Here is a 461373-nt window from a genome sequence, read left to right on the forward strand (position 1 = left end):
GTCAGGCTTAATTATAATTAATCATAAACGTCGCATCGGCATCCGCCCGGCCAGGCTGCGGATTATCGGCTGTGGCAATATAATTAGCATAAAACGACAATTCGGCATTCCCCTCCGCGTCAACCGCCACCTCCTGACTGGCCTGCTGCAACGCCAGGCGCGTTTTATCCCGATCGCGGATCTCCACCGCTACGTTGCTGGCCGCACTGGCATCATTCAGCGCCAGGAGGCTGCTATCACTCCCGTCGGCTTTACCGGAGAATGTAATAGAGGCCGCCCCCGGCGGACACCCCGTCAGCTTCAGCGTAAAAGGAACCGCCTGAGTGCGGCTGCCCGTGGTGTTGAGCTGCTTCGTCGGCCAGGTGCCCAGCGAGACGGTCTTATCACTGTCGCTGCCCTCCGCCACGCAGGTAAAATCCACGATGTTGCCGTAAAGCTGAATGTTAATTTCCCCCAATGCCGTCGTCGCCTGGACCTGAGTATGAAGCGCCAGGAGAGCTACCGCGACCAGCCTGATCCCGTAGTGCATCACTCCTCCTTAATCGTAATCCACGCGCAGATAGCCGCGGGAGGTGAATCGCCCTTCAGCAGGCTTGTTGCCTGTCACGCTGACAGGCCACGCGCGTATTCCCACTTGCGCCTGCGCACTGTCGTCCAGGCGGAACGGGATCTTGCTGGTCAGGTTGTTAGGCGTCAGCGGCGTACCACTTTCATTGGCAATGACAAAACCCACGTCCGGGTTATCCGACACCAGCGCACTGCCGGAAACTTTTTCCGCTTCCACACGCATCGTCAGGTAGGCATTCGCCTCCACGTTGGTGCATTTAATGGCGATGGTTTTGCTTTGCGCTGACACGCCCTCCGGCTTGTTGCCCGCGCCGGCTTTGCTGAACAAAGAGGCACCGATGTCACCGAAATCAAATTCCACGATATTACCGGCGTTAATGACGCAGCTTTGCGGCACCTGGATTGTTCCGCTGTAGCTGATGGTGTAGACCGGCGTGCTAAGCGGGTCGGATGATGTCGTGGTAACGTAAACCCGGAACATCGTCTCCCGCGGGATCTCGACCATATTGATAAACCGTCGTGTCACCTTCAGACGAAAGACCAGATTAGAGTCTTTTACCGGGAAGGGTTGATTTTTTGCCACGTTAGGGTGGCTACCCATCTGGATATAATTTTGCGGAGGATAAAACACCCCTGCGGCGCTATCGGTTATCTTCATCGCGCCGTCAAGGTAGTCATTCAGCCTGAGATACTTGTAGTTATCGATCGTGGTTGTGATCGGAAAATCAGTCACATAGCTACGTTTGGTGGTCGTGCCGGATGTCCCTTTTGGGCAGACCGCGTTGACCCCCACCCACTGCGATTTTTGGCTCAGCGTAACAATCTGTCCCACCTGGTTATTTGAACTGTTAAAGGTGTCGGTCAGATCGTAAAAAATATCGGTCGCCACCCCATTTTCATTGACGCAAACGGTCGCCAGGGCCTGTGTTGCCGGGAGGCTGACCAGCAATAACGCCAGCAGAATCCGGCGATTAAGTCGTTTATCGATCACAGTGGATCTCCTGTTGCGTGATCGCCTGTTGCAGGCTCTCTTCCGGGAGGCGGTAAGACGCGCGGCATTGCATGCTCGCACCATTGCCCCATTGAATTAACAGCTGGCCTGAAAGTGGCAACCCGCTTAAATAGATCTGCCCGTCATCCCCCACCATGCTGGTGACACCGCTTTGGGTTTCACGCACCACCGCCCCAAACGGCACCGGCTGGTTATTGCGCTTAACGGTCAGCAGGGCACGCACGCCAATGCGGGTATCGAAGCTGGCACGCACCAGCGCACCTTTGGTTGGCACCACACTTGAGACATTATTTTCAATGTCGGTGTTGTTGCTCATGGTGTTGGTGTCCAGCGCCACGCGGTTATAGCGGTAGACCGTGGCATACGGCATCACCGCATAGCCCCGCCAGTCGGTTTTCACCCCGGTCTGGTTTTCGACGCTGACGCCCGTTGCGCCAGGCGCTTTGATCAGCACGTTGGTGTCCCCCAGCGGCTGGCTGAAAGTCACACCGTCAGCATGGCCGACCACACCGCCGGAGAGCTGCCAGTTGAGATCGTGCTGGTCACGCGTGTAGTTGTAACCTACGCCCAGCGTGCCGTAAGTTGCCTGCCAGTTAGCACTGGCGCTTCCGCTTGAGCCGTTATTGCTGGTGTGCCCCTGGGTCACGCTGTAACTCAGGTTGCGATCCTGCAGTAACGTGCCGCTGACGCCAGTCTGCCAGCTGCTTTCACCGTCGCTATTACGGCTGGCTGACGCCGTGGCATAGGCCCTGTCTATCGCACTATCGCGGCGATAACCGTGGCGGGTAAACAGGCTAAACGGCACGGAGACGTTAAACGACGCGATGCGATCCGTCCCGTCGATTCCGACAGACTTGTTCCACGACCAGGAGACGGAGTAGCTGATCCCCTGCACACCGCCGGCATAACCCAACTGATACCAGACGTTTGATTCACTGGTTCCCCAGTAACTTTGCTGGCTACCCGATACATATACAGAGCCGTAATCCCCCAGCGACTGGGAGATATTGAGCTGGAAACGCCCTTTTTTATTCCACGTCAGGTTGTGATAGCTCTGCACATCCGGCACACCGTCATCATCCTGATCATCGCCATACTGATAGCCTTCCATCGAACGCCAGGCCACATCGTCGAGGGTATAAAACCCTTTGGTGGAGTAGCGATAGCCCAGCAGCTGGAAGTTAGTGCCAAAGCCGTTCAGTGATTTTGCGTAGAGGAAACGCAGCGATTGCCCTTCATGGCGGCTGTCATCCGCAAGCTGGCTGCGGGCATGGGTGAGATCGAGCGACACCGCGCCCCAGTCTCCGAGGTTTTTCCCGGCACCGATGGCAATCGCGGTATAGCGCGATGCCAGTTGCGTACCCCCATACAACGTATACCCCTCCGCAAGACCGGCAATCAGCGTGCCCTGCGTAAAGAACGGCGTATCCTGCTCGCTGTTGCCGCTTCGGTAGTCCCCCGCCACCAGATCGTATTTCCAGCGCCCTTCACGTTGCAGTAACGGCACGGTGGAATACGGTACGGTGTAGCGTTGCTGGCTACCGTCCTTCTCTTCGACCGTCACCTCCAGGTCACCGCTTGAGGAGGTCGGGTTCAGATCGGTAATCGCAAACGCACCCGGCTGCACATAGCTCTGGTAAATGACATAGCCGTTCTGGCGGATCACCACTTTGGCAGGCGTGCGGGCGATACCGCGCACGGTGGGCGCGTAGCCCTGCATGCTGTCCGGGTACATACTGTCGGAGGAGTAGAGCCGCCCGCCGCGAAAACCAACGCTGTCGAACACATCGTTACCGGTATTACTGTCACCAAGAACCAGCTCGCTTTTAAGCGGGATAACGGTGCGCTGTGCCCAGGTGCCAATGTTCTGCCACTCGCTGTGCCGCTGACCGTTATTTTGCGAGTAACGCCACGCGCCGTTATTACGCAGACGCCAGGCACCGTAGTTCAGCCCACTTTGCAGGTTCAGGTAATAACTGTCGTCGTCGCTCCCCCGGTTGCCGGTAAAGCTGTAATTCAGCAGCGCGGCGGGGATGCCTTCATCCCACTGCTCAGGGGGAATATAGCCGCGGGCACTGTTCTGCATCGCCACCTGCGGCAGACTGACGTTGAGGCGCAGCGAGGCAAAGTTGAATACCGTTTCGCTTCCGGGAATGGCCGTTTTCAGCGGGACACAGGTGTCCCCCTGCACGTTAGCCAGCTCAGGAAACGCCGCAATATTGACGCCAAAGCGATCGAGCAGCGCGCGTGTGATGCACGGCGACAATCCGCCCGCGACTGGCGGCGTGTCGTCGGCTTGTTCAAAGCGCACATCCTGCGTGCCGATAAATTCATCGTTACGCCAGATATCCACGCGATAGATACCGGGTGCCTGCTGGTGCCCTTGTTCGAAACGTGACAAATCCGCCACGTTAGCGGTGTCATCAGATAAGAAGGCGGGGTTGAAGTAACTTTCGCTCCAGCCGGTTTGCGGCCAGAGCGTTGCCATCAGTGCCAGTGCAACCGGGCAGTAACGCCATTGCTGAGTGTTCATCGCCCTGACTCTGCTCACAGGTTGACACTACGCGCCGGTGTGATGGCACCGTAATCGTTCACGCTCTGCCAGGAGAGCGTGCCCCCTGCTGCGGCAGGCAATACCTGCTGCGCCGAGTTTTTCGGGGCGACCATCAGGTTGTTTAGCGTCTTGCCACCGAGCGTCAGGTTGACCAGGGTGACGTAATACGGCGAGGCATTGCTCACCTTGAGATGATTCCCGACCCGCTCAAAGCGCAGCTGAGAAAGCGCCTCTTCCGGCGGCATAGCAAGGTTCGTCGGGCGAACAAACAGTTTGATGCGCGATAAGATTGCCAGTTGCAGGACATTGTTGCCGTCCTGGTGTGATTTACTTACCGACGGGATTGCCTTCACGTTCATGTAGAAAAGCGATTCGCGGTCGGCTGGCAGCGGCGGGCCTGCGTAAATAATGCGCAACGTGTTTTCGCTGTCCGGCTCGCTGACAAACAGCGGCGGCGTCACGGCAAAGGTTTTTTCTTTCTGGCCGCTGGCATTTTCAATCCACGCGTTGATTAAATAGCGCTCTTGTTTATTGCTGTTGGTGATCGCCAGCGACGTCTGTTTGGCATCCGCCGGATAAATAACGCGCGTCGCGCCCAGGGCAATCCCCCCGGAGGCGTTCGCGGAAACAGACACCATCATCAAAATAAGTGAAAAGATCAGTCCAGGTTTAATTAGGGTGTTCATCACAACCGTACCTTTAATAATGTGTTCGCAGGCGTCAGGGATAAATCAACGTAAACCAGACATCTGACTGAATATTGCCTGGCACGAGCTGTTCGGAAATAGCCCGATAACGGGCGCTGAAATGAAACGCCAGCTCGCTGGAATTAATGGGCAACCAGCTGACCGCCGTCGCATTTGGAATAATCTGGCGTTGTTGTTCGTCAAAAAGAGCCAGCCCAACGCCGCTGCTGACAGGCGTTTCGCCTGGCCGCGATGTCGCCAGAAAGACCTGCGGATCTTCGGCAGGCGTTACCCCCTGGAACTGAATCCCCACGGTGCGCGAGACGTCCACGCTGCAGTCAAGCAGCCGAACGGTGAAAGGCACATTCACCGTTGAAAAGCTCCCCACACCGGAAAATGCATTTGTGCGGTACTGCCCCATATCAATACGCATATTCTGGCTGTCAGGTGCCACGGCGCAGCCACCGTTGACCAGCTCACCTCTGAGGTGAACTTTCCCGCCATCAATTACCACGGTATGCGCGAGGGTCTGGTGAGCAATCGCAAGGGCTAACAGCGCTATCCCAATCCTTGTCATCCTTCGTTCCCGGCGTTTTCGTTTAAAAGACCTCTTCCCTGAGGCCATAAACGTCCCTGTGCAGAAAAATTATTCGTATTTCATTACGAAGGTAGCGTCCGCGTTCGCCTGGCCTGGCTCGGTGGTAGCCGCCGTGGCTTTGTAGCGCGCGGTGAAGTTCAGGGTGTTGGTCCCTTCAATCAGGTTCTGCGCCGCAGAGAAGGTCGCACCATCTGGGGTCAGAGTGGTGGATTTGCTGTCGAGGATCTCGATACCCACGCCTTTCGCGGTGTTATCGTTGCTACCGGAGGTAACGGCCAGCAGGGTTTTATCGGTCGCGTCGATCTGACCGGTAAAGGCAACTGCGGCAGTTTTCGCCACCAGCGGATCGCAATCGTTCAGTTCGATGGTGAATGGAATATTTGAAGTCGTGTCACCCACTTTGGTGAATTTCGCAGTACGGTATTGACCGAGTTTAACCGTCTGTTCAGAAGAATCAGTATTGACTGAACATGCGGCATTCACTAATTCACCTTTAAAATGCACAGTACCGCCATTTACGGAAACCGGAGTGGTGGTATCTTCTGCGTGAGCGGCACCCGCGACCAGGGCCAGTGTAGCAATAACAGTAGAAGCAATGTTGCTGAGTTTCATGTCTATTCCTTTAAAATATAAATAACCCTTCCCGCGACGTTCGGGAATAAGAAATATGTTCAATTAAGTAATTGAAGGCTTATTTCGGAGGAGACAAAGTAGCGCAGGATGTGTTTTTTAAATATGTCAAAACACTGCCATTTCACCAGGCGACATCCTAATTCCGGCTAGGAAATTGACCATGCCTTAAGAAAGGTTTTTGCGGCCTGCTGTGGAATTCTCGCAAAGGGTGACTGACAGCGGCGCTCGCTTCTGACAAAATACAGGGCATCCCCCCTTTTAAACGTTACAGACGGAATCCTCTCTCTGATGGCAGCAAAGATTATTGACGGTAAAACGATTGCGCAGCAGGTGCGCTCTGAGATCGCGGAAAAAGTGAAAGCGCGTACTGCGGCTGGATTTCGCGCTCCAGGGTTAGCTGTTGTGCTGGTTGGCAGCAACCCGGCATCACAGATTTATGTCGGCAGCAAACGCAAAGCGTGTGAAGAGGTAGGATTCGTCTCCCGCTCTTACGATTTGCCAGAAACCACCAGTGAAGCGGAACTGCTGGAACTTATTGACACTCTGAATGCCGATAACGAGATCGACGGTATTCTGGTTCAGTTGCCGCTGCCAGCGGGCATCGACAACGTGAAGGTGCTGGAGCGTATCGCACCAGATAAAGACGTCGACGGTTTCCACCCGTACAACGTGGGCCGCCTGTGCCAGCGCGCGCCGCGTCTGCGCCCGTGCACACCACGCGGCATCGTGACGCTGCTGGAGCGCTATAACATCGACACCTACGGCCTGAATGCGGTGGTGATTGGAGCCTCCAACATCGTCGGCCGCCCGATGAGCATGGAGCTGCTGCTGGCGGGCTGCACCACCACCGTGACCCACCGCTTTACGAAAAACCTGCGTCATCATGTTGAGAACGCCGACCTGCTGATCGTGGCAGTCGGTAAGCCTGGCTTTATTCCGGGCGAGTGGATTAAAGAGGGCGCGATTGTCGTGGATGTCGGTATTAACCGACTGGAAAACGGCAAGGTTGTTGGCGATGTCGTGTTTGACGATGCCGCCGCGCGAGCGTCGTATATCACTCCGGTACCGGGCGGCGTAGGCCCGATGACCGTCGCTACATTGATTCAGAACACCTATCAGGCGTGCGTTGAGTACCACGACCCGGAGGAAGCATAAGATGTCCACATTTTCATTAGGTAAACACCCGCACGTTGAGCTGTGCGATCTGCTGAAGCTGGAAGGCTGGAGCGAAAGCGGTGCGCAGGCGAAAATTGTTATCGCCGACGGACTGGTGACGGTCGACGGCGTGGTGGAAACCCGCAAGCGCTGCAAGATTGTCGCGGGCCAGACCGTGAGCTTTGAAGGGCAGAGCGTTACGGTTACGGCCTGAGTCGTTTGTTGCCCGGTTGCGCTTACCGGGCCTACGGGTTTTGTAGGTCGGGTAAGCGCAGCGCCACCCGGCAATTCTTCTCAAATCCCCCCACCCCCATCACGGTTAATTATCGATCAACTTCAAAGAATCACTATTCCCTCTGGTGAAATGTGAAAATTAAGTTGCGCGAATTTCATGCTTTCCCCACGATAAGTAGAACGTTCTACTAAAACGTTCTACTTACAATAACAGCGCCAAAAAAGCGCTTCTCGCTCGGGGGAAATCAGCATGAGTCTGATATCAGGGTTTGTTAAATCGCTGTCTAAGTTATCGATGATTGGTCGCGCCTTGATGCTGCCAATTTCACTGCTTCCCGCTGCGGGCCTGCTGCTGGCCTTCGGCGATAAGTTCCACCTGCCGTTAATGATGAACGCAGGCGGCGTTATCTTTGATAACCTGCCAATGCTGTTCGCCATCGGCTCTGCTGTCGGCCTGGCGTCAGAATCGGGCATTGCGGCGCTTTCTGCGGCAGTCTCGGTGTTTGTCACTAACATCACCATCAGCACCGTGCTGAGCATCACGCCGGAAATGGCCTCTCAGGGCGGGAAATACGCCATGGTGGTCGGCATCCCGACACTGCAGATGGGCGTTTTTGGCGGCCTGATCTGCGGTATTCTCGCGGCCTGGTGCTACAACCGCTTCCACACTATGCAGTTGCCGGAGTTCCTCGGCTTCTTCTCCGGCAAGCGTTTTGTGGCGATTGCGACCGCGTTTCTGTCGTTCCTGCTCGGCCTGCTGCTGCCGTATGTCTGGCAGCATATCCAGTCCGGCATTGATGCTCTTTCCGTGGTGGTGAACGGCGATAACCAGGCAGCCTCGACCTTTATTTTCGGTCTGGTGGAACGCGCGCTGATCCCACTCGGCCTGCACCATATCTGGTATCCGTCTTTCTGGTATTCGTTCGGGGATTACACCACCCAGGCAGGCCAGGTGATCCACGGCGACCAGACCATCTGGTTCAAGATGCTGGAAGAAGGGGTGAAATCCTTCAGCAGCGACACCTACCAGAACGCCGGTAAGTTCATGCAGGGTGAATTCCCGCTGATGCTGTTCGCGCTGCCTGCGGCGTGTCTGGCGATGTATCACGAAGCGCACACGAAGAATAAGAAAATCGCAGCCGGTATTTTGTTCTCTGCCGCCCTCACCTGCTTCCTGACGGGGATCACCGAGCCGGTAGAGTTCACCTTCATCTTCGTGGCACCGATTCTGTATATCTTTAACGCCATCATGGCGGGCCTGGCGTATATGACCATGTATCTCATGCATGCACATATTGCCAAGTCCTTCTCGGCAGGCTTTATCGACTATCTGTCTTTCGGGATTTTGCCATCGTTTAACGGCTACCAGACCAATTTCCTGAACGCCATTATCATCGGCATTCCGATGGGCCTGATTTACTACTTCACCTTCCGCTTTGTGATCCGTCGCTTCGACGTGAAAACGCCGGGCCGTACCGAAGTGACCGCCAGTGCGAACGATAAATCAGACTCCGAACTCGCCACCGAAATCATCAGCCTGCTGGGCGGCGCGCAGAATATCGATTCTGTGGGCTCCTGCATCACTCGTCTGCGCCTGGAAGTGGCGAAGAGCGATGCGGTGGATAAAGACGGCCTGAACGGACTCGGCGCGCGCGGCGTGGTGTTCGTCGGCGACACCGGTATTCAGGTGATTTTCGGTGCCAGAGCACAGTTTATCGCCCAGACCATGTCCACCATGATCGGCAAATAATAAGATGCCTGAACGACACGTCTCCTGTACGCTGGGAGACGCTGTCATATCTGGCTGATAATCGGTAAATTTCAGGGAGCGGTTTTGAAGAAAGTCAGCATTATTGATGTCGCAAAGCACGCGGGCGTTTCGGTCTCTACCGTCTCGCTGGTGCTACGCCAGAAAGGGAAAATCTCAGAGGCGACGATCGGGAAGGTCAACGCTGCCATCACGACGCTTGGCTATGTTCATAACGTCGCCGCTGCCAACCTTCGCGCCAACACCTCTAACCTGATCGGTCTGATCCTGCGTGACTTCAGCGACAGCTTTTCCATCAAGGTGATGGCGAGCATCGTTCAGGAGCTGGAGAAGCAGGGCTATATGGTTTTCCTCGGCCAGCCGCTGAACGATCGTGAGCATCTGGAACGTTGTCTACTGTCGTTCAAACAGCAGGGTGTTGCAGGCGTGATTTATCTCGCCTCCGATACCTGCACGTCTGCCCTGCCGGAGCAAATCCGCCAGTGTCCGCTGCCGCTGGTGGTGGTCTCGCAGTCTCTGCTGGATGAAAAATGCAATCTGGTGATGCGCGATAACCGCCAGGCGGCAAACCTTGCCGCGCGCTATCTTATCGAGCGTGGACACCGCACTATCGCCTACATTGGCGGGCGCGAGGACTGCCTTATCCGCGAGCAGCGCCTGCTCGGTTTTCGCAGCGCGATGACGCAAAACGGGCTGGTCTGGCGTGAAGAATACTCTCCTGCCTGTAGCGATGACACGCAGGCAGCGGCGATGGTCACTCGCCAGCTACTAGAGAAGAACAACACCATCACCGCCCTGCTGTGTCATTCACCGGATGCGATGATCGGCTCGATATCCGGCATTCACCAGGTGGGGCGTACCGTGGGGAAAGATGTGTTCTTAACCCAGCAGGTCGCACTCGTCGGCTTTGAAGATATGCTGCACGTCAACCTCACTTCACCGTCGTTCACCTACGTCTCCTCTGCCAGCGAAGAGACGGGGCGTCAGGCCGCAGGCCTGATGATCCGCAAACTGAAAGAACCGGACCTGCAAACGCAGCGTATCACGCTTTCCGGGCAGCTTATCGCGCGAGAGTCGGCGTAAATCAGAATTTAGCCCAGGTCTGTAAGCGCGTTTTCGCTGCTATATTTCCATGATTTGCCATGGATAATTACAATGCCTACCGTTATCACTCACGCTGCTGTTCCGCTGTGCCTGGGCTTAGGTCTGGGACGTAAAACGATCCCTCCCCGCCTGTTGTTTGCCGGTATTGTCCTCGCCATGCTGCCCGACGCCGACGTGCTGGCGTTTAAGTTCGGCGTCGCCTACGGCAATATTTTCGGCCACCGCGGTTTTACCCATTCGCTGCTGTTTGCCTTTGTGGTGCCGGTGCTCTGCGTGCTGATTGGCCGACGATGGTTCAGGGCAAGCCTGACGCGCTGCTGGCTGTTTTTAACCGTGTCGTTGCTGTCGCACAGTTTGCTGGATTCCATTACCACCGGCGGAAAAGGCGTCGGCTGGCTGTGGCCGTGGTCAGACGAACGGTTCTTTGCGCCGTGGCAGGTCATCAAGGTCGCGCCGTTTGCGCTGTCGCGCTATACCACGCCGTACGGGCATCAGGTCATTATCTCGGAACTGCTGTGGGTGTGGCTGCCGGGGGCGGTATTGATGGGAGTATTATGGTGGAAGAGAAGGTAAAAAAAGCCGAGTGGCGGCTGCGCCTTACCCGGCCTACTTTCACCTGTAGGCCCGGTAAGCGTAAGCGCCACCGGGCATTACGGACTTACTTACGACGCCAGGTCGTTCCCTGCGGGCCATCTTCCAGAATGATACCCATCTCGGTCAGACGATTACGTGCAGCATCCGCTGCCGCCCAGTCTTTCGCCTGACGCGCTTCCAGACGCGCCTTGATCAACGCTTCAATCTCCGCCACTTCACCGTCGTCCGCCTGCGCACCACTCTGCAGGAATACGTCTGGCTCCTGCTCCAGCAGGCCGAGCACGGAAGAGAGCTTACGCAGGTGAGAGGCCAGCGCGTTCGCCGCTGCCATGTCCTCTGATTTCAGGCGGTTCACTTCACGCGCCATATCGAACAGCACGGAGTACGCTTCCGGCGTGTTGAAGTCGTCGTTCATCACCTCTACAAAGCGTGCTTCAAACGCCTCGCCACCCGCCGCAGGAACAGACTTGTCGGTGCCGCGCAGGGCGGTGTACAGACGCTCCAATGCCGAACGCGCCTGCTTCAGGTTCTCTTCGCTGTAGTTCAGCTGGCTGCGATAGTGGCCAGACATCAGGAAGTAACGCACGGTTTCCGCATCGTAATACTTCAGCACGTCACGCACGGTGAAGAAGTTGCCAAGAGATTTGGACATCTTCTCGCGGTCAACCATCACCATGCCGGAGTGCATCCAGTAGTTCACGTATTCGCCGCCGTGCGCACAGGTTGACTGAGCGATTTCGTTTTCGTGGTGCGGGAACATCAGATCCGAACCGCCGCCGTGAATGTCGAAGTGTTTGCCCAGTTGCTTGCAGTTCATCGCTGAGCACTCAATGTGCCAGCCAGGACGGCCTTCACCCCACGGGGATGGCCAGCTTGGTTCGCCCTCTTTGGACATCTTCCACAGCACGAAGTCCATCGGGTTACGCTTCACGTCAACCACGTCCACGCGCGCGCCAGCCTGTAGCTGATCCAGATCCTGGCGGGAAAGCTGGCCGTAAGTTGGATCGGTTGGCACAGAGAACATCACATCGCCATTATCGGCGACATAAGCGTGGCCGCGTGCGATCAGCTTTTCCGTGATCTCAATAATTTCGTGGATATGGTGGGTCGCGCGCGGCTCGCTGTCCGGGCGCAAAATATTTAAGGCGTCAAAATCCTTGTGCATTTCCGCGATCATACGATCCACCAGCGCGACAAAACTTTCGCCATTTTCATTAGCGCGTTTAATGATTTTGTCGTCGATATCGGTGATGTTGCGGACGTATTTCAGGCTATACCCCAGGAAACGCAGGTAGCGTGAAACGACGTCGAAGGCAACGAAGGTACGACCATGGCCGATATGACAGAGATCGTAAACCGTAATACCACACACGTACATGCCGACTTCCCCGGCATGGATAGGTTTAAATTCCTCTTTCTGGCGCGTCATTGTATTAAAGATTTTTAACATCGAAGATTCCATGTAAACACGTGTGTGGACGAAAACCGGCTATTCTACCCGTAATTCAAACCCGAAGCAGCACACAATGCAAGGTGATCGCATCCTGCGGTTATGCTATAACAAGCCCCTATATGTGACCCGAACAGGGGTCGACGCACCACAATAACGGAACAGGATGCAAAAATGGTTACTTTCCACACTAATCATGGCGATATCGTAATCAAAACCTTTGATGACAAAGCGCCTGAAACAGTTAAAAACTTCCTGGACTACTGCCGCGAAGGTTTCTACAACAACACAATTTTCCACCGTGTGATCAACGGCTTTATGATCCAGGGCGGCGGTTTCGAACCTGGTATGCACCAGAAAGAGACCAAAGAAGCGATCAAAAACGAAGCGAACAACGGTCTGAAAAACACCCGTGGTACGCTGGCGATGGCACGTACTCAGGCCCCACACTCCGCAACCGCGCAGTTCTTCATCAACGTGGCGGACAACGACTTCCTGAACTTCTCCGGCGAAAGCCTGCAGGGTTGGGGCTACTGCGTATTCGCAGAAGTGGTTGAAGGTATGGACGTGGTTGACAAGATCAAAGCCGTTTCTACTGGCCGCAGCGGTATGCACCAGGACGTTCCTAAAGAAGACGTTGTGATTACAAGCGTGACCGTCAGCGAGTAATTCGTGGCGACACTCTTTATTGCAGACTTGCATCTGCAGACAGAAGAACCGGCGATCACCGCCGGTTTTCTGCGTTTTTTACGCGGTGAAGCGAAAAGCGCCGATGCCCTTTATATTCTGGGCGACCTGTTCGAAGCCTGGATTGGCGACGACGATCCCAACCCGCTGCACCGCGAAATCGCTACTGCGATTAAGGCGCTGGTCGATTCCGGTGTCCCCTGCTATTTCATCCACGGTAACCGCGATTTCCTGCTCGGTAAGCGCTACGCCCGCGAAAGCGGCATGACGCTGCTGCCAGAAGAGCAAATGCTCGACCTGTATGGCCGCAAAGTGCTGATCATGCATGGTGACACGCTATGCACTGACGATACGGGCTACCTGGCGTTTCGCGCCAAAGTCCACACGCCGTGGATACAAAAATTGTTCCTCGCCCTGCCGCTGTTTATCCGTAACCGTATCGCCGCCAGAATGCGTGCAGGCAGTAAAGCCGCTAACAGCAGCAAATCGATGACCATCATGGACGTAAACCCGCAGGCGGTGGTGAACGTGATGGAAAAGCATCGCGTCCAGTGGCTTATTCACGGCCATACCCATCGCCCTGATGTACATTCTCTTATCGCCAACGGCGAACCGGCCCATCGCGTGGTTTTAGGGGCCTGGCACAGCGAAGGATCAATGGTAAAAGTGACGCAGGAAGGTGTAGAACTGATCGCCTTCCCGTTTTAACGGATTCTCATTTTTTCGCCCGTTTCTCAGCCACGCAACCGTTTTCCTTGCCGTTATTACATGCTATTCTCTGTGCCCTCGAAAGCAGTGTGTTTCGCACCACAGGAGTTTTAAGACGCATGTCTTCCCGCAATAATCCGGCGCGTGTCGCCATCGTGATGGGGTCCAAAAGCGACTGGGCTACCATGCAGTTCGCCGCCGAAATCTTCGAAATCCTGAATGTTCCGCACCACGTCGAAGTTGTCTCCGCACACCGTACCCCGGACAAACTGTTCAGCTTCGCCGAAAGCGCCGAAGAGAACGGCTACGAGGTGATCATTGCCGGTGCGGGCGGTGCAGCACATCTGCCAGGCATGATTGCCGCCAAAACGCTGGTGCCGGTACTCGGCGTACCGGTGCAGAGCGCCGCGTTAAGCGGTGTCGATAGCCTCTACTCCATCGTTCAGATGCCGCGCGGCATTCCGGTCGGTACGCTGGCAATAGGTAAAGCGGGTGCCGCAAACGCCGCCCTGCTCGCCGCGCAGATCCTCGCGACGCATGATAAAGACTTACGTCAGCGTCTGGCGGACTGGCGTAAAGCCCAGACCGACGAGGTGCTGGATAACCCGGACCCGCGGGGTGCAGCATGAAGCAGGTTTGCGTCCTCGGTAACGGTCAGTTAGGCCGCATGCTGCGTCAGGCCGGTGAGCCGCTGGGTATTGCCGTCTGGCCCGTCGGGCTGGATGCCGAACCGGAAGCCGTGCCCTTTCACCAGAGCGTGATTACCGCCGAGATTGAACGTTGGCCGGAAACCGCACTCACCCGCGAACTGGCGCGCCATAACGCCTTTGTTAACCGCGATGTGTTTCCGATCATTGCCGACCGCCTGACGCAAAAACAGCTGTTCGACAAGCTCGGCCTCGCAACCGCCCCCTGGCAGTTATTGTCTGATAAAAGCGAGTGGAACGATGTGTTCGCCATGCTGGGCGAACTGGCGATCGTGAAGCGTCGCGTGGGTGGTTACGACGGCCGTGGACAGTGGCGTCTGCGCGCAGCAGAAACCGCCGAGCTGCCGGACGAGTGCTACGGCGAGTGCATCGTTGAACAGGGCATTAACTTTAGCGGCGAAGTGTCGCTGGTTGGCGCACGTGCGCACGATGGCAGCACGGTCTTTTATCCGCTGACCCACAACCTGCATCAGGACGGCATTCTGCGTACCAGCGTGGCGTTTCCGCACGCGAATGCCGACCAACAGGCGCAGGCGGAAGAGATGCTCTCAGCCATTATGCACGAGCTGGGCTACGTGGGCGTGATGGCGATGGAGTGCTTCGTCACTCCATCCGGTCTGCTGATCAACGAGCTGGCACCGCGCGTCCACAACAGCGGCCACTGGACGCAAAACGGCGCGTCCATCAGTCAGTTTGAGCTGCACCTGCGCGCCATTACCAACCTGCCGCTGCCGCAGCCGGTGGTGAACAGCCCGTCGGTGATGATCAACCTGATCGGGACCGATCTGAATTACGACTGGCTGAAGCTGCCGCTGGTACATTTGCACTGGTACGACAAAGAGGTGCGTCCGGGTCGTAAAGTCGGTCACCTGAACCTGAATGACAGTGACACGGACCGCCTGAGCGCGACGCTTGAAGCCATCACTACTCTGCTGCCGCCAGAATATGCGAGCGGCATTGTCTGGGCGCAATCTAAGCTCAAATAAGCGATAAGTGCCGGGGAGTTGATCTTCCCCTTCCCCGGCCACTCCTCACGCGCGTAAAATCCCCTTCCATTGCTGTTTTGATTTCTGGAATAACCATGAACGATGGAACGGACTATCGCGCGCTCCTCGCGTCCGATACCCCTTTAATCGACGTTCGCGCGCCGATCGAATTTGCCCAGGGCGCGATGCCTGCGGCACTCAACCTGCCCTTGATGAACGATGACGAGCGCGCCGCCGTTGGCACCTGTTATAAGCGTCAGGGGCCTGAGGCGGCTCTGGCACTCGGCCACAGCCTGGTGAAGGGCATAACCCGTGACGATCGCATCAACGCCTGGCGTGAAGCCTGCCTTACGCACCCCGGCGGCTATCTCTGCTGCGCGCGCGGCGGTCAGCGCTCGCACATCACTCAGTCCTGGCTGAAAGAGGCAGGAGTCGATTACCCGCTGATTGCCGGTGGCTATAAAGCCCTGCGCCAGACCGCGATTCAGGTCACCATCGAACAGGTGCAAAAACCGATGGTGCTGATCGGCGGCTGTACCGGGAGCGGTAAAACGCTGCTGGTCAAACAACACGCGCAGGGTGTCGATCTGGAAGGTCTGGCGCACCATCGCGGCTCGTCATTTGGCCGGACGCTCACGCCCCAGCTTTCCCAGGCGAGTTTTGAAAACCACCTTGCGGTTGAGCTGTTGAAAAAAGAGGCCACGCGCTGGGTGCTGGAAGATGAAGGCCGGATGATTGGCTCCAACCACCTGCCGGAGTGTTTGCGTGACCGCATGGGGGAAGCACCAATCGTGGTGGTGGACGATCCGTTTGACATTCGTCTTGAGCGCCTGCGCGAGGAGTATTTCGACCATATGTGGGCGGATTTTTCTGCCGCATACGGCGAAGAGGCGGGCTGGAAGGAGTACAGCGAGTACCTGCATCACGGGCTTTACGCCATTCGCCGCCGACTGGGGCTGCAGCGCTTTGCGGAATTCACCGCGCTGTTAGATGCCGCGCTGTTGGAACAGCAACGCTCCGGCAATACCGAAGCACACTTTAGCTGGCTTGCGCCGCTGCTGAACGATTACTACGACCCGATGTACAGCTATCAGCTGGAAAAGAAAGCGGAGAAGATTGTCTGTCGCGGGACGTTTGAAGAGATAGCTGAGTGGCTTAATCGCTGAAAAAAGCCGGGTGGCGGCTACGCCTTACCCGGCCTACGCGAACTTTTGTAGCCCCGGTAAGCGCAGCGCCACCGGGGAACAGACGACTCAGAAGTCGTAACGCAGACGCACCAGGTTCATGTCGCCCAGGTCGTCGGTGCTGGAGGTGAACACGTGTTCGTAATCTACACGGAAACCGTAATCCAGCTGGAAGCTGATACCCACGCCGTTGTCGATGCGCTGGTAGTTACGGCCATTCACGTACTCAATACGGTCACCCATGAAGTAAGGCTGGATGGATTTCACCGCATACTGATTGATTGGGAATTTATACCCTGCAAAGTATTCAATACCCCACGCATCACCAGCAAAGTAGTTGTCGGTAGACACTTTTTTGGTGGTCATGAAGTTCTGATACCAGCCGCCGCCAGCAGAGAAGGTCCAGTTATCCGGCGTCCAGCTCAGCGCCGTACCGAGGATATTCTGGTCGTAGGTTTTGCTGTCGCCGTTGTCCGGGTTACGCATCTCCGCACGGGTGTAGTTCCATGCTGCGCCCCAGGTCAGATCGGTGGTCAGGTGGTAATCCAGACCCAGTGAACCGCCGCCTTTACGTTTGTAACGCAGGCCGTTACCTGGCAGGTATTCACCATCTTCAAACAGGTAAGAAGCATAGATATCCGCATCGCCCACGGTTTTCTTATATTTCAGCATTTTGCGTGAACGATAAGATCCGTCATAGTCGCCGTTGATCCCGTTTCCTGGAGCCTGACCAATCATGTCGTAGTCCCAGATATCGGTTTTCGCCCCCACCACATCGTAGTAAACGCTGTTCTGTTGACCGAAGGTCAGCGTACCCCAGGTATCGCTTTTCAGGCCGGTGTACAGCATACGGCGAGAGGTGTCGTTTGCGCCTTCTGCGTAGTGGTTGTCCCAGTCGAACAGCGCCGGAATGTTCACACCCAGCTCGTAGTAGCTGACCCAGCTGATGTCATCAAACAGATAGTAATCAGCCGCGAAACGGAAACGGGTGCCGCCATCGAAGCCATTACGTTTGTAGGAGCCTTTATCACCATCACCGGTCATCATGTTGAACTGCGGACGAATACTGCCGCCCACGGTGAAGTTCAGACGGCTCAGCGGGTCACCCGCCTGAGGATCTTGCTTAAGAACAGTGATTTCCGCCTGGGATGCAAAGGACGCCAGTGCCACTGCTGCGCCGATGGTTGCCGCCAGCGCTGTTTTTTTTATAGTCATTATTTTTCCTTAATAGACACGCTGCTAAATATTTAGCAGGTGAATATTAACTGGAAATATTCTGGCTGTGTGGGCGGGTTTTTAATGTTTTGTGCTGCTAAAACATGAGGTATTACCTATTTGTGCTACTAAGTGATTACGCACCAGCATATAAACCGGTGCGCAATCATCACGGAAATGAATTAACTGACAAACTGCCGGAACAGCGCTTTGCCTTTTAACAGCCGTGTGCCCAGCCAGCCGCCGCACAGCGACAACAGCACCGCACCACAGACAGGTAGCGTGAACCACAGCCGCCAGTCAGGCTCCCACGGGAAATCGAAGACTCTGGTCTGCAGTACCGCCAGCGCCGTCTCTGCACCGATGGCCGCCACCAGACCAGCCACCAGCCCAAGCAGCGCGAACTCGCTCCAGAGCGTGGCGCGTAACAGACGCTTGCTGGCACCGAGCGTGCGATAGACCACCAGCTCCTGATGACGCTGCCGCATGCCCACCTGTACCTGTGCCAGCAGCAACAGCAGACCGCAGATTGTCACCAGCACCACCATCACCTCCAGCGCGCGGCTCACCTGTTCCAGTACCTGCCCGACCTGCTTCAGGATCGCGCCGATATCCAGCAGACTCACCGTCGGAAATTCCCGGTTAAGCTGAGTCAGCATGCCGTTACCGTTCTCCCAGCGGAAGCTGGTCAGCCAGCTTTGTGGCTGCCCGTCCAGCGCACCCGCCGGGAAGATAAAGAAGAAGTTGGGCCGCAGGCTTTCCCAGTCCACCTTGCGCAGGCTGGTCACTCTGGCGCTGAAGTCCTGTGTATCACCGGTAAAGGTCACGCTGTCCCCCAGCCTGACGTTCAGGCGCTTCGCCAGCCCCTCTTCCATCGACACTTCACCCGCTTTCGGCGGCCAGGTGCCAGCGGTAATCGGGTTGTGATCGGGACGCTGCTCCTGCCAGGTCAGATTCAGCTCGCGGTTAAGTGCTTCGTCTGTATTGCCCTCCGTCGGCTGGCCGTTGATTTGCGTCAGACGCGCGCGAACAATCGGGTAGAACGACTCCGGCACAATGTGGTGCTCTGAGAGAAACGCTTTCAGCGGTGTCACCTGTTCAGGTGCAATGTTGATCAGGAAATAGTTCGGGCTTTCTGGTGGAAGCTGCTGTTGCCAGCGATCCAGCAGATCGCCACGCAGTACCAGCAGAAGCGCCAGCAGCATAAACGACAGCGAAAACGCCGAAAGCTGGCTGAGGGTAGACCACGGCTGGTGCAGCAGGCGGTTGATCGCCAGCCTCACCGCAAGCGATTTGACGGTCAGCTTCCTGAGCACATTGAGCAACATCCAGCCGAGTGCGCCGCACAGCAGCGCCAGTACCACCGCGCCCGCCAGTACCGCCCATAACAACATGCTACCGCCCATCAGCCAGGCCAGCAGACCAACCGCCACGGCGATAATAACGGGAAGGTAAAATTTCAGCGGCCAGACGTTAGCCACCACATCACGGCGCAACACGCGCAGCGGTTGTGTCGCGAGCAGTAGCCGGTACGGGCGTAATCCAACCAGTAGCGAGATCACCGTCATTGCGCCAATAGCCCACAGCCACGGCCAGAGACTGGCTGGCGGAAGCGCGGCAGGCAGCACCGGTTTAAGCAGCACCATCAGCAGCTTTTCAAACACCAGTCCTATTGCCCCGCCGGTAACTGCCGACAACGCCAGTACCATCAGCCACTGGCCGACGATCAGCTTGCGCAGTTGCGCCCTGCCCGCGCCGAGGGTTTTCAGGATCGCCACCAGATCGTAGCGGCTGCGGCAGTAGTGCCCCATCGCCACGGCGACGGCCGCCACCGCCAGCAGCAGAGTCAACAGCGCCGAGAGCAGCAGGAACTGCTGAGAGCGCTCAAGGGATTTACCGAGCGCCCCCTCGTCCTGCTCCAGCCCGTACCAGCGGTGCTCCGGTTTTAGCTGTGGCAACAACCATTTTTCATACGCATCCAGCTGTGCAGGCGTACCGCCAAATTTGTAGCGCCAGGTGACGCGGCTTCCCGGCTGCACCGCATTGGTTTTCGCCACGTCAGCGGTGTTCATCAGCAGACGCGGCGCGAGCTGGAATGGATTAAAGCCGGAATCAGGCTCCTGCACCACTTCCCCGGCAATTTTTAGCGTGGCATCACCGACGTCGATACTGTCACCGGTTTTCAGGTTCAGGAGCGCCATCAGGCGCGGAGCCAGCAGCACCGTACCGGCTTTCGGTTTTAACTCTGGCGGGCTGGTTTGCAGTTCGCCGTACATTGGATAGATATCATCGACCGCTTTAACGCTGGCCAGCTGTGGCGTGTCGCCTGCGAAGGTCATGGTCTGGAAAGTAATCTGCTCACCAACCTTCAGCCCCTGCTTGCGCGCCTCGTCAATCCACGCGGGCGAGATCGGGCGCGAGCTTTGCAGCGCCCGATCGCCCGCCATAAATTCGCGGCTTTGCTGGCTTAAGCCTTTCTCCATTCGATCGCTGACGCTGCCGAGCGCCAGCACACACGCCACCGCCAGGCTTAACGCCAGCCAGACAATCAGCAGAGAGGGCGAGCGCCACTCGCGCCAGAACCAGCGGGTAATCATGCTTCCTCCTCAAGCACACCGTTCACCAGGCGCAGGCGGCGATCGCAGCGGGCAGCCAGTTGGGGATCGTGGGTGACCAGGATCAGCGTGGTGCCGTGTTCACGGTTGAGCGAAAACAGCAGATCGGCAATCTTATCGCCGGTTTTACGGTCAAGATTCCCGGTAGGTTCATCAGCAAACAGCACCTCCGGGCGGCCATTAAAGGCGCGCGCCAGCGCCACGCGTTGCTGCTCACCGCCGGAAAGCTGTGCCGGAAGATGGTCAAGGCGTTTTCCCAGCCCCAGCTGTTCCAGCAAGGCTTTGGCATGATCGCGGCTCTCGCGGGTATTTTCCCCGCGCAGCAGGCCCGGCAGTTCCACGTTTTCCAGCGCATTCAGGGTTGGAATAAGCATGAAGGACTGAAAGACAAACCCGATGTGCCGCGCACGCAGGGCCGCACGCGCCTCTTCATCAAGCTGGTGCAGCGGCTGGCCCACCAGGTTGACCTCGCCACTGCTGCCATCGTCCAGCCCGGCTAAAATGGCCAGCAGCGTAGACTTACCGGAGCCGGATTCGCCAATCAGCGCGATGGTTTCGGCGCGTTTGACAACGAGTTCAACTCCGGTAAGGATGGAAAGCTCGTGTTCCCCCTGACCGACGGACTTCTTAAGACGATGAACTTCAACAATGTTTTCCGCTGGCATTTGCCCTTCCTGTTTTTGATTCTGTTGACCTTCCGCGCGGCGGCTGCGGACACGTTACTCGTTCTGGGCGATAGCCTGAGCGCAGGCTATCGTATGGCGGCCAGTGCAGCGTGGCCCGCCCTGCTCAACGACAAATGGCAATCTCAAACCACCGTCGTTAACGGCAGTATCAGCGGCGATACCTCCCAGCAGGGGCTGTCGCGACTCCCCGCCCTGCTCAAGCAACACCAGCCGCGCTGGGTGCTGGTGGAGCTGGGCGGCAATGACGGCTTGCGCGGCTTCCAGCCTCAGCAAACGGAGCAAACGCTGCGCACCATTTTGCAGGATATTAAAGCGGCCAACGCACAGCCGCTGCTCATGCAAATTCGCCTGCCCGCCAACTACGGTCGTCGGTATAATGAAGCCTTTAGCGCGATCTATCCTGCGCTTGCCAAAGAGTTTGATATTCCGCTGCTGCCATTTTTCATGGAAGAGGTCTATCTGAAACCCCAGTGGATGCAGGACGATGGTATTCACCCCAACCGCGATGCCCAGCCGTTTATTGCCGACTGGATGGCAACGCAGCTGGCCCCTTTAGTAAAACATGACTCGTCAAACAGCTGAGATCCTGACAGGTAAAGTTATGCAAAAATCGGTCTTAATAACAGGATGTTCCAGCGGAATTGGCCTTGAAAGTGCCCTTGAACTGAAGCGTCAGGGATTTTGGGTGCTGGCAGCCTGCCGCAAATCCGAAGATGTCGAACGCATGAATGGCAAGGGTTTAACCGGCATTTTGCTGGATCTGGATTCACCAGAGAGTATTGAACGTGCCGCCGACGAGGTTATCGCGCTGACCGAAAACCGATTATTCGGCTTGTTTAATAATGCCGGTTTTGGCGTGTACGGCCCGTTGCAGACCCTTTCACGAGAACAGCTTGAGCAACAGTTTTCTGCCAATTTTTTTGGTGTGCATCAGCTGACGATGCGTCTGCTTCCCGCCATGCTGCCGCACGGTGAAGGGCGTATCGTCATGACATCATCCGTGATGGGACTGATCTCTACCCCAGGCCGCGGGGCCTACGCCGCCAGTAAATACGCGCTGGAAGCCTGGTCGGATGCCCTGCGTATGGAGCTGCGCCACAGCGGGATCAAGGTCAGCCTGATTGAACCCGGCCCTATCCGAACCCGTTTTACCGAGAACGTAAACCAGACGCAAGCGGACAATCCCGTCGAAAATCCGGGTATCGCCGCACGTTTTACGCTTGGCCCGGAGGCCGTTGTCGCCAAAGTGCGCCATGCTTTTGAGAGTGATAAACCCAAAATACGCTATCCGGTCACGCTGGTGACCCATGCCGTCGGCTGGCTAAAACGCCTGCTGCCGGGCCGGATGATGGACAAAATTTTACATGGCTGAGTTGAAGCATCGCCGCTTCCCCCCCATGTAAAGAACAAACCGATAAAAGAGAATGCCGTATGTCCGTACAGAATATCGTCAATATCACTGAAGCAAACCTACAACAGATCCTCGAACAGTCGATGACGCAACCGGTGCTGTTCTACTTCTGGTCTGAACGCAGCCAACACTGTCTGCAGCTGACGCCGGTACTGGAGAGCCTTGCTGCGCAGTACAATGGTCAGTTCATTCTGGCGAAACTGGATTGTGACGCAGAGCCGATGGTGGCGTCACAGTTCGGCCTGCGTGCGATCCCAACGGTCTATCTGTTCCAGAACGGCCAGCCTGTCGATGGCTTCCAGGGGCCGCAGCCAGAAGAGGCGATCCGCGCCCTGCTGGATAAAGTGCTGCCACGCGAAGAAGAGCTGAAAGCGCAGGAAGCCGCGGCGTTGATGCAGGAAGGTAAATATGACGAAGCGCTGCCGCTGCTGAAAGACGCCTGGCAGTTGTCGAATCAGGATAGCCAGATTGGCCTGCTGCTCGCGGAAACGCAGATAGCCCTGCACCGTTCAGACGATGCAGAAGCCGTGCTGAAAACCGTTCCGCTACAGGATCAGGATACCCGTTATCAGGGTCTGGTCGCGCAAATTGAACTGCTGAAACAGGCGGCAGATACTCCTGAAATTCAGCAGCTTCAACAGCAGGTCGCCGATAATCCGGCCGATGCCGCGCTGGCGAGCCAGCTCGCATTGCAACTGCATCAGGTAGGCCGTAATGAAGAGGCGCTGGAACTGCTGTTCAGCCATCTGCAGAAAGACCTTGCTGCCGCAGAGGGTCAGGCGCGGAAGATGTTCCAGGAGATCCTGGCTGCACTGGGCACGGGTGATGCGCTGGCGTCTAAGTATCGTCGTCAGCTGTACGCGCTGCTCTACTGATGCAAAAGCCCGGTGGCGCTAACGCTTACCGGGCCTACAATGAACGGTTACACCGTAGGCCGGGCAAACGTGCCGCCCGGCGCAATTACCACGCGTTATAGGACGCCCGATATCAGGCAATGATTTTAGTTTCCGGTTGTCCGTTTCCCACCTCTTTACAGGGGCGAATTTCCCCCCGTTAACCGATATACTTAGAACAACAAACACGCAATTTTCTCATTACAGCATTCAAAACAGGAGGTTTTATGCTCATCGTTATTCCTGTCCTTATTTTCGTTGCGCTGGTCATTGTAGGCGCAGGCGTCAAAATTGTTCCGCAGGGCTATCAGTGGACGGTAGAACGCTTCGGTCGTTATACCAACACATTGCAGCCCGGTTTAAGCCTGATTGTTCCTTTCATGGACCGCATTGGTCGCAAGATCAATATGATGGAACAGGTACTGGATATTCCTTCTCAGGAAGTGATCTCTAAAGACAACGCCAACGTCACCATTGATGCGGTCTGCTTTATTCAGGTGATCGATGCCCCGAAAGCCGCGTATGAAGTGAGCAACCTGGAGCTGGCGATCGTGAACCTGACGATGACCAACATCCGTACCGTACTTGGCTCCATGGAGCTGGACGAGATGCTTTCCCAGCGCGACAGCATCAACACCCGCCTGCTGCACATTGTTGATGAAGCCACCAATCCCTGGGGGATCAAAGTCACCCGTATTGAGATCCGTGACGTGCGTCCACCGGCAGAGCTTATCGCCTCCATGAACGCCCAGATGAAAGCCGAACGAACCAAGCGCGCCTATATTCTGGAAGCCGAAGGGGTGCGTCAGGCGGAGATCCTGAAAGCCGAAGGGGAAAAGCAGTCGCAGATCCTGAAAGCCGAGGGCGATCGTCAGTCGGCATTCTTACAGGCGGAAGCGCGTGAACGTTCAGCAGAAGCGGAAGCCCGTGCGACGCAGATGGTATCCGAGGCCATTGCCGCCGGTGATATCCAGGCCGTGAACTACTTCGTCGCGCAGAAATATACTGATGCCCTGAAAGAGATCGGCTCCGCGAACAACAGCAAAGTGGTGATGATGCCGCTGGATGCCAGCAGCCTGATGGGTTCCATTGCCGGGATTGCTGAACTGATCAAAGACAGCGGAAACGAGCGTAAAAAATGATTGAGCTGATTGTTGCACATCCTCATGCGTTCTGGCTAAGCCTCGGTGGTTTGTTGCTGGCCGCGGAGATGCTTGGCGGCAACGGCTACCTGCTCTGGAGCGGCGTAGCTGCCGTGATTACTGGTCTGGTCGTCTGGATTCTGCCTTTCGGCTGGGAATGGCAGGGCGCGACATTCGCCATTTTGACGCTGATCGCCGCGTGGCTGTGGTGGCGCTGGCTGAACCGCCAGGTCAGGGAGCAGAAACCAGCGGATGCGCATCTTAATCAGCGCGGGCAGCAGATCGTCGGCAAGCGTTTTACCCTCGACGCCGCGCTGGTGAACGGACGCGGACATATGCGCGTGGGTGATAGTTCCTGGCCGGTAGTGGCTGATGATGACCTCAGCGCCGGAACGCAGGTTGAGGTCATCGCGGTAGAAGGGATAACTCTGCGGGTCAGAGCCTGTTAAGCGTGGGTCTTGCGATGACAGCAGCCGGAAAGGTTGTCGATAATCGGGCAGTCGGCGCTGTCATCACCCGGACAGGATTCCGCCAGTTGCAGGAGCTGTTCACGCATCGACTGCAGCTCAACAATATGACGCTCAATCTCTGCCACTTTTTCCAGCGTCCGTTTTTTCACGTCCGCGCTGTGACGCTTCGGATCGTTAAACAGGTTGACCAGCTCGCCGCACTCCTCCAGGTTAAAACCCACCTGTCTGGCCTGGCGCAGTAACGTCAGTTCATCAAGATGCCGTTGCGTGTAACTGCGGTAGCCGTTTTCACTGCGCAGCGGCGGCGTTACCAGCCCTTTCTCTTCATAAAAACGAATCGCTTTGCTGGTCAATCCGGTTTTTTTCGCAACATCACTGATATTCACATTTCCCCCTTGACCTTCCCCTTGATGGAAGGTTTAACCTTCATAACAGTTAGCGAAAAGTGTTACTTAGGTCAACAACTGACCAGTTCATTATACGGGAGTTTTGTTATGTCTCACACTATTGACCTGACACTGGACGGCCTCTCCTGCGGCCACTGTGTCAAACGCGTTAAAGAAAGCCTGGAACAGCGTCCTGATGTTGAGAGCGCCGAGGTCACTATCGATCACGCCGCCGTCACCGGCAGCGCCAGTGCAGATGCGCTGATCGACACCATCAAACAGGCCGGTTACGGGGCGGAGCTAAGCCACCCAAAGGCTAAACCGCTGGCAGAGTCACCATCCCCGTCGGAAGCACTGACAGCGGCCACTCCTGAGCTTCCGGTAGCGGATGACATTGATGACAGCCAACAGCTGCTGATCAACGGCATGAGCTGCGCCAGCTGCGTCTCCAGAGTACAGAATGCATTGCAGGCTGTGCCCGGCGTCGCGCAGGCACGGGTTAATCTTGCGGAACGTACTGCGCTGGTGATGGGCAGTGCTTCCGCCGCTGATTTAGTGCAGGCCGTTGAGAAAGCGGGCTATGGCGCAGAAGCCATCGAAGACGATGCCAAACGCCGCGAACGCCAGCAGGAAACGGCCATCGCCACCATGAAACGCTTCCGCTGGCAGGCAATTGTCGCCCTGCTGGTCGGTATTCCGGTAATGGTGTGGGGCATGCTCGGCGACAACATGATGGTCACCGCGGATAACCGCACGCTGTGGCTGGTGATTGGGTTCATTACGCTTGCCGTAATGGTCTTTGCTGGCGGGCATTTCTACACCAGCGCATGGAAGAGCCTGAAAAATCGCGCGGCGACAATGGATACGCTGGTTGCCCTCGGCACCGGCGCAGCATGGCTCTACTCGATGAGCGTTAACGTCTGGCCGCAGTGGTTCCCAATGGAAGCACGTCATCTCTATTATGAAGCGAGCGCGATGATTATCGGCCTGATTAACTTAGGCCATATGCTCGAAGCCCGCGCCCGTCAGCGCTCCTCGAAGGCGCTGGAACGGCTCCTTGATTTAACCCCCCCGACGGCACGCGTGGTAACGGAGGATGGCGAAAAAAACGTTCCGCTGGCGGACGTTCAGCCCGGTATGACGCTGCGCCTGACTACCGGTGACCGTGTCCCCGTCGACGGTGAAATTACCCAGGGCGAAGCCTGGTTTGATGAAGCGATGCTCACCGGCGAACCCATCCCACAGCAGAAATCGCAGGGCGACGCGGTGCACGCGGGTACGGTCGTACAGGACGGCAGCGTGCTATTCAGCGCCCGCGCCGTCGGCAGCCATACCACGCTGTCGCGTATTATTCGCATGGTTCGCCAGGCGCAGAGCAGCAAGCCGGAAATTGGTCAGCTTGCGGATAAAATTTCCGCCATTTTCGTTCCGGTTGTTGTGGGGATTGCCCTGCTGAGTGCGGCAATCTGGTATATCTTTGGCCCCGCACCGCAGATTGTTTATACGCTGGTGATTGCCACCACGGTGCTGATCATCGCCTGCCCGTGTGCGCTCGGCCTGGCAACACCGATGTCAATTATCTCAGGCGTCGGCCGCGCCGCCGAGTTTGGCGTGCTGGTGCGTGATGCCGATGCCCTGCAGCGCGCAAGTACGCTGGATACACTGGTCTTTGATAAAACCGGGACGCTGACGGAAGGGAAACCGCAGGTCGTGGCGGTGCATACCATCGGCTTCGCGAAAGCAGACGCACTTCGTCTCGCCGCGGCCCTGGAACAAGGTTCCAGCCACCCGCTGGCTCGCGCCATTCTCGATAAAGCGAATGATTCCGCTCTGCCACAGGTCAGCAACTTCCGTACTCTCCGCGGGCTGGGTGTTAGCGGTGAAGCAGAGGGCCACGCGCTGCTGCTGGGCAATCAGGCGCTACTGAATGAAAACGGCATTGATACCTCAGCGCTGGAGAGTGAACTGAAAACGCAGGCTTCTCAGGGAGCAACGCCGGTGCTGCTGGCGGTCGACGGTCAGGCGATAGCGCTACTGGCTGTGCGCGATCCGTTACGCCAGGACAGTATGGACGCGTTACAACGCCTGCACCGCGCGGGTTATCGCCTGGTAATGCTGACCGGGGATAACCCAACGACGGCTAACGCTATTGCCAAAGAAGCCGGTATTGATGAGGTGATTGCAGGCGTGCTGCCGGATGGCAAAGCGGATGCGATTAAGAACCTGCAACGTCAGGGGCGTCAGGTGGCGATGGTCGGCGACGGTATCAACGACGCGCCGGCGCTGGCCCAGGCGGATGTAGGTATTGCGATGGGTGGCGGGAGCGATGTTGCCATTGAAACGGCAGCGATTACATTGATGCGCCACAGTCTGATGGGGGTTGCGGATGCGCTGGCCATTTCGAAAGCAACGTTGCGCAACATGAAGCAGAACCTGCTGGGAGCGTTCATCTACAACGCCTTCGGGATACCGATTGCCGCCGGAATTTTGTGGCCGCTGACCGGAACGCTGCTAAACCCGGTGGTGGCTGGGGCTGCCATGGCGCTCTCCTCCATTACGGTAGTGAGCAACGCCAACCGGCTGCTGCGGTTTAAACCGAAGGATTGAACCTTCTTCTCCTACGCGCTAGCATGAACCTTTCCGGTCATGGAGCGCGTATGAGTCTGTTTAATCGTATAAAAGCATCGTTTCGCGCCCTCTTCCCCCGACGTTATGCCTGGCCTGGTATGGATATCTCACTCCCCGGCGGGCAACACCTGCACCTTGTGGGCAGCATCCATATGGGCACGCAGGATATGTCCCCGCTGCCTGCCGGCCTGATAAAACTGCTAAAGCATGCTGACGCGCTGGTCGTTGAGGCCGATATTTCGGGTCATGAGTCACCGTTTGCAGGACTGGAGAGCGCTCGTCCTCTTGCAGAACGTCTCAACGAAGCCCAACTGACCGAATTGACGCGGCTCGCGGATGAAACCGGCGTATCGCTCGCCATGCTGGACACCCTGCCGCTGTGGCAAATTGCGATGGTATTGCAGGCAACGCAGGCGCAGCGCCTGGGGCTGCGCGGTGATTACGGCATTGACTATCAGCTGTTAAATACGGCGCGGGCACGCAGTATGCCCATCATTGAGCTGGAAGGAACGGACAGCCAGATTGCCCTGCTTCGCCAGCTTCCCGATGATGGCCTGATGCTGCTGGATGACACCCTCACCCACTGGCACACCAACGCGCGTCTGTTGCAAACGATGATCGGCTGGTGGCTGGATGCGCCGCCCACGGGCAGTAAGCTGACATTACCGTCAACGTTCAGCGAATCGTTGTATGATGTGCTGATGAACGCGCGCAATCAGGCGTGGCGAGAAACGCTGTATGCTCTGCCTGCCGGGAGGTATGTCGTGGCCGTTGGCGCGCTGCATTTGTATGGGGAAGGGAATTTACCCTCACTGCTGAAATAAAAAAATGGCCAATATTTCTATTGGCCCGTCAAAGAGGAATTTCATCGTTTTTATTATGCCGAAGGAGACCTTCGGTTGAGCCGATTGTCGCTCAAAGTGACCATCACTGCCAATACTATTGCGCAAGATGGTGCTATTTTTTAGACAAACGTCAGGCGTATGCTGTTGGCATGAATTGTCTGTCGTAAGAAGGATAGCTATGACTCCCGCCGTTAAATTACTCGAAAAAAACAAAATTTCTTTCCGGATACACACTTACGATCACGATCCGCACGAGACAAATTTTGGTGATGAAGTGGTGCGTAAACTGGGTCTGAATGCCGACCAGGTCTATAAAACGCTGCTGGTTGCCGTGAATGGTGATATGAAACATCTCGCCGTCGCGGTGACACCTGTTGCGGGACAACTGGATCTGAAAAAAGTCGCCAAAGCGCTGGGGGCAAAAAAGGTCGATATGGCAGACCCGATGGCTGCGCAACGCAGCACCGGCTATCTGGTTGGCGGGATCAGCCCACTGGGGCAGAAAAAGCGTCTGCCAACGCTGATCGATGCGCCTTCGCAGGAATTTGAAACCATCTATATTTCTGGCGGCAAACGCGGGCTGGATATCGAACTGGCGGCGGGCGATCTGGCGAAAATGCTGGACGCGAAATTTGCGGATATTGCGCGCCGGGAGTAGACGAAAAAGCCGGGTGGCGGCTACGCCTTACCCGGCCTACATGTTGCTCCCGTAGGCCCGGTAAGCGCAGCGCCATCGGGCAACCAAACCCCGCACTACTGCCAGCTCACCTCACCCTTCGGCTCGTACGCATTCACGTCAATCGGTGAATTCTGCTGGATAAACTGCTTCAGCACTTCCGCATCGATAAAGCCGGTATTCACATAGCCCGGTTTATTATCAATATGCGGATAGCCGTCACCGCCGGTGGCATTGAAACTTAACGTTGCCAGACGGTAGGTTTTGGCGGGATCAACCGGCTCGCCTTTGATTTTGAGGTCATTCAGCTTGCCATCTTTCGCCACAAAGCTGACGTTTGCAAACTGCGGATAGGCCCCGGAGTCCGGCTTCATCTGCGCCACGGCGGTCAGGTAGTCAATCACCTCTTTACCGCTCATATCCGCATACACCACCACGTTACCAAACGGCTGTACCTTCAGCACATCTTTATAGGTGATATTTCCGCCTTCAATGGAGTCACGAATGCCGCCGCCGCTCATCACGCCAAAATCAGCGTTTGTACGCGCCATTTGTGCCGCCAGCACCAGATGCCCCATGTTAGTCTGCACAAAACGAACTTTGCTGCGATCCCCTTCCAGGCGACCATTCAGCGTGCCGATCTTCACGTCCAGCTGCGCTTTGCCTTTACTCTGGAACGGCGTCAGCAGCGAGAGCATCTGCTGGTTTTCCGCAATTTCTGGCGTATAAAGTACGCGCTCACTTTTCCCGTTCGGGTAAGTGACCTTCTTCTTCAGGTTGACCGGAATAAGCTGGTAATGCACCAGTTTCATCTCGCCGTTACGGAATTCAAAATCCGCGCGGCCCACGTATTTGCCCCACTCGTGGGCCTGCACAATCCAGATGCCGTTCTGACGATCCGGCGCACACGGCGTGCCGGGCACATAATCCACCTGTTTTTTATTCTCTGACGCCATGCACACCGGGTCCTGTGAGTGACCACCCACAATCATCGCCAGCGAGCCCGCTGGCAGGCTGCGTGCCATCTCCACGTCGCCAGGAGCATTAGAGCCATGCTCACCGTTGTCGTAGTGGCCCATATGAGTGGCGGCGATAATGACGTCCGGTTTCTCGTTCTGCTGTAACTCCTGAATCACCAGCTTCGCTTCATCTGCCGGTTTGCGGAATTCTATATCGGTGAAGAACTCAGGGTTGCCAATTTTTGCCGTGTCGTCAGTCGTTAACCCAATCACCGCGATTTTCAGATCCTGGCGCTTAAACAGCGCCCACGGCTTAAATAAACGCTCGCCGGTGCTTTTCTGGTAAATATTGGCGGAGAGGAACGGGAATTTGGACCATTTCTCCTGCTGGCGCAGCACGCTCAGCGGATTATCAAACTCATGGTTACCAACGGCCATCGCGTCGTAGCCGATTAAATTCATGCCGCGAAAGTCTGGCTCCGCATCCTGCAGGTCGGATTCTGGTACGCCAGTATTGATATCGCCACCGGATAACAGCAGCACACTGCCACCTTCTGCCGCCACCTCTTTACGAATGCCATCCACCAGCGTTTTTTGAGCAGACAGGCCATATTCGCCGTATTCGCTGCGCCAGAAGTGACCGTGGTGATCGTTGGTATGCAGAATGGTGATTTTATAGGTTTTGTCTTTCTCATACGCCTGCGCGGGCAGGCTTGCCAGCCCCCATGCAGCGATCAACGCCAGCGCAATGCCACGCTTCATTAACTTCATCTTCTCTCTCCCTGACCATAGACAAACGCAAAAATTACAATGAGTAATCAGAATAGACAAATATGTTTTCAGAATTGCGACTTTCTTCAAATGTCACAGACGGGTATGTTAGTCGGATAATAATTACACCCTGCATTTCTAATAACTAAAGACGTGGTAATTCTCTCTATGGCAATCAGTGAATCAACCCAGCCCGTTTCGGGCGCTCCGGCGTCGCCGCCAAAATCGCGCACCTCATTTAAGGTATTAGGCGCAATCAGTCTCTCGCATCTGCTCAACGACATGATCCAGTCGCTGATTCTGGCGATCTATCCGCTGCTGCAGTCCGAGTTTTCATTAACCTTCGTACAGATCGGGATGATCACCCTGACCTTCCAGCTGGCCTCCTCGCTACTGCAGCCCGTTGTCGGTTACTGGACGGATAAATATCCGATGCCGTGGTCGCTGCCGATTGGCATGTGCTTTACCCTGAGCGGGCTGGTACTGCTGGCCATAGCGGGCAGCTTTGAAGCGGTACTGGTCGCCGCCGCGCTGGTCGGCACCGGATCGTCAGTGTTCCACCCGGAATCCTCCCGCGTGGCGCGTATGGCCTCCGGTGGCCGTCACGGGCTGGCGCAATCCCTGTTCCAGGTGGGCGGGAATTTTGGCAGTTCCCTCGGCCCACTGCTGGCCGCAGTGATCATCGCCCCATACGGCAAAGGTAATGTGGCGTGGTTTGTGCTCGCGGCCCTGCTGGCGATTATCGTTCTGGCACAAATTAGCCGCTGGTATGCCGCTCAGCACCGCGTGAATAAAGGTAAACCTGCCGCGAAGGTTATCAATCCTCTTCCCCGTAACAAGATTATCCTCGCGGTCAGCGTGCTTCTGGTGCTGATTTTCTCGAAATACTTCTACATGGCGAGTATCAGCAGCTATTACACCTTTTATCTGATGCAAAAATTCGGATTATCGGTACAAAACGCCCAGTTCCACCTGTTTGCCTTCCTGTTTGCAGTGGCCGCAGGCACGGTGATTGGCGGGCCTGTTGGCGATAAAATCGGACGTAAATATGTGATTTGGGGCTCTATTCTGGGTGTCGCGCCGTTTACGCTGGTTTTACCCTACGCAAGCCTTGAATGGACAGGGATTTTAACCGTCATCATTGGGTTTATTCTTGCCTCGGCGTTCTCGGCCATTCTGGTCTATGCCCAGGAACTCTTACCGGGCCGTATCGGTATGGTTTCCGGTCTCTTTTTCGGCTTTGCCTTCGGCATGGGCGGCCTGGGCGCGGCGGTATTGGGGATGGTTGCAGACCACACCAGCATCTTCCTGGTCTATAAAATCTGCGCTTTCCTGCCACTTCTGGGGATGTTGACCATATTCCTGCCTGACAACCGCCACAAAGCGTAATTTCCGGGTCGCTAAAGTTTTACTTTGGCGACCTGATCCCCTGATGCTATAAGGCTTTCTTCTCTCTACGCCCCCGAATTTATCAAAATCTGCTTTTTTGACCGCATATTGCTGTTTTATTCAAACTTCAACAATTATTCATAAACATAACAATGAAAATTGTCATAAACTATTAATCGGCTTTTTGGTGTTTACGCCAAAAGAGGAACACCCATCACGAAAGGAGACGGAATGCATCACGCCACACCGCTTATCACCACCATTGTTGGTGGACTTGTGCTCGCTTTTATCCTTGGCATGATTGCCAACAAACTGCGTATTTCACCTCTTGTAGGCTATTTATTAGCGGGTGTGCTGGCGGGACCGTTTACGCCAGGTTTTGTGGCGGATACTAAACTGGCTCCCGAACTGGCGGAATTAGGCGTGATTCTGCTGATGTTTGGCGTCGGTCTGCATTTCTCACTGAAGGATCTGATGGCGGTAAAGTCTATCGCCATACCGGGAGCGATCGCCCAGATAGGGGTGGCGACGCTACTGGGAATGGCGCTCTCAGCAGTGCTGGGCTGGTCACTGATGACCGGTATCGTGTTCGGGCTGTGTCTTTCAACCGCCAGTACCGTGGTGCTGCTGCGCGCGCTTGAAGAGAGGCAGTTGATAGACAGCCAGCGCGGGCAGATCGCGATTGGCTGGCTGATTGTAGAAGACCTGGTGATGGTACTGACGCTGGTTCTGCTGCCCGCTGTCGCCGGAATGATGGAAAAAGACAACGTTGGCTTCGCCTCGCTGGCGCTGGATATGAGCATCACTATCGGTAAGGTTGTGGCATTTATTGCCATCATGATGCTGGTCGGCCGCCGTCTGGTACCGTGGATCATGTCCCGCAGTGCCGCGACCGGTTCCCGCGAACTGTTTACCCTTTCCGTGCTGGCGCTGGCGCTGGGTATCGCCTTTGGTGCCGTAGAGCTGTTCGATGTCTCCTTTGCGCTGGGTGCGTTCTTCGCCGGAATGGTGCTGAACGAATCCGAGCTGAGCCACCGCGCCGCACACGATACCCTGCCGCTGCGTGACGCGTTTGCGGTGCTGTTCTTTGTCTCCGTCGGGATGCTGTTCGACCCGCTGATCCTGATCCAACAACCGCTGGCCGTGTTGGGCACGCTGGCGATTATCATCTTTGGTAAGTCGGTTGCCGCCTTCTTCCTGGTGCGTCTGTTTGGTCACTCGCCGCGCACGGCGCTGACCATTGCCGCCAGTCTGGCGCAGATCGGTGAATTCGCCTTTATTCTGGCCGGACTGGGCATGGCGCTGAACCTGTTGCCGCAGGCCGGGCAAAATCTGGTTCTCGCGGGGGCGATCCTCTCCATTATGCTGAATCCGGTACTGTTTGCGCTGCTGGAAAAATACCTCGAGAAAACCGAGACGCTGGAAGAGCAAACGCTGGAAGAAGCGACGGAAGAAGAGAAGCAGATCCCGGTGGATATCTGTAACCATGCGCTGCTGGTCGGCTTCGGCCGCGTCGGCAGCCTGCTCGGAGAGAAGCTGATGGCGCAGGGCATTCCGCTGGTGGTGATTGAAACGTCACGCACTCGCGTCGATGAGCTGCGCGAGCGTGGTATTCGTGCCGTGCTGGGCAATGCAGCGAATGAAGAGATCATGAATCTGGCGCACCTGGACTGCGCGCGCTGGCTGCTGCTGACCATTCCAAACGGCTATGAAGCGGGTGAGATTGTGGCGTCGGCGCGCGAAAAGTGCCCGAATATTGAGATTATCGCGCGGGCCCACTATGACGACGAAGTCGAGTACATCACCGAACGCGGTGCAAATCAGGTGGTGATGGGTGAGCGTGAAATTGCGAATACAATGCTGACGCTGCTGGAGAAACCGCCGGTTGAAGTGACGGTGTCGGGTTAAAGAAAGCCTGCTGGCGCTACGCTTAGCAGGCCTACAAGTAGCCCCGGTAAGCGCAGCGCCACCGGGGTTTTCTTTTAGCAATCAACGATCCCAATAAGCCTCTTCGAGGCTATCTTCCCTTTCCGGCAGCCCACGCGTTAAGCGCGGCGAATGCTGGTTCAGAACCTGATAACTCACCCGGTTCGCATACTTACACACCTGCGCCAGCGACGAATAAGTCAACCAGTTGAATTTGTGCTTGCTGGAGTTCGGCACGTTGGTTTTGTGATACGCGTTCGCCGTGATGTCATGCAGCAATGCCGCCAGCGCGCCGTCGCCTGCGCCGTTGGTATTCATGATCTTCTCCGGGCCGCCCATGTACGGTGCAATGTGGGAGAAAATACGCAGCGGGTTCACACAGTCTTTATGGCGCATAGCGCGGCTGAATTCGTACTGGTTGAACTCAGCAATCGCCCCTGGCAGCAGCGGGTGCTGGGTTTTGCGTTTGCTCTCTTCTTCCGTAAAGCCCGCCATGTACAGCCCAACCGGTCCGGCGGTACAGAGCACCAAATCCACCCAGTCCAGCGCTTTATTGGAGGCCAGCAGCGGATCGCTCTCGCCCGTCAACGCCTCAGCCTCTTCCTCGTTCATCGCCAGAATCGAGACGTGCTCTTTCAGGAAGGCCTGCCACCACTCAGGGTTATCGGCAATCACGAATTTAGTGCCGAGCGTCAGGACGACCGGGACGTTGTATTTCTTCGCGTACTCTACCGCCTTCATGGTCGCTTCCGGCATCGGTTCGCCCGGTTTGCAGCGCACCAGGTAGGAGGTGAGCACCAGCGCAGATGCGCCCGCGATCACCGCTTCCGGGATGCTCTCCGCACGCAGTTTGTTCATGTGGCCTGGGCTGATGGCAAAGGTACGCTCACCGGAATCGCTGATCAGCGTGAAGCAGCGGCCAATCGGCCCGTCGACGCCCTGCAGATAGTTCAGATCGGTACGGCTTGAGGTATTGCACAGGTAGCGGTAGGCGTAGCCACCGATTTCAATATTGCTGCACATCACGCCCAGCAGAACCGAGCGGTCATCGGCCAGGACGGAGTAGTTGTGCATAGTATTGCCGATGGTGCCACCGGCAAACTGGTGGGTGATCAGATTTTCGCGCACCAGCTCCTGGTACAACGCTTCGGCAACGTCGTCCTCAATCACCAGTGAGTGTCCGGCGCTCAGACCGTAACGTGCGACAAACGCATCATCCACTTTGGCTTCAATGTCCACCAGCGTCTGATCGATACCTACCACCCATGCGGCACTGGTTTCGTTTACCGGCTGGATTTGCTGCAGCAGCGGATCGCGGGCGTTAACGGGAAAGTAGTGTTTGGATTTACGTTTACCGGGAAATTTCATGGTCTGAACTGTGCAAGGATTATGGGCCGGGAATGGTAGCACAAACCCGGCCTAAAGCGCGATCAGCGGCTGTTCGTTACCAGCGAGACCATCATGTCGATATGTTCAGGAGCGTCGTTAAGTGCCGGAATGTATTCGTACTTTGTCCCACCCGCTTCAAGGAAAAACTCCCGGTTCTGAACCGCAATTTCCTCCAGCGTTTCAAGGCAGTCCGCCGAAAAGCCCGGCGACATGACCTGAACATGTTTCACGCCTTTTTCACCCAGCATTTTGAGCGTTTCATCGGTGTACGGCGTGAGCCACGGCTCGCGCCCAAAGCGCGACTGGAAGGTCATCATCACCTTCTCTGGCGGCAAACCGAGCGCAGAAACCAGCTCACGGGTGGTGTCGCGGCAGCGTTGCGGGTAATCATCGCCTTCATTAGCGTAACGCTGCGGGATGCCGTGATAGGAGAGCAGGAGCAGATCCGGTTCGCCATGTTTTTCAAACGAGGCGCGCGCGCTGCTGGCAAGCGCCTTAATGTAGAGATCGTTATCGGCATAATCGCGAATAAAGGTCACACCCGGAATACGACGACGGGTGGCAAGAATACGCGCCAGCTCATCCCAGACGGCTGCCACCGTAGAGCAGGAATACTGCGGATAAAGCGCCAGCACGATAATGTGCTCAACGCCTTGCGCCAGAAGCGCGTCGACAGCGCTTTCCAGTGATGGCTTACCGTAGCTCATGCCGAGCGCCACCGGCATATCCGGCAGGCGAGCAGCCAGCGCTTTTTCCTGACGACGGCTGTAAACCATCAGCGGTGAGCCCTCTTCCATCCACACGGACTGGTAGAGCTTTGCCACGCGTGGAGAGCGAATCGGCAGAATGACGCCACGCAGCAGCGGCCACCACAGCAATCTCGGGGTATCCACAACACGCGTGTCGCTTAAAAATTGTCGCAGATAGCGTTTTACCGCGTCTGGAGTGGGTGCTTCTGGAGTGCCCAGATTGGCAAGCAGGATGCCGGTTTTCGCCTGACTCATTCACGCCTCTTAACCTTTTGATTAGTTATCAATTGTAGCGGAAATGCGTTTAAACGGAACCCATTGCTGTGATAGGTAAGATGAGAATTTTTCTCACCCGGAGGAACCGGGTGAGAGACATGCCATTAGCCGAGGATTTTTTCCAGCTCTGCACGAACGTCAGCGACAGCTTTGGTACCGTCAACTTTCGCGTATTTGGTGTTACCCGCCTGCGCTTCTTTGCTGTAGTAGCCGATCAGCGGGGCCGTCATCTGATGGTATTCCACCAGGCGCTTACGCACGGTCTCTTCCTGATCGTCTTTACGGGTGGTCAGCTCTTCGCCGGTCACGTCGTCTTTGCCTTCAACCTTAGGCGGGTTGAATTTGATGTGGTACACGCGGCCAGAGGCAGCGTGTACGCGACGGCCCACGATACGGTCAACGATCAGCTCGTCCGGTACGTCGAACTCCAGCACGTAGTCCACGTTGATGCCCGCTTCTTTCATGGCGTCAGCCTGAGGAATGGTGCGTGGGAAGCCGTCCAGCAGGAAACCGTTACGGCAGTCTTCCTGAGCAATGCGCTCTTTGACCAGCGCGATAACCAGCTCGTCGGTCACCAGCTTGCCTGCGTCCATGATGTCTTTCGCTTGTTTACCCAGCTCGGAGCCAGATTTAACAGCGGCGCGCAGCATGTCACCGGTGGAGATTTGCGGAATACCGTATTTCTCCATGATGAACTGAGCCTGAGTTCCTTTACCCGCGCCCGGAGCGCCAAGCAGAATAATACGCATTGCGAAAATCCCCTCAAAAGTCGATTCAATTTTTCAAAAAGCGCTAAACAATACCACCAGAACGGGTATGGCTCAAGGAAGGCGGGAAGGCTGAAACGGTTAATGGGGGGAGAATATTTGGGAGGGTGCGGTTTGATGCCCTCACCCCGGCCCTCTCCCACGGGAGAGGGAGAAGACCAGGGGAGGCGTGGTCAATTACGCCAGCAGCAGCGCATTCACACGTTTAATGAACAGGTTAGGATCTTCCAGCGTGCCGCGCTCGGCCAGCAGGGACTGATCCAGCAGCAGCTCAACCCACTCAGCGAAGCGTGCTTCGTCCTGAGTATCCGCTGCGCGTTTTACCAGGGGGTGATCCGGATTAAGCTCAAAGATATATTTCACTTCCGGCATCGCCTGGCCCGCCGCGGCGAACAGTTTCGCCATCTGGGTGCTCATTTCATCGGCATCGGTGGTGACAATGGCCGGGGTGTCGGTCAGACGGTGCGTGAAGCGCACCTCTTTCACGCGGTCGCCCAGCAGGGTTTTCACGCGCTCAACGAACGGCTCCAGCGCTTTCTCAGCTTCTTTCGCGCTTTCATCCACTTCATCCGCCAGCTTGTCGATGGACTCGTCAGCTTTGGCAACGGACTGGAAGGATTTACCGTCGAACTCGGTCAGGTAGTTCATCATCCATTCGTCGATGCGGTCAGAAAGCAGCAGCACTTCGATGCCTTTCTTACGCAGCAGCTCCAGGTGCGGGCTGCTCTTCGCCGCCGCATAGCTGTCGGCGGTGATGTAGTAGATCTTCTCCTGCCCTTCTTTCATGCGGGAAACGTACTCTTCCAGCGACACAGTCTGCGCGGAGGAGTCGGTATGCGTGGAGGTGAAACGCAGCAGTTTGGCGATCGTTTCAACGTTCGCGGTGTCTTCCGCCGGGCCTTCTTTCAGCACCAGGCCGAACTGTTTCCAGAAGGTCTGGTATTTTTCCGCATCGTCTTTCGCCAGTTTTTCCAGCATCTGCAGCGCACGTTTGGTCAGGGCGTTACGCAGGTTACGGGTGACGGTGCTGTCCTGCAGGATTTCACGGGAGACGTTCAGCGGCAGATCGTTGGAGTCGATCAGGCCACGCACAAAGCGCAGGTAGTTCGGCATGAACTGCTCGGCGTCGTCCATGATGAACACGCGCTGCACGTACAGCTTCAGGCCGTGCTTGTGATCGCGGTTCCACATGTCCCACGGTGCCTGCGCCGGGATGTACAGCAGGCTGGTGTACTCCTGCTTGCCTTCCACGCGGTTGTGGCTCCAGGTCAGCGGGTCGGTAAAGTCGTGGGCGATGTGCTTGTAGAATTCGTTGTATTCGTCGTCTTTGATTTCAGACTTATTGCGCGTCCACAGCGCCTGCGCCTTGTTGATCTTCTCCCAGGAGACCACGGTTTCGCCGTCTTTCTCTTCCTGTTTTTCAATCTCAACCGGCAGCGCGATGTGGTCGGAATATTTGCTGATGATGGAGCGCACGCGCCAGTCGTTCAGGAAATCGTCTTCGCCTTCACGCAGGTGCAGGGTGATTTCGGTGCCGCGATCCGCTTTGGTGATGTCATCGACGGTGTATTCGCCTTCCCCTTTGGATTCCCACAGCACGCCGTTTTCAGCGCTGTCGCCCGCCGCGCGGGTGCGCACGGTGACTTTGTCCGCCACGATGAACGCCGAGTAGAAGCCGACGCCGAACTGACCGATCAGCTGGCTGTCTTTCGCCTGGTCAGAGCCCATGGACTCAAGGAACGCTTTGGTGCCGGATTTGGCGATGGTCCCGAGGTGGTCGATCACCTCGTCACGGTTCATCCCGATGCCATTATCGGCGATGGTCAGGGTACGGTTCTCTTTGTTGAAAGAGACGCGCACGCGCAGCTCGCCGTCACCTTCATACAGATCCGGGTTAGACAGCGCGCGGAAGCGCAGCTTGTCCGCCGCATCCGAGGCGTTGGAAATCAGCTCGCGCAGGAAGATTTCTTTGTTGGAATACAGGGAATGGATCATCAGGTGCAGAAGCTGTTTTACTTCTGACTGGAAACCACGGGTTTCTTGTCCTTTCATCTAAGTCGACCTCAACAATGCCATTTAATGGGGTTTTGAAACGTTGAGGGAGAGATGGGGATAAGAGAGGAAATTTTCAAGCGGAGGCCGCGCATGCAGCCTCCGTTTGGTCAGAAAATAATCTTGTGACGCCCGGCCAGAGAGTGCGACAGCGTGGTACCGTCCACCATCTCCAGCTCGCCGCCCACCGGTACGCCGTGAGCAATGCGGCTGGCATCAACGCCATACTGCGCGCACAGTTCAGCGATATAGTTGGCGGTTGCTTCCCCTTCCACCGTCGGGTTGGTGGCGAGGATCACCTCTTTGATCGTTTCCGATTCGAGACGCTGCTCAAGACGGTCAAGACCAATATCGTCCGGGCCAATGCCGTCCAGCGGGGAAAGATGCCCCATCAGCACGAAGTAGCGGCCGGAAAACTGCCCGGTCTGCTCGATGGCGTAGATGTCCGCCGGACTCTCCACCACGCAAATCTGGCCGTTTTCCTGACGACGCGGATTCGAGCAGATGTTGCAGACATCCTGCTCGGTAAAGGTACGGCAATCCGCACAGTGACCAATTTCTGACATGGCGCGGGTCAATGCCTGCGCCAGGCGCATCCCGCCGCTGCGGTCGCGCTGCAAAAGCGTGAACGCCATGCGCTGCGCCGACTTCGGGCCAACGCCCGGCAGGCAGCGCAGTGCTTCCATTAACTGCGTGAGCAGCGGACTGGTTTGCATCAGAACGGCATCTTGAAGCCCGGCGGCAGTTGCATACCGCTGGAAACAGAGGCCATTTTCTCTTTCTGCGTTTCGTCGATACGGCGAGCGGCATCGTTAAACGCGGCTGCAACCAGATCTTCCAGCATCTCTTTATCGTCTTCGAGCAGGCTCGGGTCGATTTCCACGCGACGGCAGTTATGCGCACCGTTGATGGTCACCTTGACCAGACCGGCACCGGATTCACCTGTGACTTCCAGCTGAGCGATCTCTTCCTGCATCTTCTGCATTTTTTCCTGCATCTGCTGAGCCTGCTTCATCAGGCCACCCAGACCGCCTTTTCCACCAAACATAGGCTTCTCTCTCTTTCACGTTTAATGATGACAACCGTAAGTCAGACTCACGATCAAATGGGGCGAATACTCTCTTCATCCAGATCCGCGTCGAAGAACCGGCGCAGCGTCTGGATGTTGTTATCCGCAATAATCGCCTCGCGCGCCTGCGCGAGCTTCTCTTCATAAATGGCCTGCCGCCACTCCAGCGGCGTTTTAACTGCCGGATTATCATCTTCAATGATAGTCAATTCAACCGGCGCACCCTGTAATGTGGCGAGCGCCTCCGCCAGCGCTTTTTGGGCACCAGGGGAGTTCAGGTGCCGTTGACCAGGGCGCAAATGTAAACGCACCTGATTGCCGTCCTGCTCTTTCCAGGCGTTCAGCGCGACCTGCTCCACCAGCTTCGGCAGTTGCAGTTTGCTGACCTCAGCGGCCCAGGCGTCACGCTCAATCGATTCTTCGGCGAGCTTCGCGGAAAGCTCCGGCGTTTTTTCATGCTCCAGCGCCTTTTTCAGCGCTTTCGGCGTGGCGACCTCTTCTTTCACCGTTTCGATGAGGGTGGTCGCTTTCCAGCGGTATGCCTCTTCTTTCGCCGGGGCTTTTTGCTCGAGCGCGGACGGTGCAGGGCGCGATTGTACGCGCTCCGTTACCGAAGCCAGTCGTTCAAGCGCGGCGTTGTTCACCGGCCGCGCTCTTCCTGGCGCTGCCGGTTCACTCTTTTTTGGTTTGGTTGCTCCCTGCGCACGTTGCAACTGGCTTCGTGCGGCAAGCACCGAACTGGTGGCATCCGACAGCGGCACGTTTTGCTGTGGCGGCGGCGTCGGCTGCGGTGGCACCTGCTGCGGCGACATCACCGCCGTAGGGGCGACGGGCGCAAAAGACTGCTGCGGCACTTCCGGCTCAGGCAGCGGCATACGCGGGTGGAACGCCAGCGCGCGCAGCAGCGTCATTTCGACACCCATGCGGCGGTCCGGTGCAAACGGCAGCTCTTTGCGGCCAATCAGCAGCGTCTGATAATAAAGCTGTACGTCGGCAGGCGGTACGGTGCGGGCAAGTTCACGCATCCGCTGTTCGATGGTCGCCATATCTGCGCCAATCGCCGACGGAGAAAGCTGCAGCATCGCCACGCGGTGCAGCAGACTGAGCATTTCCACCAGCAGCGCTTCCCACTCGACGCCACGGGCAGAGGCCGCGTTAACCAGCGACATCACACGCTCGCCGTTGGCGGCGATCATCGCTTCGATCAGCGACAGCGCCTGATCGTCATCCAGCGTGCCGAGCATGGTGCTGACCGCATCGGTGGAGAGTTTACCGTCACCGCTGGCAATCGCCTGGTCGGTCAGGCTTAACGCATCGCGCAGGCTGCCGTCGGCGGCACGTGCCAGCAGTTGCAGGGCGCGCGGCTCGTGAACAATCTTCTCTTCATCAAGAATGTGTTCCAGCTGAGCGCGGATCTGCTCAACGTCCAGCGCCTTCAGATGGAACTGCAGGCAGCGCGACAGGATCGTGACCGGCAGCTTTTGCGGATCGGTGGTCGCCAGCAGGAACTTCACATGTGCAGGCGGCTCTTCCAGCGTTTTCAGCAGGGCATTGAAGCTGTGGCGCGACAGCATGTGCACTTCATCGATCAGGTAGACCTTGAAGCGGCCACGCGCCGGGGCGTACTGCACGTTGTCGAGCAGATCGCGGGTATCTTCCACTTTGGTGCGCGAGGCGGCGTCGATCTCGATCAGGTCGACAAAACGCCCCTGCTCGATCTCCCGGCAGTTATCACACACGCCGCACGGCGTGGCGGTGATCCCGGTTTCACAGTTCAGACCTTTTGCCAGCAAACGGGCAATAGAAGTCTTACCGACGCCGCGGGTGCCGGAGAAAAGATAGGCGTGATGGATGCGACCTAGCGACAAGCCGTTCGCCAGGGCCGTCAGCACATGTTCCTGACCGACAACGTCAGCAAAGGTTTGTGGTCGCCATTTACGGGCTAACACCTGATAACTCATGGGCAGGCTCTGCAACGCTGGAAGGTGAATTTATGGAGGGGAATGCTATCACAACCTCACCCATTGAGCGAGGTTGTGAAAACCGGGATTAATGACCGGGGAAAGGCACCAGGCTGTAGCTGGTAATACCCTGTTTTTCCAGGCGCTGTTCACCGCCGAGATCGAACAGGTTGATGATGAAGGCCGCGTCGGTCACTTCACCACCCAGACGACGGATCAGCTTCACGGTCGCTTCGATGGTGCCACCGGTCGCCAGCAGATCGTCCACCACCAGCACTTTGTCGCCCGGTTTGATGGCATCAACGTGGATTTCCAGTTGATCGGTGCCGTATTCCAGTTCGTAGCTTTCTGCGATGGTTTCACGTGGCAGTTTGCGCGGTTTACGCACCGGCACAAAACCCACGCCCATTGCCAGCGCAACCGGTGCGCCGAACAGGAAGCCACGGGCTTCTGTACCTACTACTTTAGTGATCCCGGCGTTTTTATAACGCTCGACCAGCAGTTCGATGCTGAGCGCGTACGCTTTCGGGTCTTCCAGCAAGCTGGTGACATCACGGAAAAGAATGCCAGGCTTCGGATAGTCCTGGATGCTTTTGATGCTGTTTTTCAGATATTCAAGCTGCTGTGCAGTTGCGGTCATCGGTTTGTGCCTAAATGAAACAGTGTTACTCACAGCGCGCAACGAGTCGGCCAAGGCAACAATTGTTTAACCTTTGACCAGGCGCACCTGTGCTCGAAAACGGTCGAATTTACTGGCTGCGCGTGATAATTGCAACAGCCATGATAAGGCTTCAGTGCTTTTGTTGCTTTTCATCAACCACGGGGATGCGCCACATAAAGATAAGCAGGCAGGTCAGGATCGCCAGTAGCAAAATACGCACCCACATCATTTTCACCAGCCATAATGAGATGGCGAAGGTAATCAGGATCACCGCAATGGCGCGCGGCTTTGCGCCAGGCGGCATTGCCCGGTGTTTTTGCCAGTGACGCAGGTAACCGCCAAACCATGAACGGTACAGCAGCCAGTGGTGAAAACGCGGCGACGAGCGGGCAAAGCACCACGCCGCCAGCAGAATGAAGGGCGTGGTCGGCAGTAATGGCAAAACGACACCCAGCGTGCCAAGCACTACCGCGAGCCAGCCAATGATGATTAAAATAGTACGCTGCATAATGCGAATCGTTATCAAACTGAACGGCTACTTTACCACTGGAGAGCGCATTGAAAACAGCCTTGCTTCTGGAGACGCTGCAAAATCAGCTGACCGCCCTGCGCGCGCAGGCCACACCGCTGATGGGGCACGCCACGCTGAAGCCGCGCTTTGACCGACAGCTTTTTCGTACCCGCAGCACCTTAATCCAGGATTATCTTGCCGAAGCGCAGACGAATCTTGATGAGTTACGTCATGCGGTACAGAACGAGCAACGGGAACAGGTGGCGTGGCTTGCGGAACATCTTACCGAGCAGATCACCGCCCTGCATCGCGAAATTACCGCCTGGCCGTTGCGCGCATGGGACAGCGCATCGCCGGGCCTCGGCAAATGGCAGCGCAAACGGCTGGAGAACCAGGAATTTGAGCGTCGCCTGTTTGAGATGAAGCGCGAGCGTGAAGCGCGTCTGAACAACAGCGAGACGCTGGAAGAACAGCAGTTATTGATGCGCGAGATTAGCGCTCTGGAAGGTCGCCTGGTCCGCTGTAAACAGGCACTGGAAGAGATTGAGCGCGTTATTGAACGCCTGACCCGATAACAGGAGCCACTGATGTCACTGGAAAATGCCCCCGATGAGGTCAAGCTGGCCGTCGATTTGATTATGCTGCTGGAGAATCACGAGATCCCGGCGGAGACGGTGCTAAAGGCGCTGGAGATTGTGCGAAAAGATTTTGAGGGGAAATTGCCCTCACCCCAGCCCTCTCCCTGAGGGAGAGGGAGGAAAAGATCCGCAGACGTTAAGCCGGAGTGGGGTCATCCCCCTTAATCTCGCGCTTCACTTCCGTATGCTCGTCACCTTTCTCGTTACGCAGGTGAACTTCAAGCTGGTTGAAGGCAATATTAATGTCGTTTTCGCGGCACAGGCGATCGATGGCGCGGTTCAGCTCATCGACGGTAAAGCTGCGATCGCGCAATTCACGCACGTATAAACGCAGCTCATGATCCAGCGTACTCGGGCCAAACGTGGTAAAGAACACCGCCGGGGCCGGATCGTGCATGACTTTCGGATGCTCGGCAGCCGCTTTCAGCAAGACCTCTTTCACCTTGTCCAGATCCGATCCATAGGCCACACCCAGGCGGATCACCACGCGGGTCACGGTGTCGGAGAGCGACCAGTTGATCAGACGTTCAGTTACGAACGCTTTGTTCGGGATGATCACCTCTTTACGATCGAAGTCGGTAATGGTGGTCGCACGAATGCGGATCTTGCTGACCGTCCCTGAGAAAGTGCCGATGGTAACGGTATCACCGATACGCACCGGGCGTTCGAACAGGATGATCAGGCCGGAAACGAAGTTACCAAAGATCTCCTGCAAGCCAAAACCAAGACCCACGGAGAGGGCCGCCGCCAGCCATTGCAGTTTATCCCACGAAACGCCGAGCGACCCGAAGACGGTCATCGCCCCGACGATAATGATCACATAGTTCAGGATCGTCGTGATGGCATACGACGCCCCCTGGCGAAGGTTCAGACGCGACAGCACCAACACTTCCAGCAGACCGGGCAGGTTACGAATCAATGCCCAGGCGACCACCAGGGAGACCAGCGCAAAGAGCAGGCTGCCCATTGTCACGCTTTTCATCACCGTTGTGCCCGCTTCTGTCCCGCTGTATTGCCAGAGCGTTACGCTGTCGAGATAAGCAAACACGGTGATTAAATCAGACCAGATCGCCCAGAACATCACCCCAAACAGTGCCACCATCACCAGCATGGTGATACGTAGCGTCTGCTGGTTGACCTGCTCCAGCGCGATGGTCGGCTCTTCCACCGGTTCAGCGCCTTCAGCCCCCTCTTTTACCTGATTCTGACGACGCGCAATCGCACGACGGTAGGCAATACGACGTGCTGCCACGCTCAGCCCACGCAGTACGGTCTGGTAAAGCAGGTTCCAGATAATGACCAGATAAACCGTTTCAATCCAGCGGCCAGACAGACGCAGCGTGGTGTAGAAGTAGCCCGTTGCCGTCAGCACCATCAGCGCCAGCGGGATGACCGCCAGCACTGTAACGGTGATCAGGCGGATATTGTGCGACTCTTTATCGCGCCAGCTGTCGCGGCACATCGGCCACATCAGGATAGCGATCAACAGCAGGTTCAGCATAATAACCAGCTGTCCCAGCACGTCGTCCATTAGATGCAGCGGGGAAAGCTCAGCAACAACAGACCAGAAATGAAGCGGTAACAGCGCCAGGCTGACACGCACAATCTGACGACGCCAGTGGCTGGTCAGCTGTTCCGGCATATTGAAGTGGCGGACGGCGACGCCATCTTTTTCCAGCACTTTCCAGCACACGCCAAACACCAGCCAGAACAGCGCCAGCTTTTTACTGAATGCCCACAGCAAGTCACTGATATTCAACTGCATGGTAAGCAGAATCAGCCCGGCCGCCAGGATCAGCAGACAGATCGGCAGCGCGCGGATGAGGTCAATCAGAATTGCTTTCGGGGTGTGCAGTTGGCTGTCGTTTCGCAATTGCCCGACTTCATGCGCGAGCTTCGCCTGATACGTCTTTAACCAGCTCAACCGCCAGCGAATCAGGCCAGCGATCAGCAACAGCGGCAAGCCCGCCAGGAAAGCAATCATCACCGCAGGCCAGGCTTTCTCCCAGTTAACGGTGATTTTCATGCTTTTGATTTGTGTTTTCAGCGCCTCAGGGAAGGATTTAATCCAGTCCCAGTCCATCGGCTTGTTGCTGTTCACCCAGAAAATCTGCTGGGTCAAAATCTCCTGCAGACTTTTCGAGACGCTGACTAACTGCTGCTGATTAATCTGCAGGTTAATCGCCATCATCAGTTGCGTGCCGAGCTGTTTGTTGAGCTGGTCAAGCAGCTCGCGGCGCATATCAACCACCTGAAGCAGTGCGTCGTGAACTTCCGGGTTCACGTCACTGGAGTGGCCCTCTTCCAGCCTGGCGACAAAGGTATCGCTCTGGAAAAGCGCGTCGCGCTGCTGGTTGACGTCAAACTGCTCCAGACGCAAATCCGCGATGCGATTGGTCATGTCCTCCAGTTCATCGGCGGACGGCAGCGTCTGCTGTTGCTGATACAGAATACGCGACAGCAGAAGACTGCCTTTCAGAACCGCAATCTGCTCTTTGATGTTACGTTCCGCCTGCAGCGCACGATCCAGCCAGTTTTTGACTTTGATATTTTGCTGCACCAGCGAGTTACCGCTTTCCGTGGCCTGAATCAGACGCTCACTCAACTGATGGTTAACGTCGAGCTCCTGCTTCACCAGCGGGTTGGCCTGAATACGGGCGGTTTCGTCTGGCGATACCGCTTCATGCGCGGTTTTTTCCGTTAAAGTCAGGCGCTTACTGTTTAACGCCTCCTGCAACAGCTGAAGCTGATGTTCCAGACGGTTTATATTAGCCGTCACGTAATCACGTTGCTTTTGCAGGGTGTCCTGCAGCACCGTATTGCCTTCAAGGCTCTTACGCTGTTGTTCAATTTCCGCATTAAGTAGCGTCTGCTGAATCATCAGCAACGTCTGCTGAGTAGAACGTAACGCGCCATCTCCCACCGCCGTGCCATTCAGGCGATTGCGGATCTGCTGAAGCTGCTGTGAGGCGGTGTACATCGCGTTTTGCACGCGCTCAGGCTGAGTCTGCAGCGAAACAAGCTGGCTATTATAAGTTGCCAGATCCGACTGGGCCGTCTGCAAATCGTCCATCAATTGTACAGCGCGTGACTCAAGCTGACGTAGCGAGAGCGTGGCGAGCGTTTTGCGGGTTTCATCATCGTTATCGACGTCGCTCAGCGCACTCAGCGCATCCATTGCCTTACGCATGTTCTCCGGTGCCTGGGCGACCTTCTGGCGAAGCTGAGCGGTTTCAGCTTTAACCCGTTCAATTTTATCGAGAGTTTCCAGCGTTTCCGTCAAATCCTGCTGGACGAGCTTCTCCTGAGGCGACAGCTCTTTTTGCTTACTCAGGGTATCCAGCTGCGCCTGAACGTCGGCACGCGTAGGGATATCATTGGCGTTATCTGCGCGAGCATACGAAAGCGGCGCGGCTGCAAAGAAAAACAGCATAGCGAAAAATAATGCAAGAACAGGATGTTGCGAGCGATTGGTGTGCAGCATAGTCGTGAATGTGATGTCTGAGAATGACCGAAAATAGTCCGGCGTGAAGAATATCACGCCCGCTGAAAGCAGAATAGCGCGAACGTTAACCTCCGGGATAAATCCTGGACAGTTCAGGCAGGGAGTGGCGAGGCGTCATCGCGAAGCGTCGGGCAAAACTGGCACATCTCCAGCAATATCGCGACATAGTTACGCGCTTCCTTTTTCAGATCAAAAGACTGTGGCGCGAACAGCCAGTTTTCCATCAGGCCCGAAATGTAGCTGCGCATCAGGATGGCCGCCCGGCGGGTCAGCAAGTTTGCTGGCAGCATATTGGCCTGAATGCACTGGTTCAGTGTCTGTTCAATACGATCGTAGCTTTCCAGGCAGAGGCTGCGTTGCGCCTGCTGGACGACCGCCATTTCCCCCACAAACTCGCATTTATGGAAGATGATTTCCATCATTAAGCGACGACGTTCTTCAACTACCGTTGCTTCAAGGATATATACTAATATTTCTCTTAATACTGAGAGTGGATCGTCGGGGAATTTTGCCCGATACTCAGTCTCAAGATCGCTAATGCTGGATTCTGAAAGCTCCCAGATTTCACCAAACAGATCTGACTTGTCTTTAAAATGCCAGTAAATCGCTCCCCGCGTGACGCCCGCGGCCTGAGCAATCTGTGCCAGCGAGGTTGACGAAACACCCTGCTGTGAGAACAAACGCATTGCCACATCCAGAATGTGTTGCCTGGTTTCCAGCGCTTGTTGTTTGGTTTTTCGTGCCATACGTTAGTGAATTTACAGGAGTCAGATTTACATACATTTATGAATGTATGTACCATAGCATGACGATAATATAAACGCAGCAATGGGTTTTTGGACTCAGGACCATTGATCAATTTGAAATCGGACACTCGAGGTTTACATATGAACAAAAACAGAGGGTTAACGCCTCTGGCGGTCGTTCTGATGCTCTCAGGCAGCTTAGCGCTTACAGGATGTGACGACAAACAGGCTCAACAAGGGGCTCAGCAGGTGCCAGAAGTTGGCGTCGTGACGCTCAAATCCGAACCTCTGCAGATGACAACCGAATTACCGGGTCGCACCAGCGCATACCGTATTGCGGAAGTTCGTCCTCAGGTGAATGGCATCATCCTGAAACGTAACTTCACCGAGGGCGGTGATGTGAAAGCCGGTGAGTCTCTGTATCAGATTGATCCAGCAACCTATCAGGCGTCTTATGAAAGCGCAAAAGGTGACCTGGCGAAAGCTGACGCCGCAGCCAAAATTGCCCAGTTAACGCTGAACCGCTACAAAAAACTGCTCGGTACGAAGTACATCAGTCAACAGGATTACGATACTGCCCTGGCCGATGCGCAACAAGCCAATGCAGCCGTTGTTGCGGCGAAAGCGGCGGTTGAAACGGCACGTATCAACCTGGCCTATACCAAAGTGACCTCCCCTATCAGCGGTCGCATTGGTAAGTCTTCCGTCACCGAAGGGGCGCTGGTGCAGAACGGCCAAACTACCGCGCTGGCGACCGTGCAGCAGCTTGATCCGATCTACGTTGACGTTACTCAGTCCAGCAACGATTTCCTGCGTCTGAAACAAGAGCTGGCAAACGGCACGCTGAAACAGGAAAACGGCAAAGCCAAAGTGGAGCTTGTTACTAATGACGGTATCAAGTTCCCGCAGACCGGCACACTGGAATTTTCTGATGTAACGGTCGATCAGACTACCGGTTCCATCACCTTACGTGCGATTTTCCCGAACCCGGACAATACCCTGTTGCCGGGTATGTTCGTACGCGCACGTCTGGAAGAAGGGACTAACCCAACCGCACTTCTGGTTCCTCAGCAGGGTGTGACCCGCACGCCACGTGGCGATGCGAGCGCGCTGGTTGTAGGTGCAGATGACAAAGTCGAAACGCGCAATATCACTGCAACGCAGGCGATTGGCGATAAATGGCTGGTGACGGAAGGTCTGAAAGATGGCGATCGCGTGATTGTTACTGGTTTGCAAAAAGTACGTCCTGGCGCGCAGGTGAAGGCACAGGAAGTCAAATCTGACGATAAACAACAAGCCTCAGCCGCAGGTCAGTCAGAACAAACCAAGTCTTAACTTAAACAGGAGCCGTTAAGACATGCCTAATTTCTTTATCGATCGCCCCATATTTGCGTGGGTGATCGCCATTATCATCATGCTGGCTGGGGGACTTGCGATCCTGAAGCTGCCTGTCGCGCAATATCCAACGATTGCGCCACCGGCGGTGACGATCTCCGCAACCTACCCAGGGGCTGATGCGAAAACGGTGCAGGATACCGTGACGCAGGTTATCGAACAGAACATGAACGGTATCGATAACCTGATGTACATGTCCTCCAACAGTGACTCAACCGGTACGGTCCAGATCACCCTGACCTTCGAATCAGGTACGGATGCAGATATCGCGCAGGTTCAGGTACAGAACAAGCTGCAGCTGGCGATGCCGTTGCTGCCACAAGAAGTACAGCAGCAGGGTGTGAGCGTCGAGAAATCGTCCAGTAGCTTCCTGATGGTTGTTGGCGTTATCAATACCAATGGCACCATGACGCAGGAGGATATTTCCGACTACGTGGGTGCCAACATGAAAGACGCCATCAGCCGTACATCTGGTGTGGGTGATGTTCAGCTGTTTGGTTCTCAGTACGCGATGCGTATCTGGATGGACCCGAACAAACTGAACAACTTCCAGCTGACGCCGGTCGACGTGATTAACGCCATCAAAGCGCAGAACGCCCAGGTTGCCGCGGGTCAGTTAGGCGGTACACCGCCGGTCAAAGGCCAGCAGCTTAACGCCTCGATCATCGCGCAGACGCGTCTGACCTCCGCCGATGAATTCAGCAAAATTCTGCTGAAAGTGAATCAGGACGGTTCTCAGGTGCGCCTGCGTGACGTGGCGAAAGTGGAGCTGGGTGGCGAGAACTACGACATCATCGCGAAGTTCAACGGCAAACCGGCTTCCGGTCTGGGTATCAAACTGGCAACAGGGGCAAACGCCCTGGACACCGCCACGGCTATCCGTGCAGAGCTGAAGAAGATGGAACCGTTCTTCCCGTCAGGTCTGAAAATCGTTTATCCGTATGACACCACGCCGTTCGTCAAAATCTCGATTCACGAAGTGGTTAAAACGCTGGTGGAAGCGATTATCCTCGTATTCCTGGTTATGTACCTGTTCCTGCAAAACTTCCGCGCGACGTTGATCCCAACCATCGCCGTACCGGTCGTATTGCTCGGGACCTTCGCGATACTGGCGATATTTGGCTACTCGATAAACACCCTGACGATGTTCGGGATGGTGCTTGCCATCGGCTTGCTGGTGGATGACGCCATCGTGGTAGTCGAAAACGTCGAGCGTGTGATGGCGGAAGAAGGTCTGCCACCGAAGGAAGCGACCCGTAAATCCATGGGTCAGATCCAGGGCGCGTTGGTCGGTATCGCCATGGTGCTCTCTGCGGTATTTATCCCGATGGCCTTCTTCGGTGGATCGACCGGTGCGATTTACCGTCAGTTCTCCATCACCATCGTTTCCGCGATGGCGCTGTCGGTGCTGGTCGCGTTGATTCTGACGCCTGCCCTGTGTGCCACCATGCTGAAGCCGATTCAGAAAGGCGGCCACGGCGAGCATAAAGGGTTCTTCGGCTGGTTTAACCGCATGTTTGATAAGAGCACGCACCACTACACCGACAGCGTGGGGAACATCCTGCGCAGCACCGGTCGTTATTTGCTGCTCTATATCATCATCGTGGTCGGCATGGCTTACCTGTTCGTTCGTCTGCCAAGCTCGTTCCTGCCAGATGAAGACCAGGGCGTGTTCCTGACCATGGCCCAGTTGCCAGCGGGTGCCTCGCAGGAGCGTACCCAGAAAGTGCTGGATGAAGTGACGGACTACTACCTGAATAAAGAAAAAGACAACGTTGAATCCGTGTTTGCGGTTAACGGCTTTGGCTTTGCAGGTCGTGGTCAGAACACCGGTATCGCCTTCGTTTCTCTGAAAGACTGGTCAGACCGTCCAGGCGACGAGAACAAAGTTGAAGCGATTACAGGCCGTGCGATGGGCACCTTCTCGCAGATTAAAGATGCGATGGTCTTCGCCTTTAACCTGCCAGCGATTGTTGAACTGGGTACAGCGACCGGTTTCGACTTCCAACTGATTGACCAGGGCGGCCTCGGTCACGAAAAACTGACTCAGGCACGTAACCAGCTCTTCGGTGAAGTTGCGAAGCATCCTGAACTGCTGGTCGGTGTACGTCCTAACGGCCTGGAAGATACGCCGCAGTACAAGATCGATATCGATCAGGAAAAAGCGCAGGCGCTGGGTGTTTCTATCAGCGACATCAATACCACGCTGGGCGCAGCCTGGGGCGGTAGTTACGTCAACGACTTCATCGACCGTGGTCGCGTGAAGAAGGTGTACGTGATGTCAGAAGCGGAATACCGCATGTTGCCGAACGATATCAACAACTGGTACGTGCGCGGCAGCAATGGTCAGATGGTGCCGTTCTCCGCCTTCTCAACGTCACGCTGGGAATACGGATCGCCGCGTCTGGAACGTTATAACGGGCTGCCATCCATGGAGATCCTCGGCCAGGCCGCGCCAGGTCGAAGCACCGGTGAAGCCATGAACCTGATGGAAGAGTTAGCCAGCAAGCTGCCTGCAGGTATTGGCTACGACTGGACCGGTATGTCCTATCAGGAACGTCTGTCTGGTAACCAGGCCCCTGCCCTGTACGCCATTTCACTGATCGTCGTGTTCCTGTGTCTGGCGGCACTGTATGAGAGCTGGTCTATTCCGTTCTCCGTCATGCTGGTTGTACCGCTGGGGGTTATTGGTGCACTGTTGGCTGCCACGTTCCGCGGGCTGACTAACGACGTGTACTTCCAGGTGGGCCTGCTGACAACCATTGGCTTGTCGGCGAAGAACGCGATACTTATCGTGGAATTCGCCAAAGATCTAATGGAAAAAGAAGGTAAGGGTCTGATTGAGGCGACGCTTGAAGCGGTCCGTATGCGTCTGCGTCCAATCCTGATGACTTCCCTGGCGTTCATCCTCGGTGTACTGCCGCTGGTTATCAGCACGGGTGCGGGCTCAGGCGCGCAGAATGCGGTAGGTACGGGCGTAATGGGTGGTATGGTCACCGCGACCGTTCTTGCTATCTTCTTTGTACCGGTGTTCTTCGTGGTGGTTCGTCGCCGCTTCAGCCGTAAGAATGAAGATGTTGAGCACACTCATTCAGTAGAACATCACTGATACCGGTTTCACATGATAAAAAGGCCGCATTTGCGGCCTTTTTCATTTGCGTGATAAATCATAAAATACGCTTATTGTCGTTCTATTTATTCTTTGCCATCTTAATCAGGCGTATCATATTTAATGCTTAACGAAATTATGATTTTTTTAATTTCATATCACCGCCTGCGTTATTAGGAAAAGTCCTAATTATCAGCGAATAAAAGTCAAGACTGAATCTGGACTCCTTGCGAAAGTAAATGCTAACTCAATGAAACGTAAGGAAGCGGTAAAAGACAAGCAATAATTTTGCTAAAAGTGCCCTGTGCAGAACGCACATTTGCGTAAAGGCTCGCAACCTGACGCTTTAATTGTAATTTTTCGTAATAGCGCGGTGAAATCTTGATCAGAGTAGCTTATAGTTAGAGTTATCAGGAACACAGCACCCGTGTGGCTAAGTAAGTTGTATCCATCCCGACATTGATGTTCGGTGAGTAAGAAATCACTCAAAAGGGGATGCGCTATGGACGAGTACTCGCCAAAAAGGCATGATATCGCGCAGTTGAAATTTCTCTGCGAATCCTTGTACCATGACTGCCTTGCCAATCTTGATGAAAGCAACCATGGCTGGGTGAATGACCCAACGTCTGCAATCAATTTACAGCTAAATGAGTTGATAGAGCATATCGCGACCTTCGCACTTAATTATAAAATTAAGTACAATGAAGATAATAAGCTGATTGAGCAAATTGACGAATACCTGGATGACACCTTTATGTTGTTCAGTAGCTACGGCATTAACGCACAGGATTTGCAAAAATGGCGTAAATCAGGAAACCGTCTATTTCGCTGCTTCATCAACGTGAGCAGAGCTAACCCTGTTAGCCTTTCCTGTTAAAATTATTACAATTACTAAGGTGAATTTATGACTGAAAAACCATTAACCAAGATTGATTATTTGATGCGCTTGCGACGTTGTCAGTCAATAGACACGCTTGAGCGTGTAATTGAAAAAAATAAATACGAGCTTTCTGATAATGAATTGGCTGTATTTTATTCAGCCGCTGACCATCGTCTTGCTGAGCTAACAATGAATAAACTGTATGATAAGATTCCTTCATCTGTCTGGAAGTTTGTTCGTTAATTCCTGAATGTGGCTGTTGAGGTTCTTCGTCACTCTTTTAACTCACTCTACCTTTCGCGCTATGATCCCTGTGTGACTGACGGGTCCCCGATTCAAATGCGTTATCGGCAACAATGTTGTGATTATAATCACACAGACTTTTCGGGAACGTTCCCTTTCCGGTTAATACCCTTTACCCTACGGTCATCGACGTTTTCGGAGAGATTCCCATGAGTAAAGAAAAACAGAAGATGATTGCAGGCGAGCTTTACCGCCCTGGCGATGAGACTCTACGGGCCGACCGCTTGCGTGCCCGTCATCTGCTCCACCGCTATAACCATACGGCTCCGGACGAGAAAACAGAACGCCAGGCAATACTGGCTGAACTGCTGGGGCAAAGTGAAGGCGCATATATTGAGCCGAGCTTCCGCTGCGATTACGGCTATAACATCTTTCTGGGTAAAGAATTCTACGCCAATTTTGACTGTGTAATACTGGATGTCTGCCCTGTTCACATTGGTGATAACTGCATGCTCGCACCAGGCGTTCATATCTATACAGCGACCCATCCCCTGGACGCCGTCGCGCGCAATAGCGGCGCGGAGTATGGCAAACCGGTAACCATTGGCAATAATGTCTGGATTGGCGGACGCGCGGTCATTAACCCAGGCGTCACGCTCGGTGATAATGTGGTTGTCGCCTCTGGTGCCGTGGTGACGAAAGACGTTCCGGCAAACGCCGTGGTCGGTGGAAATCCGGCGAAAATTATCAAAATGCTCTAAGCCTGCAGAGAGTAACTGTTATGGTTTTTCCCCCTGTAACTGTTACTTTTTTCGCTGAAACGGCTCCCCTAAAATAGACAGATCCCCTGTATTTTCATAATTCATGAAGGCAAAAAATGACAGAGATACAGCGCCTGCTCACTGCCACCATCGACGATCTCAACAGACGTGAAAAGCGTGACAATCGCCCGCGCTTTAGCATTAGCTTTATCCGTAAACATCCCGGCCTGTTCATTGCTATGTACGCCGCCTGGCTGGCAACGCTGGTGGTGATGCTCACATCCGAAACGCTGGTAGATTCCGTCTGGCTTCTCGTGGTGCTGTTTGTGGTGTTTAACGCATTCTTCTTTTTCGACGTCAATCCACGCTATCGGTATGAAGATATCGACGTTCTCGATTTCCGGGTCTGCTATAACGGAGAGTGGTATAACACGCGCTTTGTGCCGCCTGAGCTTATCGACAGTATCCTGCACTCACCTGCGGTAGAAACGGCGCAAAAAGAGAAGCTGCAGAAAATGGTGTCGACGAAGGGCGACCTTTCGTTCTATGACATTTTTACCCTTTCCCGCCCTGCTGCTGCGTAATAAGGTGCTGTAAACGCCGGATAGCCGATGTGAACTGCGAAGCAGAGGTATTACCGTAGCCTAACACCAGACCGGTTTGCCCCTGCGTCGTACCAAGGTAGTAACCACTCAACGCTGCGGGGGCAAGCTGGAAAGCTCTGGCCTGCCGGACGAGAGCTTTATCATCGATCCCGTCGATCGCCACCGTCAGATGCATTCCCCCTTCCCCTGCCAGAACGCGGTGCGCAACATGCAGCTCAGCACTCAGCACCTCGCGCAGCTGGCGATAGCGTTTTCGATAGAGCCGACGCATGGCGGCAAGATGCCGCGCATAATGGCCTTCTTCAATAAACAGCGCAAGCTGGCGCTGCTCGGCACGATGGCCACCACGCAGTAGCGAGCCGATTGCCGGGAGAGCGGCTTTTGCCAGCGCCGGAGGGAACACCATAAATCCCATCCGCAGAGAGGGAAACAGCGTTTTGCTGAATGTCCCCAGATAGACCACTGGCGCATTTTTTTTCATCCCCAGCATGGCCGGGACGGGTTCACCGGTATAACGAAACTCACTGTCGTAGTCGTCCTCGATAATCCAGGCCTGGTGTCGCTGGGCCAGTTCCAGCAGTGCCAGCCGCCGACGTGCAGTGAGCACACTTCCATAAGGAAACTGATGCGACGGTGACGTAAAAATAAGCGAAGGGGACGGTGCATGTTGCCCCTCCCAACACATTCCTTCGTCATCCACCGGCATACCGATCATCTGCAGGCCAGATTTCGCAAACGCACTTTTTGCCCCCGCATAGCCGGGATCTTCAATCCACGCCACATCACCAGGTTCACTTAGCAGCAGAGTGCAAAGATTAACCCCCTCCAGCGCCCCTTCGGTGATGACAATCTGGCTGGCGTCGCAATTGATCCCGCGCGACAGCGCCAGATGGCGGGCGATGGCCTCCCGCAGCGACGGTTCCCCTGCCGGATCGCCATAACCTAACAGTGCGCTCCCCTCTTCACGCAGCACCCGGTCGTACAAGCGCCGCCACAGAGGCAAAGGAAAATAGTTAATGGCTGGCGTCCCTGGCGTAAAGGCCGGAACCGGCGTTTCCCTGGGGACAGGTGCAGGCAGTTGCGCCACCCGTCTGGCGAGCGTCACGGCAGGCTCAGGTAAATCCTGCGCAAGGGAGCGCTGCGCCAGTTGCGCCACCCGTGTTCCCTGCCGGCTACGACGTAAATACCCTTCAAGCGTAAGCTGTTCCAGCGCTGCATTTACGGTATTCCGGGAGAGGGAAAGTTGCTGCGCAATAACGCGGGAGCCGGGCAAGCGGCACTCCGCCTGCAATCTGCCCTGCAGGATCACCTCCCGTAAGGCAAGATAGAGCGTCCGCTGGAGCGTCTCTTCTCCGCGACCAGCAAGCGCCGCACTTAGCACGTTGTGAAACTCATCACCCGGTATGTTCATCTTCCCCCTCCTCGTGGTACCACCAGAACATAGCCCAGTGGTTCTTTTTAAGGAACCAGATTTTAATTAGTCTGGGCGTCTTTACACCACAACGGAGAGTAACATGAACACATTCAATCAGTTCGGACAGCCGGTTGGCGATGCACTTATCGACTGGCAGCCGCGCCAGCATCCTTCTCGGGTCGTTCTGCAGGGTCGTTATTGTCGGCTTGAACCGCTGCGCACAGAGCATGCCGCCGCGCTGTTCTCCGCTTACAGCCAGGCTGAAGACACCCGCAGCTGGACATGGTTGCTCCGTGAACCCGACACCTCCGTGGACGCGTTTACTCAATGGGTTGCGGGTGTGTGTGAATTATCTGATCCCGTGCATTTCACCGTTATTGATAACCAGACGCACTCGCCGGTGGGCACGCTGGCTCTGATGCGCATTGATCCCCAAAATGGCGTGGTCGAGGTGGGTCATGTCCATTTTTCGCCGCTGCTCAGCCGCACGCCGATGTCCACCGAAGCGCAATACCTGCTGATGCGGTATGTGTTTGATACTCTGGGTTATCGACGCTATGAATGGAAGTGCAATAGCCTGAATGAGCCTTCCCGCAAAGCAGCCCTGCGACTTGGCTTTCAGTATGAAGGCCGTTTTCGCCAGGCGCTGGTCACGAAAGGACATAACCGGGATACGGACTGGTTTTCCATCATAGACAAAGAGTGGCCGGTACTGGCGAGCGCGTTTGAACGCTGGCTTGCCACCGACAATTTTACTGCCGATGGCAAGCAGAGAAGATCCCTGGAAAGCTGGCGTGAATCGCGCGTTTAGCGTCTTTTTTTACGCCCCTGCACCGCTTTAAAGCGCGGGTTGGATTTACAGATGACGTACAGACGGCCTTTGCGTTTGACGATCTGGCAATCCGGATGGCGCTGTTTCGCACTGCGCAGTGAGTTAAGTACCTGCATGGTTAACCTCGCTTCGCATTAAGAAAACCACCAAAACGCTGGCGGAAGCGTGCTGCGCTTCCTTCCGTTGAGAAGGTTTTCTGTTTACCGGTGTAAAACGGATGCGATTTTGAAGAAACTTCTATAGAAACATAGGGATATGTTTTACCGTCAAGTTCAATCTCGCGGTCAGTCTTAATCGTCGACCCGACTTTGAAGTATTCATTGGCACTGGTGTCATGAAACACAACGGTGCGATAGGCTGGATGGATATTGGGTTTCATCATACGCTCTCATGTTTTGTTATAACATAACAAAATGATATCTGAGCAATGCTACAAAAACAACCCCTCGATGCTGCGTCGCGCTTCCGCACTGCTGCTGATTTTCCGTTTCGGGTATGAAATCAATGCCTGTCACGTGCTATAACTGTATCATTTCGTGGTAAAAAATTTCTCCTCTGGCGAGCGAACGCAATGCCCCAGGAGTGGGCGATGAGGAAGGAAACAGCAGCATGAGAACCCGACATCTGGTCAGCCTGGTAACAGGGATATTGATCTTCTCTGTGCTGATCCCCATTTGCCTCAGCATCTGGCTGGCACATCGTCAGGCGGAAGACAAATTTATCGATGCGCTGGATAGCTACGCGTCACGCGTGCTGATCCGTACAGAAAGAGTTATCGGGCAAGCGAAGGAGGCCCTCACTCAGCTGCAATCCTTTGACGGTATTCCCTGCAGCCCTCCACACTTGCGCGAAATGCGTCGTGTGGCTTTCTCCTGGCGTTACATTCAGGAAGTGGTGTATATCAATAACCTGAAACCCATTTGCTCTTCCCTGGAGCAAACCAGCAATGCCGCCGCTTTTCCACCACCGATGCGCATGACGCCAGACGGTTACAACGCATGGCTGACGACGCAAAACGATCTCGGGCTTAACCACTACATGGCCGTTCTGGGCAGCGCAAATTACCTGGTGATGCTCGACCCTGCATCACTGGTGGATGTTATTCCTTTTGGCGCAATCACCATTGATGCCGCCCTGATTGGTGATGCAAACCATATCGTTTTTGCCAGCAGTAATAAGCTCGATCCGCATGTCCGCTCGTTGCTGGAAGACAAAAATCTGATGCGCCTGCAGTACAAAGGGGCAATGTATATCCGAAAACCGATCCCTGAACTGGGCTTTGCGATCGTCGCATGGGCAACGTTAAAACCGCTGGATGAAAGCTGGCATCGTCAGCTCCTCTTCTGGCTCCCGTTTGGCATACTGGTCAGCCTGCTTGCTGCACTCTTTTTATTGCGAATATTGCGCCGCATTCAGTCTCCGCGTAATCGCCTGCAGGATGCCATCAGCAGCCGTGATTTTGTCGTTCACTACCAGCCCATTGTGGCGTTAAGCACAGGAAAAATTGTGGGTGCGGAAGCGCTGACGCGCTGGCCTCAGCCAGACGGAACTTACCTGTCGCCGGATATTTTTGTCCCACTGGCAGAGCAAACGGGCCTCATCTCACCACTCACCCGGTTAATCATCGAAAAGGTGTTCGAGGATATGGGCAACTGGTTACACCTTCATCCTGACCAGCATATATCCATCAACCTCGCGCCTGCGGATCTGACGTCAGGCAAGCTGCCGCCTCTGCTGAGCCAGTTATTGAATAAGTGGGAAGTCCATCCCCGGCAGATCGCCCTTGAGTTAACCGAACGTGGTTTTGCCGATCCCAGCGTTAGCGCGCCGGCCATTGCTGCGTTCCGCCGCTCGGGTCACCCTGTCTATATTGATGATTTTGGTACAGGTTATTCCAGCCTGAGCTACCTGCAGGATCTGGACGTCGACACGCTGAAAATTGATAAGTCTTTTGTGGATGCGCTGGAGTACAAAAACGTGACGCCGCATATTATCGAAATGGCAAAATCACTGGATCTTGCCATGGTCGCCGAAGGCATAGAAACGGAGGGACAGCTTATATGGCTGCATCGCCACGGCGTACAGTACGGGCAAGGCTGGTACTACAGTAAGGCGCTGCCAAAAGTCGAGTTCATTCTCTGGGCCGAGTACAACCTCGAAAAGTATTCTACTTAAGATAGGATTTGATCACCTGCAACACGACGCCAAGATCGGCTTCGCGCTGATCTTCTTCGGGCTCTTTCACCACATGATCGGTTAAATGGCCCTCGATCACCTGCAACATCATACCATTCACCGCCCCACGGATCGCCGCCAGCTGCTGTAACACATCAGCACACTCATGATCGCTATTAAGCATTTTTTCCAGTGCGGTGCTCTGCCCCTGAATTTTCTTCAGACGCGTCAATAACATTTTCTTGTGACGAACCGTATGTGACATCTCAGCATCTCCTTCTTTTGGCGCATGAGCATAACATGCTCTACTCCCCCTGAGTATTTTTCTACTGGGGGGTAGTATTTGACTACTGGGGGGGAGTAGTATTCGAAGCACATTTTCCTTTACGGAATCCTTCATGAACGATTTCACGTCACTCCTGCAACAGGGTAATGCCTGGCTGTTTGTGCCCAGCGCCATTCTGCTCGGTGCGCTGCATGGCCTTGAGCCGGGTCATTCAAAAACGATGATGGCCGCGTTTATCGTGGCGATCCGGGGCACGTTAAAGCAGGCGATCCTTCTGGGCCTGGCCGCGACGCTTTCTCACACGGTGGTGGTCTGGATCATCGCGATGGCGGGCCTGTGGTTTGGTCAGGGATGGGATGCACACACGTCTGAACCCTGGTTTCAGCTGATTTCAGGGTTATTGATCATTCTCATCGCATTATGGATGGCATGGCGAACCTGGAAAGAGAGCCAACCGCACGATCATCACCACCATCATCACGATCATCAACAGGTTGACGAGGAGTGGCAGGACGCCCACCAGCGCGCGCATGCGCAGGACATTAGCCGCCGTTTTAACGGGCAAAACGTCACCACCGGACAGATCGCTCTGTTTGGCCTGACCGGTGGGCTTATCCCCTGTCCGGCCTCCATTACGGTGCTGCTAATCTGCCTGCAGCTGAAACACTTCGCGCTCGGTGCGACGCTGGTGTTGAGCTTCAGTATCGGTCTGGCACTGACGCTGGTGGCGTCTGGCGCAATTGCAGCGTTGAGCCTTAAACACGCCGTGACGCGCTGGCCGGGGTTCAGTGAGTTTTCTCGAAAAGCACCGTGGATTTCAGCCGCACTGATCGTCCTGGTCGGGCTGTATATGAGTATTCACGGGATGCGCGGCATTTTTGCCTGAGCGGAGCAGCCACGTTTGTGGCCGCTCCGGGTCACTCAAAAGGCGCTTTGCTGCCAACTGAAGGTGTAGCGCAGCTGGCGGTTTTGCAGGATAAACTCCGGTGAGACGCTCGGGCTCCATGAATCATCGCCCCCGACGCCCATATGAAATGCATCAAGGCAGAGCCAGCAGCCCGGCTCGTCCTGCAACAAATGCTGGTGCGTCGTCTCACGCAACTGTTGCTGGCTGTAGCGGCTGAGGGAGAAATGGAAATTCCCCCGGAACTGGTGCGCGCCCGCGAAAAGCGCCCGCGTGTCGCAACGCAGACCATTTTCCGTCGGGAAGATGTACGGCGTCTGCATCGCCTCCAGCGGCAATTCCCAGCGCCCCTGCTGCGCTGCGAGCTTCCTGTCAGGATAGTTTTCAAACGGCCCCAGCCCCAGCCAGCGGGCCGTTTCTGGCGTCTGCGCGAGCTGAACGCTCAGACCAATACGCGCAGGCTCGGGGAGATCAGACGCCACCTGCACCCGCACATCCCCCTGCAACGCACCGTGTTCATCTATCCGCCAGATTTTATGGCTCAGGAACAGCGCCTTACCGCGATATTCCCAGACATGCAGCGTGGTCACCACCACCTCACGCGCCGTTTGCTCTGCTTCACACCGCAACACACGCGAAGACATCTCATACATCCCCGCCGCTTTCCAGCGTTCCACCCACGCATTCGGGTCAATTCGTGTGGCTTCGCTGATGCCAATATCATTGTCCAGCGGTGCACGGGTAAAGTTATCCGTCAGCGGTGAGAGCAGCGTTTCTGTGCCATTGTTCCACCACTGCGTCAGGTTTCCTGACGCCCGGTCAAACTGCCAGCGCTGCTGCTGATGGGTAATTTCAAGTACATCGCCCTGAGTGGCTAACACCGGAGGGTTCCCTGCAGGCTGCTGCGGCGCGATAAACAGCGGAACCGGAAGCGGCCACTGATCCCATGCGCAGCGGTGGTTCGCCAACGACCACGGTGTCGCCAGTGGCTGAACAACATCCACATTAAGCCAGAGTTCACCTGGCTCCGCTTCCGGTTGCGGCAGGGTAATTTCCACGCTTTGTGTTCCCTGCGGAGCAATGGCAAGCACCACCTCGCCTGCAGCCAGCACATTTCCATCACGTGCGATCGACCACCTGAGATGTTCGTTGTCGGTATTGCGGAACAGGTAGTCGCTTTTCACCTCAACCACCAGCGGAGAGGTACTCCGCAGCGTAAAGGTAAAAAACTGCTGCGCACGCTGGGCTTCATACAGCGCCGGATGCGGCGTGCGATCCGGGAACACCAGCCCGTTAAGACAGAACTGCCGATCGTTGGGTTTATCGCCAAAATCACCGCCGTAGGCCCAGAAGGCGTTGCCATTTTCATCCTTCTTTGTCAGCGCCTGATCGACCCAGTCCCAGACAAACCCGCCCTGCAGACGCGGATGGCGAAGAAACGCTTCCCAGTATCTGGCGAACCCGCCAAAGCTGTTCCCCATCGCATGAGCGTATTCACACAGGATCAGCGGCCGCGTTTCATCCGGCATGCCAATCCATTTTTTAATCGACCATTTCGGCACCGCCGGGAAAGGTTGGTCCTGATCGACGCGGGCATACATCGGGCAGATAATATCAGTCGCCGCCGTATTCGCCCCGCCCCCCTCATACTGTACTGGTCGCGTTGGATCGGTGGTTTTCAGCCAGCGATAAAGGGCATCATGGTTCGCGCCGTGTCCGGATTCATTCCCCAGCGACCAGATGATGATCGACGGATGATTACGATCGCGCAGCACCATACGCGTGACGCGTTCACTCATGGCCGGAAGCCAGCGGGGATCGTCAGCAAGGCGGCTCATTGGCACCATGCCGTGGGTTTCGATATTCGCTTCGTCAACAACGTACAGACCATAGCGATCGCAAAGCGTGTACCAGAGTGGATGATTCGGGTAGTGCGAACAGCGCACGGCGTTAAAGTTATGCTGCTTCATCAGTTCAATGTCGCGACGCATCGTTGCTTCATCCATCACCTGACCATTTTCCGGATGATGCTCATGACGGTTCACTCCGCGGATCAGCAGCGGTTTACCGTTCAGCTTCAGCAGGCCATTGCTGATCTCAACGCGGCGGAAACCAATATCGCAGGCTTCAATTTCCAGTACGTTGCCCTGCGCGTCCATAAGCGTAATTGTCAGGCGGTAGAGTGCAGGCGTTTCGGCACTCCATAACGCAGGTTCCACAACGGGTAACGCAACTGTCAGGCGCTCGGCCCAGCCTCCACGCTCATCCACAATGGCAGAGCCAGGGCGCTGGGCGGCACTCGCGCATTTTTCGCCGTTACGCCACAGGGTAAATGCCACTTCACATGACTCATAGCGCGTGCCAGCCAGCGCGACGTCGACGTGTAGCACCGCCCGATCACACTCCGCGTTCAGATCGGTCGCAACGTGATAATCCGCAATCTGCGTCTCAGGCTTATGCAGCAACGACACATCGCGGAAAATACCGCTCATCCGCCACATATCCTGATCTTCAAGGTAGCTCCCGTCGCACCAGCGCAGCACCATCACCGCCAGACGGTTTTCGCCCGGACGAAGGATCGATGTAAGATCGAACTCAGCAGGCAGACGGCTGTCCTGCGAATAGCCAATCCATTGGCCGTTGCACCACAAATGAAAAGCGGAATTCACGCCATCGAATATAATGCGGGTCTGGCCGCTCTCTGCCCATGTGTCATTCATCTCAAATGTGAGCGAGTAACAACCCGTGGGATTTTCAGCCGGAACGAACGGCGGGTTAACGGCTATCGGATACGTGACGTTGGTATAGACGGGAATATCAAAACCCTGCATTTGCCAGTTTGAGGGAACAGGCATCGCAACGGCATCAGCCAGATCCTCTGTCACCCACGTTTCGGGGACCCGCTCAGGTGCAGAAAAGAAATTAAATCGCCATTCGCCATTGAGTGAACGCTTGCTTAATGATTCTGCGTCATCCCTGGCAGCTTGCTCTTCACGCCAGCTATGAAACGGTGCATGTGCGGCCAGACGGTTCCACTGCGTTACACCAGGATTTTCCCAGTCCCGACGAGCCAGAAGTGCGCTGAGAGTCAGCGGCGGTGTATTGGGCATATTAACCTCTTTGCGAAGCGCTCACAATTTTAGCCAACATGCCCTGGCGAATCTGTACGGTAAAGCTCCGGATCGTCACGAAGCGAGTGAGATCACAAAAGCATTATCCGCGAGCGAGTTTCTCTGCCATCAGCGCCAGGCTTCTGAGCTTTTGCGCCAGTTCTTCACGATCGGCCTGATCGGTTGTGCGGGGGGCAGTCGAACGACGTGCGATCAGCGTGACGGGGAGCTGCACTTGCCAGCACGTTTTGGTACGCTCTGGCCTCAATAACCACTCCACACTTCGTTCACCGGCATCGCGGAAAGCCTGGCGGATCGTGGTTAGCGGGGGAGAAAACCACGCGCTGTCAGCCGTATCATCAAACCCGACAACGGCGATCTGGCCCGGTATCGCAATGCCTTTTTCTACACAGGCGCGCATCACGCCGAGCGCCATTTGATCGTTCGCGACCAGGATAGCTTCGGGCTGTTCGGTACCGGACAAAAGCTGGTGACCTTTCTCATAGCCTGAGGCCGCGCTCCAGTCGCCCTGTGCCACTGCGATCGCCTCAAGGCCAGCCTGCGCCAGTGCGGCTTTCCATCCTGCCAGGCGCATCCGGGCGGAGACTGAGCTTTCCGGCCCGCTGAGTAACGCAATGCGCGTGTGCCCCAGCGAGATCAGGTGTTCAGCGCCCAGGCTCGCCCCCTGCACGGCATTGAAAACGAGGCTGTTGACCTGTGCAGAAGGAGATACATCAAGAAAAAGAACCGGAACGGGCGTGGCCATGACCTGAAGCTGTTCTGCCTGCGCATCTTCCAGCGGAACGTTCACCAGCAGCCCTTCCACCCGTTGTGCCAGCAGTTCCTGCAGAGCTGCCTGACATTGTTCCGGTTGTTGCACCATGGAAATTAACACGCTCGCCCCCTGCTCCACCGCGCGGGATTTTACCGCCGACGCAATCTGCGAAGGGGCGTGCAGGGCAAGATCGGTCGTGATCAGCCCCAGCGTGCGGGTGCGCTTTCCGGCCAGTTGCTGTGCGCCACGATTAGGAACGTAGTGCAGTTCCTCCATGGCCTGCCGAACCTTTTCCCGTGTACGGGCGGAAACATGCTCCGCATCGTTAATCACACGGGAAACGGTCTGGTAAGAAACCCCCGCAAGGAGGGCAACGTCATAAAGAGTGATAGCTTTCATGCATTCTGGCATCGCGAGAAGAGTTGCCCTCATTCTGGCACAGCTATGCCATTAAAGCATGTGAGCGCTTCGCAGAATTAAACCACGCGCTCAGGCTGTTGCGCCTTCTGTACGCGCGGCTTTTGACGAAACCACGGTAAGCAGATCTGAATCAGCGGGCCGATGGTCAGGGCATACAGCACCGTTCCTACGCCAAATGTGCCCCCCAGAATACAGCCAATGATTAACACACTCACTTCTATCGCGGTGCGCACGCTGCGAATCGACCACCCCAGCCGGGCATGAATGCCGGTCATCAGGCCATCCCGAGGCCCTGCGCCAAACCCAGCGCCGATATACATACCGGTGGCTATCGCGTTAATCACAATGCCTGAAACCAGCAGAGCGATGCGGATCGGCAGTGAGGACAGTTCGGGTATCAGCGCCATGGCGGCATCCGCCGCCAGCCCGATACAAATCACGTTGCTGATGGTGCCAACACCGGGAAGTTGACGCAGAGGTATCCACAGCAGCAGAACCACAGCGCCAGTGACAATAATCACTGTACCGATGCTCAACCCCAGCTGTAGCGCCACGCCAAGATGAAACACATCCCACGGATCGACGCCTAAATCCGAACGAATAAACATCGCGGTTGAAAGGCCGTACAGACCTAAGCCGACATAAAGTTGAACCAGACGACGTACCATTTTTAGCTTCTCCGATGAACCAGACTTCCATCCTCGTCTAAAATGGCTCTATGATTAATGTCCAGTTTTCAAATAGTGGACTGCACATGTCATCACGTCGCTTCGGTAGTCAGTCTCTGGTCCGGCTGTTAGGCCACTGGCAGCAATCATCATCCCGAACCCCGCTCTGGCGGCAGCTGGCGGATGCATTACGTCTGCTGATACTCGACGGCAGGCTGGCCCTCAGCACGCGCTTGCCAGGAGAGCGAGAACTGGCCTCTGCGCTGGAGGTAAGCCGAACCACCATCAGCAGCGCGCTGGCCCATCTGCGGGAAGAAGGATATCTGGAAAGTCGTCACGGCAGCGGGTCACGCGTGATCCTGCCGGACACACGTGCCATACCGACTCTCTCAGCGGCCAGCGCGGCGCTGGATCTTTCCACTGCCGCGCTTAGCGCCGGCCCGGAAATCCACCAGGCGTATACGCATGCACTCACGGCGATCACGCAACACCTTTCACAGACAGGCTACGACCAGCTCGGATTACCAGCACTGCGGGAAGCCATTGCCGCACGCTACACGGCGCGAGGGCTTCCGACACGGGCTGATGAAGTGATGGTGGTTAATGGTGCCGTGAGCGGCTTTTCGCTGGTGTTACGCATGATGACGGGTCCCGGCGATCGCGTGGTGGTCGACCATCCCACCTATCCGCTGGCGATTGCCGCTATTCAGGGCGCACTTTGTCGGCCGGTAGGCGTATCCCTGCCCGAAACCGGCTGGGATACCGATGGTTTCGCCGCGACGCTTGCCCAGACAGCGCCGCGCCTGGCGTACCTGATGCCAGACTTTCATAACCCGACGGGACGCTGCATGGACACCGCAACGCGCCAGACGATAGCCGACATTGCCGCACAGACCCGCACCACGCTGGTCGTGGATGAAACGATGGTCGATCTCTGGTTTGATGCCCCCCCTCCGCCCCCGCTGGCCGCGTTTAACCCGGAAGCTGCCGTCATCACGCTGGGCTCTGCCGGAAAAAGTTTCTGGGGAGGGCTGCGCCTCGGCTGGCTCCGCGCCTCGTCGCGGACGATCGCGACGCTCGCCCAGACGCGCGACACTCTGGATTTGGGCACACCGCTGCTGGAACAGCTTGCAACGCTCTGGCTTATCGAAAACAGTGATGCTTTTTTGCCCGCACGGCGGAAAATGCTGGCGGAACGTCGGGACCGGTGCGGCGCGTTGCTGCGCGAACATTTTCCGGCATGGTCGTTTCACGAGGCAGAAGGAGGCCTTTCTTACTGGATTGAGTTGCCCGGTATGCTGGCAACACAGCTCGCGGCACGGGCAGAGACGACGGGGATTAATCTGGGGACCGGCACACGGTTTGGTCTGTCAGGTGCCTTTGACCGCTATCTGCGTATGCCCTTCTCGCTCGACCCGGCGGCGCTTGAAGAGGCGTTGCTGCGAATTAAACCGCTGTGGCTCACTCTGAATAAAACCACGCCGCCCGTAAAACGGAGCCTGATTTAGTTTCCTCAGCGAAAATAATAAAAACTGCTGACTGGCGTTCTGCAGTCAGCAGTTTTCACGGGGCAGAGTTTAGTGCTGGGGAGGAATAGGGAAACCTTTCAGTGAAATAACGAAACTTTCACCGTCTTTCTTTATTTTCGCGCCGGTATCACACCAGTCTGACGCAATCCGAAAGAACTCATCACTTCCTACATTCCAGCCAAGACGTACGTGTTTGACATAGCCTGAACGCAACAAATCGCAGGCCTCTTTGTAGTCACTGGCAGTCGACAGTTGTTGTTTCATTTTCTCTTCTTCAGAATTTTACGTAGTGCCTTGATTTCTTTAGGAGTAAATGGAGATACACTCTCTTCTTCCGTATGCTGATTATCGATATCCTCTTCCGATACTCCCGCCTCTTCTACTGCTTCAAACGCCAGCAGCAGCAGTTTCTCTGTGGTCACGCTTAAATTCTCATTATTCACTTCTGCATAGTGGCGAAGTTTTTCTTTTAGCGTTTCATCAATTTTAACGTTTAAAACCGCAGTAGCCATGTTCGTCACTTCCCTTCGGAATACGTGCCTTATTTAATACACGAAGTTAACTTGCTTATCCAGATATATATTTTTTGCTTATGACAGAAAAAAGATGCCCAGTAATAAAATGACAGGCTATTATTACAGGTTTATGACAGTTATATTTCAAATTAATGAAAGATAAATTACATAATATATAAAATACTTTTTATTTGTGGGGAATAACAAACTCAGGCACGAATCGGTAACGACGAAGGAGGATACAAGTACTGGCGAGGAGCAGAAATGGGTGGGGGCCCTGCCAGCTACATCCCGGCACACACGTCGTCTGCCCTGGCTGCTTCCTTCCGGACCTGACCTGGTGAACAGAGTAGCGTTGCGGGAGAACCAACAGAGCCCCCATTGAGAGCGTTGATAACCAACGCGCTGGCGCATTATCCCTGTGCTGGCCTGCAATTGCAAGCCGCCGGCAACCGGATGATGGTTTATTGCGCAAACAGGCGCAGCAATCAGGTTTATCTTCGTTTACCATGACACATCAAAGGTTCCCCACAGGAGTAAGTATGGACGAACACGACGCTTTCCCGCAGCGCGTCTGGCAAATCATCGCCTCCATACCGGAAGGGTATGTAACAACTTACGGAGAGGTTGCCCGGCTGGCCGGTTCACCGCGCGCTGCGCGTCAGGTCGGCGGGGTGTTGAAACGACTGCCGGAAGGCAGCACGCTGCCCTGGCACCGGGTGGTGAATCGCCATGGTGCTATTTCGCTCACCGGGCCGGATCTCCAGCGACAACGCCAGGCATTGCTTTCAGAAGGGATACAGGTATCAGGTTCAGGGCAGGTTGATTTACAGAAGTATCGCTGGGTGTACTGACACCCTCTTCCGAAGGAGAGGGTGTCAGAGTCTTTAAAGCTGCGTTGGCGGCGTCGGCAGCGACGGCTGGTTAGTCTGTGGTGCTACGGGCACTTCAGTTTGCTGCACCGGCACCAGGTTCAGATCGACTTTTGTCCCGCCGTTATTAATCGCTTCCTGCACCGTATCGGTGATAAAGACCAGTTTATCGTTGATTGTTACTGCTGCGCTCAGGAGGATACGGGCATTCGGCTGAACGTCTGAAGGATTGTACGGCAGCACAAAGCTAAACGGTGCCTGTTTCCCCTCAGTACGCACGGCGCGCTGCGCCAGCACTTTCGATGGCGCGTCAGCCAGCGAGGCGTCGGAAAGCGTAACCGTCAATACCGCATCCGGCGGTAGCGCGACTTTCTGTTTGATCCAGATTGTCCCGGAAACATTTGGTTGCTGAATGGACTGCTGCGAAAGAGTGTTAATCCCGTTCGGGTCTGCTGCTGGCACCGGCACCTGGGCGCTCTTACCTGCACAGGCGGACAACGCCACCGCAATAGCTACACCACTTAGCATGGGCACGAGTTTCATTGAAGTCTCCTTATCATCAATGCACCAGCGGGATCGATCCCACCCGATGTCGTTTACATTCATATAACGCATACAAGTCTGGCACAAATCACTGATTAATGCCTAATTTCGCCTCGATATTCAGACTAATCTACCCATCGGACCACTTTCATTTCTGCGTTATACTCAGCGTATCTTTCGCCACGGCGTTTATTGAGGACGATTATGAGTCAGGCACTGAACAATCTGCTGACATTACTGAATCTGGAAAAAATTGAGGAGGGACTCTTCCGCGGACAGAGCGAAGATTTGGGCTTACGCCAGGTCTTCGGAGGGCAAGTCGTGGGACAGGCGCTGTATGCCGCAAAAGAAACCGTCCCGGCAGACCGTCTGGTGCACTCCTTTCACAGCTACTTTTTACGCCCTGGTGATAGTGCAAAACCCATTGTGTATGACGTGGAAGTCTTACGTGATGGCAACAGTTTCAGCGCCCGCCGCGTGGCTGCCGTGCAAAACGGAAAGCCCATCTTTTACATGACCGCCTCGTTCCAGGCACCTGAGCCGGGTTACGAGCATCAAAAAGAGATGCCGCCCGCGCCGTCACCGGACGACCTTAAATCTGAGACTGAAATCGCCCGCGCGCTGGCGCATTTGCTGCCGCCGCAAGTGAAAGAGAAGTTTCTCTGCGATAAGCCGCTGGAGATCCGCCCCGTCGAGTTCCATAACCCGATGAAAGGCCACACTGCCGAGCCAAAACGTCAGGTCTGGATGCGTGCCAACGGGAGTGTTCCGGCCGATATCCGCGTTCATCAGTATCTGCTCGGCTACGCGTCTGACTTCAACTTTTTGCCCGTTGCGCTGCAGCCGCACGGCGTAGGATTCCTGGAGAAAGGGATGCAGGTGGCGACCATCGATCACTCTATGTGGTTCCACCGTCCGTTCGATATGAACGACTGGCTGCTCTACAGCGTGGAAAGTACCTCGGCGTCCAGCGCGCGCGGATTCGTGCGGGGTGAGTTTTATACTCAGGATGGCGTACTGGTGGCATCAACGGTGCAGGAAGGGGTGATGCGTAACCGAGGGTGATTTTGTGCGGGCTGAGGCCCTGGAGGGAATACACACTCAAAACGGCAACCGAAGTTGCCGTTTTGCTATGTGTTATGCGTTATACGCATTCTCGCCGTGGCTATTGACGTCCAGACCTTCGCGCTCCTGCTCTTCCGGTACACGCAGGCCAACGGTCATGTCCGCCAGCTTGTAGCCAACGAAGGCCACCACACCCGACCAGACGACGGTGATAGCGATACTTTCCAGCTGCACCAGAACCTGGTGAACCATCGTAACGCCTTCTGCGTAGCCCACGCCGCCCAAAGATGCCGCGGCAAAGATACCCGTCATAATACAGCCGATGATGCCGCACACGCCGTGCACGCCGAACACATCACATGGATCATCAACGCGGAGAATACGTTTCAGTGCGGTGACTCCCCACAGACCCGCCAGTCCCGCCACGATACCAATGAGCAGCGCACCGCCGACACCCACATAACCACACGCTGGCGTAATGCCGACCAGACCGGCAATCGCACCTGAGCAGGCACCCAGCAGTGACGGCTTACCGCGAACAGCCCACTCGCCAAACACCCACGACAGAATAGCGCCAGCGGTTGCGACCACGGTATTCACGAAAGCCAGCGCCGCGATTTCGCTAGCTGCGCTTGCTGAACCGGCGTTGAAGCCGAACCAGCCAAAGTAAAGGATAGCCGTACCCGTAAATACCATCGGCAGGTTGTGCGGTTTGAACGCTTCTTTACCGAAGCCCACGCGTTTGCCAATCAGGTATGCACCCACCAGGCCTGCTACGGCTGCGTTGATGTGTACAACCGTACCGCCTGCGAAGTCCAGCGCACCATGGGATGCCAGCAGACCGCCGCCCCAGACCATATGGGCAATCGGCACATAGGAGAGGGTCAGCCAGACCACCACGAAGATCAGTACCGCAGAGAAGCGGATACGCTCAGCCAGCGACCCGACAATCAGACCGACGGTAATACAGGCGAATGAACCCTGGAAAGCGACATGAATGTACTGATAGAAGCTGCCCATCAGCGCGGTCAGTTCGATATTTTTCAGCATCGCCCAGTTGAAGTTACCGAAGAAGGCATTACCTTCGCCGAACGCCAGCGAGTAACCGTAGACCACCCACAACACGCATACCAGCGCGAACGTCACGGCTACCTGCGTCAGCATAGAGAGGACGTTTTTGCCGCGGATCAGGCCGCCGTAAAACAGCGCAATGCCCGGAATGGTCATGAACAGCACCAGCGCGGTGCAGATCATCATAAAAGCATTATCGGCTTTGTCTGCCACAGCAGGGGCAGCCATTGCCAGGCCCGGCAGCAGTGCCAGCGACCCCAGACCCGTTTTGATTGTTGCTATCTTCATTTTCTCGATCCCTATCACTGTGTGCCAGGAGTTACTTACAATGCCGCTTCGTCGGATTCGCCGGTACGAATGCGAATAACGCGCTGCAGTTCGGCAACGAAAATTTTGCCGTCGCCAATCTTGCCGGTGTAGGCCGCCTTGCTGACGACATCAATCACTTCGTCGAGCTGATCGTCCGCAATGGCCACATCGATCTTCACTTTAGGCAGGAAGTTAACGCTGTATTCCGCCCCGCGATAAAGCTCGGCATGACCTTTCTGACGACCAAAGCCTTTCACTTCGGTCACTGTCAGTCCCTGAATACCCATGGAAGACAGTGCTTCACGCACGTCTTCGAGTTTGAATGGTTTGATTACCACCGTAACCAGCTTCATAAATCCCCTCCAGTCAGAATTCGGTAATGGCCGCAGCTAACACGCAGGAGTTATTGCAAGCGGTGTGCCAGAATTGAAAAGTGAGAGAAAAAGCGGCGCGGTGTGCAAAAGAAGGCATGGAGGGTTGTACTGGTGAAAAAAAACGCACCATGACAGTGCACGGTGCGTTTCAGTTTTGCACCAACAGTTGTGACTGTTAGCGCACTGCCTGATTTTGGTGCATCAGGCGCTAAGCGACTCTTCCTCACGGGCGCTGGCCGCCAGCTCCTCCCCCGCCAGCTGCAGCTGGTACATCTGCCAGTAGCGCCCTTTCGCCTCCAGCAGTTGCCTGTGCGTTCCGCGCTCAACGGCCTGCCCGCGATGCAGCACCAGAATGGTATCGGCTTCAACGATAGTAGACAGACGGTGCGCGATAACCACCAGCGTCGTGTGATCACGAACGGCAGCCAGCGCCTGCTGAATAGCCTGCTCAGTACCCGAATCGATACTGGCCGTCGCTTCATCAAGGATCAGGACCTGCGGCGTTTCAATCAACACCCGCGCCAGCGCAAGAAGCTGTTTTTGTCCGACGGAGAGGTTGTTCCCCTGCTCGCCGAGTTTGGTATTGATCCCCTCGCTAAACCCGCGCGCCAGCTCCGCCAGCTGCACTTTTTCCAGGACATCCCAGACCTGCTCAGGCGTATACGGTCGCCCCAGGGTGACATTGGCATAGAAGGTATCGGCCAGCACCACCGGATCTTGCTGCACCATCGCGACGCTCTTGCGCAACACGTTGTGGCTTAGCGAGGCAAGAGGACGGCCATCCAGACGAATTTCACCTTTCGTTAACGGGTAATAGCCCATCAACAGACTGGCGAGCGTACTCTTGCCGCTCCCGGTGTGCCCCACCAGCGCCACAAAGCCCCGCGACGGAATATCGAGGCTGATCTCCTGCAGCACAAGCTGGTCGTCACGGTAGGCGAACGAGACATGATCAAACGTAATCGCGCCGCTTTGCAGAGGCCGCTCGTCGTTGCCGTAGGTCTGACGCGGTCTGTCCATCAGCTCAAAGACGCGCTCCCCGGCGACCACCGCCTGCTGCAGCATCGACTGCTGGGTGGTGAGTTCAATCAACGGTTCGTTAAGGCGGCCAAGATAGCTGATGAAGGCATACAGCACCCCGACCTCAATCGTCCCGCGGGTTGTCAGTCCAAACAGCATCAGCAAACCGCACAGCACCAGCGCCGAGAAAAGGCTCAACAACGGGCGCAGCAGGAAACCGTCCAGGCGCAAGGTCTGCATACGCGCCATGTAGTGTGAACGGCTGGCTTCGCCCATCCGCTCACCGAATCGCGCCTGCTGGCGGAACTGCTGGATGACGCTCATGCCATTAATGACTTCGTTGAAGCCATCATTGATATCAGCCAGATAAGCGCGTACACGGCGAACAATGGGCGTGCTGTAGCGTTGATAAATAACCATTACCGTCAGCACGGCCGGGAAGATCGTGATCGCCACCAGCGCCATGCGCCAGTCGAGGCTGAACATGGCCACCAGCATGGCACCGATCAGCGCTGCACTTCGCAGAACGGTCGCCACGACGGTGACGTACAGATCGCGGATCACCTCGGTATCGTTGGTTACGCGTGAAATCACCTGGCCGACGGGCTGAGTATCGAACTCGCTCAGCGGCTGGCGCAGCGCCGCGTCCATTACATCGGTGCGCAGTTGCTGCACAACGCCCACGGCCGCCCGGTTAAACAGCAGCGATTGCGCGTAGTGAAGCCCGGCTGCCGTCAGCTGTAATCCCACATAAGCCACGCCTAAACCGGCAACCAGCCCCAGCGGTAGATAGCTTTTCGCCACCATATTGTCGATAAAATAGCTGATCAGCAGCGGGCCGCTGACTTCAGCCACCGCGGCAATCCACAGCAGAAGCACGGCAACAGACAGCGGTTTTCGCCACGGTGAACCGTAGGCCAGCAGGCGCTTAAGCGTCGGCCATAGCGCGCCAAATTTACGCATTGGTGACCTCCTCATCCAGTGCCGCTTCCAGCTGCTGATAGCGATACATATCGCGATACCAGCCCGGTTGCTCCGTAAGCTGGTCGTGCTGACCGCGCTGGGCAATGTGTCCGTGTTGCAACACCAGGATTTCACTGGCTTCCGTCAGCGCGGAAAGTCGGTGGGCACTGATAATCACAGTACGTCCCTCGCCCCACTGGCGCAGATTGTGCAGAATCTGGTGCTCGGTACGGCCATCGACGGCAGAGAGAGCATCGTCCAGAATCAGGATTTCCGCATTTAACAACAGGGCACGCGCAATCGAGATACGCTGTTTTTGCCCGCCGGAGAGCATCACGCCCCGCTCACCCACTTCCGTTTCATACCCTTGTGGCAGACGCAGAATATCGTCATGGACGCTGGCTAAGCGCGCCACATGTTCAATCTCCTCCTGCGTCGCCGCAGGATGGCCAAGCGCGATATTGTTCGCCACGGTATCAGAGAATAAAAACGGCGTCTGGCTAACCACGGCCAGGCGGCTACGCCACGCGTCCAGTTGCAGCGTCGTCAGTGGAAGATCGTGAAAACGAATATCGCCTTTGCTCACATCAAAGTGACGCTGGAGGAGCGACAGCACGGTACTTTTGCCGGAGCCCGTCGGACCACAAATGCCCAGCATCTGCCCAGGCTGGAGCGTAAAGTTCACGTTGTCCAGCACCGGATGTTCCGTTTGCGGGTAACTAAACGACTGGATATCCGCTTTCACCACTCCGCGCCCTTGCGGAACGGGTTCGCTGCCGTCATTCACCACTGGCGCTTCGGCCAGCATGGCGCGAATACGGCTGTAGGCAGCACTGCCTCGCTCAACGATGTTAAACATCCATGCCAGCGCCAGCATCGGCCAAATCATCAGCCCCAGATACATCGCAAAGCTGGTCAACTGGCCGAGGGTCATGGTGCCCTGCACGACCATCCAGCTTCCCCCGCCAATTGCCAGCAGGTTAGCCATGCCAATCGCAATATATATTGTCGGGTCAAAACGGGCGTCAATACGCGCGACGCGCATGTTTTTTGCGCCCGTATCCGCCGCATCAGCGGCAAACAGTGCGGACTGCCTGTCTTCCAGACCAAAGGCTTTGATCATGCGAATGCTGGTCATGCTCTCCTGGGTGCGATCGTTTAGCGATGAAAACGCCGCCTGCGCCAGCTTGAAGCGTTCATGCAATTTTTCACCATAGCGGTTGATTGCCAGCGCCATCAGCGGCATAGGTAACAGGGCCAGCAGAGTCAGTTGCCAGCTAATCTGAGTCGACATGACGATCAACACCGCACAGCCCATCACCAGCGAATCCACCAGCGTTAACACCCCTTCCCCGGCGGCAAACACCACGCGATCGACGTCGTTTGTCGCACGAGCAATAAGATCCCCGGTGCGATGACGCAGGTAAAACTCAGGATGCTGTCGGCTCAGCTGGCGGTAAAAATCTTCACGCAGCTCAACGGCCAGCTGATAGGACGCACCGAACAGGAGCACTCGCCAGACGTAGCGCAGCAGATAGACAATCACCGCTGTCAGCACCAGCGTGCCCACCCACATCAACACCCGTGCGGTGGTGTAATGCTGTTCTGTAACGCCATCCACGACGTAGCCCACCACTTTCGGCGGGATCAGCTGAAGAATAGCAATGATAATAAGCAGAGCCACTGCGCCGAGGTAGCGTTGCCACTCCCGACGAAAGTACCAGCTTAACTGGGCAAATAATCGCACGCGGTTTTTTCCTGAAGGTATTTTTCGAAGTTATTCAATGGGTAATGCTGTGGTGTATTTTATCTGCTCCATGGCAAAGCTGGAGGTGACATCTGACAAGCCCGGAACGCTGTTGACCAGCCGCTTGTAAAAATCATCGTAACGCTTCATATCCGCGACCTGGACGCGCATCAGATAGTCATACTCCCCTGCCATACGCCAGAAGCCGAGCACCTCCGGCATGTCCGAAACCTGAGTCACAAAGCGGCAATACCATTCACTGCTGTGGTGCTGCGTTTTGATCAGAACGAAGGCGGTCAGCCCAAGCCCCAGTTTTTCGGGATCTAATAGCGCGACACGCCCCAGCAGAATGCCGTCATCTTCCAGCTTTTTGAGGCGCTTCCAGCACGGTGTGGTGGTCAGATTAACGGCATCTGCCAGTGCCTGCAAAGAGAGGGTGCAGTCACTTTGCAGCAATGAAAGCAGCTTGCGGTCAATTTTATCTAGCATACCCACCTCACAGAGAAAATTTTTCTCCCTTCATTCTATTTTAAAGGCCAGATAGCAACAATTTTTTCTGTGCTTTTCGCTATGCTGGGCACAAAATGACAAACGGATAACTACGATGAATAGCACCTGGGTTAAACATGCCATCAGCGAAATAAATGCCGACTATCAACGCTCGGCAGACACCCATTTAATCCGCCTCGCCCTGCCGGGATTTGCGGGTATTCAGCTTTACCTGAAAGATGAAAGCACTCACCCGACCGGTAGCCTGAAGCACCGACTGGCGCGTTCGCTATTCTTGTACGGTTTATGTAACGGCTGGATTAAAGAAGGCACGACGATTATTGAATCCTCATCCGGTTCAACCGCCGTATCTGAAGCCTACTTCGCCCGGCTACTGGGCCTGCCGTTTATTGCCGTGATGCCCTCCTGCACAGCAAAACGCAAAATCGAACAGATCGAATTTTACGGTGGACGCTGCCACTTTGTAGAGAGCGCCTGCGAAATCTACGCCGCCTCGGAAATGCTGGCCCGCGAGCTGAACGGCCACTATATGGACCAGTTCACCTTCGCTGAGCGCGCGACGGACTGGCGCGGCAATAACAACATCGCTGACAGTATTTTCCGCCAGATGACCCACGAGCCACATCCGGTTCCGTCATACATTGTGATGAGCGCCGGTACTGGAGGAACATCTGCCACCATCGGGCGCTACATTCGCTGTCAGGGTTATGATACCCAATTGATGGTGGTCGACCCGCAAAACTCTGTGTTCCTCGATTACTGGCAAAGCCGCGATGCCGGGCTGCGCAGCCCGGTTGGCAGCAAAATTGAAGGAATTGGCCGCCCGCGCGTGGAGCCGTCGTTTATTCCGGACGTGGTAGATGAGATGCTGCGGGTGCCGGACGCCGCCAGCGTGGCGACGGCGCACTGGCTGGAGACGCAGCTTGGCCGCAAGGTGGGGGCGTCTACGGGCACCAATATGTGGGGTGCGCTGCACCTTGCCGCGCGGATGCGCAAAGAGGGCCGCACCGGATCTCTCGTCACTCTGCTGTGCGACAGCGGTGAGCGCTACCTCGACACCTATTATAACGCGGAGTGGGTGCAGGCAAATATTGGCGACATTGCGCCGTGGAAAGCACAGATTGCAGCACTGGTGAAATAAAAAAAAGCCAGACCGAAGTCTGGCTTGCTGGAAGGGTCTCACTATTCGGGGGAATACGGGAGGTTGTTTTTGTCCAGCCAATGCGTCAAAAAATGGGACACCGCTTCGTTACGGCAGTGTCCAATAACCGGCAGATGAGGAAGCTCCGCGATAAGCTGCGGCATCGCATTCCCCATAATCAGGCCGCGCCCGACGCTGCCCAGCATCTCGCGGTCGTTCATGGCATCGCCAAACGCCATACAGTCCTGAAGGGTAAAACCCAGGTGGTTGCTCAGCACGGCCAGAGCGGAACCTTTGTTACAGCCTACCGGCAGCACTTCCAGACAATCCACCGCCGAGAAGGTCAGATGCGCGCGGTCGCCCAGCACCTCGTTAAGCTGGACGCGTAAGCGGCAGAGATCGTCGTGATCGCCACAAAAACAGATCTTCGTCACCGCGTAAGCAGGGAGCCGACGCAGATCGATAAGCTGATATTTAAACCCGCTGTAGACATGCGCATGCAGCATTTCGGGAATGTCACGTCCGGTAAACCAGCCGTCGTCATTAAAGACATGCACACTGGCCTGCGTATCCCAGGTGCTGTGCAGCACAATATCCGCCACTTCCGGGTTGAGATCCTGACGGTGCAGCACATCCCCTTCCACAGAGTGAATGCGCGTCCCGTTACCGGTAATGAGAAATGCATTGAGGGAAAACGCCCCCAGCAGATGGCGCATCTCCAGCACATGGCGGCCGGTGGCAAACGTCAGAGTGACATCGCGCTCGTGCAGACGCTTCAGGGTGTTCAGGGTTTTATCCCCTAAACGGTGATCTGGCATTAACAGAGTGCCGTCCATATCGAATGCAGCAAGCCGGGCCATGATTACTCCTGAAATGTGATGCGTTTGACTTGTGCATCAGTATTACGTGAGATATACGGAAGTAATAGTGAATAGATGACAATTATTGTTCCGGGTTTATCATGCGCCAGCTTAACCGCCTCAATCAGTATCAACGTCTGTGGCAACCTTCTGCAGGGGCACCGCAGCAGGTCACCGTCACCGAATTGGCCAGCCGCTGCTTTTGTAGCGAGCGACATGTGCGCACGTTGCTGCGGCAGGCGCAGGACGCAGGCTGGCTCAGCTGGCATGCGCAGTCTGGTCGCGGTAAACGTGGGGAACTGACGTTCCACGTCAGCCCGGAATCGCTGCGCAATACGATGATGGAAGAGGCACTGAAGAGTGGGCAACAACATAATGCCCTTGAGCTGGCCCAGCTTGCGCCAGAGGATTTACGAGCGCTGTTGCACCCCTTTCTCGGCGGGCAGTGGCAAAATGACGCGCCGACACTGCGTATTCCCTATTACCGCTCACTGGACCCGCTTCATCCGGGCTTTCTGCCTGGGCGGGCGGAGCAGCATCTGGCGGGACAAGTCTTCTCTGGTTTAACACGCTTCAACGGTAATGTCAGCGAACCCACTGGCGATCTGGCGCATCACTGGGATGTTTCGCCTGACGGCCTGCGCTGGCATTTTTACATCCGTTCTACGCTGCACTGGCATAACGGCGATAAAATTGAGACGGTACAGCTTCAGCGAAGCCTGACGGCACTGCTGACGCTGCCCGCCCTGCGCAAACTGTTCCAGAGCGTATTGCGTATTGAAGTGACGCATCCGCAGTGTCTGACGTTTATCCTGCATCAGCCAGATTACTGGCTGGCACACCGGCTCGCGGCCTACTGTAGCCGTCTTGCCCATCCCGACCAGCCCATGACGGGCAGCGGCCCTTTCCGGCTGACAGTATACGACCCCGAACTGGTGCGCCTGGAAAGCCATGAACAGTACCATCTGAGCCATCCTCTGCTTAAGGCCATTGAATTCTGGATCACGCCGCAGCTATTTGACGCTGAACTGGGCACAAGCTGCCGTCATCCTGTACAAATTGCTGTGGGTGAACCTGACGAACTGTCCAGCCTTCGGCTGGTCAGTAATAGCACCAGCCTGGGATTCTGTTATCTCACGCTGAAGCAAAGCGCGCGCCTGAGTGAAATGCAGGCGCGTCGACTGATCAATATCATCCACCTTTCGACGCTTCTGCATACATTACCGCTTAACGAAGGGCTGATTACGCCTACAGAGGAACTGCTTCCCGGCTGGTCTATTCCCCGGTGGCCGGATTTAACGGATGTTCCCCTGCCGGAAAAATTGACGCTGTTTTATCATCTCCCCGTCGAGTTACATACGATGGCAAGCCAGCTACAGCGCTATCTTGCGCAGCAGGGTTGTGAACTGGAGGTGGTTTTCCACGATGCCAAAACGTGGGACGGGTGCCAGCGGCTTGCGGATGCAGACATCATGATGGGAGACAGGCTGATTGGGGAAGCGCCGGAATATACCCTTGAGCAGTGGTTACGCTGTGATGCGCTCTGGCCGCATCTGCTAAGCGCACCGCAGTATGCTCATCTGCAGGCCACGCTGGATGCTGTACAAATCCAGGCCGACGAACAGGCCCGACATGCAGGCTTAAAAGTTATTTTCAGCCGACTGATGGAAAATGCGGTGCTGACTCCACTCTTTAACTATCAGTATCAAATCAGCGCTCCGCCGGGCGTCAATGGGATTCGGCTCAACACGCGCGGCTGGTTTGATTTCACCGAAGCCTGGCTTCCGGCCCCCAAATCGTGAAGAAGCTGGTCGCCGCCGTAGCCAGGCGTTAACATAATGTTTTTACCGTAACTGTCGAGAAGATTTATGAAACGTGCCGTCGTCGTGTTCAGCGGAGGACAAGATTCCACTACCTGCCTGGTACAGGCGCTTCATCAGTACGATGAAGTTCACTGCGTTACTTTCGATTATGGTCAGCGTCACCGCGCTGAAATCGATGTTGCCCGTGAACTGGCTCTGAAACTGGGTGCCCGTGCGCACAAGGTACTGGACGTCACGCTGTTAAATGAACTGGCCGTCAGTAGCCTCACCCGCGACAGTATTCCTGTTCCCGATTACGAACCTGACGCCAGCGGTATTCCCAATACCTTTGTGCCTGGCCGCAATATCCTCTTCCTGACCCTGACAGCAATTTATGCCTACCAGGTCAAAGCCGAAGCCGTTATCACCGGCGTGTGCGAAACGGATTTTTCAGGCTATCCGGACTGTCGCGATGAGTTTGTAAAAGCGCTGAATCATGCGGTAAACCTGGGCATGGCGAAAGAGACACGCTTTGAAACGCCGCTGATGTGGCTCGATAAAGCGGAAACCTGGGCGCTGGCAGACTACTGGGGCAGGCTTGATTTAGTTCGCAGCGAAACCCTGACCTGCTACAACGGCATCAAAGGCGACGGTTGCGGCCAGTGTGCAGCCTGTAATCTGCGTGCCAACGGTCTGAATCACTACCTTGCCGATAAAGTCGGCGTGATGGCCGCGATGCAGAAAAAAACCGGGCTGAAATAACGCGCGTTCTCCGTGCTGTCGTCCAGAGAATATCGACAGCACGGATGACCTAAAACATCCTACACAATCATTAACTCCAGCTTTTCACGTAACTCGCCTTCCAGCGGCAGTGCTTTCTGGGTTTTAAGATCGATACAGACAAAGGTGATCAGCGCGTCAGCCACCACCTGTCCCTCAGGCTCCAGGGTGACCACCTGGCTGAGTACGCCACTTTTTCCGTTCAGTTGCTGCACCTGGCTGGTGACGGTAAGCAAATCCCCCAGGACGGCAGGACGACGGTAGTTGATATTGATATTGGCAACCACAAACGCGATGTTATGTGCAGTCAGCCACTGAAAACTTTCACTGTTTTCCAGCCCGTCCCAGCGCGCCTCTTCAAGAAATTCGAGATAGCGAGCGTTATTCACATGCTGGTAAACATCGAGGTGGTAGCCCCGGACTTTGATTTTTGTCTGCATAGCGCAATAGCCTTTACTGTTGTTATAGGGTGAGAGGTCACAACTGGTATGACCTCTTTATCCTGGCAAATTTTTGCCGCAGTGCAAGTTAATGTGCGATTACAGCGTCAGGTGTGAGAGGTTGCGCTCAACCAGTGCGCTCCCCATACCCGGAACCTGTTTCAGGTCATCAAGGGTTTTGAATGGACCGTACTCCTCGCGATAGCTGACGATGGCCTGTGCTTTCTTCAGTCCTACGCCATTCATGACGCGGGCCAGATCGTCAGCGGAGGCTGAATTGATGCTTACCCGCGAGCCATCATCGTCGGTAGTTGTGCTGCTGGCGGTTGCTTTGGTTTGCGTCGTTGCATCCGTCTGGCTTTGTACGGACGGTGCTTTAGCGGCAGGCGTCGCCGCCTGTGCGCCAGCACTCATCCCGGTGGTGGCAAGAGCCAGTGTAATAAGCAGTGCTTTGATTCCACGTTTCATGCTGTTTTCTCCTTGTTTGTTGACAGCCACGCCACGATAGCCGCACGGGAAAACAGGCACAAACGCCAGATTGCAGAAATGGAAAAGGCCGCGAAAGCGGCCTTTAGATTTTGCAGAGCGTTACGAAAATCTGCGAGCAGATACGTAATTATTGCTGCTGAGTTATCACATCACCCAGCTTAATTTTGGCTTCTTTACGCAGGTTGCTCATCATTGCCTCGAAAGCAATCTGCGCATTGTTCTGGGTAATGCCCTGGATCATCGCTTTCTTCTGCTCTTCCGGCAGAGTGCCTGCTTTCACCTCGTCCAGCGCCAGCAGAACAACGTTACCCTGCATATCGGTTGCCGTACCGAAGCTCGGCTTGTCTTTCGCTGGCAGGCTCAGACCAAACGCCGCCTGGCTGATCGGGTCCTGGCCGGTACGGCTCAGCGTTTTCGCTTCACCGAAGCTCAAACCAGCCGCTTTCAGCGCGTCATTCTTGCCAGCTTTCAGTTCGACCAGAATCTTCTCAGCATCCAGTTTCGCCTGCTGTTCCGCTTTGTTGTGCTTAACCAACGCCACAACCTGATCCTTCACTTCAGACAGCGGTTTTACCGCCTCAGCTTTATGCTCGCTGATGCGCAGGACGAATGCACGGTCACCGTCGACAGTGATGATGTCTGAGTTGCTGCCCGGCGTACCGTTCTCACCCACCAGGCCACCATTGAAGATAGCATCAGAAACCGGCTTGAAGTTCAGCTCTTCCGGCAGGTTATCGTGACCAAACCAGCCAGTCTCCACCGCTTTCACGCCAGCAGCCTGTTCTGCGCCCGCCAGCGATTCATTATCGTTGCTCGCCGCATCGCTCACTTTCTGCTGCAGAGCATAGAAAGCGTCCAGCGCTTTCTCTTGCTTCACTTTCGCCGCGATATCATCACGAACGTCGGCCAGTGGTTTGGTTTTGGCTGCCTGGATATCATCCAGACGCGCCACCAGGAAACCGACGGAGGATTTGATCACACCAGAGAGCTGGCCTTTGTCTTTCAGACCCGCGTTTTTCAGTTCGTCAGGCGTTGTGGCATCTTCCAGCCAGCCCATATCACCGCCATTTTTGGCTGAGATAATGTCGGTGGATTTTGCTTTCGCAACGGTTGCGAAATCTGCGCCTTTGTTCAGCTCATCCAGTACCGCTTTGGCATCGGCTTCCGTTTTGGTCTGAATAACGCTGTAACGGTTGCGCTGAGGCTGAGTAAACTGATCCTGATGCTGATCGTAGTAAGACTGAATTTCCGCGTCAGACGCGGTTTCCTGCAGCGCCGCCGCATCCAGTTTGATATAGCTTACGCGGAACTGCTCCGGGGTCACAAAGTTGTTCTTGTTCTGCTCGTAGTAAGCGTTAACGTCTGCGTCGCTGACCTGCTGTTTTGCCGCCAGCGCGTTTACGTCGATCGTCGCTTCGCGCACAACACGTTGCTGAGCCACCAGCGCTGCCAGCTCGTCAGTTTCACCTTTGAGCATGAAATCTGTGCCGACAACGGCATTGATAAGCTGCTGCGTAGTCAACTGGTTACGCAGCGCCTGCGCATATTGATCGGCCGTCATGCCCATCTGATTCACGATGCTGTTATAACGCGCATTGTCGAATTTGCCATTAGACTGGAACGCCTGAGTCGAGAAGATGGCTTTTTTCACCTGCTCATCGCTAATGCCCAGCCCCAGACTTTTTGCATACTGGTCAAGCAGTGCTTCGTCGATAAGACGGTTCAGCGTCTGCTGGCGCAGGGTTTTCATATAACCTTCGTTTGCCGCCAGCTCTGAGAACTGATCACCCAGCTGTTGCTGCATACGGTTACGTTCACCAGCAAAAGCGTTCTCGAACTGCCCACGGCTGATTTCCTGGCCATTCACTTTTGCGGCATAGTTGGCGCTACCGCCGATGAGGTAACTACTCACGCCGGTCAATATGAACGACACGATAATGATACCGAAAATAATCTTGAGCACGAGACTGTTAGCAGCCGTGCGTAAGCTGTCCATCATGGTGTAACAACACTCCGCTGTATGTGACTGGTTACCTGACGCTGACGGAAATCCTGACCGTCGCGCGTAAAGGCGTATTGTGACAAGAAACCAGTACGATTGTCAGCCCACAACTCGCATAAACTCGCACAAATCAGGCCTGGACAAACAAAAAAGGCACATCAAATGATGCGCCCTTGTACTTTTCGGCTTCCCTGAAGCGGGCAAGCAATCAGTTTACTGCGTCTTTCAGCGCTTTACCTGCACGGAAACCTGGCACTTTAGCGGCAGCAATGGTGATCTCTTTACCTGTCTGAGGGTTGCGGCCAGTACGGGCAGCACGCTCTTTGACAGCAAAAGTACCGAAACCTACCAGTGCAACGTCGTCCCCAGCCTGCAGAGATTCAGTAACAGAAGCAATTAAAGCATCTAATGCACGTCCAGCTGCAGCTTTAGAAATATCAGCACCCGCAGCAATTTTGTCAATCAGTTGAGATTTATTCACTGTTCTCTTCCTCTCTTTATAATTTATATCGCGCCTGAGTCCTTCACAACGCGACCGCGCAGCAGTTATATCAGGCCTGCCATGACCTTACAACACCCGTTGTTGATGGCTAACCCAATCAGCAATCTAAATTAGCTATACAAAAAAAGGCTGGCAAGTCCGAATTGACTTACCAGCCTTGTTTTTATTGACGCTCTTTGCGCGAGGTCACTATTTTGCGGTTACAACCTGCATTCCCGAGGGTTCATTCTGCAGTGCGAGAGTCAGAACTTCCTCAATGCGTTTCACCGGGTGGATCTGCAGATCGGCAATCACATTGTCCGGAATCTCTTCCAGATCGCGTTTGTTTTCGTAAGGGATCAATACGGTTTTGATCCCACCGCGATGTGCCGCCAGCAGTTTTTCTTTTAACCCACCGATGGGCAGAACCTGACCACGCAGGGTGATTTCACCGGTCATCGCCACATCAGCACGCACCGGGTTCCCTGTCAGACAGGAGACCAGAGCGGTACACATGGCAATACCTGCGCTTGGACCGTCTTTCGGCGTTGCCCCTTCCGGTACGTGAACGTGGATATCGCGTTTTTCATAGAAATCCGCATTGATACCCAGTTTTTCCGCACGCGCACGCACCACGGTCAGCGCCGCCTGGATGGACTCCTGCATCACTTCACCCAGCGAGCCGGTGTAGGTCAGTTTGCCTTTGCCCGGCACACAGGCGGTTTCGATGGTCAGCAGATCGCCACCCACTTCCGTCCATGCCAGACCGGTCACCTGACCAACGCGGTTTTCGTTATCCGCACGACCGTAGTCGAAGCGCTGAACGCCCAGGTACGCATGCAGATTATCGCCGTTAATCACAATGTGTTTCAGGCTCTTATCCAGCAGCAGCTGTTTCACCGCCTTACGGCACAGTTTAGAGATTTCACGCTCAAGGCTACGCACGCCCGCTTCACGGGTGTAGTAACGAATGATGCCGACAATGGCGCTGTCTTCAACAGTCAGCTCATTGGCTTTCAGTGCGTTACGCTCAATCTGCTTCGGCAGCAGGTGCTGCTTCGCAATATTCAGCTTCTCGTCTTCGGTATAACCGGACAGACGGATCACTTCCATACGGTCCAGCAGCGGAGCCGGAATGTTCATGGAGTTAGAGGTCGCCACGAACATCACGTCGCTCAGGTCGTAGTCCACTTCCAGATAGTGATCGCTGAACGCCACGTTCTGTTCTGGATCAAGCACTTCCAGCAGAGCGGACGCCGGGTCGCCACGCATGTCCGACGACATTTTGTCGATTTCGTCGAGCAGGAACAGCGGGTTTTTAACGCCCACTTTCGCCATTTTCTGGATCAATTTACCCGGCATAGAGCCGATGTAAGTACGGCGGTGACCGCGGATTTCCGCTTCATCGCGTACGCCACCCAGCGCCATACGGATATATTTACGTCCGGTCGCTTTGGCGATGGACTGACCCAGAGAGGTTTTACCTACCCCCGGCGGCCCCACCAGGCACAGAATTGGGCCTTTAATTTTGTTCACGCGGCTCTGTACCGCGAGGTACTCAAGAATGCGGTCTTTGACGCGCTCCAGGCCGTAGTGGTCGGTATCCAGGATCTCCTGCGCCTGACGCAGATCTTTTTTGACCTTGCTGCGGGCGTTCCACGGAACCTGCACCATCCACTCAATGTAGCCGCGCACGACGGTCGCTTCAGCCGACATCGGAGACATCATTTTCAGCTTCTGCAGCTCTGCTTCGGCTTTCTCTTTCGCCTCTTTCGGCATCTTCGCCGCGTCAATCTTACGCTTCAGCGCCTCGTTTTCGTCCGGCGCGTCGTCCATTTCGCCCAGCTCTTTCTGAATGGCTTTCATTTGCTCATTCAGATAGTACTCACGCTGAGATTTCTCCATCTGCTTTTTCACGCGGTTGCGAATGCGCTTCTCAACCTGCAGCAGATCGATTTCAGACTCCATCATCGCCATCAGGTATTCCAGACGTTCGTTAACGTCGGACATTTCCAGTACGGACTGTTTATCAGCCAGCTTCAGCGGCATATGGGCAGCGATGGTGTCCGCCAGACGTGCAGGATCGTCGATACTGTTCAGCGACGTCAGCACTTCTGGTGGGATTTTCTTGTTCAGCTTGATATAGCCTTCAAACTGGCTAATGGCGGTGCGTACCAGCACTTCCTGCTCGCGCTCATCAAGCTGCGGCGAATCAAGGTACTCTGCCTTCGCAGAGAAGTGCTCGCCATTGTCAGACAAGGTGGTAATACGCGCACGCTGTAAGCCCTCTACCAGCACCTTCACGGTGCCATCAGGCAGCTTCAGCATCTGCAAAATAGAGGCCACGGTCCCGACGGTGAAAAGATCGTTTACACCCGGCTCATCTGTCGATGCTTCCTTCTGCGCCACCAGCATGATTTTTTTATCATGATCCATGGCGGCTTCGAGGCAACGGATAGATTTTTCCCGCCCTACAAATAAGGGTATGACCATGTGCGGATAAACCACCACATCGCGCAACGGCAACACGGGGATTTCAATGCGTTCAGAACGCTCAGGATTCATAGAGCTCTCTCTTAGTTTAGTGTCCGCCAGGTAAACTGGTCATGTAACTGTGCTTCACACAACCATTAACATGTATCCAGTATATGGGGATGTTTCCCACACATTCAACGCCATGAATACGGAAAAAGTAAAGGGGAGATAAAATCCCCCCTTTTTGATTAACTGCTTGTATGATTTGGTGAATTATTCGCCAGATGCCTGCTGTGCTTCAGGCTTACCATAAATCAGCAAAGGCTTGCTCTGACCACCGATTACGGACTCGTCGATAACCACTTTCTCAACATCTTCCATAGACGGCAGATCGTACATGGTGTCAAGCAGCGCGGCTTCAACGATAGAGCGCAGGCCACGCGCACCGGTTTTACGAATCATCGCTTTTTTGGCAATCGCATCCAGCGCTTCGTCACGGAATTCCAGATCGACACCTTCGAGGTTAAACAGCGCCTGATACTGCTTGGTCAGCGCGTTTTTCGGCTCTTTCAGAATCTGAATCAGCGCCTCTTCGCTTAGTTCGTTAAGCGTCGCCACAACCGGCAGACGGCCGATAAACTCAGGGATCAGACCAAATTTGATCAGATCTTCCGGTTCAACCTGCGACAGCAGTTCACCTTCGTTCGGTTTTTCAGAAGTCGATTTCACCGTTGCGCCAAAACCAATGCCGGAGCCGGTTTCAACACGGTGAGAGATCACTTTATCCAGCCCTGCAAACGCCCCACCACAAATGAACAGGATTTTGGAGGTATCAACCTGCAGGAACTCCTGCTGCGGATGTTTACGACCACCCTGTGGCGGAACGGCAGCAACCGTGCCTTCGATCAGTTTCAACAGCGCCTGCTGCACACCTTCGCCCGAGACGTCACGGGTGATGGACGGATTGTCAGACTTACGGGAGATCTTGTCGATCTCATCGATGTAGACGATCCCGCGCTGTGCTTTCTGCACGTCGTAATCGCACTTCTGCAGCAGTTTCTGGATGATGTTTTCAACGTCTTCACCCACATAACCGGCTTCGGTCAGGGTGGTGGCATCCGCCATAGTAAACGGAACGTCCAGCAGGCGCGCCAGCGTTTCAGCCAGCAGCGTTTTACCGGAACCGGTTGGCCCGATCAGCAGGATGTTACTTTTACCCAGTTCCACGCCATTGCTGGTATCGCCGTTACGCAGACGTTTGTAGTGGTTGTAAACCGCCACCGCCAGCACTTTCTTCGCCTGCTCCTGACCGATGACATAGTCGTCAAGATGATGACGAATTTCATGCGGGGTAGGCAACGCACTGCGCTCACGGTGCGGGGCAACTTCTTTAATCTCTTCGCGAATGATGTCGTTACATAAGTCGACACATTCATCGCAGATATACACGGACGGCCCGGCAATCAGTTTACGCACTTCATGCTGGCTTTTGCCGCAAAAAGAGCAGTACAGCAGTTTGCCCGAACCATCTTTGCGTTTATCTGTCATGAGTCCAAACCTCTTTTTAAGTTCTTTGTGCCGCACATGACGACGCAAATGCCATTCTCAGACGCAAGCTGCGGTAAGCAGAGTGCCGCCCTACCTTAGTATAGCGGCACAGTTGCGTCGCGGGCATCAATTACGATGGGTCAAAACGGAGTCGACTAAGCCGTACTCAACTGCCTCTGGTGCAGAGAGGAAGCGATCTCGCTCAGTATCACGCTCGATCTGCTCAAGAGATTGACCCGTATGCTGCGCCATAAGTTCATTCATGCGCGCTTTTACTTTCAGAATTTCGCGGGCGTGGATTTCGATATCCGTCGCCTGGCCCTGATATCCGCCCAGCGGCTGGTGGATCATCACGCGGGAATTCGGCAGGCAGAAACGCTTGCCTTTCGCCCCTGCCGTTAACAGGAAGGCACCCATTGAGGCCGCCTGTCCCATACAGATGGTGCTGACATCCGGCTTGATGAATTGCATGGTGTCATAAATAGACATACCCGCCGTAATCACGCCGCCTGGCGAGTTAATGTACAGGTAGATGTCTTTTTCCGGGTTTTCCGCTTCCAGAAACAGCATCTGCGCCACAATCAGGTTTGCCATGTGGTCTTCCACCTGGCCGGTCAGAAAGATAACGCGTTCCTTGAGCAGACGGGAATAGATATCAAAAGACCGCTCACCACGTGAGGTCTGTTCAATAACCATTGGCACCAGAGCCATATGGGGTGCAAAGTTGTCTCGTTCGCCACTGTATGACATTTCCGTCTCCTGGATCAAAATTGAAAACACCTGCTGTACTGATTGTAACCTTATGGACGGATTATCAGCCAGTCTCATTCATCGTGATTACATACTTATGGGGTTTACACTGCCCTATTTCAAGCATAACAACCTTTTGGTGTTACGCTAACACTGAAAGGGCGTTTTAGCACTCTTCCTGGGCCTATTGGTGTGATAAAAAAAACCCGTCGCCTGAAGGCAACGGGTTTTTGTTCAAACTTTAAACCGTTGGGGCGAAATTACGCCTGCTGGTTCATCAGTTCGTTGAAAGAGGTCGCTTTTTCGGAGACTTTCGCTTTCGCCAGTACCGCTTCAACAGCCTGCTCTTCCAGCGCAACGTTGCGCATGTTGTCCATCAGCTCTTTGTTCTTACCGTAGAACTCGATCACTTCTGATGGATCTTCGTATGCAGAAGCCATCTCTTCGATCAGGCCTTTCACACGCTCTTCGTCAGCTTTCAGCTCGTGGGTACGAATCACTTCGCCCAGCAGCAGGCCAACAACGACGCGGCGTTTCGCTTGCTCTTCGAACAGCTCACGTGGCAGCTCCATCGCTTGCTGCTGGTTGCCACCGAAACGCTGTGCAGCCTGACGGCGCAGAACGTCGATTTCGCTGTCGATCAGTGCTGCAGGAACGTCGATCTCGTTCGCTTTCACCAGACCTTCGATCGCCTGAGATTTCACACGGTTACGCACAGCACCGTTCAGCTCGCGTTCCATGTTTTTACGTACTTCAGCACGCAGACCGGCTACAGAACCATCTTCCACGCCGAAACGTTTGATGAACTCTTCAGTCAATTCTGGCAGTTCGCGCTCTTCAACTTTCTTCAGGTTGATGACGAACTTCGCTGCTTTACCTTTCAGGTTTTCAGCGTGGTACTCTTCCGGGAAGGTCACGTCGATGGTGAACTCTTCGCCCGCTTTGTGGCCTTTGAGACCGTCTTCGAAGCCTGGGATCATACGACCCTGGCCCATCGCCAGTACGAAGTCAGTCGCTTTGCCGCCTTCGAACTCTTCGCCGTCTACAGAACCGGTGAAGTCGATGGTGACACGGTCTTCAGCGTCAACTGCGCCGTCTTTGTCTTTCCAGTTCGCCTGCTGCTTACGCAGGGTATCCAGCATGCCGTCAACGTCTTCGTCGGTCACAGACACAACCGGTTTTTCAACTTCGATGGTTTCCAGACCTTTCAGCTCAACTTCCGGGTACACTTCAAACTCTACGGAGTAGGTGAAGTCTTCGCCCTGTTTGTATTCGCCTGGAACGTAGTTCGGTGCGCCAGCCGGATTGATTTTTTCTTTGATGATCGCATCAATAAAGTTGCGGCTCATCAGTTCACCCAGCACATCCTGACGCACGGAAGCGCCATAACGCTGAGCAACAACATTCATTGGTACTTTGCCCTTACGGAAGCCGTCAATACGTACTTTTTTTGCTACGTTGACCAGCTCGCTTTTCACAGCAGTTTCGATGCTGTCAGCAGCGATAGTAATCGTTACACGGCGGCCAAGGCCTTGAGTGGTTTCAACTGAAACTTGCATCTTGTTACCTCAAAAAAATCACAGTGCTCGGTCAACTCTGAATCTGTCTCGCAATACCGGGATGCTCTCTTATGTGCAGATTCACATTCCCTGTCGCCAGAATCATCCCGAAGACATTCATTAAGACGCGGCATTATAGCGGCATCACTTAGGTGAGTCGAGAACGGTTGGAGCATGTTGCTGCGGCTTTTTTCACACTTTAAGGCTATTTTTAGCCTCAAAAACGCACCATCCGCTCAAAACTCAGGCAAAACAAAACGGCCCTGAGGCCGTTTTGACGAAATCTGTATGCAACATACTGGAAAAACTCTGGCTGTTGCAAATCCGATTTATCAGGCTATGGTGCCCGCACCGCGACAAGGCGGTGAAGCGAAAACCGTATCCTGCAGTCCTTCCCATTCCTTAATGGTGTAGGTATGCAGCGCCAGCGCATGTACGGTTGTGGAGAGTTCATCCGTCAAAGTACTGTAGATCAAGCGATGTCGGTTCAGGAAACGTTCTCCTGTGAAGCGATCGCTGACCAAAACCACTTTGAAGTGGCTTTCAGAACCTGCCGGCACGTTATGACGATAGCTTTCGTCGACAACTTCGAGGAACACAGGGTTGAACGCTGCCCTTAGTTTTTCTTCTATCTGCTCACGTATCATCATGAAATTACTCCTCCGACAACGCTAAGATGTCACCCATCCCTTTAAATGTTAGCCGCTTTTACCGTTTCCATTACACCTTGACAACAAATATTTAGCTTTCGTCTGATTTTCTCATTCAAACGAATGAAGTTCACTATGACGCTCATACGTTTTGTCATTTACGGGTGGAGAAAAGCGGTAAGCTGGTCAGTTTTCAGACAAGGCGATGAATTTACATGCGTTGACCACTTCCCCTCGCCGTTGGCGATGTTATGATGGCGGCAATTTTTCTCTCTAACTGCTTACGATTCGTTGAGAACCTGAAAATGTTAAAAAAACTCTTCTTTCCGTTGGTAGCACTTTTTATGCTGGCAGGTTGTGCAACCCCGCCAACAACAATTGATGTTTCACCAAAAATTACCCTGCCACAGCAGGACCCAAGCCTGATGGGCGTGACTGTCAGCATCAATGGTGCCGATCAGCGTCAGGATCAGGCGCTGGCGAAAGTAACCCGCGACAATCAGCAGGTAACGCTGACCGCCTCCCGCGACCTGCGTTTCCTGCTGCAGGAAGTGCTGGAAAAACAGATGACCGCTCGCGGTTATATGATTGGACCAAGCGGTGCGGTTGATCTGCAAATCATCGTCAACAACCTGTATGCTGACGTCTCCCAGGGTAACGTTCGCTACAACATCGCGACCAAAGCGGATATTGCCATCATCGCGACCGCGAAGAACGGCAATAAGATGACCAAAAACTACCGTGCCAGCTATTCCGTTGAAGGTGCTTTCCAGGCATCCAACAAAAACATCGCTGACGCGGTTAATAGCGTGCTGACTGATACCATCTCTGATATGGCACAGGACACCAGCATCCACGATTTTATCAAGCAGAACGCGCGTTAATTCCGCTTCCTGACCCGGCGTTTCGTCGGGTCAGTCTTATAAGAACATGTCCAGTCACTACTTGCGCATTTTCCAGCAACCGAAATCAGCGATTCTGCTGATCCTCGGCTTCGCCTCCGGTTTACCCCTCGCGCTCACCTCCGGCACGCTGCAGGCGTGGATGACCGTTGAGAATATCGATCTTAAAACCATCGGCTTCTTCTCTCTTGTCGGCCAGGCCTACGTCTTTAAATTCCTGTGGTCGCCGGTGATGGATCGCTACACGCCGCCGTTCCTCGGAAGGCGTCGTGGCTGGCTGGTGATGACGCAGGTCCTGCTCTTACTGGCGATTGCAGCGATGGGCTTCCTTGAACCGTCAACGCAGCTACGCTGGATGGCGGCGCTTGCGGTGGTGATTGCCTTCTGTTCCGCCTCGCAGGACATCGTGTTTGATGCCTGGAAAACGGACGTATTACCCGCAGAAGAACGGGGGGCGGGTGCCGCTATCAGCGTGCTGGGTTATCGCCTGGGGATGCTGGTTTCCGGCGGGCTGGCACTGTGGCTGGCTGACCGCTATCTCGGCTGGCAGGGCATGTACTGGCTGATGGCTGCCCTGCTGATCCCCTGTATTATCGCCACGCTGTTCGCGCCAGAGCCGAGCGATGTGATCCCGGTGCCACGTTCGCTGGAACAGGCCGTTGCTGAGCCGCTGCGTGATTTTTTTGGCCGTAATAACGCCTGGCTAATTCTGCTGCTGATCGTTCTTTATAAGCTGGGCGATGCGTTTGCAATGAGCCTGACCACCACCTTCCTGATCCGCGGCGTTGGCTTCGATGCCGGTGAAGTGGGCGTGGTCAACAAAACGCTGGGGCTGTTTGCGACCATTATCGGCGCACTGTATGGCGGTGTACTGATGCAACGTCTGACGCTTTTCCGGGCACTGCTGATCTTCGGTATCCTGCAGGGAGCGTCAAATGCAGGGTACTGGCTGCTGTCGATCACCGACAAACACACGATCAGCATGGCGTCGGCGGTGTTTTTTGAGAACCTCTGCGGCGGCATGGGTACGGCAGCGTTTGTGGCGCTGCTGATGACCCTCTGTAACAAGTCGTTTTCCGCCACGCAATTTGCTCTGCTCTCCGCCCTTTCTGCTGTGGGTCGCGTTTACGTCGGTCCGATTGCGGGCTGGTTTGTAGAAGCCCACGGCTGGCCGACGTTCTATCTCTTCTCGGTGGTTGCGGCAGTGCCGGGGATTTTATTGCTGCTGGTCTGCCGTCAGACGCTGGAATATACCCAGCGAACAGAACATTTTATGCCACGAACAGAATATCAACGCGCCTACCGTTTTGCCTTACGTCTGTTAATGGCAGGATGCCTTGCACTGGCGCTGTGGCTTATTGTGCTCATTCTTAATGCCGCGACCGCGTTGTCGCTGCCCTTTGAAGCCCTGCTGCTGGATGCGGGAGCTCTTCTGGCCATCGCTGGCATCCTGATCGGCGGACTGCTTGATTTTCTGGCTTTACGTAAAACTCAGTTAACCTGAAGAAAAAAGCGAAAGGTTATTTCCCGTTGTAATCACGACCCGAAATTATAACGGCGAAATAACCGTCAGCCGCTAAAAAAATATTTGTTGTTTTGTGCGGGATAGCTTTTGGAAATTATTGGAGCGTTCTCCAGTTCACTATTTTCCATTAAACGATTCAGCTTTTAGAAGATTGAATTTTCGTTTTTTATTTGTCTTTTTATTGATAATCAATTGTTAATTATTTGTATATTTTTGACAATGGTTATACCAATTGCCCCTTTTAGGGTATGCTTGGGGGTGCTTTCGTTATAATGCCCGTCGCATGCGGCTTCCGTCATAAAAACCGACATAATTTGCAACACATGTGACATGTGCGGCAGAACCCGGTAACACCTTCCTGACACAGCCCTAATGATGTTTACAGTAATGTAACCTTCCCGTAAAATGCCCCCACACTTTAAACGCCACCAGACTCCCGTGGAATTGAGGTCGTTAAATGAGACTCAGGAAATACAATAAAAGTTTGGGATGGTTGTCATTATTCGCAGGCACTGTATTACTCAGTGGCTGCGATTCTGCACTACTTGACCCCAAAGGACAGATTGGACTGGAACAACGTTCACTGATACTGACGGCTTTTGGCCTGATGTTGATTGTGGTTATTCCCGCCATTTTGATGGCTGTTGGTTTCGCCTGGAAGTACCGTGCGAGCAATAAAGATGCGAAGTATAGCCCTAACTGGTCACACTCCAATAAAGTGGAAGCTGTGGTCTGGACAGTGCCAATTCTGATCATCCTTTTCCTTGCCGTACTGACCTGGAAAACCACTCACGCACTTGAGCCAAGCAAACCGCTGGTTCACGATGAAAAACCAATTACCATTGAAGTGGTCTCCATGGACTGGAAATGGTTCTTCATCTATCCGGAACAAGGCATTGCTACCGTGAATGAAATCGCCTTCCCGGCGAACACTCCGGTTCAGTTCAAAGTGACCTCCAACTCCGTAATGAACTCCTTCTTTATTCCGCGTCTGGGTAGCCAGATTTACGCGATGGCCGGTATGCAGACTAACCTGCACCTGATCGCGAATGAAGCAGGCACCTACGACGGTATCTCCGCCAGCTATAGTGGTCCGGGCTTCTCAGGTATGAAGTTCAAAGCTATCGCTACGCCAGACCGCGCCGCCTTCGACCAGTGGGTTGAGAAAGCGAAGCAGTCTACTAACACCATGTCTGACATGGCGGCGTTCGAAAAAGTGGCTACGCCAAGCGAATACAACAAGGTGGAGTACTTCTCTAACGTGAAACCTGATTTGTTCAAAGACATTATTGGCAAATTTATGGACCACGGTAAGAGCATGGACATGACCCAGCCTGAAGGTGAGCACAGCGCACACCAGGGTATGGAAGGCATGGACATGAGCCACGCGGAAACCGCTCACTAAGGGGCCGAGGAAGAAAATGTTCGGAAAATTGACACTGGATGCGGTGCCGTACCATGAACCTATTATCATGGTCACGATTGCCGCAATTATCATCGGTGGCGCAGCCGTTCTGGGCTTAATCACTTACTTCGGTAAGTGGAGCTACCTGTGGAATGAGTGGCTGACTTCGGTTGACCACAAAAAACTCGGTATCATGTACTGCATCGTCGGTATCGTCATGTTAATTCGTGGCTTTGCGGATGCGATCATGATGCGTAGCCAGCAGGCGCTTGCTTCTGCGGGTGAAGCTGGCTTCCTGCCGCCGCACCACTACGATCAGATCTTTACCGCTCACGGCGTTATCATGATCTTCTTCGTGGCGATGCCGCTGGTTATCGGTCTGATGAACGTGGTTGTGCCGCTGCAAATCGGCGCGCGCGACGTGGCGTTCCCGTTCCTGAACAACCTGAGCTTCTGGTTCACCGTTGTCGGCGTGATCCTGGTTAACCTGTCACTGGGTGTGGGCGAATTCGCGCAGACCGGCTGGCTGGCTTATCCACCGCTTTCGGGAATTGAGTACAGCCCAGGCGTAGGTGTTGACTACTGGATTTGGGCGCTTCAGCTCTCCGGCGTTGGTACTACCCTGACCGGTATTAACTTCTTCGTGACCATTCTCAAGATGCGTGCCCCTGGCATGACGATGTTCAAGATGCCGGTATTTACCTGGGCATCTCTGTGCGCTAACGTCCTGATTATTGCGTCATTCCCAATTCTGACTGTCACCATCGCGCTGCTGACCCTGGACCGCTATCTGGGTACCCATTTCTTTACCAACGATATGGGTGGCAACATGATGATGTACATCAACCTGATTTGGGCATGGGGTCACCCGGAAGTGTACATCCTGGTTCTGCCAGTGTTCGGTGTATTCTCCGAAATCGCGGCAACCTTCTCGCGTAAGCGTCTGTTTGGTTACACCTCTCTGGTGTGGGCAACCGTGTGTATTACCGTTCTGTCGTTCATCGTTTGGCTGCACCACTTCTTCACCATGGGTGCAGGCGCGAACGTAAACGCCTTCTTCGGTATTACCACCATGATTATCGCCATCCCGACCGGGGTGAAGATCTTCAACTGGCTGTTCACCATGTATCAGGGCCGTATCGTGTTCCACTCCGCGATGCTGTGGACCATCGGCTTCATCGTCACCTTCTCCGTCGGTGGGATGACCGGCGTGCTGCTGGCAGTACCGGGTGCGGACTTCGTACTGCACAACAGTCTGTTCCTGATTGCGCACTTCCATAACGTTATCATCGGTGGCGTGGTCTTCGGCTGCTTCGCTGGCGTAACCTACTGGTGGCCAAAAGCGTTCGGCTTCACGCTGAATGAAACATGGGGTAAACGCGCGTTCTGGTTCTGGATCATTGGCTTCTTCGTGGCGTTTATGCCGCTGTATGTGCTGGGCTTCATGGGGATGACCCGTCGTCTGAGCCAGCAGATTGATCCACAGTTCCACCCAATGCTGATGATTGCAGCGGGCGGTGCAGCACTGATTGCCTGCGGTATCGCATGTCAGCTGATTCAGTACTACGTCTCTATTCGCGACCGCGAGCAGAACCGTGACCTGACCGGTGACCCATGGGGTGGCCGTACGCTGGAGTGGGCGACCTCTTCTCCACCTCCATTCTATAACTTCGCCATTGTGCCGCAGATCCATGAGCGTGACGCATTCTGGGAAATGAAAGAAAAAGGTGAAGCGTACAAGCAACCTGCTCATTACGAAGAGATCCACATGCCGAAAAACAGCGGCGCGGGCATTGTGATTGCCGCCTTCGCAACGGTATTTGGTTTCGCAATGATCTGGCACATCTGGTGGCTGGCGATTGTTGGCTTCGCTGGCATCGTAATCAGCTGGATTGTGAAGAGCTTTGACGAGGACGTGGACTACTACGTACCAGTCCGTGAAGTTGAGAAGCTGGAAAACCAGCATTTCGACGAGATTTCTAAAGCGGGGCTGAAAAATGGCAACTGATACTCTGGCGCACTCAACTGCCCACGCGCATGAACATGCGCACCATGATACGGGGCCGACGAAAGTCTTCGGTTTCTGGATCTACCTGATGAGCGACTGCATTCTGTTCTGCTGTCTGTTCGCTACCTATGCCGTTCTGGTGAACGGCACTGCGGGCGGCCCGACCGGCAAGGACATTTTTGAGCTGCCGTTCGTGCTGGTAGAAACCGCACTGCTGTTATTCAGCTCCATCACCTACGGCATGGCGGCTATCGCCATGTACAAAGACAACAAGAGCCAGGTTGTCTCCTGGCTGGCGTTGACCTGGCTGTTTGGTGCCGGATTTATCGGGATGGAAATCTATGAATTCCATCACCTGATCATGGAAGGCTTCGGCCCGGATCGCAGTGGCTTCCTGTCTGCGTTCTTCGCGCTGGTCGGGACCCACGGTCTGCACGTCACTTCGGGTCTGATCTGGATGGCCGTTCTGATGTTCCAGATCTCCCGTCGCGGCCTGACCAGCACTAACCGCACACGTATCCTGTGCCTGAGCCTGTTCTGGCACTTCCTGGACGTTGTGTGGATCTGTGTGTTCTCTGTTGTTTATCTGATGGGGGCGATGTAATGAGTCATTCAACCGATCATGGCGCTTCCCACGGTAGCGTAAAAACCTACATGACAGGTTTCATCCTGTCGATCATCCTGACGGTGATCCCGTTCTGGATGGTGATGAGCGGTTCTGCGTCTAAGCCGGTTATTCTGGGTGCAATCCTGGTAACCGCAGTGATTCAGATTCTGGTGCATCTGGTTTGCTTCCTGCACATGAACACCAAGTCCGATGAAGGCTGGAACATGACGGCCTTTATCTTTACCGTGATTATCATCGCTATCCTGGTAGTCGGTTCCATCTGGATTATGTGGAACCTCAACTACAACATGATGGTTCACTAAGAGCGGCGAGTATGTTTAAGCAATACCTGCAAGTAACGAAACCAGGCATCATCTTTGGCAACCTGATCTCCGTGATCGGAGGGTTCCTGCTGGCCTCTAAGGGCAGCATTGATTACACCCTCTTTGTTTACACGCTGATCGGTGTGTCACTGGTTGTTGCGTCCGGTTGTGTATTTAACAACTACATCGACATGGATATCGACAAGAAGATGGAAAGGACCAAAAATCGGGTGCTGGTTAGAGGCCTGATCGCCCCTTCCGTCTCGCTGGTGTACGCCACCTTGCTGGGTATTGCTGGCTTTATGCTGCTGTGGTTTGGTGCTAACCCACTGGCCTGCTGGCTGGGGGTGATGGGGTTCGTGGTGTATGTGGGCGTCTACAGCCTGTATATGAAACGCCACTCCGTCTACGGCACGCTGATTGGTTCTCTCTCCGGCGCTGCGCCGCCGGTGATTGGCTACTGCGCCGTCACGAACGAGTTCGACAGCGGTGCGGCTATCCTGCTGGCTATCTTTAGCCTGTGGCAGATGCCGCACTCCTACGCCATCGCGATTTTCCGCTTTAAGGATTATCAGGCAGCGAACATCCCGGTTCTGCCGGTCGTGAAAGGCATTTCGGTTGCCAAGAACCACATCACGCTGTACATCATCGCCTTTGCCGTGGCAACGCTGATGCTCTCACTGGGCGGCTACGCCGGGTACAAATACCTGGCCGTTGCGGCGGCAGTGAGCGTCTGGTGGCTCGGTATGGCCCTGCGAGGCTATAAAGTGGAAGATGACAAAGTCTGGGCGCGCAAACTGTTTGTGTTCTCGATTGTCGCTATTACGTCTTTGTCGGTGATGATGTCCGTAGACTTCATGGTGCCAGATTCACACAGCCTGCTGACATACGTCTGGTAAGTGTGCTGAATTGAAAAAGCCGGGTTTAACCCGGCTTTTTTATTGGGCTGGCGTAACGCCTTTCTTTAACAAAATATTGCCGTATTTCGCTGTCTCTCCCGTCACCACAATGGCAAACGCCTTCTGCGCCCGCCCATAAAATGCATACCGGTCGATACGCGTAATCTCCTCCCCTCCTCCCTCACCGAACAGCGCTTTGCGATAACGCGCTTCCACCTGCGCATCAAGCGTATCCCCAGCAACAGGAGCCATCATCACCAGCGGCGGCGCATAGCTGTCGAGTTCAAAGAGCGGGATCACCGCGGCCAGTAAATCACTTACGCGCAGGCCATCCGCGTGAATAACTTTTGGCCCCAGGCTGTGCGCGGGAAAGTGGGCATCAGAAAAAATGATCTCATCTCCGTGCCCCATTTCAGCCAGTGTTTTTAAAAGTTCCGGCGAAATCAGCGGCGATATCGTTTTAAGCATAGGTTTGTTCCTTCGGATAAAAATAGCGGTAGCGGTACTGGACCCGGCCGCGCGCGTCTTCGGCACTCGCCGCCTCTCCGGCCCCCCACCAGCCGTATAACGATGCTCCCAGCACGGTGGTTTCACCGTCATCAAGAACCTTCACCGGGATACCGAGCGCATCGGCTTTTAGCTGATTCCACAGCGCATTGCGGCTTCCACCGCCCACCAGCAGCAGCTCGCGCGCCTTAAACTGCGCGATGGCCTCCAGGGCGATAAGATTTTCTTTTAGCCGCGCCGTCAGCCCTTCGAGCGCCGCACGGTAAAAGTGAGCAGGCGTGGTATTGAGCGTCACGCCCTGCCATCCGGCGAGCGGAGAATCAAGCAGCCGGGTATTCATCTGCACCCCGTCTGCCCCCTCCGGTATTGCCACTGCCTCAGCCAGAATAGTGTCCCAGCCCGTCTCTGCGGGCCAGAACAGCGAGCGGACCCACTCCAGCACGCCGGATGCCATATATTGCGTCCCCGGATTATAAAGCCCCGTCTGGCTGTCCAGTTCACAGGTTGCGCCAGGGTACTGCACCAGTAAAGGCGTATTCACCTGTGACGTCCGTGCCATCAGGATTTCCCAGGTCCCTGAAGAGAGAATGGGTTCATTAATGCCTGCGCCCGCACCAAAAAGCGCAAACTGCGTATCATGCCCGGCGGAGATAACCGGCACGCCACAGGGTAGCCCAAGCCTGTGCGCTGCGTCCGGCTGCAGCTCACCAATCACCTCACCAGGAGAAACCAGAGCAGGGAAAAGCGAGCGAGATACTCCCACCTTCGCCAGAATCGTTTCGCTGAACTGGCGCTGATGAAGATCGAACATCTGGCTGGTGCCTGCCATAGTGAGATCGGTCGTCATCCTTCCGGTCAGGCGATGGTTGATAAGCGAGGAGATAAAAAGCCAGGCGTGGGCACGGGACAACAGATCGGGATGGTTTTCCTTCAGCCATAATAACTTGTACAACGTATTGAAACTAAACTGCCCCACTCCTGTGATCCGCTGTAATTCAGCGGAGAAGCCTGTACGGGCAACATCGTCCATCACCGGAACAGTACGCGGGCATTTCCAGCTAATGACCGGGTAAAGCAGCTCTCCCCTTTCATCCACCAGCGCACCATCCACACCAAAGGTGGTTACGCTGATCCCACACAGCCGGTACTCACTCAGCACCTCGCCAATCGTCTGACAACACATAGCAAAACGCTGCATGATGGCGTCAAGCGACCACTGGTGCCACGCCGGGTTTTCAGCAGCGCGTTCGCTGGCATTGGCAACAGCCGCGCGCGCCACAATCTTCCCTTCGGGATCGAGCGCGATCGCACGCACGTTGGTTGCGCCGCAGTCGAGAACCAGAAAACATTTTTTCATCACGGCCCCCACAGGTTGCCAGCCCGCCTGAGCAGGCTGGCAGACAGGCTTAACGTTTGTACAGCGGCCCGTAGTTTTCACAGGCGCGGTAATCCTGCCCTTCTACGTCCATCCCGTGAGCGCCCCACGCCGTCGGGCGATAAATCTGCTCGTCCGGCACGTTATGCATGCACACAGGAATGCGCAGCATCGAGGCCAGGGTGATGAAATCAGCACCGACGTGCCCTACGGTTAACACCCCGTGGTTAGCCCCCCAGTTTGCCATTACTGAATAGACGTCGGAGAACGGTCCTTTGCCAGTCAGACGTGGGGCAAACCAGGTGGTAGGCCAGGTGGAATCCGTGCGTTTGTTCAGAATGTCATGCACCTCTTCTGGCAAATCGACGCTCCAGCCCTCGGCAATCTGTAATACCGGGCCAATTCCCTTAATAATATTCACGCGGGTCATGGTAAACGGCACGCCGCCTCGGGTCAGGAAGTTTGAGGAGAAGCCACCGCCACGAAAATACTCATGCACCGCCGGACACCAGTGGGTGGCGGCCAGGCAGGCATTGGCTTCCTCTTCGGTGATCTCCCAGTGGGGTTTCAGCGTCGGTTTCCCTTCAGCATTTTTCTGCTCCGCCGTGCCGTCCAGCGCAGCCGAGCCGGAGTTGATCAGGTGAATAATGCCGTGCTCCGCAAGCCCGGTCAGTTTCTGGCCGGTAACGCGTTCAACCGACTCCGGCGACCAGTAGGTACGCACATCGGCGAAGATCTGCGCGGTGCCGGTCATCAGGTGCCCAAAGAGCATTGCCACGCCGTTCAGACTGTCATTTTCGGTCGCCACCACGTAAGGCTGGCGAATGCCATTCCAGTCGAAAGAGCTGTTAAGCAGCGCCTCTGCGGTATCGCCGTTGGGATAATGATCGGTCCAGTGACGCTGCCCCTGGAAACCGGAAGCTATCGCGTTATAGCCCAGCGACTCCTCCACGCGGCCCATCTCAGCAAGTTTAGGGTTGCCCTGCATCATGTCGCGTATACACATCGCCATCAGCAGGCTTTCCCGCAGGATCGCTGCATTTTGCTGCTCGTTGCGGCGATACTGCTGCGCATTTTTATCTTCGCCGAAGCGGAAGTGCTCTTTGGCCCAGCCCAGTGCCAGTTCAAGCTCCTGTTCATCGTAGATCTTATGATCGATACGACGGCGCAGCTCGGTCATATCTACCGCCTGCACCTTCATACCAAGCCATGACTCAAAGAAGTTATGATCGACAATCGAGCCTGCGATCCCCATCGAAACACCGCCCACCGACAGATAACTTTTCCCCTTCATGCTCGCCACGGCCAGGCCAGCACGGGCAAAACGCAGTAGCTTTTCCTCGACATCCGCCGGAATCACCTCGTCGCCCGCATCCTGCACATCATGACCATAGATCGAAAATGCCGGAATCCCTTTCTGGTTGTGCGCAGCCAGCGCAGCCGCCAGATAGACCGCGCCAGGGCGCTCGGTGCCGTTAAAGCCCCAGATAGCTTTAGGGCGCAGCGGGTCCATATCAATGGTTTCGCTGCCGTAGCACCAGCACGGGGTCACGGTAATCGTCAGGCCAACGTGAGAGGTGCTGAACTTCTCTTCGCAGGCGGCGGATTCCGCCATACCGGCGATGCAACTGTCGGCAATCACGCATTCAACGGGCGTTCCACAGGGGTGACGCAATTTTTCACTCAGCAGCGCAGCCGTGGCTTTCGCCATGTTCATGGTCTGCTCTTCCAGAGATTCGCGCACTCCCATCCGGCGGCCATCAATTACAGGTCGAATGCCAATACGGGGTAACGCTTTTTTCGTTTTCATAGCCCTTCCTCACGTTGGTTAACCTATCCGCTTCGTGGGCGTAGCCGTGCCAAAAGCGCATCGACAGCACCGGAAACAGAGAATAATGAAATTTGCTAACTCGAATTAGCTTAGGTTTCATAACAAAAATGAGACAAGATAATTGTGCGGGATCTGTGAGCAGATTCACGATGAGAGGTCAAAATTCGATCAGCGTCAGGTATTACGATTCAGCACAAAATTAATAAATCATTTAAATTCAATTAATTAACAAAATACCTTTGCACGTCGTCACAATTTGAATACAAATGATTTGGCTAAATTATGACCCTAAAATAGCTTTTAAGGACGTAAGCTAAGTCGAGTTAGCTTAATAACAGAATCTATGTGGCTATTGATTCATTGCCTTTCCAACACAGGAATTTTGCAATGTCAGAGACTCTTATTCAGATGAAGCGCATCACCAAACGCTTTCCCGGCGTGCTGGCGCTGAATCAGGTGGATTTCGATTTACGTCGTGGCGAGGTACATGCCCTGCTGGGTGAAAACGGTGCCGGAAAATCGACGCTAATGAAAATATTGTCCGGTGTCTATCAGCCCGATGCGGGTGATATTCAGTTTGAAGGACAACCTGTTTCATTCAGCGATCCGCTGAGCGCGCAGCATGCGGGTATTACCATTATTCACCAGGAATTTAATCTCTTTCCCGATTTAACCGTGGAGGAGAATATCTTTATTGGCCGCGAATTTTGCAAAAATAGCCGCTGGCAGCTGGATAAACGCGCCCAGCGCCAGGCCGTTGAGAAAATACTGCAAACGCTGAATTTAAAAATTGCCCCGGATGCTCGCGTCAGTGATTTAACCGTAGCCCAGCAGCAAATGGTGGAAATAGCCAAAGCCATCTCGGTTAATGCCAAAGTGCTGATTATGGATGAGCCTACCGCCGCGCTCACGGAGAGTGAAATCGAGAGCCTGTTTGACGTCACACGCATGCTCAAGGCGCAGGGTACGGGGATTGTCTATATCTCGCACCGCCTGGAGGAACTGGCGCTGATTGCCGATCGCGCCACCGTCATGCGCGACGGGCACTATATCGCCACCGTGGATTACGAAATGGTGCAGATCGGCGAGCTCATCGCCATGATGGTGGGCCGCAATCTCGACAATATCTACCCTAAACGTCCGCCGCATCAACGCACGGAAAAAGTGCTGGAAGTTAATGGCCTGACGCGCAACGGCGTGCTGAACGATATTGACTTCACTCTCTGGCGCGGCGAGATCCTCGGTCTGGCCGGGCTCATGGGGGCAGGACGTACAGAACTTGCCAGAGCCCTCTTCGGAGCCGATCCCATTGACGCCGGCACGCTGACGCTAAACGGTACGCCAACCCGCATTAAAGACGTGGCAGATGCCATTGATAAAGGCATTAGCTATTTAACCGAAGATCGCAAAAAAGAGGGGCTCGCCCTCGGCCTTTCCGTTGAGATGAACATCATGCTCGGCAATTACCCGGACTATTCCGGTCTTATGGGCAATGTCGATGAAAAGCGCTGTCGGGAATCCAGCCAGAAACTGGTGGATGCACTACGCATAAAAACGCCGCATCTGGAGCAGGCGGCACTGAATTTAAGCGGCGGTAATCAGCAAAAAATCATTATTGCCCGCTGGGTCTGCAAAGACACCGATATTTTAATTTTTGATGAGCCAACACGGGGAATTGATGTCGGCGCAAAACTGGAAATTTACGAATTAATGAACCGCCTTGTCGCTAAAGGTAAATCGATCATCATGATTTCATCCGAACTGCCGGAAGTTTTAGGAATGTGTGACCGCATATTAGTGATGCGCGGCGGCCGCATTACCGGCGAAATAGAGGCTGAGCACGCCACCCAGGAAAAAATCATGCAATACGCCACGCTGGAGGATTAATCATGTCTGTCACCGTCCCTTCGCCGCAAAGCGGGAATCATTCGATGAAAATTAATAAAGCGCTGCTGATGCGCCTGGCTCCCCTGTTTAGCCTGGTGTTGCTGGTTCTTTTTTTCAGCTTCAGCTCACCGTTCTTCTTTAATACCGAAAATATCATGACCATCGCCCTGCAAACGGCGGTGATTGGCATCATGGCCATTGGCGTCACCTTTGTCATCATCACCGCCGGGATCGACCTGTCGCTCGGTTCGGTGGTGGCGTTCTCTGGCGTTGCGGTAGGCATTGCCGCCGGGTTTGGTATGCCACTGCCAGTTTGCATTCTGGCCGGTGTGCTGGCGGGTGGCGTCTGCGGCTATGTAAACGCATTTCTGGTCACGAAGATGACTATCCCACCGTTTATTGCCACGCTCGGCCTGATGATGTCCGTTCGTGGTATCAACATGGTGATGACCGACGGACGCGCGATTTACTTTTCTGACTACCCGGAATTCAAAACTCTGGCGCAGGGCCGCCTGTTCGACGTGCTGCCTTATCCGGTGTTTTACCTGGTCATTGTGGCACTGGTTGCGATGTGGATACTGAAAAAAACGGTGATGGGCCGCTATATCTACGCCGTCGGCAGCAATGAAACCGCAGCGCATCTTTCCGGGATCAAAGTGCAGCGGGTGAAAATTTTCGTCTACGCCTTCTGCGGCCTGTTGACCGGTATTGCCGGGGTGATCCTCGCCTCGCGTCTCAACTCCGGCCAGCCGACCGTGGGCGTCGGCTACGAGCTGGAAGCGATCGCCGCGGTCGTCATCGGCGGGACGAGCCTGATGGGTGGCGTGGGCACTATCGGCGGCACCATCATTGGCGCGTTCATCATGAGCGTGCTGAAAAACGGCCTCAATTTAATGGGAGTATCTCAGTTCTGGCAAATGGTGGCGATGGGCGTGGTCGTCGTGGCCGCCGTCTACCTGGACACGTTACGTAAAAGAATGCGTTAGGTTCTCGACACAAAAAACCCTACAACGGAGCAAAATAATGAAAACCAGCCATATCCTGAGCGCCCTGTCGCTCGTCGCCATCATGACCAGCAGCGCGCTGGCGAAAGATTTAAACCTGCCGGTGGTCAGTAAAGGCTATCAGCATGAATTCTGGCAAACGGTCAAAATGGGAACCGAAGCCGCCGCAAAGGAGTTAGGTGACAAAACCAGCTATGTAGGCCCGGCGGATGAAACGCAAATCGCCGAGCAAATCCAGCTGGTGGAAAACACCATGGCGCAGAAACCGAACGGCCTGCTGCTGGCCGCGCTGGACGCTAATGCCCTTGCCCCGCTGGTCGAAACCGCCAACAGCCGTGGAATTAAGGTCGTAACGTTCGACTCCGGCGTGAATTCCGATATCCCGGCCAGCTTTGTCGCCACCAACAACCGTAAGGCGGGCGCACAGGCGGCGGACGCGCTGGCTGAACAGATCGGTCAGAAAGGGAAAGTGGGGATCATTGCCCACGTAGCCGGGACGACCTCCGCCATCGAACGCTCCGAAGGGTTCAGCGAGGAGATGAAAGCGAAGTATCCGAACATTCAGGTGCTGCCTGTCCAGTACAGCGATGGCGACCCGCAAAAAGCGATGGATAAAACCATTGATATGGTTCAGGCCAACCCGGATATCGCGGGCATTTATGCCACGAATGAAGGCTCAACCCTGGGCGTGGCGAACGCCATCGACAGCCAGAACCTGAAGGGAAAAGTTAAGGTCATCGGCTTCGACAGTACCGAAGCAATCATTAATTTCCTTAAGAACGGTGTGATTCAGGGCTTTGTGGTTCAGGATGCATATCAGATTGGCTACCAGGGCATTAAAGCGCTGAATGCGGTGATTTCCGGGCAGACCGTGGCGAAAGAAATTGATATTCCAGTGAAATATGTCAATGCACAGAATATCAACACCCCTGAAATTGATAAACTGCTGCATCCGTTTGGTAAAAAATAAGGGAGTTCAGGATGAGTGACGGCTATTTCCTCGGCGTTGATGTCGGTTCAGCCAGCGTGCGGGCGGGGCTTTACTCTGCCCAGGGCGATCGACTGAGCTTTGCGACCCGCCCGATATCGCAGTTTCATGCCAGTAACGCGCGCGTGGAACAATCTTCCGCGGAGATCTGGCAGCAGGTTTGCGCGGTGGTGCGGGAAGCCGTCGACTCATCGGGTATCGCCAGTGAAGCCATTCGCTCCGTGGGATTCGACGCCACCTGTTCGCTGGTGGCGCTGGATGCCAACGGAAATGGCCTGAGCGTCTCGCCGGACGGCCCGCCGACGCAGGACATTATCATGTGGATGGATCACCGTGCGCAGGCTGAAACCGCCCAAATTAATGCCACCCGCGACCCGGCGCTGCGCTATGTGGGCGGCGAAGTGAGCATTGAGATGGAGCTGCCCAAGCTGCTGTGGCTACAGCATCACCATCCTGAAACCTGGAATAAGACCTGGCGTTTTTTCGACCTGGCCGATTTTCTGGTCTGGAAAGCGACCGGTCAGGACGTCGCCAGCCTTTGCACTCTCACCTGCAAATGGAACTACCTGGCGCATGAGGCACGTTTCAGCGACACCCTGCTCAGGGCCGTTGGTCTGGAAAACCTACTGACTAAAATTCCCGAACATATTCTGGACGTAGCCGACTGTGCGGGAACTTTAAGCCCGCAGGCGGCACACGCGCTGGGTTTATCCGAAGGCGTAATCGTGGCAAGCGGCATGATCGACGCCCACGCGGGCGGCGTGGCGCTAACCGGATCGCAGCCGGAAGGTACGCTGGCACTCATCAGCGGAACCTCAAACTGCCATATGCTTGCCAGCCAGAAAGAGATCCACACGCCCGGCGTCTGGGGGCCTTACTGGAGCGCCATGCTGCCGGGCTACTGGCTGACAGAAGGCGGGCAGAGTGCTGCTGGCGCGCTGGTCGACTGGACGCTGCGCGAACACGGAGCCAGCGCGGAGTTACTGGCGAAAGCGAAGGCGGCACAACGCCATCCGGTGGCGCTAATTAATGACTGGGTCACTGCCCTTGAACAGGAGGAGAAATACCCCACCCGCAACCTGCATATTCTGGCGGATCACCACGGCAATCGTTCGCCACGTTCGCGCCCGGACGCACGAGGCAGCGTCGTTGGCCTGACGCTGGAAACGGGAGAACGCGCGCTGGCAAGGCTGTATCTCGCCACGCTGCAGGCTATCGCCTACGGCACGCGACATATCATCGACACCCTGACGCACCAGGGTCACACGCTGTCACGTATTGTGATTTGCGGCGGGGCGACCCATAACCCGCTCTGGCTGAGGGAATACGCCGATGCAACCGGCTGCGACATCCATCTGTTAGCTGAAGAGGATGCGGTCACGCTGGGGGCGGCGATTTGCGGCGCAGTGGCAAGTGGTGCCTGGCCCACGTTAACCGATGCCACGCGTGTGATGGTCAAAACCGGAGAAGTCATTCCCCGTCGTCCGGAAACGGCGGCCTTCCACCAGCAAAAATACGCGGCTTACCTTGCGCTGTGGACACAGCAGCAGGCGCTTAATCAACTGATGCAACAGGAAATGTAATGGCAGGATGCGTATGCTTTATCTGCAGTTTTTCACGTACGTTAAGGATTGAGGCATAGCAATGGCCAAAACAGTTGAACAGATAGCTAAGGATCTGAATTTATCCGTCACCACCGTTAGGCTGGTGCTGGGCGGCAAAGCTGAGCAGTACAGGATCAGCGTGAAAACGCAGGCCAGAATTAATGAACATGTCGAGCGCTACGGCTACACACTGAACCATTCAGCGCGCAGCCTGAAGCTGAACAAAACCGAGACGCTGGGGCTTATCGTGCCCAATATCTCCAACGTCTTCTTTGCCACGCTCGCAGAAAAACTCGAACTGCGCTGCCGCCGTTCGGGCTATCAACTGATGATCAGCTGTACGTATAACGATGTGGATTATGAAAACAAGCTGGTAAAAGCCTTAATGGCACGCAACGTGGACGGCCTGTTTATCGTCCCCTCCACGCTGGAAAACCAGCAGCACCATTTGCGGCAGATCCAAAAGCCGCTGGTGCTCCTCGACCGTGATTTTGGCTTTACCGACAACGCACTGGTGGAGAGTCATAACGAAGCCGGGGGCGATGAACTGACCCGCAGCATGCTGGAGAGTAGCGAAACTCCGCTCTGGTTTCTGGTTGGCGATACCGCGCTTCCCAGCATCACCGACCGTCTCAACGGTTATCTGCATGCGTTGAAAGCCGCAGGAATTAACCACCGCGAGTGGGTCATCGAAGGGCCAGACAACACGCCGCAGGGGGGATACGCCCTGATGGACTCACTTATCGCCAGCAACGGTGTCCCGCAGGCTTTTATCGCCTCGTCGTTACCGGTGCTGGAAGGAGCAATCGAGGCCCTGCGCGCACGTACTGGCTCAGTCCCGAGGAATATCAATATCGGCACATTCGATGAACACCCCATGCTGGGATTCCTGCCTAACAGCGTCTGGTCGATGCAGCAGGATGAAGATACCTGGGCGGAAAAAGCGTTTGAACTTATGCAACGAGCCATCGACGGCGACGCAGTCAACGAGACGGCGAAAGTCGATATGAAGCTGGTCAAACGTTCCCGCCAGTAAGAATAAAACTGTACCCGGAGAATAAAAATGGAACGAGCCCGATTAGCCAGAGACATTATCGACACCTGCCTTGAGATGACCCGTTTAGGGTTAAATCAGGGCACCGCCGGCAACATTAGCGTGCGCTACCGCGACGGGATGCTGATTACACCGACCGGCATTCCCTACGAGTACCTCACCGAAGAGAGCATCGTCTATGTGGATGCAGAAGGTCACCACGAGGAGGGGAAACTGCCGTCGAGCGAATGGCGTTTTCATCAGGTGGTGTATCAAACTCGCCCGGAAGCCAATGCCGTCGTTCATAACCACGCAGTCAACTGCACAGCCGTCTCGATACTGAATCGCCCTATTCCGGCCATTCACTACATGATTGCCGCCGCGGGCGGTAACTCCATCCCTTGCGCCCCTTACGCGACCTTCGGTACACGCGCCCTGTCAGAGCATGTCGCGGTGGCGTTACGCGATCGCAAAGCCACGCTGTTGCAGCATCATGGGTTGATAACCTGCGAAGAGAGCCTTGAGAAAGCGCTGTGGCTGGCGCAGGAAGTGGAGGTACTGGCAAAACTCTATCTGAAAACGCTGGCGATTGTTGATCCCGTCCCGGTGCTCAGCAACGAGGAAATTGCCGTCGTGCTTGAAAAATTCAAAAGCTACGGGTTGCGCGTCGAGGCGTAATTTTTTTTATCCGAGGGTGCTTTTATCACACCCTCGTAATATCTCTTAAACAAACACCTATTTACCGCACTTATCACCCCGCCTAAACTATGGCCTGCATTTTGGTAGAGGTGGTAATGAACGATTATAAAATGACGCCGGGCGAGTTGCGCGCGACCTGGGGTTTAGGGACTGTTTTCTCGCTACGTATGCTTGGCATGTTTATGGTCCTGCCTGTTCTGACCACATACGGAATGGCGCTACAGGGTGCCAGCGAAGCGTTGATTGGCCTGGCGATTGGCATTTATGGTTTAGCCCAGGCGATCTTCCAGATCCCCTTTGGTTTACTCTCTGACCGCGTTGGTCGCAAGCCGCTTATCGTCGGCGGGCTACTGGTCTTTGTACTGGGCAGCGTGATTGCCGCCCTCTCCCACTCTATCTGGGGCATTATTCTTGGCCGCGCCCTGCAGGGCTCTGGCGCGATTGCCGCCGCCGTCATGGCGCTATTGTCGGACTTAACCCGCGAGCAGAACCGCACTAAAGCGATGGCCTTTATTGGCGTCAGCTTTGGCGTCACCTTTGCGATTGCGATGGTGCTTGGCCCCATCATCACGCATAAACTTGGCCTGCACGCCCTGTTCTGGATGATTGCCGCGCTGGCAACGCTCGGCATTGCATTAACGCTATGGGTTGTGCCGGACAGTAAAAACCACGTTCTGAACCGTGAATCCGGCATGGTAAAAGGCAGCTTTAATAAGGTGATTGCCGAGCCACGCCTGCTGAAGCTGAATTTCGGCATTATGTGCCTGCACATCCTGCTGATGTCCACGTTTGTGGCGCTTCCAGGCCAACTGGCGGCTGCGGGCTTCCCGGCTGCGGAACACTGGAAAATCTATCTGGTGACCATGCTTATCTCTTTTGTCTCCGTCGTGCCGTTTATCATCTACGCCGAAGTGAAACGTAAGATGAAACGCGTCTTCCTCGGTTGCGTGGCACTGCTGCTGATTGCGGAAATTGTGCTGTGGGGTTCGGGCCCCCACTTCTGGGAACTGGTTATCGGCGTGCAGCTATTCTTCCTGGCCTTTAATCTGATGGAAGCGCTGTTACCTTCACTTATCAGCAAAGAATCCCCGGCTGGCTACAAAGGCACCGCAATGGGGATTTACTCCACCAGCCAGTTTATCGGCGTCGCGATTGGTGGCTCCCTCGGCGGCTGGGTGGACGGCCTGTTTGACTCTCAAACGGTATTTTTAGCAGGCGCATTGCTGGCGATGCTCTGGCTGCTTATCGCCAGCACCATGAAAGAGCCGCGCTATGTCAGCAGTTTACGAGTGGAAATCCCGGACGATATCGACATTAACGATGCGCTAAAACAACGCATTGAAGCGAAAGAAGGCGTTACTGAGGTGTTGGTTGTGCCGGAAGAGCGTAGCGCCTACGTCAAAATTGACAGCAAAATCACTAATCGCTTTGAAGTGGAGCAGGCGCTGAAAGCCTGAAAAAAAGCCCGGAAAACCGGGCTTTTTTGACTTAATCGCGGAAGTTTTTAAACTGGAACGGTTGTCCCAGATCGCCACCGCGCACCAGCGCCATGACGGACTGCAGATCGTCACGGGATTTACCGGTTACACGGATTTCTTCCCCCTGGATCTGCGCCTGAACTTTCAGCTTGCTGTCTTTAATGAGCTTAACGATTTTTTTCTGCACCGCGCTCTCAATACCCTGCTTCAGTTTGGCTTCAACAAACCAGGTTTTGCCGCTGTGCACAAACTCTTCCGGCACATCCAGCGATGTGCCTTCAATGCCACGCTTTAACAGCTTGGCGCGCAGAATATCGAGCAGCTGATTTACCTGGAAATCAGATTCGCTCAGCACCTTAATCGTCTTATTTGCATCGTTCAGCTCAAACGTCGCCTCAACGCCGCGAAAATCGAAACGTGACTCAACTTCACGGCTTGCGTTTTCCACGCCGTTGCGGACTTCCTGGATATCAACTTCGGAAACAATATCGAAAGATGGCATCTTTTCTTCTCCCTTCATTTTTGTTGCGTTGCATAATACCCGCTACAAGGCATAACGAGAAGCGTAGCTGACGGCGCTATACTTAGGCCGTAACACCTGGCGCAGTTGCAGGTGAGGAGGAACAATGAAAATTACAGTGCTCGGATGCGGAGCCCTTGGCCAGCTATGGCTAACCGCGCTGTGCAAGCACGGACACGAGGTACAGGGCTGGCTGCGTGTGCCCCAGCCCTACTGCAGTGTAAACCTGATTGATGAAGACGGAAGCATCTTTAACGAATCGCTCACCGCGAACGATCCTGATTTTCTTGCGCAAAGCGACCTGCTACTGGTCACTCTCAAAGCGTGGCAGGTTTCGGATGCGGTGAAAACACTGGCGGACCAGCTCCCCTCCACGTCGCCCATTTTACTGTTGCATAACGGTATGGGCACCCTTGATGAGCTGAAAAGCATCGCCCAGCCCCTGCTGATGGCCACCACCACGCATGCCGCACGACGTGATGGCAATATCATTGTGCATGTTGCCAGCGGCGTAACGCACATAGGCCCGGCCCGTGAACAGGATGGCGACTACAGTTATCTGGCGGACACACTGCAAAACGTGCTGCCGGACGTGGCCTGGCATAACAATATTCGCCCACAGCTCTGGCGCAAGCTGGCGGCCAACTGCGTGATTAATCCGCTGACGGCACTGTGGGACTGTCCGAACGGTGAGCTGAAAAACCATCCGCAGGAGGTTGCAGCCTTGTGTGCCGAGGTCGCGTCGGTGATTGAACGTGAAGGCTTACACACATCGGCGGATGATTTACGCTATTATGTTGAGCAGGTTATTGATAGTACGGCAGAAAATATCTCTTCGATGTTGCAGGATGTTCGGGCGTTACGCCACACCGAAATCGACTACATCACCGGCTATCTGTTAAAACGCGCCCGCGCACACGGCATCGCTGTGCCGGAAAACGCCCGCCTGTATGATCGAATTAAACGTAAGGAGAGTGAGTATGAGCGCGTCGGCACTGGTATGCCTCGCCCCTGGTAGCGAAGAGACTGAAGCGGTAACCACCATTGACTTAATGGTGCGCGGTGGGATTGCGGTGACAACCGCCAGCGTCGCCAGCGATGGCGATCGGGTCATCACCTGCTCTCGCGGCGTGAAGCTCCTTGCGGATGCTCCACTGGTCGAAGTGGCTGACGGCGATTACGACGTCATCGTCTTGCCTGGCGGAGTGAAAGGCGCGGAGTGTTTCCGCGACAGCCCGCTGCTAGTCGAGACCGTCAGGCAGTTTCACTTGTCTGGTCGCATTGTCGCCGCGATTTGCGCTGCCGCCGGAACCGTTCTGGTTCCTCATAACCTGTTCCCGATTGGCAACATGACCGGTTTCCCTGGGCTGAAGGCGACGATTCCAGAGGACCAGTGGGTGGATAAACGCGTCGTCTGGGACCCGCGCGTCAATCTGCTGACCAGCCAGGGGCCGGGTACCGCGATTGATTTTGGCTTAAAGATTATTGACCTGCTGGTGGGACGCGAGAAAGCCTACGAAGTGGCGTCGTCGCTGGTGATGGCGGCAGGGATTTATAACTACTACGAATAAAAAAAGCCGGGTGGCGGCTACGCCTTACCCGGCCTACACGTGCTCATCTTTTCTCCCTCTCCCACAGGGAGAGGGTCGGGGTGAGGGCATCAGGCCGCACTCCCGGCAACAAACTACGGGCGATACACCTTCACATTCGCAAAGCCCTGCTCGCGCAGGTAGAGCGCCTGCAGACGGCTCATCACGCCGCGCTCACACCACAGCAGATACGTTTTGCTCTGGTCGAGGTCGCCAAATTTGGTGCTCAGCTTGTAGAACGGCAGAGACACCACGTCCACACCTTCAACCTTCAGTGGCTTGTCATCCTGCTCATCAATAGAGCGGATATCCAGAATCGCATCGTTGGCACCGAAACCGCTGACGGTCTCAACTTCGACCACGTCCTGCTCGGTCTGCTGGGCAATCTCGCGAATATCAATGTTGGACGCTTCCGCCACCACTTTCTCAAGAATGGCAAAATCGAAGTGCTCTTCTTCCGCTTCAATCTTCGCCTTCACCGCTTTGACGGTCGGGCTTTTTGAGATAACACCGCAGTATTCCGGCATGGTGCGGGCAAAATCTTCGGTGCCAATTTCACGCGCTAAATCGATGATGTGCTCTTTATCATGGGAGATCAGCGGACGCAGGATCAGCGTATCCGAGACGTTGTCGATCAAACGCAGGTTGGTCAGCGTCTGGCTGGAAACCTGGCCCAGCGCTTCACCGGTGACCAGCGCCTGTACGCCGTAACGCTCAGCAACTTTGGACGCTGCACGCACCATCATGCGTTTCAGTACCACGCCCATCTGGCCATCGTCCACTTTCTCCAGGATTTCGCCAACCACCGGCTCAAAGTTGATTGCCACGAAACGCACGCGGTGGGAGCTGCCAAAGCGGTTCCACAGATAATGCGCCACCTGACGCACGCCGATTTCATGCGCCGCGCCGCCCAGGTTGAAGAAGCAGTAGTGTACGCGGCAGCCGCGACGCATCAGCATGTAGCTGGAGACGCCGGAGTCGAAGCCGCCGGAGATCAGCGACAGCACATCTTCCTGAGTGCCGATCGGGAAGCCACCGATACCTTCGTAACGGCCTTTTACCAGCAGCAGGCGATCGTTTTCGATCTCCAGATTGACGGTGACATCCGGGTTGGTGAGACGCACGCGCGCGCTCTCAACATGCTGGTTCAGACCACCGCCGACATAGCGTTCTACTTCGATAGAGCTAAACTCATGCTTGCCACGGCGCTTCACGCGCACACAGAAGGTTTTGCCTTCGATCTGGTCGCGGTACTGCACCAGCGCTTTTTCAAAGATGTCATGCATATCGCTGAACGGGACGTCTTCCACTTCCAGAATATGGTGGATACCCGGAATGCGGGTCAGCGCGTCGCGGATATCAAGACGTTTGTTTTCGTCTTTGGCACGCACTTCTACGTGGTCCCAGTGGCGCACCACGGCGAGGGTTTCGTCGTAGTGCTTTAATACGTTACGAATGTTCCCGGTGAGAATTTTAATAAAGCGCAAACGCACAGATTGGCTTTTGATGGTGATTTCAGGGAACAATTTAATGATAAACTTCATGGCGGCAATGTTTCTTAGGCAAGCGATAAGGCTTGTAATGGAAAAGTACAGCAGCCCCTATAACCGAAGACTGCTTCCAGGCGCGCAAGTATACCACCATCGCGCCGCTCCTGTGCACATTGCGCGTTATTTGATAATTGCCCTGAGTCCGTTACCATATCGGGGCTGAGAATATAAGAGTCAATTCACTATGCCGAAGAAGAACGACGCACCGGCCAGTTTCGAAACTGCGCTGAATGAACTGGAGCAAATCGTTACCCGTCTGGAGAGCGGCGATCTCCCGCTGGAAGAGGCGCTCAACGAATTCGAACGTGGCGTGCAGTTGGCGCGCCAGGGGCAGGTCAAACTGCAGCAGGCTGAGCAGCGTGTGCAGATCCTGCTCTCAGATGCCGAAGACGCAAAAACCACGCCTTTCACACCGGACGCCGAGTAAATGGATTTTGCCAACGCGCTTCAGGCGCGCGTAATCCGCGCTAACGACGCCCTGCGCCGTTTTATTGCGCCACAGCCTTTTCAGAACACTCCTCTGGTTGAGGCCATGCATTATGGCGCACTCTTAGGCGGAAAGCGCCTGCGCCCGTTCCTGGTGTATGCCACAGGCAACATGTTCGGGATCAGCGATAACACGCTGGACGCCCCGGCGGCTGCCGTTGAGTGCATCCACGCCTATTCGCTGATCCACGATGATTTACCCGCCATGGACGATGACGATCTGCGTCGCGGCCAGCCGACCTGCCATATCAAGTTTGGCGAAGCAAATGCCATTCTGGCGGGAGATGCTCTGCAAACGCTGGCATTTTCGATTTTAAGCGATGCCCCGATGGCCGAAGTGAACGACCGCGATCGCCTGGCGATGGTGTCCGAACTGGCGATGGCCAGCGGCGTCGCCGGAATGTGCGGCGGTCAGGCGCTGGATTTAGAGGCGGAAGGCCGCCAGGTTGACCTGGAACAGCTGGAACGCATTCACCGCCATAAAACGGGGGCATTAATCCGTGCCGCCGTTCGTCTGGGCGCACTGAGTGCAGGTGAACGCGGGCGTAACGCCCTGCCGATTCTGGACAGATACGCAGAGAGTATCGGTCTGGCGTTCCAGGTTCAGGATGACATTCTGGATGTGGTGGGCGATACTGCAACATTGGGAAAACGTCAGGGTGCGGACCAGCAGCTTGGCAAAAGTACCTATCCCGCCCTGCTGGGCCTTGAGCAAGCCCAACGTAAAGCCTGGGACCTGATAGAGGATGCCCGCCAGTCACTGAATGAACTGGCCGCGCAATCACTGGATACCTCGGCACTGGAAGCGCTAGCGGACTACATAATCCAGCGTGATAAATAAACTATATATCTCGATGAGCCTTTGATGAGTTTTGATATTGCCAAATACCCGACACTGGCGTTAGTTGACTCCACCCAGGAGCTACGCCTGTTGCCGAAAGAGAGTCTGCCGAAGCTGTGCGACGAACTACGTCGCTACCTGCTCGACAGCGTCAGCCGCTCCAGCGGCCATTTCGCCTCCGGGCTTGGCACGGTTGAGCTGACCGTGGCGCTGCACTATGTCTATAACACGCCATTCGATCAGCTGATTTGGGACGTGGGCCACCAGGCCTACCCCCACAAAATTCTGACTGGCCGTCGCGATAAAATTGGCACTATTCGCCAGAAAGGTGGCCTGCATCCGTTCCCGTGGCGCGGCGAGAGCGAGTATGACGTGTTAAGCGTCGGTCACTCCTCCACCTCCATTTCTGCAGGCATTGGTATTGCCGTCGCCGCTGAAAAAGAGAACAAACAGCGTCGCACCGTCTGCGTGATTGGCGACGGGGCGATCACCGCCGGTATGGCGTTTGAGGCCATGAACCACGCGGGTGATATCAAGCCGGACATGCTGGTTATCCTCAATGATAACGAAATGTCGATTTCTGAAAACGTCGGCGCGCTGAACAACCACCTGGCGCAACTGCTCTCCGGTAAGCTCTATTCAACCCTGCGCGAAGGCGGTAAAAAGGTCTTTTCCGGCGTACCGCCAATTAAAGAGCTGCTCAAACGTACCGAAGAACATATCAAAGGCATGGTGGTGCCGGGCACGCTGTTTGAAGAGCTGGGCTTTAACTACATCGGCCCGGTTGATGGCCACGACGTGCTGGGTCTGGTCACCACGCTTAAAAACATGCGCGACCTGAAAGGCCCGCAGTTCCTGCATATCATGACCAAAAAAGGGCGTGGTTACGAACCGGCAGAAAAAGATCCGATCACCTTCCACGCCGTACCGAAATTCGACCATACCAGCGGTTGCTTGCCAAAAAGCAGCGGCGGCATGCCGAGCTATTCGAAAATCTTCGGCGACTGGCTGTGCGAAACTGCAGCCAAAGACAATAAGCTGATGGCGGTCACGCCCGCCATGCGTGAAGGCTCCGGGATGGTGGAGTTTTCTAAAAAATACCCCGACCAGTATTTTGACGTGGCTATCGCCGAGCAGCACGCCGTAACGTTTGCTGCTGGCCTGGCGATTGGCGGTTATAAACCGATTGTCGCCATTTATTCGACCTTCCTGCAGCGCGCCTACGATCAGGTGATCCATGACGTGGCTATCCAGAAACTGCCGGTGCTGTTTGCTATCGACCGCGCAGGCATCGTGGGTGCTGACGGCCAGACGCACCAGGGCGCATTTGATCTCTCCTTCCTGCGCTGCATTCCTGACATGGTGATCATGACGCCAAGCGACGAAAACGAATGTCGTCAGATGCTGTTTACCGGCTACCACTATCAGGATGGTCCAAGCGCGGTTCGCTACCCGCGCGGCAATGCCGTAGGCGTTGAACTGCAGCCGCTGGAAAAACTGGAGATCGGTAAAGGTCTGGTCAAACGTCGCGGAGAGAAAGTGGCGATTTTGAACTTCGGTACGCTGATGCCGGAAGCGGCAAAAGTTGCCGAAACGCTGAACGCCACCCTGGTGGATATGCGCTTTGTGAAGCCGCTTGATGAAGCCCTGATCCTGAATATGGCCGAAAGCCATGACGTGCTGGTCACGCTGGAAGAGAACGCCATTATGGGCGGCGCAGGTAGCGGTGTGAACGAAGTGCTGATGGCGAACCGTAAAATTGTTCCGGTTCTGAACCTCGGCCTGCCGGATCACTTTATCCCACAAGGCACGCAGGACGAGGCCCGCGCGGCCATTGGCCTGGATGCCGCCGGTATCGAAGCTAAAATCCGTACCTGGCTTGCCTGAATTCCCCCCTTTTCCGCTCCTGCTATGCTTAAACGTAATGTTTAACACAGCAGGAGTGGAACCATGCAATACACTACATTAGGAAAAACAGACCTTAAGGTTTCCCGGCTTTGTCTGGGCTGCATGACGTTTGGCGAGCCTGACCGGGGAAAACATGCCTGGACGCTACCGGAAGAGAGCAGCCGCCCCATCATCAAACGCGCCCTCGACGGCGGCATTAACTTTTTTGATACCGCCAACAGCTACTCCGACGGCAGCAGCGAAGAGATCGTTGGTCGCGCCCTGCGTGACTTTGCTCGCCGGGATGACGTCGTTGTCGCCACCAAGGTTTATCATCAGGTTGGCGATCTCGCAGAAGGGCTGTCACGCGCGCAAATCCTGCGCTCTATTGACGACAGCCTCCGCCGCCTGAACATGGATTATGTCGACCTGCTGCAGATCCACCGTTGGGATTACAACACGCCGATTGAAGAGACGCTGGAAGCCCTTAACGATGTAGTGAAAGCGGGTAAAGCGCGGTACATCGGCGCGTCATCCATGCATGCTTCGCAGTTTGCGCAGGCGCTGGATCTCCAGGCGCAGCACGGCTGGGCGCGTTTTGTCACCATGCAGGATCACTACAACCTGATCTATCGCGAAGAAGAGCGCGAGATGCTGCCGCTTTGCTACCAGGAAGGGGTGGCGGTGATCCCATGGAGCCCGCTGGCGCGCGGACGCTTAACCCGCCCGTGGGGGGAAACCACCGCCCGCTCAGTATCGGATGAGTTTGGAAAAACGCTGTACGAAGGGACAGAAGCCAGCGATGCGCAGATAGCTGAACGCCTTGCGGGTATTGCTGACGAAACCGGAGCCACGCGTGCGCAGGTAGCGCTGGCATGGGTGCTGAGCAAACGCGGTGTAGCAGCACCGATTATCGGCACATCGCGGGAAGAACAGCTGGATGAGTTGCTGAGCGCGGTGGATTTAACGCTGACGCCGGAGCAGATTGCGGAGCTTGAAACGCCGTATCAGCAACATCCGGTGGTGGGGTTTAAATAGGAATTGTGCGGCCTGACGCCCTCACCCTAACCCTCTCCCACAGGGAGAGGGAACAAAACCTGTAGGCCGGGTAAGGCGAAGCCGCCACCCGGCAAAAAAACTCACGCGAAGTGATCATACCCTTTCCAGTCAAACGCGACCGGCTCACCTTCACGGACAAACTGCAGTCCTTCACTTTCCGGCATAATCTGCCCGATGCAGGTAAATTTCGCGCCCAGATTCGCTAACGCCACATCCAGCGTCCCGCGATTAAGCTCAGGAACGGTAAAGCACAGCTCGTAATCTTCACCGCCGGAGAGCGCCCAGCGCAGCGCCTGCTCAGGCTCGACGTGACGAAGCAGTTGCTCTGACAGCGGGAACAGATCCAGATCAACGCGAGCCCCCACGCCGCTGGCCTTCAGAATATGCCCCAGATCGGAGATCAGTCCATCAGACAGATCGATAGCCGAACTGGCACGATCGCGCAGCGCCTGGCCGTGCAGAATGCGTGGTGTTGGCCGCAGATGGCGTTTCACCAGATACGCCGCGTCGTCTTTATCGTCGACCGTTAAACGTTCCTGAAGGATCGCCAGCCCAGCCGCGCTGTCACCCGGCGTGCCGGTGACGTAGATCCAGTCGCCCGGTTTTGCGCCCGAACGTTTCAGCGCGCGTCCGACAGGCACATAGCCGTGGATCGCCAGCGTCATCGACAGTGGCCCGGCGGTGGTATCGCCGCCGATCAGCTGCATATCGTAGTAGTTGAGCTGGTCAAACAGCGCGTCGCTAAAGGCTTCAAGCCAGGCTTCATCGACATTCGGCAGGGTTAAGGCGAGCGTCAGCCATGCGGGATCGGCCCCCATCGCCGCCAGATCGCTTACGTTGACCGCCAGCGCTTTGTACGCCAGATCGGCAGGATCGATATCCGGTAAGAAATGACGTCCGCAGACTAAGGTGTCGGTACTGATTGCCAGCGTCTGTTTTTCAGGAATATTGAGAAGTGCGCAGTCATCACCAATGCCGGTTTCAACATCAAGACGAGAGGTTCTGACACGGTCGAAATAACGGGCAATCAGGGAGAATTCGCCGCATGCCATACGTTATGCCTCAGCAAATTAAATAAAAAAACCGGAGCCGCACCGCCCGTCAGGCAATGCGAGACTCCGGTTTGCGGATCACTTTTTGTGGGGACGGATCGCAGGTGCGGCTTTATCCAGCACGCCGTTAACAAACTTATGGCTGTCTTCAGCGCCGAAGGTTTTCGCCAGTTCGATCGCTTCGTTGATGGCCACTTTGTACGGCACATCATCACGTTTAGACAGCTCAAACAGCGCGATACGCAACACTGCTTTTTCTACCTGGCCCAGCTCTTCGAGCAGACGGGAGAGGTAGGGTTTCATCAGACCATCGAGATACGCGCTATTAGTCGCCACTCCCGACAGCAGTTCACGGAAGTACAGAACGTCAACATCTTTCACGTCCTGTTCTGACAGGAACTGGTATTCAACATCAGCGATGTCGTTCTGGGACAACTGCCAGGAGTAAAGTGCCTGGACGGCACATTCACGGGCGCGGCGACGAGCAGCAGGTTTCACGGAATTCCCCTTACAAAAAAATCAGGCCTTAATGGCTTTCAATACATTGATCATTTCAAGCGCGGTCAGTGCAGCTTCTGCACCTTTGTTACCGGCTTTGGTGCCAGCACGTTCGATGGCTTGTTCAATACTTTCGGTGGTCAGTACGCCAAACGCGACAGGAATTTCAGCATCCTGTGCAACGTGCGCCAGACCATTGCTTGCACCGCCCGCAACGTATTCGAAGTGCGCAGTGCCGCCACGAATAACGGTACCCAGCGCAATCACCGCGTCGTATTTACCGGTTTTCGCCAGCGCGCCTGCTGCCAGAGGCAGTTCGTAAGCACCTGGAACCCAAACAACGGTAATGTTGTCATCTTTAACCTGGCCGATACGTTTCAGGGCGTCAATCGCACCTTCCAGCAGGCTGTCGTTGATGAAGTTGTTGAAACGCGCAATGGTGATGGCGACGCGAGCGTCCGGGGTAGCTACAGCAGCTTCAATAATGTTCATACTCTTCCTTTACGGGTTCATTTGGCCCCGCAGGGGGGCGGATTTTATCATAATACTTTGCACACTGCTTCCCTATTTCAGGAGCAATTACGCTGTCGTTAAATGGAGGCAGACATCCGGGCCGACCGGACGTATCTCGCTAAATTTCAGTTGTGGTGCATCAGTAAGCGTCTCAAGGCCCGGTAGCACAAACAGGCCACGCGCATCGTTGCCTAGCAGTTTAGGCGCAACGTAAACAAGTAGCTCATCCACCAGCCCTGCCTGCAACAGCGCACCAGCCAGCGTCGGCCCTGCTTCCACCCAAATACTGTTTACCTGCTGCTTGCCGAGCAGCATCATCAGCACCACCAAATCGAGATGCCCGTTGTGCTCCGGCACCATGATACTGCGCACGCCTTCTGGCCATTCACGCGTGTCTTCTTTCGTGCGGGCAAACCAGGTTTCACCCGGTTGCTGCACGATGCGGTGCTCCGGCGTCACGCGGTTCTGGCTATCAATGACAATACGCAGCGGCTGGCGCAAATTGTCCTGCGGATACAGAGCCTGCGTTTCAGCATTCAGCTCATCCCAACGCACGGTCATCGCCGGATCGTCCGCCAGAACGGTTTCACTGCTGGTGAGAATAGCATGGCTTTGCGCGCGCAGACGTTGCACATCGCGCCTTGACTGAGGCGAGGTGATCCACTGGCTCTCACCGTTCGCCATCGCCGTGCGACCATCCAGCGAGGCTCCGAGCTTAAGCTGAATATACGGAAACCCTGTGCGCATGCGCTTCAGGAAGCCCTTATTGATAGCTTCAGCGTCTTGCATCATCAGGCCGTGGCTAACGTCGATCCCTTCCTGCTGCAGACGATACAGGCCGCGTCCGGCGACCTGCGGATTAGGGTCCTGCATCGCGGCAACCACGCGTGCGACACCCGCCGCAATCAGTGCTTCACAGCATGGCGGCGTGCGCCCGTGATGGCTGCAGGGTTCCAGCGTCACATATGCCGTGGCACCACGCGCCTTCTCGCCCGCCATGCGTAGGGCATGAACTTCGGCATGCGGCTCGCCCGCGCGATAGTGAAAACCTTCGCCCACAATCTCGCCATCTTTTACGATGACGCATCCCACGTTGGGATTCGGATGGGTGGTGAAACGACCGCGCTGCGCCAGCTTCATGGCGCGTGCCATGTAAATCTCATCCTGCATCGGCTTAATCCTGTAAGCGGGCGATCTCTTCGCCGAACTCTTTGATATCTTCGAAACTGCGATACACAGAGGCGAAGCGGATATAGGCGACCTTATCGAGCTTTTTCAACTGCTCCATCACCAGGTTGCCGATCATTTTGCTCGGCACTTCACGCTCACCTAAACCACGAAGATGAGATTTGATATGGTTTAACGCCATTTCAACGTCGTCGGCACTGACCGGACGTTTTTCCAGCGCCTTCAGCATCCCGCTACGCAGCTTTTCTTCATTGAACGGCTCGCGCACATCGTTACTTTTCACGACACGCGGCATCACCAGCTCTGCAACCTCAAAGGTTGTGAAACGCTCGTTACATACCAGACATTGCCGACGGCGGCGTACGGATGATCCCTCGCCCACAAGACGAGAGTCGATGACTTTGGTATCCACAGCGGAGCAAAATGGGCAATGCATATGATGTCCCTGTTATCTGGTTAACTGATTTCTATTTTACCCTGAACTGGCCTGACAACAAAGGAAGAGCTTTTTGAGACAAAGGATCTATACCTGACGATACTATGCTGTCTACCATTACGAAGATCCGTTATTTCAAGGAAATAAACGCAATGACAAGACGTTACCTGAGAATTCTGCTGGTGGGGAGCCTCTTCACCCTTAGCGCCTGTGCACAGCAAACTGACGTTCGCGAGATGAAACAAAGCGTGAATACACTGAATGCGGCAATGGACAAACTGAACAAGGAAACCGTGAAGATCACGCAGCAAAATGCGCTGAACGCCAAATCCAGCAGCGGCGTTTACCTGCTACCGGGTGCCAACACCCCCGCCCGGCTGAACAGCCAGATTGGCACACTGAAGATGTCGCTGGTGAATGTCGCAGCGAATGCGGATGGTACCCGTGCAACATTACGCATCCAGGGTGAATCTAACGATCCGCTGCCTGCCTTCAGCGGCACGGTGGAGTGGGGCCAAATTCAGGGCACCACAGAGAGCTACCAGGAAGTCAACGTGAAGAACCAGCTTTTCACCGCACCAGCCAGTACGCTGGCCCCAAGCGATGTTGATATCCCGCTGCAACTGAGCGGACTCACGCCAGAACAATTAGGCTTTATCCGTATTCACGATATCCAGCCCGCCGCGCAATAACCCGCCGTTTTAGCGGAGTGTTATGTCACTCCGCTAACATTTACATCCCGCAAAGATTGGCAACATAAATGATTGCCGCTACAATCCCCGCCGTTTAAAGTACGCAAACGTGAACGCAATCGATTACGCTTATGAGAGATATGTGAAACAACACATATTTTTGTGAGCAAGGATTCCTATAATAGGCTCCGCAGAAACACGAAATATTTAGAAACGCAATTCGCGCATTTTTCACTCCCGGAAGGGAATTTCAATCAGTGGCATGATTATGAAAAAAACATTACTCGCAGCTGGCGCAGCGCTGGCACTTTCCACCTCTTTCACTGTTAACGCAGCGGAAAACAGCAAACCAGAATATGTTTCCGACTGGTGGCATCAGAGCGTTAACGTGGTTGGCAGCTACCACACCCGTTTCGGACCTCAGATCCGTAACGATACCTACCTGGAATACGAAGCGTTCGCCAAAAAAGACTGGTTTGATTTCTACGGCTATATGGATGCGCCAGTCTTCTTCGGTGGTAACACCGATGCGAAAGGTATCTGGAACCACGGTTCTCCGCTGTTCATGGAAATCGAACCACGCTTCTCCATCGATAAGCTGACCGGCACCAGCCTGGCGTTTGGTCCGTTTAAAGAGTGGTACTTCGCAAACAACTACATCTACGACATGGGCCGCAACAAGTCTGGCCGTCAGAGCACCTGGTACATGGGTCTGGGCACGGACATCGACACCGGCCTGCCAATGAGCCTGTCTCTGAACGTCTACGCGAAATACCAGTGGCAGAACTACGGTGCCGCGAACGAAAACGAGTGGGATGGCTACCGTTTCAAAGTGAAATACTTTGTGCCAATCACCCAGCTGTGGGGCGGTAACCTGAGCTATATCGGCTTCACCAACTTTGACTGGGGTTCAGACCTGGGCGATAACGACTTCCGCGACCTGAACGGCCGTAAAGCACGTACCAACGACTCTATCGCCTCCAGCCACATCCTGGCGCTGAACTACGATCACTGGCACTACTCTGTTGTTGCGCGTTACTGGCACAACGGCGGTCAGTGGAACGACGACGCCAGCCTGAACTTCGGCAACGGCGACTTCAGCGTGCGTTCTACCGGTTGGGGTGGTTACCTGGTGGTGGGTTACAACTTCTAATCAGTGCGGATTTCGCCCGGTGGCGCTGCGCTTACCGGGCCTACGATCCGAATGTAGGCCGGGTAAGGCGTAGCCGCCACCCGGCTTTTTTACTGCCTCACCTTGCGTAAAAAATCCGCCAGTGACCTGTCCGCCCCCTCGCTGAACCGCCTCTCTGTCATCACAATATTGAGACACCTGTCGAGCCGGAAACAGCGATAGTCATCGCGTCGTTCACACCATGCGGCCAGCAGCCAGTGCTCACCCCAGAAGAACAGCCCCAGAGGTTGCACTTCACGCCATGATAACTGGCCTGCTTCATCACGATAATGCAGCGCCAGCACACGCTGGGCAGAAATTGCCTGGTGGATCACGTCGAAACCACTACGGGAGTGTGGCTGAAGGGCAATATCCGGCGCATAAATCCGCGTCTGTTCTGCCTTGCGCCTGCGCTCTTCCGGCAGGATCGCCAGCACCTTCTCCTGCGCGGACTCCAGCTCACGTGAGAGTGACTCGCCGCCCCAGGTTTTGAGCAGGCGAATCGCCACCATCAGCGCCTCAGATTCCTTATTGGTCAGCATCAGCGGCGGCAGGTCAAAACCCGACATCAGCCGGTATCCGCTTCCCGCCTCGCCTTCGACCGGCACGCCAGACAGCGACAGGTCGCGAATATCGCGGTAAATCGTGCGTTCAGATACCTCCAGTCTGTCCGCAAGATGCGCTGCCGTTGTCAGCCGCCTGCCCCGCAGGATCTGCACAATCTGAAACAAACGGTCAGCGCGTCGGGTCATAGAGTCATCCGCTCTCAGGCTGGTTGATGGAGGCCGACGCGGTTACCCTCGCTGTCGGTGAACAGGGCAATAGTGCCGATATCCTTTGGCAGTTCCAGCGGGCCAAATACGCACTAACCGCCTGCGGAGGCGATGCGATCGAGCGTGGCCGCCAGGTTGTCAGTATGCAGGTAAATAATAGCGCCCTGTTGAGAGGGTGTAATGCCGTCAAATTTTGCCAGCGCGCCGCCGGTCGCCGGGTCCTCATGCGGGAAAATAGCCAGCTCCGCAACGTCCATTTGCTCGCGCTTCAGCGTAATCTGCATTACTGGCTCATAAAATTTGATGGCGCGATCCATATCGGCGACCGGAATTTCAAACCAGTTAATCACACTTTTCATACTTCCTCCTGCCTGTTGTTTGGGTTCAGAAGGAGTCTACGACAGGGCTCCTGACAGCATACTGTCAGGAGTGTTTGTCAGGCGCAGGCAAAAAAAATCCCGGTCAGTGACCGGGATTTCGATAACGCGCTAAACGTCGCCTTACGGCAGAATGGACGGTTGATCCGCCCCTTCTTTCTCGACTTTCTGCTGGAGCAGGTGCTCGCGCTTCATGCCGAGTTTCAGTGCCAGTGCGGACGCGACGTAGATAGACGACGCCGTACCGATAGACACACCGATCAGCATGGTCAGCGAGAAGCCTTCCAGCACCGGGCCACCGAAGAGGAACAGCATCAGGATCACCATCAGGGTTGTACCGGATGTGATCAACGTACGGTGCAGCGTCTGAGTCAACGACACGTTAAAGATTTCGTACGGCGTACCGCGACGGATCTTACGGAAGTTTTCACGAATACGGTCAGAAACCACGATACTGTCGTTCAGTGAGTAACCGATAACGGACATCAGGGATGCCACAATCGTCAGGTCAATCTCAATGTGGAACAGAGACAGTATCCCCATGGTGATCACCACGTCGTGCGCCAGCGCGATAACCACACCGGCTGCCAGTCGCCACTCGAAGCGGAAACCGACATACACCAGAATCGAGATCAGCGCCACCAGCAGCGCCATCGCACCAGTCTGCGCAAGGTCTGCCCCTACGCTTGGCCCGACGAACTCAATACGCTTCACCGTCGCATTCTGGCTGGTGGTCTCGTTAATGACGTTAACAACCTTGCTGCCCAGCTCCTGGCTGCCGTTAACATCGTGTACCGGCGGCATACGTACCATGATGTCGCGGCTGCTGCCAAAGTTCTGCAGCAGCGGCTCTTCGAAGCCTGCTTTCTGCAGGGATTCGCGCATCTGGTCCATATCGACCGGTTTTTCCAGGGAGATTTCAATTACCGTACCACCGGTAAAATCAAGTCCCCAGTTAAAGCCTTTCACGCCCATAATGACGATGGACAGAATCAGCAGAAAACCTGAAATGCCGAAGGCCCAGTAGTCCCAGCGCATAAAGTCCCAGACTTTACGGCCGTGGTTCAATTGTTCAACAGTATATTCCTGTGCCACAACGCACTCCTCAGATAGACAGCTTTTTGACGCGCTTGCCGCCGTACAGCAGGTTCACGATGGCACGGGTGCCGACAATAGCGGTAAACATCGACGTTGCGACACCGATACCGGTGGTAATCGCAAAGCCTTTGATCGCGCCAGTACCCACTGCATACAGGATAAGAACCTTAATCAGTGTTGTTACGTTCGCATCGAAGATGGAGCTGAACGCCCCTCTGTAGCCTTCGTCAATCGCCTGCTGGACAGACCGACCGTTGCTCAACTCTTCTTTGATACGTTCGTTTATCAGTACGTTGGCGTCGACCGCCACCGCAAGGGTAAGAACGATACCCGCAATCCCCGGCATGGTCAGCGTCGCCCCTGGCAGCAGGGACATAATGCCGATGATCAGCACCAGGTTTGCAATCAGCGCACTGGTCGCAATCAGACCAAACTTCTTATAGAAGAAGATCATGAAGAGGATAGAGACCACGAGACCGGCCAGACACGCTTCCAGACCCTGCTGGATGTTCTGCATACCCAGAGTTGGACCAATGGTACGTTCTTCAACAATCTGAATCGGCGCAATCAGCGCACCGGCACGCAGCAGCAGGGAGAGCTGACGCGCTTCGTTCGGGTTGTTGATACCGGTGATACGGAAGCTGTTACCCAGACGAGACTGGATGTTGGCGATGTTAATCACCTCTTCCTCTTTCACCAGCACCGCACGGCCGTTAGCATCTTTCTTACCGCTGTCTTTGTACTCCACGAACAGGGTCGCCATCGGTTTGCCGATGTTGTCCTTGGTGAAGTTAGACATGATGTTACCGCCCGCGCTATCCAGCGAGATGTTAACCTGCGGCTGGTTGTACTCATCCTGGCTGGACGTGGAGTCGGTGATATGGTCACCGGTCAGGATCACGCGTTTGTACAGCACTACCGGCTGACCTTCGCGGGTCTGTTTCACTTCCGAATCACCCGGAATACGGCCAGCAGCGGCGGCAGACTGGTCGACGTTAGAGTTCACCAGACGGAATTCCAGGGTTGCGGTCGCACCCAGAATCTCTTTCGCACGCGCAGTGTCCTGGATACCCGGCAGTTCAACCACGATACGGTCAGCACCCTGACGCTGTACCAGCGGTTCAGCCACGCCCAGTTGGTTTACACGGTTACGCAGAATGTTGATGTTCTGCTGAACGGCATATTCACGCGCTTCTTTCAGACGCGCATCGGTCATCACCGCACGCAGCTGGTTGCTGCCCTGAGAGGTGATCACCAGGTCACGGTGACGTTGGGTCAGGTAATCTACAGCCTGATCGCGCGCCGCGCTGTCGCGGAACGTGATGCTCATGCCGTAGTTATCTTCTTTACGCACGGTCGTGTACGCGATGCCTTTTTCGCGCAGATCGCTGCGCAGGCTGTCGATATTCTGTTCCTGCAGTTTGCCAAGCGCGGTATCCATATCCACTTCCATCAGGAAGTGAACGCCGCCACGCAGGTCAAGGCCGAGTTTCATTGGCTCTGCGCTCAGCGCAGCCAGCCAACGCGGGGTTGCAGGAGCAAGGTTCAGCGCCACGACATATTTATCACCCAGCACGCCCATCAGCGCTTCACGGGCGCGGAGCTGCGTGTCGGTGGTGTCGAAGCGAGCAAGAATTGCGCCCTCTTCCAGTGCCACAGACTTAGCGGTAATTTTTTCTTCTTGTAACGTTTTCTGGACCTGGATCAGCGTTTGCTCACTGGCGGCGACACCGCGCGCGCCAGTGATTTGAACGGCCGGATCCTCACCATACAGGTTGGGAAGCGCGTACAGCAGGCCGACGATAATCACGACGACCAGCATGATGTACTTCCACAAAGGATAACGGTTTAACACGGCAGTTCCCTTTGGGAAAAGTTGGGATTACAGCGCCTTCATAGTGCCTTTTGGCAGAACGGCAGCTACGAAGTCACGTTTGATAACCACTTCAGTGGTGTCGTTCAGGGCGATAGCAATGTAGCCGTTTTCAGCTACTTTGGTTACACGACCCACCAGGCCACCGTTGGTCAGCACTTCATCGCCTTTTGCGATGGAGTTCATCAGGTTCTTGTGCTCTTTGGTACGCTTCTGCTGTGGACGCAGGATCATGAAGTAGAAGATCAGACCGAACACAACCAGCATCAGAATCAGAGACATCGGGCTGCCCTGCGCCGGCGCACCCGTTGCTGCTACCGCATCAGAAATAAAAAAGCTCATTCAAATTCCCTCATTATTAATATTAATCAACGTTCAAAGGTGGAACATCCCGGCCCTGACGTTGGTAGAAATCGGTCACGAAGCTCTCTAATTTACCCTCTTCGATAGCCTTACGTAAACCAGCCATTAAGCGCTGATAATAACGAAGATTATGAATGGTATTGAGACGCGCGCCCAAAATCTCGTTGCAACGATCGAGATGATGCAGGTACGCGCGAGAATAATTGCGACAGGTATAGCAATCACACTCGGAATCGAGCGGGCTGGTGTCACTCTTATGCTTCGCGTTACGGATTTTCACCACGCCATCGGTAACGAACAGATGACCGTTACGCGCGTTACGGGTTGGCATGACGCAGTCGAACATATCAATGCCGCGACGAACGCCTTCCACCAGATCTTCTGGTTTACCCACACCCATCAGGTATCGTGGTTTATCCGCCGGGATTTGCGGGCAGACATGCTCCAGAATGCGGTGCATATCTTCCTTCGGCTCACCGACAGCCAAACCGCCGACAGCGTAGCCATCAAAACCTATCTCTACCAGACCTTTAACGGAGATATCGCGTAAATCTTCGTAAACGCTGCCCTGGATAATGCCGAACAGCGCATTTTTGTTCTGCAGAGAATCAAAACGGTCGCGGCTACGCTTCGCCCAACGCAGGGACATTTCCATAGAGCGTTTCGCATAGTCCCAGTCCGCCGGGTACGGCGTACATTCGTCGAAGATCATCACGATGTCGGAGCCGAGATCGTACTGAATCTCCATCGATTTTTCTGGATCGAGGAAAATCGGATCGCCGTTGATCGGGTTACGGAAGTGCACGCCTTTTTCGGTGATCTTGCGGATATCACCCAGGCTGAAGACCTGGAAGCCGCCGGAGTCGGTCAGAATGGGGCCTTTCCACTGCATGAAGTCATGCAGGTCGCCATGCAGCTTCATGATCTCCTGACCCGGACGCAGCCACAGGTGGAAGGTATTGCCGAGGATAATCTGTGCGCCAGTGGCTTCCACTTCTTCCGGCGTCATCCCTTTTACGGTGCCGTAGGTGCCCACAGGCATAAACGCGGGGGTTTCGACCACGCCGCGATCAAACACCAGGCGACCGCGACGCGCGCGGCCATCGGTGGTATCGAGTTCAAATTTCATTTTTTCTCCTGTGTCAGAAAAACAGTCCAACACATTATTCCGGTGCCGCGGACTTATTCCCCGACACGCTCATTCAAAGCCTGCGGATTGTACGTGATAAACATCGCGTCCCCGTAGCTAAAAAAGCGATATTTTTGTTCTACCGCAGACTTGTAAGCAGCCATCGTGTGCTGATAACCCGCAAAAGCGGAAACCAGCATAATCAGCGTCGATTCAGGCAGATGGAAGTTGGTCACCAGCGCATCAATCACTTTGTACTGGTAGCCTGGGTAGATAAAGATTTGCGTATCACCAAAAAACGGCTCGATGAGATCGCTCTTCGCAGCCTGGGCGGCACTCTCAAGCGAGCGTACAGAGGTCGTGCCAACTGCGACGACGCGGCTCCCGCGCGCTTTCGCCGCCAGCACCGCATCCACCACCTCCTGCGGCACTTCGGCGTATTCGGAGTGCATAATGTGATCTTCAATGCTGTCCACGCGCACCGGCTGGAAGGTTCCCGCGCCGACGTGTAGCGTCACGAATGCCATCTCAACGCCTTTTGCGCGCAGTTTTTCAAGCAAAGGTTCATCAAAGTGCAGACCCGCAGTAGGCGCAGCCACCGCGCCAGGCTTCTGGCTGTAGACGGTCTGATAAAGCTCGCGATCGGCTTCTTCATCCGGGCGCTCAATGTATGGCGGCAGCGGCATGTGGCCGATAGTGTTCAGAATATCAAGCACCGTGCGCTCGTCATCGAATTCCACTTCAAACAGCGCATCGTGGCGCGCGGTCATGGTCGCTTTAATGCTCTCGTCATCGCCGAGCAACAGTTCAGCGCCCGGCTTAGGCGCTTTAGATGCGCGAATATGTGCCAGAATACGTTTATCATCGAGCATACGTTCGACCAGCACTTCAATCTTGCCGCCGCTGGCTTTACGGCCAAACAGACGCGCCGGGATCACGCGGGTATTGTTAAAGACCAGCAGATCGCCAGGGTTGAGCTTGTCGAGCAAATCGGTGAAAGTACCGTGCGTCAGCGCCCCCGTCGGCCCGTCCAGTGACAGCAAGCGACAGCTACTGCGCTCAGGCATTGGATAGTGAGCAATCAGGGATTCAGGTAGTTCAAAGGAGAAATCGGCGACGCGCATGACGTATACTCGTGACTTAAAAACAGGCGGCATAGTCTAGTGCTCACACCCTTTTGCTGCAACAACTAGCCGACTCCGGACACAAAAACGCATGAATTTTCTCGCTCACCTGCACCTCGCTCACCTCGCTGACAGCTCCCTTTCCGGCAATTTGCTGGCCGATTTTGTGCGCGGCAACCCTGCCGATTCGTACTCTGCCGAGGTTGTCGACGGGATTTTTATGCATCGCCGCATCGATGTGCTGACCGATAACCTGCCGGAAGTGACGGAAGCTAAAGCGTGGTTTCGCCCTGAAACCCGCCGCGTTGCGCCGATCACGCTCGATGTGATGTGGGATCATTTTCTGTCGCGCCACTGGTCACAACTCTCACCCGAAATGCCGCTGCCGGAATTTGTGCGCTACGCCCATGCGCAGATAGCGACCATTCTGCCCGACTCACCGCCGCGCTTTGTGAACCTGAATAACTATCTGTGGTCGGAACGCTGGCTGGAGCGCTATCGCGAGATGGACTTTATTCAGAACGTGCTCAACGGCATGGCGAGCCGCCGCCCGCGTCTGGATGCGCTGCGTGACTCCTGGTACGACCTGGATGCACATTACGACGCGCTGGAAACGCGTTTCTGGCAGTTTTACCCGCGCATGATGGCGCAGGCGAAAAACAAACAGCTCTGACAGAATTCGCATTGATAGGTAAAAGCTGGCTGAACGATTGTCACCGCCTCTTTGTCTTATTACCAAACGCTCTCTATACTGGCCCGCGTTGCGTTCCAAATAACCTTAGTATCTACAGGAGAATCATATGGTTCTGGTAACTCGTCCTGCTCCGGATTTCACAGCTGCTGCCGTTCTGGGCAACGGTGAAATCGTTGAGAACTTCAACTTCAAACAGCACACCAACGGTAAAGCGACCGTTCTGTTCTTCTGGCCAATGGACTTCACTTTCGTTTGCCCGTCTGAGCTGATCGCGTTCGACAAACGTTACGAAGAATTCCAGAAGCGTGGCGTGGAAGTGGTTGGCGTCTCCTTCGACTCTGAATTTGTACACAACGCATGGCGTAACACCCCTGTCGACAACGGCGGCATCGGTGCGGTGAAATACGCGATGGTTGCGGACATCAAACGCGAAATCCAGCAGGCTTACGGTATCGAACATCCGGACGCTGGCGTTGCGCTGCGTGGTTCTTTCCTGATCGACGCAAACGGCATCGTTCGTCACCAGGTTGTGAACGATCTGCCGCTGGGTCGTAACATCGATGAAATGCTGCGCATGGTTGACGCGCTGCAGTTCCACGAGCAGCACGGCGAAGTGTGCCCGGCTCAGTGGGAAAAAGGTAAAGAAGGTATGGCTGCATCTCCGGAAGGCGTTGCTAAATACCTGACCGAGAACGTATCCAGCCTGTAATCGGCACGGTTTACGAAGAAGGCCCGCTTATGCGGGCCTTCTTATTTAGAACGCGAGAGTAGGCATAATCGACGCCCATGCCGTAAGCACCGCAGGCATCAACAAGGTGAGCGGGATTAATTACCGAACCAGACGGACGCGGAAATCGCAGGCAGCGAGAGAATACCGTCCTGGATAACGCCCTTACCCTCTTTCAGTTTCCATGATTTCACGTTAATCAGCGGGGACTCATCCAGCACCACTTCACAGGCTTCGCCCCGGTTAATCGCCACCAGCACGCGCTGCTGGTTACAGACACGTACAAACACCACCACGTTATCGTGGGCGTAAACCACCTGGCAGCCGCCGTAGCGCAACGCCTGGCTTTGTTTACGCAGCTTCGCCATGCGCTGATACAGGCTGAACAGCGCCTTGTCCTGCTTTGCTGGCTCCCACGGGAAGGTTTTGCGGCAGAATGGATCGTTGTTACCGTCCAGCCCCACTTCATCCCCGTAGTAAATACACGGCACACCCGGCCAGGTGAAGAGCCAGATCACCGCCAGCGGCAGGCGCGCCACATCCTTGCCAAGCAGAGATATAAAGCGTGCGGTATCGTGGCTATCAAGCTGGTTAAACATTCTTAACTGCTGCTGATGCGACAGGCTGGCGCGGTAGTTATCCATCCACATCATGCAGGTTTCCGCATCGATCTGCTGCGGATCGTAGGAGATATCCGTGTTGGCGAGAAATCCCCACAGCGGGAAGGTAAAGCCGCGGTAGTTCATCGCCGCATCTTCCGCATCGGCCTGCAGCCACTGACGCGCGTCGCCAAAATGTTCACCAAAAACAAACACTTCAGGTTGCGCGGCTTTTGCGGAGCGAGTGATCCCGGCGACATGCTGAAGATTGTTACGCGCCCCACCCGCCTCGCCGAGCATGTGCACCACGTCCAGACGCCAGCCGTCCATGTTCCACGGTGCCTTCAGCCAGTGCCGGACGATACTCTCTTCCCCGCCGTAGATCTCATTCACCAGCGAGGCCGACTGGAAATCCAGCTTCGGCAGGCTCGGATAGCCCAGCCAGTCCAGCGCGCGGCCTTCGTCGTTAAAGCTGTACCAGTCACGTTGCGGTGAATCCGGGTTATGGCATGCACCGCCCATCGACTGATTATGGCGGTCAAACCAGGCATGAGAATCCCCACTGTGATTGAATACGCCGTCCAGAATCAGGCGCATACCTTCGTTTCGGGTATTCTCCCGCAGGCGCAACAGCGCCTCGTCACCACCAAACTGTTCGTCGACGTGGCGATAATCTTGCGTATCGTATTTATGTACGCTTGGGGCTTTAAATACCGGGTTCAGGTACAGGGCCGTCACGCCGAGTTTTTTCAGATACGGCAGTTTTTCGCTGATACCGTCGAGATCGCCGCCATAAAACGTTGAGCCACCCGCCTGCGCCGTCAGGGGTTCATCCCATTGTTTGAGAATAATGTCGTGGCCTGCAGCATGGTGATAGTAGACCTTATCCTGCTGCGCGGTGCGTTTTTCGCTGCGTGCAAAGCGGTCCGGGAAAATCTGGTAAAAAACCTGATCGTTAACCCATTGCGGGCCATTATCCGGGAAATCGACGGCAAACTGCTCCAGCCTTGCGGGAGGAAAGCGGCTGAATCCCTGCGGGGTAAACCACAGCTGACGATTATTCCACAGCAGTTTAAAGCTGTAGCGGCGGCGCGGCTGCCCGCTGCGTAAGTCGATATTTGCCCGCCACGCCGTGATCCCCGGCTGCGGCTGGCTGCGCTGTTTGTGCATTTTCAGCGACGTTTCTTCGTTATCCACTTCGGCGCGTAACGTCACGCGTTCAGGCTGATTCTCCCCCGCCAGCCAGAGCGTAATCACAAGGTTGTCTTTGTTTTGCTTAACAAATGGGGCAACCGGAAGGTGCCAGGCGTTTAACATCACGAATCCCCTTTGATGAAATTGACGTCACCTTGCCACAGGGTGGTTAAGGATAGCTCACCATGGTGAGATTTATTGGGGGAGGAGGATGGGGGATGAGGCATCAGTGCAGCCTGATGCCTCACCCCAACCCTCTCCCACAGGGAGAGGGAGAAAGAAGATTACTGCGCTTCCGCCAGCTGACGGTCGCGGCGGCATTTAAACACCCAGCCAACCAGCAGCAGGACGATCCACGCACAGCCCACGTACAGGGAAATGCGGGTATCCGGGTGATAACCAATCAGGCCAATGATAAACACCAGGAAGATCAGCCCGACCACGGTCGTTGCCACACCGCCCGGCACTTTAAACTTCAGCGCTTTTGCTTCATCTGATGACAGACGACGGCGGAAGGCAATCTGCGACAGCAGGATCATAATCCACACCCACACGGTCGCGAAGGTCGCCAGCGATGCAATCACCAGGAAAACGTTCTCCGGCATGATGTAGTTCAGATAGACCGAGAACAGCAGCGCAATAGTCATGACCAGCACTGTTACCCACGGCGTGCCGCGGCGAGAGGTTTTGGCAAATACCTTCGGCGCACTGCCCTGCTCTGCCATGCCGTGCAGCATACGGCCTACACCGAAAACGTCACTGTTGATTGCTGACAGCGACGCGGTCAGCACCACAAAGTTCAGGATGCTGGCAGCAAACGCAATGCCCATATGCTGGAAGGTCAGCACAAACGGGCTACCGTTGGTGCCCACCTGGTTCCACGGGTAGATGGACATAATCACGAACAAAGTGCCCACATAGAACACCAGAATACGCAACGGCACGGAGTTGATGGCGCGCGGAATAGATTTCTCCGGGTCTTTCGCCTCACCGGCGGTGATCCCGATAATCTCGATACCGCCGTAGGCAAACATGACCATCTGAAGCGACATCACCATCCCGAGCCAGCCGTTGCTGAAGAAGCCGCCGTTACTCCACAGGTTATGGATACCCGTCGGCTGACCGCCGTTACCAATACCCCAGATGATGATGCCGAAACCGGCGACAATCATGATGATAATGGTGGCGACTTTGAAGAAGGAGAACCAGAACTCCAGTTCACCAAACACCTTCACGCTCATCAGGTTAACGGCGCAGATGATTAACACCACGCTGAGCACCCAAATCCAGTGCGGCACCGCCGGGAACCAGACGCCCATATAGATACCAAACGCGGTCACGTCGGCAATGGCGACAATCAGAATTTCGAAGCAGTAGGTCCAGCCGGTGATAAACCCGGCCAGCGGGCCTAAGTTTTCCTGCGCGTAGCGAGAGAAAGAGCTGGCGGAAGGGTTGTGAACGGACATCTCACCCAACGCACGCATGATGATATAGGCCGCCACGCCGCCAATGATGTAGGCCAGCAGAACGCTTGGACCGGCCATTTTGATGGCATCTGCCGAGCCATAAAAAAGACCGGTGCCGATAGCAGAGCCCAGCGCCATAAAGCGGATGTGGCGGGTGCTCAGTCCACGTTTAAGTTTGTTAGTGCTTTCCATTTAAATCTTGCCATTCAACACGAAAAAACAAAAAACCACGGGGCCTTAAGCCCCGTGGTTAAACAGTTTGTTGCCGTTGATTAATGGGCGCTGGATGCGACCTGACGCCCTGCAGCACGGTCCCAGATAATCGCCAGAACCAGCGCAACAACGGTAGGCATCAGCCAGGCCAGACCTTGCTCGGACAGCGGCAGACGCTGTGTCCAGGCGGGCAGCACTTCACTGAATGCCGATGCTTTAATCCCGTCAAGGATACCAAAAATCAGGCTGATAAACATGGCTGGCGCAATAATTCGGGAGGAATTATTCCACCACGGACGGGTGAAGCTCAGCACCACCAGCACGATGCACGGTGGATAGATGGCCGTCAGCACCGGAATAGAGACCTGAATCAGGTGGCTCAGACCGAGGTTTGACACCGCCATCGAGAAGATGCCGAGGATAAACACCAGCGTGCGATAAGAGAGCGGCAGATACTGGGCAAAGAACTCGGCACAGGCGCAGGTCAGCCCCACCGCCGTCACCAGACACGCCAGGAAAATCAGCACCGCCAGCAGCATACTGCCCGCACCGCCAAAGGTATGCTGAACGTAGGCATGCAGGATCGCCGCACCGTTTACATTCTGGTCAACCAGCGTCGCGCTGTCAGAGCCCAGGCGGAACAGCGCCAGATACAGCAGCGTCAGGCCCACACCGGCCATCAGGCCCGCCCAGATAGTGTAGCGGGTCAACAGACGCGCTTCGGTCACGCCACGGGAACGTGCGGCATTCACGATAACAATACCAAACACCATCGCGCCCAGCGTATCCATCGTCAGATAGCCATTCACAAAACCGTTAGAAAACGCGGCGTTTTGATATGCATCCATCGCATTGCTGATAGGACCCGCAGGCCAGATGATGGCCGCAACCGCCAGCACAATCAGCGCCACAATTTTCATTGGAGCCAGGAAGTTACCCACGGTATCCAGCAGTTTACCCGGATAGAGGGACACGAGGATCACAATCGCGAAGTAGACCAGGCTGTAGATAAACAGCGGCATCGCGCCGTCACCGGTCAGCGGAGCAATCCCCACTTCGAAGGATACGGTGGCGGTACGTGGCGTCGCAAACAGCGGGCCCACGGCCAGGTAGCAGACCGTCGCCAGCAGAACGCCAGCCACTTTGCCAATCGGGGTGCTCAGGCTATCGACACCGCCGCCGACTTTCGCCAGCGCGACAACCGTCAGTACCGGCAGACCTACAGCAGTAATCAGGAAACCAAACGCAGCTGTCCAGACGTGTTCACCCGCCTGTAAGCCAACCATGGGTGGGAAAATGATGTTGCCTGCGCCAACGAACAGCGCGAATGTCATAAAGCCCAGCGCGATGATGTCACGCGATTTTAAGTGATGGGTCATAGAACCTTACTGCCTGTGGATGTGGTGTTGAAAACGTTGAGATTTTCGCCATCCCTGACGGGACAATACAGCGGAAAATTTGCTCAATTTCAGCGGGATATTCTCCCGTCCTGGCGTGGAGAAGAATAGTTTTTCGATTTACCACGCAAATACAGTCGGTATGACAGTATCTGGGGGGCAATTTAAACGCTTATAACGTTTAAAGGCAAGGTGGGATCGTAAAACCAGAACAATATGCCAGCATGAAAACAGCAACCAGCACAATACGCCAGTTATAAGAAAAACGCATGGCTAATCATGCGAACAAAAAAACATCAACCGTATAAAATTCACTCGCGTTTCGCTTGACTGCAAAGTAAACGGGCCAGCAATCGCTGGCCCGTGGAAAGGAAGGGTGACATACCTGCTTTCAGGCGATCTTTTTGGCAATTAATCGTTCCGGAATAACGAAACTGAAACGCGTTCCTTTGCCCGGCGTGCTCTGAATATCCAGACGGCTCTCGTGGTGATTAACCGCATGCTTCACAATCGCCAGACCTAGACCGCTTCCCCCGGTCTGCCGCGAGCGCGCCTTGTCTACACGGTAGAAACGCTCGGTCAGGCGTGGAATGTGCTCCGGCGCAATACCCGGACCGTTATCCTCAACGCTAAACTCCGCACCTGCTGGCACATGGTGCCAGCGCACCATAATACGCGTCCCCGCTGGCGTATGATTCACCGCATTGTAAACCAGGTTGGAAATGGCACTGCGTAACTCGTCTTCACTGCCGAGCACTTTCAGCGTGTTATCAACGTCGAAAATAAGTTCATGCTTTTTATGGCTTAACGTCTGCGCTTCACGTTCAACCACCCGTAACATCATCGGTACGTCGATGGTGTCATTCAGCGCCAGCGTAGGGGCCGCTTCTATTTTTGACAGCGTGAGAAGTTGTTTCACCAGCCCTTCCATCCGGTACGTTTGTTCGCGCATGGTGTGCAGCGCTTTCTCGCGCGGAGCGCCTTCCAGCGTTTGCTCCTGCATCATCTCCAGGTAACCCTGCAGCACCGTCAGCGGCGTGCGTAGCTCGTGGCTGACGTTGGCGAAGAAGTTGCGGCGCGCCCCTTCCAGCTGGTGCATCTGGGTCACATCGCGCGCAACCATCAGCCACTGCTGATCGCTGTACGGCATCACGCGGATCTCAAGATGCCGACCGTTATTGAGCTTCAGATTGTGCGGACGGGTAAAATCACGCTTTTTCAGATACAGCGTGAACTCCGGGTAACGCAGAAGGTTAAGGATGTTCTGGCCGTTATCGTCCGGCCAGCGCAAGCCCAGCAGCTGCTGCGCCAGACCATTACACCAGAAGATCGTCCCCTCTTCGGTGGTCAGAATAACGGCATCCGGCAGCGATTCCGCGCCACTGCGAAAACGCTTAATCAAACTTCCCAGCTCGCGGCGACGCTTTTTGTTGCGCATCTGCATCTGGTGAAGGCCGTAAAGCAGCGGCTCCCAGCTTCCGCTTCCTGGCGGTGGCGTCATACTTCTGTCCACCCACAGCCACCAGGAGAGGCGCAGTAAGTTCCAGAAATGCCAGATCAGTAATCCGGTCACTGCCGCCAGCAGGAACCACGGTAAATGTCCAAAAAAGGCCCCCAGAATGAAGGCCGGAATACAACATAAGATCAGTTCAAAGACGAGCCTTTTCCATGACAGACGTTCCAGCACGCGTCACACTCCTGTCATTGTTCAGAAACGGGTCGAAAAACGATAACCCGTGCCGCGGACCGTCTGTACCATGCGATCGTGGCCGCTCAGTTCAAGCGCTTTACGCAGGCGGCGGATATGTACGTCAACCGTCCGGTCTTCGACATACACGTTAGTTCCCCAGACGTTATTCAGCAACTGCTCGCGGCTGTAGACGCGTTCCGGGTGAGTCATAAAGAAGTGCAGGAGTTTGAATTCGGTTGGCCCCATGTCGAGAGGGTTTTCACCGGTCATCACGCGGTGTGAGGTGGGGTCAAGGCTCAGGCCCTGCATTTCAATCACCTCCTCCACCGCCATTGGCGAAATGCGGCGCATCACCGCTTTGATACGGGCAACCAGCTCCTTCGGAGAGAATGGCTTGGTGATGTAATCGTCAGCGCCGGTTTCAAGACCGCGCACGCGATCCTCTTCTTCACCGCGCGCCGTCAGCATCACAACCGGAATGTCGCGGGTCATCGCTTCACGTTTAATGTGTTTGATGAACTGCAGGCCAGAGCCACCAGGTAACATCCAGTCAAGCAGAATCAAATCGGGCCAGGGTTCATTCAGCTGGTTCACCGCGCTGTCATAATCTTCCGCTTCAACCGGCTGGAAGCCATTTTGTTCGAGCACGAAGCACACCATTTCGCGAATTGGAGCTTCATCTTCTACGACCAGAATACGTCTCGCCATACTTTGCCCTGTCTTATTTAAGTTACAAGTTTGTAATGCGGCGTCATTATGCGTCAGATTTATGACAGATTTATGAAAAACATTACCACCATCAATGGCAAACTGTTGTTTTATTACAGCGGTTATTTTCCCTTCCCTGACAGTTTATAATCGCCCTCATCTTTTTTCGCCACGGATCTGTTATGCGCATACTTCACACCTCGGACTGGCATCTGGGTCAAAATTTTTACAGCAAAAGCCGTGCTGCCGAACACGAAGCATTCCTGAACTGGTTGCTGGACACGGCCCGGTCGCATGAGGTGGATGCGATCATTGTGGCGGGTGATATCTTTGACACCGGATCGCCGCCGAGCTATGCGCGAGAGCTCTACAACCGTTTCGTGGTGAACCTGCAGCAGACTGGCTGCCATCTGGTGATTGTCGCCGGAAACCACGACTCGGTGGCAACGCTAAATGAATCCCGCGATATCCTGGCGTTCCTTAACACCACGGTGGTCGCCAGCGCCGGGCATGCGCCGCAAATCCTGAAAAAACGCGACGGCACGCCGGGTGCGGTACTGTGCCCGATACCGTTTTTACGCCCGCGCGATATTGTACAAAGCCAGGCCGGACTGTCTGGCAGTGAAAAACAGCAGCATCTATTACAGGCCATTACCGACTATTATCACCAGCAGCATACCGATGCCTGTGCCCTGCGCGGCGATCGGGCGATTCCGGTGATTGCCACCGGGCATCTCACGACTGTTGGAGCCAGTAAAAGTGACGCGGTACGTGACATTTATATTGGCACGCTGGATGCTTTCCCGGCACAGAACTTCCCGCCAGCCGACTATATCGCCCTCGGACACATTCACCGGGCACAAATCATCGGCGGCTGCGAGCACATTCGCTACTGTGGCTCGCCCATTTCGCTCAGTTTTGATGAGACCGGCAAAGCCAAATGTGTTCACCTGGTGAGTTTTACTGACGGTAAACTCAGCGCAGTTGAAACGCTGGAGGTGCCTGTCACCCAGCCGCTGGCGGTGCTGAAAGGCGATCTCGCCGCCATCACCGCCCAGCTTGAGCAGTGGCGCGGCGCGGCGCTTAACCCGCCCGTCTGGCTGGATATCGAAATCACCACCGACGACTACCTGCACGATATGCAGCGTAAAATTCAGGCGCTGACAGAAGATCTCCCCGTTGAAGTGCTGCTGGTGCGCCGCAGCCGCGAGCAACGCGAGAAAATTCTGTTAAGCGCACGGCGTGAAACGCTCAGTGAACTCAATGTCGAAGAGGTATTTGCACGGCGGTTGTCTCATGAAGAGATTGACGACGCGAAGCGCGCCAGGCTCAACGAGTTGTTCACCCACACGGTGCATGCACTTAATAACGAGGAAGAAAACGCATGAAGATCCTGAGCCTGCGGCTGAAAAACCTCAACTCACTCAAGGGCGAGTGGAAGATCGACTTTACCGCTGAGCCATTTGCCAGCAACGGTCTTTTTGCCATTACCGGTGCCACGGGCGCAGGTAAAACCACCCTGCTTGATGCCATCTGCCTGGCGCTCTACCACGAAACACCGCGCCTGCAAAAAGTGTCTCAGGCACAAAACGATCTCATGACGCGTGATACCGCTGAGTGCCTGGCGGAAGTGGAATTTGAAGTGAAAGGCACCGCCTACCGTGCTTTCTGGAGCCAGAACCGCGCACGCAATCAGCCAGACGGGAACCTGCAGGCACCTCGCGTGGAACTGGCGCGCTGCGAGGACGGTAAAATCCTGGCGGATAAAGTGACGGATAAACTGGAGCAAACGGCGACACTCACCGGGCTGGACTATGGCCGCTTTACCCGCTCGATGCTGCTCTCTCAGGGACAATTTGCCGCCTTCCTTAATGCCAAACCGAGCGATCGCGCCGAGTTACTGGAGGAGCTGACCGGAACCGAGATCTACGGCCAGATCTCAGCAATGGTGTTTGAGAAACACAAAGCCGCGCGTAATGCGCTGGAGATGTGCGAAGCGCAGGCCGCAGGCGTCGTGCTGCTGAGCGAAGAACAGCAGCAGCAATTGCAGCAAAGTTTGCAGGCACTTACTGACGAAGAGAAAATCCTGCTGGCTCAGCAGCTAAACAACCAGAAAGATTTTCAGTGGCTTACGCGAAACGATGAACTCATCCGGGAGCAACAGCGCACAACGGCCTCTCAGCAGCAGGCGCAACAGGCGCTTACTGACGCCGCACCGGAACTGGCGAAGCTCCATCTGGCCCAGCCTGCTGCACAACTACAACCGCTGTGGGATCGACAGCAGGAGCAGACTGCACGTCTTGCTCAGACAAAACAGCGAATCAGTGAAGTAAATACTCGCTTACAGGCAAAAACCGCACTACGTGCGCGCATTCGCACTGCAGCACAACGCAGTCGCGAACAGTTACAGACTGAACTTACGGCAGTTACCCGCTGGCTTGCTGAGCATGAGCGGTTCCGCCTGTGGGGACAAGAGATTGCTGGCTGGCGCGCGCATTTTTCGCAGCTTAATCGTGATAAAAGTCAGCTTACAACGCTTTCAGCACGTATCGCTGAACTGCGGCAGAAGCTGGCAGTTCTGCCGGAAAGCACACTGTCGCTGACGGCAGATGACGTCGCGGTGGCGATGGAGCAACAGGCCCGGTCGCGAACTTTTCGCCAGCAACTGACTGCGCTTCATGCCCGCTACCAGCCGCTGCAAAAGCGCCTGCGGCAGACCAGCGAAAGCATGCAGAAAGCGCAGGCGGAGCAGGTCAAACTTAACGAAACGCTGACGCTGCGCCGACAGCAGTTTAAAGAGAAAAATCAGCATTATTTGGATCTGAAAACGCTATGCGAACGTGAAGCGACGATTAAAGATCTTGAGCACTTTCGTGCGCAGTTAGAGGCCGGTAAACCTTGCCCACTCTGCGGTTCCTGCGAACATCCGGCAGTGGCGCAATATCAGTCACTGGAACTTACCGACAATCAGCGCCGCCGCGATGCCTTAGAAAAAGAGGTTGCCGCGCTGAAAGAGGACGGTCTGTTGGTTCTGGGCCAGGTCAACGCCCTGACTCAGCAGATACAGCGTGAGACAGACGAAGCCCGGTCGCTCTCTCAGGAGGAGCAAGCGCTCACTAAAGAGTGGCAGGCAATCTGCGTCTCTCTGAATATCGCACTGAATATTCAGGAAGATATCGCTCCGTGGCTGAACGAGCAGGAACAGTATGAGCGTCAGCTTTATCAGCTCAGCCAGCGTCTGACGCTGCAAAACCAGCTCAATCAACAGGAAGAACAGGAACGTCAGTATCAGCAACAGCTGGCGGCTACGCGTCAGGCACTGGAAACAGCCCTGCATCCGCTGTCGCTGACCCTTCCGGATGAAGGGGACGAATCTATCTGGCTCGCCTCACGTGAAAGCGAATCCACACAGTGGCAGGAGAAGCAAACTCAGCAGGGTGTTGTTCAGGAACGTATTAACGCCCTGACGCCGTTACTCGATACCCTGCCGGATGCTGATACGGCAGAAGCGGAACCCACCGTTCCCGGTAACTGGCGCGAGATCCACGACGAATGTGTGTCGCTGCAGAGCCAGCTTACTACCCTGCAACAGCAGGAGATGCTGGAAGGTGAACGGCTGAAGCAGTCACAGACGCAATTTAGCGCCGCGCTCGCTGCGAGTGTTTTCGCCGATCAGGAGGCATTTCTGGCCGCCCTGCTGGACGATAACACCGTTCGCCACCTCGGGCAGCTTAAGCAGACGCTCGAAAATCAGATACAGCAGTCCACCGCGCTGGCAGCCCAGGCGAACCAGTTGCTGCAGGAACATCAGGCGCTGCGTCCGGAAGGGCTGGACAGCGATGTACAAACGCTGCAGGTGCAGTTGCAACAGCTGGCGCAAACGCTCCGGGATAACACCACGCACCAGGGTGAGATCCGCCAGCAGCTTAAGCAGGACAGCGACAACCGACGTCACCAGTTGGCGTTGATGCAGCAAATTGAAGAGGCAGCCCGCCTTGCCGACGACTGGGGATACCTGAATTCGCTGATAGGCTCCAGCACGGGCGACAAATTCCGCAAGTTCGCTCAGGGGCTGACGCTGGATAATCTGGTGTGGCTTGCTAACCAGCAGCTTAACCGTCTTCACGGGCGTTACCTGCTTCAGCGTAAAGCCAGCGACGCGCTGGAGCTGGAAGTGGTCGACACCTGGCAGGCCGATGCGGTACGAGATACCCGCACCCTGTCCGGCGGAGAAAGTTTCCTGGTCAGCCTGGCGCTGGCGTTAGCACTTTCTGACCTGGTGAGCCATAAAACGCGGATTGACTCACTGTTCCTTGATGAGGGCTTCGGCACACTCGACAGCGAAACGCTGGATACCGCGCTGGATGCGCTCGACGCGCTGAATGCCACCGGGAAAACCATTGGCGTCATCAGCCACGTCGAGGCGATGAAGGAGCGAATTCCGGTGCAGATCAAGGTGAAAAAGATCAACGGGCTGGGATACAGCAAGCTGGACAAGGTATTTGCGGTGGAGTGATCCCACGCAGGGCGGCACACGGCCGCCCTGTCAGGACGGTGGCGACAGCCACTCGATAAACTCTTCAACCGCTTCTGCCCGCAGACCGTTATGCAGATAGCGATCGTCCGGGGACGTTAAATCATCATTCAGGATCGGACCATTTGCCTCGATAGTGATCCGCAATAAACGCGCAGCGTACTCAATCGCAAAATACCGATCCTGTTTCATCCCGTTAATAAACGTTTGCGGATCGGCGCTGCCAAAATGCAGCTCAACCCGCTTTTCCAGATCGCCAAATTTCATTGAATTCGCTGATACCTGAAAAATACCTGTTTCCGTTGTCAGAGGCGAATGTTCAGGATTATTCACATCTCTTCCTTCCAGCCAGTTCCAGCTACTTTCGAAACCGGCCAAAACGCGCAATACCTCCAGCATTACGGCTTTGCGATGCAGCAGTGAATTCCACGGCCCCAGAACAGAATGATATTTCGAATAAATATCAACATTCTCATTAGGTTCAAAAATAGCGTCCTCTGCCGTTTTCCCCCATAAAATTAGTTCATCAAGGAAGATATCGGTAGGTTGCCCGCGGTTATAAACCGCAGATTTTATCGCGTGATAAGCCATATTTTCCCCCTCTGAACGCTCTCCGCAGTGTAGTTCAGAAAGAGGAAAGTGACGTCATACTTGAGGAGTATGCGGGCGCATGTATTCCGTCAACCTGGCCACAACCATGCTGCACCCCGCACGCCGCTGGAATCACCATGCACCGCTTTGCGGATCGGTGTTTCACACTCGCCACCGAACACCCACTGCTTCACCAGGTTCGGCACCGTAGTGTACAGCCGATCGACGTTACTCATCCCACCGCCCAGCACAATCACATCGGGATCGAGAATATTCACCACGTGCGCCAGCGATTTTGCCAGGCGCATTTCGTAACGGCTGAGCGCCAGTTCCGCCACCGGATCTTGCGCCTCGACCAGACGCATAATCTCATTGCCCTTCAACGGCTGACCGCTCAGGCGATGGTAGTCGGTGGCAAAACCGGTGCCGGAGATAAACGTCTCAATACAGCCCTGTTTACCGCAATAACAGGGGACTTCAGCGCGGTATTTAAGTTCATCCTCATCCATCCACGGCAGGGGATTATGGCCCCACTCACCCGCAGTACCATTACCACCGATATGGGAACGTCCGCTAAAGGCCACGCCTGCGCCGCAGCCTGTGCCGATGATCACCGCGAAAACGGTCTGCGCACCGGCCGCAGCACCGTCGATGGCTTCAGACACCGCCAGACAGTTAGCATCGTTCGCCAGACGCACTTCACGGTTCAGACGTGCGCTTAAATCTTTATCAAAAGGCTGGCCGTTAAGCCAGGTGGAGTTGGCATTTTTAACCACGCCGGTATAGGGCGAAATCGATCCCGGAATGCCCATCCCGACGGTGCCGGTTTGCCCCGTCGCCTGCTCTGCCATGTCGACCAGACGGACAATCGTCTCGATAGTCTGCTGATAATCATCACGCGGCGTGGGGAGACGGTGGCGAAACAGCTGCTCCCCTTGTTCGCTCAGTGCAATGACTTCTGTTTTGGTGCCGCCCAAATCGATCCCAATACGCACAAGACACTCCTCATTATTTTGATTATCAACAGAGTAGAAGCCCGCTACCCGATTAGCAATGCAAGCGATGCGACAATTCGTTATCATGCCCGCTGATTTAACGACAAGGCCGTGGAAATTATCATGCTGTGGTTCAAAAATTTGATGGTTTACCGTCTCAGCCGCGACGTTTCGCTGCGTGCAGAAGAGATGGAAAAACAGTTAGCCGCTTACACCTTTTCCCCTTGCGGTAGCCAGGATATGGCAAAAACCGGATGGGTTCCTCCAATGGGTTCACAAAGCGATGCACTGACCCACGCCAGCAGCACCGGTCAAATCATCGTCTGCGCCCGTAAAGAAGAGAAAATTCTGCCGACGCCGGTGGTAAAGCAGGCGCTCGAAGCGAAGATCTTCAAGCTGGAAGCCGAGCAGGGTCGCAAGCTGAAAAAGACCGAAAAAGATTCCCTGAAGGATGAAGTGCTGCACTCTCTGCTGCCGCGCGCCTTTAGCCGCTTTAGCCAGACCATGATGTGGATCGATACCGTGAACGGGTTGATTATGGTGGACTGCGCCAGTGCCAAAAAAGCGGAAGATACGCTGGCTCTGTTGCGTAAGAGCCTGGGATCGCTGCCGGTGGTTCCGCTGGCGCTGGAAACGCCAATTGAGTTGACGCTGACCGAGTGGGTGCGCAGCGGTACGGCCGCGCAAGGCTTCCAGATCCTCGATGAAGCGGAGCTGAAAGCGCTGCTTGAAGACGGTGGCGTGATCCGCGCGAAAAAACAGGATCTGGTGAGCGACGAAATCGCCGTACACATTGAAGCAGGCAAAGTGGTGACCAAGCTGGCGCTCGACTGGCAGCAACGCATTCAGTTTGTGATGTGCGACGACGGCTCGGTGAAGCGTCTGAAGTTCTGCGATGAACTACGCGATCAGAACGAAGATATCGACAGGGAAGATTACGCCCAGCGCTTTGATGCGGACTTTATCCTGATGACAGGGGAACTGGCCGCGTTGATTCAAAGCCTGGTGGAAGGCCTCGGCGGAGAAGCGCAGAGGTAATCCCTTCGCCCTCTCCCCTGCGGGGAGAGGGATCAGACCATTACTTCAGGTAACGGCACAGATAAGAGGTCGGTTCAGCCACCTGCAGATGGAACTCGCTGTGACCAGGGACATTGAAAACCTGCCCGGCGCTATAGACTTTCCATTCCGTTTCACCCGGCAGCAACACGTTCAGTGCGCCGCTGACAACCGTCATCTCTTCAGCTTCTGCGGTGCCAAAGGTATATTCCCCTTCAGCCATCACGCCGACACTGGCGCGGCCAGTGCTGCTGCTGGTAAAACCGATGGATTTCACTTTACCGGAAAAGTATTCGTTACTTTGAAGCATGAACTGGCCCTTATATTTATAGATAAAAATCCACTATAGGGGCCATGCTCATGACCTGTCACGCAAAATCATCAGGCCAGCAGTTCCGAAGCCAGGCGGGCCACCAGCACGTTGGATAAGAGCACCGGTACATCGAGCGCTTTTTGCAGTAAATCGCGATGCCGCTGGTGGAATCCGAGGCAATCCAGCATCAAGACATCGGCTCCCTGCTCAATTAACTCACGGCCTGCGGCAATCAGTTTTGTCTCGCTGTCCCAGAAAGGATTTGCCAGCGCATAGTGTGGCGTTTTCTCCAGCACTTTCCACTTACTCGCCTGGTTATTAAGGAGTTCTTCAATGGGAACAATCACCCCCACCTGATGACCATCGACGATGGAGGCCACCAGCGGCGGGATGATCCGCATCGGCTCCAGCAATATGGCATTTCGCGCGATAAGGCCGGTGATCGGCGCGGTACTCATCAACAGGATGACGTCATAGCCTTGATTATCCAGCACTTCGATAACACTCTGCAGAGCGCGCTCAATTTTCTGACGCGAGACATGCGCTATTTCACCGTCGCTTAACAATGTCGGCAGGGGCTCCTCTCCTGGTTCAACGGCGTAGTCTTCCATGACCTCTTCCCGATCAAGCCGGCCTAACAGGCTGAGATGCGTGATCTGTTGTTCAGAGACATGCTCAGTTAAGAGCGGTAACACTTCGCTTACAGGAACCACCCCAATGGTGAGGATCGCCAATGTCGCCTTCATTTTTTTCGCCTTCATTCACTACCACTGCGTTAACACAGGCACAGGCTCACTACGCTGCGCGGCTTTTGTTTAGATTTAACAGCACAAAAGCGTAGCAGCAGATCTCTGCACCGAAGTGTAAAGATCCGCTGGCCTTTACGAATCTGCCTGTAATAACTAAATATTAACTCCTGCTTAACAACAACGATGAGTTAAAAATGTGATTTCGGCACGATTGTAGCGAGTTTAGGATTTCTATCAGGACTTATCAGGATCTTCGTAGCGCCGTTTGGCATCCAGCGCTTCCTGTTCGGTTTCATGTTCGCTGATCAGCGAATCCGGCTTAGGGTGATCGGCCCGCAGCTGATACCAGGTAACGGTTTGATCACCATTCCCTTTTTCGATGGTCACAATGCGTGCTTCACGCGGATAGGGAGGTCTGGTTGGCATAGCTCATCCTTTTTTTATGTCTGAGCTATGAGTATAGACGGCGGTTAGCTGGCGCAAGCCAAACGCAGGGAGGTAATAATCTGAATCACCACGTCTTCCGGTGCTGCCGACGCATCAACAACATGGTGTGCCGCTTCGCGGTATAACGTATCTCGCTCCGCCAGCACCTCGCGGACCTCTTCACTCAATGGTTTCGCCGTGAGTGCCGGGCGCTGCCCCTCCTCGGGAAACGCTTCAAGCCTTCCCACCAGGGTTGAAACCGGCGCGCAGAGGTAAATTACAATCCCTTTTTCACGCATAAACTGACGGTTACACTCCGCCAGAATAATCCCGCCGCCCGTTGCAATAATGGTTGCGGGTGCCGTTACCGCTTCAAGCGTGGCGGTTTCGCGCGCACGAAAGCTCTCCCAGCCTTCCTTTTCAACGATCCCGGCGATAGTTTGCCCGGCGTGCTCCTGCAGCCAGTGGTCGGTATCAACGAACTGACTATGGCACACGCGTGCCAGTTCAAGACCAACGGTGGTTTTCCCACAGCCGCGGGGGCCAACTAAAAAGATGGGTGGGTTCATAACCAGGTGTTCCCCTCGATGCCGGATGGCTGAAGACTGTAAAGAAATGATTGCAGAAGATGTTGCGCTAACTTTACTGCAAAGCGGTACGGGATGACAACCCTGTGGAGGCCACACTGTACCACAAATTGACAATAATTATCATTAAGCGCTGCGGCGCTTGACCTCCAGCAGCCACTTATCCAGCTCAGCAGCAAATTGCTGGCGGTCGCGCTGGGACAAACTGTCCGGCCCGCCGGTCTGCACACCGCTGGCGCGCAGGGTATCCATAAAATCACGCATGGTGAGCTTTTCCCGAATGGTCGCCGGGGAGTAACGTTCACCCCGCGGGTTCAGCGCCGCTGCGCCTTTCTCCAGCACTTCGGCTGCCAGCGGGATATCCGCGGTAATCACTAAATCCTCAGCGTTGCACAGGCGTACAATCTCATTATCCGCCACATCGAACCCGGCCGGCACACGCAGAGCGCGAATAAACCGTGAAGGTGGCACGCGAATATTCTGGTTTGCCACCAGCGTAAGCGGCATCTGAACGCGCTCGGCAGCACGAAATAAGATCTCTTTAATCACATTCGGACAGGCATCCGCATCAACCCAAATCGCCATCTTGTCTCTCCATAATGACACTGACGACTATTGTCGCCTGCATTTCGTTGTTAAGCTATCAATCAGAGATAACAACGCATAATAACGGAGAGACGTGATGGATAAAAAAATCGGGTTTATCGGCTGCGGCAACATGGGTAAAGCGATCCTCGGCGGCCTGATTGCCAGCGGGCAGGTCCTGCCTGGGCAGATTTGGGTCTATACCCCCTCACCGGATAAAGTCGCGGCGTTACGTGATGAGTATGGGATCAACGCAGCCGAAAGCGCGCAGGAAGTCGCCCAGGTAGCGGATATCGTCTTCGGTGCCGTCAAACCAAACATCATGATCAAAGTTCTGAGCGAAATTACCTCCAGCCTGAATAAAGAGACGCTGGTGGTATCGATCGCCGCAGGCGTCACGCTGGATCAACTGGCCCGTGCGCTGGGACACGATCGTAAAATCGTCCGTGCTATGCCGAACACCCCGTCGCTGGTAAATGCCGGTATGACCTCCGTGACCCCGAACGCGCTGGTTACCTCCGAAGATGTGGCGGATGTCCTGAATATTTTCCGCTGCTTCGGTGAAGCGGAAGTGATTGCCGAGTCGATGATCCATCCGGTCGTTGGCGTGAGCGGCTCTGCGCCTGCTTACGTCTTCATGTTTATCGAAGCAATGGCGGATGCCGCCGTGCTTGGCGGTATGCCACGAGCGCAGGCCTATAAATTTGCTGCACAGGCGGTAATGGGCTCCGCCAAAATGGTGCTGGAGACAGGTAAACATCCCGGTGAACTGAAAGATATGGTCTGCTCGCCAGGGGGAACGACCATTGAAGCCGTGCGCGTACTGGAAGAGCGCGGATTCCGTGCTGCCGTTATCGAGGCGATGGCAAAATGCATGGAAAAATCAGAGAAACTGAGTAAATCCTGAAAATAATAACCGGACGTCAGGCCGCCACTTCAGTGCGGCCGCGGCCGGCATTTTTCGCCTTATAAAGCGCCATATCAGCCGCTTTCAGCCATTCACGATAATGCCCAAACTGTGTTCCCCAGGGCGCAACGCCCACGCTGATCCGTAGCTGCCCACCCGGCGCGCCAGGCAACGACATTTTTTTCAGGCGCTCATGAACCCTGGACATGGCGGCAATCGCGCTTTCTGCTGGCGTTCCGGACATAATCACCGCGAATTCATCCCCGCCAAAACGGCCAATAAAATCGCATGAGCGCAGCGTCATCTGCAGCTGACGCGTAATGGCGACAATCGCCTCATCGCCCACATCATGCCCCCAGGTGTCGTTAATGCTCTTGAAGTGATCGATATCGATGAGCAAAATTGTCGCCTGCTGATGGCTGCGACGGCATTTCTCATATTCGTTGCGCAGCAGCGTCTCCCAGTGGCGGCGGTTGAAAACGCCGGTCATCCCGTCGCGGGTGCTCATAAGTTCCAGCCGCCGCTTATGCTCTGCAAGCCGGATCGCCGTCTGGTGGCTAAGCCAGGCAAACAGCATCGGGTACAGAACCAAAACCGGCAGCGTCAGCCACCACTCCAGCGGCTCAGGGGAAAAGGTCATTACACTGCCGGTCAGTTGCAAGGTGACCAGTGATGACAGCAAGACGATCAACAACCCGATGATGAATAACCGCAAACCACCCGATCCCATCATATTCATCCCGATCATCATGATCAGCGCAGCCGTTGGCAGGGCATTGACCCCGATAAGGCCAATCCAGACACCAGCAATGATGGCATCGATTTTCAGGTTAAAAATTTCGCTGCTGTGAGGTTCGGGAGATCGGCACGAAAGCTGCCAGGCAAGATGGGGCCAGACAAATGCCCAGCCGACCAGCAATAACCACCAGCCGCCTGGATGGAATTGAGTAACCAGTACACCGGCAACAGGGAAAAACATCGCTCCCAGCCCAACGATACGTGCCAGCCGAAGTCGCCGGGCAAAGCGTATGCCGGAACGGTGTGAGTCATCCTGAGAAAGATCCTGATGCCACTCTTCCTGAATGCTCTCTTTGTAATAGATGTCATCATTCATCATTTTTGGGAATATTCTGTAACATTTTCCCAAATTATAGAGAGGGGCTTTTTAGGGGCAGTATGAAATTTCGGGTGAGTCGCAACAGAGACTCACCCGTTAGAACTACGCTTTTTTCTTCAGGCAGGCGCTCATGAACTTACTGCGATCGTCACCTTTAAGTGATTGTTCAGTGGCCTGAACGTTACACTCACGCATTTTTTGCTGCTGAGGTGTCAGGCTTTTTTCACCCGGTTTGGATGCACTATTTTTGAGGCAATCGCTCATGTACGTCTTGCGCGCATCGCCTTTCAGCGTCTGCGCAGTGGCCTGTTGGTTACAGGTCGTCATGCGTTGCTGTTGAGGCGTTAAGGTTTTTTCTGCCGCGTTCGCTGAGGCCAGCAGGAACACACCTGAGAGTAGAGTAACCAGTAATGTTGTTTTCATTGCACCATCCTTTTGTGAAGTTCCACTTTAAGTCTGGTTCGTGACGGAAAAAAAACCACCCGGCGGTCGCGATTCCCGCCGGGTGTTTAGCTTATTTCAGACCCAGCGCAGATTTCATGGTGTAGAAAAGATCCGTCTGGTCAGTCAGGCCAACGACATTCGCAGCGTGTGGGCCGTATGCCGCAATGCGCAACTGCGTGCCGGTATGTTCCATGGACTCTTCTTCAGAGTTGCCATAGCTCATCACCATTACGGCACCGTCTTTGGTGTTCAGCGCCTGCGTCAGGCCTGGTGCTTTAGTCTCTTGCGGGATGATCTGGCTGGCATGCGCATGGTCAGCGGTGACGATCACCAGGGTATTACCGTCCTTTTTCGCAAATTCCAGCGCCTTCTGCACCGCTTCGTCCAGGTCTACCGTTTCGCCAATCTGCCCGCACGGGTTGGCCGCATGGTCCTGTTTATCAATTGACGCGCCTTCCACCTGCAGGAAGAAGCCTTTTTCATTTTTGCTCAACAGTGAGATCGCTTTATCCGTCATTGCGGCCAGCGTTGGCACGGTGTCGTCACGTTTTGGGTTCGGTGTACAGGTCACGGCAGGCTTATCGATATTGCCGTGATAAGAGGCTTTTGGCCCCTCCCAGCGCACGGGCATATTCCCGTCAGAGAACAGCCCCAGAAGCGGCTTATCCTGGTTAGCCTCAGTAATGGCTGCCAGAGAGGCGGCATCGTTCACCATCTGGTAACCACGCGCCTGAGCCTGCTCGCGCAGCGTTTTACCCTGCCACTCCCCTGCCGTTGCGGTTTCAGCGAAGGTTTTCGCTCCACCGCCCAGCGTCACGTCAGCACGGGTATTCAGCAGTTGTTCAGTGATCGAGCCTTTCCCGCCCTTTTCCAGCGCATTCGTCGGGCATTTTTCACGGGTGACGGACGGACCGTAACATTTGCGTGACGTCACATGAGACACCAGCGCGGCAGGCGTTGCGTCCTGAAGTTCCGCAGTAGAGACGTTGCCGGTAGCCAGCCCCGCGGCTTTTGCCATTTCAAGGAGGGTTGGGTGCTCTTTTTCATGGATATCCACACCCAGCGCGCCATTGTAGGTTTTCACGCCGGTAGACCACGCCGTTGCAGACGCGGCGGAATCCGTTACGTAATCCGGTTTACCGGTTTTTTTATCCAGCGCGTAATGGGTATATTGTCCGGTCAGCGGTAACGCATCAATGCCTTTAAAGAAGCCACCAGCCCCTTCAGCATAATTTCGGGCGGCCGTAATTTCGGAATCCCCCATACCATCGCCAATCAGCAGAATGATATTTTTAGCCGGTTTGTCATTCAGGGACGCGCGAATAGCCGCGGTTTGATCGTCCGACAGTCGACGTGCACCGCCAGGCTGGGTGATATCGCCCTGCGCAGCACGATTATCCAGAACATGGGTATTCGTGGTATCAGCATGAATAACAGGGACAAATAACAGGGGAAGTAATGCGATGAAAAGTGCGCTCTGTTTCAATTTATTTTCTCCATGTATAAATACAGAAAAATAAAAACAGAGCGACTATAGGCAACCTGCATGACATTTCTATGACATGCTGTTATGTCCGGTGACCGCTTAACTGCGAGGGTGCCTTAACAGCTTTTTTACGTATTGATTCAGCATTTCAGCATCCTGGACGGGCACCTGGGAGTCAGGGCGGGCGCTATCCAGCGCACCTTCGATACTGGTGATTAACGCCTGTTGATCCTGTTGGGTCATATGCCTTAATAACGCGGTGACCACAATTTCCAGCGCTTCAACCTGGGCCACCAGTTCTTTTGACTCTTCTTCCTTTTGTGCAAGTTTGACCAGCAATTCCGCAATGAGATTTTTCATCGTGCTATTTCCTTATGTGATTTCACCTGAAATTAGCACTCCAGATGAATTATGCAAAGAGGAGAAAAGTATTATCTTATGCAAAAGTGACGTTACGCCGAAAATAGGTGAATTGATTTTTCAGCGAAACGTTTTTCTATAAAAATAGCCACCTTTCTTTATGTAAAAATGTGGCTACCATAAGAATATATAATACATCGTTAGCGATTAGCGTGTTGATTTGGCCTCTGCTAGCTGTCTGCGGTGACGTAACGCCATCGCCAGCTGTATGATATTCAGTAATACCACAACGGCCGTAGCGGCAAATACCCAGCGGAAGCCCGCCATCGCAGAAACCGAGGCACCAATCAGCGGACCGGCAACGTTACCCAAATACATAAAGGACTGGTTGTAGCCAAAAATACGGCCAGTAACCTGGTCGCTGGAATACTTCACCAGCAATGTTTGTACCGCTGGCAGCATCGCGCCATCGGCAAAGCCCAGCAGGAAGCGCAGCACGCCAAGCTGAAGCGGCGAAGTGACAAACGACATCGCGAAAAAGAGCACCACGGCAAAAATCAGCGTCGCCATCAGGATACGCGCCGTGCCGATCCTGTCACCCAGCTTTCCCAGTCGCGGCGCGGATATGAGCGCCGATACCCCAGGCACGGCGGCAATCATCCCGCTGAGAAAAGCAATGTTGTTGCTGTCTGGTGCCATCGACTTGATAAACAACGCCAGAATCGGCCCGACTGAGCCGTTACACAGCTGGATCACCATGGTGGTGATAAAGAGGCTTATCATCAGGCCTGGATATGGCAGCGAAGCGAATACCGCCTTGCCGCTCAGACGCTCAGACTTACTAACGGCAGGACGCCCCCCTTCTTTGATCAGAAAGAGCGTGACCAGAAAACTGACCACCAGCAGCACGGCAGTAATGAAAAATACCGCGCGCAGGCCCACGTGGTCTGCCAGGAAGCCCCCCATCAGCGGGCCGCCAATCACTCCACTGATCTGCGCCGTAGAAAGCGTACTGAGTGCCCAGCCACTGCGCTCACGCGGCACCTGTGACGCCACCAGCGCCATCGCGTTGGGAATATAACCGGATGTCAGCCCCATGATTGCCCGCAGAATAAACAGCTGCCAGACATTGGTGGCAAAGGCCTGCAGCAGTATCGCTATCGCCATCCCCAACGATGCGCGTAGCAGCATCAGCTTGCGCCCTTTGCGATCCGCCAGGCTGCCCCACATCGGTGACACAATGGCGGACACCAGAAACGTCACGCTAAACGTCAGACCTGACCACATAGAGAGCGCTTCATGCGATGAGACGCCAAGCTGGGCAACGTACAGCGGCAGGAACGGTAAAATCTGGCTAATGGCGAGTCCGGTAAAGAAACAGCCGAACCAGACCGAGATGAGGTTAACTTTCCAGGATTCCATAACAGAGGCAGTCTTCATTTTCAGGCGAATTCGCCGACAGATTAGCAAGTTACGTTCTTTCACGTAGCGCCAGAGATGCGGCTTTGACGACTTTAGTGTTTTATCTTCCCAGTCATCATATCTGTGAAATATGTCACAAAGCATCCATTTCCTGGCGGAATATTATGCTTCAGCGGCATAGCCCGAAACCACGCATTCCCAGATGAAAATGGTTAGCATGTGCCGCGTTATAGTCCGGCCCCAGGCCGTTGCCGTAATATCCGCAACTTGCTGCCAGCATCGCCTTAAGCCACGGCTGTGTTTTCACCGCCGTCCAGCCCTTTAATACGGTAACCCGCTGGCCGTTAGCCAGCCTAAAAGCGCTGATATCCAGCGCCTCTGCCGTTGCATGTTCACTGCGTCGCGCATCCGGGCGGTGGTAGATGTTACGACAGGCGAAACTTCCCAGGTGTTCAATACGCACCAGTTCGCTCCCTGTGTAGGTTTTCGTGAGTGGCCGGGCTTGCTGGCTGACAAACAGCGCAGAACTGAGCGCGAGCGGGCAGCTCGCCAGGAAACTGCTGTTCAGGCTGACCGGGCCGAAATCGCGCACGCGCACCACGTTGCGGAGTGGACACTCCCCGGTCGTATCAGCGACCGCTTGCGTGCGAATAAGCTGTCTTTGATTGGCCTCCGAGAGCAGGCTTTCGCACGCCTGAGGCGTTAAGCGCCGAAGTTTAAACTGGGTGATTTTCCCCGGAGGGTCGTCAAGCGTTAGCGGCATGAAAGGGTTGTAGTGAGACGGCAACCAGCGGTAACCCACCGTTGCTACTGCCACAATGATGACAATTGTCAGCAGACCTTTTCCTCTCACGCGCCCCCCTCTGCATCCCCCAAAACATTATGGCAGAAGGCCGCGAAACCCGCAGGGCATCGTGGTATGTTATTGGCTTTTCGTCAGACTGGAAGAGAGTGAAATGGCAAAGCAGCGGGTTGGGATTGTCTTTGGGGGAAAATCAGCAGAGCACGAGGTGTCATTGCAATCGGCAAAGAATATTGTCGATGCAATTGATAAAACCCGATTTGAGGTGCTGCTGCTGGGCATTGATAAACAAGGCCAGTGGCATGTCAATGATGCCAGCCAGTATCTGCTAAATGCTGACGATCCGGCACATATCGCACTTAATCCATCGGAAATCAGCGTTGCTACCGTACCCGGCGTCGCGCAGGGGCAGTTTATCGACACCGGTAACGCCCAGGCTCTGGCACAAATTGATGTGGTGTTCCCGATCGTCCACGGCACGCTGGGCGAAGACGGTTCGTTGCAGGGCATGCTGCGCATGGCTAATCTGCCGTTTGTCGGTTCCGATGTGTTGGGCTCCGCCGCCTGCATGGATAAAGACGTCACCAAACGCCTGCTGCGCGATGCCGGGCTGAATATTGCACCCTTTGTCACGCTCACCCGCGCCAACCGCGACAAGTACAGCTTCTCACAGCTTCAGGCACAGCTGGGGCTGCCGCTGTTCGTCAAACCCGCGAACCAGGGCTCTTCAGTCGGTGTCAGCAAAGTGACAAGCGAAACGCAGTTCACCGAAGCCGTTCGTCTGGCGTTCGAGTTTGACCATAAAGTAGTGGTCGAGCAGGGTATTAAAGGCCGTGAAATCGAGTGCGCCGTACTGGGAAATGATTTCCCACAGGCGAGCACCTGCGGGGAAGTGGTGTTGAACAGTGACTTCTACTCTTACGACACCAAATACATTGATGATAAAGGAGCGCAGGTGGTGGTGCCTGCGGATCTGGACCCGGCCGTTAACGATAAGATCCGCGCGATCGCCATTGAAGCCTATCAGGCACTAGGCTGCTGCGGTATGGCGCGTGTCGACGTGTTCCTGACGGCGGAAAACGACGTGGTGATTAACGAAATCAACACGCTACCAGGTTTCACCAACATCAGCATGTACCCGAAACTGTGGCAGGCCAGCGGAATTAGCTACCCTGAGCTGATCACCCGCCTGATCGAACTGGCGCTGGAGCGTCATGCTGCGGACAGCGCCCTCAAAAGTTCCGTCAACGGTTAATCGACTTTCTTCACCGTTTCCGTCTCATCCGCTGTCGCCTCTTCAGGGCGGCGGCGGATAATAAACCCGGCGAGCCAGAAACTGATCACCCACGTCACCAGCCCAACCGCGTAGGTTTGCCAGCCTTTCGCTTCAAACCCCAGCAGCCCCACAACACCGTTAAGAATAAAAATCAGCCCAATAGCAAAGGCATAGTAGTGCCAGTCACGGCGTAGTTTGGAAGTGAGCTTCATGACAACTCCGGCAGAAAAAAAACTATCCTCTCACAGTTTAACCACCCGGTCTGTGGCAAATGCGGAAATTCTGAAATGCAATAATGTTTCACTTAAGTTAAATAATTGTGATGCGATGCAGAATTCAACAATCCAGGAGTAATCCCTGGGATAAATTACCACGATTCTGATATTGACAAATGCTATGACCTGTCAAACTCACCCTGTACGACGCGTATTAAACAGAGTGATATTTCGGGAGGTCTTTATGGCTGATTTTACATTGTCGAAACCAATTTTTGGTGGCAAACAACCCAAAACCTCCACGGCAGGTAATCTCGCCTATGCCCTGTTTGTTCTTTTCTGCTTCTGGGCTGGGTCACAGTTTCTGAATATGCTGGTTCATGCGCCTGGCGTTTATGAACATTTGATGCAGGTTCAGGATACCGGCCGACCACGCGTTGAGATCGGTTTTGGCGTAAGCACGATATTCGGGCTGATTCCTTTCCTTGCGGGCTGCATGATTCTGGGTGCGATAGCGCTTGTACTGCGCTGGCGTCGTCATCACTGATTAGCGCCCCATACAGCGAGCCCGACGATCATCCACACGTTTCGCAAACCAGGCAGTGGTAAGATTACGTGTGATCTTCGGGCTCTCAAGCTGAATCCCTGGCAACATGGCTTTGGGTAACGCTTTCCCGCTTTTCTGCTCCGCAAGTTTAAAGACCTGCTGATACAAATCCGTTTTCTCGAACGCCAGACTGTCCCCCTTCTCAAGCTGACGGCGAATATCGTTGTTGCTCATTCCTAACGTCGCGGACAGTTTCCGCACCGCCAGTTCTGTCTTGCCCGCCGCGCGGCTACCGTAGGCAATCAGATCGCCATCCAGCGCCAGCTTCACGCCACTTGCACGGCTTACCGCATTCTGGAATGCCGCATTTCGACTGGCATACCAGCCCGCGTTAAAGTCCGCAAAGCGGTACAGCGGCTCATCGTAATTCGCCGGGTAGTTCAGAAGGTGATATGTGCCGAACCATAATCCGCCACGCAGAGAGAAGACTTCCTGGCGAACGGTTCCGTCGATGTTCCACGGGTACCCGTCGGTATGTTTTTCCGCAAACGCAATGCTGACCTGCATCGGGCCACCGGTATGTACAGGGTTAAGCGAGCCAAACAGCGTCTGCCCCATCGGTACCATGTTAATAAAATCATCAAAAATGGCGCTCAGCTGTTTCTCCGTCTTTACCGTATCCAGCCGTTCGCTGTAGCTTTTGCCATTCGGCGAGGTGATTTTGAGGGCGGTATGCACCAGGAAAACCGGAATATGCATCGATTCGGCACGGCGGTCGATCTCTTTCCAGGCGATTTTGTTCAGCCCAGGCACTACCGGGTCTGACTGGTACATAGATTCCTGCTGCGCGACGGCCAGCACCGAGCAGATATTCTGCTCGGTAGGGGCAATCTTCTGGCTTTCAAACGTCTTTGCCAGCGCATCGGCCCACGCATTGCGATCCTTCACGCTGGCAGGCATTTTTTGCCGCACGACGCTCGCCACATCAACGGGCTTCTCACCCTTTTTAAGCGGTGCAGCCCCTTTTTCGGCACAGCCCGCCAGCACAAAAGCGGCGAACAAAGACAGCGGTAACGCGCGCGGCACGGCAAATGGCATAGCAACTCCCTGTATTAGCTAAAGGTATTGGTCACTTCCTGCAGATCTTTATCGTCCAGTTCGCGCTCAAAACTGCGCAAACGTTTATAGATGGACATCAGTTCCACCAGCGTGGTCCAGGAGCTGATCAAATACTGGAACGAGCCACGCACCTGACCAAAGACGTTAGTGATCTGCGTCATCAGACCGAGCGTAATCGTACCCGCAACAATCGACGGGAACAGCAGGAACAAGCCGAAAACGTTATCAACCTGCAGATACAGAATGCGCGCAATATTGAAATACATGTAATGGAAATAGAGGCGGAAATAGTTACGACGCACAGCACCAAACAGCTCGCGCACGGTTGGCGGCGATGCACGGCTGGCATCATCTTCGCCGTAAACCAGTTCTTTACGATACGCCGCTTCTACACGCTGGTTTTTGAACTCCAGGCCCGGCAGCTTGATACCCACCACGGCCAGCAGCCCTGTCCCCATCAGTGACCAGACTATCGCCGCGATCACCAGCCCATAAGGGAGGTGACCGACAATCGGCAGGTCTGGCACATGCGCCGAAAGCGTCACCAGCACCGGCAGGAAGGCGATCAAGGTCATAATGGCGTTGATAAAGCTCACCCCCATATCTTCGAGCGTGGAGGCAAATCGCATGGTATCTTCCTGCACACGCTGTGCAGCACCTTCGATATGGCGCAGGTGCTGCCAGTGCGCCATATAGTGTTCGTTCATCGCGGTGCGCCAGCGGAACACGTAGTGGCTGACGAAGAAATTGTTCATCACGCCGATTATCACCGCGATAAGAGCGATACCGAGGAAGATCCCAACTTCGTGATAAAACTGATTGATGGTCACCTTGTGCGGTGAACTCAGTGCGGTCTGGATCAGATCGTAGAACGGCGCATACCAGGCGTTAACTGCCACACCCACTTCCACGAGGAACCAGGTGACAAAGATAATCAGCGACGTGCCCAGAATCGACCAGTATTGCCAGCGGTGCGGAGAATAGACAAACCAGAACAAGGCAAACAGCCCCACGCACACCACGTAATAGGCATAAAACAGCAGATAGCTCATCGACCAGAAACGCGCCGCGCTGATCGGTACATCGCCCGTTGCGCCCGTGATATGCGCCAGCCATGCACCGCCGCCCGCCTGCCAGAAAATGACAGCAATCAGTGCCCAAATAAACGCCGACAGGAAAAAGGGCCCCGGCTTTGGGAAAAAAGACTTAAACATAATGCTTCCTTCTTGTTGTTATGGCTGTTGCTGTGCTCAACACATCACCACACGAAAATCTCACCTGAACCCACCCGTGACGCAGGCAAAAAGGTCAGACCCGTGGGTTTATTATTAGTTCGCTTTCCATTTTTCGAGAATTGTTTCGGTGCGTTTCACCGAAGGCGGGTTAGCCGGGGCAATGAAGTTACGCCAGACATCGTTGTAGTGCGCAATCAGCACCTGAGCCTCCGCTGCCGGGCGATTAGCGGTCGTGTGGGCATCTTCCGCAACCGTGATGTGATAGCCCCGGCTGACACCGTTTTTAAAGGTGGCATCGACGCAGTAATCCGTCGCGCAGCCACACATCACAAACTCACGGATACCCTGTTCGCACAATAACGCCTCAAGCGTCGTGTTGTAAAAGGCATCGCAGGCGGTCTTCGTAACGTAAAACGCACCTGCTGGCTGGTTTAGCTCAGGAAGTAATGCAAACCCGTTGCTGCCCTCCTCCAGCCCGCCAGCCTCAGTATGTTGAATGAAAATCACCAGCTCAGCAGCCTGGGTAAGCTGATTGATCAGAGAGACACATTTCTCGCGCTGATGACGTGGCGTCTCAAACACCCCGTTCTGCATATCAACCACCATAACCACACGCTTTTCAGACATACCGTTCTCCGCAAGAATGAGTAATACAAGTGCGTATCATAAGCCCGATGTCACAAAATGGGAGCCAGGCCGCAAGGAAATTGTTCTTATTTACCCATGGTTACGTTTTTCCCGCTATCGTTATGCTATTCGGGCCATTGCGCCGTGCGGTTTAGTAGTATAAATACCTCTTACTTTCCTTATTTATTTGATGGATGCTTTTCGTTGAAACGTTGTCTGCTCTCTTTTGCCGCGCTGTGTGCGGTGAACCTGACCACTGCCCAGGCTGCCCAGCCGCTGACGGCCCCCGTCCTGGCCTCTGACATTGCCGATCGCTATGCGAATCTTATCTACTACGGTAGCGGTGCGACGGGAATGGCGCTGGTGGTCATCGATGGAAACCAGCGTGTATTTCGGAGCTTTGGCGAAACGCGTCCTGGAAATAACGTCCATCCGCAGCTGGATTCGGTGATCCGTATTGCTTCCATCACCAAGCTCATGACCAGCGAAATGCTGGTGAAACTGCTCGACCAGGGTGTGGTAAAACTGGACGATCCGCTCAGCAAATACGCCCCGCCAGGCGCACGCGTTCCGACCTATCAGGGTACACCAATAACGCTGGTCAATCTTGCAACCCATACCAGCGCGCTGCCGCGTGAGCAACCCGGTGGTGCAGCGCATCGGCCGGTTTTTGTCTGGCCAACCCGCGAACAGCGATGGAGTTACCTGAGTACCGCCACGCTGAAAGCCGCACCGGGATCGCAGGCATCCTATTCCAACCTGGCGTTTGATCTGCTGGCTGATGCGCTCTCAACCGCATCCGGGAAGCCGTATACTCAGCTGTTTGAGGAAAAGATTACCCGTCCGCTGGGTATGAAAGACACCACCTTTACCCCCTCTCCCGATCAGTGCAAGCGCCTGATGGTGGCAGAAAAAGGGGCCAGCCCGTGTAATAACACGCTGGCGGCTATCGGGAGCGGCGGCGTTTACTCCACGCCAGGCGACATGATGCGCTGGATGCAGCAATTCCTCTCCTCGGATTTTTACGCGCGCAGCAACCAGGCCGACCGTATGCAGACGCTGATCTACCAGCGTGCCCAGTTGCGCCGCGTAGTGGGAATGGACGTGCCGGGTAAAGCCGATGCCCTCGGCATGGGTTGGGTGTATATGGCACCGAAAGAGGGTCGTCCGGGGATTATCCAGAAGACCGGCGGCGGCGGCGGGTTCATCACGTATATGGCAATGATCCCGCAGTCCAACGTCGGGGCTTTTGTCGTCGTGACTCGCTCCCCGAACACGCGCTTCGTCAATATGAGCGACGGAATCAATAACCTGGTCGCTGAACTGAGCGCCAATAAAGCACAGGTGCTTACGGCGTCAGTACAGCCTTAATATTCCGCGGGCAAACGGTTAATACTGATCAGTTTGCCCCGGCTCATATTAATATAATTCCCCTGGCGCAGCGCAGCCAGAACTTCTGCCACCACAGAACGTGAAATACGCGTGCTTCGCTGAATATGATTCATGACGCCAATTTTTGAGCGAAGCGTATCATCCCATTCGGCCATATTTATCAGCATGGCACGGATCTGGCTGTAAGAGTTATTTCCAACCAGCTGCATATCGCGTTTCCCCAGGATGTGATTAATCCACGACAGCCAACAAAAGGCATCCTGCCAAAGATATTCTTGCTGAATAAGTTGTCGTGCGGTAGAGGCCGATAAATAAAATCCCGTGCAGGGGGTTTGTGCGACCATGACATATTCATGATGAATTTCATTCATTCCCGCCGTCAGGCCATAAATATAAGGTGCTTTTGCAATACCAACAAGGAGCTCATCTGATTTTCGAAGAATTGCAACAATCCCTGTTTGTATAAAGAATGTGTGGGGCCCATCACCAAAAGTGCTGTTTGAAATTAATTGCTGCGGTGCGGTCTTAAATGGAGTACTGGCGGCTTTCAGACACTGTTCGAGCCGGCTTAATTCAGAAAGCGGTTTCGCATCAACGTTCATGCAGACCTCAAGTCATCTGTATCTGTCGGTTCTATATTATTTTCTTACGCTATATATAAAAAAGCAGGGGATAAATCCCCTGCTTTTATGCATTACCAGGTATATTTCACACCCAGATTGGCACCCCAGTTCTGGTCAACGTCACCGCCGCCCAGATAAGTGGCATCCGTATATGCACTGAAGTTTTTGGTGAAGCTAAACTGCGTTCCCAGCCCCACGCGCACCGCAGACCCTTCCACACCATTATCAATGCTGTCGCCGTTCACATCAGCATTGTTGTCGGCATCGTCATAGACATACGCCAGCTTGAAGTAAGGTGTCAGCGCCTGATCGCCACCGTAGTTGAAGGTGTAACCCGCATCGACACCAAGCTCATAACGCATGCTGTCGTATGACTGGCCATCGATACGCATGTCGTTGCTCAGTTGATAATCATCGCCAGACTGGAACAGACCAGACACCGCCGCGTAAGGCGTTACGTAGCCAGACAGGTTTGGTTTCCAGTCATAGCCCAGCTTCATGCCAAAGCCTACAGCGTCAGTTGTCGTGTTACCGTCAACATACTGGCCGTTGCTCATAGTGGCGGAGAGATCGTTGTTGAAGCGGCTGTAGCTCAGGGAGCTGTCGAGGAAAACGTCATTAGCGAATTTCGCCGATGCGTAGATCATCGCAGTCTGGCTATCCTGATCGACCTGACCCGTACGGTCGCTGATATCGCCTTTCGCAAAGCCTGCCGCACCACCGACAATCCATTTGGCATTATTGCCGTCAATCTGGGTATCCAGGCCAACCATAATGCCGCTAACATCCTGATCGTAGCTCACCACGCCATTATCTGCGTCGAAGTTACCACCGAAGTAGCTCACCCACGCGCCGCCATTATCTGCCAGGCCATGACGGCTGTTGGTCAGACGCGCACCGACGGAATCCTGCTGCAGATCCCAGATATTGGTGTTTGCAGAAGGAATACTCAGCGCCATGTTGGCATAATCAGTCAGGGATTTCTGCTGCAGAACAACGGTGTCGCCTTTCTGCTGCGCCTGGTAGGTATAGGCCCCTAAATCAGCTTTGTTTGCAGCGGTGAAGCTGGCTGCGGTATCCGCGTTATTATCATAAACGCGAATGATCTCTTTATTTTTGTAATCAGCAACGGAGCCTGCACCGGTCGCATCGTCGATGCGCACTTTGTAGTTACCCGCCACGTCACCATTTACCGCCAGATGACCGTCAGAGTTGAGCGCAACAACGCCATAGTCGTAGTCTGCTTTGCTCTTGTCGTTGGTGATATAGCGCGCGTTGTTCAGATCGCTGTTCAGCACGTAATCACGGCTGGCTACGTTCAACACGCCACCATCGGTCAGCACCATATTGTGCGTATCGACCTGACCCAAGCCCAGCGCCAGTTCTGCGCCGTTATCCACGGTGATGGTGTTGGCATACAGTTCTGCCGTCTCTTCCGTCAGTGCCGCACGGCTACCGCTGTCCAGGTACAGGCTGTCTGTCGCCACTGCGCCAGAGTCACCGATATTCAGCGACGATGCATTGGTCAGCGTGATGCTGTCCGCCAGCAGACCGGAGTTTTCTACGTTCACCTGCGACTGGTTGTTAACCGCCAGCGTGTCGATGTTGGACAGCTTGCGGGTATCCCATTCAGAACCGTTATCCAGCGTTACGTTGAACAGACCGCTCTGATAGACCTCTTCGCCCGCAACGTGGCCGTTGCTGTCGTAGGTGGAGTCAGGCCAGATACTGTTCGGAGAGAGTGTGTGCCAGTCTGTTTCGCTGTAACCTTCGCCGTACATCTGTGCAGAGCCGATGGCATCAACGCTGGACTGCGCTGCCCCCACCCACTTGCTGCCGTTGGTTAAGGTAACATCCAGCTTATCGGTGTCGTCCCAGCCGTTGGTGGTTGGGTTATACACGCCATCATCGGTGGTATCGGTTGCCGGGTCGCCATTCACGTAGAAGTTGTTATCGAAGGTGCTGGAGAAAAGAATGTCGCCGGTCACCGTGGAGTGGTCGAAGGTCGCGGTGGTCTGCATCGCGTTATCCGCGTCACTGGCTACAACGATCAGCGCTGCGTCATCTGCTCCGGTCGCGTTGGTTTCGCCGTAGTCGCTCGGTTTCGCCGTTTGACCATAGAATCCGCTGGTGCCCAGATCGCTGTACGCGCCGGAGGTCAGAACAGAGTCTTTCACCACCAGCGTGTCGGTAAAGACATTGCTGCTGTTGGCAATACCTTCAACGCTGTCGTACGGCGTGTTATCCAGTTCCTGATAACCCTGCAGCAGAGTAATACCGGCGACGTGGGAATTATTCTGGATAAGAATATCGGATTCCACATCAAGGGTAATCGCATTGCCCAGGGCATACGTATCCAGATAATGTGCTTCGGTATTATCCCCGTTCACCACGTCATAAGCATAGTGCTCATACGTGTCGTTGATGGTGGAGTTGTCTACTGTCAGGCTAAAACGATCGTACTGTGTATGCGCAGTGCCATCAGTATCCATGCCGTCTGCACAGGTTGTGGTCATGCACTCAGAGGTGATCATGCCATTAATGGTGCTGTTAGAAATGCTCAGCGCATTCGCCCGGCCATTGACACCATCATCCAGATAATACGTTGAAATAACACCATTCACCGTGGACTTATTAATCACCGGATAAATATCACCGTCATGGGTCGCATCCGAGTAATCCCAGTCGGCGTATCCATAATACCAGGGACTGGATGCAGTATTATCATATCCAAAGGTATTATATGTCGTACCAGAAATATCTTTCGCATTTGCCTGAGAAGCGATAGCCAGGGTGCAGGCTAATGCAAGTTGAGATACAACCAGTTTCTTTTTCCATGTTTGCATTGGGTCATCCCTCCTCAGGGACGTAAGCAAGTTTGTCCGTAAATCATTTGGCAATAATCTATTGCGAAGGGAATTATGCAGTTTCATTTGGAAAAGGTTCAATGAATGATTCCATTAAGTCCGAATCCATACAATTAACATGAAAAAATCATACAGGCATTATGCATCCAATATAAATATTATAAAAACAGAAAGTTAAAATTAGCCCGACGAATATTATAAACATAACAAAAATAAATAGATCATTATTATTTATATATCCACACCAATACAGTAATAATACAAATAGTTCATTCCCCCTTTAATCATCAAACCAGTGTGCAGTGTACAGGGAGTAAATGAAACGTAACCGTGCGTCATTTGGCAAAAACAAAAAGCCCACTTTCGTAAAACACCTCACCACACTTTCAGGTACACTAGTCCTCTTTGTTCCACAAATGTCAGGCATACCATGACCGATTTAATTGCTCGTCCCCGTCGCCTGCGCAAGTCACCAGCACTGCGCGCTATGTTTGAAGAGACAACACTGACCTTAAACGATCTGGTGTTGCCGATTTTTGTTGAAGAAGAGATCGATGACTACAAAGCCATTGATGCGATGCCGGGCGTGATGCGCATCCCGGAAAAACATCTGGCGCGTGAGATCGAACGTATTGCCAGTGCAGGCATCCGCTCGGTGATGACCTTCGGGATCTCTCACCACACTGATGCCACCGGCAGCGACGCCTGGAAAGAAGACGGTCTCGTCGCACGTATGTCACGCATTTGCAAAGAGACCGTGCCGGAAATGATTGTCATGTCCGACACCTGTTTCTGCGAGTACACCTCTCACGGCCACTGTGGTGTGCTGTGCGACCACGGCGTGGATAACGATGCTACCCTGTTGAATCTCGGCAAGCAGGCCGTTGTCGCCGCTGCTGCCGGTGCGGATTTCATCGCCCCATCTGCGGCGATGGACGGGCAGGTTCAGGCTATTCGCCAGGCGCTGGATGCCGCCGGTTTCACCGACACCGCCATCATGTCCTACTCCACCAAATTCGCCTCCTCTTTCTATGGTCCGTTCCGTGAAGCGGCTGGTACGGCGCTGAAGGGCGATCGCAAAACCTACCAGATGAACCCACTCAACCGCCGCGAAGCGATCCGTGAATCCCTGCTCGATGAAGCCCAGGGCGCGGATTGCCTGATGGTCAAACCGGCGGGCGCTTATCTGGACATCCTGCGTGATATCCGTGAACGCACCGAGCTGCCGCTGGGCGCATACCAGGTGAGCGGTGAGTACGCGATGATCAAATTCGCCGCACAGGCGGGCGCGATCGATGAAGAGAAAGTGATTCTGGAAAGCCTGGGCGCAATCAAACGCGCGGGCGCAGATCTGATCTTCAGCTACTTCGCGCTGGATCTGGCTGAGAAAAAAATTCTGCGTTGATCCTTCTGACCTCTCTCCCGCCGGGAGAGAGGTCGTCAGAGCAATAACTTCACCAAACTGCAATACAACCGACATCTCCCCCTTCTACTGTCTGGGCAAGACGGCAGGAGGAGTGACCATGTTTAGTCTCGACAGCGTTATCGATGACCTTTGGCCTCAGGCGAGGCCCGCGCCCTGGCAAAAAAGTCTGTTAAAAAGACTGCTCTACGAAGAAGAATTTCAACAATTTGCCGCAGCCCACCGCCACCTCAAAGGGCTGGATATGGTGGAGCAAGTTCTGGAACACCTTGATATTCTCTGCACCGTTTCCACCCGCGATCTCGAACAAATCCCTGAACATGGCCCCCTGGTCATCATTGCTAACCATCCGACAGGCACACTCGACGGGCTGGCACTGCTGTACGCGGTCTCCCGCGTGCGCCGTGATGTGAAAGTCGTGACCAACCGGATGCTGACTCACCTTGAACCGCTCAGCTCGCTGTTTATTCCGGTAGATAATATGGGCGGCAGGACTGCAAAAACCTCGCTGATGCAGATGGAGCAGCATCTGCAAAACGCGGGCGTGCTGATTTTCTTCCCGGCGGGAGAAGTGTCACGCCCGACGCGCAAAGGTATTCGCGATAAAAAATGGCATTCGGGCTTTATCAAACTGGCCAGTAAACTGCGCGCCCCGCTACTGCCGGTACATATTCAGGCGCACAATAGCCTGCTCTTCTATGCCAGCACGCTGGTGTCACCGACGTTATCGATGCTGCTGCTGATGCAACAGATGTTCCGCCGCCGCCATAGCCAGTTGCCGATCAAAATCGGCCAGCAGATCGCCTGGAATACCTGGTTTAATATCACCCTTTCGTCACGAGAGATGGCCGAACAGTGCCGTCAGCACGTGATGCGTCTTGGCAAGGGATTGCCTGGCGTCTTCAAAACCCAGTGCGCTATCGCCCGGCCGGAAGACCGAGCCGTACTGAAACGCGAGCTGGCGCAGGCTGAGTGTCTTGGCAAAACCAGCGACGGCAAAACTATCTACCTATGGCAACGCAACGGACAAGAAGACGCACCGGTGTTGCGCGAACTGGGGCGTCTGCGCGAGATTGCGTTTCGCGCCGTGGAAGAAGGAAGCGGTAAACGCCGGGATACCGACCGCTACGATGATGACTATCTGCACCTGATCCTGTGGGATGATGAGGATCTGGAGATCGTCGGCGCATATCGCTTTATGCCCACCGCCAGACAGGTGGAGCGTCGGGGTCTGGACGGGTTGTACAGCTATAGCCTCTTCCACTACGACGACAAAATGCAGGACGTGCTCGAACACGGCATTGAGCTGGGACGCAGCTTTATTCAGCCGCGATACTGGGGACGCCGTGGTCTGGACTATCTGTGGTCAGGCATTGGTGCGTATCTGGCGCGCTATCCCCACTACCGCTATCTGTTTGGCCCGGTCTCGATTTCCGGTGGCTTACCGCCTGCGGCGCGGGATCTGCTGGTGGCCTTTTACCGCCTGTGGTTCCCACCGGCTCATCCGCTGGCCGCCTCACGTCAGCCCTATCCGGCGTCGCTGCCGGACGCGCTGGCGCAATTTGGCGGCGCAGATTACGTCGATGACCTGACGAAGCTGAAATCCCTGCTCGGCAATCTGGGCTGCGGCATTCCACCGCTCTACAAGCAGTATTCCGAGCTGTGCGAGCCCGGCGGCGTGCAGTTTATTGATTTTGGCAGCGACCCGGCGTTCAACAACTGCGTCGACGGGCTGGTGCTGGTGGATCTGAGTTACCTGAAGGCGAACCGGTATCAGCGGTATATAGAAGCACACCTATAACCCCGTTGCCCGGTGGCGCTACGCTTACCGGGCCTACAATAAAACGCAGGACGGGTAAGGCAACGCCGCCACCCGGCAATCAAGGCGCACGATAAAACGGTTTATCCCCTAAAATCGTCGCCCGCTGCATAATACGTCGCTGCGGCAGATAGTCCGCATTCGCATAGTGTTGCGTCACGCGGTTATCCCAGATCGCCAGATCGTTCTCCTGCCAGCGCCAGCGCACCTGAAACTCCGGTTTGGTGATATGCGCGAACAGGAAACTTAACAGCGCATCGCTCTCTTTTTCCGTCACGTCCACAATGCGTGTGGTGAACCCTTCGTTCACGAACAGTGCCTGCTTGCCCGTCACCGGATGGGTACGCACCACCGGGTGCAGCAGCGGCGGATGCTTCGCGACCGCCTCCTGCCAGCGCAGGTGCTCTTCGTCGGTTTTACGGTACTTATACTCCTGGAACGATTTTTTAAAATCGTGCTCTGCCTGCAATCCACTCAGCAGGGTCCTGAACGGTGCTGACAACGCTTCATATGCCGCAATCCCGCTGGCCCACAGCGTATCGCCGCCGGTCTCCGGCAGCAGCTTCGCCGCCAGGATCGCCCCGGCGGGTGGCGTCTCAATAAAGGTCACATCGGTGTGCCAGTTGTCGTTGTCAGGCGGGTTATCGTTGTGGGTATCCAGCACGATAATCTCTTCCACCCCTTCCGCATGGGGATAGACAGGATGGATATGCAAATCACCAAAACGCAATGCCAGCGCACGCTGCTGCTGTGGGGTGATCGCCTGCTCACGCAGGAACACCACCTGATGACGCAGTACCGCATGGTACAACTGCTCAAACTGGTTATCACTCAGCGGACGGGTGACATCCAGGCCGGACACCTGCGCGCCAATATACGGCCCCAGCGGGGTAATGGTCAGACGTTCACTCATTGTATCTCTCCATGCCAGGGCGTCAGACGGCGCTGTAACGCACGCAACCCCAGTTCTAATCCAAAGGCGATCACGGCAATTACCGCGATCCCTGCCAGCACTACGTCAGTCGCCAGAAACTCCCCGGCCGACTGCACCATAAACCCTAATCCACGCGTAGCCGCGATAAGCTCCGCCGCCACCAGCGTTGACCAGCCCACGCCAAGACCGATGCGCAGTCCGGTTAAAATTTCAGGCAGCGCGCCCGGTAAAATCACGAACAGCAGCACCTGCGTGCGGCTGGCTCCGAGCGACTGAGCCGCCCGTATCCGCACCTGCTGAGCACTCTTCACGCCAGCCAGGGCAGACATAGCCACTGGCGCGAAAATCGCCAGATAAATCAGCAAGATTTTGGACGTTTCGCCAATGCCAAACCAGATAACCATCAACGGCAGATACGCCAGTGGCGGCACCGGGCGGTAAAGCTCAATCAGCGGGTCGAGAATGCCGCGCACCGTCGGGCTTAAGCCCATGGCGATCCCGACCGGAATGCCGATAGCCACCGCCGCCAGCAGCGCCACCAGAATGCGCGCCAGGCTTGCGCCTAAATGCTGCCAGAGGGTGGCATCCATAAAGCCCTGCGGCCCGGCAATGGCGATCAGTTTTGCCAGTACCTGTCCCGGCGGCGGCAGGAACAGCGGGCTAATCCACTGCTGGGCGGCAACCGCCCACCACACCGCGAGTAACACCAGTAGCGTACCGAGGCTCAGGGTGATCTGCCGTGAGAACGGCCAGCGTAAGGCGAAACGCGTGCGGCGCGTTTTTTCGCTGAAAACGATGCTCATGAGAAGGCCTCCCGTTGCTCAAACACGCGGCTTAACACGTATTCACGCTGTTCAATAAACAGCGGATCGGATTTGATGCTGCGCACCGGCTCACCCGCGACATATCGGCGGGCAAAGTCAAGCGGCAAGCGCTCCAGCACGCGGCCTGGCCCTGGTGATAACAGCACCAGTTCGGTCGCCATAAACACCGCTTCTTCGATATCGTGGGTGATCAAGAGCACCTGCTTGCCGGTTTCATGCCACAGACGCAGAAGCAGGGTTTGCATCTGCTCGCGGGTAAAGGCATCAAGTGCACCGAACGGTTCATCCAACAGCAACAGTTGCGGGTTTGCCGCCAGCGCACGGGCAATGCCGACGCGCTGGCGCTGGCCGCCGGACAGTTGCCAGATAAAGCGTTTTTCAGCGCCCTCCAGCCCTACCTTTTTGAGCATTTCCCGTGCGGTAGCCAGACGCTGTTCACGGCTCACACCGGCCAGTTGCAGGCCAAACGCCACATTTTCCTGCACATTACGCCACGGCAGCAGCCCTTCGTTCTGAAAGACCACGCCGCGCTCTGCGCCGGGGCCTGCCACTTTTTTACCTTCCAGTTGGATGGTGCCGTGCTGATAAGGTACAAACCCGGCGATCAGATTCAGCAGCGTGGTTTTTCCGCAGCCGGAAGGCCCCAGCACGACCAGCAGCTCGCCGCTGTCCAGCGTCAGGTTGATATCCTCCAGCGCCGGTTTGCCGCCGTAATCTGCGGACAGATTTGTAATATTCAGCATCGCAGGCTCCTTATTTCACAAAGCGATCGGTCACGTACTGGCTGTAATCTGCCGCCACCGCCGGTACTTTGCCCTGCTCTTTCAGGAACGTGGCGGTATCGACAATCGCTTTGTTTACCGGCCCGCTCAGCTGCTGAACCTGCTGCGCTGGCGTCAGGTAGGTGTTGCCTTTCACCAGCCCCGGCACATCCGCTTGTGGGACACCGCTCAGGCGGGATAATTTTTCCAGATTCGCGGGCTGTTTCAGCCACTCATCCGGGTTGCTGATATACGGCTGCTGGGCGTCGATGGCGCTTTTAGCGAAGGCTTTCACTATCTCAGGATGCTTCCCGGCGAAGTCTTTGCGCACCACCCACACATCAAGGGTCGGCGCACCCCACTGTCCCACTTTTTCGGAGTCGGTCAGCACAGTGCCATCTTTTTCCAGTTCGTTCACGGCAGGTGCCCAGACGTAGGCCCCGTCAATGTCGCCGCGCTGCCAGGCAGCGATAATCGCCGGAGGCTGCAGGTTAATAATCTGCACCTGTCCAGGATTAATGCCCCAGTGTTTGAGCGCCGCCAGCAGGCTGTAATGGGTGGTGGAGATGAACGGTACGGCGATGCGCTTGCCGATCAAATCCTCCGGTTTAGTGATGTTTTTCTTCACCACCAGCGCTTCGGAATTACCAAGCTGAGAAGCCAGCAGGAAGACTTCAATCGGCACCTGCTGGCTGGCGGCTACGGCCAGCGGGCTGGAGCCGAGGTTGCCTATCTGCACGTCGCCAGACGCTAACGCCCGCACAATGGCGGCCCCGCTGTCGAATTTACGCCAGTCGACGTTCGCACCGCTCTCTTTAGCAAAGGTATTATCCGCCTGCGCCACTTTCGCTGGCTCCGCAGAGGTTTGATACGCGACGGTGACATCCACCGCCTGTGCCTGAAATGCCCACAGCGCCAGTGCGCCGAGTAGTGTAAAACGCGATGAAACGGCCATAGTGTCTGCTCCCCTTGTTGTTATGGGGGCAGTATTTCCGGCGCAGGGATTTTGATAAAGGAATAAAAAAGAATCGCTAATTCCGAATCGTTTTTAGATAAAAAACGGGAAAAGATAGTTAAAAATGACATGTGAGGGATAGCCGGATACCACAAACGAGGGCTTTTCAAGGAGACTCGATAACCAGGCGCAACCGGGCGCGGCGGGCGCTGAGTCTGGGATGGGATGTGTGGATCACATAGAGAATCGGACGCCAGGCCATATACACCTCCACAAGCAGATACTTACAGCATGGCGCGAACGGCAGACACTTTCGGTCAGTCGAAAGTGGTAATCGTCACTGATGGGCAATCCTGCCCCCTGCCGTTGGTAATTTTCGTAAACAGTTCTATAGTCGACACTGTTTCTACGTTACCAGGACTCACTAATGCGATTTAACGGACTGACTAAAGGTTTCTTCATTTTCATTCTCGCCCTTGTTACCTGGGCTTTCTTTGATGTGCTGTCACCCTACTTCTCTGCGATCCTGTGGGCTGCCATCCTGACCGTTATCTTCAACCCGGTAAAAAATAAACTGCGTGCGGCACTGGGAGATCGCAACGGGCTGGCGTCGATCCTGACGATCGGCATTATCTGCCTGATCGTATTTATCCCGTTGATGGTCATCCTTTCGTCACTCGCGATTGAACTGAACGTGGTGTACACCAAGCTACAGCAGAACAACACGCAGTTCCCGGAGGTTGTGGCGAGCATTTTTAACCGACTGCCGGACTGGGCGAGCGGATTCCTGGCCGATCACAACCTCACCAACGCCGCGCAAATCCAGAAGAAACTGTCTGACGTGGCGCTGCAGGGTGGACAATATCTGGCGGGCAGCGCGTTCCTGATCGGCAAAGGGACGTTTGGCTTTGCTATTAGCTTCGGCATTATGCTCTATCTGCTGTTCTTCCTGCTCAAAGACGGGCCTTATCTGGTGCGCCAGATCCTGGATTCGCTCCCGCTGACGGATTTCATGAAACAGCACCTGTTCGCCAAATTTGTCGGTGTGTCACGCGCAACGGTTAAAGGCACGGCTGTAGTGGCAGTGGTTCAGGGGACACTCGGCGGCATCGCCTTTGCGATTGTGGGCATTGACGGCAGCGTGCTGTGGGGCGCGCTGATGGCGTTCCTTTCTCTGGTGCCTGCCGTGGGTTCGGCCATTGTCTGGGTCCCTGCCGCGATCTTCCTGTTCGCCACTCACCAGCTGTGGCAGGGTCTGTTTATTGTGGGCTTCTTCGTGATTATCGTCGGGCTGGTGGACAACATTCTGCGTCCGCTGCTGGTGGGCAAAGACACCAAAATGCCGGACTACCTGATCCTGATCACCACCCTTGGCGGCATGGAGCTATACGGCATTAATGGCTTTGTAATAGGTCCGTTGATTGCGGCGCTGTTTATTGCCTGCTGGAACTTGTTCTCCGGCCGCGATCACGAAGGTAACGCCGAAGAGCTGGACGCAGACTTTATCGAAGAGGGGAAAAACCCGCCGGAGTTATAGCGATAATTCTCACACCAGGCGGCCCCGTGCCGCCTTTTTTTTCGCCATAAATCAAACGTTTTCTATAATCTGAAAGAACGCCATTCCACGCTTGTCGTAAAAGGAACCCACTGGTGCGAATCGCCACAATAACAAACTGGGCCTACGGTGCCACGGTGTGCCTGACTATCGCCTCCGGCATCGTTATGCTGATGGCGTCCAATGCCGACAATGTGGAGCGTCAGGCCGTTAAACAGCGGCAGCAGTTTGATCAGCTCACAGAAGATATTGAGACTGATGCCTGGATGCTCTCAGATTTAGCGCGCCTGTTCGTTATCAACAAAACGCCCGATGTGCTGGCAGAATATCGACAAAAAGAGGGTACGCTGAAGAACATTGAACACCGGCTGGAGCAGCTTAAAGACAATGGCGCATCCGGCGAGGAACTGGCACTGCTCCACGACGGATTAAAGATCATTGATGAACTGCAGGACGAGCAGCAGGCGGCGCTCTCCGGCATGGCGCGAGGTGAAGAACAACAGGCCGTTGCCCTGCTTTATGGCCCAGGCTATGAACAGGAACTGGAGCGCGCGCAGAAACAGATCGACCATTTTCGCCAGCTCCTCGACAAGCGCACCATAGCCGACGTACATGCTGCGACCAAAACATCGAAAGCACTGCGATCCGCGTCTGAAGTGATGGTCTGCCTGACGGCGCTGCTGTTCTTGTTTGTGATGGGCTTTATTCTCAAACGCCGTGTGTTGCATCCGGTTGTCCGGCTGAGTGATGTTGTGCATCGGCTGGCCTCGCAGGATTACGCCGTCGAACCGCCGAATTTCAACCAGATTGATGAGATTGGCGACATGGCGCAGGCCATACGCATCTTTCGGGAGAACGGACTGGCGCGGCAGCGGCTGGAAAAAGAGCGCGATACCGACTGGGCTATCCGCGAACTGCTGGCGCGCATGACTCAGCGTCTGCAGGGATGCGAAAACGTCGCCGACGTGATTAACGTCGCGGAACTGTTTGCCCCCAATATTGCGCCGGGTGTTTCCGGGCGCTTATATATTCTCGATCGCGATGCGTGGGAGATGCGCTGTGCGGCCGAATGGCTGTCGCCTGAGGGTGAAAAAACGGTCTTCCACCCGGATGAATGCTGGGCCATTCGCCGTGGACAAAGCCATCCGCCAGTGAATGGCAAACCAGACATCGGTTGTTATCATCTGCCTGAATCGCAAACGCATCGGTCATTGTGCGTCCCCTTGATCGCTCAGGGCGAAGCAATCGGCCTGCTCTCGTTCCTGAACATCACACCGGAAACCGCGCCATCCCGCGCCTATCTGGAACTGCTGGCTGAAGCACTCGGCCTGGCGCTGGCCAACCAGCGGCTACGCGATGCGCTGCTGGAAAAAGCGTTGTTCGACCCACTGACCGGCTTACGTAATCGTCATCATCTGGAAGACACGCTGCGCACGCAAATGGCCCAGGCGATGCGCAACGACGAGCCGGTGAGCTGTCTGATGATCGACATCGATCACTTCAAGAGCATTAACGATCGCTTTGGTCACGAGGCGGGCGATCGGGTAATCAAAAGTGTGGCGGCGATTATTCAACGCGCCGTACATGATAATGGCCTTGCCTTTCGCTATGGCGGAGAAGAGTTTCTGGCACTGCTGACCGGTGCGGATGAAGTGGCGGCGCATGCCTGCGCAACGGAGATTTACAACGGCGTGCATGAACTTTCACTGCGCTATGGCATTTCTGAAATTGGCCCGGTGGATGTGTCGATTGGTATCGCCAGCTATCCGCAACACTCACAGAGCGACAACCTGTTACGGGCGGCAGACGTTGCGCTCTACCGGGCGAAAGAGCTGGGCCGTTCAAGGATTGTGAGTTTTGGAATGCTGGAAGCGGGTTAACGGTTATTTTGCTCGCGCGGTTGACAAGGTGGTGTCAGAGGCAAATAACTCTGGCTGGACTCAACGCAGGTTGCCAATGTCATTACTCACAATAAAGAGCATCTCGCACAACTGAAAAGATACTCAATCCAGGCCACTGAGTACGGCCGCGGATTAATGGTGAAATCTCGCAGTTACAATGCATGTTGAATAACGTAGAGTTAAAAGGTATGCGTTTGAACTTAGCGCTGAAATCTCTTTTTCATCAGGACATAAGAGTTGTGTGATAAGCATTGCATGCTCTGTGAAGATGGCTTAATTCACTTTACGAGCCCCTTTTGAATTGACTTATATTAATGAATACCATTCATAGTCCCTATCCTCCCGCCTGTAATTATCAGAGAGCACAAACCCGTTAACATACCCCTATCAATTCATGTCCAACGGATCACCATGCTTAATCAACAGGCACATACGCAGACAGTTACAGCTAAAAAAACCGGCTTATCGATTCTACTCATTCTCAGCGCCCTGATGGCTGTAACCTCTTTATCAACCGATATCTATCTGCCCGCCATGCCCGTGATGGCCAACGATTTGCAGGGTGATGCAGAGCTGACAATCACAGGTTTTCTTATCGGTTTTTGCATTGCACAACTGATTTGGGGACCGATTAGCGATCGTTATGGGCGTCGTCTGCCGCTGTTTATCGGTTTAGGTCTGTTCATCATCGGCTCGGTGGGCTGCGCGTTATCAACTGATATCGTACACATTGTCTTCTGGCGTGTTTTTCAGGCCTTAGGTGCCTGTACCGGCCCGATGCTGGCAAGGGCAATGATCCGCGACCTCTTTAGCCGCACTCGTGCAGCACAAATGCTTTCGACACTGATGATCATCATGGCCATCGCGCCGATTGCCGGGCCCCTGATTGGTGGGCAGATGATTAAAGTCACCTCGTGGCATGCCATTTTCTGGCTGCTGGCGATTATCGGAACTTTAATGCTGATGTCTTTATTCAGGTTACCGGAGACATTACCTGCGGAAAAACGCTCACAATCCTCCGTAACCAGAGCCTTTCACAACTACTGTGCCTTGCTAACCAACGCCAGATACATGCGTTTTACGCTATGCCTGACGTTTTATTATGTCGCAGCCTACGCCTTTATCACGGGCTCTCCGTTTGTGTACATCACCTACTTCGGCGTTGATCCGCAGCACTATGGTTGGCTGTTTGCAGTAAATATTGTGGGATTAATGGCTGTAAGTATGGTCAACAGACGCCTGGTTCACTGCTATCCACTGGAAGCGTTGCTCAGGAATGCCGTATTCATCGCCGCTATTGCAGCAATAGTGCTGGCGGTCACCACCGGCCTGGGTGTAGGTGGAATTACCGTGATTGTCGGCGCTGTGTTCGTGTTCTTCTCCATGAATGGCATCATCGCGGCGATATCCACAGCTTGCGCACTTGACGCAGTTCCTGATGTTGCAGGCTCTGCGTCGGCGCTAATGGGCGCGTTACAATACGGCAGTGGCATCATCTCTTCACTTCTTCTCGCTCTGTTCAGTGACGGTACACCATGGACAATGAGCTGGATAATCGCGCTATTCACGCTCGCCAGCGCAGTAATTGCGCTCACAACTAAAGCATAAACTAGCTCCCATCATCACTAACATCCCGGCGAATATGAATTTATTAGCCGGGCTCATAGCTGCATTCGCGTTTTAAGAATAATCCTCCTGCTCTCGCCAACTATGCTTAACATTTAAAAAAGCAACAGCACTCTCGCAATGCACTCTTATTTTCCCCTTTCGAATACCGGAGGCCTGGCATGAGCAACCAAGGCGAATACCCCGAGGATAATCGGGCTGGCAATCACGAACCGCACGATTTGAGCCTGACGCGTCGCGATCTGATTAAAGTGAGCGCTGCAACAGCGGCGACAGCCGTCGTTTATCCGCATTCTACATTTGCGGCAGGCCCCCCTGCTGCCACCCCCGCCCCTGAAATCATGCCCCTGACACTCAAGGTGAACGGTAAAAGCGAACAACTTGAGGTGGATACCCGAACCACGCTGCTGGACGCGCTGCGGGAGAACCTGCATCTGACCGGTACTAAAAAAGGCTGCGATCACGGGCAATGTGGTGCCTGTACCGTGCTGGTTAACGGTCGCAGGCTTAACGCCTGTCTTACGCTTGCCGTCATGCATCAGGGGGCGGAGATCACCACCATTGAAGGTCTGGGTTCGCCTGATAATCTTCACCCCATGCAGGCAGCCTTTATCAAGCATGATGGCTTCCAGTGCGGCTACTGTACCTCCGGGCAAATCTGCTCCTCACTTGCGGTATTGAAAGAGATTGAGGAGGGTATTCCCAGTCACGTCACGGTCGATTTGGTTTCACCTCCTAAAAGAACCGCCGATGAGATCCGTGAACGCATGAGCGGCAACATCTGTCGCTGTGGCGCATATGCCAACATCCTTGCCGCCATCGAAGACGCTGCGGGGGAGATAAAATCATGAAGGCGTTTACCTATGAACGAGTGAATACTCCGGCCGAGGCAGCGCTCAGCGCTCAGCAGGTTCCAGGCGCAAAGTTTATCGCCGGTGGCACCAACCTGCTGGACCTGATGAAGTTAGAAATTGAAACCCCTACACACCTTATTGACGTGAACGGGCTCGGACTGGACAAGATTGAAGCGACCGACGCGGGTGGCCTGCGCATTGGCGCGCTGGTGCGAAACACCGATCTGGCCGCCCACGAACGCGTGCGCCGCGATTATGCTGTACTCTCCCGCGCCCTGCTCGCTGGCGCGTCTGGCCAGTTACGTAATCAGGCAACCACTGCCGGTAATCTGCTTCAGCGTACGCGCTGCCCCTACTTTTACGATACCAATCAGCCGTGCAATAAACGCCTGCCCGGCAGCGGCTGCGCGGCGCTTGAAGGCTTTAGCCGGCAGCATGCGGTAGTAGGTACAAGCGAAGCCTGCATTGCCACTCATCCAAGTGATATGGCGGTTGCGATGCGGTTGCTGGATGCGATGGTGGAAACCATCACGCCGGAGGGAAAGTCGCGCAGTATTACGCTTGCTGATTTTTATCGGCCGCCGGAGAAAACGCCACACATTGAAACCGCCCTTCTGCCCGGTGAGCTTATCGTTGCGGTGACGTTACCTCCGCCGCTCGGCGGGAAACATATCTACCGCAAGGTGCGCGATCGCGCCTCTTATGCCTTTGCTCTGGTTTCGGTCGCGGCGATCATCCAGCCAGACGGCAGCGGGCGCATAGCGCTGGGCGGAGTAGCGCATAAGCCCTGGCGCGTTGAGGCTGCGGACGCTCAAATGCACCAGGGAACGCAGGCCGTGTATGACACGCTTTTCGCCAGCGCCCATCCCACCGCTGAAAACACCTTCAAACTCCTGCTGGCGAAGCGAACGCTTGCCTCCGTACTGACAGAAGCGAGGGCTCAGGCATGAAATTTGATAAACCTGCAGGGGAAAACCCGATCGATCAGTTGAAGGTCATCGGGCGTCCCCATGACCGCATCGATGGTGCGTTGAAAACGACCGGTACGGCACGCTACGCCTACGAATGGCATGAGGAAGCGCCCAACGCAGCCTATGGCTATACCGTCGGCTCTGCCATTGCCAAAGGACGGCTCACCGCCCTTGATACGGAAGCCGCGCAGAAAGCACCGGGCGTGCTGGCAGTGATCACCGCGAATAACGCCGGGGCACTTGGAAAAGGCGACAAAAACACCGCCAGCCTGTTAGGCGGCCCCACGATTGAGCACTACCATCAGGCCATTGCGCTGGTGGTGGCAGAGACCTTCGAACAGGCGCGGGCGGCGGCCTCGCTGGTACAGACGCACTATCGCCGCGAGAGAGGGTCTTACTCACTTGCGGATGAGAAACCGTCTGTCAGTCAGCCGCCGGAAGATACGCCCGACAAAAACGTCGGTGATTTCGACGGCGCGTTTTCCTCTGCAGCGGTGAAAATTGATGCCACCTACACCACCCCCGATCAGAGTCATATGGCGATGGAGCCGCACGCCTCGATGGCCATCTGGGAGGGCAATAAGGTCACGGTGTGGACCTCAAACCAGATGATTGACTGGTGCCGCACCGATCTGGCGAAAACGCTAAAAGTGCCCGTGGAGAATGTGCGTGTTATCTCCCCGTACATCGGCGGAGGGTTTGGCGGCAAGCTGTTCCTGAGAAGCGATGCACTGCTGGCGGCCCTCGCCGCCCGTGCGGTAAAACGCCCGGTGAAAGTGATGCTCCCCCGCCCCACTATTCCCAATAACACCACGCACCGCCCCGCCACCCTTCAGCACCTGCGTATCGGTGCCGACCAGAGCGGGAAAATCACCGCTATCTCACATGAAAGCTGGTCCGGAAACCTCCCCGGCGGCACGCCGGAAACGGCGGTGCAGCAAAGCGAATTCCTTTACGCCGGGGCAAATCGTCATACCGGCCTGCGGCTCGCCACGCTCGATTTGCCGGAAGGGAACGCCATGCGTGCGCCCGGCGAAGCCCCCGGACTGATGGCGCTTGAAATCGCGATAGATGAGCTGGCGGAAAAAGCAGGCATTGATCCCGTCGAGTTTCGCATCCTGAATGACACTCAGGTTGATCCCGCTAATCCGACACGCCGCTTCTCGCGCCGTCAGCTCATCGAGTGCTTACGTACCGGAGCGGATAAATTTGGCTGGAAGCAGCGCAATGCCACACCCGGACAGGTGCGCGATGGTGAGTGGTTGGTCGGCGTCGGCGTCGCGGCGGGCTTTCGTAATAATCTGCTCGAAAAATCCGGCGCGCGAGTTCACCTTGAGCAAAACGGTACCGTTACCGTGGAAACAGACATGACCGACATTGGTACCGGCAGCTACACCATTCTCGCCCAGACAGCGGCGGAAATGCTTGGCATACCGCTGGAGCAGGTTGCGGTTCACCTCGGCGATTCCCGTTTCCCGGTTTCTGCGGGTTCTGGCGGACAATGGGGCGCGAATACCTCCACCTCCGGCGTTTACGCCGCCTGTGTGAAACTTCGCGAGATGATTGCCTCGGCAGTCGGGTTTGATCCTGAGCAGTCGCAGTTTGCCGACGGCAAGATTACCAGCGGTACCCGCAGCGCTACGCTACGTGAGGCCACCTCTGGCGGCAGGTTGACGGCGGAAGAGAGCATTGAGTTCGACACACTCAGCAAGGAGTACCAGCAGTCGACCTTTGCCGGGCATTTTGTGGAGGTCGGCGTGCATAGCGCGACGGGAGAAGTTCGGGTCCGGCGTATGCTCGCCGTGTGTGCTGCAGGACGCATCCTGAATCCGAAAACCGCCCGCAGTCAGGTCATTGGCGCAATGACTATGGGAATAGGCGCAGCACTGATGGAGGAGCTGGCCGTGGATACCCGTTTGGGTTACTTCGTTAATCATGATATGGCGGGGTATGAGGTGCCGGTCCATGCGGATATTCCACAACAGGAGGTGATTTTCCTGGATGATACCGACCCCATCTCCTCCCCGATGAAGGCCAAAGGTGTCGGTGAGCTGGGCCTGTGCGGCGTGGGCGCGGCTATCGCCAATGCGGTTTACAACGCCACCGGTGTCCGGGTACGGGATTACCCCATCACCCTGGATAAGCTGCTCGATAAGCTGCCGGATGTGGTTTAAGGAGGGACAATGTCCTGTTCGCTTTTTGACACCGATGACAAGCGCTGGCATAAGCCGGAGCAGGCGTTTCTTACCGATGACCGCCGGGCCATTCTGCGTTTCGCGTTGGAGGCGCTGATGTCCGGTAAAGCGGCGGTGCTGGTGACGCTGGTTGAGATACGCGGCGGCGCGGCGCGACCGCTCGGGGCGCAAATGGTGGTGCGGGAAGATGGCCGCTACTGCGGTTTCGTCTCCGGGGGTTGCGTGGAGGCCGCCACCGCTTTTGAAGCCCTCGAGGTGATGGAATCCGGTCGCGATCGCGAAATTCGCTATGGCGAGGGTTCACCGTGGTTCGACATTGTTCTGCCCTGTGGTGGCGGGATCACGCTGGCGCTCCATAAGCTGCGATCACCACGGCCCCTTCTTGCCGTGCTGAACCGCCTGGAACAAAGAAAACCGGCGGGCCTGCGCTACGATCCCCAGGCACAATCGCTTGAGTGCCTGCCCGCGCAAACCCGAACGGGTTGGCATCTCAATGGCTTTGAGGTTGGGTTCAGACCTTGCGTAAGGCTGATAATTTACGGGCGCTCTCTTGAAGCACAGGCGACCGCCAGCCTTGCGGCGGCAACAGGCTATGATAGCCATATCTTCGACCTTTTTCCGGCCTCAGCCAGCGCGCAGATAGATGCCGACACGGCGGTCATTTTGCTGTGCCATGATCTCACCCGAGAGCTGCCAGTGCTGCAGGCTGCGCGCGAGGCGAAACCCTTTTATCTCGGCGCGCTGGGCAGCTATCGAACCCACACTTTACGTCTGCAAAAGCTCCACGAGCTGGGGTGGTGCAAGGAGGAAACAGAGCGGATCAGCGCGCCTATCGGGATATTCCCCAAAGCCCGTGATGCCCATACTCTGGCACTCTCCGTACTGGCTGAGGTCGCCTCTGTACGTCTCCATCAGGAGGAGGCGTCATGCCTGCCCCCGTCGTCCTGATCCTCGCTGCCGGGCGTGGGGAGCGCTTTCTCAGCTCCGGAGGCTGTACACATAAACTCGCCGCGCTGCTCAACGGCAAGTCGGTTCTGGAGCATGTGATACAGGCTGTCGAAACCGCGAATTTAAGATGGTATCTGGTTTGCCCTGAAGGCGGAACTTGCGGCATGGGCAAGTCTATTTCTCTTGGCGTTCACGCCACACTTCAGGCCCCAGGATGGCTAATTCTGCCAGCCGACCTTCCCTTAATTCAGCCCTCATCATTGCAACGCGTCGCCGCAGAGCTCGAAGAATCTTCAATAGTCGTGCCTCACTACCAGAATTATTCGGGCCATCCGGTAGGATTCCGGCAGGAACACCGTGCTGAATTACTCGCCCTTTCTGGTGATACGGGAGCAAAAGAAATCGTGAGACGCGCGCGACAACGGGAAGAGGCTAAAGATATTTTCCTGTCGGATTACGGTATTACTCACGATATCGATACCCTGGCAGATCTACAGGCAGCGCAAAGGTTAATAGACCTGTCGCGAGATTAATGTCCGACCCATCCCTCCTTTAGTCGGATTGGAAGATCCTGAGCGGGCCTATGAATTTCATTCATAAAGCCTATCCATTCAGACCGGGTTATCTTCTCCTCACCATCCGTTATTCTCAACATGTTGGCCAGCGTTCAGCGCTGGCCAACATGGCTGCGGAAGTTTAAATATTCTTATCGAAGAAGACGTCTAACTTTTGCAAAGCCTTATCAACGTATTCAGGCACCCAATACGTCTCGATATGAGTAGCGCCATCGATCAGGAAGAGTTCTTTGTCCTTCGTACCGGTGGCTTTCGCAAACGCATCTTCAGTCATATAGAGCGTATCCGCTTTTGTACCGGCAATCATCAGCAGCGGTTTATTGATGAGATTGATATGGTTCGTTACGTCAAAGCTCATCAAATCCAGAAGACTGCTGGTGGTGTATTTAAACGTGGAGTTCGGGTGGGCGTGGGTTTTCCAGTAGTACTCGTAGCCCTGGCGATACAAGGCAAAAGGTAATTTAGCAATCTGTTCATCAGTCAGATGAATAAGCTGAATGCAGCCCTGAATCAGGGTCTTGACGCAGGACTCACGATAAACGAAACCAAAGAGATTCTCGTCCAGCTTTATGCCTACACAGGCTTCCCTCGTAGCCTGAATGCACTTAGCGAACTGATGAAGGTCGTCGAAGCACGTAAACAACGTGGCATCGAAGACGTTGAGGGTAAAGAACCGGTCGCCACCATCCCCGTCGGGGATGAACTTCGCCGTGTCGGTACCGCAAACCAGACAAAAATCTCAGGCGCTCCCGTCCTGGGCCCGCTGTTTGATTTTGCCCCGGTCATTAACCAATTCCTGCAAACGCATCTGTTCGGCGACATTTTCGCCCGCGATAACCTTGACTGGCAAAGCCGCGAGCTGGCAACGGTTGGTGCATTAGCTGCCACGCCGGGTGTTGAACCACAACTGCTATCACATACGCGAGCCAGCATGCGAGTCGGCCTGACGGCAGCGCAGCTACGCCAACTGGCACAGGTTCTGCGTGAACATGGCGAAAGTGATGCAGCAACGCGAGCTGAAAAGGCGCTGCAGCAGGCGCTCGCAAACAATTAGGAGTGGATTATGGAGCATGATCCCAATCGCAGAATGTTAATTACCGCACTTGCCGGGCTCACCCTGGCGAACGTTTCTTTGACATCAGCTGCGACCGGAACCGCAAACGTACAGGGTAAAAGCCGTGTTCTGGTTGCGTACTTTTCCCGCAGCGGAAATACACGAGTCATTGCGGGCGTCATTCACCGCAGCCTGAATACCGATCTGTTTGAAATCGAACCGGCTACGCCTTATCCGGAAGACTATTTTCAGACCGTTGAACAGGCGAAAAATGAGCGTGAGCGAGGCGTAAAACCGGCATTAAAAAATAGCGTTGCAGATATCTCACGCTACGAGACCGTGTATTTAGGCTTTCCGATCTGGGGGACCAGCGTGCCGCCTGTAGTGCGAGCATTTCTCAGCAGCCACAACCTTGCGGGCAAATTACTGATCCCCTTCATGACTCACGGTGGCTACGGTAAAGGAGACAGCGACGACATCCTTACCCGTCTCGCCCCAACTGCGCGTCGGGAAAAACCGCTCGTCATTGAATGCGACCAGGAGCGAAGAACCACTGAAACGGTCACCAGTTGGTTAGAGACAATGCGCAGTTAATCGTCCGCATTCATGAGTCTGCCAAATAAAGGCAATCAGGGGTGTTAAATAATTAACACTAACAACTCAGATATGATTGAACGGCAAACATAACAGAGAATGTAATCTTGAAGACAATCTTAAAAACGCTGGTTATCTGCGTAATGGCGGGTGGCCTGGTGGCTCAGTCGGTCTATGCCGAGCCGCTGATCATTCAGGAACAGGGAAGTTTTTCTGCTGGTGGCACCATCATCACCGCACCAGGAACATTTGACGCGAAAAAGCCGCTGGATTCTGCTGGCCAAACTTATCATGGCGATCATGCCTCTGTGTTCTACCAAACCCCGGAGAATCCGATAAATACCCTATCGTGATGCTGCACGGCGCGGGTTCTCAACTTATCTTGTCGATCTGCCACGCCGGGGCAGCGCCGGGCGCACGACGGTAGAAGGTACTGTTACGCCTGAACCGGATGAACAAATGTGGTTCAACCAGTTCCGCGTTGGCGTATGGCCAGAGTATTTTAAGGGCGTTCAGTTTTCTCACGACAAAGAAGCGTTGAACCAGTTTTTCCGTCAAATGACCCCAAATACCGGGCCGTTTGATATCAATGTCATCTCTGATGCGATGTCCGCCGTCATGGATAAATCCGGCCCGGCTATCCTCGTCACCCACTCTCAGGGTGGTGGACCAGGCTGGTACACGGCGATGAAAAATGACAAGGTCAAAGCCATTGTCGCCTTCGAGCCAGGAAGCAGCTTTGTCTTCCCGGAAAAAGAACTCCCTGCTCCTATGCCAGGCGCATTTGACACGCTGAAGGGTGAGCCTGTGCCAATGGCGCAGTTTATGGCTCTGACCAAAATCCCGATTCTGATTATTTACGGCGATAACATACCGGATAAGCACGTCGCCATGCCCGCGCAGGACAGCTGGCGCGCACGTCTGGCGATGGCTCGCGAGTGGCGTGATGTGGTGAACAAGCATGGCGGGGATATGACGGTGACGCATCTGCCAGAAGTGGGAATCAAAGGGAATACCCACTTCCCGTTCTCTGATTTAAATAATGTGCAGATTGCTGATTTGGTGAGTAAATTCCTGAAGGAGAAAAATCTACTATAGATGCCGTGGCCTGAGTGGATACCAGCAATATGGAAAGAACCAGGCAAGCAGGTTTCATCATTCACTCCTGTAAGGAAAAAGCACAGGGTGAGCCGGGAAAAGTGGAAAAGTGGAAAAGCAGCAAACAAACAGAAATGAGGATTTGAAAGTTAGGTTAAAAAATGTAACGTAATGATTGTTATAAATCTAGCCTATCGGAGAGTAACCACAATGACGCTCTTAAGCACCGATCCACTCACCCAGCTCGCTTTCTCCGTTCACGAAAATAAAGGGGTTTTTGCTGTTCTTTTAGGTTCTGGGTTATCCCGAACGGCACAAATACCCACGGGCTGGGAAATCACTCTCGATCTCATCAAACGCATTGCCGCCGCGCAGGACGTTGAAGAACAAACGGACTGGGCGCAATGGTACCGTGACAAAACAGGTAACGAACCCGACTACTCAAAACTATTAGAAGACCTGACGATTTCGCCTGCTGAACGCCGCTCTATTTTGCACAACTACATTGAGCCGAATGAAGAAGAAAAAGAAGAGGGTAAAAAATTACCCACGCCAGCACATCAGGCCATTGCCAGGCTTGTTCGCTCAGGCCATATTCGGGTCATCCTCACAACCAACTTTGACCGATTAATGGAAAATGCGCTGCGGGAACAGGGGGTTGAACCAACCGTGATTTCCTCCGTGGATTCTCTTTCAGGCGCAGAACCCTTGACACATTCTCAATGTTATTTGTTCAAGCTGCATGGCGACTACAAAGATGCAAGGATTCTCAACACCGATAATGAACTGGCAAGCTATCCCGTTGAATACAACCAGTTGCTTGACCGAATCATTGATGAACACGGCCTAATCATTTGCGGCTGGTCTGGTGAGTGGGATCATGCTTTGCGTGCAGCAATACTGCGGGCGCCCAACAAAAGATATCCCATGTTCTGGGCAGCAAAAAATCCGCCGAGCACAAACGCCCAGGATCTTATCTCCCATCGGCAGGCAAAAATTATGGAAATCACCGGTGCCGATGATTTCTTCAACACACTTCAGCAACGAGTAACCATTCTTGAACAAAGCCGAAAACAAAACCCATTAAGCGTCGAACTGTTAACCAACAGTACAAAAAAATATCTGGCTAAAGCAGAATTTCGCATTCAACTTGATGAGCTCTTTTCAGGTGAGTTTGAGCGTTTATTAGAAGCAATGAATTCAGACACACTCTCCCCTAACGGCCGATGGAGTCCTGAAGAGTTCAGTCAACGGGTATCAACTTATGAATCGATAACAGAGCCATTAGGTCGTATGGCCGGAATACTGGGTCGTTGGGGAGAGGATAAACATAAAGAATTAATATTTGATATCATTAATAACATCATCAGCCATTCCAAAAACCACAACGGTGGGCTGAGTGCATGGATAAATCTGCGCACTTACCCGGCAGTGATGATTATGACAGCGTATGCGCTTGGCTTAATCCGTTCTCGCCGATGGGGCACATTACACGAGCTGTTTTTGAAAAAAATAGTGATCCCCCATCACGAACCGTGCAGCATCATTACGCTTTTATTTTTATGGTCGTGGGAAGGCGGTGGTGATATCTGGAAGCAATTGGATGGGCTAGACAGAAGAAAAACAGCGTTAAGCGATCATCTTTTGACGATTATGGATGAATGGAAATCCAGCTTCATCGGAACAACCGCCAACTTCGAACTCTCTTACGACCGATATGAAACGTTAGCATCACTGGCATACTTTGAGGAACAACTGTCAACATATCCGGATAAAACCCAAATTGACATACAATACTTCCGTATGCCTGTTGGCCGGGTTGGCTGGAATAGTTCTTCCTACCGCATACTCACCCAGGAATTGAAAGATACAAACATCCTTGATGATTTGTTAACGCATGGTTTTGCCAACAATAGCGAAGAAGACCTGGCTCTGTTTTTACGATGTTTCGAAAGCATCGCAGGACGCATGAGCTGGTAAAGTGAGCAGAGGAAGAGATGCGGATTGCATCTCTTCTTGAGACTGTAATTAAAATTTTGTAATTGCCTGATTTTGATATGTTCAATCCAGTAACGGAGACAGGAAATTATGGACGAAAAGAAACTCAAAGCCCTTGCGGCTGAACTGGCTAAAGGCCTTAAAACCGAAGCCGATCTCAATGCTTTTTCCCGCATGTTGACGAAGCTTACCGTCGAAACGGCGCTTAATACGGAGCTGACTGACCACCTCGGGCATGAGAAAAATGCGCCCAAAACAGGCTCAAACACTCGCAATGGCTACTCGTCAAAAACGGTGTTATGCGACATTACTAACAACAACGGGGAGCAGTAACCGCTTCCCAACCCGTTATTTCAGCGTGCCGTACTGTTTGTTCTTCAGTGCATATAGTCGGTCGAACTCAGCATAGGGCTCTCCCGTTTCAGCGGCGTGCCTGGTTTTAGCATCCAGAAGGTCGGGCAAAGGGATTCCATGACTCAGTGAGTGGTAAAGATCATAACCACTGACACAGATAACGCGCTTCCCTTTACCAAAAGCCGTCAGGCCTTCAGGCGTAAACCCCATCCAACTGATAAAAACGCCGCGTGTCCAGGTTGCCTTGGTACTGAGCTTTCCTTCAAATACATGGAGATCGGCAGCCGACGTTCTTTTCTGATGCCACTTTGCCTCCATCAGGTAAAATTCATCATTCAGTCGGAAACTTCCGTCAATCTGTTCGCCTGTATTTCGGAAAGACGAACGGGGAGCAAGCTTAAAGATACTGAACAGTTCAGCAAGCCAGGCTTCAAACCGAAAACCACGTGGATGTGGCGGCAGAGATTTCATCTCGTTCATTTCAGCGATAAGTGAAGGCCAGTCAACACCATGCCATGCCTGGACAGGCTTTACGCCTTTGGCTTCATCGGTGTCAGCGTTTTCTAAGCGGGAAATCAGTGCGTAATAGTCATTACGGCTTTGTTCAGCCTGTTCAGGCATGGATTCTGTTTTATACTGCCAGAGAGCGCCAAGAACCCGCAGAGCGGTCTCACGATCAGCCTGTTTCAGCAAGCATCTAACTCGTTTGGCTTTTGACGTCCCCTCTTCCTGATAACGTTCATCATCAATATCAATGTTCAGTTCTTCATCAAAAAAAGCAGACAAGGTGCGGTTAGAGAAATCCAGTATCCAACCAGGATCGCTCTCAAACACGAGATTAAACAGCCTCAAATCCTGCATTTTCAGTTTCACGCCTACCTCCTTTTTTTCACAGTATAACGGGATGAAAGTGGAGGAGGAAATGAGTCAGCCCCTGTACACCAGCATTAATGTGTTCCGCTATTGGCACATAGCCGACCTTCTCCCCCTCTAAATTAATGAACAGTTCTAATAAACCCTAGTTAATTCCCCTATCTAATCGAATAAATCAGTTTGCGTTATGCTTTTCCTACACAACAGCTGAAGGATAACGTCATGCAAACTGTAAAACTGAACAACGGTGTTGAAATGCCCCTGCTGGGTTTTGGTGTGTTTCAAATGTCTGATGCCGCTGAATGCGAAAGAGCCGTTATTGATGCCATCGATACGGGATACCGCCTGATCGATACCGCCGCGTCTTACCAGAATGAAACCCAGGTCGGGAATGCACTGAAACAGACCGGCATCGCCCGTGACGAGCTCTTTGTAACGACCAAGCTATGGCTACAGGATACCCATTACGAAGGCGCTAAAGCACAGTTCGAACGCTCCCTGAATCGGCTGCAACTTGATTACGTTGACCTGTATCTGATTCACCAGCCTTACGGTGATGTCCATGGGGCATGGCGTGCTATGGAAGAACTGCAACAGGCAGGCAAAATTCGCGCCATTGGCGTCAGCAACTTCCATCCTGACCGACTGGCCGACCTTATCGCCTTCAACAAAGCTGCCCCTGCGGTGAACCAAATTGAAGTTAACCCCTTCAACCAGCAGTTGCATGCCGTTCCATGGAATCAAAGCCGTGGCATTCAGCCGGAAGCCTGGGCACCGTTCGCTGAGGGTAAAAATGGTCTCTTCCAGCATCCCGTGCTAACGGCAATTGGTCAGAAATACGGCAAAACCGTGGGCCAGGTTGTGCTGCGGTGGATCTTCCAGCGAGGCATCGTTTCGCTGGCAAAAACAGTTCGAAAAGAACGTATGGAAGAGAACATCAACGTTCTCGATTTCGAACTGAGTTATGAAGATATGTTGCAGATTACTGCTATCGACACCGCAACAAGTGCTTTCTTCTCACACCGCGATCCTGCCAGAGTTGAATGGTTGGCCGGTCGCAAGCTGGACGTTTAAGACGCGATAAAAGAGGCAATTAATCAATGCAAAAACGTTATCTGGGTAAATCCCGACTCGAAGTCTCCGCTCTTGGGCTCGGCTGCATGGGCTTAAGCCACGGCTACGGCCCGGCGACCGATACTCGTCAGGCTATCGGGCTCATTCGCGCTGCGGTTGAACGTGGCGTCACATTCTTCGATACCGCTGAAGTGTATGGCCCCTTCCTTAATGAAGAGGTTGTCGGCGAAGCCTTAAAACCGTTTCGTGACCGTGTGGTCATCGCCACCAAGTTTGGTTTTACTTTTGGTGAAGACAACAAGCAGCAGATTTTAAACAGCCGTCCGGAGCATATCCGTGAAGCTGTGGATGGATCATTACGCCGTCTTAAGACTGATGTCATTGACCTGCTCTATCAACACCGTGTCGATCCGGATGTCCCGATTGAAGATGTTGCGGGTACCGTGAAAGACCTGATCGCTGAAGGCAAAGTTAAACATTTCGGTCTGTCCGAAGCGGGTGCGCAAACCATTCGTCGTGCGAATGCCATACAACCAGTTACTGCGCTGCAAAGCGAATACTCCATGTGGTGGCGCGAGCCTGAACAGGAGATCCTGCCGTTGCTGGAGGAACTGGGCATTGGTTTTGTGCCCTTCAGCCCATTAGGTAAAGGCTTCCTGACGGGCTCGATTAAGCCAGGAACTACTTTTGGGAAAGATGATTATCGCAGCACCGTACCGCGTTTCGCCGAGCAGGCGATTGAAGCCAATGAAAAGCTGGTCTCATTGCTGGGTGAACTGGCGGCAGAGAAAGGCGTGACGTCTGCACAAATCGCGCTGGCGTGGTTGCTGGCACAAAAGCCGTGGATTGTGCCTATCCCAGGTACCACCAAACTACATCGGCTGGAGGAAAACTTGGGGGCTGCCGACATCATTCTTTCGCAGGATGACTCATGGCAGATAACCCAGGCGCTTGAAACGATTAAAATCGTCGGCGAGCGTTACTCTCCTGAGCATCAGGCTCGCGTGGGCCGTTAACACTCGAACGGGCCCTCTGCGAATGGGGGACCCGTTATTCCTGGTAGCGAAGTGCATCGATCATCAGCGCAAAAGCGGGTGGATGCTGCTTACGGCTCGGGTAGTAAAGATAATATCCGGGGAAATACGGACACCAGTCCTGCATCGTGCAAGGGACACTGCCGGATAGACACCAAAAACCATACGCTTCTCTTTTCCATTGAAGCGATATTTCATCCGCCGGTATCGGGAGCCAGAGGGAACGACCTCAAGATACAAACCAGCACCCTCTGCCAGCTTATAGGCTTTCTCTCTGGGTTTAGCAGCGTCTACCTGACGCGCATTTAGCTTCATTGGGGCATCTCCCTGGACCGAACACAGAATGCCCCCACTTATGCCCCCAACTGTTACTTGATTCCGGTTGAGTCCAGTTGATAACAGGAGATAAGATACGGGCTAGAAAGCGCAGTATACGGGCTTTTAGTTGATTTCGGTAGACTTGGGAAGAGTTTGAAATGGTGCCGATAATAGGAGTCGAACCTACGACCTTCGCATTACGAATGCGCTGCTCTACCAACTGAGCTATATCGGCCCTGAGAGACCGGTTACGAGCGTAACCACGGGGCAAAAGAGTAGATCTAACAGGGTGATGCGTCAATGCCCTTTTGAATCAAACGGCTAATTTTACATCACCCTTATTCATTTACGCACGAATTGTATCATCGCCGAAGCCAACCCACTTATAAGTGGTCAGTGCTTCGAGTCCCATCGGGCCACGCGCGTGCAGTTTCTGAGTGCTGACAGCCACTTCCGCGCCCAGGCCAAACTGGCCACCATCGGTGAAACGGGTTGAGGCATTTACGTAGACGGCTGAGGAATCTACCTCGTTCACAAAGCGATCGGCGTTGCGCAGGGTACGCGTCAGGATCGCGTCTGAGTGCTGGGTGCCATGTTCACGAATGTGCGCAATCGCGTCGTCCAGATCCGTCACAACTTTCACGTTCAGATCCAGTGACAGGAACTCATCATCGTACTGCTCCGCTTTAACCGGAACCACAGTAGCCGGGCCATCTTTCAATAACCCCAGCGCGTTAGCATCCGCATGCAGCGTCACGCCGCTTGTCGCCATCTGTTTGCTCAACGCGGGCAGGAAGGTGCTCGCAATCCCCTGGTGCACCAGCAGCGTTTCCACCGTATTACAGGTGCTAGGGCGCTGGGTTTTGGCATTAACGATAATCTTCAGCGCCGGTTCAATCTCGGCACTTTCATCCACCACAATATGGCAAACGCCGATACCACCGGTGATCACCGGAATGGTCGATTGCTCACGACACAGCTTGTGCAAACCTGCGCCCCCGCGTGGGATCAGCATGTCGATGTATTTGTCCATGCGCAGCATTTCATTCACCAGCGCGCGGTCCGGGCTTTCGATCGCCTGTACAGCACCTGCCGGTAAGCCGCACTCTTCCAGCGCCTGCTGGATGACTTTTACCGTCGCGGCATTGGTGCGCCAGGTCTCTTTACCACCGCGCAAAATAGCGGCATTACCGGTTTTCAGGCACAGAGAAGCGACATCAACCGTCACGTTTGGGCGAGCTTCGTAAATCACACCGATGACACCGAGCGGTACGCGGCGACGCTCAAGGCGTAAACCGCTGTCGAGCAATCCACCGTCAATCACCTGCCCTACCGGGTCAGCCAGATTGCAGACCTGACGAACATCGTCTGCGATCCCTTTCAGGCGCGCCGGAGTCAGTGCCAGACGGTCAAGCATCGCCTCACTCAGGCCGTTGCGACGCGCTTCCAGCAAATCCTGCTCGTTCGCGAGCAATATTTCCTGCGACTGTGATTCCAGATAATCAGCGATTTTTTCCAGCACGCGGTTTTTCTCGCGGCTGGAAAGGAGCGCAAGTTTATAAGAGGCGGCCTTCGCGGCTGCGCCCATTTGTTCCAGCATATTCAGGCTCCTTAACGAATAATCATGTCATCGCGGTGCACAGCAACCGGGCCATATTCATAGCCCAGGATGGCGTCGATCTGTTGCGAATGGTGTCCCGCAATGCGGCGTAATGCATCGCTGTTATAGCGGCTTACGCCGTGGGCGATGTCGCGACCTTCGAGGTTACGGATGCGGATCACTTCACCACGGGAGAAGTTACCTGTCACGCTTTTAATTCCTTTTGGAAGTAATGAACTCCCTCGTTCCAGAATTGCCGCGGTCGCGCCTTCGTCAACGGTAAGTTCACCAGCCGGAGGTGCACCAAAAATCCAGCGCTTACGGTTTTCCAGCGGGGATTCCTGCGCGTGGAAGCGCGTTCCCACGGAGATACCTTCCATTACGTCGCCAATTACGCCAGGGCGGCTGCCCGCAGCAATAATGGTGTCGATACCGGCACGGCAGGCTACATCGGCGGCCTGCAGTTTGGTGCCCATCCCGCCGGTTCCGAGGCCAGAGACACTGTCCCCCGCAATGGCGCGCAACGCGTCGTCAATGCCGTGAACGTCTTTAATCAGTTCGGCTTGCGGGTTAGAGCGTGGATCGGCGGTGAAAAGACCTTGCTGGTCAGTGAGCAGCAATAATTTGTCGGCACCGGCCAGAATCGCGGCCAGCGCAGAAAGATTATCGTTATCGCCCACTTTGATTTCAGCGGTGGCAACGGCGTCGTTCTCGTTAATCACCGGAACGATATTGTTGTCCAGCAGCGCGCGCAGCGTATCGCGGGCGTTCAGGAAGCGCTCTCTGTCTTCCATATCCGCGCGCGTCAGCAGCATCTGCCCGACGTGGATGCCATAGATAGAGAACAGTTGCTCCCAGAGTTGAATGAGTCGGCTTTGCCCCACGGCGGCCAGCAGCTGTTTAGACGCGATCGTTGCGGGGAGTTCAGGATAGCCAAGGTGTTCACGCCCGGCGGCAATCGCCCCGGAGGTGACAATCACAATACGATGCCCTGCGGCATGCAGTTGAGCACACTGACGTACAAGCTCAACGATGTGGGCGCGATTCAGGCGGCGCGATCCGCCGGTTAATACACTGGTACCGAGTTTTACCACCAGCGTCTGGCTGTCACTCATGATTCTCTGCCGTTCAACAATAAGGGAAAATGATGTCAAACGAACGTTTTAACAGGACTCAGCCCCGTTGCCAACTGCCTTAACACAAAGCAGAACACTTTATTGCGCGGGATCAGGAAGCGTAGCGGCAAATTTTGACAGCTTTATTACCGAAAAATTAAAACATACTTTTTTAAACATATTCTTATTTTGTCATAAAAGTTTCACCCGTAAACGATAAAACCCTTCCTGTTTTTTCACGGGACATAAGCATGAGCTTATCGTTCAGCGAATATTAGCGCGTTTATAAAACTCAGGATTGAAAATGAAAAAGAGTACTCTGGCATTAGTGGTAATGGGCGTTATTGCTTCAGCATCAGTTCATGCAGCCGAAGTTTATAATAAAAACGGCAATAAACTGGACGTGTACGGCAAAGTTAAAGCAATGCACTACATCAGTGATGATGACGCTAAAGACGGTGACCAGACTTATGTCCGTTTTGGCTTTAAAGGCGAAACACAGATTAACGATCAACTGACCGGTTATGGCCGCTGGGAAGCAGAATTTGCTGGCAACAAAGCAGAGAGCGATTCTTCTCAGAAAACGCGTCTGGCTTTTGCCGGGATTAAGCTGAAAGACGTTGGCTCTTTCGACTACGGTCGTAACCTGGGGGCGCTGTATGACGTTGCAGCATATACTGATATGTTCCCTGAATTCGGCGGTGACGGCCTGGCTCAGACAGATAACTTCATGACCAAACGTGCCAGCGGCCTGGCAACGTACCGTAATACCGATTTCTTCGGTATGATTGATGGGCTTGATATGACCCTGCAATATCAGGGTAAAAATGAAAACCGCGATGTGAAAAAACAGAACGGTGACGGTTTCGGTACCTCCCTGAGCTATGACTTCGGTGGCAGCGATTTCTCTGTCATTGGTGCCTACGCCAACTCTGATCGTACTAACGAACAGAACCTGCAGGCACGTGGCGAAGGTAAAAAAGCGGAAGGCTGGGCGACCGGTCTGAAATATGACGGTAACGATATTTACCTGGCGACTATTTATTCTGAAACACGTAATATGGCACCTATTTCCGGTGGTTTCGCAAATAAAGCGCAAAACTTTGAAGCGGTCGCGCAATACCAGTTTGATTTCGGCCTGCGTCCTTCCATTGGCTATGTCCAGTCTAAAGGCAAAGATATCGAAGGGATTGGTGACGAAGATATCGTGAAATACATTGATGTGGGCGCTACCTACTATTTCAACAAAAATATGTCAGCGTTTGTTGATTATAAAATCAACCAGATTGACGATGATAACAAACTGGGTGTAAGCAGCGATGACATCGTTGCGCTGGGTATGACCTACCAGTTCTAAGATTATCCGAATAAGAAAATCCCGGCAGATAAGCCGGGATTTTTTTGCCCGGTGGCGCTGCGCTTACCAGGTCTACGGAATAGTGCATTTTGTAGGCCGGGTAAGGCGAGGCCGCCACCCGGCGCTGTGGCGTCAGGCAGTAAGTTTCACCGCTTCGCTGGAAAAATCGTCAGCAGGTTCCAGTTTCAGATCCAACGTGGCCAGCAAATTGCGCGCCTTATCGTGAAACTCTTTGAGCGTATACTCCAGGCGGTCAATCACTTCCTGGTCCTTAATGGTTGTTGCCTGCCAGTTACCGTCTTTATTGAACAGGCCAAACTGGTAACTGTAGGTAAAGCGTTTTTCCTGTGCTTCCATTTCCATCCACCAGCCCCAAAACTCACGTTTTTCGGGAGCAGGCTTCACGTTGACGCAAACAGCCAGGCAGTCGAAAAAAAAGCGATTCTCTTCACACTGCTCTTCTCGAATATACGGGCCAAGAGCCATGAACTTCTTAATCAGTCTACTTTTCGGGTGTCCACTCGGTAACGTCATTGCGATCTCCTTTTGTGAAGCCACTGTTTTACCAAACCATCAAAATTTAGCAATCTCTTAACACAATCTCTGCGTGATCCAGCGGGTAATCTCTTTGAGTGCCTTGTCAAAATTCTGATACACCGGGCTGAACGGCACCTCAAGCAGTTTGCCATCCGCAGATGACGACGTGATTAAGCGCGACTCCTCTTCCGGACTGAAAGGATCGTTTTTCCAGAAACCGGACAACATCGGCGTGGGGCAACGTCTCCCCAGTAAACCCTGCGTTTTTAATGAGTAACGATTGAGCTCAACGCGCAGCGCTTCGTCTGACGCATCATGCATGCCAAGACGACTGGCGAGCACGTCGAGATACATCTCTGGCACGTTACCCTGTCGGGCAGGGTCGCTGAGCAGCGCGTGAACCACCGGGCCAAGGCAGGCAACTGCTTTCAGGCGGGATGACTCCAGATAAGCCAGACGTACCGCGACGTTCGCCCCAAAGCGGAAACCGAATGCTGCGACCCGTGTATGGTCGACCCAGGGAATATTCTCCAGTGCTTTCAGTGCATGCTGGTGCAACAGGCTTGAATCCTGAGTCAGCTTCCACTTCGAGGAGAAACCAATTGAGGGCATATCGAGCGTCAGCATCGCGATCCCTTTTGGTGCGAAGTAGCGTTCATACAGGCTGTAATAGTCGATCTGCAGCGAGTCCAGACCGCCGCACATTAATACGGTCGGGAACGGACCTTCGCCTTCAGGCATATGCAGAAACCCGGTGACCGGGCTGCCACCTGGAATGGTGAATTCAAGTTCTCGCATCAGGACAGGCAGGCGCTGAGCAGCTTCTTCATAAGCGCGATTTGCCAGTGCCTGTGCCTGCTCTGCCAGCTCATCGCCCTTCAGATGCGGGTATGCTGCGATGGCATAAAGGTTCGCGGCATGTAACCAGTGCTTGCCGCTTAGCGTGGCATCCTCTTCCTGGCTGGCTTTTTGCTGCCAGAGCATTGCCTGTTTAGACCATTCGTAGATCCAGTTACCGCCGCGATAACCCACCACCGTGTCGTAAAGTTCACTGTCGGTGCGCTCGGCCTCGCTCATGACGATACGCGCCTGCACGTCAAGGATTTCGCGCGGATCAATACCGCGCCAGATCCACATCAGGCGGTTTATCATGCGATACCAGTGAGGGATATTTTTGCCGTCTAACGCAGACTGCACTGAAGGCATGGTGCCAGGGTTAAAACGACGCACCAGCGTCGACGTTTCAGGATGTTTGAAACGGGGTTTGAAGAGAGTCTCGGTGAGATTCGCCTGCGTCATTGCGTTGCCTCCATGGATACATCATCTGGAGACCATTGTAACGCGGTGCAGGCTAAAAAGAACAACGCCCGGCATAGCCGGGCGTGTAAAGTTTCGTTCTGAAATTAACGGCCTGAAATAGGCGGTACAAAGACCACACCCATATCCCATGGCTGCTCAATCCAGGTATCCTGCGGGATATCAATCACGTAATCGTCAACCAGTGGGCGGCCAGCCGGTTTAGCGAAGATAGTGACGAAGTGCGCTTTTGGATACATTTCGCGGATCGCAACCGCAGTACCACCGGTATCCACCAGATCGTCAATAACGATGAAGCCTTCACCGTCGCCTTCAGCGCGTTTCAGCACTTTCAGCTCACGCTGGTTGTCGTGGTCATAGCTGGAGATACATACGGTATCGACATGACGAATACCCAGCTCACGTGCCAGCAGCGCCCCCGGTACAAGACCGCCACGGCTGACGGCAATAATGCCTTTCCACTGCTCGGAAGGCATCAGACGCGCCGCCAGTTTGCGTGCGTGAATCTGCAACATGTCCCAGGTGACGACGTATTTTTCGCTCATGTGAAGTGTCCCAGCCTGTTTTTATACGGCTTAAAAAAGTAAGGGTGAACCAGGTTGCGCGAGATTATAGAGATCTGACGCACCAAAAACCAGTGTTTAGCGCCCTGAGCCTGAGTTTTTACATGCTTTATGCTACCAGCGACCAGAGAAAGTGGTATTCTCAGTTGCATCTCGCAAGCCTGTCTTGTGGTAACTATTAACCTGCTAACCCTGTGTCCTGCAACGTTGTTTGCAGCGCATCGACAAGGAGACTTATCGTGTCTGAACTGTCTCAATTATCTCCACAGCCGCTGTGGGATATTTTTGCCAAAATCTGTTCCATTCCGCACCCGTCCTATCATGAAGAACAACTGGCCGAACATATTATGGGCTGGGCGAAGGAAAAAGGTCTGCACGCTGAACGCGACCAGGTTGGCAACATTCTGATCCGCAAACCGGCAACGGCAGGCATGGAAAACCGTAAACCCGTTGTGCTGCAGGCGCACCTGGACATGGTTCCACAGAAAAACAACGACACCGTGCACGACTTCACTAAAGACCCTATCCAGCCGTACATCGACGGCGACTGGGTAAAAGCGCGCGGCACCACGCTGGGTGCGGATAACGGTATCGGTATGGCCTCTGCACTGGCCGTGCTGGCGGACGACAGCGTTGAGCATGGTCCGCTGGAAGTGCTGCTGACCATGACCGAAGAAGCGGGCATGGACGGTGCGTTCGGTCTGCAGGCCAACTGGCTGCAGGCGGACATTCTGATCAACACCGACTCCGAAGAAGAAGGTGAGATTTACATGGGCTGCGCGGGCGGGATTGATTTCATCTCTACCCTGCCGCTGTCCCGCGAAGCGGTTCCTGCTGGCTTCCAGACCTTCAGGCTGACGCTGAAAGGGCTGAAAGGCGGCCACTCCGGTGGTGATATTCATCTGGGCCTCGGTAACGCCAACAAACTGCTGGCACGTTTCCTGGCAGGCCACGCGGCTGAACTGGATCTGCGTCTGGTCGATTTCAACGGCGGTACGCTGCGCAACGCGATCCCACGTGAAGCGTTCGCCACCGTAGCGGTGCCTGCGGCAAAAGCGGACGAGCTGAAAAAACTCTCCAGCGTTTATCTGGATATCCTGAAAAACGAACTCTCTGAGAAAGAGAAAAACCTGACCGTGGTGCTGGAATCCGTTTCAACAGATAAAGCGGCGCTGACCACGCAGTCCCGCGATACCTTTGTTCAGTTGCTGAACGCGACGCCAAACGGTGTGATCCGCAACTCTGACGTAGCGAAAGGCGTGGTGGAAACCTCGCTGAACGTGGGCGTGGTGACCATGGGTGACGACAGCGCAGAGATCATCTGCCTGATCCGCTCGCTTATCGACAGCGGTAAAGAGTACGTCGTGAGCATGCTGGAATCTCTCGGCACACTGGCAGGCGCGAAAACCTCAGCGAAAGGCAGCTACCCAGGCTGGCAGCCGGATGCAAGCTCTCCGGTGATGGCACTGGTACGTGAAACTTACCAGCGTCTGTTCAACAGCACCCCGAACATTCAGGTGATCCACGCGGGTCTGGAATGCGGTCTGTTCAAAAAACCGTATCCGGAGATGGACATGGTTTCCATCGGGCCAACCATCACCGGGCCACACTCCCCGGATGAGCAGGTTCATATCGAAAGCGTGGGTCACTACTGGACGCTGCTGACCGAGCTGCTGAAGGCGATTCCTGCGAAGTAATTTATCGTCTGTTGCCCGGTGGCGCTTCGCTTACCGGGCCTACGATTACAGTCCCAGAACCAGCTGCCGCTCTAACTGCGGGTCCAGCAATGTGACGTGCAACCCCACCAGCCTAACCCCACGCCCTGCCCGCCGCTCCTCCCAGGCTTTCTTTGCGGTCGCAATCAGATCCTCTTTATTCAGCCGCGGCCAGACATGCTCCTGCGTCGTTTGCTGGAAATCGTTGAATTTCAGCTTGATACCCTGACGAGCAATCAACAGATCCGGTTTCACCTTTATTAGCCGCCGCTCAAGTTCGGGATAGAGCTGTTCGGTAATAATGGTTTCGCACGCTGACCAGTCGTGAATGTCTTCGCTTAGCGTGCGCTCAACGCCGACGGATTTCCGCAGCCGCTCATTGTTCACGTCACGCTCGTCAATTCCCTGACTGCGCTCCCAGAGCACGCGGCCAAACTTCCCGAAACGCTTAAGCAACATCGCCAGATCGCTTCGCTGCACATCTTCACAGGTGCGTAGTCCCATGCTCTCAAGTTTTGCAGCGGAGACTTTCCCCACGCCGGGGATTTTGCCAAGCGGCAGGGTTTTCAAAAACGCCGGAACGTCTTCAGGTGTGATGACATACTGCCCGTTGGGCTTATTTAAATCAGACGCGATTTTGGCAAGAAACTTCACCGGCGCGACGCCCGCGGAGGCGGTCAGATCCAGTTCTTTATGGATGGTCTGGCGGATCTCCTGCGCCATCAGTGTGGCGGAGCCGTGACAATGCAGACTGTCGGTGACATCCAGATAGGCTTCATCCAGCGACAGAGGCTCAATCAGCGAAGTGTAGCGGGAGAATATTTCCCGAATATGGACAGACGCTTCTTTATAGGCATCAAAACGCCCAGGCAGAAGGGTAAGATGAGGGCAGAGTTTCAGCGCCATCGCCGTGGGCATAGCGCTGCGCACACCGAACTTGCGCGCAGGATAGTTAGCTGTACTGATTACCCCACGCTGGACGCGGCTGCCGCCAATCGCAATGGGGATATCCCGCAGCGCCGGATTGTCACGCATCTCCACTGCGGCAAAAAAGCAGTCCATATCAACATGGATTATTTTGCGCATAGTAAGCCCTCACTCATCACTGGATAAGTATACAGTAAATAAGTGAGGATTGAGAAGTGGGACGATTTTGCCCTAAAGGATACGGCGGGCCTCGCGCGCCATCCGTTTTTTACGGGCATCGCACGGCTCCGGACAGTCGCAGACTTTTTCCATGCCAAGGGATGAAATGCCACCGCAACTGCCCTGGAGACTTTTACGCTTAATGATCCAGCCTAACGACATACCGAACACCACCAGCACAAAGACCAGGAAAGCTGCCAGAAATGTCATCATCGTCAGCCTCCAAAGTCATCGAGCAAGATGTTCTCATCTTCCACACCGAGATCTTTAAGCATCTTAATCACTGCGGCGTTCATCATCGGCGGACCACACATATAAAACTCGCAATCTTCCGGTGCCGGATGCTGTTTGAGGTAGTTTTCATAAAGCACGTTATGGATGAAGCCCGTATAGCCCGTCCAGTTATCTTCCGGCTGTGGATCGGAAAGCGCCACATGGAAGGTAAAGTTAGGGTTGTCACGCGCAAGCTGTTCAAACTCATCATCATAAAACATTTCGCGCAGCGAGCGGGCACCGTACCAGAAGCTGATTTTGCGCTGGCTGCTAAGCCGTTTAAGCTGGTCGAAGATATGAGAACGCATCGGTGCCATCCCAGCACCACCGCCGATAAAGACCATTTCTGCGTCGGTGTCTTTAGCAAAGAACTCACCGAACGGACCGGAAATCGTCACTTTATCGCCTGGTTTGAGGGACCAGATATACGACGACATCACGCCTGGTGGTGCATCTGGTACATTGGGTGGCGGCGTGGCGATACGCACGTTAAGCATGATAATGCCCTTCTCTTCCGGGTAGTTCGCCATGGAGTAAGCGCGCAACGTGGGCTCTTTGACGTCAGAAACAAAACGGAAGAGATTGAATTTATCCCAGTCGGCGCGGTATTCATCGGGCACGTCAAAGTCCGCATACGCGACAGTATGTTCCGGACACTCTATCTGGATGTAGCCCCCCGCACGGAACGGGACACTTTCCCCTTCCGGCACACGCAGTTTAAGCTCTTTAATAAAGGTGGCTTTGTTATCGTTAGAGATAACCTCACACTCCCATTTTTTGACGCCGAAAATTTCTTCCGGCAGCTCAATCTTCATGTTCTGACGCACCGCGACCTGGCAGGCCAGACGGCAGCCCTCTTTTGCTTCACGTTTAGTGATATGCGCCAGCTCGGTTGGCAGAATATCCCCGCCCCCCTCTTTCACCGTTACGCGGCACTGCCCGCAGGAACCACCACCGCCGCAGGCTGAAGAGACAAAAATCCCGTTGCCGGAGAGTGTATTAAGCAGCTTGTCCCCCGCTGGTGTGCGGATCTGGTTTTGCGGCTCATCGTTGATATCAATAATGACATCACCGGAATTTACCAGCTTCGCACGTGCGGCCAGGATCAGACCCGACAGCACCAGAACAATCAGCGTGAACATCACCACGCCAAGAATAATTTCCATCTTCTTTCCCTTATAGCTGCACACCGGAGAAGGACATAAAGCCCAGTGCCATCAACCCGGTGGTGATAAAGGTGATCCCTAAGCCGCGCAAGCCCGCGGGCACGTTGGCATATTTCATTTTTTCACGGATGCCCGCCATGGTGACAATAGCCAGCATCCAGCCGATACCGGAACCAAAGCCATACACCACGGATTCACTGAAGTTGTAATCGCGCTGAACCATAAACGACACGCCGCCGAAGATGGCGCAGTTCACGGCGATCAGCGGCAGAAAAATCCCCAGGGCGTTATAGAGCGACGGGAAATACCTGTCGAGGATCATCTCAAGAATTTGCACCAGCGCCGCAATCACACCGATAAAGGTGATGAAGTTCAGAAAGCTCAGGTCGACACCTTCTACCAGCGCGCCGTCCCGCAGCACGAAGTTGAACACCAGATTGTTAATCGGTACGGAAAGCCCAAGAACGACCGTAACCGCCACCCCCAGTCCAAATGCCGTCGACACCTTTTTAGAAACAGCAAGGAACGTACACATGCCGAGGAAAAACGCGAGCGCCATGTTTTCAACAAACACTGCGCGCACAAATAAACTCAGGTAATGAGCCATTGTCGGTTACTCCTTTTCCTGCTGTTCAGGCTTCAGGGTACGAATCAGCCAGATCAGCAAACCGATAATGAAAAATGCGCTTGGGGCCAGCAGGAACAGTCCGTTTGGCAGATACCAGCCGCCATTCTGCACCGTATCCAGCACCGTGATGCCAAACAGCTTGCCGCTACCAATAAGCTCGCGCAGGAATCCGACCGTCATCAGGATCACGCCGTAACCCAGGCCGTTGCCGATGCCGTCCATAAAGCTCGCCAGCGGCGGCATTTTCATGGCGTAGGCTTCTGCACGCCCCATCACGATGCAGTTAGTGATAATCAGACCGACAAACACCGAAAGCTGTTTTGAGGTTTCATAAGCAAAAGCGCGCAGCAGCTGATCGACCACGATCACCAGCGAGGCGATGATCGCCATTTGCACAATGATCCTCACGCTGTTCGGTATGTGATGGCGGATCATCGAGATAAACATGCTGGAGAACGCCGTAACCAGCGTTACCGCAACGGTCATCACCAGCGCAGTTTCCAGTTTGGTGGTCACCGCCAGCGCCGAACAGACGCCCAACACCTGCAGGGTAATCGGGTTATTGGCTAACAGTGGGCCAATCAGCACCTTTTTGACTTCTTTCAGTTCACCGGTATCAGCCATTGTTCAGCGCTCCTTCACGTACATTTTTCAGGAAGGGGCCAAAGCCCAGCTCGCCCATCCAGAAATCAAAACTGTGCTGCACCCCGTTAGAGGTGAGCGTGGCCCCGGAAAGCCCGTCAACAGCATATTCGTCCCCCGGACGTGCAGCGCCTTTCATCACTTTCAGCGCAGGCTGGCCGTTGTCGTCGAGCACTTTTTTCCCGACGAACTGCGCACGCCAGTTAGGGTTCTCAACCTCCCCGCCCAGCCCCGGTGTTTCGCCCTGGTCATAATACGTAATCCCTTTTACCGTGCGCCCATCAGTATCGAGCGCCACGAAGGCATACATCATTGACCACAAACCGTTGCCGTAGATTGGCAGTACCATTTCCTGCACACGTTTTTGCTCATCCCGTACCAGGTAGATTTCCGCGAGATTGCTGCGACGCTTGATACCGGCCGGGTCCTGCGATGCCTCAAGTACAAGGCTCATCTGCGGATCTTTTAGCGCCTGGGCCTGATTAAACTTCGCCGGGTCTTTATCCAGCAGTTCGCCGGTTTTTAAATCCACCAGTCGGGCTGATATGCGCTCGGCAAAGAGTGCCGAGACGTCTTCTGCACTCATCCCTTCCTGCATCAGCCCGGCGACGGCCAGGATATTGCGCTGTTTATCCAGCGCTCGTTGCTCCTGCTGCAGCGGCTTCAACCCTACGGCTGAACCCGCCACGACAATGGAACACACCAGGCAAAGGACCAGCACCACCAGCAGCGTTTTGCCGATGCTGTCGTTATTTTTGACTTCAGCCACGCGCCTTCCTCCGCTTAATGTTGGCGCGCACGACCAGGTAGTCGAAAAGCGGCGCAAACAGGTTGGCAAACAGAATGGCCAACATCATCCCTTCCGGATAGGCCGGGTTGACCACGCGAATCAATACACACATCACCCCGATGAGCGCGCCGTAGCACCACTTCCCTTTGTCGGTAAACGACGCCGAGACGGGATCGGTGGCCATGAACATCATGCCGAAAGCAAAGCCTCCCAGGACCAGATGCCAGTACCAGGGCATAGAGAACATCGGGTTGGTGGTGGAACCGATGAAGTTGAACATCGTGGCAGTGAGCACCATGCCGATCATTACACCTGCGACGATCCGCCAGGACGCCACGCGCCCGAACAGGATGATGGCCCCGCCAAGCAAAATCATCAGCGTGGATACCTCTCCAATAGAGCCTGGAATGTTGCCAATAAAGGCATCAAACCAGGTCACTGGCTGTCCGGTGGCATTGTTAACCAGCGTTTCGCCGCCGTGTGCAGCCCACTGAGAGAGCGGCGTTGCGCCGGAGAAACCGTCCGCCGCCGTCCATACCAGGTCGCCCGAGATTTGTGCCGGATACGCAAAGAAGAGGAACGCGCGCCCCGCCAGCGCCGGGTTGAGGAAGTTGCGTCCGGTGCCACCGAAGATCTCCTTGGCAATCACCACACCAAAGCTGATCCCCATTGCCGCCTGCCAGAGCGGCAGCGTTGGTGGAACGATCAGCGCAAACAAAATAGAGGTAACAAAGAAGCCTTCGTTAATCTCATGCTTGCGAATAATGGCAAACAACACTTCCCAGAAGCCGCCCACGACAAAGACGGTGATGTAGATTGGCAGGAAGAAGACCGCACCCAGCGTCATCATGCTTATCCAGCCCGCATCTGCGCTAAAGCTCACGCCCAGCGACTGCGCCAGACGGTAGTGCCAGTCAGACTGAATCACCTGCGCCAGCTGCGGTGCATCGTATAAATGATGTAGCGCCGGAAGGGTCTGCAACCCGACGTTATACATGCCCCAGAACATGGCCGGGAAGACTGCAAACCAGACCAGAATCATCATCCGCTTGAGGTCTATGGCGTCACGAACGTGCGCCGCCCCTTTTGTCACCAGCCCCGGCGTGTAGAAAATGGTCGCCGTCGCTTCATACAGCGGGTAATACTTCTTCAGCTTACCTTCAGTAAAGTGCGGCTCTATTTTTTCGAAGAGGTGTTTTAAGCCCATCAGTTATCCTTCCTGCTCAATGCGGGTTAACACCTCGCGCAATACGGGTCCATATTCGTATTTACCCGGACACACATAGGTACACAGCGCCAGATCTTCTTCGTCCAGCTCCAGGCAGCCCAGCGCCTGCGCACTGTCGGAATCTCTGGCGAGCAGATCGCGCAGCAGCACGGTTGGCAGAATATCCAGCGGCATGACGCGCTCGTAGTTGCCAATGGGAACCATCGCACGCTCACCACCGTGAGTGCTGGTGGAGAAGTTAAAGAGCTTGTGACGCAGGAAGTGGCCGAGCGTGGTGCGGGTCACAGAGAACTTTTCTGCTCCTGGCAGCACCCAGCCAAACAGCTCTTTCTCACGCCCCTCCTGAACGATGCTCACCTGTAGATGAAAACGCCCCAGGTAAGCCTGCGTGTCAATGGCTTGTCTGCCGCTAAGCACTGAACCGGAAATGAGCCGGTTTTCACCCGCTTTTGTTTCACCGGTGAGCAGTTCATTAATATCGGCTCCCAGCAGGGTACGCACCAGGCGCGGGTTGGTCGCCTGCGGCCCGCCGATGGCAACCACACGTTCCGTGCACAGCTCGCCCGTCGTAAACAGTTTTCCGATGGCAATGACGTCCTGATAATTAAGATGCCACACCTGTTTCGTCAGGCTCACCGGCTCAAGGAAGTGAATATGGGTGCCTGCCAGACCAGCAGGGTGCGGGCCTGCAAATTCATTAAACGCAACCTGCCCCTGCGGATGTCCACCGAGTTTGCCGCCGCTGGCCTGGCAAACATGGACTTTCCCCGGCGTCAGGCGCGTTAACAGCGTGAGCCCATCATCAAACGCCTTTCGCTGCGCCAGAATAATGGGCTGCGGATCTGCGCTGAGCGGGTTGGTGTCGATTGCGGTGACAAAGATAGCCGCTGGCACCGTTCCAGGGACAGGGGATTTACTGAACGGGCGCGTGCGAAACGCCGTCCACAGGCCAGATTCCAGCAGTTGCGCCTGCACGACGTCACGGCGTAAAGCCGCGAGATCTGCCGCGTCAAAATGGGCAAAATCACGCTGCTCATTGCCTTCAATGCGGATCACCACCGACTGCAGTACGCGGCGTTCCCCGCGGTTAATCGCAACAACGGTGCCGCTGGCAGGTGCGGTAAACATAACGCCGGGATTTTTTTTATCCTCGAAGAGCGCCTGCCCTTTCATGACGCGATCGCCCTCCTGCACCAGCATCGCGGGGCGCATCCCCACGTAATCGTCGCCCAAAATGGCAACGTGACGAATGCTGGCACCTGTCGAAACGTGCTGTTCAGGCACGCCGGAGATCGGCAGATCAAGTCCTTTTCTTATTCTAAACATGTGGTTAGCAGGTATCCATGAACAACAATCCAGAGGGAACGAAGTGTAACATTTTAAGCTCGGCAGGCGGCAGCAAATCCGCCCTTGCTCGCACCAAAATGCGAGCTATTGCGCAAAGTTCCTGGAGTCAAGGCGATTCGAATGGGTTATAAAGTAAAACTAATGTGTAAACTCAAAGGTTGGGTCTTGCGAAAATCTATAGCGGTGCTAATGTGAGCGCTCCTGTCCAGATTAATCTGATTTCGGGTCTCTTTTTGCCGTCCTGGCAAGTTGGTCATAGTTTTATCAAGGAACCAGTAGTATGCGTAAAATCGCATTATTCATTGCGATGCTTCTGATGCCGTGCATGTCGTTTGCCGGGCTGCTCAGCAGTAATAGCTCAACGACGCCGGTCAGCAAAGAATATAAACAGCAGTTAATGGGATCGCCGGTTTATATTCAAATCTTCAAGGAAGAGCGCACACTCGATCTGTTTGTAAAAATGGGCGAGACATATCAGCTGCTCGATAGCTACAAAATTTGTAACTACTCCGGCGGGCTGGGGCCAAAACAGCGTCAGGGCGATTTCAAAAGTCCGGAAGGGTTTTACAACGTTCAGCGTAGCCAGCTAAAACCGGACAGCCGCTTCTATAAAGCGATTAACATCGGCTTCCCGAATGCCTACGACCGTGCTCACGGCTATGAAGGTAAGTATCTGATGATCCACGGTGCTTGCGTCTCTGTCGGCTGTTACGCAATGACCGACTCCGGCATTGATGAGATCTTCCAGTTCGTGACCGGTGCGCTGGTGTTTGGTCAGCCAAACGTTCAGATCAGCATCTACCCGTTCCGTATGACCGATGCCAACATGGCTCGCCACAAATATTCTTACTACGCCGATTTCTGGAAGCAGCTTAAGCCGGGTTATGACTATTTTGAGCAGACCCATAAGCCGCCGGTCGTCTCGATTGTGGATGGCCGTTACGTGGTCAGCAAACCGCTAAGCCACGAAGTGGTTCATCCACAGCTGGCGTCAAACTACTCGGTCCCCGAGGCAAAATAAAACCCACTCACCTGGCATGATCTTTTGCCAGGTTTCGTTGCCCGTCAGCGGCTGCGTCGCAATGACAGTGACCACATCATTTGGTGTGGTCTCTTTCTGAAAGTCTATCTCCACATCCTGATCGAGCAGTTTTGCCACGCCAAACGGCGCACGGCGGGTGATCCAGAACAGATTCGTGGAGCAAAACGCCATCACGTAGCGTCCGTCAGACAACAGCATGTTAAACACGCCTTTTTCGCGTAACTCAGATGCCAGCGACGCGATATATTTAAATACGGCGGCCATGTTGCCGGGCGTGCGGGGGTAGCGCTCGGTCAGCTTATGCAGCAACCAGCAAAACGCCTTTTCACTGTCCGTTTCGCCGACAGGTCGGAAATTCCCGGTCTCCAGCGATTTATAGCCGGTGAGCTGGCCGTTGTGGGCATAGGTCCAGTTACGGCCCCACAGTTCACGGGTAAAGGGATGGGTATTTTCCAGCGCCACTTCCCCGCGATTCGCCTGGCGGATATGGGCGATCACCGAGCGGGACTTGATGGGGTAGTCCTGCACCAGTCTGGCAATCGGTGAATTGAAGCTGGGTTGAGGATCTTTAAACGTGCGACACCCTTTGCCTTCGTAGAAGGTAATGCCCCAGCCGTCTTTATGCGGCCCGGTTCCCCCACCGCGCTGAACCAGCCCGGTGAAGCTAAAGCAGATATCGGTTGGCACATTGGCGCTCATCCCGAGCAGTTCGCACATAGATCACCTCCACTCCACAACTGCGGGGGGCACCGGTGCCCCCCAGCGAAGCCTTACTTAACCATCTCTTTTTCAATTAACTGAATCAGGATGTGGATCACTTTGATGTGAATTTCCTGAATGCGGTCAGCATAACCGAAGTGCGGAACACGAATTTCGATGTCCGCCGTACCGTCCATCTTACCGCCATCTTTCCCGGTCAGGGTGATGACTTTCATCCCTTTTTCACGCGCTGCGGCAATTGCTTTAATCACGTTAGCGGAGTTACCGGAGGTTGAAATACCCAGCAGCACGTCGCCTTCACGTCCTACCGCTTCAACGTAACGGGAGAAAACATAGTCGTAACCGAAGTCATTACTGACGCAGGAGATGTGGCTCACGTCGGAAATCGCAATCGCCGGATAGCCTGGACGGTTCTCGCGATAACGCCCGGTCAGCTCTTCTGCGAAGTGCATCGCGTCACAGTGGGAGCCACCGTTACCGCAGGAGAGCACTTTGCCACCAGCTTTGAAGCTGTCGGCCAGCAGGACCGCCGCGCGCTGAATAGCGTGAATATTGGCATCATCTTTCAGAAAGTTAGCCAGCGTTTCCGCCGCTTCGTTCAGTTCGTTACGAATAAGATCCTGGTACATGAGGATAATCCTTCAGTATTGATGAAATAACACAGTGGAGTGTACCGGATAGCGATAAAAGCGAGAAGCTAAAGCCATGCGATTCATCCGGCGTTTTGATTTTTCGTGCCTGCAAACTCGCGAACAATGTGAACCAGGTTGTAATTATTTTGTAAACACATTGCTAAAGGAAATCACATCAACTACAACCATATCATCACAAGTGGTCAGACCTCCTACAAGCAAGGGAGCTTTTCTTTATGATGATTTTGAGCATTATCGCAACCGTTGTTCTGCTCGGTGTGCTGTTCTATCACCGTGTAAGTTTATTCCTGAGCAGCCTGATTCTTCTGGCCTGGACGGCTGCGCTTGGCGTCGCAGGTCTCTGGAATATCTGGCTTTTGGTTCCGCTGGCTATCATCCTGCTGCCGTTTAACTTTACGCCGATGCGTAAAGCGATGATCTCCGCCCCAGTATTCAAAGGCTTCCGTAAAGTGATGCCGCCAATGTCGCGTACTGAGAAAGAAGCGATCGATGCAGGAACCACCTGGTGGGAAGGCGATCTGTTCCAGGGCAACCCGGACTGGAAAAAGCTGCACAACTATCCGCAGCCGCGTCTGACAGCAGAAGAACAGGCCTTTATTGATGGCCCGGTGGAAGAAGCGTGCCGCATGGCGAACGATTTTGCCATCACCCACGAAATGGCCGACCTGCCGCCGGAACTGTGGGCATATCTGAAGGAGCATCGCTTCTTCGCGATGATCATTAAGAAAGAGTACGGCGGTCTGGAATTCTCCGCTTATGCTCAGGCTCGCGTGCTGCAAAAGCTGGCGGGTGTCTCCGGTATTCTGGCAATCACCGTTGGTGTACCTAACTCCTTAGGCCCAGGCGAACTGCTGCAGCATTACGGGACCAAAGAGCAGAAAGATCACTACCTGCCGCGTCTGGCGCGTGGTCAGGAAATCCCTTGTTTCGCACTGACCAGCCCGGAAGCGGGCTCTGACGCAGGTGCAATTCCCGATACCGGCGTAGTCTGTATGGGCGAGTGGCAGGGCGAGCAGGTGCTGGGTATGCGCCTGACCTGGAACAAACGTTATATTACGCTGGCCCCTGTCGCCACCGTACTCGGTCTGGCGTTTAAACTCTCCGACCCGGAAAAACTGCTGGGCGGTGAGGAAGATCTGGGCATTACCTGTGCGCTGATCCCAACCTCAACGCCAGGCGTTGAAATTGGCCGTCGCCACTTCCCGCTGAACGTACCGTTCCAGAACGGCCCAACCCGTGGTCAGGATATCTTTGTCCCGATTGACTACATCATCGGTGGCCCGAAAATGGCCGGTCAGGGCTGGCGTATGCTGGTGGAATGTCTGTCGGTGGGCCGCGGTATTACCCTGCCGTCGAACTCTACCGGTGGCCTGAAATCGGTGGCGATGGGGATTGGTGCCTATGCTCATATCCGCCGTCAGTTCAAAATCTCCATCGGCAAAATGGAAGGTATTGAAGAGCCGCTGGCGCGTATCGCGGGTAACGCCTATGTGATGGACGCCGCTGCGTCGTTAATTACCTACGGCATTATGCTGGGCGAAAAACCGGCCGTGCTGTCCGCAATTGTGAAGTACCACTGTACTCACCGCGCGCAGCAGTCGATCATCGACGCGATGGATATTGCGGGCGGTAAAGGCATTATGCTCGGCGAAGGCAACTTCCTGGCGCGCGGCTATCAGGGCGCACCGATTGCCATCACCGTGGAAGGGGCAAATATCCTGACCCGAAGCATGATGATCTTCGGCCAGGGCGCAATTCGTTGCCATCCGTACGTGCTGGAAGAGATGGCTGCCGCGCAGAATAACGACGTGGATGCCTTCGACAAGCTGCTGTTCAAACATATCGGTCACGTGGGCAGCAACAAGGTGCGCAGCTTCTGGCTGGGCCTGACGCGCGGGCTGACCAGCGCGACACCAACCGGTGATGCAACCAAACGTTACTACCAGCATTTGAACCGTCTGAGCGCGAACCTGGCTCTGCTGTCTGACGTTTCCATGGCCGTGCTGGGCGGAAGCCTGAAGCGTCGTGAGCGTATCTCTGCCCGTCTGGGCGATGTGCTGAGCCAGATCTTCCTGGCCTCTGCGGTTCTGAAACGTTACGACGACGAAGGTCGCCAGGAAGCGGATCTGCCGCTGGTGCACTGGGGCGTGCAGGATGCGATGTATCAGGCTGAGCAGGCGATTGACGATCTGCTGGCAAACTTCCCGAACCGCTTTGTGGCGGGTGCCCTGCGCGTGGTGATCTTCCCGACCGGACGTCATCACCTGGCACCGTCCGATAAGCTGGATCACAAAGTAGCGAAGATCCTGCAGATACCGAGTGCAACCCGCTCCCGTATCGGCCGTGGTCAGTATCTGGCCCCAACGCCGCATAACCCGGTAGGTCTGCTGGAAGAGGCGCTGCTGGATGTGATGGCCGCCGACCCGATTCACCAGAAGATCTGTAAACAGCTGGGCAAAAACCTGCCGTTTACCCGTCTGGATGAACTGGCGAAACAGGCGCTGGCGGGCGGGATCATCGACAACAATGAAGCCGCTATTCTGGTGAAAGCTGAAGAGAGCCGTCTGCGCAGTATTAACGTGGATGATTTCGAACCGGATGAGCTGGCGACACAGCCGGTAAAGCTGCCGGAGAAGGTCCGCAAACCTGAAGCCGCATAACGCGTTTCGCTCTGCCAAACCCCGCCTCAGGCGGGGTTTTTTATTGCCACATTTTCTTGTTATGACGTGCTACAGTGTCAAAAAAGCGGTCTTTTGAGGAGTCTGTATCGTGCCTGGTCTGAAGATTTCTATTTTGCAGCAACCTTTAGTGTGGATGGACGGCCCCGCCAACCTTCGCCATTTTGATCGTCAACTGGAAGAGATTACCGGGCGAGATGTGATTGTCCTGCCGGAGATGTTTACCACGGGCTTTGCAATGGAGGCCGCTAAACAGTCGATGCCGCAGGATGAAGTCGTCGCCTGGATGCACGCCAAAGCGCAGGAGACCAACGCGCTGATCGCCGGGAGCACCGCGCTGCAAACCGAACGTGGGCCGGTTAACCGCTTCCTGCTGGTTGAGCCGGAAGGGAAAGTGCATTTTTACGATAAACGCCACCTTTTCCGCATGGCGGATGAGCATCATCACTATGAAGCAGGTAATGAACGAGTGGTGTTTGAGTGGCGCGGCTGGCGCATCCTGCCGCTGGTCTGCTACGACCTGCGCTTCCCGGTGTGGTCACGCAACCGCAACGATTACGACCTGGCGTTATACGTCGCCAACTGGCCTGCGCCGCGCTCGCTGCACTGGCAGGCACTGCTGGTGGCGCGCGCCATTGAGAATCAGGCGTACGTAGTGGGCTGTAACCGCGTGGGAACGGACGGCAACGGGCATCACTATCGTGGAGACAGCCGGGTGGTGAACCCGCAGGGAGAGATTATCGCCACCGCAGAACCCCATCAGGCGACGCGGATTGATGCCGAGCTGTCGTTGACGGCCCTGAAGGAGTATCGGGAGAAGTTTCCGGCCTGGCAGGATGCTGACCCGTTTAGCATTGAGTGAAAAAAGCCGGGTGGCGGCTACGCCTTACCCGGCCTACAAAAAGCACAACGTAGGCCCGGTAAGCGCAGCGCCACCGGGCGTTAATTAACTTACCAACGCCTGCCCATCTTTGCGGCTTTCCGTCGCGGCAACGTAGTGCCCTTCCGGCATACGATAGATCACCTGTGCACCGCCGAAGTTGTAATCCTGCAACGGATCTTCCACCACGATCTGGTGCCCGCGCTCACGCAGGGCGGCAATGGTATTGCGATCAAACGTCGATTCGACGATCACCTCCCTGCCCTGCACCACACGCCAGCGCGGCGCGTCGATCGCCGCCTGCGGGTTTTGCCCGTGCAGCATAATGCGTAGTGCCATCTGCATGTGCCCTTGCGCCTGCATCGGCCCGCCCATCACACCGAAGGACATCAGCGGCTTGCCGTTGCCGTCCATCGCAAAGCCCGGAATGATGGTGTGGAACGGACGCTTGCCGCCTGCCAGCGCATTCGGGTGTTTCGGGTCGAGCACAAAACCGCAGCCCCGGTTTTGCAGGCTGATGCCAGTATCCGGCACCACGATCCCTGAACCGAAGCCCATATAGTTGGACTGTATAAAGGAGATCATCATCCCGCTGGCATCCGCAGCACTCAGGTAAACCGTGCCGCTCTGCGTTGGAGAACCGTAGACAAAATCAGAGGCTTTATCATGGTTGATCAGTGCCGCACGTGACTTCAGATAATGATCGCTCAGCAGCTCTTTTGCCGCGAACTCCATGTGTTCTTCATCCGCCACGTAGCGGTCGAGATCCGCCAGTGCCAGCTTCATCGCTTCGATGGATAAATGCAGGGACTGCACGGAGTCCGGATGATGCTGCTCAATACCGCACTGTTCCAGAATACCGAGCGCAATCAGCGTGGCGATGCCCTGGCCGTTTGGCGGCAGTTCCTGCACCGAGCCGCCCGCGAAATCACGCGACAGCAGTTCCACCCAGTCAACGCGATGGTTTGCCAGATCCTCAGCCGTCAGATGCGCGCCGTGCGCTTTGGCAAAGGCCGCAATTTTCTGCGCCAGCTCGCCACGGTAAAACGCTTCACCGTTGGTTTTGGCAATCAGCTCCAGCGAGTTCGCCTGCGCCGGATTACGGAAGATTTCACCCACGCGTGGCGCACGGCCTTCTGGCGCGAAACAGGCGCTGAAGCCGGGCTGATCTTTCAGCTTGTTGTAGCCGCGCTGCCAGAGATGACCAATCAGCGGGGAGACCGGGAAACCGTTGCGCGCATACTCAATCGCAGGCTGCGCCAGCGTGGTCAGTGGCAGTGTGCCAAAACGTTCCGCGAGCGCCACCCAGCCCGATACGGCACCGGGCACCGTCACCGCATCCCAGCCAATTTCCGGCACGGCGGTTTTACCGGCAAACAGATCCGCATGCCAGCTGGCAGGTGAGCGGCCGGACGCATTCAGACCGTGAAGTTTTTCACCATCCCAGACAATCGCAAACGCATCGCTGCCAATGCCGTTGCCGGTAGGCTCAACAACCGTCAACGCCATTGCGGTGGCAACCGCCGCATCGACAGCATTACCACCCAGTTGCAGCATACGCATACCTGCCTGAGCCGCCAGCGGCTGGGAGGTGGCAACAGCGTTATGGCCCATCATCGGTGGGCGTCGTGAAGCGTAACCGGACGTAAAATCAAGCGCTTTGGTCATCATGACTCCTTAGTCGTGGCGCGGATCGAGCGCATCGCGCAGCCCGTCACCGAGTAAATTAAAGCCCTGCACGGCGAGGAAAATCGCTACGCCGGGGAAAACAGACATCCACGGAGCTTGCTCAAGAAACCCTTTGGCGGTGTTGAGCATGGAGCCCCAGGACGGGTTTGGCGGCTGTTGCCCTAAACCCAGAAACGAGAGGCTGGCTTCCGCGATAATCGCCGACGCTATCGCCAGCGTGGCCTGCACCAGAATCGGTGACATGACGTTCGGCAGCACATATTTGATGATGATCCAGCGATCCGGCAGGCCAATCGCCCGCGCGCCGTCAATGTACTCTTCATTACGAATGGCGATCACCTGGCCGCGCGTCAGGCGGGCGAAGATCGGCATCGCCGAGAGGCCAATGGCGATCATCGCGTTGGTCAGGCTTGGGCCTAAGAATGCCCCAAGCGCGATCGCCATGATCAGAAATGGGCAGGCGAGCAGCGCTTCAATAAAGCGCGAAATGACGCCGTCCCACATTTTCTGGAAATAACCCGCCACCAGTCCCAGCGGCACGCCAATGACGACGGCGATCACCACCGACATACAGCCCGCCATCAGCGAGGTTCGCGCCCCCCAGATAATGCGGGACAAGATATCGCGTCCCAGTTCATCGGTGCCGAACCAGTACATCGCCGACGGCGCTTTGCGCACCGCCAGAAAGTTGGCTTTCACCGGATCAAACGGCGCGATCCACGGTGCCAGCAGGGCCACCAGCACAAAGAAGCCCACAACCACCGCGCCAATCACCGCGCTTTTATTGGCAAGGAACTTCTTCAGTACCCTGCTCTGCGCGCGCGGCAGCGCAGGCGCAACGGTTTGAGTCGTCACTTCCGCCATCGTTAACCTCGCATTTTCGGGTTGATAAGGACGTAAAGTACGTCGGCCAGCAGGTTCAGCATCAGAAAGCCGATCGCCACAATCAGTACCACGCCCTGCACCACCGCATAATCACGGTTAAACACCGAGTCGACGATCATCTTGCCGAAGCCCGGAATGGTGAAGACCTGCTCAGTCAGTACCGCGCCGCCCAGCAGCTCGCCGAACAGCAGCGTGGTGAGGGTGATCACCGGCACCAGCGCATTGCGAAACGCATGCTTTAAAATCACTGCTTTTGGCAGTAGCCCTTTAGCCCGCGCGGTGCGAATGTAGTCTGCTTTCAGTACCGCAATCATCGAGGCGCGGGTATGGCGCATCAGCGTCGCCGCCAGACCGGTGCCGAGTACGGAAGCGGGCAGCAGCAGCGTGCGCAAATTCTGGATTGGATCTTCGCTGAACGGTACATAACCCGACGCAGGTAACCATTGCAGGTTCACCGAAAAGACCAGAATCAGCAGGATACCCAACCAGAAATGCGGTATTGAGATCCCTGAGATCGCCACAAAATTCGCCCCGTGATCGACCCAACTGTTTTTGTTCACCGCGGCGAGTATCCCCATGCTGATGCCAAACACCAGCGCGATAATCATCGCCAGCAGCGACAGCTCCAGCGTGACTGGCAGCTTGCTGGCAATCAGCTGCGTCACCGGTTCGTGCGTGCGTAAGGAGACACCCAGATCGCCCTGCAACGCGCGCGTCAGCCAGTTGAAATACTGTACGGGGATCGGCGCATCAAGGTTCAGTTCCGCACGTAGCTGGGCGATGACCGCCGGGTCGCGCTCCTCTCCGGCCATGGCGATCAGCGGGTCGCCGGGCAGCAGCTTTTGCAACCCGAACACCATCATGCTCACCAGCAATAGCGTCGGAATGGCCAGCAGCAGACGTTTGCAAATCAGTTCCAGCATGGGTTCTCCTCAGGACGTTTATTTCGCCAGCGTCAAACCGGCCAGACGCACGATGCCATCCGGGTACGGCTTAAAGCCCTGCACGCTCTTGTTCAGGCCAAAAATGCGCGGTTCGAAGTAGAGATAGGCAATCGGCATATCGGTCTGCAGTTGTTTCACCACGTTGTCGTACAGCGGCTGGCGTGCGGTCTGGTCGGTACTCTGGCGCGCCTGCGTCAGCCATTCATCCACCTGCGCGTTGCTGTAACGCCCGTCGTTCAGGGTGCCTTTGCTATGGATAAAGCCGTAGATGCTGCCGTCCGGATCGGGGCGACCCGACCAGCCAGAGAAGCTCAGCTGATAGTCACCGCTCTGCTGGCGATCCAGCAGCGTAGCGAACTCGGTCATTTGCAGGTTCAGGTTAAAGCCCGCCTCGGCCACCATCGCCTGCAGCACCTGGCCGACCTGCTGCGAGGTTGGGTTATTTGGCACCAGAAGGTTGACGGTCAGCGGCGTGGTAACACCGGCGGCTTTCAGCAATGCTTTGGCTTTATCCACATCTCGCGGCGGAACCGGCAGATTAACGTGATACGGGCTCACCGTAGAAAACGCCTGGTTTGCCGGGGTGTATAACCCTTCAAAAACAACCTGGTTTAACGCATCGCGGTCAATGGCCTGAGAAAACGCCTCACGCACGCGAGCGTCCTTGAACGGATCGTTCGCTGGCACTTTGCCGTTGTTGATGTTGAAAGTGATGCCCTGATAACCCAGCCCCGTCACCTTCGCCAGCGCCAGCTTGCTGTCGGCTTCCACGGTTTTCACATCGCTTGCGGCAATGCCTTCCGTCAAATCGAGATCGCCTGCCCTCAGGTTCGCCAGACGCACGGAGGCATCCGGGATCGGCAGGTAGATAATTTTGTCGAAGTGGTAGGCGTCTTTGTTCCAGTAGTTGTCGAAACGCGTCAGAACAATGCGATCCTGCGAAACGCGGCTGTCGAACTTGTACGGGCCGGAACAGACCGGATGGGCGGCAAAATCAGGTTTTTTCGCCGCGTTCGGGGCCATCATCGCCCCCGCGCGGTCGGTAAGCTGCATCAGCAACGCAGCGTCTGGCGTTTTCAGGTGCAGGGCAATCTGCATTGGGCCGGTGACGTCAATCGACTCTACAGATGAAATCTCGCTTTTACGCAACGAGCCTTTTAAGGTCAGGGCACGATCGAGGTTGTATTTTGCCGCAGCCGCATCGAATTTTTCACCATCGTGGAAGGTGACGCCTTCGCGCAGGTCCATAGTCAGCGTTTTTCCGTCGTTACTCCAGGCCCACGATTTCGCCAGACCCGGCACCACTTTCAGATGTTCGTCGACGTCCACAAGCCTGTCGCACAAAGAGGCAAAGACGAAGCGGCCATAGTAAGTGCGCGCCAGATGCGGATCGAGCATGTCCGGGTCAGCCCCCAGACCGATTCGCAGCACGCTTTCAGAATGGGCGGGCAGCGCCGCGCCAAGCAACATAACACTTCCCAGTACGGTCAAAAGAGAATTACGCATTGTCATTATCATGAGTTCCTTGAAGGAAGGGAGGAGTGAGAGGCCGCGTGTTCAAACAGCGCACGGCGGCGCAGAAATGCGGCAGATGGTGGAGCTATCTGGATAACACTGCGATCGCGGTTAATCTCCTGCCAGCGGTGGCAGGCAACCTGACGTCCGCCGTCGAGCACCTGATTGATCGGCTCGACCTGGCGGCATTCATCCGTCACGTACGGGCAACGGGTGTGGAACCGGCAGCCGGACGGCGGGCTGGCCGGGTTCGGTAAATCCCCCTGCAACAGCGGTGCATCTCGTTCAACGCCTGGCTGCATCTGTGGTGCCGAGGCAATCAGCGCCTGGGTATATGGGTGCAACGGCGCATCAAAGATCTCGTCTACGGTGGCAAGCTCAACGATTTGCCCGAGATACATCACCGCCACGCGGTCGCTCATATGGCGGATAACCGCCAGACCGTGGGCGACAATTACCATCGTCAGCCCCAACTGGTGCTTGAGGCTTTCCAGCAGGTTTACTACCTGCGCCTGGACGGAAACGTCCAGCGCGGAAACCGGTTCATCGCCCAGCAGCAGTTTTGGTCCTGAGGCCAGCGCGCGCGCAATCCCGATACGCTGGCGCTGTCCGCCGGAAAACTCATGCGGATAACGACCGGCCCAGGCCGCAGGCAAGCCCACGGTTTTGAGCAGCTCAGCAACGCGATACTGACGATCGGCCTTTTTCATATTCTGGTGCAGCCACAGCGGTTCACCGACGATCTGCTCGACCGTCATACGCGGATTCAGCGAGGCAAAAGGGTCCTGAAAGATGATTTGCAGTTCACGGCGTAGCTGATTCAGGCGTGTGCCTGAAGCATGGGTTATCTCTTCGCCCTGATAAAATACGCGCCCTTCGCTGGCCGCCAGCAGACGCAGGAGCAGGCGGCCGAGCGTGGATTTGCCAGAACCGGATTCACCCACAATCGCCAGCGTTTCGCCCGGCATAACGGAAAGGGAAACGCGATCGACTGCCGTGACAAAGCGTGCCGGAGTGAACAGTTTTTTAGGGCCGGGGAAGCGTTTGCTCAGGTCACGGGCTTCAAGTATCGGCGTGGTCATGCGATTTCTCCCAGGGCAATGTGCTGTTCCAGCGGCACGCGGAAACAGGCCACCTGATGCCCTGCGCCAAGCGTATTGAGCTGCGGTTTTTCAGCGTGACAACGCGTCTGTGCGAAGGGACAACGGGTGGCAAAGCGGCAGCCTTGCGGCATGGATTCCGGTAACGGCACCGCACCGGGAATAGTGGATAGCTGGCCTTTGCGTGCGCCAAGCGAGGGAATTGAGCCCATCAATCCGATAGTGTATGGGTGCTGTGGATCGGCAAAAATCGTCTCTACGCTTCCCTGCTCTACCACCTGCCCGGCATACATAACCGCCACCTGCTGCGCGACCTCCGCTACCACACCTAAATCGTGGGTGATCATCAGCACCGCCGTGCCCGTTTCTTGTTTTAAGGTATTGAGCAGAGTGAGGATTTGCGCCTGAATGGTGACGTCGAGCGCGGTAGTGGGTTCATCGGCAATCAGTAAACGCGGGTGGTTAATCAGCGCCATTGCAATCATTACGCGCTGGCGCATCCCCCCGGAAAGCTGGTGAGGATAAGCCCTAAGACGCATCTCAGCCGCCGGGATCTGGACTTTTTCCAGAATGCGCAGCGCGACATTCATCGCCTCTGTACGCGAGACGTTCTGGTGGCGCATGACCGCTTCGCTGAGTTGATCGCCCAGCGTAAAAGCGGGATTCAGCGAAGTCATCGGCTCCTGGAAAATCATCGCCAGCTCACTGCCACGCAGATCGGCATATTCACGCGGCGAGAGTTTTCGCAGGTCGTGACGGCGAAACTGCATCTCGCCGCTGACAATCTGTGCGCTGGCAGGCAGTAAGCCCATCAGCGCTAACGAGGTGATGCTTTTCCCGCAGCCGGACTCTCCTACCAGCGCCAGCGTTTCACCTGATTTTACGGTCAGCGAGATGCCATCAAGCACGCTGACCGGCGAGCCCGCAAATTTAACATTAAGATTTTGCAGCCGTAATACGGGAGTGGCATCCTTAAAGGGGATCGTCGTCATAGCGTGGAGTCGTCCTCAAGGTGAATTGCCTGAATCAGGGCGTTTTGCAGGCTGAGCAGATGCTCGCGCATGGCAGTTGCGGCCTCATTAGGCTGGCGGTGGATGATCGCGGACATGATTTTATGATGATGGTCGTTGTAGCTATCGACACGTTCAGGCGTGCGGGCCAGCTCTCGCAGATGCTGCCAGCCCGGTTCGCGCCGGACGGCGTCAATGGCATCAAAAAGCCCAAGCATCAGGCGGTTGCCTGCGGCTTCGGCAATCGCGCGGTGGAAGGCGCTATCCCACAGTTCATTCAGGTCACGGTCATCCGGGCTGACCTTATCAATGCGTTCCAGCATGCGCTGCATGAGCGCGAGGTTTTCCCTGGTGGCACGCAGTGCCGCAAGTCGGGCTAAGCCGGGTTCGAGCTGCAGACGAGCTTCCATGACTTCCAGCAAATTAGTTTGCTGAACCAATCCCTGAAGGGCCAGCGGCTCCACGGGGGCTGCGGGACCAATAAAAGTACCTTTGCCCTGTTTACGCCAGATACGCCCCTCCTCTTCCAGCACGTCCAGCGCACGACGGACTTCACGTCGCCCTACGCCGAGTGTTTCCGACAGCTCACGCTCAGTGGGCAGCGGAATGCCTGGTGTTGACTCGTGCTGGTTGATTAGCCCGCGCAATTGCTCCAGCGCGGTGCTGGAATTTGCCAAAAACCGTGACGGTTTTTCCATATTGGTTCGCTCGCTGTCATCATTGCTTTATTTTTATTAACGATAAGTTATTGATATGACGTGCAACTTACCGTGCTAATGATTAAGCAATTAACGAACCAATGAATCATTGGTTCGGGAACTTTCTGGAAAATGAACAGTAACTGAATGATTTTCGGTGAATTATTTTTACATAATTGTTACAAGAAGAAACGCTACAGAGTTAGTTGTGGTGATGACATGCACAAACTTAGTGCAATTAATGCACTACAATCGCGCATTTGTTAATTAAATGCACCACATATATTAACTTATTGTTAACGAAAAGGAGGGTTGTTTTGAGAAGGATTAAACGACGAAGGCCTGAATCATTTCTGATTCAGGCCTTCTGAATAGTGGCGGAACGGACGGGACTCGAACCCGCGACCCCCTGCGTGACAGGCAGGTATTCTAACCGACTGAACTACCGCTCCACTGTTCCCGTTGGGGAACGGGGCGCATATTACGGTTTGCCTCTGAACTCGTCAACGCTTTTTCTTACGTTTTGAATCGTTTGCTGCAAAAATCGCCCAAGCGGTGATTTTACAGGCATTCAGGCATCGCTTAAGCACGCCACAGGCAACTTCCGCCCTTCTTCTGCACTAAATCCAGGCGGGATTCATGGTTCAGTAATTCTTCATCGCTGGCTAAAACAACCCGCAAGCGATTCGCCTGGCGGACAATACGCTGGATTCCCGCTTCACCCTGCGTCTGCTGGGCTTCATTTTCCATACTGAATTTCATCGACGTTTGACCGCCGGTCATGGTCAGGAAAACATCGGCCAGGATTTGGGCATCGAGCAATGCGCCGTGCAGCGTTCGCTTGGTGTTGTCTATTTCATAGCGCGAGCAAAGTGCATCAAGGCTGTTACGCTTGCCGGGGAACATCTTCCTTGCCAGCGCCAGGCTATCGGTGACTTTACAGAACGTATTCGTTTTCGGAATATCACGATTCAGTTTGCTGAATTCATAATCCATAAAGCCGATATCGAACGACGCGTTATGGATGACAAGCTCTGCACCTTTGATGTATTCAAGGAATTCATCCGCCACATCCGCAAAGGTCGGCTTATCGAGCAAAAACTCATCCGCAATACCGTGAACGCCGAACGCTTCCGGGTCCACCAGCCGATCGGGTTTAAGGTAAACGTGGAAGTTGTTTCCCGTGAGACGACGGTTCACTACCTCTACAGCACCAATCTCAATGATCTTGTGCCCTTCGTAGTGCGCGCCGATCTGGTTCATACCGGTGGTTTCGGTATCAAGAACAATCTGGCGAGTAATTGCAGTGCTCATAGCGGTCATTTATGTCAGACTTATCGTTTAACTGAACGTTTCAAATACAGGAAGTCTACCAGAGATGCGTAAACAGGTAGAAATTTTCACCGATGGATCTTGTCTAGGCAATCCAGGGCCTGGCGGTTATGGTGCCATTATGCGCTATAGACAGCACGAAAAAACTTTTAGCGAAGGCTATTTTCTGACCACCAATAACCGTATGGAGTTGATGGCGGCTATCGTGGCGCTGGAAGCCTTAAAAGAGCATTGCGACGTGGTGCTAAGCACCGACAGCCAGTATGTGCGCCAGGGCATAACACAGTGGATACATAACTGGAAAAAACGCGGCTGGAAAACAGCAGACAAGAAGCCGGTCAAGAATGTGGATCTCTGGAAGCGTCTGGATGCCGCGCTGGGCCAGCACGAAATCAAATGGGAATGGGTAAAAGGTCACGCTGGTCATCCTGAGAACGAACGCTGCGACGAACTGGCGCGTGCGGCTGCGTCCAACCCAACGCATGAAGATGCTGGCTATCAGCCCGAATCCTGATCAGGGTTCTCTGAACTGCCGGGTGGCCCCCACCGTCTGACGAATCCGCGTTTTCGATTTGCTTTGCTTCATTGGGTTAAGCGTAAGGGGGATCGTCCGCTTACGCGCCACAATAAACTGCATACATCCTAACGCTGGCAAATGGGTACTCAGCAAGACGCCGCCCTGCCGCGACCAGGGCAGCACCTGGAAACTACCGTAGCCGAGCACTTCAAAATTCAGCAGTGAAAGCCAGTCCAACTGGCGCATCATCGTGAACATGCGGCTGTTGTAAGGTGGCGTGCGGCGCAACACTGGCACCAGCTTGCGCAGCCCCATCAGGCTCAGCGGATTGAAACCGCTCAGCACCAGCCAGCCGTCATCGATCAGAACGCGATCGGCCTCGCGTAGCAGACGATGGGGATCGCTGCACCAGGGCAAAGTATGCGCGAGCAGACAGGCATCAACGGATTTTTCAGCAAAAGGCAAATGCAGTGGGTCAGCTTTTACCTGAACGGGTAAACCGTTGAGAGAGACATTAACCTGATGAGAGATAGCGCAGCTTTCGGTATTGATCTCCGCGCTGAGATTGCCAATCTTAAGCAGGTGAAACCCATACATTTTTGCGAGCCAGGGTTTAAGCTGTTGTTCTAACGCTTCGCGATAGTATTCACCCCAGGGCAATTCTGCCCAACGTTCCGGTGCTGCGACAGTCTGAGGTATCCTTGCCGGTTTCATCAAAACACCCGCCACGCTATAAGAGGTAATGTATGAATCTTATCAGTATTTCTGCTTTTGAGGACAATTACATCTGGGTTTTAGTCGATGACGATCGCAGATGCATTATTGTTGATCCCGGCGAATCTGCACCGATCCTGCGCGCCATTAAGGAAAATGGCTGGCAGCCGGAAGCCATCCTCTTGACCCATCATCATAACGATCATGTAGGTGGAGTCCCTGACCTGCTTGCACAATTCCCGCATCTGGTCGTTTATGGACCGAAAGAGACACAAAATAAGGGTACAACGCAAGTAGTCGAAGAAGGCGAAAATGTCTTCATACTGGGTTACGAATTTTCCGTAATTGCTACGCCAGGTCACACTTCAGGACATATTTGTTTCTACAGCAAACCTTATCTGTTTTGCGGCGATACGCTGTTCTCAGGCGGCTGTGGAAGACTCTTTGAAGGCAGCCCTGCACAGATGTACCAATCTTTACAAAAGATTAATGCATTACCTGATGATACCGTCATATGTTGTGCACATGAGTATACATTAGGAAATATGAAGTTTGCTGCAAGCCTCTTACCGGACGATCTGGCGATTCAGGATTATTATCAGAAAGTTAAGGAGTTACGTGCAAAAAACCAAAATACACTGCCCGTAATTCTGAAAAATGAGCGTAAAATTAATGTATTTTTACGAACGGATGACCCTGATTTAATTAATAAAATTACCCAAGAAACAAATTTGCAACAACCAGAGGAGCGATTTGCATGGTTAAGGTCAAAGAAAGATAACTTCAGATAAATGCGGGTTGCCTTTTCAAAATTTCGCCGTTATCATCGCTCGTCTTTTAAGCAACTATTGACACACACATGAAGGCAAAAGCGATCTTACTCGCCTCTGTCCTGCTTGTGGGTTGCCAGTCGCAAAACGGCAGCAACGTACAGCAGCATGCACAGAGCCTTTCTGCAGCTGGTCAAGGGGAAGCAGGGAAGTTTACAAGTTCGGCACGCTGGATGGACGATGGGACATCTTTCGCGCAGGATCAGGACTTGTGGGCCTCTATTGGCGACGAGCTAAAGATGGGAATTCCGGAAAATACCCGGATTCGCGAACAGAAACAGAAGTATTTGAGAAATAAGAGCTATCTCCACGATGTAACATTACGGGCAGAGCCGTATATGTACTGGATAGCCGGGCAAGTTAAAAAACGTAACATGCCTATGGAACTGGTACTACTACCCATAGTGGAGAGCGCTTTTGACCCACACGCGACGTCTGGTGCCAATGCCGCAGGCATTTGGCAGATCATTCCGAGCACAGGGCGCAATTATGGTTTGAAACAGACCCGCAGCTATGATGCGCGTCGTGATGTTGTCGCTTCCACGACAGCCGCTCTCGACATGATGCAACGTCTTAACAAGATGTTTGATGGCGACTGGTTGTTAACTGTCGCAGCGTATAACAGCGGCGAAGGTCGTGTACTGAAGGCAATGAAAGCGAATAAAGCACGTGGTAAATCCACTGACTTCTGGTCGCTCTCACTGCCACAGGAAACGAAGATTTACGTACCGAAGATGCTGGCATTGAGTGATATTCTCAAGAACAGCAAGCGTTACGGTGTGCAACTGCCAACACCAGACGAAAGTCGTGCACTGGCGCGTGTTCGCCTCAGCAGCCCGGTTGATATTCAACAGGTTGCCGATATGACGGGTATGTCGGTAAGTAAACTGAAAACCTTTAATGCAGGCGTTAAAGGCTCAACGCTGGGGGCAAGTGGCCCGCAGTATGTCATGGTTCCGCAGAAACATGCTGAACAGTTACGTGAGTCTTTAGCTTCTGGTGAGATTGCAGCCGTTCAGTCAACACTGATCGCGGATGCTTCATCAGTAAGCAGTCGCAGCTATAAGGTTCGTTCAGGTGATACGCTTTCGGGTATTGCTGCGCGTCTAGGCGTGACGGCGAAAGATCTGCAGCAGTGGAATAACCTGCGCAGCTCCGGCCTGAAAGTGGGTCAAACTTTGACGGTGGGTGCGGGTAGCAGCGCACAGCGTCTCGCCAGGAACAGCGATAGTATTACCTATCGTGTTCGTAAAGGTGATTCGCTGTCCAGTATCGCAAAACGTCACGGCGTGAACATTAAAGATGTGATGCGCTGGAATAATGATACTGACAATCTGCAACCAGGCGACCAGCTAACGCTGTTTGTGAAAAACAGCGCTACGCCAGACTCCTGATGACACGATCTTAAGATAAAAAGGCACCGATTCCCCCGGTGCCTTTTTTGTTTTACCCTGCTTTTTGCGCTTCAACCATGATGGTGTCGCTGGTAAATGAACCATCCTCCTGCAACTCAAAGTAAGCCTTCACTTCTGTAGAAGCGCTTTCCTGATACATCCGAATGGCCTGGCTTAACGCATCCGGCGTCCGCATACGTGCGATCCATGAGCTGAACTCCAGCGGCAAGCGATCCGTTGTTAATGAACGTGAGATCAAGCCCGCCTCGGTCATCAAGGTTAACCATGCCCCGCTGGAATAGTTTTGTACATGTGAGGTGTCACGCAGCGCCTCAACCGTCTGCAGCCAGATATCCCGCACCGGATGGCCAGGAGACATGACATCCATGATGATGACGATCCCGCCAGGCTTCAGCACGCGTTTTACTTCTCGTAATGCCTGGCCGACATCATGCCAGTGGTGCGCGGAGTAACGGCTGATGACAACGTCAAATGATGCATCCCCGAAGGGTAAGGATTCGGCATAGCCCTGACGCGTATAGACGTTGGTCAGCCCTTTGGCTTTTGCGGCACCGGCAACGACCTCCAGCATCTGGCTGGATAAGTCATACGCAGTAACCTGAGCCACCTGCTGCGCAGCTGTAAAGCTCGCGTGCCCGGCACCACAGCCTAAATCCAGCACGTGTGCCTGTGGGAAGGCAGCCAGACGCTCGCCGAGGCGAACCAGGTCACGACCGGAAGCATGCACGGCGCTATTCAAATAAGCGCTTGCCTGAGAGCCAAACTGTTTTTCTACGTTGTCATGATGGGAATGTGTTGTTGTCGTCATCGTACTGTCCTTTTGTTGGTGAAATAATAAAGGGCAGCACCCGCACAGGCCTGCCCCACGGCAGACCTGACATACCATTATTTATCAGGTTTGCCGGGACTGAATTCAACGAGTAGCGGATTGTGATCGGAGGCGCGCGTCACCAGGACGGAGGCGTCGTGCACACTTAAACCACGATAGAAAACAAAATCGAGAGGACGGCCAAACGCTTTTTTCCGCTGGTCATCATTAAAACGGACTTCTCGCAGCGACATTTCACGCGCAAAACGATACAGCGCATTCATGCGCGGACGGCTCCAGGCATTAAAATCCCCGGCCATAATGATTGGCCCGCTGTGATGGGCAATCTGGTCACCAATTGGAAGTAACTGCTTACTATAAACATCCACACCCAGACTGAAGTTTACTGCATGGATATTTACCACCATAAGCAGACGCGTATCCGGCAACGGATAGACCGTCACCAGCGCCGATTTTGCGAGACGCAGGATCGGCTCACGCTCCCGCAGCGGGCAGCAATAAACCGGATGTGCGGCAGAAAGGGTCATCACACCAGAAGGATGCTGCGGTAAGACAAACGCAGGCACCTGATCGGCGGCAAGATAGTTAGTGGTTGCAAACCGGACCAGCTCAGGCGTCGTTTGCGCCTCCTGCAACAGAACAAGATGAGCGTCCTTACCAAAATTCTTCAGCACCGATAACCACTCAGCGCGCTGTTGCTTAAAGATATTCCACACCAGCACACGAATTTTTTCATCACTGCTTAAAGGTGTACCGGCGGGCAATGCCTGGCTAAGGCTCGCAAACGACCCCGGAGGCAAGATCCTCTCCGCAGGCAGTCCGGCAACATAACGCATGGCATAGGTATTTTTTCGCACTTTTGGAAACAACCTCTATCACATTGACCACCCCGGAAAGCGGACTGGTTCTAATGTTATAGGGATTTTAGGTTACACTTTCAACGCAATTTCTGAGAAACCGCTTTCCAGTTTTGAACGCAAGTGCAGGAAAGCACCCTGCGATAACCGTTTCTGCCACACCCATTGTAAAACGTCGTTCGTCAGGGCAAGAAGCGCAAGTGGCGCACAAAACGCTGCCCCTTGAGGTTTAAGATGACAGACGTCTATGCCCATGTTTAAATAACAAAAAAGGCCAGAATCCTTATAGAATTTTGCGGATGGTGCAACAATGAGAGCGACGTCGGAAGAGCTGACAATCTTTGTCGCCGTGGTCGAAAGCGGCAGTTTTAGCCGCGCTGCCGAACAACTGGGACAGGCTAATTCTGCTATCAGCCGCTCGGTGAAAAAACTGGAGATGAAGCTGGGCGTGAGCCTTCTTAACAGAACCACCCGGCAGCTCAGTCTGACAGAAGAAGGCGAGCGGTATTTCCGCCGGGTACAGTCGGTTCTGCAGGAAATGGCTGCAGCAGAGACGGAGATAATGGAATCACGTAGCACACCGCGCGGATTGCTGCGAATTGATGCGGCTACCCCTGTCGTGCTGCACTTCCTGATGCCGCTGATTAAACCATTTCGTGAGCGATATCCTGAGATCACTCTTTCACTGGTCTCTTCTGAAACGTTCATCAACCTGATAGAACGGAAAGTTGATGTGGCAATTCGGGCGGGAACCTTAACAGATTCGAGCTTACGCGCTCGCCCACTCTTCACCAGCTATCGCAAGATCATCGCCTCGCCGCAGTACATCGCGCGGTCTGGAAAGCCTGAAACGGTCGAAGAGCTAAAGCAGCATATGTGTCTGGGCTTTACGGAACCCGTCTCGCTGAATACCTGGCCAGTCGCTTGCCATGATGGTCAGCTTCATGAAATCAGCTGTGGGTTATCATCTAATAGTGGTGAAACACTGAAGCAATTATGTCTGGAAGGAAATGGGATAGCGTGTCTATCTGACTATATGATCGATAAGGAAATTGCGCGTGGCGAACTTGTTGAGCTGATGGCGGATAAACGTCTGCCGGTTGAGATGCCTTTTAGCGCAGTGTATTACAGCGACAGAGCGGTAAGTACGCGTATACGTGCCTTTATCGACTTCCTTAGCGAGCATGTAAAAACAGCTCCCGAAGGAGCTGTGTGAGGGTTTAGAGTACAGAGGGTGGGTTAATATTAATCCCAGTCTGGTGCTAACCCTTCCGGGCTTACCAGGCGATCGTTACAATCCAGTGCAGCGATCGCTTTTTTGTCTTCGTCATCCAGTTGAAGATCTTTGGCTAACAGGTTGCTGGCCAGATTTTCACGTTTGGTTGAGGATGGGATAACTGCATAACCTTCACCCATTGCCCATGCCAGAATCACCTGTGCGGCCGTCGCGTTATGTTTCTCTGCGATACGAACAATCACGTCATCTTTCAAAGCCTTACCATAGGCCAGCGTCATATAGGAGGTGATGTGAATACCATGCTGTTTTGCCCAGTCCACCACTTTGCGGTTTTGCAGATAGGGGGAGAGTTCAATCTGGTTGGTCGCAATGTTTTCTGCGCCGACGGCGGCAATCGCCTTTTGCATCAGCGGGATGGTGAAATTGGAAATACCGATTTCACGCGTTAAGCCCTGCTCCTTTGCTTCGAGCAATGCCTGCATAAACTCTTCCACAGAAACTGCGTCGTTTGGTGATGGCCAGTGGATCAGGGTGAGATCCACGTAATCGGTGCGTAGCTTTTTCAGGCTCTCTTTCAGGCCTGGGATCAGCTTGTCTTTGCTAAGGTTCTCGATCCAGATTTTGGTTGTGACGAAGAGTTCGTCACGTGGTACACCGCTCTCTTCGATTGCCTGTCCGACGGCAGCTTCATTTTCATATATCTGCGCCGTATCAACAGCGCGATAGCCAAGCTCAAGTGCGGTTTTAACAGATGCGATAACAATGTCGTCTTTCAGGCGGAAAGTGCCCAGACCAAATGCAGGGATAGCCATATAATCCTCGTTATTCATAATGATGTTAACTGAGGAAGATTATCGCGGGTACGCTTATGCTGAAAAAGAGCGAAAAGTGCAGAGGATTTTTGCTTATTTAGCAATAATTAGATGACAGGCAAGAAAAAAGCCCTGAGCGTTAACTCAGGGCTTTCAATAAGTGGCGGAACGGACGGGACTCGAACCCGCGACCCCCTGCGTGACAGGCAGGTATTCTAACCGACTGAACTACCGCTCCACCGAAGACTGCTTGTAACCACCGGATTAATGCACCGGCTTACTACTAAATTTGATGCCTGGCAGTTCCCTACTCTCACATGGGGAGACCCCACACTACCATCGGCGCTACGGCGTTTCACTTCTGAGTTCGGCATGGGGTCAGGTGGGACCACCGCGCTACAGCCGCCAGGCAAATTCTGTTATCTGTATCAGGCTGAAAATCGTGTCTCTTCGCCAAAACATCTTCGGCGTTGTAAGGTTAAGCCTCACGGTTCATTAGTATCGGTTAGCTCAACGCATCGCTGCGCTTACACACCCGACCTATCAACGTCATCGTCTTTAACGTTCCTTCAGGAGACTTAAAGTCTCAGGGAGAACTCATCTCGGGGCAAGTTTCGTGCTTAGATGCTTTCAGCACTTATCTCTTCCGCATTTAGCTACCGGGCAGTGCCATTGGCATGACAACCCGAACACCAGTGATGCGTCCACTCCGGTCCTCTCGTACTAGGAGCAGCCCCCCTCAGTTCTCCAGCGCCCACGGCAGATAGGGACCGAACTGTCTCACGACGTTCTAAACCCAGCTCGCGTACCACTTTAAATGGCGAACAGCCATACCCTTGGGACCTACTTCAGCCCCAGGATGTGATGAGCCGACATCGAGGTGCCAAACACCGCCGTCGATATGAACTCTTGGGCGGTATCAGCCTGTTATCCCCGGAGTACCTTTTATCCGTTGAGCGATGGCCCTTCCATTCAGAACCACCGGATCACTATGACCTGCTTTCGCACCTGCTCGCGCCGTCACGCTCGCAGTCAAGCCAGCTTATGCCATTGCACTAACCTCCTGATGTCCGACCAGGATTAGCTGACCTTCGTGCTCCTCCGTTACTCTTTGGGAGGAGACCGCCCCAGTCAAACTACCCACCAGACACTGTCCGCAACCCGGATTACGGGTCCACGTTAGAACACCAGCCATTAAAGGGTGGTATTTCAAGGGCGGCTCCACGCAGACTGGCGTCCACGCTTCAAAGCCTCCCACCTATCCTACACATCAAGGACCAGTGTTCAGTGTCAAGCTATAGTAAAGGTTCACGGGGTCTTTCCGTCTTGCCGCGGGTACACTGCATCTTCACAGCGAGTTCAATTTCACTGAGTCTCGGGTGGAGACAGCCTGGCCATCATTACGCCATTCGTGCAGGTCGGAACTTACCCGACAAGGAATTTCGCTACCTTAGGACCGTTATAGTTACGGCCGCCGTTTACCGGGGCTTCGATCAAGAGCTTCGCGTTGCCGCTAACCCCATCAATTAACCTTCCGGCACCGGGCAGGCGTCACACCGTATACGTCCACTTTCGTGTTTGCACAGTGCTGTGTTTTTAATAAACAGTTGCAGCCAGCTGGTATCTTCGACTGATTTCAGCTCCACCCGCAGGGGCTTCACCTACATATCAGCGTGCCTTCTCCCGAAGTTACGGCACCATTTTGCCTAGTTCCTTCACCCGAGTTCTCTCAAGCGCCTTGGTATTCTCTACCTGACCACCTGTGTCGGTTTGGGGTACGATTTGATGTTACCTGATGCTTAGAGGCTTTTCCTGGAAGCAGGGCATTTGTCACTTCAGCACCGTAGTGCCTCGTCATCACACCTCAGCGTTAAAAAGGTACCGGATTTACCTGGAACCTCCGCCTACATGCTTAAACCGGGACAACCGTCGCCCGGCCGACATAGCCTTCTCCGTCCCCCCTTCGCAGTAACACCAAGTACAGGAATATTAACCTGTTTCCCATCGACTACGCCTTTCGGCCTCGCCTTAGGGGTCGACTCACCCTGCCCCGATTAACGTTGGACAGGAACCCTTGGTCTTCCGGCGAGCGGGCTTTTCACCCGCTTTATCGTTACTTATGTCAGCATTCGCACTTCTGATACCTCCAGCATGCCTCACAGCACACCTTCAACGGCTTACAGAACGCTCCCCTACCCAACAACACATAGTGTCGCTGCCGCAGCTTCGGTGCATGGTTTAGCCCCGTTACATCTTCCGCGCAGGCCGACTCGACCAGTGAGCTATTACGCTTTCTTTAAATGATGGCTGCTTCTAAGCCAACATCCTGGCTGTCTGTGCCTTCCCACATCGTTTCCCACTTAACCATGACTTTGGGACCTTAGCTGGCGGTCTGGGTTGTTTCCCTCTTCACGACGGACGTTAGCACCCGCCGTGTGTCTCCCGTGATAACATTCTCCGGTATTCGCAGTTTGCATCGGGTTGGTAAGCCGGGATGGCCCCCTAGCCGAAACAGTGCTCTACCCCCGAAGATGAGTTCACGAGGCGCTACCTAAATAGCTTTCGGGGAGAACCAGCTATCTCCCGGTTTGATTGGCCTTTCACCCCCAGCCACAGGTCATCCGCTAATTTTTCAACATTAGTCGGTTCGGTCCTCCAGTTAGTGTTACCCAACCTTCAACCTGCCCATGGCTAGATCACCGGGTTTCGGGTCTATACCCTGCAACTTAACGCCCAGTTAAGACTCGGTTTCCCTGCGGCTCCCCTATTCGGTTAACCTTGCTACAGAATATAAGTCGCTGACCCATTATACAAAAGGTACGCAGTCACCCCATAAAGAGGCTCCCACTGCTTGTACGTACACGGTTTCAGGTTCTTTTTCACTCCCCTCGCCGGGGTTCTTTTCGCCTTTCCCTCACGGTACTGGTTCACTATCGGTCAGTCAGGAGTATTTAGCCTTGGAGGATGGTCCCCCCATATTCAGACAGGATACCACGTGTCCCGCCCTACTCTTCGAGTTCACAGCATGTGCATTTTCGTGTACGGGACTATCACCCTGTACCGTCGGACTTTCCAGACCGTTCCACTAACACACACGCTGATTCAGACTCCGGGCTGCTCCCCGTTCGCTCGCCGCTACTGGGGGAATCTCGGTTGATTTCTTTTCCTCGGGGTACTTAGATGTTTCAGTTCCCCCGGTTCGCCTCGTTAACCTATGTATTCAGTTAACGATAGTGCAACGGATTGCACTGGGTTTCCCCATTCGGACATCGCCGGGTCAAGGGTTCATATCACCTCGCCGGCGCTTTTCGCAGATTAGCACGTCCTTCATCGCCTCTGACTGCCAGGGCATCCACCGTGTACGCTTGGTCGCTTAACCTCACAACCCGAAGATGTTTCACTTCTGATTGCGAAAATTTGAGAGACTCGAACACACCATTAAGATGTGTCGTTTCAATTTTCAGCTTGATCCAGATTTTTAAAGAGCAAAACTTCGCAGTGCACCTTTTCAGGTTCACTCTGAAGTTTTCTTGTGTTCGCAGTAAAAGATGGTGGAGCTATGCGGGATCGAACCGCAGACCTCCTGCGTGCAAAGCAGGCGCTCTCCCAGCTGAGCTATAGCCCCATCCTTTTGCCAATCTCTGTACCGGTAATTTTTCCTGAGACAAGGCGTGGTAACGCGAGGCATACATCAGTATGTGAGCGTTGCCGCAACGCGGTATCAGGGAAAATTTGGTAGGCCTGAGTGGACTTGAACCACCGACCTCACCCTTATCAGGGGTGCGCTCTAACCACCTGAGCTACAAGCCTGCAGAGATTTTTACTGCTGTTTTTCATCAGACAATCTGTGTGGACACTACAAAGGCAGGTTCTTTAAGGTAAGGAGGTGATCCAACCGCAGGTTCCCCTACGGTTACCTTGTTACGACTTCACCCCAGTCATGAATCACAAAGTGGTAAGCGCCCTCCCGAAGGTTAAGCTACCTACTTCTTTTGCAACCCACTCCCATGGTGTGACGGGCGGTGTGTACAAGGCCCGGGAACGTATTCACCGTGGCATTCTGATCCACGATTACTAGCGATTCCGACTTCATGGAGTCGAGTTGCAGACTCCAATCCGGACTACGACGCACTTTATGAGGTCCGCTTGCCCTCGCGGGGTCGCTTCTCTTTGTATGCGCCATTGTAGCACGTGTGTAGCCCTGGTCGTAAGGGCCATGATGACTTGACGTCATCCCCACCTTCCTCCAGTTTATCACTGGCAGTCTCCTTTGAGTTCCCGGCCTAACCGCTGGCAACAAAGGATAAGGGTTGCGCTCGTTGCGGGACTTAACCCAACATTTCACAACACGAGCTGACGACAGCCATGCAGCACCTGTCTCACGGTTCCCGAAGGCACATTCTCATCTCTGAAAACTTCCGTGGATGTCAAGACCAGGTAAGGTTCTTCGCGTTGCATCGAATTAAACCACATGCTCCACCGCTTGTGCGGGCCCCCGTCAATTCATTTGAGTTTTAACCTTGCGGCCGTACTCCCCAGGCGGTCGACTTAACGCGTTAGCTCCGGAAGCCACGCCTCAAGGGCACAACCTCCAAGTCGACATCGTTTACAGCGTGGACTACCAGGGTATCTAATCCTGTTTGCTCCCCACGCTTTCGCACCTGAGCGTCAGTCTTTGTCCAGGGGGCCGCCTTCGCCACCGGTATTCCTCCAGATCTCTACGCATTTCACCGCTACACCTGGAATTCTACCCCCCTCTACAAGACTCCAGCCTGCCAGTTTCGAATGCAGTTCCCAGGTTGAGCCCGGGGATTTCACATCCGACTTGACAGACCGCCTGCGTGCGCTTTACGCCCAGTAATTCCGATTAACGCTTGCACCCTCCGTATTACCGCGGCTGCTGGCACGGAGTTAGCCGGTGCTTCTTCTGCGGGTAACGTCAATTGCTGCGGTTATTAACCACAACACCTTCCTCCCCGCTGAAAGTACTTTACAACCCGAAGGCCTTCTTCATACACGCGGCATGGCTGCATCAGGCTTGCGCCCATTGTGCAATATTCCCCACTGCTGCCTCCCGTAGGAGTCTGGACCGTGTCTCAGTTCCAGTGTGGCTGGTCATCCTCTCAGACCAGCTAGGGATCGTCGCCTAGGTGAGCCGTTACCCCACCTACCAGCTAATCCCATCTGGGCACATCTGATGGCAAGAGGCCCGAAGGTCCCCCTCTTTGGTCTTGCGACATTATGCGGTATTAGCTACCGTTTCCAGTAGTTATCCCCCTCCATCAGGCAGTTTCCCAGACATTACTCACCCGTCCGCCGCTCGCCGGCAAAGTAGCAAGCTACTTTCCGCTGCCGCTCGACTTGCATGTGTTAGGCCTGCCGCCAGCGTTCAATCTGAGCCATGATCAAACTCTTCAATTTAAGTTTGATGCTCGTGAATTAAACTTCGTAATGAATTACGTATGTTCACTCAGAGACTTGGTATTCATTTATTGTCCGAAGACATTAAGAATCCATGTCACTTTGAGTGCCCACACAGATTGTCTGATAAATTGTTAAAGAGCAGTTGCGACGCGCTTCAGCGCTCTGTCGCGAGGTGGCGTATATTACGCTTTCCTCTTTCAGAGTCAACCCTGATTTTCAGGATTTTTTCTCTTCAGCCGACCGGTCTGTCTGTGAAGTGATTCACATCCGCCGTGTCGATGGAGGCGCATTATAGGGAGCTGCCGAGGAATGACAAGCGGAAAAATGCATTTTTATTTCAATCGCTCATCTTTTCGACAAAGCGGCTATTTTTGGTGCTTTTTAATCTCCTGGGGCAGCTCTGCCAGACTATTAATCACCCAATCCGCAGCATTCTCTGCTTCTGGTGTCACTGGCTTACCGGTGCGAACGAGTATTTTGGTCCCTACGCCAGCCGCGGTTGCCGCCTGCATATCTTCCAGTTTGTCGCCCACCATATAAGAAGCGGCCATATCAATGTGCAGGAACTCCTGCGCAGAAATAAACATGCCCGGATGTGGCTTACGGCAGTCACAGGTCTGACGATACTCTTCTACTGTTCCCTGCGGGTGATGCGGGCAATAGTAGATGCCATCGAGATCAACACCACGATCGGCCAGTGACCAGTCCATCCATTCTGTCAGAGTTTCAAACTGTGCTTCAGTGAACTTGCCACGCGCAATACCGGACTGGTTAGTCACAACCACCAGTGCATAACCCATCTCTTTCAACTGGCGCATGGCATCTATTACGCCTTCGATAAACTCAAATTCATCAATCTCATGAACGTAACCGTGATCCACATTAATAGTGCCATCACGATCGAGAAAAATTGCGGGTACTGATTTTGCCACCGGTTTGCTCCTGAAAAAGGCATGTTCAGCTAGTATCTCATGAATCGCAGCGCAATAAAGTGCTCATCGTAAAGAGTTGGATTGATTTAGACGTCTGGATGCCTTAACATCCGTTTTGTTTACGGTCATCCCCCGTATCTGGCAGACGAAAATGCCACGGCTAACTTATATACGATAAAAATAATCTAATGATTAAACTTTCCAATATCACCAAAGTGTTCCAGCAGGGGAACCGAACCATTCAGGCGCTGAACAATGTCAGCCTGCATGTTCCTGCGGGTCAAATTTATGGCGTCATTGGCGCATCGGGTGCTGGTAAAAGTACGCTGATCCGTTGTGTTAACCTGCTTGAGCGCCCAACCCAGGGTAGCGTGGAAGTTGGCGGACAAGAGCTTACCGCCCTCTCAGAAAAAGAACTCACTAAAGCGCGTCGCCAGATCGGCATGATCTTCCAGCACTTTAACCTGCTGGCTTCCCGCACCGTGTTCGGCAACGTCGCCTTACCGCTGGAGCTGGACAACACGCCGAAAGAAGAAGTGAAGCGTCGCGTAACTGAATTGCTGGACCTCGTAGGTCTGGGTGATAAGCATGATAGTTACCCGGCGAATCTGTCCGGTGGTCAAAAGCAGCGTGTCGCCATCGCCCGCGCGCTGGCCAGTAATCCAAAAGTGCTGCTGTGCGATGAAGCCACCAGCGCGTTAGATCCGGCCACGACACGTTCTATTCTGGAACTGCTGAAGGACATTAACCGTCGCCTGGGCCTGACCATCCTCCTTATTACGCATGAAATGGATGTGGTGAAACGCATCTGCGATTGTGTGGCGGTGATCAGCAACGGCGAACTGATCGAGCAGGACACGGTAAGTGAAGTGTTCTCGCACCCGAAGACCCCGCTGGCACAGCAGTTTATTCAGTCCACGCTGCATCTGGATATTCCGGAAGATTATCTGGAACGTTTGAAAACAGAAGCGACAGCAGACAGCGTCCCGATGCTGCGCATGGAGTTCACCGGCCAGTCCGTCGACGCACCGCTGCTTTCCGAAACCGCGCGTCGCTTTAACGTGAACAACAACATCATCAGCGCGCAGATGGATTACGCCGGTGGCGTGAAGTTCGGCATCATGCTGACGGAAATGCACGGCACACAAGAAGAAACCCAGGCGGCGATTGCCTGGCTGCAAGAACATCACGTAAAAGTAGAGGTACTGGGTTATGTCTGAGCCGATGATGTGGCTACTGGTTCGCGGCGTATGGGAAACGCTGGCAATGACCTTCGTATCGGGTTTCTTTGGTTTCGTGATTGGCCTGCCGGTCGGCGTACTGCTGTACGTAACGCGTCCAGGTCAAATCATTGAGAACGCGAAGCTGTATCGCACGCTCTCTGCGCTGGTGAACATCTTCCGCTCTATCCCGTTTATTATTCTGCTGGTATGGATGATTCCATTTACCCGCGTGATCGTTGGCACCTCCATTGGTTTGCAGGCAGCCATCGTTCCGCTGACCGTCGGTGCTGCGCCGTTTATCGCCCGTATGGTGGAGAACGCTCTGCTGGAAATTCCAACCGGTCTGATCGAAGCCTCCCGCGCGATGGGTGCCACGCCGATGCAGATCGTGCGTAAAGTTCTGCTTCCTGAAGCGCTGCCGGGTCTGGTGAATGCGGCAACCATCACCCTTATTACTCTGGTCGGTTATTCCGCAATGGGTGGTGCGGTCGGCGCAGGTGGTTTAGGGCAGATTGGTTACCAGTACGGCTATATTGGTTATAACGCTACCGTAATGAATACCGTTCTGGTATTGCTGGTTGTTCTGGTTTATTTAATCCAGTTCTCTGGCGATCGCATCGTCCGGGCAGTTACTCACAAATAACGTTACACACAACACAAACTCGACGAGTTAAGGATATAACATGGCGTTTAAATTAAAGACCTTTGCAGCGGTAGGCGCGCTGATCGGCTCTCTGGCACTGGTGGGTTGCGGTCAGGACGAAAAAGATCCAAACCACATTAAAGTGGGCGTTATTGTGGGCGCAGAACAGCAGGTTGCTGAAGTGGCTCAGAAAGTGGCGAAAGAGAAATATGGCCTGGACGTTGAGCTGGTCACTTTCAATGATTACGTTCTGCCGAACGAAGCGCTGAGCAAAGGTGATATCGACGCCAACGCCTTCCAGCACAAACCATATCTGGATCAGCAGATCAAAGATCGCGGCTACAAACTGGTTGGCGTGGGTAACACCTTTGTTTACCCAATTGCCGGTTACTCCAAAAAAATCAAATCGCTGGACGAACTGCAGCCGGGCTCTCAGGTCGCTGTGCCTAACGATCCAACCAACCTCGGCCGTTCCCTGCTGCTGCTGCAGAAAGTGGGCCTGATCAAACTGAAAGAGGGTGTTGGCCTGCTGCCGACCGTTCTGGACGTCACCGAGAATCCGAAAAATCTGAAAATTGTCGAACTGGAAGCACCACAGCTGCCACGTTCTCTTGACGATGCGCAGATTGCCCTGGCGGTTATCAACACCACTTATGCCAGCCAGATTGGTCTGACGCCAGCGAAAGACGGCATCTTCGTTGAAGACAAAGACTCCCCGTACGTCAACCTGATCGTGACTCGCGAAGACAATAAAGACGCAGAGAACGTGAAAAAATTCGTTCAGGCGTATCAGTCTGACGAAGTGTACCAGGAAGCCAACAAGGTGTTTAACGGCGGCGCTGTTAAAGGCTGGTAATCTCACCGCAGTGTAATATCATCAAGACGGGCTTCTGCCCGTCTTGTCATTTGTGCAGTCAACTGATTCAATATCTGACGTTTTGATTATCCACTGAGGAACTATTATGCGTGCTTTACCGATCTGTCTTTTAGCACTCATGCTGAGCGGCTGTTCTATGCTAAGCAGATCTCCTGTTGAACCTGTTCAAAGCACTGCAACCCCGCCAAAAGCGGAGCCAGCAAAACCGAAAGCGCCTCGTCCTGCGCCGGTACGTATTATTACTAAGGCCGACGATCTCGTGGGCAAACCATTCCGTGAACTGGGTGAAGTGAGCGGCGAATCCTGCCAGGCAACGAATCAGGACTCCCCACCGAACATCCCGACAGCCCGTAAACGTATGCAGATTAACGCGTCAAAAATGAAAGCCAATGCGGTACTGCTGCACAGCTGCGAAGTCACCAGCGGTACACCGGGCTGCTACCGTCAGGCGGTTTGCATCGGTTCTGCGCTTAACATTACGGCGAAATGAGTTCATTTCAGTTCGGGCAGATTGGCGTTATCCGCTCCCCTTATAAAGAGAAGTTCGCCGTCCCGCGCCAGCCTGGCCTGGTCACAAGCGGCGGCGGCGAGCTTCACTTGATCGCGCCTTACAATCAGGCCGATGCGGTACGCGGGCTGGAAGCGTTCAGCCACCTGTGGGTTGTCTTTGTGTTTCACCAGACAATGGAAGGCGGCTGGCGACCAACCGTGCGCCCTCCTCGTCTGGGGGGCAACGCCCGAATGGGTGTGTTCGCGACCCGCTCAACCTTCCGTCCAAACCCAATCGGTATGTCGCTGGTCGAGCTGAAAGGCATACGCTGCCAGAAGGACCAGGTGATACTGGAGTTAGGTAGCCTTGACCTGGTAGACGGCACGCCAGTTATCGATATCAAGCCGTATTTACCCTTCGCTGAAGCGCTACCGGATGCCCGCGCCAGCTACGCTCAGGAAGCACCGCCGGCTGATATGCCCGTTTCTTTCACACCTGAATTAACAGCACATATCAGCCAACTGGAAAAACGTTATCCCCGCTTGCGGGACTTTATCGTTGACGTTCTGGCTCAGGACCCCCGTCCAGCCTACCGTAAAGAAGAGGAAGCCGGGAAAACGTACGCCGTCTGGCTGCTGGATTTTAACGTTCGCTGGCGCGTGACAGAGGCGGGTTTTGAAGTCTTTGCCCTGGAACCCAGGTAATTTTATTCTCCTCTCTTTTGGCATCTTTGCCACACTGGTAAACTAAACCACTTTTTTTGTGTCAGGCTGGTGTTTCAGCCTGTTCCAATCGTCGAAATGGAACCGTAACAACATGCGTACTAGCCAATATCTGCTCTCCACCCTGAAGGAGACACCTGCCGACGCCGAAGTGATCAGCCACCAGCTGATGCTACGCGCCGGGATGATCCGCAAGCTGGCCTCCGGGTTATACACCTGGCTGCCGACCGGCGTGCGCGTCCTGAAAAAAGTCGAAAACATCGTGCGTGAAGAGATGAACAACGCCGGTGCAATCGAGGTGTCCATGCCTGTGGTTCAGCCCGCTGACCTCTGGCAGGAGAGCGGTCGCTGGGAGCAGTATGGCCCGGAGCTGCTGCGCTTCGTCGACCGCGGCGAGCGTCCGTTCGTCCTCGGCCCAACGCATGAAGAAGTCATTACCGACCTGATTCGTAACGAACTGAGCTCTTACAAACAGCTGCCGCTGAACTTCTTCCAGATCCAGACCAAGTTCCGTGACGAAGTGCGTCCACGCTTTGGCGTCATGCGCTCCCGTGAATTCCTGATGAAAGATGCTTACTCTTTCCATACCTCTCAGGAATCCCTGCAGGAGACCTACGACAAAATGTACGAGGCTTACAGCAAAATCTTCTCCCGTATGGGTCTGGATTTCCGTGCTGTACAGGCGGATACCGGTTCTATCGGCGGTAGCGCATCTCATGAATTCCAGGTGCTGGCACAGAGCGGTGAAGACGATGTGATCTTCTCTGACTCCTCTGATTACGCCGCGAACATTGAGTTTGCTGAAGCGCTGGCACCAAAAGCGCCGCGTGCCGCTGCCACCGAAGAGATGAAACTGGTTGATACGCCAAACGCGAAAACCATCGCTGAGCTGGTTGAGCAGTTTAATTTGCCGGTTGAGAAAACGGTAAAAACGCTGCTGGTGAAATCCACCGAAGGCAGCGCATACCCGCTGGTTGCCCTGCTGGTGCGTGGCGATCACGAACTGAACGAAGTGAAAGCTGAGAAGCTGCCGCAGGTTGCCAGCCCGCTGACGTTCGCTACGGAAGCGGAAATCCGCGCTGTCGTTAACGCAGGTCCAGGTTCCCTGGGTCCAGTCAATATGCCAGTCCCAGTGGTCGTTGACCGCACGGTAGCCGCGATGAGCGACTTCTCCGCTGGCGCGAACATCGACGGCAAGCACTATTTCGGCATCAACTGGGATCGCGATGTGGCGACGCCAGAAGTGGCGGACATCCGTAACGTGGTTGCTGGCGATCCAAGCCCGGACGGCCAGGGTACGCTGATGATCAAACGTGGTATCGAAGTCGGTCATATCTTCCAGTTGGGTGATAAATACTCTCGCGCGCTGAATGCTGCCGTACAGGGTGAAGATGGCCGTAATCAGATTTTGACCATGGGTTGTTACGGTATCGGGGTGACGCGTGTAGTGGCTGCCGCTATCGAGCAGAACTATGACGAACGCGGTATCGTCTGGCCGGATAATATCGCGCCATTCCAGGTCGCAATCCTGCCAATGAACATGCACAAGTCATACCGTGTGCAGGAACTGGCTGAGAAGCTGTACGCCGAGCTGCGCGCGCAGGGTATCGAAGTGCTGATGGACGATCGTAAAGAGCGCCCTGGCGTGATGTTTGCCGATATGGAACTGATCGGTATTCCGCACACCATTGTCATCGGCGACCGTAACCTTGATAGCGACGAGATTGAATACAAATACCGTCGCAGCGGCGAGAAGCAGATGATCAAGACTGGCGACATTCTTGATTACCTGGTGAAAGCCATCAAAGGTTAAGAAACAAAAAACCCCGCCAGTGCGGGGTTTTTTAATGGGTAACTCTTACTTGCTTTCGCAGTCTTTCCCCGCAGCAAACTTCGCGTCTTTATCTGCCACCAGCGTTTTCACCAGCTCGCCGCTGTCCGGGTTTGGCTCAAGCGTAAAGTGGCCGTCAACCGTCAGCAATACTGGTTTACTGTCATTGCCGCGCGCAACGGCATAATCGCGCTCCAGCTGAGCATTGTTCGCCACGCTGACTTTCTTACCGGTGGCGCAGTCGGTAAAGATCGCCGCATCCGCCATATAGAAATACATGCCCCGCATCGCCATTGGCGTTGCAGGCAGCGCCGCTTTCACCGGAGCCAGCGTGTAGTTGAACTGGGACTCAATCGGGTTGCCGTCACGATCGAGCATCTCCATGCTCTCCCCTTTTGGACGGAACCAGGTTTTATCGCCGGTGGTATCGGTCAATACCAGCTTCTCAGCCGTACGCGCCCACGTTCCGTAAGTCGCAAACGATGACGGTTCTTTAGCACCCTGATAGCGCTGGTTCATCACCCATGTGCCATCTTTTTCCAGGAACAGTGAAGTTTCGATACCTTCACAATCCGCACACGGTAATACGCCGCGCCAGCTCTGCTGCATCGGCTTTAATTCTTCATTCTGCGTGGGCTGCAATACCTGCGTTTCTGAACGGTTGTTACACCCGAAAAGCGCAAACAGTGTACTCACTGCCAGTGCTGACCATAATGCTTTTTTCACAATGAATTCCTTATGAAAAGTGTGTTCCCTTTCGTCACGTTATGGGTGACGAACTTTACCGCGTAGTGCTTTCACTGTGGATTTTTGTGCCTTCGACGACAACCGGCGCTCTTTCGAGGCGCGAGTAGGACGTGTTGCCCGACGGCTTTTTTGCACTGCAGTTAACTCTTTTATGACCGCCACCAGCCTGGAAAGTGCCGCCTCCCGGTTTAACTCCTGGCTGCGGTACTCCTGTGCTTTGATCACGATGACACCGTCGCTGGTAATCAGGTGATGGCTGGCGGCGAGCAGACTTTCTTTATAATACTCTGGCAGGCTGGAGGCCCGAATGTCAAAGCGCAAGTGGATAGCCGTTGAGGCCTTGTTAACATGCTGCCCACCCGCACCCTGAGCACGGATTGCCGTAATCTCCAGCTCGTTATCAGGGATGCTGACGTTTCGGGACAGAACAATCATGACGCAGGCTGCCAGGCCGTTAAGTGAATTTCCAGATTATTCTGAGAATCAGAGAGCCAGATTGCGCCGTCCTGAATGGTTGCCTGCAAAACCATAGTGCGCCCGGCAAATTCACTCAAGCGCGCCAGTTGATCATCATCCAGATACCAGACGGTAAGATTTTTAAACTGCCCGCATTTGCTCTTGTTTTGTTGCCACCAAATCTCTGCAGCACGCTGATTATACGCGAATAACGCCACTTCAGCCGACTGGGTGCACGCTTTTTTAATCCGGCGTTCATCCGGCAGGCCGAGTTCAATCCACAGGTCGATACCCAGGTGATCGTTGCGCAGCCAGGCCTCTGGCTCGTCTTCCGCACTTAAGCCACGGGTAAACTGCAAACGCTCGTCGGCATACTTCACCCACGCCAGCAGGCGCAGCATCATACGCTCCTGGGTTTCGGAGGGGTGACGCGCCAGCGTCAATGACGCATCCAGAAACTGGTTACGGTCAAGATCCGCTACATTGACCACAGCTTTATAAATTGTCGCTTTCAGCGCCATGAGGAAACTCCTTTCGAATCAGGTGCGCATTGTAGCGAAAACCGCAGCAAAAGGCTGTTACAGATGATGAACCGCCCCCAATCAAGGCGCTGATATTGCTTAAATGAGTATGGTATAGTCACCTTGCTAAACCGAGTTTATCTTCGTAGGCTTAAGGGTATCTCACAGTAAGTCAGTGCGCTGGCGGGAGGGGATGTGAATAATTATTGTGAGTTAATTCGCAAACGGTATGCGGAAATCGCCAGCGGAGATCTGGGGTATATCCCGGATGCGTTGGGCTGTGTATTGAAAGTGCTTAATGAAGTGGCCTCTGATGAGCGCCTTTCAGAATCGGTCAGGGAAAAAGCAGCGTATGCTGCTGCGAATTTACTGGTGAGCGATTATGTCGATGAATGATACTTATCAACCCATCAATTGTGATGACTATGACAACCTCGAACTCGCCTGCCAGCATCATTTAATACTGACGCTGGAGCTAAAAGATGGCGAAGTATTGAAGGCAAAAGCCAACGATCTGGTTTCACGTAAGAGTGTGGAATATCTGATAGTGGAAAATGCCGGTGCGACGCGTGAGCTTCGCCTGGACAAAATAGCCAGCTTCAGCCACCCGGAAATCGGCACCGTCGTGGTGAGCGAGTCCTGATATCACTAACGGGTAGCCTTGCTGCCCGTTACACTTTCCATTCAAAACAAACGCCTTTTTCACTCCACCCCTCTTCCGTCACGAATACGCCCGCAGCCGCAATCAGCGTCTCGCCATAAAACAACAGCGGAGTGGTATCTCGCCGCCAGGGGGGGACATTATTCTCCTGCCAGATCTTCTTCAGTTTACGCCCGCCATTACGCCCGACAATATGCAACATACCGCTGGCTTTAAACCGCACGGTAACCTTCTCACCAGCCTCAGGCAGGCGCACGTTACCCATTTTAGCCAGAGAAACGACTCCCGCATCACATGGCAGCACCAGCGGATCTCCTGGCATCGGCCAGTCGAGCACAACGTCAACAAGCGACGGCGTAGATTTTATCCACCAGAGTTGCCCCTGATAGCGTCTCACGTCAAAGCCGTTTAAATGCACACACGGAGAAGCATCCTCGCGCGACAGGGCCACTTCATCCCAGATACGGTTTAGCATTGTGCGGGATGGCATAACCGCATTATGCGTCGCCAGCCAGCGGCGTAACAGCGCGGCACGACGCACCGCGCTCATCGCGTCTAATGGCGCGATCGCCAGCGCCCCATCATCTGACGTCAATGCTGTCAGCTCGTCGCTCAGCAACTCATCCAGCAGCGTTTCCTGTTCGGCGCATAGCGCAGCACTTCTTGCTGTAGCCTCGGCAAAATGAGGCCAGCGCTCAGTCAGCAATGGAATGACGTGCAGACGCAGGAAATTACGGTCATAGCTGACGTCCTGGTTGCTCTCATCTTCAATCCAGCTCAATTGATGCTGGCGCGCCCAGGCTTCCAGTGAAGCGCGCGTTTCACCCAGCAATGGCCGAATTAACTGCGTACCGGCAAAATCAGTACGTTCAGGCATGGCGGATAACCCCGCCGGGCCACTTCCCCGCTTCAGTGCGAGCAAAAAGGTCTCGCACTGGTCATCCAGATGTTGCGCCGTGATCAGCGCTTCTGAGGGTTGCAGCGCGCTGGCAAACGCAGCGTAGCGGGCTTTTCGCGCCTGCGCTTCAGTGCCCAGACCTTCCTGCCGGAGGCTTACCCGCTCAACAATGAGCGGAATTGACCACTGCGCGCATAACGCTTCACAGTGCGCCACCCATTCGTCGGCATGTTGACTGAGCCCGTGATGGATATGCATCGCCCGTAACTGAACGTCAGGCTCCTGGTCACGCCAGCGTTTAAGCCGATGGAGCAGAACGGTGGAATCCAGACCACCGCTAAACCCCACCAGCAGCTGGCGGTACGGTGAAACGGCTTGCGCAATAACGGGTAGGGTCATAGAAAATTACACATAAAAATGCCCGAACTGAGCGGGCATTATCACACAGGATGAAAATTACTGCTGGTAAAGCTCCAGCGGGAGGCCGTCCGGATCGTTGAAGAAAGTAAAACGCTTGCTGGTAAAAGGGTCGATACGAATCTCTTCGCACTTCACACCGTGCTCTTCCAGATGTTTTACCGCGCGATCGAGATCATCGACACTGAAAGCAAGATGACGAAGCCCGCAGGCTTCCGGGCGCGATGGACGCGCAGGCGGGAAGGGAAAGGAGAACAGCTCAATGACATATTGCCCGTTTAATGCCAGGTCACCTTTCCAGGAATCTCGCTCCTCACGGTATGCCTCGCTTAACAGCGTAAAGCCCAGGATGTCGCAGTAGAACGCCTTACTTTTCGCGTAATCGGTGGCAATGATCGCAATATGATGAACCTGTTTTAAACCCAGCATAGCTTCTCCTTTTTATGATGCCTGAACGTTACAACCGACAACCCACCCCTGGCAAGCGGTCACCTTTATTTTAGGACTCGGACCCAGTACGCGCCGTTCTCATCACGCTTCGCGCCATGGATATCTGTCTCAAAGCCCGGATAATGACGCCCGACAGAGCAGAGCATCAGCAGAAAATCGAGCACCGCCCGGCTCTTCTCAGTGATCATCTCTCCCGGCATCAGAAGAGGCACGCCAGGCGGATAAGGCAGGATCATATTGGCTGAGACGCGCCCGACCAGGTTTTCCAGCTCAATGGTCTCCACCTCGCCTTTCACCTGACGCTGCCACGCCTTGTGCGGCGTCAGCTTCATCTCTGGCAACACGTCAAACGCCTGTAGCATCAGGCGCGGCAGATCGTGCTGGCGGATCAGTTTGTGGATACCCTGCGCCAGATCCTGGATGCGCATGTTGCGGTAGAAGTCAGGATCTTCTGCATAGAGATCAGGAAGCATGTTTTTGACCCGCAGGTTCAGATCGTAGGCACGCTTAAACTCCATCAGGCCACGCAATAGCCCCATCGCACGGGTTTTGTCTATCCCAATGCTGAACAGAAATAACAGGTTATAGGGTCCGGTCTTTTCCACCACTACACCACGTTCATCAAGGAACTTCGCCACCAGCGCAGCGGGTATCCCTTCATCGCCCATGACGCCCTGCTCATCCATGCCCGGCGTCAGGATCGTCACTTTCACCGGGTCAAGGAACATATGGTCCGCATCGGCATCACGAAAGCCGTGCCAGCTTGCACCCGGCGCGACAGACCAGCACTCCGCCTCTTCAATCTCTTCCGGCTGCCAGATATCAAAGAACCAGCCGTCGGCTTCATCTTTCAGTCGCTGGACTTCTTTGCGGAAATGCAGCGCCCGTTCCACCGAACGATTGATCAGACGTTTGCCCGGATTGCCACGCAGCATTGCCGCCGCCGTTTCAATGGACGCCACCAGGGGATAGCTCGGCGAAGTGGTGGTGTGCATCATAAAGGCTTCGTTAAACGTGTCCTCGTCATATTCGCCTTTGATGTGAATGAGCGACGCCTGGGAAAATGCTGCCAGCATTTTGTGGGTCGACTGGGTTTCGAAGAACACTTTGCCCGGCACGCGCTCGCCGCTCATGCCACTTTTCCCTTCGTAAATCGGATGGAAATTGGTGTAAGGCACCCACGCGGAATCAAAGTGGATTGAGGGCACATCCAGCGTCTGTTTGATCCAGTTCGTGTTGTACAGCAGCCCGTCATAGGTAGAGTTGGTAATCACCGCATGGATTGGCCAGCTTGCCTCAGGGATCGCCGCAACTTTGTTTTCGATGGCCGCATGTGTGAATTCACGGCGTGGAATGCCGCCAAGAATACCAAGCGCGTTACGCGTGGGTGACAGCCATAGTGGTACAACATCGCTCATCATCAGTAAATGGGCCAGAGACTTGTGGCAGTTACGGTCGATCAATAGCGTACTGCCAGCCGGGGCGGCGTACATGCCGACAATTTTGTTTGAGGTCGAGGTGCCGTTGGTCACCATATAACTCTGCTCGGCACCGAAGGTGCGGGCAATATACTCTTCGGCTTCCAGATGCGGTCCGGTATGGTCAAGCAACGAGCCTAGCTCCGTCACCGAAATCGACACGTCCGCTTTCAGCGTGTTTCCGCCAAAGAAATCATAAAACAGGCAACCCACCGGGCTTTTCTGATAGGCCGTTCCCGCCATATGACCTGGCGTACAGAAAGTATATTTTCCTTCCTTCACGTAGGTGAAAAGCGCACGGGTAAACGGCGGCGTGATGTTATCAAGGTATTCCCCGGTGTATTGCTGAATACGGGTCGCAATATCTTCCGCCACGCCGAGGGAGTATTCAAAGAACCACAGCGCCATACGCATATCGTGGGCGCTGACATCCATCGTCGAGTGAGTATTGATAAACGCATACAGCGGGAGATATTCATTCAGCTTGTTAATATCGCTGCACAATTCCAGATCGTATTCGTCCCAGTCGAAGATCACGCCGCAGATACGCGGGTTATGCTCGATGAACTTCAGCAGATCGGCGCTGTTGTGCGGCCAGATAAGCTGGAATCCACGGGATTGCAGGGCTTGCTCCAGCTCCTTGATGGGTTCGTCTTTATAAAAGACGCCGTGTGGCCCCATAATGGCAATAATATTCACGGGTTACCTCCTTGAAAAACATTAGCTAAGCATAGCCAGGCTAAACCGCAGGTATAAAAAAAGCCGCAACAGTGTGCGGCTTTTCAGATAATTGTGAAACTTACGCGTAACCGTAGGTCATCAGGCGCTGGTAACGACGGTTAAGCAAATCTTCTTTGCTCAGCACGTCCAGATCCGCCAGGTCTGCCAGCAGTTGTGCTTTCAGAGACGCGGCCATCACTTCTGGCTTACGATGCGCCCCCCCCAGTGGTTCCGGGATCACGGTGTCGATCAGCTTCAGCTCTTTCAGGCGCGGAGCAATGATGCCCATCGCTTCTGCAGCCAGCGGCGCTTTATCGGCGCTCTTCCACAGAATAGACGCACAACCTTCCGGAGAGATAACGGAATAGGTGCTGTACTGCAGCATATTCACTTTATCGCCCACGCCAATCGCCAGCGCACCACCGGAGCCACCTTCACCGATAACGGTACAGATGACCGGCACGCTCAGGCGAGACATCTCACGCAGGTTACGCGCGATGGCTTCAGACTGACCGCGCTCTTCTGCACCCACGCCAGGATAAGCACCTGGGGTGTCGATAAAGGTGATGATGGGCATGTTGAAGCGCTCAGCCATCTCCATCAGGCGCAGCGCCTTACGGTAACCTTCTGGTGCAGGCATACCAAAGTTACGACGGATTTTCTCTTTGGTTTCGCGGCCTTTCTGATGACCAATGATCATCACCGGGCGTCCGTCCAGACGTGCGATACCGCCCACGATAGCTTTATCGTCAGCGTATGCGCGATCGCCTGCCAGTTCGTCAAATTCATCAAACGCCAGGCGGACATAATCCAGGGTGTACGGGCGCTGAGGGTGACGCGCCAACTGGGCGATCTGCCATGCGCCGAGATCGGCAAAGATTTTGCGCGTCAGTTCTACGCTTTTTTCACGCAGACGATGCACTTCTTCGTCGATGTTAATATCCAGTTTTTCATCCTGACGGCTCACTGCTGTCAGAGAATCGATTTTCGCTTCCAGCTCAGCAATCGGCTGTTCGAAATCAAGGAAATTCAGACTCATAGTATTCCTGTATTAGTCAAACTCCAGTTCCACCTGCTCCGAACCAATGAGGCCACGCAGATCGTTCAGTAAACGATCGCTCGGAGAGACACGCCACGTTGCACCAAAGCGCAACCGCGCACGTGCATCCGCCCTCTGATAGTAGAGATGTACTGGAATGGTCCCCGAGCGGTGGGGTTCCAGAGACTGACGGAGTCGGTTTAAAAGCTGGTCATCAATTTGCCTGTCCGTCAGCGAGATAGCAAGCCCGCGAGCATATTTTTCACGGGCTTCGTCAATGTCCATCACTTCGCGGGCGGTCATTTTAAGCCCGCCGCTGAAGTCATCAAAGCTGACCTGTCCGCTGACGATAAGTATGCGGTCTTTTTCCAGCAATTGCTGGTATTTATCCAGCGCGTCGGTGAACAACATCACCTCCAGACGCCCGGAACGGTCATCCAGCGTACAGATGCCGATACGATTGCCGCGCTTGGTGACCATTACCCTTGCAGCAATCACGAGCCCCGCAGCCGTGGTGATTTTACCACGTTCTGTCGGATGCATGTCTTTCAGCCGGTAGCCTCCGACATAGCGCTCAATTTCTTTGATGTACTGGTTGATTGGGTGGCCCGTCAGGTACAAACCTAACGTTTCGCGCTCACCATCCAGTACCACTTGTTCAGGCCACGGCTGGCAGCTGGCGTAGGACTGCTCAATCTGCTCCGGCTCTTCCGCCAGCACGCCGAACATATCCGCCTGGCCGATCGCTTCCGCTTTCGCGTGCTGATCGGCGGCTTTCAGGGCATCGCCCAGCGAGTTCATCAGCGCAGCACGGTGCGGCCCCAGCCTGTCGAACGCGCCGGACATGATCAGTTTTTCGAGCACGCGACGGTTCAGTTTTTTGGTATCAGTGCGGGCGCAGAGATCGAACAGCTCGCGGAAATAGCCACCGTTGTTACGCGCTTCGATGATCGCCTCGATCGGGCCTTCCCCCACGCCTTTGATCGCGCCGATGCCGTAAACAATTTCACCCTCGTCGTTGACGTGGAAATGATAGAGGCCCGAATTGATATCCGGCGGCAGGATCTTAAGCCCCATGCGCCAGCACTCATCCACCAGGCCAACCACCTTCTCGGTGTTATCCATATCGGCGGTCATGACTGCCGCCATGAATTCAGCGGGATAGTGCGCTTTCAGCCACAGCGTCTGATATGACACCAAAGCATAGGCAGCGGAGTGCGATTTGTTAAATCCGTAACCGGCGAATTTCTCCACCAGGTCGAAGATTTTCATCGCCAGCTCGCCGTCAACGCCGTTTTTCTTCGCCCCGTCTTCAAAGATGGAACGCTGCTTGGCCATCTCTTCCGGCTTTTTCTTACCCATCGCACGACGCAGCATGTCCGCGCCGCCAAGGGTATAGCCGGAAAGCACCTGGGCGATCTGCATAACCTGTTCCTGGTACAGGATAATGCCATAGGTCGGCTCCAGCACAGGCTTCAGGCTTTCATGCTGCCACTGAACATCCGGGTACGAAATCTCTTCGCGCCCGTGCTTACGGTCGATAAAGTTATCAACCATGCCCGACTGCAGCGGCCCCGGACGGAACAGGGCCACGAGCGCGATCATATCTTCGAAGCAGTCAGGCTGCAGACGTTTAATCAGATCTTTCATGCCGCGGGATTCAAGCTGGAAGACAGCGGTGGTCTCCGAGCGCTGCAGCATGTCGAAACTTTTCTTGTCATCCAGCGGGATGGCCGCGATATCCAGCGGCGGTTCGCCGTTCTTCTCGCGGCGGGCGTTGATCATCTCCAGCGCCCAGTTGATGATAGTCAGCGTGCGCAGACCGAGGAAGTCGAACTTCACCAGCCCGGCATATTCAACGTCGTTTTTGTCAAACTGAGTGACCGGGTGCTGGCCCGCTTCATCACAGTAAAGCGGTGCAAAGTCGGTAATTTTGGTCGGGGCGATAACCACGCCCCCCGCATGCTTACCGGCGTTACGCGTCACGCCTTCCAGCTTGCGCGCCATGTCAATCAGCGCTTTAACTTCTTCGTCGGCTTCGTAGATCTCCGGCAGTTGCGGCTCAGCTTCAAACGCTTTTGCCAGCGTCATGCCGGGATCGGGCGGCACCAGTTTAGAGATGCGGTCGACAAAGCCGTATGGATGCCCCAGCACACGGCCCACGTCGCGGATTACCGCTTTCGCTGCCATTGTACCGAAGGTAATAATTTGCGATACCGCGTCACGGCCGTACATGTCTGCTACATGCTCAATAACCTGGTCGCGTTTCTCCATACAGAAGTCAACGTCGAAGTCGGGCATGGAGACACGTTCCGGGTTAAGGAAACGTTCGAACAGCAGGTCAAATTCCAGCGGGTCGAGGTCGGTGATTTTCAGCGCATAGGCTACCAGTGAGCCGGCACCGGAGCCACGGCCCGGACCTACAGGTACGCCGTTATCCTTCGACCACTGGATAAACTCCATTACGATCAGGAAGTAGCCTGGGAAGCCCATCTGGTTGATCACCTGAAGTTCAATATCCAGGCGCTCGTCGTATTCAGGGCGCTTCTCTTTACGGACCGCTTCATCCGGGAAGAGGAATTCCAGACGCTCTTCCAGACCTTCTTTCGATTTCATGACCAGGAAATCTTCCGTGGTCATATCTCCCGTCGGAAACTGCGGCAAGAAGTATTCGCCGAGGCGCACGGTCACGTTACAGCGCTTGGCAATCTCTACGCTGTTTTCCAGCGCTTCCGGGATGTCGGAGAAGAGCTCGCACATCTCCTCTTCACTGCGCATATATTGCTGCGATGAGTAGTTGCGCGGGCGTTTCGGATCGTCGAGGGTGAAGCCGTCATGGATTGCTACGCGGATCTCATGCGCATCGAAATCACCTGACTCAAGGAAGCGCACGTCATTGGTCGCCACAACAGGCAGGCCGCGCTCTTCGGCAAGCGCGACCGCAGCATGCAGATAGCTTTCTTCATCTGCGCGGCCGGTGCGGATCAGTTCCAGGTAAAAACGATCCGGGAAATGCTCTTCGTAGAACGACACGCATTGATCAACCAGCGCACTATTACCACGCAGCAGGCTTTTACCGACATCGCCCATACGGCCACCAGAGATCAGCAGCAGACCTTCATTCAGTTCCGCCAGCCAGTCACGATCGATCCATGGCCCCAGCGCACCATAGCCGCGCTGATAGGCTTTGGAAATCAGCAGAGTGAGATTCTGATAGCCGGTGTTGTTCATTGCCAGCACGGAAATCTGCGCCAATTCATCGCCAAGCAGGTCGCTCTGGACATGAAAATCCGCGCCAACAATGGGTTTTATCCCCGCGCCGTGCGCCGTTCCGTAGAACTTCACCAGGCCACACAGGTTGGTAAAATCGGTGATCGCCAGCGCAGGCATGCCAAGCGCGGCCGCCTTTTTCACCAGCGGCCCGGTCTTTGCCAGCCCATCGATCATGGAGTAGTCGCTATGCACCCGCAGGTGTACGAAACGTGGTTCAGCCATCTTCAGATTCCGCGTTACTTAATTGCTTGCGTATTGATTCAGGACACCCGTCCCAGCGCGCGTTTCACCGGGCCAAAACTGCGTCGGTGATGTTCGGTTGCGCCATGTTCAGCCAGCTTTTCCAGATGGAAAGCCGTTGGATATCCCTTGTGCTGGGCGAAACCATACGCAGGATAAGTGAGGTCCAACGCGGCCATTTCGGCATCGCGTGTCACTTTGGCAATGATTGATGCCGCACTGATTTCGGCAACCCGGCTATCACCTTTGACAACCGCCATAGAAGGCATGGGCAGTGCCGGACAGCGGTTGCCGTCGATCAAAACATACTCAGGCGCAATCTTCAAACCCGCCACAGCACGCTGCATCGCCAGCATGGTAGCATGCAGAATGTTCAGCTCGTCAATTTCATGCGGCTCTGCACGCCCCAGACTCCAGGCCAGTGCCTTTTCTGTAATTTCGTCAAACAGTGCCAGTCGGCGCTTTTCAGACAGTTTTTTAGAATCATTCAAACCAATAATCGGACGAGCAGGATCGAGGATCACCGCGGCGGTCACCACAGCGCCGACCAGCGGACCACGCCCGACTTCATCCACTCCCGCCACGAGATGCGTGTGGGGATAAACAAATTCCATCATTTTGCTAGCTCCAGCACCGCGTCCGCCGCTTGCTCATCGGCATTACAGCGGATCTGCTGATGCAGTTCGCGGAAGGTATCATGCATCTGGTGGCTGGTTTTACCGTTTGCCAGCAGCGGCAACAACGCTTCGGCCAATGCCTGCGGCTGACACTCATCCTGCAGAAGCTCTTTCACCAGCTCACGCCCGGCGAGCAGGTTTGGCAGTGAAACGTAGTCCGTTTTTACCAGACGTTTTGCCAGCCAGAAGGTGAACGGCTTCATACGGTAACCGACCACCATCGGGCATTTCGCCAGCATGCACTCCAGCGCGGCCGTACCGGAGGCCAGCAGTGCGGCATCGCTCGCAACCATCGCCTCACGTCCCTTCCCGTCCAGCAGGTGGACATGGAGATCCGGTGCCACTTCCGCTTTGATGCGTTCAAACTGCTCGCGACGTTTGGCATTCACCAGCGGCACGACCACTTCGAGATCAGGGTAAGTCTGGCGAAGAATGTGCGCCGTTTTCAGGAAATCCGCACTGAGCATTTCGACTTCCGCACCACGACTGCCTGGCAGTAACGCCAGACAATGTGCATCATGGGAAATGCCCAGCACATCACGCGCCGCGTTTTTATCCGGGTCCAGTGGCATGGCATCCGCCATGGTATGACCGATAAAACGGCACGGGACATTGAATTTATCGTAAAACGCTTTTTCGAAAGGCAGGAAAGCCAGCACCAGATTGGTTGACCGTCCGATTTTGAAAACGCGTTTCTGTCGCCACGCCCAGACGGACGGACTGACGTAATGAATCGTTTTGATGCCCTGCTTTTTCAGATTCCCTTCAAGGGTAATATTGAAATCAGGCGCATCAATGCCGACAAAGACATCGGGTTTGAGTTCGGTAAAACGGCGGGTGAGATCGGCACGAATATGCAGCAAGCGATGCAGGCGACCTAACACCTCTACGATGCCCATCACGGCCAACTCTTCCATTTCATACCAGGCTTCACAGCCTTCGGCCTGCATCAACGGGCCAGCAACGCCGACAAAGCGGGCGTTGGGTACATGGGCCTTAAGCGCACGGATAAGACCTGCACCAAGAATATCGCCGGAGGTTTCTCCGGCGACCAGGGCTATCGTAAGCGGACGACTGTCGACCATTAACGAATCAGACCACGCGTTGAACGTTCAAAGAATTCCATGAACGCGTTCACCTCAGGGTGCTTATTCGCCAGCTCGGCAATTTCCGGCTTCGCCTCTTCCAGCGTTTTACCGCTACGGTACAGCAGTTTGTACGCGTTACGGATCGCTGTAATCGCTTCGCGGCTAAAGCCACGACGCTTGAGTCCTTCGATATTCACACCAAACGGCGTGGCATGGTTGCCCTGCGCAATCACAAACGGTGGGACATCCTGTGCCACACCGGAGCAGCCGCCGACCATCACGTGCGCACCAATGATGCAGAACTGATGAACCGCGGTCATGCCGCCAATAATTGCGAAATCATCAACCGATACGTGTCCCGCCAGCGTTGCGTTGTTGGCAAGAATACAGCGGCTACCGACGGTACAGTCATGCGCGATATGCGCATTAACCATAAACAGGTTGTCGCTCCCCACCTTTGTCAATCCACCGCCCTGTACTGTTCCACGATGAATGGTGACGCTTTCGCGAATGCGGTTACGATCGCCGATTTCCACACGGGTCGACTCACCAGCATATTTCAGATCCTGGTTTACTTCGCCGATGGAGGCGAACTGATAGATCTCGTTGTTGCAGCCAATGGTCGTGTGACCATTCACCACAACGTGAGATTTCAGCACTGTACCCTCACCAATTTCGACATTGGGTCCAACAATACAAAACGGGCCAATGTGAACGTTGGCACCAATGATGGCACCGGTTTCCACAATAGCGGTAGGATGAATAAAGGCGGATTTATCAATCACGTATCAGGCCTCCCGGCTACGAGCACACATCATTGTCGCTTCGCAAACAACTTTACCGTCAACCAGAGCAACACCTTTGAAGCGAGTCAGGCCGCGGCGCGTTTTTTCAAAAGTGACTTCCATGATCATCTGATCACCAGGTACGACCGGGCGCTTGAAACGCGCTTCATCGATACCCGCGAAGTAATACAGTTCACCCGGCTCCAGTTTACCCACGCTTTTAAACGCAAGAATACCGGTTGCCTGTGCCATCGCTTCCAGGATCAATACACCAGGGAAGATAGGCTTACCAGGGAAGTGTCCCTGGAAGAATGGCTCGTTAACGGAGACATTTTTCACTGCGCGCAGAAAACGACCTTCTTCAAAATCCAGCACACGGTCTACCAGCAAAAACGGGTAGCGGTGCGGCAGAAGTTCTAAAATCTCTTCAATATGCAGAGTATGAGTGTCAGTAGTCAAAATACTCTTCCTGTCAAATGTACTAAATAGCAATAATAACACGGCCTGCCGGTTTATAAGAAAGCCGACAGGCCGGGAAAAATAGCGTTAAACGGATGAACGCTTAGTCTTGTTGATCGATCTTGCGCTCAATCGCTTTGAGTCGCTTGCTCATATCATCAATATTCATCACCAGAGCAGCTGTTTTACGCCATACCTTGTTCGGTTGCAGCGGGATACCAGAGGAATAGACGCCCGGCTCGGTGATAGGACGCATCACCATGCCCATTCCCGTTACCGTGACTTTGTCGCATATTTCCATATGGCCATTGATCACGCTGGCACCGCCAATCATGCAGTAACGGCCAATTTTCAGGCTGCCTGCCATGATAACGCCGCCCGCAACTGCGGTATTGTCGCCAATCACAACGTTATGTGCAATCTGGCACTGGTTATCGATGATAACACCATTACCAATAATGGTGTCGTCAAGCGCACCACGGTCGATAGTCGTACAGGCACCGATCTCAACGCGATCGCCGATGATCACGCGGCCAAGCTGGGGGATCTTAACCCAGTTTCCACGATCGTTCGCGTAACCAAACCCGTCAGAACCAATCACCGTGCTGGACTGCACGAGGCAATTTTCACCGATCTCAACGTCATGATAAACGGACACATTGGCCCACAAACGGGTTCCTGCGCCAATTTTTGTATTTTTCCCAACAAAGCAGCCAGGGCCAATCACCACGTTGTCACCCAGCGCTACGCCAGATTCAATAACGGCGTTTGCGCCAACTGCCACGTTGTTACCCAGCGTCGCCGTCGGATCGATTGCAGCACTGGCTGCAATGTTCTGCGCGGGCTGCGGCGTGGTATCAAGAATTTGGGCCATACGTGCATACGTCAGGTAGGGATTTTTCACTACCAGTGCAGCGCTAGTGGCAAACGGAAGATCGTCCTGCGTCAGCACAACGGCAGACGCCTGGCATTGAGCCAGGTGTTCACGGTACTTAGGGCTTACCATGAAGGTAATGTTGCCAGCTTTAGCAGATTGCATGGACGCAACAGCGGTGATGACGATATCGCCATCACCGTGTAATTCTGCATCCAACTGCTGAGCTAAATCAGCCAGTCGAATTGAAGGCATTACTTATTTAACCTGTTTCAGAACATCAGCGGTGATGTCTTTAACATCGCTGCTGTTGAAAGCAACGGCGTTCGCATCAACAACCAGATCGATACTCTGATCGGCAGCGACTGCTTTAACAGCAGACTGAATGCGAGTGACGAGTTTACCGCGCTCTTCGTTAGAACGACGCTGACGATCCTGCTCGAAAGCCTGCGCTTTCTGGGAGAAGGTCTGGCGCTGAGCCATGACGTCTTTTTCCAGTTTGCTGCGCTCGCTCGCTTTCATCGTAGAACCATCACGCTGCAGACGCTGCATTTTAGTCTGGAGATCACCTTCCATACGTTGCAGTTCGCCAGCACGGCCTTTGAATTCGTTTTCCAGTGTCGCAGAAACACCAGTTTTCTGTGCAACCTGCTGGAACAAATTACCCATGTTGACGATTGCAATTTTGTCTGCTGCCTGAGCAGAAGTTGCCATCGCTAAACCGAGACCTGCAGCTAATAACCACTTTTTCACAATTAACTCCTTACCATCCCATTGGCACCCGAAAGTACCGTTCTTTGCGTGGCAAGGCGACCGTATTACCGATCGCCGGTTGTCAGCGCTACACTGCCAACGCATTCCATTGCAGCGGATTATTACCAGGTTTTACCAATGTTAAACTGGAACTGCTCCGCTTTGTCTCCATCGTATTTCTTAAACGGCTGGGCGTAAGAGAAGACCAACGGCCCCAGCGGTGACATCCATTGTAATGCGATACCTGCAGACATGCGAATATTGCCTGGATCGCTGTAGTCTGGAATATCGCTCGGCATACCTGTGGTGCTCCAGTTGGTATCCCACACCGTACCGGCATCCATAAAGAACGAGGTACGGACAGAGTTCGCATACTTGTCGCTGATAAACGGCGTAGGCGTGATGAACTCCAGGCTCGCCACGGCCATGGCGTTACCGCCTACAGCATCATCAGAGCTACATACTTGTTTTGGATCACGGCTTGCGCAGTTATCTTCGTCATTACCACCGTAATAAACCGCTTTCGGACCAATGTTATTGGACTGGAAGCCACGAACGGTGCTGGAACCACCCGCATAGAAGTTCTCATAGAACGGCAACTCTTTGCTGCCAATCCCATCACCATAGCCCCAACGGGTACGACCCAGAACAACCCACTTATGGTCATCATCAATCGGGAAGTAGGACGCGGTATCCAGCGTCACCTTGTAGAACTCGTTATCGGAACCCGGAATGGTCACTTTACCGTTCAGGTTGACACGCGAACCTTCCGTCGGGAAGTAGCCACGGTCAAGGCGGTTATACGTCCAGCCGTAGTTGAAGGTGAAGTCATCCGCAGCGAAACCGTTGTTGTCGCTGGACGTGCTCGCAGACTGGCCGATTGAGTCCAGGTAACGCCACATCGCCACCTGCGGTTGCATGTTGGACAGGTCGTTATGCACGTAACCCAGGCCCGCACGCAGGGTGTTGTATTCGTTAATCGGGAAGCCGAGCGTGCCATCTACACCGTAGCTCTTGTTGGTATAGGAGGACAGATCCGCGTCGTCTGCTTTAAAGTCGTTATAGAAGATACGACCGCCCAGGCTCACACCGTCAACGGTGAAGTATGGGTTAGTCACAGAGAACTCAGAATAGGTCTGGTAGTCGTTTTTCGTGCCGTTGATACCAACGGAGTAACCCGTACCCAGCCAGTTATCCTGCTGAACACCCACCTGGAAGCTCACGCCACTTTCAGTACCGTAACCTATACCAAAGTTGAAGCTACCGGTATTACGCTCTTTCACTTTATAAACGACATCAACCTGATCCGGGCTGCCTGGTACACGCTGTGTATCGGTATCGACCGTTTCAAAGTAGCCCAGACGGTTCAGACGCTCTTTACCCTGGTCTACCAGGTCACTACCCAGCCACGCCCCTTCCATCTGACGCATTTCGCGGCGCAGAACGGAATCTTTAGAGGTATCGTTACCTTCGAAGCGAATCTTACGCACATAGAAACGGTTGCCCGCATCAACGTTAACGTGCAGCTTAACGGTTTTATCCGTATCGTTGATTTCCGGCTGAGTTTGTACACGCGGATACGCATAACCATAACGGCCGAGCAGCTTCTTAATGCTGTCTTCCATTTTGGTCACTTTAGAGCCGCTATAGAGATCGCCCGGCTGAATTTTTGTCAGCGATTCGATCTCAGCAGAGTGCCCCGCCAGATTTCCACTTACTTCAACACCCGAGAGCTTGTACTGATCGCCTTCAGTGATGTTAATCGTAATGTAGATCCCTTTCTTGTCCGGAGTCAGACTTACCTGGGTCGAATCGATATTAAAACGAGCGTAACCGCGATCCAGATAGTAACTGCGCAGGGTTTCAAGGTCGCCTGCCAGCTTCTGCTTCTGATATTTGCGATCGCCGACAACGTTCCACCATGGCACTTCGTCACGAAGCTGGAAGGTTGAGATCAGCTCGTCGGTGCTGAACGCGTGGTTACCCACAATGTTGATCTGTTGGATCTTCGCAGAAACACCTTCCTGGAAGACCAGTTTCAGGTCAACACGGTTACGTGGCAGCGGCGTCACCACCGCTTTCACGCTGGCGCTGTATTTACCGACGCTGTAATAGAAGTCTTCCAGACCTTTTTCAATGTCTGAAAGGGTTGTGCGGTCCAGTGATTCCCCCACACGAACGCCAGAGGCTTCAAGATTCTGCTTGAGCATGTCATCTTTCACCGACTTGTTGCCGGAGAAAGTGATACTGGCGATCGTTGGACGTTCTTTTACCTGAACCAGCAGCGTATCACCATCGCGCAGGACGCGGACGTCCTCAAAGTTGCCAGTGGCAAACAGAGCGCGGATGGTGTTACTGATATCATCATCATTGACCGTATCGCCAGGGCGCACAGGCATACTGAGGAGGGCCGCACCAACGGCGACACGCTGAAGGCCTTCGAAATGAATATCTTTCACTACGAACCCGTCAGCACCGTATACGGTGGCGCTGCTAAACAGCAGCGACGCTATGAGCAACTTTTTCATCGCCATCGTTATTATGCGTTCTTCCTAACTAACTCTCTTACAACCGAGAGAAATCATTGAAAAGTGCAAGCCCCATTAACAGCACCAGCAAAATCGAGCCGATGCGATAACTAAAGTCTTGAACTCGCTCGGATACCGGTCCGCCTTTTAGCTTTTCAATCGCTAAAAACAGCAGATGGCCCCCGTCTAATACGGGAAGCGGGAACAGGTTGATTATCCCCAGGTTCACGCTAATCAGCGCGAGGAACATGAGATAGTAAATCACCCCGAATTCCGCTGACATCCCAGCCCCCTGAGCAATCGAGATAGGCCCACTGAGGTTGTTCAGTTTCACATCACCGGTTATCAATTTCCCCAACATGTTGACCGTTAGCTTCATCAGTTGCCATGTTTTATCCGTGGCTTCAAGGATGGCGCTAAACGGCCCATACTGGCGTATTGTCTTGTACTCATCAGGCAGAGGGATCACTTTCGGCACTACACCTGCAAACCCTTCCGCCTTGCCGCTGCCCGATTTGGTATCCGGTATCAGCGTCAGCGAGAGCGGGCTCCCCTGCCGTTCCACTTCCAGCGCGAGTGACGTACCCGGATTATCGCGCACCAGAGTAACAAAGGTCATCCACTGTGTTAATGGCTGACCATCGACTTTAACGATCCTGTCGCCTGCTTGCAAACCTGCTTTGCTCGCCGCCGAATTTGCCTGTACTTCGGCGAGCACCGGTTCGATCTGCGCACCGCGCGGTCGAATCCCCAGTGCAGAAACAGGGTCCTCTTTGTCAGGCTCGAAACTCCAGTGACGTAAATCCAGCACTTTTTCCTGCCGCTGGTCAGATCCAAACGGCGACACGCTGACAGTCGTCTGCTCATCGCCGATTTTAGCGACCAGTTGCAATCGCACGGCATCCCAATCAGGGGTTTCGATACCATCAATCGCTTTAAGTTCCATTCCCGGTGTAATTTGCGCACTTGCCGCGATGGAGTCAGGGGTAATTTCACCCACAACCGGGCGTACGCCAGGCACGCCGATGATAAACACCAGCCAGTAGGCAAAGATAGCGAAAATGAAATTGGCTACCGGGCCGGCAGCAATGATAGCAGCACGTTGTCCAACCGTTTTGTTGTTAAACGCACTGTGTCGGAGTTCCGGGGCGACTGGCTCGACGCGCTCATCGAGCATTTTGACATAGCCGCCCAGTGGTATCAGGGCAATGACAAACTCGGTGCCATGCTTGTCGGTGCGCGTCCAGAGCGACTTACCAAAACCGATGGAGAATCGCTCCACCCGCACACCGCAACGCCGGGCAACCCAGAAATGGCCAAATTCATGCACGGTAATCAGTACACCCAGTGCAACAATGAACGCCGCCAGATTCCAGAGAATGCTCAGCATAAAACCTTCCGTTAAATCGTCCCGAATACCAGTAAAAGCAGACAAGCAAACACTGGAACAGCCGCTGTCAGGCTGTCAATGCGATCCAGTATTCCGCCGTGCCCTGGAATAAGGTGACCACTGTCTTTAATCCCTGCTTCACGCTTAAACATACTCTCGGTTAAATCACCCAGTACCGATGCCAGCGCAGCGAAAATCGAGCATACCAGCAGCGTTGACGGTGCAACCTCAAGATTCGCCCAGACGCCATAGCCCCAGGAGATGATCGCCGCCGTAAACAGGCCACCAATGAACCCTTGCCAGGTTTTGCCCGGAGAAACCTTCGGTGCCAGTTTATGTTTGCCGAACAGTTTACCAAACATATAGGCCCCTGAGTCAGCCCCCCAGACGAGAATCATCACATAAAGCAGCCATAACGCACCGCTGTAATGGTTATCGTCGTAGTGCCAGGCGCGTAGCGCGAGCATACCCCAGAAAAAAGGAACAATTGTGAGCAGGCCAAAAATAAGGCGCAACACTTTTGAATTACGCCATATCGCCGCAGAACCTGGATAAAAAAGCACCAGTAAAAGCGCGACAACCCACCAGACCAGCGAGATCCATAAGGAGCCTGCAACCAGCGGCTGGTGAATATCATGGTGATATTCAGGCAAGGTAAACAGCATCAGGGCCAGTAAAAAGCCACAGAGTACCGCCAGCCATACCCGCTGTGTGCGCGACGTAAAGCCGCTAAGCTGTCCCCATTCCCACGCGGCAAGCATACACACCACCAGCGTAACGATAGCAAATCCCACCGGGGGCAGTAAAAACAGCGCCGCTATGACAATGGGTATTAATACAAAAGCGGAAATCAGGCGATACTTCAGCAAAAGCTACCCCCATCAGGCGTTGTCGCCACCTGGCTCGGTGCCGCCGAAACGACGCTCTCGATTGGCAAAGGCATGCAGCGCACCTTCAAAGTCTTGTTCATCAAAATCGGGCCAAAGAACATCAGTAAAGTAAAGTTCGGCGTAGGCGATTTGCCAAAGCAAAAAGTTACTTATGCGGTGTTCTCCCCCTGTCCTAATTACCAAATCCACAGGTGCCAGTTCATTCATGCAGATTTGCTGACTCAGCGCCTCTTCATCAATCTGGTCGGGTCTCAACAGCCCTTCCTGAACCTGTTCGGCCAGATGCCGAACGCCCTGGATAATATCCCAGCGTCCGCCGTAATTCGCCGCGATATTGAGCGTCAGACCGGTATTGTTTTCCGTCAGCGCTTCTGCTTTACGAATTCGTTCCTGCAAACGTGAGTTAAAACGACTGGTTTCGCCAATAATACGCAGGCGGACATTGTGGCGGTGCAGGCTTTTTACTTCGCTGTCGAGCGCCCACACAAACAGTTCCATCAGCGCCGTCACTTCCTGCGCAGGTCGATTCCAGTTTTCACTGCTAAAAGCATAGAGCGTTAACGCATCAATGCCGTTATTGGCGGCAAAAGAAACAGCGCGGCGCACAGATTTCGCCCCAGCTTTATGCCCAAAGGCTCGTATCTTCCCTTGTCTTTTCGCCCAGCGGCCATTGCCATCCATGATGATTGCTACATGGCGACAGCCATGTGCTGGCAAGTTTTCGCTCATTGGTTGATTCGCAGACAACATAACGCGTTTTTAGTCCCTGAAAAGGATGTAACGGTACTCAGGAATACTGAAGCCTATACATAAAAAAGCCGTGTCAAACCACGGCTTACCTGACCACACAAAGTCAAATACCTGCGATCAGGTGGCGCAGACTATATCACTGAAGCCCAACGCTAACAAATAGCACGACCACTAGTGCTTGCTTTATCACCAGCTTGCGAGACGTGTCACCTGTTTCCGCGCAACAATGCGCGCCTCTTTATCCACCGCCAGCACCTCTTCCACACTTTGTGGTTCACGCAAATCCATCATCTCCAGCACCGACAGGTTCAGCGCAGCGATGTCGGTGAAGCGGATCTGCTGTTGAAGAAATGCCTCAACGGTAATTTCATTGGCCGCATTGAGTGCCGTCGTCGCCGCTTGCCCCTGATCAAAGGCCGTCATCGCAAGTTTCAGGCACGGATAACGGTCGTAGTCAGGTTCGCTAAAGGTCAGTGAACTCAGCTTGCAAAAATCGAGCGGTTTCACACCAGACTTTACGCGATTCGGCCACGCCATGGCGTGCGCGATTGGCGTGCGCATATCCGGTTCGCCCAGTTGTGCAAGCACGCTGCCATCCTGATAGCGCACCATAGAGTGAATCACCGATTGCGGGTGGATCAGCACTTCCATCTGTTTCGCTGACGCATTAAACAGCCAGCGCGCTTCAATGTATTCCAGACCTTTGTTCATCATGGTGGCTGAATCGACGGAGATCTTACGCCCCATCGACCAGTTCGGGTGACGGCACGCCTGATCCGGCGTCATTGCGCTCAGTTCAGACAGTGGCGTTTCACGGAACGGGCCACCAGACCCGGTAAGCAGAATCGACACGACGCCATTCTGCTCCAGGTCAGCGTACCCCAGGTTCTGTTGAAAAGGTTGCGGTAAACTCTGAAAAATCGCGTTATGTTCGCTATCTACCGGCAAAAGACGCGCTCCGCGCTGTTTGACCGCGTCCATGAACAGGCGTCCACAGGTCACCAGAGACTCTTTATTCGCCAGTAATACCGTTTTACCGGCATCAATAGCTGCAAGCGTCGGCAGAAGCCCTGCCGCTCCGACGATGGCCGCCATCACCTGATCCACTTCAGCCAGTGCCGCCATGTCACAGGCCGCCTGCTGCCCGCTCATTACCTCGGTGCGGCAGCCCTTCTCCTGCAGCAACGCTTTCACCTGGCGAGCACTCACTTCATCATCCATCACCGCAAAGCGAGGCGTAAACTCCAGACATTGCTCAACCATGCGCTGCACGTTCTTTCCGGCCACGAGAGCAGTCACGGTGTAGCTGTCAGGATTATGGCGAACCACGTCGAGGGTGCTGCAACCGATCGAGCCGGTTGAGCCAAGGAGTGTTAAATGCTTCATGAGATGCCCGGAAAAAGTTAGACCCGATAAAAGCAAAACGCCGCCAGTAAGACATCATGTCCTTCTGAACGGCGTTTTATCAGTGTACGACAGAAATCAGAACTGCATCAGTTCCGCTTCTTTCTCTGCCAGCGCCGCGTCAATTTTCTTGATCGCAGCGTCAGTCATTTTCTGTACGTCGTCCTGAGAACGACGGTCATCATCTTCACTGATCTCTTTTTCTTTCAGCAGGGCTTTTACTTTATCGTTCGCATCACGACGCACGTTACGCACGGAAACGCGACCCTGCTCAGCTTCACCACGCACCACTTTGATGAGATCTTTACGACGCTCTTCGGTCAGTGGCGGCAGCGGAACGCGGATGTCAGCACCCGCAGAGCTTGGGTTCAGACCCAGGTCAGACGCCATGATCGCTTTTTCAACGGCCGGGCTCATGGAGCGATCGAATACGTTGATTTTCAGCGTGCGGGTATCTTCTACCGTCACGCTCGCCAGCTGACGCAGAGGTGTTGGCGTACCGTAGTATTCCACGATGATGCCATCCAGCAGGCTTGGAGAAGCACGGCCAGTACGGATTTTGCTGATTTGGTTTTTGAACGCTTCTACGCATTTTTCCATGCGTACTTCAGCATCTTTTCTGATGTCGTTAATCACGTTACGAATCCTTGAAAACTTGTCTCAGGCAGACTATCCGCCAGCACAGCGCTACAGGTGTGCTAAGTATAGTCGCGTTTAATTCATGACAACGCCAAAGGCGCGTCCGGGTAAGATACCACTACAAAATAAAGCGGAATCTTACCTGTATTTATCGCCGACGGAAATTATTCCGTGATCAAAGTGCCTTCTTTTTCGCCCATAACGACGCGACGCAGCGCACCAGGCTTGTTCATGTTGAAGACACGGATCGGCAGTTTGTGGTCACGAGCCAGCGTGAAGGCGGCAAGATCCATCACTTTCAGCTCTTTATCCAGCACTTCGCTATAGGTCAGCTGATCGTACATGGTCGCAGAAGGATCTTTTGCCGGATCGGCCGTAAACACGCCGTCGACTTTGGTCGCTTTCAGCACCACGTCGGCTTCGATTTCGATACCGCGCAGGCAGGCAGCGGAATCGGTGGTAAAGAACGGGTTACCCGTACCGGCGGAGAGGATCACCACGCGGTTGTTGCGCAGCAGGCTGATAGCCTCTGCCCAGCTGTAGTTATCGCATACGCCATTCAGAGGAATAGCGGACATCAGGCGAGCGTTGACATAGGCACGATGCAGCGCATCACGCATGGCCAGGCCATTCATTACGGTTGCCAGCATACCCATGTGGTCGCCCACAACGCGGTTCATCCCCGCTTTCGCCAGACCAGCACCACGGAAAAGGTTGCCACCGCCAATGACCACGCCAACCTGGATACCCAGTTCGACCAGTTCTTTGATTTCCTGTGCCATGCGGTCAAGGATGCTTGCGTCAATACCGAAGCCTTCCGTTCCCTGCAGCGCTTCGCCACTCAGCTTAAGCAGAATGCGTTTGTACACGGGTTTTGCATTGGTAGCCATGTTTCTTTCCTGAGACTGTCAACGATTAAGATGGGGGTTAATTCTGGCGACATGATATGTCGCAAATCAGCACAGCGATACTGGAGCCTGTCTGATTTCGTCTGACGGGTGACAAAAAGAAGCCGCCCTCAGGCGGCTCCTTTTCACTCATTAAGACTGCTTGGACATTGCAGCAACTTCAGCTGCGAAGTCAGTCTCAACTTTCTCGATGCCTTCGCCCACTTCGAAGCGGATGAAGCCAGTGACGTCAGCGTTGTGCTCTTTCAGCAGCTGAGCAACAGACTTGCTTGGGTCCATAACGAAAGGCTGGCCAGTCAGAGAAACTTCGCCGGTGAATTTCTTCATGCGGCCTTCAACCATTTTCTCTGCGATTTCTTTAGGCTTACCAGACTGCATCGCGATGTCCAGCTGAACCTGGTACTCTTTCTCTACCACTTCAGCAGACACGTCTTCTGGCTTAACGAATTCTGGCTTGCTTGCAGCGATGTGCATTGCCAGTTGTTTAACCAGCTCTTCGTCAGCGCCTTTAGCCGCAACCAGAACACCGATACGCGCGCCGTGCTGGTAAGAGCCCAGAACGTCACCTTCCAGAGAAGATACGCGACGGATGTTGATGTTCTCACCAATTTTAGCAACCAGCGCAACACGTTCTTCTTCGAACTGTGCTTTCAGAACTTCAACGTCAGTGATTTTGCCCGCAACAGCGGCGTCCAGAACTTTGTTCGCAAATGCCTGGAAACCAGCATCTTTAGCAACGAAGTCAGTCTGGCAGTTAACTTCCAGAATGATGCCGTAGTTGCCGTTGATCTTGGTGATGATCACGCCGTCAGCAGCAACGTTGCCTGCTTTCTTAGCTGCTTTGATCGCACCGGATTTACGCATGTTTTCGATTGCCAGCTCAATGTCGCCGTTCGCTTCAGTCAGCGCTTTTTTGCAATCCATCATGCCTGCGCCAGTACGCTCACGCAGCTCTTTTACCAGGGATGCGGTAATTTCAGCCATTCTTAAATCCTCGGGAGATGTGAACTGCCCGGCCAGAAGCCAAACAGTATAAATTGAAAAAAGGGGCCGATAATGGGCCCCTATTCATACACGGTACTAATAAGGGGTAATACCTTATTATTCAGCTTCTACGAAACTTTCTTCCGCCTGAGAAGCCAGATCCTGGGAACGGCCTTCACGAACGGTAGCAGCTACAGCGCTCAGGTACAGGCTAACAGCACGGATTGCGTCGTCGTTACCCGGGATAACGAAGTCAACACCGTCCGGATCGGAGTTGGTATCAACGATAGCGAATACCGGGATACCCAGGTTGTTAGCTTCTTTGATTGCGATGTGCTCGTGGTCTGCATCGATAACGAACAGCGCGTCTGGCAGGCCGCCCATATCTTTGATACCGCCCAGGCTGTTTTCCAGCTTGTCCAGTTCACGAGTGCGCATCAGCGCTTCTTTCTTAGTCAGCTTGTCGAAAGTACCGTCCTGAGACTGGGTTTCCAGATCTTTCAGGCGCTTGATGGACTGACGAACAGTTTTCCAGTTGGTCAGCATGCCGCCCAACCAGCGATGGTTCACGAAGAACTGGTCGCAGCTGTTAGCAGCATCTTTCACAGCTTCGCTTGCAGCGCGCTTAGTACCAACGAACAGAATCTTACCTTTACGGGAAGAGATCTTGTTCAGCTCAGCCAGGGCTTCGTTGAACATTGGTACAGTTTTCTCAAGGTTGATGATGTGAACTTTGTTACGCGCGCCGAAGATGAAAGGCTTCATTTTCGGGTTCCAGTAACGGGTCTGGTGACCAAAGTGAACACCAGCCTTGAGCATGTCGCGCATGGAAACAGTTGCCATGTTTAAAACCTCTATAGTAAAAGTTGGGGTTATGCCTCCACGTATCCCATATTACCGACCCCAAAGGGCACCCCGGAATATGTGCCGATACGTGTGTGTTGTTACACAAAGTGAGATTTGTCGCTCCCGTCCAGCCTGTGTATTCGAGATGGATCGGAAGTCCGGCGCGCTTTATACCACAAAACACGGCCAGAAACCAATAATTGTTGGCGGTGTGTGCTGTTAATGATTCTCAATTTGGCACGGGGTGCGCCAGACTGATACCATTGACGATACTTAGACTAGTATTGTCGAAAAAATCGACACTGATGGACAGATTACATGGCTATCTCTATTAAGACCCCTGAAGAAATTGAAAAGATGCGCGTCGCCGGTCGTCTGGCCGCTGAAGTGCTGGAAATGATCGAACCGTTTGTGAAACCGGGCGTCAGCACCGGTGAACTGGATCGCATCTGTAACGACTATATCGTGAAAGAGCAGCACGCGGTTTCCGCCTGCCTCGGCTATCACGGCTTCCCGAAATCCGTCTGCATCTCCATTAATGAAGTGGTGTGTCACGGTATTCCGGACGACGAAAAACTGCTGAAAGATGGCGACATCGTCAACATCGACGTCACCGTCATTAAAGATGACTACCACGGTGACACCTCAAAGATGTTCATCGTCGGCAAGCCAACTATCCTGGGCGAGCGTCTGTGCAAAGTGACGCAAGAGAGCCTTTATCTGGCGCTGAAAATGGTCAAACCGGGCATCCGTCTGCGTACCCTCGGCGCGGCGATTCAGAAATTCGTTGAAGCGGAAGGTTTCTCCGTGGTGCGTGAGTACTGCGGTCACGGCATTGGCCGCGTCTTCCACGAAGAACCGCAGGTTCTGCACTACGATGCGGATGACGGTGGCGTGGTGCTGCAAAAAGGCATGACCTTCACCATCGAACCAATGGTGAACGCAGGTGATTACCGTATCCGCACCATGAAAGATGGCTGGACGGTGAAAACCAAAGACCGGAGCTTGTCTGCACAGTACGAGCATACTATTGTGGTAACAGACAACGGCTGCGAAATTATGACGTTGCGCAAGGATGACACCATCCCGGCGATACTGACGAACATTGAGTGATAAAAAGCCGGCGAATGCCGGCTTTTTTAATGGCGATAGCTTTTTCTTATGGGTGGCGCACGATGAGTAATCTTTTACCCGAACAGTATGCTAACACAGCCCTTCCCACCCTCCCCGATCAGCCCGACAACCCAGGCGTCTGGCCACCACATGAACTGACCTGCGCCCACATCAAAGCGCATATGGATATCTTCCAGCGCTGGCTGGGTAGCGCCTTTGATGCCGGTATTTCCGCTGAGCAGTTGATCGAAGCGCGTACAGAATTTATCGACCAGCTCCTGCAGCGTCTGTGGATTGATTACGGGTTCGGGCAGATTGGCGACATCGCGCTGGTCGCCGTCGGGGGCTATGGTCGCGGCGAGCTTCATCCCCTTTCCGACATCGATCTGCTGATTTTAAGCCGCAAAAAGCTGCCGGACGAACAAGCACAAAAGATTGGCGAACTGCTGACGCTGCTGTGGGACGTGAAGCTGGAAGTCGGCCACAGCGTGCGCACCCTGGAAGAGTGCCTGCTGGAAGGGTTATCTGACCTGACCGTTGCCACCAACCTCATTGAAACCCGCCTGCTGATTGGCGACGTGGCCCTGTTCCTTGAACTGCAAAAACATATCTTCAGCGACGGCTTCTGGCCGTCAGAAAAATTCTTCGCCGCAAAGGTCGAGGAGCAAAATCAGCGCCATCAGCGCTATCACGGCACCAGCTATAACCTTGAGCCGGATATCAAAAGCAGCCCCGGCGGTCTGCGCGACATCCACACCTTACAGTGGGTCGCCCGCCGCCACTTCGGCGCGACATCGCTCGATGAGATGGTCGGGTTTGGCTTCTTAACTGAGGCCGAACGCAACGAGCTAAACGAGTGTCTGCACCTGCTGTGGCGTATCCGGTTTGCCCTTCATCTGGAAGTCACGCGCTACGATAACCGCCTGCTGTTTGATCGCCAGCTCAGCGTGGCCCAGCGCCTCAACTATAGCGGTGAAGGCAACGAGCCGGTCGAGCACATGATGAAGGATTTCTTCCGTGTCACTCGTCGCGTCACCGAGCTGAACCAGATGCTGCTGCAACTGTTCGACGAAGCGATTCTGGCGCTGACGGCAGACGAAAAGCCGCGCCCCATTGATGACGAATTCCAGCTGCGCGGTACGCTTATCGACCTGCGCGACGAAACATTATTTATCCGCGAGCCGGAAGCGATCCTGCGGATGTTTTACACTATGGTTCGCAACAGCACGATCACCGGGATCTACTCCACCACCCTGCGCCATCTGCGCCATGCCCGCCGCCATCTGAAGCAGCCGCTATGCTATATCCCGGAAGCACGTTCTCTGTTTCTGAGTATGCTGCGCCATCCGGGAGCCGTCAGTCGTGGGCTGCTGCCCATGCACCGTCACAGCGTACTGTGGGCCTATATGCCGCAGTGGTCGCATATCGTCGGGCAGATGCAGTTCGATCTTTTCCACGCCTACACGGTAGATGAACACACGATCCGCGTCATGCTCAAGCTGGAAAGTTTTGCGAAAGAAGAGACGCGATCCCGCCATCCGCTGTGCGTGGAACTGTGGCCGCGCCTGGCTCACCCTGAGCTGATCCTGATTGCCGCCCTGTTCCACGACATCGCCAAAGGCCGCGGTGGCGACCACTCGGTGCTGGGTGCCCAGGACGTGCTGAAATTTGCCGAGCTGCACGGGCTGAACTCGCGCGAAACGCAACTGGTCGCCTGGCTGGTACGCCATCACCTGCTGATGTCAGTGACTGCACAGCGTCGTGATATTCAGGACCCGGAGGTGATCAAGCAGTTCGCCGAAGCGGTGCAAACGGAGAACCGCCTGCGCTACCTGGTGTGTCTGACGGTGGCCGATATCTGCGCCACCAACGAAACGCTGTGGAATAGCTGGAAGCAAAGCCTGCTGCGTGAACTCTACTTCGCAACGGAAAAACAGCTACGTCGCGGGATGCAGAACACCCCGGACATGCGCGAACGCGTGCGCCACCACCAGTTGCAGGCACTGGCACTGCTGCGGATGGATAATATTGATGAAGAGGCACTGCACCAGATTTGGGCGCGCTGTCGTGCTAACTACTTTGTGCGCCACAGCCCAAACCAGCTCGCCTGGCATGCACGGCATTTGCTCCAGCACGATCTGTCAAAGCCGATGATCCTGCTCAGCCCGCAGGCCACGCGCGGTGGGACGGAGATTTTCATCTGGAGCCCGGATCGGCCCTATCTGTTTGCTGCGGTGTGCGCCGAGCTGGACAGGCGTAACCTGAGCGTTCATGACGCGCAAATTTTCACCACCCGCGACGGCATGGCAATGGATACTTTTATTGTGCTGGAACCGGATGGCAGCCCGCTGTCGTCGGATCGCCATGAAGGGATACGCTTCGGTCTGGAACAGGCCATTACCCAGCGCAGCTGGCAGCCACCGCAGCCGCGCCGTCAACCGGCGAAATTGCGACACTTTACCGTCGATACTGAGGTCAATTTCCTGCCGACCCACACCGATCGTAAATCGTTCCTTGAGCTTATCGCACTTGACCAGCCAGGGCTGCTCGCCCGCGTCGGCCAGGTTTTTGCCGATCTGGGAATTTCGCTTCACGGTGCCCGAATTACAACCATTGGCGAGCGAGTAGAAGATTTATTTATAATCGCGACCGCCGACCGGCGTGCCCTTAATAATGACCTGCAACTTGAGGTGCAACAACGGTTGACAGCAGCCCTCAATCCAAACGATAAAGGGTGACGTGTTTTTTTGAAATGGAAAGAGTAAACAATGCAGCAGTTACAGAACGTTATTGAGTCCGCTTTTGAGCGTCGCGCCGAAATCACTCCGGCAAATGTGGATACCGTTACCCGTGAAGCCGTTAACCAGGTGATTTCTCTGCTGGATTCCGGCGCACTGCGTGTCGCAGAAAAAATTGACGGCCAGTGGGTGACTCATCAATGGCTGAAGAAAGCCGTGCTGCTCTCTTTCCGTATCAACGATAACCAGGTTATCGACGGAGCAGAAAGCCGCTACTTTGATAAAGTGCCAATGAAATTTGCAGACTACGACGACGCGCGTTTCCAGAAAGAAGGCTTCCGCGTGGTTCCCCCTGCGGCAGTGCGTCAGGGCGCATTCATCGCACGCAACACCGTGCTGATGCCATCTTACGTGAACATCGGTGCGTATGTAGACGAAGGCACCATGGTGGATACCTGGGCGACCGTCGGCTCTTGCGCGCAGATCGGTAAAAACGTTCACCTCTCCGGCGGCGTTGGCATCGGTGGCGTACTGGAACCACTGCAGGCTAACCCAACCATCATCGAAGATAACTGCTTCATCGGCGCACGCTCCGAAGTGGTTGAAGGCGTGATCGTTGAAGAAGGTTCCGTGATCTCCATGGGCGTTTACATCGGCCAGAGCACCCGTATCTACGATCGAGAAACCGGTGAAGTGCATTACGGTCGCGTACCGGCGGGTTCCGTTGTGGTTTCCGGCAACCTGCCGTCTAAAGATGGCAAATACAGCCTGTACTGTGCGGTCATCGTGAAGAAAGTCGATGCGAAAACCCGCGGCAAAGTGGGCATCAACGAGTTGCTGCGCACCATCGATTAATCGGGTATAACAAAAAGCGGGGGCAACCCCGCTTTTTTTGTATCTGAGGGTGGCGAAAATAGATTTTTTCGTTAATAATTCAAAGGTTATGTTGAGATCAAGGGTACCGCTATGTACGATAATCTGAAAAGTCTGGGCATTACCAATCCTGATGAGATTGATCGTTACAGCCTCCGTCAGGAAGCCAATAACGATATTTTGAAAATCTATTTTCACAAGGACAAAGGAGAGTTTTTCGCCAAGAGCGTGAAGTTTAAATACCCGCGCCAGCGTAAGACCGTCGTTGCTGACGGTGTCGGTCAGGGATACAAAGAAGTACAGGAAATCAGCCCTAACCTGCGCTATGTGATCGATGAACTCGATCAGATCTGCCAGCGCGATCGTACCGAAGTCGATCTCAAACGTAAGATCCTTGATGACTTGCGTCACCTGGAAAGCGTAGTCACCAATAAGATCAGCGAGATTGAAGCGGATCTTGAGAAATTGACGCGTAACAAATGATCCGTTTTATTGCCCGGTGGCGCTTCGCTTACCGGGCCTACGAACGCATGTAGGCCGGGTAAGGCGAAGCCGCCACCCGGCAAACAGCATCATCTCTGTTCATCCAGCTGCAACGCCACATACAGCAGTAGCCGGTCGTCAAAATTCCCTAAATCCAGCCCCGTCAGTTCCGAGATTCGGTTAAGCCGATATTCCAGCGTATTACGGTGGATAAACAGCGCCTTAGACGTCGCCAGCGGCTGCACGTTATGGCGGAACCACGCCTGCAACGTGCGGCGCAGCAGTCCGTTATTATCCATCGCTTTCAGGCGCACGAGCGGACGCGCCAGCTCGTTAGCCTGCCAGCCGCCGCGCAGGCTGTCGAGCAGTACCGGCAGCATCAGATCCTGATAGAAATAGCTGCGACTCTCCGGCATACGCTGTTTGCCCACCATCATGGTGGTACGTGCCGTGCGCCAGGAACGGGCAATACTGCCCGGTCCGGTAAAGTAATTTCCCAGCGCAACGCGAAAACGGAGCTGGCCGTTCTCTTTCATGCGGGAAATCAGTTGCTCCACACGCCGACGGTGATCTTCCGCATCCCAGCGGCCGAACGCGTTCAGCGCGGGTTTGAGCACCACCATTTCCGTCAGAGAAACTATCGCCACCAGGTTGTCGCGTTCCGGCGTCGCCAGCGCATTTTGCAGTTGCTGGAGCTCTGCCATCGCGCTGTCTACTCCCAGCTGACCGCTATCCACCTCAATCACGGCCACCACGCGAGGCTGATTCAGGTCGATCCCCAGCCGCTGCGCCCACTCGCTCAGGGCAGGTGTATGCTCTTCTGCCTGAATCAGGTTCATGACCAGCTCTTCACGAAGACGACTGTCCTGCGCCAGCAGGTGCATCAGGCGCGACTGCTCCAGCATCATTTCTGCCGTCATGCACACCAGTTCACCGTATTTACGCAACGATTCCGGCTCCCCGGTCAGGCCGATCACGCCGACAATTTCACCGTCGAGTCGGAGCGGTAAGTTAATGCCCTGCCGTACACCGTGAAGATGTTTTGCGACCGCATCATCAATGTCCACCACGCGTCCCTGGGAAAGCACCAGCAGCGCACCTTCGTGCAATTCCCCAATGCGTTCCCGATCGCCGCTACCGATAATGCGCCCGCGGGCATCCATTACGTTGATATTGGTATCGATGATGCGCATGGTACGCGCCACGATATCCTGCGCCATTTTGGTATCAAGATGCCAGCCAGCCATGTAACCCTCCTGTGAGCAGAGCTCAAGCATAGGGGAGTTCCATTACGGTCGCATTGTGCGGATGCACAAAGTCAGGGGGAGAAATATGGACTTGTGGAAAGGGTCACAGAAAAGAGAAAAGCCCCCACTCAGAACACGCGGGGGCTTCGGGGATTACTGCATCAGCAGGTAGATAGAGGTGTCACCACGCTGAATATTCAACGCCAGCACGGAAGGTTTGCTGTCGAGAATTTTGCGCAGTTCCGCGATGTTTTTCACTGGCTGCTGGTTAGCCCCCATGATCACATCACCTTTTTTCAGGCCGATACGGGCAGCAGGCGAATTCGCTTTCACGTTGTTCACCACCACACCTTTGTCCTGGCCTTTGTTACTCATCTCAGCGCCTTCAATACCGCTGAAGATGGTGCTGGAATCAACCTGATTCTGGCTGCTCTGCTGCAGTTCCAGGCTCACATTAACTGGCTTACCTTCACGCAGCAGGCCGAGAGTCACTTTACTGCCAATCGGCATAGAGCCCACTTCGGCACGCAGCGCGGCAAAGCTGCTGATCGGTTTACCGTTCAGGGAGGTGATCACATCACCCGCTTTAATCCCCGCTTTCGCCGCAGAGGAGTTCGGCATGACCTGGCTGACGAATGCCCCGCGCTGGGCGTCCACTTTCATCGCTTTCGCCAGTTCAGAGTTCAGCTCCGTTCCCAGGATACCCAGCTCACCACGTTTCACCTGGCCGTACTGCACCATCTGCGCGGTCAGGTTTTTCACCATATTACTTGGGATTGCAAAGCCGATACCGATGTTGCCGCCGTCCGGTGCCAGAATCGCGGTATTGATACCAATCAGTTCGCCGTTCAGGTTCACCAGCGCACCACCGGAGTTACCGCGGTTAATGGCTGCATCCGTCTGGATAAAGTTTTCGTAGTTCTCAGCGTTCAGGCCGCTACGACCCAGCGCAGAGACGATACCTGAGGTCACAGTTTCGCCCAGGCCGAACGGGTTTCCGATCGCCACGGTGTAGTCACCGACGCGCAGCGCATCAGAGTCGGCAAGTTTAATCGCCGTCAGGTTTTTCGGTTCCTGGATCTGGATCAGTGCGATATCAGAGCGCGGGTCTTTACCCACCACTTTAGCGTCAAATTTACGGCCATCGCTCAGCTGCACTTTAATGGTGCTGGCGTTATCCACAACGTGGTTGTTGGTCACAACATAGCCTTTTGCTGCATCGATAATGACACCCGAGCCAAGCGCCATGAATTTCTGTTGCTGGCCGCCGTTACCGCCCTGGCTGTCATCACCGGCACCACCGCCCTGACAGAATGGGGAACTCTGGAACGGTGAACCGTCCTGGCAGAACGGCGAGTTGTCGCCAAAGAACTGCTGGAAGTTACGCGGCATACGCGGCGTATTAACGGTCGTGCTACCCTCAACGTTGATACTCACCACCGATGGCATCACCTTTTCGAGCATCGGTGCCAGGCTTGGCATCTGCTGCGCGGTTGCTGCCGAAGACGCAGTCTCGGCTGCAGTAGCAGTCAGAGGAGACAGCGCTAAACCTAAACTCAGAGCCAGTGCACTCATTGCTAATGTGGTTTTTTTCATGTTTCTCAATCTCGATTTACTGATAACGCAAAATTGCTGTGTAACTCAGATTCATTTTATACCGCTTAGTTCCGGGATTAAGTTTATGGAAAAAGTAAAAATTTATTGGTCGTCTTTACAAAACTCCGCCTTTATTCAACGGCCATGAGCTTGCGGTATTCATCCCATGCATACAAATCAGTCATGCCGCTGATATAGTCCTGAATAAGGCGACAACGGTAATAATATTCCATCACCGGCCACTGAACCGCATGTCGCTCAATTTTGCTGATTGCTTCCACATAAGCCAGACGATGCCGGGTTGAAAGTTTTTGATACAGCCGGGATTCAATGGGCAGGCGGCGTACGCGTTCTTTTTCAACCAGCTCGCTGAACTCATCAACAGACAATTGCAGTAAAGGCCGATAAATTTCCAGCAGACCGCTGATGACCCGGTATCCCTGCAGCTCTAACTGTTCGACATCCGGATGGCTGAATACATGGCGCACGGCCACATTTTTATATAACTCAAGCAACTGACTAAAGCTGCTGTCATCTTCCAGCAGCGCGTGGTTAAATTCCCCACTGAAGATCATGGGTAAATTATCGATAAACCGCGCAGCCGCATAAGGCACCAGTTTATTGAGCGTATTAACCCGCAAATACATAAAGAACTGGTCTTCCGTACTGCGGCTCAGGGAATTTGAACGCGATTTATCCCAGGCATTTTCGACAACCTGAGAAAACAGCGACCCTTTTTCATGGCTGCCCCACGCATCATAAAGATGCTGGTAAAGTTCCTCGACGCTGAATATTCTTTTTTCAACGGCGTCTTCGAGATCTGCCACACAATAGGAAATATCATCGGCAGCTTCCATAATCCACGTCAATGGGAAACGGCCGTTTGGCGTCAGTGAAAGTTCTTTACGCAGCCGCTCAATATAGGCCTCTTCGGAAAGATAATATCCCGGCTTTTTCATCAAATAACTGTGTGTAGCGGGCGTTTCCCCCGTCCACCAGGCCGGTCGCGTATATTTCAGAATGCAGCCAACCTGCGCCCACGTCAGGTTCATACGCATCAGGGAGTGCACCAGCCGAATCCCCTGCGCATTCCCCTCGAAATGGCAAAGATCCTGACGTATCTTGCGACGCAAATCGTTCAGCCCCTCTTCACCTTCCCTCAGACGTAAATCCTGCACCACGCAGCGATCGTCGCTGAGCGGCTGGCTTATCGCATCAGAGGGGAAAAGCCGCTGTTTGAACCAGTCATTAATGGCGGCCTCGCCGAAATGCCCGAAAGGTGGATTGCCAATGTCATGCATCAGACAAGCCATCTCAACGATGCTCTCAAACGGCCCCGTCAGTTCGTCAAGACCGTAGGTTTCCAGCAACCGCTGCTCTTTAAGACGGCTTAAAATCTCTTTGGCAATATAACGCCCGACCTGCTGAACTTCCATCGAGTGGGTTAAGCGCGTGCGCACCGCCGCATTACGCTCCAGCGGAAAGACCTGGGTTTTTTGTTGTAAACGGCGGATCGCCGGAGAGTTGATAATGCGCCCGCGATCGCTTTCGAAAATACGCAGGATCTCATGTTCGCTCTTTTCACCCTGTGGCGAACGGAAACGACGATGCCAGTTAATTTTGGTGCGAAAATCGATTGGTGCCATGTGCTCCCCCGCGTGAGAATGCGTTTCCCCTTAACCGCATGATAGACTATGCATCTTAACAAGGCACATCGCGAGTAAATCTATGAAAATCGGCATTATTGGTGCAATGGAAGAAGAAGTTACGCTGCTGCGTGACAAAATTGAGAACCGTCAGACTCTCTCTCTGGGTGGCTGTGAGATCTACACCGGCCAATTGAATGGAGTGGATGTGGCTCTGCTGAAATCAGGCATCGGTAAAGTTGCTGCTGCGCTGGGTGCAACGCTGTTGCTTGAGCGCTGCAAGCCGGACGTGATCATTAATACCGGCTCTGCGGGCGGCCTGGCCTCCACGTTAAAAGTGGGCGATATCGTGGTTTCTGACGAAGCGCGTTACCACGATGCAGACGTCACGGCTTTCGGCTACGAATATGGTCAGCTTCCGGGTTGTCCGGCGGGCTTTAAAGCGGATGACAAGCTGATTGCTGCAGCAGAAAGCTGCATCGCGGAGCTGAACCTCAATGCGGTGCGCGGTTTGATCGTTAGCGGCGATGCTTTCATCAATGGCTCTGTCGGCCTGGCTAAAATCCGTCATAACTTCCCGCAGGCCGTTGCCGTTGAAATGGAAGCGACCGCGATTGCTCACGTTTGCCATAATTTCAGCGTACCGTTCGTGGTGGTTCGCGCTATCTCTGATGTGGCCGATCAACAATCTCACCTGAGCTTTGACGAGTTCCTGGCCGTTGCGGCCAAACAGTCTACCGTGATGGTGGAAAGTCTGGTGCAGAAACTGGCACGTGGCTAAACCGCTCTTAAGGGCGCTGGCCGCCCTGCTTTTATTCGCCCCGGTATGGCTTTTTGCTGCGCCGCGGGTGATAACGCTCTCCCCGGCCAACACCGAGCTGGCTTTTGCCGCCGGGATCACGCCCGTTGGCGTCAGCAGTTTTTCGGATTATCCGCCGCAAGCGGCTGATATAGAACAGGTTGCCACATGGCAGGGGATGAATCTTGAGCGCATTGTGGCGCTTAAGCCCGATCTCGTGCTGGCCTGGCGTGGCGGCAACGCCGAAAGACAGGTAAACCAGCTCTCGTCGCTCGGAATAAAAGTCATGTGGGTTGACGCGGTGAGCATTGAGCAGGTTGCCCAGGCGCTGCGCGACCTGGCTCCCTATAGCCCAACCCCCAAAAAAGCCGTGCAAGCCGCACAGCAGTTGCTCAGCGACTATGCCGCGCTGAAATCCAGATACGATACGCCTGCCAAAAAGCGCGTTTTCCTGCAGTTTGGCAGCCAGCCGCTGTTCACCACCGGGAAAGGTTCAATACAGAATCAGGTACTGGAAGCCTGCGGCGGTGAAAATATCTTTGCCGCCAGCCGGGTGCCCTGGCCGCAGGTGAGCCGGGAACAGGTGCTGGCGCGGCAACCTCAGGCCATTATCGTGGTCGGAAGTGCGAGCGAGATTCCTAAAATTGAACAATTCTGGCAACGCCAGCTCAAAATTCCGGTGATAGCGCTACACAGCGACTGGTTTGAACGCGCCAGCCCGCGTATTATCCTCGCCGCAAAACAACTCTGCGCCGCGTTGGCTGAGAGTCATTAACGTAGACCCGAAGAGTTCGAGGATTTCACGATGCTCGTATATTGGCTGGATATTCTTGGCACAGCCGTTTTTGCTATCTCCGGCGTTCTGCTTGCCGGAAAACTGCGCATGGACCCGTTTGGTGTGCTGGTGCTTGGCGTTGTCACTGCTGTGGGCGGCGGAACAATCCGCGATATGGCGCTGGCGCATGGCCCGGTTTTTTGGGTTAAAGACCCAACCGATCTGGTGGTGGCGATGGTCACTTGTCTGTTAACGATCGTGCTGGTTCGCCAGCCTCGCAGATTGCCAAAATGGATACTCCCGGTACTGGATGCCGTCGGTCTGGCGGTGTTTGTCGGCATCGGCGTGAATAAAGCCTTTAATGCAGGGACAGGCCCGATGGTGGCGATCTGCATGGGTGTATTAACCGGCGTGGGTGGCGGGATTATTCGCGACATTCTGGCACGTGAAGTGCCGATGATCCTGCGAACCGAAATCTATGCGACGGCCTGTATTGTTGGCGGGATTGTTCACGCCACCGCGTACTACACCTTTGCGATCCCGCTGGAGAATTCCGCGATGCTGGGGATGGTCGTTACGCTGGGGATACGGTTAGCGGCAATCCGCTGGCACCTGAAGTTGCCGACGTTTGCGCTGGATGACAGGTAAACGCAAAACGGTAACCGCAAGGTTACCGTTTTTAGTCTTTTCTCCCTCTCCCTGTGGGAGAGGGCCGGGGTGAGGGCATCAGCCCGCACCTTCTTAGATACTGAACGAAGAACCACACCCGCAGGTGCTTTTTGCGTTCGGGTTGGTCACGACAAAGCGAGACCCTTCCAGACCTTCGGTGTAATCCACTGCACCGCCCACCAGATATTGCAGGCTCATCGGGTCAACCACCAGTGCGACGCCCTGCTTCTCGATAGTCATATCCCCATCGTTAACCTGGTCATCAAAGGTAAACCCGTACTGGAAGCCGCTGCAGCCGCCACCCGTAATATATACACGCAGTTTCAGATCCGGATTGTCTTCGTCGGCAATCAGGGTTTTCACTTTCTTGGCTGCTGCTTCGGTAAATTGCAACGGCAGCGCTACGTCATCACTCATCTTATGCTCCCATGAATACTGCTTACTGCAATTGGGTAAAAATCACCCAATTCTTTTTGTCATTATCTAATACCCTGGTAATTCATTCAAGTATTCTGCGTTGAGGCCCGTTCAGCCTCTTGTTTTGCCAGGGTACGAGCAAGAATGGTGGAGTATAACGGTTTTCCACCCAGGAATTGGGCTAATAGTGTCGCGCCGAGACAGGTAATGATCATTGGCAAAATGAGCTGGTAATTGTCCGTCATCTCCAGCACCAGTACGATCCCGGTCAAGGGCGCACGCAGTGACGCCGCCAGCAGCGCGCCCATTCCCGCTATCGCAAACGTCCCGGCATCCAGATGATACGCCGGGAAACCTGCCGTGGCAGCCATGCCAAATGCCGTTCCCAGCAGAGTTCCCAGCGCCAGCATGGGAGCAAAAATACCGCCAGGCGCGCCAGAGGAAAAGCAGAGCACCGTGGTGATAACCCGTGAAATAAACATAAACAGCAGCAGGCCAACGCTAAAATTCCCCGCCGCCGCAATCGGGATCAACCCGAAGCCGCCGCCTGCCGCATTCGGTTCGATAAAGCCAAGAAGCCCGCACGCTCCGCCAAGCAAACCACCGACCAGCACCCATCTGGTGGTATTACCCCCGTGAATACGCTGGAACATATCCTGAGCACGTAAGATCAACGTGTTAAAAAGCGGGCCGACGACGCCAAAAATCATGCCGAGAACCAGATACAGCCATAGCGTATTCACCGGCGCGTTGGTCAGCTTACCGACTTCAATCACCGCCCCTTCGCCATTGAAAATGCGAAAGACAATGCTCGACATAATCACACCGGTAAACACCGCTTTTATCGAGATGAGGTTATAGCGAAACTGCGCGCGCATCTCCTCGATAATAAACAGGATACCCGCCAGCGGCGCATTAAACGCCGCAGAAAGCCCGGCAGCAGCCCCGGTTGCCAGCAGCGTATGACGCGCTTCGGCACTGCGCATCCGAAACAGATCGCCCACCATTCGCCCCACGTTACCGCCTAACTGCACCGTTGGCCCTTCCCGCCCGAGCACCATTCCCGCGCCAAGTGTTCCCATGCCGCCAATGAATTTAACGGGGATCACCCGCCACCAGCGCACAGGACGCAACTCTTCCAGCGCGCCTTCAATTTCAGGAATACCCGAGCCGCCCGCTTCCGGGGCGAATTTGCGCACCAGAAAATAACCGACCATCGCAAACAGGGCAGACAGGCCAAACGCCCACACCCAGACCAGCCATCCGCTATCTGCGTGCCCGGCGACCGTTCCAATGCGCCAGTTAAGGATGGCGTTAACCGCTTTTTCGAACGCGACCCCCACCAGCCCTGCCAGGGTTCCCACCACGGCAGCGGCCAGCAGGATCGCCAGAGGCGTTTTATCGCGATTAAGTAAACGCCGGATACTGATACGGTGCTGCGCGCGCGCAAACTGTTGTTCTTCAAATGAGGGAGTCGTTGCTTTCATTGTCTGTTCTTTTTGGTCATACAAATAGCCGCAAGGAGTTTACCAGAGACAATCCCCTCGTCCCCTGAAAAATACTTAACAAATGTTGAGAGGTTAATGGGGCAAAAATTTCATAACCTTCCACGAATCACTTAGAATAGTGTGCTTAACCATTTTATACGAACCAGGAACGACGCCATGAGCAAGTCTGAAAACCTCTACAGTGCAGCCCGCGAGCTAATCCCCGGTGGTGTGAACTCACCTGTTCGCGCCTTTACCGGCGTAGGCGGTACGCCGCTGTTTATCGAACGTGCAGACGGCGCGTATCTGTATGATGTCGATGGCAAAGCCTATATCGATTACGTCGGCTCCTGGGGTCCGATGGTGCTGGGGCATAACCATCCGGCGATCCGCAATGCGGTGATTGAAGCGGCCCAGCGCGGCCTGAGCTTCGGTGCGCCAACTGAGATGGAAGTGAAAATGGCGGAGCTGGTCACCGGGCTGGTGCCAACCATGGATATGGTACGTATGGTGAACTCCGGTACGGAAGCCACCATGAGTGCGATTCGCCTGGCGCGCGGTTTTACCGGTCGCGATAAAATCATCAAGTTCGAAGGCTGCTACCACGGTCATGCAGACTGTCTGCTGGTGAAGGCCGGTTCCGGCGCGCTGACCCTTGGCCAGCCGAACTCGCCGGGTGTACCTGCTGACTTCGCCAAACACACGCTGACCTGCACCTATAACGATCTGGACACCGTTCGCGCCGCGTTCGAGCAGTATCCGCAGGAGATCGCCTGCATCATCGTTGAACCGGTTGCGGGCAACATGAACTGCATTCCGCCACAGCCTGAATTCCTGCCTGGCCTGCGCGCATTGTGCGATGAGTTCGGCGCGCTGCTGATCATTGACGAGGTAATGACCGGTTTCCGCGTGGCGCTGGCGGGTGCGCAGTCTTACTACGGCGTCGAGCCGGATCTCACCTGCCTGGGTAAAATCATCGGCGGCGGCATGCCTGTCGGCGCATTTGGTGGCCGCAAAGAGGTGATGGAAGCGCTGGCTCCGACCGGCCCGGTTTACCAGGCGGGTACGCTGTCCGGCAACCCAATCGCAATGGCGGCCGGTTTCGCCTGCCTGACCGAAGTGGCGCAGCCGGGTATTCACGAAACCCTGACCGCCCTGACCACTCAGTTGGCAAACGGCCTGCTGGACGCGGCAGAAAATGCAGGCATTCCACTGGTTGTGAACCATGTCGGCGGGATGTTCGGGATTTTCTTCACCGATGCGAAAACCGTGACCTGCTATCAGGACGTCGTGAAGTGTGACGTTGAACGCTTCAAACGTTTCTTCCACCTGATGCTGGAAGAAGGCGTGTACCTGGCACCGTCTGCGTTCGAAGCGGGCTTTATGTCCGTGGCACACAGCGAAGAGGATATCAATAACACCATCGACGCGGCGCGTAAGGTGTTTGCGAAGTTGTAAACCGCGCCAGAAACGTAAGCCGGGTGAGCGTCAGCGACACCCGGCTTTTTTTTATCTGCTCTGTTTCCTCAACAGATAAATAAAGTACGGCGCACCAATAAAGGTCGACAACAGACCCGCCGGGATCTGATACGGGAACAGCACCATCCTTCCACACCAGTCTGCAAACACCAGGATCACCCCGCCCGTCAGCGCAGATATTACGATATGCGGTATTGTCCGGCGGAAGCCGAGCATTCTGGCAATATGCGGAGCCATCAAACCGACAAAGCTCAGCGGACCAATGGTCATGGTGGCCGTTGCCGTCAGGCACGCCGCGAGCAGCAGTAAAGCCACACGCGTTGGCGTCAGCGCCATCCCCACCGCACGCGCGGTTTCCCCGCCGAGCGGCAAAATGGTCATCCAGCGACGACACAACGGCACAATAGCCAACAGCACGATCATCACAATCCCGGTGTTAACCACCTGACTGCCGGTCGCGCTGTAGGTGGAGCCGGAAATCCAGGTCAGGATCTGTGCCATGCGCGGATCGCCGCTCGCCTGCAGCATCATCAACAGCATCGTAAATGCGGTGCTGAGCGCCATACCGGCCAGCAGCATGCGATGCGGTGAAAAACCGCCACGCCCGGAGGCAATCAGAATGATCAGCAACGTCGTCGCCGCCCCGATACTCCCGGCAGGCATCAGCCAGCCAAACGCGTTTCCGGGCACCAGGAAGAGCATCAGCACCACGCCAAACGCCGCACCGGAGCTGATCCCCAGCACTTCCGGACTGGCCATCGGGTTACCGGTAAGACGCTGGATAATACAGCCCGCGACCGCCAGCATAACGCCCGCAATCAGCGCCGAGAAGATACGCGGCCAGCGCCATTGCAACAGTTCATTCAGTAAGTCGCCCGTCGCCCAGTGCCAGCCTGTGGCATCGCGGCCCAGAGACAGCGCGGCAAACGAAGCAAGGATCAGCACCGCCAGCCCGGCGAGGCTGAACCACAGCACCGACTGGCGCTCGGTGTGCACTTTATCGCCCGCATCCATCGCTGGCGCGCTGATGCTGCGCAGGCGCGGCAGCAGCCACAGCAGCAGCGGCGCGCCGATAAGCGCGGTCACGGAACCGGTAGAAACTTCCATCCAGACACGTGCCAGCCAGAGAATGACCTGATCGGAAAGCCAGAGGATAAGGGCACCAATCAGCGGTGCCAGCAGCAGACGCGCCAGCAGACGACGCGCCCCAAGCATTTTTGCCAGTAGCGGCGCAAACAAGCCAATAAACCCGATAATGCCGACCGCGTTAACCAGCAACGCGCTCAGCACAATCGCCAGCGTTAGCGCTGCAAGACGGGCCAGCGACAGTGCCAGCCCCAGATTACGCGCCACGCCGTCATCCAGCCCCATTAACGTCAGTGGGCGCAACAGCAGCAATGTCAGCACCACGCCGCCAGCCAGCTGTGGCCACAGGCGCTGCACGATGCTCCAGTCGGTCTGGGTGAGCGTACCGGTGCTCCACATAAACATGCTTTGCAGCTGATCGTGATGGAACAGCACCAGCAGTTGATTGATAGCCCCGCAGTACAAACTCACCACCAGTCCCGCCAGAATCAGCGTGACCGGCGAGAGACGTTTTCCCCATGCCACGCCAAAGACCAGCGCACCCACGATGCACGCCCCCGCAAGCGCTGCAAACTGCGACGTTAACGCCCCAGGCAATGCCCAGAGCGTAGTAATCGTAATCCCAAGCTGGGCCCCCGTTGCCACACCGAGCGTAGTCGGTTCCGCCAGCGGGTTACGTAAAACCTGCTGGAACAGCACGCCTACCAGGCCCAATCCTGCACCGACCAGCAGCGAAATCGCCAGACGCGGCAGCAGGCTGTAATGGAACAGCATTTGCTGAATGTTGTCGATATCCGGGGCGGCAAGGGCGGCTCCCCACTGCTCACGCGGTAATGCCGTCGACAGGTTGAACCAGGTTAACGCCAGCGCGGCCAGGAAAATGAGGGTCAGCAACAGCGCCGGGAAACGGGCAATTCGCGTACTCATGCCTTGCCTCCCATTGCGTTGTCCAGCACGCGGGCAAAGTGCATGGCCGAGAGCGTTGCACCGTAGAACCACACCGCGGGTGCGCGCTGGAAGCGTTGCTCACGCACAAATGGCATCGCCTGCCAGAGCGGTGTCGCCATCAGGGTTTGCATTTCACGATCGTTGCCGTGATCGAAGCACAGCACATCGACATCACGAAACGCCGCCAGGCGGTCAATGCCGACGGCGGTACTGCCCCAGAAGGTCATCTCGCCTTCCCAGGCATTACGAATACCAAAGCTATCGAGCACTTCCTGGAACAGGCAGTTTTTGCCAAAGACCAGCATATGGCGGGCATCCAGTAGTGTCACCATCAGCAGCGGGCGGTCGCCACGGTTAGCAAAGCGTGGCTTCAGGGAGTCAATCAGCGCATCAAATTCGTCGAGATGGTGCTTCGCCGCCGCTTCCCGGTTCAGAAATTGCGCCATCTCGTTAACCGAGTTTCGCGCCATCGTCAGTGGTTTTTTGCCATCGCTGAAGGAAAAGCCCCGGCCAGGCGCAATCTTCGCCATGGTCTCTTCCGACGGACCATAACCTGCGGACCAGAATAAGAACGACGGCTTCATTTGCGTCAGGAGTTCAAGGTTCGGTTCGGTACGCAGGCCGATGTCGATCACCGAGTCAGGCAGCTTCGGCTCGTTCACCCACAGGTTGTAGTTGGGAATATCGGCCACGCCATAAGGTGTGATGCCCAGCGCCATCATCAGCTCTACGGGCAGCCACTCCAGCGCCACAATACGGTGAGGATCTATCGTTGCTGCCTGCGCCATGTTCATTTTTAACAGCAACGGTGAGAGCGCCATGGCCGCCAGCAGGCGACGGCGGCTGATTAAGGTTGAATCCAGCATCAATAGACAAAGCTCACCGGTGCAGCCCCGGCAGGATGAGGCAAAATACCCATGGGAATACCGTAAATATGTTCCAGCGTTTCACTGCGCATCAGTTCAGAAGGTGTCCCCTGGGCGATCATTTCACCGCCACGCAGCGCCACCAGGTAATCGCAATAACGTGCGGCCATATTGATATCGTGCAGAACCGCAATGACCGTCAGACCGCGCTGCTGGCTTAAGCGATGCACCAGCGCCAGCACATCAACCTGGTGAGCAATATCCAGCGCAGAGGTGGGTTCATCCAGCAGCAGGCAGCGGCTGTCCTGCGCCACCAGCATCGCAATCCACGCACGCTGGCGTTCACCGCCGGAAAGGCTATCCACCAGACGATGCGCCAGCGGTTTAAGCCCCACCAGCGCGATCGCCTCTTCCACTTTCTCTCTGTCGGCCACACCGAAGCGCCCAAGCGCGCCGTGCCACGGATAACGCCCAATCGCTACCAGCTCACGCACCGTCATCCCTTCCGCCTGCGGTAACTGCTGCGGCAGATACGCCACTTTGCGGGCAAAGGCTTTACTGCTCCAGCTCTCCAGCGGTTGTCCGTCCAGCAAAATGTCGCCTTCTGACGGCGGCTGGTGCCGGCCCAACATCTTAAGCAGCGTCGATTTACCGGAACCATTGTGACCAATCAGGCCGGTCACTTTACCTGCGGGGAACGTTAAAGAGAGTGGATGCAGCAGAGTGCGTCCAGGTACGCGAAAGGAGAGGTTATTGAGCGTAAAGGTGGTGTCGGATTGCGTTTTATTATCCTGCATGTCAGCCAACTTAAATAAAAAGGGCACGGCGAACCGTGCCCAAAGAGAGATTAGAAACGGAAGGTCGCCGTGGCAACAACCTGACGTTCAGCACCCCAGAAGCAACCGTAGGTGTTGAAGCAGCTGGCAACGTACTCACGATCGAACAGGTTGTTCACATGCAGCGCGACGTTGGAGCCCGCCAGCCCGACACGCGCCAGATCGTAACGAACTAACGCATCCACCAGGGTATAGCTGCCCACCGTGAAGGTGTTCGCCGGATCTCCTTTGCTGGAGCCGGTATAACGAACGCCAGTACCCAGCGTCAGACCGGACAGCGCACCGTCAAAGAGGGTGTAATCACCCCACAGGGATGCCATGTGTTTAGGCACCTGCGCAGGCGTATTGCCTTTGTAGTTGGTGTCGGTGGTGTATTCTGCATCGGTATAGGTATAAGAACCCACCACGTTAACGCTCGCAGACAGTGCCGCTTTCGCTTCAATTTCCACACCACGGGAACGGATCTCACCACCTTCAACCGAGAAGATCGAACCTGCCGGGTCCCCCATCAGGTTGTTGGTTTTCGTCAGTTGATACACCGCACCGGTGATCACAATTGGACGATCGTTCGGAACGTATTTCACGCCCGCTTCGTACTGCTTGCCTTTAGATGGCGCAAAGATGTTACCGCTCGCCCCTGTCTGAGAAGCAGGTTCGAAGGATTCACTGTAGCTGAAGTAAGGCGTTACGCCGTTATCGAACAGGTAGTTAACGCCGCCACGCCAGGTAAACTCTTTATCATCACGTGAATCTTTCGTGTCGTAAACGCGGTTCAGGGATTCCTGCTTCGCCCAGTCATAACGACCGCCGAGGGTGACCAGAACTTTATCCCACTGCATCTGATCCTGAACATACAGACCCGTTTGCTTCTGCTTGTTTAACACCTGGTAAGCACCGGATGGGCCTGGGTGTGAACCAAAATCAAAATCTCCGCGATCGAGATCATAGATGTCAGACGGTGGAACAGAGCCTGCATAGCCAAACCAGGAATCAATATCGTTACGCATACGCATAAAATCAACGCCGGTCAGGAGGGTGTGATCCAGTGAGCCGGTAGCGAATTTGCTTTGCAGTTGAGTATCAACGGAGAAGTTTTCTAATTTCTCATTATCAATAACATACTGACGGGTGAGCGTGTGGCCCCATTCAGACTGCGGAACGCCAGCACAAGGGCTGTTTGCCGGGTTGCCTGAATAGAGGGGATCGGAACACATACCGTATCCATACACGCTTTTTTGCGACACTTTATTCTGCGCATAACGTAAGTTCTGACGCACCGTGAAAGTGTCGTTGAATTCATGATCGAAGCTGTAGCCCACCATTTTCTCGTTACGAGAATAGGTGTTGTTTTCTGCACCTTCGTTAAAGTCGGTAGACAGACGCTTGCCGTTTGGCAGCGGAGACACCGTACCTTCCTTCGGCAGCCAGCCGTAATAACCTGTTTCAGGCTCGTTCTGGAAATAAGACAAGAACGTGAAATTCGTTTTGTCATCCGGACGCCAGCTGAAAGATGGCGCGATGGCGTAACGTTGCTCTTCCGCACCTTGTTGCTGAGCATTTGCCGAGCGAGCCAGGCCGGTTAAACGGTAAGAATAAACACCGTCATCATCCAGCGCATCGCTAAAATCAAAGCCAGTCTGGAACAGGCTGTTGGTGCCCATTTTGAACTGGATTTCTTTCAGTGGCTCTGTGGTCGGACGTTTACTGACCATGTTCAGCAAGCCGCCTGGGTTGCTCTTTCCGTAAAGCACGGAAACCGGACCGCGCATCACTTCGGCGCGTTCCAGCATATAAGGATCGATCACCGCATCGTTGTAGAAGTTGCCCTGCATCTTCAGGCCATCCAGATAGTTGTTCTGGCTTTGGCCGTCGGCAGCGAAACCGCGGATAATCAGGTAATCATAGGTGTTGGACGCGCCGCGCGTTCCTACAGCAACGCCCGGCGTATAGCTGAGCGCCTCTTTAACCGATTTCGGCTGGTGCAATGCCATCTCTTCGGCGGTGACTACGGAAATAGACTGTGGCACCTTTTGAATAGGCGTATCTGTTTTCGTTGCGGTTGCAGACTGCCTTGCTGCAATCGTTGCAGCAGGACCCCAGGCACTTTCCTGTGCAGCCGGTGCGGCAGTAACAGTAATGGTTTCTTCTTTTTTCGGGGTTTCGGCTGCATGAGCATAAGCAGACATGCCGGCAACCGCTGTGGCGACGACGACCGCGATTTTACGCAGCGACGTATTAATTGGCTGAGCAGTATTGGAAAGCGCCATGATGTATCTCTGATGAAAGAGTGAATGATAACGTAAACGAGAATTATTATTATGACCGCAGAATAATATGCGAAACGCTGACTGCATAGCAAGCAGTATGCGGCCCTACAAGAATTGAGGGTTTAAGAAATAAACAAGAGAGAACGTGAGGTTAATAAGGGTTGAATTTAGGGTTAAGGAAATGGGTATCACAGGTGAAAAAATACCCCCTTACGAATAAGGGGGTATTTTGAGGGTTAGTTACCGCCAAACATATCCTTGATCCAGCCAGCAACACCGTCACTGTCTTTCTTCTCGTTCTGCTGCGCCGGTTGCTGCTGCGGCTGCTGCGGTTGAGAAGACTGCTCAAACGGGTTGCCCGTCGGCTGTTCAGGCTGACTCTGCTGGCACAGCGCGTCAGGATTCGTTGTCCATACAGGCAGCGTGCGCATACCGCCACCGCAGATGAAGTTACCGGAATCATCCACACCCATATCGACGATATCTTCTGGCGCAACCAGGTTCAGCGGCACCGGGGACTGATTCGCCAGATAGCGCTGGTAAATCGACATCGCCCCGCTCGCACCATACAGTTTGGTCGGCTGGTTGTTGTCACGACCCACCCAGGTGATCACCACTTCACGGCCATCAATACCGGCGAACCAGGTATCAACGTTGTTGTTGGTGGTCCCGGTTTTCCCCGCCAGATGCAGGCCTGGATATTTCGCACCCAACTGACGCCCTGTACCACGCTGCACCACCTGCTGCATGGTCCACAGGGTCATATAGGCCGCCTGCGCCGGAACAGCGCGTTCTGCCTGCGGGAAGCTCTGGTACAGCACGGAACCATCTTCAGCAATCACCGAACGCAGCGCAGAGAGCGGTGCGCGGTTACCGCCGCTGGCGATAGTCTGGAACGCCTGCGCCACTTCGATTGGCGTCAGGTTAAGCGCCCCCAGGATCATCGCAGGCACCGGATGAAGCTGATCTTTCGGCACGCCCAGCTTCTGCCAGGTATCCACGACAGCTGGCAGCCCAAGCGCCATCCCCAGGTTAACCGTTGGTACGTTCATGGAGCGGGTCAGCGCATCCACCAGCATCACCTGACCGCTGAACTGTTTATCGTCGTTCTGCGGGGACCACACCTGGCCGTTTGGCTGGCGCAGGGAGATCGGCGCATCGGCAATCCAGGTGTTCAGACGATACATGTTCGGCTGGCTCAGCGCGGTGAGATAGGTCGCCGGTTTTGCCAGAGAACCAATCGAACGACGCGCCTGCATGGCACGGTTGTAGCCCGCATACTGCGGCTCGGCACCGCCGACCATCGCGCGCACTTCGCCGGTATTACGATCCACAACCACCATCGCGGTTTCCAGATCGCTCAGCTTGCGCTGTTTCTTCAGGACCGGAATGCCTTCAACCGCCGCTTTTTCAGCCGCGTCCTGCGCTACGGAGTCAAAGGTGGTGAAGATCTTCACGCCGGAGAGATCTTTTACCTTATCGCCGAGCTTAGCCTGCAACTCCTGACGCACCATCTGCATAAACGCAGGCTGCGGGGAGATCACGCCGCCGCGCGGCTGAACGCCCAGCGGACGCGCGCTCAGCATGTCATACAGTTCCTGGTCAATGATCTGCTGTTGTTGCAGCAGACGCAGCACCAGATTACGGCGCTCCAGCGCCAGTTTCGGGTTACGCCACGGGTTGTAGATAGACGCCCCTTTCACCATGCCCACCAGCAGCGCCTGCTGGTCAAGGCTCAGCTCCTCCACCGGACGGCCAAAGTAGTACAGGCTCGCCAGCGGGAAACCGCGGATCTCGTTATCACCGCTCTGGCCGAGGTAAACCTCGTTCATATACAGCTCAAGGATACGATCCTTGCTGTAGCGCGCGTCCATCAGCACGGCCATGTACGCTTCGTTGGCTTTACGCCAGTAGGAGCGCTCGCTGGAGAGGAACAGGTTCTTCACCAGCTGCTGGGTCAGCGTACTCGCCCCCTGCACTGTGCGTCCGGCGGTCAGGTTCGCCAGCACCGCACGACCGATGGAGTACAGGCTAATGCCATCGTGCTCGTAGAAGTGGCGGTCTTCGGTTGCCAGCAGAGTATCCACCAGCAGATCCGGGAAGCCGTTACGCGCCACGAACAGACGTTGCTCGCCGTTCGCCGACGAGAGCATGGTGATCAGTCGCGGATCGAGACGGAAGAAACCGAACTGGCGGTTGTTATCCATGTTCTCGATAGTTTCCAGACGATCGCCATCAAAGGTCAGACGCGCCCGCACCTGCCCCTCTTTGCTGTCCGGGAAGTCGAACGGGCGGCGGATCATCTCAATGCTTTTCGCCTGCACGGTAAATTCGCCAGGACGCGTCATCTTTGTGACCTGACGATACTGCGTGGCCTGCAGCAGTTTCACCATCTCGTTCTTGCTAATGGACATATCCGGCTCAAGGTTCACCATGCGGCCATAAACCGCAGCAGGTAACTGCCAGACTTTCCCGTCAATACGGCTGCGGATCTTCTGATCCAGATAGACGCCGTAAATCGCGATCAGCACAACAAAAACAATGAACAGCTTCAGCAGCAGCCAGAACCAGCCGCGCTTACCACGAGGCTTACGCCCTTTGCCTTTTCCTTTACGTGGCATCGGTTCTTCATCCTCATAATCGTCTTCATAGTCATCGTCATACTCCTCATCTCTGAGGCGACGACGGCTCACCTTTTCTTTCGCCGGACGCGTGGGTTTTCCCTTACGTCCTATTGGCTCGCGGTCATTCCCCGCCATGCTTTTTCTCCGCAACTTTCAGGCGCAAGGGCCCGATTCTCTTTTCTTCCACTGACCTGTGAAAGAAGAAATCTCTCAAAATTGGTTTTCTCCCTCTCGCTCCGGGAGAAGGCCGGGGTGAGGGCATCAGCCCACATTTGCCCCACTACGAATATTTCTTCGTCCGCCGTGTCGGCGCGGTATTCGCCGGATCGTCCGGCCAGACGTGTTTGGGATAACGTCCTTTCATCTCTTTTTGCACGTCACGATAGCTTCCCGCCCAGAACGCGCTCAGATCACGGGTGATCTGCAGCGGGCGGTGTGCTGGCGACAACAACTCCAACACCAAAGGAACGCGCCCTTCGGCGATTGACGGTGTGGTCGCCTCGCCAAACATCTCCTGCATCCGTACCGCCAGCGCCGGGGGATTATCCTCATGATATCGAATGGCAATCCGGCTTCCGGTCGGCACAGTGTAATGCCCTGGCAGTTCACTATCCAGACGTTGACGTAATGACCAGTCCAGTAAATTCTGTAACGCCGCCTTAACATCAAGTGCTTTTAGCGCCCGCAGCGAGTGAACACCGCTCATTTGCGGCAGTAGCCACGTCTCAAGCGAGGCCAGTAACGTCTCATCATCTACTGCAGGCCAGCTATACTCTGGCAGCCAGCGCGCAGCACAGTGCAGACGAATACGGTACTGTTCAGCGTCTGGCGTCCAGTTCAGCACGCTCAGCCCTTTTTCCCGTATGCCGTTTAGCATCGCCTGGTGCAGCTCCTCTTCCGACGGCTTTGCCAGCGGTCTGCTGCCCAGAATCAGTTTGCCAATCTGGCTACGGCGGAATGCCTTCAGCGTGCCCTGCGCGTCGTCCCATTCCACACTATCGGATTGCTGGAGCAGTTGCGAACAACGGCGCGTCAGGGCGTCGATATCTACCGCAATCGCCTGCAAAATGCGCGCGTCCGGCGAGTGGCTACCCTGCAATAATAACGGGGCAATTAACCACTCATGGCGCGTCAGGGCATCGTCGCTGTCCAGCATAGCGCCCATGCCGTTTGCCAGCTGGTAACGCCCGTCCATCCCCCGTCGACGGGCGATCCTATCCGGGAAAGCCTGCGCCAGAAGGACGGCCATTTTATCGCTGTCCGGCGCGCCATCGCGGCAGTTTAGCCGCTTGCAAAGCTGCTGCGCCCGCTGCTGCCAGTTGCTCTGATTGCGCGAAAAGGCCAGCGCCAGGTCGCAACTTCCCCCACGCGGCGGCTCCTCAAGAATAGCCGTCAGCTTCGCCGCCGTGGCAATTTCATCCTCTCCGTTCGCGGTTACCAGCATGGCTGCCAGGCGAGGCTCATTTCCCAGCGCCGCCATTTTCTGGCCGCGCGGCGTCAAGCGTTCATCTTTCAACGCGCCAAGCTGAACCAGCAACGCGCGTGCCGCCGAGAGGTTCACGGCAGGCAGCGGATTGAGCCAGGTCAGTTGAGCCGGATCAGGACATCCCCATTGCAGCAGATCCAGAACCAGACCAGAGAGATCGCTGTGTAGAATTTCCGGCGTACTCTGCAGTGCAGCGCGCTCTGCCTGCTCCGCGCTGATCAAATGCAGACAAATCCCCGGCTCAAGCCGCCCTGCACGGCCCGCGCGCTGTACCATCGACGCCTGACTTATCCGTTGCGTCAGCAGTTTGGTCAGCCCGGTACGCGGATCGAAGCTCGCGACCCTCTCCTGAGCGCTATCCACCACCAGGCGAATCCCTTCGATGGTCAAACTGGTTTCGGCGATATTGGTTGCCAGCACCACTTTACGCAGCCCCGCGGGTGCAGGAAGGATGGCCTTGCGCTGATCGTTTAACGACAGTGCGCCGTAGAGCGGGCAAAGCACAACGTCGTTGCCCACGCGGGAAGCCAACTGCTCCTGTACGCGCTGAATTTCACCCACACCGGGTAAAAACAGCAGCAACGAGCCGGATTCCTGACGCAGCAGTTCTGCGGTCGCGATAGCAACCGCGTCGTCAAAACGTTGATGTGCTGAAAGCGTCTGATAGCGGCGCTCAACCGGAAAAGCACGTCCTTCGGAGGAGATAACCGGCGCGTCAGGTAACGCCTGCTGCAGCCGTTCATTATCGAGCGTCGCCGACATGATCAGCAGCCGGAGATCGTCACGTAGCCCCTGCTGCACATCCAGCAACAACGCCAGCGCCAGATCCGCCTGCAGGCTACGTTCGTGAAATTCATCCAGAATCACCAGCCCGACGCCGGTCAGTTCAGGATCGTTTTGCAACATGCGGGTAAGAATTCCCTCGGTGACCACCTCCAGCCGCGTGGACGGGCCGACACAATTTTCGGCACGCATTCGATAGCCTACCGTCTCGCCCGGTTTTTCGTTAAGCAGTTCCGCCAGGCGCTGCGCCACGTTGCGCGCGGCCAGCCTGCGCGGCTCCAGCAGGATAATTTTCCCGCTGATATTCCCGTCTTTCAGAAGCTGAATCGGCAGCCAGGTCGATTTACCGGCACCCGTGGGGGCATTCAGCAAAACCTGCGGGGCATGTTGTAAGGCAGCGAGAAGCTCAGGAAGGACGACGGCGACCGGCAATGAGGACACTAACAACTCCAGAGGGTTAACATTAGTCGGCGTACATTGTAGCATCGGCGCATACCATTACCGAGTCCTCCGTATGTCTGAGTCGAAACGACTGTTTTTTGCCATTGAACTGCCCGCCCCCCTTCAGCGACAAATCGTCCGCTGGCGCGCTGAACACTTCCCGCCGGAAGCGGGCCGCCCTGTCGTCGCCGCGAATCTGCATCTGACGCTGGCCTTTCTGGGCGATGTAACTGCCGAAAAACAGCGCGCCTTAGCCGCACTGGCCGGACGTATTTCCCAGCCTGAATTTACGCTGCAGCTTGATGATGCCGGACAGTGGCTGCGCTCCCGCGTGGTCTGGCTGGGGACGCGCCAGCCGCCCCGCGGGTTATTACAGCTCGCCAGTATGCTCCGCGCGCAGGCGGCCCGCAGCGGCTGCTACCAAAGCCCACAGCCGTTTCATCCTCATATCACCCTGCTGCGCGATGCGGGTCAGGCCGTTGCCATTCCACCGCCTGGCTTTCACTGGACCTTTCCGGTGAAGGACTTCGCGCTTTACGAATCTGTCTTTGCACAAGGACGCACCCGATACACGCCGCTACAGCGCTGGACGCTGGGCGACACCCTAAGGAACTCTGATGAAGTTTAGTCCCGCTTTACAGCACGCCACGCTGATCCAGCGCTATAAGCGCTTCCTTGCTGATGTGGTCACGCCAGAAGGTGTGCACTTAACCCTGCACTGCCCGAATACTGGCGCGATGACCGGCTGCGCCACTCCCGGTGACACGGTCTGGTATTCCACATCAGAAAATACTAAACGCAAATATCCCCATACCTGGGAAATGACGCAGACCCAACAAGGGGCATTTATTTGTGTGAATACATTGCGCGCAAATCAACTCGTTAAAGAGGCGCTTACGAATGGCACGCTTCCCGAACTGGTAGGTTATGGTACGCAAAAAAGTGAAGTGAAATATGGCGATGAAGGCAGCAGAATTGACTTTATGTTACAGGCGGAAGACCGTCCTGAGTGCTATATTGAAGTCAAATCAGTGACGTTAGCGGAACAGGAAAACGGCTTCTTTCCGGATGCGGTAACGCTACGTGGCCAGAAGCATCTGCGAGAGCTAATGAGTGTAGCGGCGGCGGGCAAACGCGCCGTTTTGCTGTTTGCGGTTTTGCATTCAGCCATTGAACGTTTCTCTCCCGCCCGCCATATTGATCCTAAATACGCGCAATTGTTGAATGAGGCACAAAAGCAGGGGGTAGAGGTTTTCGCTTATAAAGCGGAACTTTCTGCCGATAATATGACTCTGAGATCCTCTCTTCCCATTGTCTTATAAGGGAGTAGACGATTGACTATTAAGTGTTCTGGCCGCGTGCGCAAATACGCTTTCCCTCACAGGCTTGTCAAGTGTTATGTTTAGATAATTGCCATACGGAAAAGCATCTGCTATTTATAGCGACCTGATTTTTCCCCCAACACGGGGATCGATAGTGCGTGTTAAGGAGAAGCAACATGCAAGAAGGGCAAAACCGTAAAACATCGTCCCTGAGTATTCTCGCCATCGCTGGGGTGGAGCCGTATCAAGAGAAGCCGGGCGAAGAGTATATGAACGAAGCCCAGCTGTCGCACTTCAAGCGTATTCTTGAAGCATGGCGTAATCAACTCAGGGATGAAGTCGATCGCACCGTTACACATATGCAGGATGAAGCTGCCAACTTCCCGGACCCGGTGGATCGTGCCGCTCAGGAAGAAGAGTTCAGCCTTGAACTGCGTAACCGTGACCGCGAACGCAAACTGATCAAAAAGATCGAAAAAACGCTGAAAAAGGTTGAGGACGAAGATTTTGGCTACTGCGAATCCTGCGGTGTTGAAATCGGCATTCGTCGCCTGGAAGCGCGTCCAACCGCCGACCTGTGCATCGACTGTAAGACGCTGGCAGAAATTCGCGAAAAACAGATGGCTGGTTAATTCCAGCCTTCTAAACACACTACAAAGGCGGGAGTTCCTCCCGCCTTGTTACTGTTGATATGTCTGAATCACACTATATCGGGCGCTTCGCGCCATCTCCTTCCGGTGAATTACACTTCGGCTCGTTAATTGCCGCGCTCGGCAGCTACCTGCAGGCTCGCGCCCGCCAGGGAAAATGGCTTGTGCGTATTGAAGATATTGATCCCCCCCGTGAAGTTCCCGGTGCAGCAGAAACCATCCTGCGTCAACTGGAACATTACGGTCTTCACTGGGACGGTGACGTGCTTTGGCAGTCTCAGCGTCATGACGCCTACCGGGAACGTCTGGCGTGGCTCTATAAGCAAGGATTGTCTTACTACTGCACCTGCTCCCGCGCACGTATTCAGAGCGTGGGTGGCGTTTATGATGGTCATTGCCGCACGCTTAAAAATGGCCCTGAAAATGCGGCCGTGCGTATAATACAGCGCGCTCCCGTCACCCATTTTAATGATTTGCTGACCGGTGAGATTCAGGCGGATGAACGCCTGGCGCGGGAGGATTTTATTATCCATCGTCGCGACGGCCTGTTTGCTTACAATCTGGCGGTGGTCGTGGATGACCATTTCCAGGGGGTGACGGAAATTGTGCGCGGAGCGGATCTGGTTGAACCTACCGTGCGGCAAATATCGCTCTACCACCAGTTTGGCTGGACGGCACCGGATTACATTCATCTGCCGCTGGCGGTCAACGAGCAGGGCAATAAACTGTCGAAGCAGAATCACGCCCCTGCCCTGCCTGAGGGCGATCCACGGCCTGTATTAATCGACGCGCTGCGATTTCTCAACCAGAATGTAACGAATGAATGGCAGGATCTCTCTGTTGATGAATTGCTGAAAATGGCGACGGCCAACTGGGCCCTAAAAGACGTGCCAAAAATCCAGCATTCTCAAATGCGTTGCGCTGAGCTATGATTAGCCGCTTTTTTGATAACAAAACACACTACGAGGTGTACTATTTTTACCCGAGTCGCTAATTTTTGCCGTAAAGTGCTTAGCCGCGAAGAGAGCATGGCGAACGACGCTATTGCGCAAAACCGCATGTCGGTTATTCCGCGTGAGCAGCACAATATTTCCCGCAAAGATATCAGTGAAAATGCCCTCAAGGTGCTCTATCGTCTGAATAAAGCAGGCTACGAGGCCTACCTCGTCGGTGGCGGGGTTCGTGATTTACTGCTGGGCAAAAAACCAAAAGATTTCGACGTGACGACCAGCGCCACGCCTGAGCAGGTGCGCAAATTATTCCGTAACTGCCGCCTGGTTGGCCGCCGTTTCCGCCTTGCGCACGTGATGTTTGGGCCAGAAATTATCGAAGTGGCGACGTTCCGTGGTCACCACGAAGCGGGGATTGCCGATCGTACCACGTCCCAGCGCGGTCAGAATGGCATGCTGCTGCGTGACAATATCTTCGGTTCAATCGAAGAAGATGCCCAGCGTCGCGATTTCACCATCAACAGCCTTTACTACAGCGTGGCGGATTTCACCGTGCGCGATTACGTCGGCGGTATGCAGGATCTGAAAGAGGGCCTGATTCGCCTGATCGGTACGCCGGAAACGCGTTATCGCGAAGATCCGGTGCGCATGCTGCGCGCCGTGCGTTTCGCCGCCAAGCTGAATATGCGCATCAGCCCGGAAACTGCCGAGCCAATTCCACGCCTGGCAACGCTGATTAACGACGTGCCACCTGCACGTCTGTTTGAAGAGTCCCTGAAGCTACTCCAGGCCGGTTACGGGTTTGAGACCTATAACCTGCTGCGCGAATATAATCTGTTCCAGCCGCTGTTCCCGACAATTACCCGCTATTTCACCGAAAACGGCGACAGCCCGATGGAGCGCATGATTGCGCAGGTGCTGAAAAATACTGACACCCGTATCCACAACGATATGCGCGTGAACCCGGCGTTCCTGTTCTCGGCGATGTTCTGGTATCCATTGCTGGAAACCGCCCAGCGGATCACCCAGGAAAGCGGTCTCGCTTATTACGATGCCTTCGCACTGGCCGCAAACGATGTGCTGGACGAAGGCTGCCGTACGCTGGCCATCCCGAAACGCATCACGACGCTGGTGCGTGATATCTGGCAGCTTCAGCTGCGCATGTCTCGCCGTCAGGGCAAACGTGCCTGGAAGCTGATGGAGCATCCAAAATTCCGCGCCGCGTTCGATCTGCTGTCTCTGCGGGCTGAAATTGAAAAAAATCAGGAACTGCAACGTCTGGCACAATGGTGGGGCGAGTTCCAGGTTTCCGCACCGCCAGAACAGAAAGATATGCTCACCGATCTGGATGATGAACCGGCACCGCGCCGTCGTCACCGTCGCCCGCGCAAGCGCGCACCGCGTCGCGAAGGCACGGCATGACCCTCGCTTATATCGCCATCGGCAGCAATCTGGCCTCTCCGCTGGAGCAGGTTAACGCTGCCGTTCACGCGCTGGGGGAGATCCCACAGAGCCAGATCGTGGCAGTGTCCTCTTTCTACCGCACGCCGCCGCTGGGGCCGCAGGATCAACCTGACTATCTGAACGCGGCGGTTGTGCTGGAAACCGCTCTGGATGCCGACACGCTGCTGGATAATACCCAGCGTATTGAACTGCAGCAGGGCCGTGTGCGCAAAGCCGAGCGCTGGGGACCGCGAACGCTCGACCTCGATATCATGCTGTTTGGCAACAACGTGATTCATACTGAGCGTCTTACGGTTCCTCATTACGACATGAAAAATCGTGGATTTATGCTTTGGCCACTGTTTGAAATTGCCCCCGACCTTACCTTCCCTGACGGTATGTCATTGCAGGCCGTTCTGGAAAACCTTAACGCCGAAAAACCGGCCCGCTGGTAATCCCCTCATTCCGTCGGTTAACCATTAACATTTTGTGGTTAATCGATTGCCTAAAATCATTGTTCCCCCGAATGTTACTGATAGAATGCGCAAAGATTCGCTTTTGGGCTATCAGGAAACAGTATGAAACCAACCACCATCTCCTTACTGCAGAAATGCAAACAGGAAAAGAGACGCTTCGCCACCATCACTGCGTATGATTACAGCTTCGCCAGACTGTTTGCCGAAGAGGGTATCAACGTCATGCTGGTCGGGGATTCGTTAGGGATGACGGTACAAGGACATGATTCCACCCTGCCAGTCACGGTCGACGATATTGCTTACCACGCGCGCGCTGTACGTCGCGGTGCGCCTGCCTGTCTGTTACTTTCCGACCTGCCATTTATGGCCTATGCCACTCCGGAGCAGGCCTTTGAAAACGCGGCAGTCGTCATGCGCGCCGGTGCCAACATGGTCAAAATCGAAGGCGGTGCATGGCTTGTTGATACGGTAAAAATGCTCACCGAGCGCGCTGTGCCGGTCTGTGGGCACTTAGGGTTAACGCCGCAGTCCGTTAATATCTTTGGCGGCTACAAGGTGCAGGGCCGTGGCGATGCCGCGCAAACGCTGTTTGATGACGCCGTGGCGCTGGAAGCCGCAGGCGCACAGCTTCTGGTGCTTGAGTGCGTCCCGGTTGAGCTGGCGAAACGCATTACCGAAGCGCTCTCTATTCCGGTTATCGGAATTGGCGCAGGCAATGTCACCGATGGGCAAATCCTGGTGATGCACGATGCCTTCGGCATTACCGGCGGACACATCCCGAAATTTGCCAAAAATTTCCTGACAGAAGCAGGCGACATGCGCGCTGCTGTGCGGCAGTATATTGCCGAGGTTGAGTCCGGCGTATATCCGGGCGAAGAACACAGTTTCCATTAAGGAGTCAAGGTGTGCTAATCATAGAAACCCTGCCGCTGCTGCGCCAGCATATCCGTCGTGCTCGTCAGGAAGGGAAACGTATTGCCCTTGTCCCGACCATGGGCAATCTGCATGACGGCCATATGAAACTTGTCGATGAGGCAAGGGCACGTGCAGATATCGTGGTGGTCAGTATTTTCGTTAATCCGATGCAGTTCGACCGCGCTGATGACCTGGCGCGCTACCCACGCACGCTGCAGGAAGATTGCGAAAAGCTCAAAAAACGCCACACGGACATTGTCTTCTCTCCGGCTCCGGCGGATGTGTACCCACAGGGCACCGAAGAAGCGACCTACGTTGATGTGCCGGGCATTTCGACCATGCTGGAAGGTGCCAGCCGTCCCGGCCATTTCCGTGGCGTTTCGACTATCGTCAGCAAGCTGTTCAACCTGGTGCAACCGGATATCGCCTGCTTCGGCGAAAAAGATTTCCAGCAACTGGCGCTGATCCGCAAGATGGTGGCAGATATGGGCTACGATATTGAGATCGTCGGTGTGCCGATTGTGCGGGCTAAAGATGGCCTGGCACTCAGCTCCCGTAATGGCTATCTGACCGCCGAGCAGCGCAAAATCGCGCCGGGATTAAGCAAGGTCATGAATACAATGGCAGAGCAACTCCTGGCGAAAGAGTTGACCGCAGAAGAGATTATCGCACTGGCAGAGCAGGCGCTGAACGATAAAGGCTTCCGCGCTGACGATATTCAGATTCGTGATGCCGACACGCTGCTCGAACTCACCGACAGCAGCAAACATGCGGTGATTCTGGTGGCGGCCTGGCTCGGCCAGGCGCGTCTGATTGACAACAAAGTGGTTGAACTGGCGTAGTGCTTTCAGCCTCAAATTATTAAAGGTAAACGTAATGATTCGCAAAATGCTGCAAGGTAAACTTCACCGTGTAAAAGTGACCCAGGCAGATCTGCACTATGAAGGCTCCTGCGCAATTGACCAGGATTTTCTTGATGCAGCGGGCATCCTTGAAAACGAAGCCATTGATATCTGGAATGTGAACAATGGTAAACGCTTCTCCACCTATGCGATCGCTGCCGAGCGCGGCTCAAAAATCATCTCCGTCAACGGTGCTGCTGCGCATTGCGCGGACGTGGGCGATATCGTCATTATCGCCAGCTTCGTGATGATGTCTGACGAAGAAGCCCGTCGCTGGCAGCCAAAAGTCGCCTACTTTGACGGTGATAACGACATGAAACGCACTGCGAAGGCGATTCCGGTTCAGGTAGCGTAATGTCATTTACAGGGCTGAACAATATGTTCAGCCCTGCCTTGCGGGTGATGCCCTGTACATCTTTCCCTTCAGATTTTCCTTTCTTTGTTTATTACTCTTTATCACATTTATTCACGTAATGTATGATCAATCTCGAAACAGGCGCAAAAAAAGCAAATATCAAACACTTACCGCCCCCTTTTTAAGGGAAAAATAAGTTGCATATAATTATAACCTGAGCAATTATATTTCCAGAAACATTTGGTATTATATTTATCATGAATAAATCACTCATCACGATTAATATTATTTGAATTAACTGAACGTGTAACCCTCTCTATACATATTTAAAGAAACAATCGTAACGTTTTGTTTTTTAAACCTTAAGCATGTCAATTTAGATTCACTCAAATCACATTGAAGCAATTCTCACTATTGGTTACAAAGAAACAATATTATATTTCTTTCGCTTTATCTATAAGCACCAATTTTTGAATAATCTTTTCTAATAAATGGATGTTTTATATGTTTAAGAAAACTGTTTTAGCTGCGTCTGTGGCTGTAATGGCAATGGGTTCTGTCTCTGCAATGGCTGATGACGTTGGTCTGATCACTTTTGACGGTGCGGTAACTGATACAACTTGCATTATTACTACCAACAACGGTGTTGACGCAAACAACGTCACCGTAACCCTGCCAGTTGTTAAAAAAGCAGACGTTGAAGGTACCACCGTTGATGCAGGCGTAGGTTCTAAAGAGTTTGAACTGCACCTGAGCAAATGCCCGGAAAGCCTGACTAAAGCATCTGCAACCTTTACTTCTCAGCAATTCGCTGACCTGTCTAACGGCACTCTGAAAGCTGACCCAACTGTTGCTGGCCACGCTGACAACGTAAGCCTGGCGCTGTACAACAACACCACTGCTAACAGCGATCGCGTACTGATCGGTCAGCCAGAAAACAACACCCAGAAGGCAGGTCTGACCGCTGGTGAAGGCACCCTGGCCTACCGCGTTGCATACGTTCCTAGCGCTAACTGGGCGGCTGGCACCAACGATGTAACCGCCGGTAAAGTAAGCAGCAACGTTACTTTCACCATGAGCTACGAATAATAGCCTCATTGTTACCATGCGCTCACGGATGAGGTGGGCGCATTTTTATTTAATGGATGAATACTATGCGCCCTTTTAAAATGTGTATGACCGCACTTATTTTCAGTGCGGCTTTTGCTGTCTCTCATTCTGCTCTTGCGGATATCGTTATTTCTGGCACCCGCGTTATCTATCCGGCGTCAGCTAAAGATGTCACCGTCAAGATGGAAAACCGTGGTAATAAGCCTTTGCTGGTGCAAACCTGGCTTGATGATGGTCGTGACTCAACCAACCCACAAGAATTGAAATTACCGTTTATCGTCACACCGCCTGTCTCCCGCGTCGATCCAGCCAAAGGGCAGACCGTTCGTATAACCTGGCTTGGACAATCTCTGCCGCAGGACAGAGAGACAATGTACTGGTTTAACGTACTTGAGGTTCCACCTAAAACCAAAGGTGCCGACGCCCAAAACATGCTGCAACTGGCATTCCGTACGCGTATCAAAATGTTTTTCCGTCCTGACAATCTGAAAGGCGACGCGTCTACTGCAGCATCCCAACTGAAATGGTCGCAACAGGCAAGCTCACTTGTCGCGCGTAACGACTCACCTTATTACGTTTCCGTTGCCAAAATTGAGGTCAGCGCAGGCGGTAAGCCAATCGAAATAGAACCGCATGTTGTCGCCCCGTTTGCTACCCAGTCTTATGAAATGAAGAACGCAGGCTCGGCGCAAGTTAAAAAATTAACTTATACCTCCATTAATGATTTTGGAGGCTCGGAGAAACATGAGGCGACTGTTAATTAAGACGCCTGATAATCCATAAATTTTCTCTAATAATTAGCAGCTAACGGATTAGTGATAGCAATGTTATTTCGCCGCTCATTTCTTTGTATTGCCATTTGCGCAGCGCTTCAGACTGCGTCTTTAGCAGCTGAAAAAACTGCTGTGCCATCCTCTGGTAGTGAAGAGGTCGAATTCAACGATCAGTTTCTGTTTAATACAGGAACCAATATAGACGTTAGCCGCTTTTCTCAGGGGAACCCGGTCGTTCCTGGCACCTTTAAAACGCAAATTATCCTGAATGGTCAGAAGAAACTGCTGACAGAGTTTACCTTTAAAGACAACGGAACGCCGCGAGCAGCGCCTTGCTTCACGCCAAAGTTTTTGATGCAAATTGGTATCAAAAGAGACGCGGTAGAAGGAGCGATTAGCAAAGAGGCCGCTGAAGAAAGTGAAGAAATTTGTATCAATATCAGCCAGACGTTCGCAGGTTCTTCCTGGGATTACAATGCCGGTACGCAGGAATTAAGCCTCTCCGTTCCACAAATTTATGTAGAGCGCCGTCCTTATGGCTATGTTGATCCTTCGCTTTGGGAAGACGGAATTACGGCCGGTATACTGTCCTACGATCTTAATGCCTGGCATTCAGACAGTACGGATGGCGCACGCGATACGGCATACGCTGGGCTAAAATATGGTTTCAATATGGGGCCATGGCGGTTGCGTTCACGCGGCACACTCAACTGGGATCAGGAGAGCGGTTCCGATTACTCAAGCCAGGATATTTATCTTCAGCGTGACATTACCCCGCTGCGTGCGCAGTTACTGATAGGTGACTCCTTTACCCGAGGCGATACCTTCAACTCGTTAAGCCTGCGTGGCATGCGCATGTATAACGACGACCGTATGCTGCCTGGTGGTATTTCAACCTATGCACCAACTATTCGCGGCGTGGCCAAGAGTAACGCCAAAGTTACAGTTACGCAGAGCGGAAATAAAATCTATGAAAGCACGGTTCCACCGGGCGCTTTCGAGATTAACGATCTGAGTACCACTGGTTACGGCAGCGATCTGGTTGTCACGGTTGAAGAATCAGACGGGAGCATACGTACCTTCTCCGTCCCTTACTCATCCGTCAGCCAAATGCTTCGCCCAGGCTATAGTCGCTGGGATATTGGCGTGGGTGAACTCCACGACAATGGCCTGCGCGATAAGCCACGCCTCGGTTACGCCACTGGATATTATGGCCTGAATAACACCTTCACAGGTTACACCGGCCTGCAATACATGGACACGGGCTATTTCTCCGGGCTGGCGGGTATCGCCATGAATACTCCGCTCGGTGCCTTTGCGCTGGATATTACGCACTCCGATGCTGATGTCGATGGCGTAGGTAATCTGACTGGTCAGAGCTATCGCCTTTCCTGGAGTAAGCTCGTTGAAAATACGAATACCTCGTTTAACGTGGCGGCGTATCGTTTCTCAACGGAAGATTACCTGACGCTGAACGATGCTGCCTCACTCGCGGAGGACGTCAAATACCGCGATAGTGCTCGTAACCCGGATCGTACCGGCGAAGACGTGTACAACCATTTCCAGCGTATGAAAAATCAGATCCAGCTTAACGTCAGCCAACCGATCTCCGATGGTCAAAATGAGTATGGCTCGTTGTACGTCACCGGAAGCTGGCAGGACTACTGGACCGAGTCCAGCTCAACCTCCCAATATTCAGTGGGTTATAACAACTCATTCTGGCTGGGGAGCTATAGCGTCTCGCTGCAACGCAGCTATGACGAATACGGTGAAAAAGATGACAGCGTATATCTGAACCTGAGTATCCCGCTGGAAAACCTGCTGGGCCATAAGAAGCATCCGGGCGGATTCTCAAGCGTCAATATGAGCATGAACTCGGACTTCAAAAAAAGCACTGCGTTCAACACCAGTGCAAACGGTAACACCGATGATTACCGCTTTAGCTATAGCGTAAACGCCAGTACCAGCCACGCAGATAGCGGCGATCTTAACCAGGTTGGCGGCTATGGCAGCTATAACAGTCCATACGGACCGATGAGTATTTCTGCTTCGGCTTCCGACGATAACAGCCAGCAGTATTCCTTGAGCTACAGCGGGGGAATGTTGATGCATTCAGGCGGTGTCACACTGTCGCCGGGCAGCATTGGCGACACCGATACGCTGGCGTTAGTCAATGCTCCGGGCGCGAAAGGTGCCAGGTTAAGCGTTGGCGACGGTGTAATTGGTAGCTCTGGCTACGCCATCATGCCGTATCTGTCAGCATACCGCGAGAATACGGTTGGTATCGATATTTCCAAACTGGAATCCGACGTTGAAGTGAAAAGCACCAGTACGGTGACTGTACCGCGTAGCGGGGCGATCGTGCGGGTGGATTTCGAAACCGATCAGGGTCGCTCACTGCTACTCGATCTGCATCGTTCAGATAACAGCTTTATTCCACTCGGTGCCGATGTCATCGACGAAAAGGGTCAGTCTGTCGGCTCCGTAGGTCAGGCAGGTCAGGCCTATGTGCGCGGGATCGGAGAGAGCGGAAAATTACGTATCGTCTGGAGTAGCGGTGCCGATGGTGCCTGTACCGTGACGTATCAAATCACACCATCAGCACAGAAAGTTGGCCTGACAACCATGCTCACCAACCAGATTTGCCAGATGTAATGCTTTTTTAACAGGGAGTTATTTTAATGAAGAAAACAATGTCACTTACGCGTCTTGCTGCCTTTTTGGCTCTGGCGGTAAGTTCTCAGACCTTTGCTGCGGGTACTAACCTTGATGTGACTTTCACCGCTCTCCTGCGTGAAACCACCTGCGACATGAAAATCGAAGGCGGTACAGGCGATGGTAAGGCCAATATCATTCCTATTGGTGCAGGCGGAAAAATTTCGCTGGCAGACATTGCCAGTGGTTCTGAAAGCGCCTCTACCACATTCAAGCTGAAAATCATTGAATGCCCGGCCAGCCTGGCAGGATTGAAAACAACCATTTCTGGTTCGAAGTCCGGCTACCTTGATACCGCAATAACAAACGGAGTAACGACGGGTAAAGCTGATTACACGGGCGTTTCCATCGCACGTGCATCTGCACCAACTGCGCCGTTTACGATTAACTCGGCTGATGACGATAAGCGCCTTGTATGGAGCAGTCAGGAAATTACCAGTCAGGAAGTCGCGTTGATTGCCCGCCTTGTGGAAACGAAAAGCGGCTCGGCTACAACCGGTGATTTTAGTGCAATTGCCACTTTTAACTTTGAATATCAGTAAGCGGAAGGATACGCAACAATGAACATGAAAACATCCACACTCATTGCTCTGGCAGTTTCTGCCGGTCTTATTTCCGCATCCGCATCCAGCGCTATTACGGGAACCCCGAGCGTACAGGCAACCTTTACCACAACGGTAGAAGCAGGAACCTGTACCGCGCAGCTCCAGAATGCTGGCGGTCAACCTATTAGCACCCTGGCTTTTGGTGACGTATTCAAATCTGACCTGATAGCACAAAGTCGCAGCGAGCCGTTTAAAATCGCGTTCAGTGGTTGTGCTGGTGTAAGAAGCGCTAGCGTAGAAGCAACCGCAGGTTCAGGCGGGACGTGCTCAGGTGACGCGCATACGGGCGATTCTTTCGATGCATCAAATGCCACAGCATTTGAAGTATGGAAAGGTACTGCGGGTTCAGGAACACTGATGAGCTGTAACACTAAACCCGTACAAAACGTCACCATCAGCGGCGGTACAGCCAATTTCAATATGGCTGCGCGTATCGTGATCGCTCAGGACAAAGCAATTGCTGATGTAACCACCGGTGACGTTAGCGCACCTGTTACGTTTGTTGTGACTTACCAATAATAATAAGCAGGGGCAGAGCCACCATGTCGAAAATATCAAACAATAATGCCCTGAAAAGAACAGTGTTCTTTGCCGGGCTTATAAGCTGGTATTGGTCTGCCCCATGCCTGTCCGTTGAGACAGGCATGGATGTTACGCTCAATGCCAATATCGTAGAAAATACCTGCCAGATATCTATTCCAGGCGACGGAAAAGTGCATCTACCGATTGTAAGCAAGAGCTGGTTTTATAATGGTGATGGTAGCTCACGCCTGCAACCCACGGATGCCGCGGCGGGTACGGAATTTTCCGTAAAAGTAGAAAGTTGTTCGACCGGCAGTACCATTAACAAGCTGAATTTCAGCTTTCAACCGCAGAGCCAGCAATGGCCTGTCGGCTCACGCCAGGTTTTTATTAATGAAACAGCGGTTGCTGAAGGCGGCGCTGACAATACTGGCGTAGTCATTTTTTCAAAGGAATTGAATACCAACGTTCTGAATAGCGATGGGAGTTCCAGTGTATTGCTTGATGCAGGAGCTACTGACTGGGCGAAGGAATATCAATTTTATGCTCGCCTGCAAAATACCGGCCCAGTTGCATCAGGGAAAGTGACCAGCCGGGTTGTTGTGAATGCGACATACCGCTAAATAAGACAGGGAGGATAATCTTATGAATTTTAAAGGACGTTTGACGGGCTCCATATGTACAACTGTCATGTTGCTGCTTGTGCAGGGCTACGCATGGGGAGAATGCCATTTTGGGGAGGATGGTGAAGGTGGGACATCCACTATCGTCAATACACTTGCCAGCTCGCCCGTTTATTTTCATGCAGTTCCTACGGGCCAGTTTCCACAAGAGGGGGTTGAAATAGGAGGCCCTTATGAGGCAACCCTTTCTCCTGCATTGTGGTCTGACTGTGATGCTGGTACTGATGGGGAGCAGATGTCCAACATCACTTATGATGCAATTGGTGGTGTAGACGGCGCGATGTGGCCAACAAATATTCCGGGTATTTATTACGCAGTAAGAATTTATAGTGATAAGAATGTTGGCTCTTATTTTCAATATAGTAATGGACAATGGACAAACTTACCATTAAACGCCAGTCAACCAGATCATAGCTGGAAAGCGCAGATTAAGCTCATTCAAACGAGCGAATTTATAGGTAACACCTCATACGCTACGGTGATTACACCGAAAGAATCTAAAAAAATAGGTGGTATGTCCGTTGGTGGCCATACAAGTACCGATAACCAACCCTGGTGGTTTAATGTAACAACGTCAACCTTCAGTTTGCCTATTGCCGCTGCAACTTGTCAGGCAACGGTCGTTAATGGGGGCACAAACAATGTCGATTTTGGCGAAATGATGTTTTCCTCCATACGAGAAGGATTTTATCCGCGTCAAGGCTTCAATCTCCAGTTAAAAGGTTGCAGCAACGTCACAGCGATTAAATATAAAGTTAGCTCTAACAACACATCATATACTTCAGGCGTCGGAGATATGATGACAAATACTTTAACGTCTGATGCTGCCGCTGGCGTTGGTGTGATAATTGAGCAAGTATTTGAGGCAAACCCATCCGGTCATGGCGAACCGTTTATTAACGATCCCTCTTATATCTATGTAGGTCTGCAATATCAGGTTGGAGCAAATTCAAGTATCGACCTCCCCTTTATGGCCTATTTGAAAAGAGACAATAATACCCCGCTCAAAGCAGGTAATTTTAAAGCCATCGCCACGTTTACGATTGATTATCTCTGATTCACCCCTGCGGCTGATTACTGATCAGCCGCGACATCCTCTCCAGCGAATCCGTTCTTAAGATGTACAAGCGTTTCAGTAAGAACGGATTATCGCCAGGCTTCACCTTTCCTTTCACCGTTGTCACCGCAAGATGAAAACCGGCATCATTTGCCGCTTTCACCGCTTTAGTATCGTATCCGCCGAACGGATAAGAGAGATACAGCACATGCGGGTTAAACTGTGCCAGCGCCCGCCGGGAACGTTCAAAATCAAACAGGATCACGTGGTAACTACGGCTTAATAAAATGGGATGTTTGTTGCCGTCAACACGATGCAGGAAGTGAGTGTGAGACTGAATATCGAACACATCCTGGATACTCTTAATCTCCTTAACGCTCATAAACTGCAGCGATTTTGGGTCCCATTTTTGTGAATACCCTTTGATCCGAGAAGAGATAATAAAGGCCGTGGCGTGAAAGCCGTATTCTTTCAGCACAGGATACGCGTAGCGGCTTACCGATTTCAGCCCATCATCAAAGGTCAGCACCACGGACTTCGCCGGTAAATTCATTTTGTTACGCACGTATCCTTCCAGCTGGGACATCGTCAGGGTGGTGTAACCCTGATCGCGCAGCCAGGTCATCTGGTTACTGAACGCGCGCACGCTGGTTGTGGTCGAGGTATGGCGAAAACGGGTGTTCTCTTCATCGCGTAAAATATGGTGATAGGTCAGGACCGGAATACCGTTATCTTCCTGCGCATCCAGGCTGCTTATCCAGGCAAGTCGATTACCAATACGGATTTGATACCAGGTCTGGTTCAGTCGGTCTTTGAGTTTATTCAGAATCGGGTAACGGAGGTTAGAACTCAATGTGCCAAACGGTGCACTTCCGCTGCTGGGGGCGTTATAGACCGGCGTGTCCTTCCAGGTAATCAGGTTTTGATTGCTCAACGGTTTGTTCAGATCGCCCAGACTATCTTCTACACGCTGTTTTCCCTGCACCTTCTCAAGGTGGCCTTTATCGATAAAGCCAGTACCGAAACCGAAGCGAAATTCGTAGTAATCTGCCGCGGCAGGCACAACCGCAAGGATCTGCCCGGCCCGCACATTGCCCACGTTAACCACATTATTGCCCACCTGCGCCCAGATGGTTGCATCTTCGGTGGTTTGCATATATTGAGCAGGGAGGCCTTGCTGACTCATCAGGCTGGCAGAAGCACTACCGGAGAGCAGCAACAGAAGGAAAATAACGCGAATGAACATGGGATATAAATCGATACGGGAAATCAGTCGCCATTGTAGCAAAAGCGACATCAATACCAACGTTTAATTCTTATACAAATCATGAAGCAGGACAAACGGTGGGTTTTTCTGCTGCTGATGCCACAGGCTACTGACACCATGAACTTGCTGATCAACGATAGCATTACGGAAATCGGCGCTACTTAAGGTTTCACGAAGCGGGTACATCATTTCCAGCAACGCGTAATTGATGCCGGAAATCACCTCACAGTTTTCGTGCTTATGGCTTAACAACGCCGCTGAACGATAAGGTGCCGCGCCAGATTTATCGGTAAGAAAGATGACGCCATCACCGCTGTCTGTCTGGTGCAGTGCGTCGCACATCATGCGGCTTAGCATATTGGTGCTCAGCCCACGCCAGTAGTTAACCGCCTGGCATTGCGCCAGCGGTCCAAATTTCATCTCCAGGCGTTCGAGAATCGACTGAGCCTCATCATCATGGCAGGTGATTACCCATCCCAGCATACACTCTCTCCTTAGCAGGCGAGTAGTTTAGCGGAGTGAAGGTCAGGTTACGGTGATAATCATCAAAGAAAAGCGCCCGACAACCAGAATGTTGCCGGGCGGTAGATTAGCTGCGCAGCCCGCGCCCGCGCTGAATCAGATACCAGCACAGCGCATAAAACGCGACGATAAACACCACCAGAACCGCCACCGTGGTAAACAGCGGCACATCGGTAATGCCGAGGAAGCCAAAGCGGAAGCCGCTGATCATATATACAATCGGGTTCAGGTGCGACAGTGCCTGCCAGAACGGCGGCAGCAGCGTCAGGGAATAAAACACCCCACCGAGGTAGGTTAACGGCGTCAGCACAAAGGTGGGGATCAGGCTGATATCGTCAAACGTTTTGGCAAATACGGCATTCAACAGGCCCGCCAGCGAGAACAGCACCGCCGTCAGCAACAGCGTCAGCGCGACAAACAACCACGAGTGCACCTGGAACGGCACAAAGAACAGTGAAATGGCCGTCACCAGGACGCCCACGCACAAGCCTCGCGCCACGCCGCCGCCCACGTAACCCGCAATGATCACGTGTGTCGGCACCGGGGCCACCAGCAGTTCTTCAATGTTGCGCTGGAACTTGGCGCTAAAGAATGACGACGCCACGTTAGCGTAAGCGTTGGTGATCACCGCCATCATGATCAGGCCCGGCACGATAAACTGCATGTAGGTAAAGCCGTGCATCTCACCAATACGAGAACCAATCAGGTTACCGAAAATGATGAAATAGAGCGTCATGGTGATGACCGGCGGCACCAGGGTCTGCACCCAGATGCGCATAAAGCGGTTAATTTCTTTCGCCCAGATGCTTTTCAGCGCGACCCAGTAAAGATGCGTCATGCCTTGTCTCCTTGTTTATCATGCACCAGAGAGACAAACAGCTCTTCCAGTCGGTTCGCTTTATTACGCATACTTAATACCTGAATCCCCTGAGCGCTCAGCTGAGAAAACACGCTGTTAATACCCTGTTCACGCAGCACTTCCACTTCCAGCGTCGATGTATCAACCAGGCGATACTGATACCCTTCCAGCTTCGGCAGCGGGCTTTTCGCGGCAAGGTCGAGAATAAACGTTTCTGACTTCAGCTTGGAGAGCAGATTTTTCATCGAGGTGTTTTCAACCAGCTCACCGTGCTGAATGATGCCGATATTGCGGCACAGCATCTCAGCTTCTTCGAGATAGTGCGTCGTCAGGATAATGGTGGTGCCTTTGTCGTTGAGATCTTTCAGGAAGCCCCACATGGAACGACGCAGTTCGATATCCACCCCCGCAGTTGGCTCATCGAGGATCAGCAGCTTCGGCTCATGCATTAATGCACGGGCAATCATCAGGCGGCGTTTCATCCCACCGGAGAGCATTCGCGCACGTTCGTTACGCTTTTCCCACAGATCGAGCTGTTTGAGGTATTTCTCGCTGCGTTCGACCGCCTCTTTACGCTCAACGCCGTAGTAGCCCGCCTGGTTGACAACGATCTGCTGCACCGTCTCAAACGGGTTGAAATTGAACTCCTGCGGCACCAGCCCCAGCTGGCGTTTGGCGTTCACGACATCTTTTTGCAGATCGTAGCCAAACACGCTGACCCGGCCAGAGGACTTGTTAACCAGCGAACTGATAATACCGATAGTGGTAGATTTCCCTGCTCCATTCGGCCCCAGAAGCGCGTAGAAATCTCCCGCCTCTACCTTAAGATCTATCCCGCGCAGCGCCTGAACGCCGCCCGGATAGGTTTTTTTAAGCTGCTCAAGCTCAAGTGCAATCGCCATGAATTAAACTTACCTATAGTTCTGACACACGTTGTGTGGTTTCATTAAAAGTCGGGTTACCCTATAGTAGCGCAACGCAATTACTCGGTTACAGGTCGTTAACGTCCATGAATGACATAGATACACTCATCAGCAACAATGCACTATGGTCAAAAATGCTGGTGGAAGAAGATCCCGGTTTTTTTGGGAAACTGGCACAAGCGCAGAATCCGCGCTTTCTATGGATTGGATGTTCCGACAGCCGCGTACCGGCAGAACGCCTGACCGGCCTCGAACCGGGTGAACTGTTTGTTCACCGTAACGTTGCCAACCTGGTCATTCATACGGATCTCAACTGCCTTTCTGTTGTTCAGTACGCCGTTGACGTGCTGGAAGTCGAGCACATCATCATTTGCGGTCACTACGGCTGCGGCGGCGTACAGGCGGCGGTCGAAAATACGGAACTGGGGTTAATCGATAACTGGCTGCTGCACATCCGCGATATCTGGTTCAAACATAGCTCACTGTTGGGCGAAATGCCGCAGGAACGTCGTCTCGACACGCTGTGTGAGCTGAACGTGATGGAGCAGGTCTATAACCTGGGACACTCCACGATTATGCAATCCGCGTGGAAACGCGGGCAGAAAGTGTCGATTCACGGCTGGGCATATGGCATTCATGATGGCCTGCTGCGCAACCTGGAAGTCACCGCCACCAACCGTGAAACGCTGGAGCAGCGTTACCGTTCGGGGATTGCTAACCTCAAGCTCAAGCATGTGAACCATAAATAAACAAAGCCGGGTGGCGGCTGCGCCTTACCCGGCCTACATGTGCCCATTCGTAGGCCCGGTAAGCGTAGCGCCACCGGGCAACAAACCACAATTATTCGTCCAGCAACACAACTTTCCCGACATACGGCAGATGGCGATAACGCTGCGCGTAGTCAATGCCGTAGCCCACAACGAATTCGTCCGGGATAGAGAAGCCGACAAACTCCACCGGAACCTGCACTTCACGGCGCTCAGGTTTATCCAGCAGCGTACAAATCGCCAGCGATTTAGGTTCACGCAGGCTCAGGATCTCGCGCACTTTAGAGAGCGTGTTGCCGGAGTCGATGATGTCCTCGACGATCAACACATCTTTGCCACGAATATCTTCATCCAGATCTTTCAGGATTTTCACATCACGGGTTGTGGACATGCCGCTGCCGTAGCTGGAGGCGGTCATAAAATCGACCTCATGTGACACCTGCACTTCACGGCACAGGTCGGCCATGAACATGAAAGAGCCACGCAACAGACCCACCAGCACCATTTCGCTGCCGCTGTCCTTGTAATGTTCGGTGATTTGACGACCCAGTTCGGCGATACGCGCTTTGATCTCGGCTTCCGGGATCATCACTTCAACAGTATGTTTCATATTACTAACCATATGATTTTAATGAAAATCTCTCAATGCGGATGAGTGTTTTTCCGGCATCGATACGCAAGCCAGCCATTATACCAGCAAATGGATAAGCCTGGCGTATGAGTTATAAAAAGCAATATTTGTGATTCCGATCACACTTGTTAATACCTATAATTAATTGCTAGCAAATAATTAACAAAACTGACGAGTACTTTTCTATGGCTGAAACAAAAACTAAGCAGCCGCGTCTACTGGTGACATTAACAGCCGCGTTTGCCGCATTCTGCGCGCTGTATTTGTTAATCGGTGGCGTATGGCTGGTCGCGATTGGCGGCTCCTGGTACTACCCGATTGCGGGTCTGGTTATGGTTGGCGTAACCATCCTGCTGTTACGTAGAAAACAATCCGCACTGTGGCTGTATGCCGCACTCCTCCTTGCCACCATGATCTGGGGCGTCTGGGAAGTTGGTTTCGACTTCTGGGCACTGACGCCGCGCAGTGACATTCTGGTCTTCTTCGGTATCTGGCTGATCCTGCCGTTCGTCTGGCGTCGTCTGATTGTGCCTTCCAGCGGCGCTGTGGCGGGTCTGGTCGTTGCGCTGCTGATCAGCGGCGGCATCCTGACCTGGGCCGGTTTTAACGACCCGCAGGAAATTAACGGTACGCTGAACGCACAATCCACACCTGCTGCGGCTATCTCGCAGGTCGCGGATGGCGACTGGCCTGCCTACGGTCGTAATCAGGAAGGCCAACGCTACTCTCCACTGAAGCAGATCAACGCGGATAACGTTAAAAATCTGAAAGAAGCCTGGGTATTCCGTACCGGCGACCTGAAGATGCCAAACGATCCGGGTGAACTGACCAACGAAGTCACGCCGATTAAAGTGGGCAACATGCTTTACCTGTGTACAGCGCACCAGCGTCTGTTCGCACTTGACGCTGCGACAGGTAAAGAGAAATGGCACTTTGATCCACAGCTGAACTCCAACCCGTCGTTCCAGCACGTGACCTGCCGTGGCGTCTCTTACCACGAAGCGCGTGCCGACAATGCCAGCCCGGAAGTCATTGCTGACTGTCCGCGCCGCATTATGCTGCCGGTAAACGATGGCCGTCTGTTCGCGATTAACGCCGAAACGGGCAAGCTGTGCGAAACCTTCGCCAACAAAGGTATCCTGAACCTGCAGACCAACATGCCGGACACCACGCCGGGTCTGTATGAACCCACCTCACCGCCAATCATCACCGATAAAACCATCGTGATTGCCGGTTCGGTAACGGATAACTTCTCCACCCGTGAAACCTCAGGCGTTATCCGTGGCTTCGACGTGAACACCGGTAAACTGCTGTGGGCCTTCGATCCGGGCGCGAAAGAACCAAACGCGATCCCATCGGACGAACACACCTTTACCTTTAACTCGCCAAACTCCTGGGCTCCTGCTGCCTATGATGCGAAGCTGGACCTGGTCTACCTGCCGATGGGCGTCACCACGCCTGATATCTGGGGCGGTAACCGCACACCAGAGCATGAGCGTTACGCGAGTGCTATCGTGGCGCTGAACGCGACCACCGGTAAACTGGCATGGAGCTACCAGACCGTTCACCACGATCTGTGGGATATGGATATGCCATCCCAGCCGACGCTGGCGGACATTACCGTTAACGGTAAAACCGTACCGGTGATTTACGCTCCGGCGAAAACCGGCAACATCTTCGTGCTGGATCGCAGCAACGGTAAGCTGGTCGTGCCTGCGCCGGAAAAACCGGTTCCGCAGGGTGCAGCGAAAGGCGATTATGTCAGCAAAACGCAGCCCTTCTCTGACCTGAGCTTCCGTCCGAAGAAAGACCTCAGCGGTGCAGACATGTGGGGTGCCACTATGTTTGACCAGCTGGTCTGCCGCGTGATGTTCCATCAACTGCGCTACGAAGGCATCTTCACGCCGCCTTCCGAGCAGGGCACGCTGGTCTTCCCTGGTAACCTGGGGATGTTCGAGTGGGGCGGTATTTCCGTTGATCCGAACCGTCAGGTCGCAATTGCCAACCCAATGGCGCTGCCGTTCGTTTCACGTCTGATCCCGCGTGGTCCAGGCAACCCAATGGAACAGCCGAAAGATGCTAAAGGCAGCGGTACTGAAGCGGGCATTCAGCCACAGTACGGCGTGCCGTATGGCGTGACGCTGAACCCGTTCCTCTCTCCGTTCGGTCTGCCATGTAAACAGCCTGCCTGGGGTTATATCTCCGGTCTGGATCTGAAAACCAACCAGATCGTCTGGAAAAAACGTATTGGTACGCCACAGGACAGCATGCCGTTCCCGATGCCGGTTCCAGTGCCGTTCAATATGGGGATGCCAATGCTGGGAGGCCCAATCTCTACCGCCGGTAACGTGCTGTTCATCGCGGCAACCGCAGATAACTACCTGCGCGCGTACAACATGACCAACGGTGAGAAACTGTGGCAAGGCCGTCTGCCGGCTGGTGGACAGGCAACGCCGATGACCTATGAAGTGAATGGCAAGCAGTACGTTGTCATCTCTGCGGGTGGTCACGGTTCGTTTGGCACGAAGATGGGCGACTATATCGTCGCGTATGCGCTGCCGGATGAAGCAAAATAAATGCAAAACGGCAACGAAAGTTGCCGTTTTTAGTGTTTGTTCCCTCTCCCACAGGGAGAGGGCATCAGGCCGCACCTGCGAAATGTGGGCCGGGTAAGGCGAAGCTGCCACCCGGCTTTTTTTATACGGTGAACCCCAGCATCATCCCCGTATCCTCATGCTCCAGCAGATGGCAGTGCGCCATATAGGCAAATTCTTTCGGTGCCTCGTGGTCAAACTTCACCAGCACCTCGCTGACGCCGCCTTCCACTCTCACCGTATCTTTCCATCCCGCGCGATGCGCGTCCGGCGCTTTACCGTTCTCTGAGACAATGCGGAACTGCGTGCCGTGGATATGGAACGGATGCAGCATCATGTCGCCCTCGCCGGAGATCACCCAGCGTTCAAACTGCCCTTTCGTGGCGGCAAACATCGGCGTGTTCATATCGAAGGCTTTGCCGTTAATCATATTGGCGTTATGGAAATCAAAGCCATGACCGCCATGATTCATGCCGCCCATCTTGCCGTGGTCCATGTTCATATGGCCCATCATCTGCCCGTGGTGCATCCCTGCCATTGCCTGATTGCCGTACTTCGCCATCAGCGCCTGCATGCCCATCATATCAAGCATCGGGTCCATCGAAAGCTGCAGCTTACGTTCTGTTAACCCACCAGGCGCAGGGAGCGAAGGCAGCGTAGTTAACGTATCCGGCAGAGTGCCGGACGCAGCGATCTGCAACGGCTGAATGCGCAGCACCGGGTGCGGCTTATCAAAAGGCGCGACGGCCATGCCCATCTGACTGACCGGCAGGGTCACCAGGTCGAACGCTTTGCCGTCGCTGATATCCACCAGCACCTCAAAGCGTTCTCCCATCAGCATCGGCAGCTCGTTCACCTTCACCGGCTCCGGCAGCAAACCACCGTCGCTCGCCACCACATACAGCGGGCGCTTATCGCTGGCAGCAAAATTGAGCGAGCGGGCGTTACAGCCGTTGAGCAGCCGTAAACGCAGCCAGCCTTTCGGTGCGGCGTGCTGCGGGTAGATCGCACCGTTGGTCAGCAGCGTATCACCAAACCAGCCCACCGCCGCGCTCATCACATCCAGCTGGTAGTCAATCTGCCCGTCTGCGCTGAATTTTTTATCCTGCACAATCACCGGGACATCATCAATGCCCCACTGTTTCGGCAGGCGCAGCAGACGGCTTTCGTCATCTTCAATCAGCACCAGCCCGGCCAGCCCCATCGCCACCTGATGACCCGTCTTGCCATGTTGATGCGGATGGAACCAGCAGGTCGCCGCGCGCTGGTCAGGCGTAAAGGTTACGCTGCGCTTACCACCGGCTTTAATAACGCCCTGCGGCCCGCCATCCACCTCACCAGGCACTTCCAGACCATGCCAGTGCAGCGTGGTCTCTTCTGCCAGCGTATTGTGGATATCAACCGTCACCGTTTTCCCCTTGCGTAGCTGGAGGGCCGGCCCGAGGAGATTACCGTTATAGCCCCACGTCGTGGCGGTATGTTCACCGAAGGTCGTTTTACCGGACTGCACGACAAGCTGGAGACGGCTACTGGCATCTGCGGTGAGTAATTCAGGGATCGGTAATGCTGGCCTGTCAGCCGCAAAAACCGCGCGGCTCCACAGCGGTAGCGCGCTGGCAACACCCAACGCAACGGAATATTTCAAAAAATCACGACGTTGCATGTTCATTTCCTTATTTCCTGCAGGCGATCTTTTGAGCATAAACCCTCCCCTAACCGGAAGGTCAAGCACAGCGGCAATAATAAAGCTCGTCGCCCTGACACCAGGTATGCTAACGTTAATTTTCCGTGATGCAGTGGTAAAAGCAATGAAGACGTTTTTCAGAACAATTTTGTTCAGTAGCCTGATGGCGATGTGTGCAAACAGTTACGCGCTGAGTGAAAACGAAGCAGAAGATATGGCCGATCTGACGGCAGTTTTTGTGTTTCTGAAAAACGATTGCGGTTACCAGAATTTACCCAACGGGCAAATTCGTCGCGCACTGGTCTTTTTTGCCCAGCAGAACCAATGGGATCTCAGCAACTACGACAGCTTCGACATGAAGGCGCTCGGTGAAGACAGCTACCGTGATTTGAGCGGTATTGGCATTCCCACTGCTAAAAAATGCAAAGCGCTGGCACGCGATTCACTCAGCCTGCTCGCCTACGTGAAGTAACCTTCCCGACGCCCCTTGTTGACTCGCTAACCGCTCACAACGGCGGTAATGTGTTGCGCCCCTTCTGCTGGATGTGAGGATGTTAACGAAGGAGAGGACAACCCATGACCGAAAAAACGGTATGGCATGAAACGCTGCATGATCAATTTGGTCAATACTTTGCCGTGGATAACGTGCTTTACCACGAGAAAACCGATCATCAGGATTTGATCATCTTCGAGAACGCTGCCTTTGGCCGCGTGATGGCGCTGGACGGTGTGGTGCAAACCACCGAGCGCGATGAGTTTATCTATCACGAGATGATGACCCACGTCCCGCTGCTGGCCCACGGCCACGCGAAACATGTGCTGATTATCGGCGGCGGCGACGGTGCCATGCTGCGTGAAGTCTCCCGTCATCCATCCCTCGAAACCATCACTATGGTGGAAATCGATGCCGGTGTGGTTTCGTTCTGTCGTCAGTATCTGCCGAACCATAATGCCGGTAGCTATGACGATCCGCGCTTTAAGCTGGTTATCGATGACGGCGTCAATTTTGTTAACCAGACCACGCAAACCTTTGATGTGATTATCTCCGACTGCACCGACCCGATCGGTCCGGGCGCGTCGCTGTTTACCTCCTCATTCTACGAAGGCTGTAAACGTTGCCTGAAACCAGGCGGGATCTTCGTGGCACAAAACGGCGTCTGCTTCCTGCAGCAGGATGAAGCCCTCGACAGCCATCGCAAGCTAAGCACTTACTTTGGTGACGTCAGTTTCTATCAGGCCGCCATTCCGACCTACTACGGCGGGATCATGACCTTCGCCTGGGCGACCGATAACGATGTGTTACGCCATCTCTCAACCGAAATTGTTCAGGCCCGCTTCCACCAGGCCGGTCTTAAATGCCGCTATTACAATCCGGCCATCCATACCGCGGCGTTTGCCTTGCCACAATATCTGCAAGACGCATTGTCCTTAAAGGAGGTGAACTAATTGAAAAAACTCAAACTGCATGGCTTTAACAACCTGACCAAAAGCCTGAGTTTTTGTATTTACGATATCTGCTACGCCAAAACAGCGGAAGAGCGCGATGGTTATATCGCCTATATCGATGAACTCTACAACGCCAACCGTCTGACCGAGATCCTGTCAGAAACCTGCTCGATCATCGGTGCAAATATCCTGAACATCGCCCGTCAGGATTATGAGCCTCAGGGCGCGAGCGTCACCATTCTGGTGAGTGAAGAGCCGGTCGATCCTCAGCTTATCGACAAAACCGAGCATCCCGGCCCGCTGCCGGAAGTAGTCGTCGCACACCTCGATAAAAGCCATATTTGTGTTCACACCTACCCGGAGAGCCACCCGGAGGGCGGGCTGTGTACCTTCCGCGCCGATATCGAAGTATCGACCTGCGGCGTGATTTCACCGTTGAATGCGCTCAATTATTTAATCCACCAGTTGGAATCCGATATCGTGACCATTGATTATCGCGTGCGTGGTTTTACCCGTGATATCAATGGCATGAAGCACTTTATCGACCATGAGATCAACTCCATTCAGAACTTTATGTCTGAGGATATGAAGGCGCTGTACGACATGATGGACGTGAACGTGTATCAGGAGAACATCTTCCATACCAAGATGTTACTTAAGGAATTCGACCTTAAGCACTACATGTTCCATACCAAACCGGAAGAGTTAAGCGAAGAAGAGCGCAAGGCCATCACCGACCTGCTCTGGAAAGAGATGCGCGAAATCTACTACGGCCGCAATATTCCGGCCGTGTAAAAACGCTGGAGCAAGGACGCTCCGGTTTACTTCTGTTTCATAAACTCGCGGTACGCCGCCACTACCTGTAAAAAGTCCTCGACGCCGCACAGCGACAGACTTTCTTCGTCATAGTAGCTCATCCCCTCTTCCATCTCGTCACCCGAGAATTCAAGCTGGTTGGCACGCACCATAACTTCTTCACCATCCATCCATAACGTGTATTCATGCCCGGCTCGTTGCCAGGAACGCTCACTGCCTTTTACCGTATTCGCCGCCTGTTCAACTTCATCGAGAAGCGCGAGATTCTCTTTCACCTCTTCGTTAAACCAGTGCCCAACGGCTTCGTGGCCCATCGACATACGCACCTTCACCACGCCGGTGATGTCGCGCAGAAATTCGTAATCCATAGTGTTTTCCTCTGCAAAGCCATTAGGGTAATTATCGCAGCAGCGAGGAAGAAAAAAAGCGCGGGAGGTGGGAGGAATGAAAATAAAAAACCCACCGACGTTGCGATGGGTTTTGTAGGCCCGGTAAGCGTAGCGCCACCGGGCAATAGGTCAGGTGCGGTCTGGTACCCTCACCCCCAGCCCCTCTCCCACGGGAGAGGGTAGCATTTATACTGCGGTCTGGAAGATCACCCCGTCAGCCTTCTCGGTGTACTGAGAGAGCTGATCGAAGTTCAGATAGCGATAGGTATCTACCGCCGTCTTATCAACCTGCGCCACAAAGGTCTGGTACTCTTCAGGCGTTGGCAGTTTGCCAATCAGCGCCGCAACCGCCGCCAGCTCCGCAGAAGCCAGGTAAACGTTCGCACCAGTACCTAAACGGTTCGGGAAGTTACGGGTCGAGGTGGACACCACCGTCGCACCGTCGGCCACGCGCGCCTGGTTGCCCATACACAGGGAACAGCCAGGGATTTCGATACGCGCACCGCTCTTACCAAACACGCTGTAGTAACCCTCTTCAGTCAGTTGAGCCGCATCCATACGGGTCGGCGGAGCCACCCAAAGACGGGTTGGCAGCTGGCCTTTGTGGGTATCCAGCAGCTTACCGGCAGCACGGAAGTGGCCGATGTTGGTCATGCAGGAACCGATAAACACTTCGTCGATTTTTTCACCCTGCACGGCAGACAGTGGACGCGCATCGTCAGGATCGTTCGGCACACACAGAATTGGCTCTTTAATATCCGCCAGATCGATGTCGATCACTGCCGCATATTCTGCGTCAGCGTCAGCTTCCAGCAGCTGCGGATCGGCCAGCCATTTTTCCATACCCTGGATACGACGCTCCAGCGTGCGACGGTCGCCGTAGCCTTCTGCAATCATCCACTTCAGCAGCACGATGTTAGAGTTCAGGTACTCAATAATCGGCTCTTTGTTCAGCTTGATGGTACAGCCCGCGGCAGAACGCTCCGCAGAGGCATCAGTCAGCTCGAACGCCTGTTCAACTTTCAGATCCGGCAGACCTTCAATTTCCAGGATACGGCCGGAGAAGATGTTTTTCTTACCTTTCTTCTCAACGGTCAGCAGGCCCTGTTTGATGGCATACAGCGGGATCGCGTGAACCAGGTCACGCAGGGTGATACCCGGCTGCATTTTGCCCTTGAAGCGCACCAGCACCGATTCCGGCATATCCAGCGGCATTACGCCGGTCGCCGCGGCAAACGCCACCAGACCAGAGCCCGCCGGGAAGGAGATACCGATAGGGAAACGAGTATGGGAGTCACCACCTGTACCCACGGTATCCGGCAGCAGCATGCGGTTCAGCCAGGAGTGGATGACGCCATCACCCGGACGCAGAGACACGCCGCCACGGTTCATGATGAAGTCTGGCAGCGTGTGGTGCGTGGTTACGTCAACCGGCTTCGGATACGCCGCAGTGTGGCAGAAGGACTGCATCACCAGGTCAGACGAGAAGCCCAGGCACGCCAGGTCTTTCAGTTCGTCACGGGTCATTGGGCCAGTGGTGTCCTGAGAGCCTACGGAGGTCATTTTCGGTTCGCAGTATGCGCCAGGACGGATACCGGCTACGCCGCACGCGCGACCGACCATTTTCTGTGCCAGCGAGTAACCGCGGCTGCTTTCCGCCACATCTTTCGCCTGACGGAACACGTCACTGTGCGGCAGACCCAGCGCTTCACGCGCTTTGGTGGTCAGGCCACGGCCGATGATCAGCGGAATACGGCCACCGGCACGCACTTCGTCGATCAGCACGTCGGTTTTCAACTCGAAGCTGGCCAGCAGTTCGTTAGTTTCGTGGTTGCGTACTTCACCTTTATACGGGTAAACGTCAATCACGTCGCCCATGTTCAGATTGCTCACCTCCACTTCAATTGGCAGCGCGCCCGCATCTTCCATGGTGTTGAAGAAGATTGGCGCAATTTTACCGCCGAGGCACAGGCCACCGCCGCGCTTGTTCGGCACGTGCGGAATGTCGTCGCCCATGAACCACAGCACGGAGTTAGTGGCGGATTTACGGGATGAGCCGGTACCCACAACATCACCTACGTAAGCCAGCGGGAAACCTTTTTGCTGCAGGGCTTCGATCTGTTTGATCGGGCCAACAACACCAGGCTGATCCGGTTCGATCCCTTCACGGGCGTTTTTCAGCATCGCCAGCGCGTGCAGAGGGATATCCGGGCGGGACCACGCGTCCGGTGCCGGAGAGAGGTCATCGGTGTTAGTTTCACCGGTCACTTTGAAAACAGTGACGGTAATTTTTTCAGCCAGGGCAGGACGGTTCAGGAACCATTCGGCATCCGCCCAGGACTGCATCACCTGCTTCGCATAGACGTTGCCTGCTTTGGCTTTTTCTTCCACATCGTAGAAGTTATCGAACATCAGCAGCGTTGAGGAGAGCGCTTTCGCGGCAATCGGTGCCAGCGTGTCGTTATCCAGCGCGTCAATCAGCGGATGAATGTTATAACCACCCTGCATGGTGCCGAGCAGTTCAATGGCTTTTTCAGGAGTAACCAGTGGGGAGGTGGCTTCGCCTTTGGCGATAGCAGCAAGGAATCCGGCTTTTACGTAGGCAGCTTCATCTACGCCAGGCGGTACGCGGTTGATCAACAGATCTAACAGGAATTCTTCTTCGCCCTCAGGCGGGTTCTTCAGCAGCTCGACGAGCGCGGCCATTTGGGTTGCATCTAAAGGTTTGGGTACAATTCCCTCGGCGGCACGTTCTGCTACGTGCTTACGGTATTCTTCTAGCACGACGGTTCTCCTCGCTCTCATTGTCATATGCGGCGGGCGTTCTCTTCACGCTCCTGTGAGACAGCAGGTTGTAGGGTAAATGCCCGATACCGCGTCGGGCAGCATAGCAGGATTTCTGCACAGTGTTAATCTGTTTACAAAAAAGCAACATTAAATAATTTGCTGAATCGTTAAGGATGGTATAGCAGGGGGTGAACTGAATTTCAGACACAAAAAAACCGCCCGGATTGAAGTGAACCCCGAAAGTTGGACATCCAACGACTTTTCGGCCATCCGATATAATTGTGTAATAAATACTCACACTCTTTATCCGGACGTACCGGGTGGTTACCCAATAAAAGTCAAAACTGTAAAACACGGGTGAATATACTCGCGGCTACATAAACGCCTTATGGCACAGCGCTCGTCTCGTCGGAGTCATTTTATGAAGTTGCCCTTTAAGCCACATCTGCTTGTTCTTCTTTGCAGTGTCGGGCTGTTTGCCGCCTCTGGCGTGATGTTTGTCAAAAGCCGCGCAACGGAACCTGCCGCCCCTGCTCCCGTCGCTCAACAGTCTGCCGCGCCAGCCTATACCGCCGCGCAAATCGATCAGTGGGTTGCCCCTGTTGCACTCTACCCGGATGCCCTGCTGTCGCAAATTTTTATGGCATCAACCTACCCGTCCAACGTTATCCAGGCTGCACAGTGGTCAAAAGACAATCCTAAAATGCAGGGCGACGCGGCTATCCAGGCCGTTGCCGGGCAACCGTGGGACCCAAGCGTTAAGTCGCTGGTCGCCTTTCCACAGTTGATGTCACTGATGGGCGAAAACCCGCCGTGGGTGCAAAACCTGGGAGATGCTTTCCTCGCGCAGCCTAAAGATGTGATGGATTCCGTTCAGCGCCTGCGATTACTGGCGCAGCAAACCGGCGCATTGCAATCCACACCACAGCAGACCGTCACCACAGTGACAAAGCCTGCCTCGACAAAAACAACAACGGAATCAACAACCACGCCGACGGTCATTAAGATTGAATCCGCCGATCCGCAGGTGGTTTACGTTCCTGTCTATAACCCAAATACCGTGTATGGAACCTGGCCCAATACGGCTTATCCACCCGTTTATTTACCGCCCTCTCCCGGCGAGCAATTCACCAACAGCCTGGTCAAAGGCTTAGGCTTTAGCCTGGGCGTGGCAACAACGTATGCCATTTTCAGTAATATCGACTGGGATGACGACGATGACTGGGATCACCATCACCACGATGATGACTGGGATCATCACGGCGGGTATAGCCACAACGGCGACAACAACATCAATATCAACGTTGATAACTTCAACAAAATCAGCGGCCAGCATCTGACGAATATCAGCCATAACTGGCAGCACAATCCCGCCTACCGTGAAGGCGTGCCGTACCCAACCAACCAGCTCAACAGCCGTTTCCATTCAACCCATTCAACAACCGGCCTCAGTGCGACGCAGCAAAAACCGATCAACCGCGACAGCCAGCGTCAGGCCGCGCTGACTCAAATGGAGAAATCGACGGGAAAAACGTTTTCTCAGTCGGCGCATACCGGCACCAGAGATGCACAGCGCCAGGCTTCAAACCAGCAACTGAAGCAGATATCTCAGCGCAATAACTACCGTGGCTATGACACCAAACCGCAACCCCTGAAGCGCGCAAGCACGCCGCTGCGTGAAAATCGCCACGCTGAGATGCAAAGTCAGCAGAAACGGATTTCGCAGACGGCGCAGCAGCACACCTGGCCGCATCGTGCCAATGCCCTGAGCGGCAACGACAGCCGTTCAGCCAACTGGCAAGCCCAGCAGCAGCGTGGTGCGCAAAGTCGTCAGCTTTCGGCACGCCAACAACAGCCACGACAAATATCTGCCGGCCGGACTGAACACCATGAATTCCGTCATCGCTAAGGGAACCGACATGAAAAGAAAACTCCTCACTGGCATGGTGCTGTTCATGGTGTCGGCCTCCACGATGGCGCAACAATCCTTCAGCACGCCTGACCAGGCGACCGACGCGCTGGCAAACGCCATTAAAGCGCAAAATGAAAATGCCATGAACACGTTACTCGGGGAACACTGGCGCGATTTTCTGCCGCCAGAAGGCGTCGATCCTGAGGCCGTTGACCGCTTCCTGCGCGACTGGAAAGTCCGGCATAGCACCGTCATTAATGGCGATGTCGCGCATCTGGTTGTCGGCGACGGCAACTGGCAACTGCCGATCCCGGTGATCAAAACCGCCTCCGGCTGGCACTTCGATATGCACGACGCTGCCGAAGAGATCCTGACCCGCGAAATCGGGCGCAACGAACTCGCCGCAATCGAAGCACTGCATGCTTATGTGGATGCGCAGCAAAGCTATTACGCGATGAACCAGAAATACGCGCAAAAAATTATCAGCTCTGAAGGGAAAAAAGACGGACTGTACTGGCCCATTTCACCCGGCGAAGCACCCAGCCCGCTTGGTCCGGCTTTCAGTCCGAAAGAGCCGGGTGCGGGCTATCACGGCTATCGGTTCCGCATTCTGCCGGATGAGAAAGGATTTGCGATGATCGCCTGGCCAGTCAGTTATGGTCAGACAGGGGTGATGAGTTTTGTGATAAATCAGGATGATAAGGTGTACCAGACCAATCTCGGCAGTGAGTCAGCGAAAAAAGCACAGGCGCTGACTGCATACTCTCCGGATAAAACCTGGCAGCCCGTCGCCCCATAGGACAACCCCAGGCCGGGTGAGCACACGCGCCACCCGGCTGTTTTTTTACAGGATATTTGCGACAGATTTCGCCAGTTGAGCTTCGAGAACCGGTTTCGCCTCTTCAAACTTCAGGTTCACTTTATTAGCGTTAGATACCACGCGAGTCTGATACTTCGCGCGATCGCCCTGCTCTGTGCTGGTTTGCAGTTTCACACCAGACGTCCCCTGACGCAGGGCTGCGATGTTGTCAGTGGTCACTTTCGCTTTGCTGCGCTCCGAGATCTGCAGGTCAGTAACCATGGTGTAGTTCACATCTTCTACCATTGCATCTGCCGCCATACCGATCAGGCCTGCCGCCAGCCCCACACCCAGCGCCGCACCGGAGGAGTTGCTGTTATAGGCAGTGATACCCGCACCCAGAGCCGCCCCCACAGCGGCACCTTCATAACCGGTTTTCAGGTAGCCCTGAGCTTCACGCAGGTCCATTTTGTCCGCTTTCAGAACGTTCGCCTGCACCCAGTAGTAAGCGCTATCTGGTGAGCTGGTGACTTTGTAGCCTTTCGCTATCAGGTCGTTCGCCAGCAGAGTCTGCAGATTGCTCATGTCTTTATCAGAAGTGTTTTTAACCTGAATGTAGACTGTTTTTTCATTAGATGGCTCAAGCCAGACGGTTTCGCTCATCTGAGTTTTCACTTCCAGATTGCGTTTCTTTACCGCAGTGGAGACCGCGCCACATCCGGTCAGCGTCAGCGCTGCTGCCACTAAGCCAATCACCGCAACTTTCTTCAAAGACATGTGTTTTCCTTTTTTCGTGTAATAAAAGAGTCCAGAACCCCTAAACCGCGCGGCCAGTAGCCACACAATGGTGAAAAAAGTATCGGCAGATGGAAGAAAATTCTTAGCGGAAATATCAATGAGATGACTACCAGAACAGGTAGTTTTCAGGACAAAAAAAACGCCTCCGGAGAGGCGTTTATCAGGCAGGAAGAAACTTATTTCTTCTTCGCTTTCGCGTTTGGCAGGTCGGTAATGCTACCTTCGAACACTTCTGCCGCCAGGCCCACAGACTCATGCAGAGTTGGGTGAGCGTGGATGGTCAGCGCGATGTCTTCTGCGTCACAGCCCATTTCGATCGCCAGGCCGATTTCACCCAGCAGCTCGCCGCCGTTAGTCCCGACAATCGCACCACCGATGACGCGGTGAGTCTCTTTGTCGAAGATCAGTTTGGTCATACCGTCTGCGCAGTCGGATGCGATAGCACGGCCAGAAGCAGCCCACGGGAAGGTGGCGGTCTCAAAACTGATGCCTTTCTCTTTCGCTTCTTTCTCAGTCAGACCCACCCATGCCACTTCTGGCTCGGTGTAGGCGATAGATGGGATCACTTTCGGATCGAAGTAGTGTTTCATGCCGGCGATAACTTCAGCGGCAACGTGACCTTCGTGAACACCTTTGTGCGCCAGCATAGGCTGACCGACGATATCGCCGATAGCAAAGATGTGCGGCACGTTAGTGCGCAGCTGTTTGTCAACGCGGATGAAGCCACGGTCGTCCACTTCCACGCCCGCTTTACCGGCGTCGAGGTTTTTACCGTTCGGCACACGGCCGATAGCCACCAGCACGGCGTCGTAACGCTGTGGTTCAGATGGGGCTTTTTTGCCTTCCATGGAAACGTAAATACCGTCTTCTTTCGCTTCAACGGCAGTCACTTTGGTTTCCAGCATCAGGTTGAATTTCTTGCTGATGCGTTTGGTGAAGACTTTCACGATGTCTTTATCAGCAGCCGGGATAACCTGGTCGAACATTTCAACCACGTCAATCTCTGAACCCAGCGCATGGTACACAGTACCCATTTCCAGACCGATGATACCGCCACCCATAACCAGCAGGCGTTTTGGAACGGTTTTCAGTTCCAGCGCATCGGTGGAATCCCACACGCGTGGATCTTCATGTGGAATGAATGGCAGTTCGATTGGGCGAGAGCCCGCCGCGATGATCGCGTTGTCGAAGTTGATCACGGTTTTGCCGTTTTCACCTTCCACTTCCAGGGTGTTCGCCCCGGTGAATTTACCCAGACCGTTAACCACTTTCACTTTACGGCCTTTGGCCATGCCAGCCAGACCACCGGTCAGTTGAGTGATAACTTTCTCTTTCCAGGTACGAATTTTGTCGATATCGGTTTTCGGCTCGCCGAAGACGATACCGTGTTCAGCCAGCGCTTTGGCTTCTTCGATAACTTTTGCTACGTGCAGCAGCGCTTTAGAAGGGATACAGCCGACGTTCAGACAAACACCACCGAGGGTGTTGTAACGTTCTACGATGACGGTTTCCAGACCTAAATCCGCGCAGCGGAATGCTGCGGAGTAACCTGCCGGGCCTGCCCCAAGTACTACGACCTGAGTTTTGATTTCTGTGCTCATCATGACCTCTTAATGTATACCCGTCGTCCACCGGGTCGTTCTATCCGCCCGTATTTTACAAAATCGTTAACAATTTTGAAACAACAAACGGTTCATGAATTCTTGCTTTCGCCAATAACCTCACTGACTCCATGAGGTTACCAGAAAAAAGCCGGCCGACTGGCCGGCTTTTCACTTACATCACCAGGCGGCGAATGTCGCTCAGGGTGTTATTGATGATGGTGATGAAACGCGCACCATCAGCACCGTCGATGACGCGGTGGTCGAAGGACAGAGAGATTGGCATCATCAGACGCGGCACGAACTCTTTGCCATTCCACACCGGCTCCATCGCGGACTTGGACACACCGAGGATAGCCACTTCCGGCGCGTTCACAATCGGCGCGAAGTGGGTGGTACCCAGGCCGCCGATGCTGGAGATAGTGAAGCAGCCGCCCTGCATTTCGCCGGCAGTCAGCTTACCATCACGCGCTTTCTTAGAGATGGTGGTCAGTTCACGGGACAGCTCAGTGATGCTCTTCTTGTTCACGTCCTTGAAGACCGGAACAACCAGACCATTTGGCGTATCAACCGCAACACCGATGTTGATGTATTTCTTCAGCGTCAGCTTCTGGCCATCTTCGGACAGGGAGCTGTTGAAGCGTGGCATCTGCTCCAGAGCCGCCGCAACCGCTTTCATGATGAAGACCACCGGGGTGAATTTCACGTCCAGTTTACGCTTCTCAGCTTCGGCGTTCTGCTGTTTACGGAACGCTTCCAGATCGGTGATATCGGTTTTGTCGAAGTGCGTAACGTGCGGGATCATCACCCAGTTACGGCTCAGGTTAGCACCAGAGATTTTCTGGATACGTCCCAGTTCCACTTCTTCGATTTCGCCGAACTTGCTGAAGTCCACTTTCGGCCATGGCAGCATGCCAGGGATACCGCCGCCAGCGGCTGCAGCAGGTGCAGCTTCGGCGCGTTTCACCGCGTCTTTCACGTAAGCCTGAACGTCTTCACGCAGGATACGACCTTTACGGCCCGTCCCTTTCACTTTCGCCAGGTTCACGCCAAATTCGCGCGCCAGGCGACGAATCAGCGGAGTCGCGTGGACGTAAGCGTCGTTTTCAGCAAACTCAGATTTGCCTTCCGCTTTCGCAGCAGGGGCAGCAGCTGGTTTAGCAGCCTGAGCCGGTGCAGCAGCAGGGGCTGGAGCAGCCGCGGCAGCCGGAGCGGCGGCAGGCGCAGCGCCTTCCACTTCGAAGACCATGATCAGAGAGCCGGTAGACACTTTGTCGCCGGTGCTGATTTTGATCTCTTTAACGGTACCGGCGAACGGCGCAGGCACTTCCATGGAAGCCTTGTCGCCTTCAACGGTGATCAGTGACTGTTCAGCGGCAACTTTATCGCCCACTTTCACCATCACTTCGGTTACTTCTACTTCGTCACCGCCGATGTCCGGTACGTTAACATCTTTCACGCCGCCTGCAGCTGCTGGTGCAGCAGCCGGAGCCGGTGCAGCTTCCGCTTTTGCTGGAGCCGCAGCGCCTTCAGCGCCCGCCACTTCGAAGACCATGATAAGCGACCCGGTAGACACTTTGTCGCCGGTGTTGATCTTAATCTCTTTAACGGTACCCGCGAACGGAGCTGGCACTTCCATAGAGGCTTTGTCGCCTTCTACGGTGATCAGTGACTGCTCGGCCGCAACGGTATCACCCACTTTCACCAGGATTTCAGTGACTTCAACTTCGTCACCGCCGATGTCAGGCACGTTCACTTCTTTCGCTGCCGCGGCAGTTGCTGGAGCAGCGGCTGCCGGAGCGTCTTTCTTCTCTTCCTGCGCAGGTGCAGCTGCTGCTGCACCGTCGGCGGAATCGAAAATCATGATCAGTTTGCCCGTCTCGGTTTTATCGCCAACAGAGACTTTGATCTCTTTAACGATGCCAGCCTGAGGAGACGGGACTTCCATAGAGGCTTTGTCGCCTTCTACGGTGATCAGCGACTGTTCAGCTTCAACTTTGTCGCCCACTTTGACCAGGATCTCGGTGATTTCAACTTCATCAGCCCCGATGTCCGGTACTTTGATTTCGATAGCCATTATTCTTTTACCTCTTACGCCAGACGCGGGTTAACTTTTTCTGCATCGATGTTGAATTTGGTAATTGCGTCCGCAACCACTTTCTTATCGATTTCGCCACGTTTAGCCAGTTCGCCCAGTGCTGCTACCACCACGTAAGAAGCATCAACTTCGAAGTGATGACGCAGGTTTTCGCGGCTGTCAGAACGACCGAAGCCGTCAGTACCCAGAACGCGATAATCATCAGCTGGAACGTAAGTACGAACCTGCTCAGCGAACAGTTTCATATAGTCAGTAGACGCCACCGCTGGCGCATCGTTCATCACCTGAGCGATGTACGGAACGCGTGGGGTTTCCATTGGGTGCAGCATGTTCCAGCGCTCACAATCCTGGCCATCACGCGCCAGCTCAGTGAAGGAAGTAACAGAGTACACGTCGGAACCGACACCGTAGTCTTTCGCCAGGATCTGCGCTGCTTCACGAACGTGACGCAGGATAGAGCCGGAGCCCAGCAACTGAACTTTACCTTTGCTACCTTCGAGGGTTTCGAGTTTGTAGATACCTTTACGGATACCTTCCTCGGCACCTGCTGGCATTGCCGGCATGTGGTAGTTTTCGTTCAGGGTGGTGATGTAGTAGTAAATGTTCTCTTGTGCTTCACCGTACATGCGCTGCAGACCGTCATGCATGATGACAGCCACTTCGTATGCGTAAGATGGATCGTAAGAGATACAGTTAGGAATAGTCAGAGACTGAATGTGGCTGTGCCCATCTTCATGCTGCAGACCTTCACCGTTCAGAGTCGTACGACCAGACGTACCACCGATCAGGAAGCCGCGAGCCTGCTGGTCGCCAGCCTGCCAGCACAGGTCACCGATACGCTGGAACCCGAACATGGAGTAGTAGATGTAGAACGGGATCATCGGCAGGTTGTTGGTGCTGTAAGAGGTCGCAGCAGCCAGCCAGGATGCGCCTGCGCCCAGCTCGTTAATACCTTCCTGCAGGATCTGACCTTTCTCGTCTTCTTTGTAGTATGCAACCTGCTCACGGTCCTGCGGGGTGTACTGCTGGCCGTTCGGGCTGTAAATACCGATCTGACGGAACAGACCTTCCATACCGAAAGTACGCGCTTCGTCGGCGATGATTGGAACCAGACGATCTTTGATCGACTTGTTCTTCAGCATCACGTTCAGGGCACGAACGAAAGCGATGGTGGTGGAGATCTCTTTGTTCTGCTCTTCCAGCAGCTGAGAGAAGTCTTCCAGCGCTGGCAGCTCCAGCTTCTCGGTGAATTTAGGCTGACGAGCAGGCAGGTAGCCTTTCAGCGCCTGACGACGTTCGTGCAGGTACTTGTGCTCTTCAGAGCCTTCAGGGAAGGTGATGTAAGACAGGTTTTCTACCTGCTCATCGGTCACTGGAACGTTGAAACGGTCGCGGATATAACGCACGCCGTCCATGTTCATTTTCTTCACCTGGTGAGCGATGTTTTTACCTTCTGCGGTATCGCCCATGCCGTAACCTTTGATGGTGTGGGCCAGGATGACAGTCGCTTTACCTTTGGTTTCCTGCGCTTTTTTCAGTGCAGCGTAGACTTTCTTCGGATCGTGACCTCCGCGGTTCAGGGCCCAGATCTGCTCGTCAGTCCAGTCTGCAACCAGCGCTGCGGTTTCAGGGTATTTGCCGAAGAAGTGCTCACGCACGTAGGCACCGTCTTTGGATTTGAAGGTCTGGTAGTCACCGTCAACGGTTTCGTTCATCAGCTGGATCAGTTTACCGCTGGTGTCTTTACGCAACAGCTCATCCCAACGACCGCCCCACATGACTTTAATCACGTTCCAGCCAGCACCCGCGAAGATGCCTTCCAGTTCGTTGATGATCTTGCCGTTACCGGTTACCGGACCATCCAGACGCTGCAGGTTACAGTTGATGATGAAGCACAGGTTGTCCAGCTTCTCACGGGTCGCGATGGTGATCGCGCCTTTAGATTCTGGCTCATCCATTTCGCCGTCGCCCAGGAAGGCGTAAACGGTCTGCTCGGAGGTGTCTTTCAGACCACGGTGTTCCAGGTACTTCAGGAACTTAGCCTGATAGATCGCACCGATTGGGCCCAGACCCATGGAAACGGTCGGGAACTGCCAGAACTCAGGCATCAGTTTAGGGTGCGGGTAAGAAGACAGACCTTTACCGTGAACTTCCTGACGGAAGTTGTTCATCTGCTCTTCAGTCAGACGACCTTCCAGGAATGCACGTGCATAGATGCCCGGAGAGATGTGGCCCTGGAAGTACACCAGATCGCCGCCGTCTTTCTCGTTCGCTGCACGGAAGAAGTGGTTGAAGCACACTTCGTAAACGGTTGCAGAAGACTGGAAGGACGCCATGTGGCCACCCAGTTCCAGGTCTTTCTTGGATGCGCGCAGAACGGTCATGATGGCGTTCCAGCGAATTGCTGAACGGATACGACGTTCCAGATCAAGATTGCCCGGATATTCCGGTTCGTCTTCAACGGCAATCGTGTTTACGTAGTTGTTAGCCCCTGCACCTGCAGCAACCTTCACGCCACCTTTGCGGGCTTCAGAAAGCAGCTGATCAATCAGATACTGAGCGCGCTCAACACCTTCTTCACGGATGACCGATTCGATCGCCTGTAGCCAGTCGCGAGTTTCGATCGGATCCACGTCATTTTGGAGACGTTCTGACATGGGGGTATTCCTTATCTATCTAATACGTTGATTTGTCTGGAACCTGTCCCATTGTATTTTCGTCAGAAAACACAATAAGACAGGTTCTGCGTTTAGTTGCCGCGCTCTAAAGTACCTGGCGCTTAATCCTTTCGTTGCTGTATGCGGCGTAATGAACGTTCGCGACGCGATTGTTCACGGCTGCGGTCCAGCAAGATTTCCTCAATGAAAGCCAGATGGCGGTGCGACGCTTCGCGCGCCTGCTCCGGTTCCCCGGCCATTATCGCCTCGAATACTCGGGTGCGATGGTTGCTTACCAGCGGGAGCATTTCCCGACGGGCATACAACAATTCAAAATTCTGACGAACGTTCTGGGCCAGCATCGGCTCCATGCAGCGTAGCAGATGGAGGAGCACCACATTGTGTGCCGCTTCGGTGACGGCAATTTGATACTGGACGACGGCATCGGACTCGGCGTCTAAATCGCCGGACTGCTGTGCCCGTTCAATGGCCTGATGCAGCTCGCGGATACGCACGCGATCTTCATCAGTGCTGCGAAGGGCGGCGTAATAGGCCGCAATACCTTCAAGCGCGTGACGGGTCTCAAGCAGATCAAACTGGGATTCTGGGTGGTCAGAGAGAAGTTCTACCAGCGGATCGCTGAAGCTCTGCCACAGGCTGTTTTGCACAAAGGTTCCGCCGCCCTGGCGACGAAGCAGCAAGCCCTTTGCTTCGAGGCGTTGAATCGCCTCACGCAGAGAGGGGCGTGAAACGTCGAACTGTTTTGCCAGCTCGCGTTCTGGCGGAAGTTTTTCACCTGGGCGCAGTGTCCCTTCGAGGATTAAAAACTCCAGCTGCTGCTCAATCACATCGGAAAGTTTTGGTTGGCGAATTTTGCTGTAGGCCATATTCCCTGTCTTACGCCTTTTTGCCCGGAGTCAATTGGTCTTACCAATTTCAAGTTCGTATCGCTAAAGTAACAAAGTATTCACCTTCTGTCCATATTGGTTTTGATTGAAATCAGTAAACCCTGCACATTTTAACAACCTTACAGAAATAACGTTTCAGAAATGTAACTTTGCACAAATGAGTTGATTACTACCAAAGAGGCAGTTTTAACCATAATGAAACGAGGGTTTTTGCAATCTGAAGCGATTCAACAACGCAAATAATGAAAATTCGCCCACTTATGGAGCATTTCTATTCTATAGGTTGGGATACGAAGGGTTAACGGACCGATTTACAAATGCTTTCTTTTTATTCAACTCGTCATCATCCCTTCATAAAGCAGGTGCATTCGATGGCACTTACCACTATTCTGGCGCTTACGGAAGTCATCTCCGCTTTTTTCGGCATCGTTGACCGTAAAGAAATAAATACAGAAAACGGACTTTGATAATTACACACGCACAGCGTGAACATAACAACCACACACGAGGTTTCAAATGGAAGCTCAACAGCATGGCGATCAGCTTAAGCGCGGCCTTAAAAACCGCCATATTCAGCTCATCGCATTGGGCGGTGCGATTGGTACCGGCCTGTTTCTGGGAAGCGCATCCGTTATCCAGTCGGCCGGTCCGGGCATTATTTTGGGTTACGCGATCGCGGGTTTTATTGCCTTTCTGATTATGCGTCAGTTGGGTGAGATGGTCGTGGAAGAGCCGGTAGCCGGTTCGTTCAGCCACTTTGCCTATAAATACTGGGGCAGTTTCGCGGGCTTCGCTTCAGGCTGGAACTACTGGGTACTGTACGTACTGGTTGCCATGGCTGAACTGACGGCGGTCGGGAAATACATCCAGTTCTGGTATCCGGATATCCCAACCTGGGTCTCTGCAGCCGCGTTCTTCGTCCTGATTAACGCCATTAACCTGACCAACGTAAAAGTGTTTGGGGAGATGGAGTTCTGGTTTGCCATTATTAAAGTGATTGCCGTGGTGGCGATGATCATCTTTGGCGGCTGGCTGCTGTTCAGCGGCAATGGCGGCCCGCAGGCAACGGTACGTAACCTCTGGGAGCAAGGCGGGTTCTTGCCTCACGGTATGACCGGTCTGGTAATGATGATGGCAATTATCATGTTCTCCTTCGGCGGCCTGGAGCTGGTGGGCATCACCGCCGCAGAAGCCGACAACCCGGAGCAGAGCATCCCGAAAGCGACTAACCAGGTTATCTACCGTATTCTGATCTTCTATGTGGGCTCGCTGGCCGTGCTGCTCTCTCTGCTGCCGTGGACGCGCGTCACCGCTGACACCAGCCCGTTCGTGCTGATCTTCCACGAGCTGGGCGATACCTTCGTGGCGAATGCCCTGAACATCGTGGTGCTGACCGCTGCGCTGTCTGTTTATAACAGCTGCGTCTACTGCAACAGCCGCATGCTGTTCGGCCTGGCGCAGCAGGGCAACGCGCCGAAAGCGCTGCTCAACGTCGACAAGCGCGGCGTGCCGGTAAATACCATCATCGTTTCGGCGGTTGTTACTGCACTGTGTGTGCTGATTAACTACCTGGCACCGGAATCTGCCTTCGGCCTGCTGATGGCGCTGGTGGTCTCTGCTCTGGTCATTAACTGGGCGATGATCAGCCTGGCGCACATTAAGTTCCGCCGTGCCAAACAGCAGCAAGGCGTGACCACTCGCTTCCCTGCCCTGCTCTACCCGCTGGGTAACTGGGTTTGCCTGCTGTTCATGGCGGCCGTGCTGGTCATCATGCTGATCACCCCTGGCATGGCAATTTCCGTGTACCTGATCCCGGTCTGGATTGCTGTTCTCGGCGTGGGCTATCTGGTTAAACAGAAAAACGCCAAAACGGTGAAAGCGCACTAACGGTTCTCCCCTCTGTACCCCCTTTGCGGGTGCAGAGGGTTGTTACCTTCCTCACAAATTCTCGCCTACAGCTATTTCATCCATATCACCGCCTTTATCCTGCAACGCATATATTTGTTCGCCAGCAAATAATTCTCTCCATACGGTAACCCGGAGAGCTGTCGATGGATAACAACAAACTGTCAGTTAAAGAAAAGATCGGCTATGGCATGGGCGACGCAGGGTGTAACATCATCTTCGGCGCTATCATGTTGTTTGTTAACTATTTCTATACGGATATTTTTGGTCTTGCGCCAGCACTGGTCGGCGTATTGTTGCTGTCAGTACGCGTGATTGATGCCGTGACTGACCCGATCATGGGAGCCATTGCCGACCGCACGCGCAGTAAATACGGTCGTTTTCGTCCATGGTTGCTGTGGATTGCCTTCCCCTATGCGCTGTTCAGCATCCTGATGTTCACCACGCCAGAGTGGAGCTATAACAGCAAAGTTATCTATGCGTTTGTTACCTATTTCCTGCTGTCGCTGACCTATACAGCCATCAACATCCCGTACTGCTCGCTGGGCGGTGTGATCACCAACGATCCAAAAGAGCGCGTCGCCTGCCAGTCCTACCGATTTGTGATGGTCGGTATTGCCACGCTGCTGCTCTCACTGACGCTGCTACCGATGGCCGACTGGTTCGGCGGGGATAACAAAGCCAAAGGCTACCAGATGGCAATGACCGTGCTGGCACTGATTGGCACCTGTATGTTCCTGTTCTGCTTTGCGACCGTGCGGGAGCGCGTGCGCCCGGCAGTGCAGACCAACGACGAGCTGAAAAACGATCTCAAGGACGTATGGAAGAACGACCAGTGGGTACGCATTCTGCTGCTGACCCTGTGCAACGTCTGCCCTGGTTTTATCCGCATGGCAGCCACGATGTATTACGTCACCTGGGTGATGGGCCAAAGCACCCACTTCGCCACCCTGTTTATCAGCCTGGGCGTGGTGGGCATGATGCTTGGCAGCATGCTGGCGAAAGTGCTGACCGACCGCTGGTGTAAGCTGAAAGTGTTTTTCTGGACCAACATCGTGCTGGCGATTTTCTCCTGCGCCTTCTGGTTCTTTGACCCTAAAGCCACGGTCACTATTGTCGTGCTCTACGTCCTGCTGAATATCCTGCACCAGATCCCGTCTCCGCTGCACTGGTCGCTGATGGCCGACGTGGATGACTACGGCGAGTGGAAAACCGGGAAACGCATCACCGGGATCAGCTTCTCCGGCAACATCTTCTTCCTCAAGTTGGGGCTGGCAATTGCCGGTGCGATGGTCGGTTTCCTGCTCTCCTGGTACGGCTACGACGCGGGTGCGAAAGCGCAAAGCGCGGAGGCCCTCAACGGGATTGTGCTGCTGTTTACCGTCATTCCGGGCATCGGTTATCTCATTACGGCGGGCGTGGTACGTCTGCTGAAAGTGGACCGCGAAACGATGAAGCAGATCCAGGCGGATCTGGAAAAGCGTCGCATCAACTACCGCGAGCTGAATGACTATACCCTAAATAATTCGAGTTGCAGGAAGGCGGCAAGGGAGTGAATCCCCTGGAGCGTACATAAGTACGTGACTGGGGTGAACGAGTGCAGCCAACGCGCATGCAACTTGAAGTATGAAGGGTATATCAGGAACTCAACGCCGCTGAGACTAAATAAGGAAAGCCGAATGCAAACCTGGCCAAACCCGTTTATTGAACAACGCGCCGATCCGTATATTTTGCGCCATGAAGGACAGTACTATTTTATTGCCTCTGTACCGCAGTACGACAGGCTGGCGATCCGCCGCGCGGACTCGCTGGAAGGGCTACGCGACGCCAAAGAGGTGGTTGTCTGGCGCAAACCCGATTCCGGCCCGATGAGCCAGCTTATCTGGGCACCGGAACTGCATTACATCAACGGCAAGTGGTACATCTATTTTGCCGCCACGCACACGCAGGCACTCGACGAACTCGGGATGTTCCAGCACCGTATGTTTGCCATTGAATGTGCCGACAACGATCCTCTCACCGGCAAGTGGGTAGAAAAAGGGCAAATCAACACGCCCTTCGACACCTTCGCGCTGGACGCCACCACCTTTGTTCATCAGGGCAAACGCTGGTACCTGTGGGCACAAAAAGCCCCGGATATCATCGGTAACTCCAACCTGTATCTGTGTGAAATGGAAAATCCCTGGACGCTGAAAGGCGAGCCGGTGATGCTCAGTAAACCGGAGTACGACTGGGAGTGCCGCGGGTTCCGGGTTAACGAAGGCCCGGCGGTGCTGGTACACGGCGATAAATTGTTTATCAGCTATTCCGCCAGCGCAACCGATGAGAATTACTGCATGGGATTACTGTGGATTGACCTGCATGCCGATCCGCAAAACCCGGCGAACTGGCATAAATCTCCGCGTCCGGTGTTCGTCACCAGCGATGAGAATCGTCAGTATGGACCAGGCCATAACAGCTTCACAAAGACGCCGGAAGGGGAAGACGTGCTGGTGTATCACGCGCGTAACTACACCGAAATTGACGGCGATCCGCTTTACGATCCGAACCGTCACACCCGCCTGAAGCTCATCCGCTGGAATGAAAACGGGATGCCTGATTTTGGCATCCCGCCTGCCGATACGCATTGACCGATACGGTGCGCTGGCTTATACCAGCGTGCCGTAAATAGTCAGCAGCGCGACGATCACTACCACCACAAACGACGTTTTCTTCGCCATGGAAACAGCAGCTTTTGGCGTTTCCACCTTGTCGGTATGCGGTTCACGCGCCAGAGAGAACTGCGCCAGACGGGTTAACACCTGGTATTGCGACGTATGACGGTCGGCCAGCGAGGCAAACCATGCGGGCAACGCTTTTTCGCCATGACCAATCAGCGCATACACCACGCCCACCAGACGCACCGGAAGCCAGTCGAGCACATGCAGAATGCCGTCAATACCGGATTGCAAACGTTCATGCGGTGTTAAGTAACGCGCAAGCCAGGTCTGCCAGGCACGCAGGAACGCATAACCCATCATCAGCACCGGCCCCCATGGACCACCAACGACAAACCAGAACAGCGGCGCAAGATAGTAACGGAAGTTAATCCACAGCAGCGCGTTTTGCAGCTCGCGCAGAAACTCACGCTCATTGCAATCCGGCGGAACGCCATGGATCAGCGTCAGCTCGCTCGCCATTGCACCATGCGCGTGCGCATCGTCGCGGGATGCCGCTTTCAGATAGGCGTGATAGTGCAAACGCACCTTACCCGCACCAATGCACAGCACCCCGAGCAGGAGCCACACCACCAGCAGGGGCACATTAAAGAAGAGGCCGTAAAGCGAGCGCAGCAGCAGGAACGTAATGACCATCACGCCTGCCATCATCAGCAACGTGCGCAGCAGGGAAAAGTGTTTAATGCGGCGGAAGATCACTTCCAGCCGATGATCCAGGTGCCAGTGCTCGCCGAGCTTGAACAGGCGTTCGGCAATCATAACCAGCAGCATGGTAAACAACGTCATGTTATCTCCTTATCTGACGACGCGGTAAGCATGGCGCGAAACCGGGACCAGTCAAATGCCGGGCCAGGATCGGTTTTTCTCTCCGGTGCGATATTGCTGTGCCCGGTGATATTTTCAGCCAGCGCGGGATATATCCCGATGAGCGTTTGGGTTACAGCAACCAGTTGTTGATACTGCGCATCGGTGTAAGGTGTTGTATCAGTGCCTTCCAGTTCGATCCCAATCGAAAAATCATTGCAGCGCTCGCGCCCTTTATATTTCGACATTCCCGCATGCCAGGCACGCTTATCAAAAGGAACATACTGAACCACTTCGCCATCGCGACGTATCAGACAATGAGCCGATACGCGCAGATGGGCAATTTCAGCAAAGAAAGGATGCGCATCGGGATCTATCGTTCCGCTGAATAACGCATCGATCCACGGACCGCCAAACTCACCCGGCGGGAGACTGATATTGTGAACCACCAGCAGTGTGGGCTTTTCATCCTCCGGGCGGCAATCGTGGTGCGGCGAGGGCACATGCCGCGCGTCCACCAGCCATCCGTTTTCTAACAACATGCTGGAACTCCTTATGTATGGTGCTGTTACTCGGTTCAGAGTAGCATGTTTCAATATTATGATTCGTTACCAATTTGGAGTTTTATCATGCCGCCTCGCCGCTACAACCCCGACCACCGACGTGAAGCGCTTCTGGAACGTATTAACATGGATATCCCGGCAAGCGTTGCCCATGCTTTGAAAGAAGATCTGGGCGGTGACGTCAGCGCCGATAACGATATTACCGCACAATTATTGCCAAAAGAGGCACGCTCACACGCGGTAATTATCACCCGCGAAGAGGGCGTTTTTTGCGGAAAACGCTGGGTTGAGGAGGTTTTCACCCAACTGGCGGGTGATGATGTGCAGATTACCTGGCACGTTGCTGATGGCGATACGGTCACCGAAAATCAACCGCTTTTCGAACTGGACGGCCCGTCCCGCGTGTTGCTCACAGGCGAACGCACCGCACTGAACTTTGTGCAAACCCTTTCCGGTGTAGCCAGTGAAGTTCGCCGCTACGTTGACCTGCTGGAAGGCACCCGCACGCAGCTGCTGGATACGCGAAAAACCTTACCGGGCCTGCGTACCGCGCTGAAATATGCCGTACTCTGCGGCGGCGGTGCAAACCATCGTCTTGGGTTATCCGACGCCTTCCTGATCAAAGAGAACCACATTATTGCCTCTGGCTCCGTGCGTCAGGCAGTGGAAAAAGCCTTCTGGCTGCACCCGGATGTGCCAGTCGAAGTAGAAGTCGAAAGCCTGGATGAGCTGGACGAAGCCATTAAAGCAGGTGCCGATATCATCATGCTCGATAACTTTGAAACCGAACAGATGCGTGAGGCGGTAAAACGTACCCACGGCCAGGCACAGCTTGAGGTATCAGGCAACGTGACCTTTGACACAATCCGCGAATTCGCTGAGACAGGCGTCGATTTTATTTCCGTGGGCGCGCTCACCAAACATATCCGCGCGCTCGACCTCTCAATGCGCTTCAAATAATGCTGTTCTCCCCCTCTCCAGACGGAGAGGGGAATCACTGCCCCGCTCGCAAATTTCTTGTTCTCCACTGCAACCCCATCTTCTTTCCCTGAACGCCCCTTCACGTTCCTTTTTTTCGCCCTCGTCGGCATTGCTTTCTGCTGCCAGAGTAGCGCCACTTAACAAAAGGAGCAGACATGAACAAACAACAAGGATTCACGCTCATTGAACTGATGGTGGTGATTGGCATTATTGCCATTCTGAGCGCCATTGGCGTACCCGCTTATCAGAACTACCTGCGAAAAGCCGCACTCACCGATATGCTGCAAACTTTCGTCCCCTACCGCACGGCCATTGAGCTTTGCGCACTGGATCATGGTGGCGTGGAAAGCTGTGACGCAGGTACTAACGGTATCCCTTCGCCCACAACAACACGCTATGTATCGGCAATGAGTGTGGCAAAAGGCATGGTGTCCTTAACGGGCCAGGAGAGTTTGAACGGGCTTGAGGTTCTCATGACGCCGATCTGGAACGATGGCAACGGCATGACGGGCTGGACGCGCGACTGCAGGATCGATACCGACAGCGCGCTCAAACAAGCCTGTGAAGATGTCTTCCGCTTCGACAGCAACTGACAGGGGGGGATGATGAACTCAGAACAACTCATGGCGCTTTGTCAGCGCCATCATGCCCTGTTGCTGAGCAGCGACACGGACATGATCAGCATTGCTGTTACGGGGAATCCGGGTACTGAGCTGATGGAAGCCTTACGTTTTGCAACGCAAAAACGCATTGATATTGAGTGCTGGACCGCTGAGCGTATGGAGAAGCACCGGCAACTGGCCTTACCAACCCAACTGCCGCTCACCCCGACAGCAAACTCAGCCGTTGATGTCCTCAATAACACATTGCTTCAGGCCTTAAGCCTGCGTGCGTCAGACATCCATATAGAACCCACCGAACATGCATGCCAGGTTCGCTTACGTATTGATGGCGTTCTCTGTCCACAGCCTCCTCTATCCCCGGCGCTGGCGACCATGCTTAGCGCGCGATTGAAGGTTCTGGGCAATCTGGATATCGCAGAACGCCGTTTGCCGCAGGACGGCCAGTTTACGGTTGAACTGGCCAATGCGCCTGTCTCTTTTCGTATCGCAACGCTTCCCTGCGACGGTGGGGAGAAAATCGTGCTGCGACTGCTGCATCAGGTGGAACAGGCCCTGGAACTTGGGCAACTGGGGATGAGCACCGGCCAGCAGGCACACTTTGCTGAGGCGCTCAACAAACCGCAAGGACTGATACTTGTCACAGGCCCGACGGGAAGCGGTAAAACGGTGACGCTCTATAGCGCTCTGCAGGCGCGTAATACGTCAGATGTGAATATTTGCAGCGTAGAGGACCCTATTGAGATCCCCCTTACTGGGTTGAACCAGACGCAGATTAACCCGCGCGCGGGTTTAACCTTCCAGAGCGTCCTGCGCGCGCTGCTGCGTCAGGACCCGGATATCATTATGGTGGGTGAAATTCGCGATGGCGAAACAGCAGAAATCGCCATCAATGCCGCACAGACCGGGCATCTGGTGCTCTCCACACTTCACACCAACTCGACGGCAGAAACGCTGATTCGCCTGCAGCAGATGGGTGTCGCACGCTGGATGCTCTCCTCCGCACTCTCGCTGGTGGTAGCGCAGAGACTGGTTCGTCGTCTTTGCCCACATTGTCGACAAACCTCCGCAGACAAAGCAGAACTTCCTCGCACGGTGTGGCCCCATCCCCTTCCGCACTGGCAACCGATCGGCTGCGAACGCTGCTATCACGGATTTTATGGCCGCGTGGCGATTTTTGAAGTGCTCGCTATCGACAACACGCTCCGGCAGGCCATTGCCAGCGGGGCGAACATTGACGTCATAGAAGCCAGCGCCCGGCAAGCAGGAATGCTGTCGTTGTTTGAGCATGGGTGCATGGCCGTTGAACAAGGGCTTACGACGCTTGAAGAGCTGTTGCGTGTACTGGGGATGCCCGATGGCAGCTAATCAACTCTGGCGCTGGCGGGCATTGTCAATTGACGGGGAGCCGCAAAGCGGAACGCTTTGGGCCTCTGACCGTTTATCGGCCTTCACAACCTTAATCCAAAAAGAACTGCATCCTTTAGTGTTAACCCGCTGCCCGCTGCCTCATCGCTGGCAGCCCCATCACTGCTACGATATGTTTCGGCAGCTTGCCACGCTGCTTCAGGCGGGTCTTACCCTTTCCCACAGCCTGGGTATGCTGGCGCAGCAGCACCCTTTACAACCCTGGCAGGCCCTGCTGCAAAGTCTCGCCGATGACCTAAGTGAAGGATGCGCGTTCTCTGAAGCCTTAAAAAAATGGCCGATGGTGTTTAGCCCACTTTATGTCTCGATGGTGAAAACCGGTGAGCTGACGGGAAAGCTGGAGGAGTGTTGTCGCCAGCTCGCACAACAGCAAAAATCACAGCAGCAACTCAGTGCGAAAGTGAAAAAGGCGCTTCGCTATCCTCTGATTATTCTTTCGCTGGCAACGCTCGTCGTACTGGCGATGGTGACGCTGGTACTGCCAGAGTTTGCCGCCATCTATAAAACATTTAATACTCCACTCCCCTTTTTGACCCGGATGGTAATGGGGATTGCAACGTTTATTCAGGCGCATGCTGTCGCTCTCATCGTCACACTGATTGTACCGGTTATCGCCGTATACAGTGTGCGACGACAGCCACGGTGGCAGCGCGCGAGTCATCGCATTTTGCTGCGCTTGCCCGTAATGGGGGCACTCGCGCGTGGTCAAAAACTGGGGCAGATTTTTACCGTACTGACGCTTACGCAGCAGGCAGGTATAGCCTTTTTACAGGGGCTGGAGAGTGCAGAAGAAACTGTCGAAAGCCTGTACTGGCGAGACACCCTGCGGGATATACGGGAGAATATTGCGAAGGGTATGCCCGTCTGGTCATCTTTTCGCAACGCTGCAGTGTTTACACCACTCTGTATTCAACTGATTCGAACCGGGGAAGTCTCCGGCGCACTTGACGTAATGCTGGCAAACCTTGCCCGTCACCACACGGAGCAAACCTTTCAACTGGCAGATAATCTGGCTGCGCTTCTGGAGCCTTTACTGCTGATTGTAACGGGGGTGATTATTGGTACGCTGGTGGTGGCAATGTATCTGCCAATTTTCCATCTGGGGGATGCGATGAGCGCGGGATAGAACTGGCGCATGGAAATGCGCCAGCGGAAGCGATTACAGGCTATTGAATATGCGGTTTTCCTGCTCCTGAACGCGGATAAACGTCGTGCGTTTCGTCAGCTCTTTCAGGCGGGATGCACCCACGTAGGTGCAGGCGGAACGCAGGCCACCCAGGATGTCGCGCGCGGTATTTTCAACCGGACCACGCAATGGCAGCTTCACGGTTTTGCCTTCTGCCGCACGGTATTTTGCCACGCCACCAACGTGACGGGTCATTGCAGATTCCGAGCTCATGCCGTAGAACAGCATAAATTTCTCGCCGTTCTCTTCCACCACGGTGCCGCCGCTCTCTTCATGGCCCGCCAGCATGCCGCCCAGCATCACGAAATCTGCGCCGCCGCCGAAAGCCTTCGCCACATCGCCAGGCATGGTGCAACCGCCATCACTAATGATCTGGCCGCCCAGACCGTGCGCAGCATCCGCACACTCAATAACCGCAGACAGTTGCGGATAGCCGACACCGGTTTTCACGCGAGTGGTACAAACGGAGCCTGGACCAATACCCACTTTGACGATATCAGCGCCGGAAAGGATCAACTCTTCACACATTTCGCCGGTCACCACGTTGCCTGCGATAATAGTTTTAGTTGGCCAGGCTTCACGGGCTTTGCTGACGAACTGCACGAAGTGCTCGGAGTAACCATTCGCCACATCAATGCAAACAAAGTTCAGCGCCGGGTTAGCGTTCAGGATCTGTTTCGTCTTCTCAAAATCAGCGTCAGAGGTGCCGGTTGAAACCATCACATGCTTGACCACCTCTTCGGAGGCAGATGCAACAAACGCGTTCCACTCTTCAGGGCTGTAATGTTTATGGACTGCAGTGAGGATGTCGAACTGCGCCAGCGCGGTCGCCATCTCGAAGGTGCCCACTGTATCCATATTCGCCGCGATAATCGGCACGCCAGACCAGGTCTGACCGGAATGCTTAAAGGTGAATTGACGTTCGAGTTCAACGTCTGAGCGACTTTTCAGTGTAGAGCGTTTAGGGCGGATAAGAACGTCTTTGAAACCTAACTTCAGATCTTCTTCGATACGCATGTGCGGATTCCCGGGGTTAGAGGCAAATATGTTAAAAGCACAACTCCAGTGACGTTATCATACGCACTAATACCTGCTCTGCAAGACTGCGAAATTCTCTTTTTTTACGCTACAATCCTATAAATTTACCTGGTAAAAAGCCGGGAAAGGGTTCTAAACATTGGCTGCAATAAGTTTGAATTTTAAGCAACTGATTTTAATAATGAATAATTCCCAGGATTTGATTTAATGGGGTATATCGTCGCATTAACCGGTGGCATCGGTAGTGGTAAAAGTACCGTTGCGAACGCGTTTTCTCGTCTGGGCATCACGATTATTGATGCTGATATCATTGCCCGTCAGGTGGTAGAGCCGAATACACCCGCTTTAAAGTCCATCGAAGCACATTTCGGTAGCAGAATTCTCAATGCAGATGGCACGCTCAACCGCCGTCAGCTTCGGGAATGCATTTTTTCTGATTCGTCAGAAAAGGTCTGGCTTAATGCCCTTCTTCACCCCATTATTCACCAGGAAACCCAGCGTCAGATTGCTGAAGCCAGCTCTCCCTATGTTATGTGGGTCGTTCCGCTACTGGTAGAGAATCAGCTTCAGAATAAAGCCGATCGGGTTCTGGTCATTGATGTTTCACCCGAAACGCAAATCCAGCGAACTATGGCGCGCGATAATGTCACGCGCGAACACGCTGAACAAATTCTTGCCGCTCAGGCCACACGCGCTCAGCGCCTTGCCGTTGCGGATGATGTTATTGATAATAACGGCGCACCAGATGCCATTGCATCGGATGTTGCCCGTCTGCACGCGCAGTATCTGACGTTCGCCGCGCAGGCCGTTGCACAGGAAAAACCATAATGTCGACTCACATCCTTTTTGAGCATCCGCTTAACGAAAAAATGCGTACCTGGTTACGCATCGAATTTCTGGTTCAACAGCTCTCACAACATCTGCCTATAAACGACCATGCCGCTGCACTGCATTTCTTCCGCAACGTGGGCGATCTGCTGGATGTGATTGAACGCGGAGATGTTCGTACCGAACTGCTGAAAGAGCTGGAGCGTCAGCAGCGTAAATTACAGGCCTGGACAGAAGTGCCGGGCGTTGACCAGAGTCGTATTGATGCACTTCGCCAGCAGCTGAAAAACAGCAGTACCATGCTGATGGCAGCTCCACGCGTCGGACAGTTTTTACGGGAAGATCGCTTAATTGGCCTGGTGCGCCAGCGCCTGAGTATCCCCGGCGGCTGTTGCAGCTTTGACCTGCCGACGCTTCATATGTGGCTACACATGCCGCAAGAACAACGTGATGCACAGGTGAATAGCTGGCTGGCAAGCCTGAACCCGATGCATGAGACGTTATCGCTGATCCTCGATCTGATCCGTAATTCAGCACCGTTTCGCAAGCAAACCAGCCTCAACGGTTTCTATCAGGACAACGGCGATGACGCCGATCTGCTGCGTCTGAATTTATCGCTTGGCGATCAGCTTTACCCGCAGATTTCCGGGCATAAGAGTCGTTTTGCGATTCGCTTTATGCCGCTGGATAGCGAAAATGGCACCGTGCCGGAACGCCTCGATTTTGAACTGGCCTGTTGTTAAGGAGTGCCAATGTCTGACGTAATAACCGTTAACTGCCCTACGTGCGGCAAAACTGTCATCTGGGGCGAAGTGAGTCCGTTTCGCCCATTCTGTTGTAAACGTTGTCAGTTAATTGATCTGGGTGAATGGGCTGCAGAAGAGAAACGTATTCCGAGCGAAGGCGATCTCTCTGACAGCGATGACTGGAGCGAGAGCCAGCAGTAACGTTCAAAGCCTGCTGACGCTTCGCTTAGCAGGCCTACTGTTGTGCAGCTAACCGCAGGATCACAGGCTCATTAGCAGGCGGGAATTTTTCAGCATCACTCGCCTGAAGCACAACCCAGTTACCAGGTTGTCCCTCTTTCCCCCACGGTTCGCCTTCCCAGTTTTCCACCAGCCAGAACCACAGCGTGATGTGACGATCGGGAAACTGGTATTCGAGCTTATCAAACAGCGTTGCGCCAAGCGGCGTAATCCCGACCTCTTCCTGAAGTTCACGCACCAGCGCCTGTTCCGGCGTTTCGCCTGACTCAATTTTTCCGCCCGGAAACTCCCACTTATTCGCCATATGGGCGTCCGCGGCGCGCTGGGTGATGAAGATTTGATTTTGCGGGTTGCGAATAATCCCGACGGCAATTTGCAGTGTTTTCATTCTGTCGCTTCCATAAAAAAGGCGCAGATTTCTGCGCCTTTTTGATTTGTTATTAACTTAGCTCAGACGCCCGTGGCACGCCTTGTATTTTTTACCGGAACCACATGGGCACGGATCGTTACGACCCACTTTGCGATCGCCTGTCTGCGCCGCAATCGCCGCAGCGGCTTCGCTCTCATCCGTCTGGTGGCTCAACTGTTGCATCTGCGCCAGACGTTCAGCCTCTTCACGACGCTGCTGCTCCATCGCTTCTACTTCTTCTGGCATACGTACCTGAACCTTGCTCAGCGTGCTGATCACTTCATATTTCAGTGACTCCAGCATAGACGCAAACATGGAGAAGGACTCGCGCTTATATTCCTGCTTCGGATCTTTCTGCGCATAACCACGCAGGTGAATACCCTGACGCAGGTAGTCCATTGCCGCCAGGTGCTCTTTCCACAGAGAATCCAGCGTTTGCAGCATTACGCCTTTCTCGAAGTGACGCATCATCTCTGCGCCAACCACTTCTTCCTTACGCTTGTAGACGTCCAGTGCGGTTTCGTAGATACGTTCGCGCAGGGTTTCTTCGTGCAGCTCAGGCTCTTTATCCAGCCACTCTTTGATTGGCAGATCGAGGTCGAAGTCGTTTTTCAGACGTTCCTGCAGGCCTTCGATATCCCACATCTCTTCCAGAGACTGTGGTGGAATATGGCCGTCGATGGTCGCCTTAAAGACATCTTCACGAATGCTGTTGATGGTTTCGCTCACGTCGGATACGTCCAGCAGTTCGTTACGCTGGGTGTAGATCGCACGACGCTGATCGTTGGCAACATCGTCATATTCCAGCAGTTGCTTACGAATATCGAAGTTGCGGCTTTCCACTTTACGCTGTGCGTTAGCGATCGCTTTGGTAACCCACGGGTGTTCAATCGCTTCGCCTGGTTTCATCCCCAGTTTACGCATCATGCCGGAAACACGGTCGGAGGCGAAAATACGCATCAGCGCATCTTCCATAGACAGGTAGAAACGGGACGAACCCGCATCACCCTGGCGGCCTGCACGACCACGCAGCTGATTATCGATACGGCGAGATTCGTGACGCTCTGTACCAATAATATGCAGACCACCGGATGCCAGCACCGCGTCGTGACGAACCTGCCAGTCCGCTTTGATCTGAGCAATCTGTTCCGGCGTTGGGTTTTCCAGCTCCGCCACTTCAGCCTGCCAGCTACCGCCGAGCATAATGTCCGTACCACGACCCGCCATGTTGGTGGCGATAGTGACCGCTGCCGGATAACCCGCCTGCGCAACGATGTCTGCTTCTTTGGCGTGGAATTTGGCGTTCAGGACGTTGTGTTTGATGCCCGCTTTGGTCAGCTCATTAGAAACCACTTCGGATTTCTCGATGGAGATGGTCCCCACCAGCACCGGCTGGCCGTTGGCGGTACGATCGCGAATATCTTCGATGATCGCCTGGATTTTTTCCGCTTCGGTCATATACACCAGATCCGGCATATCCTTACGGATCATCGGACGGTTAGTTGGAACGACCACGGTATCCAGCTTGTAGATAGAGCTAAATTCAAACGCTTCGGTATCTGCCGTACCGGTCATCCCCGCCAGCTTCTCATACAGACGGAAGTAGTTCTGGAAGGTGATAGACGCCAGCGTCTGGTTTTCGTTTTGAATATCCACGCCTTCTTTGGCTTCAACAGCCTGGTGCAGGCCGTCAGACCAGCGACGCCCCTGCATGGTACGGCCGGTGTGTTCATCGACGATGATGACTTCACCGTCTTTCACGATGTAGTCGACGTCACGGGTGAACAGCGCGTGGGCACGCAGCGCAGCGGTCACATGGTGCATCAGCATGATGTTACTCGGTGAGTACAGAGACTCACCCTCTTCCATGATGCCTTCAGCCACCAGCAGCTCTTCGATTTTCACCAGACCGCGTTCGGTCAGGTTCACCTGGCGCGCTTTCTCATCCACGGAGAAGTGGCCTTCACCCTGGAAGGTATCGGAGTCTTCTTTCTCCTGACGCAGCAGATGCGGAATGATTTTGTCGACTTTGCGATACATCTCGGAGCTGTCTTCAGCCGGGCCGGAGATGATCAGCGGGGTACGCGCTTCATCGATCAGGATGGAGTCAACCTCATCCACCAGCGCATAGTGCAGTTTACGCTGCACGCGCTCTTCAGGGCTGAACGCCATGTTGTCACGCAGGTAGTCAAAGCCGTATTCGTTGTTGGTGCCATAGGTGATATCCGCGTTATACGCTTCACGCTTGGCTGGCGCTGGCAGGCCGGACATGTTGATACCAACGGTCATGCCGAGGAATTCGAATAATGGGCGGTTGTTTTCGGCGTCACGCTGTGCCAGATAGTCGTTGACGGTAACAACGTGAACGCCTTTACCGGTCAGTGCATTCAGGTAGGCCGGCAGCGTTGCGGTCAGGGTTTTACCTTCACCGGTACGCATTTCCGCGATGCAGCGCTCGTTGAGCACCATACCGCCCAGCAACTGAACGTCGAAGTGACGCATACCGAACACGCGCTTACTTGCTTCGCGCACCACCGCGAACGCTTCCGGGATCAGGCTTTCTAACGTTTCGCCTTTTTCCAGACGCGCGCGGAATTCCGCCGTTTTCGCTTTAAGCTCGTCATCAGAGAGCTTCTCCATCGCCGGTTCCATACCGTTAATGACGGCAACAGCTTTGCGCATGCGGCGCAGGGTACGATCGTTACGACTACCAAAAACTTTGGTTAATAATTTGATTAACATAATAAATTCTCAAACGCCCCAGATGGGCAGATAAATTAAGGTATTGAAAAAGCGTTAATTTAGCTGAGGCGTAGCGGTCCGGCACGGATGCCGTGAACCTGGCTTATCCAGGTCGAGACAGAAAATGTGACAGGAGCAATGAAAGCAAGCTGCGCCGTCTGGCGAACCATTACCGGCGGCTGGCTGTCCTGCGTGAGCAGCGCATTAAGCGTATCCAGTAAGGCAAGATGCTGAGCCTGAACCGGCAGCGTCTCTTCTGCCACTGGCATCGTCTGCGGTGCCATCGCAAAGGAGAGATGGCGGATAACGGTGCGGATGGCGTGTTGATGCCAGTAATCAACCGAGAAATTCGGACGGCGATTAGCTTCAAGCCACGCGAGGTTAGTAAAATTAACCCGCGTGTTGAGATCGTGTTTGGATGTAGTGGTCTTCGCCGGTGTTGCCGCTTCAGCGCTGTTGCTGAGCGCAGGCAAGCCGAGACTCGCCGCGACCATCCCCAATAAGAGATGCGGCCAGAAGTAACGTCTGCCAAATTGTCGCCAGCGCGTCAGTATTCCGCTCACCTGCTCCACCACATAAGCCAGCCCTGCACAGGCTGAGTTCAGTTATTTTTTTAGCGCTCAGATATTACCACTAAAGCCAATGCACAGCAGCAGTAATGACGTACTGCAGTGGGGAAAAACGGTCAAGAATGCAGCTAACGCACAGATTTCCTGCACCCGACAGAGGCCAGAAACAGCAGAGGTAAGTCTAAGAAGGGTAAAAATAAAAACGACTGGCCTTCCTGGTCGGAGAGAGTACCAGGTTAACCAGTCGATTTTTTACGAAACGGCTTAAACCGTTATGCCAGGACCAGGCCTGGAGCCTTGAATGCCAGCGGCAGTTCAGCTTCGTCTTCGAAGGTCACATATTCCCAGGCTTCCTGTTTTGCCAGGACGGCCTGCAACAGTTTGTTGTTCAGTGCATGACCGGATTTGAACGCGGTAAATGCACCAATGATATTGTGACCACACATGAACAAGTCGCCGATCGCATCCAGCATTTTGTGACGAACGAATTCATCTTCAAAACGCAGGCCGTCTTCGTTCAGTACGCGATAATCGTCAACAACGATGGCACAATCGAAGCTGCCGCCCAGGCACAGGCCGCGGGACTGCAGATATTCGATATCACGCATAAAGCCGAAAGTACGAGCACGGCTGATCTGACGCATAAACGCATCAGCAGAGAAGTTCATCGCATAGCGCTGGGTGCTTGCATCAATCGCCGGATGGTTAAAATCGATGGTAAAATCCAGCGAGAAACCATTGTACGGTTTGAATTCAGCCCACTTGTCGCCATCTTCGACGCGAACAGTCTCTTTGATGCGAACAAATTTCTTCGCGCAGTTCAGTTCTTCGATGCCGGCATCCAGCAACAAATAGACGAACGGTGCAGCACTACCATCCATGATCGGGATTTCTGGCGCATCGACTTCAACAATAATGTTGTCGATACCCAGACCCGCCAGGGCGGCGTTCAGGTGCTCTACGGTAGAAATCCGCACGTCATGCTCGTTCACCAGGCAAGTACAGAGCATAGTATCACGCACAGATTTGGCATCGGCCGGAAAATCTACCGGTGGATTCAAGTCGGTGCGACGATAGATGACCCCGGTATTGGCCGGCGCAGGGCGCAACGTCAGTGTGACTTTCTTGCCGGTATGTAAACCGACACCCGTCGCCTGAACGATACGTTTAAGTGTCCTTTGTTTGATCATCGTATAATCTCGCCAAATTACTTATCCAACCGAGAGTGTATATCACTAACGGTGGGCCAGTTTAGCACAAAGAGCGCAAATCCCCAAATTCCAGCCAATTCTTAGTCAGCTTGCTTACGCAGGAACGCCGGGATGTCCAGATAATCTGGCTCTTTCGCCGTTTGCGGAGTGGTATCGTTAACCACTTTCGCGGCCGGTTTCTGCTCCTGAGTCAGTGGAGACATACCGTGCTGCTGGTAACGATCCATGACCGGTTGCTGAGTCTGTTTGTTCGTTACCAGGGTGATCTCAGGACGCTTGTCCATACCGATACCGGTCGCAACAACGGTCACGCGCAGTTCGTCGTTCATTTCCGGGTCAAGGGAAGTACCGATAACCACGGTCGCGTTGTCAGAGGCGAACGCACGGATGGTGTTACCCACGGTTTCGAACTCATCCAGACGCAGGTCAAAGCCAGCGGTAATGTTGACCAGCACGCCGCGCGCACCAGACAGATCGATATCTTCCAGCAGTGGAGAAGAGATCGCCATTTCAGCCGCTTCTTCTGCACGGTCTTCACCGCTCGCCACGCCAGAGCCCATCATCGCGTAGCCCATTTCAGACATCACGGTGCGCACGTCTGCAAAGTCAACGTTCATCAGGCCAGGACGGGTAATCAGTTCAGCGATACCCTGAACCGCGCCTTTCAGCACGTCGTTGGCTGCGCCAAAGGCGTCCAGCAGGGAGATACCGCGGCCCAGCACTTTCAGCAGTTTGTCGTTCGGGATGGTAATCAGAGAGTCCACGTGTTTGGACAGCTCGGTAATACCCTGTTCCGCGAATGCCATACGCTTCTTGCCTTCGAAGTTGAAAGGCTTGGTCACGACAGCAACGGTCAGGATACCTAAATCTTTCGCCACTTCAGCGACAACAGGTGCAGCACCCGTGCCTGTACCGCCGCCCATACCCGCTGCGATAAAGACCATGTCCGCACCTTCCAGTGCAGCACGCAGGGCTTCACGATCTTCTTCAGCCGCGTTACGACCGACTTCCGGGTTAGCCCCAGCGCCCAGACCTTTGGTGATGCCACCGCCAATCTGAATCGTCTGGCCAACAGCCGTCTTACGCAGTGCTTGTGCATCGGTGTTAACCGCAAAGAATTCAACGCCTTCAATGCGCTCGCGCACCATATGCTCTACGGCGTTACCGCCGCCGCCACCGACGCCGATGACTTTAATCACCGCGTCGTTGGTCAGTTCCATAGGTTCAAACATAATTTCTCTCTCCGTTGTGCCTGTCGCCCGAGACCGCTAATTCTCTCCGGTCTCTTAAAAAAATTAAAACTCTTTTCGCAACCAGGTGTTCAGTCGTTTGACCCACGACCCCACCGATACGCGTTTTTCCACTTCTGCTTCACCACTCAAATGGGACTCTTTCCCGTAATGAAGCAGGCCCACTGCCGTTGAATAGTACGGCTCCTGAGCATAATCCGTTAAACCGGTGATATTCAGCGGTGCACCAATACGCACCTGCGTATGGAACACGCGCTGAGCGCAGGCCGCAAGACCTTCAATTTGCGCTGCCCCGCCGGTTAATACAATCCCCGCCGCGAGATGATGTTTAACACCCTGCTGGCGAAGTTGTTCCTGTAACTGCAAAATCTCTTCGTTGACCAGGTTGAGCAGCTCGGTATAACGCGGCTCAATCACCTCTGCCAGCGTCTGGCGCTGCAGGCTGCGCGGCGGACGCCCGCCCACGCTCGGCACTTCAACGCTCTCATCTTTGCCAACGATAGAACCCAGCGCACAGCCGTGGCGCACTTTAATCGCCTCTGCATCGCTCGGTGGCGTACCAAAGGCGTAAGCAATATCGCTGGTCACCACGTTCCCGGCATAAGGGATCACTTTGGTGTGGCGCAGCGCACCGCCTGTATAGACGGCCATATCCATTGTACCACCACCAATATCGACCACACAGACGCCGAGTTCACGTTCATCTTCGGTCAGCACGGAATAGCTTGCGGCCAGACCGGCGAAAATAAGTTGGTCAACTTTCAGGCCACAACGTTCAACGGCTTTTACGATGTTCTTCGCCATATCGTTGTGACATGTGATCAGGTGCACTTTTGCCTGCATACGCACGCCGGAAAGACCGACCGGGTTCTTGATCCCTTCCTGATAGTCGATCGCATATTCCTGCGGGATCACGTGCAGTACACGATGCTCATCGCGCACGCGCACGGACTTCGCCGTATGCACAACATTCTCAACGTCTTCCTGCGTCACTTCTTCTTCGGAAATCGGCACCATACCGATTTCGTTCTGGCAGCTGATGTGCTTGCCAGAGAGGGCCAGATAGACAGAGGAGATCTGGCAATCTGCCATTAATTCAGCCTGATCGATGGCGCGCTGAACGCATTTCACCACCGACTCAAGGTCGTTTACCCCACCTTTATCCATACCACGGGACGGGCAACTGCCCACGCCAATGATATTGACCATACCGTCGGGCAGAACTTCCCCTACTAAAGCGGCAACCTTCGCGGTGCCAATCTCCAGTCCAACTACCAGTTTTCTGTCCGTCGCCTTGATCATTGTTGTTCTGCCTGTACCTGTGCCTGATTCTGTTGCTGATTAGGTTCCTCGACCGGAGCCGGCTCCCAACCGACTGCTGCGCCTGAGTCATAGCGCAAATCAACGTAGCTTATCCGTTTGCCGTCCGTCTGCGCCTGCTGCTGTAAAACCGGGTAAAGTTCTACGAAACGCGCCAGACGTTTCATTGTGTCGCCGCGACCCAGGTTGAGCTTAATGCCGTTCGTTAACGTCAGTTGCCATGAGCGGCGCGCCGTCATCGCAGCATCTTTTAACGTGAACCTGTCTTTCGCCAGCACCTGGCCCATTTCGCGAAAACCCTGTAATACTTCGTTTTCACTGCCTTCAGGGCCATACAACATCGGTAAATTCTGCTTGCTGACACGATCGGCCGGGACGCTGAAGGAATTTCCGTCTACGTCTACCATGTGCTGATCATTCCAACGCGCAATGGGCACATATTCAACCAGATGAATCTTCAATTCATCAGGCCATTGCTTTCTTACACTCGCCTGTTTTATCCATGGCAGTCGTTCAATCTGACTCTGGATAATATTGACGTCCTGCGTCATAAAGGTGCCAGGCGATCCCAGCGCCAGAATCGACTGGCGAATATCATCGTTACGCGTGTAGTGGCGCTCGCCCGTCACCACCAGCTTCGAGAGCGGTAACCGCTGCGCATCTTCCATCCAGCCCAGCACCATCCAGCCGCTGATAAACACGGTGCACAGCACCCCGAGCAGGAAGATAATCCCTGCAAGACGCGTTCCATTACTCCGGCGTGAAGAGGAATATTCTTCCTCGTCATCGCGGTTGCGCGTGTTCAATGCAGCCTGAGACATATCAGCCCGCCTGGTCCAGAATACGTACGACTAACTGCGAGAAGCTCATCCCCGCCTGACGCGCCGCCATCGGCACAAGGCTGTGGCTGGTCATGCCTGGAGAAGTATTCGCTTCCAGCAGATAAAATTGCCCATCGCTGTCGAGCATCACATCAATGCGTCCCCAGCCACGGCATCCCAGGACATTCCAGGCTTTCTGCACCAGAGCCTGTAAATCGGCTTCACGCTCAGCTTCAAGACCACCAGGACAAAAATATTGCGTCTCATCAGAGAGATACTTCGCCTCATAATCATAGAAGGTTCCGGCCGGTTGGATACGAATTGACGGTAAAATTTCTTCGCCAAGCATCGCGACGGTAAATTCCGGCCCGCTGAGCCATTTTTCAATCAGAACTTCTTCATCATGTTGAAATGCCAGCGTTAAAGCAGCAGATAAATCGTCAGCTTTGTCGACTTTGGACATCCCGACGCTTGACCCTTCGCGGCTTGGCTTAACAATAACCGGTAACCCCAGCTCAGCAATGCGTGCATTAACGCTGTCCTGTAGGCCCAATTCGAACTCACGGCGCGTCAGCGCAACCCATGGCGCAACGGGCAGCCCCGCCCCCTGCCACAGCAGTTTGCTGCGCAGTTTATCCATCGAAATGGCCGATGCCATTACGCCGCTACCGGTGTATGGCATGCCGATTAAATCCAGCAGCCCTTGCAAGGTTCCATCTTCGCCACCACGCCCATGCAGCGCGATAAAGACTTTATCGAAGCCCATCGCTTTCAGTTGCGTGACATCAACCTCTTTAGGATCGACCGGGTGCGCATTCACACCGCCTTCACGCAGGCCCGCCAGTACAGCCGCGCCTGAGTTAAGGGAAACTTCACGTTCAGCCGACGTGCCGCCAAACAGGACCGCAATCTTATCAGCCATGACGCTCGTCCTCCTGAGTTTGCGGCTTCAGTTTGATTTCAGCTAAGGTACGGGCGATTTTGCCGATATTTCCCGCACCCTGAATCAGAATCAAATCATTGCCCGTCAATACCGGTGCCAGAATCTCAGCCACCTGAGCGGGTTCAGAAACCAAAATAGGGTCCACTTTACCGCGTCCACGAATGGTACGACACAAAGAACGGCTGTCTGCCCCCGGAATCGGAGTTTCGCCCGCTGAATAAACATCCAGCATTAGCAACGTATCCACCTGTGAAAGTACACTGGCGAAATCGTCATACAGATCGCGGGTACGGGTGTAACGGTGTGGCTGGAAGATCATTACCAGATGTTTGTCCGGCCAACCCGCACGCGCCGCCTTGATCGTCGCGTCCACTTCGGTTGGGTGGTGGCCATAGTCATCCACCAGCATGGCGCTGCCTGATTTACCGTTCACCGCGTCCAGCGGGAATTCACCGAGGAAGTCGAAACGACGCCCGGTGCCCTGGAAGCTCTCCAGTGCGCGCAGGATTGCGTCGTCATCAATGCCTTCTTCTGTCGCCACGGCGACCGCGGCGGCGGCATTCAGGGCATTGTGGCGTCCGGGGGCGTTCAGCGTAACGTGCAGCAGTTCTTTATCCTGACGCGCCAGGGTGAAATGCCCCTGAGCACCTGTCTGCCTGTAATCCTCCACACGCACATCAGCGTCTTCGCTGAAGCCATAGGTGGTGATTTGACGCCCGACGCGCGGCAACAGCTCGCGAATGACCGGATCGTCCACACACATCACCGCGCGCCCATAAAACGGCAGGTTGTGCAGGAAGTTAATAAAGGTCTGTTTTAAATTCTCGAAGTCACCCTGGTAAGTGTCCATATGGTCAGCTTCGATATTGGTGACAATCGCCACCATCGGCTGCAGATGCAGGAACGACGCATCGCTCTCATCCGCTTCCGCAATCAGGTAACGGCTGTGGCCCAGACGCGCATGTACGCCTGCCGCTTTCACCAGCCCGCCGTTAACAAACGTTGGGTCAAGACCCGCTTCGGCATAAATACTGGAAACCATCGCCGTCGTCGTGGTTTTACCGTGCGTACCGGCAACCGCGATGCCGTGACGGAAACGCATCAGTTCCGCCAGCATTTCCGCGCGGCGGATCACCGGAATGCGCGCTTCATGCGCAGCAACGATTTCCGGGTTATCAGAAGAGATGGCGCTGGATACTACAACCACGCTCGCATCGCGCACGTTTTCCGGGCGATGGTTGAAATAGATAGTCGCCCCAAGCGACGCTAACTGCTGCGTAACAGGGTTTGGTGCCAGGTCAGACCCGCTGATCTGATAGCCTTCGTTAGCTAACACTTCGGCAATACCGCCCATGCCAGCACCACCGATGCCGACAAAGTGAATGTGCCGGACGCGACGCATCTCGGGCACGATTGAACGCAGTTTTGCCAGTTGTTGTGTATTCATTCTCTAAACGCCATCGACTACTTAAAATTCGTGCAGCGCAACACGCGCTGCGAGGGTTAAGCCTGGGCTGCCAGGCTCACTTCTTTTGCCACACGTTCCGTCGCATCCGGGATAGCGGTCGCGCGTGCGCGTTGGGCCATCTCCAGCAATGCGTCTCTGTTCCAGCCCGCCAGAGTGGTGGCGACCGCATCGGCGGTAAATTGTGGCTGCTCGAATATTTTCGCGGCACCGGCTTTCTCAAGCGGCAACGCGTTCCAGTACTGCTGTCTGTCTTTGTGCTGGAACGGCACAAACAGCGCTGGCAAACCAGCGGCGGCAATTTCGCTCACCGTCAGTGCGCCAGAGCGGCAAACCACGACATCGGCCCAGGCATAAGCTGCAGCCATATCGTCGATAAACTCAGTAACTTTATGCTGCGGCTGCCCCGACTCGGCGTAAGCCTGCTCAACGGTCTGCTGCGCGCCTTTTCCGCTCTGATGCCAAATCGTCACAGCATCACCCAGTTTTGCCGCAACCTGCGGCATCGTCTGGTTTAAAATGCGCGCCCCCTGCGAGCCACCGACAACCAGCACACGTACCGGCCCTTCACGGCCATTCAGGCGAACGTCCGGCAGCGGCAGCGCCAGCACGTCCACGCGCACCGGGTTACCCACGACGTCCGCTTTAGGGAACGCACCTGGGAAGGCCTGCATCACTTTGGTGGCAATTTTCGCCAGCCATTTGTTGGTCAAACCGGCGATACCGTTCTGCTCGTGCAGTACAACAGGAATGCCCAGTGACCACGCCGCCAGCCCGCCTGGACCGGAAACATAACCCCCCATCCCCAGCACCACATCAGGCTTAAAGCGCTTCATGATGGAACGCGCCTGACGCCATGCGTTAAAAATTCGCACAGGTGCCAGCAACTGGGCCTTGATGCCTTTGCCCCGAAGACCGGAAATACGAATAAAGTCGATCTCAATACCGTGTTTCGGTACAAGATCAGCCTCCATGCGATCTGCGGTTCCCAGCCAGCGTACCTGCCAGCCCTGATCCATTAAATGGTGCGCAACCGCCAGCCCAGGGAACACATGTCCACCTGTACCACCTGCCATCACCATTAACCGCTTCGGTTGATTCATCGTGAACCTCGTGTAAACGCCTGGGCTTTTTCCAGACGTGTCTCATAATCTATGCGTAACAAAAACATGATGGCCGTCGACATGATCAACAGACTCGAACCACCATAGCTGATCAACGGCAACGTCAGACCCTTGGTCGGCAGCATACCTGCTGCGGCCCCGACGTTGACCAGTGCCTGGAAGCTAAACCAGATACCAATTGAACAGGCTAAGAAACCCGAGAAGCGGTGATCGATCTCCAGCGCTTTCCGGCCAATCGACATGGCGCGGAAAGCGACGAAGAATACCATTAATAGTGCCAATACCACACCGATATAACCCAGTTCTTCCCCAATAATGGAGAAGATGAAGTCGGTGTGTGCCTCAGGCAAATACTCCAGTTTCTGTACGGAGTTGCCCAGACCCTGGCCCCAGACTTCGCCGCGACCAAACGCCATCAGCGATTGCGTCAACTGGTAGCCACTGCCAAACGGATCTTCCCACGGGTTCCAGAAAGATGTCACACGGCGGATACGGTAAGGTTCGGCAAGGATCAGCAGCACGACCGCCGAAATCCCCATCCCAATGATGGCGATGAACTGCCACAGCTTTGCGCCCGCCAGGAACAGCATCGCCAGCGTGGTGACAAACAGTACCACCACCGTACCGAGGTCGGGCTGTGCCAGCAGCAGGATCGCAAGCACCAGAATCACGCCCATCGGCTTTAAGAAGCCGCGAAGGTTGTTACGCACTTCGTCAACTTTACGCACCAGGTAGTTCGCCAGGTAGCAGAACAGCGACAGCTTGGTGAATTCCGCTGGCTGAATACGCAGCGGACCAAACGCAATCCAGCGCGATGCCCCGTTTACGGAGCTACCGACAACCAGCACGATCAGCAGCATGATGATCGATGCAATCAACATCGCCGTACTGTGCCGCTGCCAGAAGGCCATTGGCAAACGTAAGGTAATCATCGCCAGGCAGAACGCCAGAATAATGTACAGCCCGTCACGCTTGGCAAACAGGAACGGATCGTTAGCCAGACGTTGCCCGACAGGCATCGACGCCGAGGTGACCATGATAAAGCCGATCGCCGCCAGCCCCAGCGTAAGCCAGAACAACGTGCGGTCGTACATGATCAGGCTATCGGAATCCTTGTCCCGCGAAGCCATCACCCAGCCTTTCAGCGCCGCAAACAGCCACGCCAGGATGCCAAATCCTGGCAGGCGCGGCATTTTCAGGCGAGGGAGAGATAAACGCATCAGCCTAACTCCTTCGCCAGGCGGGTAAAGAGATCGCCCCGCTGTTCGAAATTCTTGAATTGATCGAGGCTGGCACAGGCAGGCGAGAGCAGCACCATATCACCTGGCTTAACGCGCGGGGCAATGAGGCGCATCGCCTGCTCCATGGTCTCGGTTTGCTCGGCCACGTCAGGACGCAGTTCAGCCAGTTCGCTGCCGTCACGACCAAAACAGTAAAGACGGATGTTGTCCCCGGAGAGGTATTGCTTCAGCGAGGAGAAATCGGCCGACTTGCCGTCGCCGCCAAGTAGCAGATGCAGCGTGCCCTCAACGTGAAGACCGTTCAGGGCAGCCTCAGTGCTACCCACGTTGGTGGCTTTGGAGTCGTTAATCCAGCGCACGCCGTTATGCTCCAGCGCCAGCTGGAAACGGTGCGCCAGACCGGTAAAGGTGGTCAGGGCTTTGAGGCTGGAAGAACGCGGCAAGCCCACCGCATCCGCCAGCGCCAGCGCCGCCAGGGCATTGGTGTAGTTATGCTGGCCGGAAAGCGTCATCTCTTTCACGTTAAGCACTTTCTCACCTTTCACGCGCAGCCAGGTTTCGCCCTGCTGACGGTTCAGATGGTAATCACCCATGTTGATGCCAAAGCTGATGCAGCGTTCATCCGCCCCACGTACCGGCATGGTCAGCGCGTCATCGGCGTTCACCACACAGACTTTGGCATTTTCGTAAACGCGCAGCTTAGCGGCGCGATACTGCTGCAGACCAAACGGATACCTGTCCATATGATCTTCAGTTACGTTGAGGATCGTCGCCGCGGCGGCATGCAGGCTGGAGGTCGTTTCCAGCTGGAAGCTGGAAAGCTCCAGCACGTACAGCTCGCAGCCCTTATCCAGCAGCATCAGCGCAGGCAGGCCGATATTGCCCCCCACACCCACGTTCATACCTGCGGCTTTCGCCATCTCACCGACCAGCGTAGTGACGGTACTTTTACCATTCGAACCGGTAATCGCGATTATCGGTGCCTGCGCTTCGCGACAGAACAGCTCAATATCCCCGACAATCTCTATGCCAGCATCCGCCGCAGCGCTCAGCGAAGGGTGCGCCAGGGCCAAACCTGGGCTGGCAATAATCAGATCGGCTGCCAGCAGCCAGTCATCATTCAGACCACCAAGGTGGCGTTCAACCTGTTCCGGCAGCTTGTCCAGACCCGGCGGAGAGACACGCGTATCCATCACGCGCGGCGTGACGCCACGCGCAAGGAAAAAGTCCACGCAGGAAAGGCCCGTGAGGCCCAACCCGATGATAACGACTTTTTTACCCTGGTAATCTGCCATGATTAACGTACCTTCAGCGTTGCCAGGCCAATCAGCACCAGCATCAGCGAAATAATCCAGAAGCGCACAATCACGCGCGGTTCCGGCCAGCCTTTCAGTTCATAGTGATGATGGATCGGTGCCATACGGAAGATGCGCTGACCGCGCAGCTTGAAGGAGCCGACCTGCAAAATCACTGACAGGGTCTCTACCACAAACACACCGCCCATGATCACCAGCAAGAACTCCTGACGCAGCAGCACGGCAATAATGCCCAGCGCACCACCCAGAGCCAGTGAACCCACGTCGCCCATAAAAACCTGCGCCGGATAAGTGTTAAACCACAGGAAGCCCAGCCCCGCCCCGACAATGGCCGTACAGACGATCACCAGCTCACCCGCGTGGCGCAGATACGGGATATGCAGGTAGTTAGCAAAATTCATGTTACCGGTCGCCCACGCCACCAGCGCAAACCCCCCCGCAACAAACACAGTCGGCATAATCGCCAGGCCATCCAGACCATCGGTCAGGTTGACGGCGTTACCCGTGCCAACAATCACGAAGTAGGCCAGCAGGATGTAGAACAGCCCCAGTTGCGGCATCACGTCTTTAAAGAACGGCACCACCAGCTCGGTGGCTGGTGTGTCTTTTCCTGCCAGATACAGCGCGAAGGCCACGCCCAGCGCAATCACCGACATCCAGAAATACTTCCAGCGGGCAATCAGCCCCTTAGTATCTTTGCGTACAACCTTGCGATAATCATCGACAAAGCCGATGATCCCGTAGCCCACCAGAACCGTCAGAACACACCAGACGTATGGGTTAGACGGATACGCCCACAGCAGCACCGAAACGACGATCGCGGTCAGGATCATAATGCCGCCCATGGTCGGTGTACCGCGCTTGCTGAAGTGCGATTCCGGGCCATCGTTACGCACAACCTGGCCGAAAGAGAGTTTTTGCAGACGGGCAATCATGCGCGGGCCCATCCACAAGGAGATGAACAGCGCAGTCAGCAGGCTGACAATGGCGCGAAACGTCAGATAGGAAAAGACGTTAAAGCCTGAATAATATTTGACCAAATGTTCGGCCAGCCAAACTAACATGTCCCGTTCTCCTGTAATGCGTGCACAACCTCTTCCATGGCGGCACTACGTGAACCTTTAACTAAAACAGTCACAATTTGTTTTTCTGTAATCAACGCTTTCAGGCGCTCAATCAACGCGGCTTTATCAGCAAAATGTTCGCCCACACCGCTGGCCTGGCTGATCGCCTGACTCAGTTTTCCTGCGCTCAGCACGCAGTCCAGCCCCGCCGCTTTCGCCGCTGCACCCACCTGGGTATGACAGGCTTCGCTTTCATCACCCAGTTCGGCCATATCGCCAACCACCAACACGCGGTAGCCCGGCATCTCGGACAGCACCTGCACCGCTGCCGTCATCGAACCGACGTTGGCGTTGTAGGAGTCATCCAGCAGCAGCTTGTTTTCCGCCAGTTGAATCGGGAACAGACGCCCCGGTACGGCTTTTAAATTTGCCAGCCCGGTTTTAATCGCCTCATGAGTCGCCCCGACCGCCATCGACAACGCCGCCGCCGCGAGCGCGTTAGCAATGTTATGGCGACCCGGCAGTGGCAGCAGCACATCAATGCCACCCGTTGGGGTAGTGAGCGTGAACTCCGTGCCGTGCGACGTCACATGGATATTGGTTGCGGTAAAATCGCTGTTGGCCGCATTCGGTGAGAAGCGCCAGGTCTTACGCGAACCGATGATACTCTGCCAGTTCAGCCAGTCATTGTTGTCGGCATTCATAATGGCGATACCGTCAGCCGGCAGGCCGGTGTAGATCTCACCTTTGGCTTTCGCCACGCCTTCCAGCGAACCGAAACCTTCCAGATGGGCAGCCGCCAGGTTGTTCACCAGCGCCGCTTCCGGCCGAGTGAGGCTCACGGTCCAGGCGATTTCCCCCTGGTGGTTTGCCCCTAACTCAATCACCGCAAACTCGTGTTCTTTGGTCAGGCGAAGTAATGTCATCGGCACGCCGATGTCATTATTGAGATTGCCTGCGGTATAAAGTGTGTTTCCGCACTGGCCGAGGATCGCCGCCGTCATCTCTTTGACGGACGTTTTACCTGACGAGCCCGTCAGCGCCACAACGCGCGTCGGAACCTGCTGACGCACCCAGGCAGCCAGCTCACCGAACGCCAGACGCGTATCATTCACCACAATCTGCGGCAGATCGATATCGAGCTTGCGGCTGACCAGCAGCGCGCCCGCACCGTTCTCTTTAGCCTGCTGTGCAAAATCATGTGCGTCAAAACGCTCGCCTTTCAGCGCCACAAACAGACAACCTGCGGACACTTTGCGGGTATCGGTGGTCACGGCGTCAATGGTCAGATCCTGACCCAGCAACTCGCCGTGCAGTACCGCAGCGGCCTGGCTTAGCGTGAGGCTAATCATGCCATCACTCCCAGCAGACGCGCTGCCGTTACACGGTCCGAGTAATCCAGACGGCGATTGCCAACAATTTGATAATCTTCATGCCCTTTACCGGCCAGCAGCACCACATCGTTTTCCTGTGCCTGCATGATGGCGTTGGTCACGGCTTCCGCCCGGCCTTCCACCACACGTGCGCGACCGGCGTCCAGCATACCCGCCAGAATGTCGTTAATGATGGCGCGCGGCTCTTCGGTACGCGGGTTGTCATCGGTCACAACCGGAATATCCGCAAACTGCTCAGCAATCGCGCCCATCAGGGGGCGTTTGCCCTTATCGCGATCGCCGCCACAGCCAAATACACACCAGAGCTTACCGGCGCAGTGCAGACGCGCCGCTTCCAGCGCTTTTTCCAGCGCATCTGGCGTGTGGGCATAATCAACCACGACCGTTGGTTTACCCGGCGCGCTGAACACTTCCATGCGGCCACAAACCGGTTGCAGACGCTCAGCAGTTTTCAACAGTTCAGCCATCGGATACCCCAGCGCCAGCAGCGTCGCCAGCGCCAGCAGCAGGTTGCTGACGTTAAACGCCCCCATCAGGCGGCTTTCAATTTCACCTTCGCCCCATGAGGAAGCAAAGCGGATTGTCGCCCCGCTGTCGTGATACTTCACCTCAACCGCCTTCAGCCAGCGGCCATGGCAGTTCGGGTTAATATGATCTTCCATCGATACCGCAACGGCGTCTGGCAGTTTAGCCAGCCAGCGGAGACCGACTTCGTCGTCGGCGTTAATGATGGCCTGACCGTGGTGATGCGTGGAGTAGAGCAGCCATTTCGCGGCCTCGTAATGCTCCATATCACCATGATAATCAAGATGATCGCGGCTCAGATTAGTGAATACAGATGCAGCAAACTTAAGCGCCGCCACGCGGTGCTGTACCAGCCCGTGAGAAGAGACTTCCATCGCGGCGAAGGTCGCCCCCTGCCCTGCCAGACCGGCAAGCACGTGCTGCACGTCTACCGCCGAGCCGGTGGTGTTTTCGGTCGGGCTGACTTTGCCCAGCAGACCGTTACCCACGGTGCCCATCACCGCACCGGTTTCACCGAGCAGTTGCGCCCATTGCGCCATCAGTTGCGTGGTGGTGGTTTTTCCGTTCGTGCCCGTTACGCCAACCAGACGCAGCTGGTCAGAAGGTTCGTGATAGAAACGTCCTGCCAGCGCAGAAAGACGCTCATTTAACTGGCTGAGATAGATGACCGGCACACCGTGCATTTCACGGATTTCGCCGTCGGTTGCCTCATCTTTGGCCTCAGCAATAATGGCAGCAACACCTTGCGCAATCGCCTGCGGGATATAACGACGCCCGTCCGCCTGATGACCGACCACCGCCACAAAAAGATCGCCAGAAGCAGCCACTCGGCTGTCCAGTACCATCTCTCGCAGTGCTCGCTCCGGTGCACCTGGCACCCACGGAGCGAGAAGGTCGCGCAAATTACGATCTGCCACCTGTACCCTCGCCTTGATTAATTACAAATTCACTTTTTTCACCCGTCGCCAGCGCATCCGGTTCAATGTTCATGGTACGCAACACGCCGCCCATGATAGCCCCGAACACAGGTGCGGAGACGGCACCGCCGTAGTATTTACCCGCCTGTGGATCGTTAATGACGACCACCAGCGCAAAACGCGGATTGCTTGCAGGCGCAACGCCTGCGGTATAGGCAATGTATTTGTTGATGTAGCGGCCATCCGGCCCCACCTTTTTCGCCGTACCGGTTTTAATCGCGATGCGATAGCCTTTGATCGCCGCCTTCACGCCACCGCCGCCCGGCAGCGCCACGCTTTCCATCATATGGACGACGGTACGAACGATAGATTCCGGGAAGATACGCTCGCCCGGAACCGGTGGATCAACTTTGGTAATCGACAGCGGGCGATAGACGCCATAGCTGCCGATCGTTGCGTAGACTCGCGCTAACTGTAACGGGGTTACCATTAGCCCGTAGCCGAAAGAGAAGGTGGCCCTCTCTATGTCAGACCACCGTTGTTTTTGAGGATATAAGCCACTGCGTTCTCCGACCAACCCCAAATTGGTCGCCTTTCCAAGCCCAAAACGTGAGTAAGTCTCTACTAACGCTGAGGACGGCATCGCTAACGCCAGCTTTGAAACACCGACGTTACTCGACTTCTGTAAGACCCCGGTCAGGGTCAGTTCGCTGTAACGGGCCACGTCTTTGATTTCATGGCCGTTAATGCGGTAAGGGATCGTATTCAGAACGGTACTTTCGTTGACGATGCCGCGCTGTAGCGCCGTCATCACCACCATCGGTTTTACGGTAGATCCCGGTTCGAACACGTCCGTGATCGCCCGGTTACGCATCGCATCTTTCGCGGTGCCAGTGAAGTTGTTCGGGTTATAAGACGGGCTGTTGGCCATCGCCAGCACTTCGCCCGTGCTGACATCCACCAGCACGGCGCTGCCGGATTCCGCCTTGTTAAAGGCGACAGCGTTGTTCAGCTCGCGATACACCAGCGCCTGCAAACGTTCATCAATGCTCAGCGCCAGGTTGTGCGCGGCCTGGCTGTCCGTGGAAGAGATATCTTCAATGACGCGGCCATAACGGTCTTTACGCACGATACGCTCGCCCGGCTGACCGGTGAGCCACTTATCAAAGCTCTTTTCAACGCCCTCAATCCCCTGGCTATCGACGTTGGTGAAGCCAATGAGGTGAGCAGTTACTTCGCCGGAAGGATAGTAACGACGTGATTCCTCACGCAGGTGAATCCCCGGCAGTTTCAGTTTTCGGATGTAGTCCGCCATGTCAGGGTTCACCTGACGCGCGAGATAGATAAAACGCCCTTTCGGGTTGGCGTTAACGCGGGAGGCCAGCTGATCCAGCGGCATTTTCAGAGCATCAGAAAGCGCTTTCCAGCGGTTATCCAGCGTAATGCCCCCTGCATCGTGCAGCTCTTTTGGATCGGCCCAGATCGCCTTCACCGGCACGCTCACCGCCAGCGGACGGCCGGAACGGTCAGTGATCATCCCACGCGACGTGGACACTTCCTGGACGCGAAGAGAGCGCATGTCACCCTGGCGAACCAGCATGTCAGGGGCGATGATTTGCAACCAGGCCACGCGTCCCAGCAGGAAACCCAGCGCCAGTAAAATGCAGCCGCAAAGCAACGCAAAACGCCAACTGACAAAGTTGGCCTGTTCTTCCTGACGTTTTGGTTTTAGCGTTTTTGCCGCTGCTCTCATGCGTCGCGTTTTCCCTTATTTTTGTACTACGATATTTTCCTGCGAAGGATCAACATGCTGCAGTTGCAGCTTTTCCGTTGCGATCCGTTCAACCCGGCTGTGATCGCCGAGCGCGTTTTCTTCCAGGATCAGGTTTCGCCATTCAATATCCAGCGCATCGCGTTCCAGTACCATCTGTTCGCGCTGCGCAGTTAATAAACGGGTGTGGTGGGCCGTGGTGACCACCGTTACTGCCGTCACAATGATGCAAATGAACAAGCAGAGTGGCAGTTTCCCGAACCGCAAAAGATCGTCGCCGATCACGCCAGGCAAGGCATGGCGCTCGTTGCTTCCTAACGATCCCTTAACTTTGCTGAGGGTCTCTGTCACTCTGCTGATCATGCGTTCGTCCTTTCTGCAATACGCAGCACTGAACTACGGGCACGTGGATTCTCTGCCACCTCTTCTTCGCCCGGCATCAACTTGCCTAATGCTCGCAACTGACGGCCACCCAGCTTCCTGAGTTGTTCTTCCGTCATCGGCAGCCCCGCAGGAACCTGAGGACCGCGGCTTTGTTCACGCATAAAGCGTTTCACAATGCGGTCTTCCAGCGAATGGAAGCTGATGATGGATAACCGCCCACCTGGGGCCAGCACGTCGAGCGAGCTTTTTAGCGCCAGCTCTATTTCCTCCAGTTCACTGTTTACCCAGATGCGAACCGCCTGGAAGGTACGGGTCGCGGGATGTTTGTGCTTATCCTTCACCGGCGTTGCTGCCGCGATAACCTCTGCCAGCTCTTTGGTGCGGGTCATCGGCTCAATACGGTTACGCTCAACGATGGCGCGTGCAATGCGTTTGCCAAAACGCTCTTCGCCGAAGGTTTTGATCACCCAGGCAATATCCGCTTCGTCAGCGGTTTGTAACCACTCTGCAGCAGACTGACCGCGCGTTGGGTCCATACGCATGTCCAGCGGACCATCGCGCATAAAGGAGAAACCGCGTTCGGCGTCATCAAGCTGGGGTGAAGAGACGCCAAGATCGAGAAGAATCCCGTCGATCTTGCCCGTCAGACCGCGCTCGGCAACGTAATCCGCGAGCGCAGAGAAAGGTCCATGCACAATGGAAAAGCGTGGGTCATCGATGGTTTGCGCAACGGCAATCGCCTGCGGATCGCGATCGATTGCCAGCAGGCGTCCTTCCGCTCCAAGCTGAGAGAGGATCAGACGCGAATGACCACCGCGACCAAAAGTGCCATCAATGTAGATGCCGTCCGGACGAATATTCAGGCCGTTAACGGCCTCATCCAGCAACACCGTTGTATGTTTATAATTTTCCATCATATTTATAGAGACAAGTCCTGCAGCCGTTCCGATAATGTCGCGGAATCAGACTGCTCAGCGTCGATATCTTCCTTGACCTGTTGATACCAGGTCGTTTCGTCCCACAGTTCAAACTTGTTGAACTGCCCGACCAGCATCACTTCTTTGGTCAGACCGGCATGTTGCCGCAACACAGGCGCAATCAGTAATCGCCCTGCACTATCCATCTGACACTCACTGGCATGTCCCAATAACAGCCGCTGCACGCGGCGTTCCTGCGGGTTCATGCTCGACAGTCGCGACAGCTTTTGCTCAATAATTTCCCATTCAGGCAAAGGGTAAAGCAGCAGGCAGGGGGAGTTGATGTCAATGGTGCAAACCATTTGACCTGAAGCGTTCTCAATCAGCCGGTCGCGGTATCGGGTTGGCACCGATAAACGCCCTTTGCTGTCGAGATTGACTAACGTTGCTCCACGGAACATGCCAGCCTCACCCCTCCTCACCACTTTAACCCACAAATTCCCACCTAAAGGAGTTTACGGAGCGAGGGAAAACCTTGTCAAGCCAGGACTGTCGCTATACAGACCCGAAAGCCCGCTATTTACGAAGATATCCCGACCTGATTAATAACTGCACAACTGGCGAGGCAAAATTAACGTTATGAATATTTGTAAGAAAAAAACCGAATATGCACACGAGCGTTAAGACTCACTCAATATCATCGCAGGGAAATATAAAGTGTCAGTTTGCGACGCGGGCAGCATTTTAAGACATATTCGCAGGGGATAACAGCGCCAGTTTCATGACGGGGACGCCTGAACACACAAGCAGATTGGCAAGTTAAGAGGGAGAATGGAAAAACGTCTGAATATTCATCATCTGAATGACGTTTGTAACAAAATAATACATAAACGCTGTTTAAAAAACAGATGAATTTTCTTTTAACGATGATTTAAAAGGGCAATACGAATTAAGACTAAGAGCAGGGTAAAATTCCTAAAGAATTATCCTAATTTTTCTCCGGGAATTATCTTTCCACGTTTTTTACAAAATGGGGCAGCTTCGCTACCCCTGCCATTTATTCAGTGACGGCTCAAAATGCCGCGACGATAGAGATTACGTTTGATGCGAGTCAGCCCCGGTTTCGGTTTACGTGGCTCATCAAGGCTCGCGAGCACAATTTCAAGCACGCGTTCAGCAACGTCGCGATGGCGCTGAGCAACAGCCAGCACAGGACATTGCAGGAAATCGAGTAGCTCGTTATCCCCAAACGTCGCAATCGCAAGATCGGACGGCAGCTTCCCGTCACGACGTAACGTCACATCCATCACCCCCTGTAACAACGCAAACGAGGTGGTGAACAGGGCCTGCGGCATGGGATGCGTTTCCAGCCATTTTTCGAACAGCTGCGCAGCGGCTTCACGTTCATAGCTGTTGGCATAAAGATAGTGAACTTCACGCGGATCGTCTTTCCAGGCCGTCCTGAACCCCTGTTCGCGCAGGAAGCTCACAGAAAGCTCCGGCAACGCGCCAAGATACAGCACCGTTTCAGCCGGGAAAGTTCTCAGCTCGGCAGCCAGCATTTCTGCATCGTCCTGATCGGCACCCACTACACTGGTGAAATGTTCACGATCCAGCGCCCGATCCAGCGCCACAATCGGGAACGGATCGTTTGCCCAGCGCTGATAGAACGGATGCTCCGGCGGTAAAGAGGTGGAGACGATGATCGCATCAACCTGACGCTGAAGCAGATGCTCAATGCAACGCATTTCGTTGTCTGGCTGGTCTTCCGAACAGGCGATCAGTAACTGATAGCCGCGCTGGCGAGCCTGACGTTCAAGGTAGTTGGCGATACGGGTATAGCTGGTGTTTTCCAGGTCTGGGATCACCAGGCCAATAGAGCGGGTGCGTCCGGCACGTAAACCGGCTGCGACAGCATTCGGATGGTAGTTATGCTCACGAACCACCGCCATGACTTTTTCAACGGTCTTATCGCTGACACGGTACTGCTTTGCTTTACCGTTAATCACATAGCTGGCCGTAGTTCGTGACACGCCGGCTAGCCGGGCGATTTCATCCAGTTTCACAATTGCCCCTCAAAAAAAGAAAAGAGTCCATGGCCTTGTCAGGGTTATGGTTAAATCTTTTAACATCTAAACGCAGAAAAGCCTTCGCGGCAACCGCTTTTATCTGCGTTGTCGGCTGATTACACAAAAAAAAGCCCGGCTTGGATGACCGGGCTGAAAGAGGCGAACCTTTTTGACAACTAACGCATGATTTTATCGCCACGTGAAAGGCCAACGACCCCCGAACGCGCGACTTCAACAATTTTTGCCACATCCCGCACAGAGGCCAGGAAAGCATCCAGCTTGTCGCTCGTTCCGGCAAGCTGCACAGTATATTTAGAAGGTGTAACGTCGATAATTTGTCCACGGAAGATGTCCGTGCTGCGTTTGACCTCTTCACGGCCGTAGCCGCTGGCCTGGATTTTCACCAGCATCACTTCTCGCTCAACGTAAGCGCCCTGCCCCAGTTCACTGACGCGCAATACATCGACGAGCTTGTGCAGTTGTTTTTCGATCTGCTCAAGGACTTTGGCGTCACCGACGGTCTGGATGGTCATACGCGACAGCGTCGGATCGTCGGTCGGTGCCACGGTCAGGCTTTCGATATTGTAGCCACGCTGTGCAAAAAGCCCGATGACGCGGGACAATGCGCCTGACTCGTTTTCCAGTAATACAGATAATATCCGGCGCATATCAGGTTCTCTCCGTTTTGCTTAACCACATTTCGTCCATACCACCACCGCGTATGTGCATCGGATAAACGTGCTCTGCGCCGTCGACGATAACATCCACAAAAACGAGGCGATTGTTTTTGACGTGCTCAAGCGCTTCACTGAGTTTTGCTTCAAGCTCTGCAGGCTCGGTTACGCGCATGCCGACATGACCGTAAGCCTCGGCCAGGCGGACAAAATCTGGCAGCGACGTCATGTACGACTGAGAGTGACGACCGGAGTAAATCATATCTTGCCACTGCTTCACCATGCCGAGGTAACCATTATTCAGGTTCAGGACCAGCACCGGCAGCTCATACTGCAGCGCCGTAGACAGTTCCTGAATATTCATCTGAATACTGCCGTCACCAGTCACGCAGATCACGGTTTCATTCGGTAACGCCAGTTTCACGCCCAGTGCAGCGGGCAGACCAAAGCCCATCGTCCCCAGCCCACCGGAGTTGATCCAGTGTCGCGGTTTATCAAACGGGTAATAAAGCGCAGCAAACATCTGATGCTGGCCCACGTCAGAGGTCACATACGCGTCGCCTTTCGTCAAACGCCAGATAGTCTCGATCACCGCCTGTGGCTTGATGTTTTCACTTTGCGTGTCGTATTTCAGGCACTGACGCCCACGCCACTGTTCAATCTGTTGCCACCAGTCGCGGATCTCATCCAGCGGTTGGGAGGCCGTCTCGTGTGCCAGCAGATCCAGCATCTGATCCAGCACCTGTCGGGCATCACCCACGATCGGGACATCGGCCGGAACGGTTTTAGAGATAGACGTCGGATCGATATCGATGTGAAGCACTGTTGCATTCGGGCAATATTTTGCCAGGTTATTGGTCGTTCGATCGTCAAAACGCACGCCCACGGCGAAGATCACATCAGAATTGTGCATCGTCATGTTGGCTTCATAGGTGCCATGCATACCCAACATGCCCAGCGCCTGACGGTGCGTGGCCGGGAATGCGCCCAGCCCCATCAGCGACGATGCCACAGGAAGATTTAGCCTTTCAACCAGCGTGCGCAATTGTGCTTCGCATGCTGAGTTCACTGCGCCGCCACCCACATAGACAACCGGTTTTTTGGCTGCCAGCAGAGTTTGCAGCGCGCGCTTAATCTGACCTTTATGCCCTTGCGTCGTCGGGTTGTAGGAGCGCATGCTCACGGATTCCGGCCAGACGTAAGGGAGCTTATTCGCCGGGTTCAGAATATCTTTCGGCAGATCGACAACGACAGGGCCTGGACGTCCGCTCGCCGCCAGCCAGAAGGCTTTTTTCAGTACCCCCGGAATGTCCTCCGTTTGCTTCACCAGGAAACTGTGCTTAACGACAGGGCGAGAAATCCCCACCATGTCACACTCCTGGAACGCATCATACCCAATCAGCGAGGTTGCAACCTGCCCGGAAAGAATGACCAGCGGGATAGAGTCCATATACGCCGTGGCGATCCCGGTAATGGCATTGGTTGCCCCTGGGCCAGATGTGACCAGCACAACGCCCACCTCACCGGTTGCACGCGCCAGCCCGTCAGCCATATGTACAGCCGCCTGCTCGTGGCGAACTAACACATGATCAATGCCACCCACCGTGTGGAGTGCATCGTAAATGTCGAGGACCGCGCCTCCGGGATAGCCAAATACTTGCTTCACGCCCTGATCGATAAGCGATCGGACGACCATTTCCGCGCCAGACAACATCTCCATGCTTTGCCTCCAGGCTTTTTGTTATAGACGGGCAGCAGAATTCATTTCCACGCCGTCTTCTGACAGGGTTGAACCCATCTTATATTTTGCAGAGTGATTGTTACCTTAACCGCTCGTTATAAGGCAGGCAATTAGCAAACCGGGAAAGGCAAACGCTAAATAAAGAAGAAAAAGCAGGCATTACGGAGGGTTATGGTGAATTCCTCTGGAATAAGAGCTAGCGATAATAATTCATCGCTTAAAAGTGAGAAGATTCAGGAAATCATCTATTTTTGAGTGTACGGTCTACACCAAAAAAAATTCACACAGAAGAATATATTGAGCCACCTAAAAATAGCAGGATAAATCGCATGCCTTGATGCGATTTATCCCGGTAGATTTACCGACGGCAAACGCTAACAAGCAACTCTTCCATCCATTGATGCCCCTTATCGCGGCCAGCCGCTTCGTGCCAGGAAAGGTAACAGGTGCGGCTATTTAGCTTGAGCGGCAATGGCAGAATTTGCAGGTTAAGCTGGTCAGAAAACTCTTCTGCCAGCCAGCGCGGCGCTATAGCAACGAGCTGGGTCTGAGAGACAACATTTAATACGCTCACCATCGCCATGCCCTGATAAGCGACGCTGGCTTGTTTATCTGCGGTGTCATACCACGGCTGGCTGAATGAAGCATATCTGTCGAGAGCAACAACGGCATGCTGTTCACTATAAACATCACTTTCACGCAAAGGAGAATTCATACGCGGATGTTTTTTACTGGCGACTAAAACCATTTCATCTTTAAACAGCGGCACACAGGAGAATTCCGGACGACGAAACTCTTCGTATCCCAGAACAAACTCAGTTTCCTGATAACGAAGCTGATGCTCGGTGTTCTGATTTAATGATGATTTAAATACCAGGTGAATATTCGGCGCAATCTCTTCAACTTTGTTGTATATAACAGAAGTTAAATAATTATCTAACGGGCTACAAACACAAAGATGGAAAACACGCTCGCTGCTTAAGGGTTCAAAACCCGAACCTGGCAGCTCATTTTGTACCAGTTGTAACGCCTGGCGAATTGAACCGAAAAGCTGGAATGCACGCGCAGTGGGTTGTATCCCCCGCCCATAACGAACGAACAATTCGTCATTAAACATGACCTTGAGCCTGGCCACGGCGTTACTCACGGCCGGTTGTGACATGCCAAGCGATTGGGCCGCGCGCGTAATATTCTGCTCCTGCATAACCGCGTCAAACACGGTTAACAGATTGAGATCCACTGTGCGTAACTGAGGTTTAACCCCGTCATAGGACTGAGGTTGATTAATATTATTTTCTGGCATTTCTGACTCCACTGTCACGCTAAACTCCCTTTGCCAAAGTACAGTAATAAGTTCGAAAAATATGATTTACCATGCATATACAACCAGCGAAAGAGAATTATTTAAAATTCGGAAAATATAAAGAACACCCCATCAAAAGATTACATTTCGCATCTTCGTGATGAAGCGTTAAAAATCGGTTCAAATGATAACAATAACATTAGGGTTGGCATGAAACCATAAACCAGACAAATAAACAATCTCCCTTCAGGTTAATGATGACTTAAGTATTATTAAACTATTAATACCAAGCCATGTTCGTGGGTTAACAATCTGATATCATAATGCCCCTGCCAAGCACCGTTAAACTATTCACGGCATCTATAAATTAATGAAATCAAAAACATTTTATTTCGCAGCGCGACAATAAACAAATTATGTTGAATTGATACTAATTATATTTAAATCATTCCAGAAATGAATAGCCACTCCGGGCGCAGGCAATTAAATCGGTCTCAAACGAAAAATCCAGCACAATTAGCTAAAGCTGATGCCCGGCACCAGCACACGGCCAGGCTCGTTTTTACCCGGCAGGGGTTGACATGAATCTCCGTATCCAGTACCACTAAAAGCATAACGTATTTAACTGGAGCATGATTCATGATTCGCACCCTTCGTTTCACCGGTCTACTACTACTAAACGCATTCACTGTGCGCGGTAGACTGGCGGGCGAAATTCAGCGTTGAATCGTCACCAGTAACACTAAGAACCCGCGCCACTGCGCGGGTTTTTTTATGCTCGTAGCAAGGCGCCCTAAGACAGACAAGGACCTAACCCATGAGCCAGCAAGTCATTATTTTCGATACCACGTTACGTGACGGTGAACAGGCATTACAGGCGAGCCTGAGTGTGAAAGAAAAACTGCAGATTGCGCTGGCCCTCGAACGTATGGGTGTTGACGTGATGGAGGTGGGCTTCCCTGTCTCTTCACCGGGTGATTTTGAATCGGTGCAGACCATCGCGCGTACCATTAAAAACAGCCGCGTATGTGGCCTGGCGCGCTGCGTAGAGAAAGATATCGACGTTGCAGCCGAATCACTGAAAGTCGCCGAAGCGTTCCGTATTCATACCTTTATCGCCACCTCGCCCATGCACATTGCGACCAAGCTGCGCAGTACGCTCGATGAAGTCATTGAACGCGCGGTATACATGGTCAAACGTGCACGCAACTACACGGATGACGTTGAATTCTCATGTGAAGATGCAGGCCGTACGCCAATTGAAGACCTGGCGCGCGTGGTGGAAGCCGCTATCAACGCGGGTGCCAAAACCATCAACATCCCGGATACCGTTGGCTACACCATGCCGTTTGAGTTCTCTAACATCATCACCGGCCTGTACGACCGCGTACCTAATATTGATAAAGCCATCATCTCCGTTCACACCCACGATGATTTGGGTCTGGCCGTAGGCAATGCCATTGCCGCCGTCCACGCCGGTGCGCGTCAGGTAGAAGGTGCGATGAACGGTATCGGTGAGCGTGCGGGCAACTGTTCACTGGAAGAAGTGATCATGGCGATTAAAGTGCGCAAAGACATCATGAATGTGAATACGCGCATTAATCACAATGAAATCTGGCGCACCAGCCAGACCGTCAGCCAGATTTGCAACATGCCCATCCCTGCTAACAAGGCGATCGTCGGCACCGGTGCATTCGCGCACTCTTCCGGTATCCACCAGGACGGCGTGCTGAAAAACCGCGAAAACTACGAAATCATGACCCCGGAGTCGATCGGCCTGAACCAGGTACAGCTGAACCTGACCTCACGCTCTGGCCGTGCGGCGGTCAAGCACCGCATGGAAGAGATGGGTTACAAAGACAGCGATTACAACATGGATCAGCTGTACGACGCCTTCCTGAAGCTGGCCGACAAAAAAGGCCAGGTATTCGACTATGACCTGGAGGCCCTGGCGTTCATCAACAAGCAGCAGGAAGAGCCGGAACACTTCCGCCTGGATTACTTCAGCGTGCAGTCAGGCTCCAGCGATATCGCCACCGCCTCGGTCAAACTGGCCTGCGGCGATGAAATCAAAGCCGAAGCGGCAAACGGCAACGGCCCTGTCGATGCCATCTACCAGGCAATTAACCGCGTCACTGAGTACGACGTTGAGCTGGTGAAATATGACCTGACGGCTAAAGGCCACGGCAAAGATGCCCTCGGTCAGGTGGATATCGTGGTGAATTACAACGGCCGCCGTTTCCACGGTGTGGGTCTGGCGACCGATATTGTCGAATCTTCCGCAAAAGCGATGGTGCATGTCCTGAACAACATCTGGCGCGCCGCCGAAGTCGAAAAAGAGTTGCAACGCAAAGCTCAGAATAAAGAGAACAACAAGGAAACCGTGTAATGTCGAAGAACTACCATATTGCTGTGTTGCCGGGTGACGGTATTGGCCCGGAAGTGATGGCACAAGCGCTGAAAGTCCTGGAAGCCGTTCGTTCGCGTTTTGCGATGAAAATTACCACCAGCCACTACGATGTGGGCGGTATCGCGATTGATAACCACGGTACGCCATTGCCGAAAGCGACCGTTGAAGGCTGTGAAAATGCCGATGCCGTGCTGTTTGGCTCCGTGGGTAGCCCGAAATGGGAACACCTGCCACCGGCAGAACAGCCTGAGCGCGGCGCGCTGCTGCCGCTGCGTAAGCATTTCAAATTGTTCAGCAACCTGCGTCCGGCGAAGCTGTATCAGGGGCTGGAAGAGTTTTGCCCGCTGCGTGCGGATATCGCCGCCAACGGTTTCGACATCCTCTGCGTGCGTGAGCTGACCGGTGGGATCTACTTCGGCCAGCCAAAGGGCCGCGAAGGCAGCGGCCAGCATGAGAAAGCGTTTGATACCGAGGTGTATCACCGTTTCGAAATTGAACGTATCGCGCATATCGCGTTTGAATCTGCGCGCAAACGCCGCCATAAAGTCACGTCCATTGATAAAGCGAACGTGCTGCAGTCGTCCATCCTGTGGCGTGAGATCGTCGGCGAAATTGCTAAGCAATATCCTGACGTTGAGCTGTCGCACATGTATATCGACAACGCGACCATGCAGCTGATTAAAGATCCGTCCCAGTTTGACGTGCTGCTGTGCTCCAACCTGTTTGGCGATATTCTGTCTGACGAGTGCGCGATGATCACCGGCTCCATGGGCATGTTGCCTTCTGCCAGCCTGAATGAGCAAGGCTTTGGCCTGTATGAACCGGCTGGCGGCTCTGCGCCGGATATCGCAGGCAAAAACATTGCCAACCCGATTGCGCAGATCCTCTCCCTGGCCCTGCTGTTGCGCTATAGCCTCGATGCAGGCGATGCCGCAACCGCAATTGAAAACGCCATTAACCGTGCGTTAGAAGAAGGCGTCCGTACCGGTGACTTAGCACGCGGCACGGCAGCAGTCAGTACCGATGAAATGGGCGATATCATTGCCCGCTATGTCGCTGAAGGGGTGTAATCATGGCGAAAACGTTATATGAAAAATTGTTTGATGCGCACGTTGTCTACGAGGCACCAAACGAAACCCCACTGCTGTATATCGACAGGCATCTGGTGCATGAAGTGACCTCACCACAGGCATTCGACGGGCTGCGTGCGCACAAGCGTCCGGTGCGTCAGCCGCGTAAAACCTTCGCGACGATGGATCACAACGTTTCCACCCAGACCAAAGATATCAATGCGTCCGGTGAAATGGCGCGCATCCAGATGCAGGAGCTGATTAAGAACTGTAATGAATTTGGCGTTGAACTGTACGATCTGAACCACCCGTATCAGGGCATCGTTCACGTGATGGGGCCTGAGCAGGGCATTACTCTGCCAGGCATGACCATCGTCTGCGGTGACTCCCATACCGCCACTCACGGCGCGTTTGGTGCGCTGGCGTTTGGTATCGGTACTTCTGAAGTTGAACATGTTCTGGCAACGCAGACCCTGAAGCAGGGCCGTGCCAAAACCATGAAGATTGAGGTCAAAGGCAAAGCGGCACCAGGCATTACGGCTAAAGACATTGTACTGGCGATTATCGGCAAAACCGGCAGTGCAGGCGGTACCGGCCACGTGGTCGAGTTCTGCGGCGACGCTATTCAGGCGCTGAGCATGGAAGGTCGAATGACCCTGTGCAACATGGCCATCGAGATGGGAGCCAAAGCGGGCCTGGTGGCACCAGACGAAACCACCTTCAACTATGTGAAGGATCGTTTGCACGCGCCAAAAGGCAACGATTTTGTTGAAGCGGTAGAATACTGGAAAACCCTGAAAACGGATGAAGGCGCAACCTTCGATACCGTTGTCACTCTGCAGGCGGAAGAGATTGCGCCGCAGGTCACCTGGGGAACGAATCCCGGCCAGGTCATATCCGTTAACGATATCATTCCGGACCCGGCTTCCTTCGCCGATCCGGTCGAACGCGCCAGCGCGGAAAAAGCACTGGCCTATATGGGGCTGAAACCCGGCGTGCCGCTGACTGACGTCGCGATCGACAAAGTGTTTATTGGCTCCTGCACCAACTCCCGTATCGAAGATTTGCGCGCCGCGGCAGAGATTGCCAAAGGCCGTAAAGTGGCTCCCGGCGTACAGGCGCTGGTTGTACCGGGTTCCGGTCCGGTGAAAGCCCAGGCGGAAGCCGAAGGTCTGGATAAGATTTTTATCGAAGCGGGCTTCGAGTGGCGCTTGCCTGGCTGCTCCATGTGTCTGGCCATGAACAACGACCGCCTGAACCCCGGCGAGCGTTGTGCCTCTACCAGTAACCGTAACTTTGAAGGCCGTCAGGGCCGTGGTGGGCGTACCCATCTGGTCAGCCCGGCAATGGCCGCCGCTGCGGCAGTCACTGGCCATTTCGCCGATATTCGCAGCCTGAAATAAGGAGACAATCATGGCAGAGAAATTTACCCAACATACGGGCCGGGTTGTTCCACTGGACGCCGCTAACGTCGATACGGATGCCATCATCCCTAAACAGTTTTTGCAGAAAGTGACCCGCACGGGTTTTGGCGCACACCTGTTTAACGACTGGCGTTTCCTGGACGATAAAGGTGAAGTGCCTAACCCGGAATTCGTCCTGAACTTCCCGGAATACAAAGGCGCATCCATCCTGCTGGCGCGCGAAAACTTCGGCTGCGGCTCATCGCGTGAGCACGCCCCCTGGGCGCTGACCGACTATGGTTTTAAGGTCGTTATTGCTCCGAGCTTCGCGGATATCTTCTACGGCAACAGCTTTAACAACCAGCTGTTGCCGGTAACGCTGAGCGATGCGCAGGTCGACGAGCTGTTTACGCTGGTACAGGCGAATCCGGGTATGTCGTTTGAGGTGGATCTGGAAGCGGAAGTGGTGAAAGCCGGTGATAAGACCTACAGCTTCAGCATTGACGCGTTCCGCCGCCACTGCATGCTAAACGGGCTGGACAGCATTGGCTTAACGCTGCAGCACGAAGAGGCTATCTCCGCTTACGAGAAAAAACAGCCTGCGTTTATGGGCTAAATGCAATGGCCCGCATCCTGCGGGCCATTGATAAGGGTGCGTTGGGGCTTGACCACTCTGGAGAGGCGGGGAACTTCCCCCGCCAATACCGCTAACGTTTTGCTTCGTAGGCCAACACTGCCGCCAGCTCTGTTTTCTCCTGTCTGAAATGCAGCTCACACAGCGAGTCGCGAACCATCCAGGTGAAGATCAACAACGTCGTACAGATCAGAAACAAACCTAACAGCAGAGTACGTTTTGGCATTCCAGCCTCCTTATTGCTTTTCGGCAATGAAGAGACTAACCTCGCAATGATGGTTGTGAAGTTGGTCTCCCCATCAGTTTTTTTGATGTGGGAATCTCCACTGTTTGCCTCTTGCGAAAGCCTGAGGCAAACAGCCTCAAGCACCCGCCACGCACTCTATGCTCCTTCTCAGAGCCTGTCAGAAAGTCAGTGAATTTCGTGAAGCCGCCTTCCAGAATCAGACATCTTTCACACGACACGTCAGCAGTAACGTCATAACAGAGATCGCAGCAATCACCCAGTACACTGGCGCATGTCCGTAGCTTTGCGCCAGCGCGCCCTGAATCACACCGGCCAGAATCACTCCCGTTGAAATACTGTTGGTAAAGAGCGTGGTGGCTGAGCCTGCCCGACCCGGCATTAAATCCTGGAACCAGAGCATCCCAATCCCGGCGACAATCCCGATAAATACAGCGTTAAACAGCTGCAGCGCCAGCAGCGCCGTATGGCTGTGGAAGAAAATCAGGCCAAAATAGAACAGCACGCCCGCCGCCACGGCAGTTACCATCATCCTTCGCTTGCCGAAGCGCTTAACGTAATACCCCGCCAGTATCATCGCCGGGATTTCCAGCCCGGCAGCGGTGCCCATTAAAATCCCCGCGAGCTTATCCGGCAAACCCAGTGTGCTGCTGATCCACAGCGGCATATCGATGATGTACATGGTGTTGCAGGTCCACATCAACGTGGAGGCGATAAACAGCATCCTGACATTCTTATCCTGCCAGCCGCTGACATGCGTAATGGGCTTATCCGTCGTCTGTTCGACACGCGCCACCGACGGCAGCGCGAAGGTAATCAGCACCAGGCTGATGGCAAAAATCCCGGCGGCGATGGAAAACATAGCAGTAAAGCCGTAATTCAGCGCCAGCATGAACGCCAGCGGCGGGCCGATCACCCACGCCAGCGAGAGCTGCGCACGCATCACCGAGCTAAACATCACCACTTCCCGCGCTGAACTGTCGGCATATTCACGCGCCAGCGCGAACAGTTGCGGCATGGCAGTGTTCGCCAGAGACGCCAGCAGCACTCCGCAGGTGAGAAGCGTCAGGTAATGACGATTGAACGCAAACAACAGCGCATTAGCGACAGCCATGGCACAGCAAAACAGGATCAGCTTACGACGGTCACCCTGACTGTCGGATCGTTTTGCCAGCCACAGGCTGACGAGGATACCGGCAATGGCATTGACGGTGTAGAACAGGCCAACCCAAAACGGCTGCGCCCCCACTTCACGGCTGAGGAACAGACTGAGCGTCGGTGCCTGCAGCGCTCCCGCCACGCCCATCATGAAGGCCACCAGCATAAAAGCGGCATACACGCCGTTCAGGCGTCGCCCCATCGTCATCAACCAGAGCATGCGCAAGTCCTTGTGAAAGCGAATCGAAATTGGGTGAATAGTAAACGAAAAAAGCCAGCAAAAACATTTTGCTGGCGGGTGATTAGCACCAATACTCAGTCACACATGATCGAGGCGAGTTAGCGAGAAGAGGTCGGTTTCGTAACGTCCCACTGCATCAGATCTTCCAGCATTTTCAGCCGTTGCTCTGCACACTGGCGGGCCAGCCAGGACACACCTTGTGTCGCTGAAAAATAGTGCTGATAAAACTGACGTGCGGTAGACCTCTTCATAATTTACCTCCTCGCTTCATCGGGAAGAATTATTGGCTTAATATAGGGATAAATAAATTGCTGATTTTTTGTCAGGAGTTCCTCTTTTATGCCTTCCGGTCGTCTGCAACAACAATTTATCCGCCTGTGGCAATGCTGCGAGGGGCAATCGCAGGAGACCACGCTGAACGAACTGGCTGACCTGCTCAACTGTTCGCGTCGGCATATGCGCACGCTGCTCAACACCATGCAGCAGCAGGGCTGGCTCAGCTGGGAGGCCGAGGCGGGACGCGGCAAGCGTTCACGTTTGACCTTCCTGTATACCGGGCTGGCATTGCAACAACAGCGGGCGGAAGATCTGCTGGAGCAGGATCGCATCGATCAGCTGGTACAACTGGTGGGCGACAAGGCCGCAGTGCGCCAGATGCTGGTCTCTCATCTCGGACGAAGTTTTCGCCAGGGACGCCATATCCTGCGGGTGGTCTACTACCGCCCTATGAAAAATCTGTTACCCGGCACGGCATTACGTCGTTCTGAAACACATATGGCGCGGCAAATCTTCAGCGGGCTGACGCGGATAAATGAGGAAAACGGGGAACTCGAAGCGGATATCGCGCACCACTGGCAGCAGCTCTCCCCCCTTCACTGGCGTTTCTTTTTACGTCCTGGCATTCATTTTCACCACGGCCGCGAGCTGGATATGCGCGACGTCATCGTGTCTTTAGAGCGCGCCCGCACGCTGCCGCTCTACTCGCACATCACGCATATTCATTCGCCGACGGCCTGGACGCTGGATATCGAGCTTTCGCAGCCGGACAAATGGCTTCCCTGGCTGCTGGGCTATGTACCGTCGATGATTTTGCCCGCCGAGTGGGAATCGCTGAACAATTTTGCCAGCCTGCCCATCGGCACCGGCCCCTATTCCGTTTCACGCAATAACAATAATCAGTTAAAAATCCGTGCCTTTGACGACTACTTTGGCTACCGGGCGTTGATTGATGAAGTGAACGTCTGGGTGTTACCGGATATCAATGAAGAGCTCAGCGTTGGGCTGACGCTGGAAGGCCCCACTACCGGTGAAAAAGCGGTTGAGAGCCGCCTTGAAGAGGGCTGTTATTATCTGCTTTTTGATAGCCGCACCCATCGCGGCGCAAACCACGAGGTCCGCAAATGGATCAGCCACATTCTCGCCCCCGCAAACCTGATCTACCACGCGGAAGAGCAATATCAAACCTTCTGGTTCCCGGCATATGGTCTGCTTCCCCGCTGGCACCACGCCCGACCGGTGCAGGCTGAAAAGCCCGCGGGGCTGGAATCCATCACCCTCACGTTTTACCGGGAGCATGTCGAACACCGTTTTATTGCCAGGATCATGAGCAAACTGCTGGCGGCCGTTGGGGTGACGCTGGAAATCCAGGAAGTGGACTATGATGAATGGCATCGCGGCGATATCGTCAGCGATATCTGGTTAAACAGCGCCAACTTCACTCTGCCGCTCGATTTTTCGCTCTTTTCGCATCTGTATGAGGTGCCGCTGATCCAGCGCTGTATCAACCGTGACTGGCAACAGGACGCCACCCAGTGGCGTGCGGGTGAGATGAACCTGGCCGCGTGGTGCCAGCAGCTGTTATCCGAACAGGCCATCGTGCCGTTGATCCACCACTGGCTGATGATTCAGGGCCAGCGCAGTATGCGCGGTTTGCGGATGAATACGCTGGGCTGGTTTGATTTTAAATCCGCCTGGTTTGCTCCGCCGGAACCATAACACTTTCGTAATATTCACCAAATCATTACAATACTGCCGTTCTCAACGGGGTGCTGCATCACTGATGTGCGCTGAGATAATACCCGTCGAACCTGATCCGGATAACGCCGGCGAAGGGATTTGAGGCTGTCGCTCAAAATCCTTTGCCACTCAACTTTGAGGTGCAAAGTGTTAAAAAAATGTCTTCCCCTGCTGGCGCTGTTTGCGCTGCCTGCTTTTGCTAAGCCCGTTCTGACGGTCTACACCTACGACTCCTTCTCTGCCGACTGGGGCCCAGGCCCGGTAGTGAAAAAAGCCTTCGAAGCCGACTGCAACTGCGAGCTGAGATTCGTGGCGCTGGAAGATGGCGTCTCGCTGCTTAACCGTCTGCGCATGGAAGGGAAAAACAGCAAAGCCGATGTGGTGCTTGGGCTGGATAACAACCTGCTGGAAGCGGCCTCGCAAACCAAACTGTTCGCCAAAAGCGGCGTAGCGGCAGATGCCGTTAACGTCCCTGGTGGCTGGAAAAACGATACCTTTGTCCCGTTCGATTACGGCTACTTTGCTTTCGTCTATGACAAAAATAAGCTGAAAAACCCGCCGAAAAGCCTGAAAGAGCTGGTCGAAAGCGACCAGAAATGGCGCGTGATATATGAAGATCCGCGTACCAGTACGCCTGGCTTAGGGCTGCTGTTATGGATGCAGAAAGTTTACGGAGATAACGCGCCGGAAGCATGGCAGAAACTGGCGGCCAAAACCGTGACCGTCACCAAAGGCTGGAGCGAAGCCTACGGTCTGTTTCTGAAAGGAGAAAGCGACCTGGTGCTGAGCTACACCACCTCCCCGGCCTACCACATTATCGCTGAGAAGAAAGACCACTACGCCGCCGCCAATTTTGCTGAAGGCCACTACCTTCAGGTAGAAGTGGCTGCGCGCACTGCCGCCAGTAAACAGCCGGAGCTGGCCGAGAAGTTCCTGAAATTTATGGTCTCCCCGGCGTTCCAGAATGCGATCCCGACAGGCAACTGGATGTACCCGGTGACCAACGTGACGCTGCCGGCAGGCTTCGACCAACTAACCAAACCGCAAACGTCGCTGGAATTTACGCCGCAGCAGGTCGCCACGCAGCGTGCAGCATGGGTAAGTGAATGGCAACGCGCCGTCAGCCGCTGATTCCCGGCTGGTTAATACCTGGGCTGCTCGCCGCCATCCTGATGGTGGCGGTCAGTCTGGGCGCATTTCTTGCGTTGTGGTTTAACGCGCCAGAAAGTGACGTGCCCGCACTCTGGCACGACAGTTATCTCTGGCACGTAGTTCGCTTCTCTTTCTGGCAGGCATTTCTCTCCGCGCTGCTGTCGGTGATCCCGGCCATTTTCCTCGCCAGATCGCTTTACCGCAGGCGTTTTCCCGGCAGGCAGGCGCTTCTCCGTCTGTGCGCCATGACGCTGATCCTGCCCGTTCTGGTGGCAGTGTTCGGTATTTTGAGCGTGTATGGTCGTCAGGGCTGGCTGGCCTCACTCTTTGCGTCTTTAGGTCTGGAGTGGACCTTCTCCCCCTACGGGCTGAAGGGCATTCTGCTGGCGCACATCTTTTTCAACATGCCGATGGCAACACGGCTCTTTTTGCAGGCGCTGGAGAATATCCCTGGCGAACAGCGTCAGATTGCCGCCCAACTCGGCATGCGCGGCTGGTCGTTCTTCCGTTTTGTCGAATGGCCATGGCTGCGACGTCAGATCCCGCCCGTCGCCGCGCTGATCTTCATGCTCTGCTTCGCCAGCTTTGCCACCGTGCTTTCTCTCGGCGGCGGGCCGCAGGCCACCACCATTGAGCTGGCAATTTATCAGGCGTTAAGTTACGACTATGACCCTGGCCGTGCGGCGTTGCTGGCGATGGTGCAGATGGTCTGTTGCCTTGCGCTGGTGTTGCTGAGCCAGCGATTAAGCAAAGCGATTCCACCAGGCAGCAATCAAATCGCAGGCTGGCGCGATCCGCAGGACAGCCTGCACAGCCGCATCACCGATGTTTTTCTTATCGTGCTGGCGCTGTTGCTGTTGCTCCCGCCATTGATGGCGGTCATCGTCGATGGGCTGAACCTCAATCTGGTGTCCGTGTTGCAACAGCCAGTCCTCTGGCAAGCGACCTGGACCTCGCTGCGGATTGCGCTGGCCGCCGGGTTGCTATGCGTCATACTGACCATGATGCTTTTATGGAGCAGCCGTGAACTCTATGCCCGCCACGCCCGTAAAGCCGGGCAAACGCTGGAGCTGACGGGGATGCTGATCCTGGCGATGCCGGGCATCGTCCTGGCGACGGGCTTCTTTTTACTGTTCAACAGCACCATCGGCCTGCCGGAAAACGCCGACGGCATCGTCATTTTCACCAACGCCCTGATGGCCATCCCTTACGCACTCAAAGTGCTGGAAAACCCGATGCGCGACGTGAACAACCGCTACAGTTTGCTGTGTCAGTCTCTGGGAATGCAGGGCTGGCAACGGTTAAAGGTTGTGGAGCTACGCGCCCTGAAACGCCCGCTGGCACAAGCGCTGGCGTTTGCCTGCGTGCTCTCGATCGGTGATTTTGGCGTGGTGGCGCTCTTCGGCAATGAAGATTTCCGCACGCTGCCGTTCTGGCTTTACCAGCAAATCGGCTCCTATCGCAGCCAGGACGGTGCCGTCACGGCGCTTTTACTGCTGCTGCTGTGCTTTGCGTTATTTACCGTTATCGAAAAACTTCCGGGGCGTGATGTTAAAACTGATTGATGTGACCTGGCTTTACCGGCATCTGCCGATGCGTTTTACCCTCTCCGTCCGCCAGGGTGAGATGATTGCGGTGCTTGGCCCAAGCGGCGCAGGAAAAAGCACGCTGCTCAATTTGATTGCCGGTTTTCTGCAACCGGCAAGCGGGGCGATCGTGATTGAAAACCACGACCATACCCGCACGCCGCCCGCGAAACGTCCTGTGTCGATGCTGTTTCAGGAAAACAACCTGTTTAATCATCTTACGGTTAGACAAAACATTGCCCTGGGGATGCATCCGGGACTCAAGCTGAACAATGCCCAGCGCGAAAAGCTGGAGCTCATTGCCGCGCAAATGGGGATAACCGACTTTCTCGACAGGCTGCCGGGCGAGCTTTCCGGCGGGCAACGTCAGCGTGTGGCGCTGGCGCGCTGCCTGGTGCGCGAACAACCGGTTCTGCTGCTGGATGAACCCTTCTCTGCGCTCGATCCCGCGTTACGTCAGGAAATGCTGGCATTGGTGCAGGATGTCTGCCGCCGCCAGCAGCTTACGATGCTGATGGTGTCGCACAGTATCGAAGATGCCGCACGCATCGCGCCACGTTCGGTGGTGATCGCGGAGGGGCGCATTTTATGGGATGGCGAAACAGAAGAACTGCTTAGTGGTAAAGCGGGGGCATCTTCACTGTTAGGCATTCGTGCGGTCTGATGCCCTCACCCTGACCCTCTCCCACCGGGAGAGGGAAAATACCTTAACGGCTCACCACCTTCAACAGGATCTCACCGTACACCGGCATTAGCGGATGGCGAATCAGTGCGACCAGCGCCACTACTGCCACGCCCAGCGTCAACGGCGCGAGCCACAGCAAGCGCGAGCGCGGAAGGTAGCGCGTCAGGCGATCAACATTCGCTTTTGCGCTGCGCCATAACCGCCAGCAGAGCCATACCGCCAGCCACAGCAGCAGTGCCGTTGCCAGCAACAACCACTTAAACTGGCCGCTTTGCGCATCGGCCGGGATATCAATAGCGGCACCGGCCAGAATCCCCGGCAGGAAATAGAACGGCGGCCAGAAAACACAGCCGATAATGTTCGGCACCACAAATTTCGCGACGGGCAGATCCAGCATCCCGGCCACCATCGGCACGATCGGACGCGTTGGCCCGACAAAGCGGCCCACGAGGATCGTGAACATGCTGTGCTGATGCAGCGCATGTTCGGTTTTATCCAGCAACGCTTTGTTCTTTTTCATGAACGACCAGCGGTGCAACGGTTTCTTAAAGCGCCAGCCCAGCCAGAAAGAGATCCAGTCTCCCAGTAAACAGCCGATAATCCCGGCCATCCACGCCTGCCAGAAATTAACTTCACCGCTGCCAATCAGCGCGCCCAGCCCCGCCATCATCACCGTACCGGGCAAAATCAGCCCGACCAGCGCCAGCGATTCCAGAAACGCCACCAGCGCCACGGCGATGAGCGAGTACATAACGGACTGGGTGATAAAATGTTCCAGCAATGCCTGCATAACTATTCCAGTCAGAAAACGAATCAGGGATTCTGCTTAGCGCCCTGCGCCGCGTCAAGGCATCAATTGTCTGAATAGTTTACAGGGTGCTTTCTGAGTTCACCTGTTTGTTTATCTTTTTTTACCGTTTATTCACATCCTGCACGGAATTCGCTGGGGCTGGCTCCGGTGCATTTTTTAAACACGCGTGAAAAATAGAGCTGATCTTCAAAGCCCACGTTACGCCCCACGGTGGCAATGGGCATTCGGGTGGTGCTGAGCAGCAGCTTCGCCTGGCTGATACGCTGATCCTCGCGCCAGCTCAGCACGCTGACGCCCAACTGCTGGCGGAAAAGGTGCGACAAACGTGACGGCGAGAGGCAAACATGCTGTGCAACGCTGGCGATATCAAACTGGCTGTCGGCCAGGTGATCGCTAATGTACTGGCAGGCATCACGCACGCGGTTATCCAGCGGTGGGTTGAGCGATTCGTTAATCGCCTCCATGCGGCGTAGCAGTAACTGTTCAAGCAGGTTGATCGCCAGCAGTTCGGCATAGCGCCCCCCTGCCTGCCCCGCCTCAATAATCTGCGCGAACAGCTCGCGGAACTGTGCCTGGTGAACATCATCCGGGCGATAAAAACCGGTATGGGCGAATATCGCAGGCCAGGAGAGCCACTCCTGCCAGTAGGCGCGCGGGCGGAAGTAGACCCACTGGTGATACCACTCTTTGGCCTCCGGATGGCGGCCGTAGTGGTGGATCTCCCCCGGTGGAAACAACAGCATATCGCCGGGGCGGCAGATAAACTGCTGATCGTGATTTTTAATGACCCCCTCTCCCCGCACGGTGAGGTTCAGAATATACCCTTTCATCCCCAGCGGTCGGTCAACGTAAAAATCGAGGTAACCCTCGGCTTCGATAGGGGTCAGCCCCGCCACCAGATGGGCATTAAACGAGTAGCCCGGCAGTAAGGGATCGTTTTGCGTTTCGGCCATAGATTCAATTCTCCCAACGGTCCTGAAGGAAACCAATTGTCCATATCGATAAAAGCCGTATAAAAATGGCCTGCGCAAAGATCCAAAAAGCATCACGCCTCTTTTACGTCCGCCATGATTCAGCCTTTCCCCCTGATTTCTCCGCCAGCATCGGCAGATGAGCAGTAACAAAAGTGTCTATAAGTGCGGCAGAAATGTCCACATTGAATATTTGCACAGCGTCACACTTTTCATTGCAACAGCAATTTAGTCCATAAGATTAGCGGTTCCTGCCTGACGATTTTCGCCCCCAGTCTCTAATGTTCTTTCATACCCGTTTTTCTGATGGAGCAACACCATGGCAATTGCGATTGGCCTCGATTTTGGCAGCGACTCGGTTCGCGCACTGGCAGTGGACTGTACGTCCGGCCAGGAGATAGCAACCAGCGTTGAGTGGTATCCGCGCTGGCAAGAGGGGCGCTACTGCGATGCGCCAAACAACCAGTTCCGCCACCATCCGCGTGATTACATTGAGTCGATGGAAGCGGCGATCAAAACCGTGCTGGCAGAACTGACTGACGCACAGCGTGCTGAGATTGTCGGCATTGGCGTCGACAGTACCGGCTCAACGCCTGCGCCAGTTGATGCGGAAGGTCGCGTGCTGGCGTTGCGCCCTGAATTTGCCGACAACCCGAACGCCATGTTCGTGCTGTGGAAAGACCATACCGCCGTGGAGGAGGCCGAGGCCATCACCCGTCTGTGCCATCAGCCGGGCAAAACTGACTACTCGCGCTACATCGGCGGGATCTACTCCAGCGAGTGGTTCTGGGCCAAGATCCTGCACGTTACCCGTGCGGACGCCTCGGTTGCACAGGCGGCCGCATCCTGGATTGAGCTGTGCGACTGGGTTCCGGCGCTGCTCTCCGGGACCACTCGCCCACAGGACATCCGCCGTGGCCGCTGTAGCGCCGGGCATAAATCCCTGTGGCATGAAAGCTGGGGCGGCCTGCCTCCGGCAACGTTCTTCGATGACCTCGATCCGATCATCAACAAAAGCCTGAAATATCCGCTGTTTACCGACACCTTCACCGCCGATATCCCGGTTGGTACGCTCTGTAAAGAGTGGGCAACGCGACTGGGCCTGCCGCAGAACGTGGCGATTTCGGGTGGCGCGTTTGACTGCCATATGGGCGCGGTCGGCGCGGGCGCTCAGCCCAATACCCTGGTGAAAGTCATCGGCACGTCTACCTGCGACATTCTGACGGCGGATAAAACGACCGTCGGTGACCGTGCGGTGAAAGGCATCTGCGGCCAGGTGGACGGCAGCGTGGTGCCGGACTTTATCGGCCTGGAAGCCGGTCAGTCCGCGTTTGGCGATATCTACGCCTGGTTTGGCCGCGTGCTCGGCTGGCCGCTGGACCAGCTGGCGGCGGCGCATCCTGAACTGAAAAACCAGATTGCCGACAGCAAAAAACAGCTTCTGCCGCAGCTCACCGAAGCCTGGGCAAAAAATCCGTCACTCGATCACCTCCCGGTGGTGCTGGACTGGTTTAACGGTCGCCGCACGCCGTTTGCCAACCAGCGCCTGAAAGGGGTCATTACCGATCTCAACCTGGCAACCGATGCGCCTGCGCTGTTTGGTGGCCTGATTGCGGCTACCGCATTCGGCGCACGCGCCATTATGGAGTGCTTCACCGGGCAAGGTATCGACGTAAACAACGTGATGGCGCTGGGCGGTATCGCCCGCAAAAACCCGGTGATCATGCAGGCTTGCTGTGACGTGCTGAACCGTCCGCTGCAGATTGTGGCTTCCGATCAGTGCTGTGCGCTGGGTGCCGCAATTTTCGCTGCCGTGGCCGCAGGCGTCCATGCGGATATCCCCACCGCGCAGCAACATATGGCAAGCGCCGTCGAAAGCACCCTCCAGCCGCGTGCTCAGCAGGCGCAACGCTTTGAACAGCTTTATCAGCGCTACCAGCAATGGGCAAAAAGCGCCGAGCTTCACTATCTCCCTGTCGCCGCCCCGGCCAAAAGCACCGCGGACACTACGGCAACCCTGACTCATTAAGGACACGATAATGACCATTTTTAATAATTATGAAGTGTGGTTTGTGATTGGCAGCCAGCATCTGTACGGACCGGAAGCGCTGCAGCAGGTAACGAAACACGCAGAGCACGTGGTTAACGCGCTGAACGCAGAAGCCAAACTGCCGTGCAAGCTGGTACTGAAACCGCTCGGCACCACGCCGGATGAGATCACTCACATCTGCCGCGATGCGAACTACGATGATAAATGCGCCGGCCTGGTGGTGTGGCTGCACACCTTCTCTCCGGCCAAAATGTGGATCAACGGACTGTCGATCCTCAACAAACCGCTGCTGCAGTTCCATACCCAGTTCAACGCCTCCCTGCCGTGGGACAGCATCGACATGGACTTTATGAACCTGAACCAGACCGCACACGGCGGCCGTGAGTTCGGCTTCATTGGCGCGCGTATGCGCCAGCAGCACGCCGTGGTGACCGGCCACTGGCAGGATCAGCATGCGCAAAAACGCATCGGCTCCTGGATGCGTCAGGCGGTCTCTAAGCAGGACACCCGCCACCTGAAAGTGGTGCGTTTTGGCGACAACATGCGTGAAGTGGCGGTCACCGACGGCGATAAAGTCGCCGCGCAGATCAAGTTCGGCTTCTCGGTGAACACCTGGGCCGTGGGCGATCTGGTGCAGGTGGTCAATGACATCAGCGAGGGCGACGTGAGCGCGCTGGTCGATGAGTATGAAAGCAGCTACCGCCTGACGCCCGCAGCACAAATCAACGGTGATAAGCGCCAGAACGTGCTGGATGCGGCGCGCATCGAGCTGGGTATGAAGCGCTTCCTGGAACAGGGCGGTTTCCACGCCTTCACCACCACATTTGAAGATCTTCACGGCCTGAAACAGCTGCCGGGCCTGGCAGTACAACGTCTGATGCAGCAGGGTTACGGCTTTGCGGGCGAAGGCGACTGGAAAACTGCCGCTCTGCTTCGCATCATGAAGGTGATGTCAACCGGTCTGCAGGGCGGCACCTCCTTTATGGAGGACTACACCTACCACTTCGAGAACGGCAACGATCTGGTGCTCGGCTCGCACATGCTGGAAGTGTGTCCTTCTATTGCCGTCGAAGAGAAACCGATCCTCGACGTGCAGTACCTCGGCATTGGCGGGAAAGCCGACCCGGCGCGTCTGATCTTCAACACCCGTACCGGCCCGGCTATCAACGCCAGTCTGATTGACCTGGGCGATCGTTTCCGCCTGCTGGTGAACTGTGTGGATGCGGTTGAAACGCCACATTCCCTGCCAAAACTGCCGGTCGCCAACGCCCTGTGGAAAGCGCAGCCAGACCTGCCAACCGCGTCAGAAGCCTGGATTGTGGCTGGTGGCGCGCACCACACCGTGTTTAGCCACGCGCTGGATCTGAACGACATGCGTCAGTTCGCCGAGCTGCACGACATCGAGCTGACCGTGATTGATAACGATACCCGCCTGCCCGCCTTTAAAGACGCGCTGCGCTGGAATGAAGTCTATTACGGTTCAAAACGCTAAAGCACGGAATGCCCGGTGGCACTGCGTTTACCGGGCCTACGATCCTGTAGGCCAGATAAGCGAAGCGCCATCCGGCACTGGAGACAACAATGTTAGAAGAGCTCAAACGTCAGGTACTCGAAGCCAACCTGGCGCTGCCAAAACATAACCTTGTGACCCTCACCTGGGGTAACGTCAGCGCCGTTGACCGGGAAAAAGGCGTGTTCGTGATCAAGCCTTCGGGCGTGGATTACACGGTAATGACCGCAGACGATATGGTGGTAGTCAGCATCGAGACGGGTGAAGTGGTCGAAGGCAACAAAAAACCTTCCTCCGATACGCCGACTCATCGCCTGCTGTATCAGTCATTCCCGACCATCGGCGGCATCGTACATACCCATTCGCGTCACGCGACCATCTGGGCGCAGGCAGGGCAGCCCATCCCCGCTACCGGCACCACGCATGCGGACTACTTCTACGGCACCATTCCCTGCACGCGTTTGATGACCGATGCGGAGATCAACGGTGAGTACGAGTGGGAAACGGGTAACGTGATTGTCGAAACCTTCGAAAAGCAGGGTATCGACGCGGCGCAGATGCCCGGCGTGCTGGTACATTCTCACGGCCCGTTTGCCTGGGGTAAAAACGCGGAAGACGCGGTGCATAACGCCATCGTGCTCGAAGAAGTCGCCTATATGGGGATCTTCTGCCGCCAGTTGGCACCGCAGTTGCCAGATATGCAGCAAACCCTGCTGGATAAGCATTACCTGCGCAAGCACGGCGCGAAGGCCTATTACGGGCAGTAGATCATCGCCCGGTGGCGCTGCGTTACCGGGCCTGCGGGATCTGTAGGCCGGATAAGCGCAGCGTCATCCGGCAAAACCGGCACTGTATAAAACCCCAGCAAAATACCCTTAACCAGGCTATAATCAGGCCTGGTTTTGTTTTATGGGATAACGGCGTGACGCAGGCGCAAGAAGGCTTTTTACTGACCCGACACTGGCGGGATACCCCTCAGGGCACCGAGGTTGAATTCTGGCTGGCAACGGACAACGGCCCGCTAAACGTTACGCTGCCGCCGCAGGAATCCGTGGCGTTTATTCCTGAAGCTCACGTCGAGAAAGTGAAGCAGCTCCTGCGCGGCGAAAATCACTGGCGCGTTACCCCGCTTGCGCTGAAAGATTTCCACCGCCAGCCGGTATACGGCCTGTACTGTCGCGCCCATCGCCAGCTGATGCGCTATGAAAAATTGCTGCGCGAAGCGGGCGTCACGCTCTATGAAGCCGATATTCGCCCGCCGGAGCGTTTCCTGATGGAGCGGTTTATCACCGCGCCCGTCTGGGTCGATGGCACCGCACAAAATGGCAGGATCGTAAATGCACGCCTGAAGCCCAGCCCGCACTACCGCCCGCCGCTGAAATGGGTGTCGCTGGATATCGAAACCACCCGCCACGGCGAGCTTTACTGCATCGGTCTGGAAGGCTGCGGCGATCGGGTTGTCTATATGCTCGGGCCGCCAAACGGCGATGCGTCCGCGCTGGATTTCCGGCTTGAATACGTAAACAGCCGCCCGCAACTGCTGGAAAAACTTAACCAGTGGTTTGCCGACTACGATCCGGACGTGCTGATCGGCTGGAACGTGGTGCAGTTCGACCTCCGCGTGCTGCAAAAACACGCCGAGCGTTACCGTATTCCACTGATGCTGGGGCGCGGCAATAGCGAGCTGGAGTGGCGTGAGCACGGCTTTAAAAACGGTGTGTTCTTCGCGCAGGCCAATGGTCGGCTGATTATCGACGGCATCGAGGCGCTGAAATCCGCGTTCTGGAACTTCTCCTCTTTCTCGCTGGAAGCGGTGGCGCAGGAGCTGCTTGGCGAGGGCAAATCCATCGACAACCCGTGGGACAGAATGGACGAGATCGACCGGCGCTTTAACGAAGACAAACCGGCGCTCGCCACCTATAACCTGAAAGATTGCGAGCTGGTCACGCAGATTTTCCACAAAACCGAGATCATGCCGTTCCTGCTGGAGCGCGCCACGGTGAACGGCCTGGCAGCAGACAGGCATGGCGGTTCTGTCGCGGCGTTCAGCCATCTCTATTTCCCGCGTATGCACCGGGCGGGTTATGTTGCCCCCAATCTGGGTGATGTGCCGCCACAGGCCAGCCCCGGCGGCTATGTGATGGATTCCCGTCCGGGGCTGTATGACTCTGTACTGGTACTGGATTATAAAAGCCTCTACCCGTCGATTATCCGTACCTTCCTCATCGATCCGGTGGGGCTGGTGGAAGGCATGGCGCAGCCGGATGACGCACACAGCACCGAAGGCTTTCTCGGCGCGCGCTTCTCACGTGAAAGACACTGCCTGCCGGAGATCGTGGGGCAAATCTGGCACGGTCGCGACGAGGCGAAAAGGCATGGCAACAAGCCGCTGTCGCAGGCGCTGAAAATCATCATGAACGCCTTTTACGGCGTGCTGGGCACCAGCGCCTGCCGCTTTTTTGATCCGCGTCTGGCGTCGTCCATCACCATGCGCGGGCACGACATCATGCGCCAGACCAAAGCACTGATTGAATCTCAGGGTTATGACGTTATTTATGGCGATACCGACTCTACGTTTGTGTGGCTGAAAGGCACCCACTCCGAAGAGGATGCCGCGCGAATCGGTAAAGCGCTGGTCGCTTTCGTGAACGACTGGTGGCGCGAAAATTTGCAAAAAGAGCGGTTAACCAGCGCGTTAGAACTGGAATTTGAAACCCATTTCGCCCGCTTTTTAATGCCGACCATTCGCGGCACCGATCAGGGCAGTAAAAAGCGCTATGCAGGGCTGATTCAGGAAGGTGATAAACAGCGGATGGTGTTTAAAGGACTGGAGACAGTACGCACCGACTGGACCCCGCTGGCGCAGCAGTTCCAGCAAACGCTCTATCTGCGCGTGTTCCGCAATGAGCCTTATCAGGACTACGTGCGCGAAACCATTGCCAGCCTGATGGCCGGTGAGCTGGATGACCAACTGGTGTATCGCAAACGCCTGCGCCGTCCGCTGGCGGAGTATCAGCGTAACGTGCCGCCGCACGTGCGCGCCGCGCGCCTGGCCGATGACGAGAACGTGCGCCGTGGCCGTGCGCCGCAGTATCAAAACCGTGGCACCATCAAATATGTCTGGACCACCAGCGGCCCGGAACCCGTTGATTATCAACACTCGCCGCTCGATTACGATCACTACCTGACGCGTCAGCTTCAGCCAGTCGCGGAGGGAATTTTACCGTTCATTGACGATGACTTTGCTACACTAGTGACAGGGCAACTTGGCCTATTTTGACGCGTGACGAAATCGCTGCCATCCAGTACCATAGCGCCCTTTCCATTCCCGGACCCATTTTTCGATGACCGTCTTTTTTCGACGGTGGTCGAACTATTGCCTGCAATTAAAGATTAGAGCCGAACACATATGCCTTTTACACTTGGTCAACGCTGGATCAGCGATACAGAAAGCGAACTTGGATTAGGAACCGTGGTTGCGGTAGACGCACGTATGGTTACGCTCCTTTTCCCTGCCACCGGTGAAAACCGCCTGTACGCTCGCAATGACTCCCCTGTAACCCGCGTGATGTTCAATCCGGGAGACACCGTGACCAGCCACGACGGCTGGCAGCTCAAGGTTGAAGACGTAAAAGAAGAGAATGGACTGCTCGCCTACATTGGTACGCGTCTGGACACTGACGAAGCCAATGTCATCCTGCGTGAAGTGCTGCTCGACAGCAAACTGGTCTTCAGTAAACCGCAGGACCGCCTGTTTGCCGGGCAAATCGACCGTATGGATCGCTTCTCCCTGCGCTATCGCGCGCGTAAGTTCCAGAGCGAACAGTACCGCATGCCGTGGAGCGGCCTGCGCGGCCAGCGCACCAGCCTGATCCCCCACCAGTTGAATATCGCCCATGATGTGGGCCGTCGCCACGCGCCGCGCGTGCTGCTGGCCGACGAAGTGGGCCTGGGGAAAACCATTGAAGCGGGGATGATCCTGCATCAACAGCTGCTCTCTGGCGCGGCTGAGCGTGTACTCATTGTTGTTCCTGAAACCCTGCAGCACCAGTGGCTGGTCGAGATGCTGCGCCGCTTTAACCTGCGCTTCTCCCTGTTCGACGACGAGCGCTATGCCGAAGCGCAGCACGACGCCGACAACCCGTTTGAAACCGAACAGCTGGTGATCTGCTCTCTGGACTTCGTGCGTCGCAGCAAACAGCGCCTTGAGCATCTGTGCGATGCCGAATGGGATCTGATGGTGGTCGACGAAGCGCACCACCTGGTCTGGAGCGAAGATGCGCCAAGCCGCGAATACATGGCGATCGAGCAGCTTGCCGGGCGTGTGCCAGGCGTCCTGCTGCTGACCGCTACGCCGGAGCAGTTGGGTCTGGAGAGCCACTTCGCCCGTCTGCGCCTGCTCGATCCAAACCGTTTCCATGATTTCGAGCAGTTTGTTGAAGAGCAGAAAAACTACCGTCCGGTTGCCGATGCCGTCGCGCTGCTGCTGGCGGGCAACCGCCTTTCTAATGACGAACTGAACACCCTGAGCGATCTGATTGGCGAGCAGGATATTGAGCCTCTGCTGCAGGCGGCCAACAGCGATAGCGATAACGCGGAGTCCGCGCGTAAAGAGCTTATCGACATGCTGATGGATCGCCACGGCACCAGCCGCGTGCTGTTCCGTAACACCCGTAACGGTGTGAAAGGCTTCCCGAAACGCGAGCTGCACACCATCAAGCTGCCGTTGCCGACCCAGTATCAGACGGCGATTAAGGTCTCCGGCATTATGGGTGCGCGTAAATCCGCGGAAGAGCGCGCGCGCGACATGCTCTACCCGGAACAGATTTATCAGGAATTTGAAGGCGATACCGGCACCTGGTGGAACTTCGACCCGCGCGTGGAGTGGCTGATGGGCTATCTCACCGCGCACCGTTCTCAGAAGGTACTGGTGATCTGCGCCAAAGCCGCCACCGCGCTGCAGCTGGAACAGGTTCTGCGCGAACGCGAAGGTATTCGCGCTGCCGTGTTCCACGAAGGGATGTCCATCGTTGAGCGCGACCGTGCAGCGGCCTGGTTCGGTGAAGAGGACAGCGGCGCGCAGGTTCTGCTGTGTTCTGAAATCGGCTCTGAAGGCCGTAACTTCCAGTTCGCCAGCAACCTGGTGATGTTCGATCTGCCGTTTAACCCGGACCTGCTGGAGCAGCGTATCGGTCGTCTGGATCGTATTGGTCAGGCGCATGATATTCAGATCCACGTCCCTTACCTGGAAAAAACCGCCCAGTCCGTTCTGGTGCGCTGGTTCCATGAAGGCCTGGACGCATTTGAACACACCTGCCCGACGGGCCGCACCATTTACGATCAGGTCCATGGCGATCTGATCGGTTACCTGGCTGCGCCAGAAAATACCGACGGCTTTGACGAGCTGATCAAATCCTGCCGCGAGAAACATGATGCACTGAAAGCGCAGCTGGAACAGGGCCGTGACCGCCTGCTGGAGATCCACTCCAACGGTGGGGAGAAAGCGCAGGCACTGGCTGAAAGCATTGAAGAACAAGATGATGACACCAGCCTGATCAGCTTCTCGATGAACCTCTTCGACATCGTCGGGATCAACCAGGATGACCGTGGCGAGAACATGATCGTGTTGACGCCGTCCGATCATATGCTGGTGCCAGATTTCCCAGGCCTGCCGGAAGATGGCTGCACCATTACCTTTGAACGTGATGTGGCGCTGTCCCGCGAAGACGCGCAGTTTATTACCTGGGAACATCCGCTGATCCGTAACGGTCTGGATCTGATCCTCTCTGGCGACACTGGCAGCAGCACCATCTCGCTGCTGAAAAACAAGGCGCTGCCAGTGGGTACGCTGCTGGTTGAGCTGATCTACGTTGTGGAGGCCCAGGCACCTAAACAGCTGCAGCTCACCCGCTTCCTGCCGCCAACGCCGGTGCGTCTGCTGCTGGACAAAAACGGCACCAACCTCGCCGGACAAGTCGAGTTCGAGAGCTTCAACCGCCAACTGAGCGCAGTGAACCGTCATACCGGCAGTAAACTGGTCAACGCAGTACAGCAGGACGTGCATGCCATTCTGCAACTGGGTGAAAACCAGATTGAAAAAGCCGCCCGCACGCTGATTGATGCTGCGCGCAACGAAGCCGACGAAAAACTTTCAGCAGAGCTTTCTCGTCTGGAAGCGTTAAAAGCGGTGAACCCGAACATCCGTGACGATGAGCTGGCCGCGATTGAAAGCAACCGTCAGCAGGTGCTGGAAAGTCTGGACCAGGCTGGCTGGCGTCTGGATGCCCTGCGTCTTATCGTTGTGACGCATCAGTAAGCGGAGCGCAAGATGGTAATGGAGCCCTACAATCCCCCTCAGGAACCCTGGCTGGTCATCCTGTATCAGGATGAACATATTATGGTGGTCAATAAGCCGAGCGGCCTGTTGTCCGTGCCTGGGCGTCTTGAGGAACATAAAGACAGCGTGATGACGCGTATTCAGCGCGATTATCCGCAAGCTGAATCTGTCCATCGCCTCGACATGGCAACCAGCGGCGTGATTGTGGTGGCTCTGAATAAAGCGGCAGAACGCGAACTGAAGCGTCAGTTCCGTGAGCGTGAGCCGAAAAAGCAGTACGTCGCGCGCGTATGGGGACACCCGGAAAACGAAGAAGGTCTGGTGGATTTACCGCTGATTTGCGACTGGCCGAACCGGCCAAAGCAAAAAGTCTGCTATGAAACCGGTAAGGCGGCGCAAACCGAGTATCAGGTACTGGAGTATGCGCCGGATAACACCGCGCGCGTCCTGCTTAAGCCCATTACCGGGCGCTCGCATCAGTTGCGTGTGCATATGCTCGCAATGGGTCATCCCATTCTGGGCGATCGCTTTTATGCCCCCCCGGAAGCGCTGGCGTTAGCGCCGCGCCTGCAGCTTCATGCTCAGACGCTGACCATTACCCATCCAGTTTTCGGCAACGCGATGACGTTTAACGCGCTGGCGGACTTCTAAAAAAATGGCCCGAATCATCGGGCCATTTTTCTATTTAAAACCTTTCTGCTCTTTTATAAGCTCGTAGGCTTTCTGAATTTCCTGCGCTTTTTGCTTCGCCATCTCCATCATCTCTGGCGGTAAGCCTTTTGCTACCAGTTTATCCGGGTGATGTTCGCTCATTAGCTTACGATAGGCACGTTTAATGGTTGTGGCATCATCGGAGGGCTTCACGCCAAGCACATTGCAGGCGTCTTCCAGCGTCGGGCCACGCTGCGTCTGCTGCCAGCCGCCACCGGAGGATTGCTGTTGCTGGTAGCCACCGCCAAACTGTGCGCCGCCCTGCATCATGCGCAGGAACTGGTCGAACTGCATGCGGGAGATCCCCAGCTCTTCAGCAATGACGTATAAAACATCCCGTTCATTAGGATGAAGTGAACCGTCAGCGAAGGCCGCCTGAATCTGGATCTCCAGAAACATCCGAATTAAATCAAAACGTCCGAAGCAGATGCTGCGGAACTGGCGCATTTTTTCACGCAGCGGATAGTTATCAGCTTTACCGATACGAAACGCGTTCTGCGCTGCCACGCGAGACTCGCCGTGCAGGTTCATACGATCCATAAACACGCTGGCGATCTGAATATCGGCTTCGGTGACGCGCCCTTTTGATTTAGTTAAATGCCCCATCACCTCGAAGGTAGTGGAGAAAAAGAGGGACTGACGCTCGCGCTGGTTGGCGAACCACGCCATTTTGCGGCTACGTGCTTTATCAAACATATGGCCGATAATGAGGCCGAGTACGATCCCCCAGAACCCGGCTCCCATCATTATTGCGAACGCAACGCCAATTATTTTACCCCAATACTGCATATACTCCCCGAATAATCATGTTCCTGGTTCGACGTAACGCCATCATTACAGTGGTCGAGCCACGGTCAATTGAGGGACATCGCCTATAATTTGCATTATCATACTCGTCATTCGATAGCGAGCCTAACACTCTGGCACGCAAACGGGCAGGATTAACGCTGGCACTGCGATGATGAGTAAGATAGTCTCTGAGCGTTTGTAAGCCGTAGCCACTGATGACGGAACACTAAAATACAACGTATGAAAAAACGTATCCCCACCCTCCTGGCCACAATGATTGGCTCCGCCCTGTATAGCCACCAGGGGCTGGCAGCCGATCTCGCCTCGCAGTGTATGCTTGGCGTCCCAAGCTACAATCGCCCACTGGTGAAAGGCGATACCAATGACTTGCCGATCACCATCAACGCCGACAGCGCAAAAGGTAATTATCCTGACAATGCCACCTTTACGGGCAGCGTTGATATTAACCAGGGCAACAGCCGCCTGCAGGCAGATGAAGTGCAATTGCACCAGAAGCAACCGGAAGGTGCGGCCGAGCCTGTGCGTACGGTCGATGCGCTGGGTAATGTGCACTATGACGACAATCAGGTCATCCTGAAAGGTCCGAAAGCCTGGTCAAACCTGAACACTAAAGATACTAACGTCTGGGAAGGTGACTACCAGATGGTAGGCCGTCAGGGGCGTGGTAACGCAGATCTGATGAAACAGCGCGGCGAAAACCGCTATACGATTCTGGAAAATGGCTCGTTCACGTCGTGTCTGCCGGGGTCAAATACCTGGAGCGTGGTGGGAAGTGAAGTTATCCACGACCGTGAAGAGCAGGTTGCGGAGATCTGGAACGCCCGGTTCAAACTCGGCCCGGTGCCTGTTTTCTACAGCCCTTACCTGCAGCTTCCGGTGGGCGATAAACGTCGCTCAGGCTTCCTGATCCCGAATGCCAAGTACAGCACCTCAAACTACTTTGAGTTCTACCTGCCGTACTACTGGAACATCGCGCCCAACATGGACGCGACCATCACGCCACACTATATCCACAAGCGTGGCAACGTCATGTGGGAGAACGAGTTCCGTTACCTGACCCAGGCGGGTACAGGCCTGATGGAGCTGGATTACCTGCCGTCAGATAAAGTCTTCCAGGATGAGCATCCGACCGAAGGTGATAAACACCGTTGGCTTTACTACTGGCGTCACGCTGGCGTAATGGATCAGGTCTGGCGTTTTAACGTCGACTACACCAAAGTCAGCGATCCGTACTACTTCAACGACTTTGACACAAAATATGGTTCCAGTACGGACGGTTATGCCACGCAAAAATTCAGCGTCGGCTACGCTATTCAGAACTTTAACGCCACGGTATCGACCAAGCAGTTCCAGGTCTTTAGCAACCAGACGAGAAGCACTTACGGCGCAGAGCCGCAACTGGATGTTAACTGGTATCAGAATGACGTAGGTCCGTTTGATACCCGTGTTTACGGTCAGGCGGTCCATTTTGTTAATACCAATTCGGACATGCCGGAAGCAACGCGTCTTCACCTTGAGCCAACGATCAGCCTGCCGGTATCTAACGACTGGGCAAGCCTGAATACAGAAGCCAAAGTGATGGCGACCCACTACCAGCAAAAAAATCTCGACTGGTACAACAATCGCTACGGTACCGATCTTGAAGAGTCGGTTAACCGTGTCCTCCCGCAGTTTAAGATGGACGGCAAGCTGATCTTCGAACGCGATATGAATCTTTTAGCGGATGGATATACCCAGACGCTCGAACCACGTATGCAGTATCTGTACGTGCCTTATCGCGATCAAAGCAAAATTCAGAACTACGACTCCTCTTTCCTGCAGTCTGACTATAGCGGCCTGTTCCGCGACCGCACCTATGGTGGTCTTGACCGTATTGCCTCCGCTAACCAGTTAACGACTGGCGTCACATCGCGCGTTTATGATGACGCTGCCGTTGAACGTTTTAACGTTTCTGTTGGTCAAATCTACTATTTCACCGAGTCTCGTACCGGTGATGACGACATTAACTGGGAGAAAGACAACAAAACGGGATCACTGGTGTGGGCAGGTGACACCTACTGGCGTATGGCCGACCGGTGGGGCTTACGTGGCGGTGCGCAGTACGATACGCGACTCAATAATGTCGCCACGAGCAGTGCTGCCGTTGAATATCGCCGCGATGAAGATCGCCTGGTGCAGTTGACGTACCGTTATGCCAGCCCGGAATATATTCAGGCAACACTGCCAAACTATGCCACTGCAGAACAGTACAAAGACGGGATTTCGCAGGTGGGTGGAGCAGCAAGCTGGCCAATCGCCGATCGCTGGTCAATCGTAGGTGCTTACTACTTTGACACCAACACCAGTAAACCTGCCGACCAGATGTTAGGTCTGCAATATAACTCCTGCTGTTATGCGATTCGTGTCGGCTATGAACGTAAGCTGAACGGCTGGGATACTGACAACAATCAGAGCAAATACGATAACGTGATTGGCTTTAATGTCGAGTTGCGCGGCCTGAGTTCCAACTATGGTCTGGGCACGCAGCAGATGCTGCGCTCGAACATTCTGCCGTACCGCAGTTCCTTGTAATGTGCTTGATTTACAACGTAATCCGCTTTGCGGTTAATTGAAATGGAAAAAGTATGAAGAACTGGAAAACGCTGCTGCTCGGTGTCGCTATGGTTGCGAATACCAGCTTCGCGGCACCCCAGGTTGTCGATAAAGTCGCAGCTGTGGTTAACAACGGCGTCGTGCTTGAAAGTGACGTTGACGGTTTGATGAAATCTGTGAAGCTCAACTCGGGCGAAGCAGGTCAGCAGCTTCCTGATGATGCAACCCTGCGCCACCAGATCCTGGAACGTCTGATCATGGATCAGATTGTCCTGCAGATGGGTCAGAAAATGGGTGTGAAGATCTCTGACGAGCAGCTCGATCAGGCGATCGCTAACATCGCAAAGCAAAACAACATGTCCATGGACCAGATGCGCAGCCGCCTGGCCTATGATGGCATCAACTACGCGACTTACCGTAATCAGATCCGCAAAGAGATGCTGATCTCTGAAGTGCGTAACAATGAAGTGCGTCGCCGCGTCACGATCCTGCCTCAGGAAGTGGATGCGCTGGCAAAACAGGTGGGTAATCAGAACGATGCCAGCACTGAGCTGAACCTGAGCCATATCCTGATCCCACTGCCGGAAAACCCAAGTTCCGACCAGGTTGCTGACGCGGAAAACCAGGCGCGCTCGATTGTCGATCAAGCGCGTAACGGGGGTGACTTCGGTAAACTGGCGATCACCTACTCTGCTGACCAGCAGGCGCTGAAAGGCGGCCAGATGGGCTGGGGTCGTATTCAGGAGTTACCGTCCATCTTCGCTCAGGCGCTGAGTACGGCGAAGAAAGGCGATATTGTCGGCCCAATTCGTTCAGGTGTGGGCTTCCACATTCTGAAAGTGAACGATCTGCGCGGCCAGAGCCAGAGCATCTCCGTTACGGAAGTTCATGCTCGTCATATCCTGCTGAAACCGTCACCGATCATGACTGACGACCAGGCGCGTGCGAAGCTGGAACAGATCGCTGCAGATATTAAGAGCGGGAAAACCTCGTTTGCTAACGCCGCAAAAGAGTTCTCTCAGGACCCAGGCTCTGCTAACCAGGGCGGCGATCTGGGTTGGGCAGCGGCTGATATCTACGATCCGGCTTTCCGCGACGCACTGATGAAGATGAACAAAGGCCAGTTGAGCGCACCTGTGCACTCCTCCTTCGGCTGGCATCTGATTGAACTGCTGGATACCCGCAACGTGGATAAAACCGACGCGGCGCAGAAAGACAGAGCGTACCGCATGCTGTTTAACCGTAAATTCTCTGAAGAAGCGGCAACCTGGATGCAGGAACAGCGTGCCAGCGCTTACGTGAAAGTGCTGAGCAACTAATGAAAAAGCATCGTGTTGTTATCACTCCCGGCGAACCCGCCGGGATTGGTCCCGACCTTGTCGTCCAGCTCGCCCAACAGAACTGGCCGGTAGAACTGGTCGTCTGCGCAGATGCAACACTGTTACAGGACCGGGCAAATATGCTCGGTCTGCCTTTAACGCTGCTCCCCTACGTTGCAGGCCAGCTGCCTGTGCCGCAGCAGGCGGGGACGCTCACTCTTCTGTCCGTCCCGCTTCGCACGCCTGTCGTACCGGGCCAGCTCAGCACGGAAAACGGTCACTACGTTGTCGAGACGCTGGCTCGTGCCTGTGATGGGTGTCTGAACGGTGAGTTTGCGGCGTTGATCACCGGCCCCGTGCATAAGGGTGTTATCAACGATGCTGGTATTCCCTTTACCGGGCATACCGAGTTCTTCGAAGAACGCTCGCACAGCCCGAAAGTGGTGATGATGCTGGCGACAGAAGCGATGCGCGTTGCGCTGGTAACCACGCATCTACCCATTAAGGCAATTCCGGATGCCATCACCCCTGAACTCCTGCGTGAAATCATCGGGATTTTGTATCATGACCTGCAGACCAAATTTGGCATTAAACAGCCGCACGTGCTGGTCTGTGGCCTGAACCCGCATGCCGGTGAAGGCGGGCATATGGGAACAGAAGAGATCGACACCATCATTCCGGTGCTCAATGAAATGCGGGCGAAGGGGATGAACCTCAGCGGGCCACTGCCTGCAGATACCCTTTTCCAGCCCAAATACCTGGATAATGCCGATGCCGTGCTCGCGATGTACCACGATCAGGGCCTGCCCGTGCTAAAATACCAGGGCTTTGGCCGCGGCGTGAATATCACCCTCGGTTTACCCTTTATTCGAACGTCCGTTGACCACGGTACTGCGCTGGATCTGGCAGGCCAGGGGAAAGCGGATGTCGGCAGTTTTATTACGGCGCTTAATCTCGCCATCAAAATGATTGTTAATACTCAATGACTAATCGAGTCCATCAGGGCCACTTAGCCCGTAAACGCTTCGGGCAAAACTTTCTCAACGATCAGTTCGTGATCGACAGTATCGTGTCTGCGATTAATCCGCAGAAAGGCCAGGCGATGGTCGAAATCGGGCCGGGTCTTGCCGCACTGACCGAGCCAGTAGGCGAACGCCTTGACGAACTGACCGTTATCGAGCTAGATCGCGATCTGGCCGCGCGCCTGCAAACGCATCCGTTCCTCGGTCCAAAGCTGACGATTTATCAGCAGGATGCCATGACCATGAACTTTGGCGAACTGTCAGAGAAAATGGGCCAGCCGCTGCGCGTATTCGGCAACCTGCCGTACAATATCTCCACCCCGCTGATGTTCCACCTGTTTAGCTATACTGATGCCATTGCCGACATGCACTTCATGTTGCAAAAAGAGGTTGTTAACCGCCTGGTTGCAGGACCGAACAGTAAAGCGTATGGTCGTTTAAGCGTGATGGCACAATATTTCTGCAACGTGATCCCGGTACTCGAAGTACCGCCATCTGCGTTCACGCCGCCGCCAAAAGTGGATTCTGCGGTTGTGCGTCTTGTGCCGCATAAAACAAAACCGTACCCGGTCAAAGAGCTGCGCGTATTGAGCCGCATTACGACAGAAGCCTTTAACCAGCGCCGTAAAACGATCCGTAACAGCCTGAGCAATTCGTTTACCGTTGAGGTGTTAGCGGAGCTGGGTATTGATCCGGCAATGCGTGCAGAAAACATTTCCGTAGAGCAATACTGCAAGCTGGCTAATTACATCAGCGAAAATGCACCGCCGAAGGAGAGTTAAGCCATGATTGATTCGCCCCGCGTCTGTGTTCACGTACAAAGCGTCTATGTTGAATCCCAGTCCTCACCGGACGAAGAGCGTTTTGTTTTTGCCTACACCGTGACCATTCGCAATCTGGGGCGGATGCCTGTGCAACTGCTCGGGCGCTACTGGCTTATCACTAACGGCAATGGCCGTGAAATTGAAGTCCAGGGGGAAGGTGTGGTCGGTGAACAACCCCATATCGCGCCTGGCGAAGAGTACCAGTACACCAGCGGCGCGGTAATTGAGACGCCGCTGGGCACCATGCAAGGCCATTATGAAATGGTCGACGTCGATGGTAATGCCTTCCGCATTGCTATTCCTGTGTTCCGTCTCGCCGTTCCTACACTCATTCATTAATCTAATGTCTACATATCTGATTGGCGACGTTCACGGTTGCTACGATGAACTGATCGCATTATTAAAACAGGTCGACTTTACCCCCGGTAAGGACACTCTCTGGCTGACGGGTGATTTAGTGGCGCGTGGTCCAGGCTCCCTGGACGTGCTGCGCTACGTCAAATCACTGGGCGACAGCGTGCGCATGGTGTTGGGCAATCACGATCTGCATCTGCTGGCCGTGTATGCCGGGATCAGCCGTAATAAGCCGAAAGATCGCCTTACGCCGTTGCTGGAAGCGCCGGACGCCGATGAGCTGCTTAACTGGCTGCGTCGCCAGCCGCTGCTGCAAATTGACGAAGAGAAAAAGCTGGTGATGGCCCACGCCGGGATTACCCCGCAATGGGATCTCGACACGGCAAAAACCTGCGCACGCGACGCTGAAGCGGTGCTGGCGAGCGACTCCTACCCGTTCTTCCTCGATGCCATGTACGGCGATATGCCGAACAACTGGAGCGAAGATCTCAGCGGTCTGGCGCGTCTGCGTTTTATCACGAACGCTTTTACCCGCATGCGTTACTGTTTCCCGAACGGGCAACTGGATATGTACTGCAAAGACACGCCGGAGAACGCGCCAGCGCCACTCAAACCCTGGTTTGCTATTCCAGGGCCGGTGACCAACGCGTACAGCGTGGTGTTCGGTCACTGGGCTTCGCTTGAAGGAAAAGGCACGCCGGAAGGCATTTATGGTCTTGATACCGGATGCTGCTGGGGCGGAGATTTGACCTGCTTACGCTGGGAAGATAAAACGTACTTCGTGCAGCCGTCCAACCGACAGCTGGATTTAGGGGAAAGTGAGGCCGTAGCCTCCTGATGATTTATTCCCTCTCCCCCGTGGGAGAGGGAAAATCGCTTAACGGCGTTCCAGAATTTCGAAGCAATAGCTGTGTGAGTTCTGCTCATCCGCGTCGTGGAACTCGCTGAACACCGATTCCCACTCGTCCGGATCGTAGTCCGGGAAATGGGTATCCCCTTCCACTTCCGCATCAATGTGGGTCAGATACAGCTTCTGCGCTTTTGGCAGGAACTGCTCGTACACACGACCGCCGCCGATCACCATGATCTCTTCGGCGTCACCGCAGGCCGCAATCGCTTCATCAACGGATTTTACCCACTGAACGCGATCGTCAGTGCCCGGCTGGCTACTGATAACGATATTCTTACGGCCAGGTAATGGACGACCAATCGACTCCCAGGTCAGACGGCCCATCACTACCGGCTTGTTTAACGTAGTACGTTTAAACCATGCGAGATCGGCAGGCAGGTTCCACGGCATGGCGTTTTCCATACCGATAACGCGGTCTACCGCCAGCGCTGCAATCAGACTGATCATTGAAAATTTCCCGGATGCAAAAAATTGCCGCCACTATACGGAAAGCATAATCTTTCGTCGACTGGCGGCAGAGTAAAGAAACAGAAATTTTTTAATATTGCTGGCAACACCACTTCACGCAGAGGGTTTATTCTCCGGTTCATCCTCCGGATTGCCAGTGTGTTTACCCTCTTCCGTTCCCTGCCAGCCGTGACGCTGAACCAGCGACAGATGGTTGCGGTCTTCGTTGATGATTTCCGTCAGCATCGCACTGGTGCGTTTAAAGACCGCGGCACGTTCGGACGCGGTACTTGCCGCCATCGCGACCATCTCTTCCACCATTTCGGTGTTGAAACGGCGGAACAAATCGGCACGTTCACGCGCTTCATACGCCCCCAGCCCCAGGCTTTCCAGCGCCATTCGGCCCGATTTCAGTGCGCCTTCGAAGGTTTCACGCTCTGGTGCCGTAACGCCCGCCTGACGCAGCTGGATATAGTGATCCACATCGCGCGCACGCGAAATAATCGTCAGGTTCGGGAAATGCGCCTTCACCAGTTCGACCATCTGCATGCTGGTTTGTGGATCATCAATGGCGTTGATCAGCACCTCAGCCTTCGCCGCACCTGCTGACTCCAGCAGATCGACGCGAGTCGCATCGCCGTAGAACACTTTCATGTCGAATTTACGCAGGGTATCCACGTGGTCGGGATCGTGGTCGAGGATGACCATTTTGACGCCACTTGAGAGCAGCAAACGTCCGGTGATCTGCCCGAAGCGACCAAACCCGGCGATGATCACGCGCGGCTGTTCTTCGTCGATCTCATCGGCTTCGCGCTCCTGTTCACTGCCTGTTTTCTCCAGGCGCGTCAGCAGCACCAGCAGGACAGGCGTTGCCGCCATCGACAGCGCCACAGCCAGCGTTAATGCTTTCGCCCACTCAGGATCGAGTACATCGGCCATCTGCGCCGCACCAAAGACCACAAATGCGAACTCACTTCCCTGCCCCAGCAGCACGGCGAACCAGCGACGCTGTTTATTCGGCACTTTCAATGGCCGCGCAATCAGCCACAGCATCGCCATTTTAATGGCCAGGAAGCCCACCAGCAGGATGATGATCCGCAGCGGATGCGTCACCAGCGTGCCGAAGTCGATAGACATCCCGACGCCGATGAAAAACAGCCCCAGCAGCAGCCCTTTAAACGGCTCGATATCGCTTTCCAGCGCATGACGATATTCAGAGCTTGCCAGCAGCACACCCGCCAGGAACGCCCCCATCGCCATCGACAGCCCGGCCTCTTCCAGCAGCAGACCAAAACCGAACACCAGGAACAAAGCAACGGCACTAAACACTTCGCGCAGGCCAGAACGCGCAACGAACCGCAGCAGTGGACGGGTCACGTAGCGGCCCAGCAGGATAACCAGTGCCAGCGCACCGGCAACTTTTAACGCCGACAGCGCAAAAGCGCCCAGCGTCGTTGACGCGCCGCTTGCTGCCAGCAGCGGGATCATCGCCACCAGCGGAATGGCAGCGATATCCTGGAACAGCAGAACCGAGAACGCACTGCGCCCCATCTGCGAAACCGTCAGGTTACGTTCGTTCATCGCCTGCATGGCGATTGCCGTGGAGGAGAGCGCCAGCGTCATCCCAATCAGTTCTGCAACTTTCCACTCCATACCGAGCAGGATACAGAAACCGCCCAGCAGCAGGCCACAGGCCAGCATCTGGAGCGCACCACCGCCAAACACCGAGGCGCGCAGTTTCCAGAGGCGCTGTGGATCAAGCTCCAGACCAATCACAAACAGCATCAACACCACGCCAATTTCGGCGAAATGCAGAATCGACTCGGCATCCGTCACCAGGCGGAATCCCCACGGCCCGATAACACAACCCGCAATCAGATAGCCCAGCACGGAGCCCAGACCCAGGCGTACCGCCACGGGCACGATCAGTGCCGCCGCACCGAGGTAAATCAGCGCCTGTATCAGCGTATGGCTATCCATTGTGCGTCTCCTGCCACTCAAGTAAGCGTTGTTTGTAATGACGCGCCTGCGCCTGCAAGGTTTCATCATCGCAAACAAACGTACAGTGCATCGCAAAAGGCGGCAGCCAGTTCAGGCCGCAGTAGAGCGCCGTCGCCTGTAGCGGCTGCGCCAGCACGTCAAATCCGGGGAAGGAGCCAATATCGAAATGACTTTCACCGCCCCCGGTGGTCACGGCCCACATCAGGCTTTTGCCCTTCAGCGCGTTACCGTGGTGGCCGTATGCCCAGCCGTGAGAAAAGACTTTGTCGATCCACAGCTTCAGTAACGGCGGCGTGCTGTACCACTGCATCGGATGCTGCCAGATAATCAGATCGGCACGGGAGAGCGCCTCCTGTTCGGCGGCGATATCGATATTAAAATCGGGATAGAGTTGATAGAGGGAACGTATCTCTACGTTTTCAAGCGTCCTTACCTGTTCGAGCATCCGCTTATTCGCATGCGAGTGCTGCGGGTACGGATGCGCATAAATTATCAGAATCATTGATTAGCCTGTTGTTTTACTGCGCTCTTTTACCAAAAGAGTGTAGTCAGTAATTCAGCAGGCTAATAGTGAATATTATTGACGGGCTACGGTCAGAAATCTGAACTAGTTGTCCAGCTCACCCATCGATTTCACCTGATCGCGGTTAATCTGTTCAGTTTGGCCAGTTTCCGCATTTTTGTACGATACCAGGCCAGTATCGTCATCTACCTGCGGTTTACCGTCGGTGACAATGGTGCGGCCATCGGTGGTTTTCACAGCCTGATTAGAAGAACAGCCCGCAACGGCAAACAGTGCAGTGGCAGCCAGAATTGAGGTGATAAAAAGTTTATTTCGCATGGTGTTTCCCCTGCTTTTCAGTTGAATTTCGTTATCGACCTAACAATTTTAGGCTAACTGACTGAAAGCGGATGGAAAACCAGAAGGTTCTTAAGATGGGAAGAATACCCGGTGACGGTGCGCCACCGGGTATTTGAACTTACTTGTTAATCTGCGCGTGCATTTCCTGCACCGAAATCACCTTCTCGGTGGCATCCGCGTTCAGCGCCATGGCCGTGGCGAAACCGCCGTTCAGGGTGGTGTCATAGTGCACTTTGTACTGCAGCGCGCTGCGGCGAATCAGCTTAGAGTCTTCAATCGCCTGGCGGCCCGCCGTGGTGTTGATGATGTAGGTGTATTCGCCATTCTTGATACGGTCCTGAATGTGCGGACGCCCTTCATGCACCTTGTTCACCAGACGCGGGTTGATACCAGCTTCACCCAGCACAATCGCCGTGCCGTGGGTCGCATCCAGCTCAAAGCCCTGTTTCAGCAGCTTGGCAGCCAGGTCAACCACACGCTCTTTGTCGCCTTCACGGACAGAGAGCAGCGCACGGCCCGATTTTCTCATGGTGGAGCTACTGCCCAGTTGCGCCTTCGCGAACGCTTCTGCAAAGGTACGGCCCACGCCCATCACTTCCCCGGTAGAGCGCATCTCTGGCCCTAACAGCGGGTCAACGCCTGGGAATTTGTTGAACGGCAGCACCACCTCTTTCACCGAGTAGTACGGCGGGATGATTTCTTTCGTGACGCCCTGCTGCGCCAGCGTCTGGCCCGCCATCACGCGTGCCGCCACTTTCGCCAGCGGAATACCGGTCGCTTTGGAGACAAACGGGACGGTACGTGCCGCACGCGGGTTCACTTCAATCAGGTAGACTTCATTATCTTTCACCGCGAACTGGACGTTCATCAGACCGCGAACCTGCAGCTCAAAGGCCAGCTTCTGCACCTGCTGGCGCATTACATCCTGGATTTCCTGGCTCAGGGTGTACGCTGGCAGAGAACAGGCAGAGTCACCGGAGTGTACGCCCGCCTGCTCAATATGCTCCATGATGCCACCAATCAGCACCATTTCGCCGTCGCAGATGGCGTCGACATCCACTTCTACCGCATCGTCGAGGAAGCGGTCCAGCAGCACTGGCGCATCGTTCGACACACTCACCGCGGTCTGGAAGTAGCGGCGCAGGTCGGCTTCGTCATAAACGATTTCCATCGCGCGGCCGCCGAGTACGTAGGAAGGGCGCACCACCAGCGGGTAGCCAATCTCTTTCGCCTTCTCAACGGCCATTTCAATCGCGGTGACGGTGGCGTTCGCTGGCTGTTTCAACTTCAGACGGTCAACCGCCTGCTGGAAACGCTCGCGGTCTTCCGCACGGTCAATCGCATCCGGGCTGGTGCCGATAACCGGCACACCTGCTGCTTCCAGCGCGCGCGCCAGCTTCAGCGGCGTCTGGCCGCCGTACTGCACGATAACGCCTTTCGGCTTCTCGATGCGCACGATTTCCAGCACGTCTTCCAGCGTCACCGGCTCGAAGTAGAGGCGGTCAGAGGTGTCGTAGTCGGTTGAAACGGTTTCCGGGTTACAGTTGACCATGATGGTCTCGTAACCGTCTTCGCGCAGCGCCAGGGAGGCGTGTACGCAGCAGTAGTCGAACTCAATGCCCTGGCCGATACGGTTTGGACCGCCGCCCAGCACCATAATTTTGTCACGGTCGACGGACGGGTTCGCTTCACACTCGTCTTCATAGGTGGAGTACATGTATGCGGTATCGGTCGCGAACTCTGCCGCACAGGTGTCCACGCGTTTGTAGACCGGGTGCAGGTCATACTGGTCGCGCAGCTTGCGGATTTCCGCTTCGCGCACGCCCGCCAGTTTTGCCAGACGCGCGTCGGCGAAGCCTTTACGCTTCAGCACGCGCAGGAAGTCAGCGTCCAGGCCGGTGATGCCCAGTTCTGCCACTTTCTCTTCCAGACGCACCAGCTCTTCAATCTGCACCAGGAACCAGCGGTCGATGTTGGTCAGGTTGAACACCCCATCGACGGACAAGCCAGCGCGGAACGCATCGGCAATGTACCAGATACGCTCTGCGCCCGCGTCTTTCAGCTCGCGGCGGATTTTGGTCAGCGCTTCCGGGTCGTCCAGGCTCACTTTCGGGTCAAAGCCGGTCGCGCCCACTTCCAGGCCGCGCAGCGCTTTCTGCAGGGATTCCTGCTGCGTGCGGCCAATCGCCATCACTTCACCGACAGATTTCATCTGAGTGGTCAGACGGTCGTTCGCGCCGGCGAATTTCTCGAAGTTAAAGCGAGGAATTTTGGTTACAACGTAGTCGATGGACGGCTCGAAGGAGGCAGGCGTGCGGCCGCCGGTGATGTCGTTCATCAGCTCGTCGAGGGTGTAACCCACCGCCAGTTTCGCCGCCACTTTGGCAATCGGGAAGCCGGTGGCTTTAGAGGCCAGCGCGGATGAGCGGGACACGCGCGGGTTCATTTCGATAACAATCAGACGACCGGTTTTCGGGTTCACCGAGAACTGAACGTTCGAACCGCCGGTTTCAACGCCAATTTCACGCAGTACCGCCATCGAGGCGTTACGCATGATTTGGTACTCTTTGTCGGTCAGCGTCTGGGCTGGCGCAACGGTGATGGAGTCGCCGGTGTGGATACCCATCGCATCGAAGTTTTCGATGGAGCAGACGATGATGCAGTTGTCGTTTTTATCACGCACCACTTCCATCTCGTACTCTTTCCAGCCAATCAGCGATTCATCAATCAGCAGCTCTTTGGTTGGGGAGAGATCCAGACCGCGCTCGCAAATCTCTTCAAACTCTTCGCGGTTATAGGCGATACCGCCCCCCGTGCCACCCATGGTGAAGGATGGGCGAATGATGCACGGATAACCCACGTCAGCCGCAACGGCCAGCGCCTCTTCCATATTATGTGCAATGCCGGAACGCGCAGTGTCGAGGCCGATTTTCTTCATCGCCACGTCGAAGCGACGGCGATCTTCTGCTTTATCAATCGCGTCTGCCGTTGCACCAATCATGGTCACGCCGAACTCAGCCAGCACGCCCTGACGCTCCAGCTCCAGCGCGCAGTTCAGCGCCGTCTGGCCGCCCATGGTCGGCAGCACCGCGTCCGGACGCTCTTTTTCAATGATTTTGCGTACCACTTCCCAGTGAATCGGCTCGATGTAGGTGGCATCGGCCATTTCCGGGTCGGTCATGATGGTTGCCGGGTTAGAGTTCACCAGGATAACGCGGTAACCCTCTTCACGCAGGGCTTTACACGCCTGCGCACCGGAGTAGTCAAATTCACAGGCCTGGCCGATCACAATCGGGCCAGCGCCAAGGATCAGGATGCTTTTTATGTCTGTACGTTTTGGCATTGTCTTTTCGGCTCCTGATTATTTAGCGGTCTTACGGTATTGCTCGATAAGTTCGATGAAGTGATCGAACAGCGGCGCGGCATCGTGCGGGCCTGGGCTGGCTTCAGGGTGGCCCTGGAAGCTGAACGCGGGCTTATCGGTACGATGGATACCCTGCAGGGTGCCATCGAACAGTGACTTGTGCGTGACGCGCAGGTTAGCCGGCATGGAGGCCTCATCCACGGCGAACCCGTGGTTCTGCGCGGTAATCATCACCGTATTGTTATCGATGTCTTTCACCGGGTGGTTGCCACCGTGGTGACCAAACTTCATCTTAATGGTGTTCGCACCGCTCGCCAGCGCCAGCAGCTGATGGCCGAGGCAGATACCGAATACCGGGATATCGGTTTCCAGGAAGGATTTGATGGCGTCGATAGCGTAGTCGCACGGTGCCGGGTCGCCAGGGCCGTTGGAGAGGAAGATGCCATCCGGATTCATCTTCAGTACCTCTTCAGCAGAGGTTTTCGCCGGAACCACCGTCAGGCGGCAACCGCGATCCACCAGCATGCGCAGGATATTGCGCTTGGCACCGAAATCGTAAGCGACAACATGGAACGGCAGCTCGCTCTCCGGTTTCGCTTCCGGGAGGTCGCCTTCCAGCGTCCAGCTCCCCTGGGTCCAGCTGTAGGCTTCTGTTGTGGTCACTTCTTTCGCCAGATCCATGCCGTTCAGGCCGGGGAAGGCTTTCGCTTTTTCAAGCGCCAGCGCTGCATCCAGGCTATCACCCGCGATGATGCAGCCGTTCTGGGCACCCTTCTCGCGCAGCAGACGCGTCAGCTTACGGGTATCGATATCGGCAATCGCCACGATGTTATGGCGCTTCAGGTAAGAAGAGAGGTCTTCGGTATTGCGGAAATTACTGGCAATCAGCGGCAGGTCACGAATGACCAGACCTTGCGCATGTACCTGAGAGGATTCTTCGTCAGCCGCATTGGTGCCGACATTGCCGATATGGGGATAAGTAAGAGTAACGATTTGGCGGGAATAGGAAGGATCAGTGAGGATTTCTTGATAACCGGTCATTGAAGTATTGAAAACGACTTCCCCAACCGCCGAACCTGTTGCCCCTATGGCCCGACCGATAAACTGGGTTCCGTCTTCCAGAACCAATAGCGCTGACTTAATCAAAACACCCTCCAGAGAATATTCACTCACTTTATTTGCATATTAATTCATAACTATGCCATGAATCAATGCAAATGTGTTGCCAGCGGATTTTTGGCAAACGGCGGCATTCTGGGGATTAGAAGGGTAAAAGTCAACTCAAAAACAGTGATTTTGCTTATTCTTTTGCGAGCCTGGAATCAGTAATGCGAATTAAGCGGTAAAAAGATCAGGTAAATCACCGCAGGAAACGCTTGCGCAGTGAGTTTAATGGAAAAGAAAGACAGAGCGCAGTAAAAAGTGGACCAGATGGTCAAAATTTACATTACCGCAACACAAAAAAGAGAGAAAACCATTCTTTATGAGCAATACAAACAAAAAATAACTTAAAACAGGAAAAATAAAAGGGCAATAAAATATTACCCTATGCAATCAATAGATTACGACTGCAATAACCACATCACGATGGGTAATAAATCTTACAGATTGTTGAGATCGAGCACATCACGCATATCAAAAAGGCCACTTTCTTTATTTTTTAACCACAGTGCGGAACGTACGGCACCATTGGCGAACGTCATACGGCTTGACGCTTTATGCGTGATTTCCACACGTTCACCGATATCGGCGAACATCGCGGTATGTTCGCCGACGATGTCACCTGCACGGACGGTGGCAAAGCCAATCGTCCCCGGAACGCGTTCACCGGTGTGCCCTTCGCGGGTATAGACCGCGCAGTCTTTCAATTCTTTATCCAGTGCATGAGCAATCACTTCGCCCATCGCCAGCGCCGTGCCTGATGGTGCATCAACTTTGTAACGATGGTGTGCTTCGATGATCTCAATATCGGTATAGTCACCCATTACCTTCGCCGCTTTCTCCAGCAGCTTCAGCATGACGTTGACGCCCACGCTGAAGTTCGCGGCAAAGACGATTGCAATGTCTTTTGAGGCGTCTTTAATTGCCTGATTGCCCGCGTCATCGAAACCGGTGGTGCCAATCACCATGCCTTTACCGTGCTGACGACAAAAAGCCAGATGATTCAGCGTCCCTTCCGGGCGCGTAAAATCGATCAATACGTCAAAGTCATCTTTTACCGCGTCCAGGCTGCTCTGCACCACAACGCCAGTTTTACCGATACCCGCCAGTTCACCCGCATCGCTTCCTGTTAAAGATGACCCTTCGCGCTCCAGCGCAGCGCCCAGTTGAACACCGTCGAGCTGTGCTGCAGCCTGAATTAACTGACGCCCCATACGACCGCCCGCGCCGGCAATGGCAACGCGGATTTGTGCATCATGCATATCTATTCTCTTAAGTTAACTTTATGTAAATCGTTTTCAGAGTAACCAGCCCTGTCACCGGCTGCCACTAAAAACACCCATAATTAGAATTTACTGTGAAACCGAAGCCGTTATCAGTAAAAGACATACTAAACGAAACCGCATGATTCTCTGACTACCAGTGCCGGAGGCAGAATGATGCGTTTCGGCGGCTCGACATTCCCCTGAATTCGGCTGAAGAGAAGCTCTCCGGCTTTACGACCTATCTCTTTCGCCGCCACCGAAACGGTCGTAAGCCCTGGCTGGACCAGCGCCGCCTCGGTGATATCGTCGAAACCGACCAGGGCAAAATCGCGTCCGGGTTCACGTCTCAGTTTGCGTAGCGCCTGCATTACCCCCAGCGCGACAATATCCTGATAGCAGACCGCGGCGGTGATCTCCGGATACTGGCGGAATAAATTTTCGGCCACGCGTGCGCCGTCGCTTTGGCTCGCCTGGCTGGTGATAACCCAGCGAGGATCTGCCGACAGGCCATTTTCAAGCAGCTTACTGGTAAAACCGCCGATACGCTGTGCGCGTGTACCCGAATGCTGACTCCCGCCAATAAAGGCGATATGGCGGTGTCCAAGTTTAAGCAGATGCGCAGTCGCCATCTGGGTGCCAAGAAAGTTGTCGGTCCCGACGAAATCAAAATCCGGATCGTTGACCGGACGTACAACCATAATGGCAGGAATGTTGCGTCGCTTCAGACTGTCAAAAAAAGAGCGCGGCGTTTCACGGGCGGCACAGAGCACCATGCCGCAGGCGTTATTTCGCATCAACGAATCGACGAATTTTTGCTGCCGCTCGCCGGATTCTTCGCTGTTTGCCAGAAACAGCAGCATGTCGTGGCGCTCCATCTCATGGCTTAGCCCGGCGGTCATTTCCCCGTAAAAAGGGTTTGTTATATCGTGCAAAAGCAGCCCAACCTGGTTACTGCTGCGGTTACGCAGGTTTGCCGCCGTCTGATTGTAAACATAGCCGGAATCATCAATTGCTTTCAGCACCCTTTCCCTGGTGGCCTGAGAGATCCGCCCACGGTTTCGCAGCACCATCGACACCGTGGCGGTCGATACGCCTGCTCGTTCTGCGACCTGCGCCAGCGTAATAGTCGTCATTGTTCCTCCTTTTTCCTTTCACAGATTAATCGAATAACCTGAATTTTGCCTCATTCCCTGTGAAGCGGTTCACACTCCCCGCCAGAAAATCCGCTTTCCTGCGCAGAGTGCCGGGTTAATCGCGTTAACCACTCTTCCATAACAAGGTTAATCGATTAATCTTATTATAACGATAACGGAGTGAACAGATGAAAAGTACCCCCTATAACAAATACCCGGAAGTCACCGTTCGGGGCTTCGATACCCACGCCTGGCGCGGGTGGAACGACATTATTGCTGCGCTTAACACCAGGATTCACCTTACCCAAAAAACGGTACTGGTTATTGATTGTTATCCCGGCGTTCGTCTTGATGAGCTGGAGCAAAACCTGTTCGTGCAGTTGGGCGACGCAGTGCGGATAAACGCTGAAACCGCCCGCCATGACGTGCAGGCACTCAACGCCCTGCTGGACCGTAACCTGACGGATGACCGCGTCTTTGGCGTACTCTCCTGCCACCAGCTTGCGGAATTTTTTGACAGCCACGCATTAGCCGCGCTGCAACAGCAGGTAGCGGATGTCACCTCCGGGCTGGTCATTGTCTACGGGCCAGGTGCCGCACTGGTACACCCTGGTGATGTGCTGGTGTATGCGGATTTACCGCGCTGGGAAATCCAGCAGCGTATGCGCGCAGGCGAGCTTGGCAACTGGGGCGTGGAAAATCAGCATGAAGACATACTCCGCCGCTACAAGCGCGCTTTTTTCATCGAATGGCGTGTTTTTGACCGACATAAAACGCCCCTGCTTAAACGCTGCGATTATTTGCTGGATACCACCGTTGCCAACGCACCGGCGGCAGTCAGCGGCGAGGCGCTGCGTGCAGGGCTGCAGCAGACAACGCAACAACCGTTCCGCGTGGTGCCATTCTTCGATCCCGGCGTCTGGGGCGGACAGTGGATGAAACAACGATTCGATCTCGATCCAGCGAAGCCTAACTACGCATGGTGTTTTGACTGCGTGCCCGAGGAAAACAGCCTGCTGATGCGGTTTGGCGACGTTCGGATCGAGATCCCCTCTCAGGACCTGGTGCTTCTGCAGCCTCGCGCGCTACTGGGCGAAAAGGTTCACGCGCGCTTCGGGGCAGAATTCCCGATCCGCTTTGATTTCCTCGACACCGTTGGGGGGCAGAACCTGAGTTTTCAGGTGCATCCATTAACGGAGTACATCCAGCAGCAGTTTGGCATGCATTACACCCAGGATGAGAGCTATTACATTCTCGACGCCGAACCGGGTGCCGTCGTCTATCTCGGCACTAAAACCGGCACCGAACCTGAAGCCATGCTGAACGATCTGCGCCAGGCGGCACGCGGCGAGAAACCGTTCGACGACGCGCGCTTTGTGAATCAGATTGCGGCCAAAAAACACGACCATTTCCTGATCCCGGCGGGCACCGTGCACTGCTCCGGGTCCGGCACCATGGTGCTTGAGATCAGCGCCACGCCTTATATTTTTACCTTCAAGCTCTGGGACTGGGGTCGACTGGGGATGGATGGGTTACCGCGTCCGGTGCATCTTGACCACGGCGAACAGGTTATCGACTGGCAGCGCGATACACAGTGGGTGAACGAACATCTGGTAAACCGTATTGAACCGGTTGCCGAAGGTGAAAGCTGGCGCGAAGAACGTACCGGCCTGCACGAACGGGAATTTATTGAAACGCGCCGCCACTGGTTTAGCGGCCCGGTCACGCATCACACAGAAGGTGGCGTTAACGTGCTCAATCTGGTTGAAGGCGACGAAGCGCGCGTTGACAGCCCAAGCGGTGCATTTGAGCCTTTCGTCGTGCATTACGCCGAGACATTCATCATCCCGGCCGCCGTGGGGGAGTACCGCATTACGCCATGGGGAAAAGGTGAAGGACAGCAACTCGCAACGGTAAAAGCCTGGGTCAGGGGGTAACGATGATTAACGTAATTGTGGCGTCACACGGGCCGATGGCAAAAGCAATGCTGGAGACCGCCAACATGATCGTCGGCGAAATGCCTTACTGTTTTGCCGTTACGCTGACCGGCGAGGCGGGTATTGAAGGTTTTAAACAGGATTTTGCCCAGGTACTGGAACAGGCGTCCAGGGGAGCCGACGGAGTACTTGTCCTGTGCGATATGCAGAGCGGTACGCCGTGGAATGTGGCCTGCACCTATGCCTTTTCTGCCAGCATCCAGCCGCCAGTTGCCGTGCTGGGCGGCGTCAATCTGCCAATGCTACTGCAAACCGACGAGATCCACGCGCTAACGGAGGTCAGGCATGCTGCCAGCCTGCTGCTGACGCTTACCCACCCCACGCTGGTACTGGCTTCTCCCGCTTCTGCCGAACAATCCGACGAATTTTGAGGAACCCGCTATGAGCATTTCTTTTGTACGCATCGACGACCGCGTGATCCACGGGCAGCTCGTCACACGCTGGGCCAAAGAGCTGCCCTGCGACGGTATCGTGGCCATTGATGATGCTGTCGCGGCCGATCCCCTGCTCTCTTCCGTCATGAAAGGGGCCGTCTCCGACACCAAAGTGTGGCTTTTTGATACCGCAACGGCGATAGAAAAACTGCCGAAGGTCATTGCCAGCGACAAGCGTTATTTCGTCATCGGCAAATCGCCTCTTACCCTGCAGCGCATCGAGCAGGCCGGGATCAGCCTGAAAAACAGCAACGGCAAAATTAACGTCGGCCCGATGAGCGCGCGTGCAGATACCACCACAATTGGCCCCAATCAGTCGGTTAATGCCCAGGAGATCGAGGCTTTTGACTGGCTGAACGCACAGGGCCACTTAATCGAGTTTCGTCTGGTTCCTGATGCCAGTAGTTACAGCTGGCAGGATGCCCGACAAAAACTGAAATAAGGAGCGGATGATGATTATCGAAGCGGCATTAATTGGCGTGCTCTGTTATCTGGGGGCACTCAGCAGCCCCTGGCTCCTGGGCCTGACTGGCGGCTGGTATCTAATTACCCGGCCTCTGGTATCGGGCATGCTGGTTGGCATAATCCTCGGAGATGTGAAAACCGGGATCATGATTGGCGTGGCGGTTCAGGCAGTCTATATCGCCATGGTCACGCCTGGCGGCTCAATGCCCGCCGACCTGAATTTTGTGGCTTATCCGGCGATCGCGCTGGGTATTCTGTCCGGAAAAGGGCCAGAAGTAGCGGTCGCGCTGGCGGCAACCATCGGTATTGCCGGAACGATTCTGTTCAACACGATGATGGTGCTCAACTCCTTCTGGAACCACCGCGCCGATAACGCGCTGGAGCGTGGTGACGAGCGCGGTATCTACCTGAACAGCGCCATCTGGCCGCAGGCAACCAACTTTGTTTTGCGCTTTGTACCGACCTTTATCGCGGTCTACTTTGGCGCGCAGTACATCAGCGGCGTGATGGACAGCCTGCCGAAAGTGGTGCTTTCTACCATGAACGTTCTGGGTGGGATCTTGCCCGCCGTCGGTATTGCTATCCTGCTGAAACAGATCATCAAAAACTACACCATGCTGATCTACTTTCTGGTGGGCTTCGTCTGCATTGTGTTCCTGAAACTCAACATGGTTGCACTGGTCATCGTTGGCGCGCTGCTGGCGCTGATCCACTATAACTACAAGCCGGAGCCACCACAGGCTATTGCCTCTGCGCCGGTAGCAGATGACGAGGATGAATTCTGATGGAAGAGCGTAAACTGACCCGTAAAGATCTGCGTCGCTGCTGGCGGGCGTGGATGATGCACAACCTCTCTTCAATGAGTTTTGAACGACTTGAATCGTTCGGCTTCTGCCTGAGCATGCTGCCCGTGGCAAAAAAGCTCTACCCTGATATCGCACAGCGCAAAGAGATGCTGCGCCGCCACGCCTCTTTCTATAATACCGAACCGCAAATCGGCGCTATCGTTAACGGTATGGCGCTGGGGCTGGAAGAGAAAAAGGCCAACGGCGACCCGATTGACGGCGAAACGATCAACACCCTGAAAGTCGGCCTGATGGGGCCGATCGCCGGGATCGGAGATTCAATGATCCCTGGCATGCTGATCCCTATTCTGCTCAGCATCGGGATGGCGCTGGCGGCTGGTGGCAACATTCTGGGGCCGCTGTTCTACACGGTCGCCTGGCTGGCTATCATCATACCTGGCTCCTGGTTCCTGTTCCTGAAGGGCTATCAGATGGGCTCCGGCTCTGTTGAAATGCTGGTGAGCAGCAAATCGGCCCGCCTGCGCGAGGCACTTTCTCTGCTTGGTGTATTCGTGATGGGCGGCGTCGCGGCAAGCTATGTGAAGCTGGGGACCGGGCTTGAGTTCGTGACCAAAGACGGGGTCAACATCCACGTACAGCAAATGCTCGACGGGATCTTCCCGCAGCTATTGCCGCTGGTGGTGGTACTGAGCACCTGGTATTTAATGGCGAAACGTGGCGTATCGCCCGTTAAGGCAATGCTCCTGCTGCTGATACTGGCTGCCGCAGGGGTGGCAACGGGTCTTTTCGCCGGTTAGCCCACTCGCAAGGGGGCCTATGGCCCCCTTTGTTATGGATGAAAATTCTGCCACAGCCCGGCCACCTTATCAGGCCGGGAAATAAACTGAAAACGTGCCGGATCGGCAATAAACTGCTGATAAACCGGCTCCTCCGTGATGCCAAACTCCTCATACACACGAGGCGTAATCGCCTGTAAGCGCCCCGGTGCATAGCGTGGGTTATGTTGCCAGATAACCTGCCGATCCTGCATTAACGGATACCAGGCCAACCCTTTATGCGCCCGCACGGCTTCATATTCAAAACCGTATTCCCGATCGCACCAGGCACCAAACGTCAGCGGCACATCCGGGTTGGCAGAAATAGTGGCATGGCCCCAGCCCGGCGGCACCAGCACTTTATCACCCTCATGGGCAATGACCGCAAAACAGCGTCCTGGGTCATCTTCAACCCGTTCCTGCATATAAATAATGGCGCTGCCCTGCCAGATTTCGTACAGCTCCGGCGGCGACCAGCCGCTATGCTGGCTGATGCGGTGCACGTGTCCCTGGCTGCGCACAGGCTCATCGCCAAGCTGTCCGGCGGCATAAGTGACCACGCCAAACAACAGCATGCGTTTCTTAAGCTCGTCGCGATCCTGAATTCTCGCGACGTCCATAGCGATGGCATATACCTCCTCTGGTCCATCGCAGTGCGGATCGCGCAATGAGCCACGGATCTGATCCAGACGGCGGATCTCCGGCATCGGGCCCGTCACATCGTCGCCATAAGAAAAACCGAGAGGCTGATGGTGGACCTGCATATCCAGTCCGTAGTTAGCCATTTTGCACCTCACGGACCTGGATCTTGCCCTCAACATCGGTCACACGTAGCGAAAAACCTTGTGCCAGCGCGGCGTAATCATGCCCGGCAATCGTCGGCCAGACCGCCAGCGCAGAGAGGATTGCCGTGCCTGTGTTAATCAGCCGGTGAGCGGTATAGCCGGGGATAATGTGTACCGAACCGGGACTAACGGATTCCAGACAGGCTTTACCGCTTTCCGGTTGCAGCAGCAAAAAACCCGTCCCGCGCAGACCAAAATAGACTTCACCCTGCTCCCGGCGTGAATGAAAGTGGCCGCGCGTCATAAAGAACTCGCTGCCAACGCGGCCCGGATGAAGGTGAGTGACACCTGTAAAAAGGTTACCTTCACTCGTCTGGCTGTCGAGCATCTCTACGTCATAAACGGCTTGTCGGGGATCGGATTCTTGCCAGGCGCTGACGTCGGCAAATACACCGGCCAGATCGGCAATGCGGGTCGTTCTACTGAGGATCTTACTTTGCGCGAACGCGCCAGTCAGCCAGTCCACCTGCGGCGGCTGGATAATAACAGGTTTCATATGTGTCTCCGGCCCGAGGAGAACAACATAATAAGCATAGCAGATTAATCGATTAACCTTCGATTGCACTGACTAGAGTGTGGCGGGGATCAAAAAAGCCAGGCATTGAGCCTGGCTTTGTTTGTTAACCTGAAGATGCGTTACTCAACTTCACGGGCGTCGATACGCAACTCTTTCGGAACTTCAAAGACGATATTCTCTTCGCGTCCTTCAAGCGGTACCGCTTCGCCACCGCCCAGCTCCTGCAGACGGGAAATAACGTTCTGCACCAGAATATCCGGTGCGGAAGCCCCCGCTGTCACGCCGACGCAGGTCGCGTTTTTCACCCACGCTTCCTGAATATCCGTCGCATCGTCAATCAGAAACGCCGCTTTCCCCATTCGCTGCGCCAGTTCGGCCAGACGGTTGGAGTTAGAGGAGTTTTTAGAGCCGACCACCAGCACCACATCCGCCTGTTCCGCCAGCGCACGCACCGCTTCCTGACGGTTAGTGGTGGCGTAGCAGATGTCATCTTTACGCGGCCCGACAATTTTCGGGAAACGCTGACGCAGGGCGTCAATCACATCAGAGGTGTCGTCTACGGAGAGCGTCGTCTGGGTCATAAACGACAGACGGGCCTCGTTTTTCACATCCAGCGTAAAGACATCTTCCGGTGATTCAACGAGATACATGCCCCCTTCCGGGTTGCTGTACTGGCCCATGGTACCTTCGACTTCCGGGTGACCCGCATGGCCAATCAGAATCGACTCTTCACCACGGCGGCTGGCGCGCGCCACTTCCATATGCACTTTTGTGACCAATGGACAGGTGGCGTCAAACACCGTTAGATCGCGGCTTTTCGCTTCGTTACGCACCGCCTGAGAAACGCCATGTGCGGAGAAGATCAGGATCGCGCCGTCCGGCACTTCGCTGATCTGCTCGATGAAGATCGCGCCGCGCTCACGCAGGCTGTCGACCACGTAACGGTTATGCACCACTTCGTGACGCACATAAATTGGCGCGCCATAAATCTCCAGCGCGTTTTCAACAATGCTGATAGCGCGGTCTACACCGGCGCAAAAACCGCGCGGGTTAGCCAACAGGATCTGCATTTCAGGCCTCCAGTGCCGGATCGATCTCCAGCACTTCTACATCAAAATGAACGGTACGCCCGGCTAACGGATGGTTGAAGTCAACGGTAATGGAGTCACCGTTGATTTCGCGGATCACGCCAGGCATTTCGCTGCCGTCCATAGCGGTAAAGAGCATTATCGCCCCGATTTCCGGCTCGCCCGCGTCCATAAACTCACGGCGCGAGAAATACTGGATCAGGTCCGGGCTTGGCACGCCAAATGCCGCATCCGGCTCCAGTGAAAACACTTTTTTTTCACCCTCTTTCAGGCCCAGAAGCTGCTGCTCAAGACCTTCAGACAACGAAGTGTCGCCAAGACGAAACAGGGCCGGTTTGCCGTTATTGCGGGTGGATTCAGCCGTGGAGCCATCATCCAGTTTCAGCGTGAAGTGAACGAGAACCGCGCTGTTGCTCTGTACGGATTTAGACATGCAAATTGCTCGCTTGTTTTGAGTCGCCTGTTGCCCGGTGGCGCTGCGCTTACCGGGCCTACGGGAGGCCACAAATTCTGTAGGCCGGGATCGCTACGCGTCACCCGGCTGGTTTTGTTACGCCTGCTCTTTCGCGGCCGGTTTAGGCAAGAAGCCTTCCAGCACGATTAACGCCGCGCCGATGCAAATTGCGCTATCGGCGAGGTTAAAGGTGGCGAAGTGCCAGTCGCCGACGTAGAAGTCGATCATATCGACCACAAAGCCGTGCCACAGACGGTCAAACAGGTTGCCCAGTGCGCCGCCAATGATCAGCGCGTAGGCGATATTATTCAGCTTTTGCGTGGCCTTCGAGCGGTACATCAGCACCGCCAGCACGACGCAGATACCGATAGCGATACCCGCGAAGAACCAGCGCTGCCAGCCACCGCTGTCGGCAAGGAAACTAAACGCCGCGCCGTAGTTGCGTGCATAGTGCAGGTTAAGCGACGGGAACAGCGGAACCGTATCCCCCAGAGCAAAGTTCTGGAGGATCAGGAACTTGCTGCCCAAATCAATAATCAGCACCACTACCACCAGCCACAGCCAGCGCAGTCCTGTTGAACAGAAAGTTTTACTCATCAGGCAAACTTACGTTTTTCGCCATCACCGGCGACGTTGCTGACACAGCGTCCGCAGATTTCTGCGTGTTCCGCCACCTGGCCGACATCGGTGGTGTAATGCCAGCAACGCGGGCATTTCTCACCTTCGGCTTTGCTCAGTGCGACTTTCAGCCCTTTAAGCAGTTCGCTCTGCTGCGCATCCGCAGTCGCGTCGGCATAATCCGCAACTTTCGCACCGGAGGTCAACAGGACAAATCGTAATTCATCGCCCAGCGCCGTCAGTTTCGCCGCCAGCTCTGGTTCCGCGTACAGGGTTACTGCCGCTTCCAGAGAGCCGCCGACTTTCTTGTCCGCACGCGCCTGTTCGATCACCTTGTTCACTTCGCCACGCACTTTCAGCAGCTCGTCCCAGAAGGCATCGTTCATCGCTTCCGTACTGGAGAGATCGAACAGACCTTCGTACCACTCGCCGGTGAAGACATACTTCTCACGGTCGCCTGGCAGGTAGCCCCAGATTTCATCTGCGGTGAAGGACATGATCGGTGCCATCCAGCGCACCAGCGCTTCTGCGATATGGTACAGCGCAGTCTGGCAGCTACGACGCGCCCGGCTTTCCGCTTTCGCGGTGTACTGGCGGTCTTTGATGATGTCGAGGTAGAACGAGCCCATCTCGATGGAGCAGAAGCGCATCAGGCGCTGCACCACTTCGTGGAAATCGTAAGACTCATAGGCTTTCAGGATATCTTCCTGCGCCGCTTTCGCGCAGCCTACCGCCCAGCGATCCAGCACCACCATCTCTTCCGGTTTCACCATGTCTTTCACCGGATCAAACCCGTTCAGGTTTGCCAGCAGGAAGCGCGCGGTGTTACGGATACGACGATAGCTGTCGGCAGCACGTTTCAGGATCTCATCAGACACCGCCATTTCGCCGGTATAGTCGGTGGATGCCACCCACAGACGCAGAATGTCCGCGCCCAGTTTGTTCATCACGTCCTGCGGAGAAACGGTGTTACCGATGGATTTGGACATCTTACGGCCCTGACCATCCACGGTGAAGCCGTGGGTCAGTACCTGGCGATAAGGTGCTTTACCCTTCATGGCGGTGGAGATCATCAGGGATGACATGAACCAGCCGCGGTGTTGGTCAGAGCCTTCCAGATACATGTCGGCAGCGTGACCGGCGAATTCAGGGCGCACGTCAACAACAGAAGCGTGGGTAGACCCGGAGTCGAACCACACGTCCAGCGTATCTGGCACTTTCTCGTAATTGTCCGCGTCAGCGCCCAGGATGTCGCGGGAATCGAGATCCCACCACGCCTGAATACCGTCAACTTCAACGCGTTTCGCCACTTCTTCCATCAGTTCCAGAGTGTTCGGGTGCAATTCCTGCGTCTCTTTATGCACGAACAGCGACATCGGCACGCCCCAGGTACGCTGACGGGAGATACACCAGTCAGGACGATTCGCGACCATGGATTCGATACGCGCCTGGCCCCAGTCCGGTATCCACTGCACGCCTTTGATCTCTTTCAGGGACTGCTCGCGCAGGCCTTTTTGATCCATGCTGACGAACCACTGCGGGGTCGCGCGGAAGATGATTGGGGTCTTATGACGCCAGCAGCACGGATAGCTGTGCTGCATTTTTTCTACGTGCAGCAGCGCGCCGCTGGTACGCAGCATGTCAACGATGATGTCGTTGGCTTTAAAGACGTTGATACCGTCCAGCGCCGGATAAGTGCCAGGCAGGTACGCGCCATCCGGACCAACCGGGTTGGCGATTTCCAGACCGTATTTCAGGCTGATGTTGTAGTCGTCAGGACCGTGACCACCGGCGGTGTGTACCGCACCGGTACCCGCGTCCAGCGTTACGTGGTCGCCCAGGATCGCCGGAACGTCGAAGTCCAGGAACGGGTGTTTGAAACGCATCAGCTCCAGCGCGTCACCTTTCACGGTGCCCAGTACGGTGTAATCGGTGATGTTCGCGCGTTTCAGCACGCTTTCAACCAGATCTTTCGCCAGAATCAGCGCCTGACCGTCAACCTGCACCAGCGCATACTCGAACTCGCCAGACAGCGAGATCGCACGGTTAGCAGGCAGCGTCCACGGGGTGGTGGTCCAGATAACGAGAGAGATCGGGCCATTGAAGGAGGAGACGCCGAATTTAGCTTTTACCGCATCCTGATCCACCGCGTGGAACGCCACGTCGATAGAAGGCGAGGTTTTGTCGTAATACTCCACTTCCGCTTCTGCCAGCGCAGAGCGGCAGTCCACGCACCAGTGCACCGGTTTCGCGCCTTTATGCAGGTGGCCGTTGCCGATGATTTTACCCAGCGCACGGATGATGTTGGCTTCGGTTTTGAAGTCCATGGTCAGGTACGGGTGCGACCAGTCGCCCAGCACGCCCAGACGGATGAAGTCTTTACGTTGACCGTCAACCTGGGTGGCCGCGTATTCGCGGCATTTCGCGCGGAACTCGGCAGCGGTGAACTTCTCACCCGGCTTACCAAACTCTTGCTCCACTTTCAGCTCGATCGGCAGACCGTGGCAGTCCCAGCCCGGAACGTAAGGCGAGTCAAATCCCGCGAGGCCTTTGGACTTCACGATAATGTCTTTCAGAATCTTGTTTACAGAGTGACCAATATGAATGCTGCCATTCGCATATGGAGGGCCATCATGCAGAATGAAGGTTTTTTTGCCTTTTTTGGCTGCACGAATGATGCCGTACAGGTCATCATCGGTCCAACGCGCCAGCATTCCCGGTTCACGCTTGGCGAGATCGCCGCGCATCGGGAACCCTGTTTCCGGCAAATTCAGGGTTGATTTATAGTCACTCATCAGATTCTCGGTTCCGTATTTATCACGTAGGCAGTTAAGCCGGTTCTAAAGCCCAAAAAACTCGCGGGCCGTTAATTCATCTCGCGCGATTTGCGCCTTAAGCTCGTCCAGCGAAGCAAATCGCTGCTCGTTGCGTATTTTTTTACGCAGGATTACATCTATATGGCGACCGTAGAGGTCCATTACAACGTCCAGCAGGTGCACTTCTAACTGTTGACGCACACCGGCGACGGTAGGACGCGTGCCAATATTGGCGACGCCGTAAAACGGCTTCTCGCCCAGCCCTGCCACTTCCACTGCATAGACCCCTTTAACCGGGGAGACCTGACGACGCAGCGGGATATTCGCCGTCGGGAAACCTATGGTGCGGCCCAGAGCATCGCCATGAACCACGCGACCTGAAATGGTGAACGGATGTCCCAGCAGGGTTTCTGCCATATCCAGTTCATCATCGGCCAGCGCCTGACGTACCGCCGTGCTGCTGACGCGAACACCGCCTTCACAGAAGGTCATTGCGCTGGTGACGTCAAAACCGTACTCCAGGCCAGCCTTCTGTAATAGCAAGAAATCACCCTGACGACCAGCGCCAAAGCGGAAATCATCCCCCACAGCGAGAAACTGCACGCCAAGCTGTCTGACCAACAGGTCACTGACGAAATTTTGTGCTGTCAGCGCGGCAAAGCGACGATCGAAACGTACACACAATACGTAATCCACGCCGGACTCTGCCAGATAGCGCAACTTCTCGCGCAGGCGAGTGAGACGGGCAGGTGATTTTTCGCCCGCAAACAGCTCCAGCGGCTGCGGCTCGAAAATCATCACCACAACGGGCAGGCCGCGGGCCTCCCCTTCTTTGCGCAATCCCTGCAACAGCGCCTGATGCCCACGATGCACGCCGTCGAAATTACCAATGGTCAGCACGCACCCGTGTGGGGCTTTGCTGAGATTATGTATGCCGCGTATCAGCTTCATGACTGGCTCAAAACAGTGAAAATCGCCAAAGTATACCTTGTACAGCGATTAAGGTTAACCGACGATTGTTCATGCAAAACAGAAAGCCGTAATGATTTCATCACGCTGACCTTTGACAGCGAAAAAATCTGCCCGCGAACTGCGATTTTTGTGCCGAAAAGCTGTATTCACGAGCGACAAGCTGGTAGAATCCTGCGCCATCACTACGTAACGTAGCGTCGCCATATCAACGGCGCTTATTTGCACAAATCCATTGACAAAAGAAGGTATAGAGGGCATATTCCTCGGCCTTTGAATTGTCCACATAGATCATATTTGGGAGTTGGACCTTGGCTAATATCAAATCAGCTAAGAAACGTGCTATCCAGTCTGAAAAGGCTCGTAAGCACAACGCAAGCCGTCGCTCTATGATGCGTACTTTCATCAAGAAAGTATACGCAGCTATCGAAGCTGGCGACAAAGCTGCTGCGCAGAACGCATTTAACGAAATGCAACCAATCGTGGATCGTCAGGCTGCTAAAGGTCTGATCCACAAAAACAAAGCAGCGCGTCATAAAGCAAACCTGACCGCGCAGATCAACAAACTGGCTTAATCGCCACTTGTTGTTGCTTGTTTTAAAAGAACCCGCTTAATGCGGGTTTTTTTATATCCTCAGATCGCCGGTGGCGTGAACAGCGCCGAGTAGTCACGGTTGCAAATTCGCTGCACCGCCGGGTGCTGGATCATTCGTTCGGCAAATATGGCGTGATACTCCTCCATCACGTTATCCACCCTGCCAATCTCCGTAATTTTGTCATCTGAATAGAGATCATGCGCGTACAGCGTCGGCGCAACGAAGATAGCGTTATGTGCTTCGCCAAAGGCTTTCATCAACGCCGCATCATCGAACTCACCGAGAATTTCCACCTTCAGCCCCTGCGAGTTAAACCAGTTCAGCAGCTTGCGTCCGAGCATGGAACGTCTGCCAGGCACCAGCAGGCGACGTTCTTCCAGACAGGCCGGGAACGGCTTTTTCGGTGGCGGATTAATGCACCAGAAGCTGACACCGCATTCCCCTATCTTCACCGAAAACAGCCCTTCCTGCTGGGTGGAATCAATCGGGCAGTCCGAGATAATCATATCCAGCTTATGCTGGCTCAACTGTTCCAGCAGCATCTCGTGCGTGGATTCAAAGCAGCGGAGGTGGATTTGCTCATCTTCAACCACGGCCGCATCCAGTACGCCGCTCACCAGCCGTTTGGACAGCGCATCCGCCACGCCCACATCAAAGAGTAAATTCGACTCTTTGCGGTAGTTGACGATATCCAGCATCTCCTGGCTTAAGGTGAACATCTTGTCCGCATAGCGGAAAACCAACTCGCCCAGCTCGCTTGGCTCAATCCCACGACCTTTGCGCTTAAACAGCTTGCCCTGCAACCGCTCTTCCAGGGCCTTGATTTGCCCGGTGATGGTCTGCGGCGTTAGATAAAGCGCTTCTGCCGCCCCCACGACCGAGCCCTGTTTGTAAACATGCCAGAAGTAGTAAAGATGGTTGTAATTCAAATGAGACATCGCGTCTTCGCTCCCTGATCGTGTGCCGGGAGAAGGCCCCCTTCTCCCGTTTTCCCGTTATGCCTGGACCCCCGGTCCGGACAATTTAATCTTCAGCAAGGTATAGCCAATAACTGCGGCCAGTAATGATCCAATCAGAATGCCGAGTTTCGCCCAGACGATAAGTTCAGGCGCATGGGCACCAAACGCCAGCGTCGAGATAAAGATCGACATGGTAAATCCAATACCGCACAGCACACCCACCGCCATAATCTGCTTAAACGTAGTGCCATGCGGCAATGATGCCAGCTTCAGTTTCAGCGCCAGCCAGCAGAAGAGGCTAATGCCCAGCGGCTTACCGATAAACAGCCCGGCAATAATCCCCAGCGGCAGCACAGACGTCAGCCCGTCCAGCGTCACCCCGCCCAATGAAACACCCGCATTGGCAAACGCAAACAGCGGCAGGATCATAAAGGCCACCCACGGATGCAGCACATGTTCCAGCTGTTTGGCCGGAGATTTACCGTCCTGCTCTTTAAGCGGCACGAAGAAGCCGACAATCACGCCCGCCAGTGTGGCATGTACGCCGGATTTCAGCACCGCCGTCCACAACACCATTCCCACCAGGATGTAGATACCGATACGGCGAACATTGAAAATATTCAGCAGCGCCAGCACCGCAATGGCTCCCGCTGCCACGCTCAGCGACAGGATCGACAGCTCGCTGGTGTAGAACAGCGCGATAATCACGATAGCGCCCAGGTCATCGATAATTGCCAGCGCCATCAGGAAGATTTTTAACGCCACCGGTACGCGGTTGCCCAGTAACGCCAGCACTCCCAGGGCAAAGGCGATATCGGTTGCCGCCGGAATAGCCCACCCGTGGCGGGCGACCGGGTCCTGCCAGGTAAATGCTAAAAAGAGCAGCGCCGGCACCACCATTCCGCCCAGCGCGGCAATCACCGGAAACGCCGCACGCTGGCGGCTGGCAAGCGATCCCTGCACCAGCTCACGTTTCACTTCAAGCCCCACCAGCAGGAAGAAAACGGCCATCAGTGCATCGTTGATCCACAGCAGCATGTTCTTGTTAATTTCAAGCAGACCGACCTTCAGCTCAACGGGCGTTTCCAGAAACGCATGGTAGAGATCGCGCGTCATGCCCAGGTTAGCCAACACCATCGCGGCGGCAGCAGCGATAATCAAAACAATGCCGCCGGATGCTTCACTGCTAAAGAAACGGTGTAAGAATTTCACTTAAGTTCTCTCTTTTACAACAATACCTCGATAAAACCATAATACCAAGCTAAATAGCTCGGCAAAAACAGATTAATATTGAGTATAAATTCAGTTTTCCCGAGCTGTCCCCGCAAAAAGAAAAAGCCCGGAATCGCTTCCGGGCTTTTTGGATGTATGCCAGCTAACGGATTAGCGGGTCAGGTCATCGAAGAATTTTTTGACGCCATCGAAGAAACTTTTGGAGCGAGGGCTGTTTTTCTCACCCGTCGGGCCGCCGAAACTTTCCTGAAGTTCTTTCAGCAGTTGTTTCTGCTTGTCGTTCAGGCCAACCGGCGTTTCCACCACCACGCGGCACAGCAGGTCACCCTGCGCACCACCGCGAACGGATTTGACGCCTTTTCCGCGCATGCGGAACAGCTTACCTGTCTGGGTTTCGCCAGGCACTTTCAGGTTCACACGACCATCCAGCGTCGGCACTTCGATTTCGCCACCCAGCGCCGCCATCGCGAAGTTGATCGGCACTTCACAGTACAGGTTGTTACCTTCACGCTCGAAGATGGCGTGCTGTTTCACCTGTACCTGAACGTACAGATCGCCTGCCGGTGCGCCGTGCTCGCCCGCTTCACCTTCACCTGCCAGACGAATGCGGTCGCCCGTATCCACGCCTGCCGGGATCTTAACGGACAGGGTCTTGGTTTTCTCAACGCGACCGTGACCGTGGCATTTGGTGCATGGATCTTTAATCAGCGTACCGCGACCGTGACAGTGTGGACACGCCTGCTGAACCGCGAAGAAGCCCTGACGCATCTGCACCTGGCCGGAACCATGACAGGTTGGACAGGTCTGTGGCTGTGTCCCCGCTTTCGCACCGCTGCCGTGGCAAACGTCACACTCTTCCAGCGTCGGAATACGGATCTCTTTGGTCACGCCGCGAACGGCCTCTTCCAGCGTCAGATCCATGTTGTAGCGCAGGTCTGCGCCGCGCGCCGCGCGCTGACGACCACGACCGCCGCCGAAGATGTCGCCAAACACATCGCCAAAGATGTCGCTGAAATCAGCGCCGCCGCCAAAGCCGCCGCCACCGAATCCACCGCCGCCCATGCCGCCCTGTTCAAAGGCTGCGTGACCGTACTGGTCATAGGCCGCACGTTTTTGTGCGTCGGTCAGGACTTCGTAGGCTTCTTTGATCTCTTTAAATTTCGCTTCAGCCTCTTTGTCACCCTGGTTACGGTCCGGGTGGAATTTCATGGCCAGGCGCTTATACGCCTTTTTGATTTCACGCTCTTCCGCAGTTTTCGGAACGCCTAAAATCTCGTAATAGTCTTGCTTTGCCATTGGTTTTTTTAAGCCCCTTAACATGCGAGCACGGGCGTGGAGAGATCTCCTACGCCCGTGCCGATTAATTACCCTGCATCAGGGCGATTATTTTTTGTCTTTCACTTCTTCGAACTCAGCGTCGACAACGTCGTCGTCTTTCGCGTTGTTCTGGGAAGCCTCAGCGCCCGCCTGCTGCTGTGCGTGCTGCTGCTGAGCGATTTCCATCAGCTTCTGGGAAGCCTGTGCCAGTTCCTGCATCTTCGCTTCGATGTCTGCTTTGTCTTCGCCTTTCAGAGACGTTTCCAGCGCGCTCAGTGCAGCCTCGATAGCCGTTTTGTCTTCCGCTGGCAGTTTATCGCCAGCTTCTTCAACCTGCTTACGGGTGCTGTGCAGCAGATGGTCACCCTGGTTACGGGTCTGAACCAGTTCTTCGAACTTACGGTCGGATTCCGCGTTAGCTTCGGCATCACGAACCATTTTTTCGATTTCTGCTTCGTTCAGGCCAGAAGATGCCTTGATGGTGATCTTCTGCTCTTTACCGCTGTTTTTGTCTTTCGCAGACACGTGCAGGATACCGTCAGCATCGATGTCGAAAGTCACTTCGATCTGCGGCATGCCGCGCGGCGCTGGGTTGATACCGTCCAGGTTAAACTGACCCAGAGACTTGTTATCAGATGCACGCTTACGCTCGCCCTGCAGCACATGGATGGTTACCGCAGACTGGTTGTCTTCAGCGGTAGAGAACACCTGGCTGTGCTTGGTTGGGATGGTGGTGTTTTTGTTGATGAGCGCAGTCATCACACCGCCCATGGTTTCGATACCCAGAGACAGCGGGGTAACGTCCAGCAGCAGTACGTCTTTTACTTCACCGGTCAGTACACCACCCTGAACCGCAGCACCGATAGCAACCGCTTCGTCCGGGTTCACATCTTTACGTGGTTCTTTACCAAAGAACTCAGCCACTTTCTTCTGAACCATTGGCATACGCGTCTGACCACCGACCAGGATAACGTCCTGGATGTCAGATACGGACAGGCCAGCGTCCTGCAGTGCAACTTTCAGTGGCTCGATAGAACGGTTCACCAGATCTTCTACCAGGCTTTCCAGTTTCGCACGGGTCACTTTGATGTTCATGTGTTTAGGACCGGTCGCGTCTGCAGTGATGTACGGCAGGTTCACGTCGGTCTGCTGAGCGGAAGACAGTTCAATCTTCGCTTTCTCAGCGGCTTCTTTCAGGCGCTGCATCGCCAGCGGGTCGTTACGCAGGTCAATGCCCTGATCTTTCTTGAACTCGTCCACGAGGTAGTTGATCAGACGGGTATCGAAGTCTTCACCACCCAGGTGGGTATCACCGTTGGTTGCCAGAACTTCGAAGGTTTTTTCGCCGTCAACTTCGTCGATTTCGATAATAGAGATATCGAAAGTACCACCACCGAGGTCGTAAACCGCGATAGTGCGGTTGCCCACTTCTTTATCCAGACCGTAAGCCAGAGCCGCTGCGGTTGGTTCGTTGATGATACGTTTGACTTCCAGACCTGCGATACGGCCAGCATCTTTCGTTGCCTGACGCTGAGCATCGTTGAAGTACGCAGGAACGGTGATAACCGCTTCCGTTACCGGCTCGCCCAGGTAATCTTCAGCCGTTTTCTTCATTTTCTTCAGCACTTCAGCAGAGATCTGCGGTGGTGCGGTTTTGGTGCCTTTCACATCAAGCCATGCATCGCCGTTATCTGCCGCGATGATTTTGTAAGGCATGATAGAAACGTCACGCTGAACTTCTTCGTCCTGGAAGCGGCGGCCGATCAGGCGTTTGATCGCAAACAGGGTGTTTTGCGGGTTTGTCACTGCCTGACGTTTAGCCGGCTGACCAACCAGAGTTTCACCATCCTGGGTATAAGCAATGATAGAAGGCGTGGTGCGATCGCCCTCGGCGTTCTCCAGCACACGTGCAGTAGTGCCATCCATAATCGCTACACAAGAGTTGGTAGTACCCAGGTCGATACCAATAATTTTACCCATCTAAACGTCTCCACTAAAAATTCAGTCAACATGTGGTTGTGTACCTGTAATAAGGGCAGAACGTGCTTTTTCAACTGCCCAGATTTGATTTTTTTCAGGTCCACACACTGCGGTTGCTTACAAGATGGGGTCGCAACGTCATCCATCAAGGGGGGAGACATAAAAAAATTTTTAATTTCACCCTGCTCAGATCATAGACGGCACTGATTGCGCCCATTATGATGCCGCGCCCCGTCAGGGAGAATTGACGCGGGTTTAACCATTTCACCATATTAATGATGATTTTTTTGAGGACTTATGGGCAACACTAAGTTGGCTAATCCGGCTCCGCTGGGCCTGATGGGTTTTGGCATGACCACTATCCTGCTGAACCTGCACAACATCGGGATGTTCCCGATGGATGGCATCATCCTGGCGATGGGCATTTTTTACGGCGGTATCGCGCAAATCTTCGCGGGCCTGCTGGAATATAAGAAAGGCAACACCTTCGGCTTAACCGCCTTTACCTCTTACGGCTCGTTCTGGCTGACTCTGGTTGCCATTCTGCTGATGCCTAAAATGGGCCTGACAGATGCGGCAAACGCACACTTCCTGGGCGTTTATCTGGGGCTGTGGGGCGTCTTCACGCTGTTCATGTTCTTCGGCACCCTGAAAAGTAACCGCGCGCTGCAGTTCGTCTTCCTGAGCCTGACCGTGCTGTTCGCCCTGCTGGCGATTGGTCACCTGGCGGATAACGAAGGCATCGTTCACGTTGCGGGCTGGATTGGTCTGGTGTGCGGCGCAAGCGCCATCTATCTGGCAATGGGTGAAGTGCTGAACGAGCAGTTTGGCCGTACCGTACTGCCGATTGGTGAAAAACACTGATTGTTGCCTCGTCGTGCCTGCGTCTGCAGGCACGTCTTTCCAGCCTGATTCGATTATTTTTCCGCCAGAATTCAAACAATCCATCAATAGAATAATCGAAGTTCCATTATTGGATTGATAAGCATTATCACCTGAAATATCGTCGTCCAGTACCAGCCGGATATTGGATATCATGCAGCACTCTCCACAGGAAGGGCGGGCGGTACTACGATTGTGTTGTGTTGCATAAGGTTACCCAATGAATTCCAGCCTTGCCGCCAGCCCTAAGCCTGACGCATCTACCGTTGTCTCCCATTACCGTCGGGTGGTGCGCCGCCGCTACGCACTGGGTGCAGTTATTCTGCTTTTGATTATCGGCTCTCTGCTGCTTGATTTAACCCTCGGTCCGTCTGGCATCTCCGTTTCCACACTCTGGCAGACGTTACTCCATTCTTCTGCCGCCGATGCAGGCACGCGGGTGATTGTCTGGGATCTGCGTCTGCCGTTTTCGTTAATGGCGGTTGCCGTTGGCATGGCGCTGGGGCTTGCTGGCGCAGAAATGCAGACTATCCTCAACAACCCGCTCGCCAGCCCGTTTACACTGGGCGTATCGTCTGCTGCCTCTTTTGGTGCAGCGCTGGCGATTGTGCTCGGTCTGGGTATTCCCGGCATTGCCGACAAATGGTTCATTCCCGCGAATGCATTTGTCTTTGCGCTGCTGGCTTGCTTTATTCTCGATGGTATCAGCCGCTGGACACGCGTGGCCACCTCCGGCGTCGTGCTGTTCGGTATCGCGCTGGTCTTTACCTTCAATGCACTGATTTCGATTCTGCAGTTTGTCGCCAGCGAAGATACCTTGCAGGGTCTGGTCTTCTGGACGATGGGCAGCCTGGCAAGAGCGTCATGGGATAAGCTGGCCATTCTGACCGTGGCGCTGCTGATTATCGTGCCGCTGTCGCTGAAAAATGCCTGGAAGCTCACGGCGCTGCGTCTTGGAGAAGATCGCGCCGTCAGCTTTGGCATCAACGTCAAAACGCTGCGCATGACCACACTGTTACGCATCAGCATCATTTCCGCGTTGACGGTCGCTTTTGTCGGGCCTGTCGGCTTTATCGGCCTGGTTGCGCCGCACATTTCGCGCATGATGTTCGGGGAAGATCATCGCTTTTATCTGCCGGGCAGCATGCTCATTGGCGCACTGGTGCTCTCTCTGGCCTCGGTATTTTCCAAAAACATGGTTCCCGGCGTCATTATTCCCGTGGGCATTGTGACGTCGCTGGTTGGCGTGCCGTTCTTCCTCAGCATTATTATTCGTAACCGGGGGAACGTATGACCGACGGCCTGCTCGTTCGCGATCTCCACACCGGCTATCGCAAGAAAAAGATCATAAATGGCTTAACGACGCCGCTGCTGCCTCGCGGGCAAATCACCGCCCTGCTGGGGCCAAATGGCTCAGGTAAGTCAACCCTGCTGCGCGCACTCGCGGACCTGAATCCCGCTCAGGGGGAAATATGGCTCAATGACGACAATCTGATGGCGCTGCCCTCGGCCACGCGCGCGCAGAAGGTGGTTTATCTCCCGCAATCTCTGCCGCAGGGTGTGCATCTGCATGCGCTGGAATCGGTGATTGTCGCCCGCCGCGCCAGCGGCAGTGCGCCCGATCGTAACGTTGAACAGGAAGCCTGGGCCATTCTGGAAAAACTGGGAGTCGCCCATCTGGCAATGAGCTTTCTAGACCAGCTTTCCGGCGGGCAAAAACAGCTGATTGGTCTGGCGCAGTCGCTCATCCGCGAGCCGGATCTGCTGTTGCTGGATGAACCGTTAAGCGCCCTCGATCTCAACTACCAGTTTCATGTGATGGATATCGTCGCCCGCGAAACGCGGCTGCGCAATATCGTCACCGTTGTGGTGATCCACGACATTAATATCGCCCTGCGTCACGCGAACTATGCCCTGATGCTGAAAGGCGGTGAACTGATTGCCAGCGGGTTACCGGCAGATGTTGTGACGCCCGCCAGTCTGGCGACAGTGTATGGCGTGGATGGCCGTGTTGAATACTGTTCGCGTGGGCTGCCGCACGTGGTGGTCGACGGGTTAACACAATAAAAAAGACGGGGAAAACATGACGCTAAAGAAAATCATCGCCGCTGCGGGTGGGCTGGCATTGTTACTTTCACCTTTACTCGCCCAGGCGCAAAACTGGCCGGTGACGGTCAAGGATCTCGACAACCGCACGGTCACCATTGAGCACGAACCGCAGCGCATCATCCTGCAGGACGGACGTGATATTTTTGCTCTCGCCTTGCTGGAGCGCGATAACCCGTTCGCCAAAGTGGTGGCATGGAACAACCTGCCCAAAAAACAGGACTCCGAAAGCTGGAATGTGCTGAAGCGTAAATGGCCGGAAGCGGAAAAGATCCTCGATATGCAGTTTTCCGACCAGGGCAATGTGGATCTCGAAACCGTTATCTCCCGCCAGCCTGACCTGATGATCGCCCAGCTTCGCGCTAAGCCATCGCTGGTACAAACCGGCGTGCTGGAAAAACTTGAGGCATTGCATATTCCGGTAGTGTTTGTTGATTACGAACTGCACCCGGTGGAGAACACCCTGCCAGGTATTGCTCTGCTGGGTAAGGTGTTAGGCCAGAGCGACCGCGCACAGGCGTATAGTGATTTCTATCAGCAACGGCTGGATAAAATCCACCAGCGGCTGGCAAACGTCAGTAAAAAGCCGCTGGTCTTTATCGAACCGATTGCCGGTGTTGGCGGGCTGGATAATGGCTGCTGCTTCACCCATGCGCGTAACGGCTGGGGTGGGCTGGTCGAAGCCGCAGGTGGTATCAACATCGGCTCTCAGCTGCTGCCAGGGGCGACCGGGAATATCTCAGTGGAAAAAATTATCTCAATGAACCCGGATTACTATCTGATGACCGGCTCTAAACGTCCGGGTAAAGGCACGGCGGTGATCCCGTTTGGCTACAATGTCCCGGCAGACGATGTGACGGCGGCGTTCAATGCCTTACTGGCACGTCAGGGCGTAGCCAGTATTCCGGCAGTGGCCGAAGGTCATACCGGTGCGCTCTACCACCACTTCTACAACAACCCGTACAACATCATAGCCATCGAGATGCTGAGCAAAATCTTCTATCCGACACAGTTTAAGGATGTTGATCCGCAGGCGGATTACCACACCATTATCACCCGCTTCACCGCGATTCCGGATGACAATATTATCCTGAGCTATACCCCTTCGCACTAACCGATAAGCCGGGTGGCGGCTTCGCCTGACCCGGCCTGCCCTGTTATCCGGCCAGAACGGGGGCTTCCACCGGTTTCTGACGCAGCCAGATGCCCAACACCAGCCCCATCAACGAGAGCGCCAGCACGTACCAGGCCGGTGCCATCGGTGAAACGCCCATCAGCATCGTGACCGCGATCGGCGTCAGTCCGCCAAAGATGGCATACGACACGTTGTAAGAGAATGAAATGCCGGTGAAGCGTACCTCCGGCGGGAATGCGCGCACCATCACATAAGGTACTGCACCCACTACGCCGACGCACAGCCCCACCACACCATACAGCAGGAACAGCTGTTCAGGGTGGCTGCCCGCCAGGTGGTAGAACGCCCAGCTTGATGCCGCCAGTAAAAGACTGCCGACGATAAAGGTAAGGCTTGCGCCGATTCGATCAACGGCCAGTCCGGCGGTGAGGCAGCCAAAGCAGAGCATGATGGTGGCGATACTGTTGGCCTGCAGCGTCACCGCAGGCGCGAAACCGTACTGCTTTTGCAGCCAGACGGGTGACATCAAAATCACCACCACGATCCCCGCCGACAGCAGCCAGGTAAGCAGCATCGATACCACCACGGCTTTCTTATGGCTTACCACTACCGCTTTTACCGGTAGCTCCTGCGCCAGCGCTTTACGCTGCTGCATCTCAAGGAAAATGGGGGTCTCCTGCAGCCAGCGTCGCAAATACATCGCCACCAGGCCAAACGCCCCGCCCAGCAGGAACGGGATACGCCAGCCCCAGTCGTGCACGGCCTGTGGCGTCATGCTGGTGTTCACAATCGTCGCCACCACCGACCCCAGTAAGATCCCGACGGTCAGCCCCGCCGTTAAAGTTCCGCAGGCGATACCGATGCGGCGAGCCGGAACGTGCTCGGCCACAAACACCCACGCGCCCGGCACTTCACCGCCAATCGCCGCGCCCTGAAGGATACGCATCAGCAACAGCAGTAACGGCGCAATAATGCCCATCGACGCGTAGGTCGGCAGCAGGCCGATAGCCAGCGTCGGCACGGCCATCAGCAGAATACTGAGGGTAAACATCTTCTTACGCCCGACCAGATCGCCAAAGTGCGCCATGATAATACCGCCGAGCGGACGCGCCAGATACCCGGCGGCAAAAATGCCGAAGGTCTGGACCTGGCGTAGCCACTCCGGGATATCCGCCGGGAAGAAAAGTTCTCCCACTACGGCGGCGAAGAAGACAAAGATGATGAAATCATAAAACTCCAGCGCCCCGCCAAGTGCTGCGAGCGTAAGGGTTTTATAATCCTGCCGATTCAGAGGTCGGGTGTAATGTGACATAGCGAACCATTTTGCGTGTGTTGTGGATTTATTTTTACAGCAATCGTAAAGAAAAAATTACTATACCGTAAAACGCTCCACACGCTACTGCGGTTGCAGCTAATGTCACATATTTGTTAATTTCAGGAGATTGTCTCGCGGCGTGCGCTTTTCGGACGAAATGCTGCTACGACCTTATCGTCGGTTTCCACATACGGGCCGTCCAGTAGCTGTATACAATACGGTACACTTGCAAAGATCCCATGCACGATCACGCTGCCATCTTCCGCTTTCAGCCCTTCCAGCGTCTCTTTGATCGACTTCGGCTGGCCCGGCAGGTTCAGGATCAACGCCTGTTTGCGGATCACACCGACCTGACGGGAGAGGATAGCGGTTGGAACAAAGTGCAGACTGATCTGGCGCATTTGTTCACCGAAGCCCGGCATTTCACGGTCGGCAATCGCCAGCGTAGCATCCGGCGTCACATCACGACGCGCGGGCCCCGTTCCACCGGTCGTCAACACCAGGTGACAGCTCATCTCATCCACCAGTTCACAAAGCGTTTGTTCGATGATCGGCTGTTCGTCAGGGATCAGACGGGTCTGGATCTCAAACGGAGTAGTCAGCGCACTGCCCAGCCACGCTTCCAGAGCGGGGATGCCTTTATCCTGATAAACACCGCTGGAGGCGCGGTCAGAAATCGACACTAAGCCGATACGTAAGGTATTCATAGTCATTCCATTCAAAAAATACTGATTAAAGGGAATGATACACGCAGAGGGGAAATTCAGACAGAGTACGAAAGAAGTCGCGTGACCGGGAGCCCGGTCACGCAGAATGATTACAGCAGGTCGCCGATCATTTTTTCCAGTTTTTCCTGGTCGATAGCAAACTTACGGATACCGTCCGCCAGTTTGTCTACCGCCATTGGGTCCTGGTTGTGCTGCCACAGGAACTCGGATTCCGTGATGCGCTCAGGGCGCGCTTTCACTTCACCGGTGTAAGACAGTTTACGCTCGATCGCGCCTTCGCTTTCCGCCAGCTCTTTCAGCAGCGCAGGGGCGATGGTCAAGCGGTCACAGCCAGCCAGCTCAATGATTTCACCGATGTTACGGAAGCTCGCGCCCATAACCACAGTCTCATAGCCGTGCTGTTTGTAGTATTCGTAGATTTCCGTCACGGAAACCACGCCTGGATCTTCAGACGCCGCGTACTCTTTCTTATCGGTGTTAGCTTTGTACCAGTCCAGAATACGGCCAACGAATGGCGAAATCAGGTATACGCCAGCTTCAGCACATGCACGCGCCTGCGCGAAGGAGAACAGCAGCGTCAGGTTACAGTTGATACCGTCTTTTTCCAGCTGCTCAGCCGCGCGAATGCCCTGCCAGGTAGAGGCCAGTTTGATCAGGATACGGTCGTTGCTGATGCCCGCATCGTTGTACAGTTTGATCAGACGTTTTGCTTTCGCGATAGAGGCTTCGGTGTCGTAGGAGAGGCGCGCATCCACTTCGGTAGAGATACGGCCCGGAACCAGTTTCAGGATCTCCAGACCAATGTTCACTGCCAGTTTGTCAGTTGCATCCACAACCTGCTGCGCGCGATCGTTGCTCTGCGCTTTCGCCCAGGTCACAGCGTCGTCGATCAGTTTGCGATACTCAGGGATCTGCGCGGCGTTAAGGATCAGAGAAGGGTTGGTTGTGGCATCCTGCGGCTGGTACAGCTTCATTGCCGCGATATCTCCGGTGTCAGCTACGACAGTGGTGAACTGACGAAGGGAGGTCAATTTATCCGTCATGATAGTGTTTCTCTTTTAACGTGCCCTGGATAATTCACGCTACCGACAGCATGCCTGCAGCGGAAAAATGACAGGTTTACTTGTTAGGGGGATGTAACCGGTCTGCCCAGATGATAACACGACACAGGGGTAGCGCAACCGCAGACAGTGCGCTTAGGCAGAGTATGATAAACTCAGAATATTAACAGGCTGCTAAGTAACAGCATGCTCAATCAGTGGTAGCGCTTACATATTCACTTTGGCATCAACAAGAGGGACGTTAATGCCTGATTTCCTTTCCTTTATTAATGAAATCCTCTGGGGTTCGATCATGATATATCTGCTACTGGGAGCAGGTATATGGTTCACGCTGCGCAGTGGTTTTATCCAGTTTCGTTATATCCGTAAGTTTGGCAAAAGTCTGAAAAACAGCATCACCCCGCAACCGGGTGGGTTAACCTCATTCCAGGCACTGTGTACCAGCCTCGCCGCGCGCGTCGGGAGCGGCAATCTGGCGGGCGTGGCGCTCGCCATCAGCGCCGGGGGGCCGGGAGCCGTTTTCTGGATGTGGGTTACGGCACTTATCGGCATGGCGACCTCGTTTGCCGAATGTTCGCTCGCACAACTCTATAAAGAGAAGGACAAAAATGGCCAGTTTCGCGGCGGTCCGGCCTGGTATATGGCACGCGGGCTGGGGATGCGCTGGATGGGCGTCCTGTTCTCGCTGTTTCTGCTCGTCGCATACGGTCTTATTTTTAATACCGTGCAGGCCAACTCTGTCGCACATGCCCTGCGCTACGCCTTTGCGTGCCCGGAGTGGGTAACCGGTGCCGTGTTAGCCGTCTTCACCCTCATTACGGTTTCTACCGGTCTCAGGGGCGTTGCCCGCCTGATGCAGTGGCTTGTCCCCATCATGGCGCTGCTCTGGGTTACCGCCAGCCTGTTAGTGACCGTGCTCAATATTGACCAGGTGCCAGGCGTGATTGCCACCATCTTTAAGAGTGCCTTTGGCTGGCGGGAAGCGGCGTCAGGCGCGCTGGGTTATACCCTTAGCCAGGCGCTGACGGCCGGTTTCCAGCGGGGAATGTTCTCCAATGAAGCGGGGATGGGCTCGACACCGAATGCCGCAGCCACCGCCGCATCGTGGCCCCCTCACCCGGCTGCGCAGGGGATTGTACAGATGATCGGCGTCTTTACGGATACTATTATCATCTGCTCCGCCAGCGCCATGATTGTGCTGCTGGCCGGTCCCGTTGAGCATCCGTCCGGCACGGTGGGCATCCAGTTGGTTCAGCAGGCGCTGGTCAATCTTGCCGGTAGCTGGGGCGCAGGCTTCGTCTCACTTATCGTGGGGCTGTTTGCCTTTAGTTCGATATCGGTGAACTACATTTACGCCGAAAATAACCTTATTTTCCTGAAGTTAGACTCACGTTATACCCGTAGCCTGCTTCGGGCGGGCGTCATTGCGATGGTTATGGCAGGCTCCCTGCTCAGCATGCCGTTGGTCTGGCAACTGGCGGATGTGATTATGGCGCTGATGGCGATCACCAACCTGACGGCAATTTTGCTGCTCTCGCCGGTGGTCACGCTTATTGCTCAGGATTATCTTCGCCAGCGCAAACTTGGCATTCAGCCGGTGTTTGATGCTTCACGTTATCCTGAAATTGAGTCACAAATCGCGCCCGGCGCATGGGATGATTTGCCACGGCAATAACAGCTATCGATCAATTGCGGGCGATTTTTTGTTAAAATCGCTCTAAATTTCCTGCAAGGACTGGATATGCTGATTCTGATTTCACCTGCAAAAACGCTCGACTACCAGAGCCCGCTCGCCACCGAACGCTATACCCAGCCTGAACTGCTGGATTATTCGCAACAGCTGATCCACGAGGCGCGTAAACTTTCTGCGCCGCAAATTGCCTCGCTGATGAGCATCAGCGACAAACTCGCGGATCTGAACGCCACCCGCTTCCATGAGTGGCACCCGGACTTCACGCCAGACAATGCCCGTCAGGCGCTTCTGGCGTTTAAAGGGGACGTTTATACCGGCCTGCAGGCAGAGACGTTTAGCGAAGCGGATTTCGATTTTGCTCAGCAGCATCTGCGTATGTTGTCAGGTCTGTATGGCGTGCTGCGTCCGCTGGACCTGATGCAGCCGTACCGTCTGGAGATGGGCATCCGCCTGGAAAACGCCAAAGGTAAAGATCTGTACCATTTCTGGGGCGATATCATCACCGACAAACTGAACGCAGCGCTGCAGGCCCAGGGCGATAATGTGGTGATCAATCTGGCGTCCGACGAATACTACAAGTCAGTGAAGCCGAAAAAGCTGAACGCGGAGATCATCAAGCCGGTCTTCCTGGATGAGAAAAACGGTAAATTCAAAGTGATCAGCTTCTACGCCAAAAAAGCGCGCGGGCTGATGAGCCGTTACATCATTCAAAACCGCCTGACAAAGCCTGAGCAGTTAACCGCGTTTAACAGCGAAGGTTATTTCTTTGACGAAGAAGCGTCGGGGAAAGGCGAGCTGGTGTTTAAGCGCCACGAGCAGTAAAAACAAAACCCCGCCGGCTGGCGGGGTGTGCATTAATGGTGTTTCCAGTCCGGACCAGGACGATGATCGTCGTGGCGATCGTTATGGCGATTATCGTGTTTACGATGCTCATCATGCGGACGCCAGTGGTTGTCGCGCCAGTCATAGTGAGCCTTCCACCAGTCATGGTCGCGCCAGCGGCCGCCATCCCAGTAGTGTCCGTTATTATCCCGATCGCCAATCTGCAGTTTTACCGCAGGCACGAGGGTGATTTCAGATGCCTGTACCGCCATGGGAGCGACCAGCATCAGTGAAAGCGCGATGAGTGCAGGTTTCAGTGTAGACATAGGTGACTCCTTATTATTCTTACCCAACGTGGGCCGATGTAAGGAGATTACGTGAGGGGAACCGAAGATGTTATTCTCTGCAATCCTAAACGCTAAGTGACCGCATTTATTGAGAATTTCTGCTTTTTTCCTGCTTTTTCTCTCCTTAATTTCTCCACAAAAAAGCCGGGTGGCGGCTTCGCCTTACCCGGCCTCGCGGTACAGTACTGCTGTTGCCGGGTGACGCTGCGCTTACCCGGCCTACGTTCTGAGCCGTTGTAGGTCGGGTAAGGCGTAGCCGCCACCCGACAAAAATCACGCGCGCGTCATCATCAGCTTACGCAGCGCGGCAAAGTCTGCCGGTAGTTCATGAGACAGCAGCGGGAGATCGGCACGCTCGGCCAGCTCCTTCGGCAATGGCAGCGTTTCACCCAGAATCTTTTCTACGCTCTCTTTGAACTTCGCCGGATGAGCGGTGCCGAGGAACAGCCCATATTCCCCCGGATTAAGCTGATCGCGCAGCGCGCGATAAGCAATCGCCGCGTGGGGTTCAGAGGTGTACCCTACCGCTTTCAGCTCGCGCATGGTCGCTTTGGTGGTTTCATCCGTTACCGCAGCGTAGCCCAGATCGCCCAGACGCCAGACCTTACGGCGGAAGAGTTCTTCCACACGCGGCCAGTTGTTTGGCTGGCTCACGTCCATGGCATTAGAAAGCGTCGCCTGGGTGGCATTCGGTGCCCATTTACCCTCTTTCAGGAAGCGCGGCACGGTGTCGTTGGCGTTGGTCGCCGCGATAAAGCGTTTTACCGGCAGACCGAGCGATTTCGCCAGCAGGCCCGCCGTCAGGTCACCGAAGTTTCCGCTTGGTACGGAGATCACCAGTTGATTACGCGCTTCCTGCGGCAGTTGCGCCACCGCCTCGAAGTAGTAGCAGATCTGCGCCAGCAGACGGCTGATGTTAATGGAGTTTGCGGAGTTCAGGCCCAGCGCCACCTTCAACTCTTCGTCATCGAAGGCCTGCTTAACCAGCGCCTGGCAGGCATCGAAATCGCCGTCGATCGCCACAGTTTCAATGTTGCCACCAAGCGTGCAGAACAGTTTTTCCTGCAGCGGGCTGATTTTACCTTTCGGATAAAGGATCACCACGCGGACGTTTTTCAGGCCGTAGAACGCATGGGCGACAGCCGCACCGGTATCACCGGAAGTGGCGGTCAGGATGGTCACCGGCTTGTCGCCGCTGATGTGGGTCAGCATCTGCGCCATAAAGCGGCCACCGAAATCTTTGAACGCCAGCGTTGGGCCGTGGAACAGCTCAAGACAACCTACGTCGGGCTCCACCTGCTGAACCGGTGCCGGGAAAGCAAACGCCGCACGCACGCGCTCTTCCAGCAGCTCCTGCGGGATTTCGTCACCAATAAACGCGGAGAGAATTTTGGTGCTTCGGGTGACAAAGTCTTGTTTCAGCAGGGCATCAATGTCAGTCAGATGGAATTCCGGCAGGTCATGCGGGAAGAATAGTCCCTGATTTTTGCCCAGTCCCTGAGTCACCGCCTGCGCGAAGCTGACCTGCTCGTTATGATCTTTCAGATTATAAAGTTTCATTATTTATCCCAGTACTCGTGCGCCAGCCGTGTCCAGACGGCAAATATGAACAAAGCCTTCCTGATTTTGCAGGTAGTGTTTAGAGAGCCAGTCCGCCACACGCTGGGCGGTGTCTGGCTTATCGCACAGGGCGAACAGCGTCGGGCCGGAGCCGGAGATGCCGCACGCCTGCGCACCAATATCCAGTGATGCCTGCCGCGCCTCGTTAAAACCGGGCAGCAGCTTCGTGCGGTACGGCTCGGCAATGACGTCTTTCATCAGTTTCGCCGCCAGCTGTGGCTGACGGGTATAGCAGGCGTGAATAAAGCCCGCCAGGTGACGCCCGTGGGCGATACAGTCCTGGCGGCGATACTGCGCAGGCAGGATCGCACGCGCTTCCGCGGTCGAAACCTTAATGCCCGGATACGCCAGCACCCACAGCCACTCATCAAACCCTGGCACCTGCTGGCTGATGATGCCATTTTCTTCAATCATCAACTGCATACCACCGAGGAAACACGGCGCGACATTGTCGTAATGAATGCTGCCTGAAATCCGCCCTTCCAGCTCGCCCATCAGCCCCAGCAGGCGGTTATTGTTCAGCGGCTTACCACAGTGCTCATTCATCGCCACCAGCGCGGCAACCACGGAGCAGGCGCTGGAGCCCAGACCGGAGCCGATCGGCATACTTTTTTCCAGCGTCATGGCGACCGGCACGTTTTTGCCGATCTCCTGACAGAAACGCTCCCAGCACTGATAAACGATATTCTCGCGCGGGTCGGACGGCAGTTTGCTGGCGAAGCGGCCAACGTTATTCAGGCTGAAGCTATCCGCCGCGTCTACCGTTACCGTATCGCCCAGCAGCGAACCATCCACCGGCGTGACCGCCGCACCCAGCACATCAAATCCGACGCTCATATTGGCGCTGGAAGCCGGGGCATAAACTTTCACCATGTTAAACTCCTAACTTCCATGACAGGGTACGCAGCAGATCGGCAAACACACCCGCTGCCGTCACATCATTCCCTGCGCCATAGCCGCGAAGCACCAGCGGCAATGGCTGATAATAGTGGCTGTAAAACGCCAGGGCGTTTTCGCCGTTTTTGACTTTGTAGAGCGGATCGTTGCCATCCACTTCGGCAATCTTCACACGGCACACGCCATCTTCTTCAATATTGCCAACATAGCGCAATACCTTACCTTCATCACGGGCTTTCGCTACGCGGGCAGCAAAGGCGTCGTCGAGCTGCGCTAAATTCGCCATAAAGGTACTGACATCACCGCTATCATCAAATTCAACTGGCAGTACCGGCTCAATCACGATATCCGAAAGCTCCAGTTCACGACCCGTTTCTCGCACCAGGATCAGCAGCTTACGCGCCACGTCCATCCCGGAGAGATCGTCACGCGGATCGGGCTCGGTGTAGCCCAGCTCACGCGCCGCACGGGTCGCTTCAGACAGGCTCATCCCTTCATCGAGCTTGCCAAAGATAAACGACAGCGAGCCAGAAAGAATGCCGGAGAAACGCTGCAGTTCATCGCCCGCGTTCAGCAGGTTTTGCAGGTTCTCGATCACCGGCAGACCTGCACCGACGTTGGTGTCATACAGGAACTTGCGGCGCGACTTGCTCGCCGCCAGGCGCAGCTGGTGATAGTAATCCATCGACGACGTGTTGGCCTTTTTGTTTGGCGTCACCACGTGGAACCCTTCGCGCAGGAAGTCGGCGTACTGATCGGCCACCGCCTGGTTCGAGGTACAGTCGACAATCACCGGATTGAGCAGGTGATACTCTTTCACCAGGCGAATCAGACGGCCCAGGTTGAACGGCTCTTTTGCCTCGCTCATCTCGGCCTGCCAGTTTTCCAGGTTCAGACCGTGAACGTTGGTCAGCAACGCTTTTGAGTTCGCGATACCACACACGCGCAGATCAATATGTTTCTTCTTTAGCCACTCCTGCTGACGCTTAACCTGCTCCAGCAGTGCGCCGCCCACACCGCCCACGCCAATCAGGAACAGCTCAATCACCTGGTCGGTGTTGAACAGCATCTGGTGCACCACTCGCACGCCAGTGGTCGCATCGTCGTTATCGACCACCACAGAAATAGAACGCTCGGACGAGCCCTGCGCAATCGCCACGATGTTGATGTTGGCCCGCGCCAGTGCGGCAAAGAATTTGGCGGAGATACCGCGCAACGTGCGCATCCCATCGCCAACCACAGAGATGATCGCCAGACGCTCCTGAATAGAGAGCGGCTCCAGCAGCTCCTCTTTCAGCTCCAGGTAAAACTCTTCTTCCAGCGCACGGCGCGCGCGCAGGCAGTCGCCTTGTGGCACGCAGAAGCTGATGCTGTATTCAGAAGAAGACTGGGTGATCAGCACCACCGAGATACCGTTGCGGGACATGGCCGCAAAAACACGCGCCGCCATGCCGACCATCCCTTTCATGCCCGGACCGGAGACGCTGAACATCGCCATATTATTCAGGTTGGAGATACCTTTCACCGGCAGACCATCTTCATCGGTGCTGGCACCAATCAGCGTACCTGGGGCTTGTGGGTTACCGGTGTTTTTAATCAGGCAAGGGATCTGGAACTGGGCAATTGGGGAGATGGTACGAGGGTGAAGCACTTTAGCGCCGAAGTAGGAAAGCTCCATCGCTTCCTGATACGACATCGACTTCAGCAGCCTGGCGTCCGGTACCTGGCGCGGGTCGCAGGTATATACACCGTCGACGTCAGTCCAGATCTCACAACAATCTGCGCGTAAACACGCAGCCAGTACGGCAGCAGAGTAGTCAGAGCCGTTACGGCCCAGCACCACCAGTTCGCCCTTCTCGTTTCCGGCGGTAAAGCCCGCCATCAGGATCATGTGGTCTGACGGAATTTTGCTCGCGGCAATGCGGCGGGTCGATTCGGCAATATCGACGGTGGATTCGAGGTAGTGTCCTGCTGCAAGCAGTTTTTCAACCGGATCGATCACCGTCACGTTGTGGCCACGCGCTTCAAGAAGGCCAGCCATGATGGCAATCGAGAGTTTCTCACCGCGACAGATCAGCGCCGCGTTGATGCTGTCCGGGCACTGGCCAAGCAGGCTGATACCGTGCAGCACGTGTTTGATCTGGGCAAATTCTTGCTCAACGAAGGCTTTCAGCTGTGCAAGCGGGAAGCCAGGCTGTGCCTCTGCCAGCCCCTGAAGCAGCTCTGTGAAAATGCGCTCAGCGTCGCTAATGTTCGGAAGTGCATCCTGACCACCGATGGTTTTTTCAATCATCGCCACCAGATGGTTCGTGATTTTCGCCGGGGCAGAAAGCACGGTAGCAACCTGCCCCTGCCTGGCATTGCTCTCCAGGATATCGGCAACACGCAGAAAACGTTCTGCATTTGCCACTGATGTACCGCCGAACTTCAACACTCGCATGGTTCTACCTCGTTTCCTTTAGCCGAAAAAAAAGCCCGCACTGTTCAGGTGCGGGCTTTTTTTGTTTTTCCTGTACGCGTCAGCCCGCATCGTTACCTGTGGTAATGATGATGGTTGTGGTAATGGTGGTGATGCTGATGCGTTTCATGGATGTTGTGTACTCTGTCATTATTATCTGTCTGTGCTGTATTCTTTTAGGGTTAAAGGATCGGGCACCTTAAGTCAATGAATTTTTAATTTGATCACAATTCGGGACGCTCTCACGTCCCGCTGTCTCAGGATTTATTTTCATCCGAATCCCCCAAAAGCAACCCTTAGCATTAGACGGTTACGCCATAGTAAAAACGTATGGCAGCATTTTACTCGGCTAATTTTTTTTCGATATCATGCAGCAAACGGTGCAGCATCGCCGTGTCGCGTTGTTCAAGCCGTCCGAGACGCTGTTGCAACCAGTCCGCCATTTTCTGATCGTCCGCCACGCCCAGTCGCGATAACAGATCCTCCACGCGAGCGCGCAGCGCGGCCAGCTGATTTTCGTCCGTACCGGCAGCGTGCGGCTGCGGAATTTGTATTAAGGATGCTAATTGATAGCAATACACCATGACCGCCTGGCCTAAATTCAGCGACGGATAATCAGCCACCATTGGCGCGCCCGTCAGCACGTCGGCAAGTTCCAGCTCCTCATTGGTAAGCCCCGAATCTTCGCGACCAAACACCAGCGCGGCTTTCGTCAGCCACTGGCTTTTCTCACTCAACATGGGCACCAGTTCCGCAGGCGTGGCGTAGTAATGAAACTTCGCCCGGCTGCGCGCGGTGGTCGCCACGGTAAACGAAATATCGTGCAGCGCGTCAGCAAGCGTAGCGTAAGTGGTTATATTATCGAGAATATCTCCCGACCCGTGTGCCACCCAGCGTGCCGCAGGTTCCAGGTGCGCCGTGCTGTCCACAATACGTAAATCGGTAAAACCCATGGTCTTCATGGCACGCGCCGCAGCGCCTATATTTTCGGCTCTTGCTGGGGCCACCAGCACAATCGACAGATGCATTTATGCTCTCTTTTTAAACAGTTAGCGGGTAAAAATGTGATGCGCTTCAACATATTACGCAGCACGAATTTACAAAATTGCAACACAAATCACCGAAATAGCGTTTCATAACAATTTAAAAACGCTAAACTATTGTGTGGCTGAACAATCAGTTAGAATGTTAACAAAGGTTCATTATCCTTATGTTTTGTAATGATAATGACTGTATGAATAGTCATTTCTGATTGGATTCGCATCGTTTATCAATCAAGGCCCGCAACTAGTTGGTTTATTGAAAATTTGTGACAAAGGCTAGCATTCAGCTACGATGATTTCATCAAACTGTTAACGTGCTACAATTGAACTTGATATATGTCAACGAAGCGTAGTTTTATTGGGTGTCTGGTGTCACTTAGCCTGTTATGTTGCTGTTAAAATGGTTAGGATGACAGCCGTTTTTGACACTGTCGGGTCCAAAGGGAAAGTACCCACGACCAAGCTAATGATGTTGTTGACGTTGATGGAAAGTGCATCAAGAACGCAATTACGTACTTTAGTCACGTTAGGCCGATCATGTTAATTTGCGACATGTATCAGGCAGGTCAGGGACTTTTGTACTTCCTGTTTCGATTTAGTTGGCAATTTAGGTAGCAAACATGCAGACCCCGCACATTCTTATCGTTGAAGACGAGTTGGTAACACGCAACACGTTAAAGAGCATTTTCGAAGCAGAAGGCTACGATGTCTTTGAAGCGACCGATGGCGCAGAGATGCATCAGATCCTTTCTGAAAATGATATCAACCTGGTCATTATGGACATCAACCTGCCGGGCAAAAACGGCCTTCTGCTGGCGCGCGAACTGCGTGAACAGGCGAACGTCGCATTAATGTTCCTGACGGGCCGTGACAACGAAGTTGATAAAATTCTTGGCCTGGAAATCGGCGCGGATGACTACATCACCAAGCCGTTCAATCCACGCGAGTTAACCATTCGTGCCCGCAACCTGCTGTCCCGCACCATGAATCTGGGTACGGTCAGCGAAGAGCGTCGTAGCGTAGACAGCTACAAATTCAACGGCTGGGAACTTGATATCAATAGCCGTTCGCTGATTAGCCCGAACGGTGAGCAGTACAAACTGCCGCGCAGTGAATTCCGCGCGATGCTGCACTTCTGCGAAAATCCGGGCAAAATTCAGTCCCGTGCAGAGCTGCTGAAGAAAATGACCGGTCGCGAGCTGAAGCCTCATGACCGCACCGTAGACGTGACCATCCGTCGTATTCGTAAGCATTTTGAATCTACGCCGGATACACCAGAAATCATCGCCACTATCCATGGCGAAGGCTATCGTTTCTGCGGTGACCTGCAGGAGTAATCCCGCACATCACACATTAAAAACGGCGCTTTTGCGCCGTTTTTTTTATTCTCGCCACGGCATAATCGGCACGGCACTAATCGCGTTTTTCGGCGAACCTTCCACCACTTTGTCGGAATAGGCCAGATAGGCCAGCGTGTTGCGTTTGGCATCGTAGAAGCGTACCACCTGCAGCTTCTTAAAGACCAGAGAAGTCCGTTTCTGGAACACCACGTCCCCCTGTGCTTTACCGTTTTTGATTTTGTCGCTCAGCTCAACCGGACCGACCTGCTGGCATGAAATCGCCGCATCGGAGGTGTCTTCAGCCAACCCGAGTCCGCCTTTAATGCCACCTGTTTTCGCCCGGCTAACATAGCAGGTGACGTTTTTCACATCCGGATCGTCGAATGCTTCCACCACGATTTTGTGGTCCGGGCCGAACATTTTAAACACGGTATCGACGGAACCAATCTGTTCCGCCTGTGCCGCGCGGCCAACCAACAGCAGCAAGGCTGTAAAGAGCAATGTCTTGTATTTCATATTGTTACCATTCTTTAAAATTGCACTGGGCGATTATTCAACACTTTAGACAAAAATGTAGCAAGATCACAGGATTAGAATATATTCGCCCATAATGCACTGCAAAAAGCATTAATGAGCAAAAAAAACACTGAATGCTAAAACATCAAAAAATGCTATTATCCGCTAACCTGTTATCAGGCACCTGCTGTTTTAAGGATGAGGATAGTATATGGATCAGGCTGGAATTATTCGCGACCTGCTAACCTGGCTGGAAGGTCATCTCGACCAGCCTTTGTCACTGGATAATGTGGCGGCAAAAGCAGGCTATTCCAAGTGGCATCTGCAAAGGATGTTCAAAGATGTCACCGGTCATGCTATCGGTGCCTACATTCGCGCGCGTCGTCTGTCAAAATCGGCTGTGGCGTTGCGTCTGACCGCGCGTCCCATTCTGGATATTGCCCTGCAGTACCGTTTCGATTCGCAGCAAACCTTCACCCGTGCCTTTAAGAAACAGTTCTCGTTAACGCCAGCGCTGTATCGCCGCTCGCCTGACTGGAGCTCATATGGTATCCGTCCGCCGCTGCGTTTGGGCGAGTTCGCGATGCCGAAATATGAAATGGTCACCCTGCCGGAAACGCATCTTATCGGGACGACGCAGAGTTATTCCTGCTCGCTGGAGCAAATTTCCGAGTTTCGTCATCAAATGCGCGTTCAGTTCTGGCGTGATTTTCTCAGCCATGCACCAGCGATCCCACCTTTGCTGTATGGCCTGAACGAAACGCATCCGAGCCACGAAAAAGACGATGAGCAGGAGGTGTTCTACACCACCGCGCTCACGCCAGACATGGCGAATGGCTACATTCAGGGATCGAAACCGGTCGTGCTGGAAGGCGGCGAATACGTGATGTTTTCGTATGAAGGGCTGGGGACGGGCGTTCAGGAATTTATCCTGACCGTTTACGGAACCTGCATGCCAATGCTGAATCTGAATCGCCGTAAAGGTCAGGATATTGAGCGCTACTACCCGGCAAGCGATGCAAAACCGGAAGAAGGCCCAATCAATCTGCGGATGGAATTGTTAATTCCGGTACGTCGTTAACGCTGCAGTTCGTCCAGCGCAGGGGCATCTAGATGCGAAATGTCCCCTGCCATCTCCACCACCCACCCAGACGCCAGCCACGCGCTTTCCTGATAATCGATACGGGAAATTGAGCAGTTGCGCAGACGCAGGCGGCGCTCAGCATAAGCCGGTAATCCCAGAATGGTGCTTACCAGGCAACCCAGCGCGATACCGTGGCTCACCAGCAGCGGACGGCTACCGGCCGGGAGCTTCAGACACTCGGCCAGCGCAGCATGCATACGCACGCTTAACTCCTGCATGGATTCACCTTCAGGAATGCGGCCATCTTCTGTACCGTTCACCAGCGTGCGACGCCAGCCTTCTTCCGTTTCCGTCAGCGTGTCGATGTGGCGTTTTTCCAGCACGCCCATATCCAGTTCGCGCAGGCGCGGTTCGAGGATCACGTCGCAGCCACAGGCGTCGGCGATGATGCGCGCCGTCTGCTGTGTACGACCTAAATCACTGGAGATGACGTGCGTGATGCCCAGCGTTCTGGCGCGTTCCGCCACCTGCCACGCTTGCTGCACGCCCTTTTCGGTAAGAGGACTGTCTGACTGGCCTTGAATACGTCGCTCGGCGTTCCACTGCGTTTCACCGTGGCGAACAAGGTATACCTGTAACATGCTTTTTTTCCGTTATACTGCGATGAGTTTTTTTGAATCGAGCTTAATTATGCACCATGTTGTCTCTGCTACCACTAATCCTGCCAAAATTCAGGCAATTCTAAGGGCATTTGAAGAGATCTTCGGCGAAGGATCGTGCCATATTGACGCCATCGGCGTCGAGAGTGGCGTTCCTGAACAGCCGTTTGGCAGTGAGGAAACGCGCACTGGCGCACGAAATCGCGTGGTGAATGCCAGAGCGGCTGCGCCAGATGCTGACTTTTGGGTCGCCATTGAAGCGGGAATCGACGAAGGCGCGACCTTTAGCTGGGTCGTTATCGAGAGTCGCGAGCAGCGCGGTGAAGCTCGCTCGGCCACGCTGCCGCTGCCGGAGATCATCCTGAACAAAGTCCGTGCGGGTGAAGCACTCGGGCCAGTGATGTCGCAGTACACCGGCATTGATGCGATTGGCCGTAAAGAAGGGGCGATTGGTGTCTTTACCGCAGGCAAGCTGACGCGCTCAGGCGTATATCACCAGGCGGTTATCCTGGCGTTAAGCCCGTTCCATAACGCGATTTACGGTGAGTCATTGTAATTTGTAGGCCTGATAAGCGTAGCGCCATCAGGCATTTTTCAGCAATACCGCTTCCAGCCACTGGCGCAGCTCAACCGGCGCAGACTTCAGGCTGTTCGAGCCGCGGGTAATGGTTGCGATCCCCGCGCCCAGCTCGTTTTTCAGCTCACGCTGGCTCATCTCACCGCGCAGAAGCTCTTCAATGATCCGCACGCGCGTGCCCAGCGCTTCACGCTCATCGGGCGTCAGCATCAGTTGCAAAAGCGGTAAATGCAGATCCTGTTCATAGGACTGGCGGAGCAGCTCCACAAAACGAAGCCACTCCTGATTGCGTTGTTCGGCCATTGCCGAGGAATACGGGGAATGCTGGGTCATGTCATGCTGCCTCTTGTACTCATTAGCGAGTACAGCATAACACAACCCGCGCCGATCAGTAACGTCTCTGCCACTCCGCATCACTCATCAGGGTATCTTTCTGCCCCATGAAGTAGCGATAGTAGGCATCATACGCCAGCACGTTCTTCACATAACCGCGCGTTTCCGAAAACGGAATGCTCTCGACAAACGCCACCGCGTCGATGCGTCCGGCGCTGTTGCCAAGCCAGGTGCGCACGCGACCAGGCCCTGCGTTATACGCTGCCGACGCGAAGATGCGGTTATTGCCGAACTGCTGATAAACATACTGTAGGTAGCTGGTGCCAATGTTGATGTTGGTATCCGGGTCCAGAAGCTGCGAAGGGCTGCTGTAACCAGGAATATTAAACATCTTCACCGTGTGCGTCGCCGTACCCGGCATAATTTGCATCAGACCGCTGGCCCCCACCGGTGAACGCACTTTCGGGTTCCAGGCACTCTCCTGGCGGGCAATCGCCATGGCGTAGCTTTGCGGGATATCTTTGCCGCGGGTATAGCGTCCGAAAAGATCGTTGTAAGCCAGCGGGAAACGCTCCTCAAGGTGATCCCACAGCTTACCGGCGATCGTCGCCTGCACGCTCAGATCCCACCAGTGGTTATCAAACGCGTAGCGGGCAAGCTGGGCTTTCTCGTCAGTGGTGCGGCTGGTGACCAGATTGGCCCACTCGCTGCGCGCAGTATTATCCAGGTTCCAGTACATCAGCTCGCGCACGCGCGCCATTTCGGGCCCCTGCGTCAGCGCCGGGCTAGCATTGGCTGGCGCTTTGTCGATCTTCAGAGTGTACTCCTCACCCAGCCGCTGCGCTGCTGCCATCGGGTAGAACCCACGCTGCTGCATCAGCGAATGGAGGATCTCTTTCGCTTCATCCTCGCGTCCCCGCTCCATCAGCAGATCGGCCTGCCAGTAGCGCCATTCATCTTTCTCTTTGGCATCCATTGGCAGGCGCGCGAGCCAGGTATTCAGCCCACGACGATCGCCCGTACCGAGTGCCATACGCACGCGACGTTCCACCAGCGAAGTCGAGTTTGAACGCATAATTGCATCGTCACGCCAGCGGGCCTGTTCGTCGGTCACATCCGTGCCCATCAGCCGCCACGCCACAATATCGCGCAGTTCCTGAGTTTGATCGTCATTGAGCTGCTGCGCCTGCACCAGCTGCGGGATCATCAGCCGTGCGTTTTCCACATCGTCACGCGCCACGCTGGAGAAGGCGACTGCCGCCATCTGGCGGGTGAAATCGGTAGCGCCCGTGGAGCGGGCAAAGGTCAGCACGGTATTCGGATCGTTAGCCAGCTGGATAACGGCCGTTGAGATGGTCTGATAATCCGGCGGCATTTGCCCTGCCAGCACGGTAACCAACCGCGTATTCCCGGCCTTCATCGCCAGACGAATACGTTCAAGGTAGGCCAGCGGATCTTGCTTGCCGGACGCGCGCCATGCGCCAAAGAGCGGATCGCAGGCATTGGGTTGGCTTTTGCCCGTCAGCCACAGATCTTTCGCTCCCGCCCAGGCTTCATCCTGCTGACCGGTAGCCCATTTTGCATAGTAGTAATTACACTGCGCCTCGGTGGTGCCCGGTTTTTCCGGACTGAAGGCCAACAGGCCGCGCCAGTCTTCGCGGCGCGCCAGCTCATTCACAAAACGAGACTGCAGGGTTCGCGCTGGCGGCAGGGTCGGGTTCGCCTGAATAAAATGATTAACAGTGACCGTCGGCTGGTTCATCAGGTCGTCGGTTATCTGGCGATACTCCAGATACGGATACAGTGGATAGTCCTTCAGCGTCGGCATCAGCGCCTGCACGGTATCCATCTGCTTGTTGTCCCACGCCTGCTTGATTTGCGCGTAGCGGTTACGTTGTTCGTCCAGTGAATCAGCACGCGCCGCCTGGCTTACCGCCATCACGCATACGCTGGCAGCCAGCAGACGCCAGACCACCCGTTTGGCTTTTTCCACAAGCTCTTCCTCATTGTTTTTTCGTCAATTGCAGCGTCTTGCCACGTCAAAGTCTAATCAACTTATGCTAACCAGGCATCCGGCAACGCGCCACGTCATGGACACTTTTTTACCTTTCTTGCGCGTTTTAACACTCCCGACGTTCCTGGCTGGGATTAGGGCAGGAAAAAGGCTACACTTCGGGGCTGTTAACTATTTTCATCACGATAAAAGAGGCGAAGTCCAACGTGGCTCAATTCGTTTATACCATGCATCGTGTCGGCAAAGTGGTTCCGCCGAAACGTCATATTCTTAAAAATATCTCGCTGAGCTTCTTCCCTGGCGCAAAAATCGGTGTTCTGGGTCTCAACGGTGCCGGTAAGTCCACCCTGCTGCGCATCATGGCCGGCATCGATACAGACATCGAAGGTGAAGCCCGTCCGCAGCCTGGCATCAAAATTGGTTACCTGCCACAGGAACCGCAGCTGAACCCGGAACACACCGTGCGTGAGTCCGTCGAAGAAGCGGTTTCTGAAGTGGTTAACGCGCTGAAAGGTCTGGATGAAGTGTATGCCAAATACGCCGAGCCGGACGCGGACTTCGACAAACTGGCCGCTCAGCAAGGCAAATATGAAGAGATTATCCAGGCACACGACGGTCACAACCTGAACGTGCAGCTGGAGCGCGCGGCTGACGCCCTGCGTCTGCCAGACTGGGATGCGAAAATCGCAAACCTGTCCGGTGGTGAACGCCGTCGCGTGGCGCTGTGCCGTCTGCTGCTGGAAAAACCAGATATGCTGCTGCTCGACGAACCGACTAACCACCTGGATGCAGAATCCGTGGCCTGGCTGGAACGCTTCCTGCACGACTTCGAAGGCACCGTGGTGGCGATCACCCACGACCGTTACTTCCTCGACAACGTCGCTGGCTGGATACTGGAGCTGGACCGCGGTGAAGGGATTCCGTGGGAAGGTAACTACTCTTCCTGGCTGGAGCAGAAAGATCAGCGTCTGGCGCAGGAAGCCTCTCAGGAAGCGGCGCGTCGTAAGTCGATTGAGAAAGAGCTGGAGTGGGTTCGTCAGGGTGCAAAAGGCCGTCAGTCTAAGGGTAAAGCCCGTCTGGCACGCTTCGAAGAGCTGAACAATACCGAATACCAGAAACGTAACGAAACCAACGAACTGTTTATTCCACCTGGAGCACGTCTGGGGGATAAAGTGGTTGAAGTCAGCAACCTGCGTAAGTCTTACGGCGACCGCCTGCTGATCGACGACCTGACCTTCTCCGTACCGAAAGGTGCCATCGTCGGCATCATCGGCCCGAACGGCGCGGGTAAATCTACCCTGTTCCGCATGATGTCCGGCCAGGAACAGCCTGACAGCGGCTCTATCACCCTGGGTGAAACCGTGAAGCTGGCCTCCGTTGACCAGTTCCGCGACGCGATGGATAACAGCAAAACCGTGTGGGAAGAGGTCTCCGGCGGTCTCGATATCATGCGTATCGGCAACACCGAGATGCCAAGCCGTGCTTACGTTGGCCGCTTTAACTTCAAAGGCACCGACCAGGGCAAACGCGTGGGCGAGCTGTCCGGCGGTGAGCGTGGTCGTCTGCACCTGGCGAAACTGCTGCAGGTTGGCGGTAACGTTCTGCTGCTCGATGAACCTACCAACGACCTCGACATCGAAACCCTGCGCGCACTGGAAAACGCCCTGCTGGAATTCCCAGGCTGCGCGATGGTTATCTCGCACGACCGCTGGTTCCTTGACCGTATCGCGACCCACATTCTGGACTACCAGGACGAAGGTAAAGTGGAGTTCTTCGAAGGTAACTTCACCGAATACGAAGAGTACAAGAAACGCACGCTGGGCGCAGACGCGCTGGAGCCGAAGCGTATTAAGTACAAGCGCATAGCAAAATAAGTGCCTGAGTGCCGGGTGGCGGCTTCGCCTTACCCGGCCTACGGTACTGCGCTGTTTGTAGGCCGGGTAAGCGTGAACGCCACCCGGCTTTTTTATTTGCCCACGTAATACCGCTTCACCTCATCAAACTGCATGGCAAACTCGATATAGCTCATCAGCGCAGGCGAGTTCAACTTGCGGCTCGGGTAGGCAAGCCAGAGATCGTTTCCCTCAACGTTCCACTCCGGCAGCACTTGCACCAGCATCCCCTTTTCAATC

The 461373-nt window shown here is 54.6% G+C and carries 411 protein-coding genes, 5 tRNA genes, 3 rRNA genes, 1 other RNA gene, 8 pseudogenes, 1 riboswitch and 2 other annotated features (1 of these 431 only partly in view); of the genes and pseudogenes, 180 read left to right on the forward strand and 248 right to left on the reverse strand.

What is annotated here, in order from left to right; translation table 11 throughout:
* Nucleotides 1-7 precede the first annotated feature (7 nt).
* From sfmF to fimA, 6 genes are all read right to left on the reverse strand, one after another.
* Nucleotides 8-529 (reverse strand): fimbria assembly protein, encoded by a 522-nt coding sequence (sfmF, locus tag ABGB15_RS15950; protein WP_215722780.1) that lies wholly within the window; start codon nt 527-529, stop codon nt 8-10.
* Nucleotides 530-538: 9 nt separating this feature from the next.
* Nucleotides 539-1558: a type 1 fimbria D-mannose specific adhesin FimH gene (fimH, locus tag ABGB15_RS15955; RefSeq protein WP_338070524.1), complete on the reverse strand. Its 1020-nt coding sequence runs from the start codon at nt 1556-1558 to the stop codon at nt 539-541.
* On the reverse strand, nt 1548-4112 hold the full coding sequence (locus ABGB15_RS15960; RefSeq protein ID WP_215722778.1) for a fimbrial biogenesis usher protein: 2565 nt from the start codon (nt 4110-4112) through the stop codon (nt 1548-1550). The genes fimH and ABGB15_RS15960 overlap by 11 nt, the downstream gene beginning before the upstream one ends.
* Nucleotides 4113-4126: 14 nt before the next feature.
* Nucleotides 4127-4819: a type 1 fimbria chaperone FimC gene (gene fimC / locus ABGB15_RS15965; RefSeq protein ID WP_152083732.1), complete on the reverse strand. Its 693-nt coding sequence runs from the start codon at nt 4817-4819 to the stop codon at nt 4127-4129.
* Between the two features lie 34 nt (nt 4820-4853).
* Nucleotides 4854-5396, reverse strand: a complete 543-nt coding sequence (fimI, locus tag ABGB15_RS15970) for a type 1 fimbrial protein subunit FimI (RefSeq protein ID WP_152083731.1) — start codon at nt 5394-5396, stop codon at nt 4854-4856.
* Nucleotides 5397-5465: 69 nt separating this feature from the next.
* On the reverse strand, nt 5466-6029 hold the full coding sequence (gene fimA / locus ABGB15_RS15975; protein ID WP_152083730.1) for a type 1 fimbrial major subunit FimA: 564 nt from the start codon (nt 6027-6029) through the stop codon (nt 5466-5468).
* Between the two features lie 309 nt (nt 6030-6338).
* Here fimA and folD point away from each other — a divergent pair, with 309 nt between their 5' ends.
* From folD to ABGB15_RS16000, 5 genes are all read left to right on the forward strand, one after another.
* Entirely contained in the window at nt 6339-7205 is an 867-nt protein-coding gene (gene folD, locus ABGB15_RS15980) for a bifunctional methylenetetrahydrofolate dehydrogenase/methenyltetrahydrofolate cyclohydrolase FolD (protein WP_215722777.1), read from the forward strand.
* Nucleotide 7206: 1 nt separating this feature from the next.
* Nucleotides 7207-7419: a ribosome-associated protein YbcJ gene (gene ybcJ / locus ABGB15_RS15985; protein ID WP_152083728.1), complete on the forward strand. Its 213-nt coding sequence runs from the start codon at nt 7207-7209 to the stop codon at nt 7417-7419.
* A 270-nt stretch (nt 7420-7689) separates the two neighbouring features.
* Nucleotides 7690-9189 (forward strand): PTS transporter subunit EIIC, encoded by a 1500-nt coding sequence (locus ABGB15_RS15990; RefSeq protein ID WP_152083727.1) that lies wholly within the window; start codon nt 7690-7692, stop codon nt 9187-9189.
* An 84-nt stretch (nt 9190-9273) separates the two neighbouring features.
* Nucleotides 9274-10290 carry a Mal regulon transcriptional regulator MalI gene (gene malI / locus ABGB15_RS15995; RefSeq protein WP_215722776.1) on the forward strand — a complete coding sequence of 339 codons (1017 nt, stop codon included), beginning with the start codon at nt 9274-9276 and terminating at the stop codon, nt 10288-10290.
* Between the two features lie 72 nt (nt 10291-10362).
* Nucleotides 10363-10884: a metal-dependent hydrolase gene (locus ABGB15_RS16000; protein ID WP_215722775.1), complete on the forward strand. Its 522-nt coding sequence runs from the start codon at nt 10363-10365 to the stop codon at nt 10882-10884.
* 85 nt (nt 10885-10969) lie between these two features.
* Here the strand turns inward: ABGB15_RS16000 and cysS are convergent, their stop codons facing one another.
* The gene (gene cysS / locus ABGB15_RS16005) at nt 10970-12355 is read right to left on the reverse strand and encodes a cysteine--tRNA ligase (protein ID WP_152083724.1); all 1386 of its coding nucleotides are present in this window, start codon (nt 12353-12355) and stop codon (nt 10970-10972) included.
* Nucleotides 12356-12529: 174 nt separating this feature from the next.
* Between cysS and ppiB the strand changes: the two genes are divergently transcribed.
* The 5 genes from ppiB (at nt 12530) to mnmH (ending at nt 16609) form a co-directional block, all read left to right on the forward strand.
* Nucleotides 12530-13024 (forward strand): peptidylprolyl isomerase B, encoded by a 495-nt coding sequence (ppiB, locus tag ABGB15_RS16010; RefSeq protein ID WP_028017583.1) that lies wholly within the window; start codon nt 12530-12532, stop codon nt 13022-13024.
* 3 nt (nt 13025-13027) lie between these two features.
* Complete coding sequence (gene lpxH / locus ABGB15_RS16015) at nt 13028-13750, forward strand: UDP-2,3-diacylglucosamine diphosphatase (protein ID WP_215722774.1); 723 nt, start codon at nt 13028-13030, stop codon at nt 13748-13750.
* 119 nt (nt 13751-13869) lie between these two features.
* Nucleotides 13870-14379, forward strand: a complete 510-nt coding sequence (purE, locus tag ABGB15_RS16020) for a 5-(carboxyamino)imidazole ribonucleotide mutase (RefSeq protein ID WP_215722773.1) — start codon at nt 13870-13872, stop codon at nt 14377-14379.
* A complete protein-coding gene (gene purK, locus ABGB15_RS16025; protein ID WP_215722772.1) occupies nt 14376-15443 on the forward strand; it encodes a 5-(carboxyamino)imidazole ribonucleotide synthase in 1068 nt (355 codons plus the stop codon). The genes purE and purK overlap by 4 nt, the downstream gene beginning before the upstream one ends.
* 95 nt (nt 15444-15538) lie before the next feature.
* Nucleotides 15539-16609, forward strand: a complete 1071-nt coding sequence (mnmH, locus tag ABGB15_RS16030; RefSeq protein ID WP_215722771.1) for a tRNA 2-selenouridine(34) synthase MnmH — start codon at nt 15539-15541, stop codon at nt 16607-16609.
* Nucleotides 16610-16696: 87 nt separating this feature from the next.
* Here the strand turns inward: mnmH and ABGB15_RS16035 are convergent, their stop codons facing one another.
* From ABGB15_RS16035 to ybbA, 3 genes are all read right to left on the reverse strand, one after another.
* Nucleotides 16697-17842, reverse strand: coding sequence for a porin (locus ABGB15_RS16035; protein ID WP_152083719.1), 1146 nt, complete (start codon nt 17840-17842; stop codon nt 16697-16699).
* A 182-nt stretch (nt 17843-18024) separates the two neighbouring features.
* Nucleotides 18025-20439 (reverse strand): putative ABC transporter permease subunit YbbP, encoded by a 2415-nt coding sequence (gene ybbP, locus ABGB15_RS16040; RefSeq protein ID WP_215722770.1) that lies wholly within the window; start codon nt 20437-20439, stop codon nt 18025-18027.
* Nucleotides 20436-21122: a putative ABC transporter ATP-binding protein YbbA gene (ybbA, locus tag ABGB15_RS16045; protein ID WP_215722769.1), complete on the reverse strand. Its 687-nt coding sequence runs from the start codon at nt 21120-21122 to the stop codon at nt 20436-20438. The genes ybbP and ybbA overlap by 4 nt, the downstream gene beginning before the upstream one ends.
* On the opposite strand from ybbA, the gene tesA reads away from it, so the two are divergent.
* The 5 genes from tesA (at nt 21093) to ABGB15_RS16070 (ending at nt 25038) form a co-directional block, all read left to right on the forward strand.
* Nucleotides 21093-21725, forward strand: a complete 633-nt coding sequence (gene tesA / locus ABGB15_RS16050) for a multifunctional acyl-CoA thioesterase I/protease I/lysophospholipase L1 (RefSeq protein WP_152083716.1) — start codon at nt 21093-21095, stop codon at nt 21723-21725. The two genes, ybbA and tesA, sit on opposite strands and share 30 nt — an antisense overlap.
* Entirely contained in the window at nt 21706-22515 is an 810-nt protein-coding gene (locus tag ABGB15_RS16055; RefSeq protein ID WP_215722768.1) for an SDR family oxidoreductase, read from the forward strand. The genes tesA and ABGB15_RS16055 overlap by 20 nt, the downstream gene beginning before the upstream one ends.
* A 59-nt stretch (nt 22516-22574) precedes the next feature.
* The gene (locus ABGB15_RS16060; protein WP_215722767.1) at nt 22575-23429 is read left to right on the forward strand and encodes a co-chaperone YbbN; all 855 of its coding nucleotides are present in this window, start codon (nt 22575-22577) and stop codon (nt 23427-23429) included.
* Nucleotides 23430-23674: 245 nt separating this feature from the next.
* Nucleotides 23675-24589, forward strand: coding sequence for an SPFH domain-containing protein (locus ABGB15_RS16065; protein WP_152083713.1), 915 nt, complete (start codon nt 23675-23677; stop codon nt 24587-24589).
* Nucleotides 24586-25038 carry an NfeD family protein gene (locus ABGB15_RS16070; RefSeq protein WP_215722766.1) on the forward strand — a complete coding sequence of 151 codons (453 nt, stop codon included), beginning with the start codon at nt 24586-24588 and terminating at the stop codon, nt 25036-25038. The genes ABGB15_RS16065 and ABGB15_RS16070 overlap by 4 nt, the downstream gene beginning before the upstream one ends.
* Here the strand turns inward: ABGB15_RS16070 and cueR are convergent.
* Nucleotides 25035-25445 (reverse strand): Cu(I)-responsive transcriptional regulator, encoded by a 411-nt coding sequence (cueR, locus tag ABGB15_RS16075; protein ID WP_152083711.1) that lies wholly within the window; start codon nt 25443-25445, stop codon nt 25035-25037. The two genes, ABGB15_RS16070 and cueR, sit on opposite strands and share 4 nt — an antisense overlap.
* A gap of 108 nt (nt 25446-25553) precedes the next feature.
* Here cueR and copA point away from each other — a divergent pair, with 108 nt between their 5' ends.
* From copA to ybaK, 3 genes are all read left to right on the forward strand, one after another.
* Nucleotides 25554-28052 carry a copper-exporting P-type ATPase CopA gene (gene copA, locus ABGB15_RS16080; protein WP_215722765.1) on the forward strand — a complete coding sequence of 833 codons (2499 nt, stop codon included), beginning with the start codon at nt 25554-25556 and terminating at the stop codon, nt 28050-28052.
* A 50-nt stretch (nt 28053-28102) separates the two neighbouring features.
* Nucleotides 28103-28897, forward strand: coding sequence for a TraB/GumN family protein (locus ABGB15_RS16085; protein ID WP_215722764.1), 795 nt, complete (start codon nt 28103-28105; stop codon nt 28895-28897).
* Nucleotides 28898-29096: 199 nt separating this feature from the next.
* The gene (gene ybaK / locus ABGB15_RS16090; RefSeq protein WP_215722763.1) at nt 29097-29576 is read left to right on the forward strand and encodes a Cys-tRNA(Pro)/Cys-tRNA(Cys) deacylase YbaK; all 480 of its coding nucleotides are present in this window, start codon (nt 29097-29099) and stop codon (nt 29574-29576) included.
* A gap of 95 nt (nt 29577-29671) precedes the next feature.
* Here ybaK and ushA read toward each other — a convergent pair whose 3' ends face one another.
* Nucleotides 29672-31324, reverse strand: a complete 1653-nt coding sequence (gene ushA / locus ABGB15_RS16095) for a bifunctional UDP-sugar hydrolase/5'-nucleotidase UshA (RefSeq protein WP_215722762.1) — start codon at nt 31322-31324, stop codon at nt 29672-29674.
* Nucleotides 31325-31492: 168 nt separating this feature from the next.
* Between ushA and ABGB15_RS16100 the strand changes: the two genes are divergently transcribed.
* Nucleotides 31493-32713: an MFS transporter gene (locus tag ABGB15_RS16100; protein ID WP_152083706.1), complete on the forward strand. Its 1221-nt coding sequence runs from the start codon at nt 31493-31495 to the stop codon at nt 32711-32713.
* A gap of 231 nt (nt 32714-32944) precedes the next feature.
* Nucleotides 32945-34621, forward strand: a complete 1677-nt coding sequence (gene ybaL / locus ABGB15_RS16105; protein WP_152083705.1) for a YbaL family putative K(+) efflux transporter — start codon at nt 32945-32947, stop codon at nt 34619-34621.
* Between the two features lie 81 nt (nt 34622-34702).
* On the opposite strand, the gene ABGB15_RS16110 is transcribed toward ybaL, so the two are convergent.
* From ABGB15_RS16110 to ABGB15_RS16150, 9 genes are all read right to left on the reverse strand, one after another.
* Nucleotides 34703-36007, reverse strand: coding sequence for an inosine/guanosine kinase (locus tag ABGB15_RS16110; protein ID WP_152083704.1), 1305 nt, complete (start codon nt 36005-36007; stop codon nt 34703-34705).
* A gap of 62 nt (nt 36008-36069) precedes the next feature.
* Complete coding sequence (gene hemH / locus ABGB15_RS16115; RefSeq protein WP_215722761.1) at nt 36070-37032, reverse strand: ferrochelatase; 963 nt, start codon at nt 37030-37032, stop codon at nt 36070-36072.
* 125 nt (nt 37033-37157) lie between these two features.
* Nucleotides 37158-37802 (reverse strand): adenylate kinase, encoded by a 645-nt coding sequence (adk, locus tag ABGB15_RS16120; RefSeq protein ID WP_022647279.1) that lies wholly within the window; start codon nt 37800-37802, stop codon nt 37158-37160.
* A 195-nt stretch (nt 37803-37997) separates the two neighbouring features.
* Nucleotides 37998-39872, reverse strand: a complete 1875-nt coding sequence (gene htpG, locus ABGB15_RS16125) for a molecular chaperone HtpG (RefSeq protein ID WP_215722760.1) — start codon at nt 39870-39872, stop codon at nt 37998-38000.
* Nucleotides 39873-39982: 110 nt separating this feature from the next.
* Entirely contained in the window at nt 39983-40588 is a 606-nt protein-coding gene (gene recR, locus ABGB15_RS16130) for a recombination mediator RecR (RefSeq protein WP_013095898.1), read from the reverse strand.
* Nucleotides 40588-40920 (reverse strand): YbaB/EbfC family nucleoid-associated protein, encoded by a 333-nt coding sequence (locus tag ABGB15_RS16135; protein ID WP_003858972.1) that lies wholly within the window; start codon nt 40918-40920, stop codon nt 40588-40590. The genes recR and ABGB15_RS16135 overlap by 1 nt, the downstream gene beginning before the upstream one ends.
* Before the next feature lie 53 nt (nt 40921-40973).
* Complete coding sequence (gene dnaX, locus ABGB15_RS16140; protein WP_313326796.1) at nt 40974-42902, reverse strand: DNA polymerase III subunit gamma/tau; 1929 nt, start codon at nt 42900-42902, stop codon at nt 40974-40976.
* Nucleotides 41580-41644 (reverse strand) — a sequence feature (DnaX frameshifting element). (Overlaps the previous gene by 65 nt.)
* A gap of 88 nt (nt 42903-42990) precedes the next feature.
* The gene (gene apt, locus ABGB15_RS16145; protein ID WP_000127359.1) at nt 42991-43542 is read right to left on the reverse strand and encodes an adenine phosphoribosyltransferase; all 552 of its coding nucleotides are present in this window, start codon (nt 43540-43542) and stop codon (nt 42991-42993) included.
* 151 nt (nt 43543-43693) lie between these two features.
* Nucleotides 43694-44071, reverse strand: a complete 378-nt coding sequence (locus ABGB15_RS16150; RefSeq protein ID WP_028017608.1) for a DUF454 family protein — start codon at nt 44069-44071, stop codon at nt 43694-43696.
* A gap of 50 nt (nt 44072-44121) precedes the next feature.
* On the opposite strand from ABGB15_RS16150, the gene priC reads away from it, so the two are divergent.
* Nucleotides 44122-44649: a primosomal replication protein N'' gene (gene priC, locus ABGB15_RS16155; protein ID WP_152083700.1), complete on the forward strand. Its 528-nt coding sequence runs from the start codon at nt 44122-44124 to the stop codon at nt 44647-44649.
* Nucleotides 44650-44661: 12 nt separating this feature from the next.
* The gene (gene rsmS, locus ABGB15_RS16160; RefSeq protein ID WP_152083699.1) at nt 44662-44820 is read left to right on the forward strand and encodes a pleiotropic regulatory protein RsmS; all 159 of its coding nucleotides are present in this window, start codon (nt 44662-44664) and stop codon (nt 44818-44820) included.
* A gap of 28 nt (nt 44821-44848) precedes the next feature.
* Here rsmS and mscK read toward each other — a convergent pair whose 3' ends face one another.
* Nucleotides 44849-48196 (reverse strand): mechanosensitive channel MscK, encoded by a 3348-nt coding sequence (gene mscK / locus ABGB15_RS16165; RefSeq protein WP_215722758.1) that lies wholly within the window; start codon nt 48194-48196, stop codon nt 44849-44851.
* 113 nt (nt 48197-48309) lie between these two features.
* The gene (gene acrR / locus ABGB15_RS16170; protein ID WP_152083697.1) at nt 48310-48963 is read right to left on the reverse strand and encodes a multidrug efflux transporter transcriptional repressor AcrR; all 654 of its coding nucleotides are present in this window, start codon (nt 48961-48963) and stop codon (nt 48310-48312) included.
* Between the two features lie 141 nt (nt 48964-49104).
* Between acrR and acrA the strand changes: the two genes are divergently transcribed.
* The 6 genes from acrA (at nt 49105) to ABGB15_RS16200 (ending at nt 55935) form a co-directional block, all read left to right on the forward strand.
* Nucleotides 49105-50298: a multidrug efflux RND transporter periplasmic adaptor subunit AcrA gene (gene acrA / locus ABGB15_RS16175; protein WP_152083696.1), complete on the forward strand. Its 1194-nt coding sequence runs from the start codon at nt 49105-49107 to the stop codon at nt 50296-50298.
* Between the two features lie 22 nt (nt 50299-50320).
* Nucleotides 50321-53467: a multidrug efflux RND transporter permease subunit AcrB gene (gene acrB / locus ABGB15_RS16180; protein ID WP_152083695.1), complete on the forward strand. Its 3147-nt coding sequence runs from the start codon at nt 50321-50323 to the stop codon at nt 53465-53467.
* Nucleotides 53468-53969: 502 nt separating this feature from the next.
* Nucleotides 53970-54344, forward strand: coding sequence for an Hha toxicity modulator TomB (gene tomB / locus ABGB15_RS16185; protein WP_020885187.1), 375 nt, complete (start codon nt 53970-53972; stop codon nt 54342-54344).
* Between the two features lie 27 nt (nt 54345-54371).
* Nucleotides 54372-54590, forward strand: a complete 219-nt coding sequence (locus ABGB15_RS16190) for an HHA domain-containing protein (RefSeq protein WP_152083694.1) — start codon at nt 54372-54374, stop codon at nt 54588-54590.
* A gap of 209 nt (nt 54591-54799) precedes the next feature.
* Nucleotides 54800-55351 carry a maltose O-acetyltransferase gene (gene maa / locus ABGB15_RS16195; RefSeq protein WP_152083693.1) on the forward strand — a complete coding sequence of 184 codons (552 nt, stop codon included), beginning with the start codon at nt 54800-54802 and terminating at the stop codon, nt 55349-55351.
* A gap of 116 nt (nt 55352-55467) precedes the next feature.
* Nucleotides 55468-55935: a YlaC family protein gene (locus ABGB15_RS16200; protein ID WP_215722757.1), complete on the forward strand. Its 468-nt coding sequence runs from the start codon at nt 55468-55470 to the stop codon at nt 55933-55935.
* Here the strand turns inward: ABGB15_RS16200 and ABGB15_RS16205 are convergent.
* A complete protein-coding gene (locus ABGB15_RS16205; RefSeq protein ID WP_215722756.1) occupies nt 55907-57367 on the reverse strand; it encodes a PLP-dependent aminotransferase family protein in 1461 nt (486 codons plus the stop codon). The two genes, ABGB15_RS16200 and ABGB15_RS16205, sit on opposite strands and share 29 nt — an antisense overlap.
* A 103-nt stretch (nt 57368-57470) precedes the next feature.
* Here ABGB15_RS16205 and ABGB15_RS16210 point away from each other — a divergent pair, with 103 nt between their 5' ends.
* Entirely contained in the window at nt 57471-58181 is a 711-nt protein-coding gene (locus tag ABGB15_RS16210) for a GNAT family N-acetyltransferase (protein ID WP_152083690.1), read from the forward strand.
* On the opposite strand, the gene ykgO is transcribed toward ABGB15_RS16210, so the two are convergent.
* Together ykgO and ABGB15_RS16220 are read right to left on the reverse strand one after the other, a co-directional pair.
* Nucleotides 58178-58318 (reverse strand): type B 50S ribosomal protein L36, encoded by a 141-nt coding sequence (gene ykgO, locus ABGB15_RS16215; protein ID WP_003859006.1) that lies wholly within the window; start codon nt 58316-58318, stop codon nt 58178-58180. The two genes, ABGB15_RS16210 and ykgO, sit on opposite strands and share 4 nt — an antisense overlap.
* 2 nt (nt 58319-58320) lie before the next feature.
* Nucleotides 58321-58581 (reverse strand): type B 50S ribosomal protein L31, encoded by a 261-nt coding sequence (locus ABGB15_RS16220; protein WP_152084475.1) that lies wholly within the window; start codon nt 58579-58581, stop codon nt 58321-58323.
* 230 nt (nt 58582-58811) lie between these two features.
* Here ABGB15_RS16220 and ABGB15_RS16225 point away from each other — a divergent pair, with 230 nt between their 5' ends.
* Nucleotides 58812-60377, forward strand: a complete 1566-nt coding sequence (locus ABGB15_RS16225; RefSeq protein ID WP_215722755.1) for an EAL domain-containing protein — start codon at nt 58812-58814, stop codon at nt 60375-60377.
* Here the strand turns inward: ABGB15_RS16225 and ABGB15_RS16230 are convergent.
* Nucleotides 60370-60642 (reverse strand): metal-sensing transcriptional repressor, encoded by a 273-nt coding sequence (locus ABGB15_RS16230; RefSeq protein WP_152083688.1) that lies wholly within the window; start codon nt 60640-60642, stop codon nt 60370-60372. The genes ABGB15_RS16225 and ABGB15_RS16230 overlap by 8 nt on opposite strands.
* A 133-nt stretch (nt 60643-60775) precedes the next feature.
* On the opposite strand from ABGB15_RS16230, the gene ABGB15_RS16235 reads away from it, so the two are divergent.
* Nucleotides 60776-61549: a nickel/cobalt efflux protein RcnA gene (locus ABGB15_RS16235; protein ID WP_215722754.1), complete on the forward strand. Its 774-nt coding sequence runs from the start codon at nt 60776-60778 to the stop codon at nt 61547-61549.
* Between the two features lie 35 nt (nt 61550-61584).
* Here the strand turns inward: ABGB15_RS16235 and ABGB15_RS16240 are convergent, their stop codons facing one another.
* From ABGB15_RS16240 to ABGB15_RS16250, 3 genes are all read right to left on the reverse strand, one after another.
* Nucleotides 61585-64677: a beta-galactosidase gene (locus tag ABGB15_RS16240; RefSeq protein ID WP_369064246.1), complete on the reverse strand. Its 3093-nt coding sequence runs from the start codon at nt 64675-64677 to the stop codon at nt 61585-61587.
* Between the two features lie 103 nt (nt 64678-64780).
* The gene (locus ABGB15_RS16245; protein WP_215722752.1) at nt 64781-65851 is read right to left on the reverse strand and encodes a LacI family DNA-binding transcriptional regulator; all 1071 of its coding nucleotides are present in this window, start codon (nt 65849-65851) and stop codon (nt 64781-64783) included.
* A 77-nt stretch (nt 65852-65928) separates the two neighbouring features.
* Nucleotides 65929-66540, reverse strand: a complete 612-nt coding sequence (locus ABGB15_RS16250; protein ID WP_215722751.1) for a YitT family protein — start codon at nt 66538-66540, stop codon at nt 65929-65931.
* A gap of 86 nt (nt 66541-66626) precedes the next feature.
* On the opposite strand from ABGB15_RS16250, the gene ABGB15_RS16255 reads away from it, so the two are divergent.
* A complete protein-coding gene (locus ABGB15_RS16255; RefSeq protein ID WP_215722750.1) occupies nt 66627-68048 on the forward strand; it encodes a PLP-dependent aminotransferase family protein in 1422 nt (473 codons plus the stop codon).
* Nucleotides 68049-68117: 69 nt separating this feature from the next.
* Here ABGB15_RS16255 and ABGB15_RS16260 read toward each other — a convergent pair whose 3' ends face one another.
* The 3 genes from ABGB15_RS16260 to ffs form a co-directional block, all read right to left on the reverse strand.
* Nucleotides 68118-68333 carry a hypothetical protein gene (locus tag ABGB15_RS16260; RefSeq protein ID WP_013095877.1) on the reverse strand — a complete coding sequence of 72 codons (216 nt, stop codon included), beginning with the start codon at nt 68331-68333 and terminating at the stop codon, nt 68118-68120.
* Complete coding sequence (locus ABGB15_RS16265; protein ID WP_152083682.1) at nt 68330-68581, reverse strand: hypothetical protein; 252 nt, start codon at nt 68579-68581, stop codon at nt 68330-68332. Before ABGB15_RS16265 ends, ABGB15_RS16260 begins: the two co-directional genes overlap by 4 nt.
* A gap of 278 nt (nt 68582-68859) precedes the next feature.
* Nucleotides 68860-68956, reverse strand: an RNA gene (ffs, locus tag ABGB15_RS16270) — signal recognition particle sRNA small type.
* Nucleotides 68957-69126: 170 nt separating this feature from the next.
* Between ffs and ABGB15_RS16275 the strand changes: the two genes are divergently transcribed.
* The gene (locus tag ABGB15_RS16275) at nt 69127-69438 is read left to right on the forward strand and encodes an MGMT family protein (RefSeq protein ID WP_152083681.1); all 312 of its coding nucleotides are present in this window, start codon (nt 69127-69129) and stop codon (nt 69436-69438) included.
* Between the two features lie 33 nt (nt 69439-69471).
* Here the strand turns inward: ABGB15_RS16275 and ABGB15_RS16280 are convergent, their stop codons facing one another.
* On the reverse strand, nt 69472-69999 hold the full coding sequence (locus tag ABGB15_RS16280) for a YbaY family lipoprotein (protein ID WP_152083680.1): 528 nt from the start codon (nt 69997-69999) through the stop codon (nt 69472-69474).
* A gap of 204 nt (nt 70000-70203) precedes the next feature.
* Between ABGB15_RS16280 and tesB the strand changes: the two genes are divergently transcribed.
* The gene (gene tesB, locus ABGB15_RS16285) at nt 70204-71064 is read left to right on the forward strand and encodes an acyl-CoA thioesterase II (RefSeq protein ID WP_152083679.1); all 861 of its coding nucleotides are present in this window, start codon (nt 70204-70206) and stop codon (nt 71062-71064) included.
* A 72-nt stretch (nt 71065-71136) separates the two neighbouring features.
* Here tesB and amtB read toward each other — a convergent pair whose 3' ends face one another.
* The 5 genes from amtB to ABGB15_RS16310 form a co-directional block, all read right to left on the reverse strand.
* Complete coding sequence (gene amtB, locus ABGB15_RS16290) at nt 71137-72423, reverse strand: ammonium transporter AmtB (RefSeq protein WP_152083678.1); 1287 nt, start codon at nt 72421-72423, stop codon at nt 71137-71139.
* Nucleotides 72424-72458: 35 nt separating this feature from the next.
* Complete coding sequence (gene glnK / locus ABGB15_RS16295) at nt 72459-72797, reverse strand: P-II family nitrogen regulator (RefSeq protein WP_006809867.1); 339 nt, start codon at nt 72795-72797, stop codon at nt 72459-72461.
* A 222-nt stretch (nt 72798-73019) separates the two neighbouring features.
* Complete coding sequence (locus tag ABGB15_RS16300; protein ID WP_215722749.1) at nt 73020-74801, reverse strand: SmdB family multidrug efflux ABC transporter permease/ATP-binding protein; 1782 nt, start codon at nt 74799-74801, stop codon at nt 73020-73022.
* Nucleotides 74794-76548, reverse strand: a complete 1755-nt coding sequence (locus ABGB15_RS16305) for a SmdA family multidrug ABC transporter permease/ATP-binding protein (protein ID WP_215722748.1) — start codon at nt 76546-76548, stop codon at nt 74794-74796. Before ABGB15_RS16305 ends, ABGB15_RS16300 begins: the two co-directional genes overlap by 8 nt.
* Nucleotides 76549-76578: 30 nt before the next feature.
* Nucleotides 76579-77037 (reverse strand): Lrp/AsnC family transcriptional regulator, encoded by a 459-nt coding sequence (locus ABGB15_RS16310; RefSeq protein ID WP_015571267.1) that lies wholly within the window; start codon nt 77035-77037, stop codon nt 76579-76581.
* Nucleotides 77038-77152: 115 nt separating this feature from the next.
* On the opposite strand from ABGB15_RS16310, the gene ABGB15_RS16315 reads away from it, so the two are divergent.
* On the forward strand, nt 77153-78199 hold the full coding sequence (locus tag ABGB15_RS16315; protein WP_215722747.1) for a PLP-dependent cysteine synthase family protein: 1047 nt from the start codon (nt 77153-77155) through the stop codon (nt 78197-78199).
* Nucleotides 78200-78240: 41 nt separating this feature from the next.
* Here ABGB15_RS16315 and cof read toward each other — a convergent pair whose 3' ends face one another.
* A complete protein-coding gene (gene cof / locus ABGB15_RS16320; RefSeq protein WP_152083674.1) occupies nt 78241-79059 on the reverse strand; it encodes an HMP-PP phosphatase in 819 nt (272 codons plus the stop codon).
* Nucleotides 79060-79160: 101 nt separating this feature from the next.
* Between cof and ABGB15_RS16325 the strand changes: the two genes are divergently transcribed.
* Complete coding sequence (locus tag ABGB15_RS16325; RefSeq protein ID WP_215722746.1) at nt 79161-80861, forward strand: SgrR family transcriptional regulator; 1701 nt, start codon at nt 79161-79163, stop codon at nt 80859-80861.
* Nucleotides 80862-80927: 66 nt separating this feature from the next.
* Nucleotides 80928-81623 (forward strand): 7-cyano-7-deazaguanine synthase QueC, encoded by a 696-nt coding sequence (gene queC / locus ABGB15_RS16330; protein ID WP_152083672.1) that lies wholly within the window; start codon nt 80928-80930, stop codon nt 81621-81623.
* Between the two features lie 59 nt (nt 81624-81682).
* Here the strand turns inward: queC and ABGB15_RS16335 are convergent, their stop codons facing one another.
* The 9 genes from ABGB15_RS16335 to bolA all read right to left on the reverse strand — a co-directional run bounded on the left by ABGB15_RS16335 (nt 81683) and on the right by bolA (nt 92035).
* The gene (locus tag ABGB15_RS16335; RefSeq protein WP_152083671.1) at nt 81683-82081 is read right to left on the reverse strand and encodes a YbgC/FadM family acyl-CoA thioesterase; all 399 of its coding nucleotides are present in this window, start codon (nt 82079-82081) and stop codon (nt 81683-81685) included.
* 99 nt (nt 82082-82180) lie between these two features.
* A complete protein-coding gene (locus ABGB15_RS16340) occupies nt 82181-82549 on the reverse strand; it encodes a helix-hairpin-helix domain-containing protein (RefSeq protein WP_215722745.1) in 369 nt (122 codons plus the stop codon).
* Nucleotides 82550-82697: 148 nt separating this feature from the next.
* Nucleotides 82698-84569: a peptidylprolyl isomerase gene (gene ppiD, locus ABGB15_RS16345; RefSeq protein ID WP_152083669.1), complete on the reverse strand. Its 1872-nt coding sequence runs from the start codon at nt 84567-84569 to the stop codon at nt 82698-82700.
* A gap of 211 nt (nt 84570-84780) precedes the next feature.
* The gene (gene hupB, locus ABGB15_RS16350) at nt 84781-85053 is read right to left on the reverse strand and encodes a nucleoid-associated protein HU-beta (protein WP_002444653.1); all 273 of its coding nucleotides are present in this window, start codon (nt 85051-85053) and stop codon (nt 84781-84783) included.
* Between the two features lie 210 nt (nt 85054-85263).
* Nucleotides 85264-87618 carry an endopeptidase La gene (lon, locus tag ABGB15_RS16355; protein WP_152083668.1) on the reverse strand — a complete coding sequence of 785 codons (2355 nt, stop codon included), beginning with the start codon at nt 87616-87618 and terminating at the stop codon, nt 85264-85266.
* Nucleotides 87619-87801: 183 nt separating this feature from the next.
* Nucleotides 87802-89076 carry an ATP-dependent protease ATP-binding subunit ClpX gene (clpX, locus tag ABGB15_RS16360; RefSeq protein ID WP_152083667.1) on the reverse strand — a complete coding sequence of 425 codons (1275 nt, stop codon included), beginning with the start codon at nt 89074-89076 and terminating at the stop codon, nt 87802-87804.
* A gap of 126 nt (nt 89077-89202) precedes the next feature.
* The gene (gene clpP, locus ABGB15_RS16365) at nt 89203-89826 is read right to left on the reverse strand and encodes an ATP-dependent Clp endopeptidase proteolytic subunit ClpP (protein ID WP_014069126.1); all 624 of its coding nucleotides are present in this window, start codon (nt 89824-89826) and stop codon (nt 89203-89205) included.
* A gap of 260 nt (nt 89827-90086) precedes the next feature.
* Nucleotides 90087-91385, reverse strand: coding sequence for a trigger factor (gene tig / locus ABGB15_RS16370; RefSeq protein WP_369064247.1), 1299 nt, complete (start codon nt 91383-91385; stop codon nt 90087-90089).
* 332 nt (nt 91386-91717) lie between these two features.
* Complete coding sequence (gene bolA / locus ABGB15_RS16375; protein ID WP_006809882.1) at nt 91718-92035, reverse strand: transcriptional regulator BolA; 318 nt, start codon at nt 92033-92035, stop codon at nt 91718-91720.
* A 305-nt stretch (nt 92036-92340) separates the two neighbouring features.
* On the opposite strand from bolA, the gene ABGB15_RS16380 reads away from it, so the two are divergent.
* The 7 genes from ABGB15_RS16380 (at nt 92341) to cyoE (ending at nt 99704) form a co-directional block, all read left to right on the forward strand.
* Entirely contained in the window at nt 92341-92919 is a 579-nt protein-coding gene (locus ABGB15_RS16380; protein ID WP_014882772.1) for a lipoprotein, read from the forward strand.
* Between the two features lie 46 nt (nt 92920-92965).
* Nucleotides 92966-94441, forward strand: a complete 1476-nt coding sequence (ampG, locus tag ABGB15_RS16385) for a muropeptide MFS transporter AmpG (protein ID WP_215722744.1) — start codon at nt 92966-92968, stop codon at nt 94439-94441.
* 478 nt (nt 94442-94919) lie between these two features.
* On the forward strand, nt 94920-95867 hold the full coding sequence (gene cyoA / locus ABGB15_RS16390; RefSeq protein WP_152083664.1) for a cytochrome o ubiquinol oxidase subunit II: 948 nt from the start codon (nt 94920-94922) through the stop codon (nt 95865-95867).
* Nucleotides 95868-95883: 16 nt separating this feature from the next.
* On the forward strand, nt 95884-97875 hold the full coding sequence (gene cyoB / locus ABGB15_RS16395) for a cytochrome o ubiquinol oxidase subunit I (RefSeq protein ID WP_152083663.1): 1992 nt from the start codon (nt 95884-95886) through the stop codon (nt 97873-97875).
* Entirely contained in the window at nt 97865-98479 is a 615-nt protein-coding gene (locus ABGB15_RS16400) for a cytochrome o ubiquinol oxidase subunit III (RefSeq protein WP_152083662.1), read from the forward strand. The genes cyoB and ABGB15_RS16400 overlap by 11 nt, the downstream gene beginning before the upstream one ends.
* Nucleotides 98479-98805, forward strand: a complete 327-nt coding sequence (locus tag ABGB15_RS16405; RefSeq protein ID WP_152083661.1) for a cytochrome o ubiquinol oxidase subunit IV — start codon at nt 98479-98481, stop codon at nt 98803-98805. Before ABGB15_RS16400 ends, ABGB15_RS16405 begins: the two co-directional genes overlap by 1 nt.
* Nucleotides 98806-98816: 11 nt before the next feature.
* Nucleotides 98817-99704 carry a heme o synthase gene (gene cyoE, locus ABGB15_RS16410; RefSeq protein ID WP_152083660.1) on the forward strand — a complete coding sequence of 296 codons (888 nt, stop codon included), beginning with the start codon at nt 98817-98819 and terminating at the stop codon, nt 99702-99704.
* A 39-nt stretch (nt 99705-99743) separates the two neighbouring features.
* On the opposite strand, the gene fucU is transcribed toward cyoE, so the two are convergent.
* From fucU to fucI, 3 genes are read right to left on the reverse strand one after another with little or no spacing between them, the layout of a single operon-like run.
* A complete protein-coding gene (gene fucU, locus ABGB15_RS16415; protein ID WP_215722743.1) occupies nt 99744-100172 on the reverse strand; it encodes an L-fucose mutarotase in 429 nt (142 codons plus the stop codon).
* On the reverse strand, nt 100165-101571 hold the full coding sequence (fucK, locus tag ABGB15_RS16420; protein WP_313326817.1) for an L-fuculokinase: 1407 nt from the start codon (nt 101569-101571) through the stop codon (nt 100165-100167). Before fucK ends, fucU begins: the two co-directional genes overlap by 8 nt.
* Nucleotides 101572-101617: 46 nt before the next feature.
* Nucleotides 101618-103396, reverse strand: a complete 1779-nt coding sequence (gene fucI, locus ABGB15_RS16425) for an L-fucose isomerase (RefSeq protein WP_152083657.1) — start codon at nt 103394-103396, stop codon at nt 101618-101620.
* 408 nt (nt 103397-103804) lie between these two features.
* On the opposite strand from fucI, the gene ABGB15_RS16430 reads away from it, so the two are divergent.
* The 7 genes from ABGB15_RS16430 to ABGB15_RS16460 all read left to right on the forward strand — a co-directional run bounded on the left by ABGB15_RS16430 (nt 103805) and on the right by ABGB15_RS16460 (nt 112089).
* Nucleotides 103805-105304, forward strand: coding sequence for a sugar ABC transporter ATP-binding protein (locus ABGB15_RS16430; RefSeq protein WP_152083656.1), 1500 nt, complete (start codon nt 103805-103807; stop codon nt 105302-105304).
* A 2-nt stretch (nt 105305-105306) separates the two neighbouring features.
* Nucleotides 105307-106290 carry an ABC transporter permease gene (locus ABGB15_RS16435; RefSeq protein ID WP_152083655.1) on the forward strand — a complete coding sequence of 328 codons (984 nt, stop codon included), beginning with the start codon at nt 105307-105309 and terminating at the stop codon, nt 106288-106290.
* A 37-nt stretch (nt 106291-106327) separates the two neighbouring features.
* Nucleotides 106328-107278, forward strand: coding sequence for an ABC transporter substrate-binding protein (locus tag ABGB15_RS16440; RefSeq protein WP_215722742.1), 951 nt, complete (start codon nt 106328-106330; stop codon nt 107276-107278).
* 11 nt (nt 107279-107289) lie between these two features.
* The gene (locus ABGB15_RS16445) at nt 107290-108879 is read left to right on the forward strand and encodes an FGGY-family carbohydrate kinase (protein ID WP_215722741.1); all 1590 of its coding nucleotides are present in this window, start codon (nt 107290-107292) and stop codon (nt 108877-108879) included.
* A 61-nt stretch (nt 108880-108940) separates the two neighbouring features.
* Nucleotides 108941-109936 carry a LacI family DNA-binding transcriptional regulator gene (locus tag ABGB15_RS16450; RefSeq protein ID WP_215722740.1) on the forward strand — a complete coding sequence of 332 codons (996 nt, stop codon included), beginning with the start codon at nt 108941-108943 and terminating at the stop codon, nt 109934-109936.
* A 27-nt stretch (nt 109937-109963) separates the two neighbouring features.
* Complete coding sequence (gene fucA / locus ABGB15_RS16455; protein ID WP_215722739.1) at nt 109964-110611, forward strand: L-fuculose-phosphate aldolase; 648 nt, start codon at nt 109964-109966, stop codon at nt 110609-110611.
* Between the two features lie 116 nt (nt 110612-110727).
* Nucleotides 110728-112089 (forward strand): MFS transporter, encoded by a 1362-nt coding sequence (locus ABGB15_RS16460; RefSeq protein ID WP_215722738.1) that lies wholly within the window; start codon nt 110728-110730, stop codon nt 112087-112089.
* 31 nt (nt 112090-112120) lie between these two features.
* Here ABGB15_RS16460 and ABGB15_RS16465 read toward each other — a convergent pair whose 3' ends face one another.
* A complete protein-coding gene (locus ABGB15_RS16465; protein WP_215722737.1) occupies nt 112121-112612 on the reverse strand; it encodes a YajQ family cyclic di-GMP-binding protein in 492 nt (163 codons plus the stop codon).
* Between the two features lie 124 nt (nt 112613-112736).
* Between ABGB15_RS16465 and panE the strand changes: the two genes are divergently transcribed.
* Together panE and yajL are read left to right on the forward strand one after the other, a co-directional pair.
* On the forward strand, nt 112737-113648 hold the full coding sequence (gene panE, locus ABGB15_RS16470; RefSeq protein ID WP_215722736.1) for a 2-dehydropantoate 2-reductase: 912 nt from the start codon (nt 112737-112739) through the stop codon (nt 113646-113648).
* Nucleotides 113611-114201, forward strand: a complete 591-nt coding sequence (gene yajL / locus ABGB15_RS16475) for a protein deglycase YajL (RefSeq protein ID WP_215722735.1) — start codon at nt 113611-113613, stop codon at nt 114199-114201. The genes panE and yajL overlap by 38 nt, the downstream gene beginning before the upstream one ends.
* Before the next feature lie 113 nt (nt 114202-114314).
* Here yajL and thiI read toward each other — a convergent pair whose 3' ends face one another.
* Nucleotides 114315-115763 (reverse strand): tRNA uracil 4-sulfurtransferase ThiI, encoded by a 1449-nt coding sequence (thiI, locus tag ABGB15_RS16480; protein ID WP_215722734.1) that lies wholly within the window; start codon nt 115761-115763, stop codon nt 114315-114317.
* 190 nt (nt 115764-115953) lie between these two features.
* On the opposite strand from thiI, the gene xseB reads away from it, so the two are divergent.
* From xseB to ABGB15_RS16500, 4 genes are all read left to right on the forward strand, one after another.
* Nucleotides 115954-116196, forward strand: coding sequence for an exodeoxyribonuclease VII small subunit (gene xseB / locus ABGB15_RS16485; RefSeq protein WP_152083644.1), 243 nt, complete (start codon nt 115954-115956; stop codon nt 116194-116196).
* The gene (gene ispA, locus ABGB15_RS16490; protein WP_215722733.1) at nt 116197-117096 is read left to right on the forward strand and encodes a (2E,6E)-farnesyl diphosphate synthase; all 900 of its coding nucleotides are present in this window, start codon (nt 116197-116199) and stop codon (nt 117094-117096) included.
* A 24-nt stretch (nt 117097-117120) separates the two neighbouring features.
* The gene (gene dxs / locus ABGB15_RS16495) at nt 117121-118983 is read left to right on the forward strand and encodes a 1-deoxy-D-xylulose-5-phosphate synthase (protein ID WP_215722732.1); all 1863 of its coding nucleotides are present in this window, start codon (nt 117121-117123) and stop codon (nt 118981-118983) included.
* A 63-nt stretch (nt 118984-119046) separates the two neighbouring features.
* Nucleotides 119047-120021: an aldo/keto reductase gene (locus tag ABGB15_RS16500; protein WP_152083641.1), complete on the forward strand. Its 975-nt coding sequence runs from the start codon at nt 119047-119049 to the stop codon at nt 120019-120021.
* A 101-nt stretch (nt 120022-120122) separates the two neighbouring features.
* Here ABGB15_RS16500 and thiL read toward each other — a convergent pair whose 3' ends face one another.
* The 5 genes from thiL to nrdR form a co-directional block, all read right to left on the reverse strand.
* Nucleotides 120123-121094, reverse strand: a complete 972-nt coding sequence (gene thiL / locus ABGB15_RS16505; RefSeq protein WP_215722731.1) for a thiamine-phosphate kinase — start codon at nt 121092-121094, stop codon at nt 120123-120125.
* 78 nt (nt 121095-121172) lie between these two features.
* Nucleotides 121173-121592: a transcription antitermination factor NusB gene (gene nusB / locus ABGB15_RS16510; RefSeq protein WP_006809908.1), complete on the reverse strand. Its 420-nt coding sequence runs from the start codon at nt 121590-121592 to the stop codon at nt 121173-121175.
* Nucleotides 121593-121613: 21 nt separating this feature from the next.
* Nucleotides 121614-122084: a 6,7-dimethyl-8-ribityllumazine synthase gene (gene ribE / locus ABGB15_RS16515; protein WP_006176874.1), complete on the reverse strand. Its 471-nt coding sequence runs from the start codon at nt 122082-122084 to the stop codon at nt 121614-121616.
* A gap of 87 nt (nt 122085-122171) precedes the next feature.
* Nucleotides 122172-123275 carry a bifunctional diaminohydroxyphosphoribosylaminopyrimidine deaminase/5-amino-6-(5-phosphoribosylamino)uracil reductase RibD gene (gene ribD / locus ABGB15_RS16520; RefSeq protein ID WP_215722730.1) on the reverse strand — a complete coding sequence of 368 codons (1104 nt, stop codon included), beginning with the start codon at nt 123273-123275 and terminating at the stop codon, nt 122172-122174.
* A gap of 4 nt (nt 123276-123279) precedes the next feature.
* Complete coding sequence (nrdR, locus tag ABGB15_RS16525; RefSeq protein WP_006176872.1) at nt 123280-123729, reverse strand: transcriptional regulator NrdR; 450 nt, start codon at nt 123727-123729, stop codon at nt 123280-123282.
* Nucleotides 123730-123881: 152 nt separating this feature from the next.
* Here nrdR and ABGB15_RS16530 point away from each other — a divergent pair, with 152 nt between their 5' ends.
* Entirely contained in the window at nt 123882-124421 is a 540-nt protein-coding gene (locus ABGB15_RS16530) for a DUF3251 domain-containing protein (protein WP_152083638.1), read from the forward strand.
* Between the two features lie 268 nt (nt 124422-124689).
* Nucleotides 124690-125574, forward strand: coding sequence for a nucleoside-specific channel-forming protein Tsx (locus ABGB15_RS16535; RefSeq protein WP_152083637.1), 885 nt, complete (start codon nt 124690-124692; stop codon nt 125572-125574).
* Nucleotides 125575-125663: 89 nt separating this feature from the next.
* On the opposite strand, the gene ABGB15_RS16540 is transcribed toward ABGB15_RS16535, so the two are convergent.
* From ABGB15_RS16540 to queA, 7 genes and pseudogenes are all read right to left on the reverse strand, one after another.
* Nucleotides 125664-126344: a YafY family protein gene (locus ABGB15_RS16540; RefSeq protein WP_215722729.1), complete on the reverse strand. Its 681-nt coding sequence runs from the start codon at nt 126342-126344 to the stop codon at nt 125664-125666.
* Between the two features lie 14 nt (nt 126345-126358).
* Nucleotides 126359-126724 (reverse strand): annotated as a pseudogene (locus ABGB15_RS16545) (VOC family protein).
* 141 nt (nt 126725-126865) lie between these two features.
* On the reverse strand, nt 126866-127837 hold the full coding sequence (gene secF, locus ABGB15_RS16550) for a protein translocase subunit SecF (RefSeq protein WP_215722728.1): 972 nt from the start codon (nt 127835-127837) through the stop codon (nt 126866-126868).
* A 10-nt stretch (nt 127838-127847) separates the two neighbouring features.
* Entirely contained in the window at nt 127848-129695 is a 1848-nt protein-coding gene (gene secD, locus ABGB15_RS16555; RefSeq protein ID WP_215722727.1) for a protein translocase subunit SecD, read from the reverse strand.
* Nucleotides 129696-129722: 27 nt separating this feature from the next.
* The gene (yajC, locus tag ABGB15_RS16560) at nt 129723-130055 is read right to left on the reverse strand and encodes a preprotein translocase subunit YajC (RefSeq protein WP_003859109.1); all 333 of its coding nucleotides are present in this window, start codon (nt 130053-130055) and stop codon (nt 129723-129725) included.
* Nucleotides 130056-130077: 22 nt separating this feature from the next.
* Nucleotides 130078-131205, reverse strand: coding sequence for a tRNA guanosine(34) transglycosylase Tgt (gene tgt / locus ABGB15_RS16565; protein ID WP_152083632.1), 1128 nt, complete (start codon nt 131203-131205; stop codon nt 130078-130080).
* A 53-nt stretch (nt 131206-131258) separates the two neighbouring features.
* Complete coding sequence (gene queA / locus ABGB15_RS16570) at nt 131259-132329, reverse strand: tRNA preQ1(34) S-adenosylmethionine ribosyltransferase-isomerase QueA (RefSeq protein ID WP_152083631.1); 1071 nt, start codon at nt 132327-132329, stop codon at nt 131259-131261.
* Between the two features lie 91 nt (nt 132330-132420).
* On the opposite strand from queA, the gene acpH reads away from it, so the two are divergent.
* Both acpH and ABGB15_RS16580 read left to right on the forward strand, forming a co-directional pair.
* Complete coding sequence (gene acpH / locus ABGB15_RS16575; RefSeq protein WP_152083630.1) at nt 132421-133002, forward strand: ACP phosphodiesterase; 582 nt, start codon at nt 132421-132423, stop codon at nt 133000-133002.
* Between the two features lie 127 nt (nt 133003-133129).
* A complete protein-coding gene (locus tag ABGB15_RS16580) occupies nt 133130-133732 on the forward strand; it encodes a peroxiredoxin C (protein WP_152083629.1) in 603 nt (200 codons plus the stop codon).
* Nucleotides 133733-133848: 116 nt separating this feature from the next.
* On the opposite strand, the gene malZ is transcribed toward ABGB15_RS16580, so the two are convergent.
* The 5 genes from malZ to phoB form a co-directional block, all read right to left on the reverse strand.
* Nucleotides 133849-135666: a maltodextrin glucosidase gene (malZ, locus tag ABGB15_RS16585; RefSeq protein WP_215722726.1), complete on the reverse strand. Its 1818-nt coding sequence runs from the start codon at nt 135664-135666 to the stop codon at nt 133849-133851.
* A 161-nt stretch (nt 135667-135827) separates the two neighbouring features.
* Complete coding sequence (gene proY, locus ABGB15_RS16590) at nt 135828-137201, reverse strand: proline-specific permease ProY (protein ID WP_215722725.1); 1374 nt, start codon at nt 137199-137201, stop codon at nt 135828-135830.
* Between the two features lie 80 nt (nt 137202-137281).
* Nucleotides 137282-138601: a branched-chain amino acid transporter carrier protein BrnQ gene (gene brnQ / locus ABGB15_RS16595; RefSeq protein ID WP_152083626.1), complete on the reverse strand. Its 1320-nt coding sequence runs from the start codon at nt 138599-138601 to the stop codon at nt 137282-137284.
* A 409-nt stretch (nt 138602-139010) separates the two neighbouring features.
* Entirely contained in the window at nt 139011-140306 is a 1296-nt protein-coding gene (gene phoR, locus ABGB15_RS16600) for a phosphate regulon sensor histidine kinase PhoR (protein ID WP_152083625.1), read from the reverse strand.
* Between the two features lie 21 nt (nt 140307-140327).
* Nucleotides 140328-141017 (reverse strand): phosphate response regulator transcription factor PhoB, encoded by a 690-nt coding sequence (phoB, locus tag ABGB15_RS16605; protein ID WP_003859122.1) that lies wholly within the window; start codon nt 141015-141017, stop codon nt 140328-140330.
* A gap of 182 nt (nt 141018-141199) precedes the next feature.
* Here phoB and sbcD point away from each other — a divergent pair, with 182 nt between their 5' ends.
* Together sbcD and sbcC are read left to right on the forward strand one after the other, a co-directional pair.
* Nucleotides 141200-142405, forward strand: coding sequence for an exonuclease subunit SbcD (sbcD, locus tag ABGB15_RS16610; protein WP_215722724.1), 1206 nt, complete (start codon nt 141200-141202; stop codon nt 142403-142405).
* Nucleotides 142402-145533 (forward strand): exonuclease subunit SbcC, encoded by a 3132-nt coding sequence (gene sbcC / locus ABGB15_RS16615; protein ID WP_215722723.1) that lies wholly within the window; start codon nt 142402-142404, stop codon nt 145531-145533. The genes sbcD and sbcC overlap by 4 nt, the downstream gene beginning before the upstream one ends.
* 30 nt (nt 145534-145563) lie before the next feature.
* Here sbcC and ABGB15_RS16620 read toward each other — a convergent pair whose 3' ends face one another.
* Nucleotides 145564-146142, reverse strand: coding sequence for a hypothetical protein (locus ABGB15_RS16620; protein WP_152083622.1), 579 nt, complete (start codon nt 146140-146142; stop codon nt 145564-145566).
* An 89-nt stretch (nt 146143-146231) separates the two neighbouring features.
* Nucleotides 146232-147137 carry a fructokinase gene (gene mak / locus ABGB15_RS16625; protein WP_215722722.1) on the reverse strand — a complete coding sequence of 302 codons (906 nt, stop codon included), beginning with the start codon at nt 147135-147137 and terminating at the stop codon, nt 146232-146234.
* 123 nt (nt 147138-147260) lie between these two features.
* Between mak and rdgC the strand changes: the two genes are divergently transcribed.
* A complete protein-coding gene (rdgC, locus tag ABGB15_RS16630; RefSeq protein ID WP_112011219.1) occupies nt 147261-148175 on the forward strand; it encodes a recombination-associated protein RdgC in 915 nt (304 codons plus the stop codon).
* A gap of 40 nt (nt 148176-148215) precedes the next feature.
* Here rdgC and ppnP read toward each other — a convergent pair whose 3' ends face one another.
* From ppnP to ABGB15_RS16655, 5 genes are all read right to left on the reverse strand, one after another.
* Nucleotides 148216-148503: a pyrimidine/purine nucleoside phosphorylase gene (gene ppnP / locus ABGB15_RS16635; RefSeq protein ID WP_003859131.1), complete on the reverse strand. Its 288-nt coding sequence runs from the start codon at nt 148501-148503 to the stop codon at nt 148216-148218.
* Nucleotides 148504-148574: 71 nt separating this feature from the next.
* The gene (locus tag ABGB15_RS16640; protein ID WP_152083620.1) at nt 148575-149252 is read right to left on the reverse strand and encodes an AroM family protein; all 678 of its coding nucleotides are present in this window, start codon (nt 149250-149252) and stop codon (nt 148575-148577) included.
* A 237-nt stretch (nt 149253-149489) separates the two neighbouring features.
* Nucleotides 149490-149681, reverse strand: coding sequence for a protein YaiA (yaiA, locus tag ABGB15_RS16645; RefSeq protein ID WP_152083619.1), 192 nt, complete (start codon nt 149679-149681; stop codon nt 149490-149492).
* 44 nt (nt 149682-149725) lie between these two features.
* Entirely contained in the window at nt 149726-150250 is a 525-nt protein-coding gene (gene aroL / locus ABGB15_RS16650; RefSeq protein ID WP_152083618.1) for a shikimate kinase AroL, read from the reverse strand.
* A gap of 144 nt (nt 150251-150394) precedes the next feature.
* Nucleotides 150395-150853, reverse strand: a complete 459-nt coding sequence (locus tag ABGB15_RS16655; protein ID WP_152083617.1) for a YaiI/YqxD family protein — start codon at nt 150851-150853, stop codon at nt 150395-150397.
* Between the two features lie 97 nt (nt 150854-150950).
* On the opposite strand from ABGB15_RS16655, the gene proC reads away from it, so the two are divergent.
* Nucleotides 150951-151760, forward strand: a complete 810-nt coding sequence (gene proC / locus ABGB15_RS16660; RefSeq protein ID WP_152083616.1) for a pyrroline-5-carboxylate reductase — start codon at nt 150951-150953, stop codon at nt 151758-151760.
* Between the two features lie 16 nt (nt 151761-151776).
* Here the strand turns inward: proC and adrA are convergent, their stop codons facing one another.
* From adrA to ABGB15_RS16690, 6 genes are all read right to left on the reverse strand, one after another.
* A complete protein-coding gene (gene adrA, locus ABGB15_RS16665; protein ID WP_215722721.1) occupies nt 151777-152877 on the reverse strand; it encodes a diguanylate cyclase AdrA in 1101 nt (366 codons plus the stop codon).
* A 102-nt stretch (nt 152878-152979) separates the two neighbouring features.
* A complete protein-coding gene (psiF, locus tag ABGB15_RS16670) occupies nt 152980-153300 on the reverse strand; it encodes a phosphate starvation-inducible protein PsiF (RefSeq protein WP_152083614.1) in 321 nt (106 codons plus the stop codon).
* A 91-nt stretch (nt 153301-153391) separates the two neighbouring features.
* Entirely contained in the window at nt 153392-154807 is a 1416-nt protein-coding gene (gene phoA, locus ABGB15_RS16675; protein ID WP_152083613.1) for an alkaline phosphatase, read from the reverse strand.
* A gap of 99 nt (nt 154808-154906) precedes the next feature.
* Nucleotides 154907-155167 (reverse strand): anti-adapter protein IraP, encoded by a 261-nt coding sequence (gene iraP / locus ABGB15_RS16680; RefSeq protein ID WP_152083612.1) that lies wholly within the window; start codon nt 155165-155167, stop codon nt 154907-154909.
* Nucleotides 155168-155374: 207 nt separating this feature from the next.
* Entirely contained in the window at nt 155375-156589 is a 1215-nt protein-coding gene (locus ABGB15_RS16685; protein ID WP_215722720.1) for a multidrug efflux MFS transporter, read from the reverse strand.
* Nucleotides 156590-156758: 169 nt separating this feature from the next.
* The gene (locus ABGB15_RS16690; RefSeq protein ID WP_215722719.1) at nt 156759-157442 is read right to left on the reverse strand and encodes an extensin family protein; all 684 of its coding nucleotides are present in this window, start codon (nt 157440-157442) and stop codon (nt 156759-156761) included.
* A 103-nt stretch (nt 157443-157545) separates the two neighbouring features.
* Here ABGB15_RS16690 and ddlA point away from each other — a divergent pair, with 103 nt between their 5' ends.
* Nucleotides 157546-158646: a D-alanine--D-alanine ligase gene (gene ddlA, locus ABGB15_RS16695; protein ID WP_152083609.1), complete on the forward strand. Its 1101-nt coding sequence runs from the start codon at nt 157546-157548 to the stop codon at nt 158644-158646.
* Here the strand turns inward: ddlA and ABGB15_RS16700 are convergent.
* Nucleotides 158643-158879 carry a DUF2754 domain-containing protein gene (locus ABGB15_RS16700; protein WP_215722718.1) on the reverse strand — a complete coding sequence of 79 codons (237 nt, stop codon included), beginning with the start codon at nt 158877-158879 and terminating at the stop codon, nt 158643-158645. The genes ddlA and ABGB15_RS16700 overlap by 4 nt on opposite strands.
* A gap of 247 nt (nt 158880-159126) precedes the next feature.
* Here ABGB15_RS16700 and ABGB15_RS16705 point away from each other — a divergent pair, with 247 nt between their 5' ends.
* The gene (locus ABGB15_RS16705; protein ID WP_152083607.1) at nt 159127-159429 is read left to right on the forward strand and encodes a DUF2755 family protein; all 303 of its coding nucleotides are present in this window, start codon (nt 159127-159129) and stop codon (nt 159427-159429) included.
* Here ABGB15_RS16705 and ABGB15_RS16710 read toward each other — a convergent pair whose 3' ends face one another.
* The 3 genes from ABGB15_RS16710 to ABGB15_RS16720 all read right to left on the reverse strand — a co-directional run bounded on the left by ABGB15_RS16710 (nt 159430) and on the right by ABGB15_RS16720 (nt 162410).
* Nucleotides 159430-160527, reverse strand: coding sequence for a DUF1615 domain-containing protein (locus ABGB15_RS16710; protein ID WP_215722717.1), 1098 nt, complete (start codon nt 160525-160527; stop codon nt 159430-159432).
* Between the two features lie 14 nt (nt 160528-160541).
* Nucleotides 160542-161762 (reverse strand): peptide antibiotic transporter SbmA, encoded by a 1221-nt coding sequence (gene sbmA, locus ABGB15_RS16715; protein ID WP_152083605.1) that lies wholly within the window; start codon nt 161760-161762, stop codon nt 160542-160544.
* Nucleotides 161763-161876: 114 nt separating this feature from the next.
* Nucleotides 161877-162410, reverse strand: coding sequence for an isochorismatase family protein (locus ABGB15_RS16720; RefSeq protein WP_215722716.1), 534 nt, complete (start codon nt 162408-162410; stop codon nt 161877-161879).
* 204 nt (nt 162411-162614) lie between these two features.
* Here ABGB15_RS16720 and ampH point away from each other — a divergent pair, with 204 nt between their 5' ends.
* Complete coding sequence (ampH, locus tag ABGB15_RS16725; RefSeq protein ID WP_152083603.1) at nt 162615-163781, forward strand: D-alanyl-D-alanine-carboxypeptidase/endopeptidase AmpH; 1167 nt, start codon at nt 162615-162617, stop codon at nt 163779-163781.
* On the opposite strand, the gene ABGB15_RS16730 is transcribed toward ampH, so the two are convergent.
* The gene (locus ABGB15_RS16730; protein WP_152083602.1) at nt 163778-164404 is read right to left on the reverse strand and encodes a helix-turn-helix domain-containing protein; all 627 of its coding nucleotides are present in this window, start codon (nt 164402-164404) and stop codon (nt 163778-163780) included. The two genes, ampH and ABGB15_RS16730, sit on opposite strands and share 4 nt — an antisense overlap.
* A 92-nt stretch (nt 164405-164496) precedes the next feature.
* Entirely contained in the window at nt 164497-167271 is a 2775-nt protein-coding gene (locus tag ABGB15_RS16735; protein WP_369064248.1) for an autotransporter outer membrane beta-barrel domain-containing protein, read from the reverse strand.
* 451 nt (nt 167272-167722) lie between these two features.
* Here ABGB15_RS16735 and hemB point away from each other — a divergent pair, with 451 nt between their 5' ends.
* Together hemB and ABGB15_RS16745 are read left to right on the forward strand one after the other, a co-directional pair.
* Nucleotides 167723-168697, forward strand: a complete 975-nt coding sequence (gene hemB, locus ABGB15_RS16740) for a porphobilinogen synthase (RefSeq protein ID WP_152083600.1) — start codon at nt 167723-167725, stop codon at nt 168695-168697.
* A gap of 118 nt (nt 168698-168815) precedes the next feature.
* Nucleotides 168816-170516, forward strand: coding sequence for a lysophospholipid acyltransferase family protein (locus ABGB15_RS16745; protein WP_215722714.1), 1701 nt, complete (start codon nt 168816-168818; stop codon nt 170514-170516).
* 79 nt (nt 170517-170595) lie between these two features.
* Here the strand turns inward: ABGB15_RS16745 and tauD are convergent, their stop codons facing one another.
* From tauD to tauA, 4 genes are read right to left on the reverse strand one after another with little or no spacing between them, the layout of a single operon-like run.
* Complete coding sequence (tauD, locus tag ABGB15_RS16750; protein WP_215722713.1) at nt 170596-171447, reverse strand: taurine dioxygenase; 852 nt, start codon at nt 171445-171447, stop codon at nt 170596-170598.
* Nucleotides 171444-172271: a taurine ABC transporter permease TauC gene (gene tauC, locus ABGB15_RS16755; protein ID WP_215722712.1), complete on the reverse strand. Its 828-nt coding sequence runs from the start codon at nt 172269-172271 to the stop codon at nt 171444-171446. The genes tauD and tauC overlap by 4 nt, the downstream gene beginning before the upstream one ends.
* Complete coding sequence (tauB, locus tag ABGB15_RS16760; RefSeq protein WP_215722711.1) at nt 172268-173035, reverse strand: taurine ABC transporter ATP-binding subunit; 768 nt, start codon at nt 173033-173035, stop codon at nt 172268-172270. Before tauB ends, tauC begins: the two co-directional genes overlap by 4 nt.
* Before the next feature lie 10 nt (nt 173036-173045).
* A complete protein-coding gene (gene tauA / locus ABGB15_RS16765; RefSeq protein WP_215722710.1) occupies nt 173046-174008 on the reverse strand; it encodes a taurine ABC transporter substrate-binding protein in 963 nt (320 codons plus the stop codon).
* Nucleotides 174009-174435: 427 nt separating this feature from the next.
* Here tauA and ABGB15_RS16770 point away from each other — a divergent pair, with 427 nt between their 5' ends.
* From ABGB15_RS16770 to ABGB15_RS16805, 8 genes are all read left to right on the forward strand, one after another.
* The gene (locus tag ABGB15_RS16770) at nt 174436-175545 is read left to right on the forward strand and encodes an AI-2E family transporter (protein ID WP_152083594.1); all 1110 of its coding nucleotides are present in this window, start codon (nt 174436-174438) and stop codon (nt 175543-175545) included.
* 113 nt (nt 175546-175658) lie between these two features.
* Nucleotides 175659-177443, forward strand: a complete 1785-nt coding sequence (locus ABGB15_RS16775) for a diguanylate cyclase (RefSeq protein ID WP_215722709.1) — start codon at nt 175659-175661, stop codon at nt 177441-177443.
* 432 nt (nt 177444-177875) lie between these two features.
* Nucleotides 177876-179072, forward strand: coding sequence for a multidrug effflux MFS transporter (locus ABGB15_RS16780; protein WP_369064249.1), 1197 nt, complete (start codon nt 177876-177878; stop codon nt 179070-179072).
* A gap of 179 nt (nt 179073-179251) precedes the next feature.
* Nucleotides 179252-179941: an aldehyde dehydrogenase iron-sulfur subunit PaoA gene (paoA, locus tag ABGB15_RS16785; RefSeq protein ID WP_152083591.1), complete on the forward strand. Its 690-nt coding sequence runs from the start codon at nt 179252-179254 to the stop codon at nt 179939-179941.
* Nucleotides 179938-180894, forward strand: coding sequence for an aldehyde oxidoreductase FAD-binding subunit PaoB (gene paoB / locus ABGB15_RS16790; protein ID WP_313326779.1), 957 nt, complete (start codon nt 179938-179940; stop codon nt 180892-180894). The genes paoA and paoB overlap by 4 nt, the downstream gene beginning before the upstream one ends.
* Nucleotides 180891-183089: an aldehyde oxidoreductase molybdenum-binding subunit PaoC gene (gene paoC, locus ABGB15_RS16795; RefSeq protein ID WP_215722706.1), complete on the forward strand. Its 2199-nt coding sequence runs from the start codon at nt 180891-180893 to the stop codon at nt 183087-183089. Before paoB ends, paoC begins: the two co-directional genes overlap by 4 nt.
* 9 nt (nt 183090-183098) lie before the next feature.
* Nucleotides 183099-184058 carry an XdhC family protein gene (locus ABGB15_RS16800; RefSeq protein WP_215722705.1) on the forward strand — a complete coding sequence of 320 codons (960 nt, stop codon included), beginning with the start codon at nt 183099-183101 and terminating at the stop codon, nt 184056-184058.
* Nucleotides 184037-184591 carry an NTP transferase domain-containing protein gene (locus tag ABGB15_RS16805; protein WP_215722704.1) on the forward strand — a complete coding sequence of 185 codons (555 nt, stop codon included), beginning with the start codon at nt 184037-184039 and terminating at the stop codon, nt 184589-184591. Before ABGB15_RS16800 ends, ABGB15_RS16805 begins: the two co-directional genes overlap by 22 nt.
* Before the next feature lie 163 nt (nt 184592-184754).
* Here ABGB15_RS16805 and ABGB15_RS16810 read toward each other — a convergent pair.
* A pseudogene (locus tag ABGB15_RS16810) lies at nt 184755-185120 on the reverse strand (alpha/beta hydrolase); the annotation flags it as partial.
* Between ABGB15_RS16810 and ABGB15_RS16815 the strand changes: the two are divergent.
* The 5 genes and pseudogenes from ABGB15_RS16815 to ABGB15_RS16835 form a co-directional block, all read left to right on the forward strand.
* A pseudogene (locus ABGB15_RS16815) lies at nt 185112-185687 on the forward strand (carboxymuconolactone decarboxylase family protein); the annotation flags it as partial. The pseudogenes ABGB15_RS16810 and ABGB15_RS16815 overlap by 9 nt on opposite strands.
* 9 nt (nt 185688-185696) lie before the next feature.
* Nucleotides 185697-186281, forward strand: coding sequence for a flavodoxin (locus ABGB15_RS16820; RefSeq protein ID WP_215722703.1), 585 nt, complete (start codon nt 185697-185699; stop codon nt 186279-186281).
* Between the two features lie 107 nt (nt 186282-186388).
* A pseudogene (locus tag ABGB15_RS16825) lies at nt 186389-187379 on the forward strand (alpha/beta fold hydrolase).
* 210 nt (nt 187380-187589) lie between these two features.
* Nucleotides 187590-189359 carry an SIR2 family protein gene (locus ABGB15_RS16830; RefSeq protein WP_313326776.1) on the forward strand — a complete coding sequence of 590 codons (1770 nt, stop codon included), beginning with the start codon at nt 187590-187592 and terminating at the stop codon, nt 189357-189359.
* A 108-nt stretch (nt 189360-189467) separates the two neighbouring features.
* Nucleotides 189468-189674 (forward strand): annotated as a pseudogene (locus ABGB15_RS16835) (transposase); the annotation flags it as partial.
* Between the two features lie 51 nt (nt 189675-189725).
* On the opposite strand, the gene ABGB15_RS16840 reads toward ABGB15_RS16835, so the two are convergent.
* Nucleotides 189726-190604: a restriction endonuclease gene (locus ABGB15_RS16840; RefSeq protein ID WP_045341144.1), complete on the reverse strand. Its 879-nt coding sequence runs from the start codon at nt 190602-190604 to the stop codon at nt 189726-189728.
* Nucleotides 190605-190826: 222 nt separating this feature from the next.
* On the opposite strand from ABGB15_RS16840, the gene ABGB15_RS16845 reads away from it, so the two are divergent.
* On the forward strand, nt 190827-191678 hold the full coding sequence (locus ABGB15_RS16845; protein ID WP_215722701.1) for an aldo/keto reductase: 852 nt from the start codon (nt 190827-190829) through the stop codon (nt 191676-191678).
* Nucleotides 191679-191704: 26 nt separating this feature from the next.
* Nucleotides 191705-192694: an aldo/keto reductase gene (locus ABGB15_RS16850; protein ID WP_152083574.1), complete on the forward strand. Its 990-nt coding sequence runs from the start codon at nt 191705-191707 to the stop codon at nt 192692-192694.
* 34 nt (nt 192695-192728) lie between these two features.
* Here the strand turns inward: ABGB15_RS16850 and ABGB15_RS16855 are convergent.
* From ABGB15_RS16855 to proB, 5 genes and pseudogenes are all read right to left on the reverse strand, one after another.
* Nucleotides 192729-192839, reverse strand: a pseudogene (locus ABGB15_RS16855) (LysR family transcriptional regulator); the annotation flags it as partial.
* Nucleotides 192839-193027: pseudogene (locus ABGB15_RS16860) on the reverse strand (Arm DNA-binding domain-containing protein); the annotation flags it as partial. The pseudogenes ABGB15_RS16855 and ABGB15_RS16860, both read right to left, overlap by 1 nt.
* Before the next feature lie 162 nt (nt 193028-193189).
* A tRNA-Thr gene (locus ABGB15_RS16865) sits at nt 193190-193265 on the reverse strand.
* A 111-nt stretch (nt 193266-193376) separates the two neighbouring features.
* A complete protein-coding gene (gene proA, locus ABGB15_RS16870) occupies nt 193377-194630 on the reverse strand; it encodes a glutamate-5-semialdehyde dehydrogenase (RefSeq protein ID WP_215722700.1) in 1254 nt (417 codons plus the stop codon).
* Nucleotides 194631-194641: 11 nt separating this feature from the next.
* Nucleotides 194642-195745 (reverse strand): glutamate 5-kinase, encoded by a 1104-nt coding sequence (gene proB, locus ABGB15_RS16875; protein WP_152083566.1) that lies wholly within the window; start codon nt 195743-195745, stop codon nt 194642-194644.
* A 304-nt stretch (nt 195746-196049) separates the two neighbouring features.
* On the opposite strand from proB, the gene phoE reads away from it, so the two are divergent.
* A complete protein-coding gene (phoE, locus tag ABGB15_RS16880) occupies nt 196050-197102 on the forward strand; it encodes a phosphoporin PhoE (RefSeq protein ID WP_152083565.1) in 1053 nt (350 codons plus the stop codon).
* Nucleotides 197103-197234: 132 nt separating this feature from the next.
* Here the strand turns inward: phoE and crl are convergent, their stop codons facing one another.
* From crl to gpt, 3 genes are all read right to left on the reverse strand, one after another.
* Complete coding sequence (gene crl, locus ABGB15_RS16885; protein ID WP_152083564.1) at nt 197235-197636, reverse strand: sigma factor-binding protein Crl; 402 nt, start codon at nt 197634-197636, stop codon at nt 197235-197237.
* A gap of 57 nt (nt 197637-197693) precedes the next feature.
* Nucleotides 197694-198938: an esterase FrsA gene (gene frsA, locus ABGB15_RS16890; RefSeq protein WP_215722699.1), complete on the reverse strand. Its 1245-nt coding sequence runs from the start codon at nt 198936-198938 to the stop codon at nt 197694-197696.
* A 104-nt stretch (nt 198939-199042) separates the two neighbouring features.
* Nucleotides 199043-199501 carry a xanthine phosphoribosyltransferase gene (gpt, locus tag ABGB15_RS16895; protein ID WP_003863205.1) on the reverse strand — a complete coding sequence of 153 codons (459 nt, stop codon included), beginning with the start codon at nt 199499-199501 and terminating at the stop codon, nt 199043-199045.
* Between the two features lie 257 nt (nt 199502-199758).
* Here gpt and pepD point away from each other — a divergent pair, with 257 nt between their 5' ends.
* Nucleotides 199759-201216, forward strand: coding sequence for a cytosol nonspecific dipeptidase (gene pepD, locus ABGB15_RS16900; protein WP_215722698.1), 1458 nt, complete (start codon nt 199759-199761; stop codon nt 201214-201216).
* Between the two features lie 45 nt (nt 201217-201261).
* Here the strand turns inward: pepD and dinB are convergent, their stop codons facing one another.
* The 8 genes from dinB to ABGB15_RS16940 all read right to left on the reverse strand — a co-directional run bounded on the left by dinB (nt 201262) and on the right by ABGB15_RS16940 (nt 208433).
* On the reverse strand, nt 201262-202320 hold the full coding sequence (gene dinB / locus ABGB15_RS16905) for a DNA polymerase IV (protein ID WP_215722697.1): 1059 nt from the start codon (nt 202318-202320) through the stop codon (nt 201262-201264).
* A gap of 72 nt (nt 202321-202392) precedes the next feature.
* On the reverse strand, nt 202393-202593 hold the full coding sequence (nqrM, locus tag ABGB15_RS16910; protein WP_152083559.1) for a (Na+)-NQR maturation NqrM: 201 nt from the start codon (nt 202591-202593) through the stop codon (nt 202393-202395).
* A 2-nt stretch (nt 202594-202595) separates the two neighbouring features.
* Complete coding sequence (gene nqrF / locus ABGB15_RS16915; protein ID WP_215722696.1) at nt 202596-203819, reverse strand: NADH:ubiquinone reductase (Na(+)-transporting) subunit F; 1224 nt, start codon at nt 203817-203819, stop codon at nt 202596-202598.
* 10 nt (nt 203820-203829) lie between these two features.
* The gene (gene nqrE / locus ABGB15_RS16920) at nt 203830-204426 is read right to left on the reverse strand and encodes an NADH:ubiquinone reductase (Na(+)-transporting) subunit E (protein ID WP_152083557.1); all 597 of its coding nucleotides are present in this window, start codon (nt 204424-204426) and stop codon (nt 203830-203832) included.
* A 6-nt stretch (nt 204427-204432) separates the two neighbouring features.
* On the reverse strand, nt 204433-205071 hold the full coding sequence (locus ABGB15_RS16925) for an NADH:ubiquinone reductase (Na(+)-transporting) subunit D (protein ID WP_152083556.1): 639 nt from the start codon (nt 205069-205071) through the stop codon (nt 204433-204435).
* Nucleotides 205064-205858 carry a Na(+)-translocating NADH-quinone reductase subunit C gene (locus ABGB15_RS16930; protein ID WP_215722695.1) on the reverse strand — a complete coding sequence of 265 codons (795 nt, stop codon included), beginning with the start codon at nt 205856-205858 and terminating at the stop codon, nt 205064-205066. Before ABGB15_RS16930 ends, ABGB15_RS16925 begins: the two co-directional genes overlap by 8 nt.
* Nucleotides 205851-207086: an NADH:ubiquinone reductase (Na(+)-transporting) subunit B gene (locus ABGB15_RS16935; RefSeq protein ID WP_152083554.1), complete on the reverse strand. Its 1236-nt coding sequence runs from the start codon at nt 207084-207086 to the stop codon at nt 205851-205853. The genes ABGB15_RS16930 and ABGB15_RS16935 overlap by 8 nt, the downstream gene beginning before the upstream one ends.
* A 3-nt stretch (nt 207087-207089) precedes the next feature.
* Nucleotides 207090-208433 (reverse strand): Na(+)-translocating NADH-quinone reductase subunit A, encoded by a 1344-nt coding sequence (locus ABGB15_RS16940; protein WP_215722694.1) that lies wholly within the window; start codon nt 208431-208433, stop codon nt 207090-207092.
* Nucleotides 208434-208734: 301 nt separating this feature from the next.
* On the opposite strand from ABGB15_RS16940, the gene dpaA reads away from it, so the two are divergent.
* A complete protein-coding gene (gene dpaA, locus ABGB15_RS16945) occupies nt 208735-209475 on the forward strand; it encodes a peptidoglycan meso-diaminopimelic acid protein amidase (protein WP_152083552.1) in 741 nt (246 codons plus the stop codon).
* On the opposite strand, the gene ABGB15_RS16950 is transcribed toward dpaA, so the two are convergent.
* Both ABGB15_RS16950 and lpcA read right to left on the reverse strand, forming a co-directional pair.
* A complete protein-coding gene (locus ABGB15_RS16950) occupies nt 209446-210213 on the reverse strand; it encodes a class II glutamine amidotransferase (protein ID WP_152083551.1) in 768 nt (255 codons plus the stop codon). The genes dpaA and ABGB15_RS16950 overlap by 30 nt on opposite strands.
* Nucleotides 210214-210266: 53 nt before the next feature.
* Nucleotides 210267-210845 (reverse strand): D-sedoheptulose 7-phosphate isomerase, encoded by a 579-nt coding sequence (lpcA, locus tag ABGB15_RS16955; protein ID WP_152083550.1) that lies wholly within the window; start codon nt 210843-210845, stop codon nt 210267-210269.
* A gap of 239 nt (nt 210846-211084) precedes the next feature.
* Here lpcA and fadE point away from each other — a divergent pair, with 239 nt between their 5' ends.
* Nucleotides 211085-213529, forward strand: a complete 2445-nt coding sequence (gene fadE / locus ABGB15_RS16960) for an acyl-CoA dehydrogenase FadE (RefSeq protein ID WP_215722693.1) — start codon at nt 211085-211087, stop codon at nt 213527-213529.
* 109 nt (nt 213530-213638) lie between these two features.
* Entirely contained in the window at nt 213639-214409 is a 771-nt protein-coding gene (locus tag ABGB15_RS16965) for an amidohydrolase (RefSeq protein ID WP_215722692.1), read from the forward strand.
* Between the two features lie 84 nt (nt 214410-214493).
* Here ABGB15_RS16965 and ABGB15_RS16970 read toward each other — a convergent pair whose 3' ends face one another.
* From ABGB15_RS16970 to dnaQ, 9 genes are all read right to left on the reverse strand, one after another.
* Nucleotides 214494-216095 carry a gamma-glutamyltransferase family protein gene (locus tag ABGB15_RS16970; RefSeq protein WP_215722848.1) on the reverse strand — a complete coding sequence of 534 codons (1602 nt, stop codon included), beginning with the start codon at nt 216093-216095 and terminating at the stop codon, nt 214494-214496.
* A gap of 9 nt (nt 216096-216104) precedes the next feature.
* Complete coding sequence (locus ABGB15_RS16975) at nt 216105-216980, reverse strand: ABC transporter permease (protein WP_215722691.1); 876 nt, start codon at nt 216978-216980, stop codon at nt 216105-216107.
* Nucleotides 216981-216982: 2 nt separating this feature from the next.
* Entirely contained in the window at nt 216983-217924 is a 942-nt protein-coding gene (locus ABGB15_RS16980; protein WP_022647136.1) for an ABC transporter permease, read from the reverse strand.
* Nucleotides 217925-217942: 18 nt separating this feature from the next.
* Nucleotides 217943-219457 (reverse strand): ABC transporter substrate-binding protein, encoded by a 1515-nt coding sequence (locus tag ABGB15_RS16985; RefSeq protein WP_174779600.1) that lies wholly within the window; start codon nt 219455-219457, stop codon nt 217943-217945.
* 2 nt (nt 219458-219459) lie between these two features.
* Entirely contained in the window at nt 219460-220542 is a 1083-nt protein-coding gene (locus ABGB15_RS16990; RefSeq protein ID WP_215722690.1) for an ABC transporter ATP-binding protein, read from the reverse strand.
* Nucleotides 220539-221552 carry an ABC transporter ATP-binding protein gene (locus ABGB15_RS16995; protein WP_215722689.1) on the reverse strand — a complete coding sequence of 338 codons (1014 nt, stop codon included), beginning with the start codon at nt 221550-221552 and terminating at the stop codon, nt 220539-220541. The genes ABGB15_RS16990 and ABGB15_RS16995 overlap by 4 nt, the downstream gene beginning before the upstream one ends.
* Nucleotides 221549-222268, reverse strand: coding sequence for a FadR/GntR family transcriptional regulator (locus tag ABGB15_RS17000; RefSeq protein ID WP_152083545.1), 720 nt, complete (start codon nt 222266-222268; stop codon nt 221549-221551). Before ABGB15_RS17000 ends, ABGB15_RS16995 begins: the two co-directional genes overlap by 4 nt.
* A gap of 375 nt (nt 222269-222643) precedes the next feature.
* Nucleotides 222644-222720 (reverse strand) — tRNA-Asp (locus ABGB15_RS17005).
* 130 nt (nt 222721-222850) lie between these two features.
* Nucleotides 222851-223582 (reverse strand): DNA polymerase III subunit epsilon, encoded by a 732-nt coding sequence (gene dnaQ / locus ABGB15_RS17010; RefSeq protein ID WP_215722688.1) that lies wholly within the window; start codon nt 223580-223582, stop codon nt 222851-222853.
* A gap of 64 nt (nt 223583-223646) precedes the next feature.
* Here dnaQ and rnhA point away from each other — a divergent pair, with 64 nt between their 5' ends.
* Nucleotides 223647-224114 (forward strand): ribonuclease HI, encoded by a 468-nt coding sequence (gene rnhA, locus ABGB15_RS17015; RefSeq protein ID WP_148420179.1) that lies wholly within the window; start codon nt 223647-223649, stop codon nt 224112-224114.
* Here the strand turns inward: rnhA and ABGB15_RS17020 are convergent, their stop codons facing one another.
* Nucleotides 224115-224831, reverse strand: coding sequence for a class I SAM-dependent methyltransferase (locus tag ABGB15_RS17020; protein ID WP_152083543.1), 717 nt, complete (start codon nt 224829-224831; stop codon nt 224115-224117).
* Nucleotides 224832-224863: 32 nt separating this feature from the next.
* On the opposite strand from ABGB15_RS17020, the gene gloB reads away from it, so the two are divergent.
* Entirely contained in the window at nt 224864-225622 is a 759-nt protein-coding gene (gene gloB, locus ABGB15_RS17025) for a hydroxyacylglutathione hydrolase (RefSeq protein WP_215722687.1), read from the forward strand.
* A 68-nt stretch (nt 225623-225690) separates the two neighbouring features.
* Nucleotides 225691-227055 carry a murein transglycosylase D gene (mltD, locus tag ABGB15_RS17030; RefSeq protein ID WP_215722686.1) on the forward strand — a complete coding sequence of 455 codons (1365 nt, stop codon included), beginning with the start codon at nt 225691-225693 and terminating at the stop codon, nt 227053-227055.
* A gap of 52 nt (nt 227056-227107) precedes the next feature.
* Here mltD and ABGB15_RS17035 read toward each other — a convergent pair whose 3' ends face one another.
* Nucleotides 227108-227884 (reverse strand): class I SAM-dependent methyltransferase, encoded by a 777-nt coding sequence (locus ABGB15_RS17035; protein WP_369064250.1) that lies wholly within the window; start codon nt 227882-227884, stop codon nt 227108-227110.
* A 77-nt stretch (nt 227885-227961) separates the two neighbouring features.
* Entirely contained in the window at nt 227962-228762 is an 801-nt protein-coding gene (locus ABGB15_RS17040) for an endonuclease/exonuclease/phosphatase family protein (protein WP_152083539.1), read from the reverse strand.
* A 310-nt stretch (nt 228763-229072) separates the two neighbouring features.
* Here ABGB15_RS17040 and yafC point away from each other — a divergent pair, with 310 nt between their 5' ends.
* The gene (yafC, locus tag ABGB15_RS17045) at nt 229073-229978 is read left to right on the forward strand and encodes a DNA-binding transcriptional regulator YafC (RefSeq protein ID WP_152083538.1); all 906 of its coding nucleotides are present in this window, start codon (nt 229073-229075) and stop codon (nt 229976-229978) included.
* 29 nt (nt 229979-230007) lie between these two features.
* Here the strand turns inward: yafC and dkgB are convergent, their stop codons facing one another.
* The 8 genes from dkgB to gmhB all read right to left on the reverse strand — a co-directional run bounded on the left by dkgB (nt 230008) and on the right by gmhB (nt 237167).
* Complete coding sequence (dkgB, locus tag ABGB15_RS17050) at nt 230008-230811, reverse strand: 2,5-didehydrogluconate reductase DkgB (protein ID WP_215722685.1); 804 nt, start codon at nt 230809-230811, stop codon at nt 230008-230010.
* A gap of 161 nt (nt 230812-230972) precedes the next feature.
* Nucleotides 230973-231049: transfer RNA gene (locus ABGB15_RS17055), tRNA-Asp, on the reverse strand.
* A gap of 56 nt (nt 231050-231105) precedes the next feature.
* Nucleotides 231106-231221, reverse strand: a 5S ribosomal RNA gene (gene rrf, locus ABGB15_RS17060).
* A 64-nt stretch (nt 231222-231285) separates the two neighbouring features.
* Nucleotides 231286-234190 (reverse strand): 23S ribosomal RNA (locus ABGB15_RS17065).
* Nucleotides 234191-234360: 170 nt separating this feature from the next.
* Nucleotides 234361-234436 (reverse strand) — tRNA-Ala (locus ABGB15_RS17070).
* Between the two features lie 108 nt (nt 234437-234544).
* A tRNA-Ile gene (locus ABGB15_RS17075) sits at nt 234545-234621 on the reverse strand.
* Between the two features lie 69 nt (nt 234622-234690).
* A 16S ribosomal RNA gene (locus tag ABGB15_RS17080) occupies nt 234691-236232 on the reverse strand.
* The 16S, 23S and 5S rRNA genes sit together here with 3 tRNA genes alongside, the layout of an rRNA operon.
* A gap of 368 nt (nt 236233-236600) precedes the next feature.
* Entirely contained in the window at nt 236601-237167 is a 567-nt protein-coding gene (gene gmhB, locus ABGB15_RS17085; RefSeq protein ID WP_152083536.1) for a D-glycero-beta-D-manno-heptose 1,7-bisphosphate 7-phosphatase, read from the reverse strand.
* 188 nt (nt 237168-237355) lie between these two features.
* Here gmhB and metN point away from each other — a divergent pair, with 188 nt between their 5' ends.
* From metN to proS, 6 genes are all read left to right on the forward strand, one after another.
* Nucleotides 237356-238387, forward strand: coding sequence for a methionine ABC transporter ATP-binding protein MetN (gene metN, locus ABGB15_RS17090; protein ID WP_028015600.1), 1032 nt, complete (start codon nt 237356-237358; stop codon nt 238385-238387).
* Nucleotides 238380-239033 (forward strand): methionine ABC transporter permease MetI, encoded by a 654-nt coding sequence (locus ABGB15_RS17095; RefSeq protein WP_003856130.1) that lies wholly within the window; start codon nt 238380-238382, stop codon nt 239031-239033. The genes metN and ABGB15_RS17095 overlap by 8 nt, the downstream gene beginning before the upstream one ends.
* 40 nt (nt 239034-239073) lie before the next feature.
* On the forward strand, nt 239074-239889 hold the full coding sequence (gene metQ / locus ABGB15_RS17100) for a methionine ABC transporter substrate-binding lipoprotein MetQ (RefSeq protein ID WP_152083535.1): 816 nt from the start codon (nt 239074-239076) through the stop codon (nt 239887-239889).
* Between the two features lie 106 nt (nt 239890-239995).
* Nucleotides 239996-240400: an Rcs stress response system protein RcsF gene (rcsF, locus tag ABGB15_RS17105; protein WP_010426664.1), complete on the forward strand. Its 405-nt coding sequence runs from the start codon at nt 239996-239998 to the stop codon at nt 240398-240400.
* On the forward strand, nt 240397-241104 hold the full coding sequence (gene tsaA, locus ABGB15_RS17110; RefSeq protein ID WP_152083534.1) for a tRNA (N6-threonylcarbamoyladenosine(37)-N6)-methyltransferase TrmO: 708 nt from the start codon (nt 240397-240399) through the stop codon (nt 241102-241104). Before rcsF ends, tsaA begins: the two co-directional genes overlap by 4 nt.
* Before the next feature lie 112 nt (nt 241105-241216).
* Nucleotides 241217-242935, forward strand: coding sequence for a proline--tRNA ligase (proS, locus tag ABGB15_RS17115; protein WP_215723275.1), 1719 nt, complete (start codon nt 241217-241219; stop codon nt 242933-242935).
* A 45-nt stretch (nt 242936-242980) separates the two neighbouring features.
* On the opposite strand, the gene nlpE is transcribed toward proS, so the two are convergent.
* From nlpE to ABGB15_RS17130, 3 genes are read right to left on the reverse strand one after another with little or no spacing between them, the layout of a single operon-like run.
* A complete protein-coding gene (gene nlpE / locus ABGB15_RS17120; protein ID WP_152083532.1) occupies nt 242981-243679 on the reverse strand; it encodes an envelope stress response activation lipoprotein NlpE in 699 nt (232 codons plus the stop codon).
* A 39-nt stretch (nt 243680-243718) separates the two neighbouring features.
* Nucleotides 243719-244135 carry an alternative ribosome rescue aminoacyl-tRNA hydrolase ArfB gene (gene arfB / locus ABGB15_RS17125; protein WP_080328763.1) on the reverse strand — a complete coding sequence of 139 codons (417 nt, stop codon included), beginning with the start codon at nt 244133-244135 and terminating at the stop codon, nt 243719-243721.
* Entirely contained in the window at nt 244132-244677 is a 546-nt protein-coding gene (locus ABGB15_RS17130) for a YaeQ family protein (RefSeq protein WP_152083531.1), read from the reverse strand. Before ABGB15_RS17130 ends, arfB begins: the two co-directional genes overlap by 4 nt.
* A 195-nt stretch (nt 244678-244872) precedes the next feature.
* On the opposite strand from ABGB15_RS17130, the gene ABGB15_RS17135 reads away from it, so the two are divergent.
* Together ABGB15_RS17135 and rof are read left to right on the forward strand one after the other, a co-directional pair.
* Nucleotides 244873-245073 (forward strand): YaeP family protein, encoded by a 201-nt coding sequence (locus tag ABGB15_RS17135; protein ID WP_215723276.1) that lies wholly within the window; start codon nt 244873-244875, stop codon nt 245071-245073.
* A complete protein-coding gene (rof, locus tag ABGB15_RS17140; protein WP_313326525.1) occupies nt 245060-245320 on the forward strand; it encodes a Rho-binding antiterminator in 261 nt (86 codons plus the stop codon). Before ABGB15_RS17135 ends, rof begins: the two co-directional genes overlap by 14 nt.
* 28 nt (nt 245321-245348) lie before the next feature.
* Here the strand turns inward: rof and tilS are convergent, their stop codons facing one another.
* From tilS to rpsB, 20 genes are all read right to left on the reverse strand, one after another.
* Nucleotides 245349-246635: a tRNA lysidine(34) synthetase TilS gene (tilS, locus tag ABGB15_RS17145; RefSeq protein WP_215723277.1), complete on the reverse strand. Its 1287-nt coding sequence runs from the start codon at nt 246633-246635 to the stop codon at nt 245349-245351.
* A 57-nt stretch (nt 246636-246692) separates the two neighbouring features.
* Nucleotides 246693-247082, reverse strand: coding sequence for a VOC family protein (locus ABGB15_RS17150; protein ID WP_215723278.1), 390 nt, complete (start codon nt 247080-247082; stop codon nt 246693-246695).
* A gap of 65 nt (nt 247083-247147) precedes the next feature.
* The gene (locus ABGB15_RS17155) at nt 247148-249280 is read right to left on the reverse strand and encodes a lysine decarboxylase LdcC (protein WP_152083526.1); all 2133 of its coding nucleotides are present in this window, start codon (nt 249278-249280) and stop codon (nt 247148-247150) included.
* Nucleotides 249281-249380: 100 nt separating this feature from the next.
* Complete coding sequence (accA, locus tag ABGB15_RS17160; RefSeq protein WP_006810033.1) at nt 249381-250340, reverse strand: acetyl-CoA carboxylase carboxyl transferase subunit alpha; 960 nt, start codon at nt 250338-250340, stop codon at nt 249381-249383.
* 12 nt (nt 250341-250352) lie between these two features.
* Nucleotides 250353-253835, reverse strand: a complete 3483-nt coding sequence (dnaE, locus tag ABGB15_RS17165) for a DNA polymerase III subunit alpha (RefSeq protein WP_215723279.1) — start codon at nt 253833-253835, stop codon at nt 250353-250355.
* Between the two features lie 38 nt (nt 253836-253873).
* Entirely contained in the window at nt 253874-254470 is a 597-nt protein-coding gene (rnhB, locus tag ABGB15_RS17170; RefSeq protein ID WP_152083524.1) for a ribonuclease HII, read from the reverse strand.
* Nucleotides 254467-255615, reverse strand: a complete 1149-nt coding sequence (gene lpxB / locus ABGB15_RS17175; RefSeq protein ID WP_369064251.1) for a lipid-A-disaccharide synthase — start codon at nt 255613-255615, stop codon at nt 254467-254469. The genes rnhB and lpxB overlap by 4 nt, the downstream gene beginning before the upstream one ends.
* Nucleotides 255615-256403: an acyl-ACP--UDP-N-acetylglucosamine O-acyltransferase gene (lpxA, locus tag ABGB15_RS17180; RefSeq protein ID WP_152083522.1), complete on the reverse strand. Its 789-nt coding sequence runs from the start codon at nt 256401-256403 to the stop codon at nt 255615-255617. The genes lpxB and lpxA overlap by 1 nt, the downstream gene beginning before the upstream one ends.
* A gap of 3 nt (nt 256404-256406) precedes the next feature.
* A complete protein-coding gene (gene fabZ, locus ABGB15_RS17185) occupies nt 256407-256862 on the reverse strand; it encodes a 3-hydroxyacyl-ACP dehydratase FabZ (protein ID WP_007373234.1) in 456 nt (151 codons plus the stop codon).
* A gap of 103 nt (nt 256863-256965) precedes the next feature.
* A complete protein-coding gene (gene lpxD / locus ABGB15_RS17190; protein WP_215723281.1) occupies nt 256966-257991 on the reverse strand; it encodes a UDP-3-O-(3-hydroxymyristoyl)glucosamine N-acyltransferase in 1026 nt (341 codons plus the stop codon).
* Nucleotides 257992-257994: 3 nt separating this feature from the next.
* Nucleotides 257995-258489, reverse strand: coding sequence for a molecular chaperone Skp (skp, locus tag ABGB15_RS17195; RefSeq protein WP_042319211.1), 495 nt, complete (start codon nt 258487-258489; stop codon nt 257995-257997).
* Nucleotides 258490-258611: 122 nt separating this feature from the next.
* Nucleotides 258612-261023, reverse strand: coding sequence for an outer membrane protein assembly factor BamA (bamA, locus tag ABGB15_RS17200; RefSeq protein ID WP_152083520.1), 2412 nt, complete (start codon nt 261021-261023; stop codon nt 258612-258614).
* A gap of 31 nt (nt 261024-261054) precedes the next feature.
* The gene (gene rseP / locus ABGB15_RS17205) at nt 261055-262407 is read right to left on the reverse strand and encodes a sigma E protease regulator RseP (protein WP_152083519.1); all 1353 of its coding nucleotides are present in this window, start codon (nt 262405-262407) and stop codon (nt 261055-261057) included.
* An 11-nt stretch (nt 262408-262418) separates the two neighbouring features.
* Nucleotides 262419-263276 (reverse strand): phosphatidate cytidylyltransferase, encoded by an 858-nt coding sequence (gene cdsA, locus ABGB15_RS17210; RefSeq protein ID WP_152083518.1) that lies wholly within the window; start codon nt 263274-263276, stop codon nt 262419-262421.
* A 12-nt stretch (nt 263277-263288) separates the two neighbouring features.
* Nucleotides 263289-264047, reverse strand: a complete 759-nt coding sequence (gene ispU, locus ABGB15_RS17215; protein ID WP_152083517.1) for a (2E,6E)-farnesyl-diphosphate-specific ditrans,polycis-undecaprenyl-diphosphate synthase — start codon at nt 264045-264047, stop codon at nt 263289-263291.
* Between the two features lie 186 nt (nt 264048-264233).
* Nucleotides 264234-265433, reverse strand: coding sequence for a 1-deoxy-D-xylulose-5-phosphate reductoisomerase (gene ispC / locus ABGB15_RS17220; RefSeq protein WP_152083516.1), 1200 nt, complete (start codon nt 265431-265433; stop codon nt 264234-264236).
* 96 nt (nt 265434-265529) lie between these two features.
* Nucleotides 265530-266087 (reverse strand): ribosome recycling factor, encoded by a 558-nt coding sequence (frr, locus tag ABGB15_RS17225; protein WP_152083515.1) that lies wholly within the window; start codon nt 266085-266087, stop codon nt 265530-265532.
* A 167-nt stretch (nt 266088-266254) separates the two neighbouring features.
* Nucleotides 266255-266980 (reverse strand): UMP kinase, encoded by a 726-nt coding sequence (gene pyrH, locus ABGB15_RS17230; protein WP_000224567.1) that lies wholly within the window; start codon nt 266978-266980, stop codon nt 266255-266257.
* A 150-nt stretch (nt 266981-267130) separates the two neighbouring features.
* Nucleotides 267131-267982: a translation elongation factor Ts gene (tsf, locus tag ABGB15_RS17235; RefSeq protein WP_152083514.1), complete on the reverse strand. Its 852-nt coding sequence runs from the start codon at nt 267980-267982 to the stop codon at nt 267131-267133.
* Nucleotides 267983-268099: 117 nt separating this feature from the next.
* A complete protein-coding gene (gene rpsB / locus ABGB15_RS17240) occupies nt 268100-268825 on the reverse strand; it encodes a 30S ribosomal protein S2 (protein ID WP_003856207.1) in 726 nt (241 codons plus the stop codon).
* A 321-nt stretch (nt 268826-269146) separates the two neighbouring features.
* On the opposite strand from rpsB, the gene map reads away from it, so the two are divergent.
* The 4 genes from map (at nt 269147) to ABGB15_RS17260 (ending at nt 274035) form a co-directional block, all read left to right on the forward strand.
* Nucleotides 269147-269941: a type I methionyl aminopeptidase gene (map, locus tag ABGB15_RS17245; RefSeq protein ID WP_152083513.1), complete on the forward strand. Its 795-nt coding sequence runs from the start codon at nt 269147-269149 to the stop codon at nt 269939-269941.
* A gap of 62 nt (nt 269942-270003) precedes the next feature.
* Nucleotides 270004-272679, forward strand: coding sequence for a bifunctional uridylyltransferase/uridylyl-removing protein GlnD (glnD, locus tag ABGB15_RS17250; RefSeq protein WP_215723282.1), 2676 nt, complete (start codon nt 270004-270006; stop codon nt 272677-272679).
* Between the two features lie 30 nt (nt 272680-272709).
* Nucleotides 272710-273534, forward strand: coding sequence for a 2,3,4,5-tetrahydropyridine-2,6-dicarboxylate N-succinyltransferase (dapD, locus tag ABGB15_RS17255; protein WP_152083511.1), 825 nt, complete (start codon nt 272710-272712; stop codon nt 273532-273534).
* A 111-nt stretch (nt 273535-273645) separates the two neighbouring features.
* Nucleotides 273646-274035 carry a DUF3461 family protein gene (locus ABGB15_RS17260; RefSeq protein WP_008501916.1) on the forward strand — a complete coding sequence of 130 codons (390 nt, stop codon included), beginning with the start codon at nt 273646-273648 and terminating at the stop codon, nt 274033-274035.
* 89 nt (nt 274036-274124) lie between these two features.
* Here ABGB15_RS17260 and cdaR read toward each other — a convergent pair whose 3' ends face one another.
* The 3 genes from cdaR to dgt all read right to left on the reverse strand — a co-directional run bounded on the left by cdaR (nt 274125) and on the right by dgt (nt 278524).
* Entirely contained in the window at nt 274125-275282 is a 1158-nt protein-coding gene (gene cdaR / locus ABGB15_RS17265; RefSeq protein WP_152083510.1) for a DNA-binding transcriptional regulator CdaR, read from the reverse strand.
* 153 nt (nt 275283-275435) lie between these two features.
* Nucleotides 275436-276878 carry a serine endoprotease DegP gene (gene degP, locus ABGB15_RS17270; protein ID WP_152083509.1) on the reverse strand — a complete coding sequence of 481 codons (1443 nt, stop codon included), beginning with the start codon at nt 276876-276878 and terminating at the stop codon, nt 275436-275438.
* 131 nt (nt 276879-277009) lie between these two features.
* The gene (gene dgt / locus ABGB15_RS17275; RefSeq protein ID WP_215723283.1) at nt 277010-278524 is read right to left on the reverse strand and encodes a dGTPase; all 1515 of its coding nucleotides are present in this window, start codon (nt 278522-278524) and stop codon (nt 277010-277012) included.
* An 82-nt stretch (nt 278525-278606) separates the two neighbouring features.
* On the opposite strand from dgt, the gene mtnN reads away from it, so the two are divergent.
* Genes mtnN through ABGB15_RS17290 form a run of 3 tightly spaced genes read left to right on the forward strand, consistent with a single transcriptional unit; the run spans nt 278607 to nt 280746 of the window.
* Entirely contained in the window at nt 278607-279305 is a 699-nt protein-coding gene (mtnN, locus tag ABGB15_RS17280; protein WP_152083507.1) for a 5'-methylthioadenosine/S-adenosylhomocysteine nucleosidase, read from the forward strand.
* On the forward strand, nt 279298-280098 hold the full coding sequence (btuF, locus tag ABGB15_RS17285) for a vitamin B12 ABC transporter substrate-binding protein BtuF (protein ID WP_215723284.1): 801 nt from the start codon (nt 279298-279300) through the stop codon (nt 280096-280098). The genes mtnN and btuF overlap by 8 nt, the downstream gene beginning before the upstream one ends.
* Before the next feature lie 30 nt (nt 280099-280128).
* On the forward strand, nt 280129-280746 hold the full coding sequence (locus tag ABGB15_RS17290; protein ID WP_152083505.1) for a TRIC cation channel family protein: 618 nt from the start codon (nt 280129-280131) through the stop codon (nt 280744-280746).
* A gap of 93 nt (nt 280747-280839) precedes the next feature.
* Here ABGB15_RS17290 and erpA read toward each other — a convergent pair whose 3' ends face one another.
* On the reverse strand, nt 280840-281184 hold the full coding sequence (gene erpA / locus ABGB15_RS17295) for an iron-sulfur cluster insertion protein ErpA (protein WP_152083504.1): 345 nt from the start codon (nt 281182-281184) through the stop codon (nt 280840-280842).
* Between the two features lie 86 nt (nt 281185-281270).
* Nucleotides 281271-282671, reverse strand: coding sequence for a H(+)/Cl(-) exchange transporter ClcA (gene clcA / locus ABGB15_RS17300; RefSeq protein ID WP_215723285.1), 1401 nt, complete (start codon nt 282669-282671; stop codon nt 281271-281273).
* Nucleotides 282672-282848: 177 nt separating this feature from the next.
* Between clcA and hemL the strand changes: the two genes are divergently transcribed.
* On the forward strand, nt 282849-284129 hold the full coding sequence (gene hemL, locus ABGB15_RS17305) for a glutamate-1-semialdehyde 2,1-aminomutase (RefSeq protein ID WP_152083502.1): 1281 nt from the start codon (nt 282849-282851) through the stop codon (nt 284127-284129).
* 51 nt (nt 284130-284180) lie between these two features.
* On the opposite strand, the gene fhuB is transcribed toward hemL, so the two are convergent.
* The 6 genes from fhuB to hrpB all read right to left on the reverse strand — a co-directional run bounded on the left by fhuB (nt 284181) and on the right by hrpB (nt 295487).
* Complete coding sequence (fhuB, locus tag ABGB15_RS17310) at nt 284181-286163, reverse strand: Fe(3+)-hydroxamate ABC transporter permease FhuB (protein ID WP_313326545.1); 1983 nt, start codon at nt 286161-286163, stop codon at nt 284181-284183.
* Complete coding sequence (fhuD, locus tag ABGB15_RS17315) at nt 286160-287050, reverse strand: Fe(3+)-hydroxamate ABC transporter substrate-binding protein FhuD (RefSeq protein ID WP_215723287.1); 891 nt, start codon at nt 287048-287050, stop codon at nt 286160-286162. The genes fhuB and fhuD overlap by 4 nt, the downstream gene beginning before the upstream one ends.
* Nucleotides 287050-287847, reverse strand: a complete 798-nt coding sequence (fhuC, locus tag ABGB15_RS17320) for a Fe3+-hydroxamate ABC transporter ATP-binding protein FhuC (protein WP_152083499.1) — start codon at nt 287845-287847, stop codon at nt 287050-287052. Before fhuC ends, fhuD begins: the two co-directional genes overlap by 1 nt.
* A 50-nt stretch (nt 287848-287897) precedes the next feature.
* Entirely contained in the window at nt 287898-290153 is a 2256-nt protein-coding gene (gene fhuA, locus ABGB15_RS17325) for a ferrichrome porin FhuA (protein ID WP_215723288.1), read from the reverse strand.
* A gap of 236 nt (nt 290154-290389) precedes the next feature.
* Nucleotides 290390-292912 (reverse strand): bifunctional glycosyl transferase/transpeptidase, encoded by a 2523-nt coding sequence (mrcB, locus tag ABGB15_RS17330; RefSeq protein ID WP_215723289.1) that lies wholly within the window; start codon nt 292910-292912, stop codon nt 290390-290392.
* 145 nt (nt 292913-293057) lie between these two features.
* Complete coding sequence (hrpB, locus tag ABGB15_RS17335; protein ID WP_215723290.1) at nt 293058-295487, reverse strand: ATP-dependent helicase HrpB; 2430 nt, start codon at nt 295485-295487, stop codon at nt 293058-293060.
* Nucleotides 295488-295560: 73 nt separating this feature from the next.
* On the opposite strand from hrpB, the gene thpR reads away from it, so the two are divergent.
* The 16 genes from thpR (at nt 295561) to ABGB15_RS17415 (ending at nt 309965) form a co-directional block, all read left to right on the forward strand.
* On the forward strand, nt 295561-296115 hold the full coding sequence (gene thpR, locus ABGB15_RS17340) for an RNA 2',3'-cyclic phosphodiesterase (RefSeq protein ID WP_215723291.1): 555 nt from the start codon (nt 295561-295563) through the stop codon (nt 296113-296115).
* Nucleotides 296105-296809 carry a DNA/RNA nuclease SfsA gene (sfsA, locus tag ABGB15_RS17345; RefSeq protein WP_152083494.1) on the forward strand — a complete coding sequence of 235 codons (705 nt, stop codon included), beginning with the start codon at nt 296105-296107 and terminating at the stop codon, nt 296807-296809. The genes thpR and sfsA overlap by 11 nt, the downstream gene beginning before the upstream one ends.
* A gap of 176 nt (nt 296810-296985) precedes the next feature.
* Nucleotides 296986-297441 carry an RNA polymerase-binding protein DksA gene (gene dksA, locus ABGB15_RS17350; RefSeq protein WP_001155232.1) on the forward strand — a complete coding sequence of 152 codons (456 nt, stop codon included), beginning with the start codon at nt 296986-296988 and terminating at the stop codon, nt 297439-297441.
* Between the two features lie 59 nt (nt 297442-297500).
* Nucleotides 297501-298391 carry a tRNA glutamyl-Q(34) synthetase GluQRS gene (gluQRS, locus tag ABGB15_RS17355; RefSeq protein WP_215723292.1) on the forward strand — a complete coding sequence of 297 codons (891 nt, stop codon included), beginning with the start codon at nt 297501-297503 and terminating at the stop codon, nt 298389-298391.
* A gap of 42 nt (nt 298392-298433) precedes the next feature.
* Nucleotides 298434-299831, forward strand: a complete 1398-nt coding sequence (pcnB, locus tag ABGB15_RS17360) for a polynucleotide adenylyltransferase PcnB (RefSeq protein ID WP_215723362.1) — start codon at nt 298434-298436, stop codon at nt 299829-299831.
* On the forward strand, nt 299828-300307 hold the full coding sequence (gene folK, locus ABGB15_RS17365; protein WP_152083492.1) for a 2-amino-4-hydroxy-6-hydroxymethyldihydropteridine diphosphokinase: 480 nt from the start codon (nt 299828-299830) through the stop codon (nt 300305-300307). Before pcnB ends, folK begins: the two co-directional genes overlap by 4 nt.
* A 123-nt stretch (nt 300308-300430) precedes the next feature.
* On the forward strand, nt 300431-301222 hold the full coding sequence (gene panB / locus ABGB15_RS17370; RefSeq protein ID WP_215723293.1) for a 3-methyl-2-oxobutanoate hydroxymethyltransferase: 792 nt from the start codon (nt 300431-300433) through the stop codon (nt 301220-301222).
* Nucleotides 301223-301233: 11 nt separating this feature from the next.
* Nucleotides 301234-302085: a pantoate--beta-alanine ligase gene (gene panC, locus ABGB15_RS17375; RefSeq protein WP_215723294.1), complete on the forward strand. Its 852-nt coding sequence runs from the start codon at nt 301234-301236 to the stop codon at nt 302083-302085.
* 34 nt (nt 302086-302119) lie between these two features.
* Nucleotides 302120-302500, forward strand: a complete 381-nt coding sequence (gene panD / locus ABGB15_RS17380; RefSeq protein ID WP_023334546.1) for an aspartate 1-decarboxylase — start codon at nt 302120-302122, stop codon at nt 302498-302500.
* 504 nt (nt 302501-303004) lie between these two features.
* Entirely contained in the window at nt 303005-303589 is a 585-nt protein-coding gene (locus tag ABGB15_RS17385; protein WP_152083489.1) for a fimbrial protein, read from the forward strand.
* Nucleotides 303590-303654: 65 nt separating this feature from the next.
* On the forward strand, nt 303655-304374 hold the full coding sequence (locus ABGB15_RS17390) for a fimbrial chaperone (RefSeq protein WP_152083488.1): 720 nt from the start codon (nt 303655-303657) through the stop codon (nt 304372-304374).
* A 60-nt stretch (nt 304375-304434) separates the two neighbouring features.
* Complete coding sequence (locus ABGB15_RS17395) at nt 304435-307038, forward strand: outer membrane usher protein (RefSeq protein ID WP_215723295.1); 2604 nt, start codon at nt 304435-304437, stop codon at nt 307036-307038.
* 26 nt (nt 307039-307064) lie between these two features.
* On the forward strand, nt 307065-307640 hold the full coding sequence (locus ABGB15_RS17400; protein WP_152083486.1) for a fimbrial protein: 576 nt from the start codon (nt 307065-307067) through the stop codon (nt 307638-307640).
* Nucleotides 307641-307658: 18 nt separating this feature from the next.
* Nucleotides 307659-308222 carry a fimbrial protein gene (locus ABGB15_RS17405; RefSeq protein WP_215723296.1) on the forward strand — a complete coding sequence of 188 codons (564 nt, stop codon included), beginning with the start codon at nt 307659-307661 and terminating at the stop codon, nt 308220-308222.
* A 23-nt stretch (nt 308223-308245) separates the two neighbouring features.
* Nucleotides 308246-308848, forward strand: a complete 603-nt coding sequence (locus tag ABGB15_RS17410; protein WP_215723297.1) for a fimbrial-like protein — start codon at nt 308246-308248, stop codon at nt 308846-308848.
* A 22-nt stretch (nt 308849-308870) separates the two neighbouring features.
* Nucleotides 308871-309965: a fimbrial protein gene (locus ABGB15_RS17415; protein ID WP_215723298.1), complete on the forward strand. Its 1095-nt coding sequence runs from the start codon at nt 308871-308873 to the stop codon at nt 309963-309965.
* A gap of 1 nt (nt 309966) precedes the next feature.
* Here the strand turns inward: ABGB15_RS17415 and ABGB15_RS17420 are convergent, their stop codons facing one another.
* The 4 genes from ABGB15_RS17420 to ABGB15_RS17435 all read right to left on the reverse strand — a co-directional run bounded on the left by ABGB15_RS17420 (nt 309967) and on the right by ABGB15_RS17435 (nt 313515).
* Nucleotides 309967-311211, reverse strand: a complete 1245-nt coding sequence (locus tag ABGB15_RS17420) for a polysaccharide deacetylase family protein (RefSeq protein WP_215723363.1) — start codon at nt 311209-311211, stop codon at nt 309967-309969.
* A gap of 63 nt (nt 311212-311274) precedes the next feature.
* Nucleotides 311275-311715, reverse strand: a complete 441-nt coding sequence (locus tag ABGB15_RS17425) for a PTS sugar transporter subunit IIA (RefSeq protein WP_152083482.1) — start codon at nt 311713-311715, stop codon at nt 311275-311277.
* Nucleotides 311716-311821: 106 nt separating this feature from the next.
* Complete coding sequence (locus ABGB15_RS17430) at nt 311822-312592, reverse strand: ABC transporter permease (RefSeq protein ID WP_152083481.1); 771 nt, start codon at nt 312590-312592, stop codon at nt 311822-311824.
* On the reverse strand, nt 312589-313515 hold the full coding sequence (locus ABGB15_RS17435) for an ABC transporter ATP-binding protein (RefSeq protein WP_152083480.1): 927 nt from the start codon (nt 313513-313515) through the stop codon (nt 312589-312591). The genes ABGB15_RS17430 and ABGB15_RS17435 overlap by 4 nt, the downstream gene beginning before the upstream one ends.
* Before the next feature lie 107 nt (nt 313516-313622).
* On the opposite strand from ABGB15_RS17435, the gene can reads away from it, so the two are divergent.
* Nucleotides 313623-314285, forward strand: coding sequence for a carbonate dehydratase (gene can / locus ABGB15_RS17440; protein WP_003856301.1), 663 nt, complete (start codon nt 313623-313625; stop codon nt 314283-314285).
* 91 nt (nt 314286-314376) lie between these two features.
* Here the strand turns inward: can and hpt are convergent, their stop codons facing one another.
* Complete coding sequence (gene hpt / locus ABGB15_RS17445; protein WP_152083479.1) at nt 314377-314913, reverse strand: hypoxanthine phosphoribosyltransferase; 537 nt, start codon at nt 314911-314913, stop codon at nt 314377-314379.
* Nucleotides 314914-315119: 206 nt separating this feature from the next.
* Here hpt and ABGB15_RS17450 point away from each other — a divergent pair, with 206 nt between their 5' ends.
* On the forward strand, nt 315120-317510 hold the full coding sequence (locus tag ABGB15_RS17450; protein ID WP_215723299.1) for a glucose/quinate/shikimate family membrane-bound PQQ-dependent dehydrogenase: 2391 nt from the start codon (nt 315120-315122) through the stop codon (nt 317508-317510).
* A 121-nt stretch (nt 317511-317631) separates the two neighbouring features.
* On the opposite strand, the gene cueO is transcribed toward ABGB15_RS17450, so the two are convergent.
* On the reverse strand, nt 317632-319191 hold the full coding sequence (gene cueO / locus ABGB15_RS17455) for a multicopper oxidase CueO (protein ID WP_215723300.1): 1560 nt from the start codon (nt 319189-319191) through the stop codon (nt 317632-317634).
* 145 nt (nt 319192-319336) lie between these two features.
* On the opposite strand from cueO, the gene ABGB15_RS17460 reads away from it, so the two are divergent.
* The 3 genes from ABGB15_RS17460 (at nt 319337) to speD (ending at nt 321453) form a co-directional block, all read left to right on the forward strand.
* Nucleotides 319337-319684, forward strand: a complete 348-nt coding sequence (locus ABGB15_RS17460; RefSeq protein ID WP_025756784.1) for a YacC family pilotin-like protein — start codon at nt 319337-319339, stop codon at nt 319682-319684.
* Nucleotides 319685-319788: 104 nt separating this feature from the next.
* On the forward strand, nt 319789-320658 hold the full coding sequence (gene speE / locus ABGB15_RS17465) for a polyamine aminopropyltransferase (protein ID WP_215723301.1): 870 nt from the start codon (nt 319789-319791) through the stop codon (nt 320656-320658).
* On the forward strand, nt 320659-321453 hold the full coding sequence (gene speD, locus ABGB15_RS17470) for an adenosylmethionine decarboxylase (protein ID WP_152083475.1): 795 nt from the start codon (nt 320659-320661) through the stop codon (nt 321451-321453).
* 26 nt (nt 321454-321479) lie between these two features.
* On the opposite strand, the gene yacL is transcribed toward speD, so the two are convergent.
* The gene (yacL, locus tag ABGB15_RS17475) at nt 321480-321842 is read right to left on the reverse strand and encodes a protein YacL (protein ID WP_047360402.1); all 363 of its coding nucleotides are present in this window, start codon (nt 321840-321842) and stop codon (nt 321480-321482) included.
* Between the two features lie 207 nt (nt 321843-322049).
* Nucleotides 322050-324647: a bifunctional aconitate hydratase 2/2-methylisocitrate dehydratase gene (acnB, locus tag ABGB15_RS17480; RefSeq protein ID WP_215723302.1), complete on the reverse strand. Its 2598-nt coding sequence runs from the start codon at nt 324645-324647 to the stop codon at nt 322050-322052.
* 424 nt (nt 324648-325071) lie between these two features.
* Here acnB and ABGB15_RS17485 point away from each other — a divergent pair, with 424 nt between their 5' ends.
* Together ABGB15_RS17485 and ABGB15_RS17490 are read left to right on the forward strand one after the other, a co-directional pair.
* A complete protein-coding gene (locus tag ABGB15_RS17485) occupies nt 325072-326559 on the forward strand; it encodes a DUF3300 domain-containing protein (RefSeq protein WP_215723303.1) in 1488 nt (495 codons plus the stop codon).
* A gap of 10 nt (nt 326560-326569) precedes the next feature.
* The gene (locus ABGB15_RS17490; protein ID WP_215723304.1) at nt 326570-327361 is read left to right on the forward strand and encodes a DUF2950 family protein; all 792 of its coding nucleotides are present in this window, start codon (nt 326570-326572) and stop codon (nt 327359-327361) included.
* A gap of 45 nt (nt 327362-327406) precedes the next feature.
* Here the strand turns inward: ABGB15_RS17490 and traT are convergent, their stop codons facing one another.
* The 5 genes from traT to pdhR all read right to left on the reverse strand — a co-directional run bounded on the left by traT (nt 327407) and on the right by pdhR (nt 335402).
* Nucleotides 327407-328138, reverse strand: coding sequence for a conjugal transfer complement resistance protein TraT (traT, locus tag ABGB15_RS17495; RefSeq protein ID WP_152083471.1), 732 nt, complete (start codon nt 328136-328138; stop codon nt 327407-327409).
* A gap of 197 nt (nt 328139-328335) precedes the next feature.
* Nucleotides 328336-329760, reverse strand: coding sequence for a dihydrolipoyl dehydrogenase (lpdA, locus tag ABGB15_RS17500; protein ID WP_152084469.1), 1425 nt, complete (start codon nt 329758-329760; stop codon nt 328336-328338).
* Nucleotides 329761-329935: 175 nt separating this feature from the next.
* Nucleotides 329936-331837 carry a pyruvate dehydrogenase complex dihydrolipoyllysine-residue acetyltransferase gene (aceF, locus tag ABGB15_RS17505; RefSeq protein WP_215723305.1) on the reverse strand — a complete coding sequence of 634 codons (1902 nt, stop codon included), beginning with the start codon at nt 331835-331837 and terminating at the stop codon, nt 329936-329938.
* A 14-nt stretch (nt 331838-331851) separates the two neighbouring features.
* Nucleotides 331852-334515 carry a pyruvate dehydrogenase (acetyl-transferring), homodimeric type gene (gene aceE, locus ABGB15_RS17510; protein WP_152083469.1) on the reverse strand — a complete coding sequence of 888 codons (2664 nt, stop codon included), beginning with the start codon at nt 334513-334515 and terminating at the stop codon, nt 331852-331854.
* A 122-nt stretch (nt 334516-334637) separates the two neighbouring features.
* Entirely contained in the window at nt 334638-335402 is a 765-nt protein-coding gene (gene pdhR, locus ABGB15_RS17515; RefSeq protein WP_014068921.1) for a pyruvate dehydrogenase complex transcriptional repressor PdhR, read from the reverse strand.
* A 537-nt stretch (nt 335403-335939) separates the two neighbouring features.
* On the opposite strand from pdhR, the gene aroP reads away from it, so the two are divergent.
* The 3 genes from aroP (at nt 335940) to ABGB15_RS17530 (ending at nt 339958) form a co-directional block, all read left to right on the forward strand.
* On the forward strand, nt 335940-337310 hold the full coding sequence (gene aroP, locus ABGB15_RS17520; RefSeq protein ID WP_215723306.1) for an aromatic amino acid transporter AroP: 1371 nt from the start codon (nt 335940-335942) through the stop codon (nt 337308-337310).
* Nucleotides 337311-337474: 164 nt separating this feature from the next.
* Nucleotides 337475-338884, forward strand: coding sequence for a glycoside-pentoside-hexuronide (GPH):cation symporter (locus tag ABGB15_RS17525; protein ID WP_152083467.1), 1410 nt, complete (start codon nt 337475-337477; stop codon nt 338882-338884).
* Nucleotides 338885-339007: 123 nt separating this feature from the next.
* On the forward strand, nt 339008-339958 hold the full coding sequence (locus ABGB15_RS17530) for a family 43 glycosylhydrolase (protein WP_215723307.1): 951 nt from the start codon (nt 339008-339010) through the stop codon (nt 339956-339958).
* Between the two features lie 18 nt (nt 339959-339976).
* On the opposite strand, the gene ampE is transcribed toward ABGB15_RS17530, so the two are convergent.
* Both ampE and ampD read right to left on the reverse strand, forming a co-directional pair.
* A complete protein-coding gene (ampE, locus tag ABGB15_RS17535; RefSeq protein ID WP_152083465.1) occupies nt 339977-340831 on the reverse strand; it encodes a beta-lactamase regulator AmpE in 855 nt (284 codons plus the stop codon).
* Complete coding sequence (gene ampD / locus ABGB15_RS17540) at nt 340828-341391, reverse strand: 1,6-anhydro-N-acetylmuramyl-L-alanine amidase AmpD (protein WP_215723308.1); 564 nt, start codon at nt 341389-341391, stop codon at nt 340828-340830. Before ampD ends, ampE begins: the two co-directional genes overlap by 4 nt.
* Nucleotides 341392-341478: 87 nt before the next feature.
* Between ampD and nadC the strand changes: the two genes are divergently transcribed.
* The 4 genes from nadC to hofC all read left to right on the forward strand — a co-directional run bounded on the left by nadC (nt 341479) and on the right by hofC (nt 345567).
* On the forward strand, nt 341479-342372 hold the full coding sequence (gene nadC / locus ABGB15_RS17545; protein ID WP_215723309.1) for a carboxylating nicotinate-nucleotide diphosphorylase: 894 nt from the start codon (nt 341479-341481) through the stop codon (nt 342370-342372).
* A gap of 176 nt (nt 342373-342548) precedes the next feature.
* The gene (gene ppdD / locus ABGB15_RS17550; RefSeq protein WP_215723310.1) at nt 342549-342986 is read left to right on the forward strand and encodes a prepilin peptidase-dependent pilin; all 438 of its coding nucleotides are present in this window, start codon (nt 342549-342551) and stop codon (nt 342984-342986) included.
* A gap of 12 nt (nt 342987-342998) precedes the next feature.
* Nucleotides 342999-344381, forward strand: a complete 1383-nt coding sequence (gene gspE, locus ABGB15_RS17555; protein ID WP_215723364.1) for a type II secretion system protein GspE — start codon at nt 342999-343001, stop codon at nt 344379-344381.
* Nucleotides 344371-345567, forward strand: a complete 1197-nt coding sequence (gene hofC, locus ABGB15_RS17560; protein WP_276852869.1) for a protein transport protein HofC — start codon at nt 344371-344373, stop codon at nt 345565-345567. Before gspE ends, hofC begins: the two co-directional genes overlap by 11 nt.
* A 33-nt stretch (nt 345568-345600) precedes the next feature.
* Here hofC and ABGB15_RS17565 read toward each other — a convergent pair whose 3' ends face one another.
* On the reverse strand, nt 345601-346644 hold the full coding sequence (locus ABGB15_RS17565; protein ID WP_152083460.1) for a GMP reductase: 1044 nt from the start codon (nt 346642-346644) through the stop codon (nt 345601-345603).
* Nucleotides 346645-346872: 228 nt separating this feature from the next.
* On the opposite strand from ABGB15_RS17565, the gene coaE reads away from it, so the two are divergent.
* The 3 genes from coaE to yacG are packed head-to-tail and all read left to right on the forward strand — an operon-like array spanning nt 346873 to nt 348440.
* Entirely contained in the window at nt 346873-347493 is a 621-nt protein-coding gene (gene coaE, locus ABGB15_RS17570; protein WP_215723312.1) for a dephospho-CoA kinase, read from the forward strand.
* Nucleotides 347493-348236: a cell division protein ZapD gene (zapD, locus tag ABGB15_RS17575; protein WP_152083458.1), complete on the forward strand. Its 744-nt coding sequence runs from the start codon at nt 347493-347495 to the stop codon at nt 348234-348236. The genes coaE and zapD overlap by 1 nt, the downstream gene beginning before the upstream one ends.
* A gap of 9 nt (nt 348237-348245) precedes the next feature.
* Nucleotides 348246-348440: a DNA gyrase inhibitor YacG gene (gene yacG, locus ABGB15_RS17580; RefSeq protein WP_152083457.1), complete on the forward strand. Its 195-nt coding sequence runs from the start codon at nt 348246-348248 to the stop codon at nt 348438-348440.
* 34 nt (nt 348441-348474) lie between these two features.
* Here yacG and mutT read toward each other — a convergent pair whose 3' ends face one another.
* From mutT to leuO, 23 genes are all read right to left on the reverse strand, one after another.
* Nucleotides 348475-348867, reverse strand: a complete 393-nt coding sequence (mutT, locus tag ABGB15_RS17585) for an 8-oxo-dGTP diphosphatase MutT (protein WP_215723313.1) — start codon at nt 348865-348867, stop codon at nt 348475-348477.
* 57 nt (nt 348868-348924) lie between these two features.
* On the reverse strand, nt 348925-351630 hold the full coding sequence (gene secA, locus ABGB15_RS17590) for a preprotein translocase subunit SecA (RefSeq protein ID WP_152083455.1): 2706 nt from the start codon (nt 351628-351630) through the stop codon (nt 348925-348927).
* A gap of 59 nt (nt 351631-351689) precedes the next feature.
* Nucleotides 351690-352193, reverse strand: a complete 504-nt coding sequence (secM, locus tag ABGB15_RS17595) for a secA translation cis-regulator SecM (protein WP_167515547.1) — start codon at nt 352191-352193, stop codon at nt 351690-351692.
* A 278-nt stretch (nt 352194-352471) separates the two neighbouring features.
* Complete coding sequence (lpxC, locus tag ABGB15_RS17600) at nt 352472-353389, reverse strand: UDP-3-O-acyl-N-acetylglucosamine deacetylase (protein ID WP_013095578.1); 918 nt, start codon at nt 353387-353389, stop codon at nt 352472-352474.
* Nucleotides 353390-353490: 101 nt separating this feature from the next.
* Nucleotides 353491-354642, reverse strand: a complete 1152-nt coding sequence (ftsZ, locus tag ABGB15_RS17605) for a cell division protein FtsZ (protein ID WP_152083454.1) — start codon at nt 354640-354642, stop codon at nt 353491-353493.
* A 63-nt stretch (nt 354643-354705) separates the two neighbouring features.
* A complete protein-coding gene (gene ftsA / locus ABGB15_RS17610) occupies nt 354706-355962 on the reverse strand; it encodes a cell division protein FtsA (RefSeq protein ID WP_010426970.1) in 1257 nt (418 codons plus the stop codon).
* Nucleotides 355959-356801, reverse strand: coding sequence for a cell division protein FtsQ (gene ftsQ, locus ABGB15_RS17615; RefSeq protein ID WP_152083453.1), 843 nt, complete (start codon nt 356799-356801; stop codon nt 355959-355961). Before ftsQ ends, ftsA begins: the two co-directional genes overlap by 4 nt.
* A gap of 1 nt (nt 356802) precedes the next feature.
* Nucleotides 356803-357723, reverse strand: coding sequence for a D-alanine--D-alanine ligase (locus tag ABGB15_RS17620; RefSeq protein ID WP_215723314.1), 921 nt, complete (start codon nt 357721-357723; stop codon nt 356803-356805).
* Nucleotides 357716-359191 carry a UDP-N-acetylmuramate--L-alanine ligase gene (murC, locus tag ABGB15_RS17625; protein ID WP_215723315.1) on the reverse strand — a complete coding sequence of 492 codons (1476 nt, stop codon included), beginning with the start codon at nt 359189-359191 and terminating at the stop codon, nt 357716-357718. Before murC ends, ABGB15_RS17620 begins: the two co-directional genes overlap by 8 nt.
* Before the next feature lie 56 nt (nt 359192-359247).
* Nucleotides 359248-360312, reverse strand: a complete 1065-nt coding sequence (gene murG, locus ABGB15_RS17630; protein ID WP_152083450.1) for an undecaprenyldiphospho-muramoylpentapeptide beta-N-acetylglucosaminyltransferase — start codon at nt 360310-360312, stop codon at nt 359248-359250.
* Nucleotides 360309-361553, reverse strand: coding sequence for a cell division protein FtsW (gene ftsW, locus ABGB15_RS17635; RefSeq protein ID WP_152083449.1), 1245 nt, complete (start codon nt 361551-361553; stop codon nt 360309-360311). The genes murG and ftsW overlap by 4 nt, the downstream gene beginning before the upstream one ends.
* Nucleotides 361553-362869: a UDP-N-acetylmuramoyl-L-alanine--D-glutamate ligase gene (gene murD / locus ABGB15_RS17640; protein WP_215723316.1), complete on the reverse strand. Its 1317-nt coding sequence runs from the start codon at nt 362867-362869 to the stop codon at nt 361553-361555. The genes ftsW and murD overlap by 1 nt, the downstream gene beginning before the upstream one ends.
* 2 nt (nt 362870-362871) lie before the next feature.
* Complete coding sequence (mraY, locus tag ABGB15_RS17645; RefSeq protein ID WP_003856353.1) at nt 362872-363954, reverse strand: phospho-N-acetylmuramoyl-pentapeptide-transferase; 1083 nt, start codon at nt 363952-363954, stop codon at nt 362872-362874.
* Nucleotides 363948-365306, reverse strand: a complete 1359-nt coding sequence (murF, locus tag ABGB15_RS17650; RefSeq protein WP_215723317.1) for a UDP-N-acetylmuramoyl-tripeptide--D-alanyl-D-alanine ligase — start codon at nt 365304-365306, stop codon at nt 363948-363950. The genes mraY and murF overlap by 7 nt, the downstream gene beginning before the upstream one ends.
* Nucleotides 365303-366790, reverse strand: coding sequence for a UDP-N-acetylmuramoyl-L-alanyl-D-glutamate--2,6-diaminopimelate ligase (gene murE, locus ABGB15_RS17655; RefSeq protein WP_215723318.1), 1488 nt, complete (start codon nt 366788-366790; stop codon nt 365303-365305). Before murE ends, murF begins: the two co-directional genes overlap by 4 nt.
* The gene (locus ABGB15_RS17660) at nt 366777-368543 is read right to left on the reverse strand and encodes a peptidoglycan glycosyltransferase FtsI (protein ID WP_152083445.1); all 1767 of its coding nucleotides are present in this window, start codon (nt 368541-368543) and stop codon (nt 366777-366779) included. Before ABGB15_RS17660 ends, murE begins: the two co-directional genes overlap by 14 nt.
* Before the next feature lie 15 nt (nt 368544-368558).
* Nucleotides 368559-368924 (reverse strand): cell division protein FtsL, encoded by a 366-nt coding sequence (gene ftsL / locus ABGB15_RS17665; protein ID WP_014068894.1) that lies wholly within the window; start codon nt 368922-368924, stop codon nt 368559-368561.
* A complete protein-coding gene (rsmH, locus tag ABGB15_RS17670) occupies nt 368921-369862 on the reverse strand; it encodes a 16S rRNA (cytosine(1402)-N(4))-methyltransferase RsmH (protein ID WP_013095568.1) in 942 nt (313 codons plus the stop codon). Before rsmH ends, ftsL begins: the two co-directional genes overlap by 4 nt.
* A 2-nt stretch (nt 369863-369864) precedes the next feature.
* Nucleotides 369865-370323 carry a division/cell wall cluster transcriptional repressor MraZ gene (mraZ, locus tag ABGB15_RS17675; RefSeq protein WP_152083444.1) on the reverse strand — a complete coding sequence of 153 codons (459 nt, stop codon included), beginning with the start codon at nt 370321-370323 and terminating at the stop codon, nt 369865-369867.
* Between the two features lie 600 nt (nt 370324-370923).
* A complete protein-coding gene (cra, locus tag ABGB15_RS17680) occupies nt 370924-371928 on the reverse strand; it encodes a catabolite repressor/activator (protein ID WP_013095565.1) in 1005 nt (334 codons plus the stop codon).
* A 179-nt stretch (nt 371929-372107) separates the two neighbouring features.
* A complete protein-coding gene (gene ilvN / locus ABGB15_RS17685; protein WP_215723319.1) occupies nt 372108-372599 on the reverse strand; it encodes an acetolactate synthase small subunit in 492 nt (163 codons plus the stop codon).
* Between the two features lies 1 nt (nt 372600).
* Entirely contained in the window at nt 372601-374325 is a 1725-nt protein-coding gene (ilvI, locus tag ABGB15_RS17690; RefSeq protein WP_152083443.1) for an acetolactate synthase 3 large subunit, read from the reverse strand.
* A gap of 379 nt (nt 374326-374704) precedes the next feature.
* The gene (leuO, locus tag ABGB15_RS17695) at nt 374705-375649 is read right to left on the reverse strand and encodes a transcriptional regulator LeuO (RefSeq protein WP_152083442.1); all 945 of its coding nucleotides are present in this window, start codon (nt 375647-375649) and stop codon (nt 374705-374707) included.
* A 639-nt stretch (nt 375650-376288) separates the two neighbouring features.
* On the opposite strand from leuO, the gene leuL reads away from it, so the two are divergent.
* The 5 genes from leuL to leuD all read left to right on the forward strand — a co-directional run bounded on the left by leuL (nt 376289) and on the right by leuD (nt 381148).
* Nucleotides 376289-376375 (forward strand): leu operon leader peptide, encoded by an 87-nt coding sequence (leuL, locus tag ABGB15_RS17700; RefSeq protein WP_148420167.1) that lies wholly within the window; start codon nt 376289-376291, stop codon nt 376373-376375.
* 91 nt (nt 376376-376466) lie between these two features.
* On the forward strand, nt 376467-378038 hold the full coding sequence (leuA, locus tag ABGB15_RS17705; protein WP_152083441.1) for a 2-isopropylmalate synthase: 1572 nt from the start codon (nt 376467-376469) through the stop codon (nt 378036-378038).
* A complete protein-coding gene (gene leuB, locus ABGB15_RS17710) occupies nt 378038-379129 on the forward strand; it encodes a 3-isopropylmalate dehydrogenase (protein WP_369064252.1) in 1092 nt (363 codons plus the stop codon). The genes leuA and leuB overlap by 1 nt, the downstream gene beginning before the upstream one ends.
* A gap of 2 nt (nt 379130-379131) precedes the next feature.
* Nucleotides 379132-380532: a 3-isopropylmalate dehydratase large subunit gene (gene leuC / locus ABGB15_RS17715; protein ID WP_152083439.1), complete on the forward strand. Its 1401-nt coding sequence runs from the start codon at nt 379132-379134 to the stop codon at nt 380530-380532.
* 10 nt (nt 380533-380542) lie between these two features.
* On the forward strand, nt 380543-381148 hold the full coding sequence (leuD, locus tag ABGB15_RS17720; RefSeq protein ID WP_152083438.1) for a 3-isopropylmalate dehydratase small subunit: 606 nt from the start codon (nt 380543-380545) through the stop codon (nt 381146-381148).
* A 91-nt stretch (nt 381149-381239) separates the two neighbouring features.
* Here the strand turns inward: leuD and ABGB15_RS17725 are convergent, their stop codons facing one another.
* The 3 genes from ABGB15_RS17725 to sgrT form a co-directional block, all read right to left on the reverse strand.
* A complete protein-coding gene (locus ABGB15_RS17725) occupies nt 381240-381392 on the reverse strand; it encodes a Hok/Gef family protein (RefSeq protein WP_010427008.1) in 153 nt (50 codons plus the stop codon).
* A gap of 217 nt (nt 381393-381609) precedes the next feature.
* On the reverse strand, nt 381610-382788 hold the full coding sequence (locus ABGB15_RS17730) for a sugar efflux transporter (protein ID WP_215723320.1): 1179 nt from the start codon (nt 382786-382788) through the stop codon (nt 381610-381612).
* 119 nt (nt 382789-382907) lie between these two features.
* The gene (gene sgrT / locus ABGB15_RS17735) at nt 382908-383060 is read right to left on the reverse strand and encodes a glucose uptake inhibitor SgrT (protein ID WP_152083435.1); all 153 of its coding nucleotides are present in this window, start codon (nt 383058-383060) and stop codon (nt 382908-382910) included.
* 88 nt (nt 383061-383148) lie between these two features.
* On the opposite strand from sgrT, the gene sgrR reads away from it, so the two are divergent.
* From sgrR to thiQ, 4 genes are all read left to right on the forward strand, one after another.
* Entirely contained in the window at nt 383149-384804 is a 1656-nt protein-coding gene (gene sgrR, locus ABGB15_RS17740; RefSeq protein ID WP_276853653.1) for an HTH-type transcriptional regulator SgrR, read from the forward strand.
* Between the two features lie 36 nt (nt 384805-384840).
* Nucleotides 384841-384941, forward strand: a riboswitch (TPP riboswitch).
* Between the two features lie 31 nt (nt 384942-384972).
* Nucleotides 384973-385956, forward strand: coding sequence for a thiamine ABC transporter substrate binding subunit (thiB, locus tag ABGB15_RS17745; RefSeq protein ID WP_215723322.1), 984 nt, complete (start codon nt 384973-384975; stop codon nt 385954-385956).
* The gene (thiP, locus tag ABGB15_RS17750; protein WP_215723323.1) at nt 385932-387542 is read left to right on the forward strand and encodes a thiamine/thiamine pyrophosphate ABC transporter permease ThiP; all 1611 of its coding nucleotides are present in this window, start codon (nt 385932-385934) and stop codon (nt 387540-387542) included. Before thiB ends, thiP begins: the two co-directional genes overlap by 25 nt.
* On the forward strand, nt 387526-388227 hold the full coding sequence (gene thiQ, locus ABGB15_RS17755; RefSeq protein ID WP_215723324.1) for a thiamine ABC transporter ATP-binding protein ThiQ: 702 nt from the start codon (nt 387526-387528) through the stop codon (nt 388225-388227). The genes thiP and thiQ overlap by 17 nt, the downstream gene beginning before the upstream one ends.
* Before the next feature lie 43 nt (nt 388228-388270).
* On the opposite strand, the gene ABGB15_RS17760 is transcribed toward thiQ, so the two are convergent.
* Nucleotides 388271-389038, reverse strand: a complete 768-nt coding sequence (locus ABGB15_RS17760; protein WP_215723325.1) for a DedA family protein — start codon at nt 389036-389038, stop codon at nt 388271-388273.
* Between the two features lie 128 nt (nt 389039-389166).
* The gene (gene araC / locus ABGB15_RS17765) at nt 389167-390012 is read right to left on the reverse strand and encodes an arabinose operon transcriptional regulator AraC (RefSeq protein WP_152083429.1); all 846 of its coding nucleotides are present in this window, start codon (nt 390010-390012) and stop codon (nt 389167-389169) included.
* A gap of 337 nt (nt 390013-390349) precedes the next feature.
* Between araC and araB the strand changes: the two genes are divergently transcribed.
* The 6 genes from araB to rluA all read left to right on the forward strand — a co-directional run bounded on the left by araB (nt 390350) and on the right by rluA (nt 400578).
* On the forward strand, nt 390350-392059 hold the full coding sequence (gene araB, locus ABGB15_RS17770; protein ID WP_215723326.1) for a ribulokinase: 1710 nt from the start codon (nt 390350-390352) through the stop codon (nt 392057-392059).
* A gap of 10 nt (nt 392060-392069) precedes the next feature.
* Complete coding sequence (gene araA, locus ABGB15_RS17775) at nt 392070-393572, forward strand: L-arabinose isomerase (RefSeq protein ID WP_215723327.1); 1503 nt, start codon at nt 392070-392072, stop codon at nt 393570-393572.
* An 89-nt stretch (nt 393573-393661) separates the two neighbouring features.
* Nucleotides 393662-394357, forward strand: coding sequence for an L-ribulose-5-phosphate 4-epimerase (araD, locus tag ABGB15_RS17780; protein ID WP_215723328.1), 696 nt, complete (start codon nt 393662-393664; stop codon nt 394355-394357).
* Between the two features lie 155 nt (nt 394358-394512).
* Nucleotides 394513-396870 (forward strand): DNA polymerase II, encoded by a 2358-nt coding sequence (gene polB / locus ABGB15_RS17785; protein ID WP_215723329.1) that lies wholly within the window; start codon nt 394513-394515, stop codon nt 396868-396870.
* A 129-nt stretch (nt 396871-396999) separates the two neighbouring features.
* Complete coding sequence (rapA, locus tag ABGB15_RS17790) at nt 397000-399906, forward strand: RNA polymerase-associated protein RapA (RefSeq protein ID WP_152083424.1); 2907 nt, start codon at nt 397000-397002, stop codon at nt 399904-399906.
* Between the two features lie 12 nt (nt 399907-399918).
* Nucleotides 399919-400578: a bifunctional tRNA pseudouridine(32) synthase/23S rRNA pseudouridine(746) synthase RluA gene (gene rluA / locus ABGB15_RS17795; protein WP_215723330.1), complete on the forward strand. Its 660-nt coding sequence runs from the start codon at nt 399919-399921 to the stop codon at nt 400576-400578.
* A 30-nt stretch (nt 400579-400608) separates the two neighbouring features.
* Here rluA and djlA read toward each other — a convergent pair whose 3' ends face one another.
* Nucleotides 400609-401427 carry a co-chaperone DjlA gene (gene djlA / locus ABGB15_RS17800; RefSeq protein ID WP_152083422.1) on the reverse strand — a complete coding sequence of 273 codons (819 nt, stop codon included), beginning with the start codon at nt 401425-401427 and terminating at the stop codon, nt 400609-400611.
* 240 nt (nt 401428-401667) lie between these two features.
* Between djlA and lptD the strand changes: the two genes are divergently transcribed.
* From lptD to apaH, 6 genes are read left to right on the forward strand one after another with little or no spacing between them, the layout of a single operon-like run.
* Entirely contained in the window at nt 401668-404019 is a 2352-nt protein-coding gene (gene lptD / locus ABGB15_RS17805) for an LPS assembly protein LptD (protein ID WP_215723331.1), read from the forward strand.
* A 53-nt stretch (nt 404020-404072) separates the two neighbouring features.
* Nucleotides 404073-405359, forward strand: coding sequence for a peptidylprolyl isomerase SurA (gene surA / locus ABGB15_RS17810; protein WP_152083420.1), 1287 nt, complete (start codon nt 404073-404075; stop codon nt 405357-405359).
* The gene (gene pdxA, locus ABGB15_RS17815; RefSeq protein ID WP_215723332.1) at nt 405359-406345 is read left to right on the forward strand and encodes a 4-hydroxythreonine-4-phosphate dehydrogenase PdxA; all 987 of its coding nucleotides are present in this window, start codon (nt 405359-405361) and stop codon (nt 406343-406345) included. The genes surA and pdxA overlap by 1 nt, the downstream gene beginning before the upstream one ends.
* Nucleotides 406342-407163 (forward strand): 16S rRNA (adenine(1518)-N(6)/adenine(1519)-N(6))-dimethyltransferase RsmA, encoded by an 822-nt coding sequence (rsmA, locus tag ABGB15_RS17820; RefSeq protein WP_152083418.1) that lies wholly within the window; start codon nt 406342-406344, stop codon nt 407161-407163. Before pdxA ends, rsmA begins: the two co-directional genes overlap by 4 nt.
* Nucleotides 407164-407166: 3 nt before the next feature.
* Nucleotides 407167-407544 (forward strand): Co2+/Mg2+ efflux protein ApaG, encoded by a 378-nt coding sequence (gene apaG, locus ABGB15_RS17825; protein WP_152083417.1) that lies wholly within the window; start codon nt 407167-407169, stop codon nt 407542-407544.
* A gap of 4 nt (nt 407545-407548) precedes the next feature.
* Nucleotides 407549-408397 (forward strand): bis(5'-nucleosyl)-tetraphosphatase (symmetrical) ApaH, encoded by an 849-nt coding sequence (apaH, locus tag ABGB15_RS17830; RefSeq protein ID WP_152083416.1) that lies wholly within the window; start codon nt 407549-407551, stop codon nt 408395-408397.
* Nucleotides 408398-408436: 39 nt separating this feature from the next.
* Here the strand turns inward: apaH and folA are convergent, their stop codons facing one another.
* The 8 genes from folA to ABGB15_RS17870 all read right to left on the reverse strand — a co-directional run bounded on the left by folA (nt 408437) and on the right by ABGB15_RS17870 (nt 418702).
* Entirely contained in the window at nt 408437-408916 is a 480-nt protein-coding gene (folA, locus tag ABGB15_RS17835; protein ID WP_032608478.1) for a type 3 dihydrofolate reductase, read from the reverse strand.
* 114 nt (nt 408917-409030) lie between these two features.
* Entirely contained in the window at nt 409031-410896 is a 1866-nt protein-coding gene (gene kefC / locus ABGB15_RS17840) for a glutathione-regulated potassium-efflux system protein KefC (protein WP_215723333.1), read from the reverse strand.
* Nucleotides 410889-411419: a glutathione-regulated potassium-efflux system oxidoreductase KefF gene (kefF, locus tag ABGB15_RS17845; RefSeq protein ID WP_152083414.1), complete on the reverse strand. Its 531-nt coding sequence runs from the start codon at nt 411417-411419 to the stop codon at nt 410889-410891. The genes kefC and kefF overlap by 8 nt, the downstream gene beginning before the upstream one ends.
* A gap of 105 nt (nt 411420-411524) precedes the next feature.
* Nucleotides 411525-411758: a YgdI/YgdR family lipoprotein gene (locus ABGB15_RS17850; protein ID WP_215723334.1), complete on the reverse strand. Its 234-nt coding sequence runs from the start codon at nt 411756-411758 to the stop codon at nt 411525-411527.
* Between the two features lie 139 nt (nt 411759-411897).
* Nucleotides 411898-415122: a carbamoyl-phosphate synthase large subunit gene (gene carB, locus ABGB15_RS17855; protein ID WP_152083412.1), complete on the reverse strand. Its 3225-nt coding sequence runs from the start codon at nt 415120-415122 to the stop codon at nt 411898-411900.
* Between the two features lie 18 nt (nt 415123-415140).
* A complete protein-coding gene (carA, locus tag ABGB15_RS17860) occupies nt 415141-416289 on the reverse strand; it encodes a glutamine-hydrolyzing carbamoyl-phosphate synthase small subunit (protein ID WP_215723335.1) in 1149 nt (382 codons plus the stop codon).
* A 455-nt stretch (nt 416290-416744) separates the two neighbouring features.
* Nucleotides 416745-417566 carry a 4-hydroxy-tetrahydrodipicolinate reductase gene (gene dapB, locus ABGB15_RS17865; protein WP_215723336.1) on the reverse strand — a complete coding sequence of 274 codons (822 nt, stop codon included), beginning with the start codon at nt 417564-417566 and terminating at the stop codon, nt 416745-416747.
* Nucleotides 417567-417694: 128 nt separating this feature from the next.
* A complete protein-coding gene (locus ABGB15_RS17870; protein WP_215723337.1) occupies nt 417695-418702 on the reverse strand; it encodes a LacI family DNA-binding transcriptional regulator in 1008 nt (335 codons plus the stop codon).
* 188 nt (nt 418703-418890) lie between these two features.
* Here ABGB15_RS17870 and ABGB15_RS17875 point away from each other — a divergent pair, with 188 nt between their 5' ends.
* From ABGB15_RS17875 to ABGB15_RS17895, 5 genes are read left to right on the forward strand one after another with little or no spacing between them, the layout of a single operon-like run.
* Nucleotides 418891-420639 (forward strand): class I mannose-6-phosphate isomerase, encoded by a 1749-nt coding sequence (locus ABGB15_RS17875; protein ID WP_215723338.1) that lies wholly within the window; start codon nt 418891-418893, stop codon nt 420637-420639.
* A 2-nt stretch (nt 420640-420641) separates the two neighbouring features.
* On the forward strand, nt 420642-421070 hold the full coding sequence (locus ABGB15_RS17880; RefSeq protein ID WP_215723339.1) for a PTS sugar transporter subunit IIA: 429 nt from the start codon (nt 420642-420644) through the stop codon (nt 421068-421070).
* A 10-nt stretch (nt 421071-421080) separates the two neighbouring features.
* On the forward strand, nt 421081-421575 hold the full coding sequence (locus ABGB15_RS17885; RefSeq protein WP_152083406.1) for a PTS sugar transporter subunit IIB: 495 nt from the start codon (nt 421081-421083) through the stop codon (nt 421573-421575).
* Between the two features lie 10 nt (nt 421576-421585).
* Nucleotides 421586-422383 carry a PTS sugar transporter subunit IIC gene (locus ABGB15_RS17890; protein WP_276853051.1) on the forward strand — a complete coding sequence of 266 codons (798 nt, stop codon included), beginning with the start codon at nt 421586-421588 and terminating at the stop codon, nt 422381-422383.
* The gene (locus ABGB15_RS17895; RefSeq protein WP_215723340.1) at nt 422383-423201 is read left to right on the forward strand and encodes a PTS system mannose/fructose/sorbose family transporter subunit IID; all 819 of its coding nucleotides are present in this window, start codon (nt 422383-422385) and stop codon (nt 423199-423201) included. Before ABGB15_RS17890 ends, ABGB15_RS17895 begins: the two co-directional genes overlap by 1 nt.
* Nucleotides 423202-423233: 32 nt before the next feature.
* Here the strand turns inward: ABGB15_RS17895 and ABGB15_RS17900 are convergent, their stop codons facing one another.
* From ABGB15_RS17900 to ABGB15_RS17935, 8 genes and pseudogenes are all read right to left on the reverse strand, one after another.
* Nucleotides 423234-424004, reverse strand: coding sequence for a glucose-6-phosphate isomerase family protein (locus tag ABGB15_RS17900; RefSeq protein WP_215723341.1), 771 nt, complete (start codon nt 424002-424004; stop codon nt 423234-423236).
* On the reverse strand, nt 423997-424560 hold the full coding sequence (locus ABGB15_RS17905) for a glucose-6-phosphate isomerase family protein (protein WP_215723342.1): 564 nt from the start codon (nt 424558-424560) through the stop codon (nt 423997-423999). Before ABGB15_RS17905 ends, ABGB15_RS17900 begins: the two co-directional genes overlap by 8 nt.
* Before the next feature lie 140 nt (nt 424561-424700).
* The gene (gene ispH / locus ABGB15_RS17910) at nt 424701-425651 is read right to left on the reverse strand and encodes a 4-hydroxy-3-methylbut-2-enyl diphosphate reductase (protein ID WP_152083401.1); all 951 of its coding nucleotides are present in this window, start codon (nt 425649-425651) and stop codon (nt 424701-424703) included.
* A gap of 1 nt (nt 425652) precedes the next feature.
* Nucleotides 425653-426102: an FKBP-type peptidyl-prolyl cis-trans isomerase gene (gene fkpB, locus ABGB15_RS17915; RefSeq protein WP_006173955.1), complete on the reverse strand. Its 450-nt coding sequence runs from the start codon at nt 426100-426102 to the stop codon at nt 425653-425655.
* A 117-nt stretch (nt 426103-426219) separates the two neighbouring features.
* Nucleotides 426220-426720 (reverse strand): signal peptidase II, encoded by a 501-nt coding sequence (lspA, locus tag ABGB15_RS17920; RefSeq protein ID WP_152083400.1) that lies wholly within the window; start codon nt 426718-426720, stop codon nt 426220-426222.
* Nucleotides 426720-429536, reverse strand: a complete 2817-nt coding sequence (ileS, locus tag ABGB15_RS17925; protein ID WP_215723344.1) for an isoleucine--tRNA ligase — start codon at nt 429534-429536, stop codon at nt 426720-426722. The genes lspA and ileS overlap by 1 nt, the downstream gene beginning before the upstream one ends.
* 45 nt (nt 429537-429581) lie before the next feature.
* Nucleotides 429582-430508: a bifunctional riboflavin kinase/FAD synthetase gene (gene ribF / locus ABGB15_RS17930; RefSeq protein WP_215723345.1), complete on the reverse strand. Its 927-nt coding sequence runs from the start codon at nt 430506-430508 to the stop codon at nt 429582-429584.
* 7 nt (nt 430509-430515) lie between these two features.
* Nucleotides 430516-430722 (reverse strand): annotated as a pseudogene (locus ABGB15_RS17935) (DUF2575 domain-containing protein); the annotation flags it as partial.
* Nucleotides 430723-430837: 115 nt separating this feature from the next.
* On the opposite strand from ABGB15_RS17935, the gene rpsT reads away from it, so the two are divergent.
* Nucleotides 430838-431101, forward strand: coding sequence for a 30S ribosomal protein S20 (rpsT, locus tag ABGB15_RS17940; protein ID WP_008502037.1), 264 nt, complete (start codon nt 430838-430840; stop codon nt 431099-431101).
* Nucleotides 431102-431160: 59 nt separating this feature from the next.
* Here rpsT and nhaR read toward each other — a convergent pair whose 3' ends face one another.
* The 4 genes from nhaR to dnaK form a co-directional block, all read right to left on the reverse strand.
* Nucleotides 431161-432060, reverse strand: a complete 900-nt coding sequence (gene nhaR / locus ABGB15_RS17945; RefSeq protein WP_112781627.1) for a transcriptional activator NhaR — start codon at nt 432058-432060, stop codon at nt 431161-431163.
* A 57-nt stretch (nt 432061-432117) separates the two neighbouring features.
* Nucleotides 432118-433293, reverse strand: coding sequence for a Na+/H+ antiporter NhaA (nhaA, locus tag ABGB15_RS17950; protein WP_215723346.1), 1176 nt, complete (start codon nt 433291-433293; stop codon nt 432118-432120).
* Nucleotides 433294-433464: 171 nt separating this feature from the next.
* On the reverse strand, nt 433465-434610 hold the full coding sequence (gene dnaJ, locus ABGB15_RS17955; RefSeq protein ID WP_020882543.1) for a molecular chaperone DnaJ: 1146 nt from the start codon (nt 434608-434610) through the stop codon (nt 433465-433467).
* 87 nt (nt 434611-434697) lie between these two features.
* The gene (gene dnaK, locus ABGB15_RS17960; RefSeq protein WP_152083396.1) at nt 434698-436611 is read right to left on the reverse strand and encodes a molecular chaperone DnaK; all 1914 of its coding nucleotides are present in this window, start codon (nt 436609-436611) and stop codon (nt 434698-434700) included.
* Nucleotides 436612-436908: 297 nt separating this feature from the next.
* Between dnaK and satP the strand changes: the two genes are divergently transcribed.
* The 4 genes from satP (at nt 436909) to ABGB15_RS17980 (ending at nt 440713) form a co-directional block, all read left to right on the forward strand.
* On the forward strand, nt 436909-437475 hold the full coding sequence (gene satP / locus ABGB15_RS17965; RefSeq protein WP_215723347.1) for an acetate uptake transporter: 567 nt from the start codon (nt 436909-436911) through the stop codon (nt 437473-437475).
* A 238-nt stretch (nt 437476-437713) separates the two neighbouring features.
* On the forward strand, nt 437714-438787 hold the full coding sequence (locus tag ABGB15_RS17970) for an iron ABC transporter permease (protein ID WP_215723348.1): 1074 nt from the start codon (nt 437714-437716) through the stop codon (nt 438785-438787).
* A complete protein-coding gene (locus ABGB15_RS17975) occupies nt 438784-439560 on the forward strand; it encodes an ABC transporter ATP-binding protein (protein WP_215723349.1) in 777 nt (258 codons plus the stop codon). Before ABGB15_RS17970 ends, ABGB15_RS17975 begins: the two co-directional genes overlap by 4 nt.
* Before the next feature lie 16 nt (nt 439561-439576).
* The gene (locus ABGB15_RS17980; protein ID WP_215723350.1) at nt 439577-440713 is read left to right on the forward strand and encodes an ABC transporter substrate-binding protein; all 1137 of its coding nucleotides are present in this window, start codon (nt 439577-439579) and stop codon (nt 440711-440713) included.
* Between the two features lie 43 nt (nt 440714-440756).
* Here the strand turns inward: ABGB15_RS17980 and ABGB15_RS17985 are convergent, their stop codons facing one another.
* The 3 genes from ABGB15_RS17985 to tal all read right to left on the reverse strand — a co-directional run bounded on the left by ABGB15_RS17985 (nt 440757) and on the right by tal (nt 443820).
* Nucleotides 440757-442046, reverse strand: coding sequence for an MFS transporter (locus ABGB15_RS17985; RefSeq protein ID WP_215723351.1), 1290 nt, complete (start codon nt 442044-442046; stop codon nt 440757-440759).
* Nucleotides 442047-442168: 122 nt separating this feature from the next.
* Complete coding sequence (mog, locus tag ABGB15_RS17990; RefSeq protein WP_152083390.1) at nt 442169-442756, reverse strand: molybdopterin adenylyltransferase; 588 nt, start codon at nt 442754-442756, stop codon at nt 442169-442171.
* A gap of 110 nt (nt 442757-442866) precedes the next feature.
* The gene (gene tal / locus ABGB15_RS17995; protein ID WP_152083389.1) at nt 442867-443820 is read right to left on the reverse strand and encodes a transaldolase; all 954 of its coding nucleotides are present in this window, start codon (nt 443818-443820) and stop codon (nt 442867-442869) included.
* Between the two features lie 262 nt (nt 443821-444082).
* On the opposite strand from tal, the gene ABGB15_RS18000 reads away from it, so the two are divergent.
* Together ABGB15_RS18000 and yaaA are read left to right on the forward strand one after the other, a co-directional pair.
* Nucleotides 444083-445513, forward strand: coding sequence for a sodium:alanine symporter family protein (locus tag ABGB15_RS18000; protein ID WP_215723352.1), 1431 nt, complete (start codon nt 444083-444085; stop codon nt 445511-445513).
* A gap of 66 nt (nt 445514-445579) precedes the next feature.
* Complete coding sequence (gene yaaA / locus ABGB15_RS18005; protein ID WP_152083387.1) at nt 445580-446353, forward strand: peroxide stress protein YaaA; 774 nt, start codon at nt 445580-445582, stop codon at nt 446351-446353.
* Between the two features lie 32 nt (nt 446354-446385).
* Here the strand turns inward: yaaA and ABGB15_RS18010 are convergent, their stop codons facing one another.
* The 7 genes from ABGB15_RS18010 to yjjY form a co-directional block, all read right to left on the reverse strand.
* Nucleotides 446386-446679: a DUF2502 domain-containing protein gene (locus ABGB15_RS18010; RefSeq protein WP_152083386.1), complete on the reverse strand. Its 294-nt coding sequence runs from the start codon at nt 446677-446679 to the stop codon at nt 446386-446388.
* Nucleotides 446680-446973: 294 nt separating this feature from the next.
* Nucleotides 446974-448260: a threonine synthase gene (gene thrC, locus ABGB15_RS18015; protein ID WP_369064253.1), complete on the reverse strand. Its 1287-nt coding sequence runs from the start codon at nt 448258-448260 to the stop codon at nt 446974-446976.
* Nucleotides 448261-448263: 3 nt separating this feature from the next.
* Nucleotides 448264-449193, reverse strand: coding sequence for a homoserine kinase (thrB, locus tag ABGB15_RS18020; protein WP_152083384.1), 930 nt, complete (start codon nt 449191-449193; stop codon nt 448264-448266).
* A gap of 1 nt (nt 449194) precedes the next feature.
* Nucleotides 449195-451657: a bifunctional aspartate kinase/homoserine dehydrogenase I gene (thrA, locus tag ABGB15_RS18025; protein ID WP_215723353.1), complete on the reverse strand. Its 2463-nt coding sequence runs from the start codon at nt 451655-451657 to the stop codon at nt 449195-449197.
* 24 nt (nt 451658-451681) lie between these two features.
* Nucleotides 451682-451798: a sequence feature (Thr leader region), on the reverse strand.
* Nucleotides 451737-451805 carry a thr operon leader peptide gene (gene thrL, locus ABGB15_RS18030; RefSeq protein WP_015572623.1) on the reverse strand — a complete coding sequence of 23 codons (69 nt, stop codon included), beginning with the start codon at nt 451803-451805 and terminating at the stop codon, nt 451737-451739. It overlaps the preceding feature by 62 nt.
* 211 nt (nt 451806-452016) lie before the next feature.
* Nucleotides 452017-452703, reverse strand: a complete 687-nt coding sequence (locus ABGB15_RS18035) for a tRNA/rRNA methyltransferase (RefSeq protein WP_152083382.1) — start codon at nt 452701-452703, stop codon at nt 452017-452019.
* 399 nt (nt 452704-453102) lie between these two features.
* Nucleotides 453103-453243: a protein YjjY gene (yjjY, locus tag ABGB15_RS18040; protein WP_001541509.1), complete on the reverse strand. Its 141-nt coding sequence runs from the start codon at nt 453241-453243 to the stop codon at nt 453103-453105.
* A gap of 95 nt (nt 453244-453338) precedes the next feature.
* Between yjjY and arcA the strand changes: the two genes are divergently transcribed.
* Nucleotides 453339-454055: a two-component system response regulator ArcA gene (arcA, locus tag ABGB15_RS18045; RefSeq protein WP_003856501.1), complete on the forward strand. Its 717-nt coding sequence runs from the start codon at nt 453339-453341 to the stop codon at nt 454053-454055.
* Between the two features lie 45 nt (nt 454056-454100).
* On the opposite strand, the gene creA is transcribed toward arcA, so the two are convergent.
* Entirely contained in the window at nt 454101-454574 is a 474-nt protein-coding gene (creA, locus tag ABGB15_RS18050) for a protein CreA (protein WP_152083381.1), read from the reverse strand.
* Nucleotides 454575-454785: 211 nt separating this feature from the next.
* Here creA and robA point away from each other — a divergent pair, with 211 nt between their 5' ends.
* A complete protein-coding gene (gene robA / locus ABGB15_RS18055; protein ID WP_152083380.1) occupies nt 454786-455655 on the forward strand; it encodes an MDR efflux pump AcrAB transcriptional activator RobA in 870 nt (289 codons plus the stop codon).
* Here robA and gpmB read toward each other — a convergent pair.
* On the reverse strand, nt 455652-456299 hold the full coding sequence (gene gpmB / locus ABGB15_RS18060; protein WP_152083379.1) for a 2,3-diphosphoglycerate-dependent phosphoglycerate mutase GpmB: 648 nt from the start codon (nt 456297-456299) through the stop codon (nt 455652-455654). The genes robA and gpmB overlap by 4 nt on opposite strands.
* A gap of 49 nt (nt 456300-456348) precedes the next feature.
* Between gpmB and yjjX the strand changes: the two genes are divergently transcribed.
* Nucleotides 456349-456873 carry an inosine/xanthosine triphosphatase gene (gene yjjX / locus ABGB15_RS18065; protein ID WP_215723354.1) on the forward strand — a complete coding sequence of 175 codons (525 nt, stop codon included), beginning with the start codon at nt 456349-456351 and terminating at the stop codon, nt 456871-456873.
* 27 nt (nt 456874-456900) lie between these two features.
* Here yjjX and trpR read toward each other — a convergent pair whose 3' ends face one another.
* Together trpR and sltY are read right to left on the reverse strand one after the other, a co-directional pair.
* Nucleotides 456901-457227 carry a trp operon repressor gene (gene trpR / locus ABGB15_RS18070; protein WP_152083377.1) on the reverse strand — a complete coding sequence of 109 codons (327 nt, stop codon included), beginning with the start codon at nt 457225-457227 and terminating at the stop codon, nt 456901-456903.
* Between the two features lie 55 nt (nt 457228-457282).
* Nucleotides 457283-459220 (reverse strand): murein transglycosylase, encoded by a 1938-nt coding sequence (sltY, locus tag ABGB15_RS18075; protein ID WP_152083376.1) that lies wholly within the window; start codon nt 459218-459220, stop codon nt 457283-457285.
* A gap of 227 nt (nt 459221-459447) precedes the next feature.
* On the opposite strand from sltY, the gene ettA reads away from it, so the two are divergent.
* Nucleotides 459448-461115, forward strand: a complete 1668-nt coding sequence (gene ettA, locus ABGB15_RS18080) for an energy-dependent translational throttle protein EttA (protein WP_032649883.1) — start codon at nt 459448-459450, stop codon at nt 461113-461115.
* 92 nt (nt 461116-461207) lie between these two features.
* Here ettA and ABGB15_RS18085 read toward each other — a convergent pair whose 3' ends face one another.
* Nucleotides 461208-461373, reverse strand: partial view of a LysR family transcriptional regulator gene (locus ABGB15_RS18085; RefSeq protein ID WP_215723355.1) — the 3' end only. 734 nt of this gene lie beyond the right edge of the window; 166 of the gene's 900 nt are visible here — the last part of the coding sequence; the start codon falls outside the window, past its right edge; its stop codon occupies nt 461208-461210.

Source organism: Enterobacter sp. MALB-1 (assembly GCF_041021625.1).
GTDB lineage: Bacteria > Pseudomonadota > Gammaproteobacteria > Enterobacterales > Enterobacteriaceae > Enterobacter > Enterobacter oligotrophicus.

Coding starts and splice junctions, on each gene's coding strand:
- ABGB15_RS16805 (WP_215722704.1), top strand. CDS start 184,037: ATGCCTGCCCCCGTCGTCCTGATCCTCGCTGCCGGGCGTGGGGAGCGC.
- araA (WP_215723327.1), top strand. CDS start 392,070: ATGACCATTTTTAATAATTATGAAGTGTGGTTTGTGATTGGCAGCCAG.
- xseB (WP_152083644.1), top strand. CDS start 115,954: ATGCCGAAGAAGAACGACGCACCGGCCAGTTTCGAAACTGCGCTGAAT.
- cysS (WP_152083724.1), bottom strand. CDS start 12,355: ATGTTAAAAATCTTTAATACAATGACGCGCCAGAAAGAGGAATTTAAA.
- murC (WP_215723315.1), bottom strand. CDS start 359,191: ATGAATACACAACAACTGGCAAAACTGCGTTCAATCGTGCCCGAGATG.
- mnmH (WP_215722771.1), top strand. CDS start 15,539: ATGAACGATGGAACGGACTATCGCGCGCTCCTCGCGTCCGATACCCCT.
- ABGB15_RS18035 (WP_152083382.1), bottom strand. CDS start 452,703: ATGCATCTGTCGATTGTGCTGGTGGCCCCAGCAAGAGCCGAAAATATA.
- lpxB (WP_369064251.1), bottom strand. CDS start 255,615: ATGGTCGACAGTCGTCCGCTTACGATAGCCCTGGTCGCCGGAGAAACC.
- ABGB15_RS16205 (WP_215722756.1), bottom strand. CDS start 57,367: ATGAACATACCGGGTGATGAGTTTCACAACGTGCTAAGTGCGGCGCTT.
- lpxC (WP_013095578.1), bottom strand. CDS start 353,389: ATGATCAAACAAAGGACACTTAAACGTATCGTTCAGGCGACGGGTGTC.
- yafC (WP_152083538.1), top strand. CDS start 229,073: ATGAGAGCGACGTCGGAAGAGCTGACAATCTTTGTCGCCGTGGTCGAA.
- ABGB15_RS17490 (WP_215723304.1), top strand. CDS start 326,570: ATGAAAAGAAAACTCCTCACTGGCATGGTGCTGTTCATGGTGTCGGCC.
- djlA (WP_152083422.1), bottom strand. CDS start 401,427: ATGCAGTATTGGGGTAAAATAATTGGCGTTGCGTTCGCAATAATGATG.
- ABGB15_RS16310 (WP_015571267.1), bottom strand. CDS start 77,037: ATGCTAGATAAAATTGACCGCAAGCTGCTTTCATTGCTGCAAAGTGAC.
- rnhA (WP_148420179.1), top strand. CDS start 223,647: ATGCGTAAACAGGTAGAAATTTTCACCGATGGATCTTGTCTAGGCAAT.
- ABGB15_RS16850 (WP_152083574.1), top strand. CDS start 191,705: ATGCAAAAACGTTATCTGGGTAAATCCCGACTCGAAGTCTCCGCTCTT.
- lon (WP_152083668.1), bottom strand. CDS start 87,618: ATGAATCCTGAGCGTTCTGAACGCATTGAAATCCCCGTGTTGCCGTTG.
- yajL (WP_215722735.1), top strand. CDS start 113,611: ATGAGCGCGTCGGCACTGGTATGCCTCGCCCCTGGTAGCGAAGAGACT.
- paoB (WP_313326779.1), top strand. CDS start 179,938: ATGAAGGCGTTTACCTATGAACGAGTGAATACTCCGGCCGAGGCAGCG.
- tal (WP_152083389.1), bottom strand. CDS start 443,820: ATGACGGATAAATTGACCTCCCTTCGTCAGTTCACCACTGTCGTAGCT.
- ileS (WP_215723344.1), bottom strand. CDS start 429,536: ATGAGTGACTATAAATCAACCCTGAATTTGCCGGAAACAGGGTTCCCG.
- ABGB15_RS16070 (WP_215722766.1), top strand. CDS start 24,586: ATGATTGAGCTGATTGTTGCACATCCTCATGCGTTCTGGCTAAGCCTC.
- panD (WP_023334546.1), top strand. CDS start 302,120: ATGATTCGCAAAATGCTGCAAGGTAAACTTCACCGTGTAAAAGTGACC.
- ABGB15_RS17730 (WP_215723320.1), bottom strand. CDS start 382,788: ATGCTCTGGTTGATGACGATGGGGCGACGCCTGAACGGCGTGTATGCC.
- ABGB15_RS16435 (WP_152083655.1), top strand. CDS start 105,307: ATGTCTGTCACCGTCCCTTCGCCGCAAAGCGGGAATCATTCGATGAAA.
- ABGB15_RS17035 (WP_369064250.1), bottom strand. CDS start 227,884: ATGACGACAACAACACATTCCCATCATGACAACGTAGAAAAACAGTTT.
- rapA (WP_152083424.1), top strand. CDS start 397,000: ATGCCTTTTACACTTGGTCAACGCTGGATCAGCGATACAGAAAGCGAA.
- carB (WP_152083412.1), bottom strand. CDS start 415,122: ATGCCAAAACGTACAGACATAAAAAGCATCCTGATCCTTGGCGCTGGC.
- adrA (WP_215722721.1), bottom strand. CDS start 152,877: ATGATGAATGATGACATCTATTACAAAGAGAGCATTCAGGAAGAGTGG.
- ABGB15_RS16745 (WP_215722714.1), top strand. CDS start 168,816: ATGTTTAGTCTCGACAGCGTTATCGATGACCTTTGGCCTCAGGCGAGG.
- hemL (WP_152083502.1), top strand. CDS start 282,849: ATGAGCAAGTCTGAAAACCTCTACAGTGCAGCCCGCGAGCTAATCCCC.
- thiL (WP_215722731.1), bottom strand. CDS start 121,094: ATGGCATGCGGCGAATTCTCCCTGATTGCCCGTTATTTCGACCGTGTC.
- fadE (WP_215722693.1), top strand. CDS start 211,085: ATGATGATTTTGAGCATTATCGCAACCGTTGTTCTGCTCGGTGTGCTG.
- ABGB15_RS17020 (WP_152083543.1), bottom strand. CDS start 224,831: ATGAAACCGGCAAGGATACCTCAGACTGTCGCAGCACCGGAACGTTGG.
- ampE (WP_152083465.1), bottom strand. CDS start 340,831: ATGACGTTGTTTACCATGCTGCTGGTTATGATTGCCGAACGCCTGTTC.
- queA (WP_152083631.1), bottom strand. CDS start 132,329: ATGCGCGTCGCCGATTTCTCCTTTGAACTACCTGAATCCCTGATTGCT.
- sbcD (WP_215722724.1), top strand. CDS start 141,200: ATGCGCATACTTCACACCTCGGACTGGCATCTGGGTCAAAATTTTTAC.
- ABGB15_RS16925 (WP_152083556.1), bottom strand. CDS start 205,071: ATGGCTGATACCGGTGAACTGAAAGAAGTCAAAAAGGTGCTGATTGGC.
- proC (WP_152083616.1), top strand. CDS start 150,951: ATGGATAAAAAAATCGGGTTTATCGGCTGCGGCAACATGGGTAAAGCG.
- ABGB15_RS16275 (WP_152083681.1), top strand. CDS start 69,127: ATGGACGAACACGACGCTTTCCCGCAGCGCGTCTGGCAAATCATCGCC.
- apaG (WP_152083417.1), top strand. CDS start 407,167: ATGATTGATTCGCCCCGCGTCTGTGTTCACGTACAAAGCGTCTATGTT.
- ampD (WP_215723308.1), bottom strand. CDS start 341,391: ATGTTGTTAGAAAACGGATGGCTGGTGGACGCGCGGCATGTGCCCTCG.
- ABGB15_RS17130 (WP_152083531.1), bottom strand. CDS start 244,677: ATGGCGCTGAAAGCGACAATTTATAAAGCTGTGGTCAATGTAGCGGAT.
- robA (WP_152083380.1), top strand. CDS start 454,786: ATGGATCAGGCTGGAATTATTCGCGACCTGCTAACCTGGCTGGAAGGT.
- purE (WP_215722773.1), top strand. CDS start 13,870: ATGTCTTCCCGCAATAATCCGGCGCGTGTCGCCATCGTGATGGGGTCC.
- dnaK (WP_152083396.1), bottom strand. CDS start 436,611: ATGGGTAAAATTATTGGTATCGACCTGGGTACTACCAACTCTTGTGTA.
- yacL (WP_047360402.1), bottom strand. CDS start 321,842: ATGGATTACGAATTTCTGCGCGACATCACCGGCGTGGTGAAGGTGCGT.
- ybaK (WP_215722763.1), top strand. CDS start 29,097: ATGACTCCCGCCGTTAAATTACTCGAAAAAAACAAAATTTCTTTCCGG.
- ABGB15_RS17410 (WP_215723297.1), top strand. CDS start 308,246: ATGTCGAAAATATCAAACAATAATGCCCTGAAAAGAACAGTGTTCTTT.
- ABGB15_RS16065 (WP_152083713.1), top strand. CDS start 23,675: ATGCTCATCGTTATTCCTGTCCTTATTTTCGTTGCGCTGGTCATTGTA.
- malZ (WP_215722726.1), bottom strand. CDS start 135,666: ATGTTAAACGCCTGGCACCTTCCGGTTGCCCCATTTGTTAAGCAAAAC.
- proS (WP_215723275.1), top strand. CDS start 241,217: ATGCGTACTAGCCAATATCTGCTCTCCACCCTGAAGGAGACACCTGCC.
- lpdA (WP_152084469.1), bottom strand. CDS start 329,760: ATGAGCACAGAAATCAAAACTCAGGTCGTAGTACTTGGGGCAGGCCCG.
- ftsW (WP_152083449.1), bottom strand. CDS start 361,553: ATGCGTTTATCTCTCCCTCGCCTGAAAATGCCGCGCCTGCCAGGATTT.
- speE (WP_215723301.1), top strand. CDS start 319,789: ATGACCGAAAAAACGGTATGGCATGAAACGCTGCATGATCAATTTGGT.
- thpR (WP_215723291.1), top strand. CDS start 295,561: ATGTCTGAGTCGAAACGACTGTTTTTTGCCATTGAACTGCCCGCCCCC.
- ABGB15_RS16985 (WP_174779600.1), bottom strand. CDS start 219,457: ATGACAATGCGTAATTCTCTTTTGACCGTACTGGGAAGTGTTATGTTG.
- ilvN (WP_215723319.1), bottom strand. CDS start 372,599: ATGCGCCGGATATTATCTGTATTACTGGAAAACGAGTCAGGCGCATTG.
- mltD (WP_215722686.1), top strand. CDS start 225,691: ATGAAGGCAAAAGCGATCTTACTCGCCTCTGTCCTGCTTGTGGGTTGC.
- mscK (WP_215722758.1), bottom strand. CDS start 48,196: ATGCTGCACACCAATCGCTCGCAACATCCTGTTCTTGCATTATTTTTC.
- arcA (WP_003856501.1), top strand. CDS start 453,339: ATGCAGACCCCGCACATTCTTATCGTTGAAGACGAGTTGGTAACACGC.
- rpsB (WP_003856207.1), bottom strand. CDS start 268,825: ATGGCAACTGTTTCCATGCGCGACATGCTCAAGGCTGGTGTTCACTTT.
- ABGB15_RS17420 (WP_215723363.1), bottom strand. CDS start 311,211: ATGTTCATTCGCGTTATTTTCCTTCTGTTGCTGCTCTCCGGTAGTGCT.
- ABGB15_RS16800 (WP_215722705.1), top strand. CDS start 183,099: ATGTCCTGTTCGCTTTTTGACACCGATGACAAGCGCTGGCATAAGCCG.
- adk (WP_022647279.1), bottom strand. CDS start 37,802: ATGCGTATTATTCTGCTTGGCGCTCCGGGCGCGGGTAAAGGAACTCAG.
- amtB (WP_152083678.1), bottom strand. CDS start 72,423: ATGAAGATAGCAACAATCAAAACGGGTCTGGGGTCGCTGGCACTGCTG.
- ABGB15_RS17975 (WP_215723349.1), top strand. CDS start 438,784: ATGACCGACGGCCTGCTCGTTCGCGATCTCCACACCGGCTATCGCAAG.
- ABGB15_RS16445 (WP_215722741.1), top strand. CDS start 107,290: ATGAGTGACGGCTATTTCCTCGGCGTTGATGTCGGTTCAGCCAGCGTG.
- dxs (WP_215722732.1), top strand. CDS start 117,121: ATGAGTTTTGATATTGCCAAATACCCGACACTGGCGTTAGTTGACTCC.
- ribE (WP_006176874.1), bottom strand. CDS start 122,084: ATGAACATTATTGAAGCTGCTGTAGCTACCCCGGACGCTCGCGTCGCC.
- ushA (WP_215722762.1), bottom strand. CDS start 31,324: ATGAAGTTAATGAAGCGTGGCATTGCGCTGGCGTTGATCGCTGCATGG.
- tauA (WP_215722710.1), bottom strand. CDS start 174,008: ATGGCCGTTTCATCGCGTTTTACACTACTCGGCGCACTGGCGCTGTGG.
- ABGB15_RS16340 (WP_215722745.1), bottom strand. CDS start 82,549: ATGAAACGTGGAATCAAAGCACTGCTTATTACACTGGCTCTTGCCACC.
- phoB (WP_003859122.1), bottom strand. CDS start 141,017: ATGGCGAGACGTATTCTGGTCGTAGAAGATGAAGCTCCAATTCGCGAA.
- ABGB15_RS17760 (WP_215723325.1), bottom strand. CDS start 389,038: ATGCAGGCATTGCTGGAACATTTTATCACCCAGTCCGTTATGTACTCG.
- ftsQ (WP_152083453.1), bottom strand. CDS start 356,801: ATGTCTCAGGCTGCATTGAACACGCGCAACCGCGATGACGAGGAAGAA.
- leuB (WP_369064252.1), top strand. CDS start 378,038: ATGTCGAAGAACTACCATATTGCTGTGTTGCCGGGTGACGGTATTGGC.
- ampG (WP_215722744.1), top strand. CDS start 92,966: ATGTCCAGTCACTACTTGCGCATTTTCCAGCAACCGAAATCAGCGATT.
- ABGB15_RS17885 (WP_152083406.1), top strand. CDS start 421,081: ATGAGCATTTCTTTTGTACGCATCGACGACCGCGTGATCCACGGGCAG.
- rcsF (WP_010426664.1), top strand. CDS start 239,996: ATGCGTGCTTTACCGATCTGTCTTTTAGCACTCATGCTGAGCGGCTGT.
- sbcC (WP_215722723.1), top strand. CDS start 142,402: ATGAAGATCCTGAGCCTGCGGCTGAAAAACCTCAACTCACTCAAGGGC.
- gpmB (WP_152083379.1), bottom strand. CDS start 456,299: ATGTTACAGGTATACCTTGTTCGCCACGGTGAAACGCAGTGGAACGCC.
- cdaR (WP_152083510.1), bottom strand. CDS start 275,282: ATGGCTGGCTGGCATCTTGATACCAAAATGGCGCAGGATATCGTGGCG.
- creA (WP_152083381.1), bottom strand. CDS start 454,574: ATGAAATACAAGACATTGCTCTTTACAGCCTTGCTGCTGTTGGTTGGC.
- apt (WP_000127359.1), bottom strand. CDS start 43,542: ATGACCGCAACTGCACAGCAGCTTGAATATCTGAAAAACAGCATCAAA.
- ABGB15_RS17620 (WP_215723314.1), bottom strand. CDS start 357,723: ATGGCTGATAAGATTGCGGTCCTGTTTGGCGGCACGTCGGCTGAACGT.
- folK (WP_152083492.1), top strand. CDS start 299,828: ATGACCCTCGCTTATATCGCCATCGGCAGCAATCTGGCCTCTCCGCTG.
- ABGB15_RS16950 (WP_152083551.1), bottom strand. CDS start 210,213: ATGTGCGAACTGCTCGGGATGAGCGCCAATGTGCCAACCGATATCTGC.
- ABGB15_RS16540 (WP_215722729.1), bottom strand. CDS start 126,344: ATGACCCGACGCGCTGACCGTTTGTTTCAGATTGTGCAGATCCTGCGG.
- ybbP (WP_215722770.1), bottom strand. CDS start 20,439: ATGATTACCCGCTGGTTCTGGCGCGAGTGGCGCTCGCCCTCTCTGCTG.
- paoC (WP_215722706.1), top strand. CDS start 180,891: ATGAAATTTGATAAACCTGCAGGGGAAAACCCGATCGATCAGTTGAAG.
- iraP (WP_152083612.1), bottom strand. CDS start 155,167: ATGAAAAATCTCATTGCGGAATTGCTGGTCAAACTTGCACAAAAGGAA.
- mtnN (WP_152083507.1), top strand. CDS start 278,607: ATGAAAATCGGCATTATTGGTGCAATGGAAGAAGAAGTTACGCTGCTG.
- copA (WP_215722765.1), top strand. CDS start 25,554: ATGTCTCACACTATTGACCTGACACTGGACGGCCTCTCCTGCGGCCAC.
- ABGB15_RS16530 (WP_152083638.1), top strand. CDS start 123,882: ATGACAAGACGTTACCTGAGAATTCTGCTGGTGGGGAGCCTCTTCACC.
- pdhR (WP_014068921.1), bottom strand. CDS start 335,402: ATGGCCTACAGCAAAATTCGCCAACCAAAACTTTCCGATGTGATTGAG.
- leuO (WP_152083442.1), bottom strand. CDS start 375,649: ATGCCAGAAAATAATATTAATCAACCTCAGTCCTATGACGGGGTTAAA.
- ilvI (WP_152083443.1), bottom strand. CDS start 374,325: ATGGAGATGTTGTCTGGCGCGGAAATGGTCGTCCGATCGCTTATCGAT.
- tesB (WP_152083679.1), top strand. CDS start 70,204: ATGAGTCAGGCACTGAACAATCTGCTGACATTACTGAATCTGGAAAAA.
- ABGB15_RS16705 (WP_152083607.1), top strand. CDS start 159,127: ATGGCTGATTTTACATTGTCGAAACCAATTTTTGGTGGCAAACAACCC.
- surA (WP_152083420.1), top strand. CDS start 404,073: ATGAAGAACTGGAAAACGCTGCTGCTCGGTGTCGCTATGGTTGCGAAT.
- dapB (WP_215723336.1), bottom strand. CDS start 417,566: ATGCATGATGCACAAATCCGCGTTGCCATTGCCGGCGCGGGCGGTCGT.
- rsmS (WP_152083699.1), top strand. CDS start 44,662: ATGTCACTGGAAAATGCCCCCGATGAGGTCAAGCTGGCCGTCGATTTG.
- ABGB15_RS16265 (WP_152083682.1), bottom strand. CDS start 68,581: ATGGCTACTGCGGTTTTAAACGTTAAAATTGATGAAACGCTAAAAGAA.
- phoE (WP_152083565.1), top strand. CDS start 196,050: ATGAAAAAGAGTACTCTGGCATTAGTGGTAATGGGCGTTATTGCTTCA.
- leuC (WP_152083439.1), top strand. CDS start 379,132: ATGGCGAAAACGTTATATGAAAAATTGTTTGATGCGCACGTTGTCTAC.
- yaaA (WP_152083387.1), top strand. CDS start 445,580: ATGCTGATTCTGATTTCACCTGCAAAAACGCTCGACTACCAGAGCCCG.
- ABGB15_RS16500 (WP_152083641.1), top strand. CDS start 119,047: ATGCAATACACTACATTAGGAAAAACAGACCTTAAGGTTTCCCGGCTT.
- ABGB15_RS17415 (WP_215723298.1), top strand. CDS start 308,871: ATGAATTTTAAAGGACGTTTGACGGGCTCCATATGTACAACTGTCATG.
- lpxD (WP_215723281.1), bottom strand. CDS start 257,991: ATGCCTTCAATTCGACTGGCTGATTTAGCTCAGCAGTTGGATGCAGAA.
- ABGB15_RS16620 (WP_152083622.1), bottom strand. CDS start 146,142: ATGGCTTATCACGCGATAAAATCTGCGGTTTATAACCGCGGGCAACCT.
- ABGB15_RS16710 (WP_215722717.1), bottom strand. CDS start 160,527: ATGCCATTTGCCGTGCCGCGCGCGTTACCGCTGTCTTTGTTCGCCGCT.
- lspA (WP_152083400.1), bottom strand. CDS start 426,720: ATGAGTAAAACTTTCTGTTCAACAGGACTGCGCTGGCTGTGGCTGGTG.
- thrB (WP_152083384.1), bottom strand. CDS start 449,193: ATGGTGAAAGTTTATGCCCCGGCTTCCAGCGCCAATATGAGCGTCGGA.
- clcA (WP_215723285.1), bottom strand. CDS start 282,671: ATGAAAGCAACGACTCCCTCATTTGAAGAACAACAGTTTGCGCGCGCG.
- aceE (WP_152083469.1), bottom strand. CDS start 334,515: ATGTCAGAACGTCTCCAAAATGACGTGGATCCGATCGAAACTCGCGAC.
- satP (WP_215723347.1), top strand. CDS start 436,909: ATGGGCAACACTAAGTTGGCTAATCCGGCTCCGCTGGGCCTGATGGGT.
- ABGB15_RS16830 (WP_313326776.1), top strand. CDS start 187,590: ATGACGCTCTTAAGCACCGATCCACTCACCCAGCTCGCTTTCTCCGTT.
- fucA (WP_215722739.1), top strand. CDS start 109,964: ATGGAACGAGCCCGATTAGCCAGAGACATTATCGACACCTGCCTTGAG.
- ABGB15_RS16235 (WP_215722754.1), top strand. CDS start 60,776: ATGAACGATTTCACGTCACTCCTGCAACAGGGTAATGCCTGGCTGTTT.
- hofC (WP_276852869.1), top strand. CDS start 344,371: ATGGCAGCTAATCAACTCTGGCGCTGGCGGGCATTGTCAATTGACGGG.
- ykgO (WP_003859006.1), bottom strand. CDS start 58,318: ATGCAGGTACTTAACTCACTGCGCAGTGCGAAACAGCGCCATCCGGAT.
- coaE (WP_215723312.1), top strand. CDS start 346,873: ATGGGGTATATCGTCGCATTAACCGGTGGCATCGGTAGTGGTAAAAGT.
- ybbA (WP_215722769.1), bottom strand. CDS start 21,122: ATGCCAGCGGAAAACATTGTTGAAGTTCATCGTCTTAAGAAGTCCGTC.
- lpcA (WP_152083550.1), bottom strand. CDS start 210,845: ATGTACCAGGATCTTATTCGTAACGAACTGAACGAAGCGGCGGAAACG.
- ABGB15_RS17905 (WP_215723342.1), bottom strand. CDS start 424,560: ATGAAACCTGTTATTATCCAGCCGCCGCAGGTGGACTGGCTGACTGGC.
- tsaA (WP_152083534.1), top strand. CDS start 240,397: ATGAGTTCATTTCAGTTCGGGCAGATTGGCGTTATCCGCTCCCCTTAT.
- ABGB15_RS17850 (WP_215723334.1), bottom strand. CDS start 411,758: ATGCGAAATAAACTTTTTATCACCTCAATTCTGGCTGCCACTGCACTG.
- trpR (WP_152083377.1), bottom strand. CDS start 457,227: ATGACCCAGCATTCCCCGTATTCCTCGGCAATGGCCGAACAACGCAAT.
- murD (WP_215723316.1), bottom strand. CDS start 362,869: ATGGCAGATTACCAGGGTAAAAAAGTCGTTATCATCGGGTTGGGCCTC.
- recR (WP_013095898.1), bottom strand. CDS start 40,588: ATGCAAACCAGTCCGCTGCTCACGCAGTTAATGGAAGCACTGCGCTGC.
- ABGB15_RS16820 (WP_215722703.1), top strand. CDS start 185,697: ATGGAGCATGATCCCAATCGCAGAATGTTAATTACCGCACTTGCCGGG.
- cof (WP_152083674.1), bottom strand. CDS start 79,059: ATGGCCCGGCTTGCTGCATTCGATATGGACGGCACTCTGTTAATGCCA.
- ABGB15_RS16325 (WP_215722746.1), top strand. CDS start 79,161: ATGCGCCAGCTTAACCGCCTCAATCAGTATCAACGTCTGTGGCAACCT.
- ABGB15_RS15960 (WP_215722778.1), bottom strand. CDS start 4,112: ATGAACACTCAGCAATGGCGTTACTGCCCGGTTGCACTGGCACTGATG.
- traT (WP_152083471.1), bottom strand. CDS start 328,138: ATGTCTTTGAAGAAAGTTGCGGTGATTGGCTTAGTGGCAGCAGCGCTG.
- psiF (WP_152083614.1), bottom strand. CDS start 153,300: ATGAAAACAACATTACTGGTTACTCTACTCTCAGGTGTGTTCCTGCTG.
- mraY (WP_003856353.1), bottom strand. CDS start 363,954: ATGTTAGTTTGGCTGGCCGAACATTTGGTCAAATATTATTCAGGCTTT.
- gloB (WP_215722687.1), top strand. CDS start 224,864: ATGAATCTTATCAGTATTTCTGCTTTTGAGGACAATTACATCTGGGTT.
- sfsA (WP_152083494.1), top strand. CDS start 296,105: ATGAAGTTTAGTCCCGCTTTACAGCACGCCACGCTGATCCAGCGCTAT.
- clpP (WP_014069126.1), bottom strand. CDS start 89,826: ATGTCATACAGTGGCGAACGAGACAACTTTGCACCCCATATGGCTCTG.
- ribD (WP_215722730.1), bottom strand. CDS start 123,275: ATGCAGGATGAGATTTACATGGCACGCGCCATGAAGCTGGCGCAGCGC.
- ABGB15_RS16260 (WP_013095877.1), bottom strand. CDS start 68,333: ATGAAACAACAACTGTCGACTGCCAGTGACTACAAAGAGGCCTGCGAT.
- glnK (WP_006809867.1), bottom strand. CDS start 72,797: ATGAAGCTGGTTACGGTGGTAATCAAACCATTCAAACTCGAAGACGTG.
- ABGB15_RS17565 (WP_152083460.1), bottom strand. CDS start 346,644: ATGCGTATCGAAGAAGATCTGAAGTTAGGTTTCAAAGACGTTCTTATC.
- bamA (WP_152083520.1), bottom strand. CDS start 261,023: ATGGCGATGAAAAAGTTGCTCATAGCGTCGCTGCTGTTTAGCAGCGCC.
- ABGB15_RS17260 (WP_008501916.1), top strand. CDS start 273,646: ATGTACGATAATCTGAAAAGTCTGGGCATTACCAATCCTGATGAGATT.
- tauB (WP_215722711.1), bottom strand. CDS start 173,035: ATGCTGAATATTACAAATCTGTCCGCAGATTACGGCGGCAAACCGGCG.
- ribF (WP_215723345.1), bottom strand. CDS start 430,508: ATGAAGCTGATACGCGGCATACATAATCTCAGCAAAGCCCCACACGGG.
- maa (WP_152083693.1), top strand. CDS start 54,800: ATGAGTAAAGAAAAACAGAAGATGATTGCAGGCGAGCTTTACCGCCCT.
- crl (WP_152083564.1), bottom strand. CDS start 197,636: ATGACGTTACCGAGTGGACACCCGAAAAGTAGACTGATTAAGAAGTTC.
- thiP (WP_215723323.1), top strand. CDS start 385,932: ATGGCAACGCGCCGTCAGCCGCTGATTCCCGGCTGGTTAATACCTGGG.
- thiI (WP_215722734.1), bottom strand. CDS start 115,763: ATGAAGTTTATCATTAAATTGTTCCCTGAAATCACCATCAAAAGCCAA.
- ABGB15_RS16700 (WP_215722718.1), bottom strand. CDS start 158,879: ATGAAGCTCACTTCCAAACTACGCCGTGACTGGCACTACTATGCCTTT.
- ABGB15_RS16315 (WP_215722747.1), top strand. CDS start 77,153: ATGAATAGCACCTGGGTTAAACATGCCATCAGCGAAATAAATGCCGAC.
- ABGB15_RS16135 (WP_003858972.1), bottom strand. CDS start 40,920: ATGTTTGGTGGAAAAGGCGGTCTGGGTGGCCTGATGAAGCAGGCTCAG.
- fimC (WP_152083732.1), bottom strand. CDS start 4,819: ATGAACACCCTAATTAAACCTGGACTGATCTTTTCACTTATTTTGATG.
- yaiA (WP_152083619.1), bottom strand. CDS start 149,681: ATGCCAACCAGACCTCCCTATCCGCGTGAAGCACGCATTGTGACCATC.
- glnD (WP_215723282.1), top strand. CDS start 270,004: ATGAGTAATCTTTTACCCGAACAGTATGCTAACACAGCCCTTCCCACC.
- ABGB15_RS15990 (WP_152083727.1), top strand. CDS start 7,690: ATGAGTCTGATATCAGGGTTTGTTAAATCGCTGTCTAAGTTATCGATG.
- ABGB15_RS16000 (WP_215722775.1), top strand. CDS start 10,363: ATGCCTACCGTTATCACTCACGCTGCTGTTCCGCTGTGCCTGGGCTTA.
- yajC (WP_003859109.1), bottom strand. CDS start 130,055: ATGAGCTTTTTTATTTCTGATGCGGTAGCAGCAACGGGTGCGCCGGCG.
- mraZ (WP_152083444.1), bottom strand. CDS start 370,323: ATGTTCCGTGGAGCAACGTTAGTCAATCTCGACAGCAAAGGGCGTTTA.
- ABGB15_RS16035 (WP_152083719.1), bottom strand. CDS start 17,842: ATGACTATAAAAAAAACAGCGCTGGCGGCAACCATCGGCGCAGCAGTG.
- ABGB15_RS17150 (WP_215723278.1), bottom strand. CDS start 247,082: ATGCTGGGTTTAAAACAGGTTCATCATATTGCGATCATTGCCACCGAT.
- ABGB15_RS17530 (WP_215723307.1), top strand. CDS start 339,008: ATGCAAACCTGGCCAAACCCGTTTATTGAACAACGCGCCGATCCGTAT.
- araD (WP_215723328.1), top strand. CDS start 393,662: ATGTTAGAAGAGCTCAAACGTCAGGTACTCGAAGCCAACCTGGCGCTG.
- ftsL (WP_014068894.1), bottom strand. CDS start 368,924: ATGATCAGCAGAGTGACAGAGACCCTCAGCAAAGTTAAGGGATCGTTA.
- ABGB15_RS16770 (WP_152083594.1), top strand. CDS start 174,436: ATGCGATTTAACGGACTGACTAAAGGTTTCTTCATTTTCATTCTCGCC.
- fucU (WP_215722743.1), bottom strand. CDS start 100,172: ATGCTTAAAACGATATCGCCGCTGATTTCGCCGGAACTTTTAAAAACA.
- ABGB15_RS17870 (WP_215723337.1), bottom strand. CDS start 418,702: ATGACGACTATTACGCTGGCGCAGGTCGCAGAACGAGCAGGCGTATCG.
- tig (WP_369064247.1), bottom strand. CDS start 91,385: ATGCAAGTTTCAGTTGAAACCACTCAAGGCCTTGGCCGCCGTGTAACG.
- araC (WP_152083429.1), bottom strand. CDS start 390,012: ATGGCCGAAACGCAAAACGATCCCTTACTGCCGGGCTACTCGTTTAAT.
- gpt (WP_003863205.1), bottom strand. CDS start 199,501: ATGAGCGAAAAATACGTCGTCACCTGGGACATGTTGCAGATTCACGCA.
- fkpB (WP_006173955.1), bottom strand. CDS start 426,102: ATGTCTAAATCCGTACAGAGCAACAGCGCGGTTCTCGTTCACTTCACG.
- ABGB15_RS17880 (WP_215723339.1), top strand. CDS start 420,642: ATGATTAACGTAATTGTGGCGTCACACGGGCCGATGGCAAAAGCAATG.
- fhuC (WP_152083499.1), bottom strand. CDS start 287,847: ATGCAGGATAATAAAACGCAATCCGACACCACCTTTACGCTCAATAAC.
- dksA (WP_001155232.1), top strand. CDS start 296,986: ATGCAAGAAGGGCAAAACCGTAAAACATCGTCCCTGAGTATTCTCGCC.
- ABGB15_RS16730 (WP_152083602.1), bottom strand. CDS start 164,404: ATGAACGTTGATGCGAAACCGCTTTCTGAATTAAGCCGGCTCGAACAG.
- frsA (WP_215722699.1), bottom strand. CDS start 198,938: ATGACGCAGGCGAATCTCACCGAGACTCTCTTCAAACCCCGTTTCAAA.
- rnhB (WP_152083524.1), bottom strand. CDS start 254,470: ATGATGGAATTTGTTTATCCCCACACGCATCTCGTGGCGGGAGTGGAT.
- accA (WP_006810033.1), bottom strand. CDS start 250,340: ATGAGTCTGAATTTCCTTGATTTCGAACAGCCGATTGCTGAGCTGGAA.
- map (WP_152083513.1), top strand. CDS start 269,147: ATGGCTATCTCTATTAAGACCCCTGAAGAAATTGAAAAGATGCGCGTC.
- rluA (WP_215723330.1), top strand. CDS start 399,919: ATGGTAATGGAGCCCTACAATCCCCCTCAGGAACCCTGGCTGGTCATC.
- arfB (WP_080328763.1), bottom strand. CDS start 244,135: ATGATTGTTCTGTCCCGAAACGTCAGCATCCCTGATAACGAGCTGGAG.
- ABGB15_RS17095 (WP_003856130.1), top strand. CDS start 238,380: ATGTCTGAGCCGATGATGTGGCTACTGGTTCGCGGCGTATGGGAAACG.
- leuL (WP_148420167.1), top strand. CDS start 376,289: ATGATTCGCACCCTTCGTTTCACCGGTCTACTACTACTAAACGCATTC.
- ybcJ (WP_152083728.1), top strand. CDS start 7,207: ATGTCCACATTTTCATTAGGTAAACACCCGCACGTTGAGCTGTGCGAT.
- ABGB15_RS16935 (WP_152083554.1), bottom strand. CDS start 207,086: ATGGGCTTAAAACACCTCTTCGAAAAAATAGAGCCGCACTTTACTGAA.
- ABGB15_RS18000 (WP_215723352.1), top strand. CDS start 444,083: ATGCCTGATTTCCTTTCCTTTATTAATGAAATCCTCTGGGGTTCGATC.
- sfmF (WP_215722780.1), bottom strand. CDS start 529: ATGCACTACGGGATCAGGCTGGTCGCGGTAGCTCTCCTGGCGCTTCAT.
- ABGB15_RS16060 (WP_215722767.1), top strand. CDS start 22,575: ATGTCCGTACAGAATATCGTCAATATCACTGAAGCAAACCTACAACAG.
- folA (WP_032608478.1), bottom strand. CDS start 408,916: ATGATCAGTCTGATTGCAGCGCTGGCGGTAGACCGCGTTATCGGTATG.
- ddlA (WP_152083609.1), top strand. CDS start 157,546: ATGGCAAAGCAGCGGGTTGGGATTGTCTTTGGGGGAAAATCAGCAGAG.
- panB (WP_215723293.1), top strand. CDS start 300,431: ATGAAACCAACCACCATCTCCTTACTGCAGAAATGCAAACAGGAAAAG.
- ABGB15_RS16335 (WP_152083671.1), bottom strand. CDS start 82,081: ATGCAGACAAAAATCAAAGTCCGGGGCTACCACCTCGATGTTTACCAG.
- ABGB15_RS16735 (WP_369064248.1), bottom strand. CDS start 167,271: ATGCAAACATGGAAAAAGAAACTGGTTGTATCTCAACTTGCATTAGCC.
- araB (WP_215723326.1), top strand. CDS start 390,350: ATGGCAATTGCGATTGGCCTCGATTTTGGCAGCGACTCGGTTCGCGCA.
- ABGB15_RS16580 (WP_152083629.1), top strand. CDS start 133,130: ATGGTTCTGGTAACTCGTCCTGCTCCGGATTTCACAGCTGCTGCCGTT.
- metQ (WP_152083535.1), top strand. CDS start 239,074: ATGGCGTTTAAATTAAAGACCTTTGCAGCGGTAGGCGCGCTGATCGGC.
- erpA (WP_152083504.1), bottom strand. CDS start 281,184: ATGAGTGATGACGTAGCGCTGCCGTTGCAATTTACCGAAGCAGCAGCC.
- ABGB15_RS17980 (WP_215723350.1), top strand. CDS start 439,577: ATGACGCTAAAGAAAATCATCGCCGCTGCGGGTGGGCTGGCATTGTTA.
- ABGB15_RS17875 (WP_215723338.1), top strand. CDS start 418,891: ATGAAAAGTACCCCCTATAACAAATACCCGGAAGTCACCGTTCGGGGC.
- dinB (WP_215722697.1), bottom strand. CDS start 202,320: ATGCGCAAAATAATCCATGTTGATATGGACTGCTTTTTTGCCGCAGTG.
- ispA (WP_215722733.1), top strand. CDS start 116,197: ATGGATTTTGCCAACGCGCTTCAGGCGCGCGTAATCCGCGCTAACGAC.
- murF (WP_215723317.1), bottom strand. CDS start 365,306: ATGATTAGCCTCACGCTAAGCCAGGCCGCTGCGGTACTGCACGGCGAG.
- degP (WP_152083509.1), bottom strand. CDS start 276,878: ATGAAAAAAACCACATTAGCAATGAGTGCACTGGCTCTGAGTTTAGGT.
- ppdD (WP_215723310.1), top strand. CDS start 342,549: ATGAACAAACAACAAGGATTCACGCTCATTGAACTGATGGTGGTGATT.
- ABGB15_RS16055 (WP_215722768.1), top strand. CDS start 21,706: ATGACTCGTCAAACAGCTGAGATCCTGACAGGTAAAGTTATGCAAAAA.
- ppiD (WP_152083669.1), bottom strand. CDS start 84,569: ATGATGGACAGCTTACGCACGGCTGCTAACAGTCTCGTGCTCAAGATT.
- rsmA (WP_152083418.1), top strand. CDS start 406,342: ATGACTAATCGAGTCCATCAGGGCCACTTAGCCCGTAAACGCTTCGGG.
- leuD (WP_152083438.1), top strand. CDS start 380,543: ATGGCAGAGAAATTTACCCAACATACGGGCCGGGTTGTTCCACTGGAC.
- dnaE (WP_215723279.1), bottom strand. CDS start 253,835: ATGGCTGAACCACGTTTCGTACACCTGCGGGTGCATAGCGACTACTCC.
- ispH (WP_152083401.1), bottom strand. CDS start 425,651: ATGCAGATCCTGTTGGCTAACCCGCGCGGTTTTTGCGCCGGTGTAGAC.
- ABGB15_RS16970 (WP_215722848.1), bottom strand. CDS start 216,095: ATGACCAAAGCGCTTGATTTTACGTCCGGTTACGCTTCACGACGCCCA.
- ABGB15_RS16280 (WP_152083680.1), bottom strand. CDS start 69,999: ATGAAACTCGTGCCCATGCTAAGTGGTGTAGCTATTGCGGTGGCGTTG.
- yjjX (WP_215723354.1), top strand. CDS start 456,349: ATGCACCATGTTGTCTCTGCTACCACTAATCCTGCCAAAATTCAGGCA.
- ABGB15_RS16255 (WP_215722750.1), top strand. CDS start 66,627: ATGTCATCACGTCGCTTCGGTAGTCAGTCTCTGGTCCGGCTGTTAGGC.
- dapD (WP_152083511.1), top strand. CDS start 272,710: ATGCAGCAGTTACAGAACGTTATTGAGTCCGCTTTTGAGCGTCGCGCC.
- folD (WP_215722777.1), top strand. CDS start 6,339: ATGGCAGCAAAGATTATTGACGGTAAAACGATTGCGCAGCAGGTGCGC.
- rdgC (WP_112011219.1), top strand. CDS start 147,261: ATGCTGTGGTTCAAAAATTTGATGGTTTACCGTCTCAGCCGCGACGTT.
- gspE (WP_215723364.1), top strand. CDS start 342,999: ATGAACTCAGAACAACTCATGGCGCTTTGTCAGCGCCATCATGCCCTG.
- yacG (WP_152083457.1), top strand. CDS start 348,246: ATGTCTGACGTAATAACCGTTAACTGCCCTACGTGCGGCAAAACTGTC.
- panE (WP_215722736.1), top strand. CDS start 112,737: ATGAAAATTACAGTGCTCGGATGCGGAGCCCTTGGCCAGCTATGGCTA.
- ABGB15_RS16245 (WP_215722752.1), bottom strand. CDS start 65,851: ATGAAAGCTATCACTCTTTATGACGTTGCCCTCCTTGCGGGGGTTTCT.
- ABGB15_RS17405 (WP_215723296.1), top strand. CDS start 307,659: ATGAACATGAAAACATCCACACTCATTGCTCTGGCAGTTTCTGCCGGT.
- dpaA (WP_152083552.1), top strand. CDS start 208,735: ATGCGTAAAATCGCATTATTCATTGCGATGCTTCTGATGCCGTGCATG.
- aroL (WP_152083618.1), bottom strand. CDS start 150,250: ATGAACCCACCCATCTTTTTAGTTGGCCCCCGCGGCTGTGGGAAAACC.
- nhaR (WP_112781627.1), bottom strand. CDS start 432,060: ATGTCTCATTTGAATTACAACCATCTTTACTACTTCTGGCATGTTTAC.
- ABGB15_RS17390 (WP_152083488.1), top strand. CDS start 303,655: ATGCGCCCTTTTAAAATGTGTATGACCGCACTTATTTTCAGTGCGGCT.
- ABGB15_RS16380 (WP_014882772.1), top strand. CDS start 92,341: ATGTTAAAAAAACTCTTCTTTCCGTTGGTAGCACTTTTTATGCTGGCA.
- bolA (WP_006809882.1), bottom strand. CDS start 92,035: ATGATGATACGTGAGCAGATAGAAGAAAAACTAAGGGCAGCGTTCAAC.
- proA (WP_215722700.1), bottom strand. CDS start 194,630: ATGCTGGAACAAATGGGCGCAGCCGCGAAGGCCGCCTCTTATAAACTT.
- metN (WP_028015600.1), top strand. CDS start 237,356: ATGATTAAACTTTCCAATATCACCAAAGTGTTCCAGCAGGGGAACCGA.
- fimA (WP_152083730.1), bottom strand. CDS start 6,029: ATGAAACTCAGCAACATTGCTTCTACTGTTATTGCTACACTGGCCCTG.
- ispU (WP_152083517.1), bottom strand. CDS start 264,047: ATGTTGTCTGCGAATCAACCAATGAGCGAAAACTTGCCAGCACATGGC.
- fimI (WP_152083731.1), bottom strand. CDS start 5,396: ATGACAAGGATTGGGATAGCGCTGTTAGCCCTTGCGATTGCTCACCAG.
- ABGB15_RS17485 (WP_215723303.1), top strand. CDS start 325,072: ATGAAGTTGCCCTTTAAGCCACATCTGCTTGTTCTTCTTTGCAGTGTC.
- ABGB15_RS16110 (WP_152083704.1), bottom strand. CDS start 36,007: ATGAAATTTCCCGGTAAACGTAAATCCAAACACTACTTTCCCGTTAAC.
- ABGB15_RS16975 (WP_215722691.1), bottom strand. CDS start 216,980: ATGGCGGAAGTGACGACTCAAACCGTTGCGCCTGCGCTGCCGCGCGCG.
- ABGB15_RS17460 (WP_025756784.1), top strand. CDS start 319,337: ATGAAGACGTTTTTCAGAACAATTTTGTTCAGTAGCCTGATGGCGATG.
- thiQ (WP_215723324.1), top strand. CDS start 387,526: ATGTTAAAACTGATTGATGTGACCTGGCTTTACCGGCATCTGCCGATG.
- ABGB15_RS16720 (WP_215722716.1), bottom strand. CDS start 162,410: ATGTCTGAAAAGCGTGTGGTTATGGTGGTTGATATGCAGAACGGGGTG.
- ispC (WP_152083516.1), bottom strand. CDS start 265,433: ATGAAGCATTTAACACTCCTTGGCTCAACCGGCTCGATCGGTTGCAGC.
- ftsA (WP_010426970.1), bottom strand. CDS start 355,962: ATGATCAAGGCGACGGACAGAAAACTGGTAGTTGGACTGGAGATTGGC.
- acrR (WP_152083697.1), bottom strand. CDS start 48,963: ATGGCACGAAAAACCAAACAACAAGCGCTGGAAACCAGGCAACACATT.
- cyoA (WP_152083664.1), top strand. CDS start 94,920: ATGAGACTCAGGAAATACAATAAAAGTTTGGGATGGTTGTCATTATTC.
- fhuB (WP_313326545.1), bottom strand. CDS start 286,163: ATGAGTACGCGAATTGCCCGTTTCCCGGCGCTGTTGCTGACCCTCATT.
- nqrM (WP_152083559.1), bottom strand. CDS start 202,593: ATGATGACATTTCTGGCAGCTTTCCTGGTCTTTGTGCTGGTGGTGTTC.
- kefF (WP_152083414.1), bottom strand. CDS start 411,419: ATGATTCTGATAATTTATGCGCATCCGTACCCGCAGCACTCGCATGCG.
- proB (WP_152083566.1), bottom strand. CDS start 195,745: ATGAGTGACAGCCAGACGCTGGTGGTAAAACTCGGTACCAGTGTATTA.
- ABGB15_RS16190 (WP_152083694.1), top strand. CDS start 54,372: ATGACTGAAAAACCATTAACCAAGATTGATTATTTGATGCGCTTGCGA.
- ABGB15_RS17290 (WP_152083505.1), top strand. CDS start 280,129: ATGCTCGTATATTGGCTGGATATTCTTGGCACAGCCGTTTTTGCTATC.
- acrA (WP_152083696.1), top strand. CDS start 49,105: ATGAACAAAAACAGAGGGTTAACGCCTCTGGCGGTCGTTCTGATGCTC.
- sbmA (WP_152083605.1), bottom strand. CDS start 161,762: ATGTTTAAGTCTTTTTTCCCAAAGCCGGGGCCCTTTTTCCTGTCGGCG.
- nadC (WP_215723309.1), top strand. CDS start 341,479: ATGCCGCCTCGCCGCTACAACCCCGACCACCGACGTGAAGCGCTTCTG.
- ABGB15_RS16230 (WP_152083688.1), bottom strand. CDS start 60,642: ATGTCACATACGGTTCGTCACAAGAAAATGTTATTGACGCGTCTGAAG.
- ABGB15_RS17895 (WP_215723340.1), top strand. CDS start 422,383: ATGGAAGAGCGTAAACTGACCCGTAAAGATCTGCGTCGCTGCTGGCGG.
- sgrT (WP_152083435.1), bottom strand. CDS start 383,060: ATGAAGAGGTCTACCGCACGTCAGTTTTATCAGCACTATTTTTCAGCG.
- mrcB (WP_215723289.1), bottom strand. CDS start 292,912: ATGGCGGGGAATGACCGCGAGCCAATAGGACGTAAGGGAAAACCCACG.
- ABGB15_RS16220 (WP_152084475.1), bottom strand. CDS start 58,581: ATGAAACCCAATATCCATCCAGCCTATCGCACCGTTGTGTTTCATGAC.
- proY (WP_215722725.1), bottom strand. CDS start 137,201: ATGGAAAGCACTAACAAACTTAAACGTGGACTGAGCACCCGCCACATC.
- ABGB15_RS16405 (WP_152083661.1), top strand. CDS start 98,479: ATGAGTCATTCAACCGATCATGGCGCTTCCCACGGTAGCGTAAAAACC.
- ppnP (WP_003859131.1), bottom strand. CDS start 148,503: ATGCTTCAAAGTAACGAATACTTTTCCGGTAAAGTGAAATCCATCGGT.
- paoA (WP_152083591.1), top strand. CDS start 179,252: ATGAGCAACCAAGGCGAATACCCCGAGGATAATCGGGCTGGCAATCAC.
- ABGB15_RS16655 (WP_152083617.1), bottom strand. CDS start 150,853: ATGGCGATTTGGGTTGATGCGGATGCCTGTCCGAATGTGATTAAAGAG.
- ABGB15_RS17985 (WP_215723351.1), bottom strand. CDS start 442,046: ATGTCACATTACACCCGACCTCTGAATCGGCAGGATTATAAAACCCTT.
- dnaQ (WP_215722688.1), bottom strand. CDS start 223,582: ATGAGCACTGCAATTACTCGCCAGATTGTTCTTGATACCGAAACCACC.
- ABGB15_RS16100 (WP_152083706.1), top strand. CDS start 31,493: ATGGCAATCAGTGAATCAACCCAGCCCGTTTCGGGCGCTCCGGCGTCG.
- brnQ (WP_152083626.1), bottom strand. CDS start 138,601: ATGACCCATCACTTAAAATCGCGTGACATCATCGCGCTGGGCTTTATG.
- acrB (WP_152083695.1), top strand. CDS start 50,321: ATGCCTAATTTCTTTATCGATCGCCCCATATTTGCGTGGGTGATCGCC.
- lptD (WP_215723331.1), top strand. CDS start 401,668: ATGAAAAAACGTATCCCCACCCTCCTGGCCACAATGATTGGCTCCGCC.
- ABGB15_RS16430 (WP_152083656.1), top strand. CDS start 103,805: ATGTCAGAGACTCTTATTCAGATGAAGCGCATCACCAAACGCTTTCCC.
- secA (WP_152083455.1), bottom strand. CDS start 351,630: ATGTTAATCAAATTATTAACCAAAGTTTTTGGTAGTCGTAACGATCGT.
- ABGB15_RS17970 (WP_215723348.1), top strand. CDS start 437,714: ATGAATTCCAGCCTTGCCGCCAGCCCTAAGCCTGACGCATCTACCGTT.
- ABGB15_RS16995 (WP_215722689.1), bottom strand. CDS start 221,552: ATGACGACGATCCCCTTTAAGGATGCCACTCCCGTATTACGGCTGCAA.
- tomB (WP_020885187.1), top strand. CDS start 53,970: ATGGACGAGTACTCGCCAAAAAGGCATGATATCGCGCAGTTGAAATTT.
- fucI (WP_152083657.1), bottom strand. CDS start 103,396: ATGAAAACGAAAAAAGCGTTACCCCGTATTGGCATTCGACCTGTAATT.
- leuA (WP_152083441.1), top strand. CDS start 376,467: ATGAGCCAGCAAGTCATTATTTTCGATACCACGTTACGTGACGGTGAA.
- tgt (WP_152083632.1), bottom strand. CDS start 131,205: ATGAAATTTGAACTCGATACCACCGATGGCCGCGCGCGTCGCGGTCGC.
- murG (WP_152083450.1), bottom strand. CDS start 360,312: ATGAATCAACCGAAGCGGTTAATGGTGATGGCAGGTGGTACAGGTGGA.
- cueO (WP_215723300.1), bottom strand. CDS start 319,191: ATGCAACGTCGTGATTTTTTGAAATATTCCGTTGCGTTGGGTGTTGCC.
- tilS (WP_215723277.1), bottom strand. CDS start 246,635: ATGACCCTACCCGTTATTGCGCAAGCCGTTTCACCGTACCGCCAGCTG.
- ABGB15_RS16300 (WP_215722749.1), bottom strand. CDS start 74,801: ATGCGTAAATTTGGCGCGCTATGGCCGACGCTTAAGCGCCTGCTGGCC.
- ABGB15_RS16240 (WP_369064246.1), bottom strand. CDS start 64,677: ATGCCCAATACACCGCCGCTGACTCTCAGCGCACTTCTGGCTCGTCGG.
- acpH (WP_152083630.1), top strand. CDS start 132,421: ATGAATTTTCTCGCTCACCTGCACCTCGCTCACCTCGCTGACAGCTCC.
- clpX (WP_152083667.1), bottom strand. CDS start 89,076: ATGACAGATAAACGCAAAGATGGTTCGGGCAAACTGCTGTACTGCTCT.
- ABGB15_RS16085 (WP_215722764.1), top strand. CDS start 28,103: ATGAGTCTGTTTAATCGTATAAAAGCATCGTTTCGCGCCCTCTTCCCC.
- ABGB15_RS17000 (WP_152083545.1), bottom strand. CDS start 222,268: ATGGAAAAACCGTCACGGTTTTTGGCAAATTCCAGCACCGCGCTGGAG.
- ABGB15_RS17660 (WP_152083445.1), bottom strand. CDS start 368,543: ATGAGAGCAGCGGCAAAAACGCTAAAACCAAAACGTCAGGAAGAACAG.
- ABGB15_RS16225 (WP_215722755.1), top strand. CDS start 58,812: ATGAGAACCCGACATCTGGTCAGCCTGGTAACAGGGATATTGATCTTC.
- thrA (WP_215723353.1), bottom strand. CDS start 451,657: ATGCGAGTGTTGAAGTTCGGCGGTACATCAGTGGCAAATGCAGAACGT.
- ABGB15_RS16535 (WP_152083637.1), top strand. CDS start 124,690: ATGAAAAAAACATTACTCGCAGCTGGCGCAGCGCTGGCACTTTCCACC.
- ABGB15_RS16250 (WP_215722751.1), bottom strand. CDS start 66,540: ATGGTACGTCGTCTGGTTCAACTTTATGTCGGCTTAGGTCTGTACGGC.
- dnaX (WP_313326796.1), bottom strand. CDS start 42,902: ATGAGTTATCAGGTGTTAGCCCGTAAATGGCGACCACAAACCTTTGCT.
- ABGB15_RS17450 (WP_215723299.1), top strand. CDS start 315,120: ATGGCTGAAACAAAAACTAAGCAGCCGCGTCTACTGGTGACATTAACA.
- ABGB15_RS17385 (WP_152083489.1), top strand. CDS start 303,005: ATGTTTAAGAAAACTGTTTTAGCTGCGTCTGTGGCTGTAATGGCAATG.
- ABGB15_RS16780 (WP_369064249.1), top strand. CDS start 177,876: ATGCTTAATCAACAGGCACATACGCAGACAGTTACAGCTAAAAAAACC.
- ABGB15_RS17435 (WP_152083480.1), bottom strand. CDS start 313,515: ATGGCGATTGCACTTGAGCTTGAGCAGCTTAAAAAAACCTATCCGGGC.
- rof (WP_313326525.1), top strand. CDS start 245,060: ATGTCGATGAATGATACTTATCAACCCATCAATTGTGATGACTATGAC.
- ABGB15_RS17400 (WP_152083486.1), top strand. CDS start 307,065: ATGAAGAAAACAATGTCACTTACGCGTCTTGCTGCCTTTTTGGCTCTG.
- aroP (WP_215723306.1), top strand. CDS start 335,940: ATGGAAGCTCAACAGCATGGCGATCAGCTTAAGCGCGGCCTTAAAAAC.
- ABGB15_RS17430 (WP_152083481.1), bottom strand. CDS start 312,592: ATGACGCATCTTTACTGGGTCGCGCTGAAAAGCATCTGGGCGAAAGAA.
- ABGB15_RS18010 (WP_152083386.1), bottom strand. CDS start 446,679: ATGTCTACACTGAAACCTGCACTCATCGCGCTTTCACTGATGCTGGTC.
- fhuA (WP_215723288.1), bottom strand. CDS start 290,153: ATGGCGCTTTCCAATACTGCTCAGCCAATTAATACGTCGCTGCGTAAA.
- dkgB (WP_215722685.1), bottom strand. CDS start 230,811: ATGGCTATCCCTGCATTTGGTCTGGGCACTTTCCGCCTGAAAGACGAC.
- mutT (WP_215723313.1), bottom strand. CDS start 348,867: ATGAAAACACTGCAAATTGCCGTCGGGATTATTCGCAACCCGCAAAAT.
- dnaJ (WP_020882543.1), bottom strand. CDS start 434,610: ATGGCAAAGCAAGACTATTACGAGATTTTAGGCGTTCCGAAAACTGCG.
- ppiB (WP_028017583.1), top strand. CDS start 12,530: ATGGTTACTTTCCACACTAATCATGGCGATATCGTAATCAAAACCTTT.
- hpt (WP_152083479.1), bottom strand. CDS start 314,913: ATGAAACATACTGTTGAAGTGATGATCCCGGAAGCCGAGATCAAAGCG.
- fhuD (WP_215723287.1), bottom strand. CDS start 287,050: ATGCTGGATTCAACCTTAATCAGCCGCCGTCGCCTGCTGGCGGCCATG.
- ABGB15_RS16200 (WP_215722757.1), top strand. CDS start 55,468: ATGACAGAGATACAGCGCCTGCTCACTGCCACCATCGACGATCTCAAC.
- sgrR (WP_276853653.1), top strand. CDS start 383,149: ATGCCTTCCGGTCGTCTGCAACAACAATTTATCCGCCTGTGGCAATGC.
- ABGB15_RS17395 (WP_215723295.1), top strand. CDS start 304,435: ATGTTATTTCGCCGCTCATTTCTTTGTATTGCCATTTGCGCAGCGCTT.
- pyrH (WP_000224567.1), bottom strand. CDS start 266,980: ATGGCTACCAATGCAAAACCCGTGTACAAACGCATTCTGCTTAAGCTG.
- rsmH (WP_013095568.1), bottom strand. CDS start 369,862: ATGATGGAAAATTATAAACATACAACGGTGTTGCTGGATGAGGCCGTT.
- gluQRS (WP_215723292.1), top strand. CDS start 297,501: ATGTCTGAATCACACTATATCGGGCGCTTCGCGCCATCTCCTTCCGGT.
- ABGB15_RS17725 (WP_010427008.1), bottom strand. CDS start 381,392: ATGCCAAAACGTACTCTGCTGTTAGGTTTGTTTCTGATCTGTACGACG.
- tesA (WP_152083716.1), top strand. CDS start 21,093: ATGAACTTCAACAATGTTTTCCGCTGGCATTTGCCCTTCCTGTTTTTG.
- ABGB15_RS16450 (WP_215722740.1), top strand. CDS start 108,941: ATGGCCAAAACAGTTGAACAGATAGCTAAGGATCTGAATTTATCCGTC.
- thrC (WP_369064253.1), bottom strand. CDS start 448,260: ATGAAACTTTATAATCTGAAAGATCATAACGAGCAGGTCAGCTTCGCG.
- ABGB15_RS16640 (WP_152083620.1), bottom strand. CDS start 149,252: ATGAAGGCGACATTGGCGATCCTCACCATTGGGGTGGTTCCTGTAAGC.
- ABGB15_RS16400 (WP_152083662.1), top strand. CDS start 97,865: ATGGCAACTGATACTCTGGCGCACTCAACTGCCCACGCGCATGAACAT.
- ABGB15_RS16990 (WP_215722690.1), bottom strand. CDS start 220,542: ATGACCACGCCGATACTTGAAGCCCGTGACCTGAGCAAACGCTTCCCC.
- ftsZ (WP_152083454.1), bottom strand. CDS start 354,642: ATGTTTGAACCTATGGAACTGACCAACGACGCGGTGATTAAAGTCATC.
- tsf (WP_152083514.1), bottom strand. CDS start 267,982: ATGGCTGAAATTACCGCATCCCTGGTAAAAGAGCTGCGTGAGCGTACT.
- ABGB15_RS17900 (WP_215723341.1), bottom strand. CDS start 424,004: ATGGCTAACTACGGACTGGATATGCAGGTCCACCATCAGCCTCTCGGT.
- nrdR (WP_006176872.1), bottom strand. CDS start 123,729: ATGCATTGCCCATTTTGCTCCGCTGTGGATACCAAAGTCATCGACTCT.
- ABGB15_RS16460 (WP_215722738.1), top strand. CDS start 110,728: ATGAACGATTATAAAATGACGCCGGGCGAGTTGCGCGCGACCTGGGGT.
- tauC (WP_215722712.1), bottom strand. CDS start 172,271: ATGAGCATCGTTTTCAGCGAAAAAACGCGCCGCACGCGTTTCGCCTTA.
- ABGB15_RS17425 (WP_152083482.1), bottom strand. CDS start 311,715: ATGCTGGGATGGGTAATCACCTGCCATGATGATGAGGCTCAGTCGATT.
- ABGB15_RS16685 (WP_215722720.1), bottom strand. CDS start 156,589: ATGGAATCCTGGAAAGTTAACCTCATCTCGGTCTGGTTCGGCTGTTTC.
- ABGB15_RS16940 (WP_215722694.1), bottom strand. CDS start 208,433: ATGTTTAGAATAAGAAAAGGACTTGATCTGCCGATCTCCGGCGTGCCT.
- ABGB15_RS17890 (WP_276853051.1), top strand. CDS start 421,586: ATGATTATCGAAGCGGCATTAATTGGCGTGCTCTGTTATCTGGGGGCA.
- ABGB15_RS17525 (WP_152083467.1), top strand. CDS start 337,475: ATGGATAACAACAAACTGTCAGTTAAAGAAAAGATCGGCTATGGCATG.
- rseP (WP_152083519.1), bottom strand. CDS start 262,407: ATGCTGAGCATTCTCTGGAATCTGGCGGCGTTCATTGTTGCACTGGGT.
- nqrF (WP_215722696.1), bottom strand. CDS start 203,819: ATGGAAATTATTCTTGGCGTGGTGATGTTCACGCTGATTGTTCTGGTG.
- apaH (WP_152083416.1), top strand. CDS start 407,549: ATGTCTACATATCTGATTGGCGACGTTCACGGTTGCTACGATGAACTG.
- nqrE (WP_152083557.1), bottom strand. CDS start 204,426: ATGGCTCATTACCTGAGTTTATTTGTGCGCGCAGTGTTTGTTGAAAAC.
- ABGB15_RS16980 (WP_022647136.1), bottom strand. CDS start 217,924: ATGCTGGAACTGATTTGCAAACGTCTGCTGCTGGCCATTCCGACGCTA.
- hemH (WP_215722761.1), bottom strand. CDS start 37,032: ATGAGTCAGGCGAAAACCGGCATCCTGCTTGCCAATCTGGGCACTCCA.
- hemB (WP_152083600.1), top strand. CDS start 167,723: ATGACCGATTTAATTGCTCGTCCCCGTCGCCTGCGCAAGTCACCAGCA.
- pdxA (WP_215723332.1), top strand. CDS start 405,359: ATGAAAAAGCATCGTGTTGTTATCACTCCCGGCGAACCCGCCGGGATT.
- can (WP_003856301.1), top strand. CDS start 313,623: ATGAATGACATAGATACACTCATCAGCAACAATGCACTATGGTCAAAA.
- ABGB15_RS16465 (WP_215722737.1), bottom strand. CDS start 112,612: ATGCCATCTTTCGATATTGTTTCCGAAGTTGATATCCAGGAAGTCCGC.
- ABGB15_RS16440 (WP_215722742.1), top strand. CDS start 106,328: ATGAAAACCAGCCATATCCTGAGCGCCCTGTCGCTCGTCGCCATCATG.
- kefC (WP_215723333.1), bottom strand. CDS start 410,896: ATGGATAGCCATACGCTGATACAGGCGCTGATTTACCTCGGTGCGGCG.
- aceF (WP_215723305.1), bottom strand. CDS start 331,837: ATGGCTATCGAAATCAAAGTACCGGACATCGGGGCTGATGAAGTTGAA.
- cyoE (WP_152083660.1), top strand. CDS start 98,817: ATGTTTAAGCAATACCTGCAAGTAACGAAACCAGGCATCATCTTTGGC.
- cyoB (WP_152083663.1), top strand. CDS start 95,884: ATGTTCGGAAAATTGACACTGGATGCGGTGCCGTACCATGAACCTATT.
- mog (WP_152083390.1), bottom strand. CDS start 442,756: ATGAATACCTTACGTATCGGCTTAGTGTCGATTTCTGACCGCGCCTCC.
- ABGB15_RS16210 (WP_152083690.1), top strand. CDS start 57,471: ATGAACACATTCAATCAGTTCGGACAGCCGGTTGGCGATGCACTTATC.
- dgt (WP_215723283.1), bottom strand. CDS start 278,524: ATGGCACCAATCGATTTTCGCACCAAAATTAACTGGCATCGTCGTTTC.
- purK (WP_215722772.1), top strand. CDS start 14,376: ATGAAGCAGGTTTGCGTCCTCGGTAACGGTCAGTTAGGCCGCATGCTG.
- queC (WP_152083672.1), top strand. CDS start 80,928: ATGAAACGTGCCGTCGTCGTGTTCAGCGGAGGACAAGATTCCACTACC.
- zapD (WP_152083458.1), top strand. CDS start 347,493: ATGTCGACTCACATCCTTTTTGAGCATCCGCTTAACGAAAAAATGCGT.
- htpG (WP_215722760.1), bottom strand. CDS start 39,872: ATGAAAGGACAAGAAACCCGTGGTTTCCAGTCAGAAGTAAAACAGCTT.
- ybaL (WP_152083705.1), top strand. CDS start 32,945: ATGCATCACGCCACACCGCTTATCACCACCATTGTTGGTGGACTTGTG.
- tauD (WP_215722713.1), bottom strand. CDS start 171,447: ATGAGTGAACGTCTGACCATTACCCCGCTGGGGCCGTATATTGGCGCG.
- ABGB15_RS16150 (WP_028017608.1), bottom strand. CDS start 44,071: ATGCAGCGTACTATTTTAATCATCATTGGCTGGCTCGCGGTAGTGCTT.
- ABGB15_RS16845 (WP_215722701.1), top strand. CDS start 190,827: ATGCAAACTGTAAAACTGAACAACGGTGTTGAAATGCCCCTGCTGGGT.